Source organism: Bradyrhizobium sp. TM233 (assembly GCF_036247965.1).
In the GTDB taxonomy this organism is placed as follows: Bacteria; Pseudomonadota; Alphaproteobacteria; order Rhizobiales; family Xanthobacteraceae; genus Bradyrhizobium; species Bradyrhizobium ottawaense.
Map to the genome: position 1 here is coordinate 114206 of NZ_BTIG01000001.1, position 456193 is coordinate 570398.

At 64.8% G+C, this 456193-nt stretch carries 436 protein-coding genes, 1 tRNA gene, 1 other RNA gene and 5 pseudogenes (2 of these 443 cut by a window edge); 159 read left to right on the forward strand and 284 right to left on the reverse strand.

What is annotated here, in order from left to right; genetic code table 11:
• The 3 genes in view from glgX to treY are tightly spaced (at most 1 nt apart) and all read left to right on the forward strand, a layout consistent with a single transcriptional unit that may run on beyond the window.
• Positions 1–1482 carry the 3' portion of a glycogen debranching protein GlgX gene (glgX, locus tag AABA86_RS00515; RefSeq protein WP_338305385.1) on the forward strand. 597 nt of this gene lie to the left of the window's left edge, so 1482 of the gene's 2079 nt are visible here — the last part of the coding sequence; the start codon falls outside the window, past its left edge; the stop codon is at positions 1480–1482.
• A complete protein-coding gene (gene treZ, locus AABA86_RS00520) occupies positions 1479–3230 on the forward strand; it encodes a malto-oligosyltrehalose trehalohydrolase (RefSeq protein WP_338305386.1) in 1752 nt (583 codons plus the stop codon). Before glgX ends, treZ begins: the two co-directional genes overlap by 4 nt.
• Position 3231: 1 nt before the next feature.
• Positions 3232–6018, forward strand: coding sequence for a malto-oligosyltrehalose synthase (gene treY / locus AABA86_RS00525; protein WP_338305387.1), 2787 nt, complete (start codon positions 3232–3234; stop codon positions 6016–6018).
• Positions 6019–6020: 2 nt separating this feature from the next.
• Here the strand turns inward: treY and AABA86_RS00530 are convergent, their stop codons facing one another.
• Entirely contained in the window at positions 6021–6338 is a 318-nt protein-coding gene (locus tag AABA86_RS00530; RefSeq protein ID WP_028145680.1) for a polyhydroxyalkanoic acid system family protein, read from the reverse strand.
• A gap of 180 nt (positions 6339–6518) precedes the next feature.
• Between AABA86_RS00530 and AABA86_RS00535 the strand changes: the two genes are divergently transcribed.
• Positions 6519–6683, forward strand: a complete 165-nt coding sequence (locus tag AABA86_RS00535; RefSeq protein ID WP_007595743.1) for a DUF3309 family protein — start codon at positions 6519–6521, stop codon at positions 6681–6683.
• A 126-nt stretch (positions 6684–6809) separates the two neighbouring features.
• On the opposite strand, the gene ligD is transcribed toward AABA86_RS00535, so the two are convergent.
• Complete coding sequence (gene ligD / locus AABA86_RS00540) at positions 6810–9497, reverse strand: DNA ligase D (protein ID WP_338305390.1); 2688 nt, start codon at positions 9495–9497, stop codon at positions 6810–6812.
• Between the two features lie 118 nt (positions 9498–9615).
• Between ligD and ku the strand changes: the two genes are divergently transcribed.
• On the forward strand, positions 9616–10500 hold the full coding sequence (ku, locus tag AABA86_RS00545; RefSeq protein ID WP_338305391.1) for a non-homologous end joining protein Ku: 885 nt from the start codon (positions 9616–9618) through the stop codon (positions 10498–10500).
• A 136-nt stretch (positions 10501–10636) separates the two neighbouring features.
• Here the strand turns inward: ku and AABA86_RS00550 are convergent, their stop codons facing one another.
• The 7 genes from AABA86_RS00550 to AABA86_RS00580 are packed head-to-tail and all read right to left on the reverse strand — an operon-like array spanning position 10637 to position 18804.
• Positions 10637–11326: a response regulator gene (locus AABA86_RS00550; RefSeq protein WP_338305392.1), complete on the reverse strand. Its 690-nt coding sequence runs from the start codon at positions 11324–11326 to the stop codon at positions 10637–10639.
• Positions 11323–14046, reverse strand: coding sequence for a sensor histidine kinase (locus tag AABA86_RS00555; protein WP_338305393.1), 2724 nt, complete (start codon positions 14044–14046; stop codon positions 11323–11325). The genes AABA86_RS00550 and AABA86_RS00555 overlap by 4 nt, the downstream gene beginning before the upstream one ends.
• A gap of 40 nt (positions 14047–14086) precedes the next feature.
• Entirely contained in the window at positions 14087–14692 is a 606-nt protein-coding gene (locus AABA86_RS00560) for a K(+)-transporting ATPase subunit C (protein WP_338305394.1), read from the reverse strand.
• Between the two features lie 57 nt (positions 14693–14749).
• Entirely contained in the window at positions 14750–16864 is a 2115-nt protein-coding gene (gene kdpB / locus AABA86_RS00565; RefSeq protein WP_338305396.1) for a potassium-transporting ATPase subunit KdpB, read from the reverse strand.
• Positions 16865–16882: 18 nt separating this feature from the next.
• Positions 16883–18586, reverse strand: a complete 1704-nt coding sequence (gene kdpA / locus AABA86_RS00570) for a potassium-transporting ATPase subunit KdpA (protein WP_338305398.1) — start codon at positions 18584–18586, stop codon at positions 16883–16885.
• Positions 18583–18711 (reverse strand): hypothetical protein, encoded by a 129-nt coding sequence (locus tag AABA86_RS00575; RefSeq protein WP_256379457.1) that lies wholly within the window; start codon positions 18709–18711, stop codon positions 18583–18585. Before AABA86_RS00575 ends, kdpA begins: the two co-directional genes overlap by 4 nt.
• Before the next feature lie 3 nt (positions 18712–18714).
• Positions 18715–18804, reverse strand: coding sequence for a K(+)-transporting ATPase subunit F (locus AABA86_RS00580; RefSeq protein ID WP_212234662.1), 90 nt, complete (start codon positions 18802–18804; stop codon positions 18715–18717).
• 600 nt (positions 18805–19404) lie between these two features.
• Between AABA86_RS00580 and AABA86_RS00585 the strand changes: the two genes are divergently transcribed.
• The 7 genes from AABA86_RS00585 to AABA86_RS00615 all read left to right on the forward strand — a co-directional run bounded on the left by AABA86_RS00585 (position 19405) and on the right by AABA86_RS00615 (position 24282).
• Entirely contained in the window at positions 19405–19866 is a 462-nt protein-coding gene (locus AABA86_RS00585) for a hypothetical protein (RefSeq protein ID WP_338305399.1), read from the forward strand.
• Positions 19867–20059: 193 nt separating this feature from the next.
• Positions 20060–20314 carry a hypothetical protein gene (locus AABA86_RS00590; protein ID WP_212248250.1) on the forward strand — a complete coding sequence of 85 codons (255 nt, stop codon included), beginning with the start codon at positions 20060–20062 and terminating at the stop codon, positions 20312–20314.
• Positions 20315–20338: 24 nt separating this feature from the next.
• Entirely contained in the window at positions 20339–21256 is a 918-nt protein-coding gene (gene dapA / locus AABA86_RS00595; RefSeq protein WP_338305400.1) for a 4-hydroxy-tetrahydrodipicolinate synthase, read from the forward strand.
• A gap of 173 nt (positions 21257–21429) precedes the next feature.
• On the forward strand, positions 21430–21621 hold the full coding sequence (locus AABA86_RS00600; RefSeq protein WP_212248252.1) for a hypothetical protein: 192 nt from the start codon (positions 21430–21432) through the stop codon (positions 21619–21621).
• A gap of 138 nt (positions 21622–21759) precedes the next feature.
• Complete coding sequence (locus AABA86_RS00605) at positions 21760–21888, forward strand: hypothetical protein (protein WP_283814243.1); 129 nt, start codon at positions 21760–21762, stop codon at positions 21886–21888.
• Positions 21889–22041: 153 nt separating this feature from the next.
• The gene (gene upp / locus AABA86_RS00610; protein WP_212248253.1) at positions 22042–22677 is read left to right on the forward strand and encodes a uracil phosphoribosyltransferase; all 636 of its coding nucleotides are present in this window, start codon (positions 22042–22044) and stop codon (positions 22675–22677) included.
• 33 nt (positions 22678–22710) lie between these two features.
• On the forward strand, positions 22711–24282 hold the full coding sequence (locus tag AABA86_RS00615; RefSeq protein ID WP_338305402.1) for an AMP-binding protein: 1572 nt from the start codon (positions 22711–22713) through the stop codon (positions 24280–24282).
• A gap of 33 nt (positions 24283–24315) precedes the next feature.
• On the opposite strand, the gene AABA86_RS00620 is transcribed toward AABA86_RS00615, so the two are convergent.
• Positions 24316–25482 (reverse strand): acyl-CoA dehydrogenase family protein, encoded by a 1167-nt coding sequence (locus tag AABA86_RS00620; protein WP_338306128.1) that lies wholly within the window; start codon positions 25480–25482, stop codon positions 24316–24318.
• Between the two features lie 181 nt (positions 25483–25663).
• On the opposite strand from AABA86_RS00620, the gene AABA86_RS00625 reads away from it, so the two are divergent.
• Both AABA86_RS00625 and AABA86_RS00630 read left to right on the forward strand, forming a co-directional pair.
• Positions 25664–26167: a MaoC family dehydratase gene (locus AABA86_RS00625; protein WP_338305403.1), complete on the forward strand. Its 504-nt coding sequence runs from the start codon at positions 25664–25666 to the stop codon at positions 26165–26167.
• Complete coding sequence (locus AABA86_RS00630; protein ID WP_338305404.1) at positions 26167–27018, forward strand: HpcH/HpaI aldolase/citrate lyase family protein; 852 nt, start codon at positions 26167–26169, stop codon at positions 27016–27018. Before AABA86_RS00625 ends, AABA86_RS00630 begins: the two co-directional genes overlap by 1 nt.
• A 118-nt stretch (positions 27019–27136) precedes the next feature.
• Here AABA86_RS00630 and AABA86_RS00635 read toward each other — a convergent pair whose 3' ends face one another.
• Together AABA86_RS00635 and AABA86_RS00640 are read right to left on the reverse strand one after the other, a co-directional pair.
• A complete protein-coding gene (locus AABA86_RS00635; RefSeq protein ID WP_338305405.1) occupies positions 27137–27517 on the reverse strand; it encodes a hypothetical protein in 381 nt (126 codons plus the stop codon).
• 152 nt (positions 27518–27669) lie between these two features.
• Positions 27670–28467: a fumarylacetoacetate hydrolase family protein gene (locus AABA86_RS00640; RefSeq protein WP_338305406.1), complete on the reverse strand. Its 798-nt coding sequence runs from the start codon at positions 28465–28467 to the stop codon at positions 27670–27672.
• Positions 28468–28677: 210 nt separating this feature from the next.
• On the opposite strand from AABA86_RS00640, the gene AABA86_RS00645 reads away from it, so the two are divergent.
• On the forward strand, positions 28678–28896 hold the full coding sequence (locus AABA86_RS00645; protein ID WP_338305407.1) for a hypothetical protein: 219 nt from the start codon (positions 28678–28680) through the stop codon (positions 28894–28896).
• Positions 28893–29069: a hypothetical protein gene (locus AABA86_RS00650; protein WP_338305408.1), complete on the forward strand. Its 177-nt coding sequence runs from the start codon at positions 28893–28895 to the stop codon at positions 29067–29069. Before AABA86_RS00645 ends, AABA86_RS00650 begins: the two co-directional genes overlap by 4 nt.
• Before the next feature lie 303 nt (positions 29070–29372).
• On the opposite strand, the gene AABA86_RS00655 is transcribed toward AABA86_RS00650, so the two are convergent.
• From AABA86_RS00655 to AABA86_RS00665, 3 genes are all read right to left on the reverse strand, one after another.
• Positions 29373–29708, reverse strand: coding sequence for a hypothetical protein (locus AABA86_RS00655; RefSeq protein WP_212248260.1), 336 nt, complete (start codon positions 29706–29708; stop codon positions 29373–29375).
• Positions 29709–29797: 89 nt separating this feature from the next.
• Positions 29798–30259 carry an Hsp20 family protein gene (locus AABA86_RS00660; RefSeq protein ID WP_338305409.1) on the reverse strand — a complete coding sequence of 154 codons (462 nt, stop codon included), beginning with the start codon at positions 30257–30259 and terminating at the stop codon, positions 29798–29800.
• Positions 30260–30480: 221 nt separating this feature from the next.
• Entirely contained in the window at positions 30481–31782 is a 1302-nt protein-coding gene (locus tag AABA86_RS00665) for an MFS transporter (RefSeq protein ID WP_338305410.1), read from the reverse strand.
• Positions 31783–32285: 503 nt separating this feature from the next.
• Between AABA86_RS00665 and AABA86_RS00670 the strand changes: the two genes are divergently transcribed.
• From AABA86_RS00670 to AABA86_RS00680, 3 genes are read left to right on the forward strand one after another with little or no spacing between them, the layout of a single operon-like run.
• Complete coding sequence (locus AABA86_RS00670; protein ID WP_212248263.1) at positions 32286–33500, forward strand: ABC transporter substrate-binding protein; 1215 nt, start codon at positions 32286–32288, stop codon at positions 33498–33500.
• A gap of 7 nt (positions 33501–33507) precedes the next feature.
• Positions 33508–35241, forward strand: coding sequence for an FAD-dependent oxidoreductase (locus tag AABA86_RS00675; protein ID WP_338305411.1), 1734 nt, complete (start codon positions 33508–33510; stop codon positions 35239–35241).
• A 20-nt stretch (positions 35242–35261) separates the two neighbouring features.
• Positions 35262–36056 carry an IclR family transcriptional regulator gene (locus tag AABA86_RS00680; RefSeq protein WP_338305413.1) on the forward strand — a complete coding sequence of 265 codons (795 nt, stop codon included), beginning with the start codon at positions 35262–35264 and terminating at the stop codon, positions 36054–36056.
• A 5-nt stretch (positions 36057–36061) separates the two neighbouring features.
• Here AABA86_RS00680 and AABA86_RS00685 read toward each other — a convergent pair whose 3' ends face one another.
• The 4 genes from AABA86_RS00685 to AABA86_RS00700 all read right to left on the reverse strand — a co-directional run bounded on the left by AABA86_RS00685 (position 36062) and on the right by AABA86_RS00700 (position 40577).
• Positions 36062–36841 carry an SDR family NAD(P)-dependent oxidoreductase gene (locus AABA86_RS00685; protein ID WP_338305414.1) on the reverse strand — a complete coding sequence of 260 codons (780 nt, stop codon included), beginning with the start codon at positions 36839–36841 and terminating at the stop codon, positions 36062–36064.
• A 37-nt stretch (positions 36842–36878) separates the two neighbouring features.
• Entirely contained in the window at positions 36879–37583 is a 705-nt protein-coding gene (locus AABA86_RS00690; RefSeq protein ID WP_338305416.1) for a GntR family transcriptional regulator, read from the reverse strand.
• Between the two features lie 63 nt (positions 37584–37646).
• Entirely contained in the window at positions 37647–38912 is a 1266-nt protein-coding gene (locus tag AABA86_RS00695; RefSeq protein WP_338305417.1) for an NAD(P)/FAD-dependent oxidoreductase, read from the reverse strand.
• A 3-nt stretch (positions 38913–38915) separates the two neighbouring features.
• Positions 38916–40577, reverse strand: a complete 1662-nt coding sequence (locus AABA86_RS00700) for a thiamine pyrophosphate-binding protein (protein WP_212248269.1) — start codon at positions 40575–40577, stop codon at positions 38916–38918.
• Positions 40578–41800: 1223 nt separating this feature from the next.
• On the opposite strand from AABA86_RS00700, the gene AABA86_RS00705 reads away from it, so the two are divergent.
• Positions 41801–42490 carry an aspartate/glutamate racemase family protein gene (locus AABA86_RS00705; RefSeq protein WP_338305418.1) on the forward strand — a complete coding sequence of 230 codons (690 nt, stop codon included), beginning with the start codon at positions 41801–41803 and terminating at the stop codon, positions 42488–42490.
• 84 nt (positions 42491–42574) lie between these two features.
• On the opposite strand, the gene uxuA is transcribed toward AABA86_RS00705, so the two are convergent.
• The 6 genes from uxuA to AABA86_RS00735 all read right to left on the reverse strand — a co-directional run bounded on the left by uxuA (position 42575) and on the right by AABA86_RS00735 (position 48865).
• Positions 42575–43765 carry a mannonate dehydratase gene (uxuA, locus tag AABA86_RS00710; protein WP_338305420.1) on the reverse strand — a complete coding sequence of 397 codons (1191 nt, stop codon included), beginning with the start codon at positions 43763–43765 and terminating at the stop codon, positions 42575–42577.
• A 70-nt stretch (positions 43766–43835) separates the two neighbouring features.
• Positions 43836–44885 carry an L-idonate 5-dehydrogenase gene (locus AABA86_RS00715; protein ID WP_338305421.1) on the reverse strand — a complete coding sequence of 350 codons (1050 nt, stop codon included), beginning with the start codon at positions 44883–44885 and terminating at the stop codon, positions 43836–43838.
• Positions 44882–46288, reverse strand: a complete 1407-nt coding sequence (locus AABA86_RS00720; RefSeq protein ID WP_028145709.1) for a TRAP transporter large permease — start codon at positions 46286–46288, stop codon at positions 44882–44884. Before AABA86_RS00720 ends, AABA86_RS00715 begins: the two co-directional genes overlap by 4 nt.
• A 4-nt stretch (positions 46289–46292) precedes the next feature.
• The gene (locus AABA86_RS00725; RefSeq protein WP_038950133.1) at positions 46293–46871 is read right to left on the reverse strand and encodes a TRAP transporter small permease; all 579 of its coding nucleotides are present in this window, start codon (positions 46869–46871) and stop codon (positions 46293–46295) included.
• A 133-nt stretch (positions 46872–47004) separates the two neighbouring features.
• Positions 47005–47982: a sialic acid TRAP transporter substrate-binding protein SiaP gene (locus AABA86_RS00730; RefSeq protein ID WP_212248934.1), complete on the reverse strand. Its 978-nt coding sequence runs from the start codon at positions 47980–47982 to the stop codon at positions 47005–47007.
• A 70-nt stretch (positions 47983–48052) separates the two neighbouring features.
• The gene (locus tag AABA86_RS00735) at positions 48053–48865 is read right to left on the reverse strand and encodes a FadR/GntR family transcriptional regulator (RefSeq protein ID WP_338305422.1); all 813 of its coding nucleotides are present in this window, start codon (positions 48863–48865) and stop codon (positions 48053–48055) included.
• Between the two features lie 140 nt (positions 48866–49005).
• On the opposite strand from AABA86_RS00735, the gene AABA86_RS00740 reads away from it, so the two are divergent.
• Positions 49006–50490 carry a mannitol dehydrogenase family protein gene (locus AABA86_RS00740; RefSeq protein ID WP_338305423.1) on the forward strand — a complete coding sequence of 495 codons (1485 nt, stop codon included), beginning with the start codon at positions 49006–49008 and terminating at the stop codon, positions 50488–50490.
• A gap of 98 nt (positions 50491–50588) precedes the next feature.
• A complete protein-coding gene (locus tag AABA86_RS00745) occupies positions 50589–50996 on the forward strand; it encodes a nuclear transport factor 2 family protein (protein ID WP_152102443.1) in 408 nt (135 codons plus the stop codon).
• A gap of 24 nt (positions 50997–51020) precedes the next feature.
• Here AABA86_RS00745 and AABA86_RS00750 read toward each other — a convergent pair whose 3' ends face one another.
• On the reverse strand, positions 51021–51773 hold the full coding sequence (locus AABA86_RS00750) for an HAD family hydrolase (protein ID WP_212248931.1): 753 nt from the start codon (positions 51771–51773) through the stop codon (positions 51021–51023).
• 146 nt (positions 51774–51919) lie between these two features.
• Here AABA86_RS00750 and AABA86_RS00755 point away from each other — a divergent pair, with 146 nt between their 5' ends.
• Together AABA86_RS00755 and AABA86_RS00760 are read left to right on the forward strand one after the other, a co-directional pair.
• Entirely contained in the window at positions 51920–52768 is an 849-nt protein-coding gene (locus AABA86_RS00755; RefSeq protein ID WP_212248930.1) for an SDR family oxidoreductase, read from the forward strand.
• A gap of 121 nt (positions 52769–52889) precedes the next feature.
• Positions 52890–54158, forward strand: a complete 1269-nt coding sequence (locus AABA86_RS00760) for a serine hydrolase domain-containing protein (RefSeq protein ID WP_338305424.1) — start codon at positions 52890–52892, stop codon at positions 54156–54158.
• A 65-nt stretch (positions 54159–54223) separates the two neighbouring features.
• On the opposite strand, the gene AABA86_RS00765 is transcribed toward AABA86_RS00760, so the two are convergent.
• Complete coding sequence (locus AABA86_RS00765) at positions 54224–55111, reverse strand: dienelactone hydrolase family protein (protein ID WP_338305425.1); 888 nt, start codon at positions 55109–55111, stop codon at positions 54224–54226.
• 729 nt (positions 55112–55840) lie between these two features.
• On the opposite strand from AABA86_RS00765, the gene AABA86_RS00770 reads away from it, so the two are divergent.
• Positions 55841–56419, forward strand: a complete 579-nt coding sequence (locus tag AABA86_RS00770; RefSeq protein WP_338305426.1) for a MarR family winged helix-turn-helix transcriptional regulator — start codon at positions 55841–55843, stop codon at positions 56417–56419.
• A 13-nt stretch (positions 56420–56432) separates the two neighbouring features.
• Here AABA86_RS00770 and AABA86_RS00775 read toward each other — a convergent pair whose 3' ends face one another.
• On the reverse strand, positions 56433–57389 hold the full coding sequence (locus AABA86_RS00775; protein ID WP_338305427.1) for a hypothetical protein: 957 nt from the start codon (positions 57387–57389) through the stop codon (positions 56433–56435).
• An 820-nt stretch (positions 57390–58209) separates the two neighbouring features.
• On the opposite strand from AABA86_RS00775, the gene AABA86_RS00780 reads away from it, so the two are divergent.
• Positions 58210–58980: a response regulator transcription factor gene (locus tag AABA86_RS00780; protein WP_212248925.1), complete on the forward strand. Its 771-nt coding sequence runs from the start codon at positions 58210–58212 to the stop codon at positions 58978–58980.
• Positions 58981–59093: 113 nt separating this feature from the next.
• Here AABA86_RS00780 and AABA86_RS00785 read toward each other — a convergent pair whose 3' ends face one another.
• The 37 genes from AABA86_RS00785 to motA all read right to left on the reverse strand — a co-directional run bounded on the left by AABA86_RS00785 (position 59094) and on the right by motA (position 89796).
• Complete coding sequence (locus AABA86_RS00785) at positions 59094–59552, reverse strand: hypothetical protein (RefSeq protein WP_212248924.1); 459 nt, start codon at positions 59550–59552, stop codon at positions 59094–59096.
• On the reverse strand, positions 59549–60061 hold the full coding sequence (locus AABA86_RS00790) for a flagellar biosynthesis protein FlgN (protein WP_212248923.1): 513 nt from the start codon (positions 60059–60061) through the stop codon (positions 59549–59551). The genes AABA86_RS00785 and AABA86_RS00790 overlap by 4 nt, the downstream gene beginning before the upstream one ends.
• 42 nt (positions 60062–60103) lie before the next feature.
• The gene (locus AABA86_RS00795) at positions 60104–60580 is read right to left on the reverse strand and encodes a rod-binding protein (protein WP_338305428.1); all 477 of its coding nucleotides are present in this window, start codon (positions 60578–60580) and stop codon (positions 60104–60106) included.
• The gene (locus tag AABA86_RS00800) at positions 60577–60966 is read right to left on the reverse strand and encodes a hypothetical protein (RefSeq protein ID WP_338306130.1); all 390 of its coding nucleotides are present in this window, start codon (positions 60964–60966) and stop codon (positions 60577–60579) included. Before AABA86_RS00800 ends, AABA86_RS00795 begins: the two co-directional genes overlap by 4 nt.
• A gap of 37 nt (positions 60967–61003) precedes the next feature.
• The gene (fliR, locus tag AABA86_RS00805; RefSeq protein ID WP_212248921.1) at positions 61004–61756 is read right to left on the reverse strand and encodes a flagellar biosynthesis protein FliR; all 753 of its coding nucleotides are present in this window, start codon (positions 61754–61756) and stop codon (positions 61004–61006) included.
• A complete protein-coding gene (gene flhA / locus AABA86_RS00810; RefSeq protein ID WP_338305429.1) occupies positions 61753–63834 on the reverse strand; it encodes a flagellar biosynthesis protein FlhA in 2082 nt (693 codons plus the stop codon). Before flhA ends, fliR begins: the two co-directional genes overlap by 4 nt.
• A gap of 76 nt (positions 63835–63910) precedes the next feature.
• Positions 63911–64177 (reverse strand): flagellar biosynthesis protein FliQ, encoded by a 267-nt coding sequence (gene fliQ / locus AABA86_RS00815; RefSeq protein WP_018318462.1) that lies wholly within the window; start codon positions 64175–64177, stop codon positions 63911–63913.
• Positions 64174–64596 (reverse strand): flagellar hook assembly protein FlgD, encoded by a 423-nt coding sequence (gene flgD / locus AABA86_RS00820; RefSeq protein WP_212248919.1) that lies wholly within the window; start codon positions 64594–64596, stop codon positions 64174–64176. The genes fliQ and flgD overlap by 4 nt, the downstream gene beginning before the upstream one ends.
• A gap of 14 nt (positions 64597–64610) precedes the next feature.
• Entirely contained in the window at positions 64611–65021 is a 411-nt protein-coding gene (flbT, locus tag AABA86_RS00825; protein ID WP_212248918.1) for a flagellar biosynthesis repressor FlbT, read from the reverse strand.
• On the reverse strand, positions 65021–65365 hold the full coding sequence (gene flaF, locus AABA86_RS00830) for a flagellar biosynthesis regulator FlaF (protein WP_212248917.1): 345 nt from the start codon (positions 65363–65365) through the stop codon (positions 65021–65023). The genes flbT and flaF overlap by 1 nt, the downstream gene beginning before the upstream one ends.
• A gap of 55 nt (positions 65366–65420) precedes the next feature.
• A complete protein-coding gene (locus AABA86_RS00835) occupies positions 65421–66479 on the reverse strand; it encodes a flagellar hook-associated family protein (protein ID WP_338305430.1) in 1059 nt (352 codons plus the stop codon).
• Between the two features lie 3 nt (positions 66480–66482).
• Positions 66483–67961 (reverse strand): flagellar hook-associated protein FlgK, encoded by a 1479-nt coding sequence (gene flgK, locus AABA86_RS00840; protein WP_338305431.1) that lies wholly within the window; start codon positions 67959–67961, stop codon positions 66483–66485.
• Between the two features lie 34 nt (positions 67962–67995).
• Entirely contained in the window at positions 67996–69228 is a 1233-nt protein-coding gene (locus tag AABA86_RS00845) for a flagellar hook protein FlgE (RefSeq protein ID WP_338305432.1), read from the reverse strand.
• A 90-nt stretch (positions 69229–69318) separates the two neighbouring features.
• Positions 69319–69900: a transglycosylase SLT domain-containing protein gene (locus AABA86_RS00850; protein ID WP_212248913.1), complete on the reverse strand. Its 582-nt coding sequence runs from the start codon at positions 69898–69900 to the stop codon at positions 69319–69321.
• Entirely contained in the window at positions 69851–71179 is a 1329-nt protein-coding gene (gene fliK / locus AABA86_RS00855) for a flagellar hook-length control protein FliK (protein ID WP_338305433.1), read from the reverse strand. The genes AABA86_RS00850 and fliK overlap by 50 nt, the downstream gene beginning before the upstream one ends.
• Positions 71176–72354, reverse strand: coding sequence for a chemotaxis protein (locus AABA86_RS00860; RefSeq protein ID WP_338305434.1), 1179 nt, complete (start codon positions 72352–72354; stop codon positions 71176–71178). The genes fliK and AABA86_RS00860 overlap by 4 nt, the downstream gene beginning before the upstream one ends.
• Positions 72351–73664, reverse strand: coding sequence for a MotB family protein (locus AABA86_RS00865; protein ID WP_338305435.1), 1314 nt, complete (start codon positions 73662–73664; stop codon positions 72351–72353). Before AABA86_RS00865 ends, AABA86_RS00860 begins: the two co-directional genes overlap by 4 nt.
• Before the next feature lie 6 nt (positions 73665–73670).
• The gene (locus AABA86_RS00870) at positions 73671–74363 is read right to left on the reverse strand and encodes a hypothetical protein (protein WP_338305436.1); all 693 of its coding nucleotides are present in this window, start codon (positions 74361–74363) and stop codon (positions 73671–73673) included.
• Positions 74360–75985, reverse strand: coding sequence for a flagellar basal-body MS-ring/collar protein FliF (fliF, locus tag AABA86_RS00875; RefSeq protein WP_212248908.1), 1626 nt, complete (start codon positions 75983–75985; stop codon positions 74360–74362). The genes AABA86_RS00870 and fliF (AABA86_RS00875) overlap by 4 nt, the downstream gene beginning before the upstream one ends.
• A 298-nt stretch (positions 75986–76283) precedes the next feature.
• Complete coding sequence (locus tag AABA86_RS00880) at positions 76284–77195, reverse strand: flagellin N-terminal helical domain-containing protein (protein WP_212248907.1); 912 nt, start codon at positions 77193–77195, stop codon at positions 76284–76286.
• 263 nt (positions 77196–77458) lie between these two features.
• Entirely contained in the window at positions 77459–78364 is a 906-nt protein-coding gene (locus AABA86_RS00885; protein ID WP_212248906.1) for a flagellin N-terminal helical domain-containing protein, read from the reverse strand.
• A gap of 264 nt (positions 78365–78628) precedes the next feature.
• Positions 78629–79369, reverse strand: coding sequence for a flagellar type III secretion system pore protein FliP (gene fliP, locus AABA86_RS00890; RefSeq protein ID WP_018318447.1), 741 nt, complete (start codon positions 79367–79369; stop codon positions 78629–78631).
• On the reverse strand, positions 79366–79809 hold the full coding sequence (locus tag AABA86_RS00895) for a flagellar basal body-associated FliL family protein (RefSeq protein WP_212248905.1): 444 nt from the start codon (positions 79807–79809) through the stop codon (positions 79366–79368). Before AABA86_RS00895 ends, fliP begins: the two co-directional genes overlap by 4 nt.
• A 42-nt stretch (positions 79810–79851) precedes the next feature.
• Complete coding sequence (gene flgH, locus AABA86_RS00900; protein ID WP_212248904.1) at positions 79852–80559, reverse strand: flagellar basal body L-ring protein FlgH; 708 nt, start codon at positions 80557–80559, stop codon at positions 79852–79854.
• Complete coding sequence (locus tag AABA86_RS00905; RefSeq protein WP_338305437.1) at positions 80560–81342, reverse strand: MotE family protein; 783 nt, start codon at positions 81340–81342, stop codon at positions 80560–80562.
• Positions 81343–81409: 67 nt separating this feature from the next.
• Positions 81410–82540: a flagellar basal body P-ring protein FlgI gene (flgI, locus tag AABA86_RS00910; RefSeq protein WP_338305438.1), complete on the reverse strand. Its 1131-nt coding sequence runs from the start codon at positions 82538–82540 to the stop codon at positions 81410–81412.
• Complete coding sequence (flgA, locus tag AABA86_RS00915; RefSeq protein ID WP_212248901.1) at positions 82537–83013, reverse strand: flagellar basal body P-ring formation chaperone FlgA; 477 nt, start codon at positions 83011–83013, stop codon at positions 82537–82539. The genes flgI and flgA overlap by 4 nt, the downstream gene beginning before the upstream one ends.
• Positions 83014–83026: 13 nt before the next feature.
• Positions 83027–83815 (reverse strand): flagellar basal-body rod protein FlgG, encoded by a 789-nt coding sequence (gene flgG / locus AABA86_RS00920; RefSeq protein WP_338305439.1) that lies wholly within the window; start codon positions 83813–83815, stop codon positions 83027–83029.
• A 17-nt stretch (positions 83816–83832) separates the two neighbouring features.
• Positions 83833–84162 (reverse strand): flagellar hook-basal body complex protein FliE, encoded by a 330-nt coding sequence (locus tag AABA86_RS00925; RefSeq protein ID WP_014492660.1) that lies wholly within the window; start codon positions 84160–84162, stop codon positions 83833–83835.
• A 2-nt stretch (positions 84163–84164) separates the two neighbouring features.
• Complete coding sequence (gene flgC, locus AABA86_RS00930; RefSeq protein ID WP_212248899.1) at positions 84165–84581, reverse strand: flagellar basal body rod protein FlgC; 417 nt, start codon at positions 84579–84581, stop codon at positions 84165–84167.
• 11 nt (positions 84582–84592) lie between these two features.
• Positions 84593–84994: a flagellar basal body rod protein FlgB gene (gene flgB, locus AABA86_RS00935; protein ID WP_212248898.1), complete on the reverse strand. Its 402-nt coding sequence runs from the start codon at positions 84992–84994 to the stop codon at positions 84593–84595.
• Between the two features lie 64 nt (positions 84995–85058).
• Entirely contained in the window at positions 85059–86144 is a 1086-nt protein-coding gene (gene flhB, locus AABA86_RS00940) for a flagellar biosynthesis protein FlhB (protein ID WP_212248897.1), read from the reverse strand.
• A 13-nt stretch (positions 86145–86157) separates the two neighbouring features.
• The gene (locus AABA86_RS00945; protein WP_097660213.1) at positions 86158–87198 is read right to left on the reverse strand and encodes a flagellar motor switch protein FliG; all 1041 of its coding nucleotides are present in this window, start codon (positions 87196–87198) and stop codon (positions 86158–86160) included.
• A 2-nt stretch (positions 87199–87200) separates the two neighbouring features.
• Positions 87201–87590, reverse strand: coding sequence for a flagellar motor switch protein FliN (fliN, locus tag AABA86_RS00950; RefSeq protein ID WP_212248896.1), 390 nt, complete (start codon positions 87588–87590; stop codon positions 87201–87203).
• A gap of 76 nt (positions 87591–87666) precedes the next feature.
• On the reverse strand, positions 87667–87981 hold the full coding sequence (locus AABA86_RS00955; protein WP_338305441.1) for a hypothetical protein: 315 nt from the start codon (positions 87979–87981) through the stop codon (positions 87667–87669).
• The gene (locus tag AABA86_RS00960) at positions 87962–88903 is read right to left on the reverse strand and encodes a flagellar motor switch protein FliM (RefSeq protein ID WP_338305442.1); all 942 of its coding nucleotides are present in this window, start codon (positions 88901–88903) and stop codon (positions 87962–87964) included. The genes AABA86_RS00955 and AABA86_RS00960 overlap by 20 nt, the downstream gene beginning before the upstream one ends.
• A complete protein-coding gene (gene motA, locus AABA86_RS00965; RefSeq protein WP_212248893.1) occupies positions 88900–89796 on the reverse strand; it encodes a flagellar motor stator protein MotA in 897 nt (298 codons plus the stop codon). The genes AABA86_RS00960 and motA overlap by 4 nt, the downstream gene beginning before the upstream one ends.
• 143 nt (positions 89797–89939) lie before the next feature.
• Here motA and AABA86_RS00970 point away from each other — a divergent pair, with 143 nt between their 5' ends.
• The 4 genes from AABA86_RS00970 to AABA86_RS00985 all read left to right on the forward strand — a co-directional run bounded on the left by AABA86_RS00970 (position 89940) and on the right by AABA86_RS00985 (position 94231).
• Positions 89940–90725, forward strand: coding sequence for a DUF1217 domain-containing protein (locus AABA86_RS00970; RefSeq protein ID WP_212248892.1), 786 nt, complete (start codon positions 89940–89942; stop codon positions 90723–90725).
• A 3-nt stretch (positions 90726–90728) separates the two neighbouring features.
• On the forward strand, positions 90729–91457 hold the full coding sequence (gene flgF, locus AABA86_RS00975) for a flagellar basal-body rod protein FlgF (RefSeq protein ID WP_338305443.1): 729 nt from the start codon (positions 90729–90731) through the stop codon (positions 91455–91457).
• Between the two features lie 42 nt (positions 91458–91499).
• A complete protein-coding gene (gene fliI / locus AABA86_RS00980) occupies positions 91500–92825 on the forward strand; it encodes a flagellar protein export ATPase FliI (protein ID WP_212248890.1) in 1326 nt (441 codons plus the stop codon).
• Between the two features lie 770 nt (positions 92826–93595).
• Positions 93596–94231, forward strand: coding sequence for a MarR family winged helix-turn-helix transcriptional regulator (locus AABA86_RS00985; protein ID WP_212248889.1), 636 nt, complete (start codon positions 93596–93598; stop codon positions 94229–94231).
• 576 nt (positions 94232–94807) lie between these two features.
• Here AABA86_RS00985 and AABA86_RS00990 read toward each other — a convergent pair.
• Positions 94808–96379, reverse strand: a complete 1572-nt coding sequence (locus AABA86_RS00990) for a porin (RefSeq protein WP_212248888.1) — start codon at positions 96377–96379, stop codon at positions 94808–94810.
• A gap of 511 nt (positions 96380–96890) precedes the next feature.
• On the opposite strand from AABA86_RS00990, the gene AABA86_RS00995 reads away from it, so the two are divergent.
• On the forward strand, positions 96891–97370 hold the full coding sequence (locus tag AABA86_RS00995; protein WP_212248887.1) for a MarR family winged helix-turn-helix transcriptional regulator: 480 nt from the start codon (positions 96891–96893) through the stop codon (positions 97368–97370).
• A 74-nt stretch (positions 97371–97444) separates the two neighbouring features.
• Here the strand turns inward: AABA86_RS00995 and AABA86_RS01000 are convergent, their stop codons facing one another.
• Entirely contained in the window at positions 97445–98527 is a 1083-nt protein-coding gene (locus AABA86_RS01000; protein WP_338305444.1) for an alpha/beta hydrolase, read from the reverse strand.
• Between the two features lie 220 nt (positions 98528–98747).
• Positions 98748–98948 (reverse strand): hypothetical protein, encoded by a 201-nt coding sequence (locus AABA86_RS01005; RefSeq protein ID WP_212248885.1) that lies wholly within the window; start codon positions 98946–98948, stop codon positions 98748–98750.
• A gap of 433 nt (positions 98949–99381) precedes the next feature.
• On the opposite strand from AABA86_RS01005, the gene AABA86_RS01010 reads away from it, so the two are divergent.
• Positions 99382–100446, forward strand: a complete 1065-nt coding sequence (locus AABA86_RS01010) for a ketopantoate reductase family protein (protein WP_212248884.1) — start codon at positions 99382–99384, stop codon at positions 100444–100446.
• A 27-nt stretch (positions 100447–100473) separates the two neighbouring features.
• Here AABA86_RS01010 and AABA86_RS01015 read toward each other — a convergent pair whose 3' ends face one another.
• The gene (locus AABA86_RS01015; protein ID WP_338305445.1) at positions 100474–101058 is read right to left on the reverse strand and encodes a LysE family translocator; all 585 of its coding nucleotides are present in this window, start codon (positions 101056–101058) and stop codon (positions 100474–100476) included.
• A gap of 261 nt (positions 101059–101319) precedes the next feature.
• Between AABA86_RS01015 and AABA86_RS01020 the strand changes: the two genes are divergently transcribed.
• Positions 101320–102138, forward strand: a complete 819-nt coding sequence (locus AABA86_RS01020; RefSeq protein ID WP_338305447.1) for a YkgJ family cysteine cluster protein — start codon at positions 101320–101322, stop codon at positions 102136–102138.
• A gap of 103 nt (positions 102139–102241) precedes the next feature.
• Positions 102242–103753, forward strand: coding sequence for an ATP-binding protein (locus AABA86_RS01025; RefSeq protein WP_338305448.1), 1512 nt, complete (start codon positions 102242–102244; stop codon positions 103751–103753).
• Positions 103754–103757: 4 nt separating this feature from the next.
• On the opposite strand, the gene AABA86_RS01030 is transcribed toward AABA86_RS01025, so the two are convergent.
• The 8 genes from AABA86_RS01030 to AABA86_RS01065 form a co-directional block, all read right to left on the reverse strand.
• Positions 103758–104498 (reverse strand): ABC transporter ATP-binding protein, encoded by a 741-nt coding sequence (locus AABA86_RS01030; protein WP_212248880.1) that lies wholly within the window; start codon positions 104496–104498, stop codon positions 103758–103760.
• On the reverse strand, positions 104495–105343 hold the full coding sequence (locus tag AABA86_RS01035; protein WP_212248879.1) for an ABC transporter ATP-binding protein: 849 nt from the start codon (positions 105341–105343) through the stop codon (positions 104495–104497). Before AABA86_RS01035 ends, AABA86_RS01030 begins: the two co-directional genes overlap by 4 nt.
• Positions 105343–107166: an ABC transporter permease gene (locus tag AABA86_RS01040; protein WP_212248878.1), complete on the reverse strand. Its 1824-nt coding sequence runs from the start codon at positions 107164–107166 to the stop codon at positions 105343–105345. Before AABA86_RS01040 ends, AABA86_RS01035 begins: the two co-directional genes overlap by 1 nt.
• Before the next feature lie 54 nt (positions 107167–107220).
• A complete protein-coding gene (locus AABA86_RS01045) occupies positions 107221–108378 on the reverse strand; it encodes an ABC transporter substrate-binding protein (protein WP_212248877.1) in 1158 nt (385 codons plus the stop codon).
• 59 nt (positions 108379–108437) lie between these two features.
• The gene (locus AABA86_RS01050; RefSeq protein WP_338305449.1) at positions 108438–109016 is read right to left on the reverse strand and encodes an alkylhydroperoxidase domain protein; all 579 of its coding nucleotides are present in this window, start codon (positions 109014–109016) and stop codon (positions 108438–108440) included.
• Positions 109017–109030: 14 nt separating this feature from the next.
• Complete coding sequence (locus tag AABA86_RS01055; protein WP_445083447.1) at positions 109031–109630, reverse strand: CMD domain protein; 600 nt, start codon at positions 109628–109630, stop codon at positions 109031–109033.
• Positions 109631–109668: 38 nt separating this feature from the next.
• Positions 109669–110703, reverse strand: coding sequence for a putative FMN-dependent luciferase-like monooxygenase (locus AABA86_RS01060; RefSeq protein ID WP_338305451.1), 1035 nt, complete (start codon positions 110701–110703; stop codon positions 109669–109671).
• 150 nt (positions 110704–110853) lie between these two features.
• The gene (locus AABA86_RS01065) at positions 110854–111648 is read right to left on the reverse strand and encodes a MetQ/NlpA family ABC transporter substrate-binding protein (RefSeq protein WP_338305452.1); all 795 of its coding nucleotides are present in this window, start codon (positions 111646–111648) and stop codon (positions 110854–110856) included.
• Between the two features lie 209 nt (positions 111649–111857).
• On the opposite strand from AABA86_RS01065, the gene AABA86_RS01070 reads away from it, so the two are divergent.
• Together AABA86_RS01070 and AABA86_RS01075 are read left to right on the forward strand one after the other, a co-directional pair.
• Entirely contained in the window at positions 111858–112244 is a 387-nt protein-coding gene (locus tag AABA86_RS01070) for a hypothetical protein (protein WP_338305453.1), read from the forward strand.
• Between the two features lie 174 nt (positions 112245–112418).
• The gene (locus AABA86_RS01075; protein WP_338305455.1) at positions 112419–114209 is read left to right on the forward strand and encodes a peptide ABC transporter substrate-binding protein; all 1791 of its coding nucleotides are present in this window, start codon (positions 112419–112421) and stop codon (positions 114207–114209) included.
• A 60-nt stretch (positions 114210–114269) separates the two neighbouring features.
• Here the strand turns inward: AABA86_RS01075 and AABA86_RS01080 are convergent, their stop codons facing one another.
• Positions 114270–114836 (reverse strand): hypothetical protein, encoded by a 567-nt coding sequence (locus AABA86_RS01080; RefSeq protein ID WP_338305456.1) that lies wholly within the window; start codon positions 114834–114836, stop codon positions 114270–114272.
• A gap of 1216 nt (positions 114837–116052) precedes the next feature.
• Here AABA86_RS01080 and AABA86_RS01085 point away from each other — a divergent pair.
• Positions 116053–116427 (forward strand): hypothetical protein, encoded by a 375-nt coding sequence (locus AABA86_RS01085; protein ID WP_338305458.1) that lies wholly within the window; start codon positions 116053–116055, stop codon positions 116425–116427.
• A 204-nt stretch (positions 116428–116631) separates the two neighbouring features.
• Here the strand turns inward: AABA86_RS01085 and AABA86_RS01090 are convergent, their stop codons facing one another.
• The 7 genes from AABA86_RS01090 to AABA86_RS01120 all read right to left on the reverse strand — a co-directional run bounded on the left by AABA86_RS01090 (position 116632) and on the right by AABA86_RS01120 (position 122584).
• Positions 116632–118659: a S8 family peptidase gene (locus AABA86_RS01090; RefSeq protein ID WP_338305459.1), complete on the reverse strand. Its 2028-nt coding sequence runs from the start codon at positions 118657–118659 to the stop codon at positions 116632–116634.
• A gap of 46 nt (positions 118660–118705) precedes the next feature.
• Positions 118706–118936 carry a hypothetical protein gene (locus AABA86_RS01095; RefSeq protein ID WP_338305460.1) on the reverse strand — a complete coding sequence of 77 codons (231 nt, stop codon included), beginning with the start codon at positions 118934–118936 and terminating at the stop codon, positions 118706–118708.
• Between the two features lie 60 nt (positions 118937–118996).
• A complete protein-coding gene (locus AABA86_RS01100) occupies positions 118997–120175 on the reverse strand; it encodes a hypothetical protein (protein ID WP_338305461.1) in 1179 nt (392 codons plus the stop codon).
• An 86-nt stretch (positions 120176–120261) separates the two neighbouring features.
• A complete protein-coding gene (locus AABA86_RS01105; RefSeq protein WP_212248865.1) occupies positions 120262–121086 on the reverse strand; it encodes an AfsR/SARP family transcriptional regulator in 825 nt (274 codons plus the stop codon).
• A gap of 663 nt (positions 121087–121749) precedes the next feature.
• Positions 121750–122037, reverse strand: coding sequence for a DUF2934 domain-containing protein (locus AABA86_RS01110; protein ID WP_212248864.1), 288 nt, complete (start codon positions 122035–122037; stop codon positions 121750–121752).
• A 203-nt stretch (positions 122038–122240) separates the two neighbouring features.
• Positions 122241–122426, reverse strand: coding sequence for a hypothetical protein (locus AABA86_RS01115; protein WP_212248863.1), 186 nt, complete (start codon positions 122424–122426; stop codon positions 122241–122243).
• Positions 122423–122584 carry a DUF2934 domain-containing protein gene (locus AABA86_RS01120; RefSeq protein WP_212248862.1) on the reverse strand — a complete coding sequence of 54 codons (162 nt, stop codon included), beginning with the start codon at positions 122582–122584 and terminating at the stop codon, positions 122423–122425. Before AABA86_RS01120 ends, AABA86_RS01115 begins: the two co-directional genes overlap by 4 nt.
• Positions 122585–123134: 550 nt before the next feature.
• Between AABA86_RS01120 and AABA86_RS01125 the strand changes: the two genes are divergently transcribed.
• Entirely contained in the window at positions 123135–123338 is a 204-nt protein-coding gene (locus AABA86_RS01125) for a hypothetical protein (protein ID WP_246550346.1), read from the forward strand.
• Between the two features lie 31 nt (positions 123339–123369).
• Here the strand turns inward: AABA86_RS01125 and AABA86_RS01130 are convergent, their stop codons facing one another.
• The 10 genes from AABA86_RS01130 to AABA86_RS01175 form a co-directional block, all read right to left on the reverse strand.
• Positions 123370–124371, reverse strand: a complete 1002-nt coding sequence (locus tag AABA86_RS01130) for a formate dehydrogenase subunit gamma (RefSeq protein WP_212248860.1) — start codon at positions 124369–124371, stop codon at positions 123370–123372.
• A gap of 39 nt (positions 124372–124410) precedes the next feature.
• Positions 124411–125007: a formate dehydrogenase FDH3 subunit beta gene (gene fdh3B / locus AABA86_RS01135; RefSeq protein WP_007592757.1), complete on the reverse strand. Its 597-nt coding sequence runs from the start codon at positions 125005–125007 to the stop codon at positions 124411–124413.
• 12 nt (positions 125008–125019) lie between these two features.
• Entirely contained in the window at positions 125020–127962 is a 2943-nt protein-coding gene (locus AABA86_RS01140) for a formate dehydrogenase subunit alpha (RefSeq protein WP_212248859.1), read from the reverse strand.
• Positions 127963–127976: 14 nt separating this feature from the next.
• Positions 127977–128186 (reverse strand): twin-arginine translocation signal domain-containing protein, encoded by a 210-nt coding sequence (locus AABA86_RS01145; protein ID WP_212248858.1) that lies wholly within the window; start codon positions 128184–128186, stop codon positions 127977–127979.
• Between the two features lie 29 nt (positions 128187–128215).
• Positions 128216–128995, reverse strand: a complete 780-nt coding sequence (locus tag AABA86_RS01150; protein ID WP_338305462.1) for a molecular chaperone TorD family protein — start codon at positions 128993–128995, stop codon at positions 128216–128218.
• A 137-nt stretch (positions 128996–129132) separates the two neighbouring features.
• Entirely contained in the window at positions 129133–129744 is a 612-nt protein-coding gene (locus tag AABA86_RS01155) for a DUF3306 domain-containing protein (RefSeq protein ID WP_338305463.1), read from the reverse strand.
• Positions 129741–130256: a DUF3305 domain-containing protein gene (locus AABA86_RS01160; RefSeq protein WP_338305465.1), complete on the reverse strand. Its 516-nt coding sequence runs from the start codon at positions 130254–130256 to the stop codon at positions 129741–129743. Before AABA86_RS01160 ends, AABA86_RS01155 begins: the two co-directional genes overlap by 4 nt.
• Positions 130253–131260 carry a DUF6352 family protein gene (locus AABA86_RS01165; RefSeq protein ID WP_212248854.1) on the reverse strand — a complete coding sequence of 336 codons (1008 nt, stop codon included), beginning with the start codon at positions 131258–131260 and terminating at the stop codon, positions 130253–130255. Before AABA86_RS01165 ends, AABA86_RS01160 begins: the two co-directional genes overlap by 4 nt.
• Positions 131257–131796, reverse strand: a complete 540-nt coding sequence (locus AABA86_RS01170) for a DUF6505 family protein (protein WP_212248853.1) — start codon at positions 131794–131796, stop codon at positions 131257–131259. The genes AABA86_RS01165 and AABA86_RS01170 overlap by 4 nt, the downstream gene beginning before the upstream one ends.
• A complete protein-coding gene (locus tag AABA86_RS01175; protein ID WP_338305466.1) occupies positions 131793–132533 on the reverse strand; it encodes a biotin/lipoate--protein ligase family protein in 741 nt (246 codons plus the stop codon). The genes AABA86_RS01170 and AABA86_RS01175 overlap by 4 nt, the downstream gene beginning before the upstream one ends.
• A gap of 164 nt (positions 132534–132697) precedes the next feature.
• On the opposite strand from AABA86_RS01175, the gene AABA86_RS01180 reads away from it, so the two are divergent.
• Together AABA86_RS01180 and AABA86_RS01185 are read left to right on the forward strand one after the other, a co-directional pair.
• Positions 132698–134668, forward strand: a complete 1971-nt coding sequence (locus AABA86_RS01180) for a 4Fe-4S binding protein (protein ID WP_338305467.1) — start codon at positions 132698–132700, stop codon at positions 134666–134668.
• A 64-nt stretch (positions 134669–134732) separates the two neighbouring features.
• The gene (locus AABA86_RS01185) at positions 134733–135032 is read left to right on the forward strand and encodes a hypothetical protein (protein ID WP_338305468.1); all 300 of its coding nucleotides are present in this window, start codon (positions 134733–134735) and stop codon (positions 135030–135032) included.
• Positions 135033–135037: 5 nt separating this feature from the next.
• On the opposite strand, the gene AABA86_RS01190 is transcribed toward AABA86_RS01185, so the two are convergent.
• From AABA86_RS01190 to mnmA, 20 genes are all read right to left on the reverse strand, one after another.
• Positions 135038–136327: a c-type cytochrome gene (locus AABA86_RS01190; RefSeq protein WP_338306131.1), complete on the reverse strand. Its 1290-nt coding sequence runs from the start codon at positions 136325–136327 to the stop codon at positions 135038–135040.
• Between the two features lie 468 nt (positions 136328–136795).
• Positions 136796–137173 (reverse strand): hypothetical protein, encoded by a 378-nt coding sequence (locus tag AABA86_RS01195; protein WP_338305469.1) that lies wholly within the window; start codon positions 137171–137173, stop codon positions 136796–136798.
• Between the two features lie 357 nt (positions 137174–137530).
• Complete coding sequence (locus AABA86_RS01200; protein WP_212248849.1) at positions 137531–137713, reverse strand: hypothetical protein; 183 nt, start codon at positions 137711–137713, stop codon at positions 137531–137533.
• A gap of 47 nt (positions 137714–137760) precedes the next feature.
• Complete coding sequence (locus AABA86_RS01205; protein WP_338305470.1) at positions 137761–138876, reverse strand: WD40 repeat domain-containing protein; 1116 nt, start codon at positions 138874–138876, stop codon at positions 137761–137763.
• 8 nt (positions 138877–138884) lie between these two features.
• Positions 138885–139193: a hypothetical protein gene (locus tag AABA86_RS01210; RefSeq protein WP_338305471.1), complete on the reverse strand. Its 309-nt coding sequence runs from the start codon at positions 139191–139193 to the stop codon at positions 138885–138887.
• Entirely contained in the window at positions 139190–139639 is a 450-nt protein-coding gene (locus AABA86_RS01215) for a hypothetical protein (protein ID WP_338305472.1), read from the reverse strand. The genes AABA86_RS01210 and AABA86_RS01215 overlap by 4 nt, the downstream gene beginning before the upstream one ends.
• A gap of 15 nt (positions 139640–139654) precedes the next feature.
• Positions 139655–141721 (reverse strand): sigma-54-dependent Fis family transcriptional regulator, encoded by a 2067-nt coding sequence (locus AABA86_RS01220; RefSeq protein WP_338305473.1) that lies wholly within the window; start codon positions 141719–141721, stop codon positions 139655–139657.
• Between the two features lie 100 nt (positions 141722–141821).
• Positions 141822–142316, reverse strand: coding sequence for a hypothetical protein (locus tag AABA86_RS01225; RefSeq protein WP_338305474.1), 495 nt, complete (start codon positions 142314–142316; stop codon positions 141822–141824).
• 212 nt (positions 142317–142528) lie between these two features.
• The gene (locus AABA86_RS01230) at positions 142529–144160 is read right to left on the reverse strand and encodes a molecular chaperone GroEL (protein WP_338305475.1); all 1632 of its coding nucleotides are present in this window, start codon (positions 144158–144160) and stop codon (positions 142529–142531) included.
• A gap of 106 nt (positions 144161–144266) precedes the next feature.
• Complete coding sequence (locus AABA86_RS01235) at positions 144267–145100, reverse strand: iron-sulfur cluster assembly protein (protein ID WP_338305476.1); 834 nt, start codon at positions 145098–145100, stop codon at positions 144267–144269.
• A gap of 5 nt (positions 145101–145105) precedes the next feature.
• A complete protein-coding gene (locus AABA86_RS01240; protein ID WP_338305478.1) occupies positions 145106–146128 on the reverse strand; it encodes an amidohydrolase family protein in 1023 nt (340 codons plus the stop codon).
• Between the two features lie 135 nt (positions 146129–146263).
• A complete protein-coding gene (locus tag AABA86_RS01245; protein WP_212248840.1) occupies positions 146264–146635 on the reverse strand; it encodes an MmoB/DmpM family protein in 372 nt (123 codons plus the stop codon).
• A gap of 6 nt (positions 146636–146641) precedes the next feature.
• The gene (locus tag AABA86_RS01250) at positions 146642–147712 is read right to left on the reverse strand and encodes an aromatic/alkene monooxygenase hydroxylase subunit beta (protein WP_338305480.1); all 1071 of its coding nucleotides are present in this window, start codon (positions 147710–147712) and stop codon (positions 146642–146644) included.
• A gap of 55 nt (positions 147713–147767) precedes the next feature.
• On the reverse strand, positions 147768–148808 hold the full coding sequence (locus AABA86_RS01255) for a 2Fe-2S iron-sulfur cluster-binding protein (protein WP_338305481.1): 1041 nt from the start codon (positions 148806–148808) through the stop codon (positions 147768–147770).
• Positions 148809–148892: 84 nt separating this feature from the next.
• Positions 148893–150563, reverse strand: a complete 1671-nt coding sequence (locus tag AABA86_RS01260) for an aromatic/alkene/methane monooxygenase hydroxylase/oxygenase subunit alpha (protein WP_212248837.1) — start codon at positions 150561–150563, stop codon at positions 148893–148895.
• Between the two features lie 1152 nt (positions 150564–151715).
• A complete protein-coding gene (locus AABA86_RS01265) occupies positions 151716–152768 on the reverse strand; it encodes an NAD(P)-dependent alcohol dehydrogenase (RefSeq protein WP_338306132.1) in 1053 nt (350 codons plus the stop codon).
• Positions 152769–153686: 918 nt separating this feature from the next.
• A tRNA-Met gene (locus AABA86_RS01270) sits at positions 153687–153763 on the reverse strand.
• Positions 153764–153956: 193 nt separating this feature from the next.
• Positions 153957–154313 (reverse strand): hypothetical protein, encoded by a 357-nt coding sequence (locus AABA86_RS01275; RefSeq protein ID WP_338305482.1) that lies wholly within the window; start codon positions 154311–154313, stop codon positions 153957–153959.
• Between the two features lie 44 nt (positions 154314–154357).
• Entirely contained in the window at positions 154358–154996 is a 639-nt protein-coding gene (locus AABA86_RS01280; protein ID WP_338305483.1) for a class I SAM-dependent methyltransferase, read from the reverse strand.
• 19 nt (positions 154997–155015) lie between these two features.
• Complete coding sequence (mnmA, locus tag AABA86_RS01285; RefSeq protein ID WP_338305484.1) at positions 155016–156197, reverse strand: tRNA 2-thiouridine(34) synthase MnmA; 1182 nt, start codon at positions 156195–156197, stop codon at positions 155016–155018.
• 347 nt (positions 156198–156544) lie between these two features.
• Between mnmA and AABA86_RS01290 the strand changes: the two genes are divergently transcribed.
• The 10 genes from AABA86_RS01290 to AABA86_RS01335 all read left to right on the forward strand — a co-directional run bounded on the left by AABA86_RS01290 (position 156545) and on the right by AABA86_RS01335 (position 168047).
• On the forward strand, positions 156545–158161 hold the full coding sequence (locus AABA86_RS01290; protein WP_338305485.1) for a flagellar hook-length control protein FliK: 1617 nt from the start codon (positions 156545–156547) through the stop codon (positions 158159–158161).
• 13 nt (positions 158162–158174) lie between these two features.
• A complete protein-coding gene (locus AABA86_RS01295; protein WP_338305487.1) occupies positions 158175–158882 on the forward strand; it encodes a flagellar hook assembly protein FlgD in 708 nt (235 codons plus the stop codon).
• Between the two features lie 407 nt (positions 158883–159289).
• Entirely contained in the window at positions 159290–159565 is a 276-nt protein-coding gene (gene sciP, locus AABA86_RS01300; RefSeq protein WP_002714638.1) for a CtrA inhibitor SciP, read from the forward strand.
• A gap of 192 nt (positions 159566–159757) precedes the next feature.
• Positions 159758–161368: a flagellar basal-body MS-ring/collar protein FliF gene (gene fliF / locus AABA86_RS01305; RefSeq protein ID WP_212248830.1), complete on the forward strand. Its 1611-nt coding sequence runs from the start codon at positions 159758–159760 to the stop codon at positions 161366–161368.
• A 46-nt stretch (positions 161369–161414) separates the two neighbouring features.
• Positions 161415–162506 (forward strand): flagellar motor switch protein FliG, encoded by a 1092-nt coding sequence (gene fliG / locus AABA86_RS01310; RefSeq protein WP_212248829.1) that lies wholly within the window; start codon positions 161415–161417, stop codon positions 162504–162506.
• On the forward strand, positions 162506–163129 hold the full coding sequence (locus tag AABA86_RS01315) for a FliH/SctL family protein (RefSeq protein WP_212248828.1): 624 nt from the start codon (positions 162506–162508) through the stop codon (positions 163127–163129). Before fliG ends, AABA86_RS01315 begins: the two co-directional genes overlap by 1 nt.
• Positions 163130–163132: 3 nt before the next feature.
• Positions 163133–163483, forward strand: a complete 351-nt coding sequence (fliN, locus tag AABA86_RS01320; protein ID WP_212248827.1) for a flagellar motor switch protein FliN — start codon at positions 163133–163135, stop codon at positions 163481–163483.
• A 33-nt stretch (positions 163484–163516) separates the two neighbouring features.
• Positions 163517–164902 carry a sigma-54-dependent transcriptional regulator FlbD gene (gene flbD, locus AABA86_RS01325; protein ID WP_212248826.1) on the forward strand — a complete coding sequence of 462 codons (1386 nt, stop codon included), beginning with the start codon at positions 163517–163519 and terminating at the stop codon, positions 164900–164902.
• Positions 164903–165367: 465 nt separating this feature from the next.
• Positions 165368–166618 carry a vanadium-dependent haloperoxidase gene (locus AABA86_RS01330; protein ID WP_338305488.1) on the forward strand — a complete coding sequence of 417 codons (1251 nt, stop codon included), beginning with the start codon at positions 165368–165370 and terminating at the stop codon, positions 166616–166618.
• Positions 166619–166898: 280 nt separating this feature from the next.
• A complete protein-coding gene (locus AABA86_RS01335) occupies positions 166899–168047 on the forward strand; it encodes a M20 family metallopeptidase (RefSeq protein WP_338305489.1) in 1149 nt (382 codons plus the stop codon).
• A gap of 149 nt (positions 168048–168196) precedes the next feature.
• Here AABA86_RS01335 and AABA86_RS01340 read toward each other — a convergent pair whose 3' ends face one another.
• The 18 genes from AABA86_RS01340 to AABA86_RS01425 all read right to left on the reverse strand — a co-directional run bounded on the left by AABA86_RS01340 (position 168197) and on the right by AABA86_RS01425 (position 184178).
• Complete coding sequence (locus AABA86_RS01340; protein ID WP_212248823.1) at positions 168197–168355, reverse strand: hypothetical protein; 159 nt, start codon at positions 168353–168355, stop codon at positions 168197–168199.
• Positions 168356–168449: 94 nt separating this feature from the next.
• Positions 168450–169031 carry a flavin reductase family protein gene (locus AABA86_RS01345; protein ID WP_338305490.1) on the reverse strand — a complete coding sequence of 194 codons (582 nt, stop codon included), beginning with the start codon at positions 169029–169031 and terminating at the stop codon, positions 168450–168452.
• A gap of 32 nt (positions 169032–169063) precedes the next feature.
• Positions 169064–169927: an ATP-binding cassette domain-containing protein gene (locus tag AABA86_RS01350; protein ID WP_338305492.1), complete on the reverse strand. Its 864-nt coding sequence runs from the start codon at positions 169925–169927 to the stop codon at positions 169064–169066.
• Between the two features lie 20 nt (positions 169928–169947).
• Positions 169948–170754, reverse strand: a complete 807-nt coding sequence (locus tag AABA86_RS01355; RefSeq protein WP_212248820.1) for an ABC transporter permease subunit — start codon at positions 170752–170754, stop codon at positions 169948–169950.
• The gene (gene ssuD, locus AABA86_RS01360) at positions 170751–171917 is read right to left on the reverse strand and encodes an FMNH2-dependent alkanesulfonate monooxygenase (RefSeq protein ID WP_338305494.1); all 1167 of its coding nucleotides are present in this window, start codon (positions 171915–171917) and stop codon (positions 170751–170753) included. The genes AABA86_RS01355 and ssuD overlap by 4 nt, the downstream gene beginning before the upstream one ends.
• An 8-nt stretch (positions 171918–171925) precedes the next feature.
• Positions 171926–172879: a sulfonate ABC transporter substrate-binding protein gene (locus tag AABA86_RS01365; protein ID WP_338305495.1), complete on the reverse strand. Its 954-nt coding sequence runs from the start codon at positions 172877–172879 to the stop codon at positions 171926–171928.
• 38 nt (positions 172880–172917) lie between these two features.
• Positions 172918–173868: a sulfonate ABC transporter substrate-binding protein gene (locus AABA86_RS01370; RefSeq protein WP_338305496.1), complete on the reverse strand. Its 951-nt coding sequence runs from the start codon at positions 173866–173868 to the stop codon at positions 172918–172920.
• Positions 173869–174185: 317 nt separating this feature from the next.
• Positions 174186–175349 (reverse strand): cytochrome P450, encoded by a 1164-nt coding sequence (locus AABA86_RS01375; RefSeq protein WP_338305497.1) that lies wholly within the window; start codon positions 175347–175349, stop codon positions 174186–174188.
• Between the two features lie 88 nt (positions 175350–175437).
• Positions 175438–176322, reverse strand: coding sequence for a L,D-transpeptidase (locus AABA86_RS01380; RefSeq protein WP_338305498.1), 885 nt, complete (start codon positions 176320–176322; stop codon positions 175438–175440).
• Between the two features lie 154 nt (positions 176323–176476).
• Positions 176477–177490 carry an alpha/beta fold hydrolase gene (locus tag AABA86_RS01385; protein WP_338305499.1) on the reverse strand — a complete coding sequence of 338 codons (1014 nt, stop codon included), beginning with the start codon at positions 177488–177490 and terminating at the stop codon, positions 176477–176479.
• Positions 177487–177780, reverse strand: coding sequence for a hypothetical protein (locus AABA86_RS01390; protein ID WP_212248813.1), 294 nt, complete (start codon positions 177778–177780; stop codon positions 177487–177489). The genes AABA86_RS01385 and AABA86_RS01390 overlap by 4 nt, the downstream gene beginning before the upstream one ends.
• Positions 177764–178861 carry a hypothetical protein gene (locus AABA86_RS01395; RefSeq protein ID WP_338305500.1) on the reverse strand — a complete coding sequence of 366 codons (1098 nt, stop codon included), beginning with the start codon at positions 178859–178861 and terminating at the stop codon, positions 177764–177766. Before AABA86_RS01395 ends, AABA86_RS01390 begins: the two co-directional genes overlap by 17 nt.
• A complete protein-coding gene (locus AABA86_RS01400) occupies positions 178858–179265 on the reverse strand; it encodes a DUF4383 domain-containing protein (protein WP_212248941.1) in 408 nt (135 codons plus the stop codon). The genes AABA86_RS01395 and AABA86_RS01400 overlap by 4 nt, the downstream gene beginning before the upstream one ends.
• A gap of 13 nt (positions 179266–179278) precedes the next feature.
• The gene (locus AABA86_RS01405) at positions 179279–180721 is read right to left on the reverse strand and encodes an FAD-binding oxidoreductase (RefSeq protein ID WP_445083444.1); all 1443 of its coding nucleotides are present in this window, start codon (positions 180719–180721) and stop codon (positions 179279–179281) included.
• Positions 180722–180767: 46 nt separating this feature from the next.
• A complete protein-coding gene (locus AABA86_RS01410) occupies positions 180768–181454 on the reverse strand; it encodes a hypothetical protein (protein WP_338305501.1) in 687 nt (228 codons plus the stop codon).
• A gap of 248 nt (positions 181455–181702) precedes the next feature.
• The gene (locus tag AABA86_RS01415) at positions 181703–182491 is read right to left on the reverse strand and encodes a helix-turn-helix transcriptional regulator (protein WP_338305502.1); all 789 of its coding nucleotides are present in this window, start codon (positions 182489–182491) and stop codon (positions 181703–181705) included.
• 118 nt (positions 182492–182609) lie between these two features.
• Complete coding sequence (locus AABA86_RS01420; RefSeq protein WP_338305503.1) at positions 182610–182963, reverse strand: DUF2200 domain-containing protein; 354 nt, start codon at positions 182961–182963, stop codon at positions 182610–182612.
• Positions 182964–182972: 9 nt separating this feature from the next.
• A complete protein-coding gene (locus AABA86_RS01425) occupies positions 182973–184178 on the reverse strand; it encodes an LLM class flavin-dependent oxidoreductase (protein ID WP_338305504.1) in 1206 nt (401 codons plus the stop codon).
• A 275-nt stretch (positions 184179–184453) separates the two neighbouring features.
• Between AABA86_RS01425 and napE the strand changes: the two genes are divergently transcribed.
• From napE to AABA86_RS01450, 5 genes are read left to right on the forward strand one after another with little or no spacing between them, the layout of a single operon-like run.
• A complete protein-coding gene (napE, locus tag AABA86_RS01430; protein WP_212248939.1) occupies positions 184454–184642 on the forward strand; it encodes a periplasmic nitrate reductase, NapE protein in 189 nt (62 codons plus the stop codon).
• 19 nt (positions 184643–184661) lie between these two features.
• A complete protein-coding gene (locus tag AABA86_RS01435) occupies positions 184662–184976 on the forward strand; it encodes a chaperone NapD (protein ID WP_338305505.1) in 315 nt (104 codons plus the stop codon).
• 17 nt (positions 184977–184993) lie between these two features.
• Entirely contained in the window at positions 184994–187498 is a 2505-nt protein-coding gene (napA, locus tag AABA86_RS01440; RefSeq protein ID WP_338305506.1) for a nitrate reductase catalytic subunit NapA, read from the forward strand.
• A 3-nt stretch (positions 187499–187501) separates the two neighbouring features.
• Entirely contained in the window at positions 187502–187972 is a 471-nt protein-coding gene (locus AABA86_RS01445; RefSeq protein ID WP_338305507.1) for a nitrate reductase cytochrome c-type subunit, read from the forward strand.
• Positions 187969–188610, forward strand: coding sequence for a NapC/NirT family cytochrome c (locus tag AABA86_RS01450; protein WP_212248805.1), 642 nt, complete (start codon positions 187969–187971; stop codon positions 188608–188610). The genes AABA86_RS01445 and AABA86_RS01450 overlap by 4 nt, the downstream gene beginning before the upstream one ends.
• A 73-nt stretch (positions 188611–188683) precedes the next feature.
• Here the strand turns inward: AABA86_RS01450 and AABA86_RS01455 are convergent, their stop codons facing one another.
• The 8 genes from AABA86_RS01455 to AABA86_RS01490 are packed head-to-tail and all read right to left on the reverse strand — an operon-like array spanning position 188684 to position 195449.
• Positions 188684–189280: a DUF2478 domain-containing protein gene (locus tag AABA86_RS01455; RefSeq protein ID WP_212248804.1), complete on the reverse strand. Its 597-nt coding sequence runs from the start codon at positions 189278–189280 to the stop codon at positions 188684–188686.
• A 5-nt stretch (positions 189281–189285) separates the two neighbouring features.
• A complete protein-coding gene (locus tag AABA86_RS01460; protein WP_063615300.1) occupies positions 189286–190002 on the reverse strand; it encodes a NapC/NirT family cytochrome c in 717 nt (238 codons plus the stop codon).
• A 7-nt stretch (positions 190003–190009) separates the two neighbouring features.
• Positions 190010–190477: a nitrate reductase cytochrome c-type subunit gene (locus AABA86_RS01465; RefSeq protein WP_038970850.1), complete on the reverse strand. Its 468-nt coding sequence runs from the start codon at positions 190475–190477 to the stop codon at positions 190010–190012.
• Entirely contained in the window at positions 190474–191418 is a 945-nt protein-coding gene (gene napH, locus AABA86_RS01470) for a quinol dehydrogenase ferredoxin subunit NapH (RefSeq protein WP_338305508.1), read from the reverse strand. Before napH ends, AABA86_RS01465 begins: the two co-directional genes overlap by 4 nt.
• Positions 191415–192179 (reverse strand): ferredoxin-type protein NapG, encoded by a 765-nt coding sequence (napG, locus tag AABA86_RS01475; RefSeq protein WP_338305509.1) that lies wholly within the window; start codon positions 192177–192179, stop codon positions 191415–191417. Before napG ends, napH begins: the two co-directional genes overlap by 4 nt.
• 18 nt (positions 192180–192197) lie before the next feature.
• Positions 192198–194747, reverse strand: a complete 2550-nt coding sequence (gene napA, locus AABA86_RS01480; protein WP_338305510.1) for a nitrate reductase catalytic subunit NapA — start codon at positions 194745–194747, stop codon at positions 192198–192200.
• Positions 194748–194773: 26 nt separating this feature from the next.
• Positions 194774–195109: a chaperone NapD gene (locus AABA86_RS01485; protein WP_338305511.1), complete on the reverse strand. Its 336-nt coding sequence runs from the start codon at positions 195107–195109 to the stop codon at positions 194774–194776.
• On the reverse strand, positions 195102–195449 hold the full coding sequence (locus AABA86_RS01490; RefSeq protein WP_049801839.1) for a 4Fe-4S dicluster domain-containing protein: 348 nt from the start codon (positions 195447–195449) through the stop codon (positions 195102–195104). Before AABA86_RS01490 ends, AABA86_RS01485 begins: the two co-directional genes overlap by 8 nt.
• Before the next feature lie 461 nt (positions 195450–195910).
• Between AABA86_RS01490 and AABA86_RS01495 the strand changes: the two genes are divergently transcribed.
• Positions 195911–197026 (forward strand): ATP-dependent DNA helicase, encoded by a 1116-nt coding sequence (locus AABA86_RS01495; RefSeq protein ID WP_212248798.1) that lies wholly within the window; start codon positions 195911–195913, stop codon positions 197024–197026.
• A 208-nt stretch (positions 197027–197234) separates the two neighbouring features.
• Here AABA86_RS01495 and AABA86_RS01500 read toward each other — a convergent pair whose 3' ends face one another.
• Entirely contained in the window at positions 197235–198917 is a 1683-nt protein-coding gene (locus AABA86_RS01500; protein WP_338305512.1) for a caspase family protein, read from the reverse strand.
• Positions 198918–199175: 258 nt separating this feature from the next.
• On the opposite strand from AABA86_RS01500, the gene msrA reads away from it, so the two are divergent.
• The 4 genes from msrA (at position 199176) to AABA86_RS01520 (ending at position 201121) form a co-directional block, all read left to right on the forward strand.
• Positions 199176–199892 (forward strand): peptide-methionine (S)-S-oxide reductase MsrA, encoded by a 717-nt coding sequence (gene msrA, locus AABA86_RS01505; protein WP_212248796.1) that lies wholly within the window; start codon positions 199176–199178, stop codon positions 199890–199892.
• A gap of 31 nt (positions 199893–199923) precedes the next feature.
• Positions 199924–200343 carry a peptide-methionine (R)-S-oxide reductase MsrB gene (msrB, locus tag AABA86_RS01510; protein WP_338305513.1) on the forward strand — a complete coding sequence of 140 codons (420 nt, stop codon included), beginning with the start codon at positions 199924–199926 and terminating at the stop codon, positions 200341–200343.
• 106 nt (positions 200344–200449) lie between these two features.
• The gene (locus AABA86_RS01515; RefSeq protein WP_212248794.1) at positions 200450–200614 is read left to right on the forward strand and encodes a DUF3309 family protein; all 165 of its coding nucleotides are present in this window, start codon (positions 200450–200452) and stop codon (positions 200612–200614) included.
• Between the two features lie 213 nt (positions 200615–200827).
• Positions 200828–201121, forward strand: coding sequence for a hypothetical protein (locus AABA86_RS01520; RefSeq protein WP_018318374.1), 294 nt, complete (start codon positions 200828–200830; stop codon positions 201119–201121).
• A 159-nt stretch (positions 201122–201280) separates the two neighbouring features.
• On the opposite strand, the gene AABA86_RS01525 is transcribed toward AABA86_RS01520, so the two are convergent.
• Both AABA86_RS01525 and AABA86_RS01530 read right to left on the reverse strand, forming a co-directional pair.
• A complete protein-coding gene (locus AABA86_RS01525) occupies positions 201281–201838 on the reverse strand; it encodes a DUF4112 domain-containing protein (protein ID WP_338305514.1) in 558 nt (185 codons plus the stop codon).
• A 61-nt stretch (positions 201839–201899) separates the two neighbouring features.
• Entirely contained in the window at positions 201900–202325 is a 426-nt protein-coding gene (locus tag AABA86_RS01530; protein ID WP_028140238.1) for a DUF5413 family protein, read from the reverse strand.
• 142 nt (positions 202326–202467) lie between these two features.
• Here AABA86_RS01530 and AABA86_RS01535 point away from each other — a divergent pair, with 142 nt between their 5' ends.
• The 3 genes from AABA86_RS01535 (at position 202468) to AABA86_RS01545 (ending at position 203532) form a co-directional block, all read left to right on the forward strand.
• Positions 202468–202710 carry a cysteine rich repeat-containing protein gene (locus AABA86_RS01535; RefSeq protein ID WP_338305515.1) on the forward strand — a complete coding sequence of 81 codons (243 nt, stop codon included), beginning with the start codon at positions 202468–202470 and terminating at the stop codon, positions 202708–202710.
• Positions 202711–202748: 38 nt separating this feature from the next.
• Positions 202749–202979: a hypothetical protein gene (locus AABA86_RS01540; protein ID WP_212248791.1), complete on the forward strand. Its 231-nt coding sequence runs from the start codon at positions 202749–202751 to the stop codon at positions 202977–202979.
• Between the two features lie 259 nt (positions 202980–203238).
• A complete protein-coding gene (locus tag AABA86_RS01545) occupies positions 203239–203532 on the forward strand; it encodes a hypothetical protein (RefSeq protein WP_338305516.1) in 294 nt (97 codons plus the stop codon).
• A 148-nt stretch (positions 203533–203680) separates the two neighbouring features.
• Here AABA86_RS01545 and AABA86_RS01550 read toward each other — a convergent pair whose 3' ends face one another.
• Together AABA86_RS01550 and AABA86_RS01555 are read right to left on the reverse strand one after the other, a co-directional pair.
• Positions 203681–205288 carry a hypothetical protein gene (locus tag AABA86_RS01550; RefSeq protein WP_212248789.1) on the reverse strand — a complete coding sequence of 536 codons (1608 nt, stop codon included), beginning with the start codon at positions 205286–205288 and terminating at the stop codon, positions 203681–203683.
• A gap of 37 nt (positions 205289–205325) precedes the next feature.
• Positions 205326–206618, reverse strand: a complete 1293-nt coding sequence (locus AABA86_RS01555) for an adenylosuccinate synthase (RefSeq protein WP_212248788.1) — start codon at positions 206616–206618, stop codon at positions 205326–205328.
• A 361-nt stretch (positions 206619–206979) separates the two neighbouring features.
• Between AABA86_RS01555 and mgtA the strand changes: the two genes are divergently transcribed.
• The 4 genes from mgtA to AABA86_RS01575 all read left to right on the forward strand — a co-directional run bounded on the left by mgtA (position 206980) and on the right by AABA86_RS01575 (position 212867).
• Positions 206980–209547, forward strand: coding sequence for a magnesium-translocating P-type ATPase (gene mgtA, locus AABA86_RS01560; protein ID WP_338305519.1), 2568 nt, complete (start codon positions 206980–206982; stop codon positions 209545–209547).
• Between the two features lie 104 nt (positions 209548–209651).
• Positions 209652–210584, forward strand: coding sequence for a DMT family transporter (locus AABA86_RS01565; RefSeq protein ID WP_338305521.1), 933 nt, complete (start codon positions 209652–209654; stop codon positions 210582–210584).
• 125 nt (positions 210585–210709) lie between these two features.
• Positions 210710–211645, forward strand: a complete 936-nt coding sequence (locus AABA86_RS01570) for a DMT family transporter (protein ID WP_212248786.1) — start codon at positions 210710–210712, stop codon at positions 211643–211645.
• A 244-nt stretch (positions 211646–211889) separates the two neighbouring features.
• Entirely contained in the window at positions 211890–212867 is a 978-nt protein-coding gene (locus AABA86_RS01575; RefSeq protein ID WP_338305522.1) for a Bug family tripartite tricarboxylate transporter substrate binding protein, read from the forward strand.
• Between the two features lie 157 nt (positions 212868–213024).
• On the opposite strand, the gene AABA86_RS01580 is transcribed toward AABA86_RS01575, so the two are convergent.
• Positions 213025–214710 carry a methyl-accepting chemotaxis protein gene (locus tag AABA86_RS01580; protein WP_212248784.1) on the reverse strand — a complete coding sequence of 562 codons (1686 nt, stop codon included), beginning with the start codon at positions 214708–214710 and terminating at the stop codon, positions 213025–213027.
• Positions 214711–214968: 258 nt separating this feature from the next.
• Between AABA86_RS01580 and AABA86_RS01585 the strand changes: the two genes are divergently transcribed.
• The 7 genes from AABA86_RS01585 (at position 214969) to AABA86_RS01615 (ending at position 223161) form a co-directional block, all read left to right on the forward strand.
• On the forward strand, positions 214969–216012 hold the full coding sequence (locus AABA86_RS01585; RefSeq protein ID WP_338305523.1) for a C-terminal binding protein: 1044 nt from the start codon (positions 214969–214971) through the stop codon (positions 216010–216012).
• Between the two features lie 84 nt (positions 216013–216096).
• Entirely contained in the window at positions 216097–217443 is a 1347-nt protein-coding gene (locus AABA86_RS01590; RefSeq protein ID WP_212248782.1) for an ABC transporter substrate-binding protein, read from the forward strand.
• 165 nt (positions 217444–217608) lie between these two features.
• The gene (locus AABA86_RS01595) at positions 217609–218565 is read left to right on the forward strand and encodes a carbohydrate ABC transporter permease (protein ID WP_212248781.1); all 957 of its coding nucleotides are present in this window, start codon (positions 217609–217611) and stop codon (positions 218563–218565) included.
• Entirely contained in the window at positions 218558–219460 is a 903-nt protein-coding gene (locus AABA86_RS01600; protein ID WP_212248780.1) for a carbohydrate ABC transporter permease, read from the forward strand. The genes AABA86_RS01595 and AABA86_RS01600 overlap by 8 nt, the downstream gene beginning before the upstream one ends.
• Positions 219461–219586: 126 nt before the next feature.
• Positions 219587–220558, forward strand: coding sequence for an MBL fold metallo-hydrolase (locus tag AABA86_RS01605; RefSeq protein WP_338305524.1), 972 nt, complete (start codon positions 219587–219589; stop codon positions 220556–220558).
• Between the two features lie 102 nt (positions 220559–220660).
• Positions 220661–221653 (forward strand): alpha/beta fold hydrolase, encoded by a 993-nt coding sequence (locus AABA86_RS01610; RefSeq protein WP_338305525.1) that lies wholly within the window; start codon positions 220661–220663, stop codon positions 221651–221653.
• 152 nt (positions 221654–221805) lie between these two features.
• Complete coding sequence (locus AABA86_RS01615; protein ID WP_338305526.1) at positions 221806–223161, forward strand: esterase-like activity of phytase family protein; 1356 nt, start codon at positions 221806–221808, stop codon at positions 223159–223161.
• 213 nt (positions 223162–223374) lie between these two features.
• Here the strand turns inward: AABA86_RS01615 and AABA86_RS01620 are convergent, their stop codons facing one another.
• The 6 genes from AABA86_RS01620 to AABA86_RS01645 form a co-directional block, all read right to left on the reverse strand.
• On the reverse strand, positions 223375–224205 hold the full coding sequence (locus AABA86_RS01620) for an energy transducer TonB (RefSeq protein WP_338305527.1): 831 nt from the start codon (positions 224203–224205) through the stop codon (positions 223375–223377).
• The gene (gene exbD / locus AABA86_RS01625; protein WP_338305528.1) at positions 224205–224645 is read right to left on the reverse strand and encodes a TonB system transport protein ExbD; all 441 of its coding nucleotides are present in this window, start codon (positions 224643–224645) and stop codon (positions 224205–224207) included. Before exbD ends, AABA86_RS01620 begins: the two co-directional genes overlap by 1 nt.
• A gap of 3 nt (positions 224646–224648) precedes the next feature.
• Entirely contained in the window at positions 224649–225428 is a 780-nt protein-coding gene (gene exbB, locus AABA86_RS01630) for a tonB-system energizer ExbB (protein WP_338305529.1), read from the reverse strand.
• Between the two features lie 26 nt (positions 225429–225454).
• Complete coding sequence (gene hutX / locus AABA86_RS01635; RefSeq protein ID WP_338305530.1) at positions 225455–225970, reverse strand: heme utilization cystosolic carrier protein HutX; 516 nt, start codon at positions 225968–225970, stop codon at positions 225455–225457.
• 24 nt (positions 225971–225994) lie between these two features.
• Entirely contained in the window at positions 225995–226327 is a 333-nt protein-coding gene (locus tag AABA86_RS01640) for an antibiotic biosynthesis monooxygenase family protein (RefSeq protein WP_338305531.1), read from the reverse strand.
• 94 nt (positions 226328–226421) lie between these two features.
• Positions 226422–228770: a TonB-dependent hemoglobin/transferrin/lactoferrin family receptor gene (locus AABA86_RS01645; protein WP_338305533.1), complete on the reverse strand. Its 2349-nt coding sequence runs from the start codon at positions 228768–228770 to the stop codon at positions 226422–226424.
• Between the two features lie 263 nt (positions 228771–229033).
• Between AABA86_RS01645 and AABA86_RS01650 the strand changes: the two genes are divergently transcribed.
• From AABA86_RS01650 to AABA86_RS01665, 4 genes and pseudogenes are all read left to right on the forward strand, one after another.
• Positions 229034–229240, forward strand: a complete 207-nt coding sequence (locus AABA86_RS01650) for a hemin uptake protein HemP (RefSeq protein ID WP_338306136.1) — start codon at positions 229034–229036, stop codon at positions 229238–229240.
• Between the two features lie 6 nt (positions 229241–229246).
• The gene (locus AABA86_RS01655; RefSeq protein WP_338305534.1) at positions 229247–230200 is read left to right on the forward strand and encodes a heme/hemin ABC transporter substrate-binding protein; all 954 of its coding nucleotides are present in this window, start codon (positions 229247–229249) and stop codon (positions 230198–230200) included.
• Positions 230197–231289: pseudogene (locus AABA86_RS01660) on the forward strand (FecCD family ABC transporter permease). Before AABA86_RS01655 ends, AABA86_RS01660 begins: the two are co-directional and overlap by 4 nt.
• Positions 231286–232089 carry a heme ABC transporter ATP-binding protein gene (locus AABA86_RS01665; protein WP_338305535.1) on the forward strand — a complete coding sequence of 268 codons (804 nt, stop codon included), beginning with the start codon at positions 231286–231288 and terminating at the stop codon, positions 232087–232089. Before AABA86_RS01660 ends, AABA86_RS01665 begins: the two are co-directional and overlap by 4 nt.
• Positions 232090–232169: 80 nt before the next feature.
• On the opposite strand, the gene AABA86_RS01670 is transcribed toward AABA86_RS01665, so the two are convergent.
• Both AABA86_RS01670 and AABA86_RS01675 read right to left on the reverse strand, forming a co-directional pair.
• Positions 232170–233858: a mucoidy inhibitor MuiA family protein gene (locus tag AABA86_RS01670; protein WP_338305536.1), complete on the reverse strand. Its 1689-nt coding sequence runs from the start codon at positions 233856–233858 to the stop codon at positions 232170–232172.
• Between the two features lie 169 nt (positions 233859–234027).
• Entirely contained in the window at positions 234028–234648 is a 621-nt protein-coding gene (locus AABA86_RS01675; RefSeq protein ID WP_212248766.1) for a response regulator transcription factor, read from the reverse strand.
• Between the two features lie 205 nt (positions 234649–234853).
• On the opposite strand from AABA86_RS01675, the gene AABA86_RS01680 reads away from it, so the two are divergent.
• A complete protein-coding gene (locus AABA86_RS01680) occupies positions 234854–235888 on the forward strand; it encodes an AraC family transcriptional regulator (protein ID WP_338305537.1) in 1035 nt (344 codons plus the stop codon).
• Between the two features lie 2 nt (positions 235889–235890).
• Here AABA86_RS01680 and AABA86_RS01685 read toward each other — a convergent pair whose 3' ends face one another.
• A complete protein-coding gene (locus tag AABA86_RS01685; protein ID WP_338305539.1) occupies positions 235891–237102 on the reverse strand; it encodes an NnrS family protein in 1212 nt (403 codons plus the stop codon).
• Between the two features lie 128 nt (positions 237103–237230).
• On the opposite strand from AABA86_RS01685, the gene AABA86_RS01690 reads away from it, so the two are divergent.
• A complete protein-coding gene (locus tag AABA86_RS01690) occupies positions 237231–237941 on the forward strand; it encodes a Crp/Fnr family transcriptional regulator (RefSeq protein WP_212248763.1) in 711 nt (236 codons plus the stop codon).
• 128 nt (positions 237942–238069) lie between these two features.
• Here AABA86_RS01690 and AABA86_RS01695 read toward each other — a convergent pair whose 3' ends face one another.
• Positions 238070–238267: a DUF1858 domain-containing protein gene (locus AABA86_RS01695; RefSeq protein ID WP_028140266.1), complete on the reverse strand. Its 198-nt coding sequence runs from the start codon at positions 238265–238267 to the stop codon at positions 238070–238072.
• 185 nt (positions 238268–238452) lie between these two features.
• A complete protein-coding gene (hemN, locus tag AABA86_RS01700) occupies positions 238453–239805 on the reverse strand; it encodes an oxygen-independent coproporphyrinogen III oxidase (protein ID WP_212248762.1) in 1353 nt (450 codons plus the stop codon).
• Between the two features lie 203 nt (positions 239806–240008).
• Here hemN and AABA86_RS01705 point away from each other — a divergent pair, with 203 nt between their 5' ends.
• From AABA86_RS01705 to AABA86_RS01720, 4 genes are all read left to right on the forward strand, one after another.
• Complete coding sequence (locus AABA86_RS01705; RefSeq protein WP_338305540.1) at positions 240009–240209, forward strand: hypothetical protein; 201 nt, start codon at positions 240009–240011, stop codon at positions 240207–240209.
• 24 nt (positions 240210–240233) lie between these two features.
• Entirely contained in the window at positions 240234–241106 is an 873-nt protein-coding gene (locus AABA86_RS01710) for a copper chaperone PCu(A)C (RefSeq protein WP_338305542.1), read from the forward strand.
• A 123-nt stretch (positions 241107–241229) separates the two neighbouring features.
• Positions 241230–242327, forward strand: coding sequence for a copper-containing nitrite reductase (gene nirK, locus AABA86_RS01715; RefSeq protein ID WP_212248760.1), 1098 nt, complete (start codon positions 241230–241232; stop codon positions 242325–242327).
• Between the two features lie 52 nt (positions 242328–242379).
• A complete protein-coding gene (locus tag AABA86_RS01720) occupies positions 242380–243258 on the forward strand; it encodes an SUMF1/EgtB/PvdO family nonheme iron enzyme (protein WP_338305543.1) in 879 nt (292 codons plus the stop codon).
• A 143-nt stretch (positions 243259–243401) separates the two neighbouring features.
• Here the strand turns inward: AABA86_RS01720 and AABA86_RS01725 are convergent, their stop codons facing one another.
• Both AABA86_RS01725 and AABA86_RS01730 read right to left on the reverse strand, forming a co-directional pair.
• Positions 243402–244052 carry a 3-oxoacid CoA-transferase subunit B gene (locus AABA86_RS01725; protein ID WP_338305544.1) on the reverse strand — a complete coding sequence of 217 codons (651 nt, stop codon included), beginning with the start codon at positions 244050–244052 and terminating at the stop codon, positions 243402–243404.
• Between the two features lie 18 nt (positions 244053–244070).
• Positions 244071–244778 (reverse strand): CoA transferase subunit A, encoded by a 708-nt coding sequence (locus AABA86_RS01730; RefSeq protein WP_011089830.1) that lies wholly within the window; start codon positions 244776–244778, stop codon positions 244071–244073.
• Positions 244779–245050: 272 nt separating this feature from the next.
• Between AABA86_RS01730 and AABA86_RS01735 the strand changes: the two genes are divergently transcribed.
• Entirely contained in the window at positions 245051–246991 is a 1941-nt protein-coding gene (locus AABA86_RS01735) for an AsmA family protein (RefSeq protein WP_161966528.1), read from the forward strand.
• Positions 246992–247106: 115 nt separating this feature from the next.
• Here AABA86_RS01735 and dctA read toward each other — a convergent pair whose 3' ends face one another.
• Both dctA and AABA86_RS01745 read right to left on the reverse strand, forming a co-directional pair.
• Entirely contained in the window at positions 247107–248492 is a 1386-nt protein-coding gene (dctA, locus tag AABA86_RS01740; RefSeq protein WP_338305545.1) for a C4-dicarboxylate transporter DctA, read from the reverse strand.
• A 68-nt stretch (positions 248493–248560) separates the two neighbouring features.
• Entirely contained in the window at positions 248561–249634 is a 1074-nt protein-coding gene (locus tag AABA86_RS01745; RefSeq protein WP_338305546.1) for a 4-oxalomesaconate tautomerase, read from the reverse strand.
• Between the two features lie 118 nt (positions 249635–249752).
• Here AABA86_RS01745 and AABA86_RS01750 point away from each other — a divergent pair, with 118 nt between their 5' ends.
• From AABA86_RS01750 to AABA86_RS01770, 5 genes are all read left to right on the forward strand, one after another.
• On the forward strand, positions 249753–250733 hold the full coding sequence (locus AABA86_RS01750; RefSeq protein ID WP_091956465.1) for a LysR family transcriptional regulator: 981 nt from the start codon (positions 249753–249755) through the stop codon (positions 250731–250733).
• 229 nt (positions 250734–250962) lie between these two features.
• Entirely contained in the window at positions 250963–252348 is a 1386-nt protein-coding gene (locus tag AABA86_RS01755; protein ID WP_028140276.1) for an ABC transporter substrate-binding protein, read from the forward strand.
• Positions 252349–252441: 93 nt separating this feature from the next.
• Positions 252442–253314, forward strand: coding sequence for a carbohydrate ABC transporter permease (locus AABA86_RS01760; protein ID WP_212248757.1), 873 nt, complete (start codon positions 252442–252444; stop codon positions 253312–253314).
• Positions 253311–254162 (forward strand): carbohydrate ABC transporter permease, encoded by an 852-nt coding sequence (locus AABA86_RS01765; protein ID WP_212248756.1) that lies wholly within the window; start codon positions 253311–253313, stop codon positions 254160–254162. The genes AABA86_RS01760 and AABA86_RS01765 overlap by 4 nt, the downstream gene beginning before the upstream one ends.
• 113 nt (positions 254163–254275) lie before the next feature.
• Positions 254276–255268 carry a hypothetical protein gene (locus AABA86_RS01770; protein ID WP_338305547.1) on the forward strand — a complete coding sequence of 331 codons (993 nt, stop codon included), beginning with the start codon at positions 254276–254278 and terminating at the stop codon, positions 255266–255268.
• On the opposite strand, the gene AABA86_RS01775 is transcribed toward AABA86_RS01770, so the two are convergent.
• From AABA86_RS01775 to AABA86_RS01795, 5 genes are all read right to left on the reverse strand, one after another.
• Positions 255201–256013, reverse strand: a complete 813-nt coding sequence (locus AABA86_RS01775) for an ABC transporter permease (protein ID WP_338305548.1) — start codon at positions 256011–256013, stop codon at positions 255201–255203. The genes AABA86_RS01770 and AABA86_RS01775 overlap by 68 nt on opposite strands.
• Before the next feature lie 4 nt (positions 256014–256017).
• On the reverse strand, positions 256018–256932 hold the full coding sequence (locus AABA86_RS01780) for an ABC transporter permease (protein WP_338305549.1): 915 nt from the start codon (positions 256930–256932) through the stop codon (positions 256018–256020).
• Positions 256929–258101, reverse strand: coding sequence for an ABC transporter ATP-binding protein (locus AABA86_RS01785; RefSeq protein ID WP_212248752.1), 1173 nt, complete (start codon positions 258099–258101; stop codon positions 256929–256931). The genes AABA86_RS01780 and AABA86_RS01785 overlap by 4 nt, the downstream gene beginning before the upstream one ends.
• A gap of 74 nt (positions 258102–258175) precedes the next feature.
• Positions 258176–259636: a glycerol-3-phosphate dehydrogenase gene (locus AABA86_RS01790; protein ID WP_338305550.1), complete on the reverse strand. Its 1461-nt coding sequence runs from the start codon at positions 259634–259636 to the stop codon at positions 258176–258178.
• A gap of 136 nt (positions 259637–259772) precedes the next feature.
• A complete protein-coding gene (locus AABA86_RS01795) occupies positions 259773–262460 on the reverse strand; it encodes a sensor domain-containing protein (protein ID WP_338305551.1) in 2688 nt (895 codons plus the stop codon).
• 202 nt (positions 262461–262662) lie between these two features.
• On the opposite strand from AABA86_RS01795, the gene AABA86_RS01800 reads away from it, so the two are divergent.
• Positions 262663–263766, forward strand: a complete 1104-nt coding sequence (locus AABA86_RS01800; RefSeq protein ID WP_338305552.1) for an NAD(P)/FAD-dependent oxidoreductase — start codon at positions 262663–262665, stop codon at positions 263764–263766.
• A 173-nt stretch (positions 263767–263939) separates the two neighbouring features.
• On the opposite strand, the gene AABA86_RS01805 is transcribed toward AABA86_RS01800, so the two are convergent.
• Entirely contained in the window at positions 263940–264119 is a 180-nt protein-coding gene (locus AABA86_RS01805; RefSeq protein ID WP_026201910.1) for a YdcH family protein, read from the reverse strand.
• Between the two features lie 329 nt (positions 264120–264448).
• On the opposite strand from AABA86_RS01805, the gene AABA86_RS01810 reads away from it, so the two are divergent.
• From AABA86_RS01810 to AABA86_RS01820, 3 genes are all read left to right on the forward strand, one after another.
• On the forward strand, positions 264449–264655 hold the full coding sequence (locus AABA86_RS01810; protein WP_008546179.1) for a YdcH family protein: 207 nt from the start codon (positions 264449–264451) through the stop codon (positions 264653–264655).
• A 122-nt stretch (positions 264656–264777) separates the two neighbouring features.
• Positions 264778–264996: a hypothetical protein gene (locus AABA86_RS01815; protein WP_028140284.1), complete on the forward strand. Its 219-nt coding sequence runs from the start codon at positions 264778–264780 to the stop codon at positions 264994–264996.
• 24 nt (positions 264997–265020) lie between these two features.
• Positions 265021–265272: a hypothetical protein gene (locus AABA86_RS01820; RefSeq protein ID WP_212248748.1), complete on the forward strand. Its 252-nt coding sequence runs from the start codon at positions 265021–265023 to the stop codon at positions 265270–265272.
• On the opposite strand, the gene AABA86_RS01825 is transcribed toward AABA86_RS01820, so the two are convergent.
• A complete protein-coding gene (locus tag AABA86_RS01825; RefSeq protein ID WP_338305553.1) occupies positions 265269–265994 on the reverse strand; it encodes a GGDEF domain-containing protein in 726 nt (241 codons plus the stop codon). The genes AABA86_RS01820 and AABA86_RS01825 overlap by 4 nt on opposite strands.
• 141 nt (positions 265995–266135) lie before the next feature.
• Here AABA86_RS01825 and purE point away from each other — a divergent pair, with 141 nt between their 5' ends.
• Both purE and AABA86_RS01835 read left to right on the forward strand, forming a co-directional pair.
• The gene (gene purE, locus AABA86_RS01830; RefSeq protein WP_338305554.1) at positions 266136–266624 is read left to right on the forward strand and encodes a 5-(carboxyamino)imidazole ribonucleotide mutase; all 489 of its coding nucleotides are present in this window, start codon (positions 266136–266138) and stop codon (positions 266622–266624) included.
• Positions 266621–267727, forward strand: a complete 1107-nt coding sequence (locus AABA86_RS01835) for a 5-(carboxyamino)imidazole ribonucleotide synthase (RefSeq protein WP_338305555.1) — start codon at positions 266621–266623, stop codon at positions 267725–267727. The genes purE and AABA86_RS01835 overlap by 4 nt, the downstream gene beginning before the upstream one ends.
• 45 nt (positions 267728–267772) lie before the next feature.
• On the opposite strand, the gene aqpZ is transcribed toward AABA86_RS01835, so the two are convergent.
• Complete coding sequence (gene aqpZ, locus AABA86_RS01840) at positions 267773–268495, reverse strand: aquaporin Z (RefSeq protein WP_212248744.1); 723 nt, start codon at positions 268493–268495, stop codon at positions 267773–267775.
• Between the two features lie 261 nt (positions 268496–268756).
• Between aqpZ and rpsU the strand changes: the two genes are divergently transcribed.
• Together rpsU and AABA86_RS01850 are read left to right on the forward strand one after the other, a co-directional pair.
• Positions 268757–269056, forward strand: a complete 300-nt coding sequence (gene rpsU, locus AABA86_RS01845) for a 30S ribosomal protein S21 (protein WP_028140289.1) — start codon at positions 268757–268759, stop codon at positions 269054–269056.
• A 270-nt stretch (positions 269057–269326) separates the two neighbouring features.
• Positions 269327–269977 carry a tetratricopeptide repeat protein gene (locus tag AABA86_RS01850; protein WP_338305556.1) on the forward strand — a complete coding sequence of 217 codons (651 nt, stop codon included), beginning with the start codon at positions 269327–269329 and terminating at the stop codon, positions 269975–269977.
• Positions 269978–269993: 16 nt separating this feature from the next.
• On the opposite strand, the gene AABA86_RS01855 is transcribed toward AABA86_RS01850, so the two are convergent.
• From AABA86_RS01855 to AABA86_RS01910, 12 genes and pseudogenes are all read right to left on the reverse strand, one after another.
• Positions 269994–270974, reverse strand: coding sequence for a hypothetical protein (locus AABA86_RS01855; RefSeq protein ID WP_338305557.1), 981 nt, complete (start codon positions 270972–270974; stop codon positions 269994–269996).
• Positions 270975–271066: 92 nt separating this feature from the next.
• On the reverse strand, positions 271067–271351 hold the full coding sequence (locus tag AABA86_RS01860; RefSeq protein WP_028140292.1) for a cupin domain-containing protein: 285 nt from the start codon (positions 271349–271351) through the stop codon (positions 271067–271069).
• A gap of 61 nt (positions 271352–271412) precedes the next feature.
• Positions 271413–271588 (reverse strand): annotated as a pseudogene (locus AABA86_RS01865) (ionic transporter y4hA); the annotation flags it as partial.
• 16 nt (positions 271589–271604) lie between these two features.
• Positions 271605–273083 carry a sodium:proton antiporter gene (locus AABA86_RS01870; RefSeq protein ID WP_338305558.1) on the reverse strand — a complete coding sequence of 493 codons (1479 nt, stop codon included), beginning with the start codon at positions 273081–273083 and terminating at the stop codon, positions 271605–271607.
• The gene (locus tag AABA86_RS01875) at positions 273037–273834 is read right to left on the reverse strand and encodes an alpha/beta hydrolase (RefSeq protein ID WP_212248937.1); all 798 of its coding nucleotides are present in this window, start codon (positions 273832–273834) and stop codon (positions 273037–273039) included. The genes AABA86_RS01870 and AABA86_RS01875 overlap by 47 nt, the downstream gene beginning before the upstream one ends.
• Before the next feature lie 218 nt (positions 273835–274052).
• Positions 274053–275450 (reverse strand): NAD(P)(+) transhydrogenase (Re/Si-specific) subunit beta, encoded by a 1398-nt coding sequence (locus AABA86_RS01880; RefSeq protein WP_212248739.1) that lies wholly within the window; start codon positions 275448–275450, stop codon positions 274053–274055.
• Between the two features lie 38 nt (positions 275451–275488).
• Entirely contained in the window at positions 275489–275806 is a 318-nt protein-coding gene (locus AABA86_RS01885) for a proton-translocating transhydrogenase family protein (RefSeq protein WP_212248738.1), read from the reverse strand.
• Between the two features lie 11 nt (positions 275807–275817).
• The gene (locus AABA86_RS01890) at positions 275818–276945 is read right to left on the reverse strand and encodes a Re/Si-specific NAD(P)(+) transhydrogenase subunit alpha (RefSeq protein ID WP_212248737.1); all 1128 of its coding nucleotides are present in this window, start codon (positions 276943–276945) and stop codon (positions 275818–275820) included.
• A 138-nt stretch (positions 276946–277083) separates the two neighbouring features.
• On the reverse strand, positions 277084–277236 hold the full coding sequence (locus tag AABA86_RS01895) for an aa3-type cytochrome c oxidase subunit IV (protein WP_018317799.1): 153 nt from the start codon (positions 277234–277236) through the stop codon (positions 277084–277086).
• A 97-nt stretch (positions 277237–277333) separates the two neighbouring features.
• Positions 277334–277729, reverse strand: a complete 396-nt coding sequence (locus AABA86_RS01900) for a type II toxin-antitoxin system death-on-curing family toxin (RefSeq protein WP_338305560.1) — start codon at positions 277727–277729, stop codon at positions 277334–277336.
• 11 nt (positions 277730–277740) lie between these two features.
• Positions 277741–277965: an AbrB/MazE/SpoVT family DNA-binding domain-containing protein gene (locus AABA86_RS01905; protein ID WP_027545558.1), complete on the reverse strand. Its 225-nt coding sequence runs from the start codon at positions 277963–277965 to the stop codon at positions 277741–277743.
• Positions 277966–278063: 98 nt separating this feature from the next.
• On the reverse strand, positions 278064–279971 hold the full coding sequence (locus AABA86_RS01910; RefSeq protein WP_338305561.1) for a M3 family oligoendopeptidase: 1908 nt from the start codon (positions 279969–279971) through the stop codon (positions 278064–278066).
• A gap of 127 nt (positions 279972–280098) precedes the next feature.
• Between AABA86_RS01910 and AABA86_RS01915 the strand changes: the two genes are divergently transcribed.
• From AABA86_RS01915 to AABA86_RS01925, 3 genes are all read left to right on the forward strand, one after another.
• Positions 280099–281595: a sigma-54-dependent transcriptional regulator gene (locus AABA86_RS01915; RefSeq protein WP_338305563.1), complete on the forward strand. Its 1497-nt coding sequence runs from the start codon at positions 280099–280101 to the stop codon at positions 281593–281595.
• Positions 281596–281942: 347 nt separating this feature from the next.
• On the forward strand, positions 281943–284096 hold the full coding sequence (locus AABA86_RS01920; protein ID WP_338305564.1) for a L,D-transpeptidase family protein: 2154 nt from the start codon (positions 281943–281945) through the stop codon (positions 284094–284096).
• 269 nt (positions 284097–284365) lie between these two features.
• The gene (locus AABA86_RS01925; RefSeq protein ID WP_338305565.1) at positions 284366–285988 is read left to right on the forward strand and encodes a DUF882 domain-containing protein; all 1623 of its coding nucleotides are present in this window, start codon (positions 284366–284368) and stop codon (positions 285986–285988) included.
• Between the two features lie 46 nt (positions 285989–286034).
• Here the strand turns inward: AABA86_RS01925 and AABA86_RS01930 are convergent, their stop codons facing one another.
• From AABA86_RS01930 to AABA86_RS01940, 3 genes are all read right to left on the reverse strand, one after another.
• Positions 286035–286460, reverse strand: a complete 426-nt coding sequence (locus AABA86_RS01930; RefSeq protein WP_338305566.1) for a DUF1801 domain-containing protein — start codon at positions 286458–286460, stop codon at positions 286035–286037.
• 153 nt (positions 286461–286613) lie between these two features.
• Positions 286614–286886 (reverse strand): DUF2312 domain-containing protein, encoded by a 273-nt coding sequence (locus AABA86_RS01935; protein WP_094976882.1) that lies wholly within the window; start codon positions 286884–286886, stop codon positions 286614–286616.
• 195 nt (positions 286887–287081) lie between these two features.
• A complete protein-coding gene (locus tag AABA86_RS01940; RefSeq protein ID WP_212248730.1) occupies positions 287082–287393 on the reverse strand; it encodes a DUF1244 domain-containing protein in 312 nt (103 codons plus the stop codon).
• A 168-nt stretch (positions 287394–287561) separates the two neighbouring features.
• Between AABA86_RS01940 and AABA86_RS01945 the strand changes: the two genes are divergently transcribed.
• Together AABA86_RS01945 and pyk are read left to right on the forward strand one after the other, a co-directional pair.
• Complete coding sequence (locus AABA86_RS01945) at positions 287562–288155, forward strand: DUF1036 domain-containing protein (protein WP_212248729.1); 594 nt, start codon at positions 287562–287564, stop codon at positions 288153–288155.
• A complete protein-coding gene (gene pyk / locus AABA86_RS01950; RefSeq protein ID WP_212248728.1) occupies positions 288152–289588 on the forward strand; it encodes a pyruvate kinase in 1437 nt (478 codons plus the stop codon). The genes AABA86_RS01945 and pyk overlap by 4 nt, the downstream gene beginning before the upstream one ends.
• A 150-nt stretch (positions 289589–289738) precedes the next feature.
• Here pyk and AABA86_RS01955 read toward each other — a convergent pair whose 3' ends face one another.
• Entirely contained in the window at positions 289739–290419 is a 681-nt protein-coding gene (locus AABA86_RS01955) for a TetR/AcrR family transcriptional regulator (protein WP_026201906.1), read from the reverse strand.
• Between the two features lie 298 nt (positions 290420–290717).
• Positions 290718–290882, reverse strand: a complete 165-nt coding sequence (locus tag AABA86_RS01960; RefSeq protein WP_018317786.1) for a Flp family type IVb pilin — start codon at positions 290880–290882, stop codon at positions 290718–290720.
• Between the two features lie 417 nt (positions 290883–291299).
• Between AABA86_RS01960 and AABA86_RS01965 the strand changes: the two genes are divergently transcribed.
• From AABA86_RS01965 to AABA86_RS01980, 4 genes are all read left to right on the forward strand, one after another.
• Entirely contained in the window at positions 291300–292787 is a 1488-nt protein-coding gene (locus tag AABA86_RS01965; RefSeq protein ID WP_338305568.1) for a hypothetical protein, read from the forward strand.
• Positions 292788–292889: 102 nt separating this feature from the next.
• Positions 292890–294452: a hypothetical protein gene (locus tag AABA86_RS01970; protein ID WP_338305569.1), complete on the forward strand. Its 1563-nt coding sequence runs from the start codon at positions 292890–292892 to the stop codon at positions 294450–294452.
• A 165-nt stretch (positions 294453–294617) separates the two neighbouring features.
• Positions 294618–295613, forward strand: coding sequence for a glycosyltransferase family 2 protein (locus AABA86_RS01975; protein WP_338305570.1), 996 nt, complete (start codon positions 294618–294620; stop codon positions 295611–295613).
• Positions 295614–295621: 8 nt separating this feature from the next.
• Positions 295622–296305: a class I SAM-dependent methyltransferase gene (locus AABA86_RS01980; RefSeq protein ID WP_338305572.1), complete on the forward strand. Its 684-nt coding sequence runs from the start codon at positions 295622–295624 to the stop codon at positions 296303–296305.
• 1 nt (position 296306) lies between these two features.
• On the opposite strand, the gene AABA86_RS01985 is transcribed toward AABA86_RS01980, so the two are convergent.
• From AABA86_RS01985 to tolQ, 11 genes are all read right to left on the reverse strand, one after another.
• Entirely contained in the window at positions 296307–297752 is a 1446-nt protein-coding gene (locus AABA86_RS01985) for a hypothetical protein (protein WP_338305573.1), read from the reverse strand.
• Positions 297753–297922: 170 nt separating this feature from the next.
• Positions 297923–299848, reverse strand: coding sequence for an ATP-dependent zinc metalloprotease FtsH (ftsH, locus tag AABA86_RS01990; protein WP_018317780.1), 1926 nt, complete (start codon positions 299846–299848; stop codon positions 297923–297925).
• Between the two features lie 264 nt (positions 299849–300112).
• Positions 300113–301171, reverse strand: a complete 1059-nt coding sequence (gene tilS, locus AABA86_RS01995; RefSeq protein WP_338305574.1) for a tRNA lysidine(34) synthetase TilS — start codon at positions 301169–301171, stop codon at positions 300113–300115.
• Positions 301172–301247: 76 nt separating this feature from the next.
• Positions 301248–302288, reverse strand: a complete 1041-nt coding sequence (gene ybgF, locus AABA86_RS02000; RefSeq protein WP_338305575.1) for a tol-pal system protein YbgF — start codon at positions 302286–302288, stop codon at positions 301248–301250.
• A 204-nt stretch (positions 302289–302492) separates the two neighbouring features.
• A complete protein-coding gene (pal, locus tag AABA86_RS02005; RefSeq protein ID WP_018317777.1) occupies positions 302493–302981 on the reverse strand; it encodes a peptidoglycan-associated lipoprotein Pal in 489 nt (162 codons plus the stop codon).
• Between the two features lie 305 nt (positions 302982–303286).
• Entirely contained in the window at positions 303287–304027 is a 741-nt protein-coding gene (locus tag AABA86_RS02010) for an N-acyl amino acid synthase FeeM domain-containing protein (protein ID WP_028140318.1), read from the reverse strand.
• A gap of 190 nt (positions 304028–304217) precedes the next feature.
• Positions 304218–306548, reverse strand: a complete 2331-nt coding sequence (locus tag AABA86_RS02015) for a putative bifunctional diguanylate cyclase/phosphodiesterase (protein ID WP_212248720.1) — start codon at positions 306546–306548, stop codon at positions 304218–304220.
• 252 nt (positions 306549–306800) lie between these two features.
• Complete coding sequence (gene tolB / locus AABA86_RS02020) at positions 306801–308156, reverse strand: Tol-Pal system beta propeller repeat protein TolB (RefSeq protein WP_433960975.1); 1356 nt, start codon at positions 308154–308156, stop codon at positions 306801–306803.
• A 23-nt stretch (positions 308157–308179) separates the two neighbouring features.
• Positions 308180–309139 carry a protein TolA gene (locus tag AABA86_RS02025; RefSeq protein WP_212248719.1) on the reverse strand — a complete coding sequence of 320 codons (960 nt, stop codon included), beginning with the start codon at positions 309137–309139 and terminating at the stop codon, positions 308180–308182.
• Positions 309140–309142: 3 nt separating this feature from the next.
• Positions 309143–309592, reverse strand: coding sequence for a protein TolR (gene tolR, locus AABA86_RS02030; protein ID WP_212248718.1), 450 nt, complete (start codon positions 309590–309592; stop codon positions 309143–309145).
• A 145-nt stretch (positions 309593–309737) separates the two neighbouring features.
• Positions 309738–310454: a protein TolQ gene (gene tolQ, locus AABA86_RS02035; RefSeq protein WP_018317771.1), complete on the reverse strand. Its 717-nt coding sequence runs from the start codon at positions 310452–310454 to the stop codon at positions 309738–309740.
• A 484-nt stretch (positions 310455–310938) separates the two neighbouring features.
• Between tolQ and AABA86_RS02040 the strand changes: the two are divergent.
• Positions 310939–311447, forward strand: a pseudogene (locus AABA86_RS02040) (DUF2231 domain-containing protein).
• A 94-nt stretch (positions 311448–311541) separates the two neighbouring features.
• On the opposite strand, the gene AABA86_RS02045 reads toward AABA86_RS02040, so the two are convergent.
• Positions 311542–312309: a serine O-acetyltransferase gene (locus AABA86_RS02045; protein ID WP_338305576.1), complete on the reverse strand. Its 768-nt coding sequence runs from the start codon at positions 312307–312309 to the stop codon at positions 311542–311544.
• Positions 312310–312628: 319 nt separating this feature from the next.
• Here AABA86_RS02045 and AABA86_RS02050 point away from each other — a divergent pair, with 319 nt between their 5' ends.
• Positions 312629–313792 (forward strand): acyl-CoA desaturase, encoded by a 1164-nt coding sequence (locus AABA86_RS02050; RefSeq protein ID WP_338305577.1) that lies wholly within the window; start codon positions 312629–312631, stop codon positions 313790–313792.
• 233 nt (positions 313793–314025) lie between these two features.
• Here the strand turns inward: AABA86_RS02050 and AABA86_RS02055 are convergent, their stop codons facing one another.
• The 7 genes from AABA86_RS02055 to AABA86_RS02085 form a co-directional block, all read right to left on the reverse strand.
• The gene (locus AABA86_RS02055) at positions 314026–314727 is read right to left on the reverse strand and encodes a peptidoglycan-binding domain-containing protein (protein WP_338305578.1); all 702 of its coding nucleotides are present in this window, start codon (positions 314725–314727) and stop codon (positions 314026–314028) included.
• A gap of 106 nt (positions 314728–314833) precedes the next feature.
• Positions 314834–315727, reverse strand: coding sequence for a peptidoglycan-binding protein (locus AABA86_RS02060; protein ID WP_338305579.1), 894 nt, complete (start codon positions 315725–315727; stop codon positions 314834–314836).
• A gap of 407 nt (positions 315728–316134) precedes the next feature.
• The gene (locus tag AABA86_RS02065) at positions 316135–316626 is read right to left on the reverse strand and encodes a DUF2852 domain-containing protein (protein ID WP_212248712.1); all 492 of its coding nucleotides are present in this window, start codon (positions 316624–316626) and stop codon (positions 316135–316137) included.
• A gap of 118 nt (positions 316627–316744) precedes the next feature.
• Positions 316745–317482: a TetR/AcrR family transcriptional regulator gene (locus AABA86_RS02070; RefSeq protein WP_212248711.1), complete on the reverse strand. Its 738-nt coding sequence runs from the start codon at positions 317480–317482 to the stop codon at positions 316745–316747.
• 163 nt (positions 317483–317645) lie between these two features.
• Entirely contained in the window at positions 317646–318008 is a 363-nt protein-coding gene (locus tag AABA86_RS02075; RefSeq protein WP_338305580.1) for a hypothetical protein, read from the reverse strand.
• A gap of 60 nt (positions 318009–318068) precedes the next feature.
• Positions 318069–318473, reverse strand: a complete 405-nt coding sequence (locus tag AABA86_RS02080) for a YciI family protein (RefSeq protein ID WP_212248709.1) — start codon at positions 318471–318473, stop codon at positions 318069–318071.
• A gap of 125 nt (positions 318474–318598) precedes the next feature.
• On the reverse strand, positions 318599–318964 hold the full coding sequence (locus tag AABA86_RS02085) for a nuclear transport factor 2 family protein (RefSeq protein WP_338305581.1): 366 nt from the start codon (positions 318962–318964) through the stop codon (positions 318599–318601).
• 156 nt (positions 318965–319120) lie between these two features.
• Between AABA86_RS02085 and AABA86_RS02090 the strand changes: the two genes are divergently transcribed.
• The 3 genes from AABA86_RS02090 to AABA86_RS02100 all read left to right on the forward strand — a co-directional run bounded on the left by AABA86_RS02090 (position 319121) and on the right by AABA86_RS02100 (position 321282).
• The gene (locus tag AABA86_RS02090) at positions 319121–319909 is read left to right on the forward strand and encodes an SDR family NAD(P)-dependent oxidoreductase (RefSeq protein WP_338305582.1); all 789 of its coding nucleotides are present in this window, start codon (positions 319121–319123) and stop codon (positions 319907–319909) included.
• Between the two features lie 21 nt (positions 319910–319930).
• Positions 319931–320368 carry a hypothetical protein gene (locus AABA86_RS02095; protein WP_338305583.1) on the forward strand — a complete coding sequence of 146 codons (438 nt, stop codon included), beginning with the start codon at positions 319931–319933 and terminating at the stop codon, positions 320366–320368.
• Positions 320369–320919: 551 nt separating this feature from the next.
• Entirely contained in the window at positions 320920–321282 is a 363-nt protein-coding gene (locus AABA86_RS02100) for a hypothetical protein (protein ID WP_212248705.1), read from the forward strand.
• A 108-nt stretch (positions 321283–321390) separates the two neighbouring features.
• Here the strand turns inward: AABA86_RS02100 and AABA86_RS02105 are convergent, their stop codons facing one another.
• From AABA86_RS02105 to AABA86_RS02120, 4 genes are all read right to left on the reverse strand, one after another.
• On the reverse strand, positions 321391–321804 hold the full coding sequence (locus AABA86_RS02105; RefSeq protein ID WP_212248704.1) for a VOC family protein: 414 nt from the start codon (positions 321802–321804) through the stop codon (positions 321391–321393).
• A 30-nt stretch (positions 321805–321834) separates the two neighbouring features.
• Positions 321835–322374 (reverse strand): SRPBCC family protein, encoded by a 540-nt coding sequence (locus AABA86_RS02110; RefSeq protein ID WP_212248703.1) that lies wholly within the window; start codon positions 322372–322374, stop codon positions 321835–321837.
• A gap of 162 nt (positions 322375–322536) precedes the next feature.
• Positions 322537–323838 carry an RNA polymerase sigma factor gene (locus AABA86_RS02115; protein ID WP_338305584.1) on the reverse strand — a complete coding sequence of 434 codons (1302 nt, stop codon included), beginning with the start codon at positions 323836–323838 and terminating at the stop codon, positions 322537–322539.
• Positions 323835–324203 carry a YciI family protein gene (locus tag AABA86_RS02120; protein WP_028140339.1) on the reverse strand — a complete coding sequence of 123 codons (369 nt, stop codon included), beginning with the start codon at positions 324201–324203 and terminating at the stop codon, positions 323835–323837. The genes AABA86_RS02115 and AABA86_RS02120 overlap by 4 nt, the downstream gene beginning before the upstream one ends.
• A gap of 142 nt (positions 324204–324345) precedes the next feature.
• Between AABA86_RS02120 and AABA86_RS02125 the strand changes: the two genes are divergently transcribed.
• A complete protein-coding gene (locus tag AABA86_RS02125) occupies positions 324346–325311 on the forward strand; it encodes a 2-hydroxyacid dehydrogenase (protein WP_212248701.1) in 966 nt (321 codons plus the stop codon).
• 322 nt (positions 325312–325633) lie between these two features.
• Positions 325634–327601 carry a methyl-accepting chemotaxis protein gene (locus tag AABA86_RS02130; RefSeq protein WP_212248700.1) on the forward strand — a complete coding sequence of 656 codons (1968 nt, stop codon included), beginning with the start codon at positions 325634–325636 and terminating at the stop codon, positions 327599–327601.
• Positions 327602–327781: 180 nt separating this feature from the next.
• Here AABA86_RS02130 and AABA86_RS02135 read toward each other — a convergent pair whose 3' ends face one another.
• Positions 327782–328468 carry a TetR/AcrR family transcriptional regulator gene (locus tag AABA86_RS02135; protein WP_338305585.1) on the reverse strand — a complete coding sequence of 229 codons (687 nt, stop codon included), beginning with the start codon at positions 328466–328468 and terminating at the stop codon, positions 327782–327784.
• A 103-nt stretch (positions 328469–328571) separates the two neighbouring features.
• On the opposite strand from AABA86_RS02135, the gene AABA86_RS02140 reads away from it, so the two are divergent.
• The gene (locus AABA86_RS02140) at positions 328572–329216 is read left to right on the forward strand and encodes a glutathione binding-like protein (protein WP_212248698.1); all 645 of its coding nucleotides are present in this window, start codon (positions 328572–328574) and stop codon (positions 329214–329216) included.
• A gap of 106 nt (positions 329217–329322) precedes the next feature.
• Here AABA86_RS02140 and AABA86_RS02145 read toward each other — a convergent pair whose 3' ends face one another.
• The 10 genes from AABA86_RS02145 to AABA86_RS02190 form a co-directional block, all read right to left on the reverse strand.
• Positions 329323–331473: a methyl-accepting chemotaxis protein gene (locus AABA86_RS02145; protein ID WP_338305586.1), complete on the reverse strand. Its 2151-nt coding sequence runs from the start codon at positions 331471–331473 to the stop codon at positions 329323–329325.
• A gap of 1133 nt (positions 331474–332606) precedes the next feature.
• Positions 332607–333911, reverse strand: coding sequence for a TRAP transporter large permease (locus AABA86_RS02150; protein WP_338305587.1), 1305 nt, complete (start codon positions 333909–333911; stop codon positions 332607–332609).
• 31 nt (positions 333912–333942) lie between these two features.
• A complete protein-coding gene (locus tag AABA86_RS02155) occupies positions 333943–334536 on the reverse strand; it encodes a TRAP transporter small permease subunit (RefSeq protein ID WP_038951026.1) in 594 nt (197 codons plus the stop codon).
• A gap of 7 nt (positions 334537–334543) precedes the next feature.
• Positions 334544–335542: a TRAP transporter substrate-binding protein gene (locus AABA86_RS02160; protein WP_338305588.1), complete on the reverse strand. Its 999-nt coding sequence runs from the start codon at positions 335540–335542 to the stop codon at positions 334544–334546.
• A 34-nt stretch (positions 335543–335576) separates the two neighbouring features.
• Positions 335577–337235, reverse strand: coding sequence for a hydantoinase B/oxoprolinase family protein (locus AABA86_RS02165; protein WP_338305589.1), 1659 nt, complete (start codon positions 337233–337235; stop codon positions 335577–335579).
• A gap of 2 nt (positions 337236–337237) precedes the next feature.
• Positions 337238–339322, reverse strand: coding sequence for a hydantoinase/oxoprolinase family protein (locus tag AABA86_RS02170; protein ID WP_212245309.1), 2085 nt, complete (start codon positions 339320–339322; stop codon positions 337238–337240).
• Positions 339323–339463: 141 nt separating this feature from the next.
• Positions 339464–340285: an NAD-dependent protein deacetylase gene (locus tag AABA86_RS02175; RefSeq protein WP_338305591.1), complete on the reverse strand. Its 822-nt coding sequence runs from the start codon at positions 340283–340285 to the stop codon at positions 339464–339466.
• A gap of 136 nt (positions 340286–340421) precedes the next feature.
• Complete coding sequence (locus tag AABA86_RS02180; RefSeq protein ID WP_212245313.1) at positions 340422–340826, reverse strand: hypothetical protein; 405 nt, start codon at positions 340824–340826, stop codon at positions 340422–340424.
• Positions 340827–340871: 45 nt separating this feature from the next.
• Positions 340872–341651 carry a sensor histidine kinase gene (locus AABA86_RS02185; RefSeq protein ID WP_338305592.1) on the reverse strand — a complete coding sequence of 260 codons (780 nt, stop codon included), beginning with the start codon at positions 341649–341651 and terminating at the stop codon, positions 340872–340874.
• Between the two features lie 53 nt (positions 341652–341704).
• A complete protein-coding gene (locus tag AABA86_RS02190) occupies positions 341705–342037 on the reverse strand; it encodes a hypothetical protein (protein WP_246550039.1) in 333 nt (110 codons plus the stop codon).
• Between the two features lie 360 nt (positions 342038–342397).
• Here AABA86_RS02190 and AABA86_RS02195 point away from each other — a divergent pair, with 360 nt between their 5' ends.
• The gene (locus tag AABA86_RS02195) at positions 342398–342658 is read left to right on the forward strand and encodes a DUF1488 family protein (protein ID WP_212245317.1); all 261 of its coding nucleotides are present in this window, start codon (positions 342398–342400) and stop codon (positions 342656–342658) included.
• A 42-nt stretch (positions 342659–342700) separates the two neighbouring features.
• Here AABA86_RS02195 and AABA86_RS02200 read toward each other — a convergent pair whose 3' ends face one another.
• Both AABA86_RS02200 and AABA86_RS02205 read right to left on the reverse strand, forming a co-directional pair.
• Complete coding sequence (locus AABA86_RS02200) at positions 342701–343537, reverse strand: SDR family oxidoreductase (protein WP_212245319.1); 837 nt, start codon at positions 343535–343537, stop codon at positions 342701–342703.
• Between the two features lie 72 nt (positions 343538–343609).
• On the reverse strand, positions 343610–344929 hold the full coding sequence (locus AABA86_RS02205; protein WP_338305594.1) for a solute carrier family 23 protein: 1320 nt from the start codon (positions 344927–344929) through the stop codon (positions 343610–343612).
• 141 nt (positions 344930–345070) lie between these two features.
• Here AABA86_RS02205 and AABA86_RS02210 point away from each other — a divergent pair, with 141 nt between their 5' ends.
• Entirely contained in the window at positions 345071–346405 is a 1335-nt protein-coding gene (locus tag AABA86_RS02210) for a dicarboxylate/amino acid:cation symporter (protein WP_338305595.1), read from the forward strand.
• A gap of 186 nt (positions 346406–346591) precedes the next feature.
• Here the strand turns inward: AABA86_RS02210 and AABA86_RS02215 are convergent, their stop codons facing one another.
• The 10 genes from AABA86_RS02215 to AABA86_RS02260 all read right to left on the reverse strand — a co-directional run bounded on the left by AABA86_RS02215 (position 346592) and on the right by AABA86_RS02260 (position 356580).
• On the reverse strand, positions 346592–348205 hold the full coding sequence (locus AABA86_RS02215; RefSeq protein ID WP_338305596.1) for an ABC-F family ATP-binding cassette domain-containing protein: 1614 nt from the start codon (positions 348203–348205) through the stop codon (positions 346592–346594).
• A 171-nt stretch (positions 348206–348376) separates the two neighbouring features.
• The gene (locus AABA86_RS02220) at positions 348377–348724 is read right to left on the reverse strand and encodes a RidA family protein (protein WP_338305597.1); all 348 of its coding nucleotides are present in this window, start codon (positions 348722–348724) and stop codon (positions 348377–348379) included.
• A 17-nt stretch (positions 348725–348741) separates the two neighbouring features.
• A complete protein-coding gene (locus AABA86_RS02225; protein ID WP_338305598.1) occupies positions 348742–349863 on the reverse strand; it encodes an NAD(P)/FAD-dependent oxidoreductase in 1122 nt (373 codons plus the stop codon).
• Positions 349860–351278 carry an FAD/NAD(P)-dependent oxidoreductase gene (locus AABA86_RS02230; RefSeq protein WP_338305600.1) on the reverse strand — a complete coding sequence of 473 codons (1419 nt, stop codon included), beginning with the start codon at positions 351276–351278 and terminating at the stop codon, positions 349860–349862. The genes AABA86_RS02225 and AABA86_RS02230 overlap by 4 nt, the downstream gene beginning before the upstream one ends.
• Positions 351275–351571 (reverse strand): (2Fe-2S)-binding protein, encoded by a 297-nt coding sequence (locus tag AABA86_RS02235; RefSeq protein WP_338305601.1) that lies wholly within the window; start codon positions 351569–351571, stop codon positions 351275–351277. Before AABA86_RS02235 ends, AABA86_RS02230 begins: the two co-directional genes overlap by 4 nt.
• 27 nt (positions 351572–351598) lie before the next feature.
• Positions 351599–352795, reverse strand: a complete 1197-nt coding sequence (locus AABA86_RS02240; RefSeq protein ID WP_338305602.1) for an NAD(P)/FAD-dependent oxidoreductase — start codon at positions 352793–352795, stop codon at positions 351599–351601.
• Positions 352796–352803: 8 nt separating this feature from the next.
• Complete coding sequence (locus AABA86_RS02245) at positions 352804–353613, reverse strand: ABC transporter permease (protein ID WP_338305603.1); 810 nt, start codon at positions 353611–353613, stop codon at positions 352804–352806.
• Positions 353610–354485 (reverse strand): ABC transporter permease, encoded by an 876-nt coding sequence (locus AABA86_RS02250; RefSeq protein ID WP_338305604.1) that lies wholly within the window; start codon positions 354483–354485, stop codon positions 353610–353612. Before AABA86_RS02250 ends, AABA86_RS02245 begins: the two co-directional genes overlap by 4 nt.
• A complete protein-coding gene (locus AABA86_RS02255) occupies positions 354482–355522 on the reverse strand; it encodes an ABC transporter ATP-binding protein (RefSeq protein WP_212245348.1) in 1041 nt (346 codons plus the stop codon). The genes AABA86_RS02250 and AABA86_RS02255 overlap by 4 nt, the downstream gene beginning before the upstream one ends.
• Before the next feature lie 23 nt (positions 355523–355545).
• On the reverse strand, positions 355546–356580 hold the full coding sequence (locus AABA86_RS02260; RefSeq protein WP_212245350.1) for an ABC transporter substrate-binding protein: 1035 nt from the start codon (positions 356578–356580) through the stop codon (positions 355546–355548).
• Positions 356581–356853: 273 nt separating this feature from the next.
• Here AABA86_RS02260 and AABA86_RS02265 point away from each other — a divergent pair, with 273 nt between their 5' ends.
• From AABA86_RS02265 to AABA86_RS02275, 3 genes and pseudogenes are all read left to right on the forward strand, one after another.
• Positions 356854–357774: a LysR substrate-binding domain-containing protein gene (locus tag AABA86_RS02265; RefSeq protein ID WP_212245352.1), complete on the forward strand. Its 921-nt coding sequence runs from the start codon at positions 356854–356856 to the stop codon at positions 357772–357774.
• Positions 357775–357967: 193 nt separating this feature from the next.
• A pseudogene (locus AABA86_RS02270) lies at positions 357968–358150 on the forward strand (LysR family transcriptional regulator); the annotation flags it as partial.
• A gap of 23 nt (positions 358151–358173) precedes the next feature.
• Positions 358174–358878 (forward strand): annotated as a pseudogene (locus tag AABA86_RS02275) (type 1 glutamine amidotransferase).
• A 44-nt stretch (positions 358879–358922) separates the two neighbouring features.
• On the opposite strand, the gene AABA86_RS02280 reads toward AABA86_RS02275, so the two are convergent.
• The 9 genes from AABA86_RS02280 to AABA86_RS02320 all read right to left on the reverse strand — a co-directional run bounded on the left by AABA86_RS02280 (position 358923) and on the right by AABA86_RS02320 (position 365010).
• Positions 358923–359390 carry a nuclear transport factor 2 family protein gene (locus AABA86_RS02280; protein ID WP_338305605.1) on the reverse strand — a complete coding sequence of 156 codons (468 nt, stop codon included), beginning with the start codon at positions 359388–359390 and terminating at the stop codon, positions 358923–358925.
• Between the two features lie 93 nt (positions 359391–359483).
• Positions 359484–359933 carry a tol-pal system-associated acyl-CoA thioesterase gene (gene ybgC, locus AABA86_RS02285; protein ID WP_338305606.1) on the reverse strand — a complete coding sequence of 150 codons (450 nt, stop codon included), beginning with the start codon at positions 359931–359933 and terminating at the stop codon, positions 359484–359486.
• Positions 359930–360085, reverse strand: a complete 156-nt coding sequence (locus AABA86_RS02290; protein WP_212245358.1) for a hypothetical protein — start codon at positions 360083–360085, stop codon at positions 359930–359932. Before AABA86_RS02290 ends, ybgC begins: the two co-directional genes overlap by 4 nt.
• A 50-nt stretch (positions 360086–360135) precedes the next feature.
• Positions 360136–361053, reverse strand: a complete 918-nt coding sequence (locus tag AABA86_RS02295) for a metallophosphoesterase (RefSeq protein ID WP_338305608.1) — start codon at positions 361051–361053, stop codon at positions 360136–360138.
• Between the two features lie 129 nt (positions 361054–361182).
• Positions 361183–362235, reverse strand: a complete 1053-nt coding sequence (ruvB, locus tag AABA86_RS02300) for a Holliday junction branch migration DNA helicase RuvB (RefSeq protein ID WP_212245362.1) — start codon at positions 362233–362235, stop codon at positions 361183–361185.
• Positions 362232–362693 carry a hypothetical protein gene (locus AABA86_RS02305; protein WP_212245364.1) on the reverse strand — a complete coding sequence of 154 codons (462 nt, stop codon included), beginning with the start codon at positions 362691–362693 and terminating at the stop codon, positions 362232–362234. The genes ruvB and AABA86_RS02305 overlap by 4 nt, the downstream gene beginning before the upstream one ends.
• Positions 362690–363307 (reverse strand): Holliday junction branch migration protein RuvA, encoded by a 618-nt coding sequence (gene ruvA / locus AABA86_RS02310; RefSeq protein ID WP_038971395.1) that lies wholly within the window; start codon positions 363305–363307, stop codon positions 362690–362692. The genes AABA86_RS02305 and ruvA overlap by 4 nt, the downstream gene beginning before the upstream one ends.
• Positions 363308–363524: 217 nt before the next feature.
• A complete protein-coding gene (gene ruvC / locus AABA86_RS02315; RefSeq protein ID WP_212245366.1) occupies positions 363525–364052 on the reverse strand; it encodes a crossover junction endodeoxyribonuclease RuvC in 528 nt (175 codons plus the stop codon).
• Between the two features lie 211 nt (positions 364053–364263).
• Positions 364264–365010 (reverse strand): YebC/PmpR family DNA-binding transcriptional regulator, encoded by a 747-nt coding sequence (locus AABA86_RS02320; RefSeq protein ID WP_212245368.1) that lies wholly within the window; start codon positions 365008–365010, stop codon positions 364264–364266.
• Positions 365011–365219: 209 nt separating this feature from the next.
• On the opposite strand from AABA86_RS02320, the gene AABA86_RS02325 reads away from it, so the two are divergent.
• The 5 genes from AABA86_RS02325 (at position 365220) to AABA86_RS02345 (ending at position 373244) form a co-directional block, all read left to right on the forward strand.
• Entirely contained in the window at positions 365220–366965 is a 1746-nt protein-coding gene (locus AABA86_RS02325) for a methyl-accepting chemotaxis protein (protein ID WP_338305609.1), read from the forward strand.
• Between the two features lie 107 nt (positions 366966–367072).
• Positions 367073–368497 (forward strand): methyl-accepting chemotaxis protein, encoded by a 1425-nt coding sequence (locus tag AABA86_RS02330; protein WP_338305610.1) that lies wholly within the window; start codon positions 367073–367075, stop codon positions 368495–368497.
• Between the two features lie 765 nt (positions 368498–369262).
• Positions 369263–369727, forward strand: coding sequence for a (2Fe-2S)-binding protein (locus AABA86_RS02335; RefSeq protein WP_028142020.1), 465 nt, complete (start codon positions 369263–369265; stop codon positions 369725–369727).
• Positions 369728–369735: 8 nt separating this feature from the next.
• The gene (locus AABA86_RS02340) at positions 369736–371904 is read left to right on the forward strand and encodes a xanthine dehydrogenase family protein molybdopterin-binding subunit (RefSeq protein WP_338305611.1); all 2169 of its coding nucleotides are present in this window, start codon (positions 369736–369738) and stop codon (positions 371902–371904) included.
• The gene (locus tag AABA86_RS02345) at positions 371901–373244 is read left to right on the forward strand and encodes a c-type cytochrome (protein ID WP_338305612.1); all 1344 of its coding nucleotides are present in this window, start codon (positions 371901–371903) and stop codon (positions 373242–373244) included. Before AABA86_RS02340 ends, AABA86_RS02345 begins: the two co-directional genes overlap by 4 nt.
• A gap of 212 nt (positions 373245–373456) precedes the next feature.
• Here the strand turns inward: AABA86_RS02345 and AABA86_RS02350 are convergent, their stop codons facing one another.
• The 5 genes from AABA86_RS02350 to AABA86_RS02370 form a co-directional block, all read right to left on the reverse strand.
• Positions 373457–374281 (reverse strand): TIGR00282 family metallophosphoesterase, encoded by an 825-nt coding sequence (locus AABA86_RS02350; protein ID WP_338305613.1) that lies wholly within the window; start codon positions 374279–374281, stop codon positions 373457–373459.
• Entirely contained in the window at positions 374259–374855 is a 597-nt protein-coding gene (locus AABA86_RS02355) for a 5-formyltetrahydrofolate cyclo-ligase (RefSeq protein ID WP_338305614.1), read from the reverse strand. Before AABA86_RS02355 ends, AABA86_RS02350 begins: the two co-directional genes overlap by 23 nt.
• 194 nt (positions 374856–375049) lie before the next feature.
• Positions 375050–375210: non-coding RNA, 6S RNA (gene ssrS / locus AABA86_RS02360), on the reverse strand.
• A 270-nt stretch (positions 375211–375480) separates the two neighbouring features.
• Positions 375481–375864 carry a cell division protein ZapA gene (locus tag AABA86_RS02365; protein WP_212245381.1) on the reverse strand — a complete coding sequence of 128 codons (384 nt, stop codon included), beginning with the start codon at positions 375862–375864 and terminating at the stop codon, positions 375481–375483.
• Positions 375861–376181, reverse strand: a complete 321-nt coding sequence (locus tag AABA86_RS02370; RefSeq protein WP_020608063.1) for a DUF4164 domain-containing protein — start codon at positions 376179–376181, stop codon at positions 375861–375863. The genes AABA86_RS02365 and AABA86_RS02370 overlap by 4 nt, the downstream gene beginning before the upstream one ends.
• A 384-nt stretch (positions 376182–376565) precedes the next feature.
• Here AABA86_RS02370 and tkt point away from each other — a divergent pair, with 384 nt between their 5' ends.
• The 8 genes from tkt (at position 376566) to AABA86_RS02410 (ending at position 386114) form a co-directional block, all read left to right on the forward strand.
• Positions 376566–378551 carry a transketolase gene (gene tkt, locus AABA86_RS02375; protein WP_338305617.1) on the forward strand — a complete coding sequence of 662 codons (1986 nt, stop codon included), beginning with the start codon at positions 376566–376568 and terminating at the stop codon, positions 378549–378551.
• Between the two features lie 149 nt (positions 378552–378700).
• Positions 378701–379708 (forward strand): type I glyceraldehyde-3-phosphate dehydrogenase, encoded by a 1008-nt coding sequence (gene gap, locus AABA86_RS02380; RefSeq protein ID WP_028142027.1) that lies wholly within the window; start codon positions 378701–378703, stop codon positions 379706–379708.
• A gap of 137 nt (positions 379709–379845) precedes the next feature.
• Positions 379846–381042 carry a phosphoglycerate kinase gene (locus AABA86_RS02385; RefSeq protein ID WP_212245385.1) on the forward strand — a complete coding sequence of 399 codons (1197 nt, stop codon included), beginning with the start codon at positions 379846–379848 and terminating at the stop codon, positions 381040–381042.
• 57 nt (positions 381043–381099) lie between these two features.
• Positions 381100–382167 carry a class II fructose-bisphosphate aldolase gene (gene fba / locus AABA86_RS02390; RefSeq protein ID WP_212245387.1) on the forward strand — a complete coding sequence of 356 codons (1068 nt, stop codon included), beginning with the start codon at positions 381100–381102 and terminating at the stop codon, positions 382165–382167.
• A 254-nt stretch (positions 382168–382421) separates the two neighbouring features.
• On the forward strand, positions 382422–383447 hold the full coding sequence (locus AABA86_RS02395) for a class I fructose-bisphosphate aldolase (protein ID WP_212245389.1): 1026 nt from the start codon (positions 382422–382424) through the stop codon (positions 383445–383447).
• Between the two features lie 3 nt (positions 383448–383450).
• Positions 383451–384140, forward strand: coding sequence for a thiamine phosphate synthase (locus AABA86_RS02400; protein WP_338305619.1), 690 nt, complete (start codon positions 383451–383453; stop codon positions 384138–384140).
• A gap of 6 nt (positions 384141–384146) precedes the next feature.
• Positions 384147–385220: a tetratricopeptide repeat protein gene (locus AABA86_RS02405; protein WP_212245399.1), complete on the forward strand. Its 1074-nt coding sequence runs from the start codon at positions 384147–384149 to the stop codon at positions 385218–385220.
• Positions 385221–385328: 108 nt separating this feature from the next.
• Positions 385329–386114: an inositol monophosphatase family protein gene (locus AABA86_RS02410; RefSeq protein ID WP_338305620.1), complete on the forward strand. Its 786-nt coding sequence runs from the start codon at positions 385329–385331 to the stop codon at positions 386112–386114.
• 715 nt (positions 386115–386829) lie between these two features.
• On the opposite strand, the gene AABA86_RS02415 is transcribed toward AABA86_RS02410, so the two are convergent.
• The 5 genes from AABA86_RS02415 to AABA86_RS02435 form a co-directional block, all read right to left on the reverse strand.
• Complete coding sequence (locus AABA86_RS02415) at positions 386830–387591, reverse strand: hypothetical protein (RefSeq protein ID WP_338305621.1); 762 nt, start codon at positions 387589–387591, stop codon at positions 386830–386832.
• Positions 387592–387603: 12 nt separating this feature from the next.
• Positions 387604–388752 (reverse strand): hypothetical protein, encoded by a 1149-nt coding sequence (locus tag AABA86_RS02420; protein ID WP_338305622.1) that lies wholly within the window; start codon positions 388750–388752, stop codon positions 387604–387606.
• Between the two features lie 130 nt (positions 388753–388882).
• On the reverse strand, positions 388883–392038 hold the full coding sequence (locus AABA86_RS02425; RefSeq protein WP_338305623.1) for a multidrug efflux RND transporter permease subunit: 3156 nt from the start codon (positions 392036–392038) through the stop codon (positions 388883–388885).
• 6 nt (positions 392039–392044) lie between these two features.
• Positions 392045–393238, reverse strand: coding sequence for an efflux RND transporter periplasmic adaptor subunit (locus tag AABA86_RS02430; protein WP_212245417.1), 1194 nt, complete (start codon positions 393236–393238; stop codon positions 392045–392047).
• Between the two features lie 231 nt (positions 393239–393469).
• Positions 393470–394489: an SAM-dependent methyltransferase gene (locus tag AABA86_RS02435; RefSeq protein ID WP_338305624.1), complete on the reverse strand. Its 1020-nt coding sequence runs from the start codon at positions 394487–394489 to the stop codon at positions 393470–393472.
• Positions 394490–394655: 166 nt separating this feature from the next.
• On the opposite strand from AABA86_RS02435, the gene AABA86_RS02440 reads away from it, so the two are divergent.
• The 4 genes from AABA86_RS02440 to AABA86_RS02455 all read left to right on the forward strand — a co-directional run bounded on the left by AABA86_RS02440 (position 394656) and on the right by AABA86_RS02455 (position 397598).
• Positions 394656–395675, forward strand: a complete 1020-nt coding sequence (locus AABA86_RS02440) for a flagellar motor protein MotA (protein WP_212245421.1) — start codon at positions 394656–394658, stop codon at positions 395673–395675.
• Between the two features lie 144 nt (positions 395676–395819).
• On the forward strand, positions 395820–396848 hold the full coding sequence (locus tag AABA86_RS02445; RefSeq protein ID WP_212245423.1) for a peptidoglycan -binding protein: 1029 nt from the start codon (positions 395820–395822) through the stop codon (positions 396846–396848).
• Complete coding sequence (locus AABA86_RS02450; protein WP_212245425.1) at positions 396848–397294, forward strand: GNAT family N-acetyltransferase; 447 nt, start codon at positions 396848–396850, stop codon at positions 397292–397294. Before AABA86_RS02445 ends, AABA86_RS02450 begins: the two co-directional genes overlap by 1 nt.
• A gap of 79 nt (positions 397295–397373) precedes the next feature.
• Entirely contained in the window at positions 397374–397598 is a 225-nt protein-coding gene (locus AABA86_RS02455; protein ID WP_212245427.1) for a hypothetical protein, read from the forward strand.
• 186 nt (positions 397599–397784) lie between these two features.
• Here the strand turns inward: AABA86_RS02455 and AABA86_RS02460 are convergent, their stop codons facing one another.
• Positions 397785–399635: an ABC transporter ATP-binding protein/permease gene (locus tag AABA86_RS02460; protein ID WP_338305626.1), complete on the reverse strand. Its 1851-nt coding sequence runs from the start codon at positions 399633–399635 to the stop codon at positions 397785–397787.
• 196 nt (positions 399636–399831) lie between these two features.
• On the opposite strand from AABA86_RS02460, the gene rpmE reads away from it, so the two are divergent.
• Positions 399832–400059, forward strand: coding sequence for a 50S ribosomal protein L31 (gene rpmE, locus AABA86_RS02465; protein ID WP_007599895.1), 228 nt, complete (start codon positions 399832–399834; stop codon positions 400057–400059).
• Positions 400060–400297: 238 nt separating this feature from the next.
• On the opposite strand, the gene rcdA is transcribed toward rpmE, so the two are convergent.
• Together rcdA and AABA86_RS02475 are read right to left on the reverse strand one after the other, a co-directional pair.
• Positions 400298–400807 (reverse strand): protease adaptor protein RcdA, encoded by a 510-nt coding sequence (gene rcdA / locus AABA86_RS02470; protein ID WP_018318720.1) that lies wholly within the window; start codon positions 400805–400807, stop codon positions 400298–400300.
• Between the two features lie 509 nt (positions 400808–401316).
• Positions 401317–401508: a DUF1192 domain-containing protein gene (locus tag AABA86_RS02475; RefSeq protein WP_212245431.1), complete on the reverse strand. Its 192-nt coding sequence runs from the start codon at positions 401506–401508 to the stop codon at positions 401317–401319.
• 110 nt (positions 401509–401618) lie between these two features.
• On the opposite strand from AABA86_RS02475, the gene AABA86_RS02480 reads away from it, so the two are divergent.
• Together AABA86_RS02480 and AABA86_RS02485 are read left to right on the forward strand one after the other, a co-directional pair.
• Positions 401619–402617: an NAD(P)H-quinone oxidoreductase gene (locus AABA86_RS02480; protein ID WP_338305627.1), complete on the forward strand. Its 999-nt coding sequence runs from the start codon at positions 401619–401621 to the stop codon at positions 402615–402617.
• A gap of 140 nt (positions 402618–402757) precedes the next feature.
• Complete coding sequence (locus AABA86_RS02485; protein WP_212245435.1) at positions 402758–405634, forward strand: EAL domain-containing protein; 2877 nt, start codon at positions 402758–402760, stop codon at positions 405632–405634.
• Positions 405635–405806: 172 nt separating this feature from the next.
• Here the strand turns inward: AABA86_RS02485 and AABA86_RS02490 are convergent, their stop codons facing one another.
• Positions 405807–406070 carry a DUF7662 domain-containing protein gene (locus AABA86_RS02490; protein WP_212245437.1) on the reverse strand — a complete coding sequence of 88 codons (264 nt, stop codon included), beginning with the start codon at positions 406068–406070 and terminating at the stop codon, positions 405807–405809.
• Between the two features lie 169 nt (positions 406071–406239).
• Here AABA86_RS02490 and AABA86_RS02495 point away from each other — a divergent pair, with 169 nt between their 5' ends.
• Positions 406240–407736 (forward strand): sensor domain-containing diguanylate cyclase, encoded by a 1497-nt coding sequence (locus tag AABA86_RS02495; RefSeq protein ID WP_338305628.1) that lies wholly within the window; start codon positions 406240–406242, stop codon positions 407734–407736.
• A gap of 191 nt (positions 407737–407927) precedes the next feature.
• Here AABA86_RS02495 and galU read toward each other — a convergent pair whose 3' ends face one another.
• Positions 407928–408803 (reverse strand): UTP--glucose-1-phosphate uridylyltransferase GalU, encoded by an 876-nt coding sequence (gene galU / locus AABA86_RS02500; RefSeq protein ID WP_212245442.1) that lies wholly within the window; start codon positions 408801–408803, stop codon positions 407928–407930.
• 214 nt (positions 408804–409017) lie between these two features.
• On the opposite strand from galU, the gene AABA86_RS02505 reads away from it, so the two are divergent.
• Both AABA86_RS02505 and AABA86_RS02510 read left to right on the forward strand, forming a co-directional pair.
• Positions 409018–410403: a lytic murein transglycosylase gene (locus AABA86_RS02505; RefSeq protein ID WP_338305629.1), complete on the forward strand. Its 1386-nt coding sequence runs from the start codon at positions 409018–409020 to the stop codon at positions 410401–410403.
• Positions 410404–410574: 171 nt separating this feature from the next.
• Positions 410575–412287, forward strand: a complete 1713-nt coding sequence (locus AABA86_RS02510) for an SGNH/GDSL hydrolase family protein (RefSeq protein ID WP_338305630.1) — start codon at positions 410575–410577, stop codon at positions 412285–412287.
• A 187-nt stretch (positions 412288–412474) separates the two neighbouring features.
• Here the strand turns inward: AABA86_RS02510 and AABA86_RS02515 are convergent, their stop codons facing one another.
• Positions 412475–412846: a CsbD family protein gene (locus AABA86_RS02515; RefSeq protein WP_338305631.1), complete on the reverse strand. Its 372-nt coding sequence runs from the start codon at positions 412844–412846 to the stop codon at positions 412475–412477.
• A gap of 130 nt (positions 412847–412976) precedes the next feature.
• Positions 412977–413714 (reverse strand): SDR family NAD(P)-dependent oxidoreductase, encoded by a 738-nt coding sequence (locus tag AABA86_RS02520; protein WP_212245448.1) that lies wholly within the window; start codon positions 413712–413714, stop codon positions 412977–412979.
• A 96-nt stretch (positions 413715–413810) separates the two neighbouring features.
• On the opposite strand from AABA86_RS02520, the gene AABA86_RS02525 reads away from it, so the two are divergent.
• Together AABA86_RS02525 and AABA86_RS02530 are read left to right on the forward strand one after the other, a co-directional pair.
• Positions 413811–414590 carry an SDR family NAD(P)-dependent oxidoreductase gene (locus AABA86_RS02525; protein ID WP_338305632.1) on the forward strand — a complete coding sequence of 260 codons (780 nt, stop codon included), beginning with the start codon at positions 413811–413813 and terminating at the stop codon, positions 414588–414590.
• 196 nt (positions 414591–414786) lie between these two features.
• Positions 414787–415674, forward strand: coding sequence for a TauD/TfdA dioxygenase family protein (locus AABA86_RS02530; protein WP_338305634.1), 888 nt, complete (start codon positions 414787–414789; stop codon positions 415672–415674).
• Positions 415675–415921: 247 nt separating this feature from the next.
• Here AABA86_RS02530 and AABA86_RS02535 read toward each other — a convergent pair whose 3' ends face one another.
• Positions 415922–416566, reverse strand: a complete 645-nt coding sequence (locus AABA86_RS02535) for a YqgE/AlgH family protein (protein ID WP_028142053.1) — start codon at positions 416564–416566, stop codon at positions 415922–415924.
• Between the two features lie 142 nt (positions 416567–416708).
• Here AABA86_RS02535 and AABA86_RS02540 point away from each other — a divergent pair, with 142 nt between their 5' ends.
• From AABA86_RS02540 to AABA86_RS02550, 3 genes are all read left to right on the forward strand, one after another.
• Positions 416709–417548, forward strand: coding sequence for a protein-disulfide reductase DsbD domain-containing protein (locus tag AABA86_RS02540; RefSeq protein ID WP_338305635.1), 840 nt, complete (start codon positions 416709–416711; stop codon positions 417546–417548).
• A gap of 675 nt (positions 417549–418223) precedes the next feature.
• Complete coding sequence (locus AABA86_RS02545; RefSeq protein WP_445083445.1) at positions 418224–419591, forward strand: flippase; 1368 nt, start codon at positions 418224–418226, stop codon at positions 419589–419591.
• 198 nt (positions 419592–419789) lie between these two features.
• Entirely contained in the window at positions 419790–420614 is an 825-nt protein-coding gene (locus AABA86_RS02550; protein ID WP_212245458.1) for a sulfite exporter TauE/SafE family protein, read from the forward strand.
• Positions 420615–420755: 141 nt separating this feature from the next.
• Here the strand turns inward: AABA86_RS02550 and AABA86_RS02555 are convergent, their stop codons facing one another.
• From AABA86_RS02555 to cysG, 12 genes are all read right to left on the reverse strand, one after another.
• Positions 420756–421544, reverse strand: a complete 789-nt coding sequence (locus AABA86_RS02555; protein WP_028142057.1) for a 3-hydroxybutyrate dehydrogenase — start codon at positions 421542–421544, stop codon at positions 420756–420758.
• Between the two features lies 1 nt (position 421545).
• A complete protein-coding gene (locus tag AABA86_RS02560) occupies positions 421546–422721 on the reverse strand; it encodes a patatin-like phospholipase family protein (RefSeq protein ID WP_338305637.1) in 1176 nt (391 codons plus the stop codon).
• A gap of 79 nt (positions 422722–422800) precedes the next feature.
• Positions 422801–423304: a CAP domain-containing protein gene (locus AABA86_RS02565; RefSeq protein WP_018318739.1), complete on the reverse strand. Its 504-nt coding sequence runs from the start codon at positions 423302–423304 to the stop codon at positions 422801–422803.
• 90 nt (positions 423305–423394) lie between these two features.
• The gene (locus AABA86_RS02570; RefSeq protein ID WP_338305639.1) at positions 423395–424432 is read right to left on the reverse strand and encodes a sulfate/molybdate ABC transporter ATP-binding protein; all 1038 of its coding nucleotides are present in this window, start codon (positions 424430–424432) and stop codon (positions 423395–423397) included.
• The gene (gene cysW / locus AABA86_RS02575; protein WP_212245464.1) at positions 424422–425345 is read right to left on the reverse strand and encodes a sulfate ABC transporter permease subunit CysW; all 924 of its coding nucleotides are present in this window, start codon (positions 425343–425345) and stop codon (positions 424422–424424) included. The genes AABA86_RS02570 and cysW overlap by 11 nt, the downstream gene beginning before the upstream one ends.
• A 9-nt stretch (positions 425346–425354) precedes the next feature.
• Positions 425355–426191, reverse strand: coding sequence for a sulfate ABC transporter permease subunit CysT (cysT, locus tag AABA86_RS02580; protein ID WP_212245466.1), 837 nt, complete (start codon positions 426189–426191; stop codon positions 425355–425357).
• A gap of 35 nt (positions 426192–426226) precedes the next feature.
• Positions 426227–427240, reverse strand: a complete 1014-nt coding sequence (locus AABA86_RS02585; protein WP_338305640.1) for a sulfate ABC transporter substrate-binding protein — start codon at positions 427238–427240, stop codon at positions 426227–426229.
• 108 nt (positions 427241–427348) lie between these two features.
• Positions 427349–428080 carry a phosphoadenylyl-sulfate reductase gene (locus AABA86_RS02590; protein WP_338305641.1) on the reverse strand — a complete coding sequence of 244 codons (732 nt, stop codon included), beginning with the start codon at positions 428078–428080 and terminating at the stop codon, positions 427349–427351.
• A complete protein-coding gene (locus AABA86_RS02595; protein ID WP_212245477.1) occupies positions 428077–428592 on the reverse strand; it encodes a DUF934 domain-containing protein in 516 nt (171 codons plus the stop codon). Before AABA86_RS02595 ends, AABA86_RS02590 begins: the two co-directional genes overlap by 4 nt.
• Positions 428579–430234, reverse strand: coding sequence for a nitrite/sulfite reductase (locus AABA86_RS02600; protein WP_338305642.1), 1656 nt, complete (start codon positions 430232–430234; stop codon positions 428579–428581). The genes AABA86_RS02595 and AABA86_RS02600 overlap by 14 nt, the downstream gene beginning before the upstream one ends.
• 11 nt (positions 430235–430245) lie before the next feature.
• Positions 430246–430563 (reverse strand): DUF2849 domain-containing protein, encoded by a 318-nt coding sequence (locus AABA86_RS02605; protein ID WP_135166566.1) that lies wholly within the window; start codon positions 430561–430563, stop codon positions 430246–430248.
• Entirely contained in the window at positions 430560–431984 is a 1425-nt protein-coding gene (gene cysG / locus AABA86_RS02610; RefSeq protein WP_338305643.1) for a siroheme synthase CysG, read from the reverse strand. The genes AABA86_RS02605 and cysG overlap by 4 nt, the downstream gene beginning before the upstream one ends.
• Positions 431985–432229: 245 nt before the next feature.
• Here cysG and cysD point away from each other — a divergent pair, with 245 nt between their 5' ends.
• The 4 genes from cysD (at position 432230) to AABA86_RS02630 (ending at position 437858) form a co-directional block, all read left to right on the forward strand.
• The gene (gene cysD, locus AABA86_RS02615) at positions 432230–433024 is read left to right on the forward strand and encodes a sulfate adenylyltransferase subunit CysD (RefSeq protein ID WP_026202064.1); all 795 of its coding nucleotides are present in this window, start codon (positions 432230–432232) and stop codon (positions 433022–433024) included.
• A 19-nt stretch (positions 433025–433043) separates the two neighbouring features.
• The gene (gene cysC / locus AABA86_RS02620; RefSeq protein WP_338305645.1) at positions 433044–434960 is read left to right on the forward strand and encodes an adenylyl-sulfate kinase; all 1917 of its coding nucleotides are present in this window, start codon (positions 433044–433046) and stop codon (positions 434958–434960) included.
• Between the two features lie 389 nt (positions 434961–435349).
• Entirely contained in the window at positions 435350–437515 is a 2166-nt protein-coding gene (locus AABA86_RS02625) for a malate synthase G (protein ID WP_338305646.1), read from the forward strand.
• Positions 437516–437657: 142 nt separating this feature from the next.
• Positions 437658–437858 carry a CsbD family protein gene (locus tag AABA86_RS02630; protein ID WP_164718867.1) on the forward strand — a complete coding sequence of 67 codons (201 nt, stop codon included), beginning with the start codon at positions 437658–437660 and terminating at the stop codon, positions 437856–437858.
• Positions 437859–437983: 125 nt separating this feature from the next.
• Here AABA86_RS02630 and AABA86_RS02635 read toward each other — a convergent pair whose 3' ends face one another.
• Entirely contained in the window at positions 437984–438139 is a 156-nt protein-coding gene (locus AABA86_RS02635) for a Thivi_2564 family membrane protein (RefSeq protein WP_338305647.1), read from the reverse strand.
• Between the two features lie 271 nt (positions 438140–438410).
• Between AABA86_RS02635 and AABA86_RS02640 the strand changes: the two genes are divergently transcribed.
• Both AABA86_RS02640 and AABA86_RS02645 read left to right on the forward strand, forming a co-directional pair.
• The gene (locus tag AABA86_RS02640; RefSeq protein WP_338305648.1) at positions 438411–440504 is read left to right on the forward strand and encodes a methyl-accepting chemotaxis protein; all 2094 of its coding nucleotides are present in this window, start codon (positions 438411–438413) and stop codon (positions 440502–440504) included.
• Between the two features lie 201 nt (positions 440505–440705).
• The gene (locus AABA86_RS02645) at positions 440706–442799 is read left to right on the forward strand and encodes a methyl-accepting chemotaxis protein (protein ID WP_338305649.1); all 2094 of its coding nucleotides are present in this window, start codon (positions 440706–440708) and stop codon (positions 442797–442799) included.
• A gap of 190 nt (positions 442800–442989) precedes the next feature.
• On the opposite strand, the gene AABA86_RS02650 is transcribed toward AABA86_RS02645, so the two are convergent.
• Together AABA86_RS02650 and AABA86_RS02655 are read right to left on the reverse strand one after the other, a co-directional pair.
• Positions 442990–443637 (reverse strand): DUF2865 domain-containing protein, encoded by a 648-nt coding sequence (locus tag AABA86_RS02650; RefSeq protein WP_338305650.1) that lies wholly within the window; start codon positions 443635–443637, stop codon positions 442990–442992.
• 11 nt (positions 443638–443648) lie between these two features.
• A complete protein-coding gene (locus AABA86_RS02655) occupies positions 443649–444422 on the reverse strand; it encodes a L,D-transpeptidase (protein ID WP_212245493.1) in 774 nt (257 codons plus the stop codon).
• Positions 444423–444630: 208 nt separating this feature from the next.
• Here AABA86_RS02655 and AABA86_RS02660 point away from each other — a divergent pair, with 208 nt between their 5' ends.
• The 5 genes from AABA86_RS02660 (at position 444631) to AABA86_RS02680 (ending at position 448767) form a co-directional block, all read left to right on the forward strand.
• The gene (locus AABA86_RS02660; RefSeq protein WP_212245508.1) at positions 444631–445743 is read left to right on the forward strand and encodes an AI-2E family transporter; all 1113 of its coding nucleotides are present in this window, start codon (positions 444631–444633) and stop codon (positions 445741–445743) included.
• Positions 445744–445821: 78 nt separating this feature from the next.
• Positions 445822–446193, forward strand: coding sequence for a DUF883 family protein (locus AABA86_RS02665; RefSeq protein WP_028142077.1), 372 nt, complete (start codon positions 445822–445824; stop codon positions 446191–446193).
• Between the two features lie 93 nt (positions 446194–446286).
• A complete protein-coding gene (locus AABA86_RS02670) occupies positions 446287–446742 on the forward strand; it encodes a hypothetical protein (RefSeq protein WP_338305651.1) in 456 nt (151 codons plus the stop codon).
• A 189-nt stretch (positions 446743–446931) separates the two neighbouring features.
• Positions 446932–448074, forward strand: coding sequence for an OpgC domain-containing protein (locus AABA86_RS02675; protein WP_338305652.1), 1143 nt, complete (start codon positions 446932–446934; stop codon positions 448072–448074).
• A gap of 84 nt (positions 448075–448158) precedes the next feature.
• On the forward strand, positions 448159–448767 hold the full coding sequence (locus AABA86_RS02680; protein ID WP_338306138.1) for a TetR/AcrR family transcriptional regulator: 609 nt from the start codon (positions 448159–448161) through the stop codon (positions 448765–448767).
• Between the two features lie 41 nt (positions 448768–448808).
• Here the strand turns inward: AABA86_RS02680 and AABA86_RS02685 are convergent, their stop codons facing one another.
• The 9 genes from AABA86_RS02685 to AABA86_RS02725 form a co-directional block, all read right to left on the reverse strand.
• Positions 448809–450467, reverse strand: coding sequence for a CHASE domain-containing protein (locus tag AABA86_RS02685; RefSeq protein ID WP_338305653.1), 1659 nt, complete (start codon positions 450465–450467; stop codon positions 448809–448811).
• Between the two features lie 310 nt (positions 450468–450777).
• Complete coding sequence (ureG, locus tag AABA86_RS02690; protein WP_008131868.1) at positions 450778–451401, reverse strand: urease accessory protein UreG; 624 nt, start codon at positions 451399–451401, stop codon at positions 450778–450780.
• A 41-nt stretch (positions 451402–451442) separates the two neighbouring features.
• On the reverse strand, positions 451443–452171 hold the full coding sequence (locus AABA86_RS02695) for an urease accessory protein UreF (RefSeq protein WP_338306139.1): 729 nt from the start codon (positions 452169–452171) through the stop codon (positions 451443–451445).
• On the reverse strand, positions 452152–452811 hold the full coding sequence (locus AABA86_RS02700) for an urease accessory protein UreE (RefSeq protein ID WP_212245516.1): 660 nt from the start codon (positions 452809–452811) through the stop codon (positions 452152–452154). The genes AABA86_RS02695 and AABA86_RS02700 overlap by 20 nt, the downstream gene beginning before the upstream one ends.
• 12 nt (positions 452812–452823) lie before the next feature.
• Complete coding sequence (locus AABA86_RS02705) at positions 452824–453123, reverse strand: putative quinol monooxygenase (protein WP_018318764.1); 300 nt, start codon at positions 453121–453123, stop codon at positions 452824–452826.
• Between the two features lie 140 nt (positions 453124–453263).
• Positions 453264–454979: an urease subunit alpha gene (ureC, locus tag AABA86_RS02710; RefSeq protein WP_338305654.1), complete on the reverse strand. Its 1716-nt coding sequence runs from the start codon at positions 454977–454979 to the stop codon at positions 453264–453266.
• Entirely contained in the window at positions 454976–455515 is a 540-nt protein-coding gene (locus tag AABA86_RS02715; RefSeq protein WP_338305655.1) for an HD domain-containing protein, read from the reverse strand. The genes ureC and AABA86_RS02715 overlap by 4 nt, the downstream gene beginning before the upstream one ends.
• A 2-nt stretch (positions 455516–455517) precedes the next feature.
• The gene (locus tag AABA86_RS02720) at positions 455518–455958 is read right to left on the reverse strand and encodes an endonuclease domain-containing protein (RefSeq protein ID WP_338305656.1); all 441 of its coding nucleotides are present in this window, start codon (positions 455956–455958) and stop codon (positions 455518–455520) included.
• Between the two features lie 93 nt (positions 455959–456051).
• Positions 456052–456193: the end of an urease subunit beta gene (locus AABA86_RS02725; RefSeq protein WP_212245524.1), read on the reverse strand. It continues 164 nt past the right edge of the window; 142 of the gene's 306 nt are visible here — the last part of the coding sequence; the start codon falls outside the window, past its right edge — the gene reads right to left on this strand; it ends in the stop codon at positions 456052–456054.

The following is a 456193-nucleotide window of genomic DNA, read 5'->3' on the forward strand; positions in this document are numbered from 1 at the left end:
CTCGGCGTCACCACGATCGAGCTGCTGCCGGTGCACAGCTTCGTCGACGACCGCATCCTGGTGGAGAAGAAGCTCGCCAATTACTGGGGCTACAACTCGCTCTCCTTCTTCGCGCCGGAGCTGCGCTACGCCCAGGACAATGCACTCGACTCCTTCCGCACCACGGTGGCGCGCCTGCACGATGCCGGGATCGAGGTGATGCTCGACGTCGTCTACAACCACACCGCCGAAGGCAATCATCTCGGCCCGACGCTGTGCTACCGCGGCATCGACAACGCCTCCTATTACTGGCTCAACCGCGAGAACCCGCGCTATTACGACGACTTCACCGGCTGCGGCTCGTCGGTCAATCTCACCCATCCGCGCGTGCTGCAGATGGTGATGGATTCCTTGCGCTACTGGGTCGATGTCTGCCACGTCGACGGCTTCCGCTTCGACCTTGCCACCACGCTCGCGCGCGGGCCGAACGGTTATGATCGCGGCATCTCGTTCCTGACCGCGATCCGGCAGGATCCGGTGCTCGCGACGGTCAAGCTCGTCGCCGAACCCTGGGACCTCGGCCTCGGCGGCTACCAGGTCGGCGCATTTCCCTCGCAATGGTCGGAATGGAACGATCGCTATCGCAGCGCCATGCGCCGCTACTGGAGCGGCGAAGGCAGCCTGATCGGCGACATCTCCAGCCGGATGACGGCGTCCTCCGACCTGTTCAACCACGACGGACGGCGGCCGCGCGCCAGCATCAACCACATCACCGTCCACGACGGCTTCACGCTCGCCGACCTCTTCAGCTACAACGAGAAGCACAACGAGGCCAACGGCGAGGACAACCGCGACGGCTCCAACGACAACCACAGCAACAATTGCGGTGTCGAGGGCCCGACCGACGATCCGAACATCATCGGCCTACGCCGCCAGCTTCGCAAGAACGTGCTGGCCTGCCTGATGCTGGCGCAGGGCATTCCGCTGATCCTCGCCGGCGACGAGGTCGGCAACTCGCAATCCGGCAACAACAACGCCTATTGCCAGGACAACGAGATCGGCTGGGTCGGCTGGGACAATCTCGGCAAGGAGGGCGACGACATGGTCGATTTCGTCGGCCATCTCGCCGACATCCGCCGCCGGTTCTCGCAGCTTCGCAGCCATCGCTGGCTCGACGGCCGGCCGGCCGACGGCGTGTCCTACGGCGCATTGTGGCTGACACCCGCCGGCGACGAGATGACGGAGAACGACTGGAAATTCCCGGAGGGAAGATTCCTCTCCTATGTGATGGGCCCGATGGAACCGGGCGGAGCCGCGATCTTTATCGTATTGAACGCCGCCCCCGAAGAGATCGCATTCAAATTGCCAAAAATGACCGAGTACAAGAGCTGGCAGCAGATGCTGAACACGACCGATGCCAAGCTGAATACGGTCGAGTTCCAGCCCGGGAGCGACAGCAAGGCGCCGCCACGCTCCGTGCTCGCCTTCGCGGGGGCGCTATGAGGCCATCCTTCGGGGCGAGGCCGACAAAGGACGGCGTGTCGTTCCGTTTGTGGGCGCCTGGGGCGCGGCGTGTCGACCTCCTGCTCGACCGAAGACACGCGATGCAGCGCCGGCACGATGGTTGGTACGTGGCCGAGATTTCCGGCCTCACCGCCGGCACTCCCTACAAGTTCAGGGTCGACGATGAGATCGAGGTGCCCGATCCGGCCTCGGCCTTCCAGCCCAAGGATGTGTTCGGCCCGAGCGAGGTGATCGATCACGACGCCTTTTCGTGGCGTGCGCGCGATTGGCGCGGCCGGCCCTGGGAAGAGACGGTGCTGATCGAGACCCATGTCGGCACCTTCACCTCTGAAGGCACCTATCGCGCCATGATCGACAAGCTCGATCATCTCGCCGCAACCGGCATCACCGCGCTTGAACTGATGCCGCTGGCGGATTTCGCCGGGCGCCGCGGCTGGGGCTATGACGGTGTGCTGTGGTACGCGCCCGACAGCGCCTATGGCCGCCCCGAAGACCTGAAGGCGCTGATCGACGAAGCGCATCTGCGCGGCCTGATGGTGTTCCTCGACGTCGTCTACAATCATTTCGGGCCCGAGGGGAATTATCTCGGCCGCTATGCGCCGACCTTCTTCACCGATGCTCACACGCCCTGGGGCAGCGCGATCGATTATCGCGTGCCGCAGGTGCGCGCGTTCGCGGTCGAGAACGCGCTGTCCTGGCTCAGCGACTACCGTTTCGACGGCCTGAGGCTGGATGCCGCCAATCACATCATGGCAATCCCCGGCGAGCAGTCGATGCTGCAGGACCTCAGCGTCGCCGCCGGCGAGCTTGCCAAGGCCACGGGGCGGCACATCCATCTCGTGCTGGAGAACGGCGACAATCGCGCCAGCCTGCTCGATGCCGCGCAGGAGCCGCCCAACGGCAGATATCGCGCGCAATGGAACGACGACTATCACCACGTCTGGCACGTGATGCTGACCGGCGAACTCGCCGGATACTACGCGGATTATCAAACGCCGCGGCTCGATCTCGCCCGCGCCCTGGCCTCCGGCTTCGTCTACCAGGGCGAGGTTTCTGAGTTCTGGGGCAAGAAGCCGCGCGGCGAGCCGAGCGGCAAGCTGCCGCCGGCGACCTTCGTCAACTTCCTGCAAAACCACGACCAGATCGGCAACCGTCCGCTCGGCGACCGGCTCGAGAGCCTGGCATCACCGCAGCAGATCGCAGCCGCGCTCGCAGTGACCCTGCTCGCGCCGATGGTGCCGATGCTGTTTCAGGGCGAGGAATGGGGCTCGACCGTGCCTTTCCCGTTCTTCTGCGATTTCCAGGGCGAACTCGCCGATGCCGTCCGCAAGGGGCGCAAGCAGGAATATGCCTGGGCTTACGAGAAGTACGGCGACGAGGTGCCCGATCCGCTCGATCCGGCAACGTTGCAATCGGCCGTGCTCGACTGGACCGGCCGCACGCCGCAGCAGGACGCGCGGCTTGCGTTGGTTCGAGAGCTGCTCGCGCTTCGCCGCAAGGAGATCATGCCGCGGCTGAGGGGCGCGAGCTTCGGCGAGGCCGAGGCGGCCGATAGCGGCCTGCTCACCGCGCATTGGCGCATGGGCGACGGCACGGTGCTGCGACTGACCGCCAACCTGTCGGACCACGAGATCGTCTCCAATGTCAGCGCGGGTACGCCGATCTGGGGCGGCGAGACCGGCGACCGGCTTCCGCCCTGGTCGGTGGTCTGGCGCCTCGGAGGTTAGGATGCCTCCCGCCATTCCGCTCGCGACCTACCGGCTTCAGCTCACCGCGGATTTCGACTTCGACAAGGCCGCCGCGGTGGTGCCCTATCTGAAAGCGCTGGGGATCACGCATCTCTATGCCTCGCCGGTGATGAAGGCGCGCAAGGGCTCGACCCACGGCTACGACACCGTCGATCACAGCCAGTTCAATCCGGAGCTTGGCGGCGAAGCCGGCTTCGCCCGGCTGAGCGAGGCGCTGACCAAGCACGACCTCGGCCTCATCATCGATTTCGTGCCCAACCATGTCGGCGTGCATTTTGCCGACAATCCCTGGTGGCTCGACGTGCTGGAATGGGGCCAGGCTTCGCCCCACGCGGTCTCCTTCGACATCGACTGGGACCTGCTGCCCTACCGCGCCCGCGGCGGCGTGCTGCTGCCGATCTTGGGGGCATCCTATGGCGAGGCGCTCGAGCGCGGCGACATCGAGCTGCGCTGCGATCCGGACCAGGGAAGCTTTTCCGCCTGGTATTTCGAGCATCGCCTGCCCGTCGCACCGGAGCGCTATGGCGAGATGCTGCGCGTGATCGTGAAGGAAGCGGATGCCGCCGAGACGGAGGCCGGCAAGCGCCTGCTGTCGCTCGCGGCGCGATATACCGGATTGCGCCGTCCCAGCCGCAAGGAGGCACCGGCGTTCAAGGCGGAGCTTAAGGAGATCGCAGGCGCGGCCGATATCATCAATCGCGGCCTTGCGGCCTATCGCGCGGCCAAGGATCGTCCCGCGCAGACGCTGGCGCTGCATCATCTGCTCGAACGCCAGCACTACAAGCTCGGGCACTGGCGGCTCGCCTCCAGCGATATCAACTATCGCCGCTTCTTCGACGTCAACGGGCTCGCAGGTCTGCGCGTCGAGGACGCGAGCACCTTCGCCGCCACGCACCGGCTGGTGAAGCAGCTCATCGCCAGCGGCAAGCTGCAGGGCATTCGGCTCGATCACATCGACGGCCTGCGCGACCCCGCGCAATATTGCCAGCGGCTGCGCCGGCTGGTGCGCGACGCGCAGGGAAATACAAAGCCGTTCTACACGGTGATCGAGAAGATCCTGTGCGAGCACGAACGCCTGCCGCACTTCGCCGGCGTTCAGGGCACCACCGGCTATGAATGGATGAACGTCATCATCCATGCGCTGGTCGAGGCCGGGGGACTGGGGGCGCTGGACGAGACCTGGCGGCAGGTCAGCAACCGGCCGCCGCGGCTTGCGCCTTACGTCAAGGACGCCAAGCGGCGCGTGCTGGAGACGCTGCTCACCAGCGAATTCACCGTGCTGACCCGCCTGCTCGCGCGCATCGCCAACGGGCATTACTCGACGCGCGATTTCTCCGCCGACAGCCTGCGGCAGGCGCTCGAGCTCTATGTGCTGCATTTCCCGGTGTACCGCACCTATCTGACCAACAGCGGCCCGACGGCGCCCGACCGCAAGCTGATCGACGACACGATCGCGCGCGCACGCGCCGAATGGTTCGCCGCGGACGAAGGCATCTTCGACTTCCTGCGCGACGCGCTGACCATGGACCTGCTCAAGCCCGGCCGCCCCCCGCACAGCGCCCCGCGCGTGCGTCGTTTCGCGCTGAAAGTGCAGCAATTCACCGGGCCGATGATGGCGAAGTCGCTGGAGGACACCGCGTTCTATCAATTCCACCGGCTGCTCGCGCTGAACGAGGTCGGCGGCGATCCCGCCAGCACCGGGCTCACGATTTCCGCCTTCCACGAGACCATGCAGGCCCGCGCCAGGGAATGGCCGCTCGGAATGACGGCGACCGCCACCCACGACACCAAGCGCGGTGAGGACGCCCGCGCGCGCATCGCGGCGCTCAGCGAGATTCCCGGCGAATGGACCAGCGCGGTGGCGCGATGGAAGGTGCTGAACGCGCCACACCTCACGCTCCATGGCAATTACCGCGCGCCGTCGGCGACGTTCGAATACATGCTCTACCAGACTCTGCTCGGAGCCTGGCCGCTGCAGGGACCGGTCGATGCCGGCTTCGTCGAGCGTATCCAGGCCTATGCGCTGAAGGCCGCGCGCGAGGGCAAGGAAGAGACGAGCTGGCTCAACCCGCATGAAGCCTATGAGAACGGCGTCAAGAGCTTCATCGACAAGGTCCTCGATCCCGCACAATCCGGTGAATTCCTGGATTCGCTGCAAACGCTGGCCCGGCGCGTGGCACTGCTGGGCGCGCTGAACGCGTTGAGCCAGCTCACCCTCAAGGCGACGCTGCCCGGCGTGCCCGACTTCTATCAGGGCACCGAGTTCTGGGATCTGTCTCTGGTCGACCCCGACAACCGCCGCCCGGTCGACTTTGGTGCGCGGCACGCGGCGCTGGGGTCATTGGACGATCCGGATTGGCGTGGCCTGACCAAGAGCTGGCCGGACGGCCTGATCAAGCTGGCCTGGACACGGCGTCTTCTCAAGCTGCGCAACGAGCTCGCCGACGTTTTCGCTCAAGGCGACTATCAGCCGCTGGCGGTGCGGGGCACACATGCCGACCATGTCATTGCCTTCGCCCGCCGCCATGGCCGCGCTGCGGCGATCGTCGTGGTCGGGCGTCAGTTCGCGCCGTTTACCCAGGCGGGCCGGGAATGGCCCGCGCTGGAGGGATTTGACGCGACCGTCGATATCACGGGCTATGCCGCGACGGGCCATCAGGGCCACGAACTGCCGGTCACGCAGGCCTTCCGCGATTTGCCCGCCGCTGTCATCGAGGCCCGCACGGCAAGCGCCATCAGGCCCGCGCGCCCGCGCGTGCGCGCCTGAAGCTACTTTCCGTCGTCCTTGGTCAGCAGCAACTGCCCGCGCTTCCTGATCGTGGCCTGCGCCATCTCGGCAAAGCGCTGCAACAGCCAGGGCAGCACCACCTGGACCTTGACATGGTCTTCGGCGACGTCGACCTGACCCGTCGCGATCTGCCCGAGCGCGCGAATGCGAAAGGCCATGCTGTCGCCGGTCCAGCGCTCCTCCTCGACCTGCATCACCGGAATGCTGGCTGCCGCCCGGCCGAGCCCGGTCTTGAGCCGGCGGACCGCCTCCTCGCGGCCGAGATGATGCGGAATTGAAACGACAAGCGGTGCTGACATGGCCCTGCCCCGTGATGATCGATCCTCACATAGTCATGCCGGACGACGCGGCAAAGGTTCCATGCAACTTGGACCTGTGGCCCTGTTTCAAAAACGGAACCTAAAACCCTGCGGCAAGTTGCCCTCGCACGAGGGGACAGGTGCAAACGACCCTTGCAACAAAGGGCTGAGGAGATTCCCATGTCAATCGGTACGATCATTCTGATCATTCTGGTCATCGCCCTGCTTGGCGGCTTCAGCGGCATCGGCGGCGGCCCGTTCTACGGCACCGGCTATTACGGCGGCGGCGGCCTCGGACTGGTCATCGTCATCCTGTTGATCCTGCTGCTGCTGGGACGGATCTAGGACGAGGACAGGGTGGGCAAAGGCGCTCTTGCGCCGTGCCCACCTTCTTCGCCGTTGCAAAGAAACGGTGGGCACGCTTCGCTTTGCCCACCCCACGAGGCCGGCCGTCGCCGCCAGGCGACAAACCTACTTCTTCTTCGCCGCAAGCTTCTTGATCGCCGCCTTGATCGACGCGGCCGCATCGTCATAGTCCTCCCACGCCTTTGACCGCGGCAGCAGGCCCGGCACGGTCCGCAGCGTATAGCGCTTGGGATCAAGATCGCTCTTCACCTGCGCCCAGGTGACGGGCATCGAAACCGTGGCTCCGGTCCGCGCACGCGGCGACAGCGGGGCCACCGCCGTCGACATCCTGTCGTTGCGCAGATAGTCGAGGAAGATCTTCCCCTTGCGCAGCTTCTTCGACATGTTGAGCAGATAGCGCTCTGGATCGTCGTCGGCCATCCACTGGCAGACGCCCTGCGCAAAGGCTTTGGCTTCCTTCCAGCTCACCTTGTCGCGCGCGCCGTGAAGCAGCGGCACCACCACATGCAGGCCCTTGCCGCCCGTGGTCTTGCAGAAGCTCTCCATGCCGATGTCGGCCAGCCGCTGCCGCATCTCCTTGGCGGCCTCGACGACATCGGCGAACTCCACATCCGGTGCCGGATCGAGATCGAACACCAGCCGGCCCGGCGTATCGTAGGCATCAGGCGCGCAATTCCAGGGATGCAGCTCGACGCCGCCGATCTGCGCGACGGCGGCCAACCCTTCGACGCGGTCGATCTGCAAATACGGCTTGCGATCGCCCGAGACCTTGGCCAGTTCGAGCAAATTCGAGGTGCCCTGCATGGCATGACGCTGGAAGAACGTCTCGCCGCCGATGCCGTCGGGCGCACGCACGATCGAGCACGGGCGCCCCTTCAGATGTTCGATCATCCAGGTCCCGACCGCCTCGAAATAGCGCGCGAGATCGAGCTTCGTCACGCCCTCGCCGTCACCGCCGTCGGGCCAGAGCTCCTTGTCCGGCTTGGAGATGACGACGCCCATCACCTCGGCGGTGCCGGCATCCTTCGATCGCTTGGCCGTCTTCGCCGCGCGCTTGCTGGGCGTGGGCTCGGCAAGCTCGGTGTCGACGGGCGTCTCCGCCTCGACTTCCTCGGCGGGCTTGTCCTGCCGCAAGCCCTTGAACGCGGCCTGGCGGATATTGCCGTCGGCGGTGAAGCCGGCGAACTCGATCTCGGCGACGAGCTCCGGCTTCAGCCAGTGCACCTCGCGGCTCCTCTTCGGCGCGTTCTTGCCGCCGAAGGGACTTTCCTTGGCCGCCATGGCCTTCAATGACGGCATGATGCGCTTGACCTTGTCCGCGCCGAAGCCGGTGCCGACCATGCCGACGAAGGCGAGATGATCGCCGCGATGCACGCCGGCCATCAGCGAGCGGAATTTGCCGTTGGTGGTCTTGTAGCCGCCGATCACGACCTCATGGCCGGCGCGGCACTTTGCCTTGGTCCAGCTCTCGGTGCGGCCGGAACGATAGGGCGCCTCCAGCTTCTTCGACACCACGCCTTCCAGCTCGAGCTTGCAGGCCGATTGCAGCACCGCATCGCCGCCGCTCTCGAAATGCTCGACATAGCGGATCTGAGCCGATTTCCGCTTGCGCGCTCCCAGCAGCTGCTTCAGCCGCACCTTGCGCTCGCCGAGCGTCAGACGGCGAAAATCGAGATCCTCCGCGAACAGGAGGTCAAAGGCAAAGAAGATCAGCTCTTCGGTCTTGCCGTCCGACAGCGCGGCCTGGAGCGAGGAGAAATTCGGCGCACCGTCGTGATCGAGCGCCACGATCTCCCCGTCGATCATCACGTCCGGCAGCGCAGCCGCCTCCTTCGCGATCGAGGCGAACTTGTCGGTCCAGTCGAGGCCCTTGCGCGTCTTCAGCGTCGCCTTGCCGTCCTCGACCCGGAGCTGCACGCGATAGCCGTCGAACTTGATCTCGTGGCACCAGCCCTCGCCGGCCGGCGGCCGCTCGACCGAGGTGCAGAGCTGCGGCGGCACGAAGTCCGGCATCTCGGCGACCTTCCTGCCATTGGTCGCAGTTGTGGCTTTCTTCTTCGCCGCCTTGTTCTTGGAAATCTTGCCGCCCTTCAATGCCGTGCGCGGCGCCGGCTTGACCGTGGGACCTCTCGCTTCCTCGGCCCGGTTGGATTGCCAGACAGCGTCGGCCTTGGTCTTGGCACCCTTGGCCAGCATGAACGGCTTTGGCGCGCGCCCCTTGCCCTCGGCGATCTCGTCCATCGCTCGGCCGGAGGCGACGGACTTGTCCTCATCGAGAATGTCGTTCTTGGCACCTTCGCGGACAAATTCGTCGCGGTGCTTGATCAAGAGCCAGTTGGTGCGCTTGCCGCCGGTACGGTCGTTGCGCATGCGTACCAGGACCCAGCTTCCATGCAGCTTGTCCCCATGCAGGGTGAACTTCAGATCGCCCTTCTTGAAGCCGCGTTCGGGATCTTCCGACTCCCAGGTGCCGCGATCCCACAGCATCACCGTGCCGCCGCCGTACTGCCCTTCCGGAATCGTGCCTTCGAAATCGCCATAGTCGAGCGGATGGTCTTCCACCTCGACCGCCAGCCGCTTGTCGTGCGGATCGAGCGAGGGGCCCTTGGTCACCGCCCAGGACTTGAACACGCCGTCGAATTCGAGCCGCAAATCATAATGCAGCCGGCTCGCATCGTGCTTCTGGATCACGAAGCGCCGCTGCTTCGACGGCGTCACCGCCGTCTTGCCAGACGGCTCCGGTGTTTTCTCGAAATCACGCTTCTGTCGATAGGTGGAGAGTTTTTGCAGCACGACTGGTCCCGCTTCTCTTTCGGGGATTCAAGCCTATCACGGCCAAAGTCCCATCCGGAACCAAAACCCCGCGGGGCGGTTGGGGTTCCAAAACGCCTTGAAAACGCTGGAGAATGGAATGGCCCCGCGCGCCTATTGGAAGGGAACGTTGAAGCTCTCGCTGGTCAGCTGTCCGATCGTGCTTTACCCGGCGACCACGGCGGCCGAGAAGACGCGGTTTCACCTGATCAACCGCGAGACCGGCAACCGGCTCAAGCAGCAGATGATCGATGCCGAGACCGGCGATGTCGTCGAGAGCGACCAGAAAGGCCGCGGCTACGAGCTGCGCAAAGGCAAATACGTCGAGATCGAGCCGGAAGAGCTCGAGGCGGTCCAGATCGAGAGCAACCATACCATCGACATCGAGAGCTTCGTGCCGAGCGAGGAGATCGACCAGCGTTACCTCAACCATCCCTATTACCTTGCACCCGACGGCAAGGCCGCGGTCGATGCCTTTGCGGTGATCCGCGACGCCATGAAGGACCAGGACCGTGTGGCGCTCGCCAAGATCGTGCTCACCAACCGCGAGCACATCATGGCGATCGAGCCGCTCGGCAAGGGCCTGCTCGGCACCACGCTGCGCTTTCCTTACGAGCTGCGCGACGAGGATCAGTTCTTCGACGACATCAAGAGCCCGAAGATCACCAAGGACATGGTCGAGCTCGCCAGCCACATCCTCCAGACCAAGGCCGCGCATTTCGACCCCGGCAAGTTCAAGGACGAGTACGAGACCGCGCTGAAGGCGCTGGTGAAACGCAAGGCGTCTGGCAAGACAATCGAGCTGCCCGAGCCCGAGGAGCGCCCCAGCAACGTCGTCAGCCTGATGGATGCGCTGAAGCAGAGCCTGAAGGGGCGCGGCGGCAAGAAGGCGGCGGCGAAGTCGAATGCGCGCCGCGCGACGGGGCGGCAGCGGGCTGCGAAGAAGACGCATCGGTCCACGGCGCGACATCGCAAGGCGGGATGAAGGGACGGCTCGCCCAGCACTCGATATCGTAGGGTGGGCAAAGCGGAGCGTGCCCACCACCTTTATCAAAATCGCGAGAATGGTGGGCACGGCGCTTTGCGCCTTTGCCCACCCTACGGGCTGTCGAAGTCGGAGCCTAATCCCCGGCCTTCAACCGGTACCCGATCCCTGTCTCGGTCAGCACATATTGCGGCCGTTCCGGATCGGCTTCGATCTTCTGGCGGAGCTGGCGGACGTAGACGCGTAAGTATTGCGCGTCCGTCAGTTCATCCCACAGTTCCTTCAACAGGAAGCGGTGGGTCAGCACCTTGCCGGCGTGCTGCACCAGCACGCGCAGCAGGTCGTATTCCTTCGGCGACAGCTTCACTTCGCGCTCGCCGATCTTGACGATGCGGCGGACGAGATCGACCGAGAGATCACCGCAGCGAAACACCGGGCGCTCGCCCTGGACCTGGAGCTGATGCCGCAGCGCGGCCCGCAGGCGTGCCAGAAGCTCGTCCATGCCGAACGGCTTGGTGAGATAATCGTCGGCGCCGAGATCGAGCGCCTGTACCTTGCCGGCTTCGTCGCCGCGGCTCGACAACACCACGATCGGCACGCCTTCGTTGCGGGCGCGGATGGTGCGCAGCAGCTCGAGCCCCTGCACGTCGGGCAGGCCGAGATCGAGGATGATCAGCGCCGGCTCCTCAACGAGCCTCTCCAGCGCAGTCCTGCCGTTCGACGCTTCCAGGACTTCATAGCCTTGCGTCGTCAGCCCCATCCGCAGCAATTTGCGGATCGGCGGCTCGTCGTCGATGACCAGGACCTTAATCGGGGCTGCGCTCATGCGGCGGTATCCAATGCGCGGCTCTCTGCCGGAACGGGAAGACGGATGGTGAGGACAGCGCCACTGCGGTCGCTGCGGTTAGCGGCCGAGATCGTGCCCCGCATCGCCTCGACGAAGCCGCGCGAGATGGCGAGCCCGAGCCCCGTGCCGGGACGGACATGATCGCCTTTCTGCACGCGGTAGAACTTGTCGAACACGCTCTCGAGCTCATCAGGCGGGATGCCGGCCCCCTCGTCCGCGATCTCGAGCACGACATGATCGCTGTCGCGCCGGCTGCGGATCGAGATGGTGGTCTCGGGTGGCGAGTATTTGGCGGCATTGTCGAGCAGGTTGAACAGCACCTGCTCGAACAGCACGGCATCGAGCTGCAGCATCGGCAGATCGGCGGCCAGCACCAGATCGACCTCGTGCGCCGTGAGAATCTTGGCTGCACGCCGCAGCGCGCTACCCACGATCTCACTGAGATCGTGTAGCGCCGCGTTGGGCACGATGGCACCCGACTCGAGCTTGGTCATGTCGAGCAGATTGGCGATGAAGCGGTTGAGCCGCTCGGATTCGTCGATCACGGTCGCGAGCAGGTCGCGCTTCTCGGTGTCGGAAAGCGCGCCGGCGAGATCGCGCATGGTGGAGGCCGCCCCGAGCACCGAGGCAAGCGGCGTCTTCAAATCGTGCGAGATCGAGGTCAGGAGCGCCGAGCGCAGCCGCTCGGATTCGACGGTGCGCTTGACGCGGTCCATGTCCTCGACCAGCAGCACGCGCTCGATCGCGAGCGCGCCCTGGTCGACCAGCGCATCGAGCAGGCGGCGCTGGTCCGGCGTCAGCAGCGGACCGGTGCGGTCGTCGTCAATGCCGATCACCCCGATCGGGCCGCGCCCGGTGCGCATCGGCAGGAACAGCCGTTTTGCACCCGGCAGCGTGTCCGAGCCGCGGCCGGCGGGGCGGTCGTTGCTCCAGGCCCAGTTAGCGGCGGCGAGATCGGCCTGATCGAGCTCGTCCTCGGGCGGATAGCCGGATTTCACCGTGAGCAGGCCCTCTTCCGGCAGCAGCAGCACCACCCTGACTTTCAGCATCAACGCGATCTGGTAGGCCGTCGCCCACAGCACGTCGTCGAGCGTCGCGGTGCCGGCGAGCTTGCGGCTGAAGGCGTAGAGCTGCTCGCTCATCCTGATCCGGCCGATGGCGGCATCGGCCTGGGTGCGCACGCGCGCCGCGACATTGGAGACGATCATCGCCACCGCCATGAACAGCACGAAGGCGGCGACGTTGGTCGGGTCGGTGATCGTGAAGGTGTAGATCGGCGGCAGGAAGAAGAAATTGTAACAGAGCGAGGCCGCGACGGTCGCAAGCAACGACGGCCATAGTCCGTAGCGGACCGCGACCGCGACCACCGCCGTCAGCAGCACGAGGTCGACGTTCTCGATGCCGAACCGCGGCTGAATCAGCTCGGCGGCGCCGAGGCCGATCAGCACGATGCCGAGCGATTTCAGATAGGGCAGCGGATTGAACGGCTCCGACCGCGCGGCGGCCTGCACCGCCGTCTTGGGCGCCGCTTCGCCGGGCAGCTCGTCGCCGGCGATGACATGAACCGTGATATTGCCGGCGCGTCGCACCAGGTCGTGCACGACCGAGCCGCGCGTCATCTCGAACCAGCGCGAGCGCGTCGACTTGCCGATCACGATCTGGGTGACGTTGTTGCCTTGCGCGAAATTGACGACGTCATCGGCAATGCGGCGGCCGACCGCCGGAATGGTCAACGCCTCGCCGCCGAGCGATTCCGCGAGCCGCAGCGTATCGGCCAGCCGGTCGCGCTGCTCATCGGACAATTGCAGCGATCGCCGCGTCTCGATCGAAACCGCGGTGAATGGCGCATGCAGCCGGTCGGCCAGCCGCTTGGTGTAGCGGACGAGACCGGCCGCACGCGGATCCTCGCTGACGCAGACGAGAATGCGCTCGCCGACGGCCCAGGGCCCGGGAATCGCATTGGCCTGCATGTGATTGAGGAGCTGTTCATCGACCCGCTCGGCCGTGCGCCGCAAAGCGAGTTCGCGCAACGCCGTCAGGTTCCCCGGCGAGAAATAATGCTCCAGCGCACGCTCGGCCTGCTTGGGCACATAGACCTTGCCCTCCTTCAGGCGCTGGATCAAATCGTCGGGCGTGAGGTCGATCAGCTCGATCGCGTCGGCGCGATCGAACACCGAGTCCGGCACGGTCTCGCGCACCCTGACATGGGTGATCTGGGCGACGACGTCGTTCAGGCTCTCGATGTGCTGGATGTTGACGGCGGTGTAGACGTCGATGCCGTGGGAGAGCAGCTCCTCGACGTCGAGGTAGCGCTTGGGATGGCGGCAAAGGGGCGCATTGGTGTGGGCGAGCTCGTCGACCAACGCGATCTGCGGCCGGCGCGCGATCACTGCATCGAGGTCCATCTCCTCGACGATCTGCCCGCGATAGTCGAGCCGCTTGCGCGGGATCACTTCGAGCCCGCGCACCAGCGCCTCGGTCTCGGCGCGGCCGTGGGTCTCGACGAAGCCGACCACGACGTCGATGCCGGCCTTGCGCTTGGCGTGGGCGCTTTGCAGCATCTCGTAGGTTTTGCCGACGCCGGGGGCGGCGCCGACGAAAACCTTCAGCTTGCCGCTCGCGCTCCCTTCCCGCCGCGCCGCTTCCAACAGCGCCTCGGGCGACGGACGTTGTTCGGGATCGCGGCGCTCTCGGACCATTTTGCCAATATAATCATCTGCGTGACGCGAGCCTAGACCGCTACCTGGCGGCGGCGCGATCCAGCGAGAGATTCAGTGCCAGAACGTTAACCCTGGGTTCGCCAATCAGGCCGAGCAAGCGGCTTTCGGTGTTGGCGGTCACGATCTGCTTCACTTGATCCTCCGGCATATTCCGCGCCTTGGCCACGCGCGGCACCTGGAATTGCGCCGCTTCCGGCGAGATATCAGGGTCGAGGCCGCTGGCCGAGGTCGTCACCAGGTCGACCGGCACGGCGGCGTTCGGATTCTCGGCCTTCAGCTTGTCCACATCTTCCTTCAACCGGTCGGCCAGCGCCTTGCTGGTCGGGCCGAGATTGGAGCCGCCCGAATTGGCGGCGTTGTAGGGCGCGGACACCGTCTTGGTCGAATCATTGGGGTCCGGCGCAACGGTCGCCGAGAGACGGCCGTGGAAATATTTGTCGTCCCTAAACTCCTGCCCGATCAGGGCGGAGCCGATCACCGTGCCGTCCTTCTCGATCAGGCTGCCCTGAGCCTGCGCGGGAAAGAGTGCGCCGGCGATGGCCGTCATCGCGAGCGGATAGGCAAGGCCGGTGATGGCGGTGAGCACCAGCAAGAGGACGATGGCGGGGCGGATTTCTCTGAGCATGTTGGTCTCCTAAGTCTTCGTCGTTGCGCGCGGCGCCATGCGCCGTGCGCCGACGGGTCAAGCCAGGTGCAAGGCGGTCACGACGAGGTCGATCGCCTTGATACCGATGAAGGGAATGACGATACCGCCGAGGCCGTAGATCAAGAGGTTGCGCCGGAGCAGCGCGCCGGCACCGACCGCGCGGTAGGCCACGCCCTTCAGCGCGAGCGGGATCAGCGCGATGATGATGAGCGCGTTGAAGATGATCGCCGACAGGATCGCGCTCTGCGGGCTCGACAGGTTCATGACGTTGAGCACATTGAGCTGGGGGTAGAACGCCAGGAACATCGCCGGGATGATCGCAAAATACTTTGCGACGTCATTGGCGATCGAGAACGTCGTCAGCGCCCCACGCGTCATCAAGAGCTGCTTGCCGATCTCGACCACCTCGATCAACTTGGTCGGGTTGGAGTCGAGATCGACCATGTTGCCGGCCTCGCGGGCGGCTTGCGTGCCCGTGTTCATAGCGACACCGACGTCGGCCTGCGCGAGCGCCGGCGCATCGTTGGTGCCGTCGCCGCACATGGCGACCAGCTTGCCTTTGGCCTGCTCGTCGCGGATCAGCTTGAGCTTGTCCTCGGGGGTTGCCTGCGCCAGGAAGTCGTCGACGCCGGCCTCCGCCGCGATTGCAGCCGCGGTCATCGGGTTGTCGCCGGTGATCATGATGGTGCGGATGCCCATGCGGCGCAGCTCGGCAAAACGCTCGCGGATGCCGCCCTTGACGATGTCCTTGAGCTGGATGACGCCAAGCAGCTTGCCGTCCCTGGCAACCGCCAGCGGCGTGCCGCCGGCCTTGGCGATCTCGTCGGCGATGGTCTGCACCTCCCGGCCGATATCCGAAAGCCCGGCCGGCTGGATCGCCCGCGCCGCGTTGCCCGAAGCAACCGCCAGCGGCGCGCCGCCACCGACATAGTTCAGCATGGCATCGACCGCGCCCTTGCGCACCGACGAGCGGCCGGCATCGACGCCGCTCATGCGGGTCTGCGCCGTGAACGGGATGAAGGTGGCACCGAGCTCCGCCATGTCGCGGCCGCGGATGCCGTATTTCTCCTTCGCCAGCACCACGATGGAACGGCCTTCCGGCGTCTCGTCTGCGAGAGAAGCAAGCTGGGCGGCGTCGGCGAGCTCCTGCTCGGTCACGCCGCGCACCGGGCGAAACGCCGTCGCCTGCCGGTTGCCGAGCGTGATGGTGCCGGTCTTGTCCAGCAGCAGCGTGTCGACATCGCCGGCGGCCTCGACGGCGCGGCCGGACATCGCCAGCACGTTGAAGCGCACCAGGCGGTCCATGCCGGCAATGCCGATCGCCGACAGCAGCGCACCGATGGTGGTCGGGATCAGCGTCACGAACAGCGCGACCAGCACGACGACCGAGATCGAGCCGCCGGCATAGGCCGCATAGCTCGGAATGGTGACGGTGGCGAACACGAAGATGATGGTGAGGCCGGCGAGCAGGATGTTGAGTGCGATCTCGTTCGGCGTCTTCTGCCGCTCGGCGCCCTCGACCAGCTTGATCATGCGGTCGATGAAGGTCGAGCCTTGCGCCGCCGTGATGCGGACACGGATCCAGTCGGACAGCACCTGCGTGCCGCCGGTCACCGCGGAACGGTCGCCGCCGGATTCGCGGATGACGGGCGCGGACTCGCCGGTGATGGCGGCCTCGTTCACGGACGCAACGCCCTCGATCACCTCGCCGTCGGAGGGAATGGTGTCGCCGGCCTCGACCAGCACGACGTCGCCGACCTTCAGACTCGTGCCCGGCACGAGATTGAAGGCCTGGCCGGCGCCGGTCAGCAGCTTGGCCTGGCTCTCGGTGCGGGTCTTGCGCAACGATTCAGCCTGCGCCTTGCCGCGGCCTTCGGCCACCGCTTCGGCGAAGTTGGCGAACAGCACCGTGAACCAGAGCCAGAGGATGATCTGGAACGTGAAGCCGAGGCCGGCTCCGCCCGTGAGAACATCGCGCAGGAAGATCACGGTGGTGAGCGCGGCCACGATCTCGACCACGAACATCACGGGGTTCTTGACCATCAGCCGCGGATCGAGCTTGGTGAAGGAGCCGCGGATCGCCGGCAGCACGATCTTCGGATCGGCCATTGCCGAGACGGCAGCACGTTTTTGCAGTTTCATCGTATCCATGGAGGTCACTCCAGACAATCAGAAGAGGTTGCCGGCGTTCATCGCCAGATGCTCGACGATCGGGCCGAGCGCGAGTGCCGGGAAGAAGGTCAGGCCGCCGATGATCAGGATCACGCCGACGACGAGGCCGACGAACAGCCCGCCCGTGGTCGGGAAGGTGCCTGCCGACGGCGGGATGGATTTCTTGGCGGCCAGCGAGCCCGCAATCGCCATCGCCGGGACGATCATGAAGAAGCGGCCAACGAACATCGCGCTTGCCAGCGTGAGGTTGTAGAAGAGGGTGTTGCCGGTCAGGCCCGCGAAGGCCGAGCCGTTGTTGCCGGTCGCCGACGTGAAGGCATAGAGCACCTCGGTGAAACCGTGCGGGCCGGCATTCGCCATCGAGGCGACCGCCGCCGGACAGACCACGCCGACCGCGGTCCAGCCGAGATACATCAGCGGCAGCACCAGGATCGCGAGCATCGCCATCTTGACCTCGCGCGCCTCGATCTTCTTGCCGACATATTCCGGCGTGCGGCCGACCATCAGCCCCGCCACGAAGATCGCGAGCACGACGAACAGCAGCATGCCATAGAGGCCGGCGCCGACGCCGCCGATGATGATCTCGCCGAGCTGCATGTTGATCAGCGGGATCATGCCGCCGAGCGCGGTGAAGCTGTCATGCATGGCGTTGACCGCGCCGCACGAAGCGGCCGTGGTGACGACGGCGAACAGCGAGGACGCGACGATGCCGAAGCGAACCTCCTTGCCCTCCATGTTGCCGCCGGTCAGGCCCAGCGCATGCATGGTCGAGGTGCCATTGGCCTCCGCCCAATAGGTGATTGCGACGCCTGCAACGAACAGCACGCCCATCACGGACAGGATCGCCCAGCCCTGGCGCTGGTTGCCGACCATGCGGCCGAACACGTTGGTCATCGCGGCGCCGAGCGCGAAGATCGACAACATCTGCACGAAGTTCGCCAGCGCAGTTGGATTTTCGAACGGGTGCGCCGCATTGGCGTTGAAGAAGCCGCCGCCATTGGTGCCGAGCATCTTGATCGCCACCTGAGAAGCGACCGGGCCGACCGCGATGGTCTGCTTGGCGCCTTCGAGCGTGGTCGCCTCGACATACGGGCCGAGCGTCTGCGGCATGCCCTGCCAGACCAGGAACAGCGTGTAGACGACGCAGATCGGCAGAAGCACGTAGAGCGTGCAGCGGGTGACGTCGACCCAGAAATTGCCGACCGTGCGCATCGAGGCACGCGAGAATCCGCGGATCAGGGCCATGGCCAGCGCGATGCCGGTTGCCGCCGACAGGAAGTTCTGATGGGTCAGCCCGAGCATCTGGACGAGATAGGACAGCGTGCTCTCGCCGCCGTAGTTCTGCCAGTTGGTGTTGGTGATGAAGGAGACCGCGGTGTTGAAGGAAAGATCCTCGGCGACCGCGCCCTGCCCGGCCGGATTAAAGGGCAGCACGGCCTGAAGCCGCATCACGCCGTAGATGATCAGGAAGCCGCCGACATGGAACAGCAGCATGGCAACCGTGTAGGTCAGCCAATGCTGCTCGCGCTTCTCGTCGACACCGGACAACCAGTAGATGCCGGCCTCGATCGGGCGCAGCACCGGCGACAGGAAGGTCCGCTCGCCGCCAAACACGCGCGTCATGTACCAGCCGAGCGGCTTGGCCAGCGCAACAATAATGGTGCAAAACAGAATGATCTGGAGCCAACCGATCACAGTCATGGAATCAACCCTTCAGGCTTGGTGCAATCCTTCAGACTTTTTGCCCGCAACAGCGGCAGGAGCACCGTCAGCAGGCAGGCGACCAGCACGGCGTCCGCCAGCAGCAATTCGACGAGCAGCAGCACGGGTCAGAACCGCTCGGGCCGCAGCAGCGCATAGGTGAGGTAGACCAGCAGACCGAACGAGACGACACCGGCGAGCGCATAATCGAAGATCATGGTTTGCTCCGTCACAGCCGTTCGCAGGCGTAGGTGTAGCCGATCGCGAGGGCGAAGAAGACGAAGCCCAGCGCCAGCATCAGGATGTCCATCATGGCGATACTCCTCATTGCACCATCAGATCCGGCGCAACTTTCTCACGGTGACCCGGCGGCTCGCGCCGGAAATGGAGCGCATTTCCACGGGCGACAGCTCGGATTTTCGACCGTGCTGAAGTGCCACCCCGGACATAGGTTTTCGAGATGAGGGCTATGGCGAAGATATAGGAATCTCATAAAGGCGGGCGCGGGCCGAGATCGGAAGACAACCCCCGTCGTCCCGGACAAGCGCAGCGCAGATCCGGGATCCGTAGCCACAGGGAGAGGTTGGGCGAGGACTCGGAGTGACCTGATTTGCGCCTCAGCTACTGCCTGTGGTTATGGATCCCCGCGTGCGCGGGGATGACAGCGGAGAATGGGGCGATTGCGCCCCTCGCCCACCCACGCGCCACTTATGAAATCCCTATATCTCCCCCCGCTTCCCCATCTCGTTTTCAAATGCGCTCCCGACCATCCTGGCAAGGCCGGCCGACTGACCGACGCCAACTCCAGGAGGCCTGACATGACCGCCGCTCTCCGACGCCTCGATCCACCTTTCCTCAGCCAGCAGCTTCGCGCGGCACCGGCGATGACCCGGCCGCTGATGCTCGACATCATCGCGCACGCCTGCCGGCGTGTCCCCACGCTCGCCGAGGGTAAACGCCCCGCACGCATCATGCGCCTGATCGACGTCGAGGCCTGGGCCGATGCGGCGCTGGCGCTGATCGAGCTCGAGCTGCCGATGTGGCAGGTCCGCCGCATCGCCTATGACGAGGGCGAGTGGCATTGTGCACTGTCGCGCGCGCGTGAGCTGCCGGACTGGCTGGACGCCGCGGTCGAGGCGCGCCATTCCGACCTCGCGCTGGCTCTGCTGTCGGCCCTCGTCGAGGTCCGGGCCACAGACGTGCCGCGGCCGCGCGTTCCTTCCGTTCCCCCCGTGCTGGATCCGCTTTACGCGCCGCTCACCTGCGACAATTTCGGCTAGGGCAGGCTCGCACTGCTCGCGCTACTCCGCGTCGTCAACGACGTGGCCTGTGCGACCGCTCCTTCCCGGCTTTATGACCTTCCTATGAGATCGCCGCGCCTCCGCCCTCGAAATCATATTCGTCACTGAGGATATTGAGCGCGCAGGCAGAGACACGCGTCCCGAGCCGGCATCGTTCAGAAGGAATAGATTCGTGAAATTCGTCGAACCTCCCTCGTGCAGCTCGCCTTCGACCATCGTCTTCATCGGCAGGAACGGCCGGGGACAATGGGTCGCCCAGGAACAGCACGGCCTTTATGGCGGCCTGTTCGTCAGCCGCGCGCAGGCGATCAAATATGCGCTGTTCGAGAACGGGCAGCACCCCGAGACCATTGTCGAGCTGCCGCGCGAAATCGAGCTCGACATGGCAAGTCGCCCCACCCCCGACATCTCGCACCGCGCCGCCTGAGCCGGCGCCTTCCGGCGAAGCACCATGTTCATCCCTCCCGCTGCCTGGTTCACCGGCTTCATTCCGGACCTGCCGACGCCGTTCGATGCGGCCGACGCGGTCGATCTCAAGGCGTTCGCCGCGCTGTGTGAACGGCAGGTTGCGGCCGGCGTTCCAGCCATCGTGGTCTGCGAGACGGCCGGCGAGGCACCGACGCTCTCGCCGGCCGAGCAGGAGCTCGTCATTCGCACCGCGGTCGACGTCGCCCGCGGCCGCGTGCGGATCATCGCGGGCGCGGTCTCCAACGCAACCGGCCACGCCATGGAGCTCGCGCGGCGCGCGGAGGCGGCCGGCGCCGATGCCGTCATGTCGGTCGTGCCCGCCTACAACAAGCCGATGCAGGAGGGGATGCTCGCGCATTTTCGCGCCGTTGCAGGCGCGATCGGATTGCCCGTGATCCTGCACGACGTGCCCTCACGCACGCTGCGGCCGCTGACCGACGAGACGCTCTTGCGTCTGGTCGAGTCCCGCCAATTCGTGGGCCTGCGTGACGGTAGCGGCGACATCACCCGCCCGATGCGCCTCGCCCGGCATCTGCCGGCCGGCTTTCGCTTGCTGTCCGGCGACGACGCCACCGCTTTCGCCTACATCACGGACGGCGGCGATGGCGCGATCTCGGAGATCGCCAACATCGTGCCGGATCTCTGCCGCACGATCTTCTCGCAGGTCAGGCAAGGCCGGCTGCAATCCGCACGCTACCTGCACAAGCGCCTGATTCCCCTCGTCACCTGCCTCTCCAGGGAGAGCCCGGCGGCGCTCAAGAGCGCCCTCGGCATGCTCGGCTTGATGCGGCCGGACACGCGGCTACCGATCGTTCCGCTGGACGCCGCCGGCCAGGCGGAGGTCGCGAAGGCCTTCGCCGCGATCGCAGACGAGGAACTGATCGATGGCGTCGGCGCCTGACGCGACGCTGCCACGGAGCCCGATCGTCTCGGCGGCCGGCGCGACGTCCGGTTTCCTTATGACATTCCTATACGGCGGCCCCGGCACTCATCTCGCAATCCTACGCCGCGATCATCATCCTACGAGACGGATTGGGACGGCTCTCGCCGCACCACGGACAAGGACTTCCGAAAATGTCGATGCTGACACACGGCCTTGAACGGCCTCTCGCCTGGGCGGAGCGCCCGGCGCGTATATCGGCAGCGCGCAAGGCCCGGCTCAAGCGCCTCGCGCTCGGCGCGCTGACCCTGCTCTCGATGGGCAGCGTGCTCACCGCGCTCATTGCGCTGCGGACGGCAATCTATGTCTGGCATCTCCACGCCTGACCCGGGTGCGGCAGACATCATGACCCTGCAGACGAGGTAACGACATGATCGAGCTCAAGATCGTCATCCTGGTCGCATTGATGGGCGCATTGCTGCTGGGCATGCGCATCACCGCGCGCCCGGCCTCGGACGGCTAGCATGCAGCCCTTCAAGGGACATCTCGAGCAGGCGGTCACAATGACCATCCTGACCATGACGCTGAGCCTGATCTGGGGCGCCATCCTGACGCTGGTGATCACGCTTGTCGCACGCGGGCTCGGCGTCTAGCTCCTCCGCTCCAACCGCGAACTGACCATGGCTGCCTATGCCGCGAGCAGCCGGGCCCGCAGCGCGGTGGCGATGCCCGGTTGACGCCGCCCGTCCGGCGGAAAAGCCCCGGCCGATCTGGCGCAATTCTAGGGAAACGTGTAGAGCGGTTTCATGAGCACTGGCAATGTCAACGTCGTCGCCCACCCCCTGGTCCAGCACAAGCTCTCGCTGATGCGGGAGAAGGACCGCTCGACCAAGAGCTTTCGCGAGATCCTGAACGAGATCGGGATGCTGCTCGGCTACGAGGTGACGCGCGACCTGCCGCTGGAGCTGGTCGAGATCGAGACGCCGATCGCGCCGATGCGGGCGCCCAAGATCGCCGGCAAGAAGCTTACGCTGGCGCCGATCCTGCGCGCCGGCGTCGGCTTCCTCGACGGCATGCTGGCGTTGATGCCCTCGGCGCGCATCGCCCATATCGGGCTCTACCGCGACCCCGAGACCTTGCAGGCCGTGGAATATTACTTCAAGGCGCCGCAGGACCTTTCCGACCGCACCGTGATCCTGATGGACCCGATGCTGGCGACCGGCAACTCGGCCTGCGCCGGCGCCTCCCTGCTCAAGGCCCGTGGCGCGCGCGACATCCGCTTCGTCTGCCTTCTGGCCGCGCCCGAGGGCATCGCCCAGTTCCAGAGCGAACATCCTGATGTGCCGATCTGGACCGCCGCGATCGACGAGCGGCTCAACGACCACGGCTACATCGTCCCGGGCCTGGGCGATGCCGGCGACCGGATGTTCGGCACCAAGTAGACAGGTTTGCGCGATCGGGTTACTCCCCTTGCCATGAGTGCCAACGCGTTTTCGCTGCAATCGCTGATCCGGACCGAGGCCGCCGCCGATACCGCCTTCGTATGCGACGGCATGCAGATCTCGCGCGCTGAGTTCTCGGAAAGGATCGAGCAGACCGCGGCCTGGCTTGCGGCGCAAGGCATCGGCAAGGGCGACGTGATCGCTGTCTGGCTGGTCAACCGGATCGAATGGGTCACGCTGCTGTTCGCCGCCGCCCGCCTTGGCGCGATCGTCGCGGCCGTCAATACGCGCTACCGCAGCGCGGAAGTCGCGCATCTGCTTCGTTTGTCCGGCGCCAGGCTGATGGTGGTCGAGGCCGCATTCCGCGCGATCGATTTTGCCGCGATCCTCGCCGACATCGCCAAGGACGAGATTCCCGCGCTGCAACGGCTCGCGGTGATCGGCGCGGATGCGATCCCGGCGCATTGGCCCTGCGTGCGCTTCGATGCGTTCGACAGGTCTTATCCGCCGGCGCCAGCTCAAGATGACGTCGATCTTCCGGTGCTGCTCTACACGACATCGGGCACCACCAAGGGGCCGAAGCTCGTCGCGCATTCGCAGCGGACGCTGGCGGGCCACGCCTTCTCCGTCGCCAAGGCGCTTCGGCTTGATCCGCAGCGTCACGCGCTGCTGGCGATGCTGCCGTTCTGCGGCACCTTCGGCATGACGAGCCTGCTCGGCTTCGTCGCGGCGGGCGCGACCGTCCACGTGCTCGACGCCTTCGAGGCGGTGCCGGCACTGGAGATCCTCAGCACGCAGGGGATCACGCACGCCTTCGGCTCCGACGAGATGTTCCGGCGCATTCTCGCCCTCAGCGATGCGCCGCGCCCATTCCCGCATCTCGAAGTCTGCGGCTTTGCCGCATTCCAGCCCGGCTGGCGCGAACTTGCCGCGGAGGCCGAGGCGCGCGGCCTGCCGCTGTTCGGCCTCTACGGATCGAGCGAGGTGCAGGCCTTGTTCTCGATCGCCTGCGCAAGCGACGCCTTCGCCGATCGCATCGAGGGCGGCGGCTGGCCGATGTCACCTGACGCAAAGGTGCGCGTGCGCGACGCCGAAACCGGCGAGCTTGCGGCTAGCGGCATTTCCGGCGAGATCGAGATCAGTGCGCCGTCACGCTTCCTCGGCTATTTCAACAACCCGGATGCGACGCGCGATGCGATCACCGCGGACGGGTTCTTCCGCACCGGCGACATCGGCCGGCTGCGCGGCGACGGCTCCTTCGTCTACGAGACCCGCGCGGGCGATGCGATGCGGCTCGGCGGCTTCCTCGTCGCGCCCGGCGAGATCGAGGACGAGCTCAAATCGTGCCCGGGCGTTGCCGACGCCCAGGTGGTTGCCGTCGATCTCAAGGGCCAGGCGCGCTGCGTCGCATTCGTGATCCCTGCAAGGGAGCCGCCAATGCAGGAGAGGCTGGTCGCGCGCCTGCGCGAGCGGCTCGCCGGCTACAAGGTGCCGGCGCGAATCTATCTCGTAGACGCCTTCCCCGTCACCGACAGCGCCAACGGCGTCAAGATCCAGCGCGCCAGGCTTCGCGCTATGGCGATGGAGCGCATCGCCGCCGAATAGGCGGGCCTATTTGGTTTGCGCCACAAGGCTCGTTCAGTACGACTTCGCGAGCCCCAGCACCTTCTCCGCGATGAAGCTGAGCGCGAGTTGCGGGCTGACCGGCGCGATGCGCGGGATCAGGACCTCGCGCAAATAGCGCTCGACGTGGAATTCCTTGGCGTAGCCGAAGCCGCCATGGGTCATCACCGCCTGCTCGCAGGCCGAGAAGCCGGCTTCGCCCGCCAGATACTTTGCGGCATTGGCCGCAGCGCCGCACGGCATGCCCTTGTCGTATTGCCAGGCCGCCGACATCACCATCAGCCACGCCGCCTCGAGCTCGACCCAGTTCACCGCGAGCGGATGCTGGATGCCCTGGTTCTTGCCGATCGGCCGGTTGAACACCACGCGCGTCTTGGCATATTCCGTGGCGCGCGCCAGCGCCAGCTTGCCAAGGCCGACCGCCTCCGCCGCGATCAGGATACGCTCGGGGTTCATGCCTTCGAGAATGTACTGAAAACCCTTGCCCTCTTCGCCGATGCGGTCCTCCATCGGAATTTCAAAGTCCTCGAAGAACAGCTCGTTGGAATCGACGATCTTGCGGCCCATCTTCTCGATCTCGTGGACCTTGATCCTGGTGCGGTCGAAATCGGTGTAAAACAGGCTGAGGCCATGGGTCGGCGAGCGCACCTCTTCCAGCGGCGTGGTGCGGGCCAGTAGCAGGATCTTGTGCGCGACCTGCGCGGTCGAGATCCACACCTTCTGGCCGTTGACGATGTAACGGTCGTTCTTGGCGACCGCGCGGGTCTTGAGCTGCGTGGTGTTGAGGCCGGTGTTGGGCTCGGTGACGGCGAAGCAGGCCTTCTCACGGCCCTCCACCATCGGCGGCAGCATGCGCTTGCGCTGCTCTTCGGTGCCGAACACGACCACCGGATTGAGGCCGAACACGTTGATGTGGACCGCGGAAGCACCGGACATGCCGGCGCCGGATTCGGCGATGGTGCGCATCATGATTGCAGCTTCGGTGATGCCGAGCCCCGAGCCGCCATATTCCTCCGGCACGCAGATGCCGAGCCAGCCGGCGTCCGCAAGTGCTTTGTGAAAATCGTGCGGGAAGCCGCCGTCATGGTCCTTCTTCAGCCAGTAGGCATCCGGAAAGCCTTCGCAGATCTTGGCGATGGCGTCGCGAATGGCTTCCTGCTGATCGGTGAGCGCGAAATCCATGGTCTTGATCTCCTTGTCGGGAGCCGCGACCGCGCCATCTCCCGTCTCTTCGCGTTCCCCGCTCAAAGGCCGTGGCCGCTTGCTGCGCGCCCTGACGTATCCTTGCCTGGGTTCTTAGCTCGAAAAACCGCGTACAGATACGTGAATTTGTCTATCAACTGTGTCTACCATGCATAGGGTCATGCGACGTAAAGCTATGAGCGCGCCGTTATTTCGCAGGGAGGAAACCGCGATGGCCGGACTTTATTTCGAAGACTTTTCCGTAGGCCAGGAGTTCAGGCATCCGCTGACCCGGACCGTCACGGAGATGGACAACACCATGTTCAGCCTGCTGACGCTCAATCCACAGCCGCTGCACATCGATGCGCATTTCGCCGAAAAGACCGAGTTCGGCCAGCGCATTTTCAACAGCCTTTACACCCTCGGCATCATGATCGGCATGACGGTCTATGATACGACCATGGGGACCACCGTTGCCAATCTCGGCATGACCGACGTCACGTTTCCAAAACCGGTCTTCCATGGCGACACGTTGCGGGCGACGACAAAGGTGCTCTCGGTGCGGGAATCCAAATCACGGCCCAAGGCCGGCATCGTCGAGTTCGAGCACCATGCCTTGAACCAGAACGACGAGATCGTCGGGAAATGCCGCCGCATGGCGATGATGCACAGGAGGCCGGTCTGATGCGTTCGATGCTGTTCGTGCCGGGCGATTCCCCGCGCAAATTCGAGAAGGCGAGCGAAGGCAAGGCCGACGCGCTGATCATCGACCTCGAGGACTCCGTCGTCACCGAGAAGAAGGCGGAGGCGCGCGGATTGACGCTGGCGATGCTGAAGAGCCGCCCCGGCCCGCACCAGCTCTATGTCCGCGTCAACGCGCTCGACACCGGCATGACGCTGGCCGATCTCGCTGCGGTGTTGCCCGGCAGGCCCGACGGCATCGTGCTGCCGAAATCGCAAGGCGGTGACGACGTCAGGCAGGTCGCAACCTGGCTCGAAGCCTTGGAAGCAGCGGCCGGCATCGTGATCGGCACCACCCGCATCGTCTGCGTGGCGACGGAGACCGCGGCTTCGATCTTCGGGCTCGGCAGCTACAAGGGCTGCTCCCCTCGCCTCGCCGGCCTGATGTGGGGCGCCGAAGATCTTTCGGCCTCGCTCGGCGCCACCGAAAAGGCGTCCGGCGGCGTGTTCCACAGCCCCTATCGCCTCGCGCGCGATCTCTGCCTGATGGCAGCGGCCGCGGCCGAGGTCGCGCCGATCGACACCGTCTATACCGACATCGACAATCTCGCCGGCCTCGAGCAGGAGACCCGCGCCGCGCGGCGCGACGGCTTTTCGGCCAAGGCGCTGATCCATCCCAAGCATGTCGATGTCGTCAACGCGGCGTTCGCGCCGACCGAGGCCGAACGCGCCTGGGCGGAGAAGGTGATCGCGGCGTTTGGCAGCAATCCCAATTCCGGCACGCTGCGGCTCGACGGCCAGATGATCGACAAGCCGCATCTTCGCGCCGCGAAGAAGGTCCTCGGCCAGCCCTAGGGTGGAATGTCTTTAGGTTGAATCGATTGCCGCGGGTCGTTCGCCCCTCCCGCTTGCGGGAGAGGCAGCGCACCTCCGTCGTGGCAGCGATCAGCCCTCATCCCGTCATGCGACGGCCTCAGTCGAATCCCTGAACGGGCGGCGTCGAGCTCTGCGCCGACGCGGCGGGCGGAGGTTGAACCGGCGGAGCCGGATTGCCGGCAGCTCTCATCTGGCCGTTGGCATTCATGGCCTGGCGCGTGCGCGATGGGCCGCTGGTCGCCGCCGCGCGCCGCGGCTGCCGGTGTCCTGCCGACCGCGAACCTCTCACACCCCAGGACCGGGCGATCGAAGGTCCGGCGGTGTAACCGATCAAGGCGCCTGCAACCGCACCGACTGGCCCCAGCACCACCGCCCCCGAGACGGCACCGAGTGCAGCATCCCCGGCGCGCTCCTGCGCAACCGCGCTCACGGGCACACAGGCCAGCATTGCGACAGCAGTGATCAAAGCCTTGGTCATCGGAGCGCCTCCCTCACGGGAAATCACTCGTGCTCAAATATGGCCTCATGAGGTTCGCTTGCCGGCCAACAAAAGGCAATCGACCGGCGGAACCAGCCCGTCGAGCGACGATGGCGACCTGTGTCCCGCCGCGCGGGAAGAAGCGACAGCAGCTACACGATCTTGATCGACATATCAGGCAGGCCCTCGAGCTTGCACAGCAGCACGTCGCCCTTCACGACGGGACCGACATTCTCCGGCGTGCCGGAATAGATGATGTCGCCGGCCTTCAGCTCGAACGCTTCCGACAGCTTTGCGATCTGCTCCGCCACGCTCCAGATCATCTTGCTGAGATCCGAGCTCTGCTTCACCGTGCCGTTGATCGCCAGCGAGATGGCGCCCCTCTCGAAATGGCCGGTCTTGCTCGCGGGGTGAATCGGACCGAGCACCGCGGCGTGGTCGAAACTCTTGCCGATCTCCCAGGGCTTCTTCTCCGCGGCCATGCCGTTCTGGAGGTCCCGCCGGGTCATGTCGAGGCCGAGCGCGTAGCCATAGACGTGGTCGAGCGCCTTATCGGCCGGGATATTGGTGCCGCCCGATTTCAGTGCTGCTACCAGCTCGACCTCGTGATGATAGTTCTTGGTCAGTGACGGATAGGGATGATCGGCGACCTCGCCGACCGCCACGTTCTGGATCGCGTCGGTCGGCTTCTGGAAGAAGAACGGCGGCTCGCGGTTCGGATCCGATCCGCGCTCGATCGCATGCGCCGCATAATTGCGCCCGATGCAATAGATGCGGCGAACCTGAAACACCTGGCTCTCGCCGACGATCGGAATCGTCACCATCGGCACTGCAAAGATCGGCTTCGGTCCAGCCTGCGCTGCGGCTGGCGCGACCTCGGCCATGGAAACCGCGGTGGCAGCCGCTGCGGTTGCGAGCAGATCGCGTCGCGTGGGTGAGGTCCGTTTCATCTCAGGGCTCCCTTCCTTGTCATTGGGCCGCGTCAAGCGCAACCGGTCCGGCTGATAGTCGATCTTCAGCGTGCCAGCAACAGGAACGGCCGAGTTGCGAGCTTCGAACATCTTGACACCCGTTTCGCATTGAATATTTTTCTCGCCGAGAAAGTACTTTCTCACCTTCGAAAATCAAAGGATCCAACGCGACCGTCTGGAGAGACGACGATGCTCGATGAGAATTTGGCCCGCATCCGCGCACACCGCAACAATATTCACCGCTATCGACGGCTACTGAAAACAAAGCTGTCGCAGCTGGAACGCCATTTCATCGAGAGGCGCCTGGCAGAGGAGACGTCGGCGCTTGATGCGCTGACCGCGGCGACCTTCCCTGGCGGCTTCCACCCCTCCGGGATGCCGGCCGAAGCAACGGGGATGGCGCGATGAACCGTCAGCAGGAGGCGCTCATTCGCGGCAGCGAGAAGGTGATCGGCCACTACGAGCGTCTTCTTGCAAGTGCGAAGACCGAGCATGAGCGCGAGCTTTATCGGCAACGCATCGAGCGCGAGCGTCGGCTGATCCGTGACCTGCAAGGCGAGCCGGATTACCGCGCCGCCTGAGCCGGGATCACACGTCATCACGATCGCCGGGACGGACCCGCCGCTTCTCGGGGCGGAACGTCCCCGCGATCAGGTCCTGCGGGTAGCAACAGCCGCCAGGCAAAGCGTGCCCGAGCCCAATGTCGGCACAGCTCTCGCGAATTGTCGGGAGCGCGTTGCCGCGGATGTCATCTGTTGAAGAGCCATATCGTCAGTGGGCAGTTCCGCCACCATTTCTGTCCTGCTGCACCAGGAGGGGAACGGTCCATGCCGCCGCGATCTGGCTGAGCAACACGAGCGCCAGAACCGTTTGCGTAAGCAGCATCACGCGCCTCGTTGCTCTGCGGCGGCCCAGGGCCGCCGCAGCCGCATCGCGAGACCGCCCCCGCGTGGCGGATCGTCGTTGTCATTGTCGCCGTCGAGCCGGCGCAGCGCAGCCAGGATATCGGCGAGCCGGATCCTCTGGCTGATGCCGGGAATCTCGCGCAATGCAGGGCAAGACTCGACTGCATACATGTCGGATGCCCAGGACGACAGGATGATCCGCTTCTCCGGCGTGGAGAGTCCTTCCGCATTCAGGACATCGGCAGGCGAGTCGTAATGGGCAGCAGGATGAAACATCGGGTCGAGCGTGCCAAAATCGGTATTCACGTTGGTCATCGGTGGCCTCCCTCATGCTCCTTTCCAAGGGATGGGTATGTTGATGATCAAGCGGCGGCGCACGGCGCCGCCGCTTCTGGCGAAAGCGTCTAGGCCGCTTTCTTTTGCTCGATCTGCGAAGCCGCAGGCGCGGCGCCCGCGATCGGAATCCGGCGCGGCTTCGCGGCTTCCGGAACCTCGCGGACGAGATCGATGAGCAAGAGCCCGTCCTGGAAGGCGGCCTGCTTCACCTGGACATAGTCGGCGAGGTTGAACACGCGCCGGAACGGCCGCGCGGCGATGCCCTGGTACAGGTATTCCCGCGCGGCGGTCTCGGGCTTCCTGCCCTCGATCGTGAGCGCGTTCTGTTCAGCCGTCACCGTGATGTCGCTGGCGCCGAAGCCCGCCACCGCAAGGCTGATCCGGTAATGGTCCTCGCCCGAGCGTTCGATGTTGTAGGGGGGATAGTTGTCCTCGGTCGCCTGGCGCAGCGTGCTGTCGACGAGATCGGCCAGGTGATCGAAGCCGATGGTGGAGCGCCACAGGGGTGCGAAGTCGAAACTGGTCCTCATAACCAAGTCCTCCTGAGAGCAAGATGGATACGAAGGAACGCAGGACACGGTATCAGACAGGATCCGAACACCGGCCCGGCGCCCGCGCCGGACCCGATCTGGCGTCCGGCACACCGCTCTCGCGGCGAAAAACGACTTAGAAATTCAGGAATAGCTTTCAAGGGGGCCGGTCAGAAAAAATTTTCGGGCCGCCACCCGCCCCCAGGTGCGGGCGCCGGGCGTCAGGATCTCAGCGCGTCCCGCGCCGTCTCCGGCGCCATCAGCGTCGAAGCGATCGTGATGATCGAGAGTGCGATGATGTAGACGGACACGGCCCAGTACGAGCCGGCCCACCCCAGCAGCGCAGCTGCAATCAACGGCGAGAAGCCGCCGCTCAGCGCCGCCGCGACATTGGCCCCAAGCGAGGCTCCGCTGTAGCGCACCTGGGTGCGGAACAGCTCCGGCATGAACGCCGCCTTCGGCCCGAACAGCAGCGCATGCGTCAGCGTCATCGTGACGACGAGCGCCAGCGTGATCAGCGCCGGCTCCCTGCTGTCGAGGAACCAGAACAGCGGAAACGCCAGCGCCACCGAGAACACGCCGCCGGCGAGATACAGCGCCTTGCGGCCGAAAATGTCGGACAGCCAGCCGGCGAGCGGCAACGTCGCGAACTCGACGAGGGCGGCATAGACCACGGCATCCAGGATCACTTGGCGCGGCAGCCCGAGCTTCGTCGTGGCGTAGACCACGGTGAAGACGGTGAGGAGGTAAGCGAGCCCGACCTCCGACACCGTGATGCCGATCGCAAGCAGGAAGCTGCGCCAGTCGCGGCGGAGCACTTCCAGCACCGGCTGCGCCAGCACCTCCTTGCGCTCGACCACCTCCTTGAAGTGCGGCGTCTCCGCAAGCTTGAGCCGCACGATGAAGCCGACACCGACGAGCAGGATGCTGATCAGGAACGGCACGCGCCAGCCCCAGCTCAGGAAATCGGCTTCGGGCAGCTTGGTCATCAGGCCGAAAATGCCGGTCGATGCGGCAACGCCCACGGGAAAGCCGATCTGCACCAGGCTGCCGTAGAAGCCGCGGCGATTGCCGGCGTGCTCGATCACCATGACGACGGCGCCGCTCCATTCGCCCCCTAAGCCGATGCCCTGGACGAAGCGCAGCACGATGAGCAGGATCGGCGCCCACACGCCGATCTGGCTGTAAGTCGGCAGGCAGCCGATCAGAAAGGTGCCGAGCCCCATCGCGATCATGGTCGCGACCAGCATCGTCTTGCGGCCGAGCCGGTCGCCGTAGTGCCCGATGATGGCGCCGCCGATCGGCCGCGCCACGAAACCGACCGCGTAGGTCGAGAACGCCGCCAGCGTGCCGACGAAGGGATCGAAGCTCGGGAAGAACAGCTTGTTGAAGACCAGCGCCGCCGCCGTGCCGTAGATCAGGAAGTCGTACCACTCGATGGCGGTGCCGAGCGCGCTCGCCCACACCACATGCGCCGTCGTCGATTTCTCCGCCGAAGCGGAGACTCCCGTTGCTGCCGTCATGCCCCGCCCCAGAGATTCCGGAGAGCATCATGGCCAATCGCGATGGCGGTTGCAACCTGCGGAGGCATTTGATCGCTCTCGTGCCCCGGACGCTGCGCAGCACCGGAAGCGCGTCTACGCGCGTCTTCGACGCGCTATCGTGATGCGCTGCAGAGCCGGGGCCCACGCTTCCCGGAGCACTCCCGTGCGGCATGGGTCCGGCTCTGCGCAGCAGCGCAAGAGCGCTGCAGCGCGTCCGGGACGCGAGAGTATCTGGCGCGGCTGCTCCCACACCCGTCAGTGCGAGGAGCACTTGCGACGAAGCAATCCAGAATGTCTCCGCGGAGAGATTCTGGATTGCTTCGCTGCGCTCGCAGTGACGATGCCGAGACAGAGGCGCGTCTTCCGCCCCAAAGGAACCCGCCCGCACCCCCATTCGTTATTGACAAACTCATTTGCTTATATCTAATTTACCGCCACAATAACCGGCCCGCCAAGCGGCCCATAAAAAAGAGGGAACGACGATGAGAAGCTTTCTGGCCTGCGCCATGCTCGCGGCCATGACTTCGGCAGCCACGACCACAGCGGCCACTGCACAAGTCTCCGACGACGCGGTGCGGATCGGCGTGCTGACGGATCTGTCGAGCTGGGGTCGCGACAACTCAGGGCCGGGCTCGGTCGAGGCCGCGAAAATGGCGGTGGAGGAATTCGGCCCGACCGTGCTCGGCAAGCCGATCGAGATCATCAGCGCCGACCACCAGATGAAGACCGACGTCGGCGTGCAGATCGTGCGCGGCTGGTTCGACAACGGCAAGGTCGACGCCGTCGTCGACATCCCCAATTCCGGCATCGCCATCGCCGTCCACAACATGGTGCGCGAGCGGGGCAAGGTCGCGCTGCTCTCCGGTCCCGGCGCAAGCTCGCTGACCGACGAGCTGTGCAGCCCGAACACCGTGCACTTCACCTACGACACCTACGCGCTGTCGAAGGTGACCGCCTCCGCCGTGATCAAGGAGGGCGGAAAGTCCTGGTACTTCATCACCGCCGACTATGCCTTCGGCCAGCAGCTGGAGAAGGACGCAACGCGCTTCGTCAACGAGATGGGCGGAAAGGTCCTGGGCGGGGTGAAGCATCCGACCAACACGGCGGACTTCTCCTCCTTCGCGCTCCAGGCGCAAAGCTCGAAATCCGACGTCGTCGCCTTCGCCAATGCCGGCCAGGACACCGACAACGCGATCAAGCAGTCCGGCGAGTTCGGCCTCGTCCAGGGCGGCCAGAAGCTGGTCGGCCTCCTGATGTTCGACACCGACGTGCACGCGATCGGCCTCAAGGCCGCGCAGGGCACCTACATGACCACGGCCTCGTACTGGGCCATGGACGAGGCGACGCGCGCCTGGTCCAAGAAGTTCTACGAGCGCACCAAGGTGATGCCGACCATGATCCAGACCGGCGTCTACGGCTCGGTGCTGCATTATCTCAAGGCCATCAAGGCGGCCGGCACCGACGATTCCGCCAAGGTGATGGCCAGGATGCGCGAGCTGCCGATCGAGGATACATTCGTCCATGGCGGCAAGTTGCGCGAGGACGGCCGCGTCATCCGCGACATGTATCTCGCCAAGGTGAAGACGCCCGAACAGTCGAAAGAGCCGTGGGATTATCTGGACATCGTCAAGACCGTGAAGGGCGAAGACGCCTTCCGCCCGGTCTCCGAATCCAAATGTCCGCTCCTGAAGAAGTGAGGCTGAGATGACCGGCAGCGAGCATAGCGCAATTGAGACTTACGAGTGCGATGTGCTCGTGGCCGGATCAGGCTGCTCCGGCATGTCGGCCGCGATCACAGCGCGCCATCGCGGCCTGAATGTCCTCATCGTCGAGAAGGAGCCGCGCTTCGGCGGCACCACCGCCCGCTCCGGCGGCTGGCTCTGGATTCCCGGCACCTCGCTGGCGAAGGCCTATGGCATCGCCGAGGCGCCGGAGCAGGCCCGCACCTATTTGCGGCACGAGGCCGGCAACAATTACGACGCCGCGCGCGTCGATGCATTCCTGAGCGCTGGCCCTGAAGCCGTCGATTTCTTCACCACCAAGACCGCGCTCCGCTTCGACATGCCGCTGGTGTTTCCCGACTATCACGCCGAGGCACCCGGCGGCGCGCAAGGCGGCCGCTCCATGGTGACGCGTCCGTTCGACGGCCGCGAGCTCGGCGACCTCATCAAGACACTCGGCATGCCGCTGCCGGAGCTCACCGTGTTCGGCATGATGCTCGGCTCAGGCAAGGAGATCATCCATTTCATGCGGGTGACGAAATCGCTGACCTCGGCGGTTTACGTCGCAAAACGTCTGTCGCGCCACCTGATGGACGTGCTGCGCTACGGCCGCGGCATGACGCTGACAAATGGCAATGCGCTGGCGGGGCGGCTGGCAAAATCCGCACAGGATCTGAAGATTCCGATGTGGCTGTCCGCGCCCGTGCGCGAGCTGACGGTCGAGAACGGCGCGGTCACCGGCGCCATCGTTTCGCGTGAGGGACGCAACGTGCGCGTTCGTGCAAGGCAAGGCGTGGTGCTGGCCTGCGGCGGTTTTCCACATGATGTCGAGCGGCGCAGAAAAATGTTTCCGCACGCGCCGACCGGCAACGAGCATTTCTCGCCGGGCCCCACCGGCAACACCGGCGATGGACTGCGTCTCGCAGAATCCGCCGGCGGGCATATCGAGGATCGCCTGCCGAACGCGGCGGCCTGGGTGCCGGTGTCGCTGACCACGCGCAAGGACGGCTCGAAGGGCGTGATGCCGCATTTCATCGACCGCGCCAAGCCGGGCGTGATTGCGGTGATGCGGGACGGCAAGCGCTTTGCCAATGAAGGCAATTCCTATCACGACTTCGTCCAGGCCATGGTGAAGGCGGCCAAGCCTGGCGAGGAGATCGCCGCCTATCTCGTCTGCGATCATAAGACGCTGCGCAAATACGGCCTCGGCTGCGTGCCGCCCTTCCCGATGCCGCTAGGTCATCACCTCGATACCGGCTATCTCATGCGTGGCGACACGCTGGAGGCGCTCGCGGCGAAGGCCGGCATCGACGCCACGGCGTTTGCCGAGACCGTGGCGCAGTTCAATGCGACGGCGCCGCAAGGCTATGACGCCGCCTTCGGCAAGGGCTCGAAGGCGTATAACCGCTACCAGGGCGATGCGATGCACGGCCCGAACCCCTGCGTCGCGCCGATCGAGACCGGGCCATTCTATGCCATCAAGATGGTGATCGGCGATCTCGGCACCTATGCCGGCATCGTCACCGACGCGAACGCCCGCGCGCTCGACGCCGAGGGCCGCGTCATCCCCGGCCTCTATGCCGCCGGCAACGACATGGCGAGCATCATGGGCGGCAACTATCCCGGCGCCGGCATCACGCTTGGGCCGGCGCTGACCTTCGGCTACATTGCCGGGCGACACCTCGCCGACAGCGCCGCCAAGCGCGACGCGGCGTAAGCCAAGCGCATCGGAGGCGCATGAAGAGAGAAAGCCGCGGCATCCAGTCGATCGAGGTCGGCGGAGAATTGCTCCGTGCGCTCGCAAGGTGCGGCGAGCCGATGATGCTGCGCGATCTCGCGCGCGAGGCGGGCATGTCGCCGGCCAAGGCGCACCCTTATCTCGCCAGCTTCTCCCGTATCGGGCTGATCGAGCAGGACGAGACCACCGGCCGCTATGAGATCGGCGCGCTGGCGCTGGAGCTCGGCCTCATCAGCCTGCGCCGGCTCTCCGGCGTGCACATCGCAAGGCCCAAGATCGCCGCGCTCGCGAGCCAGATCGGCCACGCGGTCTCGCTCGCGGTCTGGGGCACGCATGGCCCGACCGTGGTCCAGCTCGAGGAGCCGGCCCAGCCGGTCCACATCGTGATGCGCGTGGGCTCGGTGATGGCCCTGCTGGAGACGGCCACAGGCCGCGCCTTCGCGGCGTTCCTGCCGGAGAAGACCATCAACGCCGCGCTGGAGAGCGGGCTCGATCGTCACGGCGTCGGCTACAATCCGAAGCGCACCGTGAAGGGCCCGAAGGTCGCCGAGATGCTCACCGAGGTCCGCAAGCACGGCCTCGCCCGCGCGCTCGGCGATCCCCTGCCCGGCGTCAACGCGTTCTCGGCGCCGGTGTTCGATCATTCCGGCCATGTCGCGCTGGTCATCACCGCGATGGGGCCGGAAGGCACGTTCGATGCACGCTGGGACAGCCCGATCGCGCACGCGCTGCGGGATTGCGCCGGCGGTATCTCGAAGCGGCTAGGCTACGGGATGACGGTTGCGGCGGAGTGAGAGTCCTACTTCTCCTTCACCGGCACCGTGTAATTCAAAATCAGCCGGCCGCCATCTGGATAGATGGTCTGCCCGGTGATGTAGGACGCATCGTCGCTGGCGAGAAACGCCACGACCGACGCGACCTCGCTCGGCTCGCCGCCGCGGCCGGCTGGCGTGCGGGACATCACGGTCTTGCGGGCGTCCTCCGAGGTGTAGATGGACGATGCCACCATGTCGGTCAAAATCGTGCCCGGCCCGACCGCGACGACGCGGATGTTGTGCGGGGCGAGCGCGACGGCGGCGACCGAGGTCAGCTGCTTCATGCCACCCTTGGACATCGCGTAGGTTGCCAGCGCCGGGATCGCCAACAGCGCGTTCACCGAGGACATGTTGATGATGACACCGCCGCCGCCTTGCGCGATCATCTGCTTGGCGGCGGCCTGCACGCCGAAGAACGCGCCCTTCAAATTGATGCCGATGATCTCGTCGAATTCCTCCTCGGAGATCTCCAGGATGTCCCGGTTGCGGGCGACGCCCGCATTGTTGACCATGATGTCGAGCCGGCCGAATTCCTTCACGGCGGTGGCGACGAGCTGATCCACATCCGCGCGCTTGGCGACATTGCCGACGACGGTGCGCAAGGCATCGGGACGCGCGAGCTCGGCGGCCGTCGCGGCGAGGCCATCGGCATCGACGTCCGAGATCACGACCTTGACGCCGTCGTCCAAAAATCTCTTCGCGCAGGCCTTGCCGATGCCGCGCGCCGCGCCGGTGATGGCGGCGACCTTATCCTTGAGCTTCATGTGAGCGCCTCCTGAAAGCCGAACGCCGTGTCAGGCGTCAATTCGCCGCCGACCGCGTCGTCGCCGGCATGTAAATCTGCGCGTAGCCTTCCTTGATCGCGGCGGTGATGCGGTCGAGGCGGCGGTCGATGTGCCTCTCCAGCACTGAAACGCAAGTCCCCTCGTCGCGCGCCTTGAGGCCTTCGACCACGGCGCGATGCTCGCCTTGCGTGCTGGAGCGGTTGACGCGGTCCATGTCGATCCAGCGCACGAAGCGGATGCGGGCGTTGACGTTGCGCAGCACGCGCAGCATCTCGGCATTATCAGACATCGCCATCAGCCGCTCGTGAAAGGTCTCGTCGAGCTCGACCTGCTCCAGCGAGGAGCGCTCGCCGGGATCGGGGCCGGTGGCTTCGAGGAACTTCAGCAGCGCGTCGATATCTTCATCCCGCGCGCGCTTGATGGCGAGGCGGATCGAGGCGACCTCGATCGACTTGCGCAGCTCGTAGAGATCGAAGATCTCGCGCGCGTCGAGCTCGCGGCAGAAGAAACCCTTGCCCGGCGCGAAGCGCAGGAAACCCTCGGTGTTGAGACGGTTGAGCGCCTCGCGCAGCGGCGTACGGCTGACGCCGAGGCGTTTGGCCAGCTCGCCTTCGTTGAGCCGTTCGCCCGGCTTGAACGCGTAGCTCACGGCCATCGCCTTGAGCTGGTCATAGACACGATCGACGATGCTGTCGGAAGCCAGTTCCACGTTGCTCTTCATCAGCTGCATTGATGCCCGGACACAGCTCAATATACCGGGGCTGCGTGGACGAAGGCAACGACCTCAGAGGAAACGTTCGGGCGCGAACGGCGCCAGCGGAATTTCAGGCTGCTTGCCGCTGAGGAGCTGGGCGACGAGCCGGCCGGTACGGGCCGAGCCGACCAGGCCGACATGGCCGTGGCCGAAGGCATAGACGATGTCGCGCGAGGCGCGCGCATGGCCGATGCAGGGACGCCCGTCGGGCATGCTCGGCCGATGGCCGAACCAGGTCTTGATGCGCGAGGCCGGAATGTCCTTCGGCAGTTTTGGAAACATGCTGACAAGGTGGTCGCGCAAAATCTCGGCGCGCCTCCAGTTCGGCGCGGCTTCAAGGCCGGCGATCTCGACGGTGCCGGCGGCGCGCAGGCCCCTGTTAGTCCAGTTCACCACCATCTTGGCATCCGACGCCATCATCGAGCTGCGCGGACCTGATTCCGGGTTCTCGATCATGACGTGGTAGCCGCGCTCGGTCTCGAGCGGCAAGGGATCGCCGACCGATGCGGTGAGCTGCTTCGATCGCGCGCCGGCGGCGATCACCGCGGCATCACAGGCGATCTCGCCGGTCTCGGTGAGAACGGCCACGAGCTTGTCGCCATTCAACCTCAAGCCGGTGGCCTTGGCCCGCACATGCTCGGCGCCACTCGCGATCGCATGATTGGCGAGGGCTGCAACATAAGCGCCGGGATCGCGGCAGCGGCCGGCCTCCTCCACCACCACGCCAAAGGTGTAGCGCGGATGCAGATCGGGCTCGCGCTGGCGCATCTCGTCGGCATTGAGCTCCAGCCATTCGACGCCGACCTTCTTGCGCAGGCGCCAGCCGAGATCATTGTCGAAATTGCCGCGCGACGGAAACACGTGCATCACGCCATTGCGCTCGATCAGTTCAGGCACGCCCGCTTCTTCCGCGAGCTGCCGGTGCAGCAGCGGCGCGTCCTTCAACAGGTCGCGCAGCGCAAACGCCGTTGTCTCGACCCGCGCCTCGGTCCAGCCCGAGAGCAGATATTTGATCAGCCAGGGCAGCGCCTTCGGCAAATAGGACCAGCGGATCGCGAGCGGCCCGAGCGGGTCCATCAGATAACCCGGCACCTTCTTCCAGATGCCTGGCTCGGCCGGCGGGATCACCGAATGCGAGGAGAGCCAGCCGGCATTGCCGTAGCTCGCCGCCTGTTCGCCGCCGGGCTCGCCCGGATCGATCAGCGTGACGCGATGGCCCTCGCGCAGCGCTTCGATGGCGCTGATCACGCCGACCGCGCCGGCCCCGATGATGGCGACGTGGCGGCGCCCAGACATCGCTTACGCCTTCACCGCGGGCGCAAAGTCCTTGCCGACCGAAATCGCCCTGGAATCGATGATGCAGTGGAGGATCGACGGCTTGCCGGAGGCGAGCGCGCGCTCGAACGCCGGCGCGAATTCTTCGGTGCGCTCGACGCGCTCGCCATGGCCGCCGAACGCTTTTGCGTACATCGCAAAGTCAGGGTTCTTGAGCTGGGTGCCGACGACGCGGCCGGGATAGTCGCGCTCCTGGTGCATGCGGATGGTGCCGTATTGCGAATTGTCGACCACGATCACGACCAGCGGCGCGTCATACTGCACGGCGGTTGCGAACTCCTGACCGTTCATCAGGAAGCAGCCGTCACCGGCAAAGGCGACGACGGTGCGATCCGGATATTGCCGCTTGGCGAGAACCGCCGCCGGCACGCCGTAGCCCATCGAGCCCGAGGTCGGCGCCAGCTGCGAGGCAAAGCTGTGGAAGCGGTGATGACGATGGATCCAGCCGGCATAATTGCCGGCGCCGTTGCAGACGATGGCGTCCTTCGGCAGGCGGTCGCGCAGCCAGGTCATGACCTGCCCGTACTGGAACGTGCCCGGCAGCTCGCGCGCCTTCTCGGTCCAGGCGAGATAATCGGCGTGCGCCTTGGCCGCTTCGCCCTTCCAGGCCACCGCGCCTGAAGGCTTCAGCGTCTCGACGGCGGCGGCAAACGCCGCGGGCGTCGCCTGGATCGCGAGCGCCGGCTGATAGACGCGGCCGAGCTCTTCGGAGCCCGGATGCACGTGGATCAGCTTCTGCTGCGGGTTCGGAATGTCGAGCAGCGTGTAGGACGAGGACGGCATCTCCGACATGCGGCCGCCGACGAGAAGAAGGACATCGGCGTTATCGATGCGCGCCTTCAGCCCCGGGCTCGGCCCGATGCCGAGATCGCCGGCATAATGCGAATGGTCGGCGTCGATCAGCGAGGCCCGGCGGAACGAGGTTGCGACCGGCAGGTCGAAGCGCTCGGCAAACCGCGCGATGCTCTTGGTCGCCTCATCCGTCCAGCGCGAGCCGCCGAGGATGACCAGCGGCGCCTTGGCGCCGGTGAGCATGGCGCCGAGCTTTTCAATGTCGGCCGGCGCGGGCCAGCTCACGGCAGGCTCGATGCGCATGGCATCCGCAACGGCGGCGGTCTCGGTCAGCATGTTCTCCGGCAGCGAGATCACGACGGGACCGGGACGGCCCTGCATGGCGACGCGGAAGGCGCGCGCCACCAGCTCCGGAATGCGATCGGGACGATCGATCTCGACCGCCCATTTCGCCATGGTGCCGAACACCGCCTTGTAATCGAGCTCCTGGAACGCCTCGCGCTCGCGCATGCCGGTGTCGACCTGGCCGACGAACAGGATCATCGGCGTCGAATCCTGCATCGCGATGTGGACGCCGTGGCTGGCATTGGTCGCGCCGGGGCCGCGGGTGACGAAGCAGATGCCGGGCCGGCCCGTGAGCTTGCCGTAGGCCTCCGCCATCATCGCCGCGCCGCCCTCGGCGCGGCAGATCATGACGTCGATCGGGCTGTCATGCAGCGCATCGAGCGCGGCCAGATAGCTCTCGCCCGGCACGCAGGTGACGCGCTCGACGCCTTGGGCGACGAGCTGATCGATCAGGATCTGGCCCCCGGTGCGGCTGTTGCGGATGGTCATGACGACTCCTCAAGGCTTTGGCGATGCGTACTTATTCGGAGACTGCGTAGGACAGGCCGGGTGGGCACGCAAGATCGAAAGGGTTCTCCTAGCCTGCGCAGACGTCATGCCCGTCGGTGCCGTTTGCACGACCGCCCATTCGTCGGGCTTGATGGAAGGATGGCGGTCGACATATCGCCGCCTGCGTGTCCCGGACGCGCCGCAACGCGCATAGCGCGTCGAAGACGCGCGTGAACGCGCTTATGGCGTTGCGGCGCAGAGCCGGGACCCAGAGCCGGCACAGCACGCCGAGAGATGGGCCCCGGCTCTGCAGGGCACCACCCCGGACGATGCTGCACATCGTCCGGGCCGCTGCACTGCGTCCGGGGCACGAGAGCTGCGAGTGCCGTGGGATGGGCAAAGGCGCACCGCACGCTTGCGCTTTGCCCACCCTACGATGCTGGTTTGTGACGCGCGGACATGCTTCTCCTCCTCGCGGCGTTTCCGCCCGAGTTTTGCTCTCCATCGCGCCCTCTAACAGAAAGGGCGCAGGGAAGGCCGGGTGCCGGCTGGCACCCGCAAGACCCCCGTGCGAACACATTGCACACGCAATGCACGAGGGAGACACAGGGCAGCCGATCATCCGGCCTTCCCTGCGCGATGTTTGACGGCGTATGGCGCGCTCTCCCCGGAGACGAGTTCCTGCTTGCCTCCGTCACCTCGCGGATTGACGATGCGCTTCGCCCGGTCGGGCTTGGCGCACCTCCGCAAGGCTTGGCTGTAGCAACGACAGCCAGGACCACGCGATTTGGCCGTACGCATCAGCGCCGCTCGTCCGCACGCCGCCGGGACCTCACGGGGTTCGCCCGCCCTGCTCCCGCTTCTCGTGCACGACGCTGCCGCGTCCACCGCTCCCCGATCCGCGGCTCGTGACGACGTACGACCGCCCCTTTCGCCGGATCAGGATGGGCGACACATACGCCGAAACCGAATTTCGGTAAAGTGGAATATTTTCGCGACGGTGGGTTGACAGAAGGCGACACAGCCACGATGGCGTAGCCCGGATGGAGCGTCAGCGTAATCCAGGACGGTAAGAGATGCCGGGCGAGCGGCCCCGGATTGCGCTTCGCTCCATCCGGGCTACGAAGGCTCCGCCCACCAAGCCGCCGCGATCAAGCGATGGCTACCGGGCTTCGGCGTCTTCGTTTACGATCCGGCTGAACCAAATTGTCGAGGACACCGGAATGCAAACCATCGGCCTGATCGGGGGCATGAGCTGGGAGAGCACGGCGCTCTACTACAAGCTGATCAATGAGCGGGTCCGGGGTCGCATGGGCAAGCTGCATTCCGCCCCGCTGTTGCTGTATTCCTACGATTTCGAGGCGATCAAGCAGATGCAGTACGCCGGCCGCTGGGCGGAGGCAGCGGCGAGCCTCGCGGAGGTCGCGCGGCGTCTCGAAGGCGCCGGCGCGCGCGCGATCGTGTTGTGCACGAACACGATGCACAAGCTGGCGCCCGACATCATCTCCGGCGTGAGCGTTCCGTTCATCCACATTGGCGACGCGACCGCGCAACGGATCCGGGCGAAGGGATACCGTCGGGTCGGCCTCCTCGGCACCAAGTTCACGATGGAGGAGGACTTCTACATCGACCGGCTGCGCGCGCATGATCTCGACGTGCTGGTTCCTCCCGCCGACGCACGCGCCGACGTGAACCGCATCATCTACGACGAGCTGTGCCTGGGGACCGTCACCGCGCCCTCCCGCCGCCGCTACCAGGACGTGATGGCGGCGCTGGTCGCCGCCGGCGCGGAGTGCATCATCCTCGGCTGCACCGAGATCACGATGCTGGTCGGCCCTGATGACACAACGGTGGAGACGTTCGACACCACGGCCATTCACGCCGAGACGGCGGCCGATTTCGCCATGGGTTGATCGCGACGGCGGCGCGCCATCAAGCAGGCCGGGTCAGGGTCAAGCACCCCTCTCGCAATGACAATGTGGAAAGAGCTTTGACCCTCACCGATGCTCGATCGCGCGGATCGCGCCGCGGAGCTCGGCGAGGCCGCGGAGGCGGCCGATCGCGGTGTAGCCGGGGTTGGTGCGCTTGGTCGCCGCGAGGTCGTCCAGCATGCGATGGCCGTGATCGGGGCGGAACACGATCTGCTTGTCCGGCGCGCGCCGCGCGTTCTCCTTCAGCAGCGCCTTGAGCACCGCGACCATGTCGACGTCGCCGTCGAGATGATCGGATTCGTAGAACGACAGGCCGTCGGCCTCGCGCTTGGTTGCGCGCAGGTGGGCAAAGGCGATGCGGGGGCCGAAGCGCTCGGCCATCTCAGGCAGATTGTTTTCCGCGCGCACGCCGAGCGAGCCCGTGCACAGGCAGATGCCGTTGGCCCTGGACGGCACGGCGTCGAACAGCGCCTGATAATCGTCGGCTGAGGAGGCAATGCGCGGGAGGCCGAACAGCGGCCTCGGCGGGTCGTCCGGATGCAAGGTCAAGGACACCCCGAGCTGCTCGGCCACCGGCGTCACCCGCGCGAGGAATTCGGCGAGATGCTGCCGCAGGATTTTTGGCGTGATGTCGCGATAGGTCTCGAGCCGGTCGCGGAATTGCGGAATGGTCATCGGCTCGGTGGTCGAGCCGGGCAGCGCGCTGGCGATCACCATGACGAGATAGTCGATGTCGGTCTGGCTCATCTGGTCGAACAGCTTTTTCGCGCGCGCCTGCTGCTCGGGCGAATAGTCCTGTACGGCAGCCGGGCGCTTGAGGATATGCAGCTCGAACGCAGCAAAGCGGTCCTGGTCGAAGCGCATGGCGCGGGCGCCGTTCGGCATCTCCCATTCGAGGTCGGTGCGGCACCAGTCCACCACAGGCATGAAGTTGTAGCAGATGATCTTGATGCCGGAGGCCGCGACAGCTTCCAGGCTCGCGATCCAGGCCTCGATCGAGCGCGTCGCCTTGCCGCCGAGCCGCTTGACGTCGTCGGGGATCGGAATCGATTCCACCACCGACCAGGTCAGTTGCGAGCGGCCGGGCTGGCCGTGCTCGATAAAGTTCTTGCGCTCCTCGACCGCCTTGCGGGTCCAGGCCTCGCCGATCGGCACCTGATGCAGCGCCGAGACGATATCCGTCGCCCCGGCCTGCCTGACGTCATCCAAGGACACGGGATCATCGGGCCCGTACCAGCGCCAACCCTGCAGCATCATGGATATCTCCTAAAGCGTTTTCGAGCGAAGTGGATACCGGTTCGCGTGAAGAAAACGCGTCAAAACAAGGTCAGTTCGCGGTCAGCACGACCTTGACGCTCTGCGAGCGATCGAGCGCCAGCCTGAGCGCATCGGGCGCGGTCGAGAGCGGCCGCTCGGCGGTGACCAGCGACAGCACGTCGACGCCGCCGGAGGAAATCAGTTCCACCGCCGTCATGAACTCGAAGCCGAAACGGAACGAACCGCGCAGGTCGATCTCCTTCGCCATCACCGCATTCGACGGCGTCGGGATCTGGCCGCCGGGCAGATTGCCGATCTGCACCACGACGCCGCCGCGCCTGACGATGCCGATGGCGCTCGCAAGGCCCGCGGCCGTGCCGGAGACCTCGAACGCGACGTCATAGGGACGCGACGCAGCCTGCGCCTTTAGTCCTTCCTCACCGCCCGAGACATTCTCGACATGCGAAGCGCCGAGCTTGGTCGCGAAGGCGAGCGGGGCCGGCGCGATGTCGGCCACCGTGATGTCGGCCATCCCGGCGCGATGCGCGGCGAGCATGGTCAACAGCCCGATCGGGCCGGCGCCGAAGATGATGCCGCGCTTGCCCTCGATATTGCCGGCGCGCGCGACCGCGTGCAGGCAGACCGCGAGCGGCTCGGCGAGCGCTGCGGCCTGATAGGACACGTGATCGGGAATCTTCACGCACTGCGCGGGAACCGCGTCGAAATAATTGGCGAAGCCGCCTTGCATGTGCGGCGTCTTCGAGGCCGAGCCCATGAAGTAGATGTTCTCGCACAGATTCGGCCGGCCCTCACGGCAGGCGACGCAATGGCCGCACCAGCGCGACGGGTTGACCGCGACGCGGTCGCCGACCTTCAGATTGGCTGCGGAGCCGGAGATCTCCACGACTTCGCCGGAGATCTCGTGGCCGAGCACCAGCGGCGACTTCACCACGAAATCGCCGGTGCGGGCATGGCGGAAATAGTGCATGTCCGAGCCGCAGATGCCGCCGGCGCCGAAGCGGATGCGCACCATGCCGTCGGCGAGCTTGTCGAGCGGATGCTCGACCATGCGCAGATCTTCGGGACCGAACAGGGTTGCGGCGAGAGCGGTGGAGGTCATTTGGAGAGTCCCATGTATTTAGGCAGCCAGAGGGTCAGTTCGGGGATGTAGGTGATCGCGATCAACGCCAGCATCAGCGGCACCAGCCAGGGCAGGATCGCGACCGTGGTGCGCTCGACCGAGAGTTTGGCCACGCGGGCGAGCACGAACAGCACCATGCCGAGCGGCGGATGCAGCAGGCCGATCATCAGGTTCAGCGTCATGATCAGGCCGAAATGAATGGGATCGATACCGAGCTTGAGCACGATCGGCAGCAGGATCGGCACCAGGATGGTGATCGCCGCCGTGGTGTCGATGAAGCAGCCGACGAACAGGATCAGCACGTTGGCGAGCGCCAGGAACACCCATTTGTTGTGGGTGATGCTGAGCATCCAGTCCGACAGCATCTGGGCGGCCTGCGACACCGTCAGCAGCCAGGCGAAGATCGAGGCCGCCGTGACGATGAACAGCACCGAGGCCGTGGTCTCGATGGTGTCGAACGTCGCCTTCGCCACGGTCTTCAAGGTCATGGTGCGATAGCGGACGAGGCCGAGGAACAGCGACCAGATCACCGCGGCGACCGCGGCTTCCGTCGGCGTGAACCAGCCGAGCGTCATGCCGCCGATCAGGATCACCGGCGCCATCAGCGCCATCACCGCCGAGAAATCGAAATACCAGTCGATGATGAGCAGCGTGCCGAGGCCGATGACGACGGCCATGTTGACCGACATGCCCGCGAGCACCATCAGCCAGATCGCCATCGGGAACGCCAGCACGATGGCGATCTCGAGGCCGGCCGAGCCGAGCTGCGGCCAGGAGAACGGCGTGTCGCTGCCCCATTTGTTCTTGTGCGCGAAGTAGGTGACAGTCGCCATCATCAGCAGCGTCATGACGATGCCGGGAATGACGCCGCCCAGGAACAGCGCGCCGATCGAGACGTTCGCCATCATGCCGTAGATCACGAAGGGCAGCGACGGCGGGATGATCGGCCCGAGCGTCGCAGAGGCCGCGGTGACGCCGACCGAGAACTCGGTCGAGTAGCCATGGTCCTTCATCGCCTTGATCTCGATGGTGCCGAGGCCGGCGGCGTCCGCGATCGCGGTGCCGGACATGCCCGAGAAGATCACCGAGCCGATGATGTTGACGTGGCCGAGGCCGCCGCGCATCCACCCGACCAGCGCGACGGCGAATTTGTAGATGCGCCCGGTGACGCCGGCGATGTTCATGAGGTTGCCGGCCAGGATGAAGAACGGCACGGCGAGCAGCGGGAAGCTCTCGACGCCGGCGATCATGCGCTGCGCCAGCGTGACGTCGGGCGTCACGCCGCTGACCAGGATGTAGAGCAGCGACGACGCGGCCATGGCAATCGCCACGGGAACGCCGAGCAGCATCAGGATGAGGAAGCCTCCGAGCAACAGCAACATGGGATTATCCTTCAAAACCGTCGTAGGCGCCGGGACGTTCGAGGATCGAATAACCCTGTCGCAAATGTTGTATGGCCACCTGCACCGAGCGCACGAACATCAGCACGAAGCCGGCCAGGACGGCGTAGTAGACGTAGTCCTTGGGAAGATTGATCGTGGTCATCTGCTCGTCGCCGATGATCTGGATGTAGACCCAGACCAGCTTGATGGCGTAGCCGAAGAAGGCGATCCGGATCAGGTCGATCACCGTCGACAGCGCGCGCGCCACGAGGTGGGGCAGATAGCGGTAGAGGAGGTCGACCTGGATATGACGCGACAGCCGCACGCACATCGAGGCGCCGATGAAGACGACGCCGATCAGGCAATAGGTCGCAATCTCCTCGGTCCAGGCGTAGCTGTCGTTGAGCACGTAGCGGGTGAAGAACTGGAGGAAGACGGCGAGCGCCATCACCCAGAAGATCGCGAGCGCCACCCAGTCCTCGAACGCGTAGATGCCGAGGTCGACCTTCGGCGTCGCCTCCTCCTCGAAGGTGTGGGCGATCTCGTCCGCGGTGATCTGCCGGTGTATTTCGGCGGTGGACATGGGGGTTGCTCCTAGGACCTGAACGTCGTTCCGGGGCTCGCGAAGCGAGAACCCGGAACCTCGAGATTCCGGGTTCGGTGCTCGGACCGTGCTGTGCACGGTCCTGCGCGCCGCCCCGGAATGACAGTCGTCGTTACTTCACCGCCTGGATCTTTTCCCAGTCGGCCTTGCGGTAACCAAACGTCTCGAACGCGACGTTCTTCAGCACGGTGTCGCGGAACTCGTTCTTGTCGACCTCGGTCACGCTCAAGCCCTTCTCCTTGAAGAAGGCGACCAGCTTGGCCTCGTTCTGCTTGATCTCCGCGGTCGCCTTGGCGGCGGCCTCCTGGGCGACGTCGGTGAAGATCTTCTTGTCCTCGTCGGACAGCTTCTTCCACAGCGCGCCCGCCACCACCGTGTTGAGGTGGTCGACGATGTGGCCGGTCAGAACGATGTGCTTCTGCACCTCATAGAACTTCTTGGCTTCGATCGTGGTCAGCGGGTTCTCCTGCGCCTCGACGGTGCCGTTCTGGAGCGCGAGGTAGACTTCGGCGAAGGCGATCGGCGCGGTGTTGGCGCCGCAGGCGCGCGGCATCGCGAGATAGGCCGGAACGTCGGGCACGCGCATCTTCAGGCCCTTGAGGTCGGCGCAGGTCTTGATCGGCTTGTTCGACGAGGTCTGGCGCACGCCGTAATAGGTCACAGCGACGATGTGGTGGCCGCTCTTGTCCTCATAGCCCTTGGCGAGCTCCTTGAAGATGTCGCTCTTGGTGTAGGCGAGCAGGTGGTCGGCATCGCGGAAGGTGTAGGGATAGTAGGTCACGCCGATCGGCGGGAAGCTCTTGGCCGCGAAGCTCGAGCCGGAGATGATGATGTCGACCGAGCCGAGCGAGAGGCCCTGGTTGATGTCGGCTTCCTTGCCGAGCTGCGAGGCCGGATAGACATCGATCGCATAGCGCCCGTTGGTGCGCTTGCCGATCTCCTGCGCGGCCCAGACGGATGCCGTGTGGAACGGCTCCGAAGTCTCGTAGACATGGGCCCATTTGAGCTTGGTCTGCGCCATGCCGGCCTGGGTGGCCGCCAACAGCGCGGCAGCGGACATCACTGCTGCAATCGTCATTTTCTTCAACATCGACTTTTCCTCCATGTTCTAAGTCTGCTTCTTGTTCACCCGCCCCGGCACGGATGCGGGCCGTACAATTTCATCGCCGCCGCGCGCTGCCGCCTCCGGCCCGCTTCTTCGGTGGTCGCTTTGGCGCCGCCGGCTTCGCCGGTGCGCGCACCGTCCGGCTCCGCCCCGAAGACGATCCGGCCGCGTTCTCGGCGCCGAAATTCTGCGCAAAGCGCTCCTGCGACCGCGCCAGATGCGCGCGCATCGCTTCGCGCGCGGCTTGCGGATCATGCGCCGCGATCGCCTCACGCACGGCGCGATGCTCGTCGAGCGCGGTGCGCCAGGTGCCCGGGCTCTCGAAATAATGCGCGAGCTGCGCGAAATAGGGATTGAGGCGCTGGTCGAACAGCTCGCCGACCACGCGCACCAGAACCGCATTGCCGAGGCTGCCGGCGATCGCGACGTGGAAGGCGCGGTCGTGGACCATCGAGGCTTCGCCGGGATGCTCGACATTCTCCATTGCGAGGAGCGAGGCGTCGATGCGGGCGATATCGTCTTTGGTCGCGACGCGCGCGGCCTGTTCGGCGATGGCACTTTCGAGGAATTCGCGGGCGCGCAGCAGCTCGAACGGGCCCTCGATGACGGAAGCCTGCGCGGGCGCGGCGATTGCGGCGGGCTCGATCACATAGATGCCGGAGCCGACGCGGATGCGCAGGCGCCCTTCGACCTCGAGCGCAATCAGGGCTTCGCGCACCGTCGGCCTGGAGATCTTGAGCTGCTCGGCGAGCTCGCGCTCGGTCGGCAAGCGGCTGCCGACCGCGTACTCGCCGCTGTCGATCAGGCTTCGCATTTGATCGGCGACCTGGCGATAAAGCCGTCTCGCCTCCACAGCTTCCAGCGGCACGCTGGTCCTCCCGAAAGGGTCGCGCGGGGCTTTTCAGCCCGCGGCCCGCCAATTTTGGAAAATTGGTCTTACCAATTGACCGGAGCATTGACCTGATACGGGCGCCATGTCAAGCAGCGGCAAAGCAAGGGGAGACGTCCATGCGCCCAGGTTCCGTGCGTCTTGGCAGCGCCAATCTCGACCGGTTGCCGCCGGCCGTCCGCCGCCCGGCCTATGACCGTTCGCGCATCACGCCCGGCATCGTGCATCTCGGCCTCGGCGCCTTTCATCGCGCACATCAGGCCGTCGTCATCGACGATTGCCTTGCCAGCGGCAGCTCGTCCTGGGGCATCGTTGGCGCCAGCCTGCGCAGCCCGGATACGCGCGACGCCCTCGCCCCGCAGGATCATCTCTACACCGTTGCCGTGCGCGCCGCCGAGGGCGCCGAGCATCGCGTGATCGGCGCGCTGCTCGACAGCGTCGTCGCACGCGAAAGCCCGGCAGCGCTGGTCGAACGGATGGTCGATCCCGCCATTCGAATCGTCTCGCTGACGGTCACCGAGAAGGGCTATTGCCACACGCCGCAGACCGGCGATCTCGACGAACGGCACCCCGACGTCGTGCACGATCTCAACAATTTCGACGCGCCGCGCTCGGCGCCCGGCTTCATCGTCGCGGCGCTGGCGCGGCGGCGCGCGCTGGGTGCCCTGCCCTTCACCGTACTGTGCTGCGACAACCTCGCCGCCAACGGCCACACCGTGCAGCGCATCGTGACGCAATTCGCCGCGCTCCGCTCCAGGGAACTCGGCAAGTGGATCGTGGATAACGCCGCTTTCCCCTCAACCATGGTCGACCGCATCGTGCCGGAGACGAATGATGCCGACCGCGATGCGGTCGCGAACGCGCTCGGCATGCGCGACGCCTGGCCCGTGATGACCGAGCCGTTCACGCAATGGGTGGTGGAGGATCGCTTCACGGCGGGCCGGCCCGATCTTGCCGCCGCCGGCGTCGAGCTCGTTGCCGACGTCAAGCCGTTCGAGCTGATGAAGCTGCGGCTGCTCAACGCCAGCCATTCGGCGCTGGCCTATCTCGGCTATCTCGCGGGCTACGAGACCATCGCCGACACCATGCAGGATCCGCACTTCGCGCGCCTGGCCGCGCAGGTGATGGAAGAGGCCGCGGTAACGCTGACGATGCCTGCCGGCACTGATCTCGCCGCCTATCGCGCTTCGCTACTCAAGCGCTTCGCCAATCCGGCGCTGCATCACCGCACCTGGCAGATCGCGATGGACGGCTCGCAAAAGTTGCCGCAGCGGCTGCTCGGCGCGATGCAGGATCGCCTCGCCAAAAACCTGCCGATCGCAACGCATGCGCTCGCGGTCGCCGGCTGGATGCGCTATGTCAGCGCAACAGACGAGCAGGGCCGCACCATCGACGTGCGCGATCCCCTCGCCGCCGAATTCGCCGCGCTGGCGCGCGAGGCCGGACCCGTTGCCGAGCGGCTCGCGCCCGCATTGCTCGGGGTTCAGAAGGTGTTCGGGCCGCTGGGATCCGAGCCGCGCCTGCGCGAGGCCGTGACCGCGGCGCTCGGCCGTCTCTACAAGGATGGTGCGCGGCGGGCCGTGGAAGCGCTCGTCGCGGCCTGACCACAAAGCGGGCAATGCTGCACTGCGGTCCAAATCGGACACAAGGTCGAACGGAAGTCGCGCTTGATTTTTGCCTGTCCTTGCCCCACCCGAGAGCGATGGCAAAGGACAACAAGATCATCGCCGCCAACGCGGCCTTCTACGCCGCGTTTTCGACCGGCGACTTCGACGGCATGGAACGGCTGTGGGCGGACGACGACGCCATTTCCTGCATCCATCCCGGTTGGCCGGCCATCATCGGGCGCGCCACGGTGATCGGAAGCTGGCGCGACATCCTGCAGAACCCGGAGCGGCCGCAGATCGTCTGCGCCGAGCCGCAGGTCATCGTCGATGGCGACAGCGCCCGGGTGCTCTGCATCGAGATCGTCGACGGCACCGCCTTGGCCGCGGCCAACCATTTTCGCCGCGTCGGCGACGAGTGGCTGCTGGTGCATCACCAATCGAGCCCGATCGCGCAGATTGTCGAGCAGGCTGAGGACGATAGAGCGAGCCACCGCGTCCACTGAACGCGGCGGACACGCGAGCGTGATCTACTGTGCATGGGGTTGTTTTTCAGTTTCTTGTTTGGCGGCCAGTTCCGACAGGTCATCCAGCACGGCCCGCGCCGCGGAAAAATCATCATCTGCAAAGAACATGCTCCGGGTGATCAGAACCGGGATGCCGGCGCGTGAGGCTGCGATCAGCCCGTTGGCGGAGTCCTCGATGGCGACGCAGTCGACCGCGCCCAGCTTCAGCCGTGCCAGCGTTTCCAGATAGACGTCCGGCGCCGGTTTCTTGTGCCTGACATCGTCACCGGCGACGATCGCGTCGAACCCCGCAGCCCAGTTCGGCCCCAGCACCTGCGACAGCAGCGCATCGATGTTGCCGCGCGAGGTCGTGGTCGCGATCGCAAGCCGCTGGCCGCGTGCCTTCGCCGCGGCGAGCAGCTCGATCACGCCCGGCCGCAACGGACAGCAACCGGTTTCGACCAGCCCGGCATAATGCGCGGTCTTGATGCGGTGGAGCTCCGCAATGTCCGCATCTGACAGAGGCGGGGCGCTCCCCAACCGGGCGTGGTAGGCGCGCATGCGCTCCTTGCCGCCGGTCACCCGCAGCAGGTCCTTGTAGACGGCGCGGTCCCACTGCCAGTCGAGACCGTGGCGGGCGAAGGCGTGGTTGAAGGCCTGCCGATGCAGCTCCTCGGTCTCGGCCAGGGTACCGTCGACGTCGAAGATCAGCGCGGCCGCGCGCCGGACCAGCTCATTGGCATCCGGCGGCACCACGGCGAGCGCTTCTGCCTGCATGATCGATGCCTCCCTGTGACAGGCGAACATCGCCCGAGGCAGGAGGCGAGACAAATCGCAATATCTTTTGCCGGACCCAAAAATCTCTTATGAGCGAAGGACGCGCAACGGCGCGAACGGGAACTTTCGACCTGCTCAGGAGACGCATGCGACTCTTCATCCTTGGCCTCGGCTATAGTGCCCGGCATTTCGCCCGCAAACATAGCGGCAGCTTCTCGCATGTCGCCGGCACCGTGCGCGATCCCGCGCAGCGGAACGACCTCGCCGGGATCGAGGTCCACGCCTTCTCCGGCGAGCCCCCCGCACGCGAGACGGTCGAGCAGGTCCGCGATGCCGATGTCCTTCTCATATCGATCCCGCCCGGTAGCGGCGGCGATCCTGCCATCGCAGCGTTCGGCGACGCGCTGGCGGCGGGCCGCCGCAAGATCGTCTATCTCTCCACCATCGGCGTCTACGGCGATCATGCCGGCGGCTGGGTCGACGAGAGTACCCCGCCGCAGGCAACGCTCGACCGCGCCCGCATGCGGGTTGCCGCCGAGCAGGCCTGGATGGACATTGCGCGCGGCGATGCCGCGATCCTGCGGCTTGCGGGCATCTACGGCCCCGGCCGCAACGCGCTGGCGACACTGCGGGCAGGAACGGCCCGTCGCATCATCAAGCCCGGCCAGGTCTTCAACCGCATCCATGTCGACGACATCGCGAGTGCGATCATGGCCGCCATTCCCCACGGAAGCGGCGGCATCTGGAACGTCTGCGACGACGAGCCGGCGCCGCCGCAGGACGTGATCGCCCATGCAGCTGAGCTGATGGGCGTTGCGCCGCCGCCGGAAGAGGCGTTCGCGACGGCCGAGATGTCGGCGATGGCCCGCAGCTTCTATGCCAGCAGCGCCCGTGTCTCCAACGCAAAACTGAAGCGCGAGCTCGGCGTCACGCTTGTCCACCCGACCTATCGCCACGGCCTCGATGCGTTGTGGCACGCAGGCGAAGCACGATAGGTTCCGGCATCCCGGCGCGTCCCAGACATGCCGCGCCCGCGCTTGACTTCGCGTCAGTGGGGACGTGATCTTGGCATCGAGCGGGCCAACGCATAACGAGCCCGCACCTTGGGAGGACGCAATGAACAAGACGATCGCAGTGATCGTGACGGCGGCTGTTGTCATCACATTCGGCACGGCCATCGCCGCGCCGCTGCCCGAGACCAAACCCGACGATGTCGGCTTCTCCAGTCAGGGCCTTGCACGCCTCGACAATTTCTTCGCTCGCGAGATCGCCGCCAAGCGCGTCCCCGGCGCGGTCGTCGCCATCGCGCGCGACGGCAAGCTCGTGCACTACAAGGCTTACGGCATGCTGGATCCGGACAAGGGCACGCCGATGCCGATCGATGCGATCTTCGCGCTGGCCTCGATGACCAAGCCGATGGCAGCGGTCGCCGGCCTGACGCTGATGGAGCAGGGACGGCTGCCGCTCCAGGCCAAGCTGTCCGATTACTATCCCGGCTTTTCCGACATGAAAATCGGCGTGACCGAGGCCAACGGTTCGCTCAAGCTGGAGCCGCAGGCCTCGCCGATCTTCATCCACGATCTCTACCGGCACACCTCCGGATTGATGTATGGCGGCCGTCCCGACAGTTCGAGCCCGGTGGCGCGGCAATACCCTGATGGCGTCGCGCCGGCGATCGAAGGCGACACCCAGGCCTTCATCGATCGCATCACCAAGCTGCCGCTGGCGCATCAGCCTTCGACCGAGTTCGAATACGGCTTCTCGATCGACGTGCTCGGCGCCGTCGTCGAGAAGGTGAGCGAGCAGAAGCTCGGCGAGTATCTCGCCGCCAATGTCTGGCAGCCGCTTGGCATGAAGGACGCGACCTTCCACCCGACCGACGCGCAACGCCCTCGCCTCGCCCGCCCGTTTGCCAACGATCCGCTGACGGGCAAGCCGCAGGCGATCAAGCTGCTCGACACCCCAACCAAGTTCGACTGCGGCGGCGCCTGCTCGTTCGCGACGGTCGGCGACTATGCCCGCTTCGGACAGATGCTGCTCAACGGCGGCGAGCTCGACGGCCAGCGCATCCTCGGTCCGAAGACCGTGCATCACATGACGACCAACCATCTTGGTCCCGAGATCAAGAACAACGTCGCCAATGTCGAGCCGCATCGCGGCGGCTTTGGCTTTGGCCTTTCGGTCGCGGTTCGCACCAGCGAAGGGCTGTCGTCGGTCCCCGGCAATCCCGGGGAGTTCACGTGGAACGGCGCCTACGGAACGCAATTCTTCTGCGACCCTAAGGAACGCCTCGTCGTCGTGGTGGGAACGGCCGCGCCCGGCGAGCTCAGGAAGTATTATCGCGAGCAGGTTCAGGACATCGTCTATGGCGCGATGGTGAAGTAGGATCGGCACGCATTGAAAGAGAAAGGGGCGGCCGATCGGGCCGCCCCTGTGACCGGCGTCGGCACTCAGCTCAACACGCCGTACTTCTTGAACCAGGCCTGCGCCTGCTTCCAGGCATCTTCCGCGGCGCCCTTGCGGTAGCTGCCGCGATAGTCGGCATGGAAGCCATGCGGCGCTTCGGGGTAGATCTTGAATTCGGCCGTCTTCTTGTTCTGCTCGAGCGCAGCCTTCATCTGCTCGACCTGAGCGACGGGAATGCCGGTATCGGCGCCCCCATAGAGGCCGAGCACCGGCGCCTTCATCTCGGGGGCGAGCTGCATCGGGCTCTTCGGCAGCAGAGGATTTTCGGGGTCGACCAAGGTGCCGTAGAAGGCGACGCCGGCCTTGAGCGTGCTGCTATGGGCGGCATATTCCCAGACGGTGCGCCCGCCACGGCAGAAGCCGATGATGCCGAGCTTTGCAGTGTCGCCGCCTTGCGATCCAGCCCAGGCCACCACCGCGTCCAGATCGGACAGCAGCTCCGCGTCGGGCTTGGCATTGACCACCGGGAGCAGATCCTTGACCTCGGCGACCTTGGTCAGATCGATGCCTTTGCGGAAGTAATAGTCGGGCGCGATTGCGAACGCGCCGAGCTTGGCGAGGCGCCGCGTCACGTCCTTGATGTATTCGTGCAGGCCGAAAATCTCCATCGCCACGATGATCACCGGCGCCTTGGTGTTGCCGGCGGGCCGGGCGAAATAGGCGGGCATCTCTTCGGAGCCGACCTTGATCCTGGCATCGCCGACCTGAAGACCATTGGTGTCGGTCGTGATCGCCTCGGCGCGCACGGGCCCGGCCGCAAGCGTGTAGCCGGCGGCGACGGCCGCGGTGGCGCTCATGAATCCGCGGCGCGAGACCGGGGCGACTTTCGTCAACCCGACGACGTCGGATGTCATGGTGGTTTCGAAGCTCATCGGTCTATCCCTTGCTGCTGCCTGTGCCGGTGCCCCCGGGGGGCGACGCATTCGCCAGTAATTGCCGGCGAAACGCAAATCACCAGCCTGCGAGCACGCGCGCTCTCAGCGCCAGACCTGCCGTTTCTTCACAGGCGCAGTCTCGGGCATCAGACTCATAGCAACAAGTCCGACGACCGCCGCAAGCAGGAGATCGCCGTGGCCTCCAATGCTGCACGACGTTGAACGGCGCTGGCTGTTTCGAGTCCCAACGACACTCTGACATTCCCATCGCTCGTGTGCCGGACTTAACCGTCTAGCCGCACCGCATCGCAACATCCATTAACCGAAAAAGATGGTTCTCCCTCGGCTGGCCATACCGCCAAGTGCTGCAGGTGATGCGGATGTGCGCGCATTCGACCCGCTCACCCGCAACAAATGGGCACCGCAGTGGCTACAATGGCACATCATGTTGCTCGCACATCGCACATCGCCGTCAATCGCGCGCGAGCCGTCGTCATTTGATTGAAATTTTCAGAGGACTTGAGCCGTGCGATTTACTCGAACTTTCTTTGTGACGCCCTAGTTCCACGTCCGGAAGTTCCATCTCTGCCACGGAGAGCTCTTCCCCACGCGCGGTCCGCCGTCCGGCAACGGGCGAAAGGGCACGCGAGGACTCCATTCCTCGTCCACACAGATTGCGCACCCCAAGGCTCAATTGAATAAAGCTTTATCCGATCTGGAACTGAAATGAATTTGGCTCGCGAATCGATTGAACTGTTGGAGCAGGTCGCACGAATCCTGTGGTTCGAAGGCACCAAGCACGGCTTGCGCGACCGCGAGTGGATGGCGCTGCGCTTCCTCTCCCGCGCCAACCGCTTTTCGCGGACGCCTTCGGCGCTCGCGAGTTACGTCGGCACCACGCGCGGCACCGCCTCGTTCATCATCGGGGAGCTCGAGCGGCTGGGTTATATCGAGCGAAAACGCTCGGCCACCGACAAGCGCTCGGTGATGCTGAGCGTGACGCAGCAGGGCAAGAAGTTCCTGGTGCGCGACCCCGTCAGCGTTCTGGTCGAGGCGATTGCCGTCCTCGACGACGAGGTCAAGATCCGCTTCCGCGACACGTTCCGGCACGTGCTGGATCAGTCGGACGCGGCCGAGCAGCGGCACCACACCGACGTCTGCAAGCGATGCATCTTCCTCCGGGAGGAGCGCACCAGCACCGACAGCAAGGCAGCGGCCGAGTTCAGCTGCCGCCTGTTTCGCTCGCCGATCGCAGAGGCGGAGGTCGATCTGCTCTGCACCAGCTTCGAGCATCACCGCCAATAGAGTGCAGCCTCGATCAGGGCGTTGCCTTGCGTGGCGAATAGATGACACCGCCGCTCGCCTCCACCACCAGGCGTCCGTTCTCGCTCCTGATTTCCTCGATCCGGCCAAGGCCGGGCACCTGCTGTCCCAGCACGGCTTCGATGACGCCGTTCGGACCCTGCAGGATCGCAATGCCTTCGTAGGCCTGGCGGACCGACCAGCCCTTGATCACCTTTCGCGGCGCCGGCGCGCGCTCGGACGGAGACACCGAGCCCGTGAACTCAGGCGCGGCAACCGCGGCCATCATCGGCCCCTGCTGTGACGAGGGCTGCGATTGCACCATGGCCGGCGCCGGAGCCGGCGCCTGAACCTGCGCTTGAGCGAGCTTGTCGAGCTTCACCGTCGAGGACGAGCTGACCCGCTCGATACGGTCCAAATTCTCGGCGAACCTGCCGAAGCGGTCATTGGTCGCCTTGCTCGATTGATCCACAGCGGTCCGCAGGCCGTCGAGATTTTCCGACACGCCCGATACCTGCTTGCGCAGATGCGCGACGGTCTCGCGCAGATTCCTGATCTCCGTATTGGCCGCAACGTTGTTCTGGGCGGGCTGCGTGGTGAGATAGGCGATCACGCCGGTGCAGGCGCAGACCACCAGCATGGCGGCGACCGCCAATGTTGCGAGCGGCGCAACCCATGTCGGACGGGGCGGCGGGGGCTTGGCGACGATCACGGCCGGCTTGATCACGGTCGGCGCAGGCTTGGGGATCGCCATCTTGTCGAGACGCGCCTTGGCCCGAATACGCTTCAGCCCCTCGAGTGCCTCCTTCGCCAGAACTTCGTCGCTCGCCGCGGCCGACACACGCTTTGCGCCCGCAGCGGGCTTGGCCATGCGCGCCGCATTCTCCTTGATATCGCGCGGCTCGGCAGCCGGCTTCGTCGTTGCGGAAACATCAGCGGTCGCGTCGGGACGAGCTTGTCCATCGGACAACATGTGAAAATGCTCCGTTCGGTTCGATCTGTCGAACGGTGACGTTATGTGCCGAAGCTTGCCTGAAACGTGCGCATCGAAAATCTTTCATCGCGCGCGATGCGACGTCACATGAGTCAATCGCGTCATGCACGTGGCAAGAGTGCGACTCGAAAGACACACACTCGCCAAGATTTCGCCAAGCTGGAGTCTCGCTGCCACACGTGAGTCGAATTGTCGCATGTGGAAAACCGCGCACCAGAGGCAATCCCGGGTTGAAAACCCCTCGATATGCCTGATCGGCAGCACCCCCTAAAATGGCTGTGATTGTACGGGGATGCGGAACCTTAGACCCATCACGATGCAGAACTAGTTTAGTTTCCGAAGCAACTGATGCGTTTGAATATATCAAGAAACAACCCGAAACAAACCAACAGCATCAAGCACACGTAGCAATCGCTTTGTTACGCACGCTTGATCGGAAATCGGCAATTGTTACGGTCCTACTCAAGTGATTCTCGCCAGTTGGCGAGGAGATCGACACAGATTCAGTAGCGTTCGGACGCGATCAGCAACTTGGCGCAACTGTTCTAGGTCGTTTCTCAATCCGCTCCGCGAGGTGATCCGTAAGACACCCGCCGGGCCTCACGCAGTAAGCGTTCAGTATCGAGTTGAAGTACCAGGCCTGCGAGACGCAGGCACTGAATGCGTAGGGCTGCCCGCGAATATCGAAACCATAACAACGGTTCGCGGGAAGGAATGTCGTCAAACAGCATCGTTGCCGAGCCGGGGCATCACAATAACCAACCGGCCGCAAGAGGTGCGAAACAGGGGCGAAAGACTGATGTATATTATCGTTGATGATCGCGAGAGCGTCGCGAACAGCTATGTCGGAGGACTCGTTCGCGAAGGCGTATCGTCGATCGGCTTCTCCTCCGGAGAATTCTGGGACTGGCTGCAATCCGCGAGCGAACCGGATCTGGCAGCGGTGGACGCCTTCCTCCTCGGGGATTGCGATGCCCGCGGAAGCCTGCCGCGGGCGATGCGCAAGCGTTCCTCGGCTCCCATCATCGCCATGAGCGGCCAGAAGATGCTCAAGAACACGCTGGAGCTGTTCGAATCGGGTGTCGACGACGTCGTGCACGTGCCGATCCACCTGCGCGAGATCCTGGCCCGAACGGCCGCGATCGCGCGCCGCCGGGTGGGCGAGCTGCCGAGGCCCTGCGAGAGCAGGATCCAGGTCTTCTTCAACGGCCGTGACCCCGAGATCGCGGGCCACGCCCTCACCCTGCCCCGCCGCGAACTGCGCATTCTCGAATATATGGTCAGCAATCACGGCAAGTGGATCACCAAGACGCAGATCTTCAACGCGGTCTACGGCATCTTCGAGTCCACCTTCGACGAGAGCGTGATCGAGAGTCACGTCAGCAAGCTGCGCAAGAAGCTCCGCGACCGCCTCGGCTTCGACGCGATCGTGGCCCGGCGTTACGTCGGATACCGCCTCGACATCCCGGCCGGCGAGACCCTCGACGTGCCGATGCAGGAGCTCGACGAGGTCGGCATCATCCTGAACAGGGCGCACGCCGTCCCGGCCGCCTACCCGGCCGGAAACTGACACGGCGAGAGCCTGCCACGAACAGACAACGGCCTCCGCGAAGCAGCTTCGCGGAGGCCGTTGCATTTTCGGCGGCAGAGGCGTGAGGACGGATTCTCCGGCCTCGAAACGCTCTACGGCTTCTGCTGGAATTCTTCCTTGGACACGTAGTTGAAGTCCTCGACCAGAACGTCCTGGACGACGTCAGCCTGCATCCGCTCGTTGACGCGCTGCTTGATGGCGGTCGTCAGGATGGAGAGGTCGTAGCGGGCGAGCTTCCTGAAATCGAGACGCTCATCAGCATAGATCCTGCGGAAGGCCTCGTCGACGACGAACGGCTCCGGCGGAACGTTGAGCTGGTGCATGGTCCGCCCCTCCACGGTGTAGACGAAGCGCGCAACGATATAGCCCTGCACAATGCCGTTCTCGACCATGGGCACGCTCAGGGCCCGCGTCTTCTGGTATTGCAGCCCGTCGAGATATTCGTCCTTCGCCGGCAGCAGGCTGCCGTTTTCCTTCCAATAGGCCACGCCGTAGCTCGTGCCCGCGGTGAGGATGCATACCCAGAGCCCGGCCAGCACCAGTCTGATCATTTTCCGTCCTGCGCTGCGCGACCGGTATAGGTGCCGTCCGACTCGGCTTCCTTGATCGCCTTGACGATGATGCTCGCGACCTCGCGCACCGCGTCGTAGTGCATTTCGAGGATCGAGCGATTCCGCTCGAGCTTCTCGCGCAGCCGCTGAATTTCCTCGGTGACCTCGACGTCGCCGCCGAGATGCATCCGCGCCCGCATCAGGCGGACGAATTCGAGCATGCTCCGGCTCTTCCGGGCGCTGAAGTCGTCGAAATCGATCTTCTGACGCGTCGCGAGCGCGACCGTCTCCTCCTCGACGATGCTCTCGAGCCGGCGGATTGCTGCCAGCAGGCCGCGCACCTCATCCGATCTCGCCGCATCCGCGCCGTCGACCACGGCCTCGCCGCTCACGACCGGCAGCAGCACGGGCAGCAGCGCATCGGCTTCTGCCGCCTCCGTCGTCATCACCCCGGTGTTCGCGACCGGCTGCTCGATCACCATGGCCGCCGCGCTGTCTTGTGCCTGCATAGGAAATTCACCCTTCAACTTCTGTCACCCGTTCGCGGATCATCATCCGGCCTTGCCAGCACCGTTCGGCCCCGCCGGATTCGCGGCGGCCAGCTGCTTGGCGATGCCAATGCCGTTGCCCTTTGCCAGCTGGCTGCCAAGCTGCTCCGCCAGCATCGACTTCCAGACGCCGCCAGCCGTGCCCTTGCCAAAGACCTGCTCGGATTCCTTCGGCAACATCGTCTCGACGAAGGTCTGGAGGATGAAAGCTTCGAACTTCCGGTACACCTCGCCGGACGCCGGCGCCTTGATCATCCGCACCGGCGCCCCGTTCACCGCATCCGACTGCGCCTCGGCAACCTTCGTCGCGGGCTGCTCGGCAGCTGCCGCCGCCTTGCCGGCCTCCGCGTCCATCGTGGCGGCGAAATCGGCGCCGGATGATTTTAACGCGTCGAGTTTTGCGGTCGCCGCGCGCTGCGTCACGGGGTCGGCGGCATCGAGGACGTCGAGAACGAGGTCGGGTGTCGCGGTCACGATCATGGCTTGTTCCGGTTGGCTGGCGGTGGCGTCCACGCGCGCACGGCTGGGCTTATTCCCGTCATCTCTTCGAGGATCTGCTTCTCGGCGTCACGGAGCTTGTCGGCCAGCGCCGCCTTCGCGACCTGCTCGAGCTGCTTGACGCGGCGGCTCTCGGCGCGAACCTGGTCGAGCTGCTGCGCGGCCTGCGTCCGGATCGCGCGCGCACCGACGCTCGTCCTGTTCAAGCGCCGCGCGATCGACTCGCTCGACGATCCCGCCGGCGGCTTGCCATCGTTCAGGGCTCCCACCAGCCATTCCTGCTCGTCCTGCAGACTTCTCTCCTGCTGCCGCAGCTGCGCGAGCTGCCATTCGGACAGCCGGAGCTGGAGCTTCACCAGCGAAACCATCCGGCCGAGCTTGTCCGCGCGCGACGTCGTCACAGCATCACTCCGCCAGCCAGGACGAGAGGCCGAGCATGAATTGCGTCAGCAACTCGTCGCTCGTGAGGTAGAGCAACATGAAGCCGCCGAACAGCACGAAGGGCACGGAGATGAAATAGACCGGAATCGCCGGCGTCAGCTTGTTGATCAGGCTGACCGCCAGGTTGACGATCACCGAATAGACGATGAACGGGCTGGCGATCCGCAGCGTCAGCACGAACGCCTCCGACAGACGGCCGACGAGCAGGTCGAGCGCCATGCCGCCGCCGAGCCGGCTCCCGGGACGCCAGACGTCGTAGGAGTTCATCAGCCCGCGCAGGACCTGCCAATGCTGGTCGGTCATGAAGAACAGCGTGGTGACCGACACCATGATCAGCGGCACCAGCGCCGGTGCCGGATCGCTGTCGGCGACCGGCGTCCCCGGGATGTTGCTGAGCCCGATCGCGCTCGCCATCACGGTCGCCATGGTCTGCAGCGCGAGAAAGAACACCCGCCCGCCGAGCCCGATGACGCTGCCGACCACGAGCTCGGAGCAGATCAGGAGCGCCAGCGTCAGCGGCGCGGCGTTGTCCGTGAGCGGTTTCAGCACCGCGATCAGGATCGGCGTCAGCGCGAACGTCGTGACGAGCGCGACGAACAGGCGGACCTGGGCCGGAACGTTGACGCTGGAAAAGCCGGGCACCAGCATCAGGCAGGCGCCGATGCGGCAGAACACGATGAACGTCACCAGCACGCTGTCGGCAAGGCCGCTGATCACGACACGGCTCCGAGCGCCCTGATCTCGGCGCTGCGCGCGACTTCGACATGCGACAGGATCGGCAAGGTCGGGAACACCCGCTCCAGGATCATCCGCACATAGGGACGGGCTTCCGGCGTCACCGCCAGCACCACGCTGGTGCCGTTCTCGGTGAACTTGCGGATCGCGGCGCTGGCTTCGGTCGCGAACTGCTCGATCAGGCGCGGATCGGCGTCGAACTCGACGACGTCGCCCTTGGCGTCGCGCTTCAGGCTCTGGTGGAACGCGAGGTCCCAGCGGTTGCCGAGCCTGACGACGTTGAGCACGCCGTTGTCGGAGAGGTCGCCGCAGATCTGCTGGGCTAGCCGGGTCCGGACGTGTTCTGCGACCTGCTCGGAGCGCCGCACGTGAGGTGCGATCTCGGCGATCGCCTCGAGGATGAGGTGGAGATTGCGAATGGAGACGCGCTCGGCCAGCAGGATCTTCAGGATCGCCAGCAGGCCGGAAAAGGAGATCTGCGACGGGCAGAGATCCTCGACCAGGCGCTTGTACTCGGGATCGAGCCGGTCGAGCAGCGCGCGCATGTCCTTGTACGACAGCAGCTGGGCGAGGTTCGCCCTGAGCACCTCGCTCAGATGCGTGAGCAGCACCGACAGATTGTCGACCGGCTTGCAGCCCTGCCGCTTGACTTCATCGGTGAAGGCCTCCGTCACCCACAGCGCCTTCATGCCGAAGGCGGGCTCGATCACCTCTTCGCCGGGCACGTCGGGCTTGCCGTCCTTGTCGACCAGCACCAGCACCTCGCCGAGCCTGAGCTCGCCATGGGCGACGCGGGTGTCGTGGATCCGGATCTGGTACCCCTTGGGGTCGATCGACAGATTGTCGCTGAGCTTGATCTCGGGAATGACGAAGCCGTACTGCTTGGCGAACTTCTTGCGGATCTTGGCCACGCGGTGGGCCAGCTCGGTGCGCGAGCCCAGGAGATGGACCGAAAGATGGCCACCGAGCGCAAGCTCGATCTCGGCCGTCTTGAGCTGGTCCTTGACGGATTCCTTGGCCTCGGCCTGGGCGCGCTCGTCGGCCTTGCGCACATCTTCCTTCCGCTCCCGCGCCGCCTGCCGCCTCGGCAAGGTGTAGCCGACGAAGGCCATGACGCCGCCGAGCAGCATGAAGGGCGCGAGCGGCAGCCCCGGCATCAAGGCGAGCACGAACATCATCAGCGCGGCGGCCGACACCGCGCGCGGATAACCGCTGAGCTGCCGCAGCACGGCCTGCTCGGCCGATCCCCTGGTGCCGCCCTTGGAGACCAGCAGGCCCGCTGACAGCGACACGATGAGCGCCGGCATCTGCGACACCAGACCGTCGCCGACGGAGAGCTTCGTGTAGACGTCGGCGGCGCGCGACAGCGTCAGCCCGTGATGGGTGACGCCGATGATGATGCCGCCGAAAATGTTGATCGCGGTGATGATCAGGCCGGCGATGGCGTCGCCCCGAACGAACTTCGAGGCACCGTCCATGGCGCCGAAGAACGCGCTTTCCTCTTCGAGCTCGCGGCGCCGGCGCTGGGCTTCCTTGTCGTCGATCAGGCCCGCCGACAGATCGGCGTCGATCGCCATCTGCTTGCCGGGGATGGCGTCGAGGGTGAAGCGGGCGCCGACTTCGGCGATACGCGTCGCGCCCTTGGTGATCACGACGAAATTCACCGTGACCAGGATGGCGAAGATGATCAGGCCGATGACGAAGTCGCCGCCCATGACGAACTTGGAGAAGCCGGCGACGACGTGGCCGGCGGCCTGCTCGCCCTCCCCGCCGCGCGACAGGATCAGGCGGGTGGTCGCGACGTTCAGCGCCAGCCGCAGGATCGTCGCGATCAGCAGCACGGTCGGGAAGGCCGAGAAGTCGAGCGGTCGCTGGATCCACAGCGCGACCATCAGGATCAGCGCCGACAGCGCGATCGAGAACGCAAGTCCGAGATCGATCAGGATCGGCGGGATCGGCAGGAACAGGATCGTGAGCATGGCCACGATACCGCCGGCGAAAAAGGCGTCGGCCCCCAATCGTCGTGGGGTCGGCAGGCTAGCAACTAACGTATCGGCCATGGGTCACCGGCAGGGGGTCCACCCCTAATCTGCCCCGCAAAGCTTACGCGGGGATGGTGGCCGAGGCCGGCGCGGATCAGAAGCCGCGCTCGATCCGCGAATAGACCATCTCGGTGAAAGTGGAGAGGTGCGCGCCGATGAACGAGCCGGAGACGGCAACGACCAGGAGGATGACGATGATCTTCGGAACGAAGGTCAGCGTCACCTCCTGGATCTGGGTCAGGGCCTGGATCAGCGCGATGATGGTGCCGACCAGCATCGCGGCGCCGACCGCGGGCCCGGAGGCGACGATGATGGTCCAGATCGCCGCCTGGACGATGTCGAGAGCGTCCCGTTCGTTCATGACTGGCTGATCGTAAGTCCCGGTCCGACCGCGACCTTGGTGCCGTTCTCGAGGGTCGCGATGGAGCCGTCGGCGTTGATGGAGACCGAGGCGACCTTGCCGCTGAAGCTCGCGCCGGTGGCGTCCGTGAAGCTGACGGTCTTGCCGATCAGGCCGTTGGCCTGCGACAACGATTGCGAGGACAGCAGCGCATCCAGCTTCGAATTGGTCTGCATGGCCTGCTCGACCGTCGAGAGCTGCGCGAACTGGCTCATATATTGCGACGTATCCATCGGATTGGTCGGATCCTGGTTCTTCATCTCGGCGACGAGAAGCTGAAGAAACGTGTTGTAGTCGACGCTGTTGCTCGAGGTCGAATTGGTGGAGCCGGTCGAACTGGACGACTTGCTCGTGCTGTCGGTGGCGCTGTTGACGTTCATGTACCTCTCCGCTGTCAGGCAGCCTGGAATGGGGACTCGGTGATGGTGCCGGCCAGGATAGCCTGCTCCACCGGGAACAGGGCCCGGATCCGCTTGAGCGCCTCGAAGTAGCGGGTCGCCTCGACCAGCTCGTCGACCGCGCCCAATCCGTCCAGCATCTCGCGGCTCTCGCATACCGCGCGCAGGGCCGCGTGATGCTGGGCATAGAGCGCCGCGGCGTCGCGGATGTCGGTCGGGTTCATCAGCATGAGCTGGACGATGAAGTAGAGCTGCCGCAACGCCGTGGTGGCGTCGGAGGCCTGCATGACCTGCCCTTCCAGCAGGAACATCACGTCGTTGACGAGCTCGACGGAGACCTTGCGGTCCACGCGCAGCACCGCGCCGTTGATGTAGATCCGTTCGCCCGCCCGCAAGGAGATCTTCATCAAAGAGCGTCTCGGATCATGCGGTTGATTTCGATGAGCTGCATCACGTCGTTCGATTTCTCCTCGCGAAGGCGATCGGCCTCCTTGACGACCCACAGGCCGATCGAGATGATGTCGGCGCGCAGCTTGTCCGGGAGCCCGTTCTCCGGATGCGAGAGATCCTCGATGAAGATCGTCCACAGCCGCCGCACATAGAGCAGGCTCTCGACCAGATCCTCGAGGCGGAACACGCCTCTCTGAATCCGCTCGAGCCGGTCGATGCCGAGGCTGAGCGCCTGCCGCTCGCGGCCCCGCGCCTCGTGACCGCTCTCGTCGACGACCGATTCATAGGCTTCAAACGTCATCAGCATCACTCTGCGCAGGAGACCGGATAACAAGACGAGGTAGCGAGCCTCGGCTCTAGAGATAGTTGATGAGGCTGATCTGCTGCAGCTGCGAGGTCAGCGCGAGCGCTGTCTTGATCTGGGTCTGCAGGGTGTTGACGCGGACCGAGGCCTCGGTCGGATCGACCTTCTCCAGCTTGACGATCTGGTCGTTGAGGATGTCCTTCTGGATCTTCAGCTTCTCGGTCGCGCCGGTGACCCGTTGCTGGATCGAGCCGACGGTACCGCCGAGCACGGCCAGATCGTTGATCGCGCCGCTGACCAGACCGATGGCCTTGTCGACGACGACCTGGAACGTGTCCTTGCTCAGGCTCGTATTCCCGAGATCGGTGAGCATGGTGTAGGCCTCGGCCAGCTTGCGGAAGCCGGGCTGATTGGCGCTGACCGAGCTGTCGACCACCTCGGTCGTGGAGATGCGGCTCGACAGCGTCTGGTCCGTGGCCGACGACCAGTTGGCGTTCCAGGCCGGGCTTGCGAACTCGGTGTCAAAGGCACCGTTGAGGAAGTTCTGCATCTGCGCCGGTGTGATCGTGCTCACGCCGGGTGCAGATTGCGAGAAGCCGAAGCCCGCAGGCGGCGCCGCCGCGAAATCCGTATCGACCCGGTTCTTGCTGGCCGAGCCGGCCGTGTAGTTCGTGATCGGCACGGTCTGCGTATTTATTCCGCCGAACAGATACGACCCGTTGTAGGAAACGTTGAGCGCGCCGATGACGTCCTGAAGGTTCGCGGACGCGCTCGGCATGATGATCTTCGCGCCGCTTTCGGCGTCGCGGGCCGCGATCAGGTTCTTGAGGAATTCCGACGCGGTCTTGCCGAGCTGCGTGATCCGGTTCTGGGTCACGTCGAGGCGCCCCGCAACCAGCTCGTTGGTGTCGACGAGCTGGTCGGCGAAGTCGAAATCGGCGCGCAGCGCCACGTCGCGGCCCGTCCCCGTGCCGAGCTCGAGGCCGACATCGGCGAAACGGCCGGTGGTCGCCTCCTTGGAGGCCTTGGTCAGCGCGCTCTGGTTGTTCGTGATCGACGACCTCAACGACGAAGACAGCATCAGGGTCGAGATGTAGTTCGCGCTCATCATGACTTAATTCCCCACGGCAGCCAGCAGGCTCTGCAGCATCTCATCGACGGTGGAAATGATCTTCGACGACGCCGAATAGGTGCGCTCGACCTGGAGCATCAACGACATCTCGTCGTCCATATTCACGCCGCTGACGTTGGACAGCGCCGCGGTGCTGCGGTCGAGCAACGTATTCTGATACTGGACGTTGTCGTCGGCGGTCTTGCGCTGGCTTTCGATCCAGCTCGCCGAGGAGGACGCGAACTCGATCACGCTGCCGCTCGGCTTGCCCTGAGCCGCGGCGTCGAACGGCTGCGGGGCGCCCATGTTGTTGATGAGCTGCTGGAGCCGCGTCGAGAAGCCGGCATTGCCGGTCGTGTTGTAATTATAGGCGGGAACGCCGCTGATCGCGCCGTCGCGGAGCAGGTTCGGGTTTCCGCCCACGGCCGGATCGACCGAGGCGGCAACCGCGATCTTGCCCGCGAGGCCCACCGAGATCGTGGCGCTCGCAGGCATCGCGGGCGCGCCGGGATAGGTGAACAGACCGGGCCTGTCCGCCAGCGTCGGGACAGGTGACTGGTCGCTTTCCTTGAAGGCGTCGATCAGGCCGCGCGCGATTTCGTCGAGCTGGCTCTGATACGTGACCGTGTCCTTGTCGCGCAGCTGGGCAAGGCCGGCGAGCTTGCCGGACTTGAGCGGCATGACGGAATTGGCGCCGGTCACGGGCACACCGTCGATATAGACGGCATTGCCCGTGGTGCCGGCGGTGTAGGCGTTGGTCGGTGCGAAGCTCACGGTCCGCGCTATCTTGTCGAACAGAACGACGCCGCTGTCGGTATAGAGCGCCGCATCTCCATTGGGCCGGATCGACATCGAGACGCCGACCTCTTGCGACATCCTCGAGACGATGCTGTCGCGCTGGTCGAGATAGTCGGTGACGTCGTCGCCGGAGATCGTGCCCTTCACGATCGCGGTGTTGACGGTCTCGAACTGGGACAGCAGCTGGTTGATGTTGGCGACCGACGCCGCCATGTCGGCGTCCGCCCCTTCGCGGACCGACTGCACGGTCTTGGTGGCCTGGTTCAGCGCGGTCACCATGTCCTTGGCGGACGTCACGGCGGCCTGCGCCAAGGTCGCATTGTCGGTGGAGTTGGCGTATTGCTGCAGCGCCTTCTTCAGCTTGTTGAGCTGGGCGGTCGGCGACTGCTCGAGCTCGGGATCGTCCACCGTCGAGGCCGCGATCTTCTGCAGCCCGTCATAGATCACGCTCTGCTTGGCCGACGACGAGGTCGCGGTCAGCACGTTCGAATAGAGACCGGAACTGGCGGCGCGTTGGATCGCCGCGACATAGACGCCGGTATTTGGCAGGTTGTCGAGCACGGCGATCTTGCGCGAATAGCCGGTGGCGCTGGCACCGGCAATGTTGCGCGAGATCGTCGATGACTGGATGCCCGACGCCATGAGCGAGGCGCGAGCGGAGTCGAGAGCAGCGGTAAGGGACATGATCTACTCTTGCCCGGGGGGAGCGCTGAAGAGTTCAGCGCTTCAAGTTGACGACGACGTCGAGCAGGTCGGCGCCCGTCTGGAACGATTTCGAGTTCGCGGTGAAGCCGCGCTGCGCCTCGATCATCCCGGTGAGCTCGTCCGCGAGATCGACGTTGGAGTCCTCCAGCGCGCCGGACTGGACCGTACCGAGCCCGCCGGTGCCGGCGTTCCCGGCCTGCGCGTTGCCGGAATTCATGTTGGTCGAATAGACGTTGCCCGGCTCAGGCGTCAGATTGTCGGGGCTTGCGACGTCGGCGAGCATGATGGTGTAGAGCGTCCTCTGCTGCCCGTTCTTGAGTACGGCCGTAACGTATCCTTTCTCGTCGACATTGATCTTGTCGATCGCCGCGGGAACACTGCCGTTGACGGTCGCCTTGAAGCTGAAGTCGGTACCCACCTGCGTCATGTTCGACAGGTCGAGGGTCATCGCTGCACCGCCGGGGACAGTGAGCGCGAGAGTCGTTGGGCTCGCCGCGGCCAGCGCGCCTTTGCCGGTTGCGGTCGTATCGAAGGTGAAAGTGGTGGCGGCACCAACCGACGCACCTGTCGCTGAGTTGTAGGCCTGAATCTGCCAAGTGTCCGTGCCGGCGGCCGTCGCCGTATGGGACATGTAGACGTCGAGCGTGACGGCCTGGCCGATATTGTTGTAGGCCACGATCGAGCTCTTCGATGAATATGACGCCGGGCCGGGAGGACCGGCAATGACAGCCGCCTTCGGATCCATATTGCCGGTCGTGAGCGTGCCCGCCGTCGACGGCACCGGCACCTGCGAGACTTGGGCGATGTTGACGATCTGCATGCCGGACAGGCTGTTCTGCGAGAAATTCGTGACCTTGCCGGGCTGGCCCAGAAGGTAGTAGCCCGCCGCATTGACGAGGTTGCCCTGAGCGTCCGGCACGAACGAACCGGCGCGCGTCAGGAACTGCTGCGTGTTGGCGGCGTTCGAGACCACGAAGAAGCCGTTGCCCTGCACGGCAAGGTCCGTGGACGACGTCGTGAACTGCGTATGTCCGGCGTCGCTGATGGCGTAACGGACGGTGGTCTCGACAGCGCCGGAGTCGTAATTGCCGGAGCCGCTCTTCAGGATCAGCGAGGAGAATTCGGTCGAAGCCCGCTTGTAACCGGTGGTGTTGACGTTCGCGATGTTGTCCGAAACCGTCGACAGCTTGTTGGACTGCGCGCTCATGCCGGAAACACCGGTGCGCATAACACCATACAGGCTCATGAAGTGGGCTCCTTTGGTAGGTTGCAGTTACAATGGGGGATCTTGCTTGCGCGGGGCTGATGGTTCGGAACCATGCACAACTTCACGTCGTCATGTCGTCTTGGGCTGACAGAACGAGCGCGCCTTGTCGGTCCAGGCGCCGAAGCCGCTCGACACGAGGTGAGCGACGATGTGACAGACATAGCGCTTCTGCGCCGGCTGGTTGTTGGGGCCGGCATTGTAGCGGGCCACCGCCATGGTCCAGCTGCCCTCGCGCTGTTTCAGCTCTTTCAGGAAGCGCGCGGCATATTCGACGTTCTTCGCGGGATCGAACATGGCGCGTACCGAGGCGAACTTGTCGCCGTGATAGTAATGGTTGATCTGCATGCAGCCGAGATCGATCAGCTTGATGCCCTTGCTGCGCATGGCCTGGAAATTTGCGATCGCATCATCCATGTCCCTGGCGAACACGGTCTGGCCGTCGGCGCCGAGGGCATAAGGATGCAGCGCGCCGCGGCGCCCGGTCTCGGTGAGACCGACGGCATAGAGAATGCCGAGCGGAATTCCATGCTGCTGGGCCGCGCGCGCCATCTCGCGCTCGCAGGGGCGCGCGCCGTCGGTGGCCGCGTCCGCGGCGCCCGCATTACAGATAAACAGGGCCGCGACGAAGATGCGGCGCCACGTCCTGGTCATGACGCGTCTCCTGGCTGGGCTGGCGCTCCTGGCGGGCCTGCTTCGCGCCACCGTCGGACTGCCCCGACGACGTCCCTGAGCCGTCGAACGTGCCTTGCGACTGCGACGAGGGCTGTTGCTGGCCCGACAGCTGCGGCTGCGACTGGCCGGAGCCGCTCTGAAATCCGTCCAGCGAGCCGTGCTGCACGGGCGCGATGTCGGCGACATAGCCCGCCGACTGCATGAGATCGCGGATCTGGTCGCGCTGCTGGTCCAGCATCTGGCTCGTATCCTTGCGCGCGGCCGCGAGGTGGACGGACACTTCGGTGCCGACGAGACGAAGGCGCACGGTGACATTGCCGAGCGCGGGCGGCTCGAGATTGATGGTCAGGATCTTCAGCGGCTGATCCGGCGCATTGGTCTGGGATGCCGAGAGATCGGGCGCTGCGGACGCCGCCGGTCCAGAAGAGTCCTTCAGCTCGGCAACGACCGCATTGGCGACCTGTTGCGGGGCGTTGAACTGCGCCGGAGGCAGATGGGTCTCCTGCTGGACCACGGTGACCTTGGTCGTCTCCGGCAATACGTCACGCGCTGACGCCTTGGCAGCGCGTTCGACATTGGCCGTGACCGCCTCGAAACCTGGTGTCGCGGGCATGGCTTTGGCGGAAGCCTCGCTGCCTGGCAGTGCGGCCGCGGCTTGCGGTGCGCCGCCTTGCGCACGCGCGCCGGCCGGAACGGCAGCGGATGGCGCGGAATCCGCCGCCATTGCCTTCGCCATACCTGTCGCCGGAACCTCGCGCTTCGCCCCGGATGAGCGCTCGTCGCGCGCGAGCACGTCTTTCTTGTCGCCAGACTGCGACTGCATTTGCGGCTTTGCGGCCGATGCAGCAACGATATCCTGTCCGACTATCGCGGGAGCGTTCGGGCGGTTCGAGACATCCGGCTTCGGGTCATGGCTGACCGGACTTTGCGTTTCCGAGGATTTGTCGGTCGTCTGGTCGCCGGCCTTAAGCACGTCGGTCGCCTCGGTGCGATCGTCCGTCTCGTCCTTCGACTTGTCCTTGCCCGCCGGGTGGGGCAGACGCGTGCGCAGCGTTCCGGCCTTCGCGGTCGTATCGCTGCCCTCATCGTTCAGTGCCTGCTTCGCGAGGCTCGAGACGGTGTGGAGCAGATCGTTGAACGACGAGCCAGCCTGCGATTTGGCCCCGGCGCTTTTTGCCGAACGCGACGTCCCGCGGATGTTGAGGCTTTCGGCGAGCCCCGAGAAGAGCTGTCCGGAGGTTCCACTGAGCTTGGTCATGGGCGGCGGTCCCTGGTAAGGAGTTCGAGTTCGCCGAGCTGCTTCTGCGCGCGCGCGAGCGTCACGGTCGATGACGCCAGATCGAGACGCGCCGGCGTGGCCGGAGGCTTGTCGGCTGCGGCGGCGGATCCGCCCGGAAACGGCTTGCGGACATCGAGCGCGAGCTGCACCGTGGCATTCAAGAGGGGGACGTCGCGCTCGGGCAGCTTCGACCGGTCGAGTGCCTTCAGCTCGGCGAGACCGCCGTCATATTCGTCGGTGAGCGCCCGCGCGGTGCCGCGGAAGAAATGCGCCCGCTCGCGATCCGCGGAGGCGTCGGCGCTGAGCGCCAGCGCCCGCTCGCCGGCAAGCCGCGTCACGGTCAACTGTCCGCGCACCATCGCCGCGCGCGCGATCACGAGATAAAGCTTGAGGCGGCTCGCGCGGTCGATCTGCTCGAGCAGCGCTGCGATCCGCGCGAAGCGGCGATCGTCGAGCGCCAGACTCGATTGCGTCAGGCCCGTGGAGAAGCGCTGCCAGAAATCGCCGGCATAGATCGAGTTGCGGTAATGGCGGATATAGGCCAGCGTCAGGAACTCGAACTTGTCGAACTCCTCCGCCTGCCCCACCAGCAGGATCTCGCGCCGCAACGCCGCCTCCTCCACCAAGGTGCCGGGCAAGAGCAGGCGCGCGTCGTCCAGACGCTCGATCGCCAGCGATGCCTCGGAACGCGCGAACAACGCGCCCTGGACCAGCGCGACCTGTCCGCCGAGGCCAGAGGACAGCGTCCGCGGCTTGACGTCCTTGAGCAGCTCCCGCGCTTCCTCCTGACGACCCTCGACATAGGCGAGCGCGCCGTTGAACAGCCGCTCGTCCACGTTCATCTTGTCGCGCGGCAGCTTGCGGACGATCTGAGGCGCGCCGCCGCTGAGCAGGTAGATGACCGCAGCCTGGCTGTTCTGCGGGTTGCTCCACACGCCCGGATCGGCGGCGAGAAACTTCTCTCCGATCTGCCGGATCAACGCGATGTGGCTGCCATGCGCGGCGGTGTCACCGCTGGCGATGCCGTCCTGCACCGCCTGCAACGCGCGGACGAGCTCATAGGGCTCGCCCGCCTGGCGCGCGGATTGAGCAAGCGCGCTCGCTGCCGTGAACGGCAGGAGCAGCAATGCGGCGCAGAGGAGCGGCCTGATCAAGGGCGCTTCTCACGGATCAGGATCTCGATCCGGCGGTTCTGCGCGGCCGACGGATCGTTCGGAAGCTTCGGCCGGCGGTCGGCATAGCCTTCGACATGCTCGATCCGCAACGCGTCGACGCCGGAGCGAACCAGCATGTAATAGGCCATCTGGGCGCGGGCGGTCGACAGCCGCCAATTGTCGTAAGTCTCCGAACGATACGGCCGATTGTCGGTATGGCCGCGGACGATGATCATGCCCTGGCGTTTCGTCAGCAACGGCCCGATCTTGTCGATCACACGGATCAGCTCGGGCCGCGGCTCGGCCGAGCCGACCGCGAACATGCCGAAGCTCGCGTCGTCGGTCAGGCTGATCAGGAGGCCCTCCTCGACCTGACGCACCTCGGCCGCCGGCCCGGCGCCTGCCTTGATGTCAGACAGCGCGTCCGCGATCGCGGCCTGAAGCTGCTTGACGGTCGGCTGCTGGGTTTGCGCCGCATCGCGCGGATCGGACTCCTTCGTCGTATCGTTGGGATGCGCCTGCGCGGCGGCGTTGGCCTGAACGGTCGCTTGGGCGCTGCCCTCGCGCGGGGATTGCGCCGGCGCCGGCCCCGGCGGCAGCAGCGGCGACAGGTTTGCGGACGGCGCATCCGCGTTCGGCGCCAGGCTTCCGCCGGCATCGTCCGCCTTGGCGCGGCGGGCCTGCGGCTCGGCCTGATTCGTGCCCGGCGCGCCGTCGCGCGCGGAGGCATTCGGCTTGGGCTCGCTTTCGATGATCCGATCGGCATCCTTGGACGCTTGCGGCGCCAGCTTCCAATAGCCGGGGTCGAAGGGATCGCGGTAGGCATCGCCGCCCTTGAGACCATCCTCTTCGGCGGAGGTCAGCGCGCCGGCGCGTCGCTGCCCCGAGGACTGGTTCGCACTATTGGCGATCTCGGCGAGCGTCACATAGGGATCACGGAACAGGACCTTCTCTTCATAGGAGGCCGGCTTCTCGGCCGTCGGCGAGTCACCGCGACGCTCTTCGTTCGAGCCGGCCGGCTGACGCTTGCCGTCCTGGCCTTCGAACGACGTCGGCTCCTTCTTGGAGAGATTCTTCAGGCCCTTCGGCGCGGGGGCATTTTCCGCGAGCTGGATCGGATTGAAATAGCTCGCGACGACCTGCTTCTGATCCTGGTTGAGCGCGTTGAGCAGCCACATGACCAGGAAGAACGCCATCATCGCGGTCATGAAATCCGCATAGGCGATCTTCCATACGCCGCCGTGATGCGCCTCCTCAGCGAAAGCGCTGCGCCGGCGGACGATCACGAGTTCATGCTTGACCTCTTCCATGGCGGGTTACCGGCGTGCTTCCTTCAGGCGTTCGCTCCAGGCCGTGATCTGCGTCTCGATCACGGTCTGGTCGGCCACGACGCGAACCTCCAGGGTGTCGGCCGCCTCGTACTCGATACCGGTTCGCCTGGAAGCCTCAAGCTGCGTCTTCACGAGGTCGAGCAGCTCGCTCGGGCCGGTGACCTTGAACACCGGCACCGGCGAATTGCCGGTCAGCGCCGCAACCTGCTCCACCAGCGATCCGATCGCCTTGTCGCGGACCGCTTCAGTGAGGAACGGCAGCAATATCCGCGCCACGGAGCTTGCGATGTTGGTCTCGATCTCGCGGCAAGCCGTCTCGAAGCCGCTGACGATCGCGATCGCCTGCTGGTCGGACCATTTGGCGCGCTCCTCGCCGAGCCGGATCGCGCTGCGGACGCGCTCCTCGGCGAGCCTGGCGTCGCCTTCCGCGACGCCGGCCGCATGGCCGCGCCGGTAGGCATCGTCCAGGAGATTGGCCGGCGGAGCTTCCGCCTTCGACGCCGGAGACGGCGACTGCGGCAGAGGCTGCGAGTGGGTCTGAGGCTGCTGCGGAGGCTCGCGCGTGACCTCCTTCGGCCTCGTCAGCACGTCCTGGATTTTGAGCGGCGGAGGCGGCGGTGATTTGACCCGGCCGTTCGCGTCGAACTGCGTCAGGAATTTTCCGATTGCCGCGTTCATGCCGCCTCCTCGCGTCGCATCCAGTCTTTAAGGATCGCTGCGGCCTGCGCCTGGTCGAGCCGGACGATCTGCTCCAGTCGCTTCTGCGGCGTTCGCTGCATCTTGCCTTCGAGGTCTTCGACGAGATTGAGCTCGGCCTCCTCGCCGTCCGGCAACGCAAGGGCGGCGGCGGCTTCGAGCTCGGCGACCTCGGCGGCCTCGGCCTGCTCCTGCTGCGCGCGATGGGTCAGAATGCCGTTGACCGCGGGCCGCAATCCGAACCAGACCAGCATCGAAGCAACGGCCAGGATCGTCACCGCGTTGATGACGCTGCCGAGCTGCTTGTTGATCATCTCGACGAAACTGATCGGCGGCACCGGCGCCAGCTCGCGCGAGCCCTCGATGAAGTCGACGGCCGTCACCTGGATCTGGTCGCCGCGCTGCTTGTCCAGTCCGCCGGCTGTCGCCGCGAGCTGGCTGATCTCGGCGAGCTTGCTGTCGACGATGGCCTGGTTGCTCTTGTCGCCGAGATCGGCGACCAGCCGCGCCCGATTGACCAGCACGGCGATGAAGAGCTTCTTCACCGAATAGCCGTCACTCACCGTCGTCGTGGTCTTGGACGAGACCTCGAAATTGGTGACGTCCTCGCGGCGGGTCTTGTCCTCGTTGGAGTTCTTGCCGCCGCCGGCGTTGACCTGCTGATCGGGAAGGTTCTGCTGTACCGTGGTCGGGGTCGAGCGGTCGGCGTTCTGCGAGGATTCCTTCTCGCGCACGTTCCGCACCGAACGCTCGGCCCGGCTCTCGGGATCGTAGACGGTCTCGTTGATCTGCCGCTTGTCGGTGGAGAGTTGCGGCGCGACGCTGACCTCGAAATTGTCGAGGCCCAGATACGGCGTCAGCGCCTTGCGGATGTTCTCCTGCACCATGCCGCCGACCGTCTTCTGCAGGCTCGCCATCTTGGTCGGCGCGGCGGTCGCCTCGTCCTCTTCGGCGAGCAGCATCGAGCCGTCGGCATCCAGCACCGTCACCTTGTCGCGGTTCATGCCCGGAATGGCGGCGGCGACGAGATGGCGGATCGACTGCGCCGTGCGGGCCTCGATCGCGCCGTCGGTGCGCAGCACGACCGAGGCGGATGGCGGCTGCTGCGTCGCGCGGAACGAGCCCCGCACCGGCAGCACGATATGCACCCGCGCCGCCTTGACGCCCTTCATCAACTGCACCGTGCGCGCGATCTCGCCTTCCAGCGCCCGAAGCTTGGTGACCTCCTGCATGAACGAGGTCAGGCCGAGCGAGCCGATCTTGTCGAACAGCTCGTAGCCGGAATTGGCGCTGGTCGGCAGCCCCTTCTCGGCCAGCAGCATCCGCGCCTGCATGGTCTGGCTCGGGCGCACCGAGAGCGCGTCGCCGGCCGTATTGACGTCGAAGGTGATGTTCTGCTCGCGCAGCGCCGCGCCCATGCGCGTCACGTCTTCTCGTGTGAGGCCGGTATAGAGCGTCTCGAACTCGGGCCGGCTCAGATAGTACGCACCGCCGACGACGGTCACGAGAACGGCAAAACCGATCAGGCCAAGGGCCATCAGGCGTCGCGGCCCAAGCTCCAGCAGATTGTTGAGCAGTTGCTGTACCTGCGCACGACTGAGCATATGACCTCGTACCAATGCGAACGTACAGGACACTCCGCTGCCAACCTTGTCTGAAGGTTGCGCGCGGACACGAATGTGTCGGTTCGCAGGCGAGGCGTTGCAATTTTACAAGAAGGGCGACGCAATCAGGCCAGCGGCAACGCACGCCGGGACGCATGGGCCGCACGATCGGCCGCGGCGTGTCGCATGAAATTCAACGTCGGGAGATCGATTGCGGGCACGTCGTGCCGTCACGTCCGCCGGTCACGGCGGGGACCGTGCTCCCTTAAGGGAGCACGGTCGTTTTCGAAAGCGCCGCTTAGCCGCGGAACAGCGACAGGATGCTCTGGCTGTTCTGGTTGGCGATCGAGAGCGCCTGAACGCCGAGCTGCTGCTGGGTCTGCAGCGCCTGGAGCCGGGTCGATTCCGCGTTCATGTCGGCGTCGACGAGCTGGCCGATACCGCGATCCACCGAGTCCATCAGCGACTTCACGAACTCAGTGTTGTTCGAGATGCGGTTCTTGATGGCGCCGAGGTTGGCGGCGGACTGGCTGACCGTGTTGATCGCGCCGGTGACCTGCGTGATGTAGGTGTCGAGGACGGTCTGGTCGGCCGCCGAGTCGGTCAGTGCACCGATGTTGAGGCTGTCGACCGACGCGCTGCCGCTCACCGTGTCGAGGATGCCGCTCGTGCTCGAGGTATAGAGCGAGTAGTTGGCAACCGTCACCGTGATGGTGTTGATCGTCGGCGTGGCGCCGACGCGCGAGAACGACGACACCAGGTTGACGGTCGTCGGGGTGGAGGCGTTGGTGCTCAGCCAGTTGACGCCGTTGAACGTCGCCGCATTGGCCACGTTCTTCATGTCCTGCTGGATCTGGGTGATTTCCGACTGGATCTTCTTGCGGTCGATACCGGCGGTCTTGGCTTCGACCAGCAGCGCCTGAAGCTTGGTCAGGCCGGAGTTCTGGTCGCCGATGACCTTGTTCAGAGCGGTGTATTCGGTGTCGACGGTCGCAGCCGACAGACCGAGCGAGTCGGAGACGGCGGAGAGCGCGGCGTTGTCGGCGCGCATCGAGGTCGCGATCGACCAATAGGCGGAGTTGTCCGAAGCGGTCGAGACGCGCTGGCCGGTGGAGATCCGGTTTTCGGTCGTCTGCAGGCTGGCGCTGACATTCCGGAGGGTCTGGAGCGCAGTCATTGCAGCGGAGTTGGTAAGCAGGCTGGAAGCCATCTTTGATGTCCCTTTGAAAACAGATTGGATGGGGACATACCGGGCTTGCACCGGTACGACAGAGCGGCATCATGCCTTTGGGTTGCGGAAATGCGCGTAAACCCAATCCGTCGTAACGGCCAGACTAGTCAACGAAGCTTGTGCGGGGCTTGTGGCGCTGTGACTCCGCTGCAACAGGGCAGCCGAAATCACGGTGCGCGCGTCAGGCAAACGAAAGGGCCGCGCTTCGCGAGAAGCGCGGCCCTCCGGAGATCGTCTAAGGCTTAGCGGAACAGCGACAGGATGCTCTGGCTGTTGTTGTTGGCGATCGAGAGCGCCTGAACGCCGAGCTGCTGCTGGACCTGGAGAGCCGCCAGGCGGGTGGACTCCTGGTTCATGTCGGCGTCGACGAGCTGGCCGATACCGCGATCAACCGAGTCCATCAGCGACTTCACGAACTCGGAGTTGTTCGAGATACGGTTCTTGATGGCGCCGAGGTTGGCGGCGCCCGAAGACACCGTGCCGATCGCTGCGGTGACCTTCGCGATATAACCATCGAGAATGGTCTGGTCGGCGGCCGAATCGGTCAGCGCACCGATGTTGAGGCTGTCGACCGACGCGCTGCCGCTCACCGTGTCGAGGATGCCGCTCGTGCTCGAGGTGTAGAGCGAGTAGTTGGCGACGGTCACGGTGATCGAGCTGGTGCTCGGGGTGGAGCCGACGCGCGAGAACGACGACACCAGGTTGACGGTCGTCGGCGTGGAGGCGTTCGTGCTCAGCCAGTTGACGCCGTTGAAGGTCGCCGCGCCGGCGACGTTCTTCATGTCCTGCTGGATCTGGGTGATTTCCGACTGGATCTTGCTGCGATCGATACCGGCGGTCTTGGCTTCGACCAGCAGCGACTGCAGCTTGGTCAGGCCGGAGTTGCTGTCGCCGAGCACCTTGTTCAGAGCGGTGTACTCGGTGTCGACGGTCGCGGCCGACAGACCGAGCGAGTCGGAGACCGCGGAGAGCGCGGCGTTGTCGGCGCGCATCGAGGTCGCGATCGACCAGTAGGCGGCGTTGTCCGCGGCCGTGGCCACGCGCTGGCCGGTGGAGATCCGGCTCTGCGTGGTGGAGAGTTGCGAGCTGACAGACCGCAGGGTCTGGAGCGCGGTCATGGCGGACGAGTTCGTGAGCAGGCTTGACATTGCGAATGTCCCTTTATGTACGCGTTACATTTTCATCAGGGGACATACCGGACTTGCACCGGTACGGAGGGGCGGCATCATGCCTTTGGACTGATATGGGTGGGGTCCAACCCGCCGTGCCGCATTGCTAACACGCCGAATCTTGCTTCCGGATTAAGATCGGCTTGAATTCTTCAGCAATATCAGATGGTTAATATTACCCAACGCTAACCATAGCGCGGTACTTTTCGCTAACCATGACGGGGCGCCAGGCGATCGCCGCGGTTACGAGAACGAGCGCACCAGTCCGGAGGCGAGCAGATTCCAGCCGTCGATCAGCACGAAGAACAGCATCTTGAACGGCAGGGCCAGGATCGTCGGCGGCATCATCATCATGCCCATCGACATCGTCAGCGTCGCCACGATCATGTCGATGACGAGGAACGGCAGGATGATGAGGAATCCGATCTCGAACGAACGCCTCAGCTCGGAGATCATGAAGGCCGGGATGATGACGCGCAAATCGACACGCTTGTCGTCGAACTTCTTGCGAAAGCTCTCCGCGGCGAGCGACTCGAAGGTCTGCAGATCCTTGTCGCGGACATGGGCCAGCATGAACTCGCGGAACGGATCCGTGATCTTCAGATAGGCCTGCTCTTCCGAGATCTCGTTCTTCATCAACGGCTGGACGCCGGTCTCCCAGGCGCGATCGAAGGTCGGCGCCATCACGTAGAAGGTCATGAACAGCGCGAGGCTGATCAGCACCAGATTGGCCGGCGTGGTCTGGAGGCCGAGGCCGGCGCGCAGGAACGACAGCGCCACCGCAAATCGCGTGAAGCTCGTCACCATGATGAGCAGCCCCGGCGCCACCGACAGCACCGTGATCAGGGCCATCAGCTGGATGATCCGGCCGCTGGTCGAGCCGTTTCCGGGCGGCAGCAGCGAGTTGAGGTCCGGAATCTGGGCGAGCGCCACTTCGGGCAGCACGACCAGAACCAACGCGAGCAGCAGGATTTTCACTCTCACTGAATCACCAGGGTCTCAATGATCAATTCGCGCACCTTGCCCGACGAACGGATATTGGCGCGCTCGGTCAGGTCGTCGCGCAGATGCTGAAGCCCGCGCGATCCCTCGAATTGCGTCACCGTCGCCGACCGCAGATAGGTGACGATGTCCTCGCTGATGTGGGCGGCCAGGATGCCGGCATCCTCGTCGCTCATGCTCTCGGTCACCATGGAGGCTTCGATGCGGGCCCAATTGTTGGCCGGCGCGGCGAGATTGGTCACGATCGGCGACAGCTTCCTGAGCCGCGCGCTGCCGGCGTAGCTCGAGGCAAGCGGCGGCGGCGTGGCGGTCTTCTTCGCGTCGGCGACGCGCTCGGCAGCCGCGAACAGATGCAGCCCGGCCAGCGCGCCCGCACCGATCGCGACAAGGGTCAGCGCCACGATGGCCGCAATCAGGCGCATCACGTCCCCTGCCCTCGCGACGCGGCCAGACCGGCGCGGACTTCAGAATGGTGCCACGGCGTCATAGATCCGATGTCCCCATCCAGGCTGCTGCACGTCGGACAGATTTCCGCGACCGCCATAGGACACGCGTGCCTCGGCGATCTTCTCGTAGGAGATCGTGTTGGTGCGCGAGATGTCGCGCGGCCGCACGATGCCGCCGACGTTGAGCACGCGCATCTCCGTGTTGACGCGGAACTCCTGCGAGCCGCTGATCATCATATTGCCGTTCGGCAACACGTCGGTGACGATGGCCGCGATCGAGAGCTTGATGTCCTCGGTGCGATCGATCTGGCCGTTGCCCTTGATCTGGGTGTTGGTGCTGAGGTTGGCGTTGGTCTGGCCCTTGTCCTGCCATCCAGCGACGTCCATCAGCCAGTCGAGCCCGAACTTGACCTGCGAATCGCGCGAGCGGCCGGTCTTGTTGTCGAGCTTGGCCTTGTCCTGCATCGAGATGATCACCGTCACGACGTCACCGGTGCGCCGGGCGCGGGGATCGCGGTAGAGATCGGTGCCGTCGTCCCAGGTCGAGCGATAGCTGACAGGCGTGCGCATGCGCGGCGTCACCGGGATCGGATCGGCCTGGGTCCTGAGGCCACTGCCGACCGGCGACATCTGCGGGCCGGTCAGGACCTCGGACGGATCGTGGAAGCATCCGGCCAGGGGCACGGACGCCAGCACGAGCGAGAGGATGAGGATCGGCTTCTTCATCTATCTGGTCTTTCCGTCATCCACGCGACGCATTCCGCCAAGCAAATCGGCAAGGTGCGCCGCGCGTGCCGTATCCATCTCGTTGAAGATCGCGCTCGAGTTCCTCGGGCTGAGCTTGGCGAGCACGGCGGCGGCGGTCTCGTCCGCCATGCCGGCAATCTGGGTCGCCGCAGCTTCGGGCTTCATGCGCGAATAGATCTCGACGACGCTTGCTTCGGCCTTCTTCAGGAAGTCGTCGCGCAGCGCCATCCACTTCTCGTATTCGACGCGCTTGGCCTCGACCTCGGCAATCCGCTCGCGCAGCAGGCTCTCGGCCTTCTCCAGCTCCTTGATCTGCCAGGCCAGCCTCGCATCGACGGCGGGATCGGCGACATTGCTGCAGAACAGGGCGACTTCGTTGTCCGCGGATACCGCGGCCTGCGGCGGCGCAGGTTTCGGCGGCGCCGTGACGCTGCCGGGCTTGGCCGGACGCGCCGGTGCAGCTGCAGGCGGTGGTGGTGCAGGTGCAGCCGCTGGCGCCTCGGAAGCGGGCACCGCGCCGGTGGTCGCGGCGCCCTGGTCCTCGGCCGCCCATGCCGTCGCCCGGATCGACCCATTGTCGCCTGGCATCGCCGTGACCGGCTGCGGCTTCTGCGGGCCGGGCGCGCGGCCGCGTGCGAAGGAGAGCAGGTTGAGCGGCTTCGTCGGCCTGGCCTCGTCCAGGGCCAGCACGGGCGACGCGCCCGCGAGCACTGAGGCCGCGACCAGCAGGAGGAGTTTGGCTTTGTGATCCAGCTTCAGCATCGGGCCGCGTGCGATTCTCGGTCGAGACACGAGCATTGAGCGACCAAGCTTGCACGACGCTTGCGCATCATTGCACGATGACATCGGCCTGGAGCGCACCAGCCGTCTTGATCGCCTGCAGGATCGCGATGATGCCCGACGGCTTCAGGCCGATCTGGTTCAGCCCGCGCACCAGCCGCTGCAGATCGACCCCGCTGAGGATCGCCACCTGCGATCCGGCCTCGTTGGCCTCGACCACGGTCTGCGGGACCACCACGGTCTGTCCTCGCGAGAACGGCGCCGGCTGCGACACCACGGGCATCTCCGTGACACGAACCGTCAGATTGCCGTGCGTTACGGCGACGGTCGATATCCGCACGTCGCGCCCGATCACCACCGTGCCGGTGCGCTCGTTGATCACCACTCGTGCGGGGGTATCAGGCTCGACCGTCAGCTCCCCGATCTCGGCGAGGAAGCGGACAGGGCCGATGTGGCGCGGCTTCGACAGCACGATGGTGCGGTAGTCGCGCTCGAAGGCGATCTGCGCGCGGTAGCGTCCGCCGGCGTAACGGTTGATGGCGTCCAGGATGCGCGTTGCGGTGACGAAATCGGGGTTCTTCAGCTGCAGCATCAGGAACTCCATCTCGTGGAGACTTCCCTGCACCTCGCGCTCGACCAGCGCTCCGTTCGGGATGCGTCCGGCCGTCGGCGTACCCTGACTGACGTTCTGCGCCTGGCCTCCGACGCTATAGCCGGCAACCGTGATCGCGCCCTGCGCCACCGCATAGACGGCGCCGTCCGCGGCGCGCAGCGATGTCATGACCAGCGTACCGCCGAGGAGCGACGTCGCATCGCCGAGCGACGACACGGTCACGTCCATGCGCTCGCCAGGCCCGATCGAGGGCGTCAGGTCCGCAGTCACCATCACGGCCGCGACGTTGCGCGTGCGCAGCGTCGTCGGACGCGTCGGATTGTTGGTGCTCGTGGTCTCGTTCCTGACGTTGATGCCCATGTTCTCGAGCATCGATTGCAGGGACTGCTCCGTGAACGGAGCGTTGCGAAGCGTGTCGCCGGTGCCGTTCAGGCCGATGACGAGGCCGTAGCCGACAATCTGGTTTTCGCGCAGACCCTTGATGTCCGCGATGTCCTTGATGCGGACGGCGGCATGGGCGCTGGCGGCCGAAAGCAGCAGGACGAGCGCAAGCAGGATTCTGGTCATGACCCGTCCACGACCTTCACGGTGCCGTCCGGCTGGACGACGCCCCTGATGATCACCCCGGTATCCGTGTTGCGCACCGGGATGAGCGCGCCGGCCGCACCCGATTGCATCGCCGAGCCGTAAGTGACGATGGACAGGCCGCTGTCTTCCACCACGACCTTGACCATGGCGCCGCGGGCGACGGTCCAGGGGTCTTCCACCGAGTTGGTCGGAATGGGCTGACCCGGCAGCAGCGCGCGCCGCGCCATGCGGCCGACCAGAACCTGCCGCCCTTCGATGAACATGGCGACGCCGAGCAGGCTCGGCGCGAAGGCGCGCTCGGTGATCATGTCGTCCCGGATCAACTCGCCGGCGCGGATTGCAACCGCCGGCACCGGAAGCCGCTTTTCCTCGGCCATTGCGAGGCGCACTGAAGCCAGAACCAGCAGCACGGCGGCCAACCCGCGCACGATCAGGCCCACCCTGTTCAACATCGAGACACCGGAACTAGCGCATGCCCTTCGATACTGTCTGGGCCATTTCGTCCGAGGCCTGGATGACCTTGGCATTCATTTCGTAGGCACGCTGCGCCGAGATCAACTCGGTGATTTCCTTGACCGGGTCGACGTTGGAGGCTTCGAGCCATTTCTGGTTGATCTTGCCGTATCCGGAATCACCGGGCAGGCCGACGACCGGCGTGCCCGAGGCCGTGGTCTCGCGATAGAGATTGCTGCCCAGCGGCTCGAGGCCCGCCTCGTTGGCGAAGTTGGCAAGGTTGAGCTGGCCGATCTGGCGCGGGTTCACCTCGGTATCCAGCTTGGCGAACACCTGCCCGGTCTGATTGACCGTGACCTCGACCGTGCCCTGCGGCACCGTGATCGCGGGGTCCAGCAGATAGCCGTCGATGGTGACGAGCTGGGCGTTGGCGTTGGTGTTGAAGGAGCCCGCACGGGTGTATTGCACCTCGTTGTTCGGGCCGAGCACCTGGAACCAGCCGCGGCCGTTGATCGCCATATCGTAGGGATTGCCGGTCTGCGTCAGCGCGCCCTGGATGTGCAGCTTGCGGATCGCCGCCGACTTGACGCCGAGCCCGAGATTGGCGCCCTCCGGAATCGGCGAGGAGCCGTTGACGTTGGCGACGCCCTGCATGCGGTCCATCTGGTAGAACAGATCGGTGAACTCCGCGCGGGCGCGCTTGTACGACGTCGAGTTGATGTTGGCGATGTTGTTCGCGATGACTTCGATGTTGGTCTGCTGGGCGTTCATGCCCGTGGCCGCAATGGCGAGCGATTTCACAGCTTCATTCCTTCAGATCAAATCGACATCCGGACGACTTCTTGGTAGGCCTGCACGACCTTGTCGCGAACCGCGACCGCCGTCTGCAGGGCCTGCTCGGCCGACATCAGCGCCTCCACGACCTTCCGGGTCGATTCCTTGCCCTGCATCGCCGAGATCGACGCCGCCTCGCCCGCTTTCAGCGTTCCGATCGCGTCGGTCGTCACCTGCTTCATCACCGATTCGAAGCCGACATCGTCGGTGGACTGAATGGCGGTCGGCGCCGCCGGCGCGATGGCCTGCGTCTCGGTCGCGCGGCTCGCCGCTTGCCCGGCGGAAATCGCGGTGGATGAAATTGCCTCAAGCATTGTCAGCTCCTCAAGAGGTCGATGGTCATGCCCAGCATCGACCGCACCTGTTTCACGACCTGGAGATTGGCTTCATAGGACCGGTTGACTTCTCGCATGTCGGCCATCTCGATCATCATGTTGACGTTCGGGAGCTTGACGTAGCCGGCCTTGTCGGCGGCGGGATGTCCCGGGTCGTACTCCACGCGGTACGGCGTGGTGTCGACCCCGATCTCCTTGACCTTCGCAAGCTGCGCGCCCGAGGCGCGGTCCATCGCGGCATCGAAGGTGATGGTCTTGCGCTGATAGGGATCGGCGCCGGTGGTGCGCCCCGTCGAGGTCGCGTTCGCGAGGTTCTCGGAGACGATGCGCATACGCGTCGACTGCGCTTCGAGCCCGGAGCTCGCGACCGTCAATGACGCTTGCAGTGAGTCCAGCATCTCAATTCACCTCAGGTCTTCGCGCTCGACAGCAGCATGCGGTGAAACGACCGCACGACTGCCGAGTTCATCGAGTAATCGCGACTGACGTCGCTGCCCTTGATCATTTCCTGCTCGAGACTGACCGAGTTGCCGGAGTGAACCACTTCCCAGCTGTCCTTCTTCGCGGTCGCCCGCGTGTCGGTCTCGGCCGCGGCCAGCTGCATGTGCGACGGCGACGTCGTGGCAAGCCTCACCGGCATGCCGTCGAGTACCTTGTTGAAGGGCTCGACGTCGCGCGCCTTGAATCCGGGCGTGTTGGCGTTGGCGACGTTGGTGGCGATGGTCGACTGGCGGAGCTCGAGGTACCGCGCCTGCGACGATGCGAGTTCGAAGAGATAAAGCGGTCCCACGACAGCCCCGTTCTGGTCCATTCGAGAGAAGCCTAGGGCGTTAAGCTTTCGTCAAGCTGTTGGGCCGGACGTCGTCCTCGGAATTCTACTGGACCTTCTCGGTGCGCGACGCCTGCTTCGACTGGAGGAAGTAGATGATCTCCGCCACGGGGCGGAAGAATTCCGCCGGAATCACCTGATCGACCTGGACCGCTTCGTAGAGTGCGCGCGCCAGCGCCTTGTTCTCGATCACGGGAATCCGGTTCTGCTCGGCGACCTCGCGGATCTTCAGCGCGATCACGTCCATGCCCTTGGCCACCACGAGCGGCGCCGGATTTTCCTCGCGCTGGTAGCGCAGCGCGATCGCGAAATGCGTCGGGTTCGCGATCACCAGCGTCGCGCGCGATGCGGACGCGATCATCCGCTGCCGCGAGCGGTCGCGCGCCAGCGAACGCAGGCGCGCCTTGATCAGCGGATCGCCTTCCGCCTGCTTGTGCTCGTCCTTGATCTCCTGCTTGGTCATGCGCAGCTGGCGCCGCCAGTGGAAGCGCGCCCAGGCGAGATCGATCGCCACCAGGACGATGGTCGCGATGCAGATCGCCGAGACGATCCGCATCGCGATGTTGAGAATCATCTCCGGCAGCGCAACCGGATCGGTGTACATCGCCTCGAACGCCTTCGCCTCCGACGCGCGCAGCACGAAGGCGACCACGGAGGTCACCGCAGCCAGCTTGAACAGCGACTTGGCGAACTCGACCAATCCCTGCGTTCCGAACAGCCGGCTCCAGCCGCCGATCGGCGAGATTCGCGACAGGTCGGGCTTGATGCGCTCCAGCACCAGACGCGGCGCATTTTGCAGCAGCGAGGCGGCGAGCCCGAACGCGCCGAGGGTGACGACCAGCGGCACCAGGAAGCGCAGCGCCTCGAGGCCGACCACGGTGAGCAGGTTCTGCGCGTCCGCGCCGGTCGAGAGCGGGAAGCCCTCGGGATCGTCCAGCAGGTTCTTCAACGTCGGCGTCAATTGCTGCACGCCCTGGCCGATCAGGAACGCCTGAATGACCATCAGCGCGGCCATCGAGGCGAAAATAGAGGCCTCCCGAGAGACCGGGATCTTGCCCTGTTCGAGCGCATCACGGACTTTCTTCTCGGTCGGCTCTTCTGTTTTGCTCTCCTGATCGGATGATTCTGCCATGCCCGTTCAGCGGTCAGCGGAAGACCAGCTCATCCTCCTGCTCGGGATTGAGCTCGATTTCGCCCTTCTCCGCGAGGTCGAGCGCGAGATCGGTGATGACGCGCCGCGCCTCCAGCACGTCGCGCTGGTTCGAGGGTTCGCCGATGGCGAGCTCGTGCTCGACGACGCGGCGAACGCGCGACGCGACCGAGGACAGGATCAGTTCGCGGAAGTGCTTGTCGGTGCCCTTCAGCGCGATGACGATGCGATCGGTCGGCACCTGGTCGAAGATCATGGTGCGCGCCTTCGGCGTGAGGTTGGTCACGTCGTCGAAGGTGAACAGCAGTTCCTTCAGGACCTCGGCCGACTTCGGCCGCTTCTCCGACAGGCTCTTGAGCATGTCCTCGATATGGCCACGCTCCATCTTGTTGATGATGTCGGCGACACGGGCGTAGGTGTCGGCGCCGAGATTGCGGGCGAAATTGAGCGTCAGGTCTTCGTGCAGCGTCTTCTCGAGAACCTTCATCGCGTCGTCGACGATCGGCTTGAGGCTGAGCACGCGCCGCATCAGCTCGTTGCGCAGGCTCGAGGGCAGCTGGCTCATCACCTTGGCGGCACAAGACGGCTTGACCTTGGACAGGATCAGCGCCGCGGTCTGCGGATGCTCCTTGGAGAGGTAGGTCGCCAGCGAGTTTTCCGACACCGACGAGACGCGGTCCCACACCGACCGGCTCGAATTGCCGAGCAGGTCCGTCATGATCGCCGAGACCTGGTCGGCCGGAAGCACGTCGCCGAGCACGGCTTCCAGGCCACCGATGGTGCCGAGAATGTTGGCGCCCATCGAGAACTGCTGGGCGAACTCCTCGACGATCCCCTCGAGTTCCTGCGCCGTGATCGGCCGCAGCTCGGCTGCGGCCTTGGTGACGACGCGGATTTCCTGCGGCTCGAACTGCGAGAGCACGCTCGCGGCCGCCTGCCGGCCCATGGCCAGCAGAAGCGCCGCGACCTTTTCCGTACCGCCCAGCGTGGCAACGCCTCGCTGCTTGACGGGAGCGATGCCGACCTGTGCCGCCATGGTCAGCTGTCACCCTGCCCCAGCGGCCCGACGATCTCCGTCAGCGAGACACCGAAGCGGGAATTGTCCTCTTCGACGACGACCACCTCGCCGCGGGCGACGATGCGGCCGTTGACGACGACGTCGACGGGCTCGCCGACCCGGTGATCGAGCGGAACCACCGCGCCCCGCCCGAGCTTCATCAGGTTCGCCACCGGGATGGTCGCCGATCCCAGCACCACCTGCATGGTGACGGGAATGCGCAGGATGGCATCGACATTGGCGAACTTGCCGCTCTCCTCCGCGGTGCGCGCGGCGATCTCCGCCAGCCGCTCCAGCGGAGTCGTGTCGGTATGCCCCTCATCGGCGGCAGGTGCTCGCGGGGCAGAGTCATAGTCGAAGGATTGCGCCATCTGGTATCGCCTCTTGGTATTTCCGCTCCCGGAGCGCCTTGGCGTTCCGCTCGTGTTGGTTCTGCCGGCTTCGGCTTCAGTGCTTGTTCACTTCGGCGCCGCCTGCGGTCGCGGCCGGCGCGAGCCCGCTCCTCGCATCGAGCGCCGCGATCGCCTCATGGGCCTGGTCGATCTTGGTGCTCAGCACGTTGGCGAGGCGCCCGAGATTGGCGGTGGAATCATGCGCCGCGGTGATCACCGTGTCGAAGGCGCCCGCGGTCTCGTGGACGATGGTGGAGAATTCGCCCTGGTAGCTGCGCAGCCGCGCCAGCTCGCGGTGCATCCGGGTCACCCGCATGCTGGTGAAGGCGAGCGCGATCAGCAGCACGGCATCAACGAGATAGGATATCATCGACGAACTCCCGTTTCTGATCGACGGGATCGGCCACCTGCATGGCGTAATAGCCATTGAGCTGGCCGATCTGACACCAGAACAGCACCTGGTTGTTGCTCTCGAGGCGCGCCAGCGTGCGCGGCGTCGCCTCCAGCTCGAGCACCTGCCCCACCTTGAATTTCACGACGTCCTCGAGCGAGATCATCTTCTCGTCGAGCACCGCGCTCAGCGTCACTTCGGTACGGTGAACCTCGCTCTCCATCTGCTCGCGCCAGCGCGGATCGGTCGCGCGGCCGTCGCTGACGACGACGTGAGCGAGCTTCTGCCGCAGCGGGTTGAGCGCGGAGTGCGGAATGATCAGGAACATCTGGCCGCCGCGGTAGAGCGCCTGCACCATCATGTTCGCGCAGATCGACATGTTGCTGGCGCGCCCGATCGCCAGCGACGCCATCGCCGTCTCGACCCGCTCGACCCGGAAGGTGACGTTCGACGTGCCGGCGAAGGCGCTCTGCAGCGCCTTGGCGAACCGCTCGAACAGCGCCTGGACCAGGCGGATCTCGATATTCGAGAAAGTACGCTCGACATCGAGCGGCGGTTCTGCGCCGTCGGATCCGAACATCGCCTCGACCATGGTGAACACGAAGTCGCGGTCCAGCATGATGATGACGCGCGAGTCCCACTGCTCGGCATAGAGCACGGCCGCGACCGCGTTGCCCTCGTAGTCCTTGATGATGTCGCCGAGAGGATCGTTGGTGATGCCGTTGACCGAGAAATAGCACGGCGTTCCCGCCATCGGCTGCAGGCTGTCGGTGCATGATGCCGCCATGCGATCGAAGATCACATTGAGCATCGGCATGCGTTCGATCGATATGCCGGCCGCGTCCAGCAGGTAGTTCGGCAGCTGCTTCTTGTGATCGACCCCGACGTCTTCCATCATCATGCGCGGGCAGCCTTGGGTTCGGGCTCGGTGACGACGGCCTTGGGACCTGCGATCGTCTCGTTCTCGACGACGTCGATCGACGGCCGCTCGCTGCTCGCGATCATCTTGCGGCCGTGCTCGACGGCGATCTGCGGCATGGCGCCGTTCATGAACGCCAGCAGCGTCTGCTTGACGATGATGTAGGGCCGGCACTTCTTCTCGCGCGTCATCTTGATCTTGATCGCGAAGGGCGAAAGGACGCCGTAGGACAGGAAGATGCCGGCGAAGGTACCGACCAGCGCCGCGCCGATAAAGCCGCCGAGCAGCTTCGGGGACTGGTCGAGCGCGCCCATCGCCTTGATGACGCCGAGCACGGCGGCGACGATGCCAAGCGCCGGCAGCGCCTCGGACACCGTCACCAGCGCATGATAGGGCGCCAGCTTGCCCTTCACGATGGTGTGGATCTCCTCGTCCATCAGCGCCTCGATCTCGTGGGTGCGCGCGTTGCCCATGATGATGAGGCGGACGTAGTCGCAGATGAACTGCAGCAGCGAGGGATCTCCGAGCACGCTCGGAAATGCCTTGAAGATCTCGGAGGACGCGGGATCGTCGATATGCGCCTCGACCTCGTTGCGGCCCTTGCCGCGCAGCTCGCGCATCAGGGCGTGGAGCGCCCCGAGCAGATCAAGGTAGTAGCGCTGGCCGGGCACCGCACCGGTGATGGCCTGCATGCAGGCAACCCCGGTATCGACGACCGTCTTCCACGGATTGGCCACGATGAAGGTGCCGACCGCGGTTCCCATGATGATCACGAACTCCCACGGCTGCATCAGCACGCCCAGGTGCCCGCCCATGGCGGCAAATCCACCGAGCAGCGCCGCTACCGTGATGAAAACCCCCACGAAACTGCCCAACGCGCCGCTCCATCGCCGATCCCATCGGGAATATCTAGTCGGCGAGCCTTGCGCGAGGCTGGCTTCCCGCGTCGCCAGCCCCGCGCAAGCAATCGGCGGCAGCTTGGGGCGGCGTCGCAACGGCGGCCAGAGGGGCGCGTGTCATGCTATCCACCATCGCGGACTACACCAGACTGACCCAGGACATGGGCAAGTCGCTGACGCAGGTCGCGACACAGCCGGATGTCAGCCGCGAGACCGACTATTTCCTGAGCCATATCGGCAACGTGAAGACGATCGACGGCTTCCTGAAGGACTATCGCCTCTACTCCTACGCGATGAAGGCCTTTGGCCTCAGCGACATGACCTATGCCAAGGCGTTCATGCGCAAGGTGCTGACCGAGGGGGTCGGGAACAAGAACACCTTCGCCAACAAGCTGACCGACACGCGCTACCGGGAATTCGCCACCGCCTTCAATTTCGCCGCCCTCGGCAGCAACGCGACGAAGACCGCCCAGGCCACGACCGGAACGGCGACCCATTATGTCACGCAGACGATGGAGCAGAAGGCCGGCGACCAGAACGAAGGTCTGCGGCTGGCGCTCTATTTCACCCGCAAGGCCTCCACGATCACGACCGCCTACCAGGTCCTCGCGGACAAGGCGCTGACGCAGGTGGTTCAGACCGCGCTCGGCCTGCCCTCGACGATCAGCGCGGCCGACATCGACGCCCAGGCCAAGCTGATCGCGAGCAAGGTCAACCTCACCGATTTCCAGGACCCGGCCAAGGTCACCAAATTCGTGCAGCGCTTCGCGGCGATGTGGGATGCGACCCAGGCCCAGAGCGACAGCTCGACCAATCCCGCGCTGGTCCTGATCGGCGGCGGCAGCTCGGCCAGCATGGATATCGACATGCTCTCGAAACTTCAGTCCATCCGGTTCGGAAAGTAGATCATGCAATCGGCCCTCTATGTGGGATTGTCGGCCCAGGTCGCCCTCGAAAAGCGCCTCCAGACGATCGCCAACAACGTCGCCAACGTCAACACGGCGGCATTCCGCACCGACGTGGTGAAGTTCGAGACCGTGCTGTCCAAGGCCGGCGCGAACCCGGTCGCCTTCTCCTCGCCCGGCGACAACATCATCTCGCGCGAGCAAGGCAACATCACCGAGAGCGGCAACCCGCTCGACGTCGCCGTGGTCGGCCAGGGCTGGATCGCCTTCGCAGGTCCGAACGGCACGGTCTATACCCGCGACGGCCGGCTCCAGATCGGCGCCAACGGCGATCTTCAGACCGTGAGCGGCTTTCCCGTCGTCGATTCCGGCGGCGCGCAGATCACGCTGGACCCGAACGGCGGACCGATCTCGATCTCGCGCAGCGGCGCGATCACCCAGGACAAGAACGAGATCGGCACCATCGGCCTGTTCAACATCCCCGCTGATGCCAATCTCGAGCGCTACGGCAATTCCGGCGTGACGCCGGACCGGCCAGCGAACGCCATCGCCGATTTCTCCCGCGACGGCTTCAAGCAAGGCTATGTCGAGGGCTCCGGCGCCAACCCGATGATGGAATTGACCAAGCTGATCGCGGCCTCGCGCGCCTTCGACGGCACCAATTCGATGATCGAGGGCACCGAGAGCTCGCTGCAGAACGCCATCCGGACGCTGGGCGAACCCGGCAAGTAGACCGCGCCCCGTGCGCATTGAGATTGAGGTTGGACGGTTTCCTTGAACGCTCTTCGGCAACTCGAGTGGGCGCTGCTGGAGCTTCAGCAGAGCACTCCCCTGGCAAGCGTCAGCGGCGCGATCTCCGAGATCGCACCGACGCATTTCCGTGTCTCCGGCCTGTCGCGCTTCGTCAGGCTCGGCGAGCTCATCGGCGTCAATTCGGGCGGCAAGCCGCAGATCGGCGAGGTGGTGCGAATCGACAGCGAGGGCATCATCGCCAAGCCGTTCGACCGTCAGTTCGCCGGCGGCCTCGGCTCGGTCGCCTATCGGATGCCGCCGCTGTCCTTTGCGCCCGATCCGAGCTGGAAGGGTCGCGTCATCAACGCCCTCGGCGCGCCGCTGGACGGATTGGGGCCCCTCACGCCGGGCCCCCAGGCGGTCTCGGCGGAGGCCGAGGCGCCCTCGGCCATGAAGCGCGCACGCGTCCACAAGCCGCTGCGCACCGGCGTGCGCGTCATCGATCTGTTCGCGCCGATCTGCGCCGGCCAGCGCGTCGGCATCTTTGCCGGCTCCGGCGTCGGCAAATCGACGCTGCTCGCGATGCTCGCCCGCAGCCAGGGTTTCGACACCGTCGTGCTGGCCCTGGTCGGCGAGCGCGGCCGCGAGGTGCGCGAGTTCATCGAGGACGTGCTGGGCAACGATCGTCAGCGCGCCGTCACCATCGTGTCGACCGGCGACGAAAGCCCAATGATGCGGCGGCTGGCGCCGAAGACGGCCATGGCGGTCGCGGAATATTTCCGCGACCGGGGCGAATCGGTCCTGCTCATGGTCGATTCGATCACCCGTTTCGCCCATGCCGCCCGCGAGGTCGCGCTCGCCGCCGGCGAGCCGGCGGTCGCGCGCGGCTACGCGCCGACGGTCTTCACCGATCTGCCGCGCCTGCTGGAGCGCGCCGGACCCGGCGAGGACGGCTCCGGCACCATCACCGGGATCTTCTCGGTGCTGGTCGACGGCGACGACCACAACGAGCCGATCGCCGATACCATCCGCAGCACGCTCGATGGGCACATCGTGCTCTCCAGGCACATCGCCGACCAGGCGCGCTATCCGGCTGTCGACGTGCTGGCCTCGGTCTCACGCCTCGCCCATAACGTCTGGGACCCCGAAGAGCGCGAATTGGTCAGCAAGCTGCGTGCCTTGATCGCCAAATACGAGGACACGCGCGACCTTCGCCTGATGGGTGGCTATCAGTCCGGACGTGATTCGGGCCTCGACCAGGCGGTCGACATGGTCCCGAGAATCTACGGCGCGATGCGGCAAGACGCTTCGGCGCCCCCGAGTGCCGATCCGTTCCGCGAGCTGCGGGACATGCTCAAGGGCGAATAGCCGGCGAAAGAGGGCATGCCGCCGCGCCGCCGGCGTATGCACCGCACGGCCGTCGCCGGTTTTCCGTCCCGAGCGCCGCTACCACTCGGATGAGAGCGACCGCACCGGCGATTCTGCGAGCACGACGACCAACAACCGACACGTGTAATTCCTCCGAGTTCCCCTGGCGATTCTCCGGCTCCACGCACAAGTTGTGGATGACGTGCCGAACTCATCGTCGTCATGCACAAGCTTCGGTCAATTGCGTCAATCACGGACAGCGGGACGCCGTGCAATCATGGCGTCGCAGAGTTGAGTGCATGTTGCTTGCCGGACAGCGTATTGCGTTCACTATCATGTGTCCCGACGAGCGAGATTGTCTTGAACGTTACATTCGCCTGCAACGACATCTGGGCTCCGCGAGCGTCTCTACTTGATTTTGTTGAGAAGCTCATTCATCGTTTCGACGGAATATAAGAAACGTCTGCGTGTGACTTGAACTCAGGGGCTTCGGTTGAATTATTCCGATCCATCGTCTAATGGCGACGGCAACTCGGGCTCCCGTGCGACGACGCTGTTGGGATGCCAACGACGCAGTTCGTCACTTCGAAGCACGCGACGCGCATCGGTCCGGGTCGGGCGCACTGCAATTCGTTCCTTCGAACGAGAGCTCGACACGACGCGTTCGCCGGACAGCTGCAACCGTTCGATGTCTTTCGAAGGTTTCGCGGGCCAGGGTGCAGAGCGGCTTCGGGGCGCCGCAGACGAAATTCCGGGGACGAGGTAGATTCATGCCGTTGGCACGGGAAGCCGTCGAGCTGCTGGTTCAAGCGGCGAGGGCTTGGTATTTCGAAGGCAATCAGCATGGATTGCGTGATCGCGAATGGATGGCGCTGCGCTTTCTCGGCCGCGCCAACAGGTTCTCGCGCACGCCGTCCGCGCTCGCCGGCTTCATCGGCGCGACCAGAGCAACTGCATCGCAGATCGTGAAGACGCTGGAGAGCAAATCCTTCCTGGTGCGCAAGCCCTCGCAAGAGGACAAGCGCTCCGTCGTCCTGCACGTCACCGCCCAGGGCGAGAAATGCCTGAACCAGCACGACCCGATCAATCACGTGGTCAATGCCGTCACCTCGCTTGGCAACGACGAATGCGTCAGGCTGCGCGACTCGCTCCGCGAGGTCCTCAATCACCTCGACGCGGCCCATCAGCGGCTCGATGCCAGCGTCTGCCGGGACTGCATGTTTCTCGCCGAACGCGGCCCGGGCATCGGCAAGGGACGCGCGAGCGCCGACTTCATGTGCCGGTTGTATCGCGCTCCGATCTCGCTCGAGGAGACCGAATTGCTGTGCACCAGTTTCGAGCGCACTCGCGACCGCCCCAAGATCGAGGAGCATCTCGACCGCGCGCGGGTGGCGAGCCAGGGCTGAGGCGCACGCAATTTCCGCGCGAGTGGTTGCGGCAGAGCCTGCGGATGGCTTCGTAGCCGCGCCTGTCTTCGAACGACGCCCCCCGTCCTCTCATGTCCCGGACAAGCTGCAACGCGAAGCGTTGCTGCGCAGAGCCGGGACCCAGGGGCGAACACGGTATGGCGCGGAGAGATGGGCCCCGGCTCTGCAGCGCATCGTCCTGCTGGACGATGCTTCGCATCGCCCAGGGGGACGTTGCGTTGCGTCCGGGGCACGAGAGCGGAGTGTGGCCCGCACTCCCTCCACCGTCATTTCGAGGCGCCCATGCGCCGAAACCGAATTTCGGTAAAACGATATATTTTCGCGCAACCGGATTGACGGAGCCGCGACACAGCAAGGTCCCGTAGCCCGGATGGAATGCAGCGCAATCCGGGACGGTACGGTGCGAGATGCCCTGGACTACGCCATCGGCCGCGCCGTCGCGACACCCGTCGGCTCCATCCGGGCTGCGGGGGCATCAGGCATCATGCGGTATGCGCGCACAAAAAAACACCCGGCGGTTTCCCGCCGGGTGTTCATCACGTGGTTCGAAAGATCTTACCAGTTGCGCTGAGCGCGGAGCAGCAGGGTGACGCTGTCCTGATCCTTCAGCTCGTACAGGGCGGCCGGCTTGGCCGTCGTGCCGGCACCGGCGTAACCAACCGTGCCCGAGTACTTCTGGTCGAGACGGGTCCAGTTCAGGTCGCCCGAGAACGTCAGGTTCTTGACCGGGGTCCAGCGGGTGATGATACCGACCTGGCCGACGGCGAAGTCAGGGTTACAACCCGTGACACCGGCGAGACCGCCGAACACACCGCCTGCACCGCCAGCGCCGCAGAGAGCGGTCTTGGCAGTCGAGCCGTACTGAGCCTGAGCGTAGGCACCGTACAGCGCGGTGTTCCAGTAGGCATCCCAGTTGTGGGTGTAGGCACCACGGAAGCCCCAGGTCTTGACGGTTTCCTGCTGGCCACCCGAGATGAACACGGTATCCGGAGCATAGGCGAAGCCGACGCTCTGATAGGCAACGCCCGAGCTGCCGAACATCGAGTAGCTGCTGCCCGCCAGGTTCTGGAAGTTGTAACGGGTCGCACCGTCGGTGTAGACGCCCGAAATGTTGATCACGTCACCCGCACCGGTCGGGATGTTCTTGATCGACAGAGCGAGCTGAACCGCCCAACCCCACTTGTCGTCGGGGTGACCGGTGGCTTCGGTCGCGCCGTAATAGGCAACGTGGTTGTCATGCGCAGCAACCGACGCCTGGAACATGCCCCAGGCCTGGTCGACACGGACCATACCGACGAGGTTCGGCGAACGCGAGCCGCCGATGGCGTTGGTGCCGTAGGTGCCGCCGACCATGCTGCCTGCGGTCGCACCGGTCAGGTTGACGTTGCCGGCCTGGTAGTAAGCCGTCGCGTCTTCCGCCGAGAACGCCGCCGTCACGCCCTGACCGAAGTCAGCGGTGTAGGTGAACTGGTTGACACCAGTGACCGTGCCGGAACCGCCGACGAGGCTGTCGATGTTGTTGCCGGGATAGTTGGTCCAGGGCGCGTCGAACTGCGACACGGCCTTACCCATGGTGAAGCCAGCGAACTGGATGAAGGCGTAGTACACGCCGAGCGAGCCGCCCGAGGTGTTGCCGTCGGTGCCGTTGATCGACGAACCAACCAGCGCCGGCGTCGCGCCGGAGGTGTTGAGGCCGAGGTTGCCGGTATAGACCGTGCCGCCCGTCGCGGAGCCGGAGCCCTGATAGCCACCGGTGGTCCAGGTGAACACGCCGTCGAAGAAGGTACGGACGACGCCGTACTCGGTCGCGGTGCGCGTGTCGATGTTGAGATCCTGACGGGCGCGCATCTGGTAGTAGTTGCTGAGGCGGTTGTGCGCACCGGCCGGAGAGCCGTTCGAAATGCCGTAGTTGCTGTTGGTGTTGAACGCGACTTCAGCGCGCAGATAACCACCCAGCTTGATGCAGGTGTCGGTGCCCGGGATGTAGTAGAAGCCGGCGCCGTACAGCGAGCAGATCTTCACGTATTCGACGGCCTTGGCCTTCACGGGGAGATCGGCGGCGAACGCCCCGGAGACGGCCATCAGGCCGGCAGCCGAGCCGAGAAAGAGCGTCTTCGTCAACTTCATTAGTAAACCTCCAGGTCGGTTCAGGGGGCTCGGCTCCTCGGAGGACGCCGCTTGACCCACTTAATTTCCGTTCAATTCAGGTCCGCACTGAAGGTCCGGACTGAAACGACAGTGAGGTGCCCCCCCTCCGTCGTAGCTTCACGTATAGTTTATAAAAACAACGGCCTCAATTTATTGATTTAGTGAATCGTAACTTCCGTCAGAGATGTTGCCCAATGGCCACAGAGGCGATCGGCGCGGCAACTAACTGTTTAATATAAAACGAAAAAGCCCTCAGGGGGCATCCCGAGGGCTTTCTTGGAGGTCTCACATCGCTGTCCATCGACAGGGTCAAGAGCAACAGAGATTGAGTGCCAGGAGACGTAATTTAATTAATTGCTTTTTGCAAGTACTAAACCGCCAAACCGTTTCCGCCGTAAGGTGTCCGCCACCATCGTCTATGTGCGATATGCGAGACGATTCCCCAATATCCCATTAAAAGACTGAACCGAGGGAAACGGGGGGCAGCCACATGATCGAGAAAAAACTCGACAGGGCGATTACAGACTTCATCTGGAACGTCGTCGAAATTCACTCCCAGCTGGAGGACATCCATACCTGCTGGGCCGGACTGCTGGGCATTACCGAGCCGCAGTGGCTGATCTTGATGGCGATCACCGAACTGGACGACGGGCGCGGCGTCGCCGGCATCGACATCGCGAACAAGTTGCGGGTCCACCCGGCCTTCGTGACCAACCAGACCAAGAGCCTCGAAAAGAGCGGCTTCCTATCGCGGCGGCCGGCACCGGACGATGCCCGCTTCGTTCTGATGTCGCTGACGGAGAAGGCCACGACGGAAATCGAAAAACTGTCCAAGAGAAAGCTCGCCTTGAATTCGACCATCTTCAACGAGCTCGACGAGAAGACCCTGGCTGAACTGAATGCCGCGCTCGCAACGATCGCCAGGAACGCCCGGCTGGCGGCACGATTGCTGGCTATCGACGTGTCGTGACGCGCGCCTCGGCTTCGAGGCGACCGCCCGAAGCATGGCCGCAAACACCGCTCTCGAATACGATGCCCCCAGGGCTAGAGGTAGGTCACGGCATCAAGCTGACGGGCCGTTCCGAGCTTGCTGCCCAGCCATTCGAAGACGAAGTCGTCGACAGCAATGAAATTCTCGACCTCGCCGAGCGGGTGCCGGACATTGTTGGGCACGACGACCGAGCAATCGGCTCCGGTCTGCCGATAGCCGGCTTGCAGATCGAGGGCATCCTGCTCCCATATCATCGAGCGGCTCCCGACGACCATGAGCAGCGGGCACGGGAGTCGACGCGACGGCGGCAGCGAACCCGTCGAGGCCCCGTCAGGGACCGCCTGCCCGAAGCCGGTCATCCAGCGAAGCGACGCTCGACGCATCACCGGCGTCAAAAGGCCGCCGTCGCACACGGCGGCCGCTATCCTGCGATCCGAGAGGGCAAGACGGGACGCATGACAGGCGCCCTCCCCTTCGCCATAGATTGCGATCCGCCGCGCATCGACATCGGGGCGAGCCTCCAGATAATCCAACCAGTACTGAAGCCTGTGCTCCGGCTTGAAGGAGCGATGAACGGTCGAATTGCCGGCATCAACGAGCAGGAGCGACATGGTCCCGCAGAGTGAGGCCGGCAACAGCCTGCTCATCATCGAGCCCAGGGTGATGTCCTCGTCACTGAGGCAGATGACCGTCGGCGCGCAAGCTCCACGATGGAGCGCCGGCAGGAAGAAGCCGGCCAGCGCCCCTTGATCGAAGCAATCGATCTTGACGCGCTCGATCGCCAGACCGGCCTCCGCCTCGAAGCCTCTCAGGCTGATGCCGACCTCGTCTGCGAGGCCGGCACTCTCGGCATCTCCCGGACAAGACAAGCGTCTGACGACTTCGAGGGCCGTCAGCGAACAGAGCCACGCTTCCCGCGCAACCCAGGCGGAATGGTTTTCGCGCGCGGATTCGGCCAATGTCCTGTAGTCGTCCGCGACCCTCAGCCAATCCGAAATCCACAGATGCCGGTGCGTCTCATGCGAAAGCTCCGCGACGGACAGGCTTTCGAAAAACTGCGACGCGCGATCCCGCAAGCGCGCCAGGCTTTGCCCGGCGCCGTCGCACGAGCCGTGTGGCCAATGATCACCTTCCATGTCAGCCCCCGAGCAGCGCCGTCAACGGTTGCCCGGACTTACGCCCAGACCTGCCGGCTTCGCGTTCTGTGCAACGCCCTGCACGTCTGCTCGATGCGATCGCTGCCGCCCCTGATCGCGTCCATCGCGCGCGCGCCTGTCGATGCTGCCCGCCGTGTCGACGTCTTTCGCCGCCATTCCAAACCCGCCCGCTTGGGCACAAGGTCGAGGCCGGCCCAACTCAATCGTCACGTCCCAGCTCCATCGCTGAACTCAGTTGTTTGCCGCGCACGCCGCCACTCCAGCGATGCGGGCCTTGTCGTTTCTTGTTGCGATCGGCGAATAGAAAAGACTTCACTTCGCCGACGTAAAATACATGCCTGCGTAGGCCGGCATTGTGAAAGCACGATATGGTGAGGGATGCGGCGGATTGCCGCTTCATCAATGCCCGCCGGCGACGTGACAGGATGATGACAGCGAACTGAGCGACGTGTCGCTCCTCGGCGCGCCGGCTGTGACGACGTACGATCGCACCTCACGCTGAGCCGGGACGAGCGGGACATCATCCCGCCGACCGGATTCGGTAAAGTCGTATGGCGTTGCGCGAGCCGATGGACCGCCGCACCTGCCGGGACAGCGAGGACCCATCGAGCGACAAATGAGGGCCCGTCGCGATGAGCGCTGCGCAAGCCGCGTGGTCCTGCGGAGGGATTGCCGGATCATGCTTTTCGCGCCATCGCGGCCGCCGGACCTCGGCCGCCTTGTATGCATTATCCCAGTTGCCATCCCTGCGCAGTTCGCTTTAGATGCCGGCAACTCGCCCGCGGATGACGGCCGGGGCTCAAAAATCACACACATTGTCAAAGGGACGGAATATGGCGCGCAACATATTGATTCTCGGGGCTTCTTACGGCTCCTTGCTGGGCACGAAGCTGCTGATGGCGGGGCACAATGTGACCCTGGTCTGCCGCGCCAAAACCGCGGAGCTGATCAACCGCGAAGGTACCGAGGTCCGCATCAAGCTGCGTGACGAGGCGGTGCATCGGGCGATCTTCTCGCGCGACCTGCCCGGCAAACTCGACGCTGTGACCCCGGCCAATGTCGACCTCTCCCGCTACGACATGGTCGGCCTTGCGATGCAGGAGCCGCAATACACCAACCACACCGTGCGCGTTCTCATGGTCAAGATCGCCGCGGCGAAGCTGCCGTGCCTGTCGATCATGAACATGCCGCCGCTGCCCTATCTGAAGCGGATCCCGGCGCTCGCCGACATGGATCTGGAAGAGGCCTACACCAATGCGCAGGTCTGGGAGCGGTTCGAGCCGGGGCTGGTGACGCTCTGCTCGCCCGACCCGCAGGCCTTCCGTCCGCCGGAAGAGGCCGCGAACGTGCTTCACGTCGGCCTGCCCACCAACTTCAAGGCGTCGGTGTTCGCCGACGACAAGCACAACAAGGTGCTGCGCGAGCTCGAGGCCGACATCGACGCGGTGACGCTCGACGGCCACGACGTGCCGGTGAAGCTGAAAGTCTTCGATTCCCTGTTCGTGCCGCTGGCGAAATGGTCGATGCTGCTCACCGGCAATTACCGCTGCATCACGCCGCACGATCCGCAGTCGATCCGCGACGCCGTGCACGGCGACCTCAAACGCTCGCAGACGATCTACGACCACGTCGACGCCATCGCCCGCAAGCTCGGCGCCGATCCGCAGGACCAGGTGCCGTTCGCGAAATACGCCAAGGCCGCCGAGAGCCTGCTCAAGCCGTCATCGGCGGCGCGTGCGGTCGCGAGCGGCGCGCCCTTCATCGAGCGCGTCGACCTCCTGGTGAAGCTGATCTCGCATCAGCTCGGCGTGCCCAATGCCGAGATCGACCGCACCGTCGAGACCGTCGATCTGAAATTGAACGAGAAGATCGTGCAAGGCGGATCCGGCGCGCAATAAGCGCGCCGCTTGCGGTGACGTCGGCGCTCACGCGCTCAGGAATGATTGAAGCCAGATCAGGCCGGTCACCGCGACAAGCGTGACCGCGCCGGTGCGCGTGATGAGGTCGGGATGCCCGAGGCGGCGGGCGCCGCGGCCGAGCGTTGCGCCCAGAGTGATCCACGCGGCGCCAGCCGTGACGATCTGAAGCGCGATCGCGCCGAACCAGGGCAACAGTTCGAGCGGCCCGGCCTCGAGCGGCAGGAGCAGGAAGGCGAAGACGAGCGCTTTCGGGTTCAACAGGGTTGTGAGCATCACCTGGCCGAACGTCACCGGGGCACCGTCGCGCAGCTCGCGCGTGTTGACTCGCCAGAGCATGACGGCAAGGCACAGGATGTATGCGGTGACCGCGACGCGGAGCACGACGGCCGCGAGCGGGATGTCGCTGACGAGAGGGCCGAGCGCCAGCCTCAGCACGGCAATTGCCAGCAGATAGCCGCACAGCTCCGCCAAAAGCAGATGAAGCGAGCGTGCGATGCCGATCCCCGCCCCCGATGTCGCGAGCAAGGTGTTGGTCGGTCCGGGCACGGCCAGCAGGAAATAGGTCGCCGTGAAGAAGGTCAGGAAGGTCATGCGCCTGAGCTAGCAGGCTCCTGGCCAGGTCGGTTTGATCTTCATCATCGAATCCGGTCCTCAAAGCCCGGAATCGGTCCGAATCCGCCCATCCCCGTGGTCGCCGATTTGCGAAAAATTTGCATCCATGCGAGGTCTGGCCTTACGTAACAGAGGCCGCCGGGATGCCTCGGCAGATACTCCAGATGCCGGCTGCGGGCAGCAGGTTCCAAATCTGCCCGCGATAGCCGGATTGACGGGCGAAAGAACAAGTCATCGAAGATGGATCAGTCGACGTTGCAGGTCGTTCGCGCGGTGGAGGCCGGTGCGACGACCATGAAGGGTGTCATCGACGCGACCGGATTATCCCGCCTCAAGGTCGAGCGCGCGTTGAACGTGCTGGAGAAGCAGAAGCTGCTGGTTCGCGACGGCCAGGGCTTCAAGGCAGCCGGCCAGCCGAAGGCAGCGCCGCTGACCCGGCAATGCGGATCGTGCAACGCCTGCTGCGACATTCTCGAGGTGGCCGCCGTCGACAAGCCGGTGAACCAGCTCTGCAAGCACTGGCAGACGGGCACCGGCTGCACCATCTACGACCGCCGCCCGCAAATGTGCCGTTCCTTCGTCTGCGCCTGGCTGCAGGGGCATCTCGACGACGACTGGTTCCCGGCGAAGTCGGGCATCATCGTTCATTTCAGCCAGGATGCCGTGAACGTCACGGTCGACGACCACTGCCCCGATCGCTGGCGCGAAGAGCCTTATTTCGGCAAGCTCGCCGAATGGTCGCTGAATGGGATCAAGCGGATCGGAAACCGCGGCTATGCCACTCTCGTCGTCTCCGGCGCCGACCGTTTCCTGCTGCTCGGACGCACCGTCGTTCCCGAGCCGACGCTGTTTGGCACGGCGTTCGTGCCGCTGACGGCCGACACGTTCCAATTCTGGCGTGCGACATCGCCGGAGCATCTGCAGCGATTACACGAGCGCATCGCCGAGATGGAGCGGATCCGGCAGGAATTCGGCTCCTGCGCGATCCCCGCAAACGAGGACGACGATCCGCAAGCCCCCTATCGGCCCGCACTTCTACGGCTATCGAATCACACTTGAACGCCGCCGTGGGCAACGCGGCCTGATCAACGCCGTGCCGCTCGACGCGCCGCGGCGGGATTGATAAGCCCCTGTCCGCGAATGACGGGGACTTGAGTCGGGCATGACGGTTGCGATCGAGATGGGGCAGACCACGGCAGGTGCCCCGGCCGCCATGGACCTCGAGGAACTCTTGGCGACCCGCCTCCTCGTGCAGGGCAATTCGGGCTCCGGCAAATCGCATCTGCTGCGGCGGCTGCTGGAACAGAGCGCGCCCTGGGTGCAGCAGGCCATCATCGACCCCGAAGGCGATTTCGTCACGCTGGCCGAGCGTTTCGGCCATCTCGTGATCGAGGCCGAGGATCATACCGAGCGCGGCCTTCAGGTCGCCGGCGAGCGCGCGCGGCTGCATCGCGTCTCCACCGTGCTCAATCTCGAAGGGCTCGACGCCGAAAACCAGATGCGTCGCGCGGCGGCGTTTCTCGGCGGGATGTTCGAGGTCGACCGCGACCATTGGTATCCAATGTTGGTGGTCGTCGACGAGGCGCAGCTGTTTGCGCCGGCGGTGGCCGGTGAAGTCTCGGACGAGGCGCGAAAACTCTCGCTCGGCGCCATGACCAATCTGATGTGCCGCGGCCGCAAGCGCGGGCTCGCCGGCATCATCGCGACCCAGCGCCTGGCGAAGCTCGCCAAGAACGTCGCGGCGGAAGCCTCCAATTTCCTGATGGGCCGCACCTTCCTCGACATCGACATGGCGCGCGCCGCCGATCTGCTCGGCATGGAACGGCGGCAGGCCGAGTCCTTCCGCGATCTCGAGCGTGGGCAGTTCATGGCACTGGGACCTGCGCTGTCGCGCCGCCCCCTGCGCCTGCACATCGGGCCGACCGACACCCAGCCGCGCAATTCCACGCCGCGGCTGATGCCGCTGCCGGAGGCGGCCACGGAAGATATGCGCGCCATGATCCTGGCCGCGCCGCCGCCCGACGCCAGCCGGCCGCAACGACGGCCGGCGCCGGATCTGCTCGAGCAGCTCCGCGCCGCGAAGGCCGCCGCGCCGGTGATCCAGCCGGAAGTGGACGAGGTGCCGGTCAGCGCCGAGGAGCTCGCCGAGCGGCGCGAGCGCGTCGATCGCACCCTGCGTGCCGTGCTCGCCGCGCCCGACGCCGGCTTCCGCGCCGTCGGCGTGCTCTATCAGGAGTTCGTGGTCCGCTGCCGGATCGAGGGACTGGGCTCGGCCGTCCCTGACCTCACCGAATTCCGCCGCATGCTGACGCGCGCACGCGCGGGGCTCGGCGCCGAGCATGCCGAGGACGACGCCTGGCAGGACGTATCGCTGCGCGCATCCATTTTGCCCGACGACATGCAGGGCGTGTTCATGATGATCGCGCGCGCGGCGAAGGAAGGCTGGCCATGCCCCGGCGACGCCGCGATCGCGCGCGCCTATGGCTCGCATTCGCTGCGCCGGGCGCAGCGGCTGCTCGGCTACATGGAGGAGCAGGGCCTGATCGTCGTCCAGCTCGACGGCGGCGGACGCCGGATCGTGACGCTGGTGGAGCTGGCCTGGGCCACGGCCCCCGGCGATCCCAATGGCGATGATCTGCCGGCGGAGCAGGTCGCGAGCGCGGCTTCAGCTTGAAGCGCTACGCAGCCTCGGAGCCGCCGAGATAGGCGTCGCGGATGCGCGGGTCGTCCTTCAGCGCCCGCGCCGGGCCTGACAGCACGATCTTGCCGGTCTGCAGCACATAGGCTTCATGCGCGATCTCCAGCGCGAGGCTGGCGTTCTGCTCCACCATGAATACCGAGACGCCCTCCTGGTTGATGGTCCGGATCAGCTCCAGTACGCGGTCGACATAGAGCGGCGACAGGCCCATGGTCGGCTCGTCCATCACGATCATCCTGGGACGGCTCATCAGCGCGCGCGCCATCGCCACCATCTGCTGCTCGCCGCCGGAGAGCGAGCCCGCGCGCTGCGACAGCCGCTGGCCGAGTTTCGGAAACAGCCCGAGCATCCTGTCGAGATCCTGCGCGATCGCCTCACGGTCGTTGCGCACGAAGGCGCCCATCAGGATGTTCTCGCGCACGCTCATGTCCGCGAACAGCCGCCGCGCCTCCGGCACCGAGGCGATGCCGCGGCGGACGATCTGCGGCGTCGAGAGGCCAAGCAGCGAGGCACCGTCGAACGTGACATCGCCCGAGCGCGGCTTCACCAGTCCTAGAATGATCTTCATCGTCGTCGACTTGCCGCTGGCATTGCCGCCGAGCAGGCAGACGATGTGGCCGCGCGCGACTGTGATCGACAGGTCGAAATGCACCTGGGCCTGACCGTAGAAGGTGTTGACGTTGGATAGCGCCAGCAGCGGTTCGGGTGTGCTCGCCGTCATGCTGCGCTCTCCTGCTCCGACGCCCCTGATAGCCCATGGCCGAGATAGGCTTCGATCACCTTGGGATCGCCACGCACGGCTTCGCCCGGCCCTTCCGCGATCTTCTTGCCCTCGTCCATGACGATGACGCGGTCGGAGAGACGCATCACCATCTCCAGCTTGTGCTCGATCAGGAGGATGGTCAGCCCTTCCGCCTTGAGCTCGGCGACGAGGCCCTGCATCTCCGTTGTTTCCGTCGGGTTCATGCCGGCGGTCGGCTCGTCGAGCAGCAGCAGGCGCGGCTTGAGCGCGAGCGCGCGCGCGATCTCGACGCGGCGGCGGTTGGCGTAGGACAGGCTATAGGCGGGCTGGTCGATCCGCGGCAGCAGCCGCTCGCCGAAGCGGGCGAGGATGGCCTTCACCTCCTCGCGCAGCCGCTCTTCTTCAGCCCTGACGCTCGCGGGCCGCAGCAGCGCCAACCCCAATTCCAGCAGCGGACCGATCACCGGCACCGCCGGCTTCACCGCACGCAGCCGCGTGTGCGCGCCGATCAGGACGTTGTCCATGACGCTGAGATTGCCGAAGACGCGGCCGAGCTGGAAGGTGCGCGCGATGCCCTGACCTGCGAGCCGCTCCGGCGACAGGCCTGTGATGTCGTGTCCTTCGAAGCGGACCGTGCCGGCGTCGGGTCGATCCAGCCCGGTCACGAGATTGAACAGCGTGGTCTTGCCGGCGCCGTTGGGGCCGATGATGCTGATCAGCTCGCCTTTGGCGAGATCGAGATCGATGGCATCGACCGCAGTGAGGCCGCCGAAGCGCCGCGTCAGCCCGCGCAGGGACAGCATGTTCGTGTGCTGCTCTGCCATCAGATCGTCCCCAACAGGCCTTGCGGCCTGAACCGCACGAGGAGCAGCAGCACGATGCCGTAGATCAGGATGCGATACTCCGCCGCGATCCGGAAGACCTCGGGCAGCCCGACCAGCGCGACCGATCCGAGAATTGCGCCGACGACATTGCCGAGGCCGCCCAGAATGACCACGGTCAGCGCCAGGATCGATTGCTGCGTGTTGAAGGTCTCGTGGTTGATGTAGGAATAGAGGTGCGCCGCGATGCCGCCGCTGATTCCGGCAGCGAACCCGCCGAAGATGAAGGCCAGCGATTTGTAGCGGTTCAGGCTGAGACCATAGGCACGCGCAGCGATGTCGTCGTCACGAATGGCGCGAAAGCTGCGTCCGAGATGCGAGGTCAGCAGTCGCCCCTGCAGCAGCGCCAGCACGACCATCACCGCGAAGCTGAACCAGTAGATCGACGTCGGGCTGATCAGATCGTAGCCGAACAGCGACAGCGGCGGGATGCCGGAAATGCCGATCGGGCCCCGTGTGACGCTTTCCCAGTTCAGGATCACCAGCGACACGATCTCGCCGATGGCGAGCGTCGCGATCGACACATAATGCCCGCGCAGCCGGAACGACGGCGAGATCAGCGCCGTGCCGAGCGCGGCGCACATCAGGCCGCCGCCGATGATCGAGAGGCCCACCGGCACGGAGAAGGTCAGCGACAACAGCGCGGAGGTGTAGGCGCCGATCGCGAGCAGCGCGGCATGGCCGAGCGAGACCTGACCGATCGTGCCCGCCACGAGCGTCAGGCTGAGCGCGAGCATGCCGAGCAGCCAGGCGTTGATCAGGGTCTGCAGCACGTAGAATGACACCGGGAAGAGCGGCAGGACCGCGAAGATCGCGGCCGCAACGGCCAAGGCCCAGCGCGGAATGCGCACCGGGCGGCTCGGCGCGATGAAGGTGCCGGTGAGCGGCTCGGGCGGCGCCTGCCGCGCGCTCGCGAACAGGCCGTTCGGCCGCAACACGAGCACGACAACCAGCAGCAGGAATGCGAACAGATTGCGGTAGCTGGTACCGAACACCGCGACGCCGTAGCTTTCGACAAGGCCCAGCAGCAGGCTGCCGATCACCGCGCCGGGCACATTTCCGGCGCCCCCGACCACTTCGGCGACGACGCCCTTGAGCGTCGCCTGCAGGCTCATCGCGGTGTCGATCTGGTTGTAGTACATGCCGACCAGCATGCCGGAGACGCCGCCGAGCGCGGCGGCAATGCCAAACACCGCCTGATTGACGCGGTTGACGTCGACGCCCATCTGCATGGCGGCATCGCGATCCTGCGCGGTGGCGCGCACCGCCCAGCCGAGCTTGGAGTAGCGCAGGAACACGAACAGCAGAATCGCGCTGGTGAGGCCGACGCCGGCGATCAAGAGATCGAGCGGGCCGATGGTGCCGCCACCGACCTGGAAGCGGACATCCGGCAACTGGCTCGGCAGCGCGCGCGGATTGGGCGAGAAGGTCAGCATGACCAGCTGATCGAGCACGAAGCTGATGCCGATCGTGGCGAGCAGTGGGGCGATACGCACCGAGTTCTGCAGCGGCCGCAGGCCGAACCGTTCGATGATCAACCCGACGATCGCAGCAGCCACCGCGACCACGATGATGGTGAGCGGCAGCGGCGTATGCAGCTGCACCACCGCGACCCAGCCGATATAGGCACCGACCAGGTAGATCGACCCTTGCGCAAAGTTGATCAGCCGGCTGACGCCGAAGATCAGCGCGAGCCCGACCGCAACGAGGGCGTAGACATTGCCGACGATCAGCCCGTTGATCGTGTAGTCGAGCCAGGAAGACACGCAGCATTCCTACTGAAGGGAGAACGGGTCGGAGCGATCACTCCAGCCAATAGGTCAGGTCGGTTTGCCGTCCCAGAGCGCGAACTGGCCCTTGCGCACGACGAGCTCGGCGTTCATGGCGCCCTTGACGCGGCGGCTCTCGACGTCGAACGTCGCCGAACCGAAGATGACGCTGGAGACGCCCTTCACTTTCGCGAAGGCATCGCGGACCGCACGGCGGTCGGTGCCGCCGATCTTGACCACGGCGGCCGCCATGTTCATGGCGTCATAGGAATAGGCGTTGAAGGCGTCCGGCTCCTGCCCGCCGTATTTCGCCTTGAAGCCGGCGATGAACTTCTTCACCTCGGGCCTGGGATCCTCGGGGAAATAGCGCGTGCCGAGATGGACATCCTCGACCGCCTCGCCGCCGAGCTCCAGGAATTTCGGAGAGTAGACCGAGCTTGCGGCGCAGATCACCTGCTTCAGGCCGACCTGCCGCGCCTGACGTGCGATCAGCGCGCCGTCGGAATAATAGGAGATCAGGATCAGCCCGTCCGGACTGGCGTCGCGCACGCGCACCAGCGTGGAGCGGAAGTCGCGCTCCTCCGCGATGTAGCCCTCGGTCACCGCGACCTCGGCGCCGTATTCCTTCGCCGCTTTGACGAAATAGTCGCGGCTGGTGCGGCCCCAATCGGTGTTGAGGTGCAGCACCGCGAGCTTCTTGAGGCCGAGACGCTTGACGGCATAGGCAGCCAGCAGGGGCTGCTCGTCGGCCTGGCTGACCGACGTGCTCCACATGAAATCGCCACCCTTGGTGAAGTCGGGGTGCGAGTTGGTGAAGCCGAACTGCACGAGGCCGCCGCGCTGATAGATCGGCGAGGCCGCCATCGAGGCCGGGCTGGAGAAATCGCCGAGCTCCATGACGATGCGGGGATCGGAAACGAATTTCTGGGCGATCGCCACCGACTGGCGCGGATCGCTCTGGCTGTCTTCGAACTGATAGGCGAGCTTGCGCCCGTTGATGCCGCCGGCCGCCATGATCTCGTCGAGCGCGAGGTCAAAGCCCTGCTTCCACTGCGTGCCATATTGCGCGTTCGGCCCCGTCAGGGGACCGCTGACGCCGAGCAGGATCGGTTCGGACGATTGCGCGAAGGCGCCGCGCGAGACGGCCGCTCCCGCCATCATGGCGGCAAGAGAGCCCTTCACCAGGCTACGACGATCGATGTTGCTCATGCACGGCTCCATCCACTCAATGTTGAAACAAGCAGCAATTCCCATGCCGCCGAGATTGCCTATTTCGAGGGCTCGCCGAGCGACAGCATCAGCCGGTTCGCCCAGTTGAAGAACGAGGCGCCGTTGATGACGTCGACGATCTCGGCATCGTCGAGGCCGGCACGGCGCAGCTCCGCGATATTATCGGGCCCGAACGCGATCGGCGTCGCGGCCAGCGCCACCGAGGCCTTGACCACGGCATTCCAGCGCTCACCGAGATCGGCCTTGATGCCCTCGTCGAGCAGACGCTGCACGTCGTCGCGGCGCTTGGAATAGGTGCTGGCAAAGCGCGCATGCACGGAGGCGCAATAGATGCAGCCGTTGTAGCGCGAGGTCGCAGCCGCTGCGAGCTCGCGCTCGGCACGCGGCAGGCCGTCGGCAACATTATAGAAGATGTCCTTGTCGGTCTTGGTACGGGCCTCCAGCACTTCGGGATCGCGCACCAAGAGACGAAAGTATTCCGACTTGGCGCGCGAGCGATCGACCAGGCCCGAGTAATGCCGCTCGGTCAGCTCGGCCTCGGGCAGCGGATCGATCCAGGAGACCCAACCGAGCTCGTCCAGGGTGAAGACGACGGGTGGATTGACGGTGGCGCTCATGATGCAGCCTCCTCTTATGCGTTCGCCGCGGCAAGCGTGCGCAAGCCGCTGACGACGCGCACCTGGAACGACAGGAACGCGACGAGCTGGGAGAAGGTGACGATCCCGGTGTTGGACCAGCCGGCGTCAAGCAGCGCCTTCATGTCGGCGGACGCGGCATCGCGCGGCCGGAACACCAGCAGATGCGCATGTTCGAGCGCGGCTGCGAGCCGCGTGCCAAGGGAGGACTTGCTCGCCGCACTTGCGCGATAGATCAGGCCGGCCGTGTTCTCGACCGACAGCGGACCGGCAGGATATGAGCCATAGGGACCCGAGGTTCTGCCCCGCGCGATCTCGGCGCCGATCGCCTCCAGCAGGCGCGCACCGTCCGCGTCTGCGGCGAGCTTCTCGCGATAGAAGGCGGCGACGGGGGACTCGCCATGGAGCCCGGTCACGAAGGCCGCAACCGCCCCGCGTTCGGTCAGCGAGAAATCGCCGGCATCAATCGGCTCGAATAGCGAGAGATAACTCTTCTGCGCATTCTCGCGCGCCTGCAGGCGGCGGGCGCGGATGGCGTCCAGCGCCGAGCCGGACTCGATCCCGGCGAGTGTGTCGATGATATCCTGTGTTGCCATCATTCAGCCTCGTGCAACGCGATGCTCTTCATGTCCGATCAGCCCGCCAGCGCCACGTCGGGCGCCGTCCGGGTCCAGCCCAGCGCGGGTGCGACCTTCTCTGCGACGAGATCGATCGAGCGCAGGACGTGGGGATGCGGGGCATCGACCGAATGCACCTGGAAGACGAGGTCGGTCACCCGCTCCAGCGTGGCGTCGGTGCGCAGCGAGGCGATGACGTGGTCAGCATCGCCGACATGGGTGTCGAATGCCGCGATCATCTCCTCCAGCGTCTCGCCGGGGGGAAGATGACCGCCCTTCATGAATTGCGGCAGCGCGCGGCGCAGGCCGATATCGGCAAGCCGCAACGCCTCGCGATGATCGTCGGCGACGAAGACGCTGCGCGAGGCCATGATGCGCGGCTCGGCTCCCTTCGGCAGCGCTTCCAGATAGGCGTCGATCACCGGGTTCTGGATCTCGGCCAGCGTCGCCTTCGGCGCCTCCTCGGTGCGCGGCTGGGTGCGTGACAGCAACAGGCCATCGCCGGCCTTGCCGGCGCGCGCGCCGCCGGCGACGGAGAACGTGGCCTGCCAGATCCGCTTGTCCAGCTGCGGCCGCTGCGGATAGATCGTGTCGCCACCGTCGAGCGGCTTGCCGACCAGGGCCGTGCGGACGACCTCCAGATTGCGCGCAAAGATCTCGTTGCGCTGGGCGCTGTCGAGGCCGAAGGCGGCAAAGGCCGACGGATTGCCGCCGGTGCCGACGCCGAGCTCGAAGCGGCCGTTGCAGATGAGATCGAGCACCGCGGCGTCCTCCGCCACCCGCACCGCATTCTCCAGCGGCAGCGTGACGATGCCGGTGCCGAGGCGGATGCGCGAGGTCTGGGCTGCGACGTAACCGAGAAAGGTGAAGGGCGACGGCAGGCCGCCTTCGCGCTCGTGGAAATGATGCTGGGCGATCCACGCGGAATCGAGGCCCGCTTTCTCGGCGCGCACGATCTGCTCGGCCGCGAAGCGATAGCGCTCGGCGGGCGGGGCCTCGTCGAGCAGCCGCGTGAAGAACCCCAGGCGTTTCAGATTTGCAAAGCGTTTCATGCGACCCCTGTCGGACTGGGATGACCAGGCTGCCGATGATGTCGGGTACTGCGGCTCCAGACAAGCGGGCATTGCGCAAGGCTCATACGCAAGGCTTATAGGCAAGGCTGCCCGCCGGATCGCCCTTTGCGCTGGAGCTGGGCAGATTGCCTACCAGCTCGGCAGCACCGCGCCCTTGAACTTGGTCAGGACGAACTCCTTGACCTCCGGGCTGTGGTAGCTGTCGACGAGGATCTTGACCCAGGGCTTGTCCTTGTCGGCGGCGCGTACCGCAATCAGGTTGACGTAGGGGCCCTTCGGGTCCTCGCGCAGGATCGGATCCTTGACCGGATCGAGGCCCGCCTGGGTTGCATAATTGGTGTTGATCGCGGCGGCATCGACATCGTCGAGCGCGCGCGGCGCCTGCGCCGCATCGACCTCGATGAATTTCAGCTTCTTCGGGTTCTCGGTGATGTCGAGCACGGTCGGCTTGAAGCCGGTGCCGTCCTTCAGCTTGATCACGCCCTTGTCGCGCAGCAGCAGCAGCACGCGGCCGCCATTGGTCGGATCGTTCGGGATCGAGACCTTGCCGCCCTCGGGGATGTCGGCGAAGGCCTTGTGCTTCTTCGAGTAGACGCCGATCGGGAAATTCACGGTCAGGCCGACGGCCTCGATCTTGTAGCCGCGGTCGGCCTTCTGGTTGTCCAGATAAGGCTGGTTCTGGAACGAATTGGCCTGGATCTCGCCGGCATCGAGCGCGGCGTTCGGCACGACATAATCGGAGAATTCGAGCAGCTGGATGTCGAGGGCCTGCTTGGCGGCGATCGGCTTCACCGCCTCCAGTATCTGCGCATGCGGGCCCGGTGTCACGCCGATCTTGATGGTCTCGGCGGTGGCAGCTGCCGACCAGGCGGCGAGCGCGGTCGCGAGGATCAGGGGGAGGCGAAACGACATCTTGGTCTCCATGGCACGGCACGAATGATGGGAACCGTATTCGCTTCTCCGTCGAATGAAATCAATGAAATGGAAAACCATATTTGCCGCCCGGCGCGGACAACGCTTCTCCGTTCGATCTGATGTGGGGAACGAACGCGCCTGTGCAAGCGTGAGGCGCATCACGGCACGGCAGTGCCCAGAGAGCGAGATTGCCGGCACAATCAGCCCGGAGTTTCGCCATGACCACCCTCGCCGCTCCCAAGCTCGCCGGCCAAAACCGGCTCGAATGCTTTGCGCTCTATGCCGTGCTGCAGGGCCTGCCGATCTATTCCGGCGTCGCGCTGCTGATCAAGCTGATCAATGCGCCTGAATTCGCCGGCGAGCCGTTCGGCGCCGCCATCTTCATTGCGACGGTGACGACCTTCCATGGCCTCGTGACGCCATGGCTGGGGCCGAAGTTCCCGCATTTCTTCAGGCACAATTTCGAGCCGCTGTTCGCCGATCCGACGCTGTCCTTCTCCGAGAAGGTCTCGCGCTGGCTGGCGCAGCCGAAGGCGGCGCTGCAGCTGCTGAGCAACGCGCTGCTTTTGTCGGTGCTGGCGATCGGCGTCGCCAGCATCGGCTGAACCGGCTCGCCGCCCAGGTGCTCTCGGGCGGCGGTCCGTCTCGTGGCCCGCAAGAGCTCTCCCCGTCGTCATTTCGTCGCATGGCCTTGCGGCCACGCCGGCATTGCCGCCCCGTGCACGATGCAACATGATGGCCGCCGGCGACGATTTGTCTTCGCGGTGGAGGGTCATCTGATGAACGAGAGCGAAATCCGGGGTCTGGTCGCGGAGGTGAAGCAAGGCACGCTGTCGCGACGCTCGTTCATCCAGAAGGTGGCCGCGGTCGGAATCGCAGCGCCCATCGCCAGCCAGATCCTGGTCTGGCACGACGTGGCGATGGCGGATGCGACGTTGCCCTACAAGCCGACCAAAGCCGGCGGCGGCGGCCCGCTGAAGATCCTGCTGTGGCAGGCTCCGACCCTGCTCAATCCGCATTTCGCGCTCGGCACCAAGGACCAGATCGCCTCGCGCATCTTCTTCGAGCCGCTCGCCGGCTGGGACAAGGAGGGCAATCTGATCCCCTGTCTCGCCGCCGAGGTGCCGACCAAGCAGAACGGCGGGCTTGCCGCAGACGGCTTGAGCGTGGTCTGGAAGCTGAAGCGTGGCGTGAACTGGCACGACGGCAAGCCCTTCACCGCCGACGACGTCGTCTTCACCTGGCAGTACGCCGCGGACCTCGCAACCGCAGCCTTCACCTCCGGCTCCTACAAGGACCTCAAGGTCGAGAAGATCGACGACCATACGGTCAAGGTGATCTTCAAGGCGCCAACGCCGTTCTGGGCCGACCCGTTCGTTGGCGGCCAAGTCGGCCAGATCCTGCCCAAACATCATTTCGGCGACTATATCGGCGCCAAGTCGCGCGAAGCCCCGGGCAATCTGAAGCCGGTCGGCACCGGGCCGTACAGGTTCGTCGAGTTCAAGCCGGGCGACATGATCCGGGCCGAACGCAACCCCGATTACCACGTCAAGAACCAGCCGCATTTCGACACGCTCGAGGTCAAGGGCGGCGGCGATGCGGTGTCCGCGGCGCGCGCCGTGCTGCAGACCGGCGAATACGACTTTGCCTGGAACATGCAGGTGGAGGAGGAGGTCCTCAAGCGCATGGAGGCGGGCGGCAAAGGCAAGCTCGACATCACGCCGTCCGGCAATGTCGAGTTCATCATCCTCAACACCACGGATCCCTGGACCGAGGTCGACGGCGAGCGTTCCAGCGTCAAGACCAAGCATCCGACGCTGTCCGATCCCGCCGTGCGCCGGGCGATCAACCTGCTGATCGACCGCGATTCGATCCAGAAGTTCATCTACGGCCGCGGTGGCATCGCCACCGCGAGCTTCGTCAACGCGCCGAAGCAGTTCAAGTCGCCCAAGCTCAAATACGAATTCGACGTCGACAAGGCGAGCAAGATCCTCGACGAGGCCGGCTGGACCAGGGGCGCGGACGGCATCCGCGAGAAGGACGGCAAGAAGCTCAAATACGTGTTCCAGACCTCGACCAACGCCCCGCGCCAGAAGACGCAGGCCATCATCAAGCAGGCCTGCCAGAAGGCCGGCATCGAGATCGAGATCAAGGCGGTCACCGCCTCGGTGTTCTTCTCCTCCGACGTCGGCAATCCCGACACCTACTCGAAATTCTATGCCGACATGGAGATGTACAACACGACGCAGCCGCAGCCCGATCCGGAGCGTCTGCTGAACCAGTGCGTGTCCTGGGAGATCGCAACCAAGGACAACAAATGGCTCGGCCGCAACAACTCGCGCTGGTCCGATCCCGAAGCCGACAAGGCCTACAAGGCCGCGCAGAACGAGCTCGACCCGGTCAAGCGCGCCGCGCTGCTGATGAAGGTCGACGAAATCTTCTGCGAGGCCCACGTGTTCCTGCCGCTGCTCTCGCGCCCCGTCGTCAACGCCGGCGTCAACAACCTCATGGTCGACATGTCGGGCTGGGACACCATCACGTGGAATCTGGCGGCGTGGTATCGGGTCTGAGGGGGACCGAGGGAGCGCGGCGAATGCCAGCATGACATCGTCACGCTGTTTGCGCGCGCATCAGCTGCGGGCGTCGAGCTGGCTGCTCCGGCCGGACGCGGCGGCCTGCTGCGCGGCGTAGGCAGATGCCGCGCCCGATGCCGGCGAATAATGTGAAAGGGATTCGGCGAGCTCTTCGGCGGCGTCGGTGAGCTGCTTCATGATCGCGGCACTGTCCATGGGCTGCTTGCCCTGGGAATGCCGGACCTCGAACGAGATTCCGTTCGGCAGATCGACATGGATCATGTCGAGTCCGACCGCGGCGGGCGTCCCGTCATTGCCGGCCTGATCGGCGCTCGACGACGCCGGCTGCCCCAACGTCTGCTCGTGCGCGAGTGCCTGCACGAAATCCTCGATGGACTTGAGCGCCTGACTATCGAAGCCACCGCCGCCGAAGTGGAAGACGCCGACCGACATGCCGTTCGGCAGGTCGACCTTGATCTCGTCGTAAGGCGTGCCGTCCTGCAGCAGGGACGAGAAGGCCAACGCGCCCGTCTTGGAGTCATCGGCCGATTTGGATGGGCTGGCTGAGAATGGCGAGCCCGCCGCGCTGCCACCACCGATGCTGCTCAAACTGCCGACACTCATACCCGAACTCCACTGTTCATTTGCGAACGCAGCTTCTGCGTGCAACGCGCATGCCAGCTCGCGGATTCATGTTCATCAAGGACTTATCGCCAATTGCAGACGGCAGGCCCGTCGCGCCGGCAAATCCGTCCCGGCAGATTCTGCCCATGCGATGGACGAGATCGTGCCACGCAGTGCCGTAGCTTCCCCAACCTTGTCATTGGCATCGCCGCTCACTCTCGTGTCCCGGACAAGCTGCAACGCGCAAGCGCTGCGGCGCAGAGCCGGGACCCAGAGCAACATGGCACAGCGCCGATAGATGGGCCCGGGCTCTGCAGCGCACCGCTGAACCGGACCATGCTTCGCATCGCCGGGACAGCGCTGCGCAGCGTCCGGGGCACGAGACCATCTTTCATCGATTCCCAAATCGCAGACGCGCCATTTCGTTCTCGCGGCGCGTTTCGCCCGAGCTTTGCTTCATCTCGCTACCCTCTAAAGCCAAGAGGGCGCAGGGAAGGCCGGGTGCCAGCTCGCACCCGCGGTCCGCTGCGCGAAATGCACACGCAGAGAGAACCGCACAGCAGCATACAGGTGGTGCCGATCACTCGGCCTTCCCTGCGCAGTGGCTGGACGGCTTATGCCGTGATCTCCCGGGAGCCGACCATTCCTTTTGGCCTCCCTCGCCCCTGCGAATTTGGATGATGCAGTCTGCCCGGTTGGGCTCGCTCGCACCTCCGCAAGAGCTTGACCGTAGCAACGACGGCCAGGACCACACGGTTTTGCCGTACGCACGGCCCGCCATGTCGCCGCAGTTTTCCCGGGCCCCGTCGACGAAGCCGGAAACTTACAGACGAGACGAAGCCTGGCAGCGCCGTCGTCCGCACGCGGCCACGGACTCACAGGGACTACCCGCCCTGCCCGCACCTCTCGCGCCGACGCTGCCGCGTCCACCGCAACCCCGGCTCGCGACAGTGACGACACATAGTCGCCCCTCTTGGGTGAGCCGGGATGAACGACACATACGTCGAAACCGAATTTCGGTAAAGTGGAATATTTTTGTGGGGCGGGGTTGACGGGTGGCGACACAGGGGCTCGCCGGACGGTTAGGCGCAATAACCAAGCGGTGGGACCGCCTGCCATACCCACAGTTTAATGCGACTATTTTTGGTACTTACCTTAATTGACGTATTAAGAAAAGATTGCTATTTAGCGTCCATTGATTGAGGGAGATATTTCTATGTCCAAGGCCAAGACGTTCATCGACTACGCCTTGCAAGGCTTCTATCGGCAGGAGCGAAGGAAAGCGAAGGAGAAGAAGTTCTTCGAGATCAGCAAGGCTAATCTCGTGAAGGTGCTCGGAGGCAGCGCCCGTCTGGGATCTAGCCAGCGGGAAGATTTGCTCGACGCTTGCGTGCGGCAGGGCATCGCTATGGTCGAATTGGCAGACCGATTCTACTTCTTTGATCCTGAGCAACTGCCCAAGGAAGCCGTGTTCAACATGAATGGCAAGGTGACCCAGCTAAAGAAGATCACCGATGAATACGATCGGCTGAAGCGCAGCGAAGCTGACAAAGCTTGGTATGACGAGTTTGGGGGCGAGGAAGACGAGTAGGATAGACAAATTGCAGCCCGTAGGATGGGTGTTGCGAAGCGAAGCCCATCATGACATTTCCGATGCGGAGACATGATGGGTTTCGCAAGCGCTCTACCCATCCTACGACCCGCGCTCTTCCAAATCCCCCAACAGCGCAACAAACGATCGGGGCACAGCGGCGACTGCCGCTGTGCCCCTTTTCGCAAATCACATTGACCCGCGTTACAGCAATCCGACCTTGTGCATGATCTGCCGGATCTGGGCCGGATCGGGATCCATCATCGTGGGGACGAATGTCGCGCTCGCCGTCTGTGCGGGACCGCGGGCGACGTAGCTCGAGCCGCTTTGCGTGGGATCGACGGACTGCAGCGTCATCGCGCCTGCCGTTTGTGCCGGACCGCGCGCCACTGAACCGGCACTGGCCTGCACCGGAGCGGCGGACTGCGGCGCCGGGGCGCTCGCCGGAACCATGCTCGGTGCGTCCGCCGGCGGCAATCCGAGCAGACGACGCAGCGTTGCCAGCGAAGGATCGGTTGCCGACGCAGCGGCGGCAACCGGGGCGACGCCGGTTTCGAGGCCGAGCGCCCGCATCGCGTTCGGCAGTCCCGCACCGGTCCGATTCGGGTCGCCGAATTGCAGCGGTGTCGCGGTTTCCTTCAGGATCTGGAACAGCCGCTCGACACGGCGTGCGTCGCGATTCTGGAAGTTGCCTTTGGTGAAGTCCGGATGGTGCGCCAGCACGAGCGCGGCCAGTCCCGTGACATGTGGCGTCGCCATCGAGGTCCCGTCCCATGCACCGAAACCATCGGCGGGAAGCGACGAGACGATCCCGACACCGGGCGCGCAGACGTCGACCTCCGGTCCGAAGCAGGAGAACTTGGCCGGGAAATATCCGTCGCGGCTCTGGAAGCCGTCGAGGGCTTGCTGCGAATGATAGCTGTCATCGGGGAATTCGCCCCACTTGCCCAATGCGGCGACCGCCAGGCAATGCGGCGTCGACGCGGGAAACTGCACCGGCCCCGACGAATTGCCGGCAGCAATGATGCAGGCCATGCCCATCTGCTTGGCCCGGATGATGCGGTCCTCGATGATTTGCGACGGCTCGCCGCCACCCAGGCTCATATTGGCGACATCGATGCCGTGCTCCATGCAGTAATCGAGCGCAGAGACGAGATCGCTGAACCGGCCGCCCGGGAAGATGCGGCAAACATGGATTTCCGCCGCCGGCGCGAAGCCGCGGATTCCGCCACCGGGGCCGACCGGACCGCCGGCGATGATTCCAGCGCAATGCGAGCCATGGCCGATCGTGTCGACGGTCCACGCCGCCTTGTCATTGCCGACGATGCTGGTGCCTACCGTGATGCCGTGCAGGTTGCGATGGGTCGGCGCCAGGCCGGAATCGATCACCGCGATCTTGATGCCGGCGCCGTCGAAGGACGGCGGCAGACGATCGAGGCCCATCGCGCGCTCACCCCAGCCCATCAATTGCTGGCCGGGGAAGTTGCGCAAGACCGCACCGAGCGCCCTCACGGCGATCCGGTTGACGCTGTTGGGAACGAGCTGCGGACGATCGAGCCAGAAGGTCCAGTAGTCGATCTTCGGTTTGACCAGGATCGAGCGAATGGTCTCCGGCGATTCGCCCTGCAGAGTCACCGTGGCACGGCCGGCGGCGTCGGTGATGCCCTGTGCCGGCCACATGCTGCCGAACACATAGACCTCGGCTTCGGGCAGCGGGCCGTCCTGACCCAAGACTTCGATGGTTGCAGTGAAGCCGTCGGCCAGCGGCGTCAGCACGCCCGGATTGGGAAGCTGCGGCGTGGTCGGATCGAGCATGTAGGTCAGCCGCTCGTCACGCTCCACCGCGCAACGCCCCTGGGCCTGGGTCTGCAGCAACTTGGCCTTGTCGGGAGTCATCTTGGCGAGAACCAGCGGACGGAGCGGCGCTTGTCCAAAGTCCGCGCTCTGAAATCCGAACAGGCGCGGCGGAGAGACCGTTTTCACCACTTCGATGTCGGGGCTGTTGGTGAGCTGCTGGGTCAGAAAGTCGACACTGAAGGTCGCAAGCCCGGGCTGCTGCTGCGGCGCGATCATGAATTGCGATCGGCGCGATACGATCGTTGCGGGCTCCTGCCCTGGTGCCGGTGACTGGCTGCCACCGTGTCCGGGATCGGCGCCGTTGGCGTTTGCCGCCGCTCCGGTCGCATCGTGCTCGCTCTGCCCGGAAGTTCCTGGTTTGCCTCTCGTGGCCATTGCGGCCTCCTTGATGTTTTGCGTGTCCAATGTTTGCCGACCGAAATCAGTCGGCATCGAATGGCTTCAGCGCTGAATCCGGTTCGACCACGAGCGTGGCAAACGTCGATTTCAGGCGATCGGCCTGTGTCTTCGTCATCGAAAGGATGACGACGTCGGGAGCGACCTGCGCTACTCGCGTCACGCCGGGTTCACGCTGCAGGTGTTCGTTGAGCTGACCGGATTGGACCGGGTCTCCCTGCACGATGAAGTGCTGCGACGCGTTTGAATCCGCCATCTGGCTTCCAATCATTCTGTGCGCAGAGGCGGGCTTGCGCCCGCCCTCTGCGTGTTGGGTCTAGTGCATCGTGCCACCGGGCTGGCCGGCGTTGAAGACGCCGAGTTGGCGACCGATATCCAGGCCGGTCTGGGCACCCTGGCCGATCTTCTTCAGCACGCTCCAGAAGCTCTGCAGCTCCATGTCGGTCGGCGGTGCGGCTGCCGGCTGCAGACCGGGCTGGCCGGCGCTGAACACGCCGAGCTGGTGGCCGATATCCAGGCCGGTCTGGGCACCTCGACCGATCTTCTTCAGCACGCTCCAGAAGCTCTGCAGCTCCATGTCGGTCGGCGGTGCTACCGCAGCCGGCTCCAGGCCGGGCTGGGCACTGAAGACGCCGAGCTGATGACCGATATTCACACCAGTCTGCACACCCTGGCCGATCTTCTTCAGCACGCTCCAGAAGCTCTGCAGCTCCATGTCGGTCGGCGGTGCTGCCGCGGCGGGCTCGAGGCCGGGCTGGGCGCTGAAGACGCCGAGCTGGTGACCGATATTCACACCGGTCTGCACGCCCTGGCCGATCTTCTTCAGCACGCTCCAGAAGCTCTGCAGCTCCATGTCGGTCGGCGGCGCTGCCGCGGCCGGCTGCAGGCCCGGCTGGTCGGCGCTGAACACGCCGAGCTGATGACCGATATTCACACCGGTCTGCACACCCTGGCCGATCTTCTTCAGCACGCTCCAGAAGCTCTGCAGCTCCATGTCGGTCGGCGGTGCTGCCGCGGCGGGCGCCAGGCCGGGCTGGCCGGCGCTGAAGACGCCGAGCTGGTGACCGATATTCACACCGGTCTGCACACCCTGGCCGATCTTCTTCAGCACGCTCCAGAAGCTCTGCAGCTCCATGTCGGTCGGCGGCGCGGCCGCGGCCGGCTGCAGACCGGGCTGGCCGGCGCTGAACACGCCGAGCTGGTGACCGATGTTCACACCGGTCTGCACGCCCTGGCCGATCTTCTTCAGCACGCTCCAGAAGCTCTGCAGCTCCATCTCGGAGACCTGCGCCGCCCCTTGCGGCATGTCCGGACCGGCGGAAAACGGCAGGAAACCTCCGCCGATATTGCCGACGACACCGCCGATGGTCTTTCCCTTCTTGCCGCCGAGCAGACCACCGATAACGCGTCCGGCCGCACCGCCGAGGATGGAGCCGAAAATCCCCTGCGGGTCCAGTTGGCCGTAATCCTCGTACTGCTGCTGTGTTCCAGTCATGATCAAAATCTCCTGATGAAGTGCCTGACCCGCGAGCGACACGCGCTTCCCGAAGGGAGTCGGGATCACTGTGCGGGCGGCTAGAGCTACGACAGGGATCGTGATGCAGGCGTCACGTCGAGCGTGAAAGTTGCGTCAAAGTTTTTGGCGCGGGGCAATTTGAGTGAGGCAGATCGCGGGGACGCGCAGAACATGCGGCGAATCTCGCGCTGCAGCTGTTCGGTCTCCTGCTCCGGCACTGCGCGAACGTCCCGCCACAGCACGGAGCGGCACAGGTCATACTGGCGCAACGCGTCGGCACGGCGACCTTGCTGCGCATAACAGCGCATCAATATGCGATGGACCCCCTCCTGAAGCGGGTCGATCGCGAGAATGCGCAGCGCGAGCGCAATCGCGATATCCATGTGTTCGCGCTCGTCGGCGTCCAGCAGGCCCGCAAGCGCCTGCATCGCCAGTGTTCTCAGTCGCTGGCGCTCGGCAGACAGCCAGGCCTCGAATTGGCAAGACGTCGAGCCGAGGCCCTCGAGAAGGTCGCCTCGATAAAGCGCCGCCGCACGGGCCAACCGCTCGGGATGGCCTTCCCTCAGCAGGCGCTCGAATTCCCAGACATCGGTACTTATCGTGGTCGGGCAGATACGGATGTCGTCGCGATCGGCCGAGATCACATCGGAATATTGCGGCAGCACGCGCCGCAATGTGAGCAGAGCTTGTCGAAGGCTGGCACGCGCGCGATCGCTGAAGTGACCGTCCCATAACAGGGTGGCGAGCTTGCCGCGTGAAATGGCCCGTGGGGAACTGAGGGCGACATAGCCCAGAAGAGTCGCAGCCTTGCGGCTGGGGATCGATACCGACTCACCGGAAGCAGAAACTACTTCGACACCGCCGAAGAGATTGATCTGGAGCAGCGACATTGTCCTAATCCTTCGGTCATTGTCCTCTGTCCCTCATTTCATCCACTGGCGAACATTTTTTTCTGATCTTCTGATCTTCCGATCTTCTGATCACGATCACCAACGATGTGGACAGCACCCACCGCCCACACGTCATCGACCAAGTCGAAATGCTCTCGCGGCCACCATACAACCTGAATTAGACAAAGCAACGGATGACGCCTGGCATCGTGTCAGCAAATTGTGAGACCGCTCATTTTCAATGTGTGAGGTAGCCCATAGGCAGAATGGGAATTGTAGGCGCGGCGATTGCTCGCATTTGATGCGTTCGGTGATTGCGAACACGGAACAGCTGCGCGAGCTTGCATGATATGTCACGCCAAACGTTGTGCAAATGTCGTCCCGCCGCTGCAAAGGTTGCGTCAGTCGTTCCACGAATGCGCGTGTCGTGCACTTGGCTGCGCTCAAAGCCGGAACCGCAGAGACGCAACCTCGCACCAGGGGCGTGCGTCAGAGAGTCGCTGCGTGTGCGTCAGCCACAGTCACCGATTTCTTCTGGATGGAAACTCGGACGACGGCGGAGAGGGAGGGGTTCCCCCTCGCGCTGCGCCGCAGGCGGGACACGAGCCCGGGCATGACGGCCTTGCAAAGGCCCGGATGGATGCCCCTCCATCGCGCCGGGAGCTATCGTTTCGAGGACGTATCGGAGCCCCTCCGCTCCTCGCGCTCCTCCTCGAACTGCCGCTCCGCTTCGAGCCAGAACTCCAGCTCGCGATGGCTTGGCCGTCCCGCCTGCTCCCAGAGCTCGTAGGCGCGTGCGCGTACCTGGCCGCGGCGCATCATGCGGCGGAGCTTTCGCTTCAGCTCCTCGGCAAAGCTTCGGAAGCGCTGGCCGGTGGTTTCGTCCCTGACGAGCGCGGCCGCTCGCGTGGCGAGTTCGATCTGGTGCTCTATCTTTTTCTGCTCGTCCACCACCGACACTGCCGTGGGAAAGGATTGTTGTCAGAGCCCGTACTGTTCGGAGATTGAATTCCTTTCGGGGATAGTCTGTTCCCAACGCAGCAGCGCGTCGGATGGCTCGGGCTGGCAGGAGGGTCGAGCGAAGCGGCAGCCGTCTGGTTTCGCAAGGGCTCACCCCATCCTGCGCACCATCACGTCGAGAACGCCGACGCAGCTCAATGCCACGTCGTGTCGGCTTCGACGATCACCACTCTGACTTCCGGATCCTCGGTCGTGTTGCAGGTGCAGGGCATGCCCTCACCGCAGCGGCAGCCGCCGAGCTTCTCGCTCCAGGCCCGGAGCGGATGGTTCTCACAGACCCATCCCAGGCCCTGGCAAAATGGGCACTTCTTGTCGGTCACAGCGTATCCGGCGTCCGCAACGTGTTCGACTTATCCTCGTTGCGCAGCTCTTGCTCGGCCGCGTTCCAAAATTCCTCTTCACGGCCTTCGGGCTTGCCGTCTTGCTCCCACAAGCGGTGCGCGCGTTCTCTGATCTCTTGCTCGGTCGGCTCGGACAATTGCATCTCCTCTCGTGAAGCACGGCCCCACCCTGGGGGGTATGGGGGGCTTGGAGGCGGGGCCGTGCAGGCCAGCGATCGGCGGCGAGGCTGGCCCGCGGATTCAAGCTTTGATCGTGCCCGGGAGTTCCTAGTCGCGCGCGCCAGGCGACGCGGCGCGCCAGCGCGGCGTGGGCCCAAACCTTGTGGTCCAAGCCTTGTGGTCGAAGCCTTGTGGTCGAAGCCTTGCGTCGAAGCCTTGCGCGACAGATATCGGGAGCGGGTTGAAATTGTTGGTAGCGGGAGAGCGCGACTGCCTTTCCCCACACCCATCGGAGCTGCGATACCCTATTCAGTCTTCGGCGTGAGGGCCCTCTCAAGGTTGAGCCGAGTTTTGCGCTGGAGGGGTCTACTCCGAGGCCAGGCCTGAGCTGACGCCGGCATTCGGCGCCCATCCACCGCCGGGTTCCTTCAACAATTGTGGAACCGCTGGCTGTGAAGTGGCTCACATCGCGCGAGACAATCCAGGTGTATCCGTTGTGCCGGGTGGAAATGGCAGACGGAGATGCGCATGAAACGCCTCATGCTCTCGCTCATTGCAGCCTTGTTTCTCGCCGGCACCGCCACTGGCGTGCTCAGATCGCACGCATTGCTCCATTTCGGTCAAAGCGGCATGCCATCCATCCAGGACATGCAGACGGCTCAGTCCGGCAAGCTCCCCGAACAGGAGATGCAGGACCGCTCCGTCCTGTTTGCGAGAGAGCCGGCTCAGTAGAGCGCACCGTCCGCTCTCAGGCCGTCCCGCTCTACTCGGCCGCCGCGGTTGCGGGGTGCGGCCGTCCGTCGTTCGGTCCCGTTCGCGCCCTCTGCTCGTCGAGCCAGAGGCTGTGATGTTCGCGCGCCCAGTTGACGTCGACCTCGCCTGAGCCCATCGCCTCGAACGCACCTTCCATTCCGATGGTGCCAATATAGATGTGCCCGATCATCGCCGCGACAAACAGGACGGCCACAATGGAGTGGACGATCTGGGCCATCTGCATGGCCTCGATCCCGGTCATATAGAACGGGAACATCAGCGCGTACCCCGTGATTGCAACCAGACCGCCGCCGATCACGACGATCCAGTAGATCATCTTCTGGCCGGCATTGAAGCGATAGGCCGGCGGATGATCGTGACCGATCAGGCCGCCGCCGCGCCTGGCCCAATCGACATCCACCTTGTTCGGGATATTGCCGCCGACCCACATCAGGAAGATCAGGACGACGCCGATGGTGAACGGGAAGCTCAGATAGTTGTGGGCGTACTTTGCCCATTGCGACCATTCGGAGAAGGCTTCGAAGCCGATCAGCGGCAGCAGCAATGGCCGGCCGAACGTGATGTTCAGCCCGGAAATGGCCAGAACGATGAAGCAGGTTGCCGTCATCCAGTGCACGAACCGTTCAAACATGTTGAAGCGCACGATGGTGCGGCCCGACCGTCCGGCTTCGAGACGGACCATCCCGACGGAGAGATAGAAGATGACGATGGCCGCGATCATGCCGAGGATGGCAATGCCGCCAATCCAGCGCAATGTCACGTTGCGGAATTCCCGCCATTCCCGACCCTGCGGCTGCTCGAGAACGCCCGACCGCTGATCGGGAATGCTGACGCGACCCTGGATCCGGTTGAGCTCCTGCAAAAGCTGCTGCTCCTTGACCGCACTCGCGGTCGGATTGACCTGCTGGGCACTTGCGGGCGCCGCCATGACCAAGAGGAGCAGCGCGCACGCGCCGAAAGCCAGGCGAATGATCCTTTCAAATGACGCCATCACGTCCTCCCGGTGTTGTGCGCCCTTCGGCCGTCCATTTCAGGACTCGATCGTTTCGCGATACGCGGTTTTCCAGCCCCACGCGCCCGAGCCGTAGCCGCGCTTCATGACGCGCTCCTTGTAGATCTGGGCAATGATCTCGCCGTCGCCCGCAAGCAACGACTTGGTCGAGCACATCTCGGCACACAGCGGCAGCTTGCCCTCGGCCAGGCGGTTGGCGCCGTACTTCTCGTATTCCTCCTTGCTTCCGTCGGCCTCCGGGCCGCCGGCGCAATAGGTGCATTTGTCCATCTTGCCGCGCGAGCCGAAGTTTCCGACCTTCGGATATTGCGGCGCGCCGAACGGACAGGCGTAGAAGCAATACCCGCAGCCGATGCAGAGATCCTTGGAATGCAGCACCACGCCATCGGCGGTGGTGTAGAAGCAGTTCACCGGACACACCGCCGCGCAAGGCGCGTCGGTGCAATGCATGCAGGCCATCGAGATCGAGCGCTCGCCCGGCTTGCCGTCATTGATGGTGACCACGCGGCGCCGGTTGATGCCCCAGGGCACCTCATGCTCGTTCTTGCAGGCAGTGACGCAGGCATTGCATTCGATGCAACGGTCGGCGTCGCAGAGGAATTTCATACGTGCCATCGTCGTTGCTCCTTATGCCGCCGCGATCTGGCAAAGCGTGACCTTGGGCTCCTGCATACCGGTCGCGGGATCGTATCCGTAGGTTGTGATGGTGTTCGCGCTTTCGCCAAGAACGATCGGATCGGTCCCCTTCGGGTAGGCGCTGCGAAGATCCTTGCCTCCCAGCCAGCCGCCGAAATGGAAAGGCATCCAGGCGACGCCCTTGCCGACGCGCTCGGTGACGAGCGCCTTCATCCTCGCCCTGGAATTGTTCTCTGCGCCCGTGACCCAGACCCAGCCGCCGTCCTTGACGCCGCGATCGGCAGCATCGGCCGGATTGATCTCGATGAACATGTCCTGCTGCAGTTCGGCAAGCCACGGATTGGTACGCGTCTCCTCGCCACCGCCCTCATACTCGACCAGACGGCCCGAGGAGAGGATGAGCGGGAACTGCTTGGCAATCCCCTTCTCCACGGCAGCCTTCTGCACCGAGAAGCCGATGTTGGGCATGCGGAACTGCTTGGCATCGGGCAGCGTCGGATATTTCTCGACGAGGTCGACGCGTGGCGTGTAGATCGGCTCGCGATGGACCGGAATCGGATCAGGCAGGCCGAATGCGTTCATGCGAGCCTTGCCATTGCCATAAGGCACGCAGCCGTGCTTGAGCGCAACCCGCTGGATGCCGCCCGAGAGATCGAGCGACCACGACACCGAATCCGGATTGGTCGGATTGACCTTCATGATCGTGGCCATCTCCGCTTCGGTGAGATCGGTGTCCCAGCCGAGCTTCTTCAGGCTCGCCAGCGTGAATTCGGGGTAGCCGTCCTGGATCTCGGAATCCTTTGAATAGGATTTGTCGGCCAGCATGCTGACCTTGCGCGTGGTTCCGTCCGGCAGCTTCTCCTCGCGCTCGATACCGAAGCGTGGTCGGAACGTGCCGCCGCCGTCCATCACCGCGAGATTGGTGTTGTAGAGCAGCGGCGTGCCGGGATGCTTGACCTCCGGCGAGCCCCAGCACGGCCACGGCAGGCCGTAATAATCGCCGCCGACCTCGGGATCGTCCTTGGGCGCGCGCATCGTCAGCATGTCGAACTTCGCCTGGTTCTTCATGTGCGCCTTGAGCCGCTCCGGCGACTGGCCGCAATAGCCGGTCGACCAGCTGCCGCGGTTCATCTCGCGCAGCACATCTTCCGCTTCAGGCAGGTTGTTCTCGACCTTGATCTTCTTGAACATCTGGTCGGCGAAGCCGAGCTTCCTGGCCACCAGATAGATGACCTCGAGGTCGTCCTTGGATTCGAAGATCGGCTTCACGATCTGCTCGCCCCATTGCAGCGAGCGGTTCGAGGCGACGCGAGATCCCTTGCACTCGAATTGCGTGGCCACCGGAAGAATGTAGATGCCATCCTTGCGGCCAGCCTCCACCGCCAGCGACGCCCAGGTCGTGGGATGCGGGTCGGCAATGACGAGCAGGTCCAGCGCCTTCAGGCCCTTGAGAGACTCCGGAATGCGCGTGATGCTGTTGCTGGCGTGGCCCTGAACGAACACGGCCCGCACGTTGTCCTTCTGGGCGATTTGATCTTTCGGCAGCGTCACCGCCTCGAACCAGCGGGTCAGCGGAATGCCGGGAGTTTCCATGATCTGCTTGGAATCAAAGCGCGACTTCAGGAACTCGTAGTCGACTTCCCAGACCCGCGACCAGTGCTTCCAGGCGCCCTCGGCAAGGCCGTAGTAGAACGGTAACGTCACGATATCGAGCCCGACATCGGTCGCGCCCTGCACGTTATCGTGGCCGCGGAAGATGTTGGCGCCCATGCCCCGTCCGCCGACATTGCCGGTCATGAGCAGCAGGATGCAGCTCGCCCGCACATTGGCGGTGCCGACGGTCTTCTGGGTCTGGCCCATGGCCCAGATCAGCGTCGACGGCTTCTCGGTGGCGAACATCTTGGCCACCCGCTTGAGCTGTTCGCCGGGAATGCCGGTGACGCGCTCGACCTCTTGCGGATTCCATTTCTCCACTTCCTTGCGGAGATCGTCGAAGCCGTAGACGCGCTGCTTGATGAATTCCTTGTCCTCCCAGCCGTTCTGGAGGATGTGCCACATGATGCCATAGAGCACCGGAATGTCGGTGCCCGGACGCATCCGCACGAATTCCGTCGCGTGCGCGGCAGTGCGCGTCATGCGCGGATCGATGACGATGAAGTTGGCCTTTTGCAGCTCCTTGCCCTCGAGCAGATGCTGCAACGAAACCGGATGCGCCTCCGCCGGATTGCCACCCATGATCATCTGGGTCTTGGCATTGCGAATATCGTTGTAGCTATTGGTCATCGCGCCGTAGCCCCAGGTGTTGGCGACGCCGGTGACGGTGGTGGAATGGCAGATGCGGGCCTGATGATCGGTGTTATTGGTGCCCCAGAACGCCCCGAGCTTGCGGAACAGATACGAGCCTTCATTGGTCATCTTGGCCGAGCCGAGCCAATAGACGGAATCCGGTCCCGATTTTTCGCGAATCTCGAGGATCTTGTCGCCGATCTCGTTGATCGCGGTGTCCCAGGAGACGCGCGTCCATTGCCCGTTCACGAGCTTCATCGGATAGCGCAGACGCCGCTCGCTGTGCACCAGCTCGCGCACGGAAGCGCCCTTCGCGCAATGAGATCCGCGATTGATGGGGGACTCCCAGCTCGGCTCCTGGCCGATCCAGACCCCGTTCAAGACCTCCGCGGTCACGGTGCATCCGACCGAGCAGTGCGTGCAGATGCTCTTCTTGACGGCGGCGCCGACGGTCAGCGGCCCCGCCGCGGCCGCTTCCGCCTTGCGCACGCCTGAAACCGGCATGGTGCCGAGTGCCGCGAGCGCGCCACCCGCAAGACCGGACCGAAGGAGGAAGGTGCGGCGATCGAGACCGGTGGTCTGGCCTGCCAGGGTGTTCGCGACGGAGCCGCGGCGATCGGAACGCTGGTGTGTTCGCTTGATAAGCACGGGCGGCCTCCCTCTCAAGCCGGGTAGCGATTGACGCGGTAATAGGCCTTCACGTGGTCGGATTCCTTGTAGCGCGCCTTGCGCTTCTCATCGTCCTTCTCGCTGTCCGCTTGCGCGGAGCCGACCAGCGGCGTCGCGAGCGTCGCGCCGGCGCCGACCGTGCCGACGCCGACCTTGCGCAAGAAATCGCGGCGTCCGACCTTGGCTTTGGTTTCCTCACTCATCGCATCTCTCCCGGACCGACGCGCGTCGATCAGTTGGCGAATGTGAATGCTTCCGTCTCGATCCCGATGAAGGTGCGACCGAGCGCGCCGACCGCCCGATAGAAACGGGCGGTCCCGGCGCTCTCGATGTCGGCGAACAGCCGCCCCATCCAGGGCGACACATGTTTTTCGAAGAAGGCGCGCTGGGCATCGGGCGAGACGCCGAAGTGCCCGCCGGCAAGGCCCGACATGATCTCGCACAGGATGGCGGCGGAATCCTCGGGTTCGGAATTGTTGGCAACCCGCTCGATGCCGAGCCTCGCCAGGTCCGCACGCAGGCGCGACAATGGCCGTTCGTTGAGGAAGCCGGTGAGATAATAGGAGGCGTAAGGCAGCAATTCGCCGCGACCGAGCCCCACGAACAGATCGAAATATTCGCGCTCGACCTTCGCTGCGACGGCGCTCGAGGCGGCGTCGGCCAGCATCGCGTGCGCGCGCCCGAGCGGCGTCGCGTCACCGGTCAATGCGGCGAGCTGGTCGAGCAATCGTCTCGACGGCGGCGCGGACAGCAGCATTGCCAGCAGCGCGTATTCCTGCGCACGCGCAGCATCGACGGGATCGACGAGCTCCGAGGAAACGGCTTGTTCGCTGTAGAGATCGGGCCGCAGGTCGTTGCGAGGAACGCCGGTGGCGGTTTCGACTGCAATCACCCGTTGTGCGGGCACGCGAGTCCAGTTCGAGACGGACGGCTGGCTGATACCTATTTTGCGCGCAAGCGGAGCGATGCCGCCTGCGGCATCGATCGCGCGATCAAGCCCGTCATCACGCACGTGGACCTCCCATCCAAGAGTCCCGTCTGCTTGATTTTTTCTTTTCTAACAAAGCACTAAGGAGAAGCGTAATCCCGGTTCCACGAACCGTCAATCGCCCGCCCATAGCCCCGGCCTATAGTCTTTGGTCGTGCTACTCAGTGCGGCAGTGCACCACCGTGCGTACGCGGCCTGACGGGTTCGGCAAAATCCGCAGATCTGTCCGCCACCGTCGGTTGCGCTGCAGCAGGGATCGCCTTGTATTCCGCCTCGGCCGGCGGCTCGACGATATCGGATACGGCGGTCGCATCGGCCTGATGCAATTGCGCTGAAGAATCCGCGGTTTCAATCGTCGCCTCGGGGAGAGACCGGACTGCCTCACGCACCCCGCCGACGATGCGATCGACGAGCGCGGCCAGCTCCTCCGAGGAGCAATCGAGCGGACCAAAACCCGGCATCGCGGTCGGATCGTTGAAGTCCCACGCATTCTCCGCGAGCCCGACGAAGTCGCGAATGGCGGGATCGGCCGCCCAGGCGCGGCGAAGCGCCGCACGGCTCAACTCCTGCGGAATACCCTTGCTCAGGAAGGCGGTGACGTCGGTCGTAGCGTTGATCTCGTCGATCGACGGCAGGCTCGAGAGATCGACCTCGCTCTCGTCGTCCTTTGCCTCGGACGGAGGCGTGGGCTGCGCCCCGACAGGCTTCGCCGGTTCCGCCTGCGACTCACGCTTGCGGCGTGACCAGCGTGCAAGGAACTCCTCGTCGCTCATTCCTGTCCGCCTTCATGTTCGCGGCGCGCCAGCGCCTCCGGGTCGGCGCGGCGCCGCGTGCGCTTGACGAATTCCCGCTCGACATGGTGCTCGGCCACGAACCTTTCAATGATTTCGCGCAGCACCTCCGGCATCGGCACGGCCTCGACGAGATTGTCGGCGGCTTCGGTAAAACCCTCGCCCTCCGCGGGATCGGCGGTCACCGCGGTGATGGCATAGGGCCAAGCGCCTTCCGAGGGCGACAGCACGGTCCAGAGGCTCGGACTGCCGGAGGCGAGATTGTCGCGATAGCGCGCTGTCTCGGACGGATAGAGATCGACGGCCGCGCTTCCGGCATAGAACAGCGTCGTGCCGTCCTGCTCGCGAAGCACGGTCCAGGGTCTCGTGGCCGGCTCGTCCGGCAGGACGGCGATCCCGCGCCAGACGAAATCGACCCAGGGCGAGTCAGCCTTGCGCCGCTCGACCACGACGCCGATCGCAATGGACAGCAATGGCAGCGCTGCAGGGCTCATGTCACCATCTCCAGGCGTTTCACCGGCAGCCCGGTCAGCAGATTCTGCGGCTTCAACCGCAGCTTCTGATCCGCCGTCATCGACAAGATCAGGTAGACCGGCTCGTCCCTGACATCGTCGAGCGCGCGGCTTGCATCCGCAAGGGTCAGCCGGAACAATGCGAGTAATCGATCGGCGCTGGGCTGATCGAGTTCCTCGCCATGCCAGAGGCGGTCGCCGAGCCTGGTGGCGTCGGCATCGAGCCCGACATACCAGCTGAGCTTCGCTTCCTGCAACGCGCGCAGCGGCTCGATCACGACGTCGATGCCAAGCAGATGGGAGATCCAGCGCGTCATCGCCTGCGCCAGCGCGGCTGGTCCGCGTCCGCCGGCCGTGAGGTCGAGGGCCATGTCGAACTGGTCGCTGCGCTGCCAATAGGTCCCGAGATTCTCCTCGCTCAACACGTCGACCACCGCATCGGTCGTGGCGCCCAGCATCGACATCAGCGAGAGCACCGGGGTCGGGTTCCGCCCGCCGACGATCTCCTCGTCCCCGAGCAGCAGGGCCTGCTCATGCGGCAGGATCCGCTGCATCCGGAAGAACAGCTCGGCCGCACGCAGCACGAACGGGTCGTCGCAACCATCAAGCGCATTGCGCAGGATGACGTGCACGAGCTGATTGACGAACAGCGGCGGCAGGTCGTTTGCGCCCGATCGCACCGATGCAAGATAGGCGGCTTCGAGCGTCGGGTGCCGCAACAGGAGATCGCGAAAGGCCAGCACGAACTGCCAGTTCTCCCGGGCGTCGGGATCGGCAATTCCGGCGATGTCGCCGACGCCGACCGGTTGGCGCGGGTCGGCGAGCAATTCGCGGTGCAGCCTGCGTTCGACCGGGCACGCATCCTCCGGCGGCATCAGTTCGGGACGGGCAATATAGGCCTTGAGGAATTCGTCGGTGACGCACAGTCCACCGCCCTCGCCGCGCTCGAGCAGATGATGGCCGCAGGCGATCCAGAAATCGTTCATCCGACGGTTGGCCCCCGACCCAGATGCGCAAGCTTGAGATTGCTGTCGGGCTCGATGTCATCCTCCATTTCCATGAACGAGAACGCCTTGCCATGCCTATCCCCTTCGCGGAGCTGCAGTCGGCGGAAGGACTCGCGGACCTCGCCGTCGTTTGCCGTCCGGTGCACTGCAATAAGTGAGCTGATCGGATGACTGCAGAGCGACTGCGAAAATGCCACCTCTTCTTCCGCGGCCGTCTTCGCGGTCGCCACGTCCGGCGCTCCGAAACGATCGACGAGTTGCCTGGCAAGGAGATCGACCAGGCTGCGGCAATCCTCCTCGGTCGCCGGAACGATCTGCGCCAGCGTCGACCAGCCCCAGGATTGCACCCCGAGGAAACCGCCGCGAAACGCCGCGCGCTCCTTGCCTTCGAGCTCTCCTCCACCGCGATCCCAGAAGCGAAAAGCGCCGGAGACGGCCCATTCGCCCGGCTCCGCCGCCACGTCGAACACGAAGGTGTCGGAGGGATCGAGCGCGATGGTACGCAGAAGCTTCACAGCCGCGGCCCTCCGCGTACCGGATCGAGCCAGGATGGCGCCGCGAGCGCCTGCACGAGGTCGCCACGCTCGATCGCGCCCATCCCGATCCGGCGCGTGAGGAGATCGCCGCGATCGTCGATCCGCCGCACGGTCTGCCGTTCACGGGGCATGCGGGAAAGATATTCGCGCGCGACGCCGTCAAAACCGTCCGCCTGCCAGCCATCGAATGCCAGCATCAGGTGCCGGGCAAAGCTCTCCGTGACCTGCGCCGCGCCGGCCTCGCCAAAGCCTTCCTGGTCGAGCGCCGAGGCGAGCGGATGAACCCCCGGCTCATCGTCATTCATGGCAATCGTCCGGATCATCGCTCCGAACACCAGCCACGGCGGCGGCTCCTCCTCAACGGCCGCGAGAGGCCATCCCATGCGGCCGCCGCCGACCAGACCTCCGTTGATCCTGACGGCGTCCGGCCAGCCGATCGCGATCGGCTTGCTCGGCGGCGCGCAGGCGCGCAGGGCATCGGTGAGCGCGACCATGCCGGCGTAGAACGCGCGCCGCGCGCTACGCAGCGGCTCGGCCGGCTCGAGCACCACGGCGAACTCCGCCAGGTCAAAGCGCCCAACATAGACGAGCGTGCCGGCGCCACTCTCCGGTGCAATGCGGCATGCGTGGGCAAAAGCGTCGCCACTCTCGCGCAACCGCACCAATGTGAACGGCGGCGGGAGCTGGATCGGTTCTGCCAGGGAAACGTGGCTCACTGGGATCGACGGCAGGCCGTCCTCCGCTTTCCTTTTCTTCCCGATGGATAATGTCTATACGAGGCGAGGGGCCGGCGCGAGTCCGTCGTCGGCGCCCGAATGGCGGAGGGGTCAACCTGGAACAGCCATCGAAGACCGTCCTGATCTGCTCGTGCGAAGACACGATGCGTCTCGACGTGGCCACGATCCGGCGAGGATGCCCCAACAGCGAGATCAAGGGCTTTCGCCATCTCTGCGGCGCCGAGCTCGATCACTTCCGCACGGCGGCCGCCGCTGGCGGCGCGCTGACGGTGGCTTGCACGCAGCAGGCGGCGCAGTTTGCTGAGGAGGCCGGCGAACGGCCTGATGCGATCAGCTTCGTCAACATTCGCGAAACGGCCGGATGGTCGCGAGACGGCGTACGGGCCGGTGCGAAAATGGCCGCCCTGCTCGCGTCCGCCTCCATCCCGGCCCCGGACTATCCGCTCGTCACCTTGTCGAGCGAGGGCGTGGTCCTGGTCTACGGGCGCGATGAGGCCGCGATCGAGGCAGGCCGCCTGCTTGCGGATCACCTCGACGTCACGGTGATGCTGAAGCAACTCGATGAGATGGTGCCACCCGTCGCAACGGCCTTCCCGATCGTGAAGGGGACGATCCGCTCCGCGAAGGGACATTTCGGCGCCTTCGAGCTTGCGATCGACGATTATGCGCGTCCCCGCCCCTCTTCGCGCGATCGCTTCGTGCTGGACGCGCCGAGAAGCGGGGTCACCTCGCGCTGCGACATCGTGCTCGACCTTTCCGGCGGAATGCCGCTGTTTCCTGCACATGAGTTACGCGACGGCTATCTTCGCGCAGATCCGAACGATCCCGCCGCGGTGCTTCGCGCCGTGCTGACCGCGCGTGATCTCGTCGGCAGCTTCGACAAGCCGAGATATGTCGACGTTACGCCCGGTCTTTGCGCCCATTCGCGCTCGAACCGCACGGGATGCCATCGCTGCCTCGATCTCTGCCCGACCGGGGCGATCACGCCCGTCGGCAATCACGTCGAAATCGATCCGAACGTCTGCGCGGGCTGCGGCCAATGCGCCGCCGCCTGCCCGACCGGCGCGGCATCCTATGCGCTTCCGCCCGCCGATACGCAGCTACAGAGAATTCGAGCCATGCTGCTCACGTACCACAAGGCCGGAGGCACGAATGCAGTTCTGCTCTTTCATGACAGCCCGCACGGCACACCGTTGATCGAGGCCCTGGCGCGTCATGGCGACGGTTTGCCGGCGAACGTGCTTCCCTTTGCCGTCAACGAACTCACGCAACTCGGGCTGGAGGCGATCGTCGGCGCCTTTGCCTATGGCGCATCGGCGGTACGGTTCCTGCTGCGCGCAAGACCACGCCATGACGTAACCGGACTGACGCAGACGATCGGCATGGCCGAAGCGATCGTTGGCGGCCTCGGCTTCGAGGGCCGCCGCCTCGCCACCATCGAAACGGATGATCCCGATGCCCTCGGCGAGCATTTGGCAGGTATCGGCGCGCTCGCAGCGGTCGCGACGCCCGCGACCTTCAGGACCGTCGGCAAGCGGCGCGACCTTTTGCGGTTCGCCCTGAGCGAGCTGCACCGCCTGGCGCCGAAGCCGGTCGACGTGATTGCCCTGCCGCCCGGTGCGCCGATCGGCGCAATCAGCGTTGATACCAGCGGATGTACGCTGTGCCTCTCTTGCGTCTCGGCGTGCCCGACCGGCGCGCTGCGCGACGATCCCGAGCGGCCCGTGCTGAAGTTCGTCGAGGATGCCTGCGTGCAATGCGGCCTGTGCCAGAGCACCTGTCCGGAAGGCGTCATCAGCCTCAAGCCGCAGATCGATTTCCGGGCGGCCCGCGCTCCCGCCGCGATTATCAAGGAGGAGGAGCCCGCGCTCTGTGTCCGCTGCGGCACCGCCTTCGGCGTCAAAAGCACGATCGACCGCATAGCGGCCAAGCTCGAGGGACGGCACTGGATGTATCCGGCCGGCGACAAGCGGCTCGAGGCACTCAGAATGTGCGCAGACTGCCGCGTCATCGTCATGAGTGAACAGCAATTCGATCCGTTCAAGGGCGCTTCCGAACGAACGCCGCCGCGGACGACGGATGACTATCTGCGCCAGCGCGATGGCACGGACTAGACGAAACTAACGGACATCTTCGCAGGGTCGGAAACCAAGGAAGCATCACCAAGGAAGCATCACCATGTCTCGTTTGATCACAGCTCTGTCGACGTGCATGATCTCCATCGCTCTCGCCGGCGGAGTTGCCGAAGCTGCCGCTCCTCCCCTCACCAAGGCGCAGAAGACCGCCGTGAAGCAGGCGATCGCCGCTTGCAAGGCCGAAGCCAAGGGTAAGAAGGTCGCGTGGCTGTCGCGCCGGAAATACGTCAATCACTGCGTTGCGGAAGCTCTAAAGGAGCACCCCAACATCGACGTCATTCAGATCCTCAAGCTGCATCCGGAGATGAGGGATCTCCCGGTGGACAATTGGGACTCGATCTGAGGTCGCTATCGCGACGTCGCACGGCCAAGGAAGTCGGTCAGCGCGCGGCGGTCCTCGGCCGAACCGATGCGCTGCTCCGGCATCTTGGTGCCGGGGGTGTAGGCGTTCGGTCCAACCTCGAACAGCTTTGCGACCGTCTCCGGCGACCAGACGATGTCCATGGTCTTCAGCGCCTCGGAGAAGCGATAGCCCGGGAGCGATGCGATCTTGCGGCCGTATAGTCCCGCAAGCGTCGGGCCCGCGCGCTGCGCCTCCTTGTCCGACAGCGTGTGACAGGCAACGCACGCCCGAAATACATCCGCGCCCTGATCGCCCGCATAGGCGACGAGCGGATCGGCCGGCGTTCCCACATGGTTCGAACCCATGGGATCACCGGTGCGCGCGTTCCAGCGCCTGATCCTGCCGTCCGCGCCTCCCGTCATCAGCGTCTCGCCGTCCGGCAGGAAGGCGACCGACCACACCGGGGCCCCCGGCCCGACCAGCGTTCGCAGCAGGCTGCGCGACTTGCGATCGATGATCGCCACCGTGCCGCCGATGCTGGCCGCGGCAATCAGCCTGCCGTCCGCCGACATCGTCAAGGCCACCACCGGTGCAGGACTGGCCGCGACCTCGCCGCTGACCTTGCCGTCAGTGGTCAGCATCCGCAGCATGCCATCGACTGCGCCTGTGACGATTTCACCATCCGGCGCCACGGCCACGGCGTTGAGCGGCGCCGGCAACGTCACAACGTCGGGCTTGCCATCCGGCAAACGCCAGATGCGCAACGTAAGATCATAACCGACGCTGACAATCGCCCCGCCGTCCGGCGTGAAAGCGACGCCGTTGACGTTCTGCGAATGCCCTTCGAGCACGCGCGATGCGCCGTCCGACCGCGACCAGAGCCGCACCGTCCGATCCCATGAAGCCGACGCGAGAAGCGTCCCCTCCGGAGAGACCGCGAGCGCGGCAATCGGACCGACATGTCCCTCGAATACCCGGTCCGGCTGCTGGCGGCCTGCCGTCCAGACCGCAATTCGCGCATCGGCACCGGCCGTGACCACGGCCCCGTCCTTCAGAAAGGCGACCGCGTTGACGGCATCAGCATGATACCGCAGCACTTGCTCTGCCGTATCAGTCTTCAGCGACCAGCGAATGGCTGCTGTGTCGAAGCTGCCCGACAAAAGACCGTCCCCATCGGGGGAGATGGCCAGCGCCCGAACGGGGCCGCCGTGTCCAGCCATGTCGGCTTGCACGGATGATACGGCAAAGAGGGCCCACAAGGCTGCGGCGCTCCCCACGCGAAAAGGTAGTCTCATTGACCCTCGCCGCGTCACGTTCACGCTCTCAAGATTGCCAGAAGAGCCGACGGAGATGAATATCCGAACCGATCTATTTGGCTGGTGCCGTCGTGGTCTTGGACGATCCTTGAGGCGCGGCCTGCATTCCAGGCGGACTCTGGCCTTGGGGGCTTTCGGCGGGCGCGCCACCCGAACCTGTATTGATCGGGCCCGTCCAGCCTTGCGGCTGTAGTTGGCCCTTCTCCTCGGGAGGGGTTGGTGCCGCAGATGAGTTGGTTTGCGCGGGTTGGGCGGAGGCGCTCTGGAAGAAGCAGAGTGCCGCGAAGCACAAGATCGTTGTTGGCAATTTCACGTCGGATCCTCCGGTGCGTGTACTAAACCGGGCAACGCTGCCTTCCGTTCCGGAGCGTGCAATGCAATAACCCGACTTCGCGCATCCTCCGCTTGAACGCCGGTGGTCCGAAGACTAGTCTCTGGCTGGTCACGTCAAGGACGACTGACATGCAGGGGCCAACGCGGCCATTTCTGCGGATGATGGCGCGGCTTCGCGCTCTGCGCGCGCTTGATGGGCCGCAAGATCCCATTTCCCGAGAAGCCTCGCCCTTCCTGATCCTCGTTGCCATCGTGCTTGCGCTTCTTTTTGCGATATTGGAAGTCGACGTGAATAGCGCGGCGCTTCGGTCCCTGGGCTTGATGGGCGATGGATTTTCCGTCGATCCCATCTTCAAGAGCCCATAAGATCGCTTGTGTCTCGGTGCGATCAACGAGTTTGCTCGCGGCAAGCCATGTCGTATAAACACCTCGACGGTTCGATCGAAGGAGGCTGCGGATGAAGGCTTTTCTTCTTGGCTGCGTCGCGGCCATGGTGATCGCGATAGCGGGAATGGTGGTCTTGAATCGGGTCCAGGAGCCCGTCGCCCAAGCGTTTGCTACGACCGGGGTGCGTCTCTGAGGCACTTGATTCCGGCCGGATACAATCGCCCCACCGCTTCGACATGGGTGAGACGGGCATATGGGGCGGCCTCTACACGTTCATCGATTGGGCCATTCAGTCGAAGCGCTATGTCGGCCCCCGGCCCACGTTCGAGTGCATCGATCCCGACAAGCTGGCTCCGCTGCCGCGCGATGCATTGTGGACGAGCTCATTGTCCCGAATAAGTCGCTTCGATATATTGCCCCCTTGACCCTTCGCTCAGATTTCGCGTGCAGTTAGACGACACGTCACTGTGTTGTTGCACTCCGCTCGAACGGCTTGTTTTCGGCGATGAACCTCGCCGCCAGCACCAAGGCGCCCATCGAGAACTCTTTTCCGTGCGCGGCAATCATGCGCTCGGAGAGCTCCGCCAGCTCCTTGAAGAACTGATCCTTGCTTGCGGCTTCATTCGACGCTTCAGTGACTGTCATGCATTCTCTCCTGGAGCTCGCGGCAAGGCTCGTCGCCCAGCTCGCCGTTATTTGAAGATTTGCGGCGGAAACGTCACGATCGCCGCCTCGCCGCCGTGTGTTCCGACGACAAGGTACTGGCCGTCGTCGGACCAGCGGACGGTTTGCACCGCGCTCTGGCCCGGCGGTTTGACGACCAGCTCGTCAGGTTCGCCAAGCCTGGCGATTACGACCCTGCCGTCGGTGTATCCCGCCGCGACCAACGGGCGTCCCGGATGCATATCCACCGCCTCGACGAGGACGAATCCGCCGCGGCCGGTGCCCAGGCTCGTCGGCTGTTCGCGACCGTCGTCGAGACTGGAAACGTCCCACGCGATGATGCGGTAGGCCCCGCTCGTCACAAGAACGCGGGAGTCCGCGCTCCACGAAAGAGACCCGACGCTTGCGGGATAGCTTGGAATCCGAACGGCCCGCGCGTCGGAAAGGCGCAGCAACACGATGCCGGCTTCTGCGACGGACATCGCCAACCAGCTTCCGTCGGGACTCCACGACAAGCTCGAGATTGAGCCCAAGGTCATTGAGATCGTGGGCTCAGGCCGTGGTCCGAAGGCACGCACAAGCAGGCAACCGTCAGCTCCTGTCGCGAAGCTCCGGCCGTCTGGCGAGACGGCCATCGCGGATGAACGCCCTCCCGCACGCTCCTGAAGCCATCCGACCTCGCCGTTGGAATCGCAGTATATGACCGACCCGCCAGAAGCGGCCAGAACACCGCCGGCGTGCACCGGGGCGACGAGATCGATCGGGGCCCCGAACTTCGCGGCTTGTCGGGTGACGCCGGATGCCGACACATGCAATAGCTGGCTGCCATCGCTTGCGATGAAGCCCTCAGGCTCGATCGAGGCGAGATGAAGCGAAGCATCGCTGATGACGACTTTCGTCAACGGCGGGACCGGCTTCCGCCGCGGGGAGATCGTCGATCGGCCGCCGTCCAAGGCCATACGATAGCGATCCTTCGGCGGTTCGCTGTCGGCCAGCGGAGCGATGGCCAGAGAGCCGTCGGCAAGCGCGAACGCCACTGCCTCTCCCGCAGCGTCGAACGCCACGTTGGTAACGGGCGCCCCCATGGTCCAATGCCGACCAAGCAGTTCATAGAGCGTAGCGGTTTCGGCTTCCATCGTGTCCATCGGTCATCTCACCTGCCGGTCGCAATACACCTGTCGAGTTCTTCAAGGCGTCGTTCCAGTGCGGCGCATTGGGCGTCGCATGTTGCCATTCCGGCCTTTGCTTCTTTCAAGCGCTCGTGCGCTTCCTCGATCGCGTAGGCGAACGCATGCGAACCGCCTGTCGCCGCAATCTCCTGCTCAATCCTCTGAATCTCGAATTCTGCTCCACCAGCAAGCTGACGGTTCAGAAGGCTCCACGATTGAGCGGCCGATATCTGCTGAACGACGAACAACCGCTCCTTCAGCATTTCGACAAGGATTTCCGGATCGACATTCATGCGCTCGGCTCGATTTGATCCAGGATCCGCTGGAGGCCCCGGGCATCGGATACGAAGTGTTGCTGCGCGTCATTGACGTGAGATTGCAGCGAGTCCCACAAATCGACTCTCAGCAACCGTGCCGGATCGCCCGCCATCGTCTCGATGGTCTGGAGGCCGAACTGATGCCGCAAGCCGATACCCTGCAATACGAAATCCGACAGCTCGCGTGCATGCGTTTCGATGAAGGGTCGCAGCAGCGGATGCACGCCGTAGCTCATGCCGCGCTTTGCGAGTTCGGCTTCGATAAACATGATGAAGTGTCGCACCAGCAAATCCTGGCTTTCGCCGACCAGGTGCACCACGAAGGTGACGTCGCGGTCGGCGCGCGCAAGGATCTGCGAGGCCAGCGTCGCCGCAGCGACCGGCCCTTCCCCGCCCTTTTGTTCATCCCAGACAGCCGCCATGCCAGCCCCCGATCGCTAGGTCCGGGAACGGTATTGGTGCAGTTTGCGGTACAGCGTGGCGCGCGAAAGCCCCAGCTTTTCCGCGGCAGCGGCAATATTGCCGCCGGCGTTTGCGACGGCCCTCTCGATGGCACGACGCTCCATCTCGTCAAAGCGCGCGATCTCGTCACTCTCCGATCCCGTCGCGCTATTGTCCGACCGCACGGAGATCGAGGGAGGTTGAGCCGGCGCCACCTCCACGAAATCCTCCGGCAAGTCCCTGGGAGTGACGATGCCGGTGATCGTCATCAGCACGAGGTTTTCGATCAGATTGCGCAGCTCGCGAATGTTTCCCGGCCAGGAATAGCGACGCAGCAATTCCATCGTGGCCGCCTCGAAGCGCAGCGGCTGGGTGCTGTAGATCGTCGCGAATTGTCCGTTGAAGTGGTCGATCAGGATCTCGACATCGCCCAGCCGCTCGCGGAGCGGCGGGATGGTGAACTTGACGACGCCGATCCGGAAGTACAGATCCTTGCGGAAGCGCCCCTCGGCCACTTCCTGCTTCAGATTTCGATTGGTTGACGCCACAAGCCGCACGTCCACCGAGCGCGCCTTGCTGTCACCGAGCCTGTAGACCGCGCGCTCTTCCAATACGCGGAGCAGGTAAGGTTGCAGGTCCATCGGCATCTCGCCGATCTCGTCAAGGCTGAGCACGCCGCCATTGGCAAATTCGAACCGCCCGGGCCTTCCCTCGCGCGTAGCGCCGGTATAGGCGCCCGGCGCATGCCCGAACAATTCGCCGCCGAGCAGCTCTTTGGAAACCGCACCGCAATTGAAGGCAACGAACGGCTCCTTGCCCGACTTCAGACTGGCGGCATGAACCAGGCGGGCGAACAGTTCCTTGCCGACGCCCGTCTCGCCCTCGAGCAGAATCGCGGTTCGGCCGAGGGCCGCCCGCTCGACTTTCTGCACCACGTCCAGCAACGCCTCGCTGCATCCGACGATCGCTTCCTTTGCCGACATCAGGGCTGTGCGGGCCGTCGGCGACATCTCGGATGCAGCAGGATGTGTCCGCGGCTTCGAAGCGAGCACGAGCATCGCGCCCTTCACCACCCCGTCGACGACCAGCGGCTCGATCCGCTGTTCGCGCAGCTCCTCGGGCAACCCCTCGGCCAAGTCCTTGCCCAACAGACCTTCGCGGCTTGGAAGAATCTGTGACCCAATGCTCAACTCACGAGACTGCGCGATCCGTCGCCAGCGAGCCGACGCCATGTCGTTGTGATGGACGACCCGACCGAAGCGATCCAGGATCACTACGCCGTCAGTGCTGCCCATCCCCGGCATTTGAGAAATGCCTGCCTCGAGCAGGCGTATTCTTTCGAGCCGGATCTTTTCCGAGAGTGCGAGCTCGATGTGGTTGGCCGCAATCACGGCCAGCGCGACATTGTGCCGATGAAAGATCGCCTGGGGTCCCGAAAAATCGATGATGCCTATGATGCTGCCGTCGATCGGGCTACGAATGGGGCTACCGACGCAGGTCCAGGCTTTGATGCCCTCGGAAAAATGCTCCGCGGCGTGGACATGAACCGGTTTTCCCGTGACGAGCGCCGTGCCAATGCCGTTGGTGCCGGTCACCGTCTCTCCCCAGGCGGCGCCGACTTCGAGCCGAATATCGTGCCCGGCATCGATCGTCCTCTGATCGCCCCCGACATCAAGCACGACGCCATTCCTGTCGGTGATGACCAGCATGGTGGCCGCATCGCCGAGTACTTCCGCAACGCGGCGGAAAGTCTGGGCGCTGGAGCCTAGCAGATCATCGTTCTTCAGGCGCAGCTCATAGAGATCGTCCGGCGAGGTCACGAAGCTGCTGCCCTTGCAATGAGCATTCACTCCCGACTTGACGCTGCGCTGCCATGATTCTTCGATGACGCCTCGCACCAGAGCGCTCTCGCGCTTTGCATCTCCGAACGTCAGGAAGTTTTCCCACGCCTTGTTGGTCTCACGTTCATCGTACGGCCGTCCCTGCTCCGCATCCGCGGCCTCCGGCATTTTGTAGCCTTCCAGGGAAAACGGCGGCTTAGCCATGAAGGTTTCCGTCAGCATTGGAGCACCAAACCTATATTGGCAAACAGCAGCTTGATCGGCAGAAACGACATCAGCCGGGCCAATGAGATCGTGCTCTCACCGGCTCGGCTTACGCAGGTCATTCGACCGTTCTGGCGATCGCGTCCAAACCGAGACGGCCCGAGATGATCCGCTCCAGGCGCGCTTCCGACGCCTCATCGGGCACTCTCACTCCCTCGAGGTCCATCAGAACCTTGTGCAGTTCGTCATCGAGCGGCTCGAAGATTCCATTCTCTCGCGTCGCCAGAGCGAAGTGCCGCGATTGCCCGCCGCCGCGCAATTCGCCGACAAAATGGAGTTGCCGCCCCGAGGCGAGATCGGCAATCACAACGCGGCCGTTATAGCTGATCCGCACATAGGGCTCGATCTCCTTCGGGCGAGCCCGAGGCGTGGACCAGAGCTTGCCCGACGGCTGGGGCTCAGAGGGAGGCGCCGGATTGCGCAACTCCTGCCAGCGGCCGAGCGTCAGATGATTGGCGAGCGAATTGATCGTCGTGCGGTTCTTCTGAAGGAAGTCCTTCGCCTTGAGCTCTTCGCGGTGCGGACCGTCGCGCTTGGAGATGATGTAGGCCATGTCCCGTTTCCTCCTGCCCCGGTTTGTCGAATGACCGCGGAGGCTTATGATTTGCCTCCTTCGGGCTCACGCCGAAGCTTGCAAGATTGTAGCTGTTTCCAGATCGTTGTCACCGGCCAATCATTCGATCGTGACGGTCAAGCCATCGCCGCATTTGGCGCGTCACGTCGGCCATTGTCGCCTTGGCGGCACGCGAACCGCGTTCATGTGCTTCAGGCCCGCCCAAGCTTTTCTGCCCCGCCGCCCAGCGCAGCTCCCTGCGTCGGATCAACATACTCCGGCACATCGGCAACCAGCGTGTTGGTCGTCAGCACCAGCGTGGCCACGGAAGCGGCATTTCGAAGCGCGGTATACGTCACCCTGACCGGGTCGACGATGCCGGCAGATACCATGTCGATGAACACGCCGTTTGCAGCGTCGAACCCGACCCCGGCCCGCGAGCTCTGCAGCTCGGCCACAACCTTCGCCGCATCATGGCCGGCATTTCGGGCAATGAAAGCGGCGGGACGCGACAGGGTTTCGCGCACCAGCTTGATGCCTTCACCGAGGTCTCCATTGATATTGCCGAGCGTGCGCGCCACCACCGGCGCGCACTGCGCCAATGCTGTCCCGCCCCCCGGCACGATGCCCTCCTCGGCCGCAGCCCGCGCCGCGTTGAGCGCATCGTCGATCAACTGGATCGTGCGCTTCTGCTCGACCGGCGTGACGCCGCCCGCAAAGATCACCGCGGTCCCGCCCGAGAGCTTGGCCAGGCGTTCCTTGAGCTTGTCCTGCTCGATGTTCGGCGGCGCCAGATCGTGCTGCTTGGCCACCTGCTGTCGGCGCGCGGCGATCGCCGCATCGTCCCCGCCGCCCCGGATGATCACCGTTTCGCGCGCACTGGCCCGAACCTGCCGCGCAGTGCCGAGGTCGGCAAGGCCGGCCTCTTCCAGCGTGCCCCCGAGTTCGCGGGCGATGACCCGCCCTCCGGTGATGATGGCGAGGTCATCCATCATGGCCTTGCGCCAGTGGCCGTAGTCGGGCGGATTGACCACCAGAACCTTGCCGCGGTTGCCTTCGCCGAGCAGCGTTACGACCACTTCCGGGGCGATCTCTTCGGCAACGATGACGAGCGGTTTCCCGGTCTCCGCGACCCTCGCGCGCAGCGCCGCCAGCTCGCCCGGCGTCTTGATCTTCAGATCGGTCAGGAGAATGTAGGGCTGATCCAGCACCACCTCCATCTTCTCGACATCCGTCACCATGTGGTGGGAAATGTAGCCGCGATCGAACGACATGCCTTCAACCACCTCGAGCGTCGTGTTCGTCGTCAGTCCGTATTCCGAACTGATGATGCCGTCCTTGCCGACGCGCTCCACCGCCTCCGCGATCAGACCGCCGAGATGGGAGTCGGTCGACGCAATCGTTGCCACGGCCTGTAGCGTCTTGCGGTCCGACACCGGAATTGCCGCACTCTTCAGGCTCTCGACCACGATTTCGACGGCGCGGTCGATCCCCTTGCAGAGATCGACCGGCTTGGCGCCGCGCTCGAGGGCCGCAACGCCGCCTTGAATGAGACCGTTCGCCAGCACCATCGCCGTCGTCGTACCGTCGCCGGCGACTTCGTTGGTCTGCATCGAGACTTCGCGCACCACCTGGGCGCCCATGTTCTCGAAGCGATCCGGCAATTCGATCTCGGAGGCGATGGTAACGCCGTCGCGCGACACGATGGGCGTGCCGATCGGCCTGTCGACCATCGCGTTCATGCCCTTGGGACCGAGCGTCGATTCGATCGCGGCGGCCAGCTTCTGGACGCCGCGCGCAAGAGCGCGACGAGCCTCTATGTCATGCAGCAAGACTTTTGGCATTGCGTTTCACTCCCACGTGGTCGTTTCTCGGTCATCAGGACGGGCGCACTTGATGTCCGCTCCGTTGTTGTCGGCACCCACAGATCGCGCGCGTATCAGCGCGACCTCACGCGAGGGCCGCGGAATGCTTGTTCGTTGCAGTCGATCCGGAAGACCGCGCGGCGCAGCCACTGCCGCAACCTCCGCACGGAGCTGGCGTCTGCTCCGCGCGATCCGCGTCCGGCTCGAGATAGCGCACTGCAAGAAGGCCCCGGCATAACGAGCTGTTGAACTCCATGTTGATGCGCACGCCTCGCAAGCGCTGCAGATACGAAGCCATTTCGTGGCGCTCGATGGGGGCCCCATCGAAGGTAACGAGGGCGGGGTCGGCCGGGAGAGCGGCGAGGCGCCGCCCAACCAGAAGCTCGCGATAGCGCGGCTTCTGGCGCGCAACTTCTTCCGAGCCGAAGTCGATCGCGTCGAACGCGCCCAGGCTCATGCGGCAGATCGCGTGATCCTCATAACCCAGCCCGCGCAATGCCAGGATCATGACCTCCTGGCGCCGCTCGAACGCCTTGCGGCGGAATTTCTCCCGCAGATCGTCAAGTGAACCGCCGCTTGCGAAATCCTTGAGTGCTTCGCCAAACGACCTGCCCTCGCGGACGCCCCGGTTGATCTCCTCGGCGACCATATGATCACGAAGCTGCGGGCGGGCCTCGCGAACCCAAGGCAGCGAGGACACCGCCCGACGCATATCGTCGGCCATGAGGAACGCGAAGTTCGCCGAGCACCAGTAAGTCGGCAGGCGAAAGACGATGTCGACTCCATCAACATGATCGACTGTGACCCGTTCGACGAATCCAAGCTCGGTGACCGGTTCGTCCAGCTCGGGATCCGTGACCAGCGCGAGGCGCTCCCACACCTCGTTGGTCCTGCGATCGTGCTGATGGAGCGCGTTCATCGGCTCTACTCCGCTGCCGTCGCGTGGATTTTCTGCCCGAGCTTCGCCTTCTGCGCCTCGACGTCGACTCCATAGAGACGTGCGGCGTTGAGGCCCAGAATCTTCCTCTTTGCCTGCTGGGTGAGGTCGACGCCGTGCTCCTGCTTCAGATCCTCCGGCAGCTCGAAATTCCAGAACTTCTCGACCAGCCAGCGCGGCGTCCAGATCGCGTAGTCGCTGCCGAAAAGCAGCTTGTCCTCGCCGACCCAGAACAGCAGTTCGCTGATCACTTCGGCGAAATAGCGCGGACGTCCGTGTATGAACGGCAGCGCCACCGCGAGGCCGCCGTAGACGTTCGTCTCCTGCACCGCGATCCAGCAAAAATCATCGAGGCGCGGCAGACCGCAATGTTCAATGATGAAGTTCAACCCCTGGAAGTCGGTCGCGGCATGGTCGACGTCGTGAACGTCGAACGCATCCTTGTCCAACGGAATGATCGTCGGCCCCTTGTGGACATGGATGTTGGTGATGCCGAGCTTCTGGCAGAGTTCGAGGCAGCGATAGGCGTTGGGATCCGTGAGCTTCCACCCACGCGAGTCGCCCTTCCACTCGGCGGTATAGAGCTTGACACCCTTGATGCCGAACGTCTCCTTCATGTAGTGGATGTACTCGAGTGCCTTCTCACCATCGCGCGGATCGAAGGCGCCGTTGACGATGAAGCGGTCCTTGTACTTCTTCGCCATCTCGGCGTTGCGATCGATGGTGTTGAACCCGTTCTTGTAGAACTCCGTGAGGTAGGTCGACTGAACGACGGCCATGTCGTCAGGACCGTCGACGAACAGATCGTGGTACATCTGGTCGGCGCTGTATTTCTCGAACTGCTCCTTCGGCCAGAGCTTGTCCTTCGGGCTGAGCGAGGTGTGGTAGGCGTAGAAACAGTCGATGAACTGCTTGCCGTGGACGTTGAGCTGATTCGCCGGACTTCCGTCCCAAAAATGGGTATGGCCGTCGATAACGAACACTTCCTCGCCGCTGGGAGTTATGAACATGATGCTCTCCGGAAATTCCTGGTTGGCTCTGGTCGATCAAACGAAGCGCAGTGGTCGGGCGGGACCACATCGAGAAGCGGCGGGGCTACAGCCGCTGGGGATGCGGCCCCGCCCAGTCAGGGAGGCGATGGAGACTCATTCGATGTATTCGAAGACCTCGTCCATGTTGCCGAACAGCGTCACCGTGTTGTCGTCGATGCGCACCATCCGTCCGTAGTGGGTCGAGGTATTCACTTCGAAGATCTCGGCCGTCATGTCCTTCCCGAGGATTTCGCTGATTTCATCCATCTTGAAAGTCAGCTTTCCCTCGCCGTCGATGCGGATCAGGGCCGGCTGATAGGTCACCGTCACGTTCGGCTTCTTCGCCATGAACTCGGCGATGGCGCGCGCCTCGACGCTGTCATTCATGGTGACGCCGCACTGATGGGAAATCGTCTGCTCGAAACGAAGGTCCCCCATCTTCTGGAAGATATTCTGGTTGGTCGCAGATCTGGAAACGACGGACATTGCAATTTACTCCTTGGGAAGGGTGAGGCCGAGCTCGCCGAGAATCTTCTTGATGCGTTCGACCGACTGCGCACGCGCGTCGGTGTACTGCACCGGCTTCGAATGCGGCTGCGACCAGATCGGCTGCAGGCCGGCGGCCGCCTTGTTGGCGAGCGCGACATGCTTGTTCACCCACCCCTGGAACAGCTTCTTGTTGTGGGCGCCATGCTGATTGTCGGTCACCAGAAGGTGCATCAGGTCGATCGTGTTCGCGAGATTGCGCTCGTAGTCCGCTTCGGCGGACGAAATCACCGGCGGCGTGATGAAGTCGCCGTTCGACGAGGCTACCTGCATCAGGAAGCCGCTGCGAAACAGTTCGCCGACCAGCGGCTCGAACACGATGTTGGTGGCGAAATACTGCTCGAGATAGTCGGCCGAGCCCATGATCGACTCGATCGCTTCGCGCGTTCCTTGCCAACCCTTGTCTTCCAGCCAGACGCGCTTGCCGGCCGTGTCGTCGAAACCCGGAATGTCCATTCCGATCTCGGCGAGATACAGCGTAATATCCTGTGAAAGGCGAAGCTTGTAGGACGAGTTCGTCAGCGTCGCATTGTTGATCATCTGGGTGTAGCCGTAACGCTGAGCCTGCATCAGCGACGTGCCGAGACCGAACTCGGCGTGCTTCCACGCACCGAGATGGTTCTGCAGGATCTTGATCCAGGCCTTGTCGAAGCTCTTCGGTGCCCCGGACTTGCGACCGTTGGCGATCACGGCCTGGACCATGGCTTCGATCTTGGACTGGCGCTGGTAGTGAGTGCGCTCCCACTCCTGGTCCGGAGCACGGAACGCATGCCAATTCGAGCTGAGGGCCGCCGTGTTGTCCTTGGTGTATGCACCCTTGCCGTTGGGGAAGGAGATGATCCAGTCCTGCAACAGGTATCGCTCCGGATCCGGTTGCACGTCGACGGTCACGTCTTCGTAGTGCGTGGCTCGCTTGCTGCGGGGCTCGAAATAGCGGTATCTGCGGCTATCCGAATCCGGAAACACCGCAGAACCTGCTGCACCGGATTTGGCTGATACGGTTTGAACGGCAGTCATGGTCGTCTTCCTCCTCCTGTTGTTGGGCTCTAGCTCGTTGGGCGGTCGAGGCGTCTTAGTTGTTCGCCGGCGTGAACTTGTCGAAGAAGATGCGGTCCGACTCGACATCGCTCATCTGCAACACTGGCGTCAGCGCCTCGATCATTGGCGATGGTCCGCAGGCATAGACGTCGACGTCTTCGCCATAGTCCGCACCGCGAAGGTGCTCTCCGACTGCCTCATGCACGAAGCCCTTTGCTCCGCCCCAGGCCGTGTCGTCGGCCGCATGGGAGAGAACCGGGACGAAGGTGAACTCCGGATGCCTGGCGGCGAGCTCCGCGAAATGGTCGAGATAGAAGAGATCGTTCTGCGTCCTGGCTCCGTAGAAGAAGCGCACCGGACGAACTTCCCCGGAGCTGATGTGATCATGCAGGATGGACCACAGCGGCGACATTCCGGATCCGCCGCCGACCAGGATCATGGCTCCGGTTTTGTTTTCTCGTCGGAAGCAGGTCCCGTAGGGTCCTTTGATTCCAACTTCGGTTCCGACGGCGAGATCTCCGTCGAGTCGTGAGGAGAAACGCCCGTTGGGGTACTTCTTGATGATGAACGCGAGTTTTTGGCTTTCGCCCGGCGAATTTGCCATGGAAAACGAGCGCGTAATCGTCTCTGGTCCCGGGAGCGTGATGTCGACATATTGACCCGCCCAGAACTTCAGAGGTTGCTCCAGTGTGATTTCGAGGCGGCGGATGTCATGGGTCAGCGCAGAGACGCTGGTAACGGTGCCCGTGAAATCCTTGACGGGGATCGATTTCGACAGCACTTCCTCGTCATAGTTGAGGAGTTCCACCTCGAGATCCGAGTACGCCAAGGTCCGACAGAGCAGGATGTAGTCCTGGCCTCGCTCCATCTCGTTGAGGGCAAACGTCGAGTATTTCTTCAGCTCCACGTCGCCCCCGGTGAGGACGCATTTGCACGCCGAGCACTGCCCTTCCTTGCAACCATGCGGCAGCGCGATCCCTTGGCGAAACGCGGCGTCGAGAACAGTTTCGTTCTCCTCGACCTCGAACTCTATGCCTACCGGTTGCAGGCGAACGACATTGGCGGGCGCGCCCATAGGGGCCTCCTCAAACGAACGCATTCATATCTTCCGGGGAGCGATCGGGAAGGAGCCGGCTGAAGCCGGCCCCTTCCGTTTCACCTAGTTGCAGGGATTGATGGTGAATCCCTTGCGATAGTCGGCGAGATGCTTCTCCCGGTCGCCCGGGCTCATCTCCCGCAGCGTCTGCAGCGGGCTCTTGAGGATGTGGCCGCGGACATCGTCGAGCGTCCACATTTCCTTCTGGTCGAAGCGGAGGTGCGGCTGCGCGACCAGGGTCTTGCCATCCGTGCGGACGAAGCCGAGATCCTTGATGGCGTCGGCGATATCGACATTGTGGTACACACTTTCCCACTCGCGACGGCCGCTGAACCGGCCCATCGCCGGGGTCGGACGCCCCTGGTACTCGCCGGCGAAGGCTTCGACGGCCGTCCAGCGATCGAGCTCATGGGCGAAGGTGTGCAGCTTGCCGTCGATCTCGTCGGTGACCATGTCCTCGCGGATGAGGCAGGGCACGAGGCACGACCAGCAGCGATGCGGATAGACGTAGCCAACATCGCCGTTGAAGAGAATGTTGGTCTGACCGCGATGCGACAGCTTCTCGTACCACTTCCAGAATTCGCCGAACTGCGCATACCAGCCCGGATATTTGTGCTCGAACCACTCGAAGTCCTTGTCGGTCTGGGCTTCGATGCGCCAGAAATTCGCCGACCAGCCGACCGCGAAGAACTGGGCGACCTTGTGGACGTAGTGCTTCTCGGTCAGCCGCTTCCAGGCGGTCTGCACGTCGTCATGATGGATCTTGATGCCGTACTTCTCGAGCGGCAGCATATAGGTGCGATAATAGTCCTCGAAGATCCAGCGGTGCCACATCTCCGCATAGGACTCCTTGTTCTTGTCGCGGTTGGTGGTGCCGTACTCGATGAACGTCCCGATCGCCGCGTCGACGATGGCGTGGTTCTGCCAGAAGGCATAGCGCATGTCGCGCTCGAGCAGCAGGTGATTCTCCGGCTCCTTCAGCATCGACATCAGCATCGAGTGGCCGTTGCCGATGTGGCGGCTCTCGTCCGACTGAACCGAGAGGAAAACCGTTGGCAGCGCATAGTCGCCGTTGCGCGCCGCCTCCGACGGCATCGCGACGAACAGCGTGTTGGTGAACGCCGTCTCGGCGACGACGGTCAGGTAGACGTTCGCCGACGTGATGGCGTCACCCGTGATGAAGCCTTCACCGAACTGGCGACCGATGGTGGTGGCGTAGCACTTGCCGAACGCCTCCTCCGTGATGTCGAAGCCGGCCGGGTCGATGTAGTTCTCCATGTACCATTTCTTCAGGTTCATCTGGATGGTCGAGTGCCGGAACTCGTCGACCATCTGCATGGTGAAGCCGGTGCGGAGATCTTCGCCGGGTGCAAGGCGCCCGACCATCGCCATGGAACGTGCCGCCGAGATTTCCGGGAACGGGATGATCGCAAGGAACAGCTTCATCCACTCGACCCAACGCGGCTCGACGTTGCGGAACATGTCGCCGCGCAGCGCGGCATCGAGCGCGCCGTAGACGCGGTTGTCCTTTTCCTCCTGCATCGGGAAATAGGAGCGAAGGACCTGCTTCATCGGATCCTTCGGCGCCTTCGTGATCTTGTAGTCGGTGGGGAAGGTCATCGCTTCCTGGACGTAGGACGGATTCCAGCCGAGATCTGCAATCTTCTTTGCAGCCTCACCGACGGAAATGCCGCGCTGGGCGGTGATCTTGTTGAGCGTTAGCGTTCCAGACATCTCGTCTTTCCTCCTGATCGGGTCAGAAACCACATCGATATTCCGCCTGCCTGGACCTTCGCGGACCGGGCAGTGCTTACCCGTGCGTTACGGGCCACCTCGCGACCGTTTGCACGGCCGGACGTTTGATATCGGCAAGGGTCTCAGGATGACTGTGGAACGCCTCAGGGATGATCAGGAGCGATCTTCGGACCCAGCCGTCTTCCGATCGCAATTGCGTCACCCCCATGCGAGGTTCGCCCTCAGCTTGACATCCCCTTCCCTCGTTCTTGTCGCGGCTCGCCCCGGACGGAGCAGTCAGCGTTGTTGTGCCAAACAGCTTTGCAATGGCCGTGCCAGCGCACACTCGTCTCGCCGGATCGATTTCCGGCTGCCGGAAGCAAGGATCGGCGCTGACAACGACGTCACGGCTTTGCAGCTCGCGACCTGCGGAAATGCAAACTGCGACAAGAGTTGCAGAATGAGAATCGGCGCAACGCGAAGACCGTCACTTTGCAGCGCAATGTTTGCGCCGCAGCAGTGTCGCCCCCAGGCAAAGGTTTTGGCGCTTTCGGGATCGAGCGCGGTTCCGCCCGATGCGACAGGCTTCTTTCGCGTTGAAGACCACGCATGCCGAGACTGTTTCGTTGCCCGCCCACTCGGACTAGCGATAGTCGTCGAAGCCGGCCGACCGCTTTGATTGCCGAACGTTCTCGATCCAGAGCTCGGTGTACCGGGCGTAGCAATCATGATCGCAGAAAGGGAGCCCGGTACTGAATTCTCTCAGGTAGCGTGCGTGAATCGGCTCACAGCAAGACATGCAGAACGTCTTCAGCCACGGTGTTCTGCCATTGACGAGGATGAACCTCATGCGGCGTTCCTAAGCGACCTTATCGATCTGAGACCGATAGCGATGCAAATTGAGACGACGGCGCGCAATGAGACTCGGGGAATCAGACCATTCCTCCACCTTGCGGTGTTCGCACTGCGATATGAACTTGTGTGAAACCGATCCGGTTGAACTGCTGCAGCGCGCGGCCTGCAGAAGATCCCGATCGAATTCCAGGGGGCTTCGGTGACGACGTCCGAAGAGTCCGAGCGGGCATGACGATGGACGGTCGCTCGATCCATCGCGAGGAAATGCATGCTCGCGATGGATGACGCAGTTACGGTTCAAGGGATCAAGACAGCCCGTCCATGAATTTTCCCGGCATTGAGATCGTGCAAGGCCCTGTTGGCATCCGCAAGGCGATACTCCGCCGTCGCGAGTTCAACCAGACCTCGGTCCGCAAGGGCCATCAACTCGGTCAGTTCGGCCCACGTGCCGACCAGATTTCCGATGATGTTCTTCTCGGTGATCACCATGTCGACGGTCGGCACCCGGATGTCCTCGCCGTAACCAACGACGTAGTAGCTGCCCATCGGGCGTGTCATTGCCAGGCCCTTCGAGGTCGTGCCCTTCTCGCCGACGAAATCGATCACCGCTTCCGCACCGGTTCCAGCGGTCAGGCTTAGAACGGCTTCCACTTCGTTGCCGTCGGCCTTCACGAGGTGATCGGCGCCCGATTTCTCGGCCAGTTTCAGCGATGCTTCGGACTTGTCGACGACGATGATGTCGGCCGCACACATCGCTTTGAGGCACTGGATTCCGATGTGGCCCAGGCCGCCCGCACCGATGACAACGCAAAACTCGCCTGGCAGAAGGTGACGCGTGGCTTTCTTGGCGGCGCGATACGCGGTGAGGCCGGCGTCCGCGTATGGAGCGACTTCCTTCGGCGCGAGCGTCCGCGGCAACGGGACAATGTTGCGCTCCGAGGTGCAGAGGAATTCCGCATATCCGCCGTTGCAGTCGAGGCCTGGAAATGTACCAGGACCATGCATGTCGAAGCCGCGGCGACAGGCGAGACACGTTCCGCCGGTGATCTTCGGGTGGACGATCACGGGATCACCCTTCTTCAATCCCTCGACTTCCTTGCCGACCTCTTCGACCCACCCTGCATTCTCGTGTCCCATGATGAGCGGAAGCAGCTTGTCGCCGGTCGGATCCATATGCGGCTTCCACACGCCCTCGATGATATGGAGATCGGTTCTGCATACGCCGGCTCCGCCGATGCGGACGATGACGTCCGTCGATTTCGTCAGCTTCGGATCAGGCACTTTCTCTTCCCCGACCCACTGGTCGCCGGAAAGCTTCTCGTCATAGGCTCGCAATACCTGGGCTCTCATCATTTCCTCCGTCTCCCCGCGGCGAACTTCGGTGCGCCATCGACTCAGCCTCAGCATTTTTTGTGCCAGGGGATTGGTGTCGCGGCGCCATCAGCGACGACTGGAAGCGCGCCAACAACCTGCTGCGGTGCAGCGCAGAGGTATTGGTTCATCCGTGCGGAAACAGCCCGATACTACCAAGCATGGATCAGCATCATCTAAAAGTCCTCCACTCTCGGAAGGATCGATGGTCAAGCTAAGTGCGGCAAACAGGATGGCAGCTCGACTTTGCTGCGCATCGCTTGTCGCGCAAGGAGCTCAACCGGACGGCCAAACCGATCCACGCATTGGTCTACGTGCCCGATGAGCGCGAAGGCTTGACTGTTATCCGCACCGATGAAGATCGAGCTCGCTCTGGTGGCTCGGTCATATGACGCGAAGGCCTTCTGCGAATGTTGGACCCGGGCGCGGGAGAGATTCTTCGACGTCGTGATCGTCGAAGCGCTCGATTGCCTTTATCGCGACGTGGACGATCTCGCAGGCATCGATGAGAGCTATCTTTTCTCGGGATCGGGATCCGGGCCGTTCACGAGGGCGTCGTTGACACGGTGCTGGTCGGCTATCCAGGGAACGGAGGCGCCTCGCAGCAACATCACGTGCAAGACGGCAGCGCCTTGAGCAGCAGCTCGGTCAATCGAACAGGGAAATCGAACAGCCGGTGGATGCGATCACGAAAGGTCATGGCGATCCCTCCCTTCTCGGACCTCGGTCGACGGCCGTTGGATGCCGCAGAAGCCATCCGAGACCTTGTCGATAGGGTCACGGTGTGCCGGGATTCAACCAGACCAGGTAGAGTAGCGGCGGAGATAGCCGGCCGGCCAAATGCGCTGCTTGGCGAATCCGCCTACCCCAATCGGGCCACGGGAGTGTGGGGAAAGATGGTAGCGGGAGAGGGACTCGAACCCCCGACCCCAGGATTATGATTCCCGTGCTCTAACCAGCTGAGCTACCCCGCCACAGGGCCCGCGAACGGCGGCTACGGCCGATCTCGCGAACGCGCGGCATATAAAGAAGGGGGCGGCGGGAAGTCAAGCAAAGGTCGGTCGATTGGCGGGGGTGAATTCAGCGTGGGAATCGACCGCTTTGTCGTGAAATCCGCCATGGCCGGCTTGTCCCGGCCCCGACGGAGATTGGGATCGGGAAACCGGCCTATTTCGGCCTCACATTGGGGTCGCCGCCGGGGCTGCCGGGGGGCGGGATCACCGGGGTGTTGCCGCCCGTGTCCGGGGCCGGGGCGTGCATCTCGGGGTCGACGCCCGCGGGCGGGCAGAGCACGCCGTCGGATTTTGCCAGCTTGTCGCCGAGCGGTTCCCGGGACTGGCCGGTGGTGGTGCCATCGGCCTGGCGATTGGGCCGGTCCTGCGGCATGCAGTTGGCGGCATGTTGCGGGGATGGCGGCGCGGTCGCTTGCGGCGGCGTCGCAGGTAGCGGCGGGGCCTGCGCGATCGCTGGCCCGGAGGTGGCGATCACGAGGCTGGCCAGAATGATGTTTGATGTCGTGCGCATGGGAGCAAAACGCGCCGATCACGGCGCGTGTTCCCTCGGCACGATCACGATTTGTGGTAGCGGATCAGCGAGAAGTGCCCCATCGGCGGCATGGGCCTGCGCTCGGCGAGCGTGACGCCGCCGTGTTTTGCGGCCCAGCCCTCGAGGCGGGCCCACGGGAATTCCGGGCGCCAGCCGAGGCGGCGGGCGATGGGGGCGAAGGCGAGCTCGAACAGTTTGCGCGGGCCGGTCTCGGCGCCGATGTGGTTGACCAGGATCAGCTCGCCGCCGGGCTTGAGCACGCGCACGAACTCGTCGAGCGTGCCTTCGGGATCGGGCACGGCGGTGATGACGTATTGCGCCACCACCGCGTCGAAGAAGTTTTCGGGGAAGGCGAGGTTTTTCGCATCCATCACCGAGAGCACTTCGACATTGGAGAGCCGAAGCGCACGCACGCGCGCCTGCGCCTTGCGCAGCATCGGCTCGGAGATGTCGACGCCGCAGATTTTCGTGGTGCGCGAATAATCGGACAGCGACAGGCCGGTGCCGACGCCGACGTCGAGGATGCGGCCGCCGATGCGGTCGGCCTCCGCGATGGTCGACTGCCTTCCGGCGTCGAACACCTTGCCGAACACGAGATCATAGACCGGCGCCCAGCGGCCATAGGCCTTCTCGACCCCGGCCCGCGAGATGTCTGCTGCCATGCCCCTGCCCTGAATTCTCTTAACCGCGCACCGCTTCGACAAGCGGCCTCGCCGTGCCTGTCGCGACTTTCGCGGCAGCGCTTTGAATGAAGCCGCCGCCGAGCACGCGCGCCTGCCCACTGGGCGCGTCGTAGAACACGCAGGCCTGGCCGGGCGAGACGCCCTCCTCGCCGCCGACGAGCTCGACCTCATAATGGCCGTTCGCGCCGCGCAGCCATGCGGGTTGCGGCGCGCGCGTCGAGCGCACGCGCACGAATAATTCGAGGCCGGCGCCGATGGCGCGGTCGATGTCGCCGCCGCCGATCCAGTTGACGTCGCGCAAGGAGATGCGGTGCATCTTCAGGGCCTCGCGCGGGCCGACGACGACGCGGCGGGTGGCGGCCTCCAGCCGCACCACGAACAGCGGCGCGTGAGCCGCGATGCCGAGGCCGCGGCGCTGGCCGACGGTGAAATTGGCGATGCCGTTGTGCTGGCCGAGCACGCGTCCCGAGAGATCGACGATGTCGCCGGGGTCCATCGCGTTGGGACGCAGGCGCGTGATGATGTCGGTGTAGCGCCCCGTCGGCACGAAGCAGATGTCCTGGCTGTCGTGCTTGTCGGCAACGGACAGGCCAAAGCGGCGCGCGAGCTCGCGCGTCTCGGGCTTGGTCATGTCGCCGAGCGGGAAGCGCAGGAAGTCGAGCTGTTCCTGCGTCGTCGCGAACAGGAAATAGCTCTGGTCGCGGTCGGAATCGGCCGCGCAGACCAGCGCGCGCGAACCGTCCTCGCGGCGGCGCGAGGCGACGTAATGGCCGGTGGCGAGCGCCTGCGCGCCGAGCTCGCGCGCGGTCTTGAGGAGATCGCGGAATTTGACGCTGCGGTTGCACTCGATGCACGGCACCGGCGTCTCGCCGAGCGCGTAGCTGTCGGCGAAATTGTCGATGACGGATTCGCGAAAACGATCCTCGTAGTCGAGCACGTAATGGGGAATGCCGAGTTTTGCCGCGACGTCGCGGGCGTCGTGGATGTCCTGGCCGGCGCAGCAGGCGCCCTTGCGGTGGGTCGCCGCGCCATGGTCGTAGAGCTGCAGCGTGATGCCGACGACGTCGTAGCCTTCCGCCTTCAGAAGCGCAGCCGTCGTCGAGGAATCGACGCCGCCCGACATGGCGACGACGACCCTGGTGTCCTCAGGACGGCCTTCGAGATCCAGACTGTTGAGCATGGGCCTTTGAGGGTTGTGACGGCGGCGTGCGGCGATCCGCGATTTCATGCTTCTCGCGGGACGCCGTCGATCCCCGGGAACTTTAGTTCCCGCAAGGCACGACTGCCCGGTCGAAAGCGGCTGAGAGCAACCTCTTTAATATAGGCGGCATTCCGGTGAAGCAATCACGGGGGCGGCCAGCTTAGGGCAATTCTTGCCGGGGAGGCAGAAATGGCGGGGTCGCGGCCGTCCCCGCGGCAATGGCCATCAACTTATAAACTATTGATTTTTATATATAAACTTACGAAAGCCGGCGCTGGCCCGCTCCTTGCTCCCCTGATGCCGAAGATGTTTCCAAGGGGTCGCCTGTGGTCAGTCGTACGTCAGATGTCGTGGCCAGCGTGCAAGTTTCGAGCGCGCAGCAAAAGCCTGCGCGGTCGCAGAGCGCCAAGGAGGCGTCCGCGAGCGACTCCTTCGGGTCGCTGGTCGACAGCAACACCCAGGCGATCAATACCAATGCGGCCTCGCAGGCCCAGGATAGCGCGCCGCGGCGGAGCGATTCGTCCTCCGCGGACAAGGGCCCGCGCGACACCTCGTCCACGGATCAATCCTCCCACAGCAAGGCGAGCGACGACACCGACACCTCCGCGCCTGCCAGGAACGACAAGACGAACGATACGACCACCGATCCGGCCAAGGACGCCAGCAAGGTCAAGGACAAGTCCGAGGCGTCAGACGCCAAATCGACTGATACATCCGAGAAAACCAAGGACGACAAGACCGAGGGCACCGACACGCTCACCGCCGCGGTCGATGCCGCAGCAACCGCGCCAGCCGACGCGGCGCAGCCCGCCGTGCCCGATCCGAACGCGATCGTGGTTGCCGCGCCGGTCGTCCCGTCCGATCCGAACGCGGCCGCAGACCAAGCCGCCACCGCCTCGCCGCTGGCGATCGCCGCCGCCGGCATCGCCGCCAGCGCTTCGACCGCGGCGCAGATCGCGGGCGGCAAGACCGACACTGCTACGCCGGCCGACAAGAGCGCCAAGACCGCCGGCGCCAAGGTCGACGCCGACACCTCCGCGACGCTGGCCGATGCCGCGACCGGGGCAACGGACGCGGCCGCGACCGACGCCAAGGCCAACGGCGGGCTGGTCCCCGTCAATCAGGGCACACCGAAGACCTCGTTCCAGGCCGCCGTCGCCACCGCGCAAGGGCAGTCCGACGTCTCCAATATCGGCCAGGACACCGGCAAGGCGAACGCCGCCCCGACGCAAACGCCGGGCACTGCGACCGCCAACGCCGCCACCCATCCGCAAGGCGCCAAGCCGCAGGCAGATGGCGCGGTGACCGAGGCCAAGGCCGGAGCCTCGGACCGCACCGCCGATGCGAGCCAGGGCACGCCGACCACGCTCGCTCATGCGGGCGCGCAAGCCACCGTCACTCCGACCGACACCAGCGCGCAGGCCGCTTCCGCCGTGCAGGCGCCGCTGACCAATACGACCTCGACCGCGTCCGCTTCGACCGCGACGCTGACCGCGACCGCGGCCAGTGCGACGGCGGTGCCGGTCAACGGCATCCCGATCGAGATCGCGGCCGCCATCCGCTCCGGCAAGTCCCGCTTCGACATCAGCCTCGATCCGGCCGAGCTCGGCCGCATCGACGTCCGCATCAATGTCGACCGCAACGGCAACGTCACCTCGCATCTCACCGTGGAGAAGCCGGAGACGCTGCAGATGCTGCGCCAGGACGCGCCGCAATTGCAGCGCGCGCTCGACGATGCCGGCCTCAAGTCCGGCAGCAACGGGCTGTCCTTCAGCCTGCGCGACCAGAATTCATCGGGCCAGAACTCCGGCCAGGACAACGACAATGGCGGCAATGCCCGCCGGCTGATCATCAGCGAGGACGACACCGTTGCTGCCGCACCCGTCGGGCGCGGCTATGGCCGCATGTACGGGCCGAGCAGCGGCGTCGACATCAGAGTGTAAAGGAGTATTCGACATGACCACCACGACTGGCGCTGCCGCTCCTGCTGTCGTCTCCGGGACGACCGACCTCCCCAAATCCTCCTCGTCGAGCTCGCTGGGCTCGACCACGGGATCGACGCTTGCCGGCAACTTCCAGACCTTCCTGACGCTGCTGACCACGCAGCTGCAGAACCAGAACCCGCTCGATCCGCTCGACACCAACCAGTTCACCCAGCAGCTGGTGCAGTTCGCCGGCGTCGAGCAGCAGCTCAAGACCAACGATTCGCTGGCCCAGCTCGTCACCCTGCAGCAGACCACGCAGGCGACCCAGGCGCTGGGTTTCGTCGGCAAGACCGCCCTGGTCGACGGCTCGACCGCGACCATGACGAAGTCGTCGGCCACCTGGCACCTCAACGTGCCGACCGACTCCACCGTCGACATCACCGTCGCCAATTCCACCGGCCAGACCGTGTTCACCGGCAAATATACCGCCGCCGCCGGCACCGACATTCCCTTCACCTGGAACGGCATGGGCAATGACGGCACGCAATGGCCCGACGGCAAATACACGATCTCGGCGACGGGCAAGGACGTGGCCAACAACAACGTCGGCATCGCAGCCCAGGTGCAGGGCGTCGTGTCGTCGGTCGACCTGACCCAGTCGCCGCCCCTGCTCACCATCGACGGCGCCAGCTACACCCTGAGCCAGGTGAAGAGCATCATCGCGACCAGCAGCAATTAAGGGCGGGCACCACGAGCCACATATTCAGTGTCATCCCCGCGGACGCGGGGATCCATAGCCACAGCAAGTCGTTTTCGCGTGAAATCGTAACCCCGAATCGTCGTCAACCTACGCCCTGGGCTTATGAGTCCTCAAATGCGCAATTGCGCATCATAGCTCGCGCTCCGCGCGCCCCGGGACGACAGTTGGAGCCTCCGCGACACCGCGCTCCGGCTCCATTCGTTAGTAAAGTATTTACGAAGTCCCCCTCGACCGGCCCGGATTCCACCGTTTCGCCGGCCGACACGGCGCCGTTCCAGCCATTTTCAACGAGAATTGTATTGAAGCCTTAGGCTTAGCGGATTTTTAAGCCGCCGGGCGTAGGGTTACGGGCGTGAGTTCAGTGGTTGAGAGTTTGTGAGTACGCCATGACAGAACCCCATCGCCCGAGGGTAAAATACGTCATCGGGCCGGACGGCAGTCCGTTGACGATCGCGGATCTGCCTGCACCCGGCACCAAACGCTGGGTCATCCGCCGCAAGGCCGAAGTCGTCGCCGCCGTCCGTGGTGGACTTCTCTCGCTCGAGGAGGCCTGTAGCCGTTATACCCTAACGGTCGACGAATTCCTCTCCTGGCAGTTTTCCATCGACCAGCATGGTCTGGCGGGTCTTCGCACCACCCGCATCCAGCAATATCGCCAGTAGGCGATCCGGAAATCTGCGGCTTTTGACGAAAATCGGCCTCGCCCTGCGAGGCCGATTTTTTTCATATCCGTCCTTTGCGCGACTTTTGTCCGACCTCTTAACCTTCGTTAACCATATCGAAACCATCACCTAGGCAATAATTGCCCAGTCGGCCTTTCCTGTGAAAGCGGCCGAATCTGTTGGGGCGGTTGCTTGCAAGGTCTTGCGGACTTCTTGAAGAGTATCGGCGCCGCCCGGTTCGGGGCGATGATCGCGGTCACCGCCGCGCTCATCGGCTTTTTCGCGTTCGTCATCATGCGCGTCACCACGCCGCAGATGACGACGCTGTTCACCGACCTCAGCGTCGAGGATTCCTCCGGCATTATCAAGGACCTGGAACGCCAGGGCATCCAGTTCGAGATCCGCAACGAGGGCAGCATCATCATGGTGCCCAAGGACAAGGTCACGCGGCTGCGGATGAAGCTCGCGGAGGGCGGCCTGCCCAAGGGCGGCGGCGTCGGTTACGAGGTGTTCGACAAGTCGGACGCGCTCGGCACCACCTCCTTCGTCCAGAACATCAATCACCTTCGCGCGCTGGAAGGCGAACTCGCCCGCACCATCCGCGCCATCGACCGTATCCAGGCCGCCCGCGTCCATCTGGTGCTGCCCGAGCGCCCGCTGTTTGCGCGCGAGGCACCGGAGCCGTCGGCCTCGATCGTGGTCCGCGTCCGCGGCTCGCTGGAAGCCCAGCAGATCCGTGCCATCCGCCACCTCGTCGCCTCCGCCGTCAACGGGCTGAAGCCGCAGCGGGTCTCGATCGTCGACGAGGCCGGCCAGCTGCTCGCCGACGGCGCCGCCACCGATCCGGAGCAGGCCGTCGGCGACGAGCGCCGCATCTCCTTCGAGAAGCGGATGCGCAAGCAGGTCGAGGACATCGTCTCCTCCGTGGTCGGCTCGGGCCGCGCCCGCGTCCAGCTCTCCGCCGATTTCGACTTCAACAAGATCACACAGACCTCGGACAAGTTCGACCCCGAGGGCCGCGTGCTGCGCTCGAGCCAGACCCGCGAAGAGCAGAGCATGACCGCCGACAACAACGGCCAGGTCACCGTCAACAACGAGCTGCCCGGCAACCAGCAGAACAACGGCGTCGCGGCCAAGGACCAGAGCAAGAAGTCCGAAGAGACCAACAATTACGAGATCTCCCGCACCACCAAGACCGAAGTGACCGAGGCTGGCCGGGTCAACCGCATCTCGGTCGCGGTGCTGGTCGACGGCATCTACTCCAAGAACGACAAGGGCGAGCTGGCCTATCAGGATCGCACCAAGGAGCAGCTCGACCGCATCGCCACGCTGGTGCGCTCGGCGATCGGCTTCGACCAGAAGCGCGGCGACCAGGTCGAGGTCGTCAATCTGCGCTTTGCGGATGCGCCCTCCACGGCCCCGATCGGCGAGCCCGGCGGCTTCCTCGGCATGCTCCAGTTCACCAAGGACGACGTCATGTACTTCGTCGAGCTCGGCGTGATGATGCTGCTCGGCCTGATCGTGCTGTTCCTGGTGGTCCGCCCGCTGGTCAAGCGCATCCTGGCCTCCGACGAAGTCGCAGCCGCCATCTCCGGCGTCCTCAGCGGCCCGGCGGCCTCGGAAGAGAGCGCGCCGGCCGGCCAGGCACTGCTGCCGAGCGGCGCCGCGAGCGCGATCGACGTCGCCACCATCCAGGGCCAGGTCCACGCTCAGTCCGTTCATCGCGTCGGCGAGCTCGCCGAGCGCAACCCCAACGAAACCGTCGCCATCATCCGCCAGTGGCTGACCGAACCAGCCAAGTAATCCCTAGCCAAGCAATCCTAGCCAGTGAATCAAGAAGTGATCTGACATGGCCGCCAATCTGCAAAACGCCAATTCGAACGACATCACCAGCGTGATCTCGACACTCGGCCAGCGTGCCGGCAGCCGCGCGGGCGCGCCGGTCGAAGCGGTGTCGGGGCCGAAGCGCGCCGCGATCCTGATGCTGGCGCTCGGCGAGCAGTATGGCGGCAAGATCTGGGGACTGCTCGACGACGACGAGGTGCGCCAGCTCTCGCTGGAGATGTCGACGCTCGGCACCGTCGAGGTCGACACGGTCGAGGACATGCTGCTCGAATTCGTCTCGCGCATGTCGGCATCGGGCGCGCTGATGGGCAATTTCGACGCCACCGAGCGGCTGCTCCAGCAATATCTGGCGCCCGAGCGGGTCAACGGCATCATGGACGAGATCCGCGGCCCCGCGGGACGCAACATGTGGGAGAAGCTCTCCAACGTGCAGGAAGAGGTGCTCGCCAACTATCTGAAGAACGAATACCCGCAGACCATCGCGGTGGTGCTCTCGAAGCTGAAACCGGAACACGCTGCGCGCGTGCTCGGCATCTTCCCCGAGGAGCTTGCGCTCGACGTCGTCAATCGCATGTTGAAGATGGAGGCGGTGCAGAAGGAGGTGATCGAGAGCGTGGAGAAGACCCTGCGCACCGAATTCATGTCCAACCTGTCCCAGACCCGCCGCCGCGACGCCCACGAGGTGATGGCGGAAATCTTCAACAATTTCGACCGCCAGACCGAAACCCGCTTCATCACCTCGCTGGAAGAGGACAACCGCGAATCGGCCGAGCGCATCAAGGCGCTGATGTTCACCTTCGACGACCTCGTGAAGCTGGATTCCGGCTCGGCCCAGACGTTGATGCGCAACGTCGACAAGGACAAGCTCGGCGTCGCGCTCAAGAGCGCCAACGAGGACGTCCGCAACTTCTTCTTCGGCAACATGTCCTCGCGCGCCGCCAAGATGCTCCAGGACGACATGGCGGCGATGGGACCGGTCCGGCTGCGCGACGTCGACGAGGCCCAGGCGCTGCTGGTCAACCTCGCCAAGGACCTCGCCGCCAAGGGCGAGATCATGCTGACCAAGAACCGCGCCGACGACGAGCTGGTGTATTGATGGCCGCTCCGGCAAAATTCCTGTTCGATACCGACTTCGCGGCGCCCGAGCGGACGACGCGCGAGAAGGCCGCGACCGCTGCGGAGATCGCCCAGAAGGTCGCCGAAGCCGAGGCGCGCGCCTATCAGGACGGCTTTGCGGCCGGCCAGCAGGAAGCCAAGGCCGAGAGCGACCGCCGCGTCGCGCTTGCCATGGAAGAGATCAACATCGGCATCCGCGGTATCGCATCCGGCATCGGCAACATCGAATCCAAGATGGAAACCGAGGCGGTCGACGTCGCGGTGGCGGTCGCGCGCAAGCTGTGCGCCGACCTGGTCGCCGCCGAGCCGCTCGGCGAGATCGTCGCACTGGTCAAGGACTGCTTCTCCCATCTGGTCGCGACGCCGCATCTGGTGGTCCGCATCAACGACGCGCTCTACGACAGCGCACGCGAGAAGATCGATCGGCTCGCCAAGCAGAGCGGCTTCGAGGGACGGCTGGTGATCCTGGCCGAGCCGGAGATTGCGACCGGCGACTGCCGGATCGAATGGGCCGATGGCGGTGTCGTGCTGGAGCGCGGCGCCATCGCGGCCAAGATCGACGAAATGGTCGGACGCTATGTCGCGTCCCGCAGGGGGAGCTAAGCCATGAGCGACACCGACGGACAGGTCCCGCTGCCCGATCTCAACGGCCCGTTGCCGGCCACCGGCACGGACGTCGGCTACAACGAGGACGAATACGCGGCGCGTGCCGCCGCCGACCTCGAGGCCGTGTTCGACGTTCCCGTGCAGGTCTCGGCCGTGCTCGGCCGCTCGAAGATGGACGTCAGCGAGCTGTTGAAGCTCGGACCCGGCACCGTGCTTGAGCTCGACCGGCGCGTCGGCGAGGCCATCGACATCTACGTCAACAACAAGCTGGTCGCCCGCGGCGAAGTCGTCCTGGTCGAGGACAAGCTCGGCGTGACCATGACCGAAATCATCAAGACCGAACGCAGCTGATAGCGCGCGCGACCAGACGGACAGGAGACTGACATGCGGCTTCTCATCGTTGGCACATTGAAGGGCCAGCTCACCACGGCCACCAAGATCGCGATGGACAACGGCGCCACCGTGACCCACGCCGAGGATCACGAGCAGGCCATGCGCGTGCTGCGCGGCGGCAAGGGCGCCGACCTCCTGCTGGTCGACGTCGCGCTCGACATCCGCGACCTCGTGATGCGGCTCGAGGCCGAGCACATCCATGCCCCGATCGTCGCCTGCGGCATCACCAACGACGCCCGCGCCGCGGTCGCCGCGATCCACGCCGGCGCCAAGGAATACATCCCGCTGCCGCCCGACCCCGAGCTGATCGCCGCCGTGCTGGCCGCGGTCGCCAACGATTCCCGCGAGCTGGTCTATCGCGACGAGGCGATGGCGAAGGTGATCAAGCTCGCCCAGCAGATCGCAGGTTCAGACGCCTCGGTGATGATCACCGGCGAGTCCGGAACGGGCAAGGAAGTGTTGGCCCGTTACGTCCACACCCGCTCGGCGCGCGCCAAGCGCCCCTTCATCTCCATCAACTGCGCCGCTATTCCCGAGCATCTCCTGGAATCCGAGCTGTTCGGCCACGAGAAGGGCGCCTTCACCGGCGCGATCGCGCGCCGCATCGGCAAGTTCGAGGAGGCGACCGGCGGCACGCTGCTGCTGGACGAAATCTCCGAGATGGACGTCCGCCTGCAATCGAAACTGCTGCGCGCCATCCAGGAGCGCGTGATCGACCGCGTCGGCGGCACCAAGCCGGTGCCGGTCGACATCCGTATCATCGCGACCTCGAACCGTAATCTGGCCGAGGCCGTGCGCGAAGGCACGTTCCGCGAGGACCTGCTGTTCCGCCTCAACGTCGTCAACCTGAAGATCCCGCCGCTGCGAGAGCGTCCTCTCGACATCCTCGAGCTCGCCCAGCACTTCGTGAAGAAGTACGCCGATGCCAACGGTGTGCCGGTGCGCCCGATCTCGGCGGAAGCGCGCCGCGTGCTCTCGGCCAACCGCTGGCAGGGCAACGTCCGCGAGCTCGAAAACACCATGCACCGCTCCGTGCTGATGGCGCAGGGCGACGAGATCGGACCCGACGCGATCCTCACCCCGGACGGCGACCGCCTCGACCTCGCGAAAACCGTGCCGGCCGTGGCGCATGCCACGATGGCCGCCGAGCAGGTGACGCGCGCGCTGGTGGGGCGCACCGTCGCCGATGTCGAGCGCGACCTTATCCTTGAGACGCTGAAGCACTGCCTCGGCAACCGGACCCATGCCGCCAACATCCTGGGCATCTCGATCCGCACGCTGCGCAACAAGCTCAACGAATATTCCGACGGCGGCATCCCGATCACCCCCGCGGGAACGCCGGGCGAGTATCCGCGGATGCCGATGATGGGGGCGTAATCCCTCGTAGGCCACAAGCTGACGACCGAATGCCCGGGCCAAGTCCCGGGCATTTTGTTTTATCAAGCGCGCTGGTACCTGCTCCGTCATCCTGAGGTGCGATGCGCAGGATGCGAATGCATCGCGTGCGGAGCCTCGAAGGATGAATTGCCACAGCCCGACCGTCGCCCTTCGAGGGCAGCTGAAGAAGCGGCCACCTCAGGATGACGGACAACAAGAGAGGCCCGGAACCTGCGCACACAGCGAGATTCTGCGCGCCATCTCCGCAATCACCTCCCGGATATCGCTTCGCTCATCCGGGCTACGGGACTATTGTGCCGGCCCGGACCAACCCGGCCGCCAGCGGAGTGAAGCAGTTCACAAGCAGGATGCGCCGGGAGGGCTAGTGTTCGCCAATAGCGTGGCGTGATGTCCGCCCGGGCGGCCATCCGCTTTGCGAGCGTCCTTCAACAGAAAGGGCAAGCCATGAACCGCTTTTCGTGGACGATTTCCCGCTCATCGCTGATTGTAACGCTGATCGTGGCCGCGGCACCGCTTGCGCGCGCTGACGTGATCATGGACTGGAACGCCAAAGCCGATGCGATCGCCGCCGAGAAACAGATTCTTCCGGCGCCGCACAGCCGCGCCTTGTCCATGATGCACGTTGCAATGTTCGAGGCCGTCAATGCGATCGACCGCCGCTACGCGCCTTACAAGATCTCGTTGTCCGCGGAGCGTTCGAGCTCGCGGGAAGCCGCGGGGGCAGTTGCGGCTCACGACGTGCTGCTGTCGATCTATCCGGGCCTCAAGCCGGACCTGGATGCGACACTGACGAACGCGCTGACGCCGATTGCCGAGGGCGAGTCCAAGAGCGCCGGCATCGCGCTCGGGAAAGAAGCTGCGGCGCAGATCATCCAGCTTCGCGCGAACGATGGCAGCGCCGCCGTGGAAACGTACCGGCCCCGGACCACACCGGGCGCCTATGTCCCAACCGTCGTCCCGCTTTTCTCGACCAGCGGTGCGGCAGCGCCGTGGGTCATGGCGTCCGGATCGCAGTTTCGCCCCGGACCGCCGCCAGCGCTCGATTCAGAGGTTTGGACCAGGGACGTCAACGAAATCCGCGAGGTCGGCGGCAGAGGCAGCCCGACCCGGACACCCGAGCAAACGACGATCGGCCGCTTCTGGTTCTTTGTCGGCGCCCGCACCTACAATCCCATCGTGAGGCAGGCCGCCTTGGCCAAGGGAATGGATCTCGTCGACTGCGCCCGCCTGTTCGCCTTGACGTCGATTGCCGGGAACGATGCCATCGTTGCCGTGTTCGACGCCAAGTACCATTACAATTTCTGGCGCCCGATCACGGCCATACGCAATGCCGATCTGACCTCGAATGCCGCAACGCCTCGCGATCCCTCCTGGCTGCCGCTTGGGGACACGCCGATGCATCCTGAATATCCCTGCGCTCACTGCATCGTCTCGGCCGCGATTTCGACCGTGCTCCAGACCGTCGTTGGAGATTTTGGCGAGTTCTCACTGACCAGCCCGACGGCGCCAGGGGTCACGCGCAAATGGTCGCGGCTCCAGGACTATAGCGACGAAGTCTCCAATGCGCGCATCTGGGCCGGCTTCCACTACCGGTTCTCGACCGAAGTCGGCAAGGACATGGGCCGAAAGATCGGTGCGCTGGTCGTCGCGACGCAGCTTCGCGGTGTGGAGGCAATGGCGGAACCGAAGCGTTAGAATGTCCGGGGCCCCGGGCATTTTTCTTTGCGTGCGGGGCTCACACCACCGCCTCACCCTCCGCCGTCGTCCTGGCGAAAGCCAGGACCCATTACCCCAGGGACGGGTTTGGCGAAGATTCGTCGATCGGTACTTCTATCGCCTTCAGTCGATAGATTCCGCGGCATGAGTCCCCGCGTTCGCGGGGACGACAGCGGTGGACATGGCCGCACCGCGTTCTCCGACTAGGTCGCACGCATGCGAAGCCTTATAACGCCGCGTGAGAACCACGAGGGTAAACATGTCTCAATCTCAAATCACGGACTGGCTGGCATCGCAGCGGCAGGCGATGATCGATCTGCTTCGCGATGTCGTGAACATCGATTCCGGCTCCTACGACAAGGAGGGCGTCGATGCGGTCGGTGCGCGGTTCGAGCGGCATTTTGCCGAGCACGGCATTCCGTGCCGGCGCGAGAGCCACGACGCCTTCGGCGACGCGATCCATGCCGAGGTGGCCAAGCCCGGCAGCAACGAGAAGCCGGTGCTGTTGATGGGACATCGCGACACCGTGTTCGGCAAGGGCGAGGCCGGGCGCCGTCCGTTCACCATCAAGGACGGCCGCGCCTATGGGCCTGGCGTCGCCGACATGAAGTCCGGTGTCGTCATGAACATCTTCGTCGCGACCGCCTTCCACAAGTTCGGCGGCAACCCGCATCCGATCAAGCTGCTGATCACCTCGGACGAGGAGATCGGCTCGCCCTCCTCCCGGCCCGTGATCGAGCGCGAAGGCCGCACCGCCCGCGCCGTGTTCAATTCCGAGCCGGGCCGCCCCACCGGCAACGTGGTCACGGGGCGCAAGGGCGGTATCTTCATGCATCTCGCCATCACCGGCAAAGCCGCGCATTCCGGCGCCAATTTCGCCGCGGGCGTCAGCGCGATCGGCGAGCTCGCGCACAAGATCGTGCATATCCACGCGCTGACGGATCTCGACAAGGGCATCACGCTCAATGTCGGCCTGGTCTCGGGCGGGCAGTCCGTCAACACCACGGCGCCTTCCGCCGAGGGCCAGATCGACCTGCGCTATGTCGATCCGGCGGATCGTGCGCGGGTGATGGACGCGATCGAGACCATCGTCGCAACGTCTTACGTGCCGGGCACGAGTGCGACGCTGACCATCAAGGGCGAGTTCGTGCCCGTGGTGCAGAGCGCGGATTCGAAGGCGCTGTTCGAGAACTACCAGGCGGCTGCAAGGGAGGCCGGCCTCACCACGCTCCAGGGCGAGTTCTCCGGCGGCTGCGCCGATTCCGGCTTCACCGCCGCCGTGGGCACGCCGACCATCTGCGGCCTCGGCCCGGTCGGCGGGCTCGCGCACACGCCGGAGGAGTATCTCGATATCGACAGCATCGTGCCGCGCGCGCAAGCGCTGGCGCTGGCGATTTTGCGGGGGTGAATGCAGGTGCCGTAGGGTGGGCAAAGCGACTTGTCCGCCGAAGCTCGTAGAGCGAAGGCGGAAGCGTGCCCACGATTTGACGGCAATTGGAACGAGATGGTGGGCACGGCAAGTGCGCCTTTGCCCACCCTACGAAACCTCCCGAGTGTCTACGAATAACTCGGCGCGTCCGGCTTGCGGAAGATGTGGATGGGATCGCCCGGGATGATCACGGGCTGGCCTGAGAACATCGCGTAGGCGTAGAGCGCGAGATAGGCGATCGCCAGCGCGCCGATGGCATAGAACGCGAAGGTCGCGACGCGCTTCATCGATCCGCTCCGTTGCCGTCCCGGCGGGAGGCTCAAGCGCTTCTAGAGCGATGAGGGGAAAAAGGCCAGCCTTCCGCGCCGGCTGCCCGCGCGATCAAAGGCCGCGCCGGCCGTGCGCGGGGACGCTTACTTCCGCAAGCCTGGCGGCGTCCTCGTCCTGATCGACCGCCACATACTGGCCGTGCCAATAGGCCAGCGCCGCGTTGCGGGTGGAATTCCTGACGTTCCTGACACGGCCGATGACGATGCCGTGCGAATGTCGCTCCACGATCTCCTCGACCTCGCAATCGAAGGCCGACAGCGCGTCGACGAGCAGCGGAACGCCCGAGACCGCCGTCACCCATTTGGCGCCTTTGAAACGGTCGGCGCCCTTCAGCCCGCCCTTGCCGGCAAAGCGTTCGGCGACATCGAGCTGGTCGGCGTTGAGGATGTTCACGCCGAAAGCGCCGTGGCGCCGGATCAAGGGGAAAGACGAGGCATCGCGGTTGATGCTGACCAGCAGCGTCGGCGGCTCGACCGACAGCGAGGTCACCGAGGTCACCGTCATGCCGGTGATGTCCTTGCCCCGCCCGGCGGTGATGACGCTGACGCCGCCGGTGAGATGGCGCATGGCGCCGCGGAAATCGGCGGACGAGACGGGGATTTCAGTCATGAGATCGCGAGGCACTACATTCATGGCATGGTCCCCGAGGCGGGGTTCCCTTGTATTTAGGTACGATCGTCCGCCGACAACAGGTGGCTCAGGATCGAGCCTTCCAAACCCGCAAGCTCGGCCGAGCCGCGCTGGCGCGGCCGGCTCGCGTGAACCACGACATCATGGGCGATGCGACCCTCCTCGATCACCAGCACCCGGTCGGCCAGCGCCACGGCTTCGGCGACGTCATGGGTCACCAAAATCGCGGTAAAGCCCTGGTCGCGCCAGACACGCTCCAAAAGGCGCTGCATCGAGATCCGGGTCAGCGCATCCAGCGCACCGAGCGGCTCGTCGAATGCCAGCACACGCGGACGCGAGACCAGCGCACGGCCGAGCGCGACGCGCTGCTTCTGTCCGCCCGACAGCACCGAGGGCCACTGGTCGCGCTTGTCGGCAAGCCCGACCTCGGTCAGCGCCTTCTCGGCGCGTGCATGGGCATCTTGCGAAGCACGATCGCGGCCGAGGCCGACCTCGACATTGGCGAGCACGCGGGCCCAGGGCAGCAGCCGCGGCTCCTGGAACATGACGCGGATGTCCTCGGGCTGGATGTCTTTTGGCGGGAAGTCTTGGCCGAAGCTGATGCTGCCGGCGTCGATCTTGTCGAGGCCCGCGATCAAGCGCAGCAGCGTGCTCTTGCCGCAGCCGCTCTTGCCCACGATGGCGACGAACTGGCCGGCGGGGATGTGCAAATCGATGCCGCGCAGCACCTCGTTGTCGCCGAAGGATTTGCGCAGGCCCCGGATGCTGAGCGGTAGGCCGCTGCTCTGCACCTGGCGTTCGCCTTGCCGCTCCTCGCGCACGACGCGGGCGTGAGGCGCAAAGCTGGCGCGGCTGGCGAGCTCGGTTTCCGGAAGGGAGGTACGAACGGCTGTCTGCATGTGATTCCCAGTATCTCTGCTCAATTTTTCTGGAAGGCGGGGTGCCAGGAGAGCGTCGCCCGCTCCAGCACGCGGGAGGCGCTGTCGGCGAGCTTGCCGAGCAGGGCATAGATCAGGATCGAGAGCACGACGACGTCGATCAGCATGAACTCGCGGGCCTGCATCGCCATGTAGCCAAGCCCTGAGGACGCCGCGATGGTCTCGGCGACGATCAGGGTCAGCCACATGATGCCGAGCGCGAAGCGGATGCCGACGAAGATCGACGGCAGCGCGCCCGGAAAGATCACGCGGCGGAACAGTTCGCCGTCGGTCATGCCGTAGATGCGGCCCATCTCGATCAGTTGCGGATCGACGGTGCGGATGCCGTGCAGCGTGTTGAGATAGATCGGGAAGAACACGCCCAGCGCCACCAGGAACAGCTTCGCGCTCTCGTCGATGCCGAACCAGAGGATGACGAGCGGGATCAGCGCCAGATGCGGCACGTTGCGCACCATCTGTAACGTGGTGTCGGTCAGCTTCGCCGAAAGTTCCGACAGGCCGTTGGCGAGGCCGAACGCGAAGCCGATGCCACCGCCGATCAGGAAACCGATCGAAGCACGCCAGAACGAGACCCAGATGTTGCGGACGAGCTCGCCGGAAAGCAGCAGCTTCCAGCCGGCGAGCACGACGTCGCTCGGGGCCGGCAGCACCCGCGTCGGCACGAAGCCCGTCACGCTGGCGACCTGCCAGAGCGCGATGATGGCGAGCGGCACGATCCACTGGATCAGGCCATCGACCCGCGGCAGACGGAAGCTGCGCGGGAGTGAAACGCTGTCGATCACGCTCATGACTGCGACACCCTGTGTTGCGGGCGGAAGTCGCTGCCGACCGTCTCGCCGAACGGACCGCCGTTGAAGTGCAGCTTCGTCACGTTGGAGAGCTGCTCCAGCGAGAGCAGCGGGAACACCAACTCGGCGAAGCGATAGGCCTCCTCCAGATGCGGATAGCCCGACATGATGAAAGTATCGATGCCGATCTCCTGATACTCCCTGATGCGGGCCGCGACGGTCTCGGCGTCGCCGACCAGCGCCGTGCCGGCACCGCCACGCACGAGGCCGACGCCGGCCCAGAGGTTCGGGGCGATCTCCAGCTTGTCGCGCTTGCCGCCATGGAGCTGCGCCATGCGCTGCTGGCCGACGGAATCCATGCGGGCAAAGTTCTTCTGCGCCAGCGCGATGGTGTCGTCGCTGACATGCCTGATCAGCTCGTTGGCGGCGCGCCAGGCTTCCTCATTGGTCTCGCGAACAATGACATGAAGGCGGATGCCGAACGAGAGCTTGCGGCCGCGCGCAGCTGCAACCGCCCTCACCTTCGCGATCTTCTCGGCGACCAGGGCCGGCGGCTCGCCCCAGGTGAGATATTTGTCGACGGTGTCGACGGCGACGTCGATGCCGGCGTCCGAGGAGCCGCCGAAATAGAGCGGCGGGCGCGGCGACTGTACCGGCGGGAACAGCAGCTTGCCGCCCTCGACGTGGATGTGCTTGCCCTCGACGTTGACCGTCTTGCCGGCGAGCAGGTCGCTATAGACGCCCAGGAACTCGCGGGTGACCTCGTAGCGTTCGTCATGGCCGAGGAAGACGCCGTCGCCCTTGTTCTCGACGGGATCTCCGCCGGTGACGACGTTGACGAGCAGCCGGCCACCCGTGACGCGATCGAGCGTCGCGGTCATGCGCGCGGCGACACTTGGCGATTGCAGGCCGGGACGAACGGCGACGAGATAGCGCAGCCGCTCGGTGAACGGCGCGACGCTGGAGGCGACGATCCAGGAATCCTCGCAGGACCGCCCCGTCGGCAGCAGCACGCCGAAATAGCCGAGCTGGTCGGCGGCCTGCGCAATCTGGCGCAGATAGTTGAAGTTGACCTCGCGGCCGCCGACGCCCGTACCGAGATAGCGGCCGTCGCCGTGGGTCGGCAGGAACCAGAGGATGTTGGTGTTGGGTTGCTTGCTCATGACCTTGCTCACGAACCGGACTTCCGAGCGACGTCGGAAATCTTGATGGATTTGGGGATGAGGCCCAGCGCGAAGAACGCATCGGCCACCTGCTGCTGATCGGCGATGACGGCATCGGTGATGGGCTTGATGCCGTAGGACTGCCGCTTCAAGGCCACCTCGACGACCGGAACGGACAGACCGATCGCGGGCGCGAGTTGCTCGGCCACGGCGTGGATATCGCCCTTGGCCCAATCGTCGACCGTGCTGAGCTCGGCGAGCACGACGTCGACGATCTTCGGATTGGCATCGAGGAATTTCTTCGAGGCAAAGTAGAACTGGTAGTTGGCGACGATGCCGGTGCCGTCCGCGAGCGTGCGCGCGCCGGTGGCCGCTTCCGCGGCCGCCTGGAACGGATCCCAGATCACCCAGGCATCGACCGCGCCGCGCTCGAAGGCGGCGCGCGCATCGGCCGGCGCCAGGAATACCGGCTCGATCTCGGAATACTTCACGCCGGCCTTCTCCAGCGCCTTGACCAGGAGATAGTGGACGTTGGAGCCCTTGTTGAGCGCCACCTTCTTGCCCTTGAGGTCGGCGACCGACTTCAGCGGACTGTCCTTCGGCACCAGGACCGCCTCGCCCTTCGGTGCCGGCGGCTCATAGGCGACGTACTGGATCGGCGCACCGGCGGCCTGCGCGAAGATCGGCGGGGCTTCGCCGGTGTTGCCGAAATCGATCGCGCCGACATTGAGCGCTTCGAGCAGCGGCGGGCCGGAGGGGAATTCGGTCCACACCACCTTGTAGCCGTCCGCGGCGAGCTTCGGCTCGAGCGTGCCCTTGCTCTTGAGCAGCACCAGCTTGCCGTATTTCTGGTAGCCGATGCGGACCACCTTGTCCTGACCGTAGGAGGTGCCGACCGCGGCGGCGACGATGCCGATCGACAGCATGATGGCCGCGATCAGACGTTGAATGATACGCCTCATGTTCAAACCCCTGTGTGTGGGAAGGCTGGTCGGCACGATCAAGCTGCCGGATTGCGCCAGACGATGTCGCGGATCGCGATCGGCTTGGGGATCAGGCCGAGCTTGTAGAAGCGATCGGCGACGCCCTGCTGGGTCGCGACGATGTCGTCGGTGACGGGGCCGACCACGAAGGACGAGCGGTTGGCCGCGATAGTCTGGATCTCCAGCGGAATGCCGGTCACCGCGGCGAGAGACTTCGCGACCTCGTCACGGTGCTGCTCGGCCCATCTGGCGGTCGCGGTGGTGACGTCGACGATCTGCTGCAGGATCGCGCCGTGGTTCTTCGCGAAGTCGCGGTTGGCGATGTAGAAAGAATTGGTCTTGGTGACCTCGCGCGCGTTGATCAGGATGCGGCCGCTCTGTTTGGTCTCACCGATCGCGAAATACGGATCCCAGATCGCCCAGGCCTCGATGCTGCCATTGGCAAAGGCGGGGCCTGCGTCCGGCGGCGTCAGATAGACCGGCGTGATGTCGGCATAGGTCAGGCCCGCCTTCTCCAGCGTCTGCACCACGATGTTGTGGGCGCTGGAGCCCTTGGTGAAACCGACGCGCCTGCCTTTCAGCTCGCCGATCGCGCGGATCGGCGAATCCTTCGGCACCAGAATGCCCTGGCCGTTGGTGATCGGCTGGCCCGCGGCATAGACGATCGCCGCGCCCGCGGCCTGCGCGAAAACCGGCGGGGAATCGCCGACCGCGCCGTAATCGACGCTGCCGACATTCATCGCCTCCATCATCGGCGGGCCCGAGGAGAACTCGACCCATTTCACCTCGATGCCCAGGGGCGTGAAATGTTTTTCCAGGGCGGCCTGCTGGCGCGTGATGACCAGCACGCCGTTCTTCTGGTAGCCGACACGAACTTCCTTCACCGCGCCTTGCGCGATCGCGGGCGAGGCGAGCGCAGCGGCGGCTGCGGTTCCGATGGAGAGCTTGAGAAAGTCACGACGCTGCATTCCACACTCCCGGCCGCACGCGGCCGTCATCATTCACGTTTCAGGAATGATGGTGCGGGTTGTCGGAGGTGTCGAGACGTGCGGAAAAATAGCGATGCGAACACTGCGCGCGCGGCAGCGCGCATGATTAATCTTTCAAGCGGCGGCGATGATGCAGACGGATTCTTTTCGCACGCGAATGTGAGATGCGCGGGCCTTACGCTGGCGCGGCAGGGCGCGGGACCTCAAAATGTCGAAAACAACCCCATGCACCGTAGCCGGCGATAGCCGGATCAATGGCTTACGTGGCAGGCTGTGGCGAGGGCGCGTCCTCTAAGCTAATGCCATGTCACCGGCAAATTCTGCAGCCCGCGAAACGCCCAGCCGCCGATCCGCACCGGCTCGTCGTCGGCGATCTCGAGCTGCCTGGCGCGCGCGAACACCGTCGGCAGCGCGACGTCGGCGATCATGGCGCGCGACGCCCAGGCGCCGGCGCAGAAATGCGGGCCGGCGCCGAACGCGACGCTCTTGGTCGTATCACGCCGCACGTCGAATTGATCGGCGCGATCAAAATGGGTCTCATCGCGATTGGCCGAGCCGAACATCAGGAACACGCGCTCGTCGAGCTCGAACGAGACGTCGCGGATGGACCACGGCTTCGCGATACGCCGCGGCGACATGCCGATCGGCGAGATCCAGCGGGCATATTCCTCGAACGCCTCGAGCCAGGTCACCTCGCCCTTCCGCACCAGATCGAGCTGCTCGGGATGGGTCAGGAGCGCCCACACCGTGCCGGCGATGGCCTTGCGCGGCTCATTCTGGCCGCCTGATATCGCGAGTTTGACATTTGCGCGCACGCTGTCCATCGGCATGCCGGAGGCCACGAGCACGCCGAGGATGCTCTGGTCCGGGTTCTTCGTGATCGCCGGCAGGATGTCGTCGATCGCAGCGTCGATGCCCAACGTCGCGGCATGGCAGCGCGCCTCGACCGCGGGATCGCCGGCGTAATTGGCAATGCCCTCGATCATGCCTTGCGACCACGCGTCCATGTCCTCAAAGCCGATATTGGTGAGGCCGGTGATCGACTTCAGGCATTCACCGGAGAACGGCAGCGCGAAGTCGCGCATGAAGTCGATCCGACCCGGCTCGATCGCGTCGAGGATGCGGTCGGCATGGGCCTGGAATAGCGCGGTCCAGTGCGCCTTCACCGTCCTCGGCGACACCGTCGGAAACATCGCGCGGCGCTCGACCTGATGCGCCTCGCCGTCCTTGCGCATCATGTTGTGACCCATCAGCCGGTTCATCAGGCCCGCAGGCTGGTGCGAGGAGAACACGTCGATCTGCTTCTCGGAGATCGAGATGTCGTCGCGGCTGGTCAGCAGCGTCGAGCCGAGCTGCGGCACGAACGCGATCGGCGCCTCTTTCCGCATTGTCGCAAGCATCGGATAGGGATCGGCCCAGAACGCGACAGGGTCGATGTCGATGCGCGGCGCGGTGCTCAAAGCGGCCTCCCCGGATTGTCTTATCCTTCAGGCCAGACTAGCGAACTCCGCGGCCGGCGTCTGTCCCTAGCGATAGGGACGGACTGAGCTATCGCGCCTCGGCGATCTTCGGTCCAGATGGGAGCATCTGCGCGTTGGCTGCCGAGGGGCGGCTCGACGGCGGCGCCGGGTCCGGCGACCGGGACGCGGCGTCGGGCGCGCCCGGGGACGGCCGGCGGGCACCATTTGCCGGAAGCACGATCACTTTCGCGCCGACCTTCACCCGTTCATAGAGGTCCGTGACGTCGTCATTGGTGAGCCGGATGCAGCCGGACGAAACGCGCTTGCCGATCGTAGCGGGGTTGTTGGTGCCGTGAATCCGATATTCGGTCTCGCCGAGATACATCGCGCGAGCACCGAGCGGGTTGCCGGGACCGCCTGCCATGAACCGCGGCAGATAAGGCTGACGCGAGACCATCTCCACGGGCGGATGCCAATCCGGCCATTCGGCTTTGCGGGCCACGGTCTGCTCGCCGGACCACGTGAAACCTTCGCGGCCGACACCGATGCCGTAGCGCATCGCCTGCCTGTCGTTCAGGACGAAATAGAGGAACGTGTTTCCGGTATCGATGATCACGGTGCCAGGCGCCTGGCGGCTGGCATAGTCGACCACCTGCCGCACCAATGCTCCAGGAGCATCAGCGTCGGCTTTGGGCGGTTCGGCCAGAGGCGCCGGAACCGGTGCCGGAATCGGAGCTGCAGCCGGGGCCGGAACCGCCGCTGCGGCATGAACTGGAGGCGCCACGTAGACAGGAGAGGACGATGCCCGGACGTCCTGCGCGGCCGGCTTCCGTGCCGGTTGCACGCTCGCCTGGCCGGACAGCAAACCGTACCCCAACGCGGCGACGGCCACGGTGCCAATTGCAACCCTCGCGGCCATCGGGATTGCGAGCGTCTCCGCCTTCCCACGTTTGGCCTTGGCCCGCTTAGCCATATCTTTCTCCAGGGGTCACTGTGCCTGAAGAGGTACCCAGCAAAATTTAAGAAACTTCGAAGCGATGCCGTTCAGACGGGAACCGTCGGTGATGGTTAACGCCGAACTCTCAGGGAACGCCTGAATCACCCAGACGAGCCGGCGCTTCCAGCGCTCAATGTCCTCGCCGCAAATTGTCAGATGAAGTGACGGTATTTGCCGATATTACCTCGCGGATCGCCGCGAGCAGGGCGGCATTGAATGCGTCCGGATCCTCGATCTGCGGAATGTGCCCGACGTTCCGCATGACATGAAGTGAAGCGGACGGAATGAGCGAACGCAGGTCATTTGCCTGGGCGAGCGGTGTGACGTCATCGCGATCGCCCCAGATGATCGATACCGGAAGCTCGATCCTGGCAACCTCATCGCGCGATGCGCTCAAGGCGGATCGGTCGGAGCCCGCGAAATAAAGCAACCAGTCGGCGATGTGCGACGTCGTGCCTTCCACGCGCATCGGGGCCTTCAGGATGTCGAGGGTCGCGTCGGTGGCGGCTTCCTGGCGGTAGATCAGCTTGGATAGCAGAAAACGAGTCGCCAATGGATTGGTCGCGGTCGCCGAAACGAGGAGCTGACGCACTGGACCGTAGTTCAGAATGGCCGATGCATCTGCCGGCGTCTGCGTCAGTCCAAGCGCAGCGTCGACGAGCACCAACCCGATGACGCGATCAGGATGCCGCACGACATATTCGAGGGCGGCACCGGCACCAAAGGAATGCCCCACCACAATTGCGCGCCCAGTGCCGAGCGTCGTCATCATGCCGTCGATGCGGGCCGCCTGTTCAAGGCGGCTGTAGCCGCCCTGCCTCTCGGAGTAACCGAAGGGAGGAAGGTCCGGAACGATCGGTCGATAGCCTTCATTCTTCAACGCGGCTGTCGTACGCCACCAAAGCTTGCTCCAGGCGGCAGTCCCATGAAACAGAATGACGGGAACACCGTCTTTCGGTCCCGGGTCCATGACGAACATGCGTCCATGGCCACTCTCGACGAATCTGCCGTCCGCGGGGGCCGCGGCAGCGGCGCTTTCATTCTCCCGCAGATAGGCCGCCAATCGCAACGAGGCCAGGCTCGCGATCGCGCAAGCGATGAGAACGACGACAACAAGCGCGACCCGGCGGATCCAGCACATCATCGACGACCGCATCCGGCAGTGAGGACCGGCCACACCAACCAGGCTCCATGTTCATAAAGTGATTTGACCGTACCGGTGCTACCGGTTCGCATCGCCAGGAAACCGCGGCCGGATGCGAGCAGATCACCATCGGCACCCGCAAGCCGGGCCGGGTCTCCGAACGCGACGACAATGGTCGGCGTGACAACGACGGCGGCAGCAGCCATGCCGGCGAACCAGACCGCGAGCACGGCGGCGGCACCTCCGGCAAAGGGCAGCAGACGACGGCGCGCCTTAGTAATCATAGGCATGTTCGAACTTGGCTCCGCGCGCCTCGACGGCGGCCGGAAGTGCAGCCACGGCGGAAACCTGCGTATCGTAACCCACCCTGCGCCATCCGGGCATCGACTGCACGCTGGTCTCGAAGATCTGCTTGGCTCCGCTCGGGGGCGGCAGATCCCCCGGGGGGACGAGCACCGTCGTCAAGATCCGTGTGTTGCCGGCGATCTCCGCAAACGACAGGCCCTTGGCGCCGACCTCGCGGATCACGCTGCTGAATTCGCGATAACGAGGGGTGATCATCAACACGCCCTGACGACCGTCCGTCGCCCGAACCTCGCGCAACGGCCTAATTCGGTTATCGCCGGGCAGCGCCTGCGCCGACGGAACCAGCACGATACTCGATATCTCGAGGTCGGCCGGGGACAGGCCGGCGAGCGCTTCGATGCCTTTCGCGTAGATCGACTTGGCGCCGTATTGCAGGGACAGCGAGAAGCGGCGCTCGATCGAGCGCACCGACGGCTCGAACGGAACGTCGTGCCAGAGCGCCGACAGCTTGTCGGCGAAAGGAAAACGGTACCACGGCGTCTGTTCGAGGAATTTCGCGTAGTCGTCCAACAGTGCCAGATTGAAGTCATCTTCCTTGGTGCGACCCGAACCGCGCAAGGCGACAGTCAGCGCACCGACCGTGAGTTCGTAGATTCCTTGCACCGCCATCTCGGCGGTGAAGCTCGATCCGATGATATAGTCGGTGATCATCTGATCTTGCGTCGGCGGCCGTTGCAACGAGGTCGAGCGCCGCGCACCGCAAAGGCTGGACCAAAACCCGCCAATGCTGCCGAAATAGTCGAAGGACGATTCCGACGATGCACGCGCCACGCCGGCGAGGTCGGAATAGGCGTAGACGATGTACCATTCCGGATAGGTCAGGAAGCTATCACCTTCCGCCCGCACATATTTCGCGTCGTCGATACCAAATCCGGTCGTCACACCCGCAGCTGATCCTTCCGGCTTGCAGCCGTACTGAATATTGAGGATCTCCCAGGTGCACGTCGCAGCGAACACGAGAAGGCAGAGGCCGAAGACGGCCGCGATCCGTCGAAGCCACTTCATGCCGGGCGCTTCTGTGCGGTGAAGCCGGTCGCGATCCCGAAAGCGCCAAGCGCAAGGTGCGGTACGCTGGATGCGATCTTCACGTATGTCGACGTCGAACGAATACCGTCGATGAAGATGCTGAGATCGAGATATCCGGATCCTGTGAACACGCCCATGACGCCGTCGAGGAAATAGAGTGTCCCGAACACCCTCAGGAAGAAGATCGCCGCGGATCGCGAGATCAGGGCCGCGGCGATAGCCCACGCCGCGGAGGCCAGATGCAATGCATCCTTGTAGATGTCGAGATGGAACAGCCCGAACACCCGCCCCTCGGAGTCGATGAAGGCCGGAATGTAGTCGGTCGCGGCCGCGAACAGGAGCGCCGCTCCGAGCAGACCGGCGGCCAAACGAGATCGATCCATCATCCTGCTATCCTCACGCGAAATAGGCGTCCCACATCATGTTACGGAACAATAACGACGGATCGAGCCTGCGTTTGGCCGCAATGAAGTCCTCCGTGCGCGGATAGATCGAGCGGACCTGATCGCGCCGGGCATGCAGGCGGTAAGGAAGGTAGAATGCACCACCCAGGTCCTTGACGCCTTCGATCAGCGCTTCCGTCATCGTCATCATGTCGACTTCGCCTTCGGGGCTGATCTCCTGCGAGAACGACATCACGGCCGCGATGCGCTTCTGCGGCGCGTAGGCCAGCACCGCGACCGGATCCGCGTCGACGTACCGCAAGGTGACATTGAGAAATTCAGCCTTGGCCTTCGGGATGACGGCCCGGCACAGATCGACAAAACCTGCGAAGCGATCCGGCGGCACGAAATATTCGTGCAGGATGTCGGTGCGCGTCTGGTCTCCGGACGCCAGATTGACGACCGGCTCCACCATCAGCGTGTTGCGCGTGGCTGCACCCGCAATCGACGGGCTGACGGAGGCTTCCATGAACCAGCGGAAATTCTTTGCCCATTCATGCCCGGTCTGCGCCCGGTAGACATTGCGAGCAAATCCGCTCAACGCGAAATGATCGACTGCGGCCGGTAGCGGGGACGGCTGTGTCGCGGCCGGACGATAGGTGATCAACAGCGCTTCGTCGAACAGACTCTCGCGCGCAACCGAAAGCCGGCCATAGGCCATCCGTACCGCCGGATCGGTTTCGACCGCCTTGATGAAAGCGTCCGCAAAACGCGACGGAGCCATCCGGACGTAAGACGGTTCGAGCGACATATTCGGCACCATATCGAGTTCGGCTTCGACGATCGCGCCGAACAAACCGTAGCCGCCCATCGCGAGCGCAAACAGCTCGGCGTTTTCCGTGCGCGAGCATTTCACGAGCTGGCCGTCGGCCGTCACGATCTGCACTGAACGGACCGTAGAGCCGAACGGACCGTAACGCGTCGGCCAGCCATGCGAATTGACACAGAACGTCGACCCGACGCCGAAGTCGCTGTTGGACTGCATCACGGCCGGTGAGAAACCTTGCGCGTCGAGTGCGCGGATCACCTCGAACCAGCGCATGCCGGCGCTGACGCGATACGTCATCTGCGCCTTGTCGAGCTCGATGTGCCCACCGGTCAAGGTGACGGCAACGCCATCTTTCGGGATCGATTGGCCGCCCATGGAGTGCCGCGCCGTGCCGATGGCGAAGGGACGCCCCTCCGCGGCGGCGGCGGCAATTTCTTTCCGAATTCGCCCGACGACGTCGTCAGTGGGCGATGCCTTGAAGGCGATATGCCGCGCAACCGCCGTCGGATTCAGCCGGCTGGCATCATTGATGATGGCCCGGGGAGTGAAATCGGCACGGGCCGGCACCGCGCCGGACACCGCCAGGGCAAGTCCTCCCTTGAGGACGCTTCGTCGCGATATCGTCAATCAAAATCCCCCCGACATGGTACAGCAATCCTAAACGAAAGATCGGCTACGCGCCGTCTCCATATCTACGTCGGTCAACCGGCACGGCTCGAGGTGCAAGACGCAACAAAATGAAATGCGTCGGGATGAACGCGAGCAGCGGAAGACCAATCATGAGGCCGGCCAGCCAGACCAGCGGCGGCACGAAGGCCTGGGGAGCGGCATCACTCGGCCCGAAGACGTAGTTGATGTTGACCGGCGTCATGCCGGGATTGGGGGTCGGCGATGGCATCAGGAAATAACAGACGAGCAGGAGCACCCACGCCAGCACGCTCCACCTGAACAATGCGCGTGGGTCATAACCTAGCCGCCAGATCAGGAAGACAAGCAGCAGCGGCAACCAGCCGTGGAAGCCGGACAGAAAGCGGAGGAAGAGCGAGTGCTCCGAGATGAACATGTAGTCGGTCATGCCGACCAGCGAGTAGCCGCTGAAACGGGCGACGAAGTCCAGCACCCAGAATGCTTGCGGCAGCAAAAGGCCCACGGCGCACATCGAGATCAGCAGCGCACTTTCCGTCCATATTCCGATCAACGTCAGGATCAAGCTGACGTCGCAGAAATAGAGAAAATTGGTCGGGCCGTACCAATAGACATAGACGGGCACCAAAACAGCCATGAAGGCACTGAACGCGATCTTGACCGACAGCGGAACACGTACGAGCTTCTGTTCCGCAGCCATGGCGGCGAGGGACATTGCGGCAAGCCTCTTCAATCACCGGATCAGCGTCGTTACGTTGTATTCGGTAAACAGAGGTTGCATATCGCAACTCGAAATTGAACAGCGCTCTGGATTTCGCAAAGATTCGGTTAATGCCGGTTTTGAGCCGTCGCGAATCGTCAGGTTTGTCTGAAGATTAGCAAAGCCGCATTTCGTATCGGCGAGCGGGGATGCTGATCGTCGGCTCCGCTATCGGAGCAGGTATCGCGAACTCCAAGCTCCCCTCAGTTCAGGCCGTGAGGCCCCGCGAGCAGACCCAGCACGATCGAAAACAATTCGTTCTGCGAGGAGATGCCGAGCCGCTGATAGGCGCGCTTGCGGTAGGTCAGGGTCGAATGCAGGCTGATGCCGAGTTCTTGCGAGATTGCCTCGGAGCTGAAACCGAGCAGGATGCGGCGGCAGACCTCCTGCTCACGCGGTGTCAGCGTGGAGAGCGGCGCGCGCGTGGCGAACAATGTGGCGAGGTTCTGGTCAGGCGTCGCGGTCGCGGTCTGTTGGAAGTGGCGGGCGACGCTGGCGCCGATCGCCGGTGCGATCGCCTGCAGCCGCTCGCGCTGGGCGGCACTGAAACGGCCCTGGGCCGTGATGCGGTAGAAATTGACATAGAAGCAGGTGCCGCCGGTCCAGATCGCGGTCGCGCATTTGTCGACGATGCCGGAATCGTGGAAGAAGATCTTGCGGTAGCGCGCACCATACATGCGCGGCGCGAACGACGGCAGCATGATCGGCGCAGGGCCCTCACCTTCGAACAGCGCATCGCGGTTGGGATCGGATTCGTGGAACTGTCCGGCATAGGCCGCGCCGAGATCGCCGCCGATCGGGATGTTGCCGGCATCGAGCAGGCAGGTCGCGGTACCGGCACGGCTCAGCGCGAACACCATGCAATGGCCGACATCGGCGTGGCGGCGCAGCGTGTCGATCAGGACTTTTGGGAAATCGGGGCGGCCGATGGCGAGCACCGCGGGCGCGATATCGCCTGCCGCTGCAGTTGTGGACGTCCCGCAAGGGCGCATCGTCTTCTCCCTGTCGCTTTTGACGTGGTCTACCAGCAATGGCGGCGCGCCGGAAGGCCGCCCTGCGTGGCAGATTGCGCGAACGTCGCTGAGCCGAATGGACCGTAGCCGCTCGAAATCACTTTCTTCGCAGAATCTGGTCCATTGTCTTTCCCCGGGCCAGTTCGTCGATCAGCTTATCCAAGTAACGGATTTCCCGCATCGTTGGCTCCTTGATGTCCTCCACTCGAACGCCACACACCGCGCCTCTGATGAGGGCGCGCGAGGGGTTGATTGCAGGGGCCTCTGCAAAGAAGGTCTCAAAATCCGTCTGTCCTTCCAGTTGGACTTGCAGCTCCTTCGGACCATAGCCCGTCAACCAAGAGATGATCTGATCGACCTCGGCCTTCGAGCGCCCTTTCTTCTCCGCCTTCGCAACATAGAGCGGGTAAACGCTGGCGAAGCTGGTCGTGTAGATCCGGTGCTTTGGCAACGGAGCCCCCTACCCCGCCGCCGCCTTCGCCGGAGCGACACTGATCGCCAGCTTGCCGTAGCGGTCCGTAAAGGCCTCGGTGTCGATCTCCTCCAGCTTGATCTCGCCGCTCATCACGCCCTGCTTCCAGGCTGCCTGCGCCGGGTCGTTCTGGAACTCCGGCATCACCTCGCGGCCGAACAGCTCCAGCGATTCGCAGATGTGCTCGTGGCTGTTCTTGCCGGCTTGGTTGAGCAGGATGACCTGGTCAATATGCGAGGACTGGAAGCGCTTCAGCTTCTTGCGGATTGTCTCCGGAGAGCCGATCAGGCCGCCGCGCAAGGCTGCCTCCTGCGCCTCCGGATTGTCGCGCTTCCACTTGTTGTACTCGTCCCACATGTTGACGGTGTAGGGCGCCGGACGCTGGCGGTTCTGCGAGGCGCCGTAGAAGCGCAGCGCGAACTGGAAGAAGGTGGCACCGTCGGCGCGCGCACGCGCCTCCTCGTCGGTCTTGGCGCACATGAAGAACGAGACCAGCGCCATGTTCGGGTTGATCTGATAGTCCGCGAGCTTGTGCAGCCGCTTGGTCATCGCGTTGTAATAGGCGTAGACCCAGGCGTGGGCGGCATCCGCACTGACGAACTGGAAGCCGAGCGCGCCAAAGCCGTGGCGGCCGGCGCGCTCGATGGTCGGCAGCTGCGAGCAGGCCATCCATAGCGGCGGATGCGGCTTCTGCACCGGCTTGGGCACGACGTTGCGCAGGGGAATGTCGAAATACTTGCCGTGGTGCTCGGAGCCCGCATCCCTGAACATCGGGAAGATCGCGGCAACCGCCTCCTCGAACACCTCCTTCTTGGTCTCCATGTCGCGGCCGAACGGCGTCAACTCGGTGATGGACGCGCTCTCGCCCATGCCGAACTCGCAGCGGCCGTTGCTGAGCAGATCCAGCACCGCAACGCGCTCGGCAACGCGCGCCGGATGATTGGTGGTGAGCTGCAGGATGCCGTGTCCGAGCCGGATGTTCCTGGTGCGCTGGCTCGCCGCGGCGAGGAAGGATTCCGGCGAGGGCGAGTGCGAATATTCCTCGAGGAAGTGATGCTCGACCACCCAGGCATGGTCGTAGCCGAGCTTGTCGGCAAGCTCCATCTGCGAGAGCGCGTTCTGATAGAGGGCGAGCTCGTCGCCCGCCACCCAGGGCCGCGGCAGCTGCAGCTCGTAGAAGATGCCGAACTTCATGACGCCTCTCCCAAATCTCTCAGATTGTTCTTGTTACTTTCATCTTAGTGGACGAGGCCCCGCTGTCCATCACGGTGCAATTTCCGCGTCACGAGACAAGCCGGATTTACCCAACGCTAACTTGAGTCTACGATACGAATCAGTGCGACAAAATGTGTCGTAATACGTGTTGATTCATATCAAGCGAGCCATGGTAGGGCTCGTTCACGTAAGCTGCCCGTAAGGCAACGGCCCGGATGCCGTTTTGATTCCAACGAGATTCAGTGAGACCGAATATGTCGGCCCCTGGCGACGATACGACTGACCATACGCGCCGACGGCGCATGGAGATTTTCGCGTTCCTGTTCCTGACGGCGGTCGTGATGCCCGCCCTCGCGGTCGGGACCGTCGGCAGCTACGGGCTGGCCGTGTGGATCTACCAGATGTTCGCGGGCCCGCCCGGCCCGCCTCCGACCCCGCATTGATATCCAGAAAGGCAGGCATATGGCCCAAGCCAAACTCAACCGTCGTGCGCTAATCACGGGACAGGTGCTCGGCGCCGACCGCATCGTGCCCCCGCCCGGGTGCGAGATTGCCAGTATCGTGGTGCAGGCGCGCCCCGAGCATCTCGCGGAGGTCGAAGCCGACATCACCGCCCTCGCAGGCTGCGAGATCTACGGCCGCGACGTGCGTGGCAAGCTCGTGGTCGTGGCCGAGGCGCTGGACGCCGGCAGCCTCGGCACCATGCTCAACACCATCCAGTCCCTGCGGCACGTCTATTCCGCGGCGCTCGTCTTCCACGCCATCGAAACCGCCTAAGGGCCGGGAGAGCCATCATGACATCGCCAAAGCTCGACCGCCGCCAGATGCTGAAGCTGGAGGCTGCCGCGATCGCGGCCGCCGCTGCCGGCATGCCAGTCCCGGCGCTCGCCGCCAATCTCGCCGCCGAGCGGGAGGCGAGCGAATTGAAATGGGACAAGGCCGCCTGCCGTTTCTGCGGCACCGGCTGCTCCGTGATGGTCGCCACCAAGGACAACCGCGTGGTCGCGACCCACGGCGACATCAAGGCCGAGGTCAATCGCGGCCTCAACTGCGTCAAAGGCTATTTCCTCTCCAAGATCATGTACGGCCACGACCGCCTGACGCAGCCGATGCTGCGCAAGGCCAACGGCAAATACGACAAGAACGGCGAGTTCACGCCCGTGTCCTGGACCGAAGCCTTCGACATCATGGAGGTGAAGTGGAAGGAGGCGATGAAGAAGCGCGGACCGAACGGTGTCGCCATGTTCGGCTCGGGCCAGTGGACGATCTGGGAAGGCTATGCCGCCTCGAAACTGTTCAAGGCCGGCTTCCGCACCAACAACATTGACCCCAACGCGCGGCACTGCATGGCGTCGGCCGTCGCCGGCATGATGCGCACCTTCGGCATCGACGAGCCGGCCGGCTGCTACGACGACATCGAGGCGACCGACGCCTTCGTGCTGTGGGGCTCCAACATGGCGGAGATGCACCCCATCCTGTGGACGCGCCTCGCCGACCGCCGGCTCTCGGCGCCGCATGTCCGCGTCGCCGTGCTCTCGACCTTCGAGCACCGCTCGTTCGACCTCGCCGACATCGGCATGGTGTTCAAGCCGCAAACCGACCTCTACATTCTCAACGCCATCGCCCATCACATCATCAAGACCGGCCGGGTCCACAAGGACTTCGTCGCCGCGCATACCATCTTCAGGCGCGGCCAGACCGACATCGGCTACGGCCTGCGGCCCGAGCATCCGCTGCAGAAGAAGGCGACGGGCGCGGCGAAGGCCAACGACTCCACCGACATGAGCTACGACGAATTCGTCAAATTCGTCTCGGACTACACGCTGGAGAAAGCGGCGGAGATGTCCGGCGTGCCGCTGAACCGCCTCGAGGCGCTGGCCGAGCTCTATGCCGACCCGAAGACCAAGGTGGTCTCGTTCTGGACCATGGGCTTCAACCAGCACACCCGCGGCGTCTGGTGCAACAACCTCGTCTACAACATCCATCTGTTGACCGGAAAGATCTCCTCGCCGGGCAACAGCCCGTTCTCGCTGACCGGGCAGCCTTCCGCCTGCGGCACCGCGCGCGAGGTCGGCACCTTCTCGCACCGCCTCCCCGCCGACATGGTGGTGACCAACAAGGAGCACCGCACCAAGACCGAGCACCTCTGGCTGCTGCCGGAAGGCACCATTCCCGACAAGCCCGGCGCCCACGCCGTGCTGCAGAGCCGGATGCTGAAGGACGGCCTGATCAACGCCTATTGGGTGCAGGTCAACAACAACCTCCAGGCCGGCCCCAACTCCAACGAGGAGACCTATCCGGGCTTCCGCAATCCCGACAATTTCATCGTGGTCTCGGACGCCTATCCGTCGGTGACGGCGCTGGCTGCCGATTTGATCCTGCCGACCGCGATGTGGGTGGAGAAGGAAGGCGCTTACGGCAATGCCGAGCGGCGCACGCAGTTCTGGCATCAGCTCGTCAACGCCCCCGGCGAGTCGAAATCCGATCTCTGGCAGCTCATGGAGTTTTCCAAGCGCTTCAGGATCGAGGAGGTCTGGCCCGAGGAGCTGATCGCCAAGAAACCCGAGGTTCGCGGCAAGACCCTGTTCGACGTGCTCTACAAGAACGGCCAGGTCGACAAATTCCCGACCTCCGAGATCGAGGAGGGCTACGCCAACGAGGAATCCAAGGCATTCGGCTTCTACGTGCAGAAGGGGCTCTTCGAAGAATACGCCTCGTTCGGCCGCGGCCACGGCCACGACCTCGCGCCGTTCGAGACCTATCACCGCGAGCGCGGCCTGCGCTGGCCTGTCGTCAACGGCCAGGAAACCAAATGGCGCTTCCGCGAGGGCAGCGACCCCTACGTCAAGCAGGGCACCGACGTGCAGTTCTACGGCTATCCGGACGGCAAGGCGCGCATCTTCGCCCTGCCCTACGAGCCGCCGGCGGAATCGCCCGACGGCGAATATCCATTCTGGCTCTCGACCGGCCGCGTGCTGGAGCACTGGCATTCCGGCACCATGACGCGCCGGGTGCCCGAGCTCTACAAGGCCTTCCCCGAGGCCGTGTGCTTCATGCACCCGGACGATGCGCAGGAGGCCAAGCTCCGTCGCGGCGACGAAGTGAAGGTGGTCTCGCGGCGCGGCTTCATCCGCGCCCGTGTCGAGACACGCGGCCGCGACCGGCCGCCGCGTGGGCTGGTCTTCGTGCCGTGGTTCGACGAATCCAAGCTGATCAACAAGGTGACGCTGGACGCCACCGATCCGATCTCGCTGCAAACCGACTACAAGAAATGCGCCGTGCGCATCGAGCGGGTGTGAGCCATGATGAAGCGACTTGGCATTGCCGTGCTGGCGCTCGCGATTGCCGCGGGTGCGAGCGCGCTGACCGCGCAGACGCTCAATTCGGGCCTGCGCGGTCCGACCCCGCTTAACGACGAAGGGCCGGCGCCGACGATGCTGCCGAACCGCAACACCTCCGAGAAGGAGGTGCGCAACTATCCGGAGCAGCCGCCGGTGATCCCGCATACGATCGACGGCTACCAGATCGACCTCAACGGCAACAAGTGCCTGTCCTGCCATGCCCGCGCGCGCACGGCGGAGTCGCAGGCGCCGATGGTCTCGATCACCCACTTCATGGACCGCGACGGCCAGTTCCTGGCCTCGATCTCGCCGCGGCGCTTCTTCTGCACGGAGTGTCACGTGCCGCAGAACACCGCCAATCCGCCCGTGAGCAACGACTTCGTCGACATCGACACGCTGCTCTCGCGCGCAAGCCCCGGTGGCCGCCGATGAGCGCGACCACGGAGGAGTCCAAGCCCAGGCGCGGCTTCATCGCGCGAACCTGGAGCTTTGTGCTCGAGCTCTGGGGCGTGCTGAGGCGCCCGAGCTCTGTGTTCGCGCTCGGCACGCTGGTGCTCGCAGGCTTCGTGGCGGGTGTCATCTTCTGGGGCGGCTTCAACACCGCGCTGGAACTGACCAACACCGAAAAGTTCTGCACCGGCTGTCACGAAATGAAGGACAACGTCTATGCGGAGCTGAAGTCCACCATCCACTTCTCCAACCGCTCCGGTGTCCGCGCCACCTGTCCGGACTGCCACGTGCCGCACAACTGGACCGACAAGATCGCGCGCAAGATGCAGGCTTCCAAGGAAGTCTGGGGCAAGATCTTCGGCACGATCGACACCCGCGAGAAATTCGTGGATCACCGGCTCGAGCTGGCCGCGCATGAATGGGCGCGCTTCAAGGCCAACGATTCACTGGAATGCCGCAACTGCCACAGCGCGGATTCCATGGACATCACGAAGCAGTCGCCGCGGGCCTCGGTTGCCCATCAACGCTACCTGTTCAGCGGCGAGAAGACCTGCATCGATTGCCACAAGGGCATTGCCCACAAGCTGCCCGACATGCGCGGCGTTCCCGGCTGGCAATAGCGCTTCTGCCCCCGCTTGAACCAGCGGGAGCAATGGCGCCCGCCCGTCCGGCGGGACGAGCCGGGATGCGGCCTCAGACCACGTGCAGGTGCTCGCTGCCAGCCGGAGGCTGACCGAGCAGAGCTGCAAGAGCCGCGATCGCCTCCTGGCGCGGCTCCGGCGTTGCCGCGACCGTCCTGAAATACTCGCCGGAGAAATCGGTCCAGGCTTGCTGATTGCCGCTGGGAACGCCGATCACGAGGCTCTTGCCGGACTCGATGCAATGGGCAATCAGGTCGCGCAACCCTCCGCCCTCCGCCTCGGCCTTGCCGAACTTGTTGAGAAACACGATCTCGGCGTCGGCGAGCTGGGCTTCGACCAGTTGCGCCGCTTCGAGCAGGCGCGGCGTGGACAGACGGCAGGAGGTCGCACCCGCGCCGAGATCCTCGGATATCGACATCGACCGACCGGTGGCGAGCTCGTGCAGAACCATGTCGCAACGTGTGCGACCCGGCTGCGGCACGTCCTCCTGGATCAGGCCGGCCAGGCTCTTGCCCGAGCCGCGAAGCTCGGTGACGAGACCGGCGAACCACCGGTTCACGGCCGGGCCCGAATCATAGACCAGGGCAACGCTGACGGCGGCGGAAGGCCGGGGCGCGCTATCCGCCGTATCGCGGGATTGCTGAAGCATGTCCATCACCTCGCCGCCTTCGCCTTGGCGACGTCGGCATCCTGCAGGAAGTCGATCATGCGCTGCACGGGGCCGACCTCGTCGATATGCTCGAGCATATCGCGATATCCCTCCTGCGCCTTGGGCGGCAGCTTGTGCGCGATGCCCTGGTGGCAATCGATGCAGGTCTTGCCCTGCGCGAACGCGGTCTGGTGCAGCTTGGAGGCGCGCGGCTCCTGCACCGCATACTCCATGTGGTCGAACTTGTGGCAGTTGCGGCACTCACGCGAATCCGTCGTCTTCATGCCGCGCCACACGCTCTTGGCAAGGTCGATGCGGTGGGCGTTGAACTTCTCGGGCGTGCCGATGGTGCCGAGGATCTTGTGCAGCACCTCGTTCGAGGCCTGGATCTTGCGGACGACCTTGTGGCTCCATTCCTTCGGCACGTGGCAATCCGGACAGCTGGCGCGCACGCCGGTGCGGTTCGAATAGTGAACCGTGTTGCGGTATTCGAGATAGACGTTTTCCTTCATCTCGTGACAGGAGATGCAGAACTGCTCGTTGTTCGTCATCTCCATCGCCCAGTTGAAGCCGCCCCAGAACAGGACGCCGCCGGCGAATGCGACGATGGCGATCAGTCCCCAGGCGTAGCGCGCGGTCGGCGAGAAGAACCATCGCCACAGCCGTTTCAGGCGACCCGGCTGCGCTGCTGCGACGGCGGCAGAAGTGCTGGTGTCCTGCATGTCAGCCTCACTTCGCCTGCGTCGCGTTCTGGAAGATGTTGCCGACCAGCGGCTTCGCGTCGGCCTGCGGCACGTGGCATTGCTGGCAGAAGTAACGCGTGCCGGCGACCTTATCGAGCCGCACGCCCTGGCGGTCGACGTAATGCGTCTCCGATATCTTCGGCGCGTTGACGCGGGTATTGCCGGGCCAGTCGTGGCAGCCCATGCACGCGTTGTTCTCCGTCGTGATCTGGTAGCCGTCGATCTTGTGGGGGATCAGCGGCGGCTGCTGGCGATAGGCGCGCTCGAAACCGCTCGCCGGCACGGACTGCTTGGTCACGTCGGGCGGCGCCGACATCTCGGTCAGCGGGGCCTCGCGCAGCGCCTTGGGCTGCTTGGCCTCCTGCGCAAGCGGGCCCGACACCGCGAACGGAATTGCAACTGCGACGGCGACGGCCGCCGCCGCGATCAACGGAATCAGTCGAACAAACGTCATGGGAGGTCCCTTTCAAGGACGGCCGGCTGGGAAGAGACGACGCGCGCCGCTGGCGATGGCGCGGTCATGGAGGGGTCCGGACGCGCCGCATTGCGGCCGCGCAGACCGAGATGAAAGACCTGCTTGGAGCAGACGTCGATGCAGGCTCCGCAGAGCGTGCAATCGCCCGCGATGATGACCGGCGTGGCGCCGCTGCGCTCGCCCCTGAGCGCGGGGCCGATGACATGCGGCTCCGGACAGACGGCGAAGCAATCCATGCAGTCGTTGCAGGCGGCACGGTTGTCGGCGGTGACGCGCAGCAGCGCGACCTTGCCGATCTGACCGTAGAACGCCCCGACGGGACAAAGATGGCCGCACCAACCGTGCCTGGCGACGAGGAGATCGAACACGAAGATCGCCGCCGTGCCGCCGGCGCCGAACCAGAGACCGAACACCAGCGCGCGATGCAGCGCCGTCACCGGGTTGATCAGCTCCCAGGCGATCGACCCTGATAGTGCGGAGGCCGCGAAGACCGCGCCGACGAAATAGAGCCTGAGCTCCGGGCGGATCTTGGCCGTGAAGGTGATGCCCAGCCGCCGCCGCAGCCAGGCCGCAAGATCGGTCGCCGGATTGACCGGGCAGACCCAGGAGCAATAGGTCCGGCCGCCGAACAGCAGATAGGCGGCGAGCACGATGGCGGCGCCGATCACCGAGAGGCCTTCGGGCCAATGGCGCGCCGCGAGCGATTGCAAGAAGACGAAGGGATCGGTAAGGGGCAGCGTGCCGAGCGTCATCGACGAGGCCAGCGTGCCCTTGGCGATCCAGACGCCCAGAAGCGGCCCCGACAGGAACAGCGCGAGGAAGAACAGCTGGCTCGCCCGCCGCAGCACCAGAAACCGCGAGGCGACCCAAAGTCCCTTGACCGCGCGCGCTTCGACATAAGGCCTGGCATTCGCCGTCATGGCGTGCCTCCCTCGGGTCTGCGCACCGGCAGCTTGAGCGGCGCATCGACCAGGGCTCCGCCGGCCTTGGACTTCTCTTCCCAGCCGCGCTTGTAGTGCGCATCTTGCCTCAGCGCGGCGACCTCGATCGGAAGCACCTTGATGGCGGCATCGGTCAGCACGCAGGACTTCTCGCACTTGCCGCAGCCGGTGCAGTACTCGGCGTGAACGACCGGCTCGAAGATCGCGTGCTTGGTCGTGCGCGCGTTGTGCGAGACCTCGAGCGTGATCGCCTTGTCGATGGCCGGACAGACCCGATAGCAGACGTCGCAGCGCAAGCCCTGCAGATTGAGGCAGGTCTCGCGGCTGGTGATCACCGCGACGCCCATCTTGGCCTTCGCGATGTCGGTCAGCGCATGCTCGAGCGCGCCGGTCGGGCAGGCCTTGACGCAGGGAATGGTGTCGCACATCTCGCAAGGCACGTTGCGGGCGACGTAGAACGGCGTTCCCATCGCGGGCCCGTCGGCCCAATCCGCGAGCTTCAGGGTGTCGTAAGGACAGTCGCGAACGCACAGGCCGCAACGGACGCAGGCCGCCAGAAAATCCTTCTCGGGCAGCGCACCCGGCGGCCGCAGCGTCTGCGCGGGCTTGGCCCGCGAGGACACGCCGAATGCCGTCAGCATCGTTGCGGCGACGGCTGCGCCGCCGCCGAAACGCGTCATATCCTGCAGCGCCTTGCGGCGGCGCGGATCGCGCGGGATGCCTGAGCTGGAATCCGACATGGCTCGTCCATCGAGGGTTTAGGCCGACGTCACGCGGCAGGCGCACTTCTTGAAGTCGGTCTCCTTCGAGATCGGACAGGTCGCATCGAGCGTGAGCTGGTTGGCGAGCTGGCTTTCGTCGAAGAACGGGAAGTAGACGAGGCCCCGCGGCGGCTTGTTGCGGCCCTTGGTCTCGACCCGCGTGACCACCTCGCCGCGCCGCGTCTGGATCTTCACCGGCTGTCCGCGCAACAGCTTGCGCTCGGCCGCGTCGTCCGGATGCATGAACAGCGTCGCGGCCGGCACGGCACGGTGCAGCTCGGGGACGCGGCGCGTCATCGAGCCGGAATGCCAGTGCTCCAGCACGCGGCCGGTGCACAGCCACAGATCGAACTCCTTGTCGGGCGTTTCGGCCGCCGGCTCGAACGGACAGAAGATGATGCGCGCCTTCTTGTCCGGCTTGCCGTAGAACGACACGCCCTCGCCCGGCTTGACGTAGGGATCGTAGCCCTCGCGGAAGCGCCAGAGCGTCTCCTTGTTGCTGACGACCGGCCAGCGCAGGCCGCGCGCCTGGTGATACTGCTCGAAATCCGCCAGATCGTGGCCGTGACCGCGGCCGAACTTGGCGTACTCCTCGAACAGGCCCTTCTGCACGTAGAAGCCGAATGCGGCGCTCTCCGAATTGTCAAAGCCCTTCTGGCATTCGGTGATCGGGAACTTGTTCACCTCGCTATTGGCATAGAGCACGTCGAACAGCGTCTTGCCGCGCACCTCCGGCTTCTTGGCGATCAGCTCCTCCGGCCACACTTCCTCGATCTTGAAGTACTTGGAGAACTCCATCACCTGCCAGAGATCGGAGCGCGCCTCGCCCGGCGCCTTCACCTGCTGGCGCCAGAACTGGGTGCGCCGCTCGGCATTGCCATAGGCGCCCTCCTTCTCCATCCACATCGCCGTCGGCAGGATGAGGTCCGCGGCCAGCGTAGTCACGGTCGGATAGGGATCGGAGACGACGACGAAGGCGGCCGGATTGCGATAACCGGGATAGCCCTCCTCGTTCATGTTCGGGGCCGTCTGCATGTTGTTGTTGCACTGGACCCAATAGGCGTTGAGCTTGCCGTCCTTCAGCATCCGGTTCTGCAGCACGGCATGGTAGCCGATGTTGCCCGGGATGGTGCCCTCGGGCAGCTGCCAGACCTTCTCGGCCGTCTCGCGGTGCTTCGGGTTGGTGACGACCAGATCGGCCGGCAGGCGATGGGCAAAGGTGCCGACCTCGCGCGCGGTGCCGCAGGCCGAGGGCTGGCCGGTCAGCGAGAACGGGCCGTTGCCGGGCTCCGAGATCTTACCCATCAAGAGGTGCACGTTGTAGATCATGTTATTGACCCACGTGCCGCGTGCATGCTGGTTGAAGCCCATCGTCCAGTAGGAGACGACCTTCTTCTTGGGATCGGCATAGAGCTTTGCGAGCCGTTCGAGATTCTCCTTCGGCACGCCCGACATCTTGTGGGCGTAGTCGAGCGTATAGGGCTCGAGCAGCCTCTTGTACTCGTCGAAGCCGATCTTGTCCTTGAAGCCGGCCGGATCGAGCGCGCCGTCCTTGCCGGCCTTGTGCGAGGCGTTGAGCGCCTTGATCTCGAGCGCGTGCGTCGGCCGCAATCCGTAGCCGATGTCGGTGACGGTCGATGCGAACTCGACGTGCTTCTCGACGAAGTCCTTGTTCGTCGCACCGGAGTTGACGATGTAGTTCTGGATGTAGTTGAGGATCGCCATGTCGGTCTGCGGGGTGAACACCAGCGGATTGTCGGCGAGCTCGAACGAGCGGTGCTCGAAGGTGGAGAGCACGTGGACCTCGCAGCCCTCGTGCGTCAGACGGCGGTCGGTCAGGCGCGACCACAGGATCGGATGCATCTCCGCCATGTTCGAGCCCCACAGCACGAACGCATCGGCGTGCTCGATGTCGTCGTAGCAGCCCATCGGCTCGTCGATGCCGAAGGTGCGCATGAAGCCGGTGACGGCCGAGGCCATGCAATGGCGCGCGTTCGGATCGAGGTTGTTGGAGCGGAAGCCGGCCTTGTAGAGCTTTGCGGCGGCGTAGCCTTCCCAGATGGTCCACTGGCCCGAGCCGAACATGCCGACGGTCGAGGGGCCACCGGCCTTCAACGCGGTCTTCCATTTCTCGGCCATGAGCTTGAAGGCGTCGTCCCACGAGATCGGCGTGAACTCGCCGTTCTTGTCGAACTTGCCGTTCTTCATGCGCAGCATCGGCTGGGTCAGCCGGTCCTCGCCGTACATGATCTTGGACAGGAAGTAGCCCTTGATGCAGTTGAGGCCGCGATTGACCGGCGCATCGGGATCGCCTTGCGTCGCCACGACCTTGCCGTTCTTGGTGCCGACGATCACGCCGCAGCCGGTGCCGCAGAAGCGGCACACGCCCTTGTCCCAGCGGATGCCGTCGGTCTTGCCCGGCTGCGCGATCGCCGCATCCGGCAGCGTCACACCGATGGTCGAGGCGGCAGAAACCGCTGCGGCTGCCTTCAACGCATCGCGGCGGGTCGCCGTGGCTTCATTTCCGTTCGTCAACTTCGTAACCATCGTCGGTCTCTCCGGCTCAACGAATCTCAAATTGCGGAAGGGCGCGCGTGCGCGCCGGAATTCTGGCAGAGGCCGCCGCAGCAGGCGGCCGGCTCGGTCTCGATCGCGCTCTCGTCGTCGGGCGCATCGAAGGCGTGAAAGATCAGCGAGGCACTCACGACGCCCGGCAGGCGATGCATCGCGGCGATCTGGTCGATCGCCAGCGAGGCCGGCGTATCGACGACGGTCAGCGCAAGCCGGTTCTCGCCGGATACGGCCTCGAGCTCGACGCCGGGCAGCGCCAGGATCCGGTCCGTCAGACCGCCCGCGGCATCCGGTGCGAGATAGACGGCAACGCCGCAGATGTTGGTGGATTCAGCCATTGTGCACGACCAGGTTTGCAAGTTCGGATACCAGCGCGATCCGGTCGCGCGGCGCGAGCGCGATGGCTTCGACCGGGCAGACCGGGATACAGTCGCCGCAGCCGGTGCAGGCCGCGGCATCGATGACGGCGCCGAGCTTCTCGCGCGCGAGAATGCGGATGGCGGAATGCTCACAGGCTTCGACGCAGCGGCGGCAGACCACACCGTGTCTTTCGACGCAGGCGCTCGCGCTGGAGACGGTCGCCACCTGTTCGGGGCACGACTCGTTCACGCGCGGCGCAAGCGCGTCGCGGCCGGATGCGAAAGGCAGAACGGCAGAAAACAGTGAGCGTCGTGACATAGGTCTCGGCATATCCGAATCCTCACGGGCAGACCCGTGTTGAGGAATTTTCCAGGAGAATGCGCCCCATCGGGCACATCTCGGTCGACGCCGTTGTCACCGCTGCGGACCATAGGTTCGCGCTGTCCATGTTGCATTGCGCTAGATCAACCGGCGTCGCGAACGCGCGTAAGCAACGATTAACCTGCATGTCGTTTGCCGCACGAAATTGCGCAAACCGGGCAAGGTGTTTGCTTCACCTTCATCCCCGACGTGATGAGGCGGGTTCGCGAGCAATGAGGCGTCCACCGCAGGCCGACGACCGCCCTCAAAAGGGCGGATCTGCTGCAGCGATTTGAGGGGCGCGAGGACGGCCGCAGACGCCTCGATCTTCGCTGCTGCAGCCGTCTTGAAAGCGGGGGTCGAATGGTTAACTTGGAGCGAGGCGAATCGCCGCCTTTTCGCCCTCCCTCAAGACAGACATGCCGACATTCACCCCGCATCAGGATGCCGCTCTGAAGGCCGTTGGCGACTGGCTCAAGGCCAAGCCCGGCCGTAACGGCACACCGCCGGTGTTCCGCCTGTTCGGCTTTGCCGGCACCGGCAAGACCACGCTGGCACGGCACATCGCCGACGGCGTCGACGGCGAAGTGAAGTTCGCCGCCTTCACCGGCAAGGCCGCCCTCGTCATGCGCAACAAGGGGTGCGACGACGCCTCCACCATCCACTCCCTGATCTACCGCGCCCGCGAATCCGGCGAGGAGCAACCGAGCTTCGAATTGTGGGACGACGCTCCGGCCTCGAAGGCGAAGCTGATCGTGATCGACGAATGCTCTATGGTCGACGCCGAATTGGGGCGCGACCTGATGTCGTTCGACTGCCCGCTGCTGGTGCTGGGTGATCCCGCGCAGCTGCCGCCGATCCAGGGCGGCGGCTTCTTCACCAACACCGAGCCGGACGCGATGCTGACTGAGGTGCACCGCCAGGCGCAGGACGATCCGATCGTGCGGATGTCAATGGACGTCCGCGAGGGACGCGAGCTCGACATCGGCCGTTACGGCGACAGCGAGGTGGTCTCGCGCAAGGAGCTCGACCCTGACAGGGTCATGGGCGCCGACCAGGTCCTGGTCGGCCGCAACAACACAAGGCGCGCCTACAACATGCGGGTGCGCCAGCGCCAGAACATCGAGGACGTCTTTCCGGTCGCCGGCGACAAGCTGGTGTGCCTGCGCAACAACCGCAAGAAGGGCCTGTTCAACGGTGGCCTGTGGCGCGTGAAGTCGCGCAACACCTCGCGCTCGAAATCGCGCATCCTTTCGATGCGGCTGTCGCCCGACGAGGATTTCGGCCACAAGGTGACCAAGGTCTCGGTGCGCGCCGATTGCTTCGAGGGCGGCGTCGAGCAGATCGCCTGGGAGCAGCGCAAGCCCTATGACGAGTTCGACTACGGCTACGTGCTCACCGTGCATAAGTCGCAGGGCTCGCAATGGGACGACGTCGTGCTGTTCGACGAGAGCTTTGCGTTTCAGGACAGCCGCGCGCGGTGGCTGTACACGGGCATCACGCGGGCGGCGAAAAGGTTGAGCATCGTGGTTTAGGTGCCGAGGCCCGAGCCTCGACCTCCGCTGTCGTCCCGGACAAGCGCAGCGAAGCGGAGCGCCGATCCGGGACCCATACCCACAGGAAGATGATTGACGAAGACTCGGAGTGGGAGTTTTGCCTCACGCTCCTCCCTGGGGTTATGGGTCCCCGCGTTCGCGGGGACGACAGCGGTTATGAGGTGGCGTTGCCGCGCCTCACGCTCAGTTACTTCCCCGCTACGAAATAAAAATCCTCCCGTCCCGGCGGCGAGCCGTAGGTGAACGGCTGCTGCTCGTGCCTGGTGGCGGCCCAGACGTCGTCGCGGATGATGTCGAACAGCTTCCGGATCTCGATGCGGGGCTGCTTGATCTCGCGGGCGAGCGCGGTGGCGAACGGGCTGTTGGCACTGCCGTCGCCGTCCATCGCGGTCTCGCCGTGCTTTGCGGCATAGACCACCATGAAGCCGGCGCCGGGCTCGATGTTGGAGAAGCCCTTGTCGACCAGCTTCAGCGACAGCGTGCGCTGCATCGTCGGTGCGAACGGATTGTCGCGGCAGGCATCCAGAACCACGAGACGCATTTTTCGCGCGGCACCGACCGCAGCGATCACCTGCTCGAGAGCGACCGCCTGGGTCTCGGCGTCCTTGTCGGCGGCGAGCTTGGCATCGACGGGAACGAGATAGTTCACCCCGCCGATCTCGAAGCCGTGGCCGGCGTAATAGACCACGGCCCAGTCGGCCTTCTCCGCTTCCTCCGCGAAGGCCTTCAACGCGTCAAAGAACTTGTCGCGGGTGAGATCACTGACGGAAATCACGGTCTGGAAGCCAACGTCGCGCAGCACGCTCGCGATCAGTTTGGAATCGCGCGGCGGATTGGGCAAGGCATGAACGTTCTTGTAGGCGCCGTTGCCGATCACCAGCGCCACGCGGCGCCCGGTTGCCCCGGCCGGCGCCTGCGGCGTCAGCGCCGCGAGCCGCTCCTGCGCGACGGCACGGGCGCGGGCGACGTCGGGCTCGTCGAACTTGGTCAGCGAATAGGCGGCCGCGCGGTAATCGGCGCGCGCCTGCGCGAGATCCTTCTTCCGCTCGTAGATCTGTCCGCGGCCGGAATGCGCGCGGATGTTGTTCGGATTGATCTGGATCGCCGTGTTGTAATCCTTCAGCGCGGCATCGAGGTCGCCCTTCATCATGCTGACATCGGCGCGGTTGTTGATCGCGTAGACGTTTTTCGGCTGCCGCTCGATCAGGCCGTTGCAGTCGGCAAGGGCCTGCGCATACTTGCCCATCATGCCGTAAGTGATGCAGCGGTTGCTGGCGATCTGCGGCGCGGCCGGGTCGATCTTCTCGGCCTCCGCGAAATCGGCGATCGCGCCGTCGAAATCCTTCATCAGCGTGCGCGCGCGGGCGCGATTGGTCCAGCCGAGCAGGAATTTCGGCGTGTATTTGATCGACAGGCTGAAATCGTCGATCGCGCTTTGCAGCGCGCCGCGGCGCGCGTAGATGACGCCCCGATTGTTGTAGGGGACGCCGTAGGCCGGGCGCTTCTGAAGGGCGAGGTTGTAGTCCGCCATGGCGAGGTCATCCTGGCCCTTGCGCTCATAGGCGAGGCCGCGCAGGTTGAGAGCAATGACGTAGTCCGGATCGAGATCGACCGCGATGGACAGGGTCTCGATCGCGTGGTCGTAATCGCGCTTGTTGATCAGCGTGTTGCCGCGCACGGAGAGCGCGATGGCCTTGTCCTTGCCGCTGAGCGTGTCGGCCTTCAGCAGATTGTCGCAAGCGCTCGCGCGGGCCTGGGCCTCCGCCTGGCGGTCGCGGCAGAGGGTGAGATCGTCGGCCTGCGGGTCGGCCGCCGCGCTGAACAGGCCGGCGGTCAGGATGACGAGGGTCAGGGAAACGACGCGCAGCATGGGTCAGGCCTGCTCCAGCCAGATTCTTCTTAAGTCGATCATCGATCGCACCGGTTCATCTAGCGCGGAGTTCCCGGTCTCGCCAAGCCGCAGTCGCCCGGCTATCCCGCGCGGCTCATTTCACAGACTCGTGTCCGTCCCGCCGTAACAATCGGCGCCTGCGTCCGTACCTCGGATGGTGCGAAAACGCGGGCCGGGCAACTGTTCGTCCGGCCCCGACCGCCCTAGACTGTCAGACCTTCCGAAAGAGGATCCGCCATGCGCCGACCTGCCCTCGCCTCCCTGCTCGCCGCAACCACCGCCCTTTCGCTAACCTTTGCGCTGGCCTTTGCCGCGCCGTCCCGGGCCGCGGAGGATGCGGTCGTGATCCCCGCCCCCGCCATGGATGCGGCCCCTGCGAGCGGGATGCAGACCGCCGTGATCGCCGGCGGCTGCTTCTGGGGGGTCCAGGGCGTCTTCCAGCACACCGCGGGCGTCGTCAACGCGGTCTCCGGCTATGCCGGCGGCACCAAGGCGACCGCCGACTACCAGACGGTCTCGAGCGGCCGGACCGGCCACGCCGAGGCGGTCGAGATCAAGTTCGACCCGAAGAAGATCTCCTACGGAAAAATCCTCCAGATCTACTTCTCGGTGGCGCACGACCCGACCCAGCTCAACCGCCAGGGCCCCGACGTCGGCACGCAATATCGCTCGGCCGTCTTCACCACCTCCGACGAGCAGAAGAAGGTGGCGGAGGCCTATATCGCCCAACTCAACGGCGCCAAGGTCTTCAGCAAGCCGATCGTGACCAAGGTCGGCGCGCTGGAGGCGTTCTACCCGGCGGAGGCCTACCACCAGGACTATCTGACGCTGCACCCGAACCAGCCCTACATCGCCTATAACGACCTGCCCAAGGTCGAGAACCTGAAAAAGCTGTTCGCGGATAACTACATTGAAAAGCCGACGCTGGTGAGCGCCAGCAAGGCCACCAACTGATCGCGAGATCACCGAAACAAACGGGAGACCCATGCCCGACACCAAGACGAAAACCACTGATAACAAGGTCATCAAGAGCGAAGAGCAGTGGCGGCGCGAATTGTCGCCGATGCAGTACGCGGTGCTGCGCGAGAAGGCGACCGAGCGTCCCTTCTCCGGCGAGTATGAGCACGACCACCGCGCCGGCACCTACACGTGCGCCGGCTGCGGCAATGTGCTGTTCGAGTCCGACGCCAAGTTCGATTCCGGCTGCGGCTGGCCGAGCTTCACCCAGCCCGCCGTCGAGAGCCACATCGACGAGGAGCGGGACGTGAGCCACGGCATGATCCGCACCGAGGTGCTCTGCTCCAAATGCAGCGGCCATCTCGGCCACGTCTTCCCCGACGGCCCCGGGCCGACCGGCCTGCGCTACTGCATCAACTCGGCCGCGCTGAAGCTGGAGCCGAAATAAGGTTGCGCGCGGCCCGGTTCCTTCATGGAACCCGGCCGCGCGATGTGCTTTTCTTGTCTGGCGGTGCGGCCGATCATCGCATTCGGCGGCCGCCAGGGAGGATGCCATGTCACTCGGGACCGTCCTGATCATCCTGGTGATCATCTATCTGCTCGGCGGCCTGTCCGGCCGCGTCGGCGGTTATGGCTATGGCATGGGCCATTCCGGCATGGGGATCGGCGGCGTCGTGCTGGCGGTCCTGATCGTCCTGCTGCTTCTTGGCAAACTGTAAGCCATATAAGGCATTGAAATTATTTGAATAATTTCGCCTGCGGGGCTGCCATGCGCGGATTCATCATCTCCCATCGCAGGGGTCGCATTTTTGTCAAATCGGCCTATATTAGAGGGCGAAATGGCATGTGCGGCGGGCTCGCTCGATTGCGGCCCCTGCCCTCCCAAACCCCACGCGCTTAAAGCCCCAGAGAAGATCACGAGGTCTTTGACCATGCGTCCACTGCGTCCGTTCAACTTCAACACCTCCGCCGAACTCTTCCCCGCCGCGATCCGCAAGAAGAAGCGCGCAGGCTTCACCTATCGCCGGTTCGGCACCGCGGCCGAAGCCGTGCAGTTCGCGATGGAGCAATTGCCGACGGATTCGCTGAACGGCGCCTATCTCCAGGTCGAGGAAGCGCGTTTCGACCAGAACGGCATCCGCTCGCTCTATGAGAGTGAAGCCTTCCCGTTGCCCCGCCGACCCAAGCCGGCGCCGGCCGAGACCGACGCCGCCGACGCGGCCTAAGTTTTCGCTGAGCCTTCCGATGTGCGCAGAAAGCGCGACGGCCGAAAGGCTGTCGCGCTTTCTGCGTTTTGCGGCTTTCTCTGCCGTCATTGCGAGCGCGGGGGAAACCAGCGCATTATCGACCAATGAACTCGCGGCGAGCGCTCTCAGCCGCCGCTGCTAGATTCGCGGCTGCTTGTCGAGCCAGCGGCGCAAAAGGCGCACGTTGCGCATATTGGCGCGGAACATCACGTCGAAAGCGTCGCCCGCGAACGGGACCATGCCGACCACGCCGTCGAGCGCGACATTGCCGAGCATGCGGGTGGTGATGTACCAGGGCGCGCCCAGCGCGCGGGCCTCCCGCACCAGCCACAGCGAGATCGCCGTGGTGATGATGTCGCCGACGACGGGGATCAGGCCTATCAGCCCGTCGATGCCGTAGCGGATGTTGGTGCCGGGCAGGACGAAGGCGACGTCGAGCAGCTTTGCGATCGCCTCGATCCGCGCGATCCGCTGCTCGCGCGTCAGATTGCCGAACGGGCTCCCGGCGAACGGATTGTCCTTGCCAAGCTCGAAACCGAACTCGCGAAACCCCTGCTCCAGCGTCTCGGGGCGGATTTCCCGGCCGTACTGGTCGATGATCGGCCGGCGTGCCTCGCTGCCGGAAGAGGTCGCGCGCGAGCCGCTCCCCGAACGGGATCTGCGTGGAGCAAGGATGTCGTCGTCGGACATGGTCATGGCCTTCAGGGAACGCGCGAACGAGGCGGAGGTTGCTGCGCCGCGTCCGAACGTCGCGCGCTCAGGTCGGCGCCGCCACCGGGTGCGGCTCCTTGATGTATTTATGCACGAGCCAGGACGAAATCACCGCCGGCACGAACCCGACGAGGCCATACAGGATGAACTGCACCGCGCCCGAATCCGGCCCGCGCGAGCTGTAGGTGAGCGAGGCCAGCACGAAGGCGAACAGGCCGACCAGGAGCATCCGCAAGCCCGGGCCGATCCGCCTGACATGGGTCAGGATGTCATCGACTGCGCCGATCATCAGCGAAGGCAGGAAGCCGAACAGATAGCTGTATTGCAGGGTCTTGAAGAACACCGCGAACAGCTTGCCGACTTCGCCGAGACTGGTCTGGGCCCAATAGCCGGACTGATAGGTCGTCGTCAGCAGCAGCAGGAACCCGCCGACGAACGGGCCAACCAGCGCAAACACCAGATAGCGTTTCATCAAACACCTCACGTTTCGCCGGTGTTATAGCAGCGCCGCGGGAACCTTGAATAGCGGGGCGAGCTCTGCCTTTGGAGGAACAAGTGGCAAGGCGACGAGTTCAGACAGGACCTGAATTATCCCTGTCAGATTGGAGCCGCCGATGGCCCGCAAATTTCTCCTGGCGACGATCACGCTGGCAGCCCTGAGTGGCCTGTCGAACGTACCCGCTCTTGCGCAAGGCCACATGGGCTCGCCGCAGGAACAGCAGGCCTGCTCGCGCGACGCCTCGCGCTTCTGTCGCAAGGACCTCGGCAATGACGGCGCCGTGCAGAGTTGCCTGCAAGCCAACCGGGCCAAGCTGTCGCGTTCTTGCAGCAAGGTGTTTCAGAGCCACGGCATGTGAGGATTGCGACCATCCCCAGCGAAACGGAGAGTGAAGCCATGTTGCGCGACGAACAGCTCTCGATCCTGCGGGACATCTGCCAGTCCGTTGCCTTCGCCGACGACCGCCACGGCAAGATCGGCGAGCTCATCGCCGACGGCTACGTGATGAAGGACGGCGATCTGTTCGAGCTGACGGCCAAAGGCGTCACCGCCGTCGAGGAACACGCCGCCGCGCTCGGCGCAAGCGATGTGGAACAAGCGAGCGCGTCCTTCGATCGGATGATCTGATCGCACGCACACGCATTGTGCGTGACGTCCACGCAACAGCTGCAAATTCCTTTGCACCTGCCATTGCAGCCGCGTGACAATGGCGCATACTTCGCTCGGGCGGCGCAGCACTTTTCGATTCGAACATCAAGAAATCGAGCGACCACATGCGGGACCAGAGTTCCCGACGTGAAGGCTGTGACATGCGGCAGATCAAGCCGCGTGCGGCGCCCCAAAAACCAAGTGGCTCAAGCCCACGGAAATCGGGGACGCATCCTGCATGACACGCTATCAGACCATCGCTTCGCCGCTCAAGACCACCGCTTCGCTGTTGGCCGTCGCAACCACCGCCATCGCACTCCAGACCTCACCCGGCCTCGCCTTCTCGTCCGAAGCGCAGCAGATGTGCACGGGCGATGCGATGCGGCTGTGCTCAAGTGAGATCCCCGACATTCCCAGGGTCAGGGCCTGCATGGTGCGGAACAAGGCCCAGGTCAGCCCCGGGTGCCGCGCCGTGATGGACCGCGAAGCCGCGGCATCAGCATCGCGCAAGCGGGAAGCGGCGGCGCAGTAGTAATTCATGCAGAATGTCATTCCGGGGCGGTGCGCAGCACCGAGCCCGGAATCCATTTCTCAACGTCACGTGCTGCGCAATGGATTCTCAGGTGCGCAATTGCGCACCTGAGCTCGTGCTTCACACGCCCCGGAATGACAGCAGCGCCTCAGTCGCCCCACTGCGCAAAGGCGTCGTTGAAGGCGCGCTCGCCGGGGGCGCCCTTCTCGATGGCGATGATGGCGCGGCGCTGGTTGGCATAGACCAGCGGCACGTCGAACCACGAGCGCTCCTTCAGGAGCTGGACGTTGCGGGAGCGGTCGGCGTCGACATTGGACAGGCCGACCAGGAAGAAGCCGTCGGTGACCTTGACCGCGAGGCCTGCCAGCGGCGTGCCGCGCGCCTGCTCGTTCGACTTCATCAGGATGCCCGGCACGTTGGAGACGCTGCCGCCCGGAAAATCCGGCGGCAGGATGAAGGTCAGCTCCGCCGTGTGGCTCGCCGGCAGCGACGAGTCGGTGTTGCGGCGGAACGACATCGTCATCTTGAACTTGCGGTCGGGGATCTCGATGTCGGCGCGCACGGCGACGTCGGCCTTCTGGTTGCCCGAGGCCTTGATCGGCTCCAGCCGCCACACCACCGAGCCGACATATTGCTTGCCCTTCGGATCGGACGGATCCTCGTCATAGAGCACGACCTTCTGCGCCACCGGCGCGACCGGCTGGTCGCTGGCCGAGGGCTGGCCGACGCGATCGGGAATCTTCGGCTTGCTCTGCGGCTGGGACGGATCCTTCGGCGCCTCCACGACCTGGGTCGGCGAGGACTTGAACAGGTTGGTCGCGATCTGGGCCAGTTGCTTGCCCCAGAGGATGCCGGCACCGACCAGGATCAGCACGATGCCGACGGCGATCGCGCTCTTGAACGGGAAGGTGGAGCGCGTGCGGGCGCGCTTCTTGGCGTCGCGCTCGGGCGCGATGCGCGGACGCGGCGACGGCGGCTGCGGCGCGTAGCGCTCGGCCTCCTCGATCGACTCGTCGTAGGAATAGGGCGCGTCCTGCTCGCCGGCGCGGTTTTCCAGGCTCGGCTCGAGCCGGTCGAATTCCGGCGAGGGCGAGGGCACGTTGGCGTAAGTGCGGCGCGCGGCGCGGCTGGCCTGCGCGGCAGCGCCGCCGAGATCGTTGGCGTCGGCCGTGATGTCGCGGAAGCCGCGCACGCCCGGTGCCGGCGGCAGCGGCGGCGGAGGTCCCGCATCGGGCGGGCGACGCGCACCGGCGCGATCGCGCCCGGCCGCCGGCTCCGGCATCGGTGGCGGGGCGGACGGTCCCGGTTGGCGCGGGGCGTCGAAACGGGGAGCGCGCGGCGGACGCGGGGGCTCGCCTTGGTCATCGACGTTGAAGGAGGGACGGTCGGCGCGCGGCGGCGGCGGAGCCGGACGCGTCCGCGGCGGGGCCGGCGCGCCCGCAGCCGGGCTGCCTTCGGCGGCTCGGGTGCTGGCGCGGCGAAAGGCATCGCCGCTGCTGCCGCCGCGGGCGCCGCCACCGGGGCGCGAGGCCTCGCGGGCACGCTGGGCAGCTTCCGATTCGACCTTGCGGACGGCCTCCTCCAGCGACAACCTTTCGCGGGTGATCTCGGATTCGGAGAGCGGCGGCTGCACGCTGCGCAACTGCGCGATCAACGCCGTGCGCGCCCGCTCATAGAGCGCGCGACGGCTTTCGCCGGGAGCGTTCGGGTCCAGGGCGGCAATAGCGCGGGCGATCAGCGGATAGTAATCAGCCATTTCAACTCAACTATACGCGCGTCCCGGTAAGATATCGTTAAGCCTCAAACGGATTTTGCACCAGGATAGTATCTTCGCGTTCGGGGCTGGTGGAAAGCAGCGCAACCGGGCACCCCACCAATTCCTCGATCCGCCGGACATATTTGATGGCCTGAGCCGGCAGGTCGGCCCAGGACCGCGCATTGGCGGTCGGCTCCTTCCAGCCCTCGATGGTCTCGTAGATCGGCTCGACCCGGGCCTGGGCGCCCTCGCCGGCGGGGAAGTGGTCGATCTCCTTGCCGTCGAGCTTGTAGCCGGTGCAGACCTCGATCGTGTCGAAGCCGTCGAGGATGTCGAGCTTGGTCAGCGCCAGGCCGTTGATGCCGCAGGTCCGGACCGCCTGGCGGACCAGCACGGCGTCGAACCAGCCGCAGCGGCGCGGACGGCCGGTATTGGTGCCGAACTCGCGGCCGCGCTCGCCGATCCGGCGGCCGGTCTCGTTGTCCTGCTCGGTGGGGAACGGGCCCTGGCCGACGCGGGTCGTGTAGGCCTTGCACAGGCCGAGCACATAGCCGACCGCGCCGGGTCCGAGGCCCGAGCCGGTCGCCGCCTGCGCCGCCACCGTGTTGGACGAGGTGACGTAGGGATAGGTGCCGTGGTCGACGTCGAGCAGCGCGCCTTGCGCGCCTTCGAACAGCATGCGCTTGCCTTCGCGCCGCTTGATGTCGAGCAGCCGCCACACCGTCTCGGCGTAGGGCAGCAGCTCCGGCGCCAGCGCGGTCAATTCCTTCAGGATATCCTTGCCGTCGAATTCGGGCAGGCCGAGACCACGGCGAAGCGCGTTGTGGTGGGCAAGCAGCCGGTCGATCTTGTGCGGGAGCGTGTCGAGGTCGGCGAGGTCCATCAGGCGGATGGCGCGGCGGCCGACCTTGTCCTCATAGGCAGGTCCAATGCCGCGGCGGGTGGTGCCGATCGCGGTCGCTGCATTGGCGGATTCGCGGTGCGCATCGAGCTCGCGGTGCAGCGGCAGGATCAGGGTGACGTTCTCCGCCACGCGCAGATTCTCCGGAGAGACCGCGACGCCCTGCGAGCGCAGCTTGGTGACCTCGTCGAGGAAGGCGGCGGGATCGAACACCACGCCATTGCCGATCACCGACAGCTTGCCCTCGCGCAGCACGCCGGAGGGCAGCAGCGCGAGCTTGTAGGTCTTGCCGTTGATCACCAGCGTGTGGCCGGCGTTATGACCGCCCTGGAAGCGGACGACGATGTCCGCCTGCTCCGACAACCAGTCGACGATCTTGCCCTTTCCTTCGTCGCCCCACTGGGCGCCGACGACGACAACATTGGCCATTCGCGCGTAATCCTTCGAAGATTTCTCTGTAGGTGGCATGATCCGAACGGAAAATTGGTACCCACTTTTCCGGAATCATGCCTGCGCCCAGCCCAATTCCCGGCCAGAGGCCGTTCGCACGCGAGGCAGCCCAACCGGATAAAGGAAGCAGCCTCTCTAGGCAAGCAAGAACGGGGCATTTTCAGGGCTTCGAGGCTACTCCAAGCCTTTGATATCCCCTTAAAATCTCGAAACCTTCGGGATCTGAGGGCGGCAGAATTGACACGCATCAACCGTTCCGGGGGGCGATTGCGCCAAGGGATGACTGTCACCTCCGCAGCTTACCCTCCCCCGGCCCTGAAGCCTCCATGTCGGACATGCCGTGACCAAGCCACTGAACAGCCAGGCGAGCCAATCCTCGAGCCAATTCTGGCGCCTGTCGACCGACGCGCTCTGCACCCGGCTCGGCTGCTCCTTGCAGGGCCTTACCGCGCGTGAAGCCGCAGACCGCCTCGTCCGATTCGGGCCGAACAGCGACGCGCCGCCGCGCATCGAGGGCGCCATGCGCGCGATCCTGCGCCGGCTGCTGGAGCCGCTGTCGCTGATCCTGCTGGTTGCCGGCATCGTCTCGATGCTGACCGGCGACGACATCGGCGGGCTCATCATCGTCCTGATCCTGGCGCTCTCGATCGGGCTCGACACCGTCCAGGAGGGCCATGCGGTCCGCGCCGCCGAGCTTCTCCGCCGCTCGGTGGCGCTGAAGGCCGAGGTCAGGCGCGACGGCGTCTTCTGCGACATCGATGTCGATCACGTCGTACCCGGCGATCTCCTGCGCATCCGCGCCGGCGACATCATCCCGGCCGACGCGCTGATCCTGGAGAGCACCGCCTTCACCGCGGGCGAAGCTGCGCTCACGGGCGAGCCCTATCCGGTGCAGAAACGCGCCGGCCCTGCGGCCGCTGCCGACGACACCTCCAACGCGTTATTCCGTGGCGCGGTGGCGCAGACCGGCGAGGCGATCGCGTTCGCCGTGCACACCGGCCGCGACACCGTCTTCGGAGCGGCGGCCTCCGCGCTGGCGGAGACGCAGGCGCCCTCGCCCTTCGAGCGCGATTTGCACGAATTCGGCCTCGTGGTCGCGCGCGCCACGCTGGCGCTGGTGCTGGTCGTGCTCACCGTCCGCGTGCTGTTCGGCCGCGAGGTGCTCGACTCGCTGCTGTTCGCGGTCGCGCTCGCGGTCGGCCTGACGCCGGAGCTGCTGCCGATGATCACCACGGTGACGCTGTCGCGCGGCGCGCTGCGCATGGCCGGGCGCAAGGTGATCGTGAAGCGGCTGGCCGCGATCCACGATCTCGGCGCCATGACCGTGCTGTGCACGGACAAGACGGGCACGCTGACCTCGGCCGAGATCACGCTCGCGGGGAGCCTCGACGCCGAAGGCAAGGATGACGCCCGCGCCGCCGAACTCGGCGCCATCGCAGCATCGCTCGGCGGCGACCGCGGCTCGCTCGATGCCGCGCTCGTCGCCGGACGGCCGGACGCTGCGCAAGGCTGGACGCTGGCCGGCCGGCAGGCGTTCGACTTCTCGCGCCGGCTGGGATCGGTGCTCGCAACCGGCCCCGAAGGCGCGCTGCTCATCGTCAAGGGCGCGCCGGAAGCCGTGCTCGCATTGTGCACGATGGACGAGGGCGCACGTAGTGCTGCGATGGCCCGCGCGCATGAGCTCGCCGGCGAGGGCCTGCGCACCGTCGCCATCGCTTCGCGGACATGGCGCGGCCCATTGCGGGAGGTCGAGACCGACGACGAGACCGATCTCGTCTTCGAAGGCTTTTGCGCCTTCGCCGATCCGCCGAAGCCAACAGCGGCGGCAGCCATTTCCCGGCTCGCGGCGAGCGGCGTCGACCTAAAAATCCTCTCGGGCGACGATCCCGTGGTGGTGAAGCGGCTTGCGGGCCTGGTCGGGCTGAACCCCGAGCGCGTGCTGTCGGGGGCCGACATCGCCGAGCTCAGCGACGAGGCGCTGGCCGTGCAAGTGCGCTCCACCGACGCGTTCGGCCGGCTCGCGCCGGACCAGAAGTCGCGCATCGTGAAGGCGCTGCAGGCAGGCGGCGAGGTGGTTGGCTTCCTCGGCGACGGCATCAACGACGCACCGGCCCTGAAAGTTGCCGATGTCGGCCTCTCGGTCGATTGCGCGACCGGCGTGGCGCAGGCCGCCGCCGACATGATCCTGCTGGCCTCGGACCTCGAGGTCGTCGCCGACGGCGTCGCGGAGGGACGGCGTACCTTCGCCAACATCCTCAAATATGTCCGCATGGGCGCCAGCTCGAATTTCGGCAACATGCTGTCGATGGCCGCGGCCTCGATCGCGCTGCCGTTCCTGCCGATGCTGCCGACGCAGATCCTGCTCAACAACCTGCTCTACGATCTCTCCGAGCTCGGCATTCCGTTCGACCGGGTATCGGCGCAGGCAACGGCACAGCCGCAGGTGTGGAGCATGTCGCACCTGGTGCGCTTCGCCGCGATCATGGGACCGCTGTCGTCGGTGTTCGACGTGCTGACCTTCGTCGCGCTGCTGTACCTGTTCAAGGCCTCGCCGGAGGAATTCCGCACCGCCTGGTTCGTCGAATCGATGGCGACGCAGATCCTCGTCATCTTCATCATCCGCACCAACGGCCGGCCCTGGCGCAACTGGCCCGATCCGGCGCTCGCGGCGTCCTCGCTGATCGCCCTGCTGGTCGCGATGGTGCTGCCGTTCACGCCGCTGGGGACCTGGTTCGGCTTCGTCGCACCGCCGCCGGTCGTGATGGCCGGCATCGCGCTTCTCGTCGTGCTCTATCTCGCCTGCGCCGAGCTGTTGAAGCCGTTCGCGATCCGTGCGGCGCGAAGAGGAAAACGGGGTTCCGGCCGCATCAAGCCCGCGCATGGAGGCGATGCGCCTTCACCCCATTGATGTCCAGCGCATTTCCGTGTCTTTGAGCCAGGCCGGGTGATGAGCCGGCCCGGACACGGCCGGGCGGCAGCCTCGGCGCACGACACGGGGCCATCACAATCACAATGTCCGCCACCGGCCAGACCACGAGCGCGGAGACATCCGGTCACAGCTGGATCGCCAACCAGCCTTATCTGCTGCTCAGCATCACTGCGTTGTGCTGGGCCGGCAATGCCATCGTCGGGCGGCTCGCCGCCGGCCACATCCCGCCGGTCACGCTGTCGTTCCTGCGCTGGTTCTTCGCCTTCCTGCTGGTGCTGCCGTTCGCCTGGAAACATCTCGCCCAGGACTGGCCGGCGATCCGCAGCAGGCTCGGCCTGATGATCACGCTCTCGGTCACCGGCATCGGCGCCTTCAACACGCTGCAATATTGGGCGCTGGAGCATACCCAGGCACTCAACACGCTGCTGCTGCAGTCGGCCGCGCCGCTGGTCGTGGCGCTGTGGTCGCTGGCCATCCTCGGCATCCGCCTCACCGCGGCGCAGGCGTTCGGCGTGCTGCTGTCGATGTGCGGCGTGCTGACCATTCTGCTGCACGGCGACTTCACCACGCTGTCGAGTATCGACTTCAACAAGGGCGATCTCATCTTCATCGTCGCCCTGGTCATCTTCGCGCTGTATTCGGTGCTGACGCTGAAGCGGCCGCCGATGCACGGCCTGTCGTTCCTCGCCTTCACCTTCGGGGTCGGCGCGGCCTGCCTCCTTCCGCTGGAGATCTGGGAATTGTCCGCGCGCCCGGTCATGAAGCTCGACGGACCGAACCTCTTGACGCTGTTTTACGTCGCGGTGTTTCCCTCGACGCTGGCCTATCTCTGCTTCAATCGCGGCGTGCGCCTGATCGGCGCCAACCGCGCCGCGCCGTTCTTCCACGTCGTGCCGGTGTTCGGCTCGATCATGGCGATGGCGTTCCTGGGCGAGCACCCGCAGGCCTTCCACTTCATCGGATTTGCGCTGGTGCTGTCCGGCGTGTTCGTGGCGTCACGGAAGCAGGCGACGTAGGACCAGCGAGAGGTCAACATATTAGCCGCCAAAAGCGCCTCCTCAGGGCTTGCCTGCATTGTAGCATTGCGGCCGCGTGACTTGTGCCGCGACGCCAATCCGGCGCAAGCTCGTATCCAACGCCAATGACGATTGCCTCGCCCGCGCCACCTGCCTCCAGTCCGGCCAGCTGGCTCAACAACCAGCCTTATCTGCTGCTCAGCCTGAGCTCGCTGTTCTGGGCCGGCAACATCGTGCTCGCACGTCATGTCGGCGCGCATGTGCCGCCGCTGACGGTGACCACGATCCGCTGGTTCGGCGTTTTCCTGATCCTGTTGCCGTTCGCCTGGCCGCATCTCAAGCGCGACTGGCCCGCCTTGCGCAAGAGCCTGCCGCTGATGCTGTTCCTGTCGCTGGTGGGCTTCGCCTTCAACAATGCGATCTCGTACTGGGCGATGCAGTACACGGAGGCGCTGAACGCGCTGCTGATCCAGTCGGCAGGTCCCCTGTTCGTGGCGCTGTGGTCGCTGGTGCTGTTCGGGGTGCGGCTGACGGGTGCCCAGTTCGCCGGCATCGCGATCTCGCTTGTCGGCGTGCTGATCATCATCCTGCGCGGCGATCTCGCCGCGCTTGCGAGCATCAGCTTCAACAGGGGCGACATCATGTTCGCCTCCTCCCTGGTGGCGTTCGGGATCTACTCGGCCTTCATCCCGCGCCGGCCCAAGATCCACCAGCTCTCCTTCCTGTCCTTCACCACCTGCTGCGGCGCGACGATGCTGCTGCCGACCGCGATCTGGGAGGCAGCAAGTGGCCGCGTGCTGCAATTCGACGGGACGACGCTGGCAACGCTGGGCTACATCCTGATCTTTCCCTCGACGCTGGCCTATCTGTTCTTCAACCGCGGCGTCGCGCTGATCGGCCCGAACCGCGCCGCGCCGTTCTTCCATCTGGTGCCGGTGTTCGGCTCGGCGATGGCGATCCTGCTGCTCGGCGAAAAGCTGCAGCCGTTCCACCTGATCGGCTACGCGCTGGTGCTCGCCGGCGTCGTGATCGCCTCACGCCAGGGCTCCGCGGTGAAGTAATTCCGTAGCGCGGACGGCGCGTGCTCTTATCCCGGGCGCGCTGCGGCACGCAGTGACGCTGCGCAGAGCCGGGACCCAGTTTGCCGCAGCATGGGCCCCGGTTCAGCAGCGCATCACGCCGCGAAGGGCGGCGCGCTGCACTGCGCCCGGGGCACGGGGTCCGGGAGCAAGTTAACTCCCGTCTTCCGATTTCAACGAAGAGCAGCTAGGTTCCCCGCCAACGAAAAAGAGGGAACGTCTCAAGATGCTTTCAGGGCTGATTCGAAACCTGTGGACCGCCGGCGCGGCCGCGTTGTGCCTCGCCGCCGCATCCGCTGCGCAGGCCGATACCTGGCCGAGCCGAAACATCACGCTGGTGCTGCCGTTCGCGGCCGGCAGCGGCACCGACACGACGACACGGCTGATCTCGCAGCATCTGTCGCAGGCGCTCGGGGTCGGCATCGTGATCGAGAACAAGGCGGGCGCCAATGGCATGCTCGCCGCAAGCTATGTCGCGAAGGCCGCCCCCGACGGCTACACGCTGCTGGTGACGACCAACACCACGCATTCGGCCAATCCCTATCTGCTCAAGAGCCTGACCTACGATCCGGTCAAGGATTTCACGCCGATCGCGCGCACCGGCGACCTGCCCTTCATGCTGGTCGTCAATCCGGAAGTGCCGGCCAAGACCGTCGGCGAGCTCGTCGCCTACGGCAAGGCCAATCCGGGCAAGCTGAGCTACGCCTCGGGATCGTCCTCCGCGATCGTGTCGGGTGCGACCTTTGCGCACAATGCCGGGCTCGACCTGCTGCACGTGCCCTACAAGAGCTCGCCGCCGGCGCTCAACGACGTCATGGGCGGCCGCGTCTCGATGATGTTCGTCGACATCCTGACCGGCCTGCCTCACGTCAACGGCAACGCGCTTCGCGCGCTCGCCGTCACCACCAAGGACCGCTCGCCGCTGGTGCCGAACCTGCCCTCGATGCAGGAGGCCGGCGTGCCGGATTTCGACATCTCGTCCTGGCAGGGCTATTTCGGCCCCGCCGGCATGCCGAAGGAGATCGTGACCAGGCTCAACGCCGAGATCCGGAAGATCGTCGAGAAGCCGGAGATCAAGGCCCAGCTCGCCACCCTCGGCATGGACGCGTTTTCGGGCACGCCGGAGCAGCTCGGCACGTTCGTGAATGAGCAGCTCGTGCTGTGGGAGAAGCTGATCACCAACGCCAAGATCGAGAAGCAGTAGGAAAGTATCGTGTCCCGGACGCGGCGCTGAGCCCGGGGCACGGCTCTCGTAGGTTGGGCAAAGCGAAGCGTGCCCACCGTTAGGCCGTCGCAAAAAAGAAAGGTGGGCACGGCGCTTCCGCGCCTTTGCCCACCCTACGAATTTCGAGCGTTTGGCCTTACGCCGCGCGCACCTTGGCGAGGAAGCCGTCGACGGCGCTGCGCAGCGCGCCGGACTGGCTGTCCAGTTCGCGGGCGTTGGTGAGCACGTCGGTTGCCGCCGTGCCGGTCGCTTCCGCGGCCGAGGTGACGCTGCCGATATTGGCGTTGATCTCGTTCGAACCGGCCGCGACCGACTGGATGTTGCGGGCGATCTCGCGGGTCGCCTCACCCTGCTGCTCGATCGATGCGGAAATACCGGCGGTGATCTCGCTCATCTCGGCGATGGTCTGAGTGATGCCGGAGATGGCCGTGACCGCGTCGCTGGTCGAGGTCTGCATCGCCGCGACCTGCGCGGAAATCTCCTCGGTCGCCTTGGCGGTCTGGTTGGCCAGCGCCTTGACCTCGGAGGCGACGACCGCGAAACCGCGGCCGGATTCACCGGCACGTGCCGCCTCGATGGTGGCGTTGAGCGCGAGCAAATTGGTCTGCGCGGCGATCGAATGGATCAGCTTGACGACTTCGCCGATCTTCTCGGCGCCGGTCGAGAGCACCTGCACGGTGGCATTGGTACGCTCGGCGTCGCTGACGGCACGGCTGGCGACTTCGGTCGAGCGGGTGACCTGGCGGGAAATTTCCGCAACCGAGCTCGACAGCTCTTCGGCGGCCGCCGCGACCGTGCCGACATTGCCGGAGGCTTTTTGCGAGGCAGCGCCGACCGTCGCCGCGCGCGAAGAGGCGTCGCTGGCGGTCGCTGTCATCGACTGCGCCGTCGTCTGCATGCCAGCCGCGGCCGAGGAGACCGAGCGGACGATGCCGTTGACGCTGCGTTCGAAGTCGTTGGCGATGCCCTCCATCGCGCTGCGACGTTCCGCCGCAACGCGCTCCTTGGCATCGGCTTCGGTCTTTTCGAGGTCGCGGATGCGGACCGCGTTGTCCTTGAAGATCTGGACGGTGGAGGCCATCGCGCCGACCTCGTCGCCGCGGCCAACGCCGGGAATGTCGCCCTCGAGCTTGCCGTCGGCGAGATCTTTCATGCGGGCGCCAAGCAGCGCCAGCGGGCGGCTGATGCCGCGGCCGATCAGCCAGGCGACGCTGCCGGCGACAATGAAGATGCCGAGCATGGCAAAGCCGAGCATCCAATAGACCGGGCCCATCTTGGCGTCGATGTCGTCGAGATAAGCGCCGGTGCCGAGATACATGTCGAAGCCGGGCACTGCCACCGCGTAGCCGATCTTGCGGATCGGCGTCGGCTGACCGGGCTTCATATATTCATAGTACAGCAGGATCGACCCGTTGGCCTTGACGCCGTCCATCAGCTCGACCGACAGTTTGCGGCCGTTGGTCACGACGTCCATGCGGTTGGCGCCGATCTGCTTGGGATCGGGCGCAAGCTGGGTGATGCCGTCGTACGACGTACCGAACAGGTAGCCCGCGCCGTTGTCATAGGTCATCGAATTGCCGTAGCGCCGAAGATCGGCCATGGCCGCGTCCTTCGTCAGCTCGCCGGCATCGACCCGCTTCTTCAGAGCGCCCGCGTAGTTGCGTGCCAGCTCGACGATCGCCTTGGCCTGATCGATGCGCGCATTCACCATCTCCTGCTTCATCAGATAGCCGGCGAGGACACCGGAGATACACAGGCCGAACAGGGTGACGCCGACAAGGATGCCGAGCTTCGGGGCGATCTTCAGATTGCTCAATTTCACGATTAGCTCCGGCAATAATGGGATACGGGCGCGCGACAGATCGATCGAAATCGAAACAACTTTTAGGGAGAGAGCCTTAGCAAGTTACTTACGTGCCTCCGTAGAAGCCCGGACGCAGCCGTAAAAAACGGCACTTGATCCCCGCGCCGGCAACCGACGATTGTACGCGGCCGCCCCGATTTCGCGTAAAAGACGCAAAGGCCCGCCCGCGGAGGCGGGTCACAACAAGAACCGACAAACCAAATCGGGAGCGAGAAAATGCCGAAATACAGGGTGGTGACGCCGAAGGGCGCGAGCTTCACGGTCGCGGGCAGCGACTATTCCTATGAGCGCGAAGCGCTCGATCCGATCGACGCCGAGATCATCGAGGCCCCCGCCGACGAGGCCGGGTTCATCGCCGCCGCAAGGACCGCGGACGCCATCTATGCCAAGGGCATCCCGATCACCAAGACCATCATCGACAGCCTGCAGACCTGCAAGGTCATCACGCTCGGCTCGGTCGGCGTCGACAGCGTCGACGTCAAGGCCGCCACCGCGCGCGGCATTCCCGTCACCAACATCCCGGACACCTTTATCGAGGAGGTCGCCGATCACGCCATGATGCTGCTGCTCGCCGGCTTCCGCCGCCTGGTCGAGCAGGACCGCATGGTGCGCAGCGGCCGCTGGGCCGAGGGCCGGCCGGCGCTGCTCAAGGTTCCGAGGCTGATGGGCCAGACGCTCGGCTTCGTCTCGTTCGGCCGCGTGGCCCGTGCAGTTGCGAAACGCGCGGCGCCGTTCGGCCTGCGCATGATGGCCTACGATCCGTTCATCCAGGAAACGCTGATGTACGACCACGGTGTGATCCCGGCGACGCTGAACGAGGTGCTGTCGCAATCCGACTTCGTCTCGATGCATGCGCCGGCAAGGCCCGAGGTGCACCACATGCTGACCGAGAAGCACTTTCGGCAGATGAAGAAGGGCTCGATCTTCATCAACACCGGGCGCGGCGCCACCGTGGACGAGGAGAGCCTGATCAAGGCGTTGCAGGAGGGCTGGATCGCACACGCGGCCCTCGACGTGCTGGAGAAGGAGCCGCCCTCGCACAACAATCCCCTGCTCGGCATGGAGAACGTGACCCTGACCGCTCACGTCGCTTCGGCCTCGGCACGGTTTGACGAAGCGCGCAAGCGCCGCGTGGGCTACGAATTGTCACTGGTGCTTCAGGGCATGTGGCCGGTAAGCTGCGTCAATCCGTCGGTGCTGCAAGACACCACGCTCCGCCGCTGGCAACCCGTCAGCATGGATCGCGGGCCGAACAGCTAGGCGGCCGGCGCAAAGGCGCCAACGACCGAAAAGGCCCTTCACCGGCGATCAACGCCGGGAAGGAGACATCATAGGGAGGAACTGATGAGGAACGACATCACGCGTCGTGATGCCTTGGCGCTGGGCCTGTCCGCTGCAACGCTCGCTGCCACCGGTGCTGCAGCGCAAACACAGCCGTCAACGATCAAGGCCGCCGACGTGGCGGCGCCCAAGCTTGCGATCGAGAAGGGCGCATCCTTGCGCATGCTGCGCCCGGTGCGCTTCGTGCAGGCCGACGAGGATGTGTTCCGCGCCAATGCAGCAAAGTTCACCAAGGAGACCGGCGTCGAGGTCAAGGTCGATTTCGTCGGCTGGGAGGACATCAACCAGCAGACCGCGGTCACCTCGAACTCCGGCGCGGGCCCCGACATCATCATCGGCTTCTCCGACGCTCCCCACATCTACGTCGACAAGCTGATCGAGCTGACCGACGTCGCCGATTATCTCGGCAAGCGCTACGGCGGCTGGCTGCCGCTGGCGCAGAAATACGGCAAGAAGAGCAAGAGCGAGTCCTGGATCGGCCTGCCGTTCGGCGCCACCGCAGGTCCCCTGATCTACCGCAAGTCGATCCTGCAATCGGTCGGCTTCGACAAGGTGCCGGAGGATCATGCCGGCGTCGTCGACCTTTGCCGCAAGCTGCACAAGGCCGGCAAGCCGGCCGGCTTCGCGCTCGGCAACGCCAAGGGCGACGGCAACGGCTTCGCCAATTGGGCGCTGTGGTCGCACAACGCGTCCCTGCTCGACGAGGAAGGCAATGTCGTCATCAACAGCAAGGAGACGATCGCCGCGCTGAACTGGGTCAAGGAGCTGTACCCGACCTTCATCGCCGGCACGCCGTCGTGGAACGACGTCAGCAACAACCGCGCCTATTCCTCGCAGGAGATCTCCCTGACCGCCAACGGCGTCTCGCTGTACTTCTCGCTCAAGAACGACCCGGCGACCAAGGCGATCGCCGAGGACAGCGAGCATCAGCTGCTGCCCAAGGGCCTGGCCAAGGTCTCTCCGATGGCGGGCCTGACGCTCAATGCCATGGTGTTCAAGCACAGCCAGTACCCCAACGCCGCAAAGGCCTTCCTGCAATACATGCTGGAAAAAGACCAGTACGAGCCCTGGCTCAACGCCAACTCCGGCTACTGGTCCCAGCCGCTGGCCGCCTATGCCGAGGCCGCGGTGTGGTCGCAGGATCCCAAGGTGAAGCTGTTCAAGGACACGATGAACAGCACCTACTACGACGGCTACAAGGGCCCGATCTCGACGGCGACCGGAGCCGTCAGCGCCGACTACGTGCTGATTCAGATGTGCGCGTCCGTTGCGACCGGTGCGGCTACGCCGGAGGCCGCCGCCGCGGAAGCCGAGCAGCGCTGCAAGCGGTACTTCCGGCGGCAGAAATAGCGCCGACAGAGTGTCCGTCATTGCGAGCGAAGCGAAGCAATCCAGAGCGTGTCCGCGGAGACAATCTGGATTGCTTCGTCGCACCAGTGCAAAATTGCTCCGCAATTTTGTCACGGCTCCTCGCAATGACGATGTGGTGACTTTCACAGACAGGACAACAAACTGATGTCCGTGACCACGCTTTCCTCTCCCGCACTGGCGCAGCGGCAGCCGTCGTGGCTGGTGCGGCTGTTCGACTACAAGCCGTTCCTGATCGTGATGTGCCTGGCGCCCGCAATCGGGCTGCTCTCGGTGTTCCTGACCTATCCGCTCGGCCTCGGCATCTGGCTCGCCTTCACCGACACCACGATCGGGCGGCGCGGCGTCTTCGTGGGCCTGGAGAATTTCCAGTATCTGCTCACCGATCCCCTGTGGTGGAACGCCGTGTTCTACAGCGTGGTCTATACGGGCATCGCGACCTTCGGGAAGTTCGCGCTCGGCTTCTGGCTCGCGCTGCTGCTCAACAACCATTTTCCGTTCAAGAGCATCCTGCGTGCGATCATCCTGCTGCCCTGGATCGTGCCGACCGTGCTCTCGGCGCTGGCGTTCTGGTGGATCTACGATCCGCAGTTCTCGATCATCTCCTACCTGCTGGTCGACGTGCTGCACTGGCGATCGGGCAATGTCGACTTCCTCGGCTCGCCCTGGCCGGCGCGCTTCTCGCTGATCGCCGCCAACATCTGGCGCGGCATTCCCTTCGTCGCGATCTCGCTGCTCGCGGGCCTGCAGACCATCTCGCCCTCGCTCTACGAGGCCGCGATGCTCGACGGCGCCAGCGCCTGGCAGCGCTTCCGCTACATCACCTTCCCGATGATGATGCCGATCCTCGCCATCGTCATGACCTTCTCGATCATCTTCACCTTCACCGACTTCCAGCTGGTCTACGCCATCACCCGCGGCGGGCCCGTCAACTCGACCCATCTGCTGGCGACGCTGGCGTTTCAGCGCGGCATCGCCGGCGGCGAGCTCGGCGAAGGTGCGGCGATCGCGGTGTCGATGATCCCGTTCCTGATCTTCGCGACGCTGTTCTCCTATTTCGGCCTGGCGCGCCGCAAATGGCAGCAGGGAGAGGCCAATGACTGACACCGTCGCGCAAACCGCCACTGTGGCCGACGCGAAAGCGGCACCGGACACCATGGCTTGGGATTCCGGGCTGCGGCGGCTGATGATGATCTATTTGCCGCTCAGCTGCTTCGTGCTGATCCTGCTGTTCCCGTTCTACTGGATGGCGATCACCTCGTTCAAGCCGAACGCGGAGCTGCTGAACTACAAGGAGCATAATCCGTTCTGGATTTCCTCGCCGACGCTGGCGCACATCAAGCATCTGCTGTTCGACACGGCCTATCCGCGCTGGCTGTGGACGACGATGACGGTGGCGATCGGCTCGACCACGCTGTCCCTGATCGCGAGCACGCTCGCCGCCTATGCGATCGAGCGCCTGCGTTTCCGCGGCAGTCCCTATGTGGGCCTCGGCATTTATCTCGCCTATCTCGTGCCGCCCTCGATCCTGTTCATTCCGCTGGCAACCGTGATCGTGCAGTTCGGCCTCTTCGACTCACCGCTTGCCTTGATCCTGGTCTATCCGACTTTCCTGGTGCCGTTCTGCACCTGGCTCCTGATCGGCTACTTCAAGTCGATCCCCTACGAGCTCGAGGAATGCGCGCTGGTCGACGGCGCCACGCGGCTCCAGATCCTGCGGCGGATCACGCTGCCGCTCGCGGTGCCCGGGCTGATCTCGGCCGGCATTTTCTCCTTCACGCTGTCCTGGAACGAGTTCATCTACGCGCTCGCCTTCATCCAGAGCGGCGCCAACAAGACCGTGCCGGTCGCGATCCTGACCGAACTCGTCACCGGCGACGTCTACCAATGGGGCGCGCTGATGGCGGGCTCGCTACTGGGATCGCTGCCGGTCGCGATCTTCTACTCGCTGTTCGTGGACTATTACGTGTCCTCGCTGACCGGCGCGGTCAAAGAGTAGACGGCGGTTGCACGCGACGATCGTGCAATCGCGATAGATCGCATGCCTGCTCTGGTGCTACCTGCTGCACCGGCGGCGGGGGGAGCATTGGCGCTACCGATACTCGCTCCAGAAAGCGAGAATTGCATGGCAACGCCAAAACTCAATTCGTTATCCCGACGCGGCTTTTGCCTGTGTTGCGTCGGCGGCGCGACGTTCGCCGCCTCCGCCGGATGGCTCACGCCGCGCGAGGCCTACGCCGAAGCGCGCGGCCTCGTCAGCCTCATCAAGGATAGCGCGGCAACGTCGCCGATTGCGACCCACAAGCTCCGCAACAATATCAGTGTCCTCGAAGGGTCAGGCGGCAACATTGCCGTCCTCACAGGCACCGACGGAAAGCTTCTGGTCGATGCCGGCATCGGCGTCTCACGCCCTCAGCTCAGCAAGGCGCTGGCGGAGCTTGGCAACGAGCCGGTCGCGCACCTGATCAACACCCACTGGCACTTCGACCATGCCGACGGCAATGAATGGCTGCAGGCGGCCGGCGCGAAGATCATTGCGCACGAAAACACCCGCAAGCACCTCTCCGTGGTTCAGCGCGTCGAGGATTGGGACTACAATTTCCTCGCCTTGCCCGCCAAGGCCATCCCGTCCCAGGTCTTCGCGAAAGAGCACCATCTCAAGCTCAACGGCGCGTCGCTCGCGCTGAAATATTACGGGCCGGCACATACCGACAGCGACATTTCGGTCATGTTCACTGAGGCTAACGTCCTGCACGTCGGCGACACCTTCTGGAACGGTATCTATCCTTTCATCGACTATTCGACCGGCGGCAGCATCGACGGCATGATCGCGGCGTCCGACGCCAATCTGGCCGTGGCAAAGAACGACACGATCATCATTCCCGGTCACGGCAAGCCGGTCAGCAACAGGGCCGAGCTCCAGGAATTCCGCGACATGCTGGTCGCCATCCGAGACAATGTCGGCAACCTCAAGAAGCAGGGAAAGACGCGGGACGAAACGGTTGCCGCCAAGCCCACTGCGGCGTTCGACGCGAAATTCGGCCAGTTCGTCATCGATCCCGGCTTCTTCACCAGGCTCGTCTACGAGGGCGTGTAGGACCGGGCCGGCCCCGGGATACAGCGCGACTCAATCAGGACCGGCCCCGAGTTCGCGGCAGCCGATGCACGAAATCATCACAAACTTTCACTGGAGATCGACATGAGCACCGAAAGCACGCGCCCATCGACCAACCTCGACCGCCGGCACCTCGTCCTTGGCCTGTCCGGAATTGCCGTTGCAGCGGCGGCGCCAGCAGCCGCGGCGAAGCCACAACGCGCTGACGGCGGCTATCCGGTCACTTACCACCGGACCAAAACCGTGGACGGCATCAAGATATTCTACCGCGAAGCCGGGCCGAAGGACGCTCCCGTGGTGCTTCTGCTGCACGGCTTTCCCACCTCCTCCCACATGTTCCGCAACCTCATCCCGGCGCTCGCGGATCGCTACCACGTGATCGCTCCCGATTATCCCGGCTACGGCCAGAGCGACATGCCACCGCGCGAGTCGTTCAAGTACACGTTCGATCGCTTCGGCGAGCTCGTCGACGGCCTGCTCGACCAGCTCGGCGTCAAGCGCTATACGATGTACGTGATGGATTACGGTGCTCCGGTCGGCTGGCGCCTGGCACTGAAGCATCCCGAGCGCGTCACCGGCCTGATCATCCAGAACGGCAACGCCTATGACGAGGGGCTGAAGGAGTTCTGGAATCCGATCAAGCAATACTGGGCCGACGGGTCAGCGACGAGCCGTCAGGCCTTGATGAAGCTGCTGACGCTGGAGACGACCAAATTCCAGTACACCGACGGCATGTCGGACGTGGCCCGGATCTCGCCCGACAACTGGGTTCATGACCAAGCGCTGCTGGACCGGCCGGGCAACAACGACGTCCAGCTCGACATGTTCTACGATTACCGGACCAATCTGCCGCTCTATCCGGCGGTGCAGGCCTATTTCCGCAAGCACAAGCCACCGACGCTGATCGTCTGGGGCAAGAACGATTTCATCTTTCCCGCGGACGGCGCCCATCCCTACAAGCGCGATCTGCCTCAGGCGGAGTTTCATCTAATCAACTCCGGTCATTTCCTGCTCGAGGACAGGTTCGACGAGGTCACGCCCCTGATCCGCGATTTCCTCACCCGCAAGATTGCCTGACGCCCGCCCGGGTTGCCGCGAGGCTGCGGCGTGTGCGGCAGCCTCGCTGGATCCGGGCAAGGTACGGGAGAGCGCTGCGGCGTTTGGCCCGGTTTCACAAAACTGCAACACGCGATCCGCATAACGCGTGCGTCCGCCAACAGGAGACGCACATGCGCGCGACTTTTCTTGCTACCGTCGCAACGATCATTCTCGCCGCGAGCCCAGCGCTCGCGCAGAGCGAAGGTGAATTCCCCGCCAAGCTCGCCGGCCACGTGGTGATGCCGGCCGCCACCTTCATCGACGCCCCCGCCGATGCCCCCGCCGATCTCAAGACTTCAGGCAAATACACCACCGGCAAGCGCGTCGATGCGCTCGGCACCGTGATGGGCAAGTCCTATGAGCGCCCGACCGGCGTGTCGCTGCCGTTCAAGGGCCAGCCGCTGCAGGGCCATTCCGGCATCAAGACCATGCCCGACGGCAGCTTCTGGGTCATCACCGACAACGGCATGGGCGCGCGCGCCAACTCGCCGGATTCGATGCTGTATTTGAACCGCTACAAGATGGACTGGGCCGGCGGCAAGATCGAGCGGCTGGAAACGATCTTCCTGCACGATCCCGACAAGAAGGTCCCGTTCCGCATCGTGCACGAGGACACGCAGAAGCGCTATCTCACCGGCTCCGACTTCGACACCGAAGGCTTCCAGCTCATCGGCGACACCTTCTGGATCGGCGACGAATTCGGCCCCTACATCCTGAAGGCCGACAAATCGGGCAAGATCCTGGCCGTGTTCGACACGGTGGCCGATGGCAAGCCGGTGCGTTCGCCGGACAATTGGGCCGTGGCGACGCCGGGTGCGCCGGGCGCGACCTACACCAACGTCAACCTCCGCCGCTCCAAGGGCTATGAGGGCTTTGCGTCCTCCAAGGACGGCAAGTTCCTCTACGGCCTGCTCGAGGGACCGCTATGGGATGCCGAGAAGAAGGACTGGGAGAAGGTCGACGGCAAGGAAGCCTCCCGCATCCTCGAATTCGACGTCGCTGCGGAGAAGTTCACCGGCCGCTATTGGCAGTATGTGTTCGAGCAGAACGGCAACGCCATCGGCGATTTCAACATGATCGATCAGGCCTCCGGCCTCATCATCGAGCGCGACAACGGCGAAGGCACGGCGGACAAGGCCTGCCCGCAAGGCCAGCGCGGCGAGAACTGCTTCCCGGATCTCGCCAAGTTCAAGCGCATCTACAAGATCGAGCTCACGGAGGCCAATGTCGGCAAGCCCGTGCGCAAGATCGGCTATATCGACCTCATGAAGATCAAGGATCCCGACAAGAAGGCGAGGAAGCCGCTCAACGACGGCGTCTACACCTTCCCGTTCTTCACCATCGAGAACGTCGATCGCGTCGACGACACCCACATCATCGTCGGCAACGACAACAATCTGCCGTTCTCCTCCAGCCGCGATCCCAACAAGGCCGACGACGACGAGTTCATGCTGCTCGAGGTCGCGGATTTCCTGAAGGCGAAGTAGGGCAACGGTCGCTCTTCAGCCGCCACAAACTCCGCCGTCGTCCCGGACAAGCGCAAGCGCAGATCCGGGACCCCTAACCCCAGGCGGGATTGTGGCACGAGATGGTGGCGACGAATCTTCGTCAAACGCGCCCCTGTGGTTATGGGTCCCGGATCTGCGCGCGCTTAGGGCGCGCTTGTCCGGGACGACGGCTGAGTTTGTTGGGACGGCCGACTACCGCACCGTGAACTCCACGGGGATCGAAAAGCTCATCGACCCATTCCTGATCTCGTCCGGCACCGGCGGAAATGGTGAGGCCTGACGCACCATCGACATCGCCTGGGCATCAAAGGCGGCCACGCCGGATGAGCCGGCAAGGCGGCTGGACGTGACCTGCCCGCTCCGGCTGAGCGTGAAGCTCAATCTCGCAATACCGCGCGCGCCGCCACCGGCGGACGGATATTGGTGAAAGCGCATCAAATGCGCGCGGACGCGTTGATTGTAGGATGCAATCACGGAGGCCGCCGCGCCGGCGCTCTGGGCCGATGCCAACGGCGCCTCGCGCTCGGCGCGCGGTGGTGCGCTGGTGCGCGGCGCGGGCGTCGCCTCCGAGGGCTTCTTGGCCTCGCGGCGAACCACCTTCGGCTTCACCGGGGCCGGCTTTTCGACCGGCACGATCTTCGCGGGCTCCGGCCTGGCAGGGGTCGGCTCCGGCTTCTGCTCCGGCGGCGCCACGACATCCGGCTTCTCCTGCGGCGGCGTCGGCGCGATCGTCTCCTCTGCCATCTGCTGCTGCACGGGCTCCGGCGGCGAGGCGTCGGCCTCCTGCATCGCCGGTCCCGGCGCAACATCATCCTGCGTCGACTGCGGCGCCGAGGTCACCTGTGCCATGTCGACCATGATCGCCGGCAGGCTGACGCCCTGTTCCGGTTGCGACCTGATCCAATTCATCGCAAGCAGCGCGACAACCGCATGCAACATCACGATCACCACCGCCGAAAGGCCCCAGCGCGTGGCTTCACGCTCTCGAAGCGGCTCGTGCAGGGCGAAGGTGTTGGCACTCATCAGCTACGTCCGTCGAGGCCGACCAGCGCGACCTTGAGATAACCGGCGTTGCGCAGGGTGTTCATCACCTCCATCAGGTCACCGTAGGAGACCGCCTTGTCGGCGCGCAGATAGATGCGCTCGTCCTTGCGGCCTTTGGTGGCGGTGTCGAGCGAGGTGCTGAGTGCGTCGCGGGCGACAACGTCTTCGCCAACTGCGATGGACATGTCCGCCTTGACGGTGACGAAGACCGGCTTGTCGGGCCGCGGCGCCGGCTCGGCGGCGGTTGCCGGCAGATCGACGCCGATGTCGACGGTGGCGAGCGGGGCTGCCACCATGAAGATGATCAGGAGCACCAGCATCACGTCGATGAAGGGCGTGACGTTGATCTCGTGCGTGACGTCGAGATCATCGGGGTCGCCACGCTTGAGCGGCGAGCGTGCGCCGAGCTTTGCGCCCATGGCCTACTCCGCCGCCCGTGCCAGGCGGAATTCTCTGTGGTCGCGCTGGCGGCTGACCAGCAACATGAGCTGCGCCGAGGCATCGCCGAGCAGGGCGCGATAATTGGCGATGCCGCGGACGAGATGATTGTAGATCACGACCGCCGGGATCGCCGCGACGAGGCCGAGTGCGGTGGCGAGCAACGCCTCCGCGATGCCGGGCGCGACCACCGCGAGGCTGGTGGTGTGGCTCTCGGAGATGCCGATGAAGGCGTTCATGATGCCCCAGACGGTCCCGAACAGCCCGACGAAGGGCGCAGTGGCGCCGATGGTCGCGAGCACGCCGGTGCCGCGCGCGATCTGCCTGGACATCGCCGCTTCAACCCGCTCGAGCCGCAGCGCGACCCGCTCCTGGAGGCCGTCGTCGAGAATGCCGCCGGAGAGCTCGGCTTCCCTGGCGCAGGACTGGATCAGTTGGGCGACGGCGTCATGCGCGTCACCGGCCCGTGCCGATGCCTCGGCCAGCGTCATATTGCCTTCGAGCGCGCGCGTCCGCTGCAAGGCGAGCGCCCCCTTGCGACGCAGCTCGATGGTCTTGGCGAGCCACACCGTCCATGTCGCCAGCGAGGCGACGGCGAGCCCGACCATCACTGTCTTCACAACGATGTCGGCACTGGCGAACATGCCCCAGGGCGACAGATTGCGCGGCAACAGGGCTTCGTCGATCGCGAAGGCCGGTGTCGGCGCAAGTGCAGCCAGCAGGATGGATCCGATCACGCGCCGAAGCCCAAAAATGCCCTGCATCCTGATCTCCCGATAGACAGAGAAAGCTACGCAGCCGACTGCTCCGCGATCCGGGCCGCAAGCTGCCGGAACCGCGTCAGCTGATCCGTCCGCAGCGCCCTTGTCTCGTCGCGGCCGACGAACACCTTGAACATGATGCCGCCATCGGCGTTCACGAACGCGACGAAGGCCGACGACTTGCCCATGAACGGGCGCTCGACGAAGGCGACGCCTGCGCAACGCTCGTGGCGAAGATGGCCGTGCAGACCCTTCGGCTGCATCAGGTTGAAATAGCCGCGGCCGATCTCGCCGGCGGGAATGGCGCCCGTGAATTCGAAGATCGCATCATCGGTGTGCACGATCAGCGTGACCTCGCCCCACTCCGCGATGTCCTGCATGGCGGTGGCAAAGTGCTCGCCGCCACCGATCCGCACCATGGCGGATGGCAGCGCCTCGATCACCGCGCGCGGGCTGACGTTGCGCTCACGCGCAACGTCCTCGATCACCCCGCCCGGATTGTCGGCCATATGGACCCTGAGGTCGGCAAGATCGGTGCTCAACATGTCCGGCTCCTCTGCCATTGCGATCTAGGCGGCCGCGGCCTTGCGCTCGCTCTGGATTACCTCGAAGCCTTCGAACCTGGGATGGCCGAGATACAGGCTCTCGCCGGTCGGGTTGTCGGCGCGGGCATGGGCACGACGAAATTGGTCCGAGCGCGTCCAGGCCTCGAACGCCGCCTTGTCGACCCAGCTGGTGTGCGACGAATAGAGCGTGTGGTCCTCGGCCTCCGGGCCCTTCAGCAGGTGAAACTCGACGAAGCCCGGCATGCTGCCAAGATAGGATTCGCGCGTGGCCCAGACGGTTTCGAACGCGGTCTCCGCGCCCTTCTTCACCTGGAAACGATTCATAGCGATGAACATCGAAGTCTCTCCTTCTGATCAAAACGAAGCGCACTGAAGCCGCGCTGGAGCATCAGCGCGGCCTGGCGGAGATGTGGTGCTGCGAAGCTGGCGGCTACGCACCTCCAAAATGGATCTTCATGCCGGCCTTGTAGACCCGGCCCGGTCCGGGGCTCGACCACAGTACGTCGTTCTGCGTGGTGCCGTCGGTCGACGTGCCGGGAATGGCGTAAGGCCGGTAGTACTGGTTCAAGAGATTGTCGATCGACGCCGAGAACACGATGTCCTTCGTCGCGTTGTAGGTCATGTACAGATTGACCAGCTCGTACCCGGTTGCAGGCAGATAGCCGGCGGGTACGTCGTTGTTGGCACCGAACGAGGCCCACTGCGCCGTCAGGATCAGCGTGCGGTCGAGCAGGCGGACACCGCCGGTCGTGACGACCTTGCGCGGGGTAATGGTCGCGAGCCCGACATTGGTCACAGCGTTCTTGCCCTGGATGTAATGGCCGGCGACACCGATGAACCAGCTGCCGGCATCGTACATCGTCTCCGCCTCAAAACCCTGGATCCGGGCCTGCGCGATGTTCTGGTACTGGTAGAACTGGCTGAACGAGCCAAACCCGGTCGGGACCGGCGCCGAGGCGACGAGGTCGATGTAATCGCTGACATCGTTGCGGAACAGATTGATCTTGCCGCGGAAGGAGTCACTGGCGCTGAAGATGTTGTCGTACTTCAGATTGAAGCCGACCTCCTTGTTCTTGCCGACCTCGGGTCGAAGGTTCGGGTTCGGCAGGAAGCAGAACAGACCGACGGTCCCGTCAGGACAGGGGAAGAAGGCCGGCCCGCCACCGGTCGCATGCGCGCCTGAGATCACGGTCTCGGTGATCGACGGAGCGCGATAGCCTTCGGCGTAGCTGACATAGGGCTGGAAGCCGGGAACGGGCGTGACGCCAAGGGTGATCTTCGGCGAGAAGCGGTCGCCGCTGCCGTTGGTCTTGCCCGACTCCAGATCGTAGCGATCGTAACGGATCGCGCTCACGGCCTCGAACCAGGTGCTGTAGTTCTGCTTCAACTGCAGGAAACCGCCCGACACGGTGCGGATGCCGCTCGGCGTGGTGATGTTGGAATTGCCGCGGCTGTCGGTCGTGATCACATCATCCTGAAACGCATCGAAGCCCACGGTGAGTGCGTTGCGCCAGTCACCGACGTTGAACCGCGTGGTGTTGTTGGCGTCGATGCCGTAGGTATTGAGGACATAGCCGCGCTTGTCGCCGACGCAGCCGGAGATGTTGTTGCCGAAATTGCCGGTGCCGCACAAAGCCGCACCCGAGGTCGAATAGTGGTAGGTCTTGGTCTGGTCGTTATCGACGCGGTTGCCGTAGACTGACATGTGCCAGTCGAACAAATTGTCACTCGGCAGCGCATAATTCCAGGTGATCGTTCCGGTGTAGTTCTTGGCATCGGAAGCGTAGACCGACGAGCCCTGATAGAGCGCGCGCTGGGCGGCGGTCGCGACGGGCCCCCTGTTGAACTGGCCGACATCGTATTGATAGTCCTGGAAGATGGCGCCGAACTTGACCTCGTGGCCGAGGGCGGGACGCACCGTGAGCTTCATCAGCCCACTCTCGACCTGGTTGCCGGTATTGCCGATCTCGGTGCCGTTGCCGTCCTTGTAATTGCCTTGCGTGCGATAGACCGCCCCGCCGAAGATATCGACGTCCGGTGTGGCGCGCACGCCGCCGAAGACCGAGCCGAGGCCGCGATTGTTGTTGGAGCCGTAGGAGCCCGAGAGATCGACGCCCCAGCGCTCGCCGGGACGCAGCACATCGTCGATGTCCTTGGTGCGGAACGAGACCAGGCCGCCGATCGCGCCGGAGCCGTAGATGTTGGCGGTCGGGCCGCGCACGACGTCGACGCCGCCGACCAATTCAGGATCGAGGAAGAAGGAGCCGCTGGCGTTATGACCGGTGCGCTGGTAGTTCTGGCGCGCACCATCGACGACCACCGCAACGCGCCCGAACTCCTGCAGGCCGCGGATGTTGATGACGGTCGCGGGATCGTCGCCGCGCTCCTGGAAAGACACGCCGGGGACAGCATAGAAGATGCCCGACAGCCGGTTCGGCTGAAGTCCCTGAATCTGGTCGAGCGAGATCGAACTGACCGGCGCGAGCGAGTCGATGGCGCGCTCCTTGGTCTTCGTTGCGGCTGCGGTGATGGTGTCGAGCGCCTGAACCGGCGTCGTGCCGCCGGCCTGGGCTCGGGCGTTCATCATCTCCGGCGTTGCCTGCTGTGCAACTGGCGGCTTCGCCTGCTTGCGCTTGGCCTGCTTCGGCCGTTCCGTCGACGCACTTTCGGCTTGCGGCGATGCGGTCTGCGCAAGACCGCTCTCCGTCGTCATTGCCGCAAATGAAACCACCGACGCGCCCAAAATCAAGGCGCACGAATACCTAGCCCCGTCAGCCATATCAGCCCCAGCCTGCACTTCACTCTGTTTTTCAGGTCTTTTGGCTGGCGTGCGTTCGCAACGCGAACGACTGGCTGGCTGATTTTCTCAAGACGCGGGCAAGTCGCCCTGCCGCCATAATTGGTTACGTGGCAACACTCTGACGGTCAATGTCACAAGGTTGCAGTTTATATCGATTGTAAATTGCAGCCGTTGGAATGCGCTTCGTGCCGCTTATACAAACAAGCAGCACTCCAGAGTTTCGAAAGCGCATCACACCCAACATGTCAGCAACATCAGGAGACAGCGGCGGCGGCGCAGCGGAGTCGGCAGGAAGCTCTTCTGCGACAACGAGAACGCTCACCATGCGAGGGAGCCGGATCGACAGCCGCGAGCTGTTTGCGGCCGAGCGCGAGATCATCATCGCGCATGGCGAGGACAGCTATCGGCTTCGCCTGACCTCGCAGAACAAGCTGATCCTGACGAAGTAGCCTTAAATGACATTTTGTCGCACCCTCACAAGCCTCTTGCTCTCCAGTGCGATCGCGCTCGCCTCTGTCGCGCACGCCGCCGGCATCACCGTGCATGACGCGCGCAATCGCGACATCGCCGTGACCGACTTCGCGCGCACGGTCTCGATCGGCGGCGCCATCACCGAGATCATCTATGCGCTCGGGCTCGAGAGCCGGCTGGTCGGCGTCGACACCACGAGCCTTTATCCAGCGGCGGCACTACAAGACAAACCCAATGTCGGCTATATGCGCCAGATCTCTGCCGAAGGCGTGTTGGGCCTCAACCCCACTCTGATCCTGGCGATCCAGGGCTCGGGCCCGCACGCTACCATGGAGATCCTGGAAACGGCGAAGGTGCCGTTGGTGCTGGTGCCCGACACCTTCTCCGAGGACGGCCTGATCGAGAAGATAAGACTGGTCGGCCACGCCATGGGCGTCGACGCGCGCGCCGCGTGCCTGAGCGCCGCGGTCGGCGCCGATTTTGCTCAGCTGCGCACCCTGCGCGCCAAGGTGACCAAGCCGGTGCGCGTGATGTTCGTGATGTCGCTGCAGAACGGGCGCGCCATGGTCGCGGGTCACAAGACCGCGGCCGACGAGATCATCCAGCTCGCCGGCGCCGCCAACGCCGTCGACGATTTCGACGGCTACAAGATCATCGGTGACGAGGCGATCGCGGCGGCGAGACCCGATGTGGTGCTGTCGATCGAGCGCGGCAAGGACTCGCTTCCTGCCGACGCGATCTATGCCCATCCCGGCTTCGCCCTGACGCCGGTCGCGGCCAACAAGAGCCTCATCACCATGGACGGGCTCTACCTGCTTGGCTTCGGGCCACGGACGGCAGCGGCGGCGCGCGATCTCTCGGTAAAACTCTATCCGGCATTGGCAGAACCGGGCGCTGCATTCACTTCGGCGCTGCCGGCGGCGAATTGCCGGCAATGAGCGTGGCGATCGGCACGGAAGCGCGCAGCCTGGGACGACGCGCCAGCGCGAGACGGCGGTCCGCATCGATCGCGATCCCTCTCCTGATTGCGGTGCTCGCGGTCGCCGCGATCGTCGCGCTGAGCTTCGGCGCCGCCGGCATCCCCCTCTCCCGCCTGCCTGCCGCACTCGGGCTATCAGGCGAAGGCACGGCCATGACGGGCCGCGACCAGCTCGTGCTGTGGTCGATCCGCGTCCCCCGGATCGCCGCGGCGGCGATGGTCGGTGGCCTGCTCGCCGCCGCCGGCGCGATCATGCAAGGGCTGTTTCGTAACCCGCTCGCCGATCCCGCGCTGGTCGGCGTCTCCAGCGGCGGCGCGCTGGCAGCCGCAAGCGCGATCGTCTTCACCGATTCGCGCTTCGGCGAGACGCTGCGCTTCCTCCAGACCGAGCTCCTGCCGCTCGCGGCATTCGCGGGATCGCTGGCCACGACCGCGATCCTCTACGGCATCTCGAGCCGCTCGGGGCGCACCTCGATCGCGGTCTTCCTGCTAGCCGGCGTCGCCATCACCGCCATCGCCAATGCCGGCATCGGGCTTCTGGTGTTCATCGCCGACGACCGCCAGCTCCGCGACATCACGTTCTGGCTGCTGGGCTCCATGAGCGGGGCGACCTGGACCAAGGCCGCCGTGCTGGCGCCGATCCTCATCGTCGGGCTTGCCACCTGTACCTTCATCGCACGCGGCCTCGATCTCCTGGTGCTCGGCGAGGCCGACGCCTTTCATGGCGGTGTTGACGTCGAGCGCCTCAAACGGATCTCGATCGTCATGGTCTCCGCCATGACCGGCGTCGCAGTGTCGATCAGCGGCGTCATCGGCTTCGTCGGCATCGTCGTGCCGCATCTGCTCCGTCTCGTCATTGGACCTACGCATCGGCTATTGTTGCCGGCCTCGGTGCTATCAGGTGCGATCCTGATGGTCGGCGCCGACACGCTGGCGCGCACGATCGTGGCGCCGGCGGAGATGCCGATCGGGCATCCTGACCGCGGCGGTCGGCGCGCCGGTCTTCCTCTTCATCCTGCTGCGGCAGCGCGAGCTCGCTCCGCTATGAGTGCCGTGGTCGAGGCGCATGCCTTGAGCAAGCGCGCCGGCCGCGCGACGCTACTCGATGGCGTCGGCCTGACGGTTGCGGCCGGCGAGATGGTCGCGATCATCGGCCCGAACGGCGCCGGCAAGTCGACGCTGCTGCGGCTGCTCTCCGGCGATCTCCGCCCGAACGCGGGTGCGGTACGCCTGAAACAGCGCGATATCAGCAGCTATGCGCCGCGCGAACTCGCCGCGCGCCGCGCCATGCTGTCCCAGCACATCAACGTCACCTTCCCCTTCACCGTCGAGGAGATCGTGCTGATGGGCGCGGGCGAACGCAGCGGGCGTGAGGCAGGCTCGCTCGTCGACGCTGCCCTCGACGAGGTTGGGCTCGCGCATTTCCGCGAACGGCAATTACCGACGCTATCAGGCGGCGAGCAGCAGCGCGCCCATTTCGCCCGCGTGCTGGTGCAGCTCGCCTGCGGCGAAGCCGAGCATGGTCCGGGACTTCTGCTGCTGGACGAGCCGACCTCGAGTCTGGATCTGCGTCACCAGATCGACCTCGTCGAAGCGGCGCGCCGCCGTGCGGCCGGCGGCACGGCCGTGATTGCGATCCTGCACGACCTCAATCTCGCGATCCGCTTTGCCGACCGGCTGGTCGTGCTGGCGGGTGGCAGGCTCACGGCCGACGGTCCGCGCGCGGATGTCGTCACCCGCGAGATCATCCGCGAGATCTTCGAGATCGATGCCGTCGTCCATCAAGGCGACGACGGCGTGCCTTACGTGTTGCCACAATCGATGCGGGCAGTTCAGATTGAAATTTAGCCAATCCTGTTTCTGCAAAGACGGTGCGCTCCCTCCCCCGCTTGCGGGAGAGGGAGCGAATCTCGCTCGGGGCGGACAACCTACCCCGCCGGGACTATCACCATGCTCTTGTCCTTCGGCCAGCGGATGCGCCAGGCGAAGTTGATATCCTTGACCTCGCCGGGCTTGGCGTCGAACGACCATTCCAGCACGCCGCGGCGGTCACGGATGTTGCTGGCGGTCGGCGGCGTGGTCGCGGGCAGCATCTCGACGACGATGTCCTCGCTCTCGCTGACCGGCAACTGATCCTCGATCGCGACCTTGATCGGGAAATCATGACCGTTGCGGATGGTGGTCTTGAACGTGCGCTCGTCGGTCTTGGACGTCGTGACCAGGAGACCGGCCGAGCCCTCGTTGCGCTTGAGCACGGCGCGCTCGATTCTGACCTTGTCGTCGGCGCCGAAGCCGAGCCGCACGATGTCGTCCTTGGCGGAAGCGGAGAGCTTGCCGCGGCCGACGAAGACGCCGTCGCGGTAGATCGCGACCTTGCCGGGCAGCAGAGCCGAGTCATCGGTCTGCTTGAAGCTGGCTTCGAGGAAGGCGGTGGTATCCATCACCGGCGCGGCGCGCACCGCGAGATCGGCAGGCACGGTCATCGACGCAATCCGAAGGCTCTTGGCGCCCTCGGCGGCGCCGAGGCTGACACGGCCGGGGATTTTGAAGGTGGCCTGGAAGTCGCCGATCTCGGCGACAGCCTGCTGCTCTTCGGCGCGCTCGGCTATATTGAGGTCTGCCCTCGACCTCGCCGCGTACTCGCCGGTTTCCATCTTTCGCAGCATTGGTGCGGGAGCGGCGGGCCGCGCCAGATCGGAGACCGAGCCTGCTGCCAGCGGCCTCGGCACTTGTGGATATTGCGCGACCAGCGAATGCAGCTCCGGCGCGCTGCCGCCGCGGCTGATGCGCGTCGTGGAGACGCCGAGCGTCACGTTCGGCCAGTCCTCGCCAGTCGATTGCGTGATCTCGGCGCGGCGGACCAGCTCGAGCTGCGGCTTGCGGTCCTTGGCGCCGGTGTCGAGCCGGGCGTCATAGAGCGGCATCCAGCGCGCATTGCGCACGGCATACGTCACGCGCAACGTCGCCTTCGTCGCGGCAGTCGCGGCAACATCCATGCGAACCTCGAGCTTGCTCGGCGGCTTGGCCTTGCGCTCGACCTCGAGTTGGGCGATCTGCCGGTCGATCTCGCGCGTCTTGCGCGTGGCGTCACGGACGGCGGTATCGGCGCTCGCAATTTCTTCGCCGACCGCAGCAAAGGCCGCGCGCCATTCGGCGATCGGCCGCGCCTCGCCCTTGTCGCCGATCCCCGCGGGGGAGGTTTCCGCAAAGTGCTCCGCAAACTTGCGCCGCGCATTCGCCGAGTCGATCGCGCCTTGCAGATCGGCGCGCTGATCGTTCAAGGCCTCGATGCGCTTTTCCAGCTCGGGCAGATTGACCGGCGCGGCGCGCGGCGACCGCGCATCGATCGTGCCGATGGTGAGCTTTGCGCCGCTCTCACCCTCGACGCGGATGGAGGAGGCATCGAGACCAAGCGGGAAGTCCTTGGCAACCAGCGTCGAATCCCCGGACGGCAGGTCGACCGTGATGATGCGGGTGACGGTGGCGCCATCGGGGTAAACCGTGACCGTATCGATCGCCGATGTGGCGTCCAGATCGGCGGCCCATGATGGCGACGCCGCCGCCATGGTGACCAGAACCAGGCTCGTCGTTGCCAAATATCTTGCGGTGATGCGCATGAAGTCCCTCCTGCCGTATCGCCGCGCCGCCAGCCGGACGCGCGCGATCAAATGCCTCGCCAACATGGTTGGACGCGGCAGGGAAGGAACTGGTTCGATTGGGGTTTCCGTGGGGCGCCGCGGCGGCGGCACCAAGGCCGCGGAACGTATGGCAGCCCCGCGGCAGGTCTCAGGCCTGGGTCGGCGACCCCTGCCCGAAGATGCGGCGGAGCAGGTCGGTCACGTTCTTGGCCCCGGCTTTCTTCAGGATGCCGGCGCGATAGCCCTCGACGGTCCGTGCGCTCAGATGCATGCGCCGGGCGATCTCCTTGTTGGTGAGGCCGGCGGCGAGGTGCTCGAGCACGTCGCCTTCACGCGCGGTCAAGGGCTCGCAGCCGGGCAGCCAGCGCTGCCGGTTCGTGCCGGGCTGCGCGAATTCGTCGATGGCGGCATCGATCCGGCCGATGATATCGTGGGTGCGGAACGGCTTTTCGATGAAGTCAGCCGCGCCGCTCTTGATGGCGTCGACCGCCATCGCGATGCTGCCATTCGCCGAGGTCACCAGCACCGGCGCCATGCAGTTTTCCTCGCGCAGCCGCCTCAGCATATCGAGGCCGGAGCGATCGGGCGGCAGCTCCATCAGCACGCAGGCCGGCATCCGCGCCTTCGCTTCGGACAGAAGTGAGGCACCGTCAGCGAAGCAGATCACGTCATAGGCGCTCTGTTGGAGCGCGGTCGAAAGTTGTTCGCGGGAGGCAGCGTCGGTGTCGATGACGAATACCTCGCCCTTGGAAAGCATGTTCCCCGGCATAATTCCGATCCAGCAATGTCTTGGTCAAATGGTCCGAGACGGAAAGCGGGCCGCATCGCCCTGCCGCGCCGTCGTGAGCATGGCATTCACGCCAATGCTTCGGTTTCCCCTATGTATGTTCCGGCCGGTTCCTGGATTTGACGGATCGAGACAGAAACTTTACATTTCGGGACATCTGCGGGAATGGCTGGCAGGAACGGTTCGCATGACCGACCTCGTTCGCAGCGCAGGCTTGAGCTATTACCCGGAAATCGCCCGGTCGGTCGGGCTCGATCCCAAACAGATGATGCGCAAGGCCAGGCTGCCGCTGGCCTGCCTCGACAAGCCCGACACACCCATCGCCGTCGCCGGCCTGCGCCGTCTGCTCGAATTGTCGGCAGCGGCGTCCGGCGCCGAAGATTTCGGCTTGCGCCTCGCCGAGCGCGGCGGCCTGACCAATTTCGGTGCGGTCGGCCTGATCGTGCGCGAACAGGCAACCGTCGGCGAGGCGATCGAAGCATTCTCGCGCTTCATCCACATCCATCATGACGGCATGCGGCTGGACGTTGCGCGCGACAGGCAGATCGTGACGGTCACGCTGCACCTGCGCGGCCGGCAGCCGAGCGCGCCGCGCCAGGCGATCGACATGGCGCTCGGCAGCATCCACCGCATCATCCAATCGCTGTACGGCCATGACTGGCGGCCGCAGGAGGTCCACCTGCATTACCCACCGCCGCGCGACCGCAAGCGCTACCGAGAATTCTACGGCTGCCGCGTGACCTTCAACGCCGATGACGATGCGATCCTGCTGTCGGCGCGCGACATGGAGCGCCGGATTCCGAGCGCGCATCCGCTGATCGCGACTTATCTGCGCAAGCGGATCGAGGCGATCGAGACCCGGCCGGCGAGTTGGGAAGGGAAGGTCGACGAGGTCGTGCGGACCCTGCTCGCCGGCGGCGACTGCACGGTCGAGCGCGTCGCCGAGCATCTTGCCTGCACCCGCCGTACCATCCACCGGCATCTGGCCGAAGCCGGCACCAGCTTCTCGGCCATCCTGGATGCGCAACGCGCCGATCTCGTGATCCAGTTGATCGAGGACCTCGACCGGCCGCTGGCTGACATCGCTACCCAGCTCGGCTTCTCCGCGCAGAGCGCCATGGCGCGCTGGTTCCGCGGCCGGTTCGGCTGCACCGTCACCGACTGGCGCAAGGGCGTGCGGCCTCCGGCACCGCCCGATGCGCCCTCGGCGACCGCAGCTTGAGTTCAGCGCGCCGGAGCGGGCACGCCCATCGTGGCAAGGGCACGCCGCCGGCTGCCGGCGAGCAGCGGGCCGAACGCGATGGCAAATCCGAGGAACGCGACCAGCCAGCCGCAGGCGGCGATGTGCAACAACACATCGCTGTGCGCGGGCAACACCACGGCGGCGACCCGCGCCAAGGCCGCGATGATGATTGCAGCGTAGATTCCCTGGGTCGCCGGCGAAGCCGTCAATGCCTGTCCGGTATGGCCGAGGCTCGCGCGGGTCATCACCGCCAGCGTCATGGTTCCCGCCGCACCCGTCATCCAGGCGTGGATGCCGGCGCTCGGCGGCAGCACACCGAGAACCGCCAGTGCGTGCAGGATGAAGCCGAGCGGCACGAAGACGTAGCCAATATGCAGGATCACCAGCAGTCGCTCGCGAAAAGTGCGATCGCCGGCCCAGCGCGCAAGCCGCACCAGATGCAGTCCGCCGACCAGCGCCATCAGGACACCGGTGACGGCATTCAGCGGCGCCACGATCCAGAAGATGAGCGCGAGCGCGCTGCATCCGATCACTGCGCCGTCGAAGCGTCCGAACGGCACCGGCAGACGGCCGGGATTGAACTTGACCAGCCAGTTGCGGGTGAAGCTCGGAATGATGCGGCCTCCGATCAGCGAGATCAGCAGGATGACCACACCGATGCCGACGCGGATGCTGACATCGGCCGCGCCCTGGTAATGCGCCTCGAGGTGAAAAGCGACATTGCCGGCGAGCAGAACGGACACCAGCGCCACCACGGGCAGGTTGCGCCAGTTGCCGCCTGCGATGATCTCGCGCGCGGCGGCGGCGACGACCAGCGCCAGGAAGGCGGCATCGACGAGAAGCGCGAACGCCCAGCCGGTATCGGCCGACAACGTCACCGCGATACGTCCGGCAAGCCAGACCATCACTAACGCCCCCAGCGAGGTGCCCTGGATCGGCAGCCGCCCTGTCCAGTTCGGGATGGCCGTGAACAGGAACCCGGTGACCACCGCCGGCAGGAAGCCGTAGAGCATCTCGTGGACGTGCCAGTCGCGCGGCACGAACGCGGAACTCACCGACAATTCGCCGTAGAACATCGGCAGCCAGGCCAGGATCGATAGCCCCGCCTGGATCGCGGCGAGCAGGAAAAAGGGCCGAAAACTGTTCGCAAACAGCGGCCAGCCCTCAAAGTTGCGGGATCGGGCGCCAGCCATGGGGTCAACTCCAATAAAATCAGCCGTTGTCTGGAAAAATACTGCCACCCGGCCGTCCCGTTTTGCGCTATCGCAAACTGCGAGACGATTGCAGGTGCCATCACACTCCCGAGCGCCAAGGAGGCAGAATGGCCAAGGTCGACACATCGCTGGTTGCGCATTTGCCGCTGTTTGCCGGGGTCACGCCGGAAGCTCTGGACGAGATCCTGCGGGAGGCCCGGTCGGCGCGCTATCCCAAGAACAGTGCCATCTTCGAACAGGGCGCGGACGCACAGTCCTTCTTCCTGCTGCTGCACGGCCATGTCCGCGCCGCCAAGACCACGCCGACCGGCGAGCAGATCGTGGTCCGCTACGTCGCGCCCGGCGAAACGTTCGGGCTCGCCATGGCGATCGGAGCCGTGCAGTATCCGGCGACCGCGATCGCGGTCGATGACAGCGTGGTGCTGATCTGGCCAACCTCGGCCTGGCCGCGGCTGGTCGAGCGATTTCCTTCGCTGGCCGCTAACACGCTCCAGACCGTCGGCACGCGCCTCCAGGAGAGCCACACCCGCATCCTGGAAATGTCGACCCAGCAGGTCGAGCAGCGCGTCGCGCATGCGCTGCTGCGCCTCGCCAAGCAATCCGGCAAGAAGCTCGACCACGGCATCGAGATCGACTTCCCGATCAGCCGCCAGGACATCGCCCAGATGACCGGCACCACGCTGCACACTGTCAGCCGCATCCTGAGCGGCTGGGAGAGCCAAGGGCTCGTCGAGAGTGGCCGTCAGCGCATCATCCTGCGCGATCCGCACAGGATCGTCGTATTGGCGGAGCGCAGCGCCGACAGCGGCGCGGCGTGACAGCCGCGCGAAGGCGTCTCCGCCCAATACGAATGGAGAAGAGATAGGGGTGAGGGGCGCTTCCGCTTACGGCGAAAACCGTCCCTCACCCGGGAATCCGCGCGCGCCCGCGCGAATTCCAGACCGCTTCACGCCGGCACGCAATCGCACAACGCGGCGAGGAATTTTTCGCGGTCGATGCCATGCTCGCGGCAGGCATCATCCACCGTGTGGAAGGTTGCGATCGGGCAACCGACACAAGCCATCCTGAAGGCCAGGAACACGCGGATCGTGTGCGGCGCCGTGCGCATGATGTCATCGACCAGATCGTCGGATCCGAAAGACATGGGCAACTCCGTTCCGAAACGACGATAGCAGAACGGACCGGAGGCTCCTTGTCGAAGCGCAAGCAATGTCGTCATTTCCGGAGCGTGCGGAGCACGAGCCGGAATTCATCGCGCAGCAAATCAGATGTTGAAATGGATTTCGCGCTCGCGCCAGGAGGCGCGAGCCGGAATGACGGAGAGAGGAACTACACAGCCCGGCTGTGCAGCTGCTTCGCCGGATTGAGATGCGCGTCAAACGCGGCCGCGACGCTGCGGACCAGGAAGCGCGAGTCCTTTGCGACTGCGAGGCGGTTGCCGTCCAGCCTCACGACGCCGTCGGAGATCAGCGGCTTCAGTCGCGATGCCGAGTTCAGCATCGCCCCCGCCTCTGCGCCATGGCGCGCGCAGATGTCGCCGAGATCGGCGCTGAACTCGCACATGATGCGTTCGATGATGTCCGCGCGCAGCCGGTCGTCGTCGGTGAGCCCATAGCCCTTGGCGGTGGCGAGACGGCCGGCGGCGATGCTTTGCGCATAGGCGCCGATCTGCACCTCGTTCTGGACGTAACCCTGCGGCAAATGCCCGATCGCGCTCGCGCCGAAACCGAGCAGCACTTCGCCCTTGTCAGTGGTGTAGCCCTGAAAATTGCGCCGCAGCGTCCGTTCCTCGAACGCCACGGCCATGGAATCGCCTGGTCGCGCGAAATGATCGAGCCCGATCTGCACGTAACCGGCCTCCTTCAATGCATTCGCGATCGCGCAGGCCTGGTCGTGGCGCGCGAGGCCGTCCGGCAACACAGCCTCGTTGATCATCTGCTGGTGCTTCTTGAAGCTCGGCACATGAGCATAGCCGAACACAGAGAAGCGGTCGGGCGCGAGCGTGAGGCTGCGCCGGACTGTATCCAGACACGACGCGACGGTCTGGTGCGGCAGCCCGTAGATCAGGTCGAAATTGAGTCCCTCGATGCCCGCGCCCCGGAGCATGTCGACCACGGAAGCCGTCTGCTCGAAGCTCTGCACGCGGTTGATCGCCCGCTGCACCACGGGATCGAAGCTCTGCACGCCAAGGCTCCCGCGGTTGACGCCGGAGAGCCGCATGGCCTCGACCATGTCGGCGGTCAACGTGCGGGGATCGATCTCGACCGCGATCTCGGCCGAGGGCAGCACGAAGAACTTCTGGCGCATCGTCGCCATCAACTCGGCGAAGGCTTCCGGCTGCATGATCGTCGGCGTGCCGCCGCCGAAATGGATGTGCTCCACCTTGATGCGACGGCCGATGGTTTCGGCGACCTGCGCGATTTCGTTGCGCAGCGTCCGCTGATAGCCGGCGATGAGCTCGTCGCGGCGGACGATCTGGGTATGGCAGCCGCAATACCAGCACATCTCGCGGCAGAACGGCACGTGAAGATAGAGGGACGCGCTGGCGCCCGCCGGCAGCTCCGCCAGCCATCTGGCGTAGGCGCCTTCTCCGATCGCCGTCGAGAAATGCGGTGCGGTCGGATAGCTCGTGTAGCGTGGCAATCGTTCTTCGCCGTAGCTCGCCGCAAGATCAGCTCTCATGTCTTACCCATTCGTAAATTTCCGCCGTGTGCAGACCTCACGGCAAATCCCGGAATACACTCCACTACCTCGGATCCGAGGAGGCGACCTTGCGCTCGCGCAAAGTCGGCCGGGGTGCCCCGGACATTGCGCTCGCGCAAAGCACAGCGGCCGGTTCCAGACCATGATCATGGCAATTCGCACGCCATCCGGAGCGTTTGCCCATGAGGCTTCTTGCACTCGAACTGTTTCTCTCCTTGCTCGACGTCCGCGGCCATATCCCGCGTTTCGACGACTTCCGGCCGACCCCGGTCGCACCGGCCCCGGCCGGCACCGTGGGCGCTCTGGCCGCAGCCATCGGTGTCTTCGCCGTGCTGTCGCTGGTGATCTGGGCAGCGGTCTGGCTTGCCACACATCTCTTCTAATCTCGTCCTCTCCGGGGCCCGATCATGATCTCATCCAAGCGCGCCGTCGCCGGCGCGGTCATCCTGACATGCCTCGTCGGGGCGCCCGCCTTCGCAGCCGACACGACCAGCGGCGATCTCGTCATCACCAGGGCCTGGAGCCGGGCGACGCCCGGCGGAGCCAAGGTCGCCGGCGGCTATCTGACGATCGAGAACAGGGGCCACACGGCGGAGCGGCTGCAGGCCGCATCGGCCGCCCATGCGCTTCGAACCGAGATCCACGAGATGGCCGTCAACGACGGTGTCATGACCATGCGCCCGCTCGACAAGGGGCTTGTCATCGCACCCGGGCAAATCGTGACGCTTGCGCCCGGCGGCGGACATCTGATGTTCATCGGTCTCGATGTGCCGCTCCATGCCGGCGACCAGATGCCCGTGATGTTGTCGTTCGAGCACGCCGGCGCGGTGAAAGTGACGCTGGACGTGCAGGCCATCGGCGCACAGGCTCCCGAAAGCACGAAGACAACGGCGGCCGCAGAGCCTGCGCATCGCGCGGAGCAGGTGGCGGTCCCTGCCGCCGCGACATCCGACGCGGACGAGAGCTTCTTCACGCATCTCCATGCTGAGAAGGCCATGGCCAACGTCACAGTCTCGCCGGGGCGCGCCGGTCCAGTCGAGATTGCGATCCAGCTCGAGGATGCGAACGAACTGCCGCTGAGTGCAGACGCCGTTGAGGTCACGCTCGGCAATCCCGAGCATGGCGTGGCGCCGATCACCGCAAGCGCCGAACGCGTCGGCAACGATCAGTGGCGAGTCAGAATGTCGGCGCCGCTGTCCGGCCGCTGGTCGCTCGGCCTCGACATCCGCATCACGCCGTCGGATGCGGTTAACGTGGTGTCACCGATCCTGCTCCGTTGAGACACCTAAGTACTGTTGCGGAGCCGAATCCGGCAAAACCTTGTCGCAGCGCAAACACTCTTGCCGCGATCAGCGCACACTGCATCCGTCATCAAAAACCTTTCCAGATGAAGGATGCTTCCGATGTTCACCCGCAGAGCCGCATTGATCAGCGCCGCCGCGACCGCGCTGATGCTGGCGACCCCCGCCTTCGCGGCCGATGATCTCAAACTGCCGCGTCAAAAGGTCGAGCTGGTCGCTCCGCCCTTCGTGCATGCGCACGAGCAGGCGACCAAGCAAGGCCCCAAGATCATCGAGTTCAAGCTCACGATCGAGGAGAAGAAGGTCGTCATCGACGAGAAGGGCACCACGTTCCAGGCGATGACCTTCAACGGTTCGATGCCCGGCCCGCTGATGGTCGTGCATGAAGGCGACTACGTCGAAACGACGCTGGTCAATCCCGCGACCAACACCATGCCGCACAACATCGACTTCCATTCCGCGACCGGCGCACTCGGCGGCGGCGCGCTCACCCTGGTCAATCCCGGCGAGCAGGTCGTGCTGCGCTGGAAGGCAACCAAGACCGGCGTGTTCGTCTACCACTGCGCCCCGGGCGGCCCGATGATCCCCTGGCACGTCGTCTCCGGCATGAACGGCGCCGTGATGGTGCTGCCGCGCGACGGGCTGAACGACGGCAAGGGCCACGCGCTGAAGTACGACAAGGTCTACTATGTCGGCGAGCAGGACATGTATGTGCCGCGTGACGAGAAGGGCAATTTCAAGTCCTACGACTCGCCGGGCGAAGCCTTCACCGACACTGAAGAGGTGATGAAGAAGCTGATCCCCTCTCACGTCGTGTTCAACGGCAAGGTCGGCGCGCTCACCGGCAAGAACGCACTGACCGCCAAGGTCGGCGAGAACGTGCTGATCGTGCATTCGCAGGCCAATCGCGACAGCCGTCCGCATCTGATCGGAGGCCATGGCGACTATGTCTGGGAGACCGGCAAGTTCGGCAATGCACCCGAAGTCGGGCTCGAGACCTGGTTCATCCGCGGCGGCTCGGCGGGAGCTGCGCTGTACAAGTTCATGCAGCCCGGCATCTATGCCTACGTCACGCACAATCTGATCGAGGCCGCAGACCTCGGCGCCACCGCGCACTTCAAGGTCGAAGGCAAGTGGAACGACGATCTGATGATGCAGGTAAAGGCACCTGCCGAAATACCGGCGGCCAACACCAACTAGACGCGACAAGGGGCCGGTCATCACCGGCCCCTTCTTCCTTCGGGGAACGACCATGCTGATCGCATTCAAGCTCAAACTGGCCCTCGCCTGCGCCGCGGGGCTCGCAGGTCCGATCGCGATGGCGCCGCTGGTCTCGGACATGGCCGTGCACGGCTCGGCGTCGGAGCCTGCGATCGTCAGGGTCGCACCGGGCAGCCTGTCCTATCGCGAGGCCGGCGATTTCACACGCGGCGGGCAGCAGGCGGAAGCGCCACTCCGCGCGATGCGCGTCGACCGGCCGCTCCACATCATGCGAAATCAGGTCTCCTCATCTGACTATCAGCTTTGCGTGCAGGACGGCGCCTGCCGCGCGCTCGATCGCGATGTCGCGGTCGCCGCCGATCGCCCCGCGGTGCAGGTGAGCTGGCACGATGCCGAGGCTTATGCAGGCTGGCTGTCGCGCAAGACGGGTCACCATTACCGTCTGCCGAGCGATGCTGAATGGGCCTTTGCGGCCGGATCCAGATTCAGGGATGATGGTACAGCGGTCGATGCAGACGATCCTTCGAAGCGCTGGATCAGCCGCTATGAGCGCGAATCCGAACGCGACCTTTCCGACACCACGGCCTATCCGCTCGGCAAGTTCGGCCCGAACGAGCACGGCGTCGAAGACCTCGCCGGCAACGTCTGGGAATGGACCTCGACCTGCTTCGTGCGCTCGCGTGTCGACGCCGCCGGCAATGCCGGCCGGCCCACCGTGAACTGCGGCGTGCGTGTCGCCGAGGGCGCTCACCGCGCCTATGTCACCGATTTCATCCGCGACGCCCGTGCCGGCGGCTGCGCCCAGGGCGTGCCGCCCGCCAATCTCGGCTTCCGCCTGGTGCGCGAGGAGGCCTCCTGGGTCGCCAGCGTGTCGGCGCGGTGGAGCAAGGTGTGGGCGGTGAGGTCTTAGCCGGGCCTGACTCCCGAAATAGCAGAGTCTCGGCCGCGCCTCATACTCCGTCATTGCGATGTGGAAGTAGTGCGCGTCGGTACATTCAATGAAAATGGCCGGGACAAAGCCCGGCCATTTCCCATTGTTCGCGGATCGTTAACTCAGCTGTTCTTCAGCGCCACGCGGAATTCGGCTTCGGTCTTGGCCTTGACCTCGTCGAGCGAGACGCCGTCGGCGAGCTCGATCAGGGCCATGCCGCCGTCGCCGTGCTTGTCGATGGTGAAGACCGCCAGATCCGTGACGACCATGTCGACGGCGCGCTCGCCGGTCAGCGGAAGGTTGCACTTCTTGAGGAGCTTGGAGCCGTCCTTGGCCGAATGCTCCATCACCACGACGACGCGCTTGACGCCGGCGACGAGGTCCATCGCGCCGCCCATGCCCTTGACCATCTTGCCGGGGATCATCCAGTTGGCGAGATCGCCGTTCTGGGCGACCTGCATGGCACCGAGGATCGACAGGTCCATGTGGCCGCCGCGGATCATGCCGAAAGAATCCGCGCTCGAGAAATACGAGGTCGAGGGCAGCTCGCTCACCGTCTGCTTGCCGGCGTTGATCAGGTCCGCGTCCACCTCGTCTTCATAGGGGAACGGGCCCATGCCGAGCATGCCGTTCTCGCTTTGCAGGCTGACATCGACCCCGTCGGGGATGAAGTTCGAAACCAGCGTCGGGATGCCGATGCCGAGATTGACGTAGTAGCCGTCACGCAGTTCCTTCGCGGCGCGCGCGGCCATCTGTTCACGGGTCCAGGCCATGTGTGTCTCCTGATACGCTTAAGCGGCGGTACGCGGGCGGGTGTTGCGGAATTCGATGCGCTTCTTGGCCGTGCCGACCTCGACGATGCGCTTCACGAAGATGCCGGGCGTATGGATGTGGTCGGGATTGAGTTCACCGGCCGGAACCAGATGCTCGACCTCGGCCACCGTGATCTTGGCGGCGGTCGCCATCATCGGGTTAAAATTGCGCGCGGTCTTGCGGTAGATGAGGTTACCGGCGGTGTCGCCCTTCCAGGCATGCACGATGGCAAGGTCGGCGAACAGGCCGCGTTCCATCAGATACTTCTCGCCGTCGAACTCCTTCACTTCCTTGCCTTCGGCGATCAGCGTGCCGACGCCGGTCTTGGTGTAGAAGGCCGGAATGCCGGCGCCGCCGGCGCGGATACGCTCGGCGAGCGTGCCCTGCGGATTGAATTCGAGTTCCAGCTCGCCGGCGAGGAATTGCTGGGCGAACAGCTTGTTCTCGCCGACATAGGACGAGATCATCTTCTTGATCTGCCGGGTTTCCAAGAGGCGGCTGAGCCCGATGCCGTCGACGCCGGCATTGTTGGAGACCACCGTCAGGCCCTTGACGCCGGACTCGCGGATCGCGTCCGAGAGCTCCTCGGCGATGCCGCAGAGGCCGAAGCCTCCCGACATGATCATCATGTTGTCTTTCAAAATGCCGTCGAGAGCCGACTTGGCGTCGGGATAGACCTTGTTCATGCAAATAACCTTCGACTGAACCTTCGGCTTGGAGGCGTCGCGCCCTATTGGCGGCGATTATTAGGCGAAATCCTCCAAAGCCGTCAATGATACGGGGTTCTCCGCACCGCGCCCGGGTGATAGAAGCTGCCCACACCGTGGGCAGAACCGTCCGCGGCCTTGAAAGCGACAAGAAAAACCATCAAGTTGCGGGGGTTGGGCGTGGGCACGCAGGTTTCCCGACCCGCCCTTCTGGCTCCAACGACCAACCCGATCAGGACATGCCATTGACCATGGCCCAAGGAATGAAGCGCCTCGGGACGCCGATCGCGGCGCTGCTCGGTGTCGCGCTGATCGCCCTGATCGCGACCTCATGGCTCATCAACCGCGACGCGCTGCGCAGGGCGGTCGAAGCGCAGATCCGCGACGTCACCGGGCTCGAGCTCAGTGTCGCAGGCGCAATCGACATTTCCGTGCTGCCGGCAAGCTACATCTCCTTCCGTGACGTCGGCCTCAAGGGCGGCGGCACCAGCGATCCCGCGCTCCAGGTCGACGTGCTCACCGCCAATCTGCGGCTGCTGCCTTTGCTGCTGCAACGGTTCGAGATCTCCGACCTGACGCTGCTGCGGCCCCGCATCCATGTCAGCCTGAAGCCGGACGGCCAGAGCAACTGGACGCCCTTCATCCAGACCATCGCGCGCACCATGAAGCCCGGGGCCGAGAACCAGGTCTCGTTCTCCGAAATCCGGATCCAGGACGGCGTGCTCGACTACGAGGACGCCGCCACGCACGGCACCGAGAAGTTCGAGGACATCGACCTGTCGCTGGCCTGGCCTTCGATCTCGCGCTCCTTCGCCGCGACCGGACAGTTCGACTGGCGCGGCGAGCGTGTCGACGGCTCGATCAGCTTTTCCGATTTCGTCGCCGCCCTCTCCGGCGAGCGCTCGGGGTTGAAGGCGCGGATCGCCAGCGCGCCGCTCAAGCTCGCCTTCGACGGCAGCGTCGCCAACCGCACCAGCCCGATGATGGAGGGCACGCTGACGATCGACAGCCCCTCCTTGCGCAACGCGCTGCGCTGGACCGGGCAGCCACAGCCCGCCAGCGGCGGCTTCGGCCGCTTCGTGCTGAAGGCGCGCGCCAACGTCGTCGGCGCCTCGATCGCCCTCACCAACGTCAATGTCGAGCTCGACGGCAATGCCGCCGAGGGCGTCATGACCTACGCCAATAACGGCCGGCAGACGCTGCAGGCGACGCTTGCCGCCGACGCGCTCGACTTCACGCCTTATATCTCCACCTTCCGCCTGCTCGCGAGCGGCGCGCGGGACTGGAACAGGCAGCTGTTCGATCTCAACGGATTGTCGACGACCGACCTCGACATGCGCCTGTCGGCAGCAAAGCTCACGGTCGGTCCGACCAGGCTCGGCCGCACCGCGATCGGCGCCAATTTGCGCAACGGCACGCTGGCGCTCTCGGTCGGCGAGGCGCAGGTCTATGGCGGCATCGCCAAGGGCTCGTTCGGCATCGCGCGTTCCGACACCGTCGCCGACATCAAGGCGCAATTCCAGTTCACCGACGTCGATCTCCAGGCCTGCGCCACCGAACTGTTCGGCCTCAACAAGCTATCCGGCCGCGGCAACATCAACGTGTCGCTCTTCGCCTCGGGCTCGAGCCCGTTCGGCCTCGTGCAGTCGCTCGACGGTAGCGCCACCGTCACCGGTCATGACGGCGCGATCTCGGGCTTCAATGCCGAGCAGCTGCTGAAGCGCCTGGAGCGGCGGCCGCTGTCGGGCGGCGGCAATTTCCGCAATGGTTCGACGCCGTACAACAATCTCACCATCGCGGTGAAATTCTCCGATGGGGTCGCCACCGCCGAGGACATCCGTGTCGAAGGACCGGCGGCGAAGATCACGCTCACCGGCACCGCCTCGGTGCCGACGCGCGAATACGACATGAAGGGCGTGGCGAGCCTCAACAGCACGTCGGGCTTCGAATTGCCATTCGTGGTGCAGGGCCCCTGGGACGATCCCCTGATCTTCCCCGATCCGGAAAGCCTGATCCGCCGCTCGCCGGCCTCCGCGCCGCTGCTCGACATGCTCAAGGATCGCAAGGGGGGCGACGCCGTGCGCTCCGCGATCGAACGCATCACCGGCAGCGGAAAGCGTCCTCCACCGGCGGAATCGCCGACGGCGGAGAACGCCAAAGAGAACGCGAAGGAAAACGCCAAATCCAACTAGGCTGATCAACGCAGCCTTCGCGGATTTCGGTAGCCCGAGCTCAACAAGCTCGACATGCCAGCGACTTGCCAAATCCAAATCGAGCAGTGCGGCCGATTGCATCCCGGAGGTGGCGTTAAGCGGCCGATTGGGTCGTCGAAATCCAGGCCGTGTCCCCCTGCAGCACGGCTCCTCCACCGATCTGCGATCCGGCCGCGACCTTGAGAGCGCCGCTTCCTCCCAGTTCGCGAGCCAACACCTCGCGGTCACAGGCGTCCTCCCACAGCGAAACGGTAATGGCTGCGACGCAGTTGCTGATCATGCTGGTCAGCGCCCGCGCTTCCGACATGAAACGGTCGATGCCGACAAGCAGCGCCACGCCGGTCACGGGCAGATCCGGCATGACGGAGAGGGTCGCGACGAGCGCCACGAAGCCGCTGCCGGTGACGCCAGCCGCGCCTTTGGACGTCAGCAGCATCAGTCCGAGCATCGCCGCAATCTGCCCCCACGACAGGTGGATGTCGCAGGCCTGCGCGATGAAGATGGAGGCCAAGGTGAGATAGATGGCGCTGCCGTCCAGATTGAAGGAATAGCCCATGGGCAACACGAGGCCGGACACGCCTTTCCGGCATCCGAGCTGCTCCAGCTTGCGCAGCGCTCCCGGCAGCGCAGGTTCCGACGATGATGTGCCGAGCACGATCAGCAGCTCTTCCTTGAAGTAGCGAATGGTCTTCCACAGGCTGAAGCCGTTCAGCCGCGCCAGCGTGCCGAGCACGACGACCACGAAGACGGAGCAGGCGATATAGAATGTCAGGATCAGCAGTCCGAGCGAGCCAATCGATCGAATGCCGTAGCGGCCCACCGTGAACGCCATGGCGCCAAAGGCGCCGAGCGGAGCGAGCTTCATGACGAAGCCAAAGGACACGAACAGGACCTGAGAGAAGGAATCGACCGCCTTCGTAACCACCGCGCCCCCATCGCCGGCACGGCTCAGGCCAAAGGCGATCAGGATGGAGACCAGCAGGACCGGCAGCACTTCGCCGTCGGCAAACGCGCCAAAGAAGGAATGCGGGATGATGTGCAGCATGAAGTCCGCAAATCCGGTCGCACTCGCCTGCTTGGTGAATTTCGCGGCCACCGACGGATCCAGCGTGCTGACGGACACATGCATGCCGACGCCCGGCTGGATCAGCAACACGGCGACCAGCCCGGCCAGCAGTGCGAGCACGGTCAGCAGGTAGAACAGCGCCATGGATTTCACCAGCGTGCGGCCGACCTCGCGGGAATCGCTGATGCTGTTGATGCCGCTGACGATGGTGCAGAACACGATCGGCGCGATCATCATCTTGACCAGCTTCACGAAGCCGTCGCCGAAGGGCTTCAGCGCGGCACCGAACTCAGGCCAGAGATGGCCGGTGAGGACGCCCAACATGAGACCGATCAGCACCTGGACGTAGAGGATCCGGTAGAAGGGCTTTCGCGTCTCACTGTTCACGGGCCCGACCAGCGCTTGCTTCTGCATTCTCGTTTCTCCCATGGCTCTGATTTTTGAAGGCTCTGATTTTTGAAGGCTTTGAAAGCGGTCCGGCTTCAGGCTGCCAGGACTGAATGAGGGACGTGCGATCGACGGGCGAAGACATGGCCCTCGAGAATTCGCCGGGCTGTCCGCTGCACCCGGGCGACCGGGCCGGGCTCCAGCCGAACCACGAGCTGGCCGGAGGGATGGGCGAGCGTGATCGGCACCGGCGGCGCCAGCGATCCAACCATCTCTGCGGCGATCGTCCCGGGCGTCACACAGGCGGTCGCGATCGCGACGGCGCCGGTCACCGCCAGCGCGCTATGGCAGTCATGCGGCATGAAGTACCTGACGTTCAACGTCGCCTCGCTTGCGGGCGCGATCAGAACCGGTTTCGGAATCACCATTGACGCGGAATCCGGAAAACCCATCCGGCGTCCAGCCTCGATGCGCAAATGTTCGAGCCGCCCGCGGAAGGCGCCGTCGGCGAAGGCCGGAGGCGCCTCGCGGCCGGTCCATCCGAGATCTGCCGCGCGGACCAGCATGACGGGCATGGCTGCGTCGATGCAGGTCACGTCGATCCCTCCGATGCGATCGAGCGGACGTCCTGTCGGCAGCAGGCGACCGGTGCGTGCGCCGGCGGCGTTGGGGAACGACAGTTCGATGGGCGCGGCCGTTCCCGGTACCCCGTCGATCCGCGCTTCGCCCTCATAGGTCACCCGTCCTCCGGGAGTGGCGACCGTCGCATCGATCAGCTTGCCGGTGTTGACATTATGGATGCGCACATGGGTGCGATCTGCGGTAGCGGCGACCAGGCCAGCTTCGATTGCGAACGGCCCGACGGCGGCCAGCATGTTTCCGCAGTTCGGCGAGGTATCGACGATCCCTTCACGAACGCGCACCTGGGCAAACAGGTAGTCGACATCGGCGCCGGGCACCGTTGCCGGTCCGATGATCGCGACCTTGTTGATCACGGCATTGCCGCCGCCGATTCCATCGATTCCAAGATCGTGCCCACCTCCCATCACCGACAACAGGACCGCATCGCGCGAGCTGGGGTCGGCAGGAAGGTCGCGGGCCAGGAAAAACGGTCCGCGCGAGGTCCCACCGCGCATAACCACACAGGGAATGGCAATCTGATCGTTCATGATGTTCTTCCGTTCGGCGACATGTTCGCCTGAACCAGAGCATCCTCCCTCCGAACTCTTTTGTGAAATGCAAATATCTGAGGTATTATTTCGTCAATCGACATAATGGAGCCTTGCCATGAACGCCGAATTGCTCGACCTCAAGGCATTCATCACCGTCGCGGAGATGGGCAGCTTCGTCCGCACCGCGAAGGCGCTGAACCTGTCCCAGCCGGCGCTCAGCCGGCGCATTCAGAAGCTGGAGGAAAGTCTCGGAGCGCCGCTGCTCGAACGGTCCACGCGCCACGTCAATCTCACCATGACGGGCCGCGACTTCCTGCCGAAGGTCCGCCGTCTCATCGACGAGTTCGAGACCTCGGTGCTCGCCATCCATGATATCGGCGCGCGAAGTTCGGGCCTGGTCTCGGTAGCCGCGGTGCCGACAGCGGTGTTCTATTTTCTTCCGCGAGCGATCGGCCGGTTCGCCGAAGCGTATCCGCGCATCCGCATCCGCATTCTGGATATCGGCGCCAATGAGGGGCTGGAAGCGGTGGCGCGCGGAGAAGTCGACTTCGGCATTAATTTCATCGGCGCTTCGCATGCCGAAATCGAATTCGAGAAATTGGTTGAGGACCCTTTCGTCCTGGCCTGCCGTCATGACCATCCGCTGGCATCGCGCAAGCAGGTGAGTTGGTCGGAGATCGTGTCGCACCGGGTCATCACCGTCGGTCGCAACAGCGGCAATCGCGCGTTGATCGACAATGCGCTGGCGCGGCAGGGCCTGCAGCTGAACTGGTCCTATGAAGTCGCCCACCTCTCCGGCTCGCTTGGCCTGGTCGAAGAGGGATTAGGCATCGCCGTGCTGCCAAGGCTCGCGACACCCGCCGCCGGTCATCCGATCATTCACACCGTCCGGCTGATCGAGCCGGAAGTGTCGCGGACGATCGGAATTGTGCGCAGGCGCGGGGCGACGCTATCGCCGCATGCCAGCCAGTTTTTGAAGATGCTCCTCGAGGCATGGCGCTCTCCTTCTCGAGCCAGCGGGCATGGCAAGCCGCGGCCCCGATCCGCTGAGGCAAGTTCGAACACGATATCGACGGGTCTAAAGCGGAAACGCTGACGGCTCGCCCGAGCGGGACGAGACCGTTCCCCAAACTGGAGTTCCTCGGAAGGCGCGAATTGATCAGGGCGAATTGATGCGGCGATTGGATCGATGCACGCGTTAAGGATCTCCGCAAGGCCCATCCCCGCGACCTATGTCTGACAACATGCCGCTAGATCGGCTTATCGCCATGCGCTAGTGTTTTATACGACCGGTTAAAAACACCGGCCGTTTGAGGGAGAAAAACGTGAAATCCAAGGTTATTGGCGCAGTATCACTGGCGGTCGCTGCGGCCGGGCTGTTTGCAGCCGCTGCACCCGCATTTGCGCAGCAGAAGACGATCACGGTCTGGTGGGGCAAGGGCTTCTATCGCTCCGAGGACGACGCACTGATCGAGACGATCAAGAAGTTCGAAGCCAAGACCGGCATCAAGGTCGAATTGTCGCAATACGCGATCCAGGACATGATTCCGAAGACGGTCGCCGCTCTCGATGCCGGCACCGTGCCCGATGTCGCCTATTCCGACTCTTATGACGTGCAGGCGCAGGGCAAGTGGGCCTATGAAGGCAAGCTCGAGGATCTCTCCGACGTGATGGAGCCGATCAAGGGCCGGTTCGTGCAGAACACGCTGGATGCGTCGATCCTCTACAACGACGTCACCAAGAAGAAGGCCTATTACGGCTTCCCGCTGAAGCAGCAGAGCATGCACGTCCAGATCTGGAACGACATGCTGGAGAAGTCCGGCTTCAAGCTCGCCGACATCCCGAACGACTGGACGGGCTACTGGACGTTCTGGTGCGACAAGGTGCAGCCGGGGATCCGCAAGGCCACCGGCCAGCGCATCTATGCCGTCGGCCAGCCGATGGGCGTGGAATCCACCGACGCCTTCCAGTCGTTCTACACCTTCATGGACGCCTACCACGTCAAGCTGGTCGACGACGACGGCAAGCTCACGGTCGACGATCCCACGGTTCGCGAGAACCTGATCAAGGCGATGAAGGATTACACCGACACCTACATCAAGGGTTGCACGCCGCCGTCCTCCACGACCTGGAAGGATCCCGACAACAACGTCGCCTTCCACAACAAGACCATCGTGATGACCCACAATTTCACGATCTCGATCGCTGCGAAATGGTTCGAGGACTCCCAGAACCAGGCACTCACGCCCGAACAGCGCGAAGCCGGCAAGAAGGCCTACGAGCAGGACATCGTGACCGCGTCCTTCCCGAAGGCGCCGGATGGTTCGACCATCCGCTACCGCTCCGACGTCAAGACCGGGCTGGTCTTCACCGCGGCCAAGAACAAGGCCGAGGCCAAGCAGTTCATCAGCTTCCTGCTCCAGGAAGAGAACGTCCGTCCCTACATCGAGGGCGCGCTCGGCCGCTGGTTCCCGGTGACGAAGGAAAGCCAGGAAAGCCCGTTCTGGCAGGCTGACAAGCACCGCAAGGCCGTCTACACGCAGTTCAAGGGCGGCACCGCGGCGTTCGACTTCACCAAGAACTGGAAGTTCACGATCCTCAACAACGAGAACGTGTGGGCGAAGGCGATGAATCGCGTCGTCAGCGAGAAGGTTCCGGTCGACAAGGCCGTCGACGAACTGATCGCCCGCATCAAGCAGGTCGCGGGCTAAATCATCCTGCCTCTCCCCGCCTCGCGGGGAGAGGTGCTAGAACAACACCGGCCGCGTTTCGCGGCCGGCATCTCTTTGAAGAGTCCGAAAAGAATGGCGATCACGCTCTCTGGCGACCAGGCAATCCCCGCCCCGCCCCTGTCGTCGCGGCTGACCCCGCCGCAGGTCTGGGGCATCGTGCTGCTTGCGCCCTACCTGCTCGTTTTCCTCGCCTTCGTCGTCTATCCCGTCGGCTACGGGCTGTGGCTGGCGCGGGCCCCGTCGAATTATGTCGCGCTCTACAACGATCCGATCTTCGCGCGCGCCGCGGTCAACACGCTGATCTTCCTGGTCATCGGCATCAACATCAAGATGCTGATCGCGCTGTTCCTGTCCGGCTTCTTCGCGGTGCAGCGCCCCTGGATCAAATGGCTCTCGGTGATCTTCATCCTGCCCTGGGCGGTGCCGTCGATCCCGACCATCCTGTCGGTTCGGTTCATGCTCAATCCCGAATGGGGCATGGTCAATCACCTCATCTTCTCCCTGACCGGCGATGACGGCCCGAACTGGCTCAACGACCCCACCGTGGCGCTCAGCATGGCGATCGCGGTGCACATCTGGAAGTCGCTGCCGTTCTGGACGCTGATCCTGATCACCGGCCGCCTTGCGATCTCGCACGATCTGTTCGAGGCCGCCGAGGTCGACGGTGCGAGCTGGTGGCAGAAATTCCGCTACATCACCTGGCCGTCGATGCAGACGCTCTACGTCACCTGCACGCTGCTCTCGATGATCTGGACGCTCGGCGACTTCAACAGCGTCTATCTGCTCACCGGCGGTGGCCCGGCCGACCTCACGCATGTGCTGTCGACCCTCGGCATCCGCTATCTCCGGCTCGACCAGCTCAGCCTGGCCATGGCATCGATCGTCTGCGCAATGCCGTTCGTCCTGCCGCTCGTGTACTTCATGATGAAACGGTTGTCGCGATGAAGCTCCCCACCCTGCGCGAAGTCGCAACCGAAGCGCGGTTGCTGCTGATCGGCATTCCCGTCTTCCTCTGGACGATGATTCCGATCTACCACATGTTCCTGTTCGCTATCTCGCCGAAGGAGGACGCATTCTCCGGCAAGCTGTGGCCGGACCATCCGACGCTGCACAATTTCGAAATCGTGTTCAAGCAGCAGCACTACTTCCTGCGCGACTTCTACGTGCAGTTCTGGAACTCGCTGGTGATCGCGGCATCCGTCGGCGTGCTGACGCTGTTCATCGCCACCGCCGCGGCGTTCTCGATCTCGCGGCTGAAGGTGCCGGGCGGACGGGTCGTGATGAATCTCGCGCTGTTCACCTATTTCATCCCGGCGGCGTTCCTTGCCGTGCCGATGTACCGCACCATGGGCAATTACGGCCTGCTCAACAATCACTGGGCGCTGATCCTGGCGATGGTGACCATCGCCAGCCCCTACGCGATCTGGGTGCTCAAGCAGGCCTCCGACAAGCTGCCGGTCGAATTGGACGAAGCCGCCGTGATGGACGGTGCGACGACGCTCCAGATCTTCCGCCTGGTCTACCTGCCGCTGATGATGCCCTCGCTGGTCGCGATCGGCACTTATGCGGTGCTGCTGGCCTGGAACGAATATCTCTACGCGTTCCTGCTGCTCTCGAACGACCGCGAGATCACCCTCCCCGTCGCGCTCGGCAACTTCCTCGCCGCCGACGACTCGCCGTGGGAGCTGTTGATGACGACCGGCTTCATCTACGCACTGCCGCCGGCCGCGATCTACTATGCCTTCCGCCGCTACATGGTGGGCGGGCTCACGGCGGGTGCGGTGAAGTCCTGACGCGACAGGACGCATCGAGTCGCCGCAAGCAGGACGTTCGAGCGACAACGTGGACAATTGCGGGTTGTCCACGCCTGCTCTAACCTCCGTGCCCCAATGCGGGGCACGGCATCATGCGCAGCAACGACGCGATCCATCTCGGCCTGATGCTGCTGGCGCTCGCGGCGGCCTATCTGATGCCGTTCGAGCTGTTGCTGCTGGCTTATGTCGTGCTCGGCCCGGCGCACTACTTCACCGAGATTTCGTGGCTGCACGACCGCAGCTACTACCTGCCACATCGCGGGATTGCGGCAGCCCTCGCAATCATCGCCGTGGTCGCGGCCCTGATCGACAACGCCTCCTGGTTCGGCTTTGCAATGTGGGGCGCGCTGATCGTCTGCGCCATGCTCGCGGCCACCACCTCGGCGATCGAGAGCATGTTGCTGTTCTTGACGGCGATCGCACTGTCCGCGCTCATGTATTCGAGCGGATCCTCGCTCGCCGTGATCGGCATCCTGATTCCGACCCTGATCCACGTCTCGCTGTTCACGCTGATCTTCATGGTGCTCGGAGCGCACCGATCCGGCAGCCGCGTACAGGCTGCGCTGGTGGCTGTCTACCTCGTCGCGATTGCTACGATCCTGCTGCTGCCGCCAACCGCCGAAGTCCGGATCGCAAGCTTCGCCCGGGTCGGACAGGATTATTTCGGCAATGTCGGCCCGGCGCTCAGCCGGCTGTTCGGCGTGCCCGGTCTCGTCCTCGACACCAGGCTGACGAGCCTGCTCGCCTTCGTCTACACCTATCACTACCTCAACTGGTTCATTAAAGCCGACGTCATCCGCTGGACCGCAGTCCCGAAGGCGCGGCTGGCAGCGATGGCCGCCGCCAGTACCGCATCCACCGCGCTCTATTTCTACGACTACGCGTTCGGCTTCACCTTCCTGCTGGCGCTGAGCCTGATCCATATCCTGCTGGAATTTCCGCTCGACGCCCTGGCATTGCGGCAGCTCGGCGCGGCGGTGCATGGCGCGGCGCGAGGATGGCACGCTGCACGAACGGCTACAGCGGCGCCGCGCTCTCGCCCTGCGAGCTCGACAGTTTCGAAGCGAGCGAGGCGATCACGATGACCACCGCGATCAGGGCGATCACCAGCGTGCAGATCGCGTTGATCTCCGGCTTCACGCCCAGCCGCACCTCGGAATAGATCCGGATCGGCAAGGTCGCGGAGCCCGGCCCGGTCGTGAAGCTCGCGATGACGAGATCGTCCAGCGACAGCGTGAAGGCCAGCATCCAGCCTGCGACGATCGCGGGGGCGATCAACGGCAGCGTCACCGAAAGAAAGGCGCGGACCGGGTCGCAGCCAAGGTCCATCGCCGCCTCCTCCAGCGAACGGTCGAGCGAGCCGAGGCGGGACTGCACGACCACGGCGACGAAACACATCGTCAGCGTGGTATGGGCGATCGTCACCGTCCAGAAGCCGCGCTCGGCGTTCAGCGCGACGAACAGCAGCAGCAGCGACAGCCCCGTGATCACCTCGGGCATCACCAGCGGGGCGTAGAGCATGCCGGAGAACAGCGTGCGGCCGCGGAAGCGCTCGCCGCGTGACAATGCGACCGCAGCGAGCGTGCCCAGCAGCGTGGCGATGGTCGCGGAGGAGACCGCGACGCGAAGACTCATCCAGGCCGCCTCGATCATGGCGCGGTCGTTGAAGAACTCGTGATACCAGCGCAGCGACCAGCCGCCCCACACCGTCACCAGCCGCGAGGCATTGAAGGAGTAGATGACGAGGATGAGGATCGGCAAGTAAAGGAACGCCAGCCCGAGCGCGAGCGAGGCGATGTTAAAACGGGACAGGCGTGAGACCTTCCGCATCGCCTCACCGCCCCTGTTCCAGCTGCCGCTTCTGGAGCCGTTCATACAGCAGCAGCGGCACCAGTAGCACCACCAGCAGCACGATGGCGGCGGCAGAGGCGACCGGCCAGTCCTTGTTGGTGAAGAATTCGAGCCACAGGGTCTGGCCGATCATCAGCGAAGTGGAGCCGGCCAGAAGGTCCGGGATCACGAATTCGCCGACGATGGGAATGAAGCACAGCAGCACGCCGGCACCGACGCCGGGCAGCGACAGCGGGAAGGTGACGAGCCAGAACACCTGCCACGGTGGCGCGCCGAGATCGCCAGCCGCCTCCTCCAGCGCTGGCTCCATCTTGGCGAGCGTGGCGTAGAGCGGCAGGATCATGAACGGCAGATAGGAATAGACGATGCCGATATACATCGCGCTGTCCGTGGAAAGCCAGACCACGGGCTGGCTGACCAGATGTAGCGCCAGCAGGATCTGGTTCAGCAGCCCGTCGTGCTGGAGGATGTTGATCCAGGCATAGATGCGGATCAGGAACGAGGTCCAGAACGGCACGATCACCAGCACCATCGCCACCGCCTGCCAGCTCTTCGGCAGCCGCGCCATGCCGTAGGCGATGGGATAGCCGATCAGCAGCAACAGCGCGGTCGCGGTCACAGCGACGGTGAGGCTGCGCACATAGGCGAACACATAGATGTCGTCGGAGACGAGCAGCTTGAAATTGTCGGTCGACAGTGCGGTAAAGGCCGCCTTGAGCGCGTCCCACCCCGCCATCAGGTCGAATACCGGCTCGTAAGGCGGCTGCGCGATCGCCGTCTGCGACAGGCTGATCTTCAGCACGAAGGCGAACGGCACCAGGAAGAACAGCGCCATCCAGACATAGGGCGCGATCGCGGCAAAGCGCGCCGGGCGCGCGAAGATGCGGCGGGAGCTCATGACGGCAGCACCACGCAATCATCGGGCGTGAACCAGGCGACGATTTGCTGGCCCACGCTATAGGCGTCGACGTCCAGACGCGCGCTGTTGGCGACGGAGGCCCGTACGATTCCGCCGGTATCGAGCTTCACTTTATAGGTGGTGGTGCCGCCGAGATAGCAGATGTCCGCGATCACGCCATCTAGGCTGTTGATCGTGGTTTCACGACCGGCTTGGCTCACCGGGGCGCGGCGCGACAGCTTGATCTTCTCGGGACGAATCGCGATCGAGAATTTTCCCGCACCGACCGGTTCGCGCGGCTCGGCCACCACCAGCGCACCCGCATCACGCGTGCCAACGACCAGACGATGACCGTCGCGCAATCTGGTCTCGCCGTCGAACACATTGACGTCGCCGACGAATTCCGCGATCCAGCGCGAGCGCGGCGCTTCGTAAAGTTCGCGGGGGCTCGCGACCTGAGCAAGCCTGCCGGCGTTCATCACGCCGATCCGGCTCGCCATCGTCATGGCTTCCTCCTGGTCGTGGGTGACGACGATGAAGGTCATGCCGAGCCGGCGCTGCAGCTCCATCAGCTCGCCTTGCGTATTCTCGCGCAGTTTCTTGTCGAGCGCTGCGAGCGGCTCGTCGAGTAGCAGCAGTTGCGGGCGGCGCGCCAGTGCACGGGCGAGCGCCACGCGCTGGCGCTGGCCGCCGGAGAGCTGATCCGGCTTGCGCTTCTCGAGCCCTTCGAGCTTCACGAGGGCGACCATCTCGGCCACACGGGCGGCGATGTCGGCGCGTGCCATGCCGGCGCGCTTCAGGCCGAAGGCAATGTTGTCGCGCACCGACAGATGCGGAAACAACGCGTAGTTCTGGAACATCATGTTGATCGGGCGCTCGTGCGGCAGCGCCTGCGCGATGTCCTTATCCCCGAGCAGGATGCGCCCTTCATCCGGCGCCTCGAAGCCGGCGAGCATACGCAGCAGCGTGGTCTTGCCGCAGCCGCTCGGCCCGAGCAGCGCGAAGAACTCGCCGGCCTTGATGTCGAGCGAGACGCCATCCACGGCGCGGAAGGTGCCAAAGGTCTTGGCGACGCCCTCGATGCGCAGCAGCGGCTGACCCGCCGCAGGAAGCGCATCTCCGCCGGCCGCATCAGCCGCGGCGCCTGTTCTGGGCAACTCGTCCGTCATGATCCTGCCAACCCCGATTCCGCCGCACGCTAGCCGCCGATCGTCCCTAGCTCAACCGTGCCAGGAGAGATCGTTCACATCACATTCGCCATGAACGACGCCAGCGCGTCGCGGTCCGCCGCTGGAATGGTCAAGCCCAGCTTGGAGCGGCGCCACAGGACGTCCTCGGGGAAGCGGGCCCATTCGCGAGCCATCAGGTAGCGGACCTCGGCGCCGGTCAGTTCGGGACCGAAGCCCGGGCCGAGATCGTCGCGGCTCCTGGCGTCACCGAGCACTGCGGACAACCGCGAGCCATAGGCCCCGACCAGACGCTGGGCCTCTGGCTCCGAGAGAAACCGCCAGCGGTCGCGCGCGAGGTCGGCTTCGGTGTCGAAACGGTCCCAGGCAAAATCTCCGCCGGGCAGCGCGGCGCCGGCCGTCCAGGGCGGCGACATCGGATAGAACGGTGTCAGCTTCGTCACCGCCCACTCCGCGCGCAGGCGCGAGGTGGTGACGTCGCCGCCGAACATCGTGAGCAGCGGCGCCTTGCGCCGGCGCGCATGGAACAGCATCGTTCCGTCGCGTCCGCGCGCGGACGCCAGCGTCAGGTTGACGCCGGAGACTGTCCGGACCACGTCGGTCGGGGTGACGCGCTCACGAAAATAGCGGCTCGCCGCTTCGCAGAGATAGCCGATGTCGGCCCCCGGCATCGCCACAATTGCGGGATCGCCGGTGAAGGCGTGCGTGACCGTGCCGATCAGCGTGAAGTCGCGCTCGAACGGCCGGGCGAAGATCAGCCGTCCATCATTGTTCTGAAAGACGTAGACGTTCTCGGAATCGAACAGCCTGGGCACGATGATCTGGCTCATCTGCGTGGCCGCCATCGCGGGCTGCGGCTGCCGCAGCACGGTATCAGCGACCATTGGCGTCCAGCCGCCGGTGGCGTTGGCCAGCGCCCGCGCCGTGATGGTGCGGCGGTGGCCGCGATCGACCACCGCGAGCCGCCAGGTATCGGTTCTGTCCGCACGGACGCAACGCGCACCGGTCCGGATCGCCGCGCCATGCTCAGCGGCATCCAGCGCCGTCAGCACCACCAGGCGAGAGTCGTCGACGACGCAGTCCGAATATTCGAACGCCGTGCCGAACGGGCGCTTCAGTGCGTTGCCGACCGGATGATGCGTGATGTCGATGGTGGCCGATGGCGGCAGGCCGCCCCGGTTCGTGAGACCGTCATAGACATACAGGCCGGCACGCAGCACCCATGGCGGCCGCTCGTCGGAATGCGCGGGGATCACGAAGCGCATCGGCCGGACCAGATGCGGCGCGATCCGGAGCCAGGTCCGGCGCTCGGACAAGGCCCGACGGACCCGCCGGAACCCGCGCCGCTCCAGCACCGACAGATCGCCGTGGATCAGCCGCGGTGTTGCCGAGGATGCCGCGCCGCCGAGATCGCCCTGCTCGAACAGGATCACCCGCAGGCCGCGGCCTGCCGCATCGCGCGCGAGGCTGACACCGTTCAGGCCGCCACCGATGATCGCGAGATCGTAATCCGCCATGAAGCCGTCGAATGGGAGCCAAGCGCCCCATCATCACTAGAGCCATTTCCGTTCCGATGAAATCGGAACGGGGCTCTAGATTCTTATTCTGACGCTTTTTCTTGACGCGAACCGGTGTCCACTTCGCTCGAACGCTCTAGCCCGTCTTGAGCGCAAGCTCCATGACTTCAGCGCGGCCGACGAGCCCGGCATATTTCCCGATCGGGAGGGGCTTGCCGAGCAGATAGCCTTGCACGCCGTCACAGCCCTCCTTGGCGAGGAAGGCGAGTTGCTCGACCGTCTCGACGCCCTCGGCGATGATCGACATTTCGAGGCCGTGGCCGAGATCAATCACCGCGCGAACGATCGCAGCCGATTGCGGATTGCGGCCGAGATTGATGATGAAGGCCCGGTCGATCTTGATCTTGTCGAACGGGAACGCCTGGAGGTAGCTCAGCGAGGAGTAACCGCTGCCGAAATCGTCCATGGAGATGCGCACGCCGAGCGCCTTCAGGCGGCGCAGCAGCGCAAGGCCCCGGTCGAAATCCTCGATCAGCACGCCCTCGGTGATCTCCAGCTCGAGCCGGCCGGGTGCAAGGCCGGTCTCGATCAGGATCGAATGGACGAGGCCAACCACGTCGCCGTGCATGAACTGCGCCGGCGACAGATTGACCGCGACCTGGAGCGGCTTCGGCCAGGACGCCGCCTCGCGGCAGGCCTCACGCAGGATCCACTCGCCCATCTCGACGATCAGGCCGCTCTCCTCGGCGATCGGGATGAATTCGGCCGGCGAGACCTGGCCGCGTACCGGATGCTGCCAGCGCGCCAGCGCCTCGAAGCCGATGATCTCGCTCTCGGCGACGCTGTGGCCGGCGGCCCCCTGCGGCTGGAAGGCAAGCGAGAGCTCGCCGTTCTTGATCGCCATCGACAGGTCCTGGTGCAGCACGCGGCGATCGCGGATCTGCTGGTCCATCTCGGGCTGATAGAGGCTGATCGTGCCGCGCGACTTCTGCTTGGCGCGGAACAGCGCAGCACCGGCATTGGCGAGCAGCGAAGCGCCATCGGCGCCATTGTGCGGGAAGATCGACATGCCGGTGGTCACGGCGGCGCGGACCGGCCGGCCGTCGATCTGGAAGTCCTTCGCGACGGCGTCGCCGATCTGCTGCGCCAGCGCAAGACCCGCGTCCGGCTGCTTGCCATCGATGATCAGGCCGAATTCGTCGCCGGACAGGCGCGCCACCACGCCGCCACGGGCGGAGTCCTGGAGGCGCTGGGCCACCTCGATCAGCAGCTTGTCGCCGAGCGCATGACCGAAGACGTCGTTGACCTCCTTGAGGCCGTCGAGGTCGACGCAGAGGACGGCGAACTCCTCGCCGGTGCCTTCGCAGGCCTCGATCATCTGGGTCAGCGCCTGAAGGAAGGCGGCGCGGTTCGGCAGATCGGTGAGGCCGTCGTGATAGGCCATGTGCGCCATGCGCGACTCGGTCTGCCGGCGGTCGGTGACGTCCTCGTGGGTCTTGATCAGATATTGCGGCTCGCCGGTATCACCGAGCACGGTGGCGCGGCGGGTCAGGAACAGCCGCAGGCCGTCCTTGGTGGAGATCGGATGCTCCTCGGTGATCATCCCGCGTTTCTTGATCGCGGCCTCGTCGCGCGCGATGATCAGCTTGGCTTCCTTGGGGTTGAAGATGTCGGACGCGGTCAGGCCCGTGGCCTCCTCGCGCCGGCGGTTGAGGATCGTCTCCGCGCTGCGATTGGCGAGCAAATAGCGGCCGTCCTTGACCTGCTCGACGATCAGCGCCACCGGGATGTTGTCGACCACGAGCTCGAGGAACTTCTTGGTGCTCTCCAGCTCCTGCGACAGCGACCGGCGGTCGGTGATGTCCTCGAACACCAGCAGCAGAAACTCGGGCTTGTTGCTCTCGTTGCGGACCACGATCCGAATCGAGGCGACCATGCGTCGCTCGCCGCCGCGGTCGACCTCGAACTCGTTACGGAACTGGCCGTCCGGGGAGTTGAGCGCCGCCCGGTCGGTCGCCTCGATACTGGCTGCCGAGACCGGCGCAAACAGCTCGCGTGCGTTCTTGCCGACGGCGTGATCCCGCGAGAACCCCCAGAACCGCTCATAGGCGCTGTTAGCGAAGATGTAGCAGCCGTCCTCGATGTTCTTCGCGGCCACGCAGGCCGGCACATGGTCCAGCACCGATTCCAGGAATTGCTTGGTGGAAGCGAGCTGTCGCGACAGCTTGCGCTGCTCGCTGACGTCCAGATGCGTCGCCACCGAGCCGCCGTTCGGCAGCACGAAAAACTTCACCAGGATGGCTCGGCCGTCCGGCAGCTCGGTGATCAGGCCGTTGTGGCTTGCCGCCTTCTCGTAGAATTCGTCGTCGGAGATGCCGCCGAGCACCCCGCGCTTGCGCCGGAGCTTAAGAAGCTCATAGCCGTCCATATTGGCCCAGAGTTCCGACCGCATCAGGCCGTAGATCTCGAGATATCGGTCGTTGCAGAAGATGATGCGGCGCTGCGCATCCGTCATCACCACGCCCTGATTGAGATTGTTCATGGCGGAGGAGACGAAGGCGTTGCGCCGCAACTGCAAACGCCTGGTCCGGCGCAGCGAGGAATGGATCCACAGCGCGATCGCGGCGAGGAACGCGCAGACGACGATGCCCGCGATCAGGACCTCCCAGACCACGTTGGGATCGAGCTGGCCGAGATAGCTCGGCGCGGCAAAGCTGTCCGACAGCGCAAAGGCGCGCGCGGGCGCAACCGTGCCGGCCAGGCACACAACGGCCTGCACAGCAATCGGAAGCGTGCTGCCCTCGTGCCAGTTCTTCTCAGCCATCAGCCACCCGCGATTTCAACGTCGGATTGTCTGGCTTCACGCGTTTGGATCGGGTAAACGCCTGTACGCGCAACAGAAAAATGTGACGTGAAATACGGCAATTGCCCTGACATGATAAATTCTTCCTTAACGGAAAACGGCCCCGCGCCATTCTTTCCAGGCCTGATGCCACCGGCGCTTCCAGCGGACATCCTGCCCAACCATGGATAGGGTCGATTGCGTCGTCATCGGAGCCGGCGTGGTCGGGCTCGCGGTGGCTCGAAAGCTTGCGCAGGCCGGACGCGAAGTCATCGTGCTCGAGGAGACCGAGGCGATCGGCACCGTCACCTCCTCGCGCAACAGCGAGGTGATCCATGCCGGCATCTACTACCGCGCCGGGACCTGGATGGCGCGCATGTGCGTCGACGGCAAGCACGCGCTCTACCGCTACTGCGCCGAGCGCGGCATCCCGCACAAGAATTGCGGCAAGCTGATCGTCGCGACCAATCCGAAAGAGACCGAGAAGCTGCAATCGATCAAGGCGCATGCCGAGGCCAATGGCGTGCTCGACATGCAGCAGCTCACGGGCGAGGCGGCACGCGCGCTGGAGCCCGCGCTGGCCTGCGACGCCGCGCTGCTGTCGCCATCGACGGGCATCATCGACAGCCACGCCTACATGCTCTCGCTGCGCGGCGAAGCCGAGGAAGCCGGCACGGCGTTCGCGTTTCGCACTCCGCTGATCCGCGCCAAGGCGGCGAACGGCCTGGTCGAGATCGACGCCGGCGGCGAGGCGCCAATGACGCTGCAATGCAGCCTCCTCGTCAACGCCGCGGGGCTCTCGGCGACGAATGTGGCGCGCAACATCGACGGCATGCCGCTGGACCGAATTCCGCGCGCCTATCTCGCCAAGGGAAATTACTTCAGCTGCAATGCCAAGGCGCCGTTCTCGCGCCTGATCTACCCGGTGCCCGAACCCGGCGGGCTAGGGGTGCATCTGACGCTGGACATGGCTGGGCAGGCGCGCTTCGGCCCTGACGTCGAGTGGATCGAGACGATCGACTACGAGGTCGACCCGTCACGCGCCGAGCGGTTCTACCCGGCGATCCGCAAATACTGGCCGACGCTGCCTGACGGCGCGTTGATGCCGAGCTATTCAGGCATCCGGCCGAAAATCGTACCGCCCGCTGTGGCCACGCAGGACTTCCTGATGCAGGGCCCGCGCGATCACGGCGTCGCTGGCCTGATCAACCTGTTCGGCATCGAATCGCCGGGGCTGACATCGTCGCTCGCGATCGCAGATCACGTCGCCGAGCTCGCAGACGTCTGAAGCGTTGTCGAGCGAAGCGGATACCGGTTCGCGTCGAGACAACGCGCTCAGACAAAAACTAAACACCGCGCAAACTTCTTTGCACGGTGCGGACCTTGCGGCAGGGATGAGCGCAAGAACTCTCACCCCTGCGGATAAGGGTACGATCAACTCTACGCTGTTTACGGGGGTTACTAGTGGAGCGTGTCGCCGTGCCTCAGACGCTCGATCTGGTCCTTGACCATCAACTTCCGGCGCTTCAACTCAACAATTTGCAGGTCGTCTGTTGAAAGGTGCACGAGGGCTTCGTGCAATTCGTTTTCGAGAAGTTTGTGCTTCCGCTCCAATTCAACGAGATGTGCCTGAATTGTCATTCGAAACCTCCTCGGTAGGGTTGAACCTCAGGATTCGATCCGGACAAGCAAGTCTACATCACCGATTCGTTCTGTCGATGGGTATCCGTCATCGCATCTTCATTTTTGAAAATTCATATGTAACGAAGCGTGAGTAAAGGAACCGCGCGGGAAAAATCCATGATATCAATGCGCTTGCGCAGCGTCGCGGCGATCAGCGGAAATATGTCGCTGGAGATCGGCAAACGGTGGTCGCAGATCGCTTGCGATCACGCCGCGCAAGGACGATAATTTCCAGAGGGCATCCACAGCCTTAATCCCACGCCTATCGGTTTTCGGCCACCGCAGACATGACCAATGAAGACGAGCGTGAGCTCGAAGCCGAGCTCACCCGGTTGCAGCAGGAACACCGAGATCTTGATGCGGCGATCGATGCACTGCATCAATCGCCCGCCCCCGACCTATTGCGGTTACAGCGGTTGAAGAAGCGCAAGCTGTTGTTACGAGACCGCATCGCGTTCATCGAAGACCAGATCACCCCCGACATCATCGCCTGACCTGCGAGCCGGCTTTTCCTCGCGCGCATGAATCCGCTTGACTCGAAAAGAACAAAATAGGAACATTTGAGCACCCCCGCGCCCCCAGGAAACGCCCAGGACAACTGACAAGGACAATGCAGATGTCGACAGCCGCCCTTCTCGACAACAGCCATTATGAACAGGCCTGCGATCAGGCGATCGCGATGTGCGACGGCAATCTGCGCAGCACCATCAAGGCGCTGATCATGGCCAACGAATATCTGGAGGCCGAGCTGGAGGAATTGCAGGCGGCGATTTCCGCCGGCTGCATTCCGGACACTTCGCGCAGCAAGATGCGGAGCAAGAGCAGCGCCGCCTGAACCGTCAGCTATCGGAGCCGACCCATGCCCGACGTCACCTACTACGTTGCATTGCCCTTCCTGACCGATGAGGATGGATCGCCGGTGGCGGGTGCGGCCGAGGAATGTCAGACATCGGCTGCCGCCCTGCGTCGTGCGGAAATGCTTGCGCACGGCGCCGGCCATATCGGCGCCGTCGCGTTCAGCCGCAGCGGCGATCCCCTGACCGGCGAGTTTGGCGACGCAAAATTGCTGCGGAAATTCGGCAGCGTACCGCCAGATCTCAGCGCGCTTTAGCTGCCGAACAGCCTGATCCGCGGCTCGTGCCGCCGCTGTGCCTTGCGCACATACATGGCAGCATCCGCCTCCTCCAGGGCGCGGCCCGCGTCGGACTGCGCCCCCAGCAGCGCGACACCGGCGGAGGCGCCCGCGTTCACGGGCTGGCCGCGAAAGACAAAGGACAATTCGTCGACCGCCTGCTCGAAGGCGACCGCCTTCGCCTTGGCGTCGGTCTCGCTGAGATTCCAGAGCAGTAGCGCGAACTCGTCGCCCCCGAGCCGGCCGACCACGTCGGAGGCACGGACCTGCCGCGTCAGCGTGGCGGCAATCGCCTTGAGCACCTCGTCGCCGGCGCCATGACCGAACGAATCGTTGATCGGCTTCAACCGATCGACGTCGAGCACGATCAGCGCCCCACTGGCGCGGTAGCGCTTCATGTAGGCGATGGCGCGCCCGAGCTCGCGCTCGAAGCCGCGCCGGTTCGGAATATCCAGCAGGAAATCGGTGTCGGCCGCAGCTTCCAGTTCCGCGACCCGGCGCTGCGCCTCCTTGAGCTTGGTCCGCAAGCCCCGGATCGTCGTCCTGACGGCATCCTTGGCTCCATCATCGCCCGACGCGCCGCGCGTCGGCGGCCTCGCCGAACGCCTGGTCAGCCGTTTTGGGGCGGCTTTGGGTCGGCCGGCACTGGTTTTCCGGCCCTTTTTGGCCTTCGCAGCGCCCGCCCTTTTTGGTTTCTTCATGGGCATCCTGCTCAATGAAGGCTTGCGGGGATTCACCAAGACAGGATAGTGGATTCCCTTCTCCTTGCCACCGCCTTGCGAGCCGCCGGCCGGAACCGTTAATCTGGCCTATCTTTCTGTTTTTCGGGCACAATTAACGTCATGACCGCGCCGATCGCCATCATCATGGGAAGCCAGTCGGACTGGGACACGATGCGGCATGCCGCCGACACGCTTGCCGCGCTCGGCGTCGCCGCCGATACCCGCATCGTCTCGGCCCACCGCACCCCTGACCGTCTGTTTGCTTTCGCCAAGGGCGCCAAGGCCGCGGGTTACAAGGTCATCATCGCGGGCGCCGGTGGCGCTGCACACCTGCCCGGCATGGCGGCGGCGCTGACCGAACTCCCGGTGTTCGGCGTTCCCGTCGAATCCAAGACGCTCAAGGGCCTCGATTCGCTCTATTCGATCGTCCAGATGCCCGCCGGCATCCCGGTCGGCACCCTCTCCATCGGCAAGGCCGGGGCAACCAACGCCGCACTGCTGGCAGCGGCCGTCCTGGCGTTGTCCGACCCGGCCTTGGCCGATCGCCTCGCCGCCTGGCGCAAGGCGCAGACCGAGGCGGTCGCCGAGCGCCCGGAGGACAAGGCGTGACCGACACCAGGCAGGTGAAGCTGAAGCCCGGTGACACCATCGGAATCCTCGGCGGCGGACAATTGGGCCGGATGCTGGCCATGGCTGCGGCGCGGCTCGGCCTGCGCTGCCAGGTGTTCTCGCCCGATCCGGACTCGCCGGCCTTCGACGTCGTATTGAATGCGACCTGCGCCGAATATGCCGACGTCGAAGCGCTCGATCTGTTCGCCAACGACGTCGACGTCATCACCTACGAATTCGAGAACGTGCCATCGGCCGCCGCGATGGTGCTGGACGCGCGCCGACCCGTGCTGCCCAACCGCAAGATCCTCGAGACCACCCAGGACCGGCTCGCCGAGAAGGATTTCGTGACGCGGCTCGGCATCGGCACCGCAGCCTATGCCGACGTCGCCTCCGTGTCCTCGCTGCGCGAGGCGATCGCCCGGATCGGCCTTCCGGCGGTGCTCAAGACCCGCCGCTTCGGTTATGACGGCAAGGGCCAGGCCATCATCCGCGAGGGCGACGACATCGCCAAGGTGTGGACCAGCCTCGCCACCAAATCGGCGATCCTGGAAGCCTTCGTGCCGTTCGAGCGCGAGATCTCCGTGATCGCCGCACGCTCGGTCACAGGCCAGGTCGAGTGTTTCGACGTCACCGAGAACGAGCACCGCGACCATATCCTGAAGATATCGCGCGCGCCCGCGCCGATCCCGGCTGCGCTCGCCGAGGAAGCACGCAGCATCGCCGGAAAGATCGCAAGCGCGCTCGACTATGTCGGCGTGCTCGCTGTCGAGATGTTCGTGCTCGCCAATGGCACAGGCCCGAAGGTGCTGGTCAATGAGATCGCCCCGCGCGTGCACAATTCCGGGCATTGGACGCTCGACGGCGCGTCGGTCTCGCAGTTCGAGCAGCACATCCGCGCCATCGCCGGCTGGCCGCTCGGCAAGCCCGTGCGCCACGGCGAGGTCGTCACCATGACCAATCTGATCGGCGACGAGATCAACGATTACGAAAAGTGGCTGAGCGTGCCCGGCGCGACCGTGCACATCTACGGCAAGGGTGCGCCGCGCCCCGGCCGGAAGATGGGCCACGTCACCGAGGTCAGGCCGACGAAAGGCAAGTGAGGGGACCGCAGCAATCGCTGCGATCCCGCTTCGCTCGAAAACGCTTTAGGCCGTCTTCGCGCCCGCGACGACGCCCGTGGGCTCCGCGCTGAGCCAGCGATAGATCACCCCGCCCAACGCGCCGCCGATCAGCGGTGCGACCCAGAACAGCCAGAGCTGCGCCGTCGCCCAGCCGCCGACGAACAGCGCAGGGCCCGTGCTGCGCGCCGGGTTCACCGAGGTATTGGTGACGGGGATGCTGACGAGATGAATCATCACCAGCGCGAGCCCGATTGCGAGCGGCGCGAAGCCCACGGGCGCGCGGCCATGGGTCGCGCCCATGATGATGAACAGGAACATCATGGTCATCACCACCTCGGTGAGGAAGCATACGATCATGCTGTACTGGCCGGGTGAATGCGCATCATATCCGTTGGATGCGAAGCCCTTGCTGACATCGAATCCGGGAGCTCCGCTCGCGATGACGTAGAGGAGCCAGGCGGCCACGATCGCGCCGGCCACCTGCGCGATCACATAGGGCAGGATCTGCCCGGTGGGAAAACGCCCGCCGGCGGCAAGACCGACCGTGACGGCCGGGTTGAGATGGCAGCCGGAGATATGACCGATCGCATAGGCCATGGTGACCACGCTCAGTCCGAATGCGAGGGAGACACCGACCAGACCGATTCCGACCTGTGGGAAGCCGGCAGCGATCACCGCGCTTCCGCAGCCTGCGAATGTGAGCCAGAAGGTGCCGATGGCTTCAGCGGCGTATTTCTTGATATCCATATGTCGTCCCCTGCTTTCAAAGATTCCGGAACAAGCTCCGGAAACGGCCCCATCCCTGGCGTCGAATCGCCCAAATCAGGGCCGCGCGGAGGTATTTTCGCCTCATTTAATGGCTGAACTTGGCCCGAAAGCCCGCTTGTCCGGTGGACATCCCGGGATTTGTCTGATACATCCGCGCCCTCAAGGTTAAGGGCTTGCGCGTTTTCGCCATCCCCTTCGTCTTACCAGAATTCAAATCCGATCCACTGAAGAGGATGCCGCGTGCAGGTTCTCGTTCGCGATAACAATGTCGACCAAGCCCTCAAGGCGCTGAAGAAGAAGATGCAGCGCGAGGGAATTTTCCGCGAGATGAAGCTCCGCGGTCATTACGAGAAGCCCTCCGAGAAGAAGGCCCGCGAAAAGGCCGAAGCTGTGCGCCGCGCGCGCAAGCTGGCCCGCAAGAAGCTGCAGCGCGAAGGCCTGCTGCCGATGAAGCCGAAGCCGGTGTTCGGCGCCGGTCCCGGCGGTGATCGCGGCGGTCGTGGCCCGGGTGCAGGTGCTGGTCCGCGCGGACCGCGCTGATTTACCGAATTTTGCAAGATTTCAGTTTCGATGACGCGGGCCTCTGGCCCGCGTTATTGTTTGTGCGCGGGGCCTTTCCGGGTCGGGCACCACGGATGCGGCACGCAAGCGCGATGAGATTTGGATTGAAGGTCGTCGCGCTTTAGTTTGTTGTTTGAGCAATCTCTACGCAAACGCATTGCGCGTTTGTCGCGTGGGAAAACCGCTGCATACTTTTCGCCAACGCGGCCCTTCGGGTCCGGATCATGCTCTAGCGCGAGCGAACCGTAGATGGCCTCCCCCCTCCCCCAGCACGGCTTGGCGTGGCTACGCCGGATCTGGCAGCCGCCGTTCGCGCTGGCGCTCATGGGGATTGCGTTGTGCGGCTGCTCGTTCGATCTGGGATCGCTGATGCCGGAGAAGGACAAGCCGCAGGAGGCGCCCAAGGCCGCCGCGCCCGCCGAGCGCGCGGTGAGCGCCGCCAACGTCACCGAGGCTCAGGCCCACACCGCAAAAGCCCAATCCCTGGCCAAGTCAGGCGAGGTCGCGGCGGCGCTCGACGAGTTCAATCGCGCGGTCGGGCTCGATCCCTACAATGCGCAGGCGCTGTATGGCCGTGCCCTGATCTACCAGAGCAACAATCAGCACGACTTCGCGATCGCAGATTTCAGCGCTGCGAGCGGGCTCAATCCCCAGAAGGTCGAGCCGCTGCTCGGCCGCGCCACCAGCTATCTCGCGCTCGGCAAGGTCAAGGAGGCCACGGCCGATCTGGATGAGGCCTCAGAGGCCGATCCGCACAACGCGCAGGTCTGGACCGCGCGGGGACAGGCTTATGAGCGGCTGGGCGACAGGGCCAAGGCGGCGGCGTCCTACACCAGGGCTGTCTCGCTTCGTCCACGCGACGATGCCGCGCGCAGCGGCCTCGCCCGCGTCGGCGGCTGACGGTTCTGGCACCGTCTCAATCGGGGGTGGCGCTCTTCGGCAGAACCGAGTGGAACATCGACTTCATGCCCGACAGCATTTCGTCGGCGACATTGGTCTTCTTGGGCCGCGGCATGGAGCCGCCGGCGTCGGCGCGCAGATCGAGCGGTGGCGCGATCACAGGCACGGGAATGTCAGCCGGCGGCGTCATCCGATTCGGATCATCGTTGCCGACCGAGGCCGTATAGGACGGATTGGCCGGCGAGGAGCCATCCTTGCCATAGGCCTCTGGTGAGGGCGTCGATACCGTGATCGGCGGCGGCAGCGGACGGACCGTAGCCGGCTCCATGCTGATGACCCGCGGGGCCTCCGGCGTGCGGGCGGCTTCCCGCACGGCAGGCTCGGTCGGCTTCTCGGCTGACTTGGTCTCGGACGGCCTGACCTCGGCAGGCTTGGTCTCGGCGGACTTGCTCTCAGACGACTTGCCCTCAGACGACTTGCCCTCAGACGACTTGCCCTCAGGAGATTTGCGCAGACGCTCGATCGCGGCACGCACGAGGTCGTTGGCGTCGGGGGCCGGAGCCGCGGCAGCCGGCGCCGAATTGGCCTCAACCACCGGAGCGGCGGGAGCGGGCGTGCTGGCGGCCGGGGTAGACGTCGGGGTCGACTTGGCGACCGCCTTCTCGCGCGCCGACGGCTTGCCACGTGGGCTGGCCTCGGCCGGAGCCACATCCGCAGCCTTGTGCTCGGCAGACGGCTGATCGGCAGCCTTTTCAGCCGCCGGCTTGTCCGTCACGCTCTTCTCGGGGATGCCTTTGGCCTTGACGCCGGGCGCTGGGAGATTGGCCACATCGGCAGGCTTGCCGTTCTTGCCGGCCTCGGCAGGGGCCACGACGGCCGCAGGGGTGTCAGCCGCCGGCTTGGCGTTGATGTAGTGGTTAACGATGTACGCCCCGATGATCGTCGCGAGCACCGAGGGGAAAATATCCATTGAAATTTTAGCGAGGTATTTCAGCATTCCGGCCACTCCCCGCGCGATCTGATGCGGGAACTTTGGGGCATTGTAAGGGATCAACTGCGACGGATCGATGGCAAGTTGTGAGGCCGGACCTACGGCTTCAGCTCGATCTCAAGGAACACGATCTCGGTTGAGGTTTCGTTAAGTACGTCATGTTGGACGCCCGCCTTGCGGAAATAGGATTTCCCGGCTGCCAGCTGCGCCTTGGACCGCTCGCCGCCCGGCGCCACGATGGTCATTTCGCCCGCGACGACGGGAACAATCACATAGTCCATGCCGTGGGTGTGATGCCCCGTGGCGCTGCCCGGACCGAGCCGCCATTCCGTCACCCGGACCTCCTCGTTGTCGACCTGAACCTCGGATCTGGCGGCAAGCATTGGGACCTCTCCTGGGACGCGATCCTGGCCCCGAAGGGCCGCGTGAGCGCAAAGTGGGTTCAGGGCACGAAACCATGAATACGTAGACGCCAAATACCATCACATCGACCAGCCCGAACAGGACGTTTGTCCTGCCCGTGCCGAAGGTCGGCATGCTCAGGACGAAGGTCGGTAGCAAGAGCACGCAGCCCCCCGGGCGTTGAGGCCGAGCTCGAGCTCCTTGTCGAGGGCGCAAGCAAATCGGCCGGCGGATTCAATGCCAGCGCAGGATCGGCGCGACCGGCAGCAGCGTCAGCAGCATGAACAGCGGGATCAGCACCGCGCCGGCGCGCACGAGATAGCCAAAGAAGCTCGGCATCTTGATCCCGTTCTCGCTGGCAATGCTGCTGACCATGAAGTTCGGCGCATTGCCGATATAGGTCAGCGCTCCCATGTAGACCGCGCCCATCGAGATCGACGCCAGCGTGCCCGACAGCTGATGCATCAGCATTTGCGGATCGCCGCCGGCAAGCTGGAAGAACAAGAGATAGGTCGGCGCATTGTCGAGAAACGCCGACATCAGGCCGGTGAACCAGAAATAGGCGACCTCGCGCGGCGTGCCGTCCGGTGCCGTCACGGCCGACAACAGCCAGGCAAAGGCACCATGATGGCCGGCATTGAGCATGGCAATGACCGGGATGATGGCGACAAAAATGCCCGCGAACAGTTTTGCGACCTCGCGGATCGGCTCCCAGGTGAAGCCGTTGGCCAGCCTGTGCTCGTCCGGCGTCAGCCACACCGACAGCGCCGCAATGGAAAGCAGCGCCAAATTGCGCGCGATGTCTTCCAGCTCCAGCTTCGTTCCGAGAATGTCGAAGGCGATAGCGGGCTTCCACATCGCCGAGGCCAGCAGGCTCGCGACGATGGCTGCGATCAGCACGAGGTTGACCAGACCGCGGATGCGGACCGGATCCGCAGGACCGGCGTCGCGGAGCGCGGGCTCGCTGCGGAAGCGCCAGGAATCGATGGCGATGAAGATCGCGACCAGCAATCCGGCGACGATCGCGGTCTGCAACCAGATGCTCCGCGTGGTCCAGAAGAAGTCGACGCCGTGCAGGAAACCGACGAACAGCGGGGGATCGCCGAGCGGGCTCAGCGCGCCGCCGACATTGGCGACCAGGATGATGAAGAAGATGATGACATGGGCGTTGTGGCGCCGCGGCCGGTTGGCGCGGATCAGCGGACGGACCAGGATCATCGCGGCCCCCGTGGTGCCGACGATGCTTGCCATCAAGGTGCCGAGCGCGAGGATGCCGGCATTCGTCGCCGGCGTGGCCTTAATGTCGCCGGTAATGAGAATGCCTCCGGCCACGACATAGAGCGCGAACAGCAGCACGATGAAGCCGAGATATTCAGCGAGCATGGCATGGACGAACGCCGCCAGCGTCGCCATGCTCCCGGCAAAAATGACGAGCGAGGCCAGCGCCAGCAGCGACCAGGCAGCAGCGATCTTGCCGTAATGATGGTGCCAGACTTTTGCGAACAGCAGCGGTCCGAGCGCGATCGACAGCAACAGGCCGGCAAAGGGAAGCGCATAGGGCCAGCGCATCGCCGCACCATCGAGGCCGGTTGCGGCCCAGGCCTGCTGCGGCAACAAAGCGAGGATGGCGGCGAGGGATACGCCCCACAGCCGGGAGACGAGCCGTTCAGGATCCAATGAAGCGCCTTGCCGTTTCGATCGCACCGAACGCATCGAGATTGTCGTGTCCGCCGCCCGCAAAGCGAACGAACTGCTTCGGTTCATGCGCGAGCGCGAACAGACGCTCTCCGAACACGATCGAAATGACAAGGTCATTGGTGCCATGCATCACCAGGAGCGGCACCGTGACGCGCGCGATCCGCTCGTCGGAAGGGAACGGATCGCGCATCAAGAGGCGCACCGGCACGAACCAGAATGACGAAGATGCAATGTCGGCCGTCGACGTATAGGGAGCCTCCAGGACGAGCTTTCCAACACGCTGTTCCGAGGCGAGCGCAACCGCCACGCCGGTCCCGAGCGAGAAGCCCCAGGCGACGATTCGTTCCGCCGTGTAGCGGGCGGTGGTGAAGGCATAGGCGGCAGCGGCATCGCGCAGCAACCCCTCCTCGCTCGGCGCGCCGCTCGAGCCGGCATAGCCGCGGTAGGACAGCGCCACCAAGCCGGTGCCATCAGCCGTCATGGCCTTGAAGCGGCTGACACGGCCGGCGAGAAAATCGCCATTGCCCGGAAAATACAGGATCACGGGACGACCGGGCCTCGCCGGCACATGCCAGACGATGATCTTCTCGCCATCCGAGGTGGCCAGGACATGCTCCTCCGCCTCGGGACAATTTGCCGCCTCAGGCGGGGTCCGCTTGGCGGTCGGTATCGGAAACAGCATCTCGCGCTGCCGGGCATAGAGCGCGACGAGCCCGGCGAGATAGACGGTCGCGAGCAGGATGACGGTCCATTTGGCGATGGTGATCATTGCGCGGCCGGCCCCCGGTTCAGGCTCAGGGCTTGCGACGGCTCCGCAGCAATTTCATGACGTCGGGCCGGAGGCTCGCAGGGACGTCGCGGCAGCCGCACGCCAACTTGTGGGCGGCGTGCCATGCGACGCGCTGCTCGCGCGTCGCCTTGAGCGGCATGCGATGAGACCGGTGCCATTCCCTGTTGAGGCCACGGTCCCGTTTCCTTCGCGTGCTACATCGCCTTGACGATGTTCTCGGTGACCTTCTTGGCGTCGCCGAGCAGCATCATGGTGTTGTCGCGGTAGAACAGCGGATTGTCGATGCCGGCATAGCCGGAGGCGAGCGAGCGCTTGATGAACATCACGGTGCCGGCCTTCCAGACCTGAAGCACGGGCATGCCGTAGATCGGCGAGGTCTTGTCCTCTTCGGCCGCCGGGTTGGTGACGTCGTTGGCGCCGATCACGAAGGCGATGTCGGCCTGCGCGAATTCGGAGTTGATGTCCTCGAGCTCGAACACCTCGTCGTAGGGAACGTTGGCTTCGGCCAGCAGCACGTTCATGTGGCCGGGCATGCGGCCGGCGACCGGGTGAATGGCGTACTTCACCTCGACGCCTTCCTTCTTCAGGATGTCGCCCATCTCGCGCAGCGCGTGCTGGGCCTGCGCCACCGCCATGCCGTAGCCGGGCACGATGATGACCTTCTGGGCATTCTTCATGATGAAGGCCGCATCATCCGCCGAGCCGAGCTTGGCGGGCTTCTGCTCGCCGCCGCCACCGCCGGCCGCGGCGGTCTCGCCGCCGAAGCCGCCGAGGATGACCGAGATGAAGGACCGGTTCATCGCGTGGCACATGATGTAGGACAGGATCGCGCCCGACGAGCCGACCAGCGCGCCGGTGATGATCAGCGCGGAATTGCCGAGCGTGAAGCCGATGCCGGCCGCAGCCCAGCCGGAGTAGGAGTTCAGCATCGAGATCACGACCGGCATGTCGGCGCCGCCGATCGGGATGATCATGAGCACGCCGAGCGCCAGCGCCAGGATGACGATCAGCCAGAAGTCGAGCGCGCCGCCGGTAAGGACGAGACGAACGACAAAGAACACCAGCGCGAGAGCCAGCGCGATGTTGATGATATGGCGGAACGGCAGGATGATCGGCGCGCCGCTCATGCGCGCGGACAGCTTCAGGAACGCGATCACCGAGCCGGTGAAGGTCAGCGCGCCGATGGCGACGCCGAGCGACATCTCGACCAGGCTCTGCGGATGGATGTTGCCGGGGGTGCCGATGTCGAAGGCCTCGGGCGCGTAGAACGCGCCGGCGGCGACCAGCACCGCGGCCATGCCGACCAGCGAGTGGAAGGCGGCGACCAGCTCCGGCATCGAGGTCATCGGCACGCGACGGGCGATCACCGCGCCGATGCCGCCGCCGATCGCGACCGCGAGGATGACCAGCACCCAGGCCACGCCGTCGGCCGGCGGATGGCTCGCGAGCGTGGTGGCGACGGCGATCGCCATGCCGACCATGCCGAACAGATTGCCCTGGCGCGACGAAGCCGGGCTCGACAGCCCGCGCAGCGACAGGATGAACAGCACCCCCGCCACGAGATACAAGAATGCAGAGAGGTTGGCGCTCATCTCAGGTCCCCATTAATCCTTCAGCCCGAGGTGGCCGCTTACTTCGACTTCTTCTTGTACATCGCCAGCATGCGCTGGGTGACAAGGAAGCCGCCAAAGATGTTCACGCAGGCGAATATGAGCGCGACGAAGCCGAAGCCGCGCGCCCAGCCCGAGCCGCTCGATACGTTTGCGACGCCGACAGCGAGCAGCGCGCCGACCACGATCACCGAGGAGATCGCGTTGGTCACGCTCATCAGCGGCGTGTGCAGGGCCGGTGTCACCGACCACACCACGAAATAGCCGACGAAGACGGCGAGGACGAAGATCGACAGCCGGAAGATGAAGGGGTCGACGACCTGTGCAGCATGCTCCATGGCGGGTCTCCTTAAACCTTCGGCTGGAAGTTCGGGTGGATGACGGCGCCGTCTTTCGTGAGCGCGGTCGCCTTGACCAGCTCGTCGTCCCAGTTCACGGCGAGCTTCTTCTCTTTCTTGTCGACCATGGTCTCGATGAAGGAGAACAGGTTGCGCGCGTAGAGGCTGGAGGCCGAGGCCGCGACGCGGCCGGCGACGTTGGTGTAGCCGACGATCTTGATGCCATCGAGGTCGACGACCTCGCCGGCCTTGGCGCCTTCGACATTGCCGCCGCGCTCGACGGCGAGATCGACCAGCACCGAGCCCGGCTTCATCGACTTGACCATCTCGCCGGAGACGAGCTTCGGCGCGGGCCGGCCCGGGATCAGCGCCGTGGTGATCACGATGTCCTGCTTCTTGATGTGCTCGGCGGTGAGCGCGGCCTGCTTGGCCTGGTATTCCTTGGACATCTCCTTGGCGTAGCCGCCGGCGGTCTGCGCGTTCTTGAACTCCTCGTCCTCGACGGCGAGGAATTTCGCGCCGAGCGATTCGACCTGCTCTTTGGTCGCGGGCCGCACGTCGGTCGCGGTCACGATGGCGCCGAGACGGCGCGCGGTCGCGATCGCCTGGAGGCCGGCGACGCCGACGCCCATCACGAACACTTTCGCCGCAGGCACGGTGCCGGCAGCGGTCATCATCATCGGGAAGGCGCGGCCGAACGCCTCGGCTCCCTCGATCACGGCGCGGTAGCCGGCGAGGTTCGCCTGCGAGGACAGCACGTCCATCACCTGCGCGCGCGTGATGCGCGGCATCAATTCCATCGCGAAGGCGGAGACGCCGGCATCGGCGATCGTCTTCAGCGCGGCCTCGTTGCCGTAGGGGTCCATGATGGCGATGACGAGCGCGCCGCGCTTGTACTGCGCGAGCTCGGAGGCTTCAGGACGCTTAACCTTGATGATGATGTCGGCATCCTTCAGCGCGTCCGCGCTGACGGTGGCACCTACGGCTGTGAATTCGGAATCCGGCAGGCCCGATTTGAGGCCGGCGCCCGGCTCGACGGCGATCTCGGCGCCCAGCGCCTTGAACTTCTTCACCGTATCGGGCGAAGCGGCGACTCGCGGCTCGAGCGGATCGATTTCCTTGGCAACGGCGATCTTCATAGGTCCTCCGGCGGCGCGGGACAGCGCGCGCGCAAACTTAGGCGTTACTCCCGCGGCGTTCGATACCGGTTTTGGCACCGGCTTGGATGCAAATATTGTAGGCAGCTGCTGCCGCTGGCGTGTGCAGCCGCCGATAGATCAGGTCAGGAAGATCGCCATCAAGATCACGATGAGCGCGACCGAGGCCGTGCCGTACTTCACCAGCTTGATGAAGCCCTCGTAGGTCTGCTCGTGGGCAACGTAGTCGTTGCCGTCGGCGGTGCTGTACGCCACTTCGCTATGATCAGCCATGGATTGTCCCCAGTCGAAAGTCGAATTCTTGGGCTGGGATACCTTAATCTTTCGGGCAGGGCAACGGCGCTGGGCAGCGGTTTTCCCGCAAATCGGCTCATTTGGAATCCCGATTGTCGCGGATCCAGCGCGTGTGACTCTGCTCGCTGACTTCGCCGGCGGCAAGGGAGAGGATGATGGTTGTCGCTTCCGCCGGATCTGGATTGAACGCCACACCATTCTTGTGCAGAAAAATCATCATCGCCATGAAGGCAATGCGCTTGTTTCCATCGACAAATGCACGATTCTTCGCGAGCCCGAATGCATAGGCTGCGGCAAGCTCGTCCAGCGGCGCCTGCTCGTAGCGCCATTTGTTGATCGGGCGATCGAGCGCCGACCGCAACATGCCTTCGTCACGCAGTCCGGGCGCACCTCCGAAGCGTCGGAGTTGCCGACTGTGAGTGGCGACGGCCTGCTCGTAAGTGATCCAGAGCGGCTCCTGAGGATCGCTCATTGCATGGCCGACTATTTCGCAAGCGCCGCGAGCGTGTCGCGATACTTGTCCATCACCTCGTCGGCGATTTCCATCGTCCGCTCGAAGTCGGGATCGTAGGGCAGCGCCTGGAAGCCACCGCCGGGCAATTCCACGATGTGCAATTGCTGCCCGCGCTTGAGATCGAGCCGCTGCATCAGCTCGCGCGGCAACAACAGACCGTCGGAATTGCCGATCTTCTTGATCTCTATCTTCATGGGCTCGGCTCCAGCACGTTATACACATGTATAACATCGCCAGAGATACAGTTCAACGGATGTTTTACATGCGCCTCCGTGGACAAAGGCGCCCCGCCTCAGCCCATCGCCTCGAGCTCGTCGATCATCCCGGCGATGACCGAGAGACCGCCGTCCCAGAATTTTGGGTCCTTGGCATCGAGCCCGAACGGCCGCAGCAGCTCGGAATAATGCTTGGTGCCGCCGGCGGCGAGCATGTCGAGATAGCGCTCGGCAAAACCCTCGGCCGCGTTCTCGTAGACCGCATAGAGCGAGTTCACGAGGCAATCGCCGAAGGCATAGGCGTAAACGTAGAACGGCGAGTGGATGAAATGCGGGATGTACATCCAGTAGCTCTCATAGCCCGCCTTGATCTCGATCGCCGGACCGAGGCTCTCGCCTTGGACCGACAGCCAGATCTCGCCGAGCCGCGTCGCGGTGAGCTCGCCGTTCTTGCGCTCGGTGTGGACCGCGCGCTCGAACGAATAGAACGCGATCTGCCGCACCACGGTGTTGATCATGTCCTCGACCTTGCCGGCGAGCAGCGCCTGGCGCTGCTTGGCGCTCTTGGTCTGCGCCAGCAGCCGCCGGAAGGTCAGCATCTCGCCGAACACACTGGCGGTCTCGGCCAGCGTCAGCGGCGTCGGCGCCATCAGCGCACCGTTCTTCGCCGCCAGCACCTGATGCACGCCATGGCCGAGCTCGTGGGCGAGCGTCATCACGTCGCGCGGCTTGCCCTGGTAGTTCATCAGGACATAGGGATGCGCCGACGGGGTGGTCGGATGCGAGAACGCGCCCGGCGCCTTGCCCGGCCGCACCGGCGCGTCGATCCAGCGATCGGTGAAGAAGCGCTCGGCGATATCGGCCATTTTGGGGGAGAAGCCGCGATAGGCCGTCAGCACCATGTTGCGCGCGTCGGGCCAGCCGATGGTATCGGTCGCGGCAAAGGGCAGCGGCGCGTTGCGATCCCAATAAGCCAGCCGCTTCTTGCCGAACCACCTCGCCTTCAACGCATAATAGCGATGCGACAGCTTTGGATAGGCCGCCCGCACCGAGGCGACCAGCGCATCCACCACTTCGCGCTCGACACGGTTGTTCAGATGGCGGGAATCCGCGACGTCCTGAAAACCGCGCCAGCGGTCGGAGATGTCCTTGTCCTTGGCGAGCGTGTTGGTGATCAGCGCAAAGGTGCGCTCATTGGCCTTGAAGGTCTTTGCCAGTGCCTCGGCTGCGCTCTTGCGCTTGGCGCCGTCGCGGTCCTGCAACAGATTGAGCGTCGGCTCGATCGCCAGCTCCTTGGCCCCGACCTTGAAGCGCAGTCCGGAGATGGTCTGGTCGAACAGCCGATTGAAGGCGGAATAGCCGGTCTGCGCCTTCTCCAGGAAAAGCTGCTCGAGCTTGTCCTCGAGCTGATAGGGCTTCTCCTTGCGCAGATCCTCGATCCAGGGACGGTAGTGCGCGAGCTCGGGCGCCTGCATGGCGCGGTTCAAAATATCGTCATCGACGCGATTGAGCTCGAGCGCGAAGAACAGCAAATGCGTGGACGCCGCCGTCAGCCGCTCGGAGACATCGCCGTAAAACTTTGAAATCGCAGGGTCCACGCTGTCGCCGGCGTGGACGAGGCCGGCATAGGAACCGAGCCGGCCGGCAAGATCGTCGATTGCCTCATAGCGTCGCACGGCTTTCGCGAGCCATTTTCCGCCATCTTCGTTTGCTGTCCCTGTCGCCAGCTTGCCCTTGTAGTCGGTCTCGAAGGCGACGCAGTCGGCATCCATCTTTTCGAGATCGCGCGCCACTTCCGGCGCATCGATCCCGGAATAGAGATCGGCAAGGTTCCACTCCGGAAGCTTGCCGGTCTTGCTCGCAGGCTTTGCGCGCGGCGTTTTGGAGGACTTTGCCTTGGCGGCGGATTTCTTGGCGGCGGATTTCTTGGCGGCGGATGTTTTGGCGGCAGGCTTGCGGAGAGCAGTCTTGGAGCGCGAATTCATTGTGTGGGAAACCTGTGTTCAACAAGCGCGGCGGCGGGCGGGGGCATCAAGGTTTAAGAGTGCGTTAATCGGCTTCGGCCAGAGTGCCCCGATTCGAGACAGATAGTAGTAGCGTGCGGGGAACACCATGGCTGCCAGTATTTTGATCGCCGACGACGACGCTGTAGCCCGCCGGCTGGTCGAGAACATGGTGCAGAAATGCGGCTATGAGACGGTCGTCGTGGACTCCGGCGACGCCGCGATCGCCGCCCTTACCGCTCCCGATGCTCCCGCCATCGACGCCGTCATCCTCGATCTCGTGATGCCCGGCCTCGACGGCATGGGCGTGCTGGCGAAAATCCGCGAGGCGGGCCTCAGCGTCCCCGTCATCGTGCAGACCGCCCATGGCGGCATCGACAACGTGATCTCGGCGATGCGCGCCGGCGCGGCCGATTTCGTGGTCAAGCCGGTTGGTGTGGAGCGGCTCCAGGTCTCGCTTCGCAACGCGCTCAACGCCTCCGCGCTCAAGGGCGAATTGCAGCGCATCCGGCACAGCCGCGAGGGCCGGCTGACCTTCTCCGACATCATCACCCGCGCCGAGGCGATGGCACCCGCGATGCGCGCCGCGCAGAAGGCGGCGAACTCGGCGATTCCCGTTCTGATCGAAGGCGAGTCTGGCGTCGGCAAGGAGATGTTCGCGCGCGCCATCCATGGCAGCGGCGAGCGCAAGGCCAAGCCCTTCGTCGCCGTCAATTGCGGCGCGATCCCCGACAATCTCGTCGAGTCCATTCTGTTCGGCCACGAGAAGGGCGCTTTCACCGGCGCGACCGAGCGACACATGGGCAAGTTCGTCGAGGCCCATGGCGGCACGCTGTTTCTGGACGAGGTCAGCGAGCTGCCGCTGACCGCGCAGGTCAAGCTGCTGCGCGCGCTCCAGGAAGGCGCAGTCGAGGCAGTCGGCGGCCGCAAGCCCGTCAAGGTCGACGTCCGCATCGTCTCGGCAACCAATCGCCGGCTGCTGGAGCGGGTGAAGCAGGGACATTTCCGGGAAGACCTGTTCTATCGCCTGCACGTGCTGCCGCTGACGATCCCCTCGCTCAGGAGCCGGCGCGAGGACATCCCGCATCTGCTGCGTCACTTCCTGGCGCGCTTTGCTGCCGAGGAGAACCGCGCGATCACCGGCATCAGCGGCGAGGCCATGACCCATCTTGCCCAGCTCGACTGGCCCGGCAACATCCGCCAGCTCGAGAACGCGGTCTACCGTGCGGTGGTGATGAGCGACGGCGACCAGCTCGGCCTCGGCGATTTCCCTCTGCTCGCCTCGCACCCGCATCCCATGACGGAGATTCCGACCGCCCCGCTGATGCTCGAGCCGGCGGCGACCCCGTCTGTGGTATCGGGTAATGAAATACCGATCGCGCCACTCCCGGCGGTGGGCTCGCTCGCCCTGCTCACCCCGACCGGCGACGTCCGCTCGCTGGAGGACATGGAGAACGAGATCATCCGCTTCGCGATCTCGCACTACCGCGGCCAGATGTCCGAGGTGGCTCGCCGCCTCAAAATCGGCCGCTCCACCCTCTACCGCAAACTCGACGAGGCCGGGGTTCCCGGACATGGCGGGAAAAGCGGCGAGGAGACGCACTGAGCCTCATGCGAACGGAGGTTCGCGGGACGACGCGGGACCGGCTGTAAGCCGTTCGCATGACGACAGAATTCCACTGCGGCTTGAACCGTGACTTGGAAGTGACAGACACAGGGAAAAGCGCGCTGTGCAGGCGCACAATCCGTTGCCAAGAGGCTCCCTTGAAGTCAGTTTGACGTGAGTTGTCCCGGTTAGCGCTGGCTGCAAAACCGGGGCCTGTATATCGTCTGCGTATGAATCGTTGCGTGCAGGCGTGCAACTTTCGAGAGGCCGGCGCGATTTAGCCGAAGCTCAATAGGCGATAACGAAGCTGTTCCACGAGGGACAGTTCACCCGAGGGGTGCGACACAATGCGTGACTGTTTGAACCACCGTGCGGGCTTCGACCGTGTCTTGATGACGGTCGCGGCAACCTTCCTCACGGTGTCGGCCAGCTCAGCCCTGGCGCAGGATCAGGCGCGCAGCAGCGCCGCCGAGCTCGCGATCGAAGCCGCGATCCCGCGTCCGGAGCCGGCCAACGTCCCACCGCCGACCGCATCCGACATCAAGCTCGACACGACTGCCACGGTTCAGGACTCCGCCAAGGAGCCGGCGAAGGAGCCCGTAAAGGCTGACGTTGCGCCGGCCCCCGACAAAGTCGAGACCAAGCCTTCCGAGGTCGCCACCACGCCCGCCACCGAGGCGCCGAAGAGCGAGACCGCCACGCCGGCTGCGCCCGCGGCACCCGCCACGGCAGCGGCTCCGGCCGCCGAGCCGGTGAAGGCCGCGAGCAACATTCCCGCCGCCGACCAGCCGGTCGCCGACAAGCTCAAGGACATCATCGGCGCCAAGACTTCGCGCCATTTCGACCGCAAGAACGAGCGCGCGGCGATCGAGAAGTTTTATGGCGCACGCGACTTCGCGCCGGTCTGGACCCAGGGCGGCAGCCTGACCGCCGCGGCCAAGGGCGTCATCGCGCGGCTGAAGGACGCGGCGTCCGACGGCCTCAATCCCACCGATTATCCGGTGCCGGATTTCGCCAGCGCCACCACGCCCGATGCGCTGGCCGATGCCGAGCTCAAGCTCACCGCCAGCATGTTCGACTATGCGCGCCAGGCCCAGAGCGGCCGCATGCATTGGTCGCAGGTCAGCGGCGACATCCTCTATCCCGAGCATCCGGTCGACCCGAACGAGGTGCTCGCCAAGGTCACGACCGCGACGGATGCCTCCACTGCGCTCGACAGCTACAATCCGCCGCACAAGCTCTACAAGGAGCTGAAGGCCAAGCTCGCGGAGCTTCGCGGTCAAGGCAACGGCCCGGTGATCGAGATCGCCGACGGTCCGGCGCTGAAATACACCCCGGCCGGCAAGAAGCAGGCTGAGATCGTCGTGGAAGATGCGCGCGTGCCGCAGCTCCGCGCCAAGCTCGGCCTTGCCGAGAACGCCAGCGACACCCGCTATGACGCAGCGGTCGCCGACGCCGTGCGAAAATTCCAGAGCGGCGCCGAGATGAAGGCGACCGGCATCCTCGACGACAAGACGGTCAAGGCGCTCAACACCCCCAAGCGTGACAAGCAGATCGACGTGGTGCTGGTGAACATGGAGCGCTGGCGCTGGCTGCCGCGCGATCTCGGCGCGCCCGCGCTGGGCGATGCCTATGTGATCCTCAACATTCCCGACTACACGCTAAAGGTGATGCAGCGCGGCCAGCAGGTCTGGACCACCCGCGTCGTCACCGGCAAGCCGGGCACGCATGCGACCCCGCTGCTCACCGAGACGATGAAGTACATCACGGTCAATCCGACCTGGAACGTGCCGCCCTCGATCGTCTACAACGAGTACCTGCCGGCGCTTCAGCAGGATCCGACCGTGCTGCAGCGCATGGGTCTCAAGCTCGAACAGAACCGCGATGGCTCGGTGCACATCTCGCAGCCGCCCGGTGAAGCCAACGCGCTCGGCCGCATCCGCTTCAACTTCCCGAACAAGTTCCTGGTCTATCAGCACGACACCCCGGACAAGAACCTGTTCGCCAGGGAAGATCGCGCCTTCAGCCATGGCTGCATGCGCGTGCAGAATCCGGATCAGTACGCGTCCGTGCTGCTCAACATCGCCATGCCGAACGAGAAGTACACGCCCGAGCGCGTGCGCAGCATGTACGGCAAGAGCGAGATCGACCTGAAATTCCCGACGCCGGTCCCGGTCAACATCACCTATCAGACCGCCTTCGTGGACGATGCCGGCAAGCTTCAATTCCGCAAGGACGTCTATGGCCGCGACGCGACCATGATCAACATCCTGAAGAACAACCGCGGCAAGGATCTCGAGGCCGTCGTTGCGCACTCGCAGCCGAGCTATTCGCGCCCGGCGACGACCCTGCCCTCAGGCGTGGCCGTGGCCAACAATGGCGGTGGCTTCGGCTCGTCGGGCCCGAACTTCTTCGAACGGCTGTTCGGAGGCGGGGCGCCGACCCCGCCGCCGGCTCCGGTCGGCCGCCGGTCCCAGCAGCAGCGGGTGTTCACCCGGTAAGGCTGCGGGACCTCGGCTTTTCGAATTCTGCAACGATATCAACGGCCCCGTCCCCTGGATGGGGCCGTTTAACGTTAACCATTGTCCACCCGGCTCCGGGCAGCGGGCGTTTTTTTGCCACACTCAACCGGTTAGGTTTGTATTCTGACTTGGTTTGGGGGCGGGAAGGTCAACCTCGAATTAACCTTCTTGCTTTAAGAAAGCGTTCATCCTCTTTCGCGCGCTAACGGGGTTGGCGGGAGAGTCCATTTTGAACGCTCGTCGACTGGGTGGGCTCATACGTGCTGACTGGTCTCGCACGCGAATTTACTGTGCTGTCGTTGTCCCATGCGGGAGTGAAGGCCGGATCCCGGATCGGCCTCGCTGCCGTGTTGCTGCTTGCTGCCGCAGGTTCAGTCCATAACGCCGCCGCGCTGAGCGAAACCAAGACGCTCTCCTTCCACCACACCCATTCCGGCGAAGACCTGACCGTCACCTTCAAGCGCGAGGGCCGCTACGACGAAGCGGCGCTGAAGCAGCTCAACCACTTCCTGCGCGACTGGCGCACCCAGGACGAGACGGTCATGGACCGTCACCTCTTCGACATCCTCTGGGACGTCTATCGCGACGTCGACGCCAAGCAGCCGATCCAGATCATCTCCTCCTACCGCTCCCCCGCCACCAACGCCATGCTCCGCCGCCGCTCCTCCGGCGTGGCGCGCTTCAGCCAGCACATGCTGGGACATGCGATGGACTTCTACATTCCGGGCGTGCCGCTGGAGCAGATCCGCTTCGCCGGCCTGCGCCTGCAGCGCGGCGGCGTCGGCTTCTATCCGACCTCAGGCTCGCCCTTCGTGCATCTGGACACCGGCAGCATCCGGCACTGGCCGCGCATGACGCATGACCAGCTCGCCCGCGTGTTCCCGGACGGCAAGACGGTGCATCTGCCGACCGACGGCGTGCCGCTGAAGGGATATGAGCTCGCCAAGGCCGACATCGAGCGCCGCGGCAATGGCGACGATTCCGGCAGCAAGCCGAATTTCTTCGCCGCCTTGTTCAAGGGCAAATCGGTCCCGGCCGCCAGCAGCGACGAGGATGACGAGGGCGCGCCCGCCCCGGCCGCCAAGCCGGCAGCCGCGCCGACCGTGGTCGCGGCCGCAGCCAAGCCCGCCGATCCAGTGCCGACGCCGCGCGCCAAGCCGCAGATTGCCGCCACGATCCAGCTCGCCTCGGCCGACGCGCAGCTCGTCGCGCCGCCCAAGCCGAAGCCCGCGGCCGTGGCTGACAAGCCGGCACCCAAATCTGCGGATGGCAAGCCGGAGACCCCGGCCGACATCATCAATGCCCGCGGCTTCTGGGATAATCCGGCCACGCCGCAGCAGGCGACGCCGGCGCAAATCGCTGCTCTGAAGGCGCGCCAGGCGCTCGCCTCTGCCACCGATCCGCAGGCAACCGCGAGCGTGCCCAACGCAGCCCTTCAGGCGCTGGCTTACGCGCCGGCCGCCTCCCCGGTCGATCGCGCCAATGTCGTCGCCGCCTCCGCGCCGATCCCGCGCTCCGCCCGTCCCGCGTCGCGCAGCCTTGCTCAGGCGACCGAAATCAACACGGTGGTCGGCAAGAGCGTCGACGGCGCGGTCGCGACCGCATCCCGCCTCTCCGCCGCCAAGAGCGAGAGCATCTGGCTCAAGATCGTGATGCTGTCGCCGAGCGCCAGCCGCGCGATGTCGGTCACGCTGATGGGCGAGCTCGATACGGCCGCGCTGCGCGCCTATTTCGTCAAGCCGCAGGCCGTGATCGCGATGGGCTTTGTCGACGACCCGATGCACGGCCTGTCCTGCGACAGTTTTTCGGGCAGCGCGACCGCGAAGCTCCAGACGACATCGTTCGTCGTTCGCACCGCGGCTCTGCGTTGAGGCTGGTAGCCTTCACTGCTTCCAATTGTTTGCGTCTCGTAGTCCGCTACCGCGCTTTCCTCGCTCGCCGCTCCAGATGATACGTCAGCGCCAGCGACAGGCAGATGGTGAGCGGCTGCCTCGGCAGTTTGCCGGCCACCGGCAACAATAAGGCCCTGGTCTGCCGGTACTCGAACTGATCGCCAAAGCGCTCGCGAAAGCTGTCGACCAGCGTCGTCTTGCAGTTGAAGAGAATGGCGGCATGGTCGGAGTCCTTCAGACGGCCGAGCCGGATCGTGGAGCCACTGCCGCTCTCATCCGTCAGATAAGCCGGCTCACCCCATTTCAGCGTTTCGGTGAGCTTGCCGACCTCGTCATGCGCCGCGGCGGTGGCGAAGATCAGCTCGCGCACCTGAAGCAGCCGCTTGCCGATCGCCGCCGGAAGAGCCGCGAAGGCACGGTCGACCTCGCGCGGCAGCCTCGGCGTAATCATTCGCGTCTCCGTTCACAAACGAAGTGCAACACGCGCGATTTGTAGCCCGGATGGAGCGCGAGCGTAATCCGGGGGGACGAGGCAAGCTGCAACACCCGGATTTCGCTGTCACTCCATCCGGGCTAGGGCAGTCGTGCTTGAGGCGTTAACGCCTCAGAGCATGCCCAGCGCCTGCATGTAGGTCTCGAGAATCGTCTCGGCCTCGGCGCGCTCGTTCGGGTCCTGCTTGCGCATGCGCACGATGGTGCGCAGTGCCTTGACGTCGTAGCCGTTGCCCTTGCTCTCGGCATAGACGTCGCGGATATCGTCGGAGATCGCCTTCTTCTCTTCCTCCAGCCGCTCGATGCGCTCGATGATGGACTTGAGCTGGTCCTTGGCAAATTTCGTCGCGGGCTCGTCGTCGCGGACGGCGGCGGTGGTGGCCATCTTGGTACTCCAAATGGAACTGGCAAAACGAGGTGACGCCGGCATCCTCACCGCGCGTGCTGATAGACCCTTAGGGTCGGTCCCGACTGCGTTCAAGGCAGCATCGCGCTCGTCCACAGCGCGCCCACACCTTCCTGCGGCGAGGCCAAGAAAGCTGTTGTGTGATGCGACTCAGGACGTGGCTCGCAGGGCCGCTCAGTGCCCGTGGCCGTGGGGATGGACCTTCTTCATCGTCTCGAGCTGCTCGGGCGTGGCCGTGCCCTGGTATTTCGACTTCCAGGCTTCATAGGGCATGCCGTAGACGGCCTCCCGGCTCTCGTCCTTGCTCAAGGCGACGCCTTGGGCGTCGGCGGCTTCCTTGAGCCAGTTGGACAGGCAGTTGCGGCAGAAGCCCGCCAGATTCATCATGTCGATGTTCTGGACATCCGTCCGCGACTTCAGGTGATCGACCAGACGGCGGAAAGCCGCCGCCTCGAGCTCCGTTCTGGTTTTGTCGTCGATTGCCATGGCTGTATCCCTTGGGCCTGCCCCGATGGCGGTCACCCTTACGGGATCAGGTGGGCCCTGTCACAGATTTTGCCATATCCCGGCGCAAACGGACCTGAACCCGGCCTTGGGGCAGTTCCCCGGCCCCCTACGCCAAATCGTCAATGATCTGATATAGCTTCCGCGACAATGATCGCCGAATCTCCCCGCTCCCCCCTTCGCATGCTCGCCCGGTTGGTCCCGGTGCTGGCGGTTGGCCTGCTGTGCTTGTGGAGTAGCCCGGCCTCCGCCGATTTCCGTCTCTGCAACAACACCTCGAGCCGGGTCGGCATTGCGCTCGGCTACAAGGACGCCGAGGGCTGGACCACCGAGGGCTGGTGGAACATCTCGTCCCGCTCCTGCGAGACGCTGCTGCGGGGAACGTTGGTCGCCCGTTACTATTACATCTACGCCATCGACTATGACCGCGGCGGCGAGTGGTCGGGGCAGGCCTTCATGTGCTCGCGCGACAAGGAGTTCACCATCCGCGGCACCGAGGATTGCCTCGCGCGCGGCTATGACCGGACCGGCTATTTCGAGGTCGACACCGGTGAGCAGCGGGCGTGGACAGTGCAGCTTACTGATGCCAACGAACAGCCGGCGCAGCAACGCGTACCCGGCCTGCCCGGTCCGGTTGGCCCAGGCGGGGTTCCTGGTTTGCCCAATAGCCCGCCCGGTGGTACGCCCCCCGCCGCGCCTGGCCTCCCGCCAGCTCCCTCGCCCCCGTCTGGAAATAAGCCATGAGGCGTCTTCGCCGTATCAAGATTCTCGCGACCCTGGGCCCGGCCTCTTCAGATCTCGCGATGATCCGCCGCCTGTTCGAGGCCGGCGCCGACCTGTTTCGCATCAACATGAGCCACACCTCGCATGACAAGATGCGGGAGCTGGTGGCGACGATCCGCAACGTCGAGAGCAGCTATGGCCGGCCGATCGGCATCCTGGTCGACCTCCAGGGCCCGAAGCTCAGGCTCGGCGCCTTCGCCGAAGGCTCGGTGCAGCTGCAGAACGGCCAGACCTTCACGCTGGATTCGGACAAGGCCCCGGGCGATACCACGCGCGTCCACCTGCCGCATCCGGAAATCCTGGCCGCGCTCCGTCCCGGCCATGCGCTGCTGCTCGACGACGGCAAGGTGCGGCTGATCGCGGAGGAGACGTCGAAGGAGCACGCGGTGACGCGGGTCGTGGTCGGCGGCAAGATGAGCGACCGCAAGGGCGTCAGCCTGCCCGACACCGACCTGCCGGTCTCCGCCATGACGTCGAAGGACCGCGCCGACCTCGAGGCGGCGCTCGTCACCGGCATCGACTGGATCGCGCTATCCTTCGTGCAGCGCGCCGACGACGTGATCGAAGCCAAGAAGATGATCCGCGGCCGCGCCGCGGTCATGGCCAAGATCGAGAAGCCGCAGGCGATCGACCGCCTCGCCGACATCATCGAGGCTTCCGACGCGCTGATGGTGGCCCGCGGCGACCTCGGCGTCGAATTGCCGCTCGAGCGCGTGCCGAGCCTGCAGAAGCAGATGACGCGGATGGCGCGCCGCGCCGGCAAGCCGGTTGTGATCGCAACCCAGATGCTGGAATCGATGATCCAGTCGCCGGTGCCGACCCGCGCCGAGGTCTCGGACGTCGCCACGGCCGTCTATGAGGGCGCCGACGCCATCATGCTGTCGGCGGAATCGGCGGCCGGCAAATTCCCGGTCGAGGCGGTCTCGACCATGAACCGCATCGGCGAGGAGGTCGAGCGCGACCCGATTTATCGTTCCGTGCTCACCGCGCAGCGCCCCGCGCCGGAATCCACCGCGGGCGATGCCATCGCCGACGCCGCGCGGCAGATCGCCGAGACGCTCGACCTTCCCGCCCTGATCTGCTGGACCTCATCGGGCTCGACCGCAGTGCGGGTGGCGCGCGAGCGGCCGAAGCCGCCGATCGTGGCGATCACGCCGAACATCACCGCCGGCCGCCGGCTCGCGGTGGTCTGGGGCGTGCATTGCGTGGTGGCGGAAGATGCGCGCGACCAGGACGACATGGTGAGCCGCGCCGGCCAGATCGCGTTCCGCGACGGCTTCGTCCGCGCCGGCCAGCGCGTCATCATCGTCGCCGGCGTGCCGCTCGGCATCCCCGGCACCACCAACATGGTGCGCATCGCCTCGGTCGGCCCCGAGGGCGACGCGAACATGTAGGCCCGCAGAGCGCGCCAAACAAAAAATCGAAAAACAACCCCATGCAAAGTAGCCAGAGGGTCCGGCGAGCCTGCTGCGATCTTGCGAAAAGGCTCGCTCAGCCAACGACCTGAGCGCCGTCAGGCCGGCCACTTCGTGCGCAGGACGATTTTACGCCCCAACGAGCGCCTTCGCGGTCGGCAGCAGCGTCTGCTGCACCACCAGACCGCGGGCGCGGGCGTCCATGACGCCGACCGCACGCAGCGCCAGCAGCGTCACGGTCTGCACCGCATCGCGCATCTTGACGGGATCGTCGAGATTGTCAGGCGCAAGCGGACCGACAAGGGCCTCATGCAGCGCGCCGAGCAAGGCGGTGGCGGCGAGTGCGGTGTCCTGCGCCGGCAGGTGACCGGCACGCACGGCGGCGTCGATCCGGGCGGCAATCTCGCCGGCAATCTCGCGCCGGCTGGCAAGGCGCGAGGCGCTGACATCGACATCGACAGGTTCGGCCAGAATGCCCCAGGCCAGCCGCCGCTGCGACAGGGTATGGACCGCCACGGTGGTGACGGCGGCCGCCAGCGCCGAGGACGGCCCCGGCGCGGCATCGGCCGCCCGGCGGATCGCCGCGAGCTCGTCGCGGGAGACCTCGGCAATGAGTTCGGAAATCAGCTCGGCCTTGGAGGGGAAGTAGCGGTAGACCGTGCCGGCCGCGACATTGGCCCGGACCGCGACCGGCGCGATCTGCACCGCCGCCATCCCGCCTTCCGCCGCCGTCTCCCGTGCCGCCGTCAAGATCGCACTGCGCCGCGCCGCAAGGCGCTTCACCACTTGATGCGTCCGCCGATAAACCATGGCGCGCTTCCTGTCCCACACGCCTGCCGCACGCCCTGCGGCTAAACGCTTCGTCACGTCAAAAGATGCAAATCGCCCCGCAAGGACTGAACAACTATTCAGGAAGGATGACAAGAAGCAAATGCGCGGGGCGCCGCTGCTCGCGGCCGCCTATGGCCACCGGATCGTCAAAGGCGAGCTTGCGGATCCGGCGTCTGGGTCCGCAGCGCCGGCTTCGTTACGGGCCTTGCCGGCCTCGCCCAAAAGAAAAGAGCCCCGTCAGGGACGAGGCTCTCAGAAATTCGCAGTTCGTCCGGTCTTACTTGAGGCCGGTCGAGATCGCGGTGAACTTGGTGTTCAGCGTGGTGCCGAGATTGTTGACGACGGTGATGATCGCCAGCGCGATGCCGGCAGCGATCAGGCCGTATTCAATGGCGGTGGCGCCGGATTCATCCTTCAGGAAACGCGCAACGAGGTTCTTCATAGAGTGCTCCAAATGAGTACACGAGGCTACAACTGATCTGGTCTTTTCGGCTTCCCAGCGCCGCCCGACCATGGAACCGAACGTAGAGGCAAAGAATTGCGCCGCAGTTAATTCGACTGCGTAAACACCGAACGGTTTGCGTGTATTCGCCGATGGTAAATTGGAATCTAAAACAATCCGTTAAATTTGTCGGGACATGAAACCGGCGTGGCCTGCCGGTTTACCCGAAGTTATGACCGCCCGTGGTCCAATGCCGCCCACTCGGACTGACACGCGACGAGATGAATCGTTCATCGCGCGTCAGGTGATCGCTCGAGCATGAACTTCTCGGAAAGCCGCACCACACTTTGCGCTTAACGCGGCCCTCCGGATCCAGATCGTGCCCGACCGACAAGAACAACAGGACGACGAGGCGGCATGTCCCTTTCCTTTGCCAACAGCATCGCGGCGCAGAGCCGCGCGAGGGCCCTGGTGCCGCTGTGCGTCGGTGCCGGCGTCTATCTGTTCTTCCTCTACCTCGGCGACACGCGGCTACAGGACTCCGACTCGTTCTGGCAGGTGAAGATCGGGCAATGGATCCTCGATCACCGCACCATGCCCACCACCGACTTCTATTCCTTCACGCGAACGGGCGCGCCATGGATCTCGACGTCGTGGCTGTCACAGGTGCTGTTCGCCTATTCCCATGCCCAATGGGACTGGGCAGGCCCCGTCATCCTCACCGCGGTCGCGGTCGCGATCACGGTCGCGATCTTCGTCCATCTGCTCGACGCGCAGATCGAGGCACCACGCGCTGTCCTGTTCGCGATGCTGGCGCTGCTGCTGTCGACCCATCATGTGCTGGCGCGTCCGCATATCCTGGCGCTGCCCGTCATGGTGGCGTGGGTCGGCCTGCTGATGGCGGCTGCCGACCGCAAGAGCGCGCCGTCCTGGTATTGGCTGCCGCTGATGGCGCTCTGGGCGAATTTGCATGGCGGCTTCGTGCTGGGCCTTGCGCTGATCGGCCCGATCTCGCTCGAGGCCGTCGAGCATGCCGAGAAGGGACGCCGGCTCCAGCTGTTCCTGCGCTGGGTGCTGTTCGGGATCGGCGCGCTGATCGCGAGCTGCTGCACGCCATATGGCTGGCGGACGCTGCTGGGCGCGACCAACATCCTCGGCCTCGGCGAGCTGCTGTCGCTGATCTTCGAATGGATGCCGGCGAACTTCTCCACGTTCACCCCATTCGAAGGCGCCCTGCTCGGCTTGATCGCATTCGGCTATTATCGCGGCCTGGTGCTGTCGGCGCCCCGGATCTTCCTGATCCTGTTCCTGACCTGGAGCGCGCTGACCCATATCAGGAGCATCGAGGCATTTGCGTTCCTGGTGCCGCTGGTGCTGGCAAAGCCGCTCGGCGAGATGTTCCAGCGCCCGGCGCCTGACGCCGGTGCCGGGCGCTGGCCCGCCCGCTATGTCACCGCGCTCGGCGCGCTGATGATCGTGGCGGCGAGCTGGACCTCGACGTCGCTCTACATGGCGCACCACCGCTTCACCTTCACGACGACGCACACGCCGGTTGCGGCCGTCGACCTGCTCGAGCAACGCAAGGTGCAGCGCATCTTCAATGCCTACCAGTTTGGCGGTTATCTGATCTCGCGCGATATTCCGGTCTTCGTCGATGGCCGTGCCGAGCTCTATGGCGAGAAATTCGTCATGGACTTCTTCAAGGCGACGGAGGGCAAGAAGCCCGAATTGCTGCCGCGCCTGCTCGACGAGTACAAGATCGACGCGACGCTGCTGGTTGCCGATGCGCCGGGCCCGCAGATCCTCGACCAGCTCAAGGGCTGGAAGCGGATCTATACGGACGACATCGCCGTGATCCATGTGCGAGACCATGCGGACAGCGCGACCGCGACGCCTTCGAAGTGAGTACCTACTTGCGGGCGCGTATTCGTAACCGTGAGACGTCCTTCCAAATGCGACGCGGACTCGACCTGGCACACCGCGCTCAGACATCAGCGATCCCACGACATGTCTTCTTTTGACAGGCCGAGTTTGACAATCCCGGCTCGGTACGGCTCGGAGAGGTCGGTGGCGATCGCCGTTCTTGCGGTGCTGGCGGCCGTCTCGTTTCTGCCGGTGCTGCTGAGCCCCATTCCGGCGATGGTGGATTATCCCAATCACCTCGCTCGCATGTACATTCTGAGCCGGAACGGCACCGCCGACGCCAATCCGTATTACGAGGTGGCCTGGGCCTTCTATCCCAACCTTGGAATGGATCTGCTGGTCCCGCAGCTGGCGCGGCTGATGAGCGTCGAGGACGCCACACGGCTGTTTCTGCTGCTGAGCCAATTGCTGATCGTCGGGGGCGCGCTGCTGCTGGAATGGGCCCGGAAGGGGCGGGTTCATCTTGCCGGCTTCGCTGCGCTCGCTTTCCTCTACTGTCTGCCGTTCAGCTGGGGCTTCGTGAATTTCGAGTTTGGCCTCGGCCTCGCCCTCTGGGGCATCGCAATCTACCTGATGCTGGCCGAGGGCCCATGGCCGCTGCGTTTCGTCGCCAATTTGCTGTTCGTCGCTGCGCTGTATGCGGCACATTTCTTCTCGCTCGGTATCTACGGCGCGACGCTCGGCCTCTACGAGCTCTCGCGCATTCGTCAGCAGCGCACATCGTACCTGGTTGCGGCCGCGCGACTCAGCGCGCTGGCCCTGCCGGCGCTCGTGTTGTTTGGGATCATGCAAATGACTGCGGGCTCGATCGGAAGCGAAGGGACGAGCTGGTTCCTCGGATTCAAGCCGATCTGGCCGTTGCGCATCCTGAACGGCTACAGCCTGACGGCATCGGCAGTGACCGGACTGGCGCTGATGATCCCGTTGCTTTTCGCCGCAAGGCGCGGCGTCCTCAAGCTCGAGCCGGCCGGGCTCTGGCTCGCGATCGGCTTTGCGCTGCTCTACCTGGTCATCCCCTCGAAGCTGTTCGGGACCGCCTTTGTCGACCTTCGCGTGATTCCCGCTGCAGCTCTGATCCTGCCGGCCTTCTGCTCGCTGTCGCTGCCCAGCCGTGCCTGGAGATCGGCTGCGCTCGCCGCGATCAGCGGCATCACACTGATCAATCTCGCCGTCGTCCTCGCGGTGTGGCTGCCTTACCGCGCCGACTATGCGGCCATGATCGCCTCGTTCCACAAGATCGATCGCGGCTCCCGCATCCTTGTCGGTAGCACCGGCGACAATGGAGACCCGCCCTTCGCCGATCTCACCTCGTATCCGATGTATTACGCGCCGACGCTGGCCGTGCACTATGCCAACGCGTTCGTGCCCAATTTATTCACGGAAGCGGGCAAGCAGCCGGTGCGGCCACGCGAGGCCGTGCGCCGTCTTGCCATTCCCTACGGAGGGCCGGTGCCGTCGGAGCTGCTCACCGCGATTGCGACAGGCCAGCCGCCGGCGGATGTTCCGCCGTTCATCCGCACCTGGTACCAGGACTACGACTATCTCTATGTGCTCGGCCCGCCGGCCGCGAACCCGCTGCCGGATCTGCTGGAGGCGCTGGACACCTCGGAGCGATTTGTTCTCTACAAGATCCGCCGCAGATCCTAGACCGAAGCTGGGGCTGCACCGCATGGTTAATCGGGGATCACCATCCCGTCCCGCCTCCCGCCCTCAGCCACCCCAGGGCCCTAGATCCTTAACGGTTGCGGCAAGGCGACCTTAACCACCGCCGAACTAGACTCCCGCCCCTGCAACCCAGCCGGAATCTCTCGCATGGCGGCCAATTCCAGATCGATCCGCTACAGCCTCGTCATCCCCGTGTTCAACGAGGAAGCCGTGCTGCCGGTCCTGCTGCGCCGGCTCGACCAGGTCTTGTCCCGGCTCGACGGGCCGGCAGAAGCAATCTTCGTCGACGACGGCAGCAAAGATTCCAGCTCGATCGTCCTTCAGGCGCTCGCCAAGCGCGATCCGCGCTTTCGCTATATCGGCCTGTCGCGAAACTTCGGACATCAGGTCGCCATCACCGCCGGCATGGACGCCGCGCAAGGTGACGCGATCATCGTTATGGACGCCGATTTGCAGGATCCGCCCGAAGTGATCGAGCAATTGATCGCAAAATGGCAGGAAGGCAACGACGTCGTCCACGCCCGCCGCCTGTCGCGGGAAGGCGAAAGCCGATTCAAGCGTGCGACCGCGCATCTGTTCTACCGGGTTCTCGGCAGGATGTCCTCCGTCGGTATCCCCGCCGATGTCGGCGACTTCCGCCTGATCGATCGCAAGGTGCTCGACGCACTCAGGCAGATGCCGGAGCAGGACCGCTTCGTGCGCGGCATGATCGCCTGGCTCGGCTTCCGGCAGGCCGAAGTCGCCTTCCACCGCCTCGAGCGAGCCGCGGGCGAAACCAAATACCCGCTGTTCAAGATGGTGCGGCTCGCGGTGAACGCCGCGCTCGGCTTTTCCGATCTGCCCTTGCGGCTTGCGATCTGGTGCGGATTGACGGTGTCGGGACTGGCGCTGCTCTACGGCGGCTGGGTGATCCTGCTGTGGCTCAGCAAGGACAGCCATCTCGTGACCGGCTGGTCGTCGACGATCGTCGTCGTGTCCCTGCTGTGTGGAATCAACATGCTGATGACCGGTATCGTGGGGCTCTATGTCGGCCGCATCCATGCCGAGGTGAAACGCCGCCCGCTCTATGTGGTGCAGACGCGCGCCGGCTTCGATCGCAACGAGGTGGCGGCAGCACCTGCTATCCACGCCGTCAACGAGTGACCCGGCGCATGACTGAGCTCTTCGACGGTTATCACGCCAACTACCGTGACGTTGTCCAATCCTCGATCGACTTCTCCGGCTTGCCGCATGATTTCTTCATGCGCGCGAAGGCTGATCTGCTGGGCGATCTGATCGCGCAGCGGCTGAATACGGAGAGGCCCGACATGCTGGACGTCGGCTGCGGCGTGGGCAGCCTTCATCCGCTGCTGCACGGCATGGTCGGCCGCTTGAGCGGTATCGACGTTTCGTCGGCCAGCCTGGCGCAGGCCCGCGCGGCCAATAGCGAGGTCGAGTACCGCGAGTTTGACGGGCGCACTTTTCCCTTCGAGGACGCCAGCTTCGATCTGGTTACAGCCATCTGCGTGATGCACCACATCCTGCCGGCCGAATGGACGCATTTCATCAGCGAGATGCGGCGGGTGGTGCGCCCGGGGGGGCTCGTCTGCGTGATCGAGCACAATCCGTACAATCCGCTGACACGTCTGGCCGTTGCGCGCTGTGAGTTCGACCGGGACGCCGTCCTGCTCAGTGCCGGCAAAACCCGAAAGTTGATGGCTGCGGGCGGCCTGCGCGAGATCGGCGCGCGCCATTTCCTGCTGCTCCCCTGGGACACCAAACCGGCGCGTCGCCTCGAAGATGCCCTGAGCGGCGTGTCGCTCGGCGGCCAGTACGCGGCCTTCGGGTCCGCCTGACCTATCTTTGCGGCGTATCCCGCCGCTTGTGCACGACCGCCACGTCGTCGCTGTAGACGCGCTGCCACTGCGGCAGCCGGTCGAGCATCGCGACTGCCGGCGTCCGCGGCGCGAGCAGCGTCGCGTCGATGTTGTATTCGTCGAGCAGCTTGAGAAGATCTGCGAGGTCGACCAGCGCCAGGGCACGATTGTAGCGGTCGATGAACGGTCCCCCGTACAATTCGCCGCGACCATCGATGAAGGTGGGAATGCCGGCAAAGATCAAATAGCCGCCGAAGGAATAATCGTTGAGCACGCGCCCCGCCTTGGCGAGGTCGGCTTGCGCGATGGCAGCCTGGGGGGTGATGACGGGAGCCGGCCGAATGTCGCGCGCCAGCGCCGCTCCGCTCATTGCGATCAAGACACCGAACGCGGCCAGATTCAGGCCGCGCGACGCGCCCTCCGCATCGTCCGTGATCCGCCCGCCGAACTTCCGGCCCAAGGGGGCCGCCAGATAGAGCGGCGCCAGCATGGCCAGCAGATCCGCATTGCGCACCTGCGCCAGTGCGAAATGGAGCAGGCCGATCACCACCAGGGCCCGCACGACCGGCAGCGTCACGCCGCGCGCGAGCGCGAAGATGCCCCCCAGCAATAGTAACTCGAAGCCGCCGATGTGGCTGAAATCCTGCGGCCGCCATTCCCCGATCCAGGCGAGCGCGGAGCCGAGGCCGAGCGTCGTCAGCGGCATCAGCAGCGGTTCCGGCCCGTGCGGTGTCAGGCATGATGCTGCGAGGGCAAGCGCCGAGAATGGCAGCCAGCGCAGCAGCACGCGCGGCCATTCGCGTCGCTCCTCACGCAGCAGCGCCTCGAGCACCGCCGGGCCGATCAGCCCGAGCGCCAGCACGACGCTGCCATGCAGATTGGTCCACAAGACCAGCAGCGGCAGCGCCCAATATGGCGGAGGCCCGCCGCGATCCATGCAGCGCACCAGGGCAGCCGCCCAGGTCACCATCACCGGCAGCACGAGGACATGTGGCCGCGCCAGCATATGCGGCGCCAACAGGATGACGGCCGCGATCACCATGAGCAGCGTCAGGGCCGGCGAGAGCTCGCGCAGCAGGAAGAAGGTGAACAGGCCAAAGGCGAGCGCTATCGCGGCTGCCGCGACGACGACGACACCGGGCCAGCCGGACAATGCGTAGGCTCCGGCGTAGACGACTTCCGAGAGCCATTCGAACGTGATCCAGCGCGCGCCATGCTTCGAAAACGAAAAGGGATCGCTCTCCGGCAGGGTGCCATGCGCGATGATCCAGCGCCCGACCTCGATATGAGAATAGCTGTCGGGATCACCGAGCAGCCACGGCCCAACGATCAGCAGCAGGGCATAGACACCGAGGCCCACGGCCCAAGGGAGCGCTGCACGTGCCGAAAACGGTTGAACCGCGCTGTGGACGACCTGGTCAGTCATGGCGGGCCAAAATAGGACGCAAGCGTTAAGTTCTTCTTTAGTGATTCCCGCGTTTGCCCCGGAAGCCGCGCACCTCGCTCGCGCCGGCGACGCCCCGCATCCGCGAACCGCCGGCCAACAAAAAACGCGGCGTTTCCGCCGCGTTTTGCAATCTCATCTGGCGCTCGCGATTACGCCTGCGGCTGCGGCTCCAGGCCGGGATCCGCATCGGGCCGCGGGCGCGGCGACTTGCCGGCCGGGGGCACCGCGGAGGCGCGCGGCGTGCTCGGCTCGAGCACGGACTCGCGGTTCGGCTTCTTGCCCTTGAGCAGATCGACGATCTCGTCGCCGCTCAGCGTCTCGAACTCGAGCAGGCCCTTGGCGAGCGCTTCGAGATCGGCGCGCTTCTCGGTGAGAATACGCGTCGCTTCGTTGTAGCCCTCTTCCACGAAACGCCGGATCTCGGTGTCGATCTTCTGGACCGTCGCCTCCGATGCGTTCTGGGTGCGCGACACCGACATGCCCAGGAAAACCTCGTCCTGGTTTTCGCCATAGGACACGGTGCCGAGCGCCTCGGACAGGCCCCAGCGCGTCACCATCATCCGGGCCAGGCGTGTCGCCTGCTCGATGTCGGAAGACGCACCCGAGGTCACCTTCTCGCGGCCGAAGATCAGCTCTTCGGCGACACGGCCGCCCATCATGATCGCGAGCCGCGAGGTCATCTGCTCCAGCGACATCGACAGCTTGTCGCGCTCGGGGAGCTGCATGACCATGCCGAGCGCACGGCCGCGCGGAATGATGGTCGCCTTGTGGATCGGGTCGGTCGCGACGACGTTGAGGCCGACGATGGCGTGGCCGCCCTCGTGATAGGCCGTCAGCAGCTTCTCTTCCTCGGTCATGACGAGCGATTTGCGCTCGGCGCCCATCATCACCTTGTCCTTGGCCTCTTCGAACTCGGCCTGCGTCACCATCCGCTTGTTGCGGCGGGCGGCGGTCAGCGCAGCCTCGTTGACGAGGTTCATCAGGTCGGCGCCGGAGAAGCCCGGCGTGCCGCGCGCGATGGTCTTGAGGTTGATATCCGGGGCCAGCGGCACCTTGCGGACGTGGACCTTGAGGATCTGCTCGCGGCCGACGACATCAGGATTGGGCACCACGACCTGGCGGTCGAAGCGGCCCGGACGCAGCAGCGCGGGATCGAGCACGTCGGGACGGTTGGTCGCGGCGATCAGGATCACGCCCTCGTTCGCCTCGAAGCCGTCCATCTCGACCAGCAGCTGGTTCAGCGTCTGCTCGCGCTCGTCGTTGCCGCCGCCGAGGCCGGCGCCGCGGTGACGACCGACCGCATCGATTTCGTCGATGAAGATGATGCAGGGCGCGTTCTTCTTGGCCTGTTCGAACATGTCGCGGACGCGGCTCGCGCCGACGCCGACGAACATCTCGACGAAGTCAGAGCCGGAGATGGTGAAGAACGGCACGTTGGCTTCACCCGCGACCGCACGCGCGATCAGGGTCTTACCGGTGCCGGGAGGGCCGACCAGCAGCACGCCGCGCGGAATGCGGCCGCCGAGGCGCTGGAATTTGCCGGGATCGCGCAGGAATTCGACGATCTCCTGAAGGTCCTGCTTGGCTTCGTCGACACCGGCGACGTCCTCGAAGGTGACGCGGCCATGCGCTTCGGTCAGCATCTTGGCGCGCGACTTGCCAAAGCCCATCGCCTTGCCGGCGCCGCCCTGCATCTGCCGCGACAGGAAGATCCACACGCCGATCAGGGCGATGAACGGCAACCAGGAGACCAGCAGCGAGACGAACCACGGCACGTTGTCGCCGGGCGGCTTCGCGGTGATCTGCACCTTGCTGTCGTACAGGCGCTTCACCAGCGTCGGGTCGCTCGGCGCATAAGTCTGGAAGCTGGAGCCGTTGGTGAAGGTGCCGTGGATGTCCGGCCCCTGGATCACGACGTCGCGCACATTGCCGCGGTCAACCTCGCTCAGGAGCTGCGAGAACGCGATGTCCTGCGAGGAGGCCCGCTGACCCGGATTCTGGAAGAGCGTGAACAACGCCAACAGCAGCAAGACAATGATGACCCAGAGGGCGAAATTGCGCAGATTGGCGTTCATCGATCTTCCTTCGTGGTCGCGCGGATCGCGGCCTCATCCTTGGGCTCTACGAGGAAATCCCCAAGGAATCCTCATCGTTAGACGCATACAATTTAGGTGCCGTCCCGGTCGCTGCCAAGGGAACGAGGTGGGACTATTTATCCCATCTTAGAGCGATTCCCGCTGAAATAATGGCGTCCGAAGCGGGGTTTCTCCTGCCTGGTTAAGGTGTCCTGACGGCGCGGGGCCGAATTGGCCGGTGTCATGATCCGCCCTCGTCCGCGCCTATCCGCCCTTGCGACGCCTGACCGGCGCCGGTGCGATGTGGATACGCCCGCCGGCAAGGCTGATCAAGGCTCCCGCAAGGGTCTGCCTCAGGGCCTGCCGGCCATTTGCGCCCGTGCGAGGGCTTGCGGCGAGGGCCTGGTCGAGCGCGGCCAGGAGGGTCTCAACCTTGCCGAGTTCCGCCGGCCCTTCATGCCCGAGCGCGTTGATGGCCCGCAGCAGGAGGCGCAGCCGGACCTCCTCCGGCAGGACGGCAAAGGCCGAGGCCTCGAAGCTTCGAACGCCGACCTGCGGCGCATCGCCGCGATCCCTCAAATGGAGGAAGCGCTCGGCGCCGTCGGCCAGCAACTCGACCGCCGCATTGGCCCGCGCCAGCCGGGCCGCGAGCCGCACCAACGTGCGGGCATCGCCGCCCTCGGCCGCAAGGAGCGGCAGCAGCGCGCGCAGCCGCGGTCGGGTGAAGGCGGTGTCGCGGTTGGTGGGATCGTCGGCAAAGCCGATCCTGGCCCGCTTCAAGGTCGCAATCAGCTGCGCCTTCGGGACGTCGAGCAGCGGACGCGCCAGCACGATCCCGTCGCGCTCGCTGAGGGAGGCCATTGCCGACAGCCCGGCAAGTCCGCTGCCCCGCAACAGGCGCATCAACAGGGTCTCGGCCTGGTCGTCGCGGGTGTGGGCAGTCAGCACGTGGCTCGCGCCGACGGCACGCGCGGCCTGCGCGAGCAGGCGGTAGCGGGCCTCGCGCGCCGCCGCCGGCAGTCCGGTCTTCGGCTTTGCGCCGCGCCAGCGCAGGGTCCGGTGCGGCAATCCGAGCTCAGTGGCGAGCCGCTTGACCTCGCGCGCCTCACGCGCCGCCTCTCGCCGCAGGCCGTGATCGATCGTGACGACGGTGAGACGCGGGCCGCGCGCGAGACTGTGCCGCCAGCGCGCCGCAAGCCACATCAGCGCGACCGAGTCGGGCCCGCCCGACACGGCGAGCACCAGCGCCGGCGCGCTCTTCAGGCCGGCGAAGAGTCGCCTCGCCTCGCGTGTCGAGATCGGAGAATTGTCGTCGTCTGGCATGAAGCGGCCCTGACAGTCGCAGACGGATGGTTACGATGTCTAGCGCAGCACCATCCGCATTGTCAGGACCCCGACGTCAGCACTTCACCCGTTTCTGCTCGCGGTCGACCGCGGCTTTGACGCCGGCGGAGGCGCGCGGATATTTGCGGCCGACCTCGCCGAAGGCGGCGCAGGCGGCCTCCTTCTCCTTCAGCGCGGCGAGCGACTGGCCGAGCCGCAGCAGCGCATCCGGGGCCTTGGCCGATTTCTCGTATTTGGTGGTGACGGCGAGGAAGGCTTCCGCGGAGTCCCGATATTGCTGGCGCTGGAAGTAGCTCTCGCCGAGCCAGTATTGCGCGTCGCCGAGCAGCGGGTCGCTCGGATATTTCTGCGTGAAGTTCTTCATGGTCTGCTCGGCGAGCGCGTAGTCCTTGCGCTGCATGTAGCCGATGCCGAGGTCGAACTCGTCGCGCGGCGTTGCCGAGGGCGGCAGGGTGGTCAGACCGGCGCCGCCGGCCGGCGGATAGCCGGGCTGGGCGGCCGGGGGAGCGGCCTGCTGCTGATAACGGGGGGCGGTGTTGGCGAGATCGAGCGGCTCGCCGGCGCCGCGGCCGCCGGGTGCCCCCGACGGCATCGGCTGCGGGCCGCCGCCGAGCGCGCGCGGCGCACCCGGCGCGCTCGGGTTCTGGTTCGGATCGAAGGCATCGCCGCGACGACGCGCGCCGGGGGCGCCGGGCGCCGGCTGCTCCTGAACGATCGGCGCAGAAGCGGCGCTCTGCGGCTGCTCGTAATTCGGCTGCACGGCCTGCTGCTGCGGCTGCTGGCGATAGCCTGGCGCAACCTGACCTGGTCCGACCTGGGCGGGCGGCATCGCCGCGACGTTGGGCGCCTGTCCGGGCGCGCCTTGCGCGCCGCCCTCGAGCGCCCGCAGCCGCTCTTCGAGCTGGCGGTTGCGGTATTGCAGCTCTTCGTTCTGGCCGGTGAGCTGGCGCAGCTGGTTCTCCAGCCGCTCGATCCGCATCTCGGGATCGGCATCGTCCGACTGCGCAAAGACCGACTGCGCAGTTGCGGGCGAGCACAAAGAGAGCAGCGCGACGGTTGCCACGGTGCCGGTAATTGCCTTGAATTTCGATGACATCTTGCCCTGACGACAAAAGCGACGTGGCACATGGCGGACCATTCGCCGCGCCACACAATGAGGAAGGGAGTACGCCAAAACCGTGACTTGAACCAAGGGGTTTTAGGTCACGGTTTGCTGAAACGAAACCGGCGCCCGAGAGGGCGCCGGCATAATCTGTTTTGGAAGATGAACGGCGCCTGACCGAGTGTCAGTATCTCGGCGTCAGGAGCTCGCGTTCAGCACGGTGACGGCACGACGGTTCTGCGACCAGCAGGAGATGTCGTTACAGACGGCGACCGGCCGCTCCTTGCCGTAGGAGATCGTGCGCATGCGGTTCGGATCGATGCCGCGCGAGGCCAGGAACGAACGCACCGACTGGGCTCGCCGGGCGCCGAGCGCGATGTTGTATTCGCGGGTGCCGCGCTCGTCGGCGTGGCCTTCGACGGTGAAGCTGTAGCGCGGATAGGTCTGCAGCCACTGCGCCTGCTTCTCCAGGGTCACGATCGCCTGCGGGGTCAGATCGGTCTGGTCGCTTTCGAAGAACACGCGGTCACCCACGTTGACGACGAAATCCTGCTGACTGCCAGGTGTTGCCGCATTGGCCATCGCATCCGTCGCGGCATTCTTGTTGGCGCAGGCGCCCATCGACAGCGCGACGGCGAGCACCGCGACCAGCTTCAATCCCTGGAGGATACGCATAGGATGTTTCATTCCGGAGCCTCCACGCTCACGTTAGTCCACTGCTGTCCGGTCTACAGGGGGTTGGTTAAGCGAACGTTCCGTCAACCTTGACGGAACCTTGCCTCAGCCGATCAAATGCCCCCAACCAGCGAAAAGCACCCGTCATGGTTAATGGGTTGTAAATGTGGCGCGAGGGTGAAGGCAAGCCGCGCCGGCCGGCAAAAACCCGGCTTTCGCCGGAATTTTGGGCCCAGGGCGCGATGCGTGGCGACGCGTGACGGGTAAGGGGCAGAGCCCAGGCTCAAACCTGGAGCCGCATCCACACTATCGCCGACTCAGGCGTGCGCGGCGTCCGCGTGTGCAGCGTCCGCCACGAGCACCGGCCGCTGCGGCACCTGGCGCTGGCCGCCTCGCCCGAACAGCATCCGCCGCTCGAAGGCAGTCGACCGCATGATTGGATAACGCTCGAACACCTTCTTGCGGAAGGTCGGGAAGTCCGCCGCCATCAGTCCGAACGGCTTGGTGAGGCCGGGAACCAGTCGCGGCTCGGCGATGGTCTCATGCAGGAACACCCGCCGGTAGAAGGCCTGATGCTCGGGGCGCACGATGGCGAGGCCGAGATCGGCATTGAAATGCTCGCAGGCCATGTAAGCGAGACGCGTCGTCAGATAGGGCAATTCCGGAACCCGCTTGACCTGGTCGGGATCGGCGACGAAGCGGGTCGGGTCGATCATGACCTCGCCGCGATCGAGCCGCGGCAGCAGGATGTCCGGGAAGACGTCGGCCGAGGTGGACTCGCGCCATTCCGACGTCAGCACGCTGATGCGCACCGAGCTGCAGAGCTCGCCATGGAGATAGACGCCGAAGGTCCACGCGTTCGGCAGCTCGTCGTAGCGGTCTGTCACCCGCGCATCCGCGGAGGGCTTGACCGCGCCTTCCCGCAGATAGGCGCGGTAGCGGAGATTGTAGATCTCCTCCTTCTCCGCGACGGTTTCCGCAAGATGATAGTCGACGTCGGTCAGGAGTTCCGCTCCCCGTCCAACAGCCGAAATGACAGATCTGGCTGAGGACTGCATTCCAACTCCTTAAACACACTCATGTCGCGGCATTCGAAGGCAATTCCTGCAAGACAACTTACGCGCGCGCCATGATTTATTAACACCTTCTTAACAAGTATGCAAAGCAATCGAAGGGTTAGGGTTAACCTCCGTAGCACTACGGTACCCTGCAACAGCCTGAAATGATGGGACGTTCCGAGAAACGGACTTAAGCGAAGGAGCGCGAGCTGGCGACGTGGAGCTGGCCTTCGCCGCGCCGCCCATGCGAGGCGTTGAGCAGCTGGCGCATCCGCACGGCGGGCACCGGACGGCTGAACAGATAGCCTTGCGCTTCGGAGACAGTGCCGTCGGCGCTGATCAGATCGAGCTGCTCGTTGGTCTCGATGCCCTCGACCACGACGGCCATGCCGAGATCGGCGGACAGCCGCGCCACGCCACGCAGCAGCGTCAGCGGGCGGTCGGTGTCGATGCCTTCGAGGAAGGAGCGGTCGATCTTCACCTTCTGCATCGGGAAATTGTGCAGGTAGCTGAGGCTGGAATAGCCGGTGCCGAAATCGTCGAGCGAGATGCGCACGCCGAGCGCATGCAATTGCGACAGGATATCGTGGGTGAGCTGGGTGTTGCGCAGCAGCGAGGACTCGGTGATCTCGATCTCCAGCCGATGCGCCGGCAGGCCCGACACCTCCAGCGCGTAACGGATTTCGCTCAGCACGTCGCGCTGGTGGAATTGCTGCGGCGAGAAGTTGACGGCGACGCTGACGCTCTCCGGCCACTTCATGCATTCCATGCAGGCGCGGCGCAGGATCCAGCGGCCGAGATCGACGATCAGGCCCATGTCCTCGGCGACCGGGATGATGTCGATCGGCGAGACCGTGCCGCGCACCGGATGATTCCAGCGCAGCAGCGCCTCGCACGTGGTGATCTTGCCGGACTTCAGATTGACCAGCGGCTGGTAGAACAGCTCGAATTCCTCGTTGGCGAGCGCCTTGCGCAGGTCGAGCTCGAGGATGCGGCGGGCCTCGACGGTCGCCGCCATCTCGTCGCGGAAGAAGCAGAAGGTGCCGCGGCCGTCGGCCTTGGCACGGTACAGCGCCATGTCGGCGTTCTTGAGCAGCGTGTCGGCACTGGCATCGCCCGGCGAGGTCAGCGCGATGCCGACGCTGGCGCCGATCTCGACCAAATGATTGTCGATGCGGTAGCGCTCGCTCAGCCGCTCGACGATGCGGCGGGCAAGCGCTGCGGCGTCCTCGGGCGAGGAGATGTTCTGCTGGAACACGACGAATTCGTCGCCGCCGAAACGCGCAACGAAATCTTCGGGGCGCAACATCTCGCGCAGACGGTTGGCGACGGCGCACAGCAGCTGGTCGCCACAGGGATGACCGAGCGTGTCGTTGACCTGCTTGAACTGGTCGAGGTCGACGAAGAGCAGCGCGGAGAGCCGCTCGGCATGATGCGAATTCTTCAGCAGCCGCTCGATCTCGTCGTGAAAGCTGACCCGGTTGGGCAGCGCCGTGAGCTCGTCATAACGGGCGAGATGGCTGATGCGGGCTTCCGCATTGGTGCGTTCGGTGATGTCTTCCAGCAGCAGCACCGTGCCGCCGCCGGTCATCGGCTGGAACGTCCAGGCCAGGGTGCGGCCGCGCGAGGAATCCGGATCGGCGGTGACGATCTCGCAGATCCGCGCATGCTCGATCTCGGCCAGGATGTGGTTGCCGCTCTCCGCCGAGATCGACCCGGCGGAAACGCAGGCCGCCGCGATATCGGCGGCAGTGGCGCCGCGCTTGACGAGGTCCTCGGGCAAGGCCATCAGCTCGCCGAAACGGTGGTTCATCACCGCAAGGCGGCCGTCGGCGCGGAACATGCACAGGCCATGCGGCATGTTGTTGAGCGCGGTGTCGAACTGGCTCGCCAGCGCGGATTCGCGGAAGCTCGAGGTCAGCGCCTTGACGAAGATCGCATGCAGGCTGAGGTTGATGTTCTTGAGCCCGATGAAGAAGAACACCAGCAGGATGGCAAGACCGATGTGGTAGAAGCCGCCGTGCAGCAGCAAGGCGAGCGACATCGGACCGCAGGCCAGCGCGACGTGCCACTGGATCACCCGGGGCTGCCCGTAATTGCGGGCGGCGCCGCCCGCGGTGTAGCCGATGCCGATGGCGACACAGAGCATGTCGGCGACAGGATCGTTGTTGTTGTAGATGACGACGAAGGCCCACAGACCGAGCACCGCCGCATAGCTCAGCGCGCCGATCCAGTAGCGCGGCTCCAGGTGCTTGGCCTCTTCGAATGACAGCACCTCGGTGCGGTTTTCATATCCGCGCATCTGGAAGGCGCGCGCGGTGCCGATGGCAATCAGCAGGAACGCGAGCGGCCACAACCAGACATCGCCCGTCTTCAACGCAGTCATCACCGCGGCCACGGCCGCGGAGGCCGAGCCTAGGAAGATCGCCCAGAAATTCTGCACCATGGAGTTGATGAGAGCGGCGTAGAGTATCGGCTCCAGCTCGTCTCGATCACTCTGCTTCTGGTCGGCCAGTTGCATTGGCTTGTTACGCGTCCTGTTTGGCGCGTAGTCTTACCCAGCCCAGATGAAGTCTTTCTGAGGGAACATCGTTAAAGTCGAGTTGTTTTTCGGTATCAGCGAACCGATTTCCGCTTAAATATCAAGCAACTAGGCAAGCCTTGCCGGGCACAAGGTGAAGGAAGGCTTGCTTTGCGCAGAAAAGTCGAAAAAATCGACGCGTTTTTCGACAACATCGCGCCTCTGAACGCGCGATGTATTAGCGCTCTCTCGTCAGCCCGCCGTCGAGGATAGCAGCGGCGACCATGCCGGGTCGGAGGCGAAGCCGGGCGTCGGCACCTTGAGCTCGTTGCGGCCCGAGATGTCGACGCTGTACAGCGACGGCCCGCCACTGCCGCCGGGATCGCGGAAGAACATCAGCACGCGCCCGTTCGGCGAGAAGGTCGGACCTTCATTGTGGAAGCCGGAGGTGAGCAGCCGCTCGCCGGAGCCGTCCGGCTTCATGACGCCGATCGAGAACTGCCCGCCGCCCTGTCTGGTGAAGGCGATGTAATCGCCCTTCGGCGACCACACGGGCGTCGAATAGCTGGCGTTGGTGTCGTCCTTGGAGAAGGAGATCCGCTGCGCCTGTCCGCCGCCCGCCGCCATCACATAGATCTGCGACCTGCCGCCGCGATCGGACTCGAAGCAGATGCGGGTGCCGTCCGGCGAGTAAGATGGAGACGTGTCGATCGCCGGCGTGTCGGTGAGGCGCGTGGTCGAGCGCGAGCGCAGATCCATCACGAACAGGTTGGAATTGCCGCCCTGCTGCAGGCTCATGATGACGCGCTGGCCGTCCGGCGAGAACCGCGGCGCAAAGGTCATGCCCGGGAAGTTGCCGACGATCTCGCGCTGGCCGGTCTCGATGTTGAAGAGGTAGACCTTCGGATCGCCCTGGCCGAACTCCATGTAGGTGATCTCTTGCGAGTTCGGCGAGAAGCGCGGCGTCAGCACGAGATCGGAGCCGCGGGTCAAATAGCGCACATTGGCGCCGTCCTGATCCATCATCGCGAGCCGCTTGACGCGGCGCTCCTTCGGGCCGCTTTCGTCCACAAACACCACGCGGCTGTCGAAATAGCCCTTCTCGCCGGTCATCCGCTCATAGATCTGGTCGGAGATGATGTGGGCGATGCGGCGCCAATATTCCGGCGAGGTGAAATATTGCTGGCCGGCGAGCTGCTGGCCGGAGACCACGTCCCACAGGCGGAATTCGGCCTTGAGCCGTCCATCTGACTGCCGCGTCATGCGGCCGGTGACGAGGGCCTGCGCGTTGAGCGTCTTCCAGTTCTGGAATTGCGGCGCGACGTCGATGTTGCTGATGCGCTCGATGAAGGCGGCCTGGTCGATCGGCGCGAACAGGCCCGAGCGCTTCAGATTGTTGGTGATGACCTGCGTGACGCCATTGCCGACGTCGCCGTCGGCGGGCGAGCCCGGCACAAAATTGGTGATCGCGATCGGGATCGGCTGGAATGCCGTGGGATCGATGCGGAGCCGGTCCTGAGCGAAGGCACGTCCACCCCCGAGCATCGCGAGGGTCGATCCGGTCAGGGTCATGAAGCGGCGGCGGTTCATCGATCGGACGTCATTCATTGCAAAATTCTTTTGTTCGGATGTCACAACATATCTTTCAGGCCGAAAGTCATCGGAATGAGCTTCCAGCTCTCGTACTGCTGCTTCGGCATGAACGAGTAGACCTGACACTGCACGATGGCGCGCTTGGCGCTCTCCGCCACCGCCTGGGCGATCGACCGCGACGGTCCCCTTACCGCGACCACGATGGGTTCGGACGCCAGCGATCCGTCGATCTTCATCGGAATGTCGATGTCGGCTTCGTACTGGTCGGCATCCTGTCCGTTATAGGTCGGCGTGAAGCAGCGCTTGACCGCGCCCTGGAACGCACCGCGCCAGGTCGCAATGTTGTTGGCGGCAGTGCCGGTCGCCGATCCCAGCGAGGCCGATGCGTTCAGCGCCGTTCCCGTGAGTTCGTGCCGGGTCGCTGCCCGCTTGTCGAGGTCGCGCTGGATCTGCGCGGGATCGAAGCTGCGTTCCTTGGGCTTCGGCTGCTGCTGCGGCTGCACCGCCGCGACCTTCTGCTCCACGGGCTTGGGCGGCGGCTTCTTGGTCTCCAGCTTCTTCTGCAGCTCGGCGATCGGATCTTCCTTGGCCGGATCAGGCTTCTTTTCCTGCGGCTTCGGCTCTTCCTTCGGCTTCGCCTCGGCCACGGGCTTCGGCGGCTCGGGCTTCTTCTCCACCGGCTTCTCGACTGGCTTCGGCGGCGGATCTGGCTGCGAATTGGTCTTGATCAGCTCTTTCTTCTCGGTGACCTTGCCGACGGCGTCTTCCTCCGGCTTGGGCTCCGCGATCTTCTCGACCTTGGGCTTGGGCTCTTCCTTCTTGCCGGTCTTCTGCCCGGCCATCATCTTCGCGAGCTGATCGGTCGAGATGATGTCGATCGGGAGCGACTCTTCCGGCGCGACGTAGGCCTTGCTGCTGAAGGTGACCAGCCCCCATCCCAGCACGAGGACATGCAGGGCAATCGACGCAACGAGTGTCTTGTCGACCTTCACCTTCACGGCCTACCCCTGATCCGCTTCCGTGACGAGGGCGAGCTTCTTGAATCCGGCGCCGGACAACTGGCCCATCACCCTGGCCACCGTGCCGTAATCCGCCTTCTTGTCGGCGCGCAGATAGATGCGCTCCTCGAGCCCGCCGCGCGCGTCGGTGATCGCCTTCAGCTTGGGTATCAGCTCGTTGATCGCGATCTCGGAATCGTTGATGAACACCTTGCCCTTGATGTCGATCGACATCTGGATCGGCTTTTGGTCGTTGTTTTCGAGGCTCTTAGCCTGGGTCTGCGGCAGGTCGAGCGGCACGCCGACCGTGAGCATCGGCGCCGACACCATGAAGATGATGAGCAGCACCAGCATCACGTCGACCATCGGCGTGACGTTGATCTCGGCCACGACGGGCTTGCGCCGGCCACGGCGGCCGCCGCCCCCGGACGAACTCGCAACGTTCATCGCCATGATCGCGTGCCCAAATTGCCCTTCACAGTAGAGCCAATTCCGTTCCGATGAAATCGGAACGGGGCTCTAGATTCTTGTCTTGACGCGTTTTCTTCACGCGAACCGGTATCCACTTCGCTCGAAAACGCTCGATACATGCCGTCCATCAGCCCCGCTCGTCGATCTGACGCGACAGGATGGCGGAAAATTCATCGGCGAAGCCTTCCAGCCGCTGGGCCTGCCGGTTCACCTCGGAGGTGAACTTATTGTAGAAAATAGTGGCAGGAATGGCGGCGATAAGACCGACCGCGGTCGCAAACAGCGCCTCCGCGATGCCCGGAGCCACCACCGCCAGAGAGGTATTTTTCGACGCCGCGATCGACTGGAAGCTCGACATGATGCCCCAGACCGTGCCGAACAGGCCGACGAAGGGGCCGGCGGAGCCGACGGTCGCGAGCACTAGCAGCCGGCGTTCCAGCCGCTCGACCTCACGCGCGATCGAGACGTTCATGACCTTGTCGATGCGCATCTGGAGACCCGCGACCGAGCGGGCCTGGTTCTCGAACGAGCGCTTCCACTCGCGCATCGCCGCGACGAAACAGGCCGCCATCGAATGCGTCGGCTTGGCCGAGAGGGTGCGATAGAGCTCCTCGATCGATTCGCCGGACCAGAACGCCTGCTCGAAACGGTCCATCGAGCGACGGGTGCGGGCAAACAGGAAGATCTTGTCGATGGCGATCGCCCAGACCCAGACTGAGCAGGACAAAAGTCCCAGCATCACCGCTTTCACGATCCAGTGAGCCTGCCAGAACAGCGCGATCAGCGACACGTCCGCGGAAGCGGCAACCGGAAGGGCTGACTGAGCCACGTCGGCCGGATTCATAGGCAGTATCCTCTCAAGGCGATCGTTTACCCGATGTGCCGGCCAGCAAATGGCTGCCGGTTCCCCAATGGCCGCGCTAGCACCGGCGCGGCCGGCAAGCCCGCTCAAAGCCTTGTCTTTCTGGGTGCAGGGGCTCGTCCAGAGCCGGCCGTCTGCATTCCCTGCCAAGATGTCAAAACTATGGGCCTTTGGCCCCGGGCCTTGACGGTCCCTGGCTTCGGGCTTTGGGCGCGATTGTCCGCCCTTACCAGAGCCCGGCGTTGGTTAATGCGGGGTTACCAGGGGTGAATTTGGTTGCCGGAAAGGTAGCCCGCGCAGGGGGATGGGCGGACAGGCTTGGTCCGTGTCCCGGACGCAGCGCAACGCCCCAGCGTTGCGCTGCGTCCGGGGCACGAGAGTTCCGCGTGTCCGTGCGACCGGAGGAACCACCCCTCCCCCAGAAAATTGTCCCGAAAATCACGTGGTCCTGCCACGAGGTCCTGCCATGACCATCAACCCCAAGACGACCGCCGCCATCGGCGATCACCCGCTTCATCCCATGCTGATCCCCTTCCCCGTCGCATGCCTGGTCGGTGCGCCCCTCGCCGATCTGGCCTTTCTCGGAACCGGCGACAGTTTCTGGGCCCGGGCGGCGATGTGGCTGATCGGCGCCGGCATCGTCATGGCGCTGGTTGCTGCCGCGGCGGACTTCTTCAGCGAGCCCCGCATCCGCCGCCTCAACGTGCCTGGTACCATATGGTCGGCAATCTCGCGGCGGTCGTGCTGGCCCTGGTCAATTTCTACCTGCGCTACGCGCAAGGCACGGAGGCTGCGATCAAGCCGTGGGGCGTGGTGCTCTCCCTGATCGTGGTCGGCATCCTCCTGTTCACGGGATGGAAGGGCTGGGAGATGGTCTACCGGCATCACGTCGCGGTGCTGGATGCGCCGGGCCAGACCAGCTCGGAACCGGTCACGCCCCATCATGACGGCGAAAGCAATCGCCGCGCCGCCTGAGGCAACGGGATGTCGCCGGGGGCAGACCTCGGCGACCCTGCCTTTGCGGCTGATCGGGCCGCGCCCCCGCCGCATCTCATGACGTGACGGCGCCTCAGGCCGCCGAAGCGGGCGCGGGACAATTGGTCAACCGAGCAGGATTTCCAACCGCGGTGCAGCCGCCGGGAACGTCGGAAGTCACGACCGTGTCGGCGCCGATCCTGGCGAAATCGCCGATCCGGATATCGCCCAAAATGGTCGCGCCGGCGCCGATGAAGACGCCGCGGCCGATGCGCGGCGAGCGCGTCGGCAGCTCGCTGCCGCGGCCGATGCTGACATTCTGGAGGATGGTGACGTCGTCGCCGATCACCACATCGGCGCCGATCACGATCCCGGTGGCGTGGTCGAGATACACGGACGAGCCGATGCTGGCCGCCGGATGAATGCTGACCTGCAAGAGGTTCGACGCCTCGTTCTGAAACAGCAGCGCCGCATCGCGATGGTCATGACGCCAGAGCCAGTTCGAGACGCGCCAGGCTTGCAGCGCGACATAGCCCTTGAAATGCAGCAGCGGCGCCAGCAGGCCGGCGATAGCGGGATCGCTATGCACGATCGCCTGCAGATCGCGCGCGGACACGTCGATCAATTCCGGGGCGCCACGAAAAGCGTCGCGGGAAAAGGCCGTGAAACGCGCTTGCCCGGCGGCGTTGCCGCCAAGCCTGCGCCCGATCAGATCGGCCAGAGCCGCGGCAAAACTATCATGCGTCAGCACCTCATCGACAAGCGACTTGCCGAAGACGGGATCGGATGCGCAGGCGCGCTGCGCCTCCTCGCGTATGTTCTGCCAGAGGCGATCGTTCGTCGCGGTCGCAGCTGCCGTCATCGCCGCCTCCGGTGGCTTGGTGCTTCCTTCACGTGTCGACTATAGGCCGCGGGCGACCCGCGCGCCACGCGGCGTCCGCGGCAGCGTGACTACCCGAGCACCATGCCGCAGCTCCCCGTGAGGCTACGAGCTTGCATGCCAGCCATCCGCGACCATATAGTCAGTTGAATTGCTGATGCTGCTTTGGCTGGGATGAACACGCAAAGCAGCTCGCTTGAGCCCCGCGGTGGTCCGCCATCCGCGGGTTTTTCGTACCCGGCAGCCCTCGGTGCTGCCGACGCGAATTCCGGATCCCCGTTACCCGAGGTCACGCTGAAACATGTTGCCCAACGCGCCCGCCGACGACCACCACGACGACGTCATGTACCCCTCCGCCATACCGTTCGTGCTGGTCCATCTCGGCTGCTTTGCGGCGATCTGGTCAGGCGTCACGTGGCAGGCCGTCGCGATCTGCGGGGCGCTGTATGTCGTGCGGATGTTTGCGATCGGTGCCGGCTATCACCGCTATTTCTCCCATCGGGCTTTCGCCACCGGCCGGGTGTTTCAGTTCATCCTGGCCTGCCTTGCACAAAGCACCGCGCAGAAGAGCGTGTTGTGGTGGGCGGCCAAGCATCGGCATCATCATCTGCATTCCGACACCGAACTGGATGTGCATTCGCCGCGCCAGCGCGGTTTCCTGTACAGCCATCTCGGCTGGATCTTTTACCGGGAGCACGACGCGACCGATCTCGTGAAAGTCGGCGATCTCGCGGTCTATCCCGAGCTGATGTGGCTGCATCGGCTGGAGCTGCTGCCGGCCTTCGTGCTTGCAGCGCTCTGCTTCCTGATAGCGGGGTGGTCGGGTCTGATCGTCGGCTTCCTGTGGAGCACGGTGCTGGTCTATCACGCGACCTTCTGCATCAACTCGCTGGCCCATGTGCACGGACGCAAGCGCTACGTGACGGGCGATGATTCCCGCAACAACTGGCTGCTGGCGCTGCTCACCATGGGCGAGGGCTGGCACAACAATCACCACGCCTATCAGAGCAGCGTGCGACAGGGCTTTTACTGGTGGGAGATCGACGTCACCTACTACGTGCTGAAAGCGCTGTCCTGGTTCGGAATCGTCTGGAACATGAAGGCGCCGCCCGAACAGGTGCTGCGCAACGAGCAGCCGCTCGGCGCCCGCGTCATCAATCGGGCAGCCCGCGAGCTTGCCGGGCGGTTCGACGCACCGAAGCTCGCACATGCGATCTCTTCGGCGCTGCACCGGGCCGACCCGACCCAGCTGCAGTTGCCGACGCTGCACGACATCCTCAATCGTGCGCATGACGGCGTCGACGCGCTGACACACCTGCATCTGCCAAAGATCCCGACCCGCGAGGAGTTCCTCGCCGAGGCCAAGGCGATGTTCGCACGAACGCGATCGCTCAACGAGATCGTGGATCACGCCTACGAACACTTCCTGGCTTCGGTTCACGCGCAGCTGGCGACGGCGCGCTGAACCTGAAGCATGATCCGCAAAAGTGCGCAGGGGTTTTCCGAAAGGATCATGCTTAAAACAACAACCTAAAGCGCGATGACGATTCATCCTGCATCGCATCGCGCTTTAGCCGCCATGCCATGCAGCCCGGCGCCAGTCATGCCACCGGGACGCCTCCGTCACGCGGCGCGGGGGCCGCTGTCAGGGCTTGATCGTCTTTCGCACGGATCGGGTTTTACCGCCCCCGCCGATCCCTACAGTTCGATCTTCAACCGTTTTGCCGTCTGCGGTCCGACCTGTCCGTCGACAACGAGTCCCTTGGTCGCCTGAAACGCCGCGACCGCCGCCACCGTCAGGTCGTTGTATTCACCGTTGATCGGCCCTGGATTGAACCCCAGCTCTTTCAAGGCGCGTTGGATGTCCCGAACGACGGACGCCTTCATATTCGGCTGCCCCAGCGCATACAGGTGGCTCGGCTCGACCAGATTGAGTGCTCCACCCGCCGCCCCATACGTAAAGTTCGGCAGCAGGACACCCGTATCCCAATTCCGGCCGGTCACCTTGCCGCGACGAACGCCATAGGCCGTTCCCATCGCCTCGACAGTGCCGCCCTCGCCGTCACAGACGACGATGTGCCCCATCATGCCCGGTCCGGGCGGATAGCGGAGAAGAATGCCTCCTACCGTTGCAGCGGCCTGCCGCCACGGCACGCGCTTTCCAAGTTTCTGTGAATCGCTCTTCCAGGCGCCCGTATAGGCCTCGACCGTTGCAGGATTGCCGTTGTTGTCGACGCATCCGTAGAGGAATCCACCGACCTGATACACCAGCCAGGACATGAACTCCGCACAGTCCCACGGACCGTGCCAGTTCTTGTTGTTCTTGGGAACGCAGACGTTGACGTATTTCTCGCCAATACGGGACTCGGCCAGCTTCAGCATCTTTTCGCCGTCGGTCATGCTCAATTCCTTCTGCGTGATAAAACTTGCTAAAATTCGGTCCTCAATATCGAGACATCTAGTTGCGAAGCTCCGGCGAACTTCGCGCGTCAAAGGCGGCACGCTGTTAGGAGCGCTCTGAAGCCGTCCGGGAATTCAGGCGGAGATTCAACGCCGCCTGCGTCACCACGCCGGCATTTCCATCGACCGGGATCTTGGCGTGGTTTTGAAACCACTCGACCGCCTGAGCGGTGGCGGGACCATATCGTCCATCCACGACGAGCGCCGGCTCAGCCCCGAGATCGTTCAGGGCCTCCTGAAGCTCGCGCGTTTCATCCGACGCGGTTGCGGTTTTCCACGCCACCTGGTTTGCGCCGCTCTTGCCTGTTGCGCTCCACACGACCTCAAAGAGCTCCGTGCGACCGCTCAGGCCGTTGTAGCCACCGTTGATGATCCGCGTGATCGTACGGATATCGTTCCGATCCGCATAAGCGTTCAGGCCTCCCTCATTCCACTCGTGAAGGGCGGGAAGCAGAGCGGCCTCGGGTGCGACAATCAGATCCGGGTTATTGTAGAAGTCCACGCCTGCGAGTTTGCCCATGCGCTGGTAGTTGGCGCCGCCGGTCGTCTGCAACAGGCCGCCGCCGCGGTACTTATATCCGTCTCCTTGCTTGGTGTTGCCGAGCTCCTTCGCCTTCTTCGGATTACCCAATCCGTAGACGCGCTCGGCCAAGGCGCGATCATTGTTGAGATATTGATCGACCTCATCGGGCCGGATGGCCGCGCTGTGATTGCCGATGCCGAAAATCTCGAGAAGTCGCGCCGCAGTCTTGTATTTGAGGCTCTCGAACAGAACCGTACCGCGGCCGGTCTCATATAGCGCCTGAGCGAGGAAATGCGCGATGCGAAGCGGTGTGTTGATCTTGAAGCGCTCGAAGATCTCGTCGCCGTCTTCAAAAGCCTTGAGATAATTGGGATAGCAGCGCGGGGCCACCTTCCGAACGATCGTTACGATCCGCACGAAACCACTCCCTAATATTCAGCAAAATATCATCGAGTGAAAACGTACCGAGATTACGCGTGGCACCCTCTGGTTGCAAGAGAGGATTCGGTTTCGGGGCAAGGCTCCATCGCCGCAGTTCGGCGGCATTCGCGGCAACGTCCGGCGAGTGATGGTCGGTTGCCGCCGCGATCAACTGCAACCCGCGGCTCGGGACAGGGCTTGGCGCGGCTAAAGTCACGACGAGCAATGCGAACAAGGATGACGGCCGAAGTCGGCCCGTGCTCGATCTCGCGCGCGCGAGAGAGATCGAAGCAGATCCCAAAAACCAAACCGCCCGCCTGCGGGTTGCGCAGACGGGCGGCTCGGGGCCATCAGGACTTTGGGGGCATGCGCCTGAAGGCTTTGAGAGGTGTCAGCCTTGAAGATCAGCCCTGCTGCTGGTCGGTCGGCGGCGGGGTCGGACGCGTCTTGTGCTGCGCCATGAACTGGTCGAACTCTTCCTTGTCCTTGGCGTGACGCAGACGGTCGAGGAAGTTCTTGAACTCGACCTGCTCCTCCTCGAGCCGCTGCAGCGTCTCGGTGCGGTACTCGTCGAAGGCGCGGTTGCCGGAGGACGGCGGGCCGAAGCCAAAGCCGAAGCCGCGGCGCTCCATGCGGCCGCGCATGCGGTCCATCTTGTACTGCATCTTTTCCATCTTGTTCTGCCAGCGATCCTGGTGGCTCCAGCACGACATTCTTCTGCTCCCGAGTGTGAAAAAGAGAAGGGCGAGTCCGATCGGCCACCAGATGATGAAGCCGAGAATGGTCACGGCGATCCAGCCCGGATGCCACGGCGTATCGAGCATGTGGGGGCGCTCGTACTGTTGGTGTTGGTCCGAAGGGCCGCGCCATCGATTGACATCAGCGGTGTAGGCCATTTCCTTCTCCATGACGGCATCTGCCGTTGTGAATGTAAATAACATTTACATAGCTAGACCATCCCGCGATTTTGTCAAGCCGGCCGCTGGACACGGCCGAGTGATTATTTGCGTAATTTTATTTCGGCTTGCCCCAGGGACCGCCGGGCGGCACGCCTGAACCGGAGGATGCCTCCGGCGGCACCGGCGGCGGCTCGGCGCTCCTGCCGGGTCGGCGATCGGTCGGGAAGCCGAGACCGCGCAGGTAGATCAGGACCTCGGCCTCGAGCAGCTCATCCGGCGACATCGGCAGTTTTCGCCGCGCGGCATCACCGCGCGAAAACAGCGAGGCTACGCCGTGCGCCATCGACCAGATGTGCAGCGCCATCATCATCGCCGGCGGCCGCGGCGTGCCGGGCGGCGCCAGCGCAGCAAGCCGCTCGGCCGCAGCACGAATGATGTTGAACGCACGCTCGCTCGCGGCCTGCAGCGCCGGATTGGCATCGACCGGCAGACCGGACTCGAACATCGCGTTGTAAAAGGCAGGCTCCTCGCGGGCAAAGGCGAGATAGGCCTTGCCGACGCGCTCGAACGCGGTGACCGTGTCGGGGCGACCGTCGTCCCAGGCCGCGGTCAGGCGCTGCTCGAACTGCTCGAAGCCACGCTGGGCGATCGAGGACAACAGCTCCTCGCGGTCGCGGAAATGCCGATAGGGCGCCGCCGCACTGACGCCAGCCATGCGTGCGGCATCGGCGAAGGTGAAGCCGGCCGCGCCCTTCTCGGCGATCAGCCCGAGAGCGGCCTGCAACAGGGCTTCCTTCAGATTGCCGTGGTGATAGCCGCGCTCGGCGCGGCGGTGCTCCTTGCGCCAGCTCATGTGAACAATCTTTACATGAGCCGCGTGTGAAGGTCACTAGCGGCGGCCGGATTGGTTAACCCGTATTTTAACTGTCATTCCGGGGCGGCTCGAAGAGCCGAACCCGGAATCTCGAGATTCCGGGTTCGCGCTTGCGCGCACCCCGGAATGACGAAGCTCATAACTAACCGCCCGGGATCGGCAGCACCGGCATGATCTCGACGCGCTCGCCCGGGAAGATCGCGAAATGCGGGTGGTTCTCGAACATTTTTGCCGCGGCATCATGGGACGCGGCCCGGACCACGGTGAAGGCGCCCATCTCGTTGGCGATGTCGGCGACGCCGTTGCCGTCCACCTTCTTGGTCTTGCCGAGCGGGCCACCCATGGCCTGGATCGCACCCTGGTGCTTTTCGACCCAGCCCTTCCAGGCCGCCATGCCCTCCTGCTCCTTTGCCTTGCGCTCCGTCTCGGACATCGCGTTCCACGCGGCCCATTTCGGGCTGGTCTTGCTGCCGAGGAAAACGGCGAGATAGGTGTCGGTGCTCATCGGTTCTCTCCCTTGTTGATGGATTGACGAAGCCGCGAGATCTTCCGCGGGTCCGCTTCGCTACAGCTTCAGGCCGTCAAAGCCGGCGGCTGCCTCCTGCACGTCAGGCGGAAAGTCGCTGATCTCCTGGACCTGCCGGATCTCGATGATTTCGTTCGGCGAGGCCGGGCACTGCCTGGCCCAGGCAATCGCCTCTGCGCGCGAGGCAACCTCGATCATCCAGTAGCCGCCCAGCACTTCCTTGGCTTCAATGAAAGGGCCGTCGGTGACAATGGGCTCGCCGGTCGCAAACGAAACCCGCGCGCCCGTCGACGGCGGATGCAGGCCGTCGAGCGTGATCAGCACGCCCGCGTCCTTCAGCGCCTCGTTGTAGCGCATCATCGCCGCGACGCGCTCGGGATCGAGCTGGACGTCCGGCGGCGCGGCCTCGTAGCCGAGCGGGATCATCAACATCATGAATCGCATGGGTCGTGTCCTGGCTTCTGCGGTGGTTCCGGGATGCGCCGTGAGGCGCAGGCCCGCTTCCCTTCAAGACGAATGACCTCTCGCGGAACCGACACGCCCGCGGAAATAATCTGAGGTGCCCGGCCCTAACGCGGCTGCGGCAGGAAACGTCCATCCTGCCGGGCAGCGCCGAAATAGACGTCGATGCGCCGAACCTTGCCGCCTGCGAAGGTGAAGAACTCCGTGTTGCGAAAACTCCTGCCATCGGTCGCAAGGCAGAGATAGGTGACAAAGGCCTCCTCGCCCCGGACGAAGACGCGCTCGATGTCATGGCGCGCGATCCAGCCGCTGTCGCTCCAGCAGCGTTCGAAATAGGTCGCCTTATCGAGCTCGTCGTCAAACGGGCTGGTGAAGCGGAAATCGTCGGCCAATGCGTCGGCGACCCGCTGCCGGTCATTGGCGAGATAGGCGGCGAAGAGGTCTCGGATCAGGCGTTCGCGGTCGTCGGACATTGCGGGTCTCCTTAATAACGACGTCCCTGGAAGACGATCCATCCGGGGCCGCCCCGACATCGCGCCTTCGGCTTGAGGCCTTTCTTGCCGGACCGAAAGCGCAGTAAAAGGAGCCCGCACTCGCGCGCCCCTCCCGGACACAGGACAGATCAGCCAATGCCGCCAGCCCCGCAAAAAGTCGCCCTCGTCACCGGAGCCGCCCGCGGCATCGGGCTCGCGACCGCGAAGAAGTTCCTGGCCGAGGGATGGCGCGTGGCGCTGCTCGACATCGAGGGCGAGTTGCTCGGCCGAGCGGTCGCCGACATCGACCAAAGCGAGGCGACGCTGGCGCTGACCTGCGACGTCTCGGACGCAACTGCGGTCGCCGCCGCGATGACGACGATCGAACGGCGGTTCGGCCAGTTGGATGCGCTGGTCAACAATGCCGGCATCGCGGTGTTCGCGCCGCTGATGGAGACGCCCGAGACCGATTGGCGCCGCGTGCTCGAGGTCAACCTCACCGGCCCCTTCCTCTGCACCAAGGCCGCGGTGCCCCTGATGCGCGAGGGTAATGGCGGCGCCATCGTCAACATCACCTCGATCTCGGCGGTGCGCGCCTCGACGCTGCGCTCGGCCTACGGCACCAGCAAGGCCGGGCTCGCGCACCTGACCAAGCAGCTCGCGGTCGAGCTCGCCTCTCTCAACATCCGCGTCAACGCGGTCGCGCCGGGACCGGTCGACACGGCGATGGCGAAGCAGGTGCATACCAAGGAGATCCGCGCCGACTATCACGACGCCATTCCGCTCAATCGCTACGGCCTGGAGGAAGAGCTTGCGGAAGCGATCTACTTCCTGTGCTCGGCAAGCGCGAGCTACATCACCGGACAAATTTTAGCCGTCGATGGCGGCTTCGATGCGGCGGGTATCGGCCTGCCGACCCTGCGCGGCCAGCGCCGAAACGGGTAGGTCCCGCAGGGTGGAGACTTCATGCGACGCATCTCATTGCTCAAAGCCCTGATGCTTGCATCCGCGCTGCTCGCCACCGCGCCCGCGTCAGCTGAAATCCGCATCATCCAGTCACCTGGCGGACAGGTCGGGCCGTTCCTCGATTTGTTCGAGAAGGTGCGCGAGAGCGGCGAGCGCGTGGTGATCGACGGTCCCTGCCTGTCTGCCTGCACGCTGGTGCTGAGCATCGTGCCGGGCGAGCGTATCTGCGTCACCAAGCGCGCCGTGCTCGGCTTCCATGCGGCGCGCTCGGTGGACCGGCGCGGGCGCTTCTATGCCGAACCCCAGGCGTCCGAAGCCGTGCTTGCCGCCTATCCCGGTCCGGTGCGCGACTGGATCAGCCGCCGCGGCGGCCTGAGCTCACGGCTGCTGCTGTTGAAGGGCCGCGATCTCGCCGCGATCTATCCGCGTTGCCGGTGACGAATTTGGCAGCCGACACGATTGTGACGTGAATGAGTTCCGTGACCCCGTCACATGAAGGGCGCTTGGTTTGAAAGGCATTTGCTTGGATGGCTCAAGGCCATACGACAGGTTCCCTGTGCTCGCACGCAATGTGCGCACTGGGCTCTGCACCATCACACTTTGGCTGCCTTCAATAAAGAGTCTGGATCACCGGCCCCAGCTTCATGCTGACGCAGATAAGCATCCCCCACAGGGCAAAATTGATCTGTAGCGCCGCCGCCATCGGTCGCTCCCCTTCCAAGTGACGTCCACCCCAGCTTTTTAGATTTTGTGAGTCACCAATAGCGATTCTGACGTGCAGATTACAGCCCAATATTGCGTCAATTGTTGTGCGATGCAGTCCGCATGGTTTCACGAAGCGGCCTCACTGCTCCCGCAAAGTGATGCGAATCGTGCGATCATTCCTCGGCCACGCCGGCCAATCGTTTGCCTTAAGTTCCATTTGACCGACGCGATGCAAGTTTCCCGTGCGGAAGCTTGCGCAGTGCGCATCGAACTTTGGGTCCGGCATGATACGACGCGGCTTCATCTTGCTTACTTTCTGCACAGCGCTGCTTGGATGTGCAGCCGCACCGGCGCAGGAGCGTCGCCCGATCGCATGGGATGGCCTCGGCCAAGACCCCAACAAGGGCTCGAGGCGCCCTCATGTCGCGAAGCGGGGCGCGACGAATCCCGCACCCGCGGCGAGTGATCCCAATCAGGAGCGGGAACGCGTGCTCGGCACCTTGCGGCCATACTCAGAGGCGTGGTGGGCGGTCCATGACGAGATCGAAGCGGAGAACGACAAGCAGCTCGGCACCAAGCTCGTGATCTGCCCTCGCTGCGTTCAGTCGCCGCAGCAAGGTGAGGACGTCACCGGATCGATCCGTTGAGCGAGCTCACGACCGATCCGGGTATGACGCGATAAATTCAGGCGTCCCCTCTCCCGCAACAGTGGAGAGAGGGAATCGCGACTCGACAGATGCAGGCTGTCGCGCCTGTCACATTCCTTCGGCCGGGCAGTTCACCATCCAGGGAATGCCGAACTTGTCGACACACATGCCAAATCCCCTGGCCCAGAACGTCTTGCTGAACGGCATGGTGACGGATCCGCCATCGGCGAGCGCGTTGAACTTGCGTTCGCCTTCCGCGGGGTCCTTCACCGTGAACGAGATCGAGAAGCCCTGCGGCTTGCTGAAATGCTCGGGCGGCACGTCGGAAGCCATCAGCACGCTGCCGTCGGGTAGCGACATCCGCGCATGCATGATCATCTTCTCGCGACCGGGCGCGGCGGGCACGTCCGGCGGCGCGTCCGACGATCGCATCATCGCATCGATCTTGCCGCCGAGTGCCTTGGCGTAGAAGTTGAACGCGGCTTCGCACTTGTCCTGGTAAAACAGATAGGGATTGAGCATCGTTTCTCTCCTCTTCGTTTGCAGTGAGGTTCATTGCTTCTCGGCGAGCTTCTTCAGGCTGGCGAGGCCGGCCTCGAAATCCTTGCCGATCATATCGTCCATGTTGATGAAGACCTGCATGACCTTGGACAGGAACGGGGCCGGACCGGACATCCCCCACGTCACCAGCGTGGCATCGCCTTGCGGCGCAAAGGTGAACTCGGCAGTGTTATGGCCTTCGAACGGACGCTCGAAGTCGAGCTTGATGCGAAGCTTTGAGGCGGCGTTCGCCTCGAGGATCTCCATGCGGCCGGCGCCGACATTGTTGTTGCCGTCCCAGGCGTAGGTCGCGCCCTTCCCTTCCGCAGTTCCGCCGAAGGTGCGCTTCATGGCGGGATCGCGGCCCTCATAGGGCGACCAAGCGGTCCAGCGGTGGAAATCGGCGACCTGCGGATAGATCGCGTCCGGCGGCGCCTTCACCGCGAGGCTGCGCTCGACGCGAAAGGTGTCCGGTTTCGTCAGAGCAAAGGCGAGGACGCCCGCAATTCCGACGGCGAACACGATGGCGATGACGGCAATGACTTTCAGCATGGATGGCTCCCTGGATACGGGCAAAGGACGAACGGGAACGGCGGGGGCCGACAATCCGGAAACGGATTTTTTGGGCACTGCCCTCACCTCACGTCATGGCCGGACTTGTCCCGGCCATCCACGTTCTTCGCGCGGACGGAAGAGACGTGGAGGCGGACGGGCCTATTTCGCCTTCGCACCCTGCCTGACGCTCCCGTTCCCACCCTTCGGCTGGCTGTCCCGGATCAGGCGATCGATGTGCATGCGAATGTGGGCGGCTTCTGCGGAAGTGTTGGCAAGCGCGATGGCGCGGTCGAAGGCGACACGCGCCTCGTCGTTGCGGCCGAGTTGCATCAGGAAGGCGCCGCGCACGCCGTAGAAATGGAAATAGTTGGCGAGCTTCGAGGCCAGCGGCTCGATCAGATCGAGCGCGGCTTGCGGCCCGCGCACCTTGGAGACCGCGACCGCGCGGTTGAGCGTCACCACGGGAGACGGCTGCGCAACTTCGAGCGCGCCGTAGAGCAGGTCGATCTGCGCCCAGTCGGTCTCCTCCGGCTTCGACGCGCGGGCATGCAGCGCGGCGATCGCGGCCTGGATCTGATAGGGCCCGCTGCGGCGGTGGCGCATCGCCTTGTCGATCAGCGCCAGCCCTTCCGCGATCATGGTGCCGTTCCACAGCGAACGGTCCTGGTCATCCAGCAGGATCAGCGAGCCATCCGCGGCAAAGCGCGCGGCACTGCGTGCATGCTGCAGCAGGATGAGCGCCGTGAGCCCCATGATCTCCGGCTCGCTCGGAAACAACCTGAGAAGCAGGCGCCCCAGCCGGATCGCCTCCTCGCAGAGCGGCTTGCGGATCTCCGCGGTGTCGCCGCTCGCCGAATAGCCCTCGTTGAAGATCAAATAGATCATCGCCGCGACACCGGCGAGCCGCTCGGAGCGCTCGATTGCGCCGGGCGTTTCGAACGGCGTCCCGGCTTCCGCGACCTTCGCCTTGGCGCGGGTGATGCGCTGCTCCATCGCCGCGTCCGAAACCAGGAAGGCGCGCGCGATCTGCTTCACGGTAAGGCCCGAGACGATGCGCAGCGCCAGCGCGATCTGCTGCGTCGCCGGCAATTGCGGATGGCAGCAGATGAACATCAACCGCAAGATGTCGTCGCGATAGTGCGAGCCGTCCAGCCGTTCGGCCAGCGCGCCTTCGGCGTCGTCGAGATCGGAGATCGCCTGGTCGTCCTCCGGCAGCGGCTGCTGCTTGCGGGTCCGGCGCACCTCGTCGATGGCGGCATTGCGGCCGACCATGATCAGCCAGGCCGCAGGATCGCGCGGCGGCCCGTTCTGCGGCCAGGTCTTGAGCGCGCGCAGGGAGGCGTTCTGGAACGCCTCCTCGGCGGTATCGAGATCGCGGAAATAACGCAGCAGCGCACCGACCGCCTGCGGGCGCGCCGAGGTCAGCGCGGTCTCGATCCAGGCGGTGTCGGCTTCGCTCACGTCAGATTCCCTCCGGGCCTGAACACGCCGACGGGACGCACCTCATAGGCGCCGCCGGGATTGGCAGCGCCAAGGTCGCGGGCGACGTCGAGCGCTTCGTCGAGATTCTTGCAGTCGACGATGTAGAAGCCGAGCAGCTGCTCCTTGGTCTCGGCATAGGGCCCGTCGAGCACCAGCGGCGGATCTTCCTTGCGCAGGGTCGCCGCTGCCGTGGTCGGCAGCAGCCGCGCGACCGGCCCGAGCCGGCCCTGCTGGGTGAGCTTCTCCTGCACCACGGCGAGCTTCTTCATCACGGCCTCGTCCTGCTCCTTGCTCCAGGAGCCGACGAAGTCCTCATCGTGATAGCAAAGGATTGCATAAAGCATGGGCGACATTTTCCTCGGGTCTTGTTGTGAAGACGATCCACTATGCCCCGGTCCGACAGGACTGCGGAAAAAAATAGCAGGAAAAATCCGGCAGGTCGTGCCAAGGAGGGCCTTCTCAAGCGGAACCGACGAGGCACTTCGAATGACCAAGGGCACACTGGCCGTCCTGATCAACAGCACGCAGCAGAACTGGCTGCCGGAGCGCTGGAAGGCCCGGTTTGATGCTGTCTGCGGCGGCCGCCGTGTGGTGCTGCTGCCGGATTCCACGCTCGATCCGGCCGAGGTGCACTATGCCACGGTGTGGAAGCCGGTGCCCGGCGATCTCGGCGCTTTCCCCAATCTGCGGGCGATCTTCAATCTCGGCGCCGGCGTCGATGCGCTGATGGCGGACAAGAGCTTGCCCGACGTGCCGCTGGTCCGCGTCGCCGTGCCCGACCTGACCGGCCGCATGACCGAATATGTCGTGCTGCACGTGCTGATGCACCATCGCCAGGAGCTCTATTTGCGGGACTCGCAGCGCGCGAAACGCTGGGAGCCGAAATATCAATGGCCGGCGAGCGCGGTCACGGTCGGCGTCATGGGGCTCGGCACGTTGGGAGCGGATGCGGCCGACGTGCTGCGCCGGCTCGGCTTCCGCGTCGCCGGCTGGAGCCGCAGCCCGCGCGCGATCGATGGCGTCGAATGCTTCCACGGCTCGGCCCAGATCGATGCGTTCCTGCGCAAGACCGATATCCTGGTCTGCCTGCTGCCGCTGACGCCCGAGACGCACGGCATCCTCAACCGCGACGTCTTCGCCAAGCTCAACCGCAACAGCCCGCTGGGCGCGCCGGTGCTGATCAATGCCGGCCGCGGCGGCTTGCAGAACGAGGCCGACATCCTCGCCTGCCTCGACGACGGCACGCTGGGCGCAGCCTCCCTCGACGTCTTCGTGCAGGAGCCGCAGCCGGCGGACAGCCGGTTCTGGACCCACCCCAAGGTGGTGCTGACGCCCCACAACGCAGCCGACACCGACGCCGACGCGATCTCGGCCTATGTCGCCGAGCAGATCGCACGCTTCGAGGCCGGCGGTGCGTTGGAGAACGTGGTGGACCGGGCGCGGGGATATTGAGGTTCGGTAGCCTGGAGGTGGCAGGCGCGCGCCTCATACTCGCTGTCGTCCCTGCGAACGCAGGGACCCATAACCACAGGGAGCAGTTTTGCGGCAGGTCGTAGTTCGGTACTGCGACCAACGACCATCGATAGATTCCGCGGTATGGGTCCCCGCCTTCGCGGGGACGACACCGTTGTTTTAGCGGCAGTCCCGCGCACATTGCGCCAGCCGCCAGCCCTCTGCCCCCCACAACCACCGCGCTCCGCCGGTATCCCGTTCACCCTCTCTTAGCGAGAAGTTGATAAGCGTCATTAACCAACGCTCAAACAACGAGTCGGATATGCGCGCGAGCCTCGGCCTCAGGATGCGGATCACGGTTGCCCTGGCGGTGACGGCGGCGGCAACCGCCCTGTTTGCCGTGCTCGGGGCGATGTGGATCATCGCGGGGATCATCGACCGCGCCGACCAGCGCGAGCTGCACAGCCATTATGACGCTCTTCAGTCGCGCATCGCCGAGGAATCGCACCGGGCCGCCGCCATGAGCGCGATCGTGGCCGCGATGCCGGCGACGCAGGATGCGATGGCCAAACAGGACCGCAACGCCCTGGTCGGTCTGTTCGGACCGGTCTTTGCCGCGACCAAATCGGAATACGGCGTCGATCAGTTCCAGTTCCATGTGGCGCCCGCGACCTCGTTCCTGCGCGTGCACCAGCCCGCCAAGTTCGGCGACGACCTCTCCGGGTTCCGCAAAACCGTCGTCGTCGCCAACCAGGATCGCAAGGTCGTGGTCGGCCTCGAAGGCGGCGTCGCCGGGCTCGGGATCCGCGGCGTGGTGCCGATCGCGCAAGGGGGCAAGCATCTCGGCTCGGTCGAATTCGGCCTGACTTTCGGCCAGTCCTTCCTCGACGATTTCAAGACCAATCGCCACGTCGACGTCGCCTTCCACCTCTCCGATGGCTCCGGCTTCAAGCTGTTCGGCGGCACGCTGAAGGGCAAGAGCTTCTTCGACGCGGCCGATTACGGCCGCGCTACCGCAGGCAGCTTCACCGTGAAGCAGGCCAAGCTCGACAACACGCCGGTCGCGGCGTTGCTCGGACCGATCAGGGATTTTTCCGGAAAGCCGCTCGGCGCCGTCGAGCTGGTGATGGACAATGCCGATTACGAGGCCTCGGCCGACCGCGCCTGGCTGCTCGCGATCGCGATCGCCGCGATCGGACTGGTGCTTGCCGCCATCGTCGGCTATCTCATCGCCCGCAGCATCTCGCGTCCGATCCTCTCCATCACGTCCGTCATGCGCGAGCTCGCAGACGGCCGGACCGACGTCACCATCCCCGCCAGCAAGGCGAATGACGAAGTCGGGGCGATGGTGAAGGCGGTCGCGGTGTTCCGCGACAACGCCGTCAACTTTGGCAAGCTTCAGGCCGAGCAGCTGGAAGCCAAGGCGCAGTCCGAAGCCGAGAAGCGGCGCGCCTTCGCCGCGCTTGCCGACAATTTCGAAGCCAGCATCCGCGACGTCGTCACCACGGTGTCCTCGGCTGCGGTCGAGATGGAGCATACGGCGCGCTCGATGTCGGCCATCGTCGAGCAATCCCGACAGCAGACCGGCGCCGTATCATCCGCGTCGGCGCTGGCCTCGGAAAATGTGCAGACCGTCGCGGCAGCAGCCGAGGAATTGTCCTCGTCGATGACCGAGATCAGCCGGCGCCTCGCCCACGCCACCGAAGTGGTGGGCAAGGCCGCGAGCGACGGACGGCGCTCGAACGAGCGCGTGCAGAGCCTGGCAGACGCGGCGCAGAAGATCGGCGACGTCGTCTCCTTCATCAACGGCATCGCCGGCCAGACCAACCTGCTGGCGCTGAACGCGACGATCGAAGCGGCCCGCGCGGGCGAAGCCGGCCGCGGCTTTGCCGTGGTCGCCTCCGAGGTCAAGGCATTGGCGACGCAGACGGCGAAGGCGACCGAGGAGATCGGGGCACAGGTCAACGCGGTGCAGGGCGAGACATCAGGCGCTGTGGATGGCATCCAGTCGATCTGCGCGACGATCCAGCACGTCGACGAGATCTCGGCTGCGATCGCCGCAGCCGTCGGCCAGCAGGGCACGGCGACGCAGGAGATCGCACAGAACGTCCAGCAGGCGGCCGCACGCACCGGCGAGGTCACGCAGAACATCTCCGGCGTCACTGCCGGCATCGCCGCAACGGGCACGGCGGCGGAGGAAGTGCTGGGTTCGGCGATCGAGCTGTCGAAGCAGTCGCAGCGGCTGCGGGATGAAGTGGATCGCTTCCTCGCGCAGATCCGCGCGGCGTAGTTGGACGGGATCGGGCTACATACTCGCTGTCGTCCCCGCGAACGCGGGGACCCATACCGCGTGATTTATCGACTGCGCACGGTACGCGTACCCAAGGCCATTGACGCCAAGTCTTTAACCCCGAGTCTTCGCCAAACTTCTCCCTGGGGTTATGGGTCCCCGCGTTCGCGGGGACGACAACTATTCCTTGGCGCCGGCCCCCACCATCACATCGATCGCCCCCTTCACGATCGCCTCCAGCTCCTTGCGCGACACGCGCGCACGCGAGCGGATGGCGATGGTGTGCACAGTGGCTGATGCGATCTGTGCCAGCACGACCGGATCGGCGCTTGCCGGCAACTCGCCCTTCTCCTTGGCGCGGCGGAAGCAGTTTGCAAAAGCCTTGTCGAGCTCGGTGAGACCGTCGAGCACCATGGCGCGGATCTCGGGATCGCCGACGGCTTCGGACGCCGCGGTCACCACCGTGAAGCAGCCGCGCGGACCGGTCTCGCCGGACAGATAGATGTTCAGCGCGGAGGCGAAGATGCGCTCCAGCCGCTGGCGCACCGGCATCTCCTCGCGGAAAATCTCCACCATCGAAGCCCGCGCGTTCTCACGGTAGCGCTGATAGCTCTTGATGTAGAGCTCGCGCTTGTCGCCGAAGGCGCCGTAAAGACTCGGGCGGTTCATCCCGGTGGCTTCGCTGAGATCATCGAGCGAGGTCGCGGCAAAACCTTGCGTGCGGAACAGATCCAGCGCCTTGCCGAGCGCGACATCCGGCTCGTAGGCGCGCGGACGGCCACGGCGCTTAGGTTGGCCGCGGCCCTCGGGTTGGCCGCGGCGCTCGGGTTCTTTGGCAGCAGGTGGCGGCTTCGATTTTTGTACCATTTCGCAATTTAATCCTTGACCCGCCTCATATTATGCAAGATGGTACAAAAATCAATCTGGCCAGGTTGCGCGAAACCTCAAGAATTGCCCAAGGAGGCTACAGATGGATCTCTATTTCTCGCCCCTCGCCTGCTCGATGGCGACCCGCGTCGCGCTGTATGAAGCCGGCGCCGAGGCGAACTATCTCGAGGTCGACCCGCCGACCAAGACCGTGCTGAGCGACGGCTCCGACTTCCGCGCCGTCAATCCGATCGGCCTGGTGCCGACGCTGCGCACCGACGAGGGCGTGATTCTGACCGAGAACGCGGCAATCCTGCAATACGTCGCCGACCGCTTCCCGCAATCCGGGCTCGGCGCCGCAGAAGGCATTGAGCGCACGCGGCTGCATCAATGGCTGTGCTTCATCGGCACCGAACTTCACAAGGGCCTCTTCATCCCGGTGCTCGATCGCAAGGCCCCGCAGGAGACCAAGGCCTATGCTCTCGAGAAGAACCTGTCGCGGCTCGACTATCTCGACAACTACCTGAAGGGGCGCGACTTCCTGCTCGACCATTTCAGCGTTGCCGACGCCTATCTGGTCACGGTCATCAACTGGACCATGGCGACGCCGCCGATCGAGCTCGCCAAATGGCCGAACGTGAAGGCCTATTACGAGCGCCTGCGCCAGCGGCCGTCGGTCGCGAAGGCGGTTGCAGAAGAGTTCGAGCTGTACAAGGCCGAGCTCGCGCGCAAGAAGGCGGCGGCCTAGGTTTTGAACGCCGCATCGCCGTGACGATCAAGTCGTTGTCCCCACGCGGCGGGACAACGACTTCGCATCAAAGGTCTTGTTTGCAACCATGGAGAGCCGCGCCCGTTCAGGCCGCCCGGACGCTGTCGAGAAAGCGACCGACCTCCGTTCGCAGCCGGTTGCTGTCGCTCGAAAGCGCTTGCGCCGCGTCGAGGACCTGCGCGGAAGCCGAGCCGGTTTCCGTTGCCCCCCGCTGGACGTCGGCGATGTTCGAGGAGACATGGTGCGTGCCTTGAGCGGCCTGCTGGACGTTGCGCGCGATCTCCTGGGTCGCTGCGCCCTGCTCCTCGACCGCCGCCGCGATGGTCGACGAGATCTCCGACAAGGACTTGATCGTGGTGCTGATCATCTTGATGGCACCGACCGAATCTTGCGTCGCGCCCTGGATGCCGGCGATCTGCTGGGAAATCTCGCCGGTGGCTTTGGCGGTCTGCTCGGCCAGGGCCTTCACTTCAGAGGCCACGACGGCAAAGCCGCGGCCGGCGTCGCCAGCCCGCGCGGCCTCGATCGTCGCATTCAATGCGAGCAGATTGGTCTGGCCGGCGATCGTGTTGATGAGCTCCACGACGTCGCCGATCCGCGCCGCCGCGATGGAGAGCTCGCCCACTTTCTGATCGGTGAGGCGGGCCTGCTCGACGGCCTCATTGGCCATCCGCGCCGACTCCTGGACCTGCCTGCCGATCTCGTTGACGGACGATGACAGCTCCTCCGTCGCGCTCGCGACGGATTGCACGTTGGTGGAGGCCTCTTCGGAAGCCGCCGCCACCATGGTCGCGAGCTTCTCTCCACGCTCCGCGGTCGAGGTCAGCGTGTTTGCCGAGGCCTCCAGCTCGGTCGAGGCCGACGAGACGGTTTCGATGATCTCGCCCACCGCGCCCTCGAAATTGCCCGCGAGCTTGATCATCTCCGCCTTGCGCTGCGCAGCCGACCGTCTCTCGCTGGCCTTCAATTCGTCGCGATCGAAGCGAACGATCGCCTGCAGCGTCTGCAGGTTCCGGAGAGCGGCGCCGAGTTCGTCGTCGCGCTCGACGACGATGCGGTTGTCGAGCTTGCCCTGGTTGATGCTGAGCATCGCATCGTTCAGGCGCTGGAGCGGGCGAACGATGGCACGGATGGTCTGCCGACTGACGAGCCCACCGATCGCGATGCTCGTCACGAGGAGGGCGATCGCCACGCCCGCAAGCCAAGCATATTCGTGCTCGGCCGCGTCATATTCCGCCTTGGCTTCCTTGACCTGAATCATCACGAGCCTGTCGAGATCGGCCTTCGCCGCGTCGTACAATTCTCGCGCCCGTCCTGCCAACAAGGTGCCGAGCTCATCGTACTTTCGCGCGGCAGAGAGTGATAGCGCCGGCTTCAATCCTTGCTCGACATAGCTCACGCGCCTGGGCGTGAAACTGTCGGCGACAGCTTTCTCTTCCGGCGTCAGATAGGTCGCCACGTACTCGGCCCAGGCCTTCCCGACCTTTTCGAGGTTGGCGCTCACCTTGCCCGTGACGTCGTCGACCGGCTTTCCGGCGCGTCCGTTTGCAGCGGCTTCAAACAGCAGCACGGTATTGTCTCTCATCCGGTCGTTGATCTCGAAGAGCTGGGCGAGCGGCACCGCACGATCCTCGTAGATCGACTTCAATCGCGAATTGCTTTGGCGCGTTCCCAGCAAACCCATAGCGCCGATCGCGAGCAGAAACAGCGAGAGAATCGTGACGAGCGTCACCAGGCGCGCATTCAGGGTGCCCGTGAAGATGGCCAATCTGTCGCGAAACGAACGACGGCGGAGCACGCCGGCATCAAGCCTGTAGTCGTGCGGCTTGTTCTCACGGATCTTCGCATACACCTGCTCCGCCTCGGCGCGCTGATCGGCAGGCAACTTGGTGCGAACGGAGCTGTAGCCGACGATCTGCCCGTCCTGGCGAATGGGAGAGGCGGTCGCCAACACCCAGTAGAAGTCGCCGTTCTTGCGCCGGTTCTTCACGGCACCGGACCAGGGCTTGCCCTGCTGCAGCGTCGCCCACAGGTCTTCGAAGGCTGCAGGCGGCATCTCCGGATGGCGGATGATGTTGTGAGGCTGCCCCGTCAACTCCGCGCTGGAAAACCCGGACGCCTCGACGAACTGATCGTTGAAGTATGTCAGCTTCCCTTTCGTATCTGTGTGAGAGACGATGAGGGTTTCGTCGGTAATCGGATATTCGACGGCCGAGACCGGAAGGTTGGTCCGCATGGGGGCCTCCAAATGACATTCGCAAAAATCGAACCTGTGAACTTCAGGTAAGCGCCGAAGGATTTAATTTGCCTAAATGAGGAGCAGCGAACTGATCAGTGGAATCACTTTTGAGTCACGGTCTTCGGCAAAAACGCATCCAGCGCGGGAGACCGCGAAGCCGCCGCAACCGCTGATGGTCGAAGTCGGTCTCGCAAGGTCCACGCATTCGCTGACAGGTTTCGCAGCTTTGATTCGCACAGATGCTGCAGCCGCTTCTCGTTCGCAGCTAGCCGCACGGCACCCGCGGTAAAATCGTGACGATACCGGGCCACAGCGTCAGCAGCAGCATCGAGGCGCGAGGACGATCAACGCGATCGTTCGTCGGATGGGTAGAGCGAAGCGAAACCCATCGACGCTTCTTCCACGTTGAACACGATGGGTTTCGCAAGTGCTCTACCCATCCTACGGCATCGCAGACATACCTTCGCATCCTCGCGGCCTGTTTCGCCCGAGCTTTGCTTTCGTCTCGCACCCTTGAAGGCAAGGGCGCAGGGAAGGCCGGGCGCCGGCTGGCACCCGAAGTCCCGCGTGTGCTGGAGAACGCGCACGGGGTGGACGACAGGTGTGCCGGTCGCCCGGCCTTCCCTGCGCGATGGTTTTCACGGTGTCCTTCGTGCTCTCCTCGGGGAGCGATGCACTATTGCCCCCGTCGCCTTGCGGATTTCAGATGCGCGCACCGGTTGGCCGCCACATCACCGCAAGCCTTGACGCACAGACCCCGGGCGTCAGGACCACACGACTTCTCCGTCCGCGCACATCCCCATCCGCATTCCCGACGGCTGGCGTGCGCTCGCCGTCGAGGCCGGACAAGGACGCTGTCAGCGCCGTGTCGTATCGCGCCTGCCGCTGCTCACGGGTTTCCCCGCCCTGCAGCCAACATCACGCGCCGACGCCGTCGCGGCCACCGCATCCCGGCCCGCGTCCCGTGACGATCGCGAAACGCCCCTTGTGGCGGGCGGGATGCCGCGATTTGTACGGCAAAACCGAACTTCTGTAAATTCGAATATTTTTGCGCTGAGCTCTCGACCCAGCGCTGGCGTGTTTTGCCCGTCGGGCACCACAACGGATGGTAGGTGAGACAAGCCGGCGATCTACCCGTACAGAACCCGCGGCAGGATCGTGACGATGCCGGGCCACAGCGTCAGCAGCAGCACGAAGCCGACCATGATGATCAGGTACGGCATCGTGACGCGGGCGATGTAGCCGAGGCCGTCTTCGGTCAGGCCCTGGATCACGAACAGGTTGAAGCCGACCGGCGGGGTGATCTGCGCCATCTCGACGGCAAGCACCAGGAAGATGCCGAACCAGATCTCGTCGAAGCCCGCGCCCTTCACGATCGGCAGCACGATCGGCAGCGTCATCACGATCATCGAGAAGCCGTCGAGGAAGCAGCCGAGGATCAGGTAGAAGATGATCAGCACCACGATCAGCATGAAGGGCGACAGGCCGAGCCCCTTGACGAAGGCAGCGACCGCCTGAGGAATGCCGAGGAAGGCCGCGGCATTGCCGAGGATCGAGGCGCCGAGCACGATCAGCGCGATCATCGAGCAGGTCACGACCGAGCCGATCAGCACGTCGCGCATCACCTGCTGCGACATCGAGCCCTGCGCCCAGGCGACCAGCGCCGCGCCGAGCACGCCGACGGCGGCGGCCTCCGACGGCGTTGCAAGCCCGCCATACATCGATCCGAGCACGCAGGCGATCAGGAACAGCGCCGGCGCAAGGTCCTTCAGCGCGGCGAAGCGCTCGCCCCAGGGCACCTGCGAGAGCTTTGCTTCCGTCTCCGGCACCATCGCGGGCTTGAGGCTCGTGTGCAGCATCACCCAGCCCATGAAGGTTGCGGCGAGCAGAAGTCCGGGCAGCACGCCGGCCGTAAAGAGCTTGAGAATGGAAACGTCGCCGAGCACGCCGTAGATGATCATGATGTTGGATGGCGGGATCAGGAAGCCGAGCGTGCCGGCACCGGCGAGCGAGCCGATCGCGATGTCGCGCGAATAGCCGCGGCGCAACAGCTCGTTGAGCGACATACGGCCGATCACCTGCGTGGTCGCGGCCGACGAGCCCGAAATCGCCGCGAAGATGGTGCAGCCGATCACGTTCACATGCAGCAATCGGCCGGGCAGCAACCCCGCCCAGGGCGCCAGCCCCTGAAACAGCGAGCGCGACAGGCGGGTGCGAAACAGCAGCTCGCCCATCAGGATGAACAGCGGCAGCGCCAGCAGCTCCTGCGTGGTCAGGATGTTCCAGGCGTATTGCGGCAGCAGCTTGTCGAGCGGGATCGAGCGGAACATCGCCAGCAGCAGCGTCGCGGTGAGCGCAAGCGTGAGGCCGATCCATACGCCGCAGGCCAGCAGCGCAAACAGGATCGCGAAGAGGGCGACGACTTCGATGGTCATGCGATCTGGAATCCGGGAGCGAGCAAAGCTGTCATTCGACGGGCGAGGCCTTCATGCGGTGATCCTCCAGCGGCAGGCCGAGCACAGCCTGGATCGCGCGCGCGAGGAACTGGAGGGTCAGCAGCAGCATGCCGAAGGTGACGACGGCTTCCGGAAACCACAGCGGCGTGTCGCTCGAGGTCGAGACCTGGCCGCGCACATAGGCGCCGAAGGCGAACTTCGCCATGGCCGAGGTCAGGAACGCCATGAAGGCAAAACCGGCCGCGGCCGACAATATCTCCAACGCGCGTTGCAACGGTGCCGGCGCGTTCTTGAGCAAAAGCACGACACGGATGTGGCCGCCAACACGCAAGGTCATGGCGGCGCCGAAGGTGAACGACGCCGCCATCAGATAAGATGAGTATTCCCACGCGATCGAGATCGTCGGGGGAAAGAACGACAGAAAGTTCGACAGGAAACGCGTTGCGACCTCGCACAGCATCAGCAGTGTCAGCGTCAACAGGCAGCCGCCGCCGATCCAGCCGTCGAGCCGGCCGAGACGGTCGATGCCGTCGAGCAGAATGCGCAGCGGCGCCGGCGCCGCGGCGTTGAGACTTTGTGAAGCCGCGGGCGAAACGCTGACCATATCGGCCTCAGCGCTTCATTTCGGCGAGATAGGCCCGCACCGGCTTATCGGCCGCCGGCACGCGCTTGAGGAAGGCGTCGAGCTGCGGCGCGGTCTTGGCCCGGATATCCGTCATCATCGCGCCCGAGACCGGCACCACCTCCATGCCGCCCTCCTTCAGGCGGTTGAGGCTGTCGGCATCGGCCTTGAGCGAGTTCGCCCAGAACCCCGGCTCCATCTTCGCGGCGATGCCGGCGACCATCTGCTGTTGGTCGGCGCTGAGGGCCTTCCAGGAATCGAGATTGACGGTGAGCATCTGCGAGGACCAGACGTGATTGGTCGGGTAGACGTATTTCAGGAATTCCCAGAACTTGCCGTCGACGCCCGAGACCGCCGAGGTCGAGACGCCCGCGACGGCGCCCGAGGCGAGCGCGGGGATGGTCTCGCCCCAGGGGATCATCACCGGCGCCATGCCGACCACGGCCAGCATGTCGACGGCGTTCTTGTCGGGCACGCGGATCTTGATGTTCTTCAATCCGTCGACATCGGCGACCTTGACCTTGAGATGCAGATACTGCGTCGGCCACGGCACGATGTAGAGGATCTTCTGGTTGTTGCGTGCGGCGACTTTCTCGTATTCGGGCCGCACATATTTGTGCAGCACCTTCAATTCGTCCATCGAGCTGCAGAGGAAGGGAATGCTCTCGACCCCCATGAAGGGCTCGTCGCCGACCTGCTGGATGTTGAGGACGTCGGCGAGCGGCACCAGGCCGTCGCGCACCGCGCGCAAGTGCTCGGGGCCCTTGAAGCCGAGCTGGCCGCCCGCCTTCACGGTGATGGCAACCGTGCCGCCGCTCTGCTTCTTCACTTCTTCCGCGAAGGCAAACGCGTTCTGGGTGTGGAAATTGCCGTCGGGCCACACCGTCGACATGTCCCAGCTCACCGTCGCCGCCCGCGCGCGGGTCGAGATGTGGCCTGCGGCAAGCAGCGTCGCTGCGCCCGTGGTGAAGTTCCGTCGCGTGATCATTGCACCCCTCCCTTTACCAAAGCGTACCGACGCGTCAGCGCGCGTATCCATAGACTGCAACCGCATTGTCAGCGGAGACGAGCCCGCTCTCGATATCCTCCTTGACCGCCCCGCGCTCGCGCGTCGCGGGATCGCCGATGCCGGCGCCGCCCGGCGTCAGCACAACGAGCCGGTCGTCCGGCGGCACCTGCTGAAAGCCTTTGCCACGCAGCTTCTTGCCGGACTTGAGGCCGACATAGCCGGCCTCGCCATTGTGGCCACCATCGCGGCCGCGCGGCGGATGATCGATGCGGTCGAACGCGGCCAGGATGTCGAACGGCGCATCGACGCCGCTGCCGACCTCGATGATCTGGCCGAGGCCGCCGCGGGTGCGCCCTGCCCCGCCGGAATCCGGACGCAGCTCCTTGCGCCAGAAGATCAGCGGCGTCTGCGTCTCCGCGATCTCGACCGGCGTGCCGCGCACGCCGCTGGGATAGGCGGTGGCCGAAAGCCCATCCTTGCCGAAGCGCGCACCGGTGCCGCCGTTGCTGGTCACCGCCATCGAGAATCCGTAATTGCCGCCGACGCCGGAGCGGGTCTGGCCGCGGACGTTGAGATTCCACAGGCACGAGGTGCCTTCCGCTGGCACGCGCTCGGGAATGATCTGGCGCAGGCAGCCGAACACGACGTCGGGCAGCATCTGGCCAATGATGTGGCGCGAGGCGACCGGCGCGGGCTTGGGCGCATTCAGGATCGCGCCGGCGGGTGCCGATACCGTCAGCGGCGACAGCGAGCCGGCATTGTTCGGGATCTGCGAGGCGACGACACAGCCGAGGCCGAACACGGTGTAGGCGGTGGTGTAGGACAAGGGCACGTTGATGCCGAACTTCGAGGCGGCGGAGGTGCCGTCGAAATCGACATGGATGCCCGCATCCGAGATCGTCAGCGTCGCCGCCAGCGTGACCGGGGCATCGTAACCGTCGACCACCATGGTGTTGCGCCAGCTGCCCTTCGGCAGCTTTGCGATCTCGGCGAGCACGGCCTCGCGCGAGCGGTCGCAGATGTAGTCGCCGAGCTCGTCGAGCGTATCGATGCCGAACTCGGTCATCATCTCGACCAGGCGCTCGCAGCCGACGTCGTTGCAGCCCGCGAGCGAATAGGTGTCGCCTTCGGTGTCGATCGGCAGCCGCGTATTGGTGCGGATCATCGCCATCAGCGTCTCGTTGACGACGCCCTGGTCGATCAGCTTCAGCATGGGGATGTAGAGCCCCTCCATGAACACGTCGGTGGCGTCAGGCCCGAAGCCGATGCCGCCGATGTCCATCAGATGGCTGGTGCAGGAGAACAGCGCGACCGGCTTGCCGTCCTTGAAGCAAGGGGTGGTGACGACGAAGTCGTTGAGATGACCGGTGCCCATCCAGGGATCGTTGGTGATGTAGGCATCACCCTCCTTCATCGTCTCGATCGGGAAGTGGTTGATGAAGTGCTTGACCGATTCCGCCATCGAGTTGACGTGACCGGGCGTGCCGGTCACCGCCTGCGCCAGCATCCGCCCTTTGAGGTCGAACACCCCGGCCGAGAGGTCGCCGCATTCGCGCACGATCGGGCTGAAGGCGGTGCGGAGCAGCACCTGCGCCTGCTCCTCGACCACGGCGATCAGCCGGTGCCACATGATCTGAAGGTCGATCAGGCTCGCGCCATTTGCCTTGCTCATGATCAGGCCGCCTTCCGTTCCATGACGATGCTGCCGGCACCGTCGATATGGGCGTCAAAACTGGTGGAGACGAAGGTCGAGGTCTCGTCCTCTGCGATCACGGCGGGGCCTGCGATGGTCGCACCGGGCGCCATGTCCTCGCGGCGATAGAGCGGGATCTCGATCACCTCGCCGGCCCGTCCGTCGAAGAATTTGCGGCTGCCGACAGCCTTGCCGGCAGGCTTGCGCGTGACGGCGGCGACAGCAGATGGATTACGCGCCTCCGTCGTCGCGAGCACCGACCAGCTCAACACCTCGATCGCGGCACCCGGGATCGGCCGCTCGAACATCGCGGAATAGTCCGCCTCGAACTTCTGGCGCAGGCCGGCGAGATCTGCCCCCGTCAGCCGCCGGTTCGGCAGCTCGACTGAGATCTCATGGCCCTGGCCGACATAGCGCATGAAGGCGGCGCGTCGTTCGCGCACCGGCGCACCGGCAGCACCAGGCTCGACCAGCGCGCGCGCCTCGGTCACCATCTCCTGCAGGAGATCCGACACCGCTTCGGTATCGAAATCATCGAGCCGGACATGTCGGCTGCGCACCAGCTCATAGGCGATCGGTGCCGCAAGGAAACCGACGGCCGAGCCGACACCGGCATTCGACGGCACGATCACCCGGGAGACGCCGATCTTCTCGGCGACGCGCGCCGCATGCAGCGGTGCCGCGCCGCCAAAGGCGATCAGCGTGTGCTGGCCGACGATCTCGCCGCGCTCGACCGCATGGACACGCGCCGCACTCGCCATGTTCTCGCAGACCACCTCATGTACCGCATAGGCTGCGGTTTCCGCTGAAAGACCCAGCGGCTCGCCGACGCTGCGCAGCAGCGCCTGTTTCGAAAGCTCCGGATCGAGCTTGATCGTACCGCCGGCAAATGCGTCGGGATCGATCATGCCGAGCGCAACGTCCGCGTCCGTCACTGCCGGACGCTGGCCGCCGCGACCGTAGCAGGCCGGTCCCGGCTCGGACGATGCACTCTCGGGCCCGACAGTGACGCGCTTCATCGCGTCGACATGCGCGATCGAGCCGCCCCCGGCGCCGATCTCGACCATCTCGATCACGGGGATGCGCACCGGCAGGCCGGAGCCTTTGAGGAAACGCGCGGCGCGATCGACCTCGAACACGCGCGAGGTCTCGGGCTGATATTCTTCGATCAGGCAAATCTTTGCCGTGGTGCCGCCCATGTCGAAGGACAGCACCTTGCTCTCGCCGAGACGCGCTGCGATCTGCGCCGCGAAGATTGCGCCGCCGGCAGGCCCGGACTCGACGAGGCGCACCGGAAAGCGCCGCGCCGTCTCGATCGAGGTGACGCCGCCGCCGGAGGTGACCAGATAGATCGCGCCGCGGAACTGCTCGACCTGCAGGGCATCGGCCATGCGGGCGAGATAACCGTCGATCAGGGGTTGCACATAGGCGTTCGCGACCGCCGTGGAGGTGCGCTCATACTCCCGAATCTCCGGGCAGACGGCGGAGGACACGGTCACGGAGATGCCCGGCATCTCCTCGGCCAGAATCGCGGCGGCGCGACGCTCGTGCTCGGGGTTGGCGTAGGAGTGCAGGAAGGCGATCGCGACGCTCTCGACGCCCTGCTCGCGCAATTTCGGCGCGAGTGCACGCACCGACGCTTCGTCGAGCGCGAGACGGACGGCGCCGTGGGCGTCGACGCGCTCGGGCACGGTGAAACGCAGGCTGCGCGGCGCCAACGGCCTCGGCTTGTCGATGCCGAGATCATATTGATCGTAGCGGCTCTCGGTGCCGATATCGAGCACGTCGCGAAAACCTTCGGTCGCAATCAGCGCCGTCTTGGCGCCGCGGCGCTCGATGATCGCGTTGGTTGCGAGCGTGGTGCCGTGAATGAAGACGTCGATGTCGCTGATATGAGCGCGGGCATCAGCGAGAATGAGACGCATGCCGTCCAGCACCGCCTGCTCGGGGCGCTGCGGCGTCGTCAGCAGCTTGCGCGTCTTGCGATCCAAACCCACGTCCAGCACGATGTCGGTGAACGTGCCACCGATATCCACGGCAAGCCGCACCTCGGCTCCCTCAAGCATTCCAAATTCTCCGCGCTGGTCGTCAAGACTGAGGTCGAAAGCGCAGCAATTTCCATGCCATGGACGACGAGGACAACGCCGCGCCCGGCCATTCTGCTTGGCACCTATGCAATAGGCAAGGTGTGTTCGCCGCCGGCGCGATCAGAGCAGGAATGCAAGCGCCGCTTCGCAGCGCTCCTCGACCTTCAGAGTCAGAAGATCATCGGCGCGGGTGCGGCCGAGATTGACCGCCGCAATCGGGATATTGCGCTGCGCGGCAGCCTGCACGAAGCGGAATCCGGAATAGACCATCAGCGATGAGCCGACGATCAGCATGGCGTCGGCCTGCGACAGATGGTCCTGTGCGGCGGCGACGATGTCGCGCGGCACGTTCTCGCCGAAGAACACCACGTCGGGCTTGAGGATGGCGCCGCAGGCTTCGCAAGGAGGCACCTGGAAGGACGAAAAATCCTCGTGCTCCAGATCGGCGTCGCCATCAGGTGCATCGGCCGCATCGAGCGTCAGCCACGCCGCATTCGCGCGACCAAGCGCGTGCTGAAATTCTTCGCGCGGCGTCTTCGCTCCGCAGCCCATGCAGCGAACCAGGTCGAGCCGGCCGTGCAGGTCGATCACCTCGCGGTGGCCGGCGGACTGATGCAGCCGGTCGACGTTCTGGGTCAGCAGCATCCCGCACCGGCCGTTCGCCTCGAGCCGGGCCAAGGCACGATGCGCATCGTTCGGCCGCGCCTGGCCGAACCGCCGCCAGCCGATCAGGCTGCGCGCCCAATAGCGCCGCCGCGTATGCTCGTCCGACATGAAGGACTGGAAGTTGACCGGCTGGGTCCGCTTCCAGTTGCCGTTGCTGTCGCGATAGTCGGGAATGCCCGAATTGGTGCTGCAGCCGGCGCCGGTCAGCACGAACAGCTTTTCGTGCCGGTTGACGAAATCCTGGAGCGGAGGGTTTGCCGGCGGAGCATTTGACATGGCGCAGATGTAGTCCGCGCCGCGACATTTTGCCAGATCACTCCCGTGCCGGCGGCCCGAAGCGGGCGACGGGTTGATCCGTGCCGGAGGAATGCCGGCGGCGAATGCTCGCTGTCCTGCCCGAACACGTCACCCGTCAGATCTTGCCGGGATCGGTGTCATGCCTGTGCTTGTGAAGAAACCGGGCGATCTGGCCGCGGAGCGCCGCCGTGTCCAACAACGTTCCGACCGATCCGGCGGTGTCGAAGATCTCCCGCTGAAGCGTCGTCGGCAGGGAATTCCATTGCATGATGACGGCCGCACCGAGACATCGCAAGACACGCTCTTCCTCCGCCGCGAGGGCTGCGCCGCGCAGTCGCTCCGTCTCGCCGATATTCACGGCATCCACGTATTGGTCCGCGAGGACCTGCTCGTTGTCCGCGCGCGATGCAAGGCTGTCCTGCAGTTTCTCGAATTTGCGGGTATCATCCTTGCCGGGCGAACTCTTGGCCAGTTCGCCGTACGCGGCCGCTCTTGCACGATACTGTAGAAATTTGAACATGCCGCCTTCTTTCGTTGAAAGTCTCGGCGTATTTCAGCCTGCCGGCTAGGCCGGCATCGGGACACTCAGAGAAGCCAATGGAGCGTCGAACGTGTACGCGAAGCCTCTCTCCGCGTAGGTCAATTGCACGTCGCCCTGGAGTTCGCGACCCAGCGTCTCGATCAATCGCGTTCCGAAGCTGCGCTTTGCGCGTGACTGGATCAACGGACCGTTCTTCTCGATCCAGGTCAGGCGCAAGCGTTGCGCCGATGAATCGATCGTCCAGTGGAGATCGACGCGCCCTTTTGGAGCCGAAAAGGCTCCATACTTCGTGGCGTTCGTGCAAAGCTCATTGAGCGTCATCGCGACCGCGACCACGGCACCCGAATTGATCCGGAGATCGGGTCCCGAAATCGAGAACTTCGATTCAGCGGGATCGTCGAAAGCTTCGATGGCGCTGCGGACGACCGCCCCGAGGTCGGCACTCGACCAACTCGCCCGCACGAGGAGATCGTGCGCGCGGCCAAGCGCAAGCAGCCGCCCGGCGATGGCCTGCTGTGCGTGCGCCACACCTTGCTCGCCGCGCAAGCTCTGGGAGACGATGGCGGAGACGGTCGCGAGCGTGTTCTTGATGCGGTGGTGCAGCTCTTCAAGGATCAGCTTTTGCAGCTTGTCCGAGGTTTCCCGCTCCCTGGCGTCGATGCCCGCCCTGGCAAGCAGACCCCTCGTGTTGATCTCGGCCTGGGCAAGGAGAAGCCGCAGGCTGACATTCTCTGCCGCCAGAGCATCCTCATGCGATTCTCCGCCGCCGAGGTGCTGGCCCGTGCGGAGATCGATCTCGAGCATTGGTGAGGGGGTCACGAAGGTTTCGCCGGACCTGATGTCAGTGGAACGTTCAGTTACGAAGGCGGGATTTCAGCGGTGAGTTGATCTTGCTTGGGCGCCTTCGTTGCCGAGAAATAGGCGTGAATTTCAACGGCATTTCCAAGAATCGCTGCCCTGCGCATTGCCGCCATGCGCTTGTCTCCCGACGGCATCTCGCGGGCTCGACGGAGGGCGTCGATCGCCCTCGAGTTCAGCTCGCAACCGAGCGACGGCTGAATTGAATCCGATGGGGTGCTTGCCTGATCCGACGGCGAAGGCGCGCCGAAACCGACTACCATTGAATCAACATCGAAACGGCGATCACCAGCACGAAGAAGATGGGCAGCACGACCGGAGGTACGAGCCACTCGCGAAGGATGAATCCCGGGGAAACCGACATATTGACCGCCTCTTGGTCGCGGCGGGAGCGCAATGCTCTCAGTCACCGATAACGGCCGAGGGGCGAGCGGTGATAGGCGAGATATAGTCACCTTTCGCCGAATAGCGAGGCTTGCAGAGAACTATTCGTCGCAATCGGCATCGAACCTGGTTGTAACCTCGGTGCCAGACCATCATTTGAAAGGGGCGCAACCGGCTCACTCTTGTCAGGTCTCATGAAACGTCCGTGTTCCTGACGTACGCAAGCCGGGCGTCGGCCACCGAGCGTGCCCCGACTCCAACGGCGTGAAGGCCGGCGCAGGGCAGCTGCAACCTGATCGGCTCGAACCATGATCGATTTTCCAAATCACAGCCGCTCATATGACCGGACGCGGCGGGCCGTGCGATTCTGGGGACACGACAGCGCCATCGAGGCCTCGTTCTTCATCGACGAAGGCGCGTTGAAGCGGATTCAACCGGGCGCCCATGCGACCGAATCGGAACTCCTGAACGCGTTCGATTGCAATCGCGACTTGATATGTGCCGCTGCGGCCAGGAAGTATGTCCGCGGCAGCAGGGGCTCCTACGACCTGCTCGCAGGAGATTTCTGAAGCGGTCAATGAGCTTATGATTTCGTCCGGGAACCCACGTCTCTAGCTTGCCCAGTTCTCGCGAAACTCGGGGAACAGCGTCAGGCCTCCGCAGGCATAGATGGTCTGTCCGGTGATGTAGCTCGCCTCGTCAGAAGCGAGGAAAGCGAACACGGCGGCGATCTCCTCCGGCGTGCCGACGCGTCCCATGGGAATGTGGCTGGTGACGACGCCGCGCTTCTCGGGATCGCCGGTCCAGGCCGCGTTGATCGGCGTGTCGATCGCGCCAGGCCCGACCGCGTTGACGCGAATGCCGCGGCCGGCGAACTCCAGCGCCAGCGTGCGCGTCAGATTGGCCATGCCGCCCTTGCTGATCGAATAAGCGAGATAGCCGGGTTTCGGGATGATCTGGTGGACGCTGGAGCAATTGATGATGGAGCCCCCTCCCCCGCGCGCCACGAAATGCGCGAGCGCCTTCTGCGCGCAGAGCACGGCGCCGTTGAGGTTGACGTCGATGATGCGCCGATAGGTCTCGACGTCGAGCGCCTCGCTCGGCGATTCCTTCTGGAAGCCGGCATTGTTTACGAGACAATCGAGGCGCTTCCAGCGCGCCAAAATCGTCTCGAACATCGCGGCGATCTCCTGCTCGTTGCCGACATTGGCCCTGACGATGAGATGATCGAGCTTGCCATGGCCACGATCGCCCGATGCCGTGCGTGCATGCGCCAGCGTCTCCTCCGCCCGCTCCTCGTTCTCGAAATAATTGATCGCAACAGTCGCACCTTCCTGGGCGAGCCGGATGGCGACGGCGCGACCGATGCCTTGCGAGGCGCCGGTCACCAGGGCGTATCGGCCAACGAGGCGCGAGGGAAAGGAGGTCGAGCGATCGGTTTGCGGCATGGGTTCTCTCCGGGATGTCTCATCATCGATGGAACCGGCGTTTTGTTCCACCCTTTCGTGCATCGCTGGGATTCACGCCGCGCGCCGCGCCAGCGGCGAGGTCAGGATCTGGTAAAGGATGATGGCGCCAAAAGTTGCCGTGCCGATCCCGCCGACCGTGAATGCACCGAATCTGAGCGTGAGGTCGCCCGCACCGGCGGTCAGCGCTACGGCGACGGTGATCAGGTTTGCAGGATTGGCGAAATCGACCCTGTTCTCGACCCAGATCCGGCCCGCCATCGCCGCGATCAGTCCGAACAGCACGATCGAGAGACCGCCGATGACAGGCCCCGGGATCGACAGGATCAGCGCGCCGAATTTCGGCGAGAAGCCGAGCAGGATCGACACGATGGCGGCGAAGGCGAACAGCAAGGTCGAATAGACCTTCGTCGCCGCCATCACACCGATATTCTCGGCATAGGTGGTGACGCCGGTGCCGCCGCCGCAGGCCGCCACGATGGTCGCGAGACCGTCGGCGAACAGGGCGCGGCCGAGATAGGCATCCAGGCTCCGGCCCGTCATGGCGCCGACGGCCTTGATGTGACCGAGGTTCTCGGCAACGAGAATGATCGCAACCGGCGCGATCAGGAAGATCGCATCAGCCTGGAATGTCGGCGTGGTGAAGCTCGGCATGCCGAGCCACGGCGCGGCCGAAAGCTGAGTGAAGTCGATCGGCTTGCCGAAGCCGAGGCCGTTCGCGAACAGCAAGTACAGAAGATATCCACCGATCGCACCGAGGATGATCGGCAGGCGGCGCCACAGGCCTGGAGCTGCAACCGCAACCACGCCGATGATCAGAACGGTCGCAAGCCCGATTCCCGTATCGAACGCGCCGGCGCTCACCGCCTTGACCGCCACGGGCGCGAGATTGAGGCCGATCGCCGCGACCACAGCACCGGTGACGGCCGGCGGCAGCAGCCGCTCGATCCAGCCGACCCCCGACCACATCACGATGAGCGCGATCGCGCCATAGAGCACCCCGGCGCCAACGATGCCGCCGAGCGCGACCGACAAGTTCGGGTTCGGCCCCTGCCCGGCATAGCCAGTGGCGGCGATCACGACGGCGATGAACGCGAAGCTCGACCCGAGATAGCTCGGCACGCGCCCGGCGACGATGACGAAGAAGATCAGCGTGCCGACGCCGGAGAACAGGACGGCGACATTGGGATCAAACCCCATCAGCAGCGGCGCGATGATCGTCGAGCCCGACATTGCGACGCAATGCTGGAGACCGGAGACGACCGTCTGGCCCCATGACAGCCGGTCCTCCGGCATGATCACGCCCGAGGTCTTCAACGTCCAACGCGGAAAATAGCCTTGCTGTTGCTCGTCGGAGCCTGATGAAGTCGACATGTTTCCCCCAGTTGCGGTGCAGCGACCGATCTTCGTGCGATCCGACAAAAATGTGATTGTCGCTTCTGCGGCGACCATCACATGATGCAAGGCGTGCAAGATCAAAATCCCGCAAAATCAATGCGTTCCGGGGCACACTCTATGACACAAGTCGCGATCCAGCCAGCCATCCATCGCCGGCACCAGCCCTGGTACAAGATCCTCTACGTGCAGGTGCTGATCGCGATCGCGCTCGGCGTGCTCACCGGCTATTTCTATCCCGATCTCGGCAAGGCCTTGAAGCCGCTCGGCGACGGCTTCATCGCGCTGATCAAGATGATGATCGCGCCGGTGATCTTCTGCACCGTGGTGCACGGCATCTCCTCGATGGGCGACCTCAAGCGCGTCGGCCGGGTCGGGCTGAAGTCGCTGATCTATTTCGAGACGGTCTCGACCGTCGCGCTCGCGGTCGGCCTGCTCGTCGGCGAGATTCTCCAGCCCGGACACGGCTTCAACATCGACCCCGCCACGATCGATCCGAAGTCGGTCGCGACCTACGTCACCAAGGCCAAGGAAGAGGGCATCGTCGCCCATCTGATGGCGATCATTCCCGACAGCTATCTTGGCGCGGTTGCGCGGGGCGACCTGCTCCAGGTGTTGTTGATCTCGATCCTATCGGGCTTCGCCATCGCCTTCCTCGGCAAGGCTGGCGAGCCCATTGCGGACGCGATCGACAAGGCCGCGAAGATGTTCTTCGGCATCATCCGCATCATCGTGCGCGTCGCCCCGATCGGCGCCTTTGGCGCGATGGCTTTCACCGTCGGCGCCTACGGCCTCGGCTCGCTGCTGAATCTCGCCGCCCTGATCGGCACGTTCTATCTCACCAGCATGCTGTTCGTGCTCGTGGTGTTAGGTGCGATCGCGCGGCTCGCCGGCTTCTCGATCCTGCGCTTCATCGCCTACATCAAGGACGAGCTGCTGATCGTGCTCGGCACGTCGTCCTCCGAGACGGTGCTGCCGCAGATGATCCAGAAGATGGAGCATCTCGGCGCCTCGCGGTCCGTGGTCGGCCTCGTGATTCCGACCGGCTACAGCTTCAACCTCGACGGCACCAACATCTACATGACGCTGGCGACGCTGTTTCTGGCGCAGGCGACCAACACCCATCTGACCATCTGGCAGGAGCTCGGCATTTTGGGCATCGCCATGATCACCTCGAAGGGCGCCTCGGGCGTGACCGGCGCGGGCTTCATCACGCTCGCCGCGACACTGTCGATCGTGCCTGACATCCCGATCCAGTCGATCGCGATCCTGGTCGGCATCGACAAGTTCATGAGCGAATGCCGCGCGCTGACCAATCTGATCGGCAACGGCGTCGCCTGCGTCGTCATCAGCATCTCCGAAGGCGAGCTCGACCGCGACGCGCTGCACGAGACCATGGCCCATCCGCTGGAGATCGGCGAGGCGATGGAGCCGGGCGGGAGCGCAGCATCGTAGGTTGCAAACGAGCCGGCTCAGCGCGATTCCGACGCGGTAGTTTCCCGGAGTGGTCAATTGCTGCGGGACGCGTCACAACAGTTGCGTTGGGATCACGGATTGATACTCATTTTTTCCACCCGACGCGCTGGGGGCAGGGCGTCGGGTTTTTGAAAATCACTGCCATATCAGGACCGCCGGCCGGGATCAGACGATCCCGCTGTGAGTGCGCAGCACCGTTGCGGCAACATCGATCCGCCGCGTAATCCCGATCGCCTGCAAGAACGCTTCGTCATGACTGACGACGAGCAGCGCGCCGTCATAGGCCCTCAGGCCTGCTTCGACCGCTTCGATGGACTCGATGTCGAGATGATTGGTCGGCTCGTCCAGGATCAGCAGCGACGGCGGCGATGACCCGCCCAGCACGCAGGCAAGGCCCGCGCGAAACATCTGCCCGCCACTCAGGCTTCCGGCGACTTGCAAGGCGGCATCGGCGCGAAACATGAACCGCGCCAGCGCGGCATGGCATTCGTTCGCTCCCGCCTTCGGATTGAGACGCCCAAAATTCTCCAGGATGGAGATCGAGGGATCGAGCAGGCTGACCTTCTGGTCGAACCGCGCGAAATCCGGCCTGACCCGCAGGGTGCCCGAGAAGGGACGCAGCTCGCCGTCGATGAGTTTCAACAGCGTCGTCTTGCCGGAGCCGTTGGGCCCGACCAGCGCGATCCGTTCCGGGCCGACGACGGCAAGTGAGAGATCGCGCAGGACCGGCTGCTCCGGCCGATAGCCGGCGCTGACGCGGTCCAGCCAAAGCACCTCCCTGCCCGCCGGCAGGCCGGTCGCAGGCAGCTTGACGGAAAGCGGCTGAAGAATCTCGATGCGCCGGCGCGCCGTGTCGACGGCTTCAAGCGCTTCCGCGCGCAGCCGCTCGGCGATTTGCGCGGTCTTGCCGCCGGTGTCCTCGCTGCGATCCTTGCGCGCCCCGGCCAGGATGCGCGGCATGTCGCCCTTGGCATGCTTCTTCCTGCCGCCGCTGTCCTTGCGCGCTTTCTTCTCCGCGGCCTCCTGCGCCTTCCCGTCGATCTCGGACAGCCGCCTCTCGGCATGCGCGAGGTCGTGCCTGACGGCTGCGAGCTCGACGGCCTTCTGTTCGCGAAACCTGCTCCAATTGCCGCCGTATCGCGTGGCGCCAAGCGATGTCAGCTCGACAATCGCATCCATCGTATCGAGCAGGCGCCGATCGTGGCTGACGACGATCGCGCCGCCGCGCCAGGCGGCGAGGAGATCGATCACGGCCTTGCGGCCGTCCTGGTCCAGATTATTGGTGGGCTCATCCAGCAGCAGGAAGTCGGGCCCGGCGAAGGCGAGCGCGGCGAGGCGAACCCGCGTGATCTGACCGCCGGACAGCCGCTCCAGCTCGGTGTCGGGAGCGAGATCAAACCCGAGACGTGCAAGCGCAGCCTGTAAGCGTGCCTCGAGAGTCCAATCGACCTCGGCGAGGTCGTCGGCCGAGGCTTCCCCCCGCTCGGCGCGGCGAAGCAGCGCGAGCTGACCACGCGACCCAAACAGATCGGCCACCGTCGCACCCGCAAAGAGCTGGACATCCTGGCGCAGCAAACCGACGGTTCCGTTGACGACGACGCGCCCCGCCTGGGGAAGACGCTCCCCGGACATCGACGCAAGCAGCGTTGTCTTGCCGACGCCATTGCGGCCGACGAGGCCGGTCCGCTCGGCGCCGAACGTCAGATCGATATTGGAAAAGAGAGAGCGGCCGTCAGGCGTGGACAGCGACAGATTCGACAGGATGATTGAAGCAGGCATGGAATTCCCCGTGAGCAAGGCGGATGGGCTTTGCGGTCGGGGTAAAATCCATGGCTGCGAATATCCTGATCGGGGACCCTCTAACTAGTCCCATCGAAGCGCGAGATCAAGGCGCGGTTCGAGGGGACGACGGCGCGGGAAGCGCCGACGTCCCTCGTCGGCCTGTCGCGATCAGCCCTTGAGTGCGGTGACCACCACTTCGATCAGCGCGCTGCCGCCGAGATCGGCGACGCCGACAGTGGCGCGGGTCGGCAGATTGTCGCCGAAGAACTCGGTCCAGGCCGCGTCCATCTCCTTCTTCCTGGAGAGATCCGTGACGAAGATCGAGGCACTGACGATGCGGCTCTTGTCGGTGCCGGCTTCCTTCAGATAGCCGGCGATCTTGCCGAGGATGTTGCGGGTCTGATCGCCCATGGACACGCTGGTGTCATCGGCGATGGTACCGCCGAGGAAGACGAAGCCATTGGCCTCGACGGCGCGGTGCATGATGGGCGTGCGGATGCTGCGGGTGATGCTCATGAGATATCCTCTTGTTGCTAGGGCGTTGAGGGATGGAAGCGGTCGATGCCGAGACCGCCGACGCGGGTCTGGGTGCCGCCATTGACGATCAGCTCCGCCATCACGGCGCCGGCGCCGGGGCCAAGCTGGAAGCCGTGCAGCGAGAAGCCGAACTGATGATAGAGTCCCTTGTGACGGCTGCTCGGCCCGAACACGGGAATATCGTCCTTCATCTTCGCTTCGATCCCGGCCCAGGCGCGGACGATGGTGGCGCTGCGCATCACCGGGAACAGCTCGAACACGGTGCGTGCGCTGGTCGCGAGGCTCTTCCAATCCAGCACCGTCTCGTTGCGATCCTGATAGGGCGTCGCCAGATGACCGCCGCCGATCAGCACGGTGCCGTTGGAGAACTGCTTGAAGGAGAGCTTTCGCCCGCGCAGGATCACGACGGGATCGATGAAGTGCGGTACGCGCGAGGTGATCATCAGCATCGGCGCCACGGTCTCGACCGGCACGGGCTCGCCGAGCGCGGCCGCGATCTTGCCAGCCCAGGCGCCGGCGGCGTTGACCAGCACCGGCGCGGCAAAGGCTTCAGTGCCGACATCGACATGCCAGAGCCCATCGCTGTACCGGATGTTGCTGGCGGCCACGCCCTCGCGCACGGTCGCGCCGAGCTGCTGGGCCTTGCGCCGGAACGCCGTCGTCGTCTGCGCCGGATTGGCCGCACCGTCGCGGCGCGAAACCACGCCACCGGGGCAGGTTTCGGCCACTGCCGGCACCAGCTGGCGCAATTCAGTCGCGTCGATCAGCTCTTCGTGGGTGAAGCCGAGCGCATTGAGCTCGGCCACGCGCGCACGGCAGACCGCGAGCTCCTCTTCGTTTTCCGCGACCAGCACCTGGCCGTGGCTCTCGAAGCTGCAATCGTCGTCGAGGAGATCCTTGATCTTCTCCCAGATTCCCATCGAGCGGATCGAGAGCGGAATTTCGGGGATATGCCGGGCGAGCTGACGGACGCCGCCGGCATTGACGCCGGAGGCGTGGCGTCCGGCATAATCCTTCTCGATCAACACCGGCTTCAGGCCGGCGAGGCACAGATGCAACGCGGTAGAGCATCCGTGGATGCCGCCGCCGACGACGATCGCATCCACGCATCTTGTCATCCGCGCACCACCGCCTTGACGTCAGCCTCGCTCTTCGGAACGGCGGCGAGCTCAGCGAGCGTGATTGGCTTGACCGGCGCGCGCAGCCGGTAATAGCCGATCTCCTGCGGGCTCTTGCCGCGCGCTTGCGCCATCAGCTCGGTGACGGTGAGTCCACAGAGACGGCCCTGGCACGGCCCCATGCCGGTGCGGCGATAGGCCTTGAGCTGGTTCGGCCCGGTCGCGCCGATCGCGACAGAGTCGAGAACGTCCTTTGCCGTCACCTCCTCGCAGCGGCAGACGATGGTGTCGCCCGAGGGAATCCGGAACTGCGGCGCCGGGCGGAACAGCGTGTCGAGGAAGACGCGGCCGCGCTCGGCCTTGGCGAGATCGGCGCGCAGTGTCGCCATCGCGGGCAGCTTTGCTGCAGCCGCGGGCGCCAGCGCTTCCACCGCTGCACGCGCCGCGATGCGGCCGCGCACCACGGCGGCATTGGCGCCGCCGATGCCGGCACCATCGCCGGCGATCGCAATGCCGGCGACCGACGAACTACCGCCGGCATCTAGCACCGGCGACCAGCACAGTTGCAGATCATCCCAGCGATGCTCGACGCCGGCCGACATGGCGAGATTGACGTTGGGCACGACGCCCTGATGCAGCAGCAGCAGGTCAGCAGGAATGGTCTCACGCCTGCTGCCGGCGACATAGCTGACGCTGGCGAGCTGGCCGTCGCCGGCCGCCGAGAGCTCCGTGACGCCGGAGACGACCTGCACCTTGGCCTTCACCTCGCGCATCATAGCGAGGCCCTTGGCGAAATAGGGCGAGGTCAGGAAGGCGAAGGCGTGCGGCAGCGCCGCGAAGTAGTTGCCGCGCTCGGTGGTGTCAAGGATGCGGTCGATGCGACCGCCGAGGCGCAGGATCTGCGCGGCGAGCAGCCAGAGCAGCGGCCCCTGCCCCGCGATCACCGTGCGGCCATCAGGAACCAGCGCCGATGATTTCAGCATCGTCTGCGCCGCGCCGGCGGTCATCACGCCCGGCAGCGTCCAGCCAGGAATCGGAAACGGCCGTTCCAGTGCGCCGGTCGCGAGGATCACGCGCTTCGCCTTGACGAAAGCGGACGCGCCGCCGACCGAGACGGCGATCTCGAGGTTGCGGTCGAGGCTCCAGACCGTGGCACGGTGAATGACTTCAGCGTTGCTGGCGCGCAAAGCCTGCACGAGATCGGCACCGAGCCAATAATCGGCGCCGAGCTGATTGCGATCGGTCACCGGCGTCGAAGAGATCGCGCGAAACACCTGACCGCCCGGGCCGACATTCTCGTCGAGCAGCAGCGTCGACAAGCCGGCTTCGGCGGAGGTCGCAGCAGCGGCAAGGCCCGCGGGTCCCGCGCCGATCACCACAACGTCATAGTCTTCGCGCTTGGGAGCCACAGTCATTTCCCGATCTCCCGCTTGCCCTTCTGAATCTCGACCTGCATGCCCTCGGCGACAGGCACGAGGCAGCCCTGGCGGTTGCCGACGCCGTCGATGGTGACGAGGCAGTCGAAGCACACGCCCATCATGCAATAGGGCAGACGCGGCGCGCCGCTCACCGCGGTGGAACGGCGCGCGTCAACGCCGGAGGCCAGCAGCGCGGCCGAGACGGTGTCACCCTGGCGCGCCGCCACGGCAACGCCGTCGACGAAGATCTCGACCTGCGGTCGCTTGTCCTGTTCGGATCTCTTAAACATGGGATGCCTCTTGGCTCCTTGATATCTCTAGTAGCCGCTGTTGTTCGCCGTGCCCGCGCCACCAAAGCGGCTGGCCGAGAACGCGCCGACCAGCTCCGGCTCGAGCGCGCCAGCCGCAACCATGCGCGCGATCTCGAAGGCGTGGTTGGAGGCCAGCGTCACGCCGGAATGGCAGCAGGCGACGAAAGCGCCGGGATGCGTCTCCGACTGGTCGTAGATCGGAAAGCCGTCCTGCGGCATCACGCGGATGCCGGCCCAGCTCCTGACGACGTTGAGCCGCGACAAATGCGGGAACATGCGCTGGGCGCGATCGGTCATCACGGCGCTGATCGAATGTTTCAGCGCACGATCATCCAGTTCGTCTTCCTTGCTGTCGCCGATCATCACCGTGCCCTCGTCGGTCTGGCGGATCGTGGTCAGGGGATGCGGCAGGAACGGCATGGTGCGCTCGGTCACCACGATCTGGCCGCGGGTCGGGCCCATCGGCGCGTAGAGGCCGACCATGGGCGCCAGCGTCTGGTTGGCATTGCCGGCGGCGAGCACGATCTTGGCCGCGCGCAGCTCGCCCTTCGGCGTGGTCAGGCGGAATTCGCCGCCGCTCTTGCTGATCGCCGAGACCGGACGCTCGGGAAGATAATCGATGCCGAACGCCCTGAAGCCGGTGTGGAAGGCGCGGAACGTGCGCAGCGAATTGACGTGGCCGTCGAGCGGGCAATAGCTGCCGCCGGAGACCTCCGGCCCGATCAGCGGCAGCGACTTCTTCACCTCGGATGCGGAGAGCATCTCCATCTTGTAGTCGGCTGCACCGGTCTGATTGTGCATGCGCTTGACCAGCTCGGTACGCTGGCCGAACTCGTCCTCGCCGAGCGTGAGATGAAAGCCGCCATTCTGCTGAAGCGAGACATCGAGCCCGGTCTGCTGCTTCAACTCGGAAGCAAGCTGGCCCCACGCCTGCGACGCCTGCACCGTCCACACCGTATAGGCGGGCATGCCGAGCCCCTTGCTCTGCACCCACACCAGCGCGAAGTTCGCGCGCGAGGCGCGCTTGGTGATGTCGCCTTCGTCGAGCACGGCAACGGACTTGCCAAGCCGGCCGAGGCCCCAGGCAATCGCGGAGCCGAGCAACCCGCCGCCGACGACGGCGACGTCGTAATCAGATTTTTGTTTAGACGCGTTTTCTTTACGCGAACCGGCGTCCACTTCGCTCGAAAACGCTTTAGACATAAGTTCTCCTATCGCCCCGTATCGCCGCCCTTGCCGGCGAGCACGCGGTCGAGCCCGTAGAAGCGGTCGAGCAGAATGAGGGCGGTCATGGTCACAGCGATCACGCAGGCCGAGACCGACGTCACCAGCGGATCGATGTTGTCCTGGATATAAAGGAACATGCGCACCGGCAACGTCTCGGTGCCGGGTGCCGCGAGGAAGACGGTCATGGTGAGATCGTCGAAGGACTGGATGAAGGCGAGCGCCCAGCCGCTGATGACGCCGGGCAGGATCAGCGGCAAGGTCACGCGGCGGAACAGCGTCCAGCCGCCGGCGCCGAGCGAGACCGCCGCGATCTCGACCGTGCGGTCCATGCCTGTCGCTGCCGCAAGCGTCAGCCGCAGCGCGAACGGGAACACGATGATGACATGCGCGATGATCAGCGCGGCAAAACTGCCGCCCAGGCCGGCCGAGGTGAAGAAGCGCAGGAAGGCGATGCCGAGCACGACATGCGGGATCATCAGCGGCGAAAGGAACAGCGCGGCCAGCGCATCGCGGCCGCGGAATCGATAGCGCGCGATCGCCAGCGCCGCCGGCACCGCGAACAGGAGCGCCACGAAGGATGACAGCGCGCCGAGGCCAAGGCTGACCCAGAAGGCGTGGATGAATTCGGGGTAGTTCGCGATGGTCCTGAACCAGCGCAGCGAAAAGCCGTTGGTCGGCAGTGACAGGAAGCCCTCGGGCGTAAAGGCGACGAGACAGACCACCGCGATCGGCGCCACCATGACGATGACGAAGAAGGTATGGAAGATCAGCGCCAGCGGGCCGTTCCGTCTCATCGGAACACCTCGGCGTAGCGCCGCTCGATCAGCGCATTGCTGCCGACGACGATCAGCACCAGCGCGACCAGCAGCAGCGTGGCGACGGCTGCGCCGAGCGGCCAGTTCAGCGTGTTGAGGAACTCGTCATAGGCGAGCGTCGCGGCAACCTTGAGCCGGCGGCCGCCAATGATCGCGGGCGTGGCAAACGCGCTGGCCGAGAGCGAAAACACGATGATCGCACCCGACAGCACGCCCGGCATGATCTGCGGCATGATGATGCGGCGAATGATGGTGGCGGGGCCGGCGCCGAGCGACATCGCGGCATTCTCGATCTGCGGATCGAGCCGCTGCAGCGCGGCCCACACCGAGAGCACCATGAACGGCATCATCACATGCGCGAGGGCGATGACCATGCCGGTCTCGGTGAACATGAAGGGAATGGGGAAACGAATTACGCCTGCCGACATCAGGAGCTTGTTGACGAGGCCGTTGTTGCCGCCGAACAGCAGCGCCCAGCCGAGCGTGCGCGCCACCACGGAGATCAGAAGCGGCCCGAGAATGACCAGCAGGAAGAAGCTTTTCCAGCGCCCGCTCATGCGGTTGAGGATGTAGGCTTCGGGCGCCCCGAGCAGCGCGGTGAGCAGCGTGGTCAGGATCGCGATGCGAAAGGTCCGCCAGAACATCTCGGCGTAATAGGGATCGGTCGCGATCTCATGCCAGTTCTTGAGGATGAAGACCGGCTCGATGCCCTTGTACTGGCCCCAATCGTGGAACGACAGCATCACCGTCATCGCCAGCGGAATCAGCAAGACGCCGACGAACAGCATCAAGGCGGGCGCCGTCAGCGCCCACGGCGCACGCGCGCTGCGCTCCTCGGCGACCGCGCTCATGCGACGGCCCTCGCGCGCACGCTCATGTCCTCCGGACGCCAGGCGAGGCGAACCGCGTCGCCCTCAGCCGGCTGCGCCTTGCCGTCATTCTGGCGGATCACGATCGCCGGACCGCATTCGCTGTCGCACTGGAACAGCCAGTGATTGCCCTGGAAGATGCGGGTGACGATTTTTGCGCTGAGGCCGGTATCGCCAAAGCCGATTCGTTCGGGGCGAACGCTGACGGTCACGGGACCGCCGAGCCCGGCCGGCGCCGGCGCGCGCCAGGAGCCCGCCACCAACTGCGTCGGCGAGACGGTCCGATCGATCGTTCCGGCAAAGTCATTGGTCTTGCCCAGGAACTGCGAGACGAAGGCCGAGGCCGGTCGCTCGTAAGTCTCCTGCGGCGTGCCGATCTGCTCGATCTTGCCCTGGCTCATCACCACGATGCGATCCGACAGCGACATCGCCTCGTTCTGGTCGTGGGTCACGAGGATCGTTGTGGTGCCGATGGTGCGCTGGATCTGGCGCAGCTCGATCTGCATCTCCTCGCGCAACTTGGCGTCAAGGTTCGACAGCGGCTCGTCGAGCAGCAGCACGCTCGGCTTGATCACCAGCGCACGGGCGAGTGCCACTCGTTGCTGCTGGCCGCCGGACATGCGGCGGGGATGACGATCCTCGAAGCCGGCGAGGCCGACCATCGCCAGCGCGGCACGGACGCGCTCGGCTCTTTCAGTGCGCGGCACGTTGCGCATCTCGAGACCGAAGGCGACGTTCTCCGCCGCCGTCATGTGCGGAAACAGCGCGTAGCTCTGGAACACGATGCCGAGGCCGCGCTTGGCCGGATGGATCGCGGTCAGGTCCTTGCCCTCGAGGCGGATCGCGCCGCGGGTGGGATCGAGGAAACCCGCGATCATCTGCAACGTTGTGGTCTTGCCGCAGCCGGACGGGCCGAGGAAGGAGATGAACTCCCCCTTCCCCACCGAGAGACTGAAGTCATCGACCACAGTCTGCGCACCGAACTGTTTTGCGACCCGATCGAGCTCGAGATAGGCCATATCGCTGTCTCCGCCGCGAACGATCAGCGTTCGACCTCGCGATTCCAGCGCTTGGTCCACTCCTCGCGTTTCTCGTTGATGACGGTCCAGTCCGGATTATAGAGCTTGGCCGCACGCTCGCCGATCGGCGCCATCTTGCCGAGCTCGGGCGGGATCACCAGCGATTTCAGCACCGGGCCGTAGCCGTAATCCTTCAGCATCACGAGCTGGATCTTGGGGTCGAGCAGCATCTTGACGAAGCTTGACGCCAGCGGCGAAGCGTTCGGCTTGGTGATCGGACAGGCCGTGGTCAGCAGCGTCGCGGCGCCTTCCTTGGGATAGATGAAGTCGACGGGGAAGCCGGTATTGGCAAAGCTCTGCACGCGGCCAGTGCCCCACACTGCGATCACGGCCTGGCCGGACTGGAACAGCTCGGTCATCTTGCCCGGCGACGGCTCGTAAGCGAGCACGTTCGGATTGATCTGTTCCTTGAAGATCTTGAAGCCGGAATCGACATTGGTCTCGCCGCCGCCGTTCATCTTCGACAGCATCACCAGCGCTTCGAGACCGTAGGTGTTGTTGATCGGCGGGATCACCAGCTGTTTTGCGTATTTCGTGTCCTTCAGGTCATTCCACGAGGTCGGCGGCGCCCAGCCTTTCTCCTTGAACACCTTGGTGTTGTACATTAGGCCGGTCGCGACGATGCCGATCGCAACCGCGCGATCGTCCTTGAAGCGCGCGGTGTCGTAGAGATCGGCCGGCAGGCCCTCGAGCTTGCCGCAGAAGCCGAGCTGGATCGCCTGGTACATCGGGCCGTCATCGACGATGGCGACGTCGATCTGCTGATTGCCCTTCTGCGCCTGGAGCTTGGCCAGCGTGTCGGTGGAGTTGCCGGCGACGTATTCGACCTTGACGCCGTTCTCCTTCTCGAAGGCGGGGATCACCTCGTCGCGGATCGTCTTCTCGAACGAGCCGCCATAGCCGGCGACGTAGAGCGTCTTTTGCTGGGCCGAAACGGCCGACGGGACGGCAATGAGCGCTGCGATGCTGACCGCGGTCAGAAGGCGAAAAGTCTTCATGTGGACCGATCTCCATACCGGAATGAGGTGACGTGCCGACGAGTCTCGCTGGCTGAAGCCTCTTCCGCATTTCCTTCCGCGCAATCCCGTCTCCAAACAGGGCTCCGGCGCCCGTACGGCGGGTTTTGGCGCGATCTGGAGGCTTGAACCCCTCCAATCTGCCGAAAAAGCGGGCTGTCTCCAGTCCTGATGAAAAAGATCGCAACCTATACTTCCATCGTCCAATGAATAATGGCAACCTCTGTATGTCTAAATGTTATGTATGGATTTGGAATGGCGCGGATCAATTCGCGGCAGGTGGAGGCCTTCCGCGCGACAATGTTGACCGGCAGCGTCACCGAGGCCGCGAAGCTGATGGTGGTGACGCAGCCCGCTGTCAGCCGGTTGCTGCGCGACTTCCAGGCGCTTTTGAAGATGGAGTTGTTCGAGCGACGCGGCACCGGCCTCGTGCCGACCGCCGCGGCAATGGCGCTCTATACCGAAGTGGAGCGCTCCTTTGTCGGTCTCGAACGCATCACGGCTGCGGCCGAAGAAATCCGTGGCCGCCGCACCGGCTCGCTGCGCATCGCCGCGCTGCCGGCGCTGGCGAACGGCTACCTGCCGCGGCTTGCCGGACATTTCCTGAAAGAACGGCCCAATCTCAACCTGGCCTTCTTCGGCGTGATCTCGCCGATCGTGGTCGACTGGGTCTTGAACAATCAATGCGACATCGGCTTTGCCGAGGTGCCGATTGCCCATTCCGGCCTGCCGAGCCTGCGCCTGCCGGCGCTGGCGCGCGTCGCGGTAGTGCCGACCGGACATCGCCTCGCCGAGAAAGAAGTGCTGGAGCCGCGCGATTTCGAGGGCGAGACGTTCATCTCGCTGTCGGCGGGATCGTCGAGCCGGCATCTCGTCGACCAGGTGTTTCACCGCAGCGACGTCCGCCGCGTGCTGCGGGTGGAGACGACGCTGTCGGAGATCATGTGCGGGATGGTGTCATCGGGGCTCGGGGTCTCGATCTGCGACCCCTTCACCGCACAGGAATTTGCGACGCGCGGCGTCGTCGTGCGGCGCTTCCTGCCACGCATCGACTTCGAATTCTCAGCCGTCTTCCCAGCACAGCGCAGTCCCTCACCGGTGGCGCTGGACCTGGTCGAGACCATGCGCAAGGCGCTGATGGAGTTCGAAGATCAAAGCGGAATGGCGCGAGGTTAGATCGATGCAAGCCGCGGGCTCGCTCAACCTCTCCCGCTTGCGGGGGAGGTCGGCGCGAAGCGCCGGGTGGGGGCTTTCTCCGCATCGGGAATGTCCCCGGTTGGAGAGAGCCCCCTCCCCTGCCCTCTCCCGCAAGCGGGAGAGTGCACCTTTTTCCTGGCACCAGAGCAACGCTCAACCGTTGAACGCCGCCGGCGGCGGCGGCCTCGTCGTCCGGCCGTTCACGCCGACGACGCACGCGGTCGCCTATATGCTATGGTCGGAGGCCGAGCCGCTGTCGCGCCTGGCCAAGGCCTTTCTCAACGAGGTCCGCAACGAAAGTGCACGGCTGGAGCGTACAGCGTCACACCAGCAATATCAGGCAGAAAGCGACTGAGCTTCGCAACCTTCTGGGGGCACATGGCACGCATCACGATCATCTAAACGGGGCAGGTCCCGCAAGAATATCGGGAGCAGCACGGCTCGTTCCCGGACATGTTCGAACGCATGGTCCGCACCGAGGACCCGACGGTGACCGTGGACGTCGTCAGCATCCCGAATGGCGACGCACTTCCCGATCCCGGCAAGCTCGAGGCCGTGCTGATCACCGGGGCCGCGGCCGGCGTCTATGACGGGCTCGACTGGATCGCGCCGCTGGAGGATTTCGTCCGTACCGCCTACGCCAACAAGACGCCGATGGCCGGAATCTGCTTCGGCCATCAGCTGATCGCGCAGGCGCTCGGCGGCACCGTGCGGAAGTCCGAGAAAGGCTGGGGCATCGGCCGGCACGTCTATCAGGTGCTGCCGGAGAACGGCGTCGTCGATGGCGAGGAGGTCGCAATCGCCGCCTCACATCAGGATCAGGTGATCGAGCCACCCAACGACGCGCTCACGATCCTCTCGTCCGACTTCACCCCGCATGCCGGGCTACTCTACGCCAACGGCGCCACGCTGACCGTGCAGCCGCATCCGGAGTTCGACGTGGAGTTTGCGCAAGTGTGCTGCGATCTCCGCGACGGCAAGGCACCGGACGATGTCGTGGCGACGGCAAGAGCGTCGCTGGCGGAGCCGATGGACAACGCGAAGCTGGGTGGGGCGATCACGAGGTTCTTGGCGAGGCGATGACTTCACCTCGCCCCGCTTGCGGGGAGAGGGGGAAGAAGTGCACTTCAGAACGGATCCGTTCCCAATCCCGGCACATCCGCCGGACGCGGCCCGGGGGCGGCCCAATGAAAGCGGCGGTCCTTCTCCGCAATCGCGATATCGTTGATCGACGCCTCGCGCCGCTTCATCAAGCCGTGCTCGTCGAACTCCCACTGCTCGTTGCCGTAGGAGCGATACCACTGGCCGCTCGCGTCGTGCCATTCGTACTGGAAGCGCACGGCGATGCGGTTCTCGTCGAAGGCCCAGAGGTCCTTGATCAGGCGGTAGTCCTGCTCCTTCTCCCATTTGCGGGTGAGGAACGCGACGATGGCCTCGCGGCCCTGCAAGACCTCTGAGCGATTGCGCCAGCGGCTGTCCTCGGTATAGGCGAGCGAGACCCGCACCGGGTCGCGTGAATTCCAGGCGTCCTCGGCCATGCGGGCCTTTTGCGCGGCGGTCTCACGGGTGAAGGGCGGAAGCGGCGGGCGCGACATGATGGCCTCATCGGTTGGTCGGGGCCGCAATCTATCGCCGCAAATTGTGGAGTCGATAGGCCATCACAAATCGGGCGATCACTTATCGGGCGATCACGAAATCAAATCGGCTTTCATCAACGCGCGAATCGATTTCGGGATCGGCTGGGCGCGGCCGCCGCTGATGAAGGCGACGCGGACCTCGGCCTTCACCAGAACCTCCTGGCCGCGACGCACTTCCTGCGCCAGCATGATCGAGGCGCCCTTCACCGCAACCGGCCAGGTCACGACGTCGAGCACGTCGTCCATCCGCGCCGGCTTGAGGAAATCCAGATGCATCGAGCGGACCACGAAGGCAAAGCCCGCACCTTCGGTTTCCACCTGATCGAACAGCGCCTGCTGCTCGGCGCCCATCAGCCGGAGGTGATTGGTACGGCCGCGCTCCATGTAGCGCAGATAATTGGCGTGATAGACGATGCCGGAGAAATCCGTGTCCTCGTAATAGACGCGGACCTGCATGTGGTGGCGGCCGTCGCGGATCTCGCCATCGAGATGGGCAGTCATTTCGGCTTATCGATTTTCTGTTTGCGAGCTTCCTCAAGAAACTCTTTCAAGTTCCAGGACACAACGCGCCCCGCCGCCACGTCCGCCATTCCTTCATCAATGGCGGATCTCAGCGCGCGCAGCCTCTCGATATTTTCGACACGTGGCTCCATCGAGCAATGCTAACAGCTTGAACCGCTGCTGCACAGTCCGAGGCAGTGCACTACACCACCGCCGGTGTCCTTCCCAGCGTCACCTCGACGATCTCGGGCGGCACGCCGACGCGGATCGGCATGATGCTGCAACCGAGGCCACCGGAGACAATGAGGTCGCATTTCAGCCGGAAGTGGCCATAGGCGAGGCGCAGGCCGTTCTTGGGCGAAACTGCCGGCGACCAGCCGAGCAGGCGAACCTGGCCGCCATGGGTATGGCCGGACAGTTGCAGCGCGACGCGCCCGGGTACGAGCGGCGCGATGTTGGGCTCGTGCGCGAGCAGGATGACCGGCGCATCATCGGTGATCTTGGCGAGCGTGGCGCTCAGATCGTCGGCGCCGAAGCGACCTATGCTGCGGAAGCGCCGCGCCGGCAGGAAGGCCAGCTGATCGCCGAGACCGGCGAGCCAGAACGGGCGGCCGTCCTTGGTGAGCCGCACGACGTCGTTCTCGTAAACGGGGATGCCGGCTGCCTCCAGCGCACGATGGGCGATGGTCGGCCCGTGCCCTGCCTGCTGCACCGTCCTGTCGTCCCAATAATCGTGGTTGCCCATCACGGCATGGACGCCAAGCGGCGCCTTCAGGCCTGCCAGCACCCTTGCCCATTCGCGCGACGGAATGGTGCGCGAGACCTGGTGAATGCCGGCGACATAGTCGCCGAGCAGCACGATGAGATCGGCCTTCAGCGCATTGGTACGGTCGACGATCGACTCGATCCGCTCCAGCGACATCCAGGGATCGCAGGCATGAATGTCGGCGATGGCGGCGATCTTCAGCGGAAAATCCGCCGGCCATTGCCGCGGCGTCGGATGATAGCGGGTGACGCGAAGGCGCAGCACCGGTTCGATGCCGACGCCATAGGCGGCGGTCGAGACACCGAGGGCGGACAGGCCGCCGATGGAACGGAGGAGGTGACGGCGCGTGATCATGGAAACCCGATCGTAATGCGCCTTGTTGATGCGGTCCGATTGGAGCGGAATTGGGGTGTGTTCGTGCAGACCGTCTGCACGAGATTACAGGAAATTCATGATAGACGGAGCGCGCTGCCTTTGCGCAGATCAGTCGTCGCTCTCGTCCGTCCCGAACAGGCCGAACTGGGTGGCCGCATCGCGCGAGGGCTCGGCGATGCCGAGATGGCGGAAGGCGTGCGAGGTGAGCAGACGGCCGCGCGGGGTGCGCTGGAGATAGCCGCACTGGATCAGATAGGGCTCGATGATGTCCTCGATCGCATCGCGCGGCTCGGACAACGCGGCGGCCATGGTCTCGACCCCGACCGGGCCGCCGCCATAGTTCATCGCGATGGTCGTGAGGTAGCGGCGATCCATCGCGTCGAGGCCCGCAGCGTCGACCTCGAGCGCGCTCAGCGCGTGGTCGGCAATCTTGCGATCGATCTTGTCGGCATCGGCCGCCGAGGCGAAATCGCGCACGCGGCGGAGCAGGCGGCCGGCGATGCGCGGCGTGCCGCGGGCGCGGCGCGCGATCTCGTTGGCGCCGTCGGCGCTCATGCCGACATTGAGCACGCGCGCGCCGCGGGTGACGATGCTCTCCAGCTCCTCGATCGTGTAGAAATTGAGCCGGACCGGAATGCCGAAACGGTCGCGCAAGGGATTGGTGAGGAGGCCGGCACGCGTGGTGGCGCCGACGAGGGTGAACTTCGACAGCTCGATCTTCACCGAGCGCGCCGCCGGACCCTCGCCGATGATGAGGTCGAGCTGAAAATCCTCCATCGCGGGATAGAGCACCTCTTCCACCGCCGGGCTGAGGCGATGGATCTCGTCGATGAAGAGCACGTCGCGCTCTTCGAGATTGGTCAGCAGCGCGGCGAGATCGCCAGCCTTGGCGATGACGGGACCCGACGTCGCACGAAAGCCGACGCCGAGCTCCTTGGCCACGATCTGCGCCAGCGTGGTCTTGCCGAGGCCGGGCGGGCCGACGAACAGCACGTGGTCCAGCGCCTCGCCACGCTTGCGCGCCGCCTCGATGAAGATCGAGAGATTCTTGCGCGCCTGCTGCTGGCCGACGAAATCGGACAGCGATTGCGGGCGCAGCGCGGTGTCGCCGACATCATCGCTGCGGCGCTCGGGGGAGATCATGCGGGGGGGAGTGTTCATGCTCGCACTCTGTAGGCCATTCTGCCCACGAAGAGGGACAACTGAACGCAGACAAACAAGAGCACGCTTTGTACCAGTAGCTCAGGCAACATGTACTGATCAATCCGCCTGATAAATAACAAAGCGAGAACGAGATACGAAGCCGGAGCGACGAGCAAGACGTTCCACCAAGTTATGTTGCCCCGAAATCGGATGATCGCAGCGACAAGAGCACCGGCGATCAGGGCCGGCAAAGACCACATTTTGAAACCAAGGAGCGCAACACCAGCCGCATCACGCGAGATCGAGAAGCACCGGATGACCCGACTCAGCAGGCATCCCGACGCCGAGAACGCAATCGTGGCAAGAATTCCGATCAGCAGGGTCCCGGCGAAAACAACACCAAAAAAATGTGCCACACGCCGCATGTTTGGCGGCTTTGGATTCCCGTCGCGATCGAGGCCTTGATCGGAACTCACTTCGCCAATTCCTTCAGGCCGAGGCGAATGAGCTGCGCCGTCTCGGCGTTCTCACCCGCGCTGCGCGATGCGGATGCAATGGCGGCGGCCGCTTGCGGCTGACCATAGCCGAGATTGACCAGCGCAGAGATCGCGTCCGCGACGGGCCGCGGCGCGCGCTGGTCGTCGACGGCGCCGGCGAGATGGACCACGGCGGGATCGACATTGGCGAAGGCCGGCGCCTTGTCCTTTAATTCGGTGACGATGCGCTCGGCGACCTTGGGGCCGACCCCGGGCGTGCGCGCCACCGCGGCCTTGTCGCGCAGCGCGATGGCGTTGGCGAGATCGGACGGCGCCAGCGTGCCAAGCACGGCGAGCGCGACTTTTGCGCCGACGCCCTGCACGGTCTGGAGCAGGCGAAACCATTCGCGCTCCTGGTCGGTGCGGAAGCCGAACAGTTTTATTTGATCTTCGCGGACATAGGTCTCGATCGACAGCACGGCCGCCTCGCCGGGCGACGGCAGATGCTGCAGCGTGCGGGCCGAGCAGTGCACCTGATAGCCGACGCCGCCGACGTCGAGGAGCACATAATCCTCGCCGTAGGAATCGATCAGGCCCTTGAGCTTGCCGATCATCGCTGCGCACCCACTGCTTGAAGGACGCGCGGCAATATCGGTGCGTTCCCTCCCCCCTTGTGGGGGAGGGTCAGGGAGGGGGGTGCCACACGGGGATTCTCTCGAGGGCGCGAGGACGGCGTGCCCGGCTCGTCAACGACGGCAACACCGTCGCTGCGGCTACCCCCCTCCCCAGCCCTCCCCCACAAGGGGGGAGGGAGCTGTTCGAGTGTGCAGCTCATAACCCCGCCACCTTCAGCCTGAGCGCGGTGCTTTGGCGGTGATGGGCGTGGGTGATAGCGATGGCGAGCGCGTCGGCGGCGTCGGCTGATGGCGGATCGGCCTTGGGCAGAAGAATCTTCAGCATCATCGCGATCTGGGCCTTCTCGGCGTGACCGGCGCCGACCACCGTCTTCTTCACCTGGTTCGGCGCGTATTCGGCGACCGAGATACCGAACATCGCGGGCGCCAGCATGGCGACGCCGCGGGCCTGACCGAGCTTCAGCGTCGCGACGCCGTCCTTGTTGACGAAGGTCTGCTCGACCGCGGCTTCCATCGGCTGATGGTTCGAGAGCACGGCCGCGAGCCCTTCATGGATCGCCAGCAGCCGGCTCGACAGCGGCAGGTCGTTCGGCGGTTCCACCGAGCCGCAGGCCACATAGATGAGACGATTGCCCTCAGCCTCGATCACGCCCCAGCCGGTACGGCGCAAGCCGGGGTCGATGCCGATGATGCGAACGGGGCCACGAATCGGGAGCGCAGTCATGGGCCAGTGATAGCGGCTGGCCGCCAGGAGCGAAACAGAAACAGAACGGAAGTAACAGGGGAAGTGGCGGTCTCGCGCCCCGGGCGCGACGCAGCGCAAAGCGGTGCGGCGCTGAACCGGGGCCTAGTTGTCGCCGATCCCCAGAGAACGATGGGTCCCGGCTCTGCGCAGCAGCGTTTCACGCTGCAGCGCGTCCGGGACACGGTGGACTTCACCCGCCCATCTTCGCGACCAGCGCGTCCGACACCTCGAAATTGGCGTAGACGTGCTGGACGTCGTCGTGCTCGTTCAGCAAATCCATCAGCTTGAGCAGCTTCTCGCCGGTCTCGTCGTCGACCGCGACCGTATTCTGCGGCTTCCAGATCAGCGCGGCCTTGCGCGGCTCGCCGAACTTGGCTTCCAGCGCCTTGGCGACGTCGCGATAGCCCTCGGTCGAGGCGTAGATCTCGTGGCCGGCTTCGCCGGAGACGACATCGTCGGCGCCGGCCTCGATCGCGGCATCGAGCACAGCATCGTCATCGGCGACGCTGCGGTCGTATTCGATGATGCCGGTGCGGTCGAACATGAAGGACACCGAGCCGGTTTCGCCGAGATTGCCGCCCGATTTGGTGAAGAAGGAGCGGATGTCGGAGGCGGCGCGGTTGCGGTTGTCGGTCAGCGCCTCGACGATGACGGCGACGCCGCCGGGGCCATAGCCCTCGTAGCGGATCTCGTCATAGTTCTCGCCCTCATTGCCGAGCGCCTTCTTGACGGCGCGCTCGATATTGTCCTTCGGCATGTTCTCCTGACGCGCCGCGATGATGGCGGCGCGCAGGCGGGGGTTCATGTTGGGGTCGGGCGTGCCCAGCTTGGCCGCGACGGTGATTTCCCGCGCCAGCTTGCCGAACAGCTTCGACTTCTGGGCATCCTGCCGCCCCTTGCGGTGCATGATGTTCTTGAATTGGGAATGTCCGGCCATGCGTGGTCTCTCGGGATCTCTTGGAATCGTACGCCAATGAGGGTGGGAAACGCGGCCTTATAGGCCGCCAACCCACCGGAATGAAAGGGTCTCGGATACTTTAAGGTAACACCGTACGGGCCCCTGCCTAGAGGTGATGCATCGTTAACCCTGACTTCATTCCAGCCTGCGAAAATAACCTCCGACCGTCCCCCGACAAGAGAGACCTGATGGCATTCGGACTATTTCGGAAGCGTCTGCCGGATGTGGCCGCGCCGGTGGCAGCCGCAGAGGCCTCGCCGCCGGTGACCCAGTCCGAGCCCGCCCCGGCCGAAGCTGATTCGGCGCGGGAGATCCTGGAATTGCTGGAACTCGAGCTCGGCGCGATGATCCGCCAGCTCGAGCGCGCCGCCAATTCGGTGGCGGGCGGCGCCGAAGCGACCGCATCGACGCTTGCCGCCATCCGCGACCGCACCGACGCCCTGACCGGCCGGACCAATGCCGCGCAATCGACCGCCTCGACCTTCGCCCATGCCGCCGACAAGTTCACCCAGTCCGCCCACGGAATCGGCGCGCAGGTCCGCGAGGCCGGCAAGCTCGCCGACGAGGCCAGCGCCGCGGCGCAGGAAGCCCGCGCCAATGTCGATCGCTTGCGCGAATCCTCCGCCGCGATCGGCAATGTCGTCAATCTGATCGCGCAGATTGCGCGGCAGACGACGCTGCTCGCGCTCAACTCGACGATCGAGGCCGCGCGCGCGGGCGCTGCGGGAAAAGGCTTTGCGGTCGTCGCCACCGAGGTCAAGGCCCTCGCGGTGCAGACCCAAGGCGCGACGGAAGAGATCACCAAGAAGATCGACGCGCTGCAGCGCGATGCCGCCGGCTCCGCCGATGCCGTGCACCGCATCTCGCAGGCGATCGAGGCGATCCGCCCGGTCTTCGAGACGGTCAACGGCGCGGTCGCCGAACAGAACGCCACCACCAGCGAAGTCTCCGGCAACGCCGCCAGCGCCTCGGAGTTCATCGTCTCGGTCGGCGAGAGCGCAGCCGAGATCGATGCCGCGACCAAAGCCGCCGAGAGCCATGGCGAGAGCGTCGCCAGTGCCGGCAAGGCCGTCACCACCTTCGCACAGAAGCTGAAATCGCGCTGCGCCGTGCTGCTCCGCCAGAGCGAGCACGACGACCGCCGCAAGACCGAACGGCTGCCCTGCCACCTCAAATTCGAGAGCGCGCGCGGCGTGATGCCGGTCTATGAAATCTCGATGGACGGCGTGCTGATCGGCGGTGCGGATGCAGGCCGGCTTGCACCGCAAGCGATCATCGAAGGCACCCTCGAAGCCGTCGGCGCCTGCCGCCTGCGCGTGGTCGAGCAATCCAAGGCCGGAGCCCGTGCGCAATTCGCCAGCCCCAATGCCGAGCTCCGCGAGAGGATCGAGGACAGGCTCTGGTCGATCCACGAAGAGAACACGGAGTTCGTCACCCGCGCCATGGAAGCGGGCAACGCGCTGACCCAGATCTTCGAGCAGGCCGTTACCCGCGGCGAAGTTGGGATCGACGACCTGTTCGACACCGACTACGCCGAAATCGCCGGAACCAATCCGCAGCAATACCGCACGAAATATCTCGACTGGGCCGACCGCGCGCTGCCGCCGTTCCAGGAGGTCTTTCTGGCCAAGGACCAGCGCATGGCGTTCTGCGCCATGGTCGACCGCAACGGCTTCCTGCCGGTGCACAACAAGATCTATTCGCACCCGCAGCGGCCGGGCGACGTCGCCTGGAACACAGCCAATAGTCGCAACCGCAGGATATTCAACGATCCGGCGGGGTTGGCGGCCGCACGCAACCTGCGCTCGTACCTGGTGCAGAGCTATGCGCGCGACATGGGCAATGGGAATACGGTGATGATGCGCGAGATCGACGTTCCGATCCGCGTGCAGGGCCGACACTGGGGCGGATTTCGCACGGCCTACAAGCTCTAGTGCACGCTCAGGCAAGACGCCGCGCGCGAATCATCCTCTAAAGTCGAAATTGGAATGGGAATGCCGCGGTGAGCCGATGAACGGCTCCGCCTGGAGAAAGCAGGTAAATGTCCTTCGCACAACTTGCAGTATTGGACACCGGATCCAACCGGACGCTCGCTGAACGGCTGATCGACCAGCTTGCCGACCGCATCGGCGGCCTCGGCGTGGAACTCGCCGATATTGCCGGCAACGTCCAGGAAGTCGCAAACCGCGTCGCAAACCAGTCGGAACGGTTCCACCATCTCCAGAAGACCGCCGAGACGATGGTCTCGGCCAACCACGACATCGCCAATGCATCGCAGGCCGTGCAAACCACCACGTCCGCGGCGGTTGGCGAGATCGCGCAATCGCGCAGCGCCGTCGACACCGCGGTCAACCACATCTCCGAGCTCGTCGCGGCGGTGGAGCGCATCGAGGCCCGCCTCAGCGCCGTCGGCTCGGCGCTGGCGCAGGTCGCGAAAGTCTCGGGCTCGATCGAAGCGATCGCGAAGCAGACCAATCTGCTCGCGCTGAACGCAACCATCGAAGCCGCCCGGGCCGGCAATGCCGGCCGCGGCTTCGCGGTGGTCGCAAGCGAGGTGAAGAACCTCGCGGAAGCCACCCGCCAGGCCACGCATCAGATCTCCGACACCGTGCGCGATCTCGACGGCCAGATCGAAGGCCTGATCGGCGAGAGCAGCGACGCCTCGCAGCGCGCCAAGACCGCAGGCGAAGGCGCCCAGCAGATCTCCGGCATCATCTCGCGGGTCCAGCAGGGCTTCGCCTCCGTGGAGGCGGAGATCGGCAGCGTCACGCGCGCGGCAACCTCCAATCTCGGACATTGCGACACCGTCATCAGCGAGCTGAACGAACTCGCCAAGGGCGTCGACCTCTCCTCGCGAGATCTCAAGAGCGCCGATCAGCGCGTGACAAAGCTGCTCGACACCTCCGAAGGCCTGATCGCACTCATCGCCGACAGCGGCGTGGAGACATCCGACGCGCCGCTGATCCGTGTCGTCGTCGAGACCGCGAAGCGGATCTCGACCGAATTCGAGGCCGCGATCGATCGCGGCGACATCACGCTCGACCAGCTCATGGACGAGACCTATCGCGAAATTCCCGGCTCCGATCCAAAGCAGTACCTCACCAAATACGTCGATTTCACCGACCGCGTGCTGCCCGCGATCCAGGATCCGATCCAGAAATCCGATCCCCGCATCGTGTTCTGCGTCGCCTGGGCCAAGGGCGGCTATCTGCCGACCCACAACCCCAACTATCGCCTGCCGCAAGGCAAGGACCCGGTCTGGAACAACGCCAATTGCCGCAACCGCCGCCTGTTCAACGATCGCACGGTGCAGAAGGTCGCGGCGAACACCAAGCCGTTCCTGCTCCAGACCTACCGCCGCGACATGGGCGGCGGACAGTTCGTGCTGATGAAGGACCTGTCCTCGCCGATCGTGGTCCGCGGCAAGCACTGGGGCGCCTTCCGGATGGGTTTTCGGCAGAGCTGACGGCCGCTGCTACGGCGTTGCGGCGTCCCTGAAATAAAAAAGCTCGAAAACAACCCCATGCACAGTAGCCGGGGTGTACGGAATCAATGGCTTGGAGCGGGATGAAGAAACTCATCTAGCGCCCCTACGGAGGTGCGTTCCCTCCCCCTTGCGGGGGAGGGCTAGGGAGAGGGGTAGCCCAGCAAAAGGTGCCCGTTGTGATGACGCACCGAGGGCGGATGCGCGACGGAAAGAGTCCCCGTGTGGCACCCCCCTCCCTGCCCCTCCCCCGCAAGGGGGGAGGGAACGGAGAGAGTTGTGCCGTCGGCCTAACTCGATCCGACTTCAGCTCATCGCACTTTACGCGTCTGATGAATTCGTTGCTCCGTCGGGCAAAACAGGAGCATGATGTCATCATCGCGCAGGTCAGCTATCCTACCGCTAGCCGTTGCTCCCGTGCCGGTGCTTGCCGCCACCGCCCGACTTTCCCAATCGCACGACTTTCGTCATCGCATGATTTTACGGATTCGCACGGCGATCTGCGGCGATCGATAACGCGCGCGCCGAAAATGCGTCAAAACATGACGATTATCATATCAATTAGCCCAAAACGCTTGCTGCGAGCGCCGCACAAATTCGTGAACGTCATGGGCTGACGCGTCAACAGCGCAAATATGCATTGCCGGAGATTGCGAGGCTTCACCGTTTCGTATCGGTATGATCATTGTCGCGCGCGAATTCGCTGACTAGATCGACGCAAGCGATCGAGCGAGCAAGGGGATGCATATGGCAACTGTTCTCACCATCAACGGCGAAACGAAATCGTTCGATGCGCCACCTGAAATGCCGCTGCTGTGGGTGCTGCGCGACATCCTCGGAATGACCGGCACCAAGTTCGGCTGCGGCATTGCGCAATGCGGAGCCTGCACGGTGCATGTCGACGGCAAGGCGGTGCGCTCCTGCGTCCTGCCGGTCAGCGCGGTCGAGAACCGCGCCATCACCACGATCGAACATGTCGGCAGCACGCCTGCGGGTGCGAAGGTGCAGAAGGCCTGGCTCGATCTCGAGGTGATCCAGTGCGGCTATTGCCAGTCCGGCCAGATCATGTCGGCCGCCGCACTGCTGGCCGCTACGCCCAATCCTGATGATTCCGACATCGACGCCGCGATGGCCGGCAACATCTGCCGCTGCGGCACCTATGTCCGCATCCGCGAGGCCGTCAAGCAGGCCGCCAACGGCCGTCAGTCCTGAGGTCCACCATGAATGCACATCACAGCGTCTCCCGCCGCGCGCTGCTGACCGGCGGTCTCGCCACCGGTTTCCTGCTCGCCTTCCATCTGCCGCTGCGCGCCGCCGTCAACGAGCCGGTGCAGCCGAAGGACGTGACCGACGGCAAGTTCGCGCCCAACGCCTTCATCCGCATCGACGAGACCGGCCGCACCGTGCTGATGATGCCGCAGGTCGAAATGGGCCAGGGTGTCTACACCTCGATCTCGATGATCATTGCCGAAGAGCTCGATGCCGACTGGGCCAAGGTTGAAGTGCTGCACGCGCCGCCTGATGACAAGCTCTACGCCAATCCGGCCTTCGGCCTGCAGGCAACGGGCGGTTCGACCTCGATCCGCGCGTGGTGGAAGCCGCTGCGCGCGGCCGGCGCCACCGCGCGGGCGATGCTGGTGCAGGCAGCTGCGGCGCGATGGGGGGTCGATCCCGCCAGCTGCACGGCCTCGAAGGGCGAAGTCATTCACGCCGCGAGCGGCCGCAAGCTCGGCTACGGCGCCCTGGCACTCGCCGCGCAGGGCCAGACCCCACCGAAGGACGTTCCGGTCAAGGATCCCAAGGACTTCGTCCTGATCGGCCAGCCGCTGAAGCGCCTCGATACGCCGGACAAGGTCAACGGCAAGGCCGTCTACGGCATCGACGCGATCCTGCCCGGCATGAAGATCGCCGCGATAGCCAACTGCCCGGTGTTCGGCGGCAAGGTCGGCAAGGTCGACGACAGCGCCGCGGTGAAAATCGCCGGCGTGCGCAAGGTCGTCGTGCTCGACGACGCCGTCGCTGTGATCGGCGACCACATGTGGGCGGCAAAGAAAGGTCTCGAGGCGCTCAAGATCGAGTGGAACGAGGGAGCGAACGCCGGGATCAGCACCAGGGACATCTGGCAGAACCTGCGCGATGCCAGCGCGAAGGACGGCGTGGTCGCGAAATCCACCGGCGACATCGCCAAGGCGCTTGCGAGCGGCGACAAGTTCGAGGCGGCTTACGAGTTGCCGTTCCTGGCGCATGCGTCGATGGAGCCGATCAACGCCACCGTGAGGGTCACGAAGGACTCCTGCGAGATCTGGACCGGCACGCAGATCATGACACGCGTGCAATCGGAGGCGGCGAAGGCCGCAGGTGTTCCGCTCGACAAGGTCATCGTCAACCAGCATCTGCTCGGCGGCGGCTTCGGCCGCAAGCTCGAGCCGGACATGGTGGTCGCGGCGGTGAAGATCGCCAGGCAGGTCGACTATCCCGTGAAGGTGATATGGACCCGCGAGGAAGACATCCAGCACGACGTCTACCGACCGGTCTATCGCGACCAGATCGCGGCGTCGCTGGTCGACGGCAAGGTCTCGGGGTGGAAGTACAAGGTCGCCGGCTCCGCGGTGCTGGCGCGCTGGCTGCCGCCGGCCTTCCAGAAGGGCATCGACATCGACGCGATCGACGCCGCCGTCGATGCGCCCTACGACTTCGCCAACTTCCACGTCGAATATGTCCGTGCCGAACCGCCGGCGGTGCCGACCGGCTTCTGGCGCGGCGTCGGCCCGAACAACAACGTGTTCGCGGTCGAATGCGCGATGGACGAACTCGCCCGCAAGGCCGGCAAGGACCCGGTCGAATTCCGAAGGTCCATGTTGACGAAAAATCCGCGCGCGCTCGCGGTGCTGGACCTGGTCGCCGAAAAGTCCGGCTGGGGCCAGCCATTGCCGCCGCGCGTCGGCCGCGGCGTCTGCGTGCAGCCGTCATTTGCGAGCTTCCTCGCAACCGTGGTCGAGGCCGAGATCGATGAACTCGGAGAGATCACGCTTCGCCGCATCACCTCCGTGGTCGACACCGGCATCGCGGTCAACCCCGACACGGTGAAGGCGCAGATCGAGGGCGGGCTGATCTTCGGCCTCACCGCCGCGCTCTATGGCGAGATCACCATCGAGAAGGGCCGCGTGCAGCAATCCAACTTCCACGACTACCGCATGATGCGCATCAACGAGACGCCGAAGATCGAGGTGATTGTCGTGAAGAGCGGCGAGGCGCCCGGCGGCATCGGTGAAGCCGGCGTCAATGCCGGGCCGCCCGCGCTGCGCAACGCGATTCTTGCCGCAACCGGCGTGACGCTGCGGCGCTTACCCGTCGATCGAAAACTGCTGGCTGTGGGGAAGAAGGCATGAGCGGCAAGATGCGTATCCTCACAAGTATCGTTGTGATCGCCATCGTCGCGGTGGCGCTCGGCGCCTTCGTCATCCGCGGGCCCGGCCCGCTCGACTTCGCCGGCGGCACCAAAGTGGCGCTGGCGGATTACCGCGCCGGCAAGCCCACCGGCGCACCGGCAAAGCTGGAGAAAGCGAGCCTGGTCGAACGCGGCGAATATCTGACGAAGGCCGCCGACTGCATGGTCTGCCACACCAAGCCGGGCGAGAAGGACTATTCCGGCGGGCTCGGCTTCAAGCTGCCGTTCGGCACGCTCTATTCCACCAACATCACCCCGGACAAGGACACCGGCATCGGCAATTACAGCGACCAGGATTTCCTGAACGCGGTCCAGCACGGCCAGCGCCGCGACGGCGCGCGGCTCTATCCGGCGATGCCGTACACGTCCTACACCTTCATGACCGACGAGGACGTGCTGGCGGTGAAGGCCTATCTGTTCAGCCTGCCGGCGGTGCGTGCGAAAGCGCCGGAGAATACGCTGTCGTTCCCGTTCAATCAGCGCTGGGCGATGATCGTCTGGTCGGCCGTGTTCAATCCGGACACGCGCTTTGCGCCTGACACGTCGAAGAGCCCGGAATGGAACAGAGGCGCGTATCTTGCCGAAGCGCTGGCGCATTGCGGCGAGTGCCACACGCCGCGCAATCTCGGTTTTGCGCTGGACAACCGCAAGAAGTTTGCCGGCGCGATCACGGCGGGCTGGCGCGCCTTCAACATCTCCTCCGACAAGGCGACAGGTCTCGGCAACTGGAGCGACCAGGATCTGATCTCCTATCTGTCGCTCGGCCACGCACCCGGCCACGGCTCGGCCTCGGGCCCGATGGGTGAAGCCGTCGACCACAGCTTCAGCCAGTTCGCCCCGGAGGACATCAGCAGCATCGTTGCTTATTTGCGCAGCGTGCCGCCGCAGCCCTCGCCTGACCTGCCCGCCACCACCGCGCCCGTCGCGCCCGCCTCGCACAAGGACGGCGTGACGGCGAATGCGCGCGGCAAGACGGTGTTCGCCAGCGCCTGCGCCAGCTGCCACGGCTGGAGCGGCGAGAGTCCGGTCTCGCCGATGGCGACGCTGACCGGCACCTGGGCCGTCAACGACCCCGCCGCCACCAACGTCGCGCAGATCGTGCTGTCAGGCACCAAGCGCCACACGCCGGATGGCGCGCTGTCGATGCCGGCGTTCGGCAACGCCTACACCGACGACGAGATCGCGGCGGTGGCGAACTACGTCACGGCGCGATTCGGGACCAAGGGCTCGAAGCTGACGGCGAAGGATGTCGCGGAGATGCGGGAGCAGACGGCGGAGTAGTACGGTGGCGGTCCTTGCAGCGAGATTGATGCGCAATCGCGCGTGTCAATTCTCCGCTGTCGTCCCGGACATGCGAAGCGCAGATCCGGGACCCATACCCACAGGGAGTGGTTTGGCGAGAATTCGGAGTGGGAGCTTTGCCTCACACTTCTCCCTGTGGGTATGGGTCCCCGCGTGCGCGGGGACGACACTGAGTTTGACGCGCCGCGCGCTCAGCTCAACCAGAACCTCGGCGTCGCCGGCTCAAGCCTTCCGCCGACGCGCACCGGCGCAATCTTCAGCGCGAGCCCCGTCGCATCATCCGTCTCCACCGCGACGCCGCTCAGCGTTGCCGCACCCGCGGCCGGCTCGAACCGTCCTGACGGAATCCCCGACGTGAACCTCCGCAGCGGCTCTTCCTTCTGCATGCCGATGATGGAGTCGTAATCGCCGGTCATGCCGGCATCGGTCATGTAGGCGGTGCCGCCTGACAGGATCTGGTGGTCGGCGGTCGGCACATGGGTGTGCGTGCCGACGACGAGGCTGGCGCGGCCGTCGCAGAAGAAGCCGATGCCCTGCTTCTCGCTGCTCGCCTCGCAATGGAAATCGACGACGATGGCGTCGGCGGCAACGCCGAGCGGACAGGCGCCGAGCTCACGCTCGAGCGCTGCGAAGGGATCGTCGAACGGGGTCATGAAGACGCGGCCGAGTGCGTTGACGACGAGCGCATGCTTGCCGTTCTTGGTCTCGACCAGGGCTGCGCCGCGGCCGGGCGTGCCGCGCGGATAGTTCGCGGGCCGGATCAGGCGCTCGGCACGCTCGATGAATACCAGGGCTTCGCGCTGGTCCCAGGAATGGTTGCCGAGCGTGACCGCGTCGGCACCGGCGTCGAGAAACTCCTGATAGATCGCTTCCGTGATGCCGAAGCCGCCCGCGGAATTCTCGCCGTTGACGACGACGAAATCGAGCGACCAGTCCTTGACCATGCCGGGCAGATATTCGGCGATGGCGTTGCGGCCGCTACGGCCGACGACATCACCCACGAAGAGAATGCGCAACTTCAGAACTCCGGAAATCGAACACGTCCGATTCCGTTAGCACATAATCCAGCGCGACGTCGTGGGATAGTGCCGGAACCGCCTTGATCTCCTGCGCTGCAAAAGCGAGCCCGATGCCGACGATAGTCTTGGCCTTGCGCAAATGCGCGAAGGTGAAATCGTAATGCCCGGCACCATAGCCGATGCGATGGCCGAGGCGGTCGAACGCCGCGAGCGGCGTCAGCATGATGTCGGGGATGACTTCGGCGGCTGCCGGCGACGGCTCGGGAATGCCGAGCGGACCGAGCATCAGGCGATCGTTCGGGTGGAAGATGCGGAAGATCAGCGACTGGCCGCGCGCGGTGACGCAAGGCAGCGCCAGCTTTGCGCCCTGCTCGGCGAGCTTCTGCAGCAGCGGCATCGGATCGATCTCGCTGCGGATCGGCGAATAGCCGGAGACGATGCTGCCGGGCAGAAGCTGGAACGGCAGTCCGCGCTTGGCGAGTTTTACGGCGGCGGTCGCGCGCTTCTTTTCGCTCAGCGCGTCACGCGCGGCGAGGGCTTTGGCACGGAGTTCGGCTTTGGTGTTGGTCATGTGCGCTTGCTCCGCTGTCATCGTCCGCAAATGCGGACGATCCAGTATTCCAGAGACGCCAGTGTTTGAACCTCAACGCCGCGGCGTACTGGATGCCCCGGTCAAGCCGGGGCATGACACCGAGATTGGTTGAACTGCAAGCGTGTCGGGGACTCAGATTTCGACAGGCACGACCCAGAAGGAAGAAGTAACAGTGCGAAGCCGCGTACGCCGTTGAAGCACTCGATCCCGGAGTTCCCTACGAAAGTAGGTGGGCACCATATGTCCGGGCCCACGGGCCCGGCCAGGGACAGTTCCCTAAAGGATCGATAAGGCCCCGGGGATATATGGCTCCTGACGCGCGTCGCAGCCTCGCACAGCCAATGTAACAACGATACTGACGAATCGCCAGCCCGGCGAGAGTGCCGAGCTTCGGCGTAATGAACGGGCTGCGAGCCAGGGCGGAGGTCCGCTCCCTCCCCCGCTTGCGGGGGAGGGTTGGGGAGAGGGTGTCTCCGCAACGGGACAATCCCCCAGAGGACAGAGCCCTCACCCGCGCCTTCGGCGCGACCTCTCCCGCAAGCGGGAGAGGTTGAGCCTGCCGCAGCACCGAGGACAATAACTCAGCGCGTCTTCAGTAGCCCCTCTAGCCGATCGCAATGCCGTTGCCGACGGTCCGGTTCAGGACCTGGGTCGACTTCTCGATGCGTTCGGCTGCCGCGTTCAGGGCATTCACCACGGCGGTCTGCGTCATCCTGGCGCGCTCGACTGCGGCGTTGCGGAAATCCCTGAGCTCGGTCAGCTCCTGCTCCATGGTGCGGACGCGGTTGCCGACGTCGACCAGCTCGTCGCAGACGGTCAGCGCCGCCATCACGGTGAGGCGCGCATCGCCGATCTCGCCGAATTTTCCGCGCAGCGACTGGATGCGCGTCTCCAGGCCTTCGGCGAGCTTGAGCAGCCGCACCTCCTGGCCCTCCTCGCAGGCCATGCGGTATTGCCGGCCGTTGATGGTGACGTTGATGTGGCTCATCCGTCCTCTCCGGTATCGAGCACCGAGCGTATCGTGACGATCGCTGAATCCAACCGATCGGAAATCTCGCGATTGGTGCGCTCGAGCTTGCGCGCCTTCACCAGCGCGCCGTCGAGCTCGTCGGCGAGCCGCGAGCGGTCCGCGCCGAGCGCCTGGATTCGTGCCGCAAGCTCGTTCTCGTCGCGATCAGCGTCGCGCCGCCGCTCAACCGCGCTTTCGAGCGCGTCGAGCGCCGCCATCAGCCTGCGGGTCGCGATCTCGATCTCGACCGCGGAGGACTCCGTCATGGCGGAACTGTTGGACACGCGATCGTTCATGTAGTCAGCGGCGGAACCTATGGCCTTGCCCAGTGGCCTTTTCCTGGGGCGTGCCGTCCGGCAAAAGACTCGGTTCGGCAAGCGGTTAGAAGCAGAAATTTACGTGGCAAGCTAGCCGAGCGCAACGCCGCCGCGAAACTATGCACTGCTAGATCAGGCGCGGATCATCCCGATCCATGGGTTCCTGCCTGCGCGATCACCTCCGAAACGGGACTCCACTTTCGGAGCGTGCCGCAGGCAACTTTTACGGCCAAATCGGCGTTTGACTGCCTTGGACTCCCGGAACCGAGGTGCTATCCCAGCCCCGACCTTCAGTGGCCGCCAGGCTCCTCCCGCGCGGGCGTACACCGCCTCCAAGCGCCTCATTTCAGACGGATTTCAGACATGACGCAGGTCGATCACTCCCGTATGGCCAACGCGATCCGCGGCCTTTCGATGGACGCCGTCGAGAAGGCGAAATCGGGTCATCCCGGCCTGCCGATGGGTGCCGCCGACATCGCCACGGTGCTGTTCACGCAATTCCTGAAATTCGACGCCGCCGCGCCCGCCTGGCCCGACCGCGACCGCTTCGTGCTCTCGGCCGGCCACGGCTCGATGCTGCTCTATTCGCTGCTGTATCTGACCGGTAATTCCGAGATGACGCTGGACCAGATCAAGCAGTTCCGCCAGGTCGACTCGCTCACCCCCGGCCACCCCGAGAATTTCCGCACCAAGGGCATCGAGACCACGACCGGCCCGCTCGGCCAGGGCATCTCGACCGCGGTCGGCATGGCGCTCGCCGAGAAGATGCTCGCCGCCGAGTTCGGCAAGAAGATCGTCGACCACCACACCTATGTGCTCGCCTCCGACGGCGACCTGATGGAAGGCGTGTCGCAGGAAGCGATCGCGATGGCCGGGCACTGGAAGCTCAACAAGATGATCGTGCTCTACGACGACAACGGCATCTCGATCGACGGCCCGACCTCGATCTCCGATTCCGTCGACCAGGTGAAGCGCTTCAAGTCGGCGGGCTGGGCCGCCGAGAGGATCGACGGTCACGATCAGGCGGCGATCGCCGACGCCATCACGCGCGCGAAGAAATCCGGCAAGCCGACGCTGATCGCCTGCCGCACCACCATCGGTTTCGGCGCGCCGCACAAGCAGGGCACCTCGAAGGTGCATGGCGAGGCGTTAGGGGCCGAGGAGCTCGAGGCCGCCAAGGAAAATCTCGGCATCTCGCTCGAGCCGTTCGCGGTCGCCGACGACGTGCTGAAGGCGTGGCGCGCAGCCGGCAGCCGCGGCGCTGCGGCGCGCCAGGAATGGGAGGGCCGGCTCGGTGAGCTCGGTAGCCGCAAGCGCGCCGAGTTCGAGCGCCGCCTGCGCCATGAACGTCCCGCCTCGCTCGCAAAGGCGGTGCGCGCGTACAAGAAGGAATTGCTGGAAAAGCCGATGACCGCGGCCACCCGCAAATCCTCGGAAGCCGTGATCGAAGTCATCGCCGGCGCGATGCCGATGGAATTCCTCGCCGGCTCGGCCGACCTCACCGGCTCCAACAACAACAAGGCGAAATCGGCGACCGCGTTCTCGGCCAAGACGCCGAAGGGCCGCTTCATCCACTACGGCATTCGCGAGCACGGCATGGCCGCCGCGATGAACGGCATTTTCCTGCATGGCGGCTTCGCGCCGAACGGCGCGACCTTCCTGGTGTTCACCGACTATGCACGTCCCGCGATGCGCCTTGCCGCTCTGATGGGCTCCGGCGTCGTCTACGTGATGACGCACGATTCCATCGGCCTCGGCGAAGACGGCCCGACCCACCAGCCGGTCGAGCATCTCGCTGCGCTCCGCGCCATTCCGAACATGCGCGTGTTCCGTCCCTGCGATTCCATCGAGGTCGCCGAGTGCTGGGAGCTTGCGCTCAACCGTATCGACGGCCCGACCGTGCTGGCGCTGACGCGCCAGAACCTGCCGCAGCTGCGCACCACCGCACCGAACGACAACCCTTGCGCGGCCGGCGCTTACGAGCTGGTCGCTGCCCAAGGCGAAGCCAAGGCGACGCTGTTCGCCTCTGGCTCCGAGGTCGAGATCGCAGTCGCCGCCCAGAAGCAGCTCGCCGAGCGCGGTATCGCGTCACGCGTGGTCTCTGTTCCCTCGCTCGAGCTGTTGTTAGCGCAACCAGAGGCCAAGCGCGCCGCAATCATCGGCAATGCGCCGGTCAAGATCGCGATCGAGGCCGCCGTGCGCTGGGGTTGGGACGCCGTGATCGGCCAGGATGGCGAATTCATCGGCATGCATTCGTTCGGCGAAAGTGGCCCTGCAAAGGAGCTTTACAGGCATTTCGGCATTACCGCCGAGGCTGCAGTTAACGCTGTGCTGAAGCGCGTTACCTGAGAGTTGAGCTTGCCAAAAAAAAGGACTACGTAGTCTTTCATATGATCAAGCACCGCCCGGCCGAACCGGGCGTCCGCCCCTAAAAAAACCCTCGCAGGCGCGTATGGCGCGTTGTGCGGGATGACAACGGTCATTGAAGGAGACGAAACATGGCAGTCCGCGTTGGAATTAACGGTTTTGGCCGCATTGGCCGCAACATCCTGCGGGCTATCGCCGAGTCCGGCCGCAAGGATATTGAGGTCGTCGGCATCAACGACCTCGGTCCGGTCGAGACCAACGCCCATCTGCTCCGCTTCGACAGCGTCCATGGCCGTTTCCCCGGCACCGTGACCGTCGACGGCGACTCGATCAATCTCGGTGGCGGCAAGATCAAGGTGACCGCCGAGCGCGATCCCTCGAAGCTGCCCTGGAAGGATCTCGGCGTCGACATCGCGATGGAATGCACCGGCATCTTCACCTCGAAGGACAAGGCCTCCGCGCATCTGACCGCCGGCGCCAAGCGCGTGCTGGTCTCCGCGCCCGCCGACGGCGCCGACGCCACCATCGTCTACGGCGTCAACCATGAGACGCTGACCAAGGAGCACCTGGTCATCTCCAACGGCTCCTGCACCACCAACTGCCTGGCGCCGGTCGCCAAGGTGCTGAACGATCTCGTCGGCATCGAGACCGGCTTCATGACCACCATCCACGCCTATACCGGCGACCAGCCGACGCTCGACACCATGCACAAGGATCTCTATCGCGGCCGTGCGGCGGCGATGTCGATGATCCCGACCTCGACGGGTGCTGCGAAGGCGATCGGCCTCGTGCTGCCGGAGCTGAAAGGCAAGCTCGACGGCGTCGCGATCCGCGTGCCGACCCCGAACGTCTCGGTCGTCGACCTCAAGATCATCGCCAAGCGCGCCACCGACGCCAAGGAGATCAACGCGGCGATGAAGCGCGCCAGCGAGCAGCAGCTCAAGGGCATCCTCGGCTACACCACCGCGCCGAACGTCTCGATCGACTTCAACCACGACCCGCACTCCTCGACCTTCCACGAGGACCAGACCAAGGTGCAGAACGGCACGCTGGTGCGCGTGATGTCCTGGTACGACAACGAGTGGGGCTTCTCGAACCGCATGGCGGACACCGCCGTCGCGATCGCGAAGGTGATCTAACTCCGCTCTCGTGTCCCGGACGCGGTGCAGCGTGAAGCGCTGCTCCGCCGAGCCGGGACCCATGTCCCTCCAGCGTTAAGACCCGGTTCTGCACGGCGGCACTTCGCGCCGCCATGCGCCTGGGACAAGGGCCTCCGATGACCAACAAATTCCGCACCCTCGACGACGTCGACGTGAAGGGCAAGCGCGTGCTGCTGCGCGTCGATCTCAACGTGCCCATGGACAACGGCCGCGTCAGCGACGCGACCCGGCTCGAGCGCGTCGCGCCGACCATCACGGAAATCTCGGACAAGGGCGGCAAGGTCATCCTGCTCGCGCATTTCGGCCGGCCGAAGGGGCGCGATGCCAAGGACTCGCTCAAGCCTGTCGCAGAGGCACTGTCGAAGGTGGTGAAGAAGCCGGTCGCTTTCGCCGACGACTGCATCGGCGAGCCCGCGGCCAAGGCCGTTGCCAGCCTGAACGACGGCGACATCCTGTGTCTCGAAAATACCCGCTTCCACAAGGAAGAGGAAAAGAACGATCCGGCCTTCGTCGCGGAGCTGGCGAAGCTCGGCGACATCTGGGTCAATGACGCGTTCTCGGCGGCGCACCGCGCCCACGCCACGACCGAAGGCCTCGGCCACAAGCTGCCCGCCTATGCCGGCCGCACCATGCAGGCCGAGCTCGACGCACTGGAGAAGGCGCTGGGCTCGCCGACCAAGCCGGTCATCGCCATCATTGGCGGCGCAAAGGTCTCGACCAAGATCGACCTGCTCGAAAATCTCGTCAGCAAGGTCGACGCGCTGGTGATCGGCGGCGGCATGGCCAACACCTTCCTGCACGCCCAGGGCGTCGGCGTCGGCAAGTCGCTGGCCGAGAAGGATCTCGCGCCGACCGCGCTGCGTATCATGGAGAAGGCGGAAGCCGCCAACTGCGCCATCATCCTGCCGGTCGACGCCACCGTCGCCTATCATTTCGCCGCCAACGCGCCGTCGCACGCCTATGGGCTCGATGCGATCCCGGCCGACGGCATGATCCTCGACGTCGGCCCGCAATCGATCGCCCGCGTCCACGCCGCGATCGACGATGCGGCGACCTTGGTCTGGAACGGCCCGCTCGGCGCCTTCGAGATGCAGCCGTTCGACCGCGGCACGGTCGCGGCCGCCAAGCACGCCGCCGAGCGCACCAAGGCGAAAAAGCTGATCTCGATCGCGGGCGGCGGCGACACCGTCGCGGCGCTCAACCAGGCCCATGTGGCCGGTGACTTCACCTATGTCTCGACCGCCGGTGGCGCGTTCCTTGAATGGATGGAAGGCAAGCCCCTGCCCGGCGTCGAGGTTTTGCGCATCAAGTAAGCCGGATCGGCGCGTCATTAGCGGCCCTGCAAGGCCCCCAACGGGAGAAAAAGACAGATGGCTCGGATCACGTTACGTCAATTGCTCGACCACGCAGCAGAGAACGATTACGGCGTACCGGCCTTCAACATCAACAATATGGAGCAGGCGCTGGCGATCATGGACGCGGCCAACCAGGTCGATGCGCCCGTCATCATCCAGGCCTCGCGCGGTGCGCGCTCCTACGCCAACGACATCATGCTCAAGCACATGATGGACGCGGTCACCGAAATCTATCCGCACATCCCGGTCTGCGTGCATCTCGACCACGGCAACGAGGCCGCGACCTGCATGACCGCGATCCAGGCCGGCTTCACCTCGGTGATGATGGACGGCTCGCTCAAGGCCGACGGCAAGACCCCCGGCGACTGGGGTTACAATGTCGGCGTCACCAAGACCGTGACCGACATGGCCCATCTCGGCGGCATCTCGGTGGAAGGCGAGCTCGGCGTGCTCGGCTCACTCGAAACCGGCATGGGCGACAAGGAAGACGGCCACGGCGCCGAGGGCAAGCTCAGCCACGACCAGCTCCTGACCAATCCGGACGAGGCCGTGAAGTTCGTCCAGGAGACCAGGGTCGACGCGCTCGCGATTGCGATGGGGACCTCGCACGGCGCCTACAAGTTCACCCGCAAGCCGGACGGCGACATCCTCGCCATGAACGTGATCGAGGAGATCCACCGCAAGCTGCCGAACACGCATCTGGTGATGCACGGCTCCTCGTCGGTGCCGCAGGACCTGCAGGAGATCATCAACGCCAATGGCGGCAAGATGAAGCCGACCTGGGGCGTGCCGGTGGCCGAGATCCAGCGCGGCATCAAGAACGGCGTGCGCAAGATCAACATCGACACCGACAACCGCATGGCCATGACCGGCCAGATCCGGAAAGTGCTCAAGGACAATCCGGAAGAGTTCGATCCGCGCAAATATTTGAAGCCGGCGATGGAAGCCATGACCAAGCTGTGCAAGCAGCGGCTCCAGGAGTTCAACACCGCAGGCCAGGCCTCCAAGATCAAGCGGGTCCTGACCACCGCCGAGATGGCCAAGCGCTACGCCAAGGGCGAGCTGGACCCCAAGGTGGCGTAATCCCTCGAGCCATTCCCGGGTCATTCCGGGACACGCCAACGGGTCCGCGCGAATGCGCGGCCCGATGACAGGCTCCGCGTGGGCCCGGAATCCATAACCACGGCCTGGGGTTATGGATTCCGGGCCTGCGCCTTTCGGCGCATCCCGGAATGACAGAAAGCCCCTTACCCCTGCGACGAACGTTAACTCGGCAATTGCCCGAGAACGGTCTATTTTCACGGGCAAGGGCAGAATCGTTTTGGGAGGACCTCTCGATGAATCTGACTGAGCTCAACAGAATCGCGACCGCCATGGTCGTATCAGGCAAGGGTATCCTTGCCGCCGACGAATCCTCCGGCACCATCAAGAAGCGTTTTGACGCGATCGGCGTGGACTCGACCGAGGACAACCGCCGCGACTATCGCGAGATGCTGTTCCGCTCCACGGAGGCCATGAGCCAGTATATTTCCGGCGTGATCCTCTATGACGAGACGATCTGGCAGGATGCCAAGGACGGCACGCCGCTGGTCAGGCTGATCGAACAGAGCGGCGCCATTCCCGGCATCAAGGTGGACGAAGGCACGCAAGCCCTGCCGATGTGCCCGGGCGAGCTCGTGACCGTCGGGCTCGACAGGCTCGCCGAAAGGCTGAAGAAGTATCATGAGCGCGGCGCGCGCTTCGCCAAATGGCGTGCGGTGATCGACATCGGCAGCGGCATTCCCTCGATGACTGCGATCAGCGTCAACGCCCATGCGCTGGCGCGCTATGCCGCGCTGTGCCAGGCCGCGCAGATCGTGCCGATCGTCGAGCCTGAGGTGCTGATGGACGGCGATCACGACATCGACCGCTGCTATGAGGTGACCACCCGCGTGCTCAACAAGACGTTTCAGGAATTGCGCGTGCAGCGCGTCGCGCTCGAAGGCATGGTGCTCAAGCCCAACATGGCGATATCAGGCAAGAAGTCACCGAAGCAGGCCTCCGTCGAGGAGGTCGCCGAGAAGACGGTCCGGTTGCTCAAGGCTTGCGTGCCCGCGGCGGTGCCGGGCATCGCCTTCCTCTCGGGCGGTCAGTCGGACGAGGAGGCCACCGCGCACCTCAACGCCATGCACAAGCTCGGCCCGCTGCCCTGGGGCCTGACCTTCTCCTATGGCCGCGCCCTGCAGGCCGCCCCGCAGAAGGCCTGGTCCGGCAAGGCCGAGAACGTCGCGGCCGGCCAAGCCGCCTTCAGCCATCGCGCGCGCATGAACGGCCTCGCCTCCAGGGGCGAATGGCAAAACAGCCTGGAAAAGAAGGCAGCCTAGATCTTGTCGAACAAACCGCCTCCGCCGCGCCCGGCGCCGCGCCTCTATCTCGCGACGCCCGTCGTCGATGATCCCGTTGCGCTCGTCGCCGAGCTGCCGGGCTTGCTCGCCGCCGCCGATGTCGCGGCCGTGCTGCTGCGGCTGAAGGAGACCGACCAGCGCACCATGATCTCGCGCATCAAGGCGCTCGCGCCGCCGGTGCAGAAAGCGGGCGCCGCCCTGCTCGTCGAGGACCATGCCGAGCTGGTCGCGCGCGGCGGCGCGGACGGCGCGCACCTCCCCGGCATCGCCGCGCTGAAAGAGGCACTGCCATCGCTCAAGCCCGATCGCATCGCCGGGGTTGGCGGGCTGACGACGCGGCACCATTCCATGGATGCGGGCGAGATGGGAGCGGATTATTTGCTGTTCGGCGAGCCCGATGCGAACGGCCAGCGTCCCTCGGCGCAAGCGATCGCGGAACGGCTGGACTGGTGGGCCGAGCTGTTCGAGCCGCCCTGCGTCGGCTTTGCCATGTCGGTGCAGGAAGCCCACGACTTTGCTGCCAGTGGCGCCGATTTCGTGCTGGTCGGCGAGTTCATCTGGGCCGATCCGCGCGGGCCCAAGGCCGCGCTGATCGAGGTCGACGCTGCGATCAAGCAAGCCCATGCGACGGCGACGACAAGCCAAAATCCTGCGAGCCAGGAGCACGGCTAGCCCGACATGAAGCTCCCCTGCATCACCATGCTGGCCACATTGCTGCTGACGGCGCCGGCGGCCGCGCAGCTCCAGATCACGCCGCCGGCGACAACGCCGAGCGCGGCGCCTGAGAAGCAAAAGCCCAAGCCGCACACGATCACCAAGAAGAAGGAGGCCGCGCCGGCGCCGAAGCCGTCGGCCTCCCCCAAGCCGGCCTCCTCGCCCAAGCCGGCGACCGTGATCCCCGCGCCTTCCACCGACAATTCCAGTGTCGATCTGGTGTTCGGCGCCTATCAGCGCGGCCAGTACAAGACCGCGTTCGACCTCGCCACCGCCCGCGCACAAGCGGGCGATCCCAAGGCGATGACCATGCTCGGCGAGCTCTATTCCAATGCCATGGGCATGCGGCGCGACTACGCCAAGGCGGCCGAATGGTACAAGCGCGCGGCCGATGCCGGCGACCGCGAGGCGATGTTCGCGCTCTCCATGCTGCGCATTTCGGGCCGCGGCGGCCCGATCGACAAGAGCGAGGCGGTCAAGCTGATGGCGTCCGCCGCCAAGCTCGGCGAGCCCAGGGCGGCCTATAACCTCGCGCTGCTCTATCTCGACGGCCAGACCCTGCCGCAGGACGTGAAGCGCTCCGCCGAACTGCTACGCCAGGCCGCCGATGCCGGCCTGCCCGAGGCGCAATACGCGCTGGCGACCTTCTACAAGGAAGGCACCGGCGTGCCGAAGGACGCGGAACGCTCGGTGCGGCTGCTCCAGGCCGCCTCGCTCGCCGACAATGTCGACGCCGAGGTCGAATATGCCATCGCCATGTTCAACGGCACCGGCACCCCGAAGAACCAGCCGGCTGCCGTCGCCCTGCTCCGCAAGGCATCCCGCCAGGGCAGCGCGATCGCGCAGAACCGGCTGGCGTGGGTGCTGATCAACGGCGTCGGCACGTCCGTGGACAAGGTCGAGGGCTTCAAATGGCACCTGGTGGCCAAAACCGCCGGCAAGGGCGACCCGGAGCTCGACAAGCAATTGTCCGACCTGCCGGCCGAGGACCGGGCCAAGGCGGAGGCCGCCGCCAAAAAATGGCTCGGGACCAAATGACCCCAAAATGCCTTGACCCAATGACTTGACGCAAGCGCCCCCGCAGGGCACCCAATCCCCTAAACAGGCGCGATTTCCGCCATTTCTCCCGATCAAGACCGAAAGCTCATGCTGTATTCCGCCACTATCAACGTCATGGTCAAAGCCGCGCGCCGTGCCGGCCGCAGCCTCAAGCGCGATCTCGGCGAGATCGAGCATTTGCAAGTCTCGCTGAAGGGGCCGGCCAATTTCGTCTCGCTCGCCGACAAGCGCGCCGAGGAGATCGTCTACCAGGACCTTACCAAGGCGCGGCCCGGCTACGGCTTCATCGGCGAAGAGGGCGGAATGCGCGAGGGCTCCGACAAGAGCCACACCTGGATCGTCGATCCGCTCGACGGCACCACCAACTTCCTGCACGGCATCCCGCAATTCGCGATCTCGATCGGCCTCGTGCGCGAGGGTACGATCATTGCGGGCGTGATCTACAATCCCGCCAATGACGAGCTCTACATCGCCGAGCGCGGCAAGGGCGCCTTCCTCAACGACCAGCGCCTGCGCGTCGCCGGCCGCCGCCAGCTCAACGAATGCGTGGTGGCCTGCGGCCTGCCCCATATCGGCCGCGGCGATCACGAGGAATTCCGCCGCGAGATGACCGCGATCCAGGACCGCGTCGCAGGCCTGCGCCGCTTCGGCGCCGCCTCGCTCGACCTCGCCTTCGTCGCCGCCGGCCGCCTCGACGGCTACTGGGAGCGCAATCTGCAATCCTGGGACATCGCCGCCGGCATGCTGATGGTGCGCGAAGCGGGGGGAACGGTGAGCGATATCGCGACGCCGGGCGATGCGCTGGTCACCGGGCACGTGGTGTGCGGGAATGAGTACGTGCACGGGGAATTGGTGAAGATTTTGCGGAAGTAGGGGGGCGCCCCTCGTGAGAGGGCCTCAGTTGGAGAGGCCAACTCCAAGGACGAATAACCGCTTGGGCTGCACAAGAGCGCCACCATTCTCCAGTTTGCGCGCCGGCTCCCATGAGTCGTTATCGGCTACGCGTCCGGCCCGAGCTGGTAAAACCAGCACTGGAACCCCGACTAAGATTCTTCTGATTCTTGGAAAAGATTCGGAGTTGAGCTTGGGACAGACGGTATCAATGGCCCTCGCTGCGATTTCGAGTTCTGTATCGTCGGCGGTCTGATGGTGAAGTATCACAATTTGCCAAGATGCAAGTTTCGTGTCGAACCCAGAAGTATGTATTGAAACAAAAGGCTCCTGAGGCTGCTCTCTGGTCAGCAAGACCGGTACGGAGATGGTACGGCTTACCTGGACTTTTGGAATTTGATCACTGAAGGTTTGCTCTATCAGATGCCGATATGTGGGTCGTTTCTTCAAGTCCCGTAGATCGCACGCTTCGTTTGTTCCAGAGCTTGCGAAAGGCGCGCCGATCAGAGGCAACGCCCCCTGAACGGGCGCGTCCTCAGGAGGCACCGGTAGTAATGCAAGGTCCACATTATAGTAGTCAAACTCCCGCTGGAGTTTCTTTCTATCAATACTTAGGAAACTCAATCGATCCTGAGCGAGGACCGAACAGCAACATGTCCAAGCGAGAAGAAGTACCAGCACACCATGACCAAGGACCCTAGATGCTGCGTGCAAGGATCGCGTAGACTCGCCTAGGTGAGTGCTCACGATATCTCAACGATTTAATAAAGGCCGCGCGGATGCGACGTTTCTTCTCATCTGAAAGATCGAGACCAGCAGAATATCCGATATCGACGTCATAGTCCGCTACATACATGCCGGTGACTTGATATTTCCCCTCCTGCACCAAGAGGCGGCAGGAACCCGCCGAACTTTTTCTCGAGCGGAAAACCAAGTCTCTCCGATTGATGTCCCGCGAAGCATTAGCCAGTTGCTCGTCGTCAGCCAAAAGAAGCTGCCCATTCGTCAACTTAATGGAGACGTAGTCCAAATATCCAATAAATTGCCGCGGGAGATTGGGAAAGTCTCGTTCCAGACTCTTTCTTTCATTCAGCACGTTTGAGAGCGAAACGTTACTCAGGTTGATCGAGTATTTAATGATGCCATCAGGTACCGAGATCGGTCGAATGGCGCTCGCATCAAACGCTCGGTGCGGGCATCGCTTGTCTATATTCCAAACTGCTGGCCGCTGACGAAACACGTCTTCGCTGGAAACCACGATTGGAACACCAATGGATCCTGGTACCCCCTTGTAGTTGTTCAGACTTCGGGACTTACTGCGTACAGGCAGATTGTCCGGCGCCTGAACTAACTTGGCACCAGGATGCGTCCAGAAAACGTGGCTCTCTACGGTCGGCGTTACACAGCCACCGAGTGCTATTGCCGACCCCATCAAAGTGGCGGCCGCTGCCCTTCTCATCGGTGACCCCGGCTATTTGCTAGCTTTGAGAAACTGCCGAGCTTCCTCCAGCGACGGCTTAGCTGGAATCCAATTCAAGCCAAACAGGACAAGGTCCGAAGTCACATAGACGGTAGTGTCCGAACAGTCCTTTTCTATATCGACGTTCTCTGTGTTCTTCGCTGCAGAATCGCTCACCGTAGGCGATTGCTCCTTTGCGCTGTTCTTCTTGACCTGCGATCCACTGAGGACCCACTTTCCATCGATGAGGACTTTTACTTCGTTGTTACCAACAATCGCTACATCAATTTTGCTACCACCGACCTCGAACGAAACCGTTGAGTCCGTATTTGGAGCCTTCTCGGCTGACCCTCCTTTGCCCTTATCGTCTTTCTTAGCTTCGTCTTTCTTAGCTTCGTCCTTCTTAGGTTCGTCTTTCTTTGCCTCGTCTTTCTTTGCCGCAGAGCAGGTCTTAATCCCGCCCTGAATTTCTCTCTTCCAAGACACTGAACCGCCCGCGCTCAATCCTCCGAATAGCTGAGCAAATTTTAGATCCAACGCCTTGATGGTTAGGTTCTTCTTCGATTTGAGCGAGGCGCGCAAAGTACCAACACAATTCTCCACTATGATCACTGCGTCGTTGATCACGCCGGGGCTATCTGCTTTGCAACTGGGGTTCGCCCTTAGGACGTCGATCGCAGCATCAGTCACGTCAGGCAGCGTTGTGATAACACTGTCCACTCGAACGCCAACCTCATCGATATCCGCCAGATCGACGTCCACGAGGTTGAGAAACTCGCCGACTTTGAGGTTGACCTTCAATTCAGCTCCGACGGCAAAGCTTATCGCCTTGTGATCGGCAATATCGCTTGGACCGATTTCGTCGGCTAGGAGCTTCCTCGTTCGACAGTATGGTTTCTTTAGATCGATATCAACGAGCGAGCCCGCCTCTGCCCTCTTTGGGACGAAGATCGTCCCAGCATTCATTGGCGAGGGACGGCGCTCCTTCCCAATTAGTTGCGGCGCAGTACCCGAGGTGAGCACGCACCTCTTATTGCTCCATAGATAAACAGCAGTCGTGAGCGGCTCTTTTGACTTTAGAATTTCGTCTGTGTGGAATTGCGCGAAAGCATCAGTCGAAAAAAGCGCAATAATAATGCTTATCAAAAAGCGATGAATCATCTTGCCCCCCAGCTCAGCCGCTCAAAATCTGCAATAAGATCGATCAAAAATCAACCATAACGTGCAGGGGTAGACTCGTCATGGTCGATCGAATTTCAGAAAACTCCCTAAGCCTATAATGGGCGACAGCTTACGGCTTCACCGGCGCCGGCGGCCCATACGCCTCGCCCTCCGTCGCCGCCTTCAGCTCCCGATCCCCCGCCAGCACACGCTGCACCGAGACGAAGAACACCGGCACCATCAGCAGCGCCAGGATCACCACGGCGATCATGCCGCCCATCACGATGCTGCCGAGCGCCTGCTGGCTGGCGCCGCCGGCACCGTGGGCGATGGCCATCGGCAGCACGCCGCAGATGAAGGCGAGGCCGGTCATCAGGATCGGGCGGAAGCGCAGGCGGCAGGCCTCGATGGTGGCGTCCACCAGCGGCTTGCCTTCTTTTCGCAGATCCTTGGCGAATTCGATGATCAGGATCGCGTCCTTGGCCGCAAGGCCGATGATGGTGATCAGGCCGACGGTGAAATAGACGTCGTTGGGCAGGCCGCGCAGCATGGCTGCGATCACCGCGCCGACGATGCCGAGCGGCACCGTGAGCAGCACCGCGAGCGGAATGGTCCAGCTCTCGTAGAGCGCGGCGAGGCACAGGAACACCACGAACACCGACAGACCGAGCAGGAACGGCGCCTGCGAGCCCGACAGCTTCTCCTGGAGCGACTGCCCGGTCCATTCGTAGCCGAAGCCGCGCGGCAGCCTGCCGGCAAGGCGCTCCATCTCGGCGATCGCATCACCCGAGGTGAAGCCGGGCTTGGCCTCGCCGGAGATGCGCACCGCCGGATAATAGTTGAAGCCTGCGATCTGGGTCGGGCCTCGCGCCCATTCCACCGTGGCGAAGGACGAGAACGGCACCAGCTGACCGCGGCTGTTCTTGACGTTGTAGTTGAGAATGTCCTCGGTCCGCATGCGGTCGCGGGCGTCGGCCTGCACCACGACGCGCTGCATGCGGCCGCGGTTCGGGAAGTCGTTGATGTAGTTCGAGCCGAGATTGGTCGAGATCGTGTTGTTGATGTCCTCGAAGGTGACGCCGAAGGCGCCGGCCTTCTCGCGGTCGATCATGAGGTTGACCACCCCGGCCTCGGGCAGGCCTTCGACATAGACCTTCTGAAGCACGGAACTGGCGTTGGCCTCCGCGATCAGCTGATCGGCGGCGCGCATCAAGGCCGGATAGCCTTTCTGTCCGCGGTCCTGGAGGCGGAACGAGAAGCCCGACGAGTTGCCGAGATTGTCGATCGGCGGCGGCTGCAGCGCGGAGATCTTGGCATCGCGGATCGACGCCCCCAGATCGCGGTTGACGTCGTTGACGATCGCCGCGGCCGAATCCTTCGGCCCACGCTCCGACCAGTCCTTCAACGTGATGAAGGCCTGCGCGGTGTTCATGCCCTGACCGGAGAAGCTGAAGCCGGTGAGGAAGGTGACGTTGTCGACGCCCGGCCGCTGCGCCAGGTATTTCTCGACCTTCTCGATCACCGCCTCGGTGCGGCCGTAGGACGAATCCGACGGCGTCTGTACGTCGGTGGTGATGAAGCCCTGGTCGTCGATGGGCAGGAAGCCGCCCGGCAGGCTGACGAAGGCCCAGGACAGGCCGGCCAGCAGCGCGACATAGACCAGCATCAGGCGGCCGGTCCGCTTCAGCGAGAAGCCGACGGTGCGCGCGTAGCGAAACCGGCAGGCCTCGAGCAGATGATTGAACCGGCTGAACACGAAGTTGGTCGAATGGCCGTGCCCCTTGGCAATGGGCTTGAGCAGCGTCGCGCACAGCGCCGGCGTCAGCGACAGCGCGAGGAAGGCGGAGAAGCCGATCGCCGCGACCATGGTGACCGAGAACTGGCGGTAGATGATGCCGACCGATCCCGGGAAGAACGCCATCGGCACGAACACCGCCATCAGCACCAGCGTGATGCCGATGATGGCACCCGTGATCTGCGACATCGCCTTGCGTGTCGCTTCCTTCGGCGACAGGCCCTCCTCGGCCATGATGCGCTCGACGTTCTCGACCACGACGATGGCGTCGTCGACGAGGATGCCGACCGCGAGCACCATGCCGAACATCGAGAGCATGTTGATGGAATAGCCGGCGAGCAGCAGCGTGGTGCAGGCGCCGAGAAGCGCCACCGGCACCACGATGGTCGGAATGATGGTGTAGCGGATGTTCTGCAGGAACAGGAACATCACCACGAACACCAGCACCACGGCTTCGACCAGCGTCATCAGCACCTTCTTGATCGAGGCCTCGACCACCGGCGTGATGTTGTAGGGAATTTCGTAAGTGATGTTGGCCGGGAAGAAGCGCGACAGCTCCTTCATTTTCTCCTCGACCGCGCTCGCGGTCGCCAGCGCGTTACCGGTCGGCGACATCAGCACGGAGAGACCCGCGGTCGGCTTGCCGTCGAGGCGGGTGTTGAACTGGTAGCTGAGACCACCGACCTCGACGCGCGCGACGTCGCGCAGGCGCACGGTCGAGCCGTCGGCATTGGCGCGCAGGATGATGGCACCGAACTCGTCCGGCGAGGAGAGCTGGCCCTTGACCAGCACCAGCGCGGAGGTGCGCTGGCTCGATGTCGACGGCTCGGCGCCGATGCTGCCCGAGGCGACCTGCGCGTTCTGCGCGGCAATGGCCTTGTTGACGTCGTCGGCGGTGAGCCCATAGCCCACCAGCTTGGCCGGATCGACCCAGACGCGAAGCGACCGTTCGGTCGAATAGAGCGTGGCGCGGCCGACGCCCGGGATGCGGCGGACCTCGCCGAGCACGTTGCGGATCATGAAGTCGCCGAGGCCGACCTCGTCGAGGCTGCCGTCTGTCGAGCTCAGCGTGATGATCTGAAGCACAGCGCTCGAGGCTTCCTCGATCAGGATGCCCTGTTGCATCACCGCGCGCGGCAGGCGCGCCTCGACGCGCTTGATGCGGTTCTGCACCTCCACCGAGGCGTCGTTGGTGTTTGTGCCCGGCTGGAAATTGGCGATGATCTCGACTTGGCCGAGCGAGTCGCTGGTCGATTCGAAATTGAGGATGCCGGAGGCGCCGTTGAGCTCCTCCTCGATCAGGCGCGTGACGCTGTTGTAGAGGTTTTCCGGCGAGGCGCCGGGATAGCTGGTCGAGATCGAGATCGAGGGCGGCGCGATGATCGGATATTGCGCGATCGGCAGCAGCGGCACGGCGATTGCGCCGATCAAGCAGATGAACAGCGCGACCACCCAGGCAAAGATCGGCCTGTCGATGAAGAAACTCGCCATGGCGCGTTACCGCGTCAGTTTCTGGGCGTGCCGGTTGTCCGCGGTCGCGTCCGCCTCCGACCAGGATTGCGGCTTGACCTTGTCGCCGGCGGCGAACTTCTGGAAGCCTTCGACCACGACCTTGTCGCCGGCCTTCAGGCCTTCGGTGACGAACCAGATTCCGTCCTGCACCGAACCGGTGCGCACCGGCTGCACCGCGATGTGGTTGTCGTCCTTGACGACGAACACCTCGCTGCCGCCGCCGCCATTGCGCTGGATCGCCTGTTGCGGCACCGCGATCGCGTCGCTGTCGAGACCCTGGTCGATGCGGACGCGGACATACATGCCCGGCAGCAGCTCGCGCTTGGGATTGGGGAACTCGCCGCGCAACGTCACCTGCCCGGTGTGGGCGTCGACCTTGGCGTCGGAGAACAGCAGCTTGCCGTCGAGCGAATAAAGCGTGTTGTCGTCGAGCACCAGATGCACCTTGGCGGCATCGGAGGCGATGCGCTCGAGGTCGCCGGTCTCGAAGGCGCGGCGGAGCTGGTTGAGCTCATTCACCGACTGGGTGAAGTCGGCATAGATCGGATCGAGCTGCTGGATGGTGGCGAGATTGGTCTCGTTCTGCACGGCGAGCGCACCCTCGCTGACGAGAGCCGCACCGACGACGCCGTCGATCGGCGCGCGCACGGTGGCATAGTCGAGATTGAGCTTTGCCCGCGCGAGCTCGGCCTTGCGGCCCTCAACTTCTGCATGGGCCTGGCGCTCGGCGGCCACTGCCTTCTCGTTCTCGGCCTCGGGCGCGGCGCGCTGGCTGGTCAGCGTGGCGATACGGTGCGCCTGCTGCTTGGCCTGCATCAACGCGGCCTCCGCCTTGGCGAGCCCAGCCTCGTTGGCCATCACCTCGACCTCGAACGGACGCGGATCGATGCGGTAGAGCGGATCGCCGGCCTTCACCTCGCTGCCCTGACGGAACAGGCGCTCGACCACGATGCCGGACACGCGCGGCCGCACGTCGGAGACACGCGTCGGCGCGATGCGGCCGGGCAATTCCCGGACCACGGCGCGCGGCTGCGGCTTGACGATGACGATGCTGACGTCCGGATAGGCGGGCGGAGCGGCAGACACGGCGGAACTGGATTCGTCGCAAGCACCAAGCAGCGGCGCCAGGGCCGCGAGCATCATTGCAACGCATGCCGATCGCGCGCGAAGTCCTGACATGAAGTTAAGTGCCCCGATGTTGTTGAAACTGATCACGCTCCGCGCGCGGCCCGTTCTGGGCGATTCCGTGCGGCTGATGCCGTCAAAATAGAATGCACCTGCTGCGATGCAACGCGTGCTGCGGGCGGCTCATTGTCACACAGCGTATCGTGTTGAGTTCATGCGGCTTTTACGGACTCACTCGATTGTGAGCCCGGTTCCATCCCGGCGTGCTGCGACGGAACATCGCAATTATCCCGCCGCCTTCATCCGGTAGCGGCTGACGCCCCATTCGCTGCCGGCGGCGTAGCCGAACAGGCCTGACGTCGCGAGCAGGAACCAGCGCCAGCGCCGCATCCACAACGCGGAATCCTTGCCATAGACCTGGCGCAGGGACGCCTCGATCGCATCCCGATGCGCGTCGAAATTGGCGAGCCAGTCGTTGGCGGTGCGTTGATAATGCGCGCCGCTCCAGCACCATTCCTTCTCGACCGCGAAGATGTCGTCGAACTGCCTGACGAGGTGATGGCTCGGCATCAGCCCGCCGGTGACGACGTGCTGGGCGATCCAGTCCTCGCGATCGAGCCGGTCGAACAGCTGCGAGCCGGAGCGATGGGTGACGATCTGCATGAAGAAGCGCCCGTCCGGCGCGAGCCATGACTGCAGCCGCGTCATCAGCTTGCGCCAGTTCATCATCTGCTCGAACATCTCGACCGAGACGATGCGGTCGAACTGACCGTCGGGCGCGAACACATTCATGTCCGCCGCGACCACGCGCAGGTTCAGCAAGCCGCGCCGCCGCGCCTCCTCCTCGACATAAGCGCGCTGCGCCCGCGAGGCCGACACCGCCGTCACCTTGGCGTGCGGAAACTGCCGCGCCATCCACAGCGACAGCGAGCCCCAGCCGCAGCCGAGCTCGAGGATGGTCTGGCCATCAACGAGGCCGGCATGCTCGACCGTCTGGCGCAGCGCCTCCTCCTCCGCCTCCTGCAAGGTGGTGGCATCGGTCTTGTAGAAGCAGCAGGAATATTTCCGGCTCGGGCCGAGCACGCCGGCGAAGAATGCCGCGGGCACCTCCTCGCGCCCGGCCTCCGCGCTTTCGGCGATCGGCCGCAGCATCATCCGCCCGGCGAAAGCGGCATCGGCGGCCGCGTCATGCGCAGCCAGGCGGGTTGCGCTGCGGGAGCACAGGCGCTGGATCGCGGCGCGGATCACGACGTCCGGCAGCGGTACGCGTTCGGCAGTCCCGATGATCGCGGAAACGACGCTCATGCGCCCCCCCGAATGGCGAATCTCTGCAGATACCTGTTATCAAAGCGCCGCTTCCGGTCCGGGTTCCCCGAGCTGTCCCCGAAATCCGCGCATCCGGCGCTTTTTTTGGGCTGGCGCTGTGCCATAGTGCGCACCGCAAGAAGCTTTGTAATGGATGATACCGGCCATGCCGTCAGGCACTTCGCCCCGCTCCCCCATGGATATCGAGTACACAAAGCTGTCGTCACCCAGCGTCTTTCTAGTGCGGATGCTGGTCTTCCTGGTGCTGTGCACGCTGGTCGGCGTGGTGCTCTACAAGCAGATCATCCAGGCCTTCTTCGCCAATCCCGGCCTCAATGCCCTGATTGGCGGCGTGCTGTTCATCGGCATCATCCTGGCCTTCCGCCAGGTCATCCGGCTCTACCCTGAGGTCTCCTGGGTCAACAATTTCCGCATCGCCGATCCCGGCCTGGCGCCGGCCCGGCACCCGAAACTGCTGGCGCCGATGGCGGCGATCCTCGGCGGCGAGCGCTCCGGGCGGATGTCGATCACCCAGACCACCATGCGGCATTTGCTCGATTCGATCGCGACCCGGCTGGACGAGGCCCGCGACATCTCGCGCTACATGACCGGCCTGCTGGTCTTCCTCGGCCTGCTCGGCACCTTCTGGGGCCTGATCGAGACGGTCGGCTCGGTCGGCAAGGTGATCGACGGGCTCAAGGTCGGCGGCGATTCCGGCGCGCTGTTCGACACGCTGAAGGAGGGCCTCGCCGCCCCGCTCGGCGGCATGGGCATCTCGTTCTCCAGCTCGCTGTTCGGCCTCGCCGGCTCGCTGATCCTCGGCTTCCTCGATTTGCAATCGAGCCAGGCGCAGAACCGCTTCTATACCGACCTCGAAGACTGGCTTGCCACCACCGTGCGCGAATATGGCAGCGGCGAGATCGCGGTCGCGTCCGGCGGCGGCGGGGTTGCCAGCGGCGAGCTCCAGGCCGCGGTCGAACGCTTACGCTCCGTGCTCGAGGAAGGCAGCGCCAGCCGCGGCACCACGGCGGCGATGGCGAGCCTTGCCGAAGCCATCCAGGCCCTGGTCTCGCACATGCGCACCGAGCAGCAGATGATCCGCGAATGGGCCGATGGCCAGGGCGAGCAGAACCGCGAGATCCGGCGTCTGCTGGAGCGCATCGCCCGCCAGCCGGAAAAGAGCTAGCGGCTCGCGTGCCCCGGACGCTGCGCAGCACGAAGTGATGCGCTGCAGAGCCGGGGCCCAGGGAACGAGACATGGGTCCCGGCTCTGCGAAGCAGCGTTGCACGCTGCATCGCGTCCGGGACACGAAAGTGGAGACGGACAACAATGGCTCTAGCGCGCGGCCGCCGCAGCGAAGGCGCCTTCAACTACTGGCCCGGCTTCGTCGACGCGCTGTCGACGCTGGTGCTGTCGATCGTATTCCTGCTGTCGGTGTTCCTGGTGGTGCAGTTCTTCCTGTCGCAGGAGGTCACCGGCAAGGACAAGGCGCTGGAGCAGCTCAACGCCAAGATCGCCCAGCTCAACGAGCTGTTGTCGCTGGAGAAGCTCGGCAAGCTCACGCTCGACGACCAGGTCTCGCAATTGAAAGCCGGCCTCGCCTCCGCGGAAACCGAGCGCGACCGCATCAAGGGCCTCTACGATGGCCTCGCTGCCGCCGGCAGCGACGCGCAGGGCAAGTCCTCCGAGCTCGGCAAGGCGCTGGATTCGGAGAAGGCGGTCTCGGCGCGGGCACTGGCGCAGATCGAGGTGCTGAACCAGCAGATCAGCGCGCTCCGGCGGCAACTGGCGGCGCTGGAAGAGGCGCTGGATGCCAGCGAAAAGCGTGACAAGGAATCGCAAAATCGAATTGCCGATCTCGGCTCCCGCCTCAACGTGGCGCTGGCGCAGCGCGTGCAGGAATTGTCGCGCTACCGCTCGGAATTCTTCGGCCGCCTGCGCGCCATCCTCGGCAACCGCCCCGACATCCGCATCGTCGGCGACCGCTTCGTGTTCCAGTCCGAAGTGTTCTTCGACACCGGACAGGCGACGCTGCTGCCCGAGGGCCGCGCCGAGCTCGACACCTTGGCGACCGCGCTGATCGAGCTCGACAAGAAGATCCCGAACGAGATCCCCTGGGTGCTCCGCGTCGACGGCCACACCGATGTGCGTCCGGTCAACGGCCCGAACTTCAAGTCGAATTGGGATCTGTCCGCGGCCCGCTCGATCTCGGTGGTGCAATATCTGGTCTCGCTCGGCGTGCCCGCCCAGCGCCTCGTCGCCGCCGGCTTCGGCGAATTCCAGCCGCTCGATCCCGGCAACACGGAAGAGGCCTACAAGCGCAATCGCCGCATCGAGCTGAAGCTGACGGAGCGGTAGTGAGCGCGATCCACCTCCGCCCCTATGCGGCCTCCGACGAAGCCGTCGCGATCGACCTCTGGCATCGCACCTGGCAGCAGGCCTATCCGCAGATCGATTTTGCCGCGCGCCTTGCGTGGTGGCGCGAGCGCTGGCTGAGGGATCTGGTGCCCAACGCCTCGATCGTGGTCGCGGAGCAGGACGGTGCACTGACCGGCTTCGTCACCATCGACGGCGAAGGCTATCTCGACCAGCTCGTGGTCGATCCCGCACACTGGGGCTCGGATGCAGCACGGCTGCTGGTCGACGAAGCGAAACGCCTGTCGCCATCAGGCATCACGCTGCTCGTCAACAAGGACAACGCCCGCGCCATCCGCTTCTACGAGCGCAATGGCTTTGCCCATGCCGGCGACGATGTGAACCCGACCTCGGGCCGGCCGGTGCTGAAGATGGAATGGCGGGCGTGATTCCCGTCACGCAGGGATCCAGAGCCGTCTGCTAATCGTTGGTGCGAGAGCAGCGATGACAAGCGGACGGAGACGATCGATGAAGCTGCGCCATCTGGCCCAGGGTTCCTCGGTGTTTCTCGGTGTCATCGTCGCCGGATATGTGTCGACGGCCTATGTCGACCAGCGCTTTGCATCGCGCGAGACGACGCCTGCGCCCGCGCAGTCGAGCGGCCCTGCCCCGTCGGCCTGCGTCGGCGAGGACGGCAGCTGGAAGAATTGGCCTTGGCCGAACGTGCCGGCGCTCTCGCCGAAGTGCCGGTAGCTGACCGAGTGGCGCAAAGCACCTGCCCCAAGCTCCGCTGTCATCACCCGCGAAAGCGGGTGATCCAGTACTCCGAGACAGTGAGATTAGAGCCGAGAAGCCGCGGCGTACTGGATTCCCCGCCTGCGCGGGGAATGACACCGTGATTGTAGTGACGATCGCAGAACCTCGCGTGGCCCTATCGGCTCACGCCCCCTCGAACTGCAACCTCGCCAGCCGCGCATACAGCCCGTTCGCGGCCACCAGCTCGGCATGCGTGCCCTGCTCGACGATCTTGCCCTGGTCCATCACCAGGATGCGGTCGCAGGACAGCACGGTGGCGAGACGATGCGCGATCACCAGCGTGGTGCGGTGGCGCATCAGCTCTTCCAGCGCGGTCTGCACCAGCGTCTCGCTTTCGGCATCGAGCGCGGAGGTGGCTTCATCGAGCAGCAAGAGCGGCGCATCGCGCAGGATGGCGCGGGCGATTGCGATGCGCTGGCGCTGGCCGCCGGACAGCGTCACGCCGCGCTCGCCGAGCGGGGTGTCGAAACCTTCGGGCAGGCGGCGGATGAACTCGGCGGCATGCGCGAGCTCGGCGGCGCGCTCGACCTCGGCATCGGTCGCATCGGGCCGGCCGAAGCGGATGTTCTCGCGGGCACTGGCGGCGAACACGTTCGATTCCTGCGGCACCAGCGCGATGCGCGCGCGGAAATCGCGGGGATTTGCGGATTTGACCGGCACGCCGTCGAGCGAGATCGCGCCGCTGCGCGGGTCGTAGAAGCGCAGCAACAGATGAAAGATGGTGCTCTTGCCGGCGCCGGACGGACCGACGATCGCGACCTTCTCGCCGGGGCGCACCGTGAACGACACGGCATCGAGCACATTGACGTCGCGCCGCATCGGATAGGCGAAGCTGACCCGGTCGAAGCCGACCTCGCCGCGTGCCGGCACCGGCAGCGCGCGGGGAGACGCGGGCGCCTTGATGTCGGGCTTCACATGCAGGATCTCGAACAGCCGCTCGGCCGCGCCTGATGCCGCCGAGACCTCGCCCCAGACCTCGCTGAGCTGGCCGAGGCCCGCTGCGGCGAACACTGCATACAGCACGAACTGACCGAGCCGGCCCGGCGAAATCGCGCCGATGAGCACGTCATGCGAGCCGATCCAGAGGATCGCGACCACGCTCGCGAACACGATGAAGATGATGATGGCCGTGAGCACGGCGCGCGCCTGGGTCGAGGTGCGCGCGGCCTCATAGGCCTGCTCGACCTCGCCGCCGAAACGCTTCTCGGCGAATTGCTCGCTGGTGTAGGCCTGCACGGTGCGGATCGCGCCGACCAGCTCGCCCGCATAGGCGGACGCCTCGGCAAGCGTGTCCTGCGCATTGCGCGACAGACGCCGCACCCAGCGCCCGAAGGCAACCAGCGGCAGCACGATCAAGGGGATGGCCAGCAGCACGAAGCCCGACAGTTTTGGGCTCGTGATCACCATCATCGCCGCAGCACCAAGGAACATCATCAGATTGCGCAGCGCGATCGAGACCGAGGCGCCGACGGCCGATTTGAGCTGGGTGGTGTCGGCGGTGAGCCGCGAGATCAATTCGCCGCTGCGCGCGGAATCGAAGAAGGCGGGGGAGAGCGAGAGCAGATGAGCGAAGACGTCGCGCCTGAGGTCGGCGACGATGCGCTCGCCGATCGTCATCACGAGGTAGTAGCGCGCCGCGCTGGCGAGCGCGAGCACGCCGACCACTGCGAGCATCACCGAGAAGTAGCTGTTGATCAGCTCGATGCCCTCGGGCGTCAGGCCGAAATCGATCATCCGGCGCACCGCGACCGGCACCAGCAGCGTGGTCAGGGCCGCGACCGTGAGTGCGACGAAGGCCAGCGCCGCCCGGCCGCGATAGCGGTTCACATAGGGCGCGAGCGCAAGCAGCGGCCGCAGCTTGGCGCGACCCTTGGCCGGCTCTTCAATCAGCTCGGCCTCGATCGAGGGGGTGTCCGCGGCGTTCATTCCGGGCTGATCGACATACTGGTCATCAAGCCGTTCCACTGCGCTCATGAGATCCAACCCATTGCATTCGTTTGCTCCCAATAGGCCGGTGCAAGGGTAGTGGCAAATCCGGGAAGTCCCTTAGGGGTAACCCCGGTTCACCGCCCGGGATGGCTTGTTTTGCCTGATGTCGTGAGGTATAGAGCCGGCCAAATCCGTCAATAGCTAGCCAACCAGGAAGGCGCCGGGGCGCCGAGGAATTGCCATGAAAGCCGAAATTCACCCGAACTATCATACGATTAAGGTCGTGATGACCGACGGAACCGAGTACCTGACCCGCTCGACCTGGGGCAAGGAAGGCGACACGCTGAACCTCGACATCGACCCGAAGTCGCACCCGGCCTGGACCGGCGGCAATGCCCAGCTGATGGATCGCGGCGGCCGCGTCTCGCGCTTCCAGAAGAAGTTTTCGGGCTTCCTCAAAAAGGATTGATCCGGCCCGCAGGGTTGGACACGAAAAACGCCCCCGGGAGACCGGGGGCGTTTTTGTTTTTGGAGAGGTGTCGTCGGCCAGACCCGTCATCCTGAGGCGCGAGTGGCGCGATGCAAAGCATCGTGCCGGAGCCTCGAAGGATGAACGGCCGAGATGCAGCCGGGCCGTCGCCCTTCGAGGCTCGCCGAGGAGGCGAGCACCTCAGGGTGACGGTTCAATCAAGTGCGCGGATGGGAGCTTACCGCTCGAACGCCGCCTTCAGCGCATTGAGGTGCGGCACCAGCGGATTGCCGATCGCGATGTGTTCGGCCGGCGGGGTGTGGATGGTGGTGTCGAGGCGGCGGACGCGGGTCTGCAGGCTCATCGAGCGATGGATCAGGTCCTGGAGCTGCGAGGGCAGCTTCTCGATGGTGTCGGTGGGGCCGGGATCGGCAGCGCTGAGCTTGACCTTGGTCTTCTCGCGATTGGCCTGGCTCAGCGTCATCTCGCCTTCCTTCACCGCGCGGTGCAGCAGCAGCCACGAGGCGAGCTGCATCAGGCGGGTGGTGAGACGCATGCTCTCGGTCGCGTAGGTGAGGCTGACGGCACGGTCGAGCGCCTTGGCCTCGGTGCGTCCGGCGCCGTCGAGATAGGCGGCGGTCTCTTCGACGAGGTCCATGCCCTCGCGGAACAGGACGCCGAACGCCGCAGAATTGGTGAACCGCTCGCTGAGTTGAACGAGAGCGCCGTCGGCCTGCAAACGTTCCATGGTTAACGCCTCTTACGCAACTGTTTGACTGCCCGGCTTTGCGCCGGCTTATGATGAACAAATCATTGCGCGGGCGGGACGCGGAGTCCAGTGACAAGCGCGGATATGGTTTCCGCGGGTCATTCCCAGGAATTCAACCGGGACGAGACGCCAAATAGCAGAAGTAGACGCAAAAAAAGAGCCGCCGGAGACCGGCGGCTTTGAAAGTTGATAACAGGGAGGCGTCAAACAGAGTGGACAGGAGCCACTCGGTGTCCAAACGAGGACAGTTCCAGTCATAAACCCGAAAGCTTAATGGTGCGTAAACGAGCGAATTTTTTCAGGGTTCGTTAGCCATGTCGGCCAGTGGCCGAGCCGGTTTCGTGCCCCGGACGCGGTGCGGCACGAAGTGCTGCACTGCTGAGCCGGGGCCCAGTTCTTTGGCCGAGGAGTTCGGTGAGGCATGGGTCCCGGCTCTGCGGAGCGTCACTGTGTGCCGCACCGCGTCCGGGACACGAGTCGCGAAAATCCTACTTCTTGAAAAAACTGTTCGCCGCATCGCGCGAGGCGCGCTTCTTGGTGGCGGCTTCTTCCAGCCTTGCGATCTCGGTCTTGAGCAGCATGATGCGCTCGGCCAGTTCCTCGACCGACAAGAGCGAGAGGTCCTGCCCGATGTCATGGCTGATCTTCTTGCGCGGGCGGTCGTCGTCTTCCGTCGCCATCCTGGTTCCTCCTGCGTTCGCGCACACAATGCCGAGGCGGTTGCCAGCTCGGATCACGCTGGCTAAGCAAGGGCCTCGTTCCATCCCGCACCTTCACCCAAGGACACATCATGGACAAGCTGCCCGCGCAAATGACCGTGGTCGCCATCTCCAAGCCCGGCGGACCGGAGGTGCTGGTGCCGGAGCAACGCGCACTGCCGCAGCCCGGTCCTGACGAGATCCTGGTCAAGGTGATGGCCGCCGGCGTCAACCGACCCGACGTCGCTCAGCGCTCCGGCGCCTATCCGCCGCCGCCCGGCGCCAGCGACCTGCCCGGCCTCGAAATCGCCGGTGAAGTGGTCGCAGTCGGCAGCAATGCCAAGCGGCACAAGATCGGCGACAAGGTGATGTCGCTGGTCGCCGGCGGGGGCTATGCGCAGTACTGTATCGCACAGGACGCCCAGGCGATGAGCGTGCCGCCGGCGCTGTCGATCAAGGAAGCCGGCGCGCTGCCGGAAACCCTGATGACGGTCTGGCACAATGTGTTCGAGCGCGGCGGCCTGAAGGAAGGTGAGACGCTGTTGATCCATGGCGGCTCCTCCGGCATCGGCACCATGGCGATCCAGCTCGCGAAGGCGTTCGGCGCGAAGGTGTTCGTCACCGTGGGCTCGCAGGACAAGATCGATGCCTGCCTCAAGCTCGGGGCCGATCGCGCCATCAACTACAAGACCGAAGACTTCGTCACTGTCGTCAAGGAAGAGACCAACAAGGAAGGCGTCAACCTGATCCTCGACATGGTCGCCGGCGACTATGTCGACCGCAATTATGATGCCGCCGCGCTCGACGGCCGCATCGTGCAGATCGCGACCCTCAACGGACCCAAGGTCAACGTCAACATCGCCAAGGTGATGGTGAAGCGCCTGACCCATACCGGCTCGACATTGCGTCCCCGTAGTAATGCGGACAAGGCGGCGATGGTCGCCGCGATCGAGGCGAAAGTGATGCCGCTTTTGCGCGAAGGCCGCGTCAAACCGCTGATGGACAGCACTTTCCCGCTGGAAAAGGCAGCCGATGCGCACCGGCGCATGGAAACGAGCGCACATATTGGCAAAATTGTGTTGGAGGTCTAGGCCTCCGGCCCACAGGCGGCGGCGGAAACCCTTTGATTTTCCTTGCTTTCGTGGCATCTATCGCGACGCACCGAACGGTTTCCGTCCGGTCTGAAATCGTCTTCTTCTGAAGAGTTTGCGTCGAACGCGGAGAACTGACCTTGCGTCTGATCAGGTGCCTCGCGCCCATCGCGCTGGGCCTCATGATTCTTGTCGCCGCGCATCCCGCGCGCGCGCTCGACGCCGTCAGCGTCCGCAGTGACGCGCCCGCGATCGACCTCACCGGCGTGCTCGAGCATCAGCGCAGCGATGCCGATCGCATCCAGGTCTCCACCGCGCCCGGCACCGACGGCATCGTCCGCCGCATCGAGGTGCGCGCCCGCGAGGGCGGCCAGAACTGGGTGGTGTTCGCGCTCGCCAACAACACAGACGACCAGCTCGACCGCCTGATCGTCGCCCCGCACTACCGCATCGTCTCCTCGGGCCTGTTGTGGCCCGACCTCGGCCTGTCGCGCATCGCGACCATCACGCCCTCGACCGGCGACCGGCCGGAGCGACAGGAAAGCCCGACCGCCGACGTCTTCCGCGTCACGCTCGACCCCGGCGCCGTCATCACCTTCGTCGCGGAGCTGCGCACCGACAAGCTGCCGCAGCTCTATCTGTGGGAGCCGGAAGCCTACAAGGACAAGGTCAACTCGTTCACGCTGTACCAGGGCATCGTGATCGGCATCTCGGGCTTGCTCGCGCTGGTGCTGACCATTCTGTTCGTGGTCAAGGGCAGCATCATGTTCCCAGCCGCCGCCGCGCTGGCCTGGGCGGTGCTGGTCTATATCGGCGTCGATTTCGGCTTCTGGGGCAAGGTGCTCGACATGTCGAACAACGCCGAGCGCATCTGGCGCGCGGCGGGTGAAGCGATTTTGGCGGCAACGCTGCTCGTGTTCCTGTTCGCCTATCTCAACCTCAGCCGCTGGCACGTGCGCTATTCGCACATCACGGTGGGCTGGCTCGCGTTCCTGGGGTCGCTGGTGGCGCTGGCCCTGTTCGATCCGGCGGTGGCCTCCGGCATCGCCCGCATCTCGCTGGTGCTGATCGCCTTCGCCGGCTTCGCGCTGATCGTCTATCTCTCTACCCACGGTTTTGACCGCGCGGTGCTGTTGATCCCGACCTGGTTCCTCCTGGTGGTCTGGGTGGTCGCAGCCGGCATGACGGTGGCAGGCTCCGTCACCAACGACATCGTCGGCCCTGCACTGCTCGGCGGCCTCGTGCTGATCGTGATGCTGATCGGGTTCACGGTGATGCAGCATGCCTTTGCCGGCGGCGGCGCCACCACCGGTGTCGTCTCCGACATCGAACGGCGCGCACTGGCGCTGGCCGGGTCCGGCGATCTGATCTGGGACTGGGACGTTTCCGCCGACAAGGTCTTCACCAGCCCCGAAACCGAAGCCCTGCTTGGCCTCAAGCGCGGCACGCTCGAAGGGCCCGCAGCCTCCTGGCTCGAAGTGCTGCATCCGCTCGACCAGGACCGTTTCCGCGCCGCGCTCGACAGCGTGCTCGACCAGCGCCGCGGCCGCCTGGTGCAGGATTTCCGCCTGCGCACCCCGGACGGCCATTTCATGTGGTTCGCGCTGAAGGCGCGCCCGGTGGTCGGCTCCGACGGCGAGGTCTCGCGCGTGGTCGGCACGCTCACCGACGTCACCGAGCTGCGCAACGCCGAGGAGCGCCTGCTGCACGATTCCGTGCATGACAATCTCACCGGCCTGCCCAACCGAAAACTGTTCATGGACCGGCTGGGCGCGGTGGCGCATTTCGCCAAGACCATGCCGACGCTGCGGCCGACGCTGATGGTGATCGACCTCGACCGCTTCAAGCAGGTCAACGATTCCGTCGGCATCGCGGTCGGCGATTCCATCCTGCTCACCCTCGCCCGCCGCCTCACCCGGATCCTGAAGCCGCAGGACACGCTGGCGCGGCTTGCCGGCGACCAGTTCGGCCTGATTCTGCTCTCGGAGCAGGACCCGGCCCGCATCACCGCCTTCGCCGAGACCATCCGCAAGACCATCCGCGCGCCGATCGCCTTCAACGACCGCGAGATTTTTCTCACGGCCTCGATCGGTCTCGCCCTGTCCGATCCGCAAGTTCAGCTCACGGACGAGATCATCAAGGACGCCGAGCTTGCGATGTATCACTCCAAGCGCATCGGCGGCGACCGCATCGACGTCTACAAGCCCGCGATGCGCGCGCGAAAGACCGATCGCCTGACGCTGGAGAGCGAACTTCGCCGCGCCATCGAGCGGCAAGAACTCACGATCCTGTATCAGCCGATCGTGCGGCTGGAGGACCGTTCGGTCGCCGGCTTCGAAGCGCTGGTGCGCTGGGATCACCCGAAGCTCGGCCGCATGGCGCCCTCGGAGTTCATCACCATCGCCGAAGAGACCGGCCTGATCATCGACCTCGGCATGTTCGTGCTGGACCAGACCGCCAAGCAGCTTTCGATCTGGCAGCGCGCGATGCGCTCACGCGAGCCGATCTTCGCGTCGGTCAACGTCTCCTCGCGGCAGTTGCTGCGCCACGATCTGATCCACGACATCCGCACCGTGCTGTCGCGCTCCTCGGTGGCCCGCGGCACGCTCAAGCTGGAATTGACGGAATCGCTGGTGATGGAGAATCCGGAGCACGCGGCGCAGATGCTGACGCGAATCCGCGAGCTCGGCACCGGGCTCTCGCTCGACGATTTCGGCACCGGCCATTCCTCGCTGGCCTATCTGCAGCGCTTCCCGTTCGACACCATCAAGATCGACCAGTCCTTCGTGCGCACCACCAATCGCGGCACGCGGCCGGTGATCCTGAAGTCGATCATCGCGCTCGCGCACGATCTCGGCATGGACGTGGTCGCCGAAGGCGCCGAGACCGATTCCGACGCGGTCGAGCTCTACCAGATGGGCTGCGAATACGCGCAAGGCTTTGCCTTCGGCGAGCCGATGGACGCGGACGCCGCGATGCGGCTGCTGACGGAAGTGCGGCTCGAAGCGGCGAGCTAGGCGCTCGTCCCTCCCCGAATCCGGTATCGTAGAGTGGGTAAAGGCGCACTTGCGCCGTGCCCACCATTCGTCCAGCACTGCGACAGAAGTCGTGGGCACGCTTCGCTTTGCCCACCCTACGATACTGTTGGAGATGGAGAGACCTTCACCCACCTGACCGGGTGCTCCGCCGCTACCGCCGCCCGTCCTTCTTCATCTTCGTGAACCGCACGCTCGCACCGTCCGGCATCCGCACTGCCTTGAACCCCGCGGCGAGGCAGGCTTCGCGTTGCGGCATCTGGATGTCGGGGCTGCGCAGGCTGTCCCACCATGAGGCCCGATTGGCCGCGCGCGGCAGGGCCGCGCCGATGATCTCTTCGATCTGTTCGAAGCTCAGGACGAATTCGGCCTGCTTCTGCCGCAGCAGATAGTCGCGCAACGCGTCGTAGTCGTTCACAATCGTCCTCTCGTCCGAACCCCAACCTGCTCAAATGAGCTTGCCACATGCGGGCTGCCGAAAACCGTGGGCGGCGTAAACCGATTCTTAACTCATTGCAGCTGCGACGTCCTACCTTAAACACTACTCAAGATTTCGGGCGCATCCACTAGGGGATCGGGAGCAAACGATGCTGTCTGGATGGCGCGAAGTCACGGCCCGCCGGCCGTGGCGGATTTCGGCGAAGCTGCTGATCATCTCGTCCGTGGTGACGGTGATCGGCTTTTCCGCCATTTGCGTCAACGTCATGCTCGACATGCGCCGGGGCGAGGAGGCGCTCGCCCGCCAGACGCTGGAGAACCTGGCGACGACCATCGAATCCGACATCAGCCGCAACATCGAGATCTACGATCTGTCCCTGAAGGCGGTCGCCAGCAACATGCTGCTGCCGGAGCTGGCAACCGTCTCGAAGCCGATCCGTCACCTGATCCTGTTCGACCATGCCATGACCGCCAAGCATTTCGGCGCGATCCAGGTGTTCGATGCCGAGGGCAGGCTGACGATCGACGCCTCCACGCTCGATCCCGCACCGGAGAACCGGGGCGAGGAGGACTACTTCAAGGTCCATCGCGACAATCCCGGAACGGGGCTGTTCATCAGCCGTCCCATGCTGTTCCGCGGCGCCTATTCGATCGTGCTGAGCCGGCGCATCAGCGACACCGACGGCGGCTTCCTCGGCGTCGTCGCGGGTTCGATCCGCTTCAGCTATTTCCACGAATTGTTCGAGCGGTTGAACCTCGGCCCCGAGGACACCATCACCGTGCTCAGGCGCGACCGCACCATCATGATGCGGCGGCCGTTCGACCTCGACGTGATCGGAAAGAACCTCGGCGCACGGCAGGACTGGAAGGCGGACAATCTGCGCGCCGGCGGCGCCTATGCCGGTCAAGGCCCCGTCGACAAGACCCCGCGGCTGTATGTTCGCAGCAGCGGCACAAGTCCGCTGTTCGTCGTTGCCGGCAAGCCCCTTAGCGCGGTGTTCGAGCTGTGGCGGAAGGAGGCTTACCGGATCGGTGCCGTGGTGGTGGCACTCATCCTGTTCATGCTGGGATCGACGCTGGTGCTCGCGCGCGAGATCGGCCGCCGCGCCGAGGCCGAGCGCAAGCTCGAGGAGATGGCGACGACGGACGCGCTCACCGGTCTGAAGAACCGCCGCAAGTTCGATTCCGTCATCGACGTCGAATGGCGGCGCGCCATGCGCCAGAAGGCGCCGGTCGCGCTGTTGATGATCGATGCCGATCACTTCAAGGCCTACAACGACACGTTCGGCCATCAGGCCGGCGACCAGGTGCTGGTCGGCATCGCCATCTGTATTTCCGATTCGGTGAGCCGGGCCGGCGACTGCGCCGCGCGCTATGGCGGCGAGGAATTCGCGGTGTTGCTACCCAACACGTCTGCCAACGACGCCTTCAAGGTCGCCGAGACGATCCGCCTCAAGGTGCAGGACTGGTCTGACGACGAGGTGATTTTGACGGTCTCCTGCGGCGTCGCCAGCCTCGTTCCCACCGCCGGCATGGACTGGGCGATCCTGGTCGCCGCCGCCGACAAGGCGCTCTATGCGGCGAAGGCGGGCGGGCGCAATCAGTCCGTGGTTGCGAGCCTGCCGAAGCTGTCGCTGGTGGCGTGAGGGGGGCTAATCACCGTTATTGAACGCGACGCGATCCACACCAACGGCGTCGTCCCTGCGAACGCAGGGACCCATAACCACAGGGAGTGGTTTGGCGAAGACTTGTCGTTCGGTACTACTGCAAAACGCAGTCGATAGATTCCGCGGTCTGGGTCCCTGCGTTCGCAGGGACGACAGCGAGGATGTGGCAGCTACTGCCCCAGATACTTCTTCATCTCCGCGATCAGCCCGTCCCGCAGCTCCGGGCGCTTCAGGCCGTAGGCGATGTTGGCGCGGAGGAAGCCGGGCTTGGAGCCGCAATCGTGGCGCTCGCCCTCGAATTCGACGCCGTAGAATTTCTGCGATTTGGCGAGGCCGATCATGGCGTCGGTGAGCTGGATCTCGCCGCCGGCGCCGCGCTCCTGCGTTTCGAGGATCTTGAAGATCTCCGGCTGCAGGATGTAGCGGCCGGTGATCGAGAGGTTGGAGGGCGCGGTGCCCTTGGCCGGCTTCTCGACCATGCCGTCGACCTCGAACATCTTGCCGCTGCGCTTGCCGACGCCGCAGATGCCGTATTGATGGGTGAGATGATCGGGCACCGCCTCGACCGCGACCAGGTTGGATTTCTCGCCGAGCGATGATGCCATCTCGATCATCTGCTTGAGGCAGCCAGGCGTGTTGAGCACGAGCTCGTCGGGCAGCACGACGGCGAACGGCTCGTTGCCGACGATGTCGCGCGCGCACCAGACTGCGTGACCGAGGCCGAGCGGCGCCTGCTGGCGGGTGAAGCTGACGGCGCCGGCTTCGGGCTGGTTCTGCGCCAGGATCTCCTGCTCGGCCTTCTTGCCGCGCTGGCTAAGCGTCGCATCGAGCTCGTACATCCGGTCGAAATGATCTTCGATGACATTCTTGTTGCGGCCGGTGACGAAGATGAAGTGCTCGATGCCGGCCTCCCTCGCCTCGTCATAGACGTACTGGATCAGCGGCTTGTCGACGATGGTCAGCATTTCCTTCGGCATCGCCTTGGTGGCGGGCAGGACGCGGGTGCCGAGGCCGGCGACGGGGAATACGGCTTTGCGAATTTTCATGTGATTGTTCGAATACCTGGGGGCACATGGGAACGGCGGAACGGAGCAATGGCATCTTGCTAGCCTGTTTGCAGCCGCCAACAAAGGCGGATGTGGGGCCTCACTCGCGCAGAGTTAAGAAAAAGGCAGCCACCAAAATTTTACCTTTGTTAAGCTATTGGCAACCGTAACCGGGCCTCCTGATGGCAGATTTTGGAAGGCCGATGGGTGGGGCATGATGCAATTGGTGGCAGGGCAGGCAAGACGGGCGATATCCGTGACCGGCGCGGCGATGATGGCGGCCGCCCTGCTGCTGCCCGTCAGCGCGCACGCCCAGGCGCAGAACGGCCTGTCCAATCTGTTCGGCGGCATCTTCTCGGGTCAGAACCCGGCGCCCTCGCAGCCCGCGCCCGGTCCCGGCGGCGCACTCCCCTGGAGCGGTGAGGACGGAGCTTCCGGCCATCCGCTGATGACCGCCGCGGCGATCCGCGAGGCCGCCGGCAATTTCAGCAATTGCGTTGCCGCGATGTGGCCCGATGCCGCACGGCGCAACATCACGCAGGAGAATTTTCAGCGCTTCACGGCCGGGCTCTCACCCGACCTGCGCATCATGGACCTCATGGATTCGCAGCCGGAATTCACCAAGTCGATCTGGGACTATCTCGACATCCTCGTGAACGACAACCGCCTCGCCAAGGGCCGCGAGATCCTCGCCAAATACAAGGCGCAGTTCGACGCCACCGAAAAGGCCACTGGCGTCGACCGCTACATCATCGCCTCGATCTGGGGCATCGAGTCCAATTACTCGACGCAGATGGGCGACCGCAGCGTGCTGCAATCGACCGCGACGCTCGCCTGCATCGGCCGCCGCCAGGCCTATTTCAAGGACGAGTTCCTCTCCGCGCTGGAGATCCTCAACCGCGGCGACCTCAGGCCGGAGCAGATGCGCGGCTCCTGGGCCGGTGCGTTCGGCCCGACCCAATTCATGCCGACCGCCTTCAAGCGCTTTGCCGTCGACGGCGATGGTGACGGACGGCGCGACGTCGTCGACAATCCGACCGATTTGATCGCCTCGACCGCCAATAATCTGAAGAAGGACGGCTGGCAGGCCGGCCAGACCTGGGGCTTTGAAGTCGTGGTGCCGCAGGGCTTCAACTACATGCTGGCCGACCGCGCCAAGGCGATGACGATCGCGCAATGGGAGAAGCTCGGGCTCAAGCGGGCGACGGGCCAGCCGTTCCCGCATCCGGGCGAGAAGGCCTATCTGCTGGCCCCCGCCGGCGCGCAGGGGCCCGGCTTCCTGATGCTGCAGAATTACCGCGTCATCATGAAATACAACCCGGCCGAGGCCTATGCGCTGGCGATCGGCCATTTCGCCGACCGCCTGCGCGGGGGGCAGCCCTTCGTGCAGCCCTGGCCGCGGCAGGAACGCGAGCTGTCGCGCACCGAGCGGCTGGAGCTGCAGCAGCTGCTGGCCCAGCGCGGCTTCTACAAGGGCACCCCGGACGGCCAGTTCGGCGGCCAGACCCGGGAAGCCCTGCGCAATTTCCAGGCCTCGATCGGAGTGCCCGCGGACGGTTTTGCCTCCTCGGATGCACTGGAACGACTGCGCGGGCGGTAAAATCGCGCCGAAAGTAACCCTGAACAGGGATTTTGGCAGGCTGCCTTGACGGAGGCGGCTGTTCCCCGGTGTATGGGCGCAAGAATCTGCAACGGAATTTGCCCGTTTGGCGCCTGATTCCGTTATTATATTGAGCTACCTCCGATACCCATTGCGCTGGCCCGAGATCGCATGTCGAAGCCGAAGTCCCTGTTCAAGGCGCTGACCGAGACCGGCCCGTTGATCGCGCTGGGGACGGCGCTTGCGATTTTGGTCTCGGTCGCGGGGCCTGCCTCGGCGCAGTTCTTCAACTTTCCCGGCTTCGGCGGCCCGCCGCAGCGTTCGGCTCCGCCACCACAACGGGGCGGTGGCGGAGGCGGCGGCTGGTTCGGCGGCGACTTCTTCGCGCCGTTCCAGCAGCAACAGCCGCAGGCGCCACGCCAGGATTTTTCGCGCGCGCCGGCACCGGCCAAGCGCGACACCATCCCTGAGAAGAACGTGCTGGTGATCGGCGACGCCATGGCCGACTGGCTCGCCTATGGCCTGGAAGACGCCTACACCGAGCAGCCCGACATGGGCGTGATCCGCAAGCACAAGACCACGTCGGGCCTCATCAAGTACCAGCCGCGCGGCGAGCCCGCGGATTGGACGACCGCCGCAAGGGGCATCCTCGAGACCGAGAAGCCCGATGTGATCGTCGTCATGCTGGGCCTCAACGACCGCGGCGCGATCCGCGAGCCCGCCGCCGACAAGACGGACAAGGCCGCCGCAGACAAGGACAAGAAGAACGACAAGGGCGCGCGGGCCAAACCGCCGGCGAAGCCGGGGGACGCCAAGCCCGGCAACGACACCGCCGCCAAGCCCGACGACAAGCCTGCCGATGCCGATCTGCCGCAGGACGACGCCGACAATGCCGACGCGCCGGCGGCCGCGCCCGAAAAGACGGCCCGCAATCCGAACGGCCTCTACGAATTCCGCGACGACCGCTGGGTCGAGCTCTACGGCAAGAAGATCGAGGAGCTCGCCGGCGTCCTCAAGGCCAAGGGCGTGCCGGTGCTGTGGGTCGGTCTTCCCGCCATCCGCGGCCAGAAGGGCACGGCGGACATGCTGTTCCTGGATTCGCTCTATCGCGAAGGCGCGGCCAAGGCCGGCATTACCTATGTCGACGTCTGGGACGGGTTTGTCGACGAGGCCGGCCGCTTCCTCCAGAAGGGTCCAGACTTCGAAGGCCAGATCCGTCAGCTCCGCAGCTCTGATGGCGTCTTCTTCACAAAGCCCGGCGCGCGCAAGCTCGCGCACTATGTCGAGCGCGAGATCACGCGCCTGCTGGCAGGACGCTCCGGGCCGATCGCGCTGCCGAGCGAGCCGGCGACGCCCGACACCAGCGCCGAGCCCGGCAAGCCCGCACCGCGTCCGCTGGCGGGGCCGATCGTGCCGCTGGTTGCAGCCTCGATCTCGACCGACCAATTGCTGGGCGGCCCGGGCTCGCGTCCCGCCGCCGTCGACGCGCTGGCTGCGAAGACAATGGTGAAGGGCGAGCCGCTGGCGGCTCCCGCGGGCCGCGCCGACGATTATGCCTGGCCGCGCCGCGAAGTCGGCCGCGAGCAGGCCAAGGGCGATACGCCGATGGCCGCGACGACGCCCGATGGCGGCGCGGCTCCCGCTTCGCCGGGCGCAGCCGCGGCGATCGCTCCACCAAAACTTGCGCCGAAGAAGCCGCCGGCCCCGCCGCAGCAACCGGCACAGGCTACGCCCTCATTCCGCGATTTCTTCGGCTTCGGCTCTCCGCAGCCCCCGCCGCCGCGTCAACTGGCGCCGGCTCCAGGGCCGCGCAATCCGAATCCCAATCCCGGGGTCCCGCGTCCGCCGGGTAACGTTGGCCGCTCGGCCGAGATGTTCCGGTAAGGTAAGGTCTCGTGTCCCGGATGCGACGCAGCGCCTCTTGGTGAGGCGGCGCAGCCGGGACACAATTCGTGCGGCATTCACAAAAGATGGGCCCCGGCTTAGCGATGCAGCGTTTGCGGACGATGCTACGCATCGCCTAGGCTGCATCGCGTCCGGGGCACGAGTGATAGGCGTTCGGCGACTAGCCTTAATAGCGCCAGCGCGACGGCGGGGGACGACGCGCGGGGCGCGACATCAGAAGCGCGAGTGCGAAGCCAATGCCGCCGGCGACCATCAGCGCGCCGAGCGGATTGTCCTGCACTTTCTTCGACAATGCTTGCGTACCGTCGCGAAAAGTTTCGCCGCTGTGGTCGTAGGCGTCCTTGGCGTAGTCGGCCGCAGTCTCGCCGGCCTCACGCACGGCATCCTTGGCCTGGCCGTAGAGATTCTGTACTGTGCCCGCGGCTTCCCGCGCCTTGCCCGACGCCTGCGTCTTCGCATCGCCTGCCACGTCCCCGACCGCGCCTTCCGCGCGTCCGGCATATTCCTTGGCCGATCCAACAATCCGATCCGTGTCCATGATGATCCTCCTCGGTGGTCAGCCGAAGTAACCGATCAGGCGCGACGCAGTTCCAAGTGTTTGCGAAAGTGTAGTCCGTACGAAGGTGTGCAGCCCTGATGGAGCGCAGCGCGATCCGGGCAAGGAGCAGCTACAGGATCAGCCCGCCATCGACGACCAGCGTCTGTCCGACGATGTAGGACGACAGCGGCGAGGCCAGGAACAGGGCCGCCCCCGCCATGTCGGCCGGCGTCCCCAGGCGCCGCAGCGGAATGCGTGATAGTGCGCCTTCGAGCCGCTTGGGATTGTCGGTCGTCACCTTCGTCATCTTGGTGTCGACGAGTCCCGGCGCGATGCCGTTGACGCGGATGCCATCCTCCGCCCAGGCCTCGCCCAACGTCCGCGTCAATCCGACCGCACCCGTCTTCGACGCGTTGTAGGCGGGATTGCCCATGGTGGAATGATAGGCCGCGGTCGACGACACCATGATCAGCGAACCCCTGGAATCCCGCAACATGGAATGAAATCGCGTCGCACAGGCCATCAGGCTCATCAAATTGACCTCGACCACCTTGCGGAATCCGCTCATCTCGAACTCGCCGCGGCGATAGAGCACCGCGCCTTGCGCAAGCACGAGCACGTCGAGCCGCTCGAAGGAGGGCTTGAACGCTTCGATCGCACTGGGATTGCTGACGTCGAGCTGCGCATAAGACAGGCCCGCGAGATCAGAACCTTCCTCGATCGAATAATCCTTCGGCTGCGCACGCGTGCCGCAAACCGCGACATGCGCACCCCTCGCGCGAAATGCTTGCGCGATGCCGTTGCCGATACCGCTGGAACCGCCGACCACCAGCACCTGCCTGCCTGAGAAATCGAGCTCGTTCGCCATCGCGGCCTCCCCTTTTGTCTTGCTTGTTTGACCTGTCTGCGGATCGATGCCAGCCTTGTCAATCATAACAAGAACAAGCAGGCGCGAGGAAACAGCATGTCCGAGTTCAAACGGCTCAGCCGGTCCGTCAAGGGCCTGACCGTTCTCGTCACCGGCGCGGCCAGCGGCATGGGACGCGCGACCGCGCACGTGTTCGCCGCAGAGGGCGCGAACGTTGCCGTCACCGACTATGACGAGCAAGGTGCGCTCGCCGTCGCGGAGGAGATCGCGGCGAGCGGCGGTTCGGCGAAAGCCTGGAAGCTCGACGTCGCCGAGGCCGGCGAGATCAAGCGCGTGGTGAACGATGTCGCGGCACATTTCGGCGGGCTCGATATCATCGTCAACAATGCCGGCATCTCCGTACGCGTCGCGATCGACGACGAGGCCTATGAGGACGCCTGGGCCAAAGGCATCGCCGTGATGCTGACCGCGCATCCGCGCATCATCCGCGCCGCGCTGCCTTATCTGCGCAAATCGAAGAACCCGCGCATCGTCAACATCGCCTCGACCGAGGCACTCGGCGCCACCGCATTGCACAGCCCCTATTCGGCAGCAAAGGGCGGCGTGGCGAGCCTCACCCGCTCGCTCGCCGTCGAGCTCGGCCGCGAGGGCATCACCGTCAACTGCATCTGCCCGGGTCCGATCCGCACCGCGATCACCGACCGCATCTCGGAGGAGCACAAGACGATCTACGCCAAGCGCCGCACGGCGCTCGGCCGTTACGGCGATCCCGAGGAGGTCGCGCATATGACGCTGAGCCTGTGCCTGCCGGCGGCGTCCTTCCTCACCGGCGCGGTGATCCCGGTCGACGGCGGGTTGATGGCGCGGAATGCGTAGTATGGGAGCGTAGCCTGGATGGAGCGCAGCGTAATCCGGGGTTCTCACCTCGCGGAAAGACCTCCCCGGATTACGCTACGCTCCATCCGGGCTACGGGCAGCCATGCGTGCCGAGCGTTGACAAGTACGAGCGTGCGAGTAGCTTTTTCGCTGACAGAGCGGGACCAACCGCTCGCACATGCGGGAGAAAACGCCAATGACGATCGCCATCCGGCAGCTTCACAAGCATTTTGTCGGCGAGGTTTCCGGCCTCGATTTGCGAAAGCCTCTGACCGAGGTCGAGGCGCGCGAGGTCGAGGCCGCCATGGACAAATACGCAGTGCTGGTTTTCCACGGCCAGGACATCACCGACGAGCAGCAGATGGCTTTTGCGCTGAACTTTGGTCAGCGTGAGGATGCGCGTGGCGGCAACATTACCAAGGCCAGCGAATACCGCCTCAACTCGGGCTTGAACGATGTTTCAAACCTCGGCAAGGACGGCAAGCCGCTGCCGAAGGACAGCCGCGCCAATCTGTTCAATCTCGGCAATTGCCTGTGGCACTCCGACAGCTCGTTCCGTCCGATCCCTGCAAAATTCTCGCTGCTGTCGGCCCGCGTGGTGAACCCGAAGGGCGGCAACACCGAATTCGCCGACATGCGCGCCGCCTATGATGCGCTCGACGGCGACACCAAGGCGGAGATCGACGATCTCGTCTGCGAGCACTCGCTGATGTATTCGCGGGGATCGCTCGGCTTCACCGAATACACCGACGACGAGAAGGAGATGTTCAAGCCGGTGCTGCAGCGGCTGGTGCGGACGCACCCCGTGCACCGCCGCAAGTCGCTGTATCTCTCATCCCATGCCGGCAAGGTCGTCGGCATGAGCGTGCCCGAGGGCCGGCTGTTGCTGCGCGACCTCAACGAGCACGCAACGCAAGCCGAGTTCGTCTACGTCCACAAATGGACGCTGCACGACCTCGTGATGTGGGACAACCGCCAGACCATGCACCGTGTCCGCCGCTACGACCAGTCGCAACCTCGCGACATGCGCCGCGCGACGGTGGCGGGGACGGAGCCGACGGTGCAGCAGCAGGCAGCGGAGTGAGTGGCATTGGAGTTGCCACAAATTCGGCCGTCGTCCCGGACAAGCGAAGCAAAGCGAAGCGCAGATCCGGGACCCATAACCACAGGGAGTGGTTTGACGAAGACTCGGAGTTAAGATCCCGCGCTATAATTCCGCCCCGGGGTTATGGGTCCCGGATCTGCGCTCCGTTCTGGACAACGCTACGCGTTGCCAGAAGCTCGGCTTGTCCGGGACGACACGGGAGGTTGTTGCAACAGCTACTAGCCAGCTACGCGTGCCCCGCTTCGTTCGACAGCATCCCTGGATCGATGCCGATCTTGCGCAGGGCGCGGCCGTACTTGTCGTCGACGTCGTCACCGAAGATCAGATCCGCATCCGCATCGCAATGCAGCCAGCCGTTGCTCTGGATCTCGGTCTCGAGCTGGCCCGGCGCCCAGCCGGCATAGCCGAGCGCGAGGATGGCGTGCTTGGGGCCGGAGCCGTTGGCGATCGCGCGCAGGATGTCCACGGTCGCGGTGAGGCAGACGCCGTCGTCGATCCGCAACGTCGCGTTTTCGATATAGAAGTCGCTGGAATGCAGCACGAAGCCGCGCCCGGTGTCGACCGGGCCGCCGCGCAGCACCTTCATGCTTTCGGCGTTCTCCGGCAGCTTGATGTGCTCGCCCTTTTTGATGATGCCGAGCTGCTGCAAGAGTTCGGGGAAGTCGATGCTGCCGGCCGGGTGGTTCACGATGATGCCCATCGCTCCCTCCGCCGAATGGGCGCAGAGATAGATCACCGAGCGTTCGAAGCGGGAATCGCCCATCACCGGCATCGCGATCAAGAGCCGGCCGTCGAGATAACCGGCCGAATTAGGGAGCACGGGTCCCGCGCTGCGGGTGCTTTCGCCCGTCCTCTTGCCTGTGGGAGCCATCGGTGAAGCACTCCGGTTTCAATTCCTATCCTGATGTCGGGCCGGGCCGCTGTCAAATCAAGGCTTGCAGAGACTTGATTGAAGTGCATCCATCACAAGCAATTCAATGGTTTGCCTCAGGGCGACCCTGTAAAGACGTGCCATGCTCACAAGAGTTCCCCTACGTGCGGCGATTGGCGTCGCGACAACCCTGCTTGCGTCGTCGCTGGCCATCGCAGCCCGGGCCGATGACGCTTCGCCGTGGCAGCGCGACGGACATTCCGCGGTGCGGCTATTGGCGGGATCGCGCAGCGGCGCCGTCCTGCTCGGCGGTATCGCCATCCAGCTCCAGCAGGGGTGGAAGACCTATTGGCGCTCCCCCGGCGATTCCGGCGTCCCGCCGCGGTTCGATTTTTCCAAGTCGGACAACGTCGAGGCGGTGACGGTGATGTGGCCTGCGCCGCTGAAATTCAACGACGGCGCCGGCGGCCATTCGATCGGCTATCACAACCAGATCGTGCTGCCCCTGCGCATCGTCGCCAAGGCGGCCGACAAGCCCGTGACCCTGCGCGCAGAGATCAATTACGCGGTGTGCGAAAAACTCTGCATTCCGGTCGAGGCCAGCGCCGAGCTCGGCTTCAACAGCGTGGCCTCGACCGAGGATGCCAATCTACGTGCGGCCCTCGACACCGTGCCGAAGCCCGCCAATATCGGCGATCCCAATCCGCTCACCATCCGCGACGTCAAGCGCGACGGCGCCACCAAGGTGACGGTCGACGTGGTCACGCCGGATGCGCGCGACGTCAATCTGTTCGTGGAAGGTCCGACGCCCGACTGGGCGCTGCCGATTCCGGCTCCGGTCGAGCAGAGCCCGCCAGGGGTGAAGCGATTTTCGTTCGAGCTCGACGGCCTGCCGCCTGGCGCCAAGCCGGACGGGGCAGCGCTGAAGTTCACGCTGGTCGGGCCGGAGAAGTCGTACGAGTTCAATACCAATCTGCAATAGCTCGCGATCGACGAAGGGGCGCCGCGGGCGGCGCTCCCTCATTCCCGCGGCCCCGTCCGGCAATGCGCCACGCGCAAGATCGGCCGAGGCCTGTCAGGACGCGGGGCAAACCTTCGAGAGCTGTTTTTCCCTCAGCTTGTTCGTACAATATGCGCTGCAGCGTTGACCGCCGACCTTCATGCAATACGCCACGCACTTCTCGTAAGAGCATCCCCACGCATCCGCCCGCGCAGGCGCCATGGCAAAGAGGCCGGTGCCGGCAATTGCGGTGAGAACGGCCATGCACATCATCAATCGAGTCATTATTCGCTCCTGCTGAAAGTGACGCTCAACGCGGCCGTCCCGTCGAAACCGCGAGATGGTCCGCCACCAGCCCGCATAGGGCAAAAATTCCATGCGCAAGCAGCTGCTTGCACAAATTCCAAATGAATCCACTATGTGGGCATCATAGTTTGAAGAAGTTCGGGCGGCCACTCCCCAAACTGGCCGGATGAAAATTCCCCAGATCACTTGGCAAGGTCGCAACAGCGCCGGTGCCTTCGGCAAACCAAGTGATGTCCGCCTCCACGTGCCGGCCTTTGAAGCCGCCGGAGGCGGCCCAACCGAATCTTAAGGAATGGTTGCTAATTCCCAGGCCTGCCGCAGCATGCGCGTGCGGCCTGGGGACCGTTCGAATTGGCCGTGATGGATGCAGAACCCGCAACGAGCGGACCGGCCGGGCTGATCGCGCGGCTGCGGGCCAGGCTGACGGGCGGGTCGAGCGAGGCGTCGCTGACGCGGCGGCTGGCCGGCACGATCTTCATCATCCGGGTCATCAGCGCGGGCCTTGCCTATTTCTCGCAGGTCCTGCTCGCGCGCTGGATGGGCACCTCCGACTACGGCATCTACGTCTATGTCTGGACCTGGGTGCTGCTGCTCGGCAGCATGATGGATTTCGGCATCTCGGCCTCGGCGCAGAAGATCATTCCGGAGTATCGCACCAGCGGCGAGCATGCGCTGCTGCGCGGCTTCCTCTCCGGCAGCCGCTGGCTGACCTTCGCGGTGTCCACGCTGGTCTCGCTCGCGCTCGCCGGCATCGTCAAATTGCTATCGCCCTGGATCGATCCGGCCGAGGTGTTGCCGCTCTATATCGGCTGCATGACGCTGCCCGCCTTCGTCGTCGCCAACACCCAGGACGGCATCGCGCGCTCGCATGACTGGATGCAGCTTGGCTTGATGCCGCAATTCATCATCCGCCAGGCGCTGATCATCGGCATCACGGCCAGCGCCTTCCTGCTCGGCTATCACCTCGGCGCGGTCGCCGCGATGGTCGCGAGCGCCGGCGCGGTGTGGATCGCGATGACGGGGCAGATGGTGGTGCTGAACCGCAAGCTCGCCGACCATATCGCGCCCGGCCCCAAGACCTATGACATCCGCGGCTGGCTTGCCGTCTCGCTGCCGATCCTGCTGGTCGAGAGCTTCTACCTGCTGCTGTCCTACACCGACGTGCTGGTGCTGCAGCAGTTCCGCCCCTCCGACGAGGTCGGCGTCTATTTCGCGGTGGTGAAGACGCTGGCGCTGGTCTCCTTCATCCACTACGCGATGTCGGCGACCACGGCGCATCGCTTCGCCGAATACAACGCCAGCGGCGACAAGGCGCGCCTGTCGGCCTATGTCGCGCATGCCATCAACTGGACGTTCTGGCCGTCGCTGGCGGCGACCATCGTGCTGCTCGCGCTCGGCAAGCCGCTGCTCTGGCTGTTCGGGCCGCAATTCGTGGTCGGCTACGACATCATGTTCGTCGCAGCGATCGGGCTCGTGGTGCGCTCCGCGATCGGACCGGTCGAGCGGCTGCTCAACATGCTTGGTCAGCAGAAGATCTGCGCGCTCGCTTATGCATTGGCCTTCGTGATGAACCTCGTGCTCTGCATCGCACTGGTGCCGCGCTACGGCGGCCACGGCGCCGCGGCCGCGACCTCGATCTCGCTCACCTTCGAGACAGTGCTGCTGTTCTGGATCGTGCGGCAGCGGTTGGGGCTGCACGTGCTGGCGTTTGGTAAATAGGTACTACGGCGCCGTCCTTGCTCACTCCCCGTGGGGGAACGACTGTTTCGCAGCGCGCCTCGGAACAACTGGAAACGCCTCTCCATTTCCGCCGCGCAGCACAATTTTTCTTATTCCGCCCAAGCGGTTGCGTCCCAGGGAAAGTTTATTCTACGTCGTATTGCCCAACCGACGAGATCAACCTAAGATTCTCCAGACATGATCGATCCACTCTACGTCGCCTCCGGTTTCGGCGTCGGCCTGCTCGTCGGGATGACCGGCGTGGGCGGCGGTTCCCTGATGACGCCGCTGCTGATCCTGCTGTTCGGTGTTCATCCCTCCACCGCGGTCGGCACCGATCTGCTCTATGCCGCCGCCACCAAGACCGGCGGCAGCGTGGTGCATGGCTGGTCGCGCAGCGTCCACTGGCCGGCGGTGCTGCGGCTCGCCTGCGGCAGCATTCCCGCGAGCGCAGTGACGCTGCTGGTGCTGTGGAAGCTCGACCTCAGAAGCGATTCCGAGCGCAGCCTCGTCAATCTCGTGCTGTGCTTCGCCCTCCTCCTGACTGCCACCTCCCTGATCTTCCGCAGGGCGATCATGGAGCGCTACCGCCGGCGCCTCGAGCAGGTCGACGAGCGCACCACCGCGATTGCCACCGTCGTCACCGGCATCGTGCTCGGCGTGCTGGTGTCGATTTCGTCGGTCGGCGCCGGTGCGGTCGGCGTGACCGTGCTGCTGCTGCTCTACCCTCGCCTGCCCATGGCAACCATCGTCGGCTCCGACATCGCCCATGCGGTGCCGCTGACGCTGGTCGCCGGCATCGGGCACTGGGCGCTCGGCGACGTCGATTGGGCGCTGATGGGCGTGCTGCTGCTGGGCTCGCTGCCAGGCATCATCGTCGGCAGCTACAGCGCGACGCGGGTGCCCGAGACGGTGCTGCGGCTGACGCTTGCCAGCGTGCTGTTCGTGGTCGCAGGCAAGATCATGTTTGCGGAGCTGAACCTGTCGTCGGCTTTCGTGACGGCGCTGGCCTGGGGGCATTAGGCCAGACGACCGCGCCCCACTCTCGCTGTCATCGCCCGGCTTGACCGGGCGATCCAGTATTCCAGAGACAGCAGTGATAAAGTCGATAGGCCGCGGCGTACTGGATGCCCCGGTCAAGCCGGGGCATGACAGAGTGCGTGCTTACTCCGCCGTCCAGCCACCGTCGATCGAGAGATTGGTGCCGGTGATCTGGGCGGCATCATCGCCGCACAGGAACAGCGCCAATGCGGCGACCTGCTCGGACGTCACGAACTCCTTGGTCGGCTGCGCGTCGAGCAGAACGTCGTTGATGACCTGCTCGCGCGTCAGATTGCGCGCCTTCATCGTGTCGGGGATCTGCCTCTCCACCAGCGGCGTCCAGACGTAGCCGGGGCTGATGCAGTTGCAGGTGATCTTGTGGGTCGCGACCTCCAGCGCCACGGTCTTGGTCAGGCCTGCGATGCCGTGCTTGGCCGAGACGTAGGCCGACTTGAAGGGCGAGGCGACCAGCGAATGCGCCGATGCCGTGTTGATGATGCGGCCCCAGCCTTTCTTCTTCATGCCGGGCACGGCGGCACGGATGGCGTGGAAGGCCGAGGACAGGTTGATGGCGATGATCTGGTCCCACTTCTCGAGCGGAAACTCCTCGATCGGCGAGACGAACTGGATGCCGGCATTGTTGACGAGGATGTCGACTGAACCAAAGGTCTTCTCGCCGAGCGCGATCATGCCGGCGATCTCGGCCGGCTTGGTCATGTCGGCGGGCGAATAGATCGCCTTCACCTTGAAGTCCGCCTCGATCTTCGCGCGCTCCTTCTCAATGTCCTCCGGCGTGCCGAAGCCGTTGATGACGACATTGGCGCCGGCGGCGGCGAAGGCGCGTGCGTAGGCGAGCCCGATGCCGCTGGTGGACCCGGTCACGACGGCATTCTTGCCTGACAGACTACCCATTCTATTCGCTCCTTTTTGCCGGGGGCGCGGTGACGTCCCCCGTGAGATCGTAAGTCACCATGGTCTCGCCGGACTGCGGCCGCTCGAGCCAGTCCTTGTGGCGCATCGACAGATGCACGTCGTGCACGCCGGCCTCCCAATGCTCGACCATGGCGACGTGCGAGAAGTCGTAATCCTTGGACGAGGATTCGTAGTTCTTGCTGCGGTAGATCAGATGCACGACGGTGACGGTGCTTTCGCGCGACACCTTCGCCAGGAATTCGACGGAAGGATCGTTCTTGAGATAGTCCGGCAATTTGCCGATCAGGTCGCGCACGGCCCTGCGGGCGTTGTGCAACTGCTTGTTCTTGTCGGTGTTCATCCGCGTCCGGCTGGAGAAGCGGATGTCCTTCTCGCGCTCGGTGGCCTCCAGCAGCGAATTCGGCAGGTCGCCGCGGGCGCTGAACAGATCGACCTGGAAGATCAGCATGTCGCGATCGACCTCGGCATCGAGCACGTAGTCGAGCGGCGTGTTGGAGGCGATGCCGCCGTCCCAGTAATGCTCGCCGTCGATAATGACGGACGGAAAGCCCGGCGGCAGCGCGCCGGAGGCCATGATGTGCTCGGGGCCGATGGTCTTGCCGAGCTTCTTGAACTCGTAATTGTCGAAATATTTGAAGTTGCCAGAGGTGACGCCGACTGCGCCGACCGACAGGCGCGTCTTCAGGTCGTTGATGCGGTCGAAATCGACCAGACGCTCCAGCGTCTTCTTCAGCGGCGCGGTGTCGTAATAGCTCTCGGCCTGCGGGCTGCCGGGCGGCCAGAGCGGCGCCGGCGGAATCCGCGGCGTGAAAAAGCCGGGTACGCCGAAGGTCGCGATCAGCGCGGCACTGGTCGAGTTGAACAGCTCGCGGCTGTGGTCGCTCTTGCCGATCGGTTTCCACGGCACCGGCGCGGAGACCATCTCCCAGAATTCCTTGAGCCGCTTGACGCGCGTCGGGCCCTCGTTGCCGGCGATGATGGCGGCGTTGACCGCGCCGATCGAGATGCCGGCGACCCATTCCGGCTCGAAGCCGGAGCCGCACAGCGCCTGATAGGCGCCGGCCTGATAGGAGCCAAGCGCGCCGCCGCCCTGAAGGACCAGGACGCGTTGCGCATTCGCGGGGATGCTGGCGGATTCCGGGCTGCGATCGGTCATTGGGGGGACAATAGCAAATGGCGAGCCACCGTGGCGACCCTCCGCCGCGGCGTCAATGCATCCCGGGATCAAGTCTGGCTTATCGGGGCTCCGTCGAGGCCAGGATCATGGTCCAGAACACCTTGTATTTGGTGCCGGGAGCATAGCTCGCCGCGATGCCCAGTTTTGTGACACCGCCCTTGAGCATGTTGGCGCGGTGGGGTGGCGAGTCGCGCCAGCCGGAAAACGCTTCCGCCAGCGTATGATAGCCGGCCGAGACGTTCTCGACGGCAACGGTGGCGGGATAGCCGCCTGTGGCCAGGCGCTTGGCCAGCGGCGCGCGGACGTCGTGATCCATCTTGTTGGCCGCAGCCATAGCCTGGGACTGGGATTCGGCGAGCCGCATCAGGTCGGGGTCGATGACGACGGTGCCGAGAGCGTTGTTCTGGCGGTATTGCGAGATCATGATCGCGGCCGCCTGCGCGTCGAGCTTGGAGCCCGGGACCGCCATATCGGCATACATGGACGGCTGCTGGACCGGCGCTTCGTTGCCGGCGCAGCCGGCGAGCAGCAAAGTGATGAGTATTGCGGCCGCGGCGCGCATGAACAGGAGCCCCCAAATCAGGGGCCGTTGTTGCATACCAACCGTGGCTGAAAGGTGAATTTTGAGGAAAATTTGACGGATCGAGACGGCTCAGGCGCCCGCAAATATCCGGTAGCGGCGGGGCTCCAGGCCGATCGTGTCGCCGGCGCGCAGTTCCCGATCTCGGGGGGCGTCGATCTCGATGGTCTCGCCGCCGAGCAAGGCAACCTCCGCGCGCTGCACGGGACCGAAATTGCGGACGTGCTGAACCGCGCCCTCGAAGGCGCCGCTGCCGGGGGGCCCAACCAGCATGTCATGTCGCCGCACGAACAGTTTTGACGCGCCAGGCGCAAGCCCGTCCGCGGCCAGGGTGAGCGGCCGGTCACCCAGCCTGATCACGCCGCCTTCGACCTGGACCGGCAGCTCGATGGACTCGCCGATGAAGCCGTGCACGAAGGCCGTCGCCGGGGTCTCGTAGACGTCATCGGGCGAGCCGATCTGCTCGATCCTGCCCTTGTCCATGACGACGACGCGGTTGGCGACTTCGAGCGCCTCCTCCTGGTCGTGGGTGACGAAGATGGAGGTGACGTTGATCTCGTGATGCAGCGAGCGCAGCCATCTTCGCAGCTCTTTCCGCACCTTGGCATCGAGCGCGCCGAAGGGCTCGTCGAGCAAGAGGATGCGCGGCTCGATCGCGAGCGCGCGGGCGAGCGCAATGCGCTGGCGCTGGCCGCCGGAGAGCTGGCTCGGATAGCGGTCGGCGAGCCAGTCGAGCTGCACGAGGTCGAGCAGCTCCTTGACCCGCGCCCGGATCGCGGCTTCGTCCTTGCGCACCGCACGCGGCTGCACGCGCAGGCCAAAGGCGACGTTCTCGAACACGGTCATGTGGCGGAACAGCGCGTAATGCTGGAACACGAAGCCGACATGCCGCTCGCGCGCGCCCTGCGCCAGCGCGTCCTCGCCATTGAAGGAGACCTCGCCGGAATCAGGCCAGTCGAGGCCGGCGATGATCCGCAGCAGCGTGGTCTTGCCGGAGCCTGAGGGACCGAGCAGCGCCAGCAATTCACCATTGTCGACCTTGAGGTCGACGCCGTCGAGGGCGGCAAAACTGCCGAACTTCTTGACGAGATTTTTGACTTCAATGGTCACTTGCGTCGTGTCCTTCGTCGAGGTGACGTTCGAGAACCGTCTTTGCGATCAGCGTGATCAGCGCCAGCATCGCCAGCAGCGAGGCGATCGCGAAGGCGGCGACGAACTGGTATTCGTTGTAGAGGATCTCGACCAGCAGCGGCATCGTGTTGGTCTCGCCGCGGATATGGCCGGAGACGACGGAGACCGCGCCGAACTCGCCCATCGCGCGCGCATTGCAGAGCAGGACGCCGTAGAGAACGCCCCATTTGATGTTGGGCAGCGTGACGCGGAAGAAGGTCTGCAAGCCCGAAGCGCCGAGCGAAACCGCGGCCTCCTCCTCCTGCGTGCCCTGCTCCTGCATCAAGGGGATCAGCGCGCGCGCGACGAACGGGAAGGTCACGAAGGTGGTGGCGAGCGCGATGCCGGGCACGGCGAACAGGATCTGGATGTCGTGATCCCTGAGCCAGCCGCCGAAATAACCCTGCGCGCCGAACAGCAGCACGAAGACGAGGCCGGAGATCACCGGGCTGACCGAAAACGGCAGGTCGATCAGCGTGATCAGGAAGGTCTTGCCCGGGAAATCGAATTTTGCAATCGCCCAGGCGGCGACGAGGCCGAAGACAAGGTTGAGGCCGACCGAGATCGCCGCGACGATCAAGGTCAGCTTGATCGCGGACAGGGCCTCCGGCTCGGCGAGCGCCGAGAGATAGGCGAGGATCCCCTTCGAAAAGGCCTGCGCGAACACGACCACCAGCGGCAGCACGACGAAGACGGAAAGAAAGATGATCGCCAGCGCGATGATGGTGATGCGCACCGCGCGAGGCTCGGTGCGCAAATTGTCTCGCGCCGCCGCCGCATGTGCCCGGGCCTTCGCACGTGCCCTGGCGTCGGGGGCCGAAAGCGAGACGGTGTCTGCGATTTGCATCGTCATGGTCCGCCCTCAGCGCGCCGGGATCCGGCTCCGCGCCCAGCGCTGGAGCCGGTTGACGGCGAAAATGATGACGAAGGAGACGACGAGCATGACCACCGCGATGGCGGTCGCGTCGGCATAGCGGAACTCGGACAGCCGGATCACGATCAAGAGCGGCGCGATCTCGGAGACATTAGGCAGATTGCCGGCAATGAAGATCACCGAGCCGTATTCACCGACCGCGCGGGCGAAGGCGAGCGCGAGCCCGGTGAGCAGCGCCGGCGCAAGCGAGGGCAGGATCACGCGGATGATGGTCTGCCAGCGGCTGGCGCCCAGGCTGCCCGCGGCCTCCTCGATCTCGGGATCGAGATCCTGCAGCACCGGCTGAACCGTGCGCACCACGAAGGGAATGCCGATGAAGATCATGGCGACGAAGATGCCGACCGGCGTGAACGCCACCTTGATGCCGAGCGCCGCGAGCGGCGCCCCCAGCCAGCCCTTCTCGGCGAACAGCGCGGTCAGCGCGACGCCGGCGACCGCCGTCGGCAGCGCGAAGGGCACGTCTACGATGGCGTCGAACAGGCGGCGGCCGGGGAAGCGATAGCGCACCAGTGCCCAGACGATGATGCTGCCCATGACGAGGTTGACGCAGGCCGCCGCGAACGCGAGGCCGAAGGAAACCCGCAGGGCATTCAGGGTGCGGCGGCTGGCAAGGATATTCCAGAACTGCTCGGGGCTGAGCTCGAGCGATTTCAGGAACAGCCCGGCGAGCGGAATCAGGATGATGATCGACAGCCAGGAAAGCGTCAGTCCCATGGTGAGACCGAAGCCCGGCAATGTCCGGCGTCGTGCTGCGAGTGCGCTCACCAGGCCCCCTGCTAAAGCCCTAAGACAGCGCCAGATCAGTTCTTATAGATCTGGTCAAAGATACCGCCGTCGGCGAAATGTTCCTTCTGCGCCTTGGTCCAACCACCGAAAACGTCGTCGATCGTGAATAGTTCGACCTTTGCGAAGGCGTTTTCGTATTTTTTGGCAATCCCGGCATCGCGCGGGCGGTAGAAGTTGCGCGCGGCGATCTCCTGCCCCTCCTTGGTGTACCAGTACTGGAGGTAGGCATCGGCGGCATTGCGGGTGCCCTTTTTGTCGGCAACCTTGTCGACGATCGCGACCGGCGGCTCGGCGAGGATCGATTGTGGCGGCGCCACAATCTCGAATTTCTCCCGGCCGAATTCCTTCAGGGCGAGAAACGCCTCGTTCTCCCAGGCGAGCAGCACGTCCCCGACGCCCCGCTCGACGAAGGTCACGGTCGCGCCGCGCGCGCCGGTATCGAGCACCGGCACCTGCTGGTAGAGCTTACCGATGAAGTCCTTTGCCTTGTCGGCGGAGCCGTATTTCTTCTGCGCAAAGCCCCAGGCCCCCAGATAATTCCAGCGCGCGCCGCCCGATGTCTTCGGGTTCGGCGTGATCACGGCAACGCCCGGCTTGATCAGATCGTCCCAGTCCTTGATCGCCTTGGGGTTGCCCTTGCGCACCAGGAACACGATGGTGGAGGTGTAGGGCGACGCATTCTGCGGTAACCGCTTCTGCCAGTCCGTCGCCGTGAGGCCCTTGCCGGCGATCGCGTCGATGTCGTAGGCGAGCGCGAGTGTCACCACATCGGCCTGCAATCCGTCGATCACCGCCCGCGCCTGCGAACCGCTGCCGCCATGCGACTGCTTGATCTCGACGCTCTTGCCGGTCTCCTTCTGATAGGCGTTCGCGAACGCCTTGTTGAATTCGGCATAGAGCTCGCGCGTCGGATCATACGACACGTTGAGCAGATTGATGTCAGCAGCGAGAGCCGCGCTTGCCAAGAAACCCGTCGCGAGAAGTCCTGCAGCGAGCGGAACGATACGGCGGATCATGTCCATCTCCATTCACTTCGACGACGTCAGTGTCAGCGAAGGCAGGCGAAACTCGCGACGAAACGCGCTTAAGTCAACGAAACCGGATTTTCTTGTTCGCAGCGTGGCAGCGTGACTGTGCTACGAAGTCTTCATCGTGTGGATGCCGCATTCTGTCTTGGCCCGGCCGCGCCAGCGACCGGCACGCTCATCCTCACCCTCGGCCGTTCTGCTCGTGCAAGGCATACACCCAACCGACAGGAAACCGGAGGCGGCCAGTGGATGACGCGGCAATTTGGCGCGGACGAAGATGGCCTCGAGTTCCTCGCGCGAGACGTTGGCGAAGGGGTTGAACTTCAACCGCGCGCCATCGTCTTCGACCACCGGAATGTCGGCGCGTGCATTGCCCTGGAAGCGCTTGCGGCCGTTGAGCCAGGCCGAGAACGGCTTCAGTGCCCGCGCCAGCGGCTCGACTTTACGAATGCGGCAGCAGGCGTCGGGATCGGAGAACCAGAGGTCGCGATCGGGATCGTCACGCGACAATGTTTCTTCCGCAGGCTTGATCGAACGCACGTCCTTCAGGCCAAGCGTCGCGATCAGCGTGTCGCGATAGGCCAGCGTCTCCTCGAACAGCCAGCCGGTATCGAGGAAGACCACGGGGATCGCGGGATCGACGTCCGCCATGACCTTCAGCAGCGTCGCCGATTCCGTGCCGAACGACGACACCAGCGCCAGCTTTTCGCGCCCGACCGTCTTCAGCGCCGCAGCGATGATCTCGGCGGGCGAGGCATCGCGCAGCGCGCGATCGAGTTCGTCCGCCGACGGAAGCGCAGAGACTGACGTCGGCGAAACCTGAGGCGCGATCGCGTTCACGTGCCGACGCCTTCGGAATGACGCAGCTGCATGCGCCGGTGCAAGGCCGTGATGCGGCCATCACCGGTCGGCTGGTAAAACACCGAATAGCGCTTCGCGGTCTGCATGAAGGCTTCCGCGTCGGCCTGCTTCTTGACGTCGAAGGCATCGAAGCCGGCGCGCAGCATGAACACGAACTGGTCGCGCAGCACCTGGCCGGTGGCGCGCAATTCGCCGCGGAAATTGTAACGCTCGCGCAGCAGCCGGGCCTGGCTGTAGGCGCGGCCGTCGCGGAAGGTCGGGAACACCAGCGCAACGACGGCGATCTTGCCGAGATAGGGGACCAGTTCGGCGATGTCGCGGTTGTTCGGCCAGATCACGCCGACCTTGCCGGCGCGCTTGAGCAGCGCATCGGCCTCGCCGATGAAGCGCTCGGCCGGCACCAGGATGTCGCCGCCCTCGGGCAGCGGCGTGTCGACGGCCAGCTTGACGAAGCTGTCGTCGGCGATCTTTCCGCCGTTAACGAGTGGCATAAACGCGCTCCTTGAAGGGTTCGACGCCAAGGCGTTTCACTGTGTCCATGAACAGCTCATCGGGCCGCTCGCGCAGCGCCAGATAGGCTTCAACGATGTCCTCGACGACGTCGGCGACCTCGTCGAACTTGACGCCCGGCCCGATCAGGTTCCCGAGCGCGGCGTTCTCGTCGGCACGGCCGCCGATGGTGATCTGGTAGACCTCCTCGCCGTTCTTCTCGACGCCGAGAATGCCGATATGGCCGACATGGTGATGGCCACAGGCGTTGATGCAGCCGGAGATGTTGATGTGGAGTCGGCCGATCAGGTTGGCGAGCTCGTGGTTGGCGAAGCGCCGCGTCAGTTCCTGTGCGATCGGGATCGAGCGCGCATTCGCCAGCGAGCAATAGTCGAGGCCCGGGCAGGCGATGATGTCGGTGATCAGGTTGACGTTCGGCGTCGCGAGGCCAAGCTTGTCGAGCGTCTTCCACAGCGCCGGCAAGTCGCGCTTGGCGACATGCGGCAGCGCCAGGTTCTGCTCGTGGCCAACGCGGATCTCACCGAAGGAATATTTGTCGGCGAGATCGGCCAGCGCATCCATCTGCTCCGCCGTGGCATCGCCCGGAGGCGCGCCAATCGGCTTCAGCGAGATCGTGACGATGGAGTAGCCCTGGTTCTTGTGCGGGGCCACCGAGTTCTTGCGCCACGCTTCGAAATCGGGATCGGCCGCCGCCTGCCGAAGCTCGTCCGGCATGTGCGGCAGCTTTTCGTAGGCCGGGTAGCTGAAGCGCGAGCGGATGTCCTCGATCACCTCGTCGTCGATCTGGAGCGAGGAGTTGCGGATGTGCTGCCACTCCTCCTCGACTTCGCGGGAGAACTTCTCGATGCCGAGCTCGTGCACCAGGATCTTGATGCGCGCCTTGTAGATGTTGTCGCGGCGGCCATACTGATTGTACACGCGCAGGATCGCCTCGATGTAGCTGAGGATATCCCGGCCGTGCACGAAGTGCTTGATGGTCTTGGCGATGAACGGCGTGCGGCCGAGACCGCCGCCGACCAGCACCTCGAAGCCGGTCTCGCCGTTCTCGTTCTTGATCAGGCGGAGGCCGATGTCGTGGATCTTGATCGCGGCGCGGTCGTGGTCCGACGCGGTGATCGCGATCTTGAACTTGCGCGGCAGGAACGAGAACTCCGGATGCAGCGTGGTGTGCTGGCGGATCAGCTCCGACCAGATGCGGGGATCCTCGATCTCGCCCGGCGCGACGCCGGCCCACTGGTCCGAGGTGACGTTGCGCATGTTGTTGCCGGAGGTCTGCATCGCGTGAATGCCGACCTTGGCGAGATCTTCCAGCGCGTCCGGCAGCTCGGCGAGCTTGATCCAGTTGAACTGAATGTTCTGCCGGGTAGTGAAATGGCCGTAGCCGCGATCGTATTTGCGCGCGACGTGGGCGAGCGCACGCAACTGGTTCGTCGCCAGCGTGCCATAAGGGATCGCAACGCGGAACATGTAGGCGTGCAATTGCAGATAGACGCCGTTCTGCAGGCGCAGGATCTTGAACTCGTCCTCGGTGAGCTCGCCGGAGAGGCGCCGCTTCACCTGGTCGCGGAACTCCGAGACGCGCTCATTGACGAGCGTGCGATCGATTTCGTCGTAAGCATACATAGGAAAGCGCCTTAAGCCTGGGCCGACTGTCCGATGGTCACACCGGTGCGGCGAATCTGTTCGCGCAGATTGCCGGGTTCGATCTTGCCGTCCGCGCCGACCTGCACCGGGGCGATATAGGGACCGATCGCGCCGACGTCATCGGCGACGGACTCCGCAAGCAACGCTTTGGCCTCGTCGGAGTTGCGCACGATCGCAGCTTCCGACAGGTCCGCGGACCAGCTCTTGGCGGCGGTGCGATAAACCACGATGCCGTCCCAGGTCCGGTTGGCGGTCACGATCGAGGGACCGGCGATCTTGATCTTCTTCTGTTCGAGCGGGGAGGTCATTCGGCTGCATCCAATAGGTCAGAGATGATTTGCTTTGGGGTGTCGCGACGAAGGGAACCGGCATGCCGGACCACCTCGCCGATGATGAGAATGGCAGGACCGCCGCTGACCCGCCGCACGAGTTCAGGGAGGTCGCGCAGCGTGCCAATCGCGCCCTGCGCATCGGGACGCGTCACACGCGCGAACACGCCGACCGGCGTCTCCGGCGAACGGCCGGCGGCGAACAGGCCAGCGCGCACTGCGGGCGCGGCAGTCATGCCCATGTAGACCACAACGGTCATTCTGGTGTCGGTCATCGTCGACCAGTCCACGACTTCCGCATCGCGCGCCTTGTGCGCGGTGAGGAAGGTGATGCGGGTCGCTTCGTGACGGTAGGTGAGCGGCACCTCGAAATCGGCAGCGCCGCCGAGCCCCGCGGTGATGCCGGGGATGATCGAATAGGCGATGCCCGCCGCGCGCAGGGCTTCGACCTCTTCGCCACCACGGCCGAACACGAAGGGATCGCCGCCCTTCAGCCGCACCACGCGCTGACCGGATTGCGCGGCCTCGATCATGCGCTTGTTGATGGCGTCCTGGCCGATGCCGGGCTTGCCGACGCGGCGGCCGACGGCAACGCGCGTGGTGTCACGGCGGATGCGGTCGAGAATTTCGCCCGAGACCAGTTCGTCATGGAAGACGATGTCGGCGTCCTGCAATGCGCGCAGCGCCTTGATGGTGAGAAGATCGGGATCGCCGGGACCGGCGCCGACCAGCGCGACCGAGCCTTCCGGCTTGTCGGCACGCGCGAATTCGGAGGGATCGGCAATCGCCTTGAGCGCGGCGTCCGCCTCGCTCCTGCGGCCGCCGAGCACGGCGGCGCCGATCGGGCCGTCGATGACGCGCTCCCAGAACCGGCGGCGCAGCGGAAACTCGACGATGCGCTCGTTGATGGACTTGCGGAAGCCGCCGATGAACTCGGCGAGCTCGCCGATACGGGCCGGCAGCAGCGCCTCGATCTTCTCACGCACGCGCCGTGCCACGACGGGCGAAGTGCCGCCGGTGCCGACTGCGACCACGACATCGCCGCGATCGACGATCGCCGGGAAGATGAAGCTGGAATGCTCGAGATCGTCCATGACGTTGACGGGCAGGCCCAGTGCCTTTGCTCGCGCCGACATCGCCACACCGACATCGCCCGCGCCAGCGCAGACAACGGCGATGACTCCCGAGAGATCGGCGGAGAGCGGATCGCCCGATGCGATCTCGATCCGCGCCACGTCCCCCGAGTTGAGACCCAGATCCTGATTACCGTCGATCGCATGCACGCGGATGCGGGCACCGGCAGCAGAGAACACGCGCAGCTTGGCACGCAAAAGCTCACCCGCGCCGATGAGGACCACCGGGCCGGCCTTGAGATCGAGAAACACCGGCAAGAACCGCATGCGATACTCGCTTCCCCCACATCCGGGGTTGACTGGAATTATTTTCTATATATGTGTCGTTTCGAGCGCGCAAAGAGAAAATTTTTTCTTCTCTTCCGCACCGCAACTATAGAATTTTCGCCTCCAAACGCAAAGTGGCAGAGATGCATCTTCTCAAGGACGATTCCGCAGCGAGCGGACTGAGCAGCCCGGCCTCGGCTGGGCGCGCACGCACGCAAGAATTTTCTGCTGACCTTGCCCCCAGCATGGACCATCTCGACCAGCTCGAAGCGCAGAGCATCTACATCTTCCGCGAGGCCTTCGCCCGGCTGAAGAAGATCGCGCTGTTGTGGTCGCTCGGGAAGGACTCCAACGTCATGATCTGGCTGGCGCGGAAAGCGTTCTTCGGCCGAGTGCCCTTCCCGGCACTGCATGTCGACACCGGCAAGAAGTTTCCGGAGATGTACCGCTTTCGAGATCACTACGGCAAAGAGTGGGATCTCGATTTGCGCGTCGAGCCCTGCCCGCCCATCGATGCCGTCGATCCGACGCTGCCGCCGGCCGCCCGCTCCGCTGCGCGCAAGACCGAAGGCCTCAAGATGGCGCTCGGCAAATTCGGCTTTGACGGCCTGATCGCCGGCATCCGCCGCGACGAGGAGGCAACGCGCGCCAAGGAGCGTGTGTTCTCGCCGCGCGGGCTCGAAGGCAATTGGGACGTGCGCGACCAGCCGCCGGAGTTCTGGGACCATTTCAACGCCTCGCCGCCCCAGGGCGCGCATTTGCGTATCCATCCGATCCTGCATTGGACCGAGGCCGATATCTGGGCCTACACCAAGCGCGAGAACATCCCGATCATCCCGCTATATCTCGCCAAGGACGGCAAGCGCTATCGCTCGCTGGGGGATCAGGACATCACCAATCCGGTCGCATCGACCGCGTCCAACATCGACGAGATCCTGATCGAGCTCGAACAGACCAAGGTGCCGGAGCGCGCCGGCCGCGCACTCGACCACGAGACCGAGGACGCCTTCGAGCGCCTGCGCGTCGCCGGCTATCTCTGATCAAGTACGCGAGCGCGATATGAACATGATCGTCACCCCCGCTTCACCGGCCACCCCGAACGGCACCACCCGTCCGCAGGTCCGCATCGTCATCGTCGGCCATGTCGACCACGGCAAATCGACGCTGGTCGGCCGCCTCCTGCACGAGACCGGCAGCCTGCCCGACGGCAAGCTGGACATGCTGAAAGCCGTCAGCGCGCGGCGCGGCATGCCGTTCGAATGGTCGTTCCTGCTCGATGCGCTCCAGACCGAGCGCGACCAGGGCATCACCATCGACACCACGCAGATCCGCTTCCGCACCAACTCGCGCGACATCGTTCTGATCGACGCGCCCGGCCATGCCGAATTCCTGCGCAACATGATCACCGGCGCCTCGCAGGCCGACGGCGCGGTGCTGATCATCGACGCGCTCGAAGGCGTGCGCGACCAGACAAGGCGGCACGGCTATCTCCTGCATCTGCTCGGCGTGAAGCAGGTCGCGATCGTCGTCAACAAGATGGACCGCGTCGACTTCAGCGCCGACCGTTTCAAGGAGATCAGCGACGAGATCTCCGCGCATCTGAACGGCCTCGGCGTGAAGCCCACGGCGGTGATCCCGATCTCGGCGCGCGACGGCGATGGCGTCGCTGATCGTACCGACCGTATCTCCTGGTACAAGGGACCGACAGTGGTCGAGGCGCTCGACGCTCTCGAGCCGGCGCGGCCGCTGGAAGCGCTGGCGCTGCGGCTGCCGGTGCAGGCGATCTACAAGTTCGACGACCGCCGCATCGTGGCGGGCCGCATCGAATCCGGCAGCCTCATTGCCGGCGACGAGATCGTGATCATGCCGGCCGGCAAGATCGCGAAGATCAAGTCGGTCGAGAGCTGGCCGGTGACGCCGGTTGCGGGACGGCAGGGCGCGGGCCGCTCGGTCGGAATCACGCTCGACCGCGAACTGTTCGTCGAGCGCGGCGATATCATCGCGCACGCGAGCGCCGCCCCGCGCGAGACGCGGCGGCTGCGCGCGCGGATCTTCTGGCTGCACGACAAGCCGCTCGCCAAGGGCGACCAGCTCCTGGTCCGCTGCGGGCCGAAAGAAAGCCGCGCCACGGTCGTCGCGATCGAGAAGGCGGTCGATCCCGGCGAGCTCTCGAGCACCGAGAACAAGGCGATCGGGCGCAACCATGTCGGCGAGATCGACATCTCCCTGTCGAATCCGATCGCCACCGATCCCTACACCGAGAATCCGCGTACCGGTCGTCTCGTGATCGAGGTCTCCGGACGCATCGCCGGCGGCGGTCTGGTGCTGTCGGTCGATGCCGGCCAGCGCGCCTTGCCCGTCGACATCGAGCCGGTGGAATCCGCGCTTCGTCCGGACGAGCGCTCCGCACGCTATCAGCACAACGGCGCCGTGGTCTGGCTCACCGGCCTGCCGGCCTCGGGCAAGTCGACGCTCGCCAAGGCGCTGGAACGGCGGCTGTTCACCAATGGCGGCTCGCCGATCCTGCTCGACGGCGACACGCTGCGCGCCGGGCTCAACAGCGATCTCGGCTTCTCCAGTGCCGATCGCAGCGAGAACATCCGCCGCCTTGCCGAAGTCGCAACGCATCTCGCACGTAACGGCCATATCGCCATCGTCGCCGCGGTCTCGCCCGCGCGCGAGGACCGCGCCGCGGCGCGCCGCATCGCCGACACCGCGTTCCGCGAGATCCATGTCGCGACGCCGGCAGAGGTCTGCGAGGATCGCGATCCCAAGGGGCACTACAAGAAGGCTCGCGCCGGCGCGCTGGCATCCTTCACCGGCATCGGTAACGACTACGAAGCGCCGCAAGCAGCCGAGCTCGTGATCGACACCTCGACACGGACCGTCGCCGAAGCGGCCGACGAGATCGAGCAGATGCTGAAGACGACGGGCGTGCTGTTCGACGAAACCGTGGACCTCGCCGCGAATATTTGAGGCAGGCTCCATCCGCTTGCGCAGCTGCGTTCCCTCCCCCCTTGCGGGGGAGGGCTAGGGAGAGGGGTCCACACGGGGACTCTCTCAATCAGAGCACTCCGCTCCCGTCGAATCCCGACACACCTTTTCCTGAGCCACCCCTCTCCCCCGCCCTCCCCGGCAAGGGGGGAGGGAGCGCAGTTGTGTCCGTGGCGCGAGGTTGGGATCAAATTTGTAAAGCCAGCTGCCCGCCACACCTGCTCTTGACATTTTGACAAACCATTGAGGGTCTTCTCACCGCCCCGATTTTGGGGCTAATAGACCCCGAAAGCCGCTCCCTTGTGGGCGCATTTTGCTGCTGTCGGGTCAAAAGCAGCCAAAAACAGCCATTTCCAACAAGAAAGCCCATCATGAAACGCGTCGACGCCCACGGATTGAAGATCGCTCCCGTCCTGTTTGATTTCATCGCCAAGGAAGCGGCCCCGAAAACGGGGATCGCGCCGGATGCGTTCTGGGCCGGGCTTGCCGCCATCATCAAGGATCTGGGGCCGAAGAACCGCGCATTGCTGGCGGTGCGCGACACGTTGCAGGCCAAGATCGACGACTGGCACCGCGCCAGCAAGGGCAAGGCGTTCGACCTCAACGCCTATACCGCCTTCCTGAAGGAGATCGGCTATCTCGTTCCGGAGCCGGCGACCCAGAAGGTCGAGACCGCCAATGTCGACGAGGAAATCGGCAAGATCTGCGGCCCGCAGCTCGTCGTGCCTCTCACCAATGCGCGCTATGCGCTGAACGCGGCGAACGCGCGCTGGGGTTCGCTCTATGACGCCTTCTACGGCACCGACGCCATCCCGCACGAACCGTCCGAGAGCGGCAAGGGCTATAACAAGGCGCGCGGCGACAAGGTGATCGCCAAGGCCAAGGCGTTCCTCGATACCGCTGTGCCGCTCGCGACCGGCAGCCATACCGACGTCACCGCCTACAGCGTCGTCGCGGGCCAGCTCGCGGTGAAGCTGAAGAGCGGCAACGCCACCGCGCTCAAGAACGCCGCGCAGTTCGCCGGCTTCCAGGGCGATGCGGCCGCGCCTTCGGCCGTGCTGCTCGCCAACAACGGCCTGCATGTCGAGGTCAAGATCGACCGCAGCAGCGCGATCGGCAAGGACGATCCGGCCGGCGTCGCCGACATGATCATGGAATCCGCGGTCTCCACCATCCTCGACATGGAGGACTCGGTTGCAGCCGTCGATGCCGAGGACAAGGTGCTGGTCTACCGCAACACGCTCGGTCTGATGAACGGCACGCTGTCGGCCGATTTCGAGAAGGGCGGCAAGACGCTGACGCGTTCGCTCAACGCCGACCGCAGCTACAAGACACCGGACGGCAAGGGCGAGGTCAAGCTGCACGGCCGCAGCCTGCTCTTGATGCGCAATTGCGGTCACCACATGTTCACCGACGCGGTGCTGGACGAGAAGGGCGAGGAGATTCCGGAAGGCCTGCTCGACGCGGCCGTCTCAGGCCTGATCGCCATTCACGACCTCAAGGGCAACTCCAAGGTCAAGAACAGCCGCACGGGATCTGCCTATATCGTCAAGCCGAAGATGCACGGCCCGGATGAGGTATCGCTGACCTGCGAGATCTTCGACCGCGTCGAGAAGATGCTCTCGCTGCCGGAGAACACGCTCAAGGTCGGAATCATGGACGAGGAGCGGCGCACCACCGTCAACCTCAAGGCCTGCATCCAGCGCGCCTCCAAGCGCATCATGTTCATCAACACCGGCTTCCTCGACCGCACCGGCGACGAGATCCACACCTCGATGGAAGCGGGCCCGATGATCCGCAAGAACGAGATGAAGGCGCAGGCCTGGATCAAGGCCTATGAGGACTGGAACGTCGACATGGGCCTGAGCTGCGGCCTGCCCGGCCACGCCCAGATCGGCAAGGGCATGTGGGCAGCGCCCGACAAGATGGCGGACATGCTGGCGCAGAAGCTTGGCCATCCGCAGGCCGGCGCCACCACGGCCTGGGTGCCCTCGCCGACCGCCGCGACGCTGCACGCGCTGCATTACCACCAGGTCAATGTGATCGCGCGCCAGGAGGAGCTCACCAAAGGTGGTCCGCGCGCAAAGCTCTCGGACATCCTCACCATTCCGGTGTCGAAGTCGAACTGGGCGCCCGATGACGTCAAGCAGGAGATCGACAACAACTGCCAGGGCATCCTCGGCTATGTTGTGCGCTGGATCGACCAGGGCGTCGGCTGCTCCAAGGTACCCGACATCCACGACGTCGGCCTGATGGAAGACCGCGCCACCTTGCGCATCTCCAGCCAGCACCTCGCCAACTGGCTGCACCAGGGCGTCATCACCGAAGCGCAGGTGATGGAGTCGCTGAAGCGCATGGCCGTGGTGGTCGACAAGCAGAACGCCGGCGATGCCATCTACAAGCCGATGGCGCCCGCCTTCGACGGCGTCGCCTTCAAGGCGGCGAGCGACCTCATCTTCAAGGGGCGCGAGCAGCCGAACGGCTACACCGAATACATCCTCACCGCGCGTCGCCGCGAGGCCAAGGCGAACGGCTGATAGTCAGCCGGCTCGACACATCGAAAGCCCCGGCTCACGCCGGGGCTTTTTTGTTGAGCGCAGCGGGCGAAACGTCGCGCCGCGCAGCGGAACGGCCGCGCGGCGGTCGCGTTGTACGGCCATCAACCCATGGGAGATGGTCATGGACTGGAATCGCATCGAAGGAAACTGGAAGCAGTTCAAGGGATCGGCCAAGGAGAAATGGGGCAAGCTCACCGACGACGACCTCAGCCTGATCGAGGGACGCCGCGAACAGCTCGAGGGCCGGCTCCAGGAACGTTACGGCAAGGCCAAGGACCAGGTTCGTCAGGACGTCGACGACTGGCTCAAGTCGCTGCACTAGCGCAGCACGACCGAAGCCCCGGCTCACGCCGGGGCTTTTGTTTGGAAGTTGCAGCCCGGATAGCGACATCCGAGACCTTGAGGCATCCCGGATATCGCGGCGCTCATCCGGGCTATGATCCCTTGCTAGAACACCGCGAGATATTTCAGCAGCGAGACGATGCCGATGATGATGACGATCACGCGCACGATCTGCTTGGCGCGCCCGTCCATCGGCAGCATGTTGATGAGATAAAGCACGAGAATGACGACGAGAAAGGTGACGAGTACGCCGACCAGCATTGCTAGGACCCCCCTTCAGGCAAATTGCTACGGTGTCCTAACGCCTGTCTGCCACGCCGGTTCCATTTAGGAAACCCACTGCAACTTCTGGTACTTACGTAGTTCTACCATGCGGCTCTCTGCCTAAAATTTTACCCTTTTCCTTTCAGATGCGGAAACCGTTCGGGCCGTGAGCCGCAAACGGCCTGCGATTGCCGATGCCGCCGCCCCCTGTTTTCGATGTTGCCGGGGCGTTTCCTGCGACTTTGAAATGGGAATTGGGGGGACTGCGATGTTGAATCGTCTGACCGTATCCGCGCTGCTGAAGGCGGTGATCGCGATCACGTCGATCTGCGTGGTGATCGCACTCTCGCTCACCGCCTACGAATCCTGGGATCGCCTCAGGACCGCCAACCGCATCTCGCAGATCGCCGACGCATCCGCCGATTTGTTCAAGGCGATGCACAGCCTGCGCACCGACCGCTCGACCACGACGCGGCTGCTCAACTCGGCCGAACCAATGGATGCCGAGATCGAGAAATACCTGCGTGCGATCCGGGACACCGAGATGCCCGCAATGGCACGCGCGCTGGAACTGCTGCCGGTCATGGACTTCCCGCAATCGGGCACACTGGTGCCGGAGCTCGCGCGCCTCCACAAGCTGCTGATCGAAGAGCAGAAACAGTTCTGGGCGGATATGGCCAAGCCCAGGGATCAGCGCCGCGCCGGCCTGCCGAAGGAATATATGGAGACGACGGGTGGCCTGCTCGAAACGCTCGACAAGCTGTCGAACGTCCTGGCTGCCACCGTCAATCACCAGGACGCCGTGATCGACCAGCTGCTGTCGATCAAGCAGAACGCCTGGCTGCTCCGCAACACCGCGGGCGAAGCTTCGCTGGTCGTCTCGACCGGTCTTGCCGCCGGCAAGATCACACCCGAAGCCCGCAACAACTACACCCACCATGTCGGCGGCACGTCGGCGATGTGGAAGGCGCTGGAATTGTCAGCCTCGGGCATGCAGTTGCCACCCGCGCTCGCCTCCGCCCTGGCCGCAGCCAAGACCGGCTATTTCGAGCCGCAATATCTGACTCTGCGGGACCGCCTCGCTGATACGCTGGTCAAGGGCGAGAAGGCCGAGATGACCGCCAACCAGTGGAGCCCGCTCACGGTCGGCCGCCTGTCCAGCGCGGTCACCGTGGCGGAAGCCGCTCTCGACGTCGCCAAGGTCCATACGCTGGAGCAGCGCGGCACCGCGCAGCGCGCGCTGATCGTGCAGCTTGGATTGCTGGCGCTCGCCATCGGCCTTGCCGTCGGCGCGGTCATGCTCGTGAGCCGTCGCGTCATCACGCCGCTCAACACCATCCGCGACGCCATGCTGAAAGTCGCCGGCGGCGACCTTGCCGTCGACAGCGGCTATCTCGATCGCCAGGACGAGATCGGCGCACTGGCCGGCGCGCTGGAAACCTTCAAGCAGCAGGCCACCGACAAGCGCAAGATCGAAGAGCAGGAGCGCGAGCGCAATACGGGCGCTGCCGCACGCCAGCGCGCCGTCGAGGCCTATGTCGGCGAGTTCGAGGGCGCGGTGCGCAAGACGCTCGGCGAACTGAGCGAAGCCTCCGGCGAGATGCGCAAGACCTCGGGTGACCTCTCTGCCGTGTCGCGCCAGACCAACGATCGCGTCCAGGTCGCCGGCAAGGCTTCCAACGACGCCTCGATGAGCGTCGATAGCGTCGCCGCAGCCGCCGAAGAGCTCTCGGCCTCGATCAACGACATCAGCCAGCAGGCCGCGCACGCCGCCGGCATCGCCGGCCGCGCCGTCACGCAGGCGCGCGAGACCGACGGCACTGTGCAGGGCCTGGCGAAGTCGGCGGGGCGCATCGGCGAGGTCGTCGGGCTGATCAACACCATTGCGGCGCAGACCAATCTGCTCGCGCTCAACGCCACCATCGAAGCGGCACGCGCCGGCGAAGCCGGCCGCGGCTTTGCCGTGGTCGCCTCGGAAGTGAAGTCGCTGGCAAGCCAGACGGCGAAGGCGACCGAGGAAATCTCCGAACAGATCTCCGACATCCAGAAAGTCGCGGGCGACGCCATCAACGCGATCCAGACCATCGGCGGCATCATCGGCGAGGTCAACGAGGTCGCGACCGCCATTGCCGCCGCCGTGCAGGAGCAGGGCGCCGCGACCCAGGAGATCACCCGCAGCACGCAATTCGCGGCCCAGGGCACCAAGAACGTCTCGGACAACATCACCGGCGTCAAAGCCGATGCGGACGCTGCGGCCGCGGCCGCCGACAACGTGAAGCAGGCGTCCGAGATGCTGGAGAGCCAGAGCCGCCAGCTTGGCCATGAGGTCAGCGACTTCCTCGGCAAGATCCGCGCGGCGTAGGCGCGGATCGAGAGAGAGGCGCCGCGCCCCCGTAATTTTACGGCAGGAACGCTGCCTAAGTTTTTACCCTTTTCGGGCCAAATGCGCCTCACGCGCTCGCCGCTGGCGGGCGCATCTGCTGCGTGCATCCCTTGGTCTTTTCGAACTTCGTGGGGCTGCCGTTCAGGGCCACGAACTCGAAACGCGCACCCGGGGTGTCCGATGCTCAATCGCTTGACCGTATCCACGCTGCTGAAGGCGGTAATCCTCTCCACCGCATTCATCGTCGTCATCGGCTTCTCGATCAGCGCATGGAGCTCATGGGGCCGGCTTCAGCAGGCCAACCGGATCGTCGCGGTCTCGGCCGCCTCGGCCGAAGTGTTCAAGGCGATGGCCAACATCCGGGCCGACCGTTCGACCAGCAATCGCCAGCTCACCTCCGATGTCGCGATGGACAAGGACATCGAGAAGTATATCCGCGAGCTGCGTGCGGCCCTGATGCCGGCGCTGGCCCTCACGCTCGAGCTCCTGCCCACGACCGACGTCGTTCAGCGCGAGGCGTTCCTCGCCGATCTCGGCGCGCTGAACAAGACGCTGCTGGCCGCACAGGCCGAGTTCTGGACCGAGGTCGTCAAGCCCAAGGCCGAGCGCCGCGCAGGCCTCGCCAAGGAATATGTCGCGACGGAGGATGCGCTGATGGCGCAGCTCGAAAAGCTCTCGGGCGCGCTCGCGGCAAGCGTCAACCACCAGGATGCGACCATCGACCAGCTCCTGTCCATCAAGCAGATGGCCTGGCTGCTGCGCAACACGGCCGGCGAGTCCTCGCAGATCGTCGGCAATGCGCTCAACGCCGGCAAGATCGCGCCCGAGGTGCAGCTCACCTACACCAAATTGGTCGGCGGCACCGACACCGCCTGGACCGCGATCGAGCTCGCCGCGTCCGGCATGCAATTGCCGCCGGCGCTGGCGGCGGCGATGACCGAGACCAAGTCGACCTATTTCGATCCGCAATACGCCGCCACGCGCGACGGCGTCATCACGACGGTCGCCAGGGGCGAGAAGCCGTCGATGACCGCCAACCAGTGGAGCCCCTATTCGGTGCCCCGCATGATGACCGCGGTGAGGCTCGCCGACGCGGCCCTGCAGGCCGCCAAGGATCACTCCGCCGCGCAGCGGGCGGCCGCGGTGCAGTTGCTGATCGTCAACACCGCCCTGCTGATCGCCGCGATCGTCCTGACCGGCGCCGCCATGCTGGCGGTCAGCCGCCGCGTGATCACGCCGCTGCACCGGATTCGCGACGCCATGCTCAAGGTCGCCGGCGGCGATCTCACCGTCGACAGCGGCTATCTCGACCGACGCGACGAGATCGGCTCGCTCGCCGGCGCGCTGGAGACCTTCAAGCAGCAGGCCATCGACAAGCTGAAAATCGAAGAGCAGGAACGCGAGCGCAACGCCGGCGCCGCCGCGCGGCAGCGCGCGATGGAAGCCTATGTCGGCGAGTTCGAAGGCGTGGTGCACAAGTCGTTGGGCGAGCTGAGCGAGGCGTCCGGCGAGATGCGCAAGACCTCGGGCGACCTGTCCGCGGTGTCACGCCAGACCAATGAACGCGCCGAGATCGCGGGCAAGGCCTCGAACGACGCATCGACCAGCGTCGACAGCGTCGCGGCGGCCGCCGAGGAGCTCAGCGCATCCATCAACGACATCAGCCAGCAGGCCGCGCATGCCGCAGGCATTGCCAGCCGCGCCGTCAACCAGGCACGCGAGACCGACAGCACCGTCCAGGGGCTCGCGCAATCGGCGGGGCGCATCGGCGAGGTCGTCGGTCTCATCAACACCATCGCCGCACAGACCAACCTGCTGGCCCTGAACGCCACGATCGAGGCGGCACGCGCCGGGGAAGCCGGCCGCGGGTTTGCGGTCGTGGCCTCCGAGGTGAAGTCGTTGGCGAGCCAGACCGCGAAGGCGACCGAAGAGATCTCCGAGCAGATCGCCGACATCCAGAAGGTCGCGGGCGATGCCATCAATGCGATCCAGGCGATCGGCGGCATCATCGGCGAAGTCAACGAGGTCGCGACTGCGATCGCCGCCGCCGTGCAGGAGCAGGGCGCGGCGACCCAGGAGATCACCCGCAGCACGCAATATGCGGCGCAGGGCACCAAGAACGTCTCGGACAACATCACCGGCGTGAAGGCCGACGCCGACACCGCAGCCGGTGCCGCGGAGAACGTCAAGCAGGCCTCCGAGATGCTGGAAACCCAAAGCCGCCAGCTCGGCCATCAGGTCAGCGACTTCCTGGGCAAGATCCGCGCGGCGTAAAGAAGCGAGTTGGAGGCGGGTATAGCGGCCCCATCCTCTGTGTCGTCCCCGCGAACGCGGGAATCCATAACCACAGGGTGCAGTTTACCGAAGACTCGTGGTTGCCGGCTCGTGCCGCAACTTCGCCCTGTGGTTATGGATCCCGGAGCTGCGCTTCGCTTGTCCGGGACGACACCGGAAATTGAGGCCCCTACTCCTTCGCCACCACCGGCACCTGGCGGAACCTTGCGCGCACCGATTCCGGCAGCGGCGAAAAATTCATCGCGACGCCGCGGCGGTCGTTGGCGTTGCGGCTGGCGACCACGAGGCCGTCGGCGCCGGCGACGATGTCGCCCTTGCGCAAGGTGGGATCGTCGTCGACCTTGACCTGCGCAAGTCCGACTGGATCCTTGCCGTTGCAGGTGCAGCCCGCGACGATCTCATTGCGATAACGGTACGCATTGGGCAATTCGGAATAGGATCTTCCCTTGTCGGTCGTGGCGTCGTCGATATTGCTGCCAAAGACCAGCGACACCTCGGAAGCCGGACAGAAGCTCTTGCAGGATTGCGCCTTGCTCTCGGCATCATTGCCCTGCGCCGGGAAGTAGCGGCCGTCGCAGCCGCGCACGCAATAGGCCGTGCCGCCGCCATAGGCGGCCCGCTGTCGCGGGGCGTCATAGCGCGGCATGTCATCGTTCGGGAAAGGCGTCCGGATCTGTGGAGGCCGCCCTCCGAACGCACCGAACAGCGCCGAGAAGAAATCTTGCGCATGCGCCGACGGCGCGAATACCAGACCGGCGGAGACAACCACCATGATCGCCGCACCGCCAGCCACTTTGCCAATCAAGCGTCTGCTCATATGACTCACTCTTAGTTCACGGCCGACGTCGTGATGTTCAGCGCCTGCCGGCCAGAGGGCATTGCCGTCACGGCGGGACGCTTGCGCGCGGGATCGCCGCCTTTGGCCATCAGCGGCGCGTTCTTCGGCAGCACCACGACCTTGGCGCCGACATTGACGCGGCCGAACAGGTCGGTGACGTCCTCGTTGGTCATGCGGATGCAACCGGAGGAAACGAACTTGCCGATCGTGGAGGGATCGTTGGTGCCGTGGATGCGGTATTCGCTGGAGCCGAGATACATCGCACGCGCCCCGAGCGGGTTACCGGGACCGCCGGCGACGAAGCGCGGCAGATAGGGCTGGCGCGCGATCATCTCGGCCGGCGGGTGCCAGTCCGGCCATTCCGCCTTGCGGCTCACACTCTGCACGCCGGACCAGGTGAAGCCTTCGCGGCCGACGCCGACGCCGTAACGGATCGCGCGACCATTGCCGAGCACGTAATAGAGATAGGTGTTGTTGGTATCGATGACGATGGTGCCGGCCGGCTCGCTGCGGTCGAAGCCGACGATCTGCTTGCGCAGGCGATCAGGCAGCTGGGAATCCTCGTCGGCCGCCTGCGGCGCGTCGTTGACGTAGCCCTGGGCGTAACCCTGCTCTTGCGGGTAGGTCTGCGGCTGCATCGGCGCATAGCCGAATGTCTGCGCGTTCGCGCCAGCGAACGGCACCGTCAGCAGAGCGGTTGCGAAGGCGAAGGCGGTGACGGCGCGCGGCGAGAAGCTGCGACGGACTGCAGAGAACTTTGTCATGTGCTGCCCCGTGGGATGTCTGCATCAGGGTGATGCGCTTGCGAACAAACGCCGCAGGTGCGATTCAGGTTCCGGGCCTGCGCGCGGCGTCCTTGTCACAGTCAAGCGAGCGCGTGTTCACGAAGCTGCGATGGAACCCCGTGGCCGCCTCTGCATTATCAATCCTCAATGGGCGCGCGGATCGAGGCTTCCGTGCGGGAGAGAAATAGTGCGCGTCCTTCCCGGTGAACGGCTGACTTCCGGCAACGGCGAAGGCGCCCCGCTCCCCGACAGCCGTGCCGAGCTGCCGCCGGTGATCCGCCGCACCGAGTTCGTCGCCTTCGCGCTTGCCGGCCTCTTGCTGATCGCCATCGTCACCGTGCTCTATGTCGGCAAGGCGTTCTTCCTGCCGGTCGTGATGGCCTTCGTCACCGGCACCATGCTGTCGCCCGCCGCCAGCTTCCTCGAACGGAGCAAGGTCCCGCGCGGGCTCGGCGCCGTCCTGATCGTGGTCGCGGTGACCACGGTGGTGGCCTTCGTGGTGGCGCTGATCGCCTCCCCCGCGATGGAATGGAGCACGCGCCTGCCGGAGCTCGGCGCGCAATTGAAGGACAAGCTGCACGTGTTCGACCGGCCGCTGGTGCTGTGGCGGGAGCTGCAAGTCATGGTCGGCGGCCCGGAAGGGCTGCCGAGCTTTCAATTGCCGAAATTCGAGTGGGTCCAGCCGACGCTGGAATTCCTGTCACCGACCTTTACCGAATTCCTGCTGTTCTTCGTCACCCTGATCCTGTTCATCGCGAGCTGGCGAGACCTGCGCCGGGCGCTGATCATGAACTTCAGCGATCGCGATGCGCGGCTGCGCACGCTCCGCATCCTCAACGAGATCGAGGTCCATCTCGGCAACTACCTCCTGACCGTCACCCTCATCAATGTCGGCGTCGGCGTCGGCACCGGCCTCATCTGCGCGATCACCGGCATGCCAAACCCCGCCGGCCTCGGCGCACTCGCGGCGACCCTCAACTTCATCCCGATCATCGGGCCGGTCGCCATGTTCGCCGTGCTGATCGTGGTCGGGTTGGTCGCCTTCCCGACCATCAGCGGCGGCCTGATGGCGGCGCTCGCCTTCGGCGGCCTCACCTTCCTGGAGGGGCACTTCGTCACGCCCATGATCATCGGGCGGCGGCTGGCGCTGAATGCGCTCGCCGTGCTGCTGGCGCTCGCGTTCTGGACCTGGCTCTGGGGCCCGATGGGCGCATTCCTGTCGTCGCCGCTCCTGATCGTCGCGCTGATCCTGAAGGAGCATCTATTGCCGGCGGATGCGCCGCAGCTTCCGCAGGACTGACCGGTTTCCACGAACGGAACTTCCCCGACGACGAAACGTTTTCCGGCTATCTCAGCCGTCAACAGTTTGGAGCTCCCGATGTCCACGACCAATGCCGAAGCCGGGATGAAAGACTGGACCGACAAAGCCACCAGAGAACGCCTCGAAAAGGATGTAGCAGCCGTGAAAAGCGATATCGCCGCCCTCACCGACCAGATCACCGACGCGCTCAACACCTTTGCCAATTCCACCAGCAAGCAGGCTCGCCGCGGCTATCGCCAGGCGCGCGAGAACATGGATACCGCGCTCGACGACGTGTCGGAGCGCGGCAGTGCAATGATGGGCGCGGCCCAGGAAGCCTACGGCTCGATCGAGGAGACGCTCGAAGACGCGATCACACAGCGGCCGCTTGCGACCGTCGGACTCGCGCTCGGCATCGGCTTCCTGATAGGTGCCGCCTGGCGCCGGTAAGATTTGCGGACGCGTGTTGAGGCGTCGGCACCGGCGCGTTGCCGGTGTCGGCCCGTGACGGTTTGGCTTGTGGGGGATTGAGGAGCGAGGGCCATGTTTCAACGCATCATCGACGGGATCAGTGCATCCACCGGCACGACGGTGCGGCTGACCTCGCTTGCCGCAGGCGCGGCCTTCGCGCTGTTCGTGACGACATGCTTCCTTTGCGCCGCCGCCTTCATCTCGGTGCTGGAGAAATATGGCCCGGTGCAGGCCTGTCTTGCCGGCGCCGGCATCTTCTTCCTGCTGACGCTGGCTGCGGCAGGCTCTTATTGGGGCTACAAGCGCGAGGTGCAGAAGCGCGCCCAGATCGCGGCCGAGCGCGCCGCGAAGTCGGCGGCCTCGAGCATGCTCGCGGACCCCATGCTGCTCGCCACCGGGCTGCAGATCGTTCGTGCGATCGGGGTCAAGCGGCTGTTGCCGATCCTGGCGATCGGCGGAGTCGCCCTCGGCATCATGGCGAGCCGCGCGGGCGTGTCCGACGAGACGTCGGCTGAACCGGCCGAATAGCGGTAAGAGCGGGTTAGAATATTTCGTTGTAAGTCCTCCGAGCGCATCTATCGGAATTCGGCCCAAGAGGCGGCCGCACAATCTTGCACATGCGGTGGGGTCGTCCTCAGCCATCACGCAAACGCTACTCGGACAAGCAGGCGGTTGCCGCTAAAAGCATCACCCTGATTCCCAAAGCTATTTTAATCAATGAAACCGTCCGTTCAGGCGAACCTCGCCGCATTCCGTCACGACGCCAGGCTGTATCTGACGCTCGGTATCGCCAACTGGTCGGTGTTCGTCGACCATATCCCGAACAACGTCGTCAACCTGCTGACGCTGCGCAATTTCGGCTTCAGCGGCGCGGCTGACCTGTTCGTGTTCGTCGTCGGCTATGGTGTCGCCATCATCCACGGCCGGATGGCGCTTGAACGCGGCTACCTCGTGGCGGCGACGCGCATCTTCCGCCGCGTCTGGCGGCTCTACGCCGCCTATGTCGTGCTGTTCGTGATCTACATCGACACCATCGCCTATGTCGCCTCGCAGTCGATGGCGCCGGAGATCATCCACGAATACAATATCTCAGGCATTCTCGAGCACCCGCTGCGGATCCTGGTCCGCGGCCTCGTGCTCCAGGAGGAGCCGCTGAACCTCGACCTCCTGCAGTTGATGATCCCGCTGATGGCCTTTTTTCCGTTCGCGCTGTGGGGCCTGTTGCGGTGGCCGAACCTGACCCTGGCGGCATCGGTCGCGCTTTATCTTGCCGCACGCTGGTTCGACTGGAATTTTCGGGTCTATCCGGACCAGGAATGGACCTTCAATCCGCTGTGCTGGCAGATGCTGATGGTGCTCGGCGGCTGGTTCGCCGTGACAGGCGCGCCCGGGCGCGCGCTACGCGACATGCCCTGGCTGCGGATTCTCGCCGGCGCCTATCTCGTATTCGCGATGGCCATCACCTTGCTGCGCCATTCGCCGGCAATGTCGGCTTACCTGCCGGACCTCCTTCTCGACAGCATCGCGCCGACCGACAAGGAGAACCTCGCGCCCTATCGCGTGATTCACTTCCTCGCGCTCGCCTTGCTGGCGACCCATCTCATTCCGGCCGATCATCCCGGCCTGCAATTGAAGCCGCTGCAGGCGGTCATCCGGTGCGGCGAGGAATGGCTCGCCGTGTTCTGCGTCGGGGTGTTCCTGTCGTTCGCGGGCCATCTCATCCTGATCACCAGCGCCAATCTGGTGGTGATGCAGATCGTGGTGAGCCTCGCCGGCTTCGCCGCGATGACCGCGGTGGCCTACTACGTCGCCTGGTCGAAGTGGCAGGATCTGCCGAAGGCCTTGCGACAGCAGGCCTAGCCAGAGAACCGTGCGATTCTGCTAGGCCGAAAGCGGCGGCTGCGCTATGCGGAGAAGCTCTGCGTGAGGAGACCGGGCGTGGCGATGGCGAAAAGCGGGGGGGAAGAGACCGAGAGCACGCCCCGGCGCGGCCGGCCTCGGTCGATCGAGACCAGCAACGCCATTCTCGAAAGCGCCTATGCGCTGATGGCTTCCACCGGCCTTGCCGCCACCACCATCGACGCGGTTGCCCGCCACTCCAGCGTCTCCAAGATGACGATCTACAAATGGTGGCCGTCCCGCGAGGCGCTCTTGATCGACGCCTTTCTTCAACATGCCGCGCAGATGCTGCCGCTGCCCCCGGTGAGCTCCGGCAACCCGGCAGCGCGCGCCCGCCGCCATGCCGCAGCCTACGCCGAGGCGCTCCAGGGCGAGTTCGGCAAGGTCCAGCTCGCCGTCATCTCCGAATGCATTTCCAAAACCGGCTCCGCCGAGCTGTTCTATGCCCGCTATCTGCAATTCCGTCGCGACGCGCTGGTCGAGATGATTGCCGCGGGCCAGAACGACGGCAGCATTCTGGCCGAAGGGCCGGCTGAGGATCTCTACGACGCGATCTATGGCGGGCTGTTCTACCGCTACGTCTTCGGCATCGCGCCGATCACGCCGGCCTACGCTCGCAATCTGGTTGACCTGGTGTTGCGGCCCAAGGGTTAGGAAGGCTCAGCCCAAGGCTAAAGCGCTAAAGCCGGCGGCTTCTATCGCGCAGGCCTCACCGGTGCCGAGATCTTGTCCGTGCGGTCGCGCTCGGTCATGTCGACCACCGTCTCCATCGGCGCGGTCAGCTCGTAGACATAGGAAGCGTCGGAGAAATAGCGCTTGGCGGTGCCGCCGAGCGCCTCGGGGGCGACGCGGTCGAGCAGGATCAGGCCGAAATCGGAATCGGGGCGGCGCGTCGCCTCGCTGGTGTTGAGCTCCTCCCAGCGGAAATGGAAGACCTCGTCCGGCCCCTCGCCCGTCACCGTCCAGCTGGCGGTGATGTGCGGATGCTTTCCAACCAGCGACAGGCCCTCGTCGGAATGCGAGGCAAGTTCGAAGAACAGCAGCGAGAGGCTCTGCGCCGCGCGTGCGCTGACCGCGATATCGGGACCCGTGACGGCGATGCGGTCGGCATGCGGGATGGCGCGCGCCTCGAACAGGCCCTTCAGCTTGACGCCCTGCCACTGGCTCTCGCTGAGCAGCGAGACCACGTTGGACATGGCATGGATGCGGCCGATCAGCAGTTCACGGGCGACGTCGATGTCCGAGCCGTGACGCAGGGTGCGCGTCACGATCGACTGGATCACCGCGAGGATATTCTTGACCCGGTGGTTTAGCTCGTCGATCACCGCGGTCAACCGGCGCTCGAAGCCGATTCTGACCTGGATTTCCCGGCTGAGCCGCAGATTGTTGTAGGCGACATAGCCAAACAGGCCGCACACCATCGCAGTGATCGCAAAGCCGATCGCAGCCACGATGATCGCGGTCTGCTCGGCGCGACGCGCCGAGTTGGTCTTCGCGTAATAACCCAGCTGCCAGTCACGGCCGCCGAAGCTCACCGTGCGCGTCGCCGATGGCGTCGGCCCGTCCGTCGTCGTCATGCGCGTGGAGACGATGCCCTGATCGTTGGCGACGAGCTCGCCACCTTCCTTGCGCGGGTCCCTGAGCGCGACCGAGAACAACGACATGTCGTCATTGGTCAGCATCAGCGAGGCGAGTTCGTAGGAAAACGTGACGAAGCCGGCTGGCTCGGTCGCACCCTCGGGAATGACGGGAGCCGCCACGATGATCCCGACCGGCCCGTTGCCGCGCAACAGCGGAATCGGGTCCGACGCCACCGACCGCTTCTCGAGCCGGGCACGCGTCAACATGGCGCTGCGAACCTGATCCTGGTCGTAACTACGACCCGGCAGAGCCTTGGTCTCGTCGCTGCGCGGCTCGAGATCCAACAGCACATCGATCGGCTGGGTGATCTCGGCCGGATTGATCGGCTTGTCGTCAAAGGTGCGGATCTTCGGATTCGGGAAGCCGGCGCCCCCAATGGCAGCCTGCGCCGCCGTAAGCTCATTCGGCTTCAGCCGGGCGATCCAGCCGGCCACCACGAAATCGGTCTTGAAGGCGTAGATGGCCGAGCGCAGCGGCTCCAGCATGTTCGGCTTGATCACGGATGGCGTGCGGAACAGACCTGAGGCGACGCGTGCGAGCAGCTCGCGCTCGGTGAGCCGGTCCTGCACCAAACTTGCATGAACGTCGATCGCGCGCGCGAGCGCGATCCGGTCCAGCGCGAGCTCCTGATCGTGGACGCGATAGGCCGCCAGCCCGGAGAGCAAGGCTCCGAGCAGAGCGATGAAACCGATGATGAAACCCAGCCGGACCACGCGACTACTCAGGCGAAAGCAGGAGGTCGGCAATAAACAAGGAGCATATGTACGCCGCTCGAACGGCCATGTGCCGAAACAGGGTGAACCCCGGTGGCAGAGATAATGAAGGAGGAGGCATCGGTACGCAACTTGGGTCGCCTGGAAAGCTTAATCCGTCCGGCCGATGGTCTGGCCGGGGTGAACTGCCCGGGCACCGGAGGTAGTCAATCGCCGTGTCCGAAATTTGTTCCGTGGTTGCGGCCCGGTCCCCAAGGTTAACGGCGAAAAAGGCATGCGCCAAGTCGTCGCGCAGTCAGTCGGCGCGCTGTCAGCCCGCCCGTTTCAGGCCGCCTTTGGCCTCGATGAAGCCGACAATGCGGTCAAGGCCCTCGCTCTTCTTCAGATTGGTCATGACGAAGGGGCGCTCGCCGCGCATGCGCCTGGCGTCCGTGTCCATCTTCTCCAGGGAGGCGCCGACATGGGGGGCGAGGTCGATCTTGTTGATGACCAGCAGGTCGGACCGTGTGATGCCGGGGCCGCCCTTGGACGGGATCTTGTCGCCGGCGGCCACGTCGATGACGTAGATGGTCAGGTCGGCCAGCTCCGGGGAAAAAGTGGCAGCCAGATTGTCGCCGCCGGATTCGATCAGGACGAGGTCGAGCCCGGGAAATTTCGCCCGCATGTCCGCCACCGCGGCGAGGTTCATCGAGGCATCCTCGCGGATCGCGGTGTGCGGGCAGCCGCCGGTCTCGACGCCCGCAATGCGGTCCGGCGTCAGCGAGCCCGACCGCACCAGGAACTCGGCATCCCATTTGGTGTAGATGTCGTTGGTGATCGCGGCGATGTCATAGCGTTCGCGCATGGTCTTGCAGAGCAGGTCCATCAGCGCGGTCTTGCCGGATCCGACCGGACCGCCGACGCCGACACGCAAGGGGCCGTGAGATTTCGACATGTCATTCGCTCTTTCTCGATGGGTCAAAGGCCGCGTCGCTGTCACGACCGGAACAGCCGCGTATATTGCGTCTCGTGCCGCAGGCTGGCGAGATCGGCTCGGAAGGTCGCGCTGCCGAGATCATCCAATGCTGCGCTCAGCGCACGATTGGCGGTGGCGGCGACGGCAGCCTCCAGCCTCACCAGCACGCGCTGGCAGTCGGTCTGGCCGAGCGGAATGAGCCGGCTGGCGGCCGAAATCCAGTTGGACACCAGCGCATGCAGGAACGCATGCAGCGTCGGCGCCAGCGCCACGCCGTGCTTAGTTGCAACCACGCCGACCGCGACTGGATAGACCAGTGGCGTGCGGCATGCCGCGACCATGGCATCCAGGCCGTCCGCATCCCAGGCTGTCCGAGAGATGTCGATGAAGGCGCGGCCCTGCGAGCTCGTCTCCAGCTGGCGCTCGCGCGACGGCACCATGGCCGCGGCGAGCTCGGCGATATCGCTCAAGGTCGCAGCTTCGCCCATCTCGGCAGCACGATAGGCATGGACCAGAAACGTCGCGTCGCAAAAACCGGAGCCGTCGCCGAGCATGGCGTCGAGCCAGTCGGCCAGCGTGGCCGTATCGACGATGTCGCCCGCCTCGACCGCCCATTCGATGCCGCTGGAATAGGAGAAACCGCCGACCGGGAATGCCGGCGACAGCCAGGTCATCAGCCGGTACAGCGCCGCCGCCTCGCCCTCGGCGAGGTCACCGGAGCGGACCGGCTCACTTGTGGTCATGAGCATGCTTGTGGTCGTGGTGATGGTCGGGATGGTCGCAATGCTCGTCGTGGTGATGGTGGTGATCGTGGCCGTGATCATGCGCGGCATGATCGTGGTGGTGGTGGTCGTGAGCGTGATGATCATGGCCCTGATGATCATGGTGATCGTGACCATGGTCATGATGATGTCCGTGATCATGATGCGCATGATCGTCATGCCCATGCGCGTGACCGGCATCGGCATAGGCCCCGCCTTCGGGATCGAACGGCGCCTCGATCTCGATCACGCGCGCGCCGAGGCCCTTCACCATGGCTTCGATGACGTGATCGCGGCGAATGCGCAAGGCTTTCGCCATGATCTGGGTCGGCAAATGGCGGTTGCCGAGATGCCAGCCGACGCGGATGAGGTGGTGCGGATCGCGGCCGCGGATTTCCAGCAGCGGCTCGGGCGCCGCGACCACTTCGACCAGCCGGCCGTCCTCCAGCACCAGCGCATCGCCGCCGCGCAGCGCGACGGCCTGCTCCAGGTCGAGCAGGAATTCGAGACCCCGCGTTCCCGTCATCGCCATCCGGCGCCGGTGCCGATCGTCGAAATCGAGCACCACCGTATCCGCCGGCGCTTCGGTGAAGCGGTGCTGTCCCCTGACCTGCGTCGCCCTGATCATCCGTCTTCCCTCTTACCGTGTCTCGACCTTCTCGGGCGTGATCACTTCGATCTTCGGTGGTGCCGTGAAGCACTTGACCGCCACGCGGCCGAACGTCTTCATGTGCTCCATGCCACGATGCGGCACCAGCGCCTCGGCGTTCTCCCACTGCTCGACGAACACCATCTTGGCAGGGTCGGTGACGCTCTCGTGCAGATCATAGGCGATATTGCCGGGCTCTTTCCGCGTCTCCTTGATGCAGGCGGTGGCGGCTGCAATGAATTCGGCGCGCGTCTCGGGCTTGATGGTCAAGGTGGCAACGACGTAGATCACGAGAAATCCTCCCGGCTTTTCTTCTGAGGTTCAATACCGGGCCGGACATTAGACCAGGCGGGATCGAACGCAAAACCGTAAAAGCCGTCCCCGGACATGCCCTCGGGACATAATCCCGGGACATGCGTTGAGGCGCTATTTCAGTACATGAAATATCGCTGCGCCATGGGCAGCACCTCGGCGGGTGCGCAAGTGAGCAATTCGCCGTCCGCGCGGACCTCATAGGTCTCCGGATCGACCTCGATATTGGGCGTGGCGTCGTTGTGGATCATGCTCTTCTTCGAGATCTTGCCGCGGGTGTTCTGCACGGCATAGAGCTTCTTCTCGATGCCGAGTTTTCGCGCGAGACCGCCGGTGATCGCGGCCTTCGAGGTGAACACCACGGACGATGCCGTGCGCGCCTTGCCGAAAGCGCCGAACATCGGCTGGTAATGCACCGGCTGCGGCGTCGGGATCGAGGCGTTGGGATCGCCCATCGGAGCTGCGACGATGGTGCCGCCCTTGACGATGCAATCCGGCTTGACGCCGAAGAAGGCCGGCGACCACAGCACGAGATCGGCAAGCTTGCCCTTCTCGACCGAGCCGATCAGTTTCGACACGCCGTGCGCGATCGCGGGGTTGATGGTGTATTTGGCGATATAGCGCTTGACGCGAAAATTGTCGTTGTCCTTGCCCTTGTCCTGCGGCAGTGACCCGCGCTGCTTCTTCATCTTGTCGGCGGTCTGCCAGGTCCGGATGATGACCTCGCCGAGCCGGCCCATCGCCTGCGAGTCCGAGGACATCATCGAGAGCGCGCCGAGATCGTGCAGGATGTCTTCGGCCGCGATGGTCTCTTTCCGGATGCGGCTTTCCGCGAACGCCAGATCTTCCGCGATCGAGGGATCGAGGTGGTGGCACACCATCAGCATGTCCAGATGCTCGTCGATGGTGTTGCGGGTGAAGGGCCGCGTCGGGTTGGTCGAGGACGGCAGCACGTTCTTGAGCCCTGCGACCTTGATGATATCTGGGGCGTGACCACCGCCGGCGCCCTCGGTGTGGAAGGCATGGATGGTGCGGCCCTTGAACGCCTTGATCGTGTCCTCGACGAAGCCGGATTCGTTCAGCGTGTCGGTGTGGATCATCACCTGGATGTCATGAGCATCGGCCACCGACAGGCAGTTGTCGATCGCAGCCGGCGTGGTGCCCCAATCCTCGTGCAGCTTCAGCGCGCAAGCGCCGCCCTTGATCATCTCGACCAGCGCGGCGGGCCGTGAGGCGTTGCCCTTGCCGGAGATGCCGAGATTGACCGGGAAGGCGTCGAACGACTGAATCATCCGCCCCATGTGCCACGGGCCCGGCGTGCAGGTGGTCGCGAAGGTGCCGTGCGATGGGCCGGTGCCGCCGCCCAGCATCGAAGTAACGCCGCTCATCAGCGCGTGCTCGATCTGCTGCGGGCAGATGAAATGGATGTGACTGTCGAAGCCGCCTGCGGTGAGGATTTTTCCTTCGCCCGCGATCACGTCGGTGCCGGGACCGATGATGATGGTGACGCCAGGCTGGATGTCGGGATTGCCGGCCTTGCCGATGCCGGCGATCATGCCGTCCTTGATCGCGACGTCGGCCTTGACGATGCCCCAGTGATCCACGATCAGCGCATTGGTGATGACGGTGTCGGCCGCGCCCTGCTTGTTGGTGACCTGCGACTGTCCCATGCCGTCGCGGATCACCTTGCCGCCGCCGAACTTCACCTCCTCGCCGTAGGTGGTGAAGTCCTTCTCGACCTCGATGATGAGGTCGGTGTCGGCGAGCCTGACCTTGTCGCCGGTGGTCGGGCCGAACATGTCGGCATAGACGGAACGTTTGATTTTCGCGCTCACGGAAAGCTCCTTGCAAGCTTGACGGTATCGTCGAACACCCGGTCGAGTTCAGCGATGCCGCCGCGGCAACCCGCGACGACTTTCTCGGCCCAGTCGACGTAATCGGTGAGATCCGCATGTTGGTCCGGTGTCGGATCAGAATGAATGCGGGCGCGGATATTGCTGATCTTGTCCGCAATTTTTATCAGCTTTGCGCCAGCAGATTTCTTCGGTGCATCGACAATTTGCAGACGCCGCCGCTCTGCCTTGGGAAGGCTCATGTCGTCGGTGCATTCGACGACGAGGGAGGCAACACGTTCCGAGAATTTCTGCGCCAGCTCCTCGCGCGTGGTGTCGGTGTCCTCGATGGTGTCATGCAGCCAGCCGGCCGCGACCAGTTCGGCATCGGCGCCGTCAGTCGCGGTCGCCAGCAGGTTCGCGACCTCGGCGAGATGATTGACGTAAGGCTCGCTCCCCCGCCCCTTGCGCGCCATGCCGTTGTGCCGGCGCGCGGCCAGCTCAGCAGCTTCGGAGATGAGGCGGAGAGCGGAGAGCATGCCTATGCCTCCTCGGCGCCATCGAACCCACCGCTCTCACCGTTCCCTCCCCCCTTGCGGGGGAGGGTCAGGGAGGGGGGTGCTCCGGGCTCCGCTGCCTGAAGGATCGCGAGAGCCACACCCTCCAGATTCTTCATCACATCGTCATTGGTGAAGCGCAGCACGCGATAGCCGCGAGACGCGAACCACTCGTCGCGTTGTGCGTCCTTACGAAGACGCTCCTCGAAATCGTGGCTTTCGCCATCGACCTCAACAACAAGCTTGCAGGAATGCGCGACGAAATCCGCAATGTAGTAGCCCATGGGAGCTTGTCGGCGGAAACTTAGGCGAGCAAGACGATGAGCTTTGAGGTAACGCCACAACAACGTCTCGGCACGGGTCATCTCGCGCCTCAATCGTTTGGCGCGGGTTCTTTGTAACGGAGAGACCTCGTCGTGCGGCATACCCCTCTCCCCTGCCCTCCCCCGCAAGGGGGGAGGGAGCCCGACCATTGTGCTCACCTCACTGTGGATCACGCCGCGCGCCTCAGCTTACAATCACAGCTTGCCCTGCACCTCGCCGCGAAAGCCGTAGATCGTCTTCTTCCCTGCCACCGCGACGAGCTGGACATCACGGGTCTGGCCGGGCTCGAAGCGGACCGCGGTGCCGGCGGCGATGTCGAGGCGCATGCCGCGGGAC

Excerpts from the sequence above, each read along its gene's own strand:
- treZ (WP_338305386.1), top strand. The coding sequence starts at position 1,479 with ATGAGGCCATCCTTCGGGGCGAGGCCGACAAAGGACGGCGTGTCGTTC.
- treY (WP_338305387.1), top strand. The coding sequence starts at position 3,232 with ATGCCTCCCGCCATTCCGCTCGCGACCTACCGGCTTCAGCTCACCGCG.
- AABA86_RS00530 (WP_028145680.1), bottom strand. The coding sequence starts at position 6,338 with ATGTCAGCACCGCTTGTCGTTTCAATTCCGCATCATCTCGGCCGCGAG.
- AABA86_RS00535 (WP_007595743.1), top strand. The coding sequence starts at position 6,519 with ATGTCAATCGGTACGATCATTCTGATCATTCTGGTCATCGCCCTGCTT.
- ku (WP_338305391.1), top strand. The coding sequence starts at position 9,616 with ATGGCCCCGCGCGCCTATTGGAAGGGAACGTTGAAGCTCTCGCTGGTC.
- AABA86_RS00550 (WP_338305392.1), bottom strand. The coding sequence starts at position 11,326 with ATGAGCGCAGCCCCGATTAAGGTCCTGGTCATCGACGACGAGCCGCCG.
- AABA86_RS00555 (WP_338305393.1), bottom strand. The coding sequence starts at position 14,046 with ATGGTCCGAGAGCGCCGCGATCCCGAACAACGTCCGTCGCCCGAGGCG.
- AABA86_RS00560 (WP_338305394.1), bottom strand. The coding sequence starts at position 14,692 with ATGCTCAGAGAAATCCGCCCCGCCATCGTCCTCTTGCTGGTGCTCACC.
- kdpB (WP_338305396.1), bottom strand. The coding sequence starts at position 16,864 with ATGGATACGATGAAACTGCAAAAACGTGCTGCCGTCTCGGCAATGGCC.
- kdpA (WP_338305398.1), bottom strand. The coding sequence starts at position 18,586 with ATGACTGTGATCGGTTGGCTCCAGATCATTCTGTTTTGCACCATTATT.
- AABA86_RS00580 (WP_212234662.1), bottom strand. The coding sequence starts at position 18,804 with ATGATCTTCGATTATGCGCTCGCCGGTGTCGTCTCGTTCGGTCTGCTG.
- AABA86_RS00585 (WP_338305399.1), top strand. The coding sequence starts at position 19,405 with ATGACCGCCGCTCTCCGACGCCTCGATCCACCTTTCCTCAGCCAGCAG.
- dapA (WP_338305400.1), top strand. The coding sequence starts at position 20,339 with ATGTTCATCCCTCCCGCTGCCTGGTTCACCGGCTTCATTCCGGACCTG.
- AABA86_RS00600 (WP_212248252.1), top strand. The coding sequence starts at position 21,430 with ATGTCGATGCTGACACACGGCCTTGAACGGCCTCTCGCCTGGGCGGAG.
- AABA86_RS00605 (WP_283814243.1), top strand. The coding sequence starts at position 21,760 with ATGCAGCCCTTCAAGGGACATCTCGAGCAGGCGGTCACAATGACCATC.
- upp (WP_212248253.1), top strand. The coding sequence starts at position 22,042 with ATGAGCACTGGCAATGTCAACGTCGTCGCCCACCCCCTGGTCCAGCAC.
- AABA86_RS00615 (WP_338305402.1), top strand. The coding sequence starts at position 22,711 with ATGAGTGCCAACGCGTTTTCGCTGCAATCGCTGATCCGGACCGAGGCC.
- AABA86_RS00620 (WP_338306128.1), bottom strand. The coding sequence starts at position 25,482 with ATGGATTTCGCGCTCACCGATCAGCAGGAAGCCATTCGCGACGCCATC.
- AABA86_RS00625 (WP_338305403.1), top strand. The coding sequence starts at position 25,664 with ATGCGACGTAAAGCTATGAGCGCGCCGTTATTTCGCAGGGAGGAAACC.
- AABA86_RS00630 (WP_338305404.1), top strand. The coding sequence starts at position 26,167 with ATGCGTTCGATGCTGTTCGTGCCGGGCGATTCCCCGCGCAAATTCGAG.
- AABA86_RS00635 (WP_338305405.1), bottom strand. The coding sequence starts at position 27,517 with ATGACCAAGGCTTTGATCACTGCTGTCGCAATGCTGGCCTGTGTGCCC.
- AABA86_RS00640 (WP_338305406.1), bottom strand. The coding sequence starts at position 28,467 with ATGAAACGGACCTCACCCACGCGACGCGATCTGCTCGCAACCGCAGCG.
- AABA86_RS00645 (WP_338305407.1), top strand. The coding sequence starts at position 28,678 with ATGCTCGATGAGAATTTGGCCCGCATCCGCGCACACCGCAACAATATT.
- AABA86_RS00650 (WP_338305408.1), top strand. The coding sequence starts at position 28,893 with ATGAACCGTCAGCAGGAGGCGCTCATTCGCGGCAGCGAGAAGGTGATC.
- AABA86_RS00655 (WP_212248260.1), bottom strand. The coding sequence starts at position 29,708 with ATGACCAACGTGAATACCGATTTTGGCACGCTCGACCCGATGTTTCAT.
- AABA86_RS00660 (WP_338305409.1), bottom strand. The coding sequence starts at position 30,259 with ATGAGGACCAGTTTCGACTTCGCACCCCTGTGGCGCTCCACCATCGGC.
- AABA86_RS00665 (WP_338305410.1), bottom strand. The coding sequence starts at position 31,782 with ATGACGGCAGCAACGGGAGTCTCCGCTTCGGCGGAGAAATCGACGACG.
- AABA86_RS00670 (WP_212248263.1), top strand. The coding sequence starts at position 32,286 with ATGAGAAGCTTTCTGGCCTGCGCCATGCTCGCGGCCATGACTTCGGCA.
- AABA86_RS00675 (WP_338305411.1), top strand. The coding sequence starts at position 33,508 with ATGACCGGCAGCGAGCATAGCGCAATTGAGACTTACGAGTGCGATGTG.
- AABA86_RS00680 (WP_338305413.1), top strand. The coding sequence starts at position 35,262 with ATGAAGAGAGAAAGCCGCGGCATCCAGTCGATCGAGGTCGGCGGAGAA.
- AABA86_RS00685 (WP_338305414.1), bottom strand. The coding sequence starts at position 36,841 with ATGAAGCTCAAGGATAAGGTCGCCGCCATCACCGGCGCGGCGCGCGGC.
- AABA86_RS00690 (WP_338305416.1), bottom strand. The coding sequence starts at position 37,583 with ATGAAGAGCAACGTGGAACTGGCTTCCGACAGCATCGTCGATCGTGTC.
- AABA86_RS00695 (WP_338305417.1), bottom strand. The coding sequence starts at position 38,912 with ATGTCTGGGCGCCGCCACGTCGCCATCATCGGGGCCGGCGCGGTCGGC.
- AABA86_RS00700 (WP_212248269.1), bottom strand. The coding sequence starts at position 40,577 with ATGACCATCCGCAACAGCCGCACCGGGGGCCAGATCCTGATCGATCAG.
- AABA86_RS00705 (WP_338305418.1), top strand. The coding sequence starts at position 41,801 with ATGCAAACCATCGGCCTGATCGGGGGCATGAGCTGGGAGAGCACGGCG.
- uxuA (WP_338305420.1), bottom strand. The coding sequence starts at position 43,765 with ATGATGCTGCAGGGTTGGCGCTGGTACGGGCCCGATGATCCCGTGTCC.
- AABA86_RS00715 (WP_338305421.1), bottom strand. The coding sequence starts at position 44,885 with ATGACCTCCACCGCTCTCGCCGCAACCCTGTTCGGTCCCGAAGATCTG.
- AABA86_RS00720 (WP_028145709.1), bottom strand. The coding sequence starts at position 46,288 with ATGTTGCTGTTGCTCGGAGGCTTCCTCATCCTGATGCTGCTCGGCGTT.
- AABA86_RS00725 (WP_038950133.1), bottom strand. The coding sequence starts at position 46,871 with ATGTCCACCGCCGAAATACACCGGCAGATCACCGCGGACGAGATCGCC.
- AABA86_RS00730 (WP_212248934.1), bottom strand. The coding sequence starts at position 47,982 with ATGTTGAAGAAAATGACGATTGCAGCAGTGATGTCCGCTGCCGCGCTG.
- AABA86_RS00740 (WP_338305423.1), top strand. The coding sequence starts at position 49,006 with ATGCGCCCAGGTTCCGTGCGTCTTGGCAGCGCCAATCTCGACCGGTTG.
- AABA86_RS00745 (WP_152102443.1), top strand. The coding sequence starts at position 50,589 with ATGGCAAAGGACAACAAGATCATCGCCGCCAACGCGGCCTTCTACGCC.
- AABA86_RS00750 (WP_212248931.1), bottom strand. The coding sequence starts at position 51,773 with ATGCAGGCAGAAGCGCTCGCCGTGGTGCCGCCGGATGCCAATGAGCTG.
- AABA86_RS00755 (WP_212248930.1), top strand. The coding sequence starts at position 51,920 with ATGCGACTCTTCATCCTTGGCCTCGGCTATAGTGCCCGGCATTTCGCC.
- AABA86_RS00760 (WP_338305424.1), top strand. The coding sequence starts at position 52,890 with ATGAACAAGACGATCGCAGTGATCGTGACGGCGGCTGTTGTCATCACA.
- AABA86_RS00765 (WP_338305425.1), bottom strand. The coding sequence starts at position 55,111 with ATGAGCTTCGAAACCACCATGACATCCGACGTCGTCGGGTTGACGAAA.
- AABA86_RS00770 (WP_338305426.1), top strand. The coding sequence starts at position 55,841 with ATGAATTTGGCTCGCGAATCGATTGAACTGTTGGAGCAGGTCGCACGA.
- AABA86_RS00775 (WP_338305427.1), bottom strand. The coding sequence starts at position 57,389 with ATGTTGTCCGATGGACAAGCTCGTCCCGACGCGACCGCTGATGTTTCC.
- AABA86_RS00780 (WP_212248925.1), top strand. The coding sequence starts at position 58,210 with ATGTATATTATCGTTGATGATCGCGAGAGCGTCGCGAACAGCTATGTC.
- AABA86_RS00785 (WP_212248924.1), bottom strand. The coding sequence starts at position 59,552 with ATGATCAGACTGGTGCTGGCCGGGCTCTGGGTATGCATCCTCACCGCG.
- AABA86_RS00790 (WP_212248923.1), bottom strand. The coding sequence starts at position 60,061 with ATGCAGGCACAAGACAGCGCGGCGGCCATGGTGATCGAGCAGCCGGTC.
- AABA86_RS00795 (WP_338305428.1), bottom strand. The coding sequence starts at position 60,580 with ATGATCGTGACCGCGACACCCGACCTCGTTCTCGACGTCCTCGATGCC.
- AABA86_RS00800 (WP_338306130.1), bottom strand. The coding sequence starts at position 60,966 with ATGGTTTCGCTGGTGAAGCTCCAGCTCCGGCTGTCCGAATGGCAGCTC.
- flhA (WP_338305429.1), bottom strand. The coding sequence starts at position 63,834 with ATGGCCGATACGTTAGTTGCTAGCCTGCCGACCCCACGACGATTGGGG.
- fliQ (WP_018318462.1), bottom strand. The coding sequence starts at position 64,177 with ATGAACGAACGGGACGCTCTCGACATCGTCCAGGCGGCGATCTGGACC.
- flgD (WP_212248919.1), bottom strand. The coding sequence starts at position 64,596 with ATGAACGTCAACAGCGCCACCGACAGCACGAGCAAGTCGTCCAGTTCG.
- flbT (WP_212248918.1), bottom strand. The coding sequence starts at position 65,021 with ATGAAGATCTCCTTGCGGGCGGGCGAACGGATCTACATCAACGGCGCG.
- flaF (WP_212248917.1), bottom strand. The coding sequence starts at position 65,365 with ATGACGTTTGAAGCCTATGAATCGGTCGTCGACGAGAGCGGTCACGAG.
- AABA86_RS00835 (WP_338305430.1), bottom strand. The coding sequence starts at position 66,479 with ATGATGAGCGCGAACTACATCTCGACCCTGATGCTGTCTTCGTCGTTG.
- flgK (WP_338305431.1), bottom strand. The coding sequence starts at position 67,961 with ATGTCCCTTACCGCTGCTCTCGACTCCGCTCGCGCCTCGCTCATGGCG.
- AABA86_RS00845 (WP_338305432.1), bottom strand. The coding sequence starts at position 69,228 with ATGAGCCTGTATGGTGTTATGCGCACCGGTGTTTCCGGCATGAGCGCG.
- AABA86_RS00850 (WP_212248913.1), bottom strand. The coding sequence starts at position 69,900 with ATGACCAGGACGTGGCGCCGCATCTTCGTCGCGGCCCTGTTTATCTGT.
- fliK (WP_338305433.1), bottom strand. The coding sequence starts at position 71,179 with ATGACCAAGCTCAGTGGAACCTCCGGACAGCTCTTCTCGGGGCTCGCC.
- AABA86_RS00865 (WP_338305435.1), bottom strand. The coding sequence starts at position 73,664 with ATGGAAGAGGTCAAGCATGAACTCGTGATCGTCCGCCGGCGCAGCGCT.
- AABA86_RS00870 (WP_338305436.1), bottom strand. The coding sequence starts at position 74,363 with ATGAACGCGGCAATCGGAAAATTCCTGACGCAGTTCGACGCGAACGGC.
- fliF (WP_212248908.1), bottom strand. The coding sequence starts at position 75,985 with ATGCTCAGTCGTGCGCAGGTACAGCAACTGCTCAACAATCTGCTGGAG.
- AABA86_RS00880 (WP_212248907.1), bottom strand. The coding sequence starts at position 77,195 with ATGGCTTCCAGCCTGCTTACCAACTCCGCTGCAATGACTGCGCTCCAG.
- AABA86_RS00885 (WP_212248906.1), bottom strand. The coding sequence starts at position 78,364 with ATGTCAAGCCTGCTCACGAACTCGTCCGCCATGACCGCGCTCCAGACC.
- AABA86_RS00895 (WP_212248905.1), bottom strand. The coding sequence starts at position 79,809 with ATGCGCCTGATTGCGGCCATCGTGGCGCTGACCCTTGTCGCGATCGGT.
- flgH (WP_212248904.1), bottom strand. The coding sequence starts at position 80,559 with ATGAAGAAGCCGATCCTCATCCTCTCGCTCGTGCTGGCGTCCGTGCCC.
- AABA86_RS00905 (WP_338305437.1), bottom strand. The coding sequence starts at position 81,342 with ATGCTGAAGCTGGATCACAAAGCCAAACTCCTCCTGCTGGTCGCGGCC.
- flgI (WP_338305438.1), bottom strand. The coding sequence starts at position 82,540 with ATGACCAGAATCCTGCTTGCGCTCGTCCTGCTGCTTTCGGCCGCCAGC.
- flgA (WP_212248901.1), bottom strand. The coding sequence starts at position 83,013 with ATGTTGAACAGGGTGGGCCTGATCGTGCGCGGGTTGGCCGCCGTGCTG.
- AABA86_RS00925 (WP_014492660.1), bottom strand. The coding sequence starts at position 84,162 with ATGCTTGAGGCAATTTCATCCACCGCGATTTCCGCCGGGCAAGCGGCG.
- flgC (WP_212248899.1), bottom strand. The coding sequence starts at position 84,581 with ATGCTGGACTCACTGCAAGCGTCATTGACGGTCGCGAGCTCCGGGCTC.
- flgB (WP_212248898.1), bottom strand. The coding sequence starts at position 84,994 with ATGGACCAGAACGGGGCTGTCGTGGGACCGCTTTATCTCTTCGAACTC.
- flhB (WP_212248897.1), bottom strand. The coding sequence starts at position 86,144 with ATGGCAGAATCATCCGATCAGGAGAGCAAAACAGAAGAGCCGACCGAG.
- AABA86_RS00945 (WP_097660213.1), bottom strand. The coding sequence starts at position 87,198 with ATGGCGGCACAGGTCGGCATCGCTCCCGTCAAGCAGCGAGGCGTTGCC.
- fliN (WP_212248896.1), bottom strand. The coding sequence starts at position 87,590 with ATGGCGCAATCCTTCGACTATGACTCTGCCCCGCGAGCACCTGCCGCC.
- AABA86_RS00955 (WP_338305441.1), bottom strand. The coding sequence starts at position 87,981 with ATGATATCCTATCTCGTTGATGCCGTGCTGCTGATCGCGCTCGCCTTC.
- AABA86_RS00960 (WP_338305442.1), bottom strand. The coding sequence starts at position 88,903 with ATGATGATGGAAGACGTCGGGGTCGATCACAAGAAGCAGCTGCCGAAC.
- AABA86_RS00970 (WP_212248892.1), top strand. The coding sequence starts at position 89,940 with ATGCTATCCACCATCGCGGACTACACCAGACTGACCCAGGACATGGGC.
- flgF (WP_338305443.1), top strand. The coding sequence starts at position 90,729 with ATGCAATCGGCCCTCTATGTGGGATTGTCGGCCCAGGTCGCCCTCGAA.
- AABA86_RS00985 (WP_212248889.1), top strand. The coding sequence starts at position 93,596 with ATGCCGTTGGCACGGGAAGCCGTCGAGCTGCTGGTTCAAGCGGCGAGG.
- AABA86_RS00990 (WP_212248888.1), bottom strand. The coding sequence starts at position 96,379 with ATGAAGTTGACGAAGACGCTCTTTCTCGGCTCGGCTGCCGGCCTGATG.
- AABA86_RS00995 (WP_212248887.1), top strand. The coding sequence starts at position 96,891 with ATGATCGAGAAAAAACTCGACAGGGCGATTACAGACTTCATCTGGAAC.
- AABA86_RS01000 (WP_338305444.1), bottom strand. The coding sequence starts at position 98,527 with ATGGAAGGTGATCATTGGCCACACGGCTCGTGCGACGGCGCCGGGCAA.
- AABA86_RS01005 (WP_212248885.1), bottom strand. The coding sequence starts at position 98,948 with ATGAAGCGGCAATCCGCCGCATCCCTCACCATATCGTGCTTTCACAAT.
- AABA86_RS01010 (WP_212248884.1), top strand. The coding sequence starts at position 99,382 with ATGGCGCGCAACATATTGATTCTCGGGGCTTCTTACGGCTCCTTGCTG.
- AABA86_RS01015 (WP_338305445.1), bottom strand. The coding sequence starts at position 101,058 with ATGACCTTCCTGACCTTCTTCACGGCGACCTATTTCCTGCTGGCCGTG.
- AABA86_RS01020 (WP_338305447.1), top strand. The coding sequence starts at position 101,320 with ATGGATCAGTCGACGTTGCAGGTCGTTCGCGCGGTGGAGGCCGGTGCG.
- AABA86_RS01025 (WP_338305448.1), top strand. The coding sequence starts at position 102,242 with ATGACGGTTGCGATCGAGATGGGGCAGACCACGGCAGGTGCCCCGGCC.
- AABA86_RS01030 (WP_212248880.1), bottom strand. The coding sequence starts at position 104,498 with ATGACGGCGAGCACACCCGAACCGCTGCTGGCGCTATCCAACGTCAAC.
- AABA86_RS01035 (WP_212248879.1), bottom strand. The coding sequence starts at position 105,343 with ATGGCAGAGCAGCACACGAACATGCTGTCCCTGCGCGGGCTGACGCGG.
- AABA86_RS01045 (WP_212248877.1), bottom strand. The coding sequence starts at position 108,378 with ATGAGCAACATCGATCGTCGTAGCCTGGTGAAGGGCTCTCTTGCCGCC.
- AABA86_RS01050 (WP_338305449.1), bottom strand. The coding sequence starts at position 109,016 with ATGAGCGCCACCGTCAATCCACCCGTCGTCTTCACCCTGGACGAGCTC.
- AABA86_RS01055 (WP_445083447.1), bottom strand. The coding sequence starts at position 109,630 with ATGGCAACACAGGATATCATCGACACACTCGCCGGGATCGAGTCCGGC.
- AABA86_RS01060 (WP_338305451.1), bottom strand. The coding sequence starts at position 110,703 with ATGAAACGCTTTGCAAATCTGAAACGCCTGGGGTTCTTCACGCGGCTG.
- AABA86_RS01065 (WP_338305452.1), bottom strand. The coding sequence starts at position 111,648 with ATGGAGACCAAGATGTCGTTTCGCCTCCCCCTGATCCTCGCGACCGCG.
- AABA86_RS01070 (WP_338305453.1), top strand. The coding sequence starts at position 111,858 with ATGACCACCCTCGCCGCTCCCAAGCTCGCCGGCCAAAACCGGCTCGAA.
- AABA86_RS01075 (WP_338305455.1), top strand. The coding sequence starts at position 112,419 with ATGAACGAGAGCGAAATCCGGGGTCTGGTCGCGGAGGTGAAGCAAGGC.
- AABA86_RS01080 (WP_338305456.1), bottom strand. The coding sequence starts at position 114,836 with ATGAGTGTCGGCAGTTTGAGCAGCATCGGTGGTGGCAGCGCGGCGGGC.
- AABA86_RS01085 (WP_338305458.1), top strand. The coding sequence starts at position 116,053 with ATGTCCAAGGCCAAGACGTTCATCGACTACGCCTTGCAAGGCTTCTAT.
- AABA86_RS01090 (WP_338305459.1), bottom strand. The coding sequence starts at position 118,659 with ATGGCCACGAGAGGCAAACCAGGAACTTCCGGGCAGAGCGAGCACGAT.
- AABA86_RS01095 (WP_338305460.1), bottom strand. The coding sequence starts at position 118,936 with ATGGCGGATTCAAACGCGTCGCAGCACTTCATCGTGCAGGGAGACCCG.
- AABA86_RS01100 (WP_338305461.1), bottom strand. The coding sequence starts at position 120,175 with ATGACTGGAACACAGCAGCAGTACGAGGATTACGGCCAACTGGACCCG.
- AABA86_RS01105 (WP_212248865.1), bottom strand. The coding sequence starts at position 121,086 with ATGTCGCTGCTCCAGATCAATCTCTTCGGCGGTGTCGAAGTAGTTTCT.
- AABA86_RS01125 (WP_246550346.1), top strand. The coding sequence starts at position 123,135 with ATGAAACGCCTCATGCTCTCGCTCATTGCAGCCTTGTTTCTCGCCGGC.
- AABA86_RS01130 (WP_212248860.1), bottom strand. The coding sequence starts at position 124,371 with ATGGCGTCATTTGAAAGGATCATTCGCCTGGCTTTCGGCGCGTGCGCG.
- fdh3B (WP_007592757.1), bottom strand. The coding sequence starts at position 125,007 with ATGGCACGTATGAAATTCCTCTGCGACGCCGACCGTTGCATCGAATGC.
- AABA86_RS01145 (WP_212248858.1), bottom strand. The coding sequence starts at position 128,186 with ATGAGTGAGGAAACCAAAGCCAAGGTCGGACGCCGCGATTTCTTGCGC.
- AABA86_RS01155 (WP_338305463.1), bottom strand. The coding sequence starts at position 129,744 with ATGAGCGACGAGGAGTTCCTTGCACGCTGGTCACGCCGCAAGCGTGAG.
- AABA86_RS01160 (WP_338305465.1), bottom strand. The coding sequence starts at position 130,256 with ATGAGCCCTGCAGCGCTGCCATTGCTGTCCATTGCGATCGGCGTCGTG.
- AABA86_RS01165 (WP_212248854.1), bottom strand. The coding sequence starts at position 131,260 with ATGAACGATTTCTGGATCGCCTGCGGCCATCATCTGCTCGAGCGCGGC.
- AABA86_RS01180 (WP_338305467.1), top strand. The coding sequence starts at position 132,698 with ATGCGTCTCGACGTGGCCACGATCCGGCGAGGATGCCCCAACAGCGAG.
- AABA86_RS01185 (WP_338305468.1), top strand. The coding sequence starts at position 134,733 with ATGTCTCGTTTGATCACAGCTCTGTCGACGTGCATGATCTCCATCGCT.
- AABA86_RS01190 (WP_338306131.1), bottom strand. The coding sequence starts at position 136,327 with ATGAGACTACCTTTTCGCGTGGGGAGCGCCGCAGCCTTGTGGGCCCTC.
- AABA86_RS01195 (WP_338305469.1), bottom strand. The coding sequence starts at position 137,173 with ATGGCCGCGACGCAGCCAAGAAGAAAAGCCTTCATCCGCAGCCTCCTT.
- AABA86_RS01200 (WP_212248849.1), bottom strand. The coding sequence starts at position 137,713 with ATGACAGTCACTGAAGCGTCGAATGAAGCCGCAAGCAAGGATCAGTTC.
- AABA86_RS01205 (WP_338305470.1), bottom strand. The coding sequence starts at position 138,876 with ATGGACACGATGGAAGCCGAAACCGCTACGCTCTATGAACTGCTTGGT.
- AABA86_RS01210 (WP_338305471.1), bottom strand. The coding sequence starts at position 139,193 with ATGAATGTCGATCCGGAAATCCTTGTCGAAATGCTGAAGGAGCGGTTG.
- AABA86_RS01215 (WP_338305472.1), bottom strand. The coding sequence starts at position 139,639 with ATGGCGGCTGTCTGGGATGAACAAAAGGGCGGGGAAGGGCCGGTCGCT.
- AABA86_RS01220 (WP_338305473.1), bottom strand. The coding sequence starts at position 141,721 with ATGCTGACGGAAACCTTCATGGCTAAGCCGCCGTTTTCCCTGGAAGGC.
- AABA86_RS01225 (WP_338305474.1), bottom strand. The coding sequence starts at position 142,316 with ATGGCCTACATCATCTCCAAGCGCGACGGTCCGCACCGCGAAGAGCTC.
- AABA86_RS01230 (WP_338305475.1), bottom strand. The coding sequence starts at position 144,160 with ATGCCAAAAGTCTTGCTGCATGACATAGAGGCTCGTCGCGCTCTTGCG.
- AABA86_RS01235 (WP_338305476.1), bottom strand. The coding sequence starts at position 145,100 with ATGAACGCGCTCCATCAGCACGATCGCAGGACCAACGAGGTGTGGGAG.
- AABA86_RS01240 (WP_338305478.1), bottom strand. The coding sequence starts at position 146,128 with ATGTTCATAACTCCCAGCGGCGAGGAAGTGTTCGTTATCGACGGCCAT.
- AABA86_RS01245 (WP_212248840.1), bottom strand. The coding sequence starts at position 146,635 with ATGTCCGTCGTTTCCAGATCTGCGACCAACCAGAATATCTTCCAGAAG.
- AABA86_RS01250 (WP_338305480.1), bottom strand. The coding sequence starts at position 147,712 with ATGACTGCCGTTCAAACCGTATCAGCCAAATCCGGTGCAGCAGGTTCT.
- AABA86_RS01255 (WP_338305481.1), bottom strand. The coding sequence starts at position 148,808 with ATGGGCGCGCCCGCCAATGTCGTTCGCCTGCAACCGGTAGGCATAGAG.
- AABA86_RS01260 (WP_212248837.1), bottom strand. The coding sequence starts at position 150,563 with ATGTCTGGAACGCTAACGCTCAACAAGATCACCGCCCAGCGCGGCATT.
- AABA86_RS01265 (WP_338306132.1), bottom strand. The coding sequence starts at position 152,768 with ATGAGAGCCCAGGTATTGCGAGCCTATGACGAGAAGCTTTCCGGCGAC.
- AABA86_RS01275 (WP_338305482.1), bottom strand. The coding sequence starts at position 154,313 with ATGCGCACGACATCAAACATCATTCTGGCCAGCCTCGTGATCGCCACC.
- AABA86_RS01280 (WP_338305483.1), bottom strand. The coding sequence starts at position 154,996 with ATGGCAGCAGACATCTCGCGGGCCGGGGTCGAGAAGGCCTATGGCCGC.
- mnmA (WP_338305484.1), bottom strand. The coding sequence starts at position 156,197 with ATGCTCAACAGTCTGGATCTCGAAGGCCGTCCTGAGGACACCAGGGTC.
- AABA86_RS01295 (WP_338305487.1), top strand. The coding sequence starts at position 158,175 with ATGACCACCACGACTGGCGCTGCCGCTCCTGCTGTCGTCTCCGGGACG.
- sciP (WP_002714638.1), top strand. The coding sequence starts at position 159,290 with ATGACAGAACCCCATCGCCCGAGGGTAAAATACGTCATCGGGCCGGAC.
- fliG (WP_212248829.1), top strand. The coding sequence starts at position 161,415 with ATGGCCGCCAATCTGCAAAACGCCAATTCGAACGACATCACCAGCGTG.
- AABA86_RS01315 (WP_212248828.1), top strand. The coding sequence starts at position 162,506 with ATGGCCGCTCCGGCAAAATTCCTGTTCGATACCGACTTCGCGGCGCCC.
- fliN (WP_212248827.1), top strand. The coding sequence starts at position 163,133 with ATGAGCGACACCGACGGACAGGTCCCGCTGCCCGATCTCAACGGCCCG.
- flbD (WP_212248826.1), top strand. The coding sequence starts at position 163,517 with ATGCGGCTTCTCATCGTTGGCACATTGAAGGGCCAGCTCACCACGGCC.
- AABA86_RS01330 (WP_338305488.1), top strand. The coding sequence starts at position 165,368 with ATGAACCGCTTTTCGTGGACGATTTCCCGCTCATCGCTGATTGTAACG.
- AABA86_RS01335 (WP_338305489.1), top strand. The coding sequence starts at position 166,899 with ATGTCTCAATCTCAAATCACGGACTGGCTGGCATCGCAGCGGCAGGCG.
- AABA86_RS01340 (WP_212248823.1), bottom strand. The coding sequence starts at position 168,355 with ATGAAGCGCGTCGCGACCTTCGCGTTCTATGCCATCGGCGCGCTGGCG.
- AABA86_RS01345 (WP_338305490.1), bottom strand. The coding sequence starts at position 169,031 with ATGAATGTAGTGCCTCGCGATCTCATGACTGAAATCCCCGTCTCGTCC.
- AABA86_RS01350 (WP_338305492.1), bottom strand. The coding sequence starts at position 169,927 with ATGCAGACAGCCGTTCGTACCTCCCTTCCGGAAACCGAGCTCGCCAGC.
- AABA86_RS01355 (WP_212248820.1), bottom strand. The coding sequence starts at position 170,754 with ATGAGCGTGATCGACAGCGTTTCACTCCCGCGCAGCTTCCGTCTGCCG.
- ssuD (WP_338305494.1), bottom strand. The coding sequence starts at position 171,917 with ATGAGCAAGCAACCCAACACCAACATCCTCTGGTTCCTGCCGACCCAC.
- AABA86_RS01365 (WP_338305495.1), bottom strand. The coding sequence starts at position 172,879 with ATGAGGCGTATCATTCAACGTCTGATCGCGGCCATCATGCTGTCGATC.
- AABA86_RS01370 (WP_338305496.1), bottom strand. The coding sequence starts at position 173,868 with ATGCAGCGTCGTGACTTTCTCAAGCTCTCCATCGGAACCGCAGCCGCC.
- AABA86_RS01380 (WP_338305498.1), bottom strand. The coding sequence starts at position 176,322 with ATGGCTAAGCGGGCCAAGGCCAAACGTGGGAAGGCGGAGACGCTCGCA.
- AABA86_RS01385 (WP_338305499.1), bottom strand. The coding sequence starts at position 177,490 with ATGATGTGCTGGATCCGCCGGGTCGCGCTTGTTGTCGTCGTTCTCATC.
- AABA86_RS01390 (WP_212248813.1), bottom strand. The coding sequence starts at position 177,780 with ATGCCTATGATTACTAAGGCGCGCCGTCGTCTGCTGCCCTTTGCCGGA.
- AABA86_RS01395 (WP_338305500.1), bottom strand. The coding sequence starts at position 178,861 with ATGAAGTGGCTTCGACGGATCGCGGCCGTCTTCGGCCTCTGCCTTCTC.
- AABA86_RS01400 (WP_212248941.1), bottom strand. The coding sequence starts at position 179,265 with ATGGATCGATCTCGTTTGGCCGCCGGTCTGCTCGGAGCGGCGCTCCTG.
- AABA86_RS01410 (WP_338305501.1), bottom strand. The coding sequence starts at position 181,454 with ATGTCCCTCGCCGCCATGGCTGCGGAACAGAAGCTCGTACGTGTTCCG.
- AABA86_RS01415 (WP_338305502.1), bottom strand. The coding sequence starts at position 182,491 with ATGCGCCCTTGCGGGACGTCCACAACTGCAGCGGCAGGCGATATCGCG.
- AABA86_RS01425 (WP_338305504.1), bottom strand. The coding sequence starts at position 184,178 with ATGAAGTTCGGCATCTTCTACGAGCTGCAGCTGCCGCGGCCCTGGGTG.
- napE (WP_212248939.1), top strand. The coding sequence starts at position 184,454 with ATGTCGGCCCCTGGCGACGATACGACTGACCATACGCGCCGACGGCGC.
- AABA86_RS01435 (WP_338305505.1), top strand. The coding sequence starts at position 184,662 with ATGGCCCAAGCCAAACTCAACCGTCGTGCGCTAATCACGGGACAGGTG.
- napA (WP_338305506.1), top strand. The coding sequence starts at position 184,994 with ATGACATCGCCAAAGCTCGACCGCCGCCAGATGCTGAAGCTGGAGGCT.
- AABA86_RS01445 (WP_338305507.1), top strand. The coding sequence starts at position 187,502 with ATGATGAAGCGACTTGGCATTGCCGTGCTGGCGCTCGCGATTGCCGCG.
- AABA86_RS01450 (WP_212248805.1), top strand. The coding sequence starts at position 187,969 with ATGAGCGCGACCACGGAGGAGTCCAAGCCCAGGCGCGGCTTCATCGCG.
- AABA86_RS01455 (WP_212248804.1), bottom strand. The coding sequence starts at position 189,280 with ATGCTTCAGCAATCCCGCGATACGGCGGATAGCGCGCCCCGGCCTTCC.
- AABA86_RS01460 (WP_063615300.1), bottom strand. The coding sequence starts at position 190,002 with ATGCAGGACACCAGCACTTCTGCCGCCGTCGCAGCAGCGCAGCCGGGT.
- AABA86_RS01465 (WP_038970850.1), bottom strand. The coding sequence starts at position 190,477 with ATGACGTTTGTTCGACTGATTCCGTTGATCGCGGCGGCGGCCGTCGCC.
- napH (WP_338305508.1), bottom strand. The coding sequence starts at position 191,418 with ATGACGGCGAATGCCAGGCCTTATGTCGAAGCGCGCGCGGTCAAGGGA.
- napG (WP_338305509.1), bottom strand. The coding sequence starts at position 192,179 with ATGTCGGATTCCAGCTCAGGCATCCCGCGCGATCCGCGCCGCCGCAAG.
- napA (WP_338305510.1), bottom strand. The coding sequence starts at position 194,747 with ATGGTTACGAAGTTGACGAACGGAAATGAAGCCACGGCGACCCGCCGC.
- AABA86_RS01485 (WP_338305511.1), bottom strand. The coding sequence starts at position 195,109 with ATGGCTGAATCCACCAACATCTGCGGCGTTGCCGTCTATCTCGCACCG.
- AABA86_RS01490 (WP_049801839.1), bottom strand. The coding sequence starts at position 195,449 with ATGTCACGACGCTCACTGTTTTCTGCCGTTCTGCCTTTCGCATCCGGC.
- AABA86_RS01495 (WP_212248798.1), top strand. The coding sequence starts at position 195,911 with ATGCCGACATTCACCCCGCATCAGGATGCCGCTCTGAAGGCCGTTGGC.
- AABA86_RS01500 (WP_338305512.1), bottom strand. The coding sequence starts at position 198,917 with ATGCTGCGCGTCGTTTCCCTGACCCTCGTCATCCTGACCGCCGGCCTG.
- msrA (WP_212248796.1), top strand. The coding sequence starts at position 199,176 with ATGCGCCGACCTGCCCTCGCCTCCCTGCTCGCCGCAACCACCGCCCTT.
- msrB (WP_338305513.1), top strand. The coding sequence starts at position 199,924 with ATGCCCGACACCAAGACGAAAACCACTGATAACAAGGTCATCAAGAGC.
- AABA86_RS01515 (WP_212248794.1), top strand. The coding sequence starts at position 200,450 with ATGTCACTCGGGACCGTCCTGATCATCCTGGTGATCATCTATCTGCTC.
- AABA86_RS01520 (WP_018318374.1), top strand. The coding sequence starts at position 200,828 with ATGCGTCCACTGCGTCCGTTCAACTTCAACACCTCCGCCGAACTCTTC.
- AABA86_RS01525 (WP_338305514.1), bottom strand. The coding sequence starts at position 201,838 with ATGACCATGTCCGACGACGACATCCTTGCTCCACGCAGATCCCGTTCG.
- AABA86_RS01530 (WP_028140238.1), bottom strand. The coding sequence starts at position 202,325 with ATGAAACGCTATCTGGTGTTTGCGCTGGTTGGCCCGTTCGTCGGCGGG.
- AABA86_RS01535 (WP_338305515.1), top strand. The coding sequence starts at position 202,468 with ATGGCCCGCAAATTTCTCCTGGCGACGATCACGCTGGCAGCCCTGAGT.
- AABA86_RS01540 (WP_212248791.1), top strand. The coding sequence starts at position 202,749 with ATGTTGCGCGACGAACAGCTCTCGATCCTGCGGGACATCTGCCAGTCC.
- AABA86_RS01545 (WP_338305516.1), top strand. The coding sequence starts at position 203,239 with ATGACACGCTATCAGACCATCGCTTCGCCGCTCAAGACCACCGCTTCG.
- AABA86_RS01550 (WP_212248789.1), bottom strand. The coding sequence starts at position 205,288 with ATGGCTGATTACTATCCGCTGATCGCCCGCGCTATTGCCGCCCTGGAC.
- AABA86_RS01555 (WP_212248788.1), bottom strand. The coding sequence starts at position 206,618 with ATGGCCAATGTTGTCGTCGTCGGCGCCCAGTGGGGCGACGAAGGAAAG.
- AABA86_RS01565 (WP_338305521.1), top strand. The coding sequence starts at position 209,652 with ATGTCCGCCACCGGCCAGACCACGAGCGCGGAGACATCCGGTCACAGC.
- AABA86_RS01570 (WP_212248786.1), top strand. The coding sequence starts at position 210,710 with ATGACGATTGCCTCGCCCGCGCCACCTGCCTCCAGTCCGGCCAGCTGG.
- AABA86_RS01575 (WP_338305522.1), top strand. The coding sequence starts at position 211,890 with ATGCTTTCAGGGCTGATTCGAAACCTGTGGACCGCCGGCGCGGCCGCG.
- AABA86_RS01585 (WP_338305523.1), top strand. The coding sequence starts at position 214,969 with ATGCCGAAATACAGGGTGGTGACGCCGAAGGGCGCGAGCTTCACGGTC.
- AABA86_RS01590 (WP_212248782.1), top strand. The coding sequence starts at position 216,097 with ATGAGGAACGACATCACGCGTCGTGATGCCTTGGCGCTGGGCCTGTCC.
- AABA86_RS01595 (WP_212248781.1), top strand. The coding sequence starts at position 217,609 with ATGTCCGTGACCACGCTTTCCTCTCCCGCACTGGCGCAGCGGCAGCCG.
- AABA86_RS01600 (WP_212248780.1), top strand. The coding sequence starts at position 218,558 with ATGACTGACACCGTCGCGCAAACCGCCACTGTGGCCGACGCGAAAGCG.
- AABA86_RS01605 (WP_338305524.1), top strand. The coding sequence starts at position 219,587 with ATGGCAACGCCAAAACTCAATTCGTTATCCCGACGCGGCTTTTGCCTG.
- AABA86_RS01610 (WP_338305525.1), top strand. The coding sequence starts at position 220,661 with ATGAGCACCGAAAGCACGCGCCCATCGACCAACCTCGACCGCCGGCAC.
- AABA86_RS01615 (WP_338305526.1), top strand. The coding sequence starts at position 221,806 with ATGCGCGCGACTTTTCTTGCTACCGTCGCAACGATCATTCTCGCCGCG.
- AABA86_RS01620 (WP_338305527.1), bottom strand. The coding sequence starts at position 224,205 with ATGAGTGCCAACACCTTCGCCCTGCACGAGCCGCTTCGAGAGCGTGAA.
- exbD (WP_338305528.1), bottom strand. The coding sequence starts at position 224,645 with ATGGGCGCAAAGCTCGGCGCACGCTCGCCGCTCAAGCGTGGCGACCCC.
- exbB (WP_338305529.1), bottom strand. The coding sequence starts at position 225,428 with ATGCAGGGCATTTTTGGGCTTCGGCGCGTGATCGGATCCATCCTGCTG.
- hutX (WP_338305530.1), bottom strand. The coding sequence starts at position 225,970 with ATGTTGAGCACCGATCTTGCCGACCTCAGGGTCCATATGGCCGACAAT.
- AABA86_RS01640 (WP_338305531.1), bottom strand. The coding sequence starts at position 226,327 with ATGTTCATCGCTATGAATCGTTTCCAGGTGAAGAAGGGCGCGGAGACC.
- AABA86_RS01645 (WP_338305533.1), bottom strand. The coding sequence starts at position 228,770 with ATGGCTGACGGGGCTAGGTATTCGTGCGCCTTGATTTTGGGCGCGTCG.
- AABA86_RS01650 (WP_338306136.1), top strand. The coding sequence starts at position 229,034 with ATGTCAGCAACATCAGGAGACAGCGGCGGCGGCGCAGCGGAGTCGGCA.
- AABA86_RS01655 (WP_338305534.1), top strand. The coding sequence starts at position 229,247 with ATGACATTTTGTCGCACCCTCACAAGCCTCTTGCTCTCCAGTGCGATC.
- AABA86_RS01665 (WP_338305535.1), top strand. The coding sequence starts at position 231,286 with ATGAGTGCCGTGGTCGAGGCGCATGCCTTGAGCAAGCGCGCCGGCCGC.
- AABA86_RS01670 (WP_338305536.1), bottom strand. The coding sequence starts at position 233,858 with ATGCGCATCACCGCAAGATATTTGGCAACGACGAGCCTGGTTCTGGTC.
- AABA86_RS01675 (WP_212248766.1), bottom strand. The coding sequence starts at position 234,648 with ATGCCGGGGAACATGCTTTCCAAGGGCGAGGTATTCGTCATCGACACC.
- AABA86_RS01680 (WP_338305537.1), top strand. The coding sequence starts at position 234,854 with ATGACCGACCTCGTTCGCAGCGCAGGCTTGAGCTATTACCCGGAAATC.
- AABA86_RS01685 (WP_338305539.1), bottom strand. The coding sequence starts at position 237,102 with ATGGCTGGCGCCCGATCCCGCAACTTTGAGGGCTGGCCGCTGTTTGCG.
- AABA86_RS01690 (WP_212248763.1), top strand. The coding sequence starts at position 237,231 with ATGGCCAAGGTCGACACATCGCTGGTTGCGCATTTGCCGCTGTTTGCC.
- AABA86_RS01695 (WP_028140266.1), bottom strand. The coding sequence starts at position 238,267 with ATGTCTTTCGGATCCGACGATCTGGTCGATGACATCATGCGCACGGCG.
- hemN (WP_212248762.1), bottom strand. The coding sequence starts at position 239,805 with ATGAGAGCTGATCTTGCGGCGAGCTACGGCGAAGAACGATTGCCACGC.
- AABA86_RS01705 (WP_338305540.1), top strand. The coding sequence starts at position 240,009 with ATGAGGCTTCTTGCACTCGAACTGTTTCTCTCCTTGCTCGACGTCCGC.
- AABA86_RS01710 (WP_338305542.1), top strand. The coding sequence starts at position 240,234 with ATGATCTCATCCAAGCGCGCCGTCGCCGGCGCGGTCATCCTGACATGC.
- nirK (WP_212248760.1), top strand. The coding sequence starts at position 241,230 with ATGTTCACCCGCAGAGCCGCATTGATCAGCGCCGCCGCGACCGCGCTG.
- AABA86_RS01720 (WP_338305543.1), top strand. The coding sequence starts at position 242,380 with ATGCTGATCGCATTCAAGCTCAAACTGGCCCTCGCCTGCGCCGCGGGG.
- AABA86_RS01725 (WP_338305544.1), bottom strand. The coding sequence starts at position 244,052 with ATGGCCTGGACCCGTGAACAGATGGCCGCGCGCGCCGCGAAGGAACTG.
- AABA86_RS01730 (WP_011089830.1), bottom strand. The coding sequence starts at position 244,778 with ATGAACAAGGTCTATCCCGACGCCAAGTCGGCTCTCGACGGCATTTTG.
- AABA86_RS01735 (WP_161966528.1), top strand. The coding sequence starts at position 245,051 with ATGGCCCAAGGAATGAAGCGCCTCGGGACGCCGATCGCGGCGCTGCTC.
- dctA (WP_338305545.1), bottom strand. The coding sequence starts at position 248,492 with ATGCAGAAGCAAGCGCTGGTCGGGCCCGTGAACAGTGAGACGCGAAAG.
- AABA86_RS01745 (WP_338305546.1), bottom strand. The coding sequence starts at position 249,634 with ATGAACGATCAGATTGCCATTCCCTGTGTGGTTATGCGCGGTGGGACC.
- AABA86_RS01750 (WP_091956465.1), top strand. The coding sequence starts at position 249,753 with ATGAACGCCGAATTGCTCGACCTCAAGGCATTCATCACCGTCGCGGAG.
- AABA86_RS01760 (WP_212248757.1), top strand. The coding sequence starts at position 252,442 with ATGGCGATCACGCTCTCTGGCGACCAGGCAATCCCCGCCCCGCCCCTG.
- AABA86_RS01765 (WP_212248756.1), top strand. The coding sequence starts at position 253,311 with ATGAAGCTCCCCACCCTGCGCGAAGTCGCAACCGAAGCGCGGTTGCTG.
- AABA86_RS01770 (WP_338305547.1), top strand. The coding sequence starts at position 254,276 with ATGCGCAGCAACGACGCGATCCATCTCGGCCTGATGCTGCTGGCGCTC.
- AABA86_RS01775 (WP_338305548.1), bottom strand. The coding sequence starts at position 256,013 with ATGCGGAAGGTCTCACGCCTGTCCCGTTTTAACATCGCCTCGCTCGCG.
- AABA86_RS01780 (WP_338305549.1), bottom strand. The coding sequence starts at position 256,932 with ATGAGCTCCCGCCGCATCTTCGCGCGCCCGGCGCGCTTTGCCGCGATC.
- AABA86_RS01785 (WP_212248752.1), bottom strand. The coding sequence starts at position 258,101 with ATGACGGACGAGTTGCCCAGAACAGGCGCCGCGGCTGATGCGGCCGGC.
- AABA86_RS01790 (WP_338305550.1), bottom strand. The coding sequence starts at position 259,636 with ATGGCGGATTACGATCTCGCGATCATCGGTGGCGGCCTGAACGGTGTC.
- AABA86_RS01795 (WP_338305551.1), bottom strand. The coding sequence starts at position 262,460 with ATGGCTGAGAAGAACTGGCACGAGGGCAGCACGCTTCCGATTGCTGTG.
- AABA86_RS01800 (WP_338305552.1), top strand. The coding sequence starts at position 262,663 with ATGGATAGGGTCGATTGCGTCGTCATCGGAGCCGGCGTGGTCGGGCTC.
- AABA86_RS01805 (WP_026201910.1), bottom strand. The coding sequence starts at position 264,119 with ATGACAATTCAGGCACATCTCGTTGAATTGGAGCGGAAGCACAAACTT.
- AABA86_RS01810 (WP_008546179.1), top strand. The coding sequence starts at position 264,449 with ATGACCAATGAAGACGAGCGTGAGCTCGAAGCCGAGCTCACCCGGTTG.
- AABA86_RS01815 (WP_028140284.1), top strand. The coding sequence starts at position 264,778 with ATGTCGACAGCCGCCCTTCTCGACAACAGCCATTATGAACAGGCCTGC.
- AABA86_RS01820 (WP_212248748.1), top strand. The coding sequence starts at position 265,021 with ATGCCCGACGTCACCTACTACGTTGCATTGCCCTTCCTGACCGATGAG.
- AABA86_RS01825 (WP_338305553.1), bottom strand. The coding sequence starts at position 265,994 with ATGAAGAAACCAAAAAGGGCGGGCGCTGCGAAGGCCAAAAAGGGCCGG.
- purE (WP_338305554.1), top strand. The coding sequence starts at position 266,136 with ATGACCGCGCCGATCGCCATCATCATGGGAAGCCAGTCGGACTGGGAC.
- aqpZ (WP_212248744.1), bottom strand. The coding sequence starts at position 268,495 with ATGGATATCAAGAAATACGCCGCTGAAGCCATCGGCACCTTCTGGCTC.
- AABA86_RS01850 (WP_338305556.1), top strand. The coding sequence starts at position 269,327 with ATGGCCTCCCCCCTCCCCCAGCACGGCTTGGCGTGGCTACGCCGGATC.
- AABA86_RS01855 (WP_338305557.1), bottom strand. The coding sequence starts at position 270,974 with ATGCTGAAATACCTCGCTAAAATTTCAATGGATATTTTCCCCTCGGTG.
- AABA86_RS01860 (WP_028140292.1), bottom strand. The coding sequence starts at position 271,351 with ATGCTTGCCGCCAGATCCGAGGTTCAGGTCGACAACGAGGAGGTCCGG.
- AABA86_RS01870 (WP_338305558.1), bottom strand. The coding sequence starts at position 273,083 with ATGCGTTCGGTGCGATCGAAACGGCAAGGCGCTTCATTGGATCCTGAA.
- AABA86_RS01880 (WP_212248739.1), bottom strand. The coding sequence starts at position 275,450 with ATGAGCGCCAACCTCTCTGCATTCTTGTATCTCGTGGCGGGGGTGCTG.
- AABA86_RS01885 (WP_212248738.1), bottom strand. The coding sequence starts at position 275,806 with ATGGAGCATGCTGCACAGGTCGTCGACCCCTTCATCTTCCGGCTGTCG.
- AABA86_RS01890 (WP_212248737.1), bottom strand. The coding sequence starts at position 276,945 with ATGAAGATCGCCGTTGCCAAGGAAATCGATCCGCTCGAGCCGCGAGTC.
- AABA86_RS01895 (WP_018317799.1), bottom strand. The coding sequence starts at position 277,236 with ATGGCTGATCATAGCGAAGTGGCGTACAGCACCGCCGACGGCAACGAC.
- AABA86_RS01900 (WP_338305560.1), bottom strand. The coding sequence starts at position 277,729 with ATGAGCGATCCTCAGGAGCCGCTCTGGATCACTTACGAGCAGGCCGTC.
- AABA86_RS01905 (WP_027545558.1), bottom strand. The coding sequence starts at position 277,965 with ATGAAGATAGAGATCAAGAAGATCGGCAATTCCGACGGTCTGTTGTTG.
- AABA86_RS01910 (WP_338305561.1), bottom strand. The coding sequence starts at position 279,971 with ATGAATTCGCGCTCCAAGACTGCTCTCCGCAAGCCTGCCGCCAAAACA.
- AABA86_RS01915 (WP_338305563.1), top strand. The coding sequence starts at position 280,099 with ATGGCTGCCAGTATTTTGATCGCCGACGACGACGCTGTAGCCCGCCGG.
- AABA86_RS01920 (WP_338305564.1), top strand. The coding sequence starts at position 281,943 with ATGCGTGACTGTTTGAACCACCGTGCGGGCTTCGACCGTGTCTTGATG.
- AABA86_RS01930 (WP_338305566.1), bottom strand. The coding sequence starts at position 286,460 with ATGATTACGCCGAGGCTGCCGCGCGAGGTCGACCGTGCCTTCGCGGCT.
- AABA86_RS01935 (WP_094976882.1), bottom strand. The coding sequence starts at position 286,886 with ATGGCCACCACCGCCGCCGTCCGCGACGACGAGCCCGCGACGAAATTT.
- AABA86_RS01940 (WP_212248730.1), bottom strand. The coding sequence starts at position 287,393 with ATGGCAATCGACGACAAAACCAGAACGGAGCTCGAGGCGGCGGCTTTC.
- AABA86_RS01945 (WP_212248729.1), top strand. The coding sequence starts at position 287,562 with ATGATCGCCGAATCTCCCCGCTCCCCCCTTCGCATGCTCGCCCGGTTG.
- pyk (WP_212248728.1), top strand. The coding sequence starts at position 288,152 with ATGAGGCGTCTTCGCCGTATCAAGATTCTCGCGACCCTGGGCCCGGCC.
- AABA86_RS01955 (WP_026201906.1), bottom strand. The coding sequence starts at position 290,419 with ATGGTTTATCGGCGGACGCATCAAGTGGTGAAGCGCCTTGCGGCGCGG.
- AABA86_RS01960 (WP_018317786.1), bottom strand. The coding sequence starts at position 290,882 with ATGAAGAACCTCGTTGCGCGTTTCCTGAAGGATGAATCCGGCGCCACC.
- AABA86_RS01965 (WP_338305568.1), top strand. The coding sequence starts at position 291,300 with ATGTCCCTTTCCTTTGCCAACAGCATCGCGGCGCAGAGCCGCGCGAGG.
- AABA86_RS01970 (WP_338305569.1), top strand. The coding sequence starts at position 292,890 with ATGTCTTCTTTTGACAGGCCGAGTTTGACAATCCCGGCTCGGTACGGC.
- AABA86_RS01975 (WP_338305570.1), top strand. The coding sequence starts at position 294,618 with ATGGCGGCCAATTCCAGATCGATCCGCTACAGCCTCGTCATCCCCGTG.
- AABA86_RS01980 (WP_338305572.1), top strand. The coding sequence starts at position 295,622 with ATGACTGAGCTCTTCGACGGTTATCACGCCAACTACCGTGACGTTGTC.
- AABA86_RS01985 (WP_338305573.1), bottom strand. The coding sequence starts at position 297,752 with ATGACTGACCAGGTCGTCCACAGCGCGGTTCAACCGTTTTCGGCACGT.
- ftsH (WP_018317780.1), bottom strand. The coding sequence starts at position 299,848 with ATGAACGCCAATCTGCGCAATTTCGCCCTCTGGGTCATCATTGTCTTG.
- tilS (WP_338305574.1), bottom strand. The coding sequence starts at position 301,171 with ATGCCAGACGACGACAATTCTCCGATCTCGACACGCGAGGCGAGGCGA.
- ybgF (WP_338305575.1), bottom strand. The coding sequence starts at position 302,288 with ATGTCATCGAAATTCAAGGCAATTACCGGCACCGTGGCAACCGTCGCG.
- pal (WP_018317777.1), bottom strand. The coding sequence starts at position 302,981 with ATGAAACATCCTATGCGTATCCTCCAGGGATTGAAGCTGGTCGCGGTG.
- AABA86_RS02010 (WP_028140318.1), bottom strand. The coding sequence starts at position 304,027 with ATGCAGTCCTCAGCCAGATCTGTCATTTCGGCTGTTGGACGGGGAGCG.
- AABA86_RS02015 (WP_212248720.1), bottom strand. The coding sequence starts at position 306,548 with ATGCAACTGGCCGACCAGAAGCAGAGTGATCGAGACGAGCTGGAGCCG.
- tolB (WP_433960975.1), bottom strand. The coding sequence starts at position 308,156 with ATGAATGACGTCCGATCGATGAACCGCCGCCGCTTCATGACCCTGACC.
- tolR (WP_212248718.1), bottom strand. The coding sequence starts at position 309,592 with ATGGCGATGAACGTTGCGAGTTCGTCCGGGGGCGGCGGCCGCCGTGGC.
- tolQ (WP_018317771.1), bottom strand. The coding sequence starts at position 310,454 with ATGAATCCGGCCGACGTGGCTCAGTCAGCCCTTCCGGTTGCCGCTTCC.
- AABA86_RS02045 (WP_338305576.1), bottom strand. The coding sequence starts at position 312,309 with ATGACGGCAGCTGCGACCGCGACGAACGATCGCCTCTGGCAGAACATA.
- AABA86_RS02050 (WP_338305577.1), top strand. The coding sequence starts at position 312,629 with ATGTTGCCCAACGCGCCCGCCGACGACCACCACGACGACGTCATGTAC.
- AABA86_RS02055 (WP_338305578.1), bottom strand. The coding sequence starts at position 314,727 with ATGACCGACGGCGAAAAGATGCTGAAGCTGGCCGAGTCCCGTATTGGC.
- AABA86_RS02065 (WP_212248712.1), bottom strand. The coding sequence starts at position 316,626 with ATGGCCTACACCGCTGATGTCAATCGATGGCGCGGCCCTTCGGACCAA.
- AABA86_RS02070 (WP_212248711.1), bottom strand. The coding sequence starts at position 317,482 with ATGAGCTGGCGCAAGGAGCACCGCCGCGCCGAGCGCGGCTATCACCAC.
- AABA86_RS02075 (WP_338305580.1), bottom strand. The coding sequence starts at position 318,008 with ATGAGCACCGACACCTATCTCGCCGTTTTCCTCGGCAGCAAGACCAGC.
- AABA86_RS02080 (WP_212248709.1), bottom strand. The coding sequence starts at position 318,473 with ATGCGATTCATGATGTTGATGATCCCGCTCGGCTACGAGGCCGCGCCG.
- AABA86_RS02085 (WP_338305581.1), bottom strand. The coding sequence starts at position 318,964 with ATGTCCGACGACCGCGAACGCCTGATCCGAGACCTCTTCGCCGCCTAT.
- AABA86_RS02090 (WP_338305582.1), top strand. The coding sequence starts at position 319,121 with ATGCCGCCAGCCCCGCAAAAAGTCGCCCTCGTCACCGGAGCCGCCCGC.
- AABA86_RS02095 (WP_338305583.1), top strand. The coding sequence starts at position 319,931 with ATGCGACGCATCTCATTGCTCAAAGCCCTGATGCTTGCATCCGCGCTG.
- AABA86_RS02100 (WP_212248705.1), top strand. The coding sequence starts at position 320,920 with ATGATACGACGCGGCTTCATCTTGCTTACTTTCTGCACAGCGCTGCTT.
- AABA86_RS02105 (WP_212248704.1), bottom strand. The coding sequence starts at position 321,804 with ATGCTCAATCCCTATCTGTTTTACCAGGACAAGTGCGAAGCCGCGTTC.
- AABA86_RS02110 (WP_212248703.1), bottom strand. The coding sequence starts at position 322,374 with ATGCTGAAAGTCATTGCCGTCATCGCCATCGTGTTCGCCGTCGGAATT.
- AABA86_RS02120 (WP_028140339.1), bottom strand. The coding sequence starts at position 324,203 with ATGCTTTATGCAATCCTTTGCTATCACGATGAGGACTTCGTCGGCTCC.
- AABA86_RS02125 (WP_212248701.1), top strand. The coding sequence starts at position 324,346 with ATGACCAAGGGCACACTGGCCGTCCTGATCAACAGCACGCAGCAGAAC.
- AABA86_RS02130 (WP_212248700.1), top strand. The coding sequence starts at position 325,634 with ATGCGCGCGAGCCTCGGCCTCAGGATGCGGATCACGGTTGCCCTGGCG.
- AABA86_RS02135 (WP_338305585.1), bottom strand. The coding sequence starts at position 328,468 with ATGGTACAAAAATCGAAGCCGCCACCTGCTGCCAAAGAACCCGAGCGC.
- AABA86_RS02140 (WP_212248698.1), top strand. The coding sequence starts at position 328,572 with ATGGATCTCTATTTCTCGCCCCTCGCCTGCTCGATGGCGACCCGCGTC.
- AABA86_RS02145 (WP_338305586.1), bottom strand. The coding sequence starts at position 331,473 with ATGCGGACCAACCTTCCGGTCTCGGCCGTCGAATATCCGATTACCGAC.
- AABA86_RS02150 (WP_338305587.1), bottom strand. The coding sequence starts at position 333,911 with ATGACCATCGAAGTCGTCGCCCTCTTCGCGATCCTGTTTGCGCTGCTG.
- AABA86_RS02155 (WP_038951026.1), bottom strand. The coding sequence starts at position 334,536 with ATGGTCAGCGTTTCGCCCGCGGCTTCACAAAGTCTCAACGCCGCGGCG.
- AABA86_RS02160 (WP_338305588.1), bottom strand. The coding sequence starts at position 335,542 with ATGATCACGCGACGGAACTTCACCACGGGCGCAGCGACGCTGCTTGCC.
- AABA86_RS02165 (WP_338305589.1), bottom strand. The coding sequence starts at position 337,235 with ATGAGCAAGGCAAATGGCGCGAGCCTGATCGACCTTCAGATCATGTGG.
- AABA86_RS02170 (WP_212245309.1), bottom strand. The coding sequence starts at position 339,322 with ATGCTTGAGGGAGCCGAGGTGCGGCTTGCCGTGGATATCGGTGGCACG.
- AABA86_RS02175 (WP_338305591.1), bottom strand. The coding sequence starts at position 340,285 with ATGTCAAATGCTCCGCCGGCAAACCCTCCGCTCCAGGATTTCGTCAAC.
- AABA86_RS02180 (WP_212245313.1), bottom strand. The coding sequence starts at position 340,826 with ATGTTCAAATTTCTACAGTATCGTGCAAGAGCGGCCGCGTACGGCGAA.
- AABA86_RS02185 (WP_338305592.1), bottom strand. The coding sequence starts at position 341,651 with ATGCTCGAGATCGATCTCCGCACGGGCCAGCACCTCGGCGGCGGAGAA.
- AABA86_RS02195 (WP_212245317.1), top strand. The coding sequence starts at position 342,398 with ATGATCGATTTTCCAAATCACAGCCGCTCATATGACCGGACGCGGCGG.
- AABA86_RS02200 (WP_212245319.1), bottom strand. The coding sequence starts at position 343,537 with ATGCCGCAAACCGATCGCTCGACCTCCTTTCCCTCGCGCCTCGTTGGC.
- AABA86_RS02205 (WP_338305594.1), bottom strand. The coding sequence starts at position 344,929 with ATGTCGACTTCATCAGGCTCCGACGAGCAACAGCAAGGCTATTTTCCG.
- AABA86_RS02210 (WP_338305595.1), top strand. The coding sequence starts at position 345,071 with ATGACACAAGTCGCGATCCAGCCAGCCATCCATCGCCGGCACCAGCCC.
- AABA86_RS02215 (WP_338305596.1), bottom strand. The coding sequence starts at position 348,205 with ATGCCTGCTTCAATCATCCTGTCGAATCTGTCGCTGTCCACGCCTGAC.
- AABA86_RS02220 (WP_338305597.1), bottom strand. The coding sequence starts at position 348,724 with ATGAGCATCACCCGCAGCATCCGCACGCCCATCATGCACCGCGCCGTC.
- AABA86_RS02225 (WP_338305598.1), bottom strand. The coding sequence starts at position 349,863 with ATGACAAGATGCGTGGATGCGATCGTCGTCGGCGGCGGCATCCACGGA.
- AABA86_RS02230 (WP_338305600.1), bottom strand. The coding sequence starts at position 351,278 with ATGACTGTGGCTCCCAAGCGCGAAGACTATGACGTTGTGGTGATCGGC.
- AABA86_RS02235 (WP_338305601.1), bottom strand. The coding sequence starts at position 351,571 with ATGTTTAAGAGATCCGAACAGGACAAGCGACCGCAGGTCGAGATCTTC.
- AABA86_RS02240 (WP_338305602.1), bottom strand. The coding sequence starts at position 352,795 with ATGTCTAAAGCGTTTTCGAGCGAAGTGGACGCCGGTTCGCGTAAAGAA.
- AABA86_RS02245 (WP_338305603.1), bottom strand. The coding sequence starts at position 353,613 with ATGAGACGGAACGGCCCGCTGGCGCTGATCTTCCATACCTTCTTCGTC.
- AABA86_RS02250 (WP_338305604.1), bottom strand. The coding sequence starts at position 354,485 with ATGAGCGCGGTCGCCGAGGAGCGCAGCGCGCGTGCGCCGTGGGCGCTG.
- AABA86_RS02255 (WP_212245348.1), bottom strand. The coding sequence starts at position 355,522 with ATGGCCTATCTCGAGCTCGATCGGGTCGCAAAACAGTTCGGTGCGCAG.
- AABA86_RS02260 (WP_212245350.1), bottom strand. The coding sequence starts at position 356,580 with ATGAAGACTTTTCGCCTTCTGACCGCGGTCAGCATCGCAGCGCTCATT.
- AABA86_RS02265 (WP_212245352.1), top strand. The coding sequence starts at position 356,854 with ATGGCGCGGATCAATTCGCGGCAGGTGGAGGCCTTCCGCGCGACAATG.
- AABA86_RS02280 (WP_338305605.1), bottom strand. The coding sequence starts at position 359,390 with ATGTCGCGCCCGCCGCTTCCGCCCTTCACCCGTGAGACCGCCGCGCAA.
- ybgC (WP_338305606.1), bottom strand. The coding sequence starts at position 359,933 with ATGACTGCCCATCTCGATGGCGAGATCCGCGACGGCCGCCACCACATG.
- AABA86_RS02290 (WP_212245358.1), bottom strand. The coding sequence starts at position 360,085 with ATGGAGCCACGTGTCGAAAATATCGAGAGGCTGCGCGCGCTGAGATCC.
- AABA86_RS02295 (WP_338305608.1), bottom strand. The coding sequence starts at position 361,053 with ATGATCACGCGCCGTCACCTCCTCCGTTCCATCGGCGGCCTGTCCGCC.
- ruvB (WP_212245362.1), bottom strand. The coding sequence starts at position 362,235 with ATGAACACTCCCCCCCGCATGATCTCCCCCGAGCGCCGCAGCGATGAT.
- ruvA (WP_038971395.1), bottom strand. The coding sequence starts at position 363,307 with ATGATCGGCAAGCTCAAGGGCCTGATCGATTCCTACGGCGAGGATTAT.
- ruvC (WP_212245366.1), bottom strand. The coding sequence starts at position 364,052 with ATGACTGCGCTCCCGATTCGTGGCCCCGTTCGCATCATCGGCATCGAC.
- AABA86_RS02320 (WP_212245368.1), bottom strand. The coding sequence starts at position 365,010 with ATGGCCGGACATTCCCAATTCAAGAACATCATGCACCGCAAGGGGCGG.
- AABA86_RS02325 (WP_338305609.1), top strand. The coding sequence starts at position 365,220 with ATGGCATTCGGACTATTTCGGAAGCGTCTGCCGGATGTGGCCGCGCCG.
- AABA86_RS02330 (WP_338305610.1), top strand. The coding sequence starts at position 367,073 with ATGTCCTTCGCACAACTTGCAGTATTGGACACCGGATCCAACCGGACG.
- AABA86_RS02335 (WP_028142020.1), top strand. The coding sequence starts at position 369,263 with ATGGCAACTGTTCTCACCATCAACGGCGAAACGAAATCGTTCGATGCG.
- AABA86_RS02340 (WP_338305611.1), top strand. The coding sequence starts at position 369,736 with ATGAATGCACATCACAGCGTCTCCCGCCGCGCGCTGCTGACCGGCGGT.
- AABA86_RS02345 (WP_338305612.1), top strand. The coding sequence starts at position 371,901 with ATGAGCGGCAAGATGCGTATCCTCACAAGTATCGTTGTGATCGCCATC.
- AABA86_RS02355 (WP_338305614.1), bottom strand. The coding sequence starts at position 374,855 with ATGACCAACACCAAAGCCGAACTCCGTGCCAAAGCCCTCGCCGCGCGT.
- AABA86_RS02365 (WP_212245381.1), bottom strand. The coding sequence starts at position 375,864 with ATGAGCCACATCAACGTCACCATCAACGGCCGGCAATACCGCATGGCC.
- AABA86_RS02370 (WP_020608063.1), bottom strand. The coding sequence starts at position 376,181 with ATGAACGATCGCGTGTCCAACAGTTCCGCCATGACGGAGTCCTCCGCG.
- tkt (WP_338305617.1), top strand. The coding sequence starts at position 376,566 with ATGACGCAGGTCGATCACTCCCGTATGGCCAACGCGATCCGCGGCCTT.
- gap (WP_028142027.1), top strand. The coding sequence starts at position 378,701 with ATGGCAGTCCGCGTTGGAATTAACGGTTTTGGCCGCATTGGCCGCAAC.
- AABA86_RS02385 (WP_212245385.1), top strand. The coding sequence starts at position 379,846 with ATGACCAACAAATTCCGCACCCTCGACGACGTCGACGTGAAGGGCAAG.
- fba (WP_212245387.1), top strand. The coding sequence starts at position 381,100 with ATGGCTCGGATCACGTTACGTCAATTGCTCGACCACGCAGCAGAGAAC.
- AABA86_RS02395 (WP_212245389.1), top strand. The coding sequence starts at position 382,422 with ATGAATCTGACTGAGCTCAACAGAATCGCGACCGCCATGGTCGTATCA.
- AABA86_RS02405 (WP_212245399.1), top strand. The coding sequence starts at position 384,147 with ATGAAGCTCCCCTGCATCACCATGCTGGCCACATTGCTGCTGACGGCG.
- AABA86_RS02410 (WP_338305620.1), top strand. The coding sequence starts at position 385,329 with ATGCTGTATTCCGCCACTATCAACGTCATGGTCAAAGCCGCGCGCCGT.
- AABA86_RS02415 (WP_338305621.1), bottom strand. The coding sequence starts at position 387,591 with ATGAGAAGGGCAGCGGCCGCCACTTTGATGGGGTCGGCAATAGCACTC.
- AABA86_RS02420 (WP_338305622.1), bottom strand. The coding sequence starts at position 388,752 with ATGATTCATCGCTTTTTGATAAGCATTATTATTGCGCTTTTTTCGACT.
- AABA86_RS02425 (WP_338305623.1), bottom strand. The coding sequence starts at position 392,038 with ATGGCGAGTTTCTTCATCGACAGGCCGATCTTTGCCTGGGTGGTCGCG.
- AABA86_RS02430 (WP_212245417.1), bottom strand. The coding sequence starts at position 393,238 with ATGTCAGGACTTCGCGCGCGATCGGCATGCGTTGCAATGATGCTCGCG.
- AABA86_RS02435 (WP_338305624.1), bottom strand. The coding sequence starts at position 394,489 with ATGAGCGTCGTTTCCGCGATCATCGGGACTGCCGAACGCGTACCGCTG.
- AABA86_RS02440 (WP_212245421.1), top strand. The coding sequence starts at position 394,656 with ATGCCGTCAGGCACTTCGCCCCGCTCCCCCATGGATATCGAGTACACA.
- AABA86_RS02445 (WP_212245423.1), top strand. The coding sequence starts at position 395,820 with ATGGCTCTAGCGCGCGGCCGCCGCAGCGAAGGCGCCTTCAACTACTGG.
- AABA86_RS02455 (WP_212245427.1), top strand. The coding sequence starts at position 397,374 with ATGAAGCTGCGCCATCTGGCCCAGGGTTCCTCGGTGTTTCTCGGTGTC.
- AABA86_RS02460 (WP_338305626.1), bottom strand. The coding sequence starts at position 399,635 with ATGAGCGCAGTGGAACGGCTTGATGACCAGTATGTCGATCAGCCCGGA.
- rpmE (WP_007599895.1), top strand. The coding sequence starts at position 399,832 with ATGAAAGCCGAAATTCACCCGAACTATCATACGATTAAGGTCGTGATG.
- rcdA (WP_018318720.1), bottom strand. The coding sequence starts at position 400,807 with ATGGAACGTTTGCAGGCCGACGGCGCTCTCGTTCAACTCAGCGAGCGG.
- AABA86_RS02475 (WP_212245431.1), bottom strand. The coding sequence starts at position 401,508 with ATGGCGACGGAAGACGACGACCGCCCGCGCAAGAAGATCAGCCATGAC.
- AABA86_RS02480 (WP_338305627.1), top strand. The coding sequence starts at position 401,619 with ATGGACAAGCTGCCCGCGCAAATGACCGTGGTCGCCATCTCCAAGCCC.
- AABA86_RS02495 (WP_338305628.1), top strand. The coding sequence starts at position 406,240 with ATGCTGTCTGGATGGCGCGAAGTCACGGCCCGCCGGCCGTGGCGGATT.
- galU (WP_212245442.1), bottom strand. The coding sequence starts at position 408,803 with ATGAAAATTCGCAAAGCCGTATTCCCCGTCGCCGGCCTCGGCACCCGC.
- AABA86_RS02505 (WP_338305629.1), top strand. The coding sequence starts at position 409,018 with ATGATGCAATTGGTGGCAGGGCAGGCAAGACGGGCGATATCCGTGACC.
- AABA86_RS02510 (WP_338305630.1), top strand. The coding sequence starts at position 410,575 with ATGTCGAAGCCGAAGTCCCTGTTCAAGGCGCTGACCGAGACCGGCCCG.
- AABA86_RS02515 (WP_338305631.1), bottom strand. The coding sequence starts at position 412,846 with ATGGACACGGATCGGATTGTTGGATCGGCCAAGGAATATGCCGGACGC.
- AABA86_RS02520 (WP_212245448.1), bottom strand. The coding sequence starts at position 413,714 with ATGGCGAACGAGCTCGATTTCTCAGGCAGGCAGGTGCTGGTGGTCGGC.
- AABA86_RS02525 (WP_338305632.1), top strand. The coding sequence starts at position 413,811 with ATGTCCGAGTTCAAACGGCTCAGCCGGTCCGTCAAGGGCCTGACCGTT.
- AABA86_RS02530 (WP_338305634.1), top strand. The coding sequence starts at position 414,787 with ATGACGATCGCCATCCGGCAGCTTCACAAGCATTTTGTCGGCGAGGTT.
- AABA86_RS02535 (WP_028142053.1), bottom strand. The coding sequence starts at position 416,566 with ATGGCTCCCACAGGCAAGAGGACGGGCGAAAGCACCCGCAGCGCGGGA.
- AABA86_RS02540 (WP_338305635.1), top strand. The coding sequence starts at position 416,709 with ATGCTCACAAGAGTTCCCCTACGTGCGGCGATTGGCGTCGCGACAACC.
- AABA86_RS02550 (WP_212245458.1), top strand. The coding sequence starts at position 419,790 with ATGATCGATCCACTCTACGTCGCCTCCGGTTTCGGCGTCGGCCTGCTC.
- AABA86_RS02555 (WP_028142057.1), bottom strand. The coding sequence starts at position 421,544 with ATGGGTAGTCTGTCAGGCAAGAATGCCGTCGTGACCGGGTCCACCAGC.
- AABA86_RS02560 (WP_338305637.1), bottom strand. The coding sequence starts at position 422,721 with ATGACCGATCGCAGCCCGGAATCCGCCAGCATCCCCGCGAATGCGCAA.
- AABA86_RS02565 (WP_018318739.1), bottom strand. The coding sequence starts at position 423,304 with ATGCGCGCCGCGGCCGCAATACTCATCACTTTGCTGCTCGCCGGCTGC.
- cysW (WP_212245464.1), bottom strand. The coding sequence starts at position 425,345 with ATGACGATGCAAATCGCAGACACCGTCTCGCTTTCGGCCCCCGACGCC.
- AABA86_RS02585 (WP_338305640.1), bottom strand. The coding sequence starts at position 427,240 with ATGGAGATGGACATGATCCGCCGTATCGTTCCGCTCGCTGCAGGACTT.
- AABA86_RS02595 (WP_212245477.1), bottom strand. The coding sequence starts at position 428,592 with ATGCCACTCGTTAACGGCGGAAAGATCGCCGACGACAGCTTCGTCAAG.
- AABA86_RS02600 (WP_338305642.1), bottom strand. The coding sequence starts at position 430,234 with ATGTATGCTTACGACGAAATCGATCGCACGCTCGTCAATGAGCGCGTC.
- AABA86_RS02605 (WP_135166566.1), bottom strand. The coding sequence starts at position 430,563 with ATGACCTCCCCGCTCGAACAGAAGAAGATCAAGATCGCCGGTCCCTCG.
- cysG (WP_338305643.1), bottom strand. The coding sequence starts at position 431,984 with ATGCGGTTCTTGCCGGTGTTTCTCGATCTCAAGGCCGGCCCGGTGGTC.
- cysD (WP_026202064.1), top strand. The coding sequence starts at position 432,230 with ATGGACCATCTCGACCAGCTCGAAGCGCAGAGCATCTACATCTTCCGC.
- cysC (WP_338305645.1), top strand. The coding sequence starts at position 433,044 with ATGAACATGATCGTCACCCCCGCTTCACCGGCCACCCCGAACGGCACC.
- AABA86_RS02625 (WP_338305646.1), top strand. The coding sequence starts at position 435,350 with ATGAAACGCGTCGACGCCCACGGATTGAAGATCGCTCCCGTCCTGTTT.
- AABA86_RS02630 (WP_164718867.1), top strand. The coding sequence starts at position 437,658 with ATGGACTGGAATCGCATCGAAGGAAACTGGAAGCAGTTCAAGGGATCG.
- AABA86_RS02635 (WP_338305647.1), bottom strand. The coding sequence starts at position 438,139 with ATGCTGGTCGGCGTACTCGTCACCTTTCTCGTCGTCATTCTCGTGCTT.
- AABA86_RS02640 (WP_338305648.1), top strand. The coding sequence starts at position 438,411 with ATGTTGAATCGTCTGACCGTATCCGCGCTGCTGAAGGCGGTGATCGCG.
- AABA86_RS02645 (WP_338305649.1), top strand. The coding sequence starts at position 440,706 with ATGCTCAATCGCTTGACCGTATCCACGCTGCTGAAGGCGGTAATCCTC.
- AABA86_RS02650 (WP_338305650.1), bottom strand. The coding sequence starts at position 443,637 with ATGAGCAGACGCTTGATTGGCAAAGTGGCTGGCGGTGCGGCGATCATG.
- AABA86_RS02655 (WP_212245493.1), bottom strand. The coding sequence starts at position 444,422 with ATGACAAAGTTCTCTGCAGTCCGTCGCAGCTTCTCGCCGCGCGCCGTC.
- AABA86_RS02665 (WP_028142077.1), top strand. The coding sequence starts at position 445,822 with ATGTCCACGACCAATGCCGAAGCCGGGATGAAAGACTGGACCGACAAA.
- AABA86_RS02670 (WP_338305651.1), top strand. The coding sequence starts at position 446,287 with ATGTTTCAACGCATCATCGACGGGATCAGTGCATCCACCGGCACGACG.
- AABA86_RS02675 (WP_338305652.1), top strand. The coding sequence starts at position 446,932 with ATGAAACCGTCCGTTCAGGCGAACCTCGCCGCATTCCGTCACGACGCC.
- AABA86_RS02680 (WP_338306138.1), top strand. The coding sequence starts at position 448,159 with ATGGCGAAAAGCGGGGGGGAAGAGACCGAGAGCACGCCCCGGCGCGGC.
- ureG (WP_008131868.1), bottom strand. The coding sequence starts at position 451,401 with ATGTCGAAATCTCACGGCCCCTTGCGTGTCGGCGTCGGCGGTCCGGTC.
- AABA86_RS02695 (WP_338306139.1), bottom strand. The coding sequence starts at position 452,171 with ATGCTCATGACCACAAGTGAGCCGGTCCGCTCCGGTGACCTCGCCGAG.
- AABA86_RS02700 (WP_212245516.1), bottom strand. The coding sequence starts at position 452,811 with ATGATCAGGGCGACGCAGGTCAGGGGACAGCACCGCTTCACCGAAGCG.
- AABA86_RS02715 (WP_338305655.1), bottom strand. The coding sequence starts at position 455,515 with ATGCTCTCCGCTCTCCGCCTCATCTCCGAAGCTGCTGAGCTGGCCGCG.
- AABA86_RS02720 (WP_338305656.1), bottom strand. The coding sequence starts at position 455,958 with ATGCCGCACGACGAGGTCTCTCCGTTACAAAGAACCCGCGCCAAACGA.